412 protein-coding genes, 17 tRNA genes, 1 other RNA gene, 9 pseudogenes and 1 CRISPR repeat array (2 of these 440 only partly in view) are annotated in these 461,373 nt (G+C 29.9%); of the genes and pseudogenes, 321 read left to right on the top strand and 118 right to left on the bottom strand.

Annotated features, from left to right (window positions below; genetic code table 11):
• The 4 genes from FVE74_RS10590 to FVE74_RS10575 form a co-directional block, all read right to left on the bottom strand.
• Nucleotides 1–5,555, bottom strand: the 5' portion of a protein-coding gene (locus tag FVE74_RS10590) for an autotransporter-associated N-terminal domain-containing protein (RefSeq protein ID WP_147004475.1). Its footprint begins 829 nt before the window's first position; only the first 5,555 of its 6,384 coding nucleotides appear in the window; the start codon lies at nucleotides 5,553–5,555; its stop codon lies beyond the left edge, outside the window.
• A gap of 560 nt (nucleotides 5,556–6,115) precedes the next feature.
• Complete coding sequence (gene rfbC, locus FVE74_RS10585) at nucleotides 6,116–6,688, bottom strand: dTDP-4-dehydrorhamnose 3,5-epimerase (RefSeq protein ID WP_147004474.1); 573 nt, start codon at nucleotides 6,686–6,688, stop codon at nucleotides 6,116–6,118.
• A gap of 109 nt (nucleotides 6,689–6,797) precedes the next feature.
• Nucleotides 6,798–7,808: a hypothetical protein gene (locus FVE74_RS10580; protein ID WP_147004473.1), complete on the bottom strand. Its 1,011-nt coding sequence runs from the start codon at nucleotides 7,806–7,808 to the stop codon at nucleotides 6,798–6,800.
• A gap of 77 nt (nucleotides 7,809–7,885) precedes the next feature.
• Nucleotides 7,886–9,091 (bottom strand): dTDP-glucose 4,6-dehydratase, encoded by a 1,206-nt coding sequence (locus FVE74_RS10575; RefSeq protein WP_147004472.1) that lies wholly within the window; start codon nucleotides 9,089–9,091, stop codon nucleotides 7,886–7,888.
• A 194-nt stretch (nucleotides 9,092–9,285) separates the two neighbouring features.
• Between FVE74_RS10575 and FVE74_RS10570 the strand changes: the two are divergent.
• From FVE74_RS10570 to FVE74_RS10450, 24 genes and pseudogenes are all read left to right on the top strand, one after another.
• Nucleotides 9,286–9,552 (top strand): annotated as a pseudogene (locus FVE74_RS10570) (glucosamine-6-phosphate deaminase); the annotation flags it as partial.
• A gap of 615 nt (nucleotides 9,553–10,167) precedes the next feature.
• Nucleotides 10,168–11,415, top strand: coding sequence for an RNA-guided endonuclease InsQ/TnpB family protein (locus tag FVE74_RS10555; protein ID WP_147004470.1), 1,248 nt, complete (start codon nucleotides 10,168–10,170; stop codon nucleotides 11,413–11,415).
• A gap of 74 nt (nucleotides 11,416–11,489) precedes the next feature.
• Nucleotides 11,490–12,062: pseudogene (nagB, locus tag FVE74_RS10550) on the top strand (glucosamine-6-phosphate deaminase); the annotation flags it as partial.
• A 341-nt stretch (nucleotides 12,063–12,403) separates the two neighbouring features.
• Nucleotides 12,404–13,552, top strand: coding sequence for an N-acetylglucosamine-6-phosphate deacetylase (gene nagA, locus FVE74_RS10545; RefSeq protein WP_147004469.1), 1,149 nt, complete (start codon nucleotides 12,404–12,406; stop codon nucleotides 13,550–13,552).
• A gap of 528 nt (nucleotides 13,553–14,080) precedes the next feature.
• A complete protein-coding gene (locus tag FVE74_RS10540) occupies nucleotides 14,081–15,436 on the top strand; it encodes a glucose-6-phosphate isomerase (RefSeq protein WP_147004468.1) in 1,356 nt (451 codons plus the stop codon).
• Nucleotides 15,437–15,570: 134 nt separating this feature from the next.
• Nucleotides 15,571–16,944 (top strand): aminopeptidase, encoded by a 1,374-nt coding sequence (locus tag FVE74_RS10535; RefSeq protein WP_147004467.1) that lies wholly within the window; start codon nucleotides 15,571–15,573, stop codon nucleotides 16,942–16,944.
• Between the two features lie 24 nt (nucleotides 16,945–16,968).
• Nucleotides 16,969–20,022 (top strand): alpha-amylase family glycosyl hydrolase, encoded by a 3,054-nt coding sequence (locus tag FVE74_RS10530; RefSeq protein ID WP_147004466.1) that lies wholly within the window; start codon nucleotides 16,969–16,971, stop codon nucleotides 20,020–20,022.
• A 556-nt stretch (nucleotides 20,023–20,578) separates the two neighbouring features.
• On the top strand, nucleotides 20,579–23,731 hold the full coding sequence (locus FVE74_RS10525) for a helicase-related protein (protein ID WP_147004465.1): 3,153 nt from the start codon (nucleotides 20,579–20,581) through the stop codon (nucleotides 23,729–23,731).
• A complete protein-coding gene (locus FVE74_RS10520; RefSeq protein ID WP_147004464.1) occupies nucleotides 23,732–24,445 on the top strand; it encodes a DUF4391 domain-containing protein in 714 nt (237 codons plus the stop codon).
• A 15-nt stretch (nucleotides 24,446–24,460) separates the two neighbouring features.
• A complete protein-coding gene (locus tag FVE74_RS10515; protein WP_147004463.1) occupies nucleotides 24,461–26,368 on the top strand; it encodes a site-specific DNA-methyltransferase in 1,908 nt (635 codons plus the stop codon).
• Between the two features lie 21 nt (nucleotides 26,369–26,389).
• Nucleotides 26,390–27,241: an abortive infection family protein gene (locus tag FVE74_RS10510; RefSeq protein WP_147004462.1), complete on the top strand. Its 852-nt coding sequence runs from the start codon at nucleotides 26,390–26,392 to the stop codon at nucleotides 27,239–27,241.
• A 377-nt stretch (nucleotides 27,242–27,618) separates the two neighbouring features.
• Nucleotides 27,619–27,780 carry a hypothetical protein gene (locus tag FVE74_RS11600; RefSeq protein ID WP_172617473.1) on the top strand — a complete coding sequence of 54 codons (162 nt, stop codon included), beginning with the start codon at nucleotides 27,619–27,621 and terminating at the stop codon, nucleotides 27,778–27,780.
• Nucleotides 27,781–27,899: 119 nt separating this feature from the next.
• Nucleotides 27,900–28,106, top strand: coding sequence for a hypothetical protein (locus tag FVE74_RS10505; RefSeq protein ID WP_147004461.1), 207 nt, complete (start codon nucleotides 27,900–27,902; stop codon nucleotides 28,104–28,106).
• 16 nt (nucleotides 28,107–28,122) lie between these two features.
• A complete protein-coding gene (locus tag FVE74_RS10500) occupies nucleotides 28,123–28,656 on the top strand; it encodes a hypothetical protein (RefSeq protein ID WP_147004460.1) in 534 nt (177 codons plus the stop codon).
• Nucleotides 28,657–28,735: 79 nt separating this feature from the next.
• Nucleotides 28,736–31,795, top strand: a complete 3,060-nt coding sequence (locus FVE74_RS10495; protein WP_147004459.1) for a DEAD/DEAH box helicase family protein — start codon at nucleotides 28,736–28,738, stop codon at nucleotides 31,793–31,795.
• A gap of 267 nt (nucleotides 31,796–32,062) precedes the next feature.
• Nucleotides 32,063–32,275, top strand: a complete 213-nt coding sequence (locus FVE74_RS10490) for a hypothetical protein (protein ID WP_147004458.1) — start codon at nucleotides 32,063–32,065, stop codon at nucleotides 32,273–32,275.
• A gap of 66 nt (nucleotides 32,276–32,341) precedes the next feature.
• Nucleotides 32,342–32,746: a hypothetical protein gene (locus FVE74_RS10485; protein ID WP_147004457.1), complete on the top strand. Its 405-nt coding sequence runs from the start codon at nucleotides 32,342–32,344 to the stop codon at nucleotides 32,744–32,746.
• Nucleotides 32,747–33,017: 271 nt separating this feature from the next.
• A complete protein-coding gene (gene thrS / locus FVE74_RS10480; RefSeq protein ID WP_147004456.1) occupies nucleotides 33,018–34,928 on the top strand; it encodes a threonine--tRNA ligase in 1,911 nt (636 codons plus the stop codon).
• A gap of 272 nt (nucleotides 34,929–35,200) precedes the next feature.
• A complete protein-coding gene (locus tag FVE74_RS10475) occupies nucleotides 35,201–35,968 on the top strand; it encodes a Bax inhibitor-1 family protein (protein WP_147004455.1) in 768 nt (255 codons plus the stop codon).
• A 92-nt stretch (nucleotides 35,969–36,060) separates the two neighbouring features.
• Nucleotides 36,061–36,279 (top strand): hypothetical protein, encoded by a 219-nt coding sequence (locus FVE74_RS10470; RefSeq protein WP_147004454.1) that lies wholly within the window; start codon nucleotides 36,061–36,063, stop codon nucleotides 36,277–36,279.
• A 101-nt stretch (nucleotides 36,280–36,380) separates the two neighbouring features.
• Complete coding sequence (locus FVE74_RS10465) at nucleotides 36,381–37,478, top strand: RNA-guided endonuclease TnpB family protein (RefSeq protein ID WP_147004453.1); 1,098 nt, start codon at nucleotides 36,381–36,383, stop codon at nucleotides 37,476–37,478.
• 143 nt (nucleotides 37,479–37,621) lie between these two features.
• Nucleotides 37,622–38,008 (top strand): nucleoside triphosphate pyrophosphohydrolase family protein, encoded by a 387-nt coding sequence (locus FVE74_RS10460; protein ID WP_147004452.1) that lies wholly within the window; start codon nucleotides 37,622–37,624, stop codon nucleotides 38,006–38,008.
• A gap of 216 nt (nucleotides 38,009–38,224) precedes the next feature.
• On the top strand, nucleotides 38,225–38,482 hold the full coding sequence (rpmB, locus tag FVE74_RS10455) for a 50S ribosomal protein L28 (RefSeq protein ID WP_018498529.1): 258 nt from the start codon (nucleotides 38,225–38,227) through the stop codon (nucleotides 38,480–38,482).
• Nucleotides 38,483–38,506: 24 nt separating this feature from the next.
• Nucleotides 38,507–38,583, top strand: a tRNA-Arg gene (locus FVE74_RS10450).
• 111 nt (nucleotides 38,584–38,694) lie between these two features.
• Here FVE74_RS10450 and FVE74_RS10445 read toward each other — a convergent pair.
• On the bottom strand, nucleotides 38,695–39,441 hold the full coding sequence (locus FVE74_RS10445) for an acid phosphatase (RefSeq protein WP_147004451.1): 747 nt from the start codon (nucleotides 39,439–39,441) through the stop codon (nucleotides 38,695–38,697).
• 205 nt (nucleotides 39,442–39,646) lie between these two features.
• Between FVE74_RS10445 and FVE74_RS10440 the strand changes: the two genes are divergently transcribed.
• The 10 genes from FVE74_RS10440 to FVE74_RS10395 all read left to right on the top strand — a co-directional run bounded on the left by FVE74_RS10440 (nucleotide 39,647) and on the right by FVE74_RS10395 (nucleotide 56,573).
• Complete coding sequence (locus tag FVE74_RS10440; protein WP_147004450.1) at nucleotides 39,647–40,234, top strand: GNAT family N-acetyltransferase; 588 nt, start codon at nucleotides 39,647–39,649, stop codon at nucleotides 40,232–40,234.
• Between the two features lie 251 nt (nucleotides 40,235–40,485).
• Nucleotides 40,486–41,688 (top strand): phosphoglycerate kinase, encoded by a 1,203-nt coding sequence (locus FVE74_RS10435; RefSeq protein ID WP_147004449.1) that lies wholly within the window; start codon nucleotides 40,486–40,488, stop codon nucleotides 41,686–41,688.
• 264 nt (nucleotides 41,689–41,952) lie between these two features.
• On the top strand, nucleotides 41,953–42,219 hold the full coding sequence (yajC, locus tag FVE74_RS10430; protein ID WP_147004448.1) for a preprotein translocase subunit YajC: 267 nt from the start codon (nucleotides 41,953–41,955) through the stop codon (nucleotides 42,217–42,219).
• A gap of 81 nt (nucleotides 42,220–42,300) precedes the next feature.
• Nucleotides 42,301–43,428: an N-acetylmuramoyl-L-alanine amidase family protein gene (locus FVE74_RS10425; protein WP_147004447.1), complete on the top strand. Its 1,128-nt coding sequence runs from the start codon at nucleotides 42,301–42,303 to the stop codon at nucleotides 43,426–43,428.
• A gap of 45 nt (nucleotides 43,429–43,473) precedes the next feature.
• Nucleotides 43,474–44,019 carry a GerMN domain-containing protein gene (locus FVE74_RS10420; protein WP_147004446.1) on the top strand — a complete coding sequence of 182 codons (546 nt, stop codon included), beginning with the start codon at nucleotides 43,474–43,476 and terminating at the stop codon, nucleotides 44,017–44,019.
• Between the two features lie 254 nt (nucleotides 44,020–44,273).
• Nucleotides 44,274–45,365: an RNA-guided endonuclease TnpB family protein gene (locus FVE74_RS10415; protein WP_147004445.1), complete on the top strand. Its 1,092-nt coding sequence runs from the start codon at nucleotides 44,274–44,276 to the stop codon at nucleotides 45,363–45,365.
• A 636-nt stretch (nucleotides 45,366–46,001) separates the two neighbouring features.
• Nucleotides 46,002–52,280, top strand: coding sequence for an autotransporter-associated N-terminal domain-containing protein (locus tag FVE74_RS10410; protein ID WP_147004444.1), 6,279 nt, complete (start codon nucleotides 46,002–46,004; stop codon nucleotides 52,278–52,280).
• Nucleotides 52,281–52,583: 303 nt separating this feature from the next.
• Complete coding sequence (locus FVE74_RS10405; RefSeq protein ID WP_147004443.1) at nucleotides 52,584–54,413, top strand: peptidylprolyl isomerase; 1,830 nt, start codon at nucleotides 52,584–52,586, stop codon at nucleotides 54,411–54,413.
• Nucleotides 54,414–54,650: 237 nt separating this feature from the next.
• Entirely contained in the window at nucleotides 54,651–55,310 is a 660-nt protein-coding gene (locus FVE74_RS10400; RefSeq protein ID WP_147004442.1) for a methyltransferase, read from the top strand.
• 195 nt (nucleotides 55,311–55,505) lie between these two features.
• Nucleotides 55,506–56,573, top strand: a complete 1,068-nt coding sequence (locus FVE74_RS10395) for a hypothetical protein (protein WP_147004441.1) — start codon at nucleotides 55,506–55,508, stop codon at nucleotides 56,571–56,573.
• Nucleotides 56,574–56,694: 121 nt separating this feature from the next.
• Here FVE74_RS10395 and FVE74_RS10390 read toward each other — a convergent pair whose 3' ends face one another.
• Nucleotides 56,695–57,171: a thioredoxin family protein gene (locus FVE74_RS10390; protein WP_147004440.1), complete on the bottom strand. Its 477-nt coding sequence runs from the start codon at nucleotides 57,169–57,171 to the stop codon at nucleotides 56,695–56,697.
• Between the two features lie 388 nt (nucleotides 57,172–57,559).
• On the opposite strand from FVE74_RS10390, the gene FVE74_RS12160 reads away from it, so the two are divergent.
• From FVE74_RS12160 to FVE74_RS10360, 6 genes are all read left to right on the top strand, one after another.
• Nucleotides 57,560–57,688, top strand: coding sequence for a hypothetical protein (locus tag FVE74_RS12160; RefSeq protein WP_255460467.1), 129 nt, complete (start codon nucleotides 57,560–57,562; stop codon nucleotides 57,686–57,688).
• Nucleotides 57,689–57,936: 248 nt separating this feature from the next.
• Nucleotides 57,937–59,181: an RNA-guided endonuclease InsQ/TnpB family protein gene (locus FVE74_RS10380; RefSeq protein ID WP_147004438.1), complete on the top strand. Its 1,245-nt coding sequence runs from the start codon at nucleotides 57,937–57,939 to the stop codon at nucleotides 59,179–59,181.
• Nucleotides 59,182–59,261: 80 nt separating this feature from the next.
• A complete protein-coding gene (locus FVE74_RS10375) occupies nucleotides 59,262–60,068 on the top strand; it encodes an HAD family hydrolase (RefSeq protein WP_147004437.1) in 807 nt (268 codons plus the stop codon).
• A 94-nt stretch (nucleotides 60,069–60,162) separates the two neighbouring features.
• Nucleotides 60,163–60,525 (top strand): response regulator, encoded by a 363-nt coding sequence (locus tag FVE74_RS10370; RefSeq protein WP_147004436.1) that lies wholly within the window; start codon nucleotides 60,163–60,165, stop codon nucleotides 60,523–60,525.
• Nucleotides 60,526–60,721: 196 nt separating this feature from the next.
• The gene (locus FVE74_RS10365; protein ID WP_147004435.1) at nucleotides 60,722–61,534 is read left to right on the top strand and encodes an HAD family hydrolase; all 813 of its coding nucleotides are present in this window, start codon (nucleotides 60,722–60,724) and stop codon (nucleotides 61,532–61,534) included.
• A gap of 27 nt (nucleotides 61,535–61,561) precedes the next feature.
• Nucleotides 61,562–62,386 carry an HAD family hydrolase gene (locus tag FVE74_RS10360; RefSeq protein WP_147004434.1) on the top strand — a complete coding sequence of 275 codons (825 nt, stop codon included), beginning with the start codon at nucleotides 61,562–61,564 and terminating at the stop codon, nucleotides 62,384–62,386.
• Between the two features lie 288 nt (nucleotides 62,387–62,674).
• Here FVE74_RS10360 and tsaD read toward each other — a convergent pair whose 3' ends face one another.
• From tsaD to FVE74_RS10335, 5 genes are all read right to left on the bottom strand, one after another.
• Entirely contained in the window at nucleotides 62,675–63,703 is a 1,029-nt protein-coding gene (gene tsaD / locus FVE74_RS10355) for a tRNA (adenosine(37)-N6)-threonylcarbamoyltransferase complex transferase subunit TsaD (protein ID WP_147004433.1), read from the bottom strand.
• 229 nt (nucleotides 63,704–63,932) lie between these two features.
• Nucleotides 63,933–64,973: a glycosyltransferase family 9 protein gene (locus FVE74_RS10350; RefSeq protein ID WP_147004432.1), complete on the bottom strand. Its 1,041-nt coding sequence runs from the start codon at nucleotides 64,971–64,973 to the stop codon at nucleotides 63,933–63,935.
• Nucleotides 64,974–65,302: 329 nt separating this feature from the next.
• A tRNA-Met gene (locus tag FVE74_RS10345) sits at nucleotides 65,303–65,379 on the bottom strand.
• Nucleotides 65,380–65,382: 3 nt separating this feature from the next.
• Nucleotides 65,383–65,459: transfer RNA gene (locus tag FVE74_RS10340), tRNA-Met, on the bottom strand.
• A gap of 20 nt (nucleotides 65,460–65,479) precedes the next feature.
• Nucleotides 65,480–65,567 (bottom strand) — tRNA-Leu (locus FVE74_RS10335).
• Between the two features lie 343 nt (nucleotides 65,568–65,910).
• Between FVE74_RS10335 and FVE74_RS10330 the strand changes: the two genes are divergently transcribed.
• The 28 genes from FVE74_RS10330 (at nucleotide 65,911) to secY (ending at nucleotide 85,206) form a co-directional block, all read left to right on the top strand.
• Nucleotides 65,911–67,422: a UDP-N-acetylmuramoyl-L-alanyl-D-glutamate--2,6-diaminopimelate ligase gene (locus FVE74_RS10330; RefSeq protein WP_147004431.1), complete on the top strand. Its 1,512-nt coding sequence runs from the start codon at nucleotides 65,911–65,913 to the stop codon at nucleotides 67,420–67,422.
• Between the two features lie 102 nt (nucleotides 67,423–67,524).
• Nucleotides 67,525–68,907, top strand: a complete 1,383-nt coding sequence (locus FVE74_RS10325) for a carbohydrate porin (protein ID WP_172617472.1) — start codon at nucleotides 67,525–67,527, stop codon at nucleotides 68,905–68,907.
• Between the two features lie 445 nt (nucleotides 68,908–69,352).
• Nucleotides 69,353–69,721, top strand: coding sequence for a 30S ribosomal protein S12 (gene rpsL / locus FVE74_RS10320; protein ID WP_006806098.1), 369 nt, complete (start codon nucleotides 69,353–69,355; stop codon nucleotides 69,719–69,721).
• A 32-nt stretch (nucleotides 69,722–69,753) separates the two neighbouring features.
• On the top strand, nucleotides 69,754–70,224 hold the full coding sequence (gene rpsG / locus FVE74_RS10315) for a 30S ribosomal protein S7 (RefSeq protein ID WP_147004429.1): 471 nt from the start codon (nucleotides 69,754–69,756) through the stop codon (nucleotides 70,222–70,224).
• Nucleotides 70,225–70,465: 241 nt separating this feature from the next.
• Entirely contained in the window at nucleotides 70,466–72,550 is a 2,085-nt protein-coding gene (gene fusA / locus FVE74_RS10310; RefSeq protein ID WP_147004428.1) for an elongation factor G, read from the top strand.
• A gap of 63 nt (nucleotides 72,551–72,613) precedes the next feature.
• The gene (gene tuf / locus FVE74_RS10305; RefSeq protein WP_147002960.1) at nucleotides 72,614–73,798 is read left to right on the top strand and encodes an elongation factor Tu; all 1,185 of its coding nucleotides are present in this window, start codon (nucleotides 72,614–72,616) and stop codon (nucleotides 73,796–73,798) included.
• A gap of 182 nt (nucleotides 73,799–73,980) precedes the next feature.
• Nucleotides 73,981–74,286 (top strand): 30S ribosomal protein S10, encoded by a 306-nt coding sequence (gene rpsJ, locus FVE74_RS10300; RefSeq protein WP_018451256.1) that lies wholly within the window; start codon nucleotides 73,981–73,983, stop codon nucleotides 74,284–74,286.
• Between the two features lie 58 nt (nucleotides 74,287–74,344).
• Nucleotides 74,345–74,971: a 50S ribosomal protein L3 gene (gene rplC / locus FVE74_RS10295; RefSeq protein ID WP_147004427.1), complete on the top strand. Its 627-nt coding sequence runs from the start codon at nucleotides 74,345–74,347 to the stop codon at nucleotides 74,969–74,971.
• Between the two features lie 21 nt (nucleotides 74,972–74,992).
• Nucleotides 74,993–75,637 carry a 50S ribosomal protein L4 gene (gene rplD, locus FVE74_RS10290; protein ID WP_147004426.1) on the top strand — a complete coding sequence of 215 codons (645 nt, stop codon included), beginning with the start codon at nucleotides 74,993–74,995 and terminating at the stop codon, nucleotides 75,635–75,637.
• Complete coding sequence (gene rplW, locus FVE74_RS10285) at nucleotides 75,637–75,921, top strand: 50S ribosomal protein L23 (protein WP_147004425.1); 285 nt, start codon at nucleotides 75,637–75,639, stop codon at nucleotides 75,919–75,921. The genes rplD and rplW overlap by 1 nt, the downstream gene beginning before the upstream one ends.
• A 184-nt stretch (nucleotides 75,922–76,105) precedes the next feature.
• On the top strand, nucleotides 76,106–76,933 hold the full coding sequence (gene rplB, locus FVE74_RS10280) for a 50S ribosomal protein L2 (RefSeq protein ID WP_147004424.1): 828 nt from the start codon (nucleotides 76,106–76,108) through the stop codon (nucleotides 76,931–76,933).
• 199 nt (nucleotides 76,934–77,132) lie between these two features.
• The gene (gene rpsS, locus FVE74_RS10275; RefSeq protein WP_060917347.1) at nucleotides 77,133–77,402 is read left to right on the top strand and encodes a 30S ribosomal protein S19; all 270 of its coding nucleotides are present in this window, start codon (nucleotides 77,133–77,135) and stop codon (nucleotides 77,400–77,402) included.
• Nucleotides 77,403–77,467: 65 nt separating this feature from the next.
• Nucleotides 77,468–77,806: a 50S ribosomal protein L22 gene (gene rplV / locus FVE74_RS10270; RefSeq protein WP_147004423.1), complete on the top strand. Its 339-nt coding sequence runs from the start codon at nucleotides 77,468–77,470 to the stop codon at nucleotides 77,804–77,806.
• Nucleotides 77,807–77,831: 25 nt separating this feature from the next.
• Nucleotides 77,832–78,488, top strand: coding sequence for a 30S ribosomal protein S3 (gene rpsC / locus FVE74_RS10265; protein WP_018498276.1), 657 nt, complete (start codon nucleotides 77,832–77,834; stop codon nucleotides 78,486–78,488).
• Between the two features lies 1 nt (nucleotide 78,489).
• A complete protein-coding gene (rplP, locus tag FVE74_RS10260; protein ID WP_147004422.1) occupies nucleotides 78,490–78,915 on the top strand; it encodes a 50S ribosomal protein L16 in 426 nt (141 codons plus the stop codon).
• Nucleotides 78,915–79,106: a 50S ribosomal protein L29 gene (rpmC, locus tag FVE74_RS10255; protein ID WP_006806082.1), complete on the top strand. Its 192-nt coding sequence runs from the start codon at nucleotides 78,915–78,917 to the stop codon at nucleotides 79,104–79,106. The genes rplP and rpmC overlap by 1 nt, the downstream gene beginning before the upstream one ends.
• An 11-nt stretch (nucleotides 79,107–79,117) precedes the next feature.
• Nucleotides 79,118–79,378, top strand: a complete 261-nt coding sequence (gene rpsQ, locus FVE74_RS10250; protein WP_018498274.1) for a 30S ribosomal protein S17 — start codon at nucleotides 79,118–79,120, stop codon at nucleotides 79,376–79,378.
• Between the two features lie 97 nt (nucleotides 79,379–79,475).
• Nucleotides 79,476–79,844: a 50S ribosomal protein L14 gene (rplN, locus tag FVE74_RS10245; RefSeq protein ID WP_006806080.1), complete on the top strand. Its 369-nt coding sequence runs from the start codon at nucleotides 79,476–79,478 to the stop codon at nucleotides 79,842–79,844.
• Between the two features lie 16 nt (nucleotides 79,845–79,860).
• Nucleotides 79,861–80,244 (top strand): 50S ribosomal protein L24, encoded by a 384-nt coding sequence (gene rplX / locus FVE74_RS10240; RefSeq protein ID WP_147004421.1) that lies wholly within the window; start codon nucleotides 79,861–79,863, stop codon nucleotides 80,242–80,244.
• A 25-nt stretch (nucleotides 80,245–80,269) separates the two neighbouring features.
• Entirely contained in the window at nucleotides 80,270–80,824 is a 555-nt protein-coding gene (gene rplE / locus FVE74_RS10235) for a 50S ribosomal protein L5 (RefSeq protein ID WP_147004420.1), read from the top strand.
• A 30-nt stretch (nucleotides 80,825–80,854) separates the two neighbouring features.
• A complete protein-coding gene (gene rpsN / locus FVE74_RS10230; RefSeq protein ID WP_147004419.1) occupies nucleotides 80,855–81,142 on the top strand; it encodes a 30S ribosomal protein S14 in 288 nt (95 codons plus the stop codon).
• 23 nt (nucleotides 81,143–81,165) lie between these two features.
• Nucleotides 81,166–81,561, top strand: a complete 396-nt coding sequence (rpsH, locus tag FVE74_RS10225; protein WP_147004418.1) for a 30S ribosomal protein S8 — start codon at nucleotides 81,166–81,168, stop codon at nucleotides 81,559–81,561.
• 32 nt (nucleotides 81,562–81,593) lie between these two features.
• Nucleotides 81,594–82,127 carry a 50S ribosomal protein L6 gene (gene rplF / locus FVE74_RS10220; protein ID WP_018498270.1) on the top strand — a complete coding sequence of 178 codons (534 nt, stop codon included), beginning with the start codon at nucleotides 81,594–81,596 and terminating at the stop codon, nucleotides 82,125–82,127.
• Between the two features lie 13 nt (nucleotides 82,128–82,140).
• Nucleotides 82,141–82,503, top strand: a complete 363-nt coding sequence (rplR, locus tag FVE74_RS10215; protein ID WP_021745794.1) for a 50S ribosomal protein L18 — start codon at nucleotides 82,141–82,143, stop codon at nucleotides 82,501–82,503.
• A gap of 18 nt (nucleotides 82,504–82,521) precedes the next feature.
• Complete coding sequence (gene rpsE, locus FVE74_RS10210; RefSeq protein WP_018498268.1) at nucleotides 82,522–83,031, top strand: 30S ribosomal protein S5; 510 nt, start codon at nucleotides 82,522–82,524, stop codon at nucleotides 83,029–83,031.
• Nucleotides 83,032–83,051: 20 nt separating this feature from the next.
• Nucleotides 83,052–83,231 carry a 50S ribosomal protein L30 gene (rpmD, locus tag FVE74_RS10205; protein ID WP_006806072.1) on the top strand — a complete coding sequence of 60 codons (180 nt, stop codon included), beginning with the start codon at nucleotides 83,052–83,054 and terminating at the stop codon, nucleotides 83,229–83,231.
• A 6-nt stretch (nucleotides 83,232–83,237) separates the two neighbouring features.
• Complete coding sequence (gene rplO / locus FVE74_RS10200; protein WP_147004417.1) at nucleotides 83,238–83,852, top strand: 50S ribosomal protein L15; 615 nt, start codon at nucleotides 83,238–83,240, stop codon at nucleotides 83,850–83,852.
• Between the two features lie 46 nt (nucleotides 83,853–83,898).
• On the top strand, nucleotides 83,899–85,206 hold the full coding sequence (gene secY / locus FVE74_RS10195) for a preprotein translocase subunit SecY (protein ID WP_147004416.1): 1,308 nt from the start codon (nucleotides 83,899–83,901) through the stop codon (nucleotides 85,204–85,206).
• Nucleotides 85,207–85,298: 92 nt separating this feature from the next.
• On the opposite strand, the gene FVE74_RS10190 is transcribed toward secY, so the two are convergent.
• From FVE74_RS10190 to FVE74_RS10170, 5 genes are all read right to left on the bottom strand, one after another.
• Nucleotides 85,299–86,105 (bottom strand): PhnE/PtxC family ABC transporter permease, encoded by an 807-nt coding sequence (locus tag FVE74_RS10190; RefSeq protein ID WP_232053960.1) that lies wholly within the window; start codon nucleotides 86,103–86,105, stop codon nucleotides 85,299–85,301.
• A gap of 74 nt (nucleotides 86,106–86,179) precedes the next feature.
• The gene (locus FVE74_RS10185; RefSeq protein ID WP_147004414.1) at nucleotides 86,180–86,974 is read right to left on the bottom strand and encodes a PhnE/PtxC family ABC transporter permease; all 795 of its coding nucleotides are present in this window, start codon (nucleotides 86,972–86,974) and stop codon (nucleotides 86,180–86,182) included.
• A 12-nt stretch (nucleotides 86,975–86,986) separates the two neighbouring features.
• On the bottom strand, nucleotides 86,987–87,736 hold the full coding sequence (gene phnC, locus FVE74_RS10180; RefSeq protein WP_010139318.1) for a phosphonate ABC transporter ATP-binding protein: 750 nt from the start codon (nucleotides 87,734–87,736) through the stop codon (nucleotides 86,987–86,989).
• A gap of 96 nt (nucleotides 87,737–87,832) precedes the next feature.
• Entirely contained in the window at nucleotides 87,833–89,386 is a 1,554-nt protein-coding gene (locus tag FVE74_RS10175) for a hypothetical protein (RefSeq protein ID WP_147004413.1), read from the bottom strand.
• 162 nt (nucleotides 89,387–89,548) lie between these two features.
• Nucleotides 89,549–90,433 carry a peptidyl-prolyl cis-trans isomerase gene (locus FVE74_RS10170; RefSeq protein ID WP_147004412.1) on the bottom strand — a complete coding sequence of 295 codons (885 nt, stop codon included), beginning with the start codon at nucleotides 90,431–90,433 and terminating at the stop codon, nucleotides 89,549–89,551.
• 398 nt (nucleotides 90,434–90,831) lie between these two features.
• Between FVE74_RS10170 and glmS the strand changes: the two genes are divergently transcribed.
• From glmS to FVE74_RS10145, 5 genes are all read left to right on the top strand, one after another.
• Nucleotides 90,832–92,661, top strand: coding sequence for a glutamine--fructose-6-phosphate transaminase (isomerizing) (glmS, locus tag FVE74_RS10165; protein ID WP_147004411.1), 1,830 nt, complete (start codon nucleotides 90,832–90,834; stop codon nucleotides 92,659–92,661).
• A gap of 49 nt (nucleotides 92,662–92,710) precedes the next feature.
• Entirely contained in the window at nucleotides 92,711–93,022 is a 312-nt protein-coding gene (locus FVE74_RS10160) for a hypothetical protein (protein ID WP_015770275.1), read from the top strand.
• 309 nt (nucleotides 93,023–93,331) lie between these two features.
• Nucleotides 93,332–93,890: direct repeats of the CRISPR family, unit length 37 nt; unit sequence GTTAAAATAGAGTATCCATTAAAATAAGGATTGAAAC.
• A 209-nt stretch (nucleotides 93,891–94,099) separates the two neighbouring features.
• Nucleotides 94,100–94,864, top strand: a complete 765-nt coding sequence (locus FVE74_RS10155) for a site-2 protease family protein (protein WP_147004410.1) — start codon at nucleotides 94,100–94,102, stop codon at nucleotides 94,862–94,864.
• A 113-nt stretch (nucleotides 94,865–94,977) separates the two neighbouring features.
• Nucleotides 94,978–95,859, top strand: a complete 882-nt coding sequence (locus FVE74_RS10150) for a hypothetical protein (protein ID WP_147004409.1) — start codon at nucleotides 94,978–94,980, stop codon at nucleotides 95,857–95,859.
• Between the two features lie 88 nt (nucleotides 95,860–95,947).
• Nucleotides 95,948–97,117, top strand: a complete 1,170-nt coding sequence (locus FVE74_RS10145; RefSeq protein WP_147004408.1) for a hypothetical protein — start codon at nucleotides 95,948–95,950, stop codon at nucleotides 97,115–97,117.
• A gap of 114 nt (nucleotides 97,118–97,231) precedes the next feature.
• On the opposite strand, the gene FVE74_RS10140 is transcribed toward FVE74_RS10145, so the two are convergent.
• The 4 genes from FVE74_RS10140 to FVE74_RS10125 form a co-directional block, all read right to left on the bottom strand.
• Nucleotides 97,232–97,609 (bottom strand): DUF1304 domain-containing protein, encoded by a 378-nt coding sequence (locus FVE74_RS10140; RefSeq protein ID WP_010126479.1) that lies wholly within the window; start codon nucleotides 97,607–97,609, stop codon nucleotides 97,232–97,234.
• Between the two features lie 30 nt (nucleotides 97,610–97,639).
• The gene (gene map / locus FVE74_RS10135; protein WP_147004407.1) at nucleotides 97,640–98,413 is read right to left on the bottom strand and encodes a type I methionyl aminopeptidase; all 774 of its coding nucleotides are present in this window, start codon (nucleotides 98,411–98,413) and stop codon (nucleotides 97,640–97,642) included.
• A gap of 78 nt (nucleotides 98,414–98,491) precedes the next feature.
• Entirely contained in the window at nucleotides 98,492–99,121 is a 630-nt protein-coding gene (locus tag FVE74_RS10130) for an adenylate kinase (protein WP_147004406.1), read from the bottom strand.
• A 301-nt stretch (nucleotides 99,122–99,422) separates the two neighbouring features.
• Complete coding sequence (locus FVE74_RS10125; protein ID WP_147004405.1) at nucleotides 99,423–99,680, bottom strand: hypothetical protein; 258 nt, start codon at nucleotides 99,678–99,680, stop codon at nucleotides 99,423–99,425.
• A 220-nt stretch (nucleotides 99,681–99,900) separates the two neighbouring features.
• Between FVE74_RS10125 and nadN the strand changes: the two genes are divergently transcribed.
• From nadN to tgt, 7 genes are all read left to right on the top strand, one after another.
• Nucleotides 99,901–101,691 carry an NAD nucleotidase gene (nadN, locus tag FVE74_RS10120; protein ID WP_147004404.1) on the top strand — a complete coding sequence of 597 codons (1,791 nt, stop codon included), beginning with the start codon at nucleotides 99,901–99,903 and terminating at the stop codon, nucleotides 101,689–101,691.
• 311 nt (nucleotides 101,692–102,002) lie between these two features.
• The gene (gene nadA, locus FVE74_RS10115; protein WP_147004403.1) at nucleotides 102,003–102,899 is read left to right on the top strand and encodes a quinolinate synthase NadA; all 897 of its coding nucleotides are present in this window, start codon (nucleotides 102,003–102,005) and stop codon (nucleotides 102,897–102,899) included.
• A 1-nt stretch (nucleotide 102,900) separates the two neighbouring features.
• Nucleotides 102,901–104,202 (top strand): L-aspartate oxidase, encoded by a 1,302-nt coding sequence (locus FVE74_RS10110; RefSeq protein WP_147004402.1) that lies wholly within the window; start codon nucleotides 102,901–102,903, stop codon nucleotides 104,200–104,202.
• Nucleotides 104,180–105,034 (top strand): carboxylating nicotinate-nucleotide diphosphorylase, encoded by an 855-nt coding sequence (gene nadC / locus FVE74_RS10105; protein ID WP_147004401.1) that lies wholly within the window; start codon nucleotides 104,180–104,182, stop codon nucleotides 105,032–105,034. Before FVE74_RS10110 ends, nadC begins: the two co-directional genes overlap by 23 nt.
• A 22-nt stretch (nucleotides 105,035–105,056) precedes the next feature.
• On the top strand, nucleotides 105,057–105,476 hold the full coding sequence (locus FVE74_RS10100; protein ID WP_147004400.1) for a MazG nucleotide pyrophosphohydrolase domain-containing protein: 420 nt from the start codon (nucleotides 105,057–105,059) through the stop codon (nucleotides 105,474–105,476).
• Between the two features lie 5 nt (nucleotides 105,477–105,481).
• Complete coding sequence (locus tag FVE74_RS10095) at nucleotides 105,482–107,149, top strand: bifunctional metallophosphatase/5'-nucleotidase (RefSeq protein WP_147004399.1); 1,668 nt, start codon at nucleotides 105,482–105,484, stop codon at nucleotides 107,147–107,149.
• A gap of 415 nt (nucleotides 107,150–107,564) precedes the next feature.
• Entirely contained in the window at nucleotides 107,565–108,746 is a 1,182-nt protein-coding gene (gene tgt, locus FVE74_RS10090) for a tRNA guanosine(34) transglycosylase Tgt (RefSeq protein WP_147004398.1), read from the top strand.
• A 140-nt stretch (nucleotides 108,747–108,886) separates the two neighbouring features.
• Here the strand turns inward: tgt and ssrS are convergent.
• Both ssrS and FVE74_RS10080 read right to left on the bottom strand, forming a co-directional pair.
• A non-coding RNA gene (gene ssrS / locus FVE74_RS10085) (6S RNA) lies at nucleotides 108,887–109,089 on the bottom strand.
• Nucleotides 109,090–109,185: 96 nt separating this feature from the next.
• A complete protein-coding gene (locus tag FVE74_RS10080) occupies nucleotides 109,186–109,851 on the bottom strand; it encodes a Crp/Fnr family transcriptional regulator (RefSeq protein ID WP_147004397.1) in 666 nt (221 codons plus the stop codon).
• 245 nt (nucleotides 109,852–110,096) lie between these two features.
• Here FVE74_RS10080 and yqeK point away from each other — a divergent pair, with 245 nt between their 5' ends.
• The 12 genes from yqeK to FVE74_RS10020 all read left to right on the top strand — a co-directional run bounded on the left by yqeK (nucleotide 110,097) and on the right by FVE74_RS10020 (nucleotide 121,161).
• Nucleotides 110,097–110,672, top strand: a complete 576-nt coding sequence (yqeK, locus tag FVE74_RS10075) for a bis(5'-nucleosyl)-tetraphosphatase (symmetrical) YqeK (protein WP_147004396.1) — start codon at nucleotides 110,097–110,099, stop codon at nucleotides 110,670–110,672.
• A 22-nt stretch (nucleotides 110,673–110,694) separates the two neighbouring features.
• Nucleotides 110,695–112,971 (top strand): ribonuclease R, encoded by a 2,277-nt coding sequence (rnr, locus tag FVE74_RS10070; RefSeq protein WP_147004395.1) that lies wholly within the window; start codon nucleotides 110,695–110,697, stop codon nucleotides 112,969–112,971.
• 24 nt (nucleotides 112,972–112,995) lie between these two features.
• Nucleotides 112,996–113,445 carry an SsrA-binding protein SmpB gene (smpB, locus tag FVE74_RS10065; RefSeq protein ID WP_147004394.1) on the top strand — a complete coding sequence of 150 codons (450 nt, stop codon included), beginning with the start codon at nucleotides 112,996–112,998 and terminating at the stop codon, nucleotides 113,443–113,445.
• A 136-nt stretch (nucleotides 113,446–113,581) separates the two neighbouring features.
• On the top strand, nucleotides 113,582–113,899 hold the full coding sequence (locus FVE74_RS10060) for a thioredoxin family protein (protein WP_147004393.1): 318 nt from the start codon (nucleotides 113,582–113,584) through the stop codon (nucleotides 113,897–113,899).
• Between the two features lie 253 nt (nucleotides 113,900–114,152).
• Nucleotides 114,153–115,178, top strand: a complete 1,026-nt coding sequence (gene galE, locus FVE74_RS10055) for a UDP-glucose 4-epimerase GalE (protein ID WP_147004392.1) — start codon at nucleotides 114,153–114,155, stop codon at nucleotides 115,176–115,178.
• 143 nt (nucleotides 115,179–115,321) lie between these two features.
• On the top strand, nucleotides 115,322–115,924 hold the full coding sequence (locus FVE74_RS10050) for a hypothetical protein (RefSeq protein ID WP_147004391.1): 603 nt from the start codon (nucleotides 115,322–115,324) through the stop codon (nucleotides 115,922–115,924).
• Between the two features lie 64 nt (nucleotides 115,925–115,988).
• Nucleotides 115,989–116,591: a hypothetical protein gene (locus FVE74_RS10045; protein ID WP_147004390.1), complete on the top strand. Its 603-nt coding sequence runs from the start codon at nucleotides 115,989–115,991 to the stop codon at nucleotides 116,589–116,591.
• 25 nt (nucleotides 116,592–116,616) lie between these two features.
• Nucleotides 116,617–117,852, top strand: a complete 1,236-nt coding sequence (locus FVE74_RS10040) for an aminopeptidase (protein ID WP_147004389.1) — start codon at nucleotides 116,617–116,619, stop codon at nucleotides 117,850–117,852.
• 81 nt (nucleotides 117,853–117,933) lie between these two features.
• Nucleotides 117,934–118,137, top strand: coding sequence for a chorismate mutase (locus tag FVE74_RS12305; protein WP_197735174.1), 204 nt, complete (start codon nucleotides 117,934–117,936; stop codon nucleotides 118,135–118,137).
• Nucleotides 118,138–118,545: 408 nt separating this feature from the next.
• A complete protein-coding gene (locus FVE74_RS10030; RefSeq protein ID WP_018498226.1) occupies nucleotides 118,546–118,764 on the top strand; it encodes a FeoA family protein in 219 nt (72 codons plus the stop codon).
• Entirely contained in the window at nucleotides 118,761–120,956 is a 2,196-nt protein-coding gene (gene feoB, locus FVE74_RS10025; protein WP_147004388.1) for a ferrous iron transport protein B, read from the top strand. Before FVE74_RS10030 ends, feoB begins: the two co-directional genes overlap by 4 nt.
• Nucleotides 120,957–120,990: 34 nt before the next feature.
• Nucleotides 120,991–121,161 carry a FeoB-associated Cys-rich membrane protein gene (locus tag FVE74_RS10020; protein ID WP_018498224.1) on the top strand — a complete coding sequence of 57 codons (171 nt, stop codon included), beginning with the start codon at nucleotides 120,991–120,993 and terminating at the stop codon, nucleotides 121,159–121,161.
• Between the two features lie 424 nt (nucleotides 121,162–121,585).
• Here FVE74_RS10020 and FVE74_RS10015 read toward each other — a convergent pair whose 3' ends face one another.
• From FVE74_RS10015 to FVE74_RS11595, 4 genes are all read right to left on the bottom strand, one after another.
• The gene (locus FVE74_RS10015) at nucleotides 121,586–122,650 is read right to left on the bottom strand and encodes a tyrosine-type recombinase/integrase (RefSeq protein ID WP_147004387.1); all 1,065 of its coding nucleotides are present in this window, start codon (nucleotides 122,648–122,650) and stop codon (nucleotides 121,586–121,588) included.
• 86 nt (nucleotides 122,651–122,736) lie between these two features.
• Complete coding sequence (locus tag FVE74_RS10010) at nucleotides 122,737–122,955, bottom strand: helix-turn-helix domain-containing protein (RefSeq protein ID WP_021742996.1); 219 nt, start codon at nucleotides 122,953–122,955, stop codon at nucleotides 122,737–122,739.
• Nucleotides 122,956–123,175: 220 nt separating this feature from the next.
• Entirely contained in the window at nucleotides 123,176–123,937 is a 762-nt protein-coding gene (locus FVE74_RS10005; protein ID WP_147004386.1) for a protein rep, read from the bottom strand.
• A complete protein-coding gene (locus FVE74_RS11595; RefSeq protein WP_172617471.1) occupies nucleotides 123,937–124,089 on the bottom strand; it encodes a hypothetical protein in 153 nt (50 codons plus the stop codon). Before FVE74_RS11595 ends, FVE74_RS10005 begins: the two co-directional genes overlap by 1 nt.
• 316 nt (nucleotides 124,090–124,405) lie before the next feature.
• Here FVE74_RS11595 and FVE74_RS10000 point away from each other — a divergent pair, with 316 nt between their 5' ends.
• Nucleotides 124,406–125,089, top strand: coding sequence for a helix-turn-helix domain-containing protein (locus FVE74_RS10000; RefSeq protein WP_147004385.1), 684 nt, complete (start codon nucleotides 124,406–124,408; stop codon nucleotides 125,087–125,089).
• A 181-nt stretch (nucleotides 125,090–125,270) separates the two neighbouring features.
• Here the strand turns inward: FVE74_RS10000 and FVE74_RS09995 are convergent, their stop codons facing one another.
• The 7 genes from FVE74_RS09995 to FVE74_RS09965 all read right to left on the bottom strand — a co-directional run bounded on the left by FVE74_RS09995 (nucleotide 125,271) and on the right by FVE74_RS09965 (nucleotide 129,432).
• Complete coding sequence (locus tag FVE74_RS09995) at nucleotides 125,271–126,077, bottom strand: hypothetical protein (RefSeq protein WP_147004384.1); 807 nt, start codon at nucleotides 126,075–126,077, stop codon at nucleotides 125,271–125,273.
• A gap of 313 nt (nucleotides 126,078–126,390) precedes the next feature.
• Nucleotides 126,391–126,984 (bottom strand): hypothetical protein, encoded by a 594-nt coding sequence (locus tag FVE74_RS09990; RefSeq protein WP_147004383.1) that lies wholly within the window; start codon nucleotides 126,982–126,984, stop codon nucleotides 126,391–126,393.
• 105 nt (nucleotides 126,985–127,089) lie between these two features.
• On the bottom strand, nucleotides 127,090–127,554 hold the full coding sequence (locus FVE74_RS09985) for a hypothetical protein (RefSeq protein WP_147004382.1): 465 nt from the start codon (nucleotides 127,552–127,554) through the stop codon (nucleotides 127,090–127,092).
• 33 nt (nucleotides 127,555–127,587) lie between these two features.
• Nucleotides 127,588–127,947: a hypothetical protein gene (locus tag FVE74_RS09980; RefSeq protein WP_147004381.1), complete on the bottom strand. Its 360-nt coding sequence runs from the start codon at nucleotides 127,945–127,947 to the stop codon at nucleotides 127,588–127,590.
• 97 nt (nucleotides 127,948–128,044) lie between these two features.
• Entirely contained in the window at nucleotides 128,045–128,248 is a 204-nt protein-coding gene (locus FVE74_RS09975; protein WP_147004380.1) for an XRE family transcriptional regulator, read from the bottom strand.
• Nucleotides 128,249–128,455: 207 nt separating this feature from the next.
• Nucleotides 128,456–128,836: a nucleotidyl transferase AbiEii/AbiGii toxin family protein gene (locus FVE74_RS09970; protein WP_197735154.1), complete on the bottom strand. Its 381-nt coding sequence runs from the start codon at nucleotides 128,834–128,836 to the stop codon at nucleotides 128,456–128,458.
• Complete coding sequence (locus tag FVE74_RS09965) at nucleotides 128,833–129,432, bottom strand: type IV toxin-antitoxin system AbiEi family antitoxin domain-containing protein (protein ID WP_147004379.1); 600 nt, start codon at nucleotides 129,430–129,432, stop codon at nucleotides 128,833–128,835. Before FVE74_RS09965 ends, FVE74_RS09970 begins: the two co-directional genes overlap by 4 nt.
• Before the next feature lie 207 nt (nucleotides 129,433–129,639).
• On the opposite strand from FVE74_RS09965, the gene FVE74_RS09960 reads away from it, so the two are divergent.
• Nucleotides 129,640–129,966 (top strand): helix-turn-helix domain-containing protein, encoded by a 327-nt coding sequence (locus FVE74_RS09960; RefSeq protein ID WP_147004378.1) that lies wholly within the window; start codon nucleotides 129,640–129,642, stop codon nucleotides 129,964–129,966.
• Between the two features lie 280 nt (nucleotides 129,967–130,246).
• Here FVE74_RS09960 and FVE74_RS09955 read toward each other — a convergent pair whose 3' ends face one another.
• Both FVE74_RS09955 and FVE74_RS09950 read right to left on the bottom strand, forming a co-directional pair.
• The gene (locus FVE74_RS09955; RefSeq protein WP_197735153.1) at nucleotides 130,247–130,543 is read right to left on the bottom strand and encodes a type II toxin-antitoxin system YafQ family toxin; all 297 of its coding nucleotides are present in this window, start codon (nucleotides 130,541–130,543) and stop codon (nucleotides 130,247–130,249) included.
• On the bottom strand, nucleotides 130,533–130,811 hold the full coding sequence (locus FVE74_RS09950; protein WP_147004377.1) for a type II toxin-antitoxin system RelB/DinJ family antitoxin: 279 nt from the start codon (nucleotides 130,809–130,811) through the stop codon (nucleotides 130,533–130,535). The genes FVE74_RS09955 and FVE74_RS09950 overlap by 11 nt, the downstream gene beginning before the upstream one ends.
• A gap of 1,060 nt (nucleotides 130,812–131,871) precedes the next feature.
• Here FVE74_RS09950 and FVE74_RS09945 point away from each other — a divergent pair.
• From FVE74_RS09945 to FVE74_RS09860, 19 genes and pseudogenes are all read left to right on the top strand, one after another.
• Nucleotides 131,872–133,245 (top strand): nucleotidyltransferase family protein, encoded by a 1,374-nt coding sequence (locus FVE74_RS09945; protein ID WP_147004376.1) that lies wholly within the window; start codon nucleotides 131,872–131,874, stop codon nucleotides 133,243–133,245.
• 175 nt (nucleotides 133,246–133,420) lie between these two features.
• The gene (locus FVE74_RS09940) at nucleotides 133,421–134,380 is read left to right on the top strand and encodes an alpha/beta hydrolase (RefSeq protein ID WP_147004375.1); all 960 of its coding nucleotides are present in this window, start codon (nucleotides 133,421–133,423) and stop codon (nucleotides 134,378–134,380) included.
• Nucleotides 134,381–134,412: 32 nt separating this feature from the next.
• The gene (locus tag FVE74_RS09935) at nucleotides 134,413–135,741 is read left to right on the top strand and encodes an MFS transporter (RefSeq protein ID WP_147004374.1); all 1,329 of its coding nucleotides are present in this window, start codon (nucleotides 134,413–134,415) and stop codon (nucleotides 135,739–135,741) included.
• Between the two features lie 118 nt (nucleotides 135,742–135,859).
• Nucleotides 135,860–136,678 carry a transketolase gene (locus FVE74_RS09930; protein WP_147004373.1) on the top strand — a complete coding sequence of 273 codons (819 nt, stop codon included), beginning with the start codon at nucleotides 135,860–135,862 and terminating at the stop codon, nucleotides 136,676–136,678.
• Between the two features lie 168 nt (nucleotides 136,679–136,846).
• On the top strand, nucleotides 136,847–137,773 hold the full coding sequence (locus tag FVE74_RS09925) for a transketolase family protein (protein WP_147004372.1): 927 nt from the start codon (nucleotides 136,847–136,849) through the stop codon (nucleotides 137,771–137,773).
• A gap of 437 nt (nucleotides 137,774–138,210) precedes the next feature.
• The gene (gene der / locus FVE74_RS09920) at nucleotides 138,211–139,536 is read left to right on the top strand and encodes a ribosome biogenesis GTPase Der (RefSeq protein ID WP_147004371.1); all 1,326 of its coding nucleotides are present in this window, start codon (nucleotides 138,211–138,213) and stop codon (nucleotides 139,534–139,536) included.
• Between the two features lie 76 nt (nucleotides 139,537–139,612).
• Nucleotides 139,613–140,833, top strand: a complete 1,221-nt coding sequence (locus FVE74_RS09915) for an AI-2E family transporter (protein ID WP_147004370.1) — start codon at nucleotides 139,613–139,615, stop codon at nucleotides 140,831–140,833.
• Nucleotides 140,834–140,852: 19 nt separating this feature from the next.
• Nucleotides 140,853–141,338: a MarR family winged helix-turn-helix transcriptional regulator gene (locus FVE74_RS09910; protein ID WP_147004369.1), complete on the top strand. Its 486-nt coding sequence runs from the start codon at nucleotides 140,853–140,855 to the stop codon at nucleotides 141,336–141,338.
• A gap of 205 nt (nucleotides 141,339–141,543) precedes the next feature.
• Nucleotides 141,544–142,311: a triose-phosphate isomerase gene (gene tpiA, locus FVE74_RS09905; protein WP_147004368.1), complete on the top strand. Its 768-nt coding sequence runs from the start codon at nucleotides 141,544–141,546 to the stop codon at nucleotides 142,309–142,311.
• 66 nt (nucleotides 142,312–142,377) lie between these two features.
• Nucleotides 142,378–142,584, top strand: a complete 207-nt coding sequence (gene secG / locus FVE74_RS09900; RefSeq protein WP_006804864.1) for a preprotein translocase subunit SecG — start codon at nucleotides 142,378–142,380, stop codon at nucleotides 142,582–142,584.
• A 437-nt stretch (nucleotides 142,585–143,021) separates the two neighbouring features.
• Nucleotides 143,022–145,895: a PD-(D/E)XK nuclease family protein gene (locus tag FVE74_RS09895; protein WP_147004367.1), complete on the top strand. Its 2,874-nt coding sequence runs from the start codon at nucleotides 143,022–143,024 to the stop codon at nucleotides 145,893–145,895.
• A complete protein-coding gene (locus FVE74_RS09890) occupies nucleotides 145,882–149,121 on the top strand; it encodes a UvrD-helicase domain-containing protein (protein ID WP_147004366.1) in 3,240 nt (1,079 codons plus the stop codon). The genes FVE74_RS09895 and FVE74_RS09890 overlap by 14 nt, the downstream gene beginning before the upstream one ends.
• 167 nt (nucleotides 149,122–149,288) lie before the next feature.
• Nucleotides 149,289–150,209 carry a manganese-dependent inorganic pyrophosphatase gene (locus tag FVE74_RS09885; protein ID WP_147004365.1) on the top strand — a complete coding sequence of 307 codons (921 nt, stop codon included), beginning with the start codon at nucleotides 149,289–149,291 and terminating at the stop codon, nucleotides 150,207–150,209.
• A 33-nt stretch (nucleotides 150,210–150,242) separates the two neighbouring features.
• Entirely contained in the window at nucleotides 150,243–150,596 is a 354-nt protein-coding gene (locus tag FVE74_RS09880; RefSeq protein WP_147004364.1) for a hypothetical protein, read from the top strand.
• 107 nt (nucleotides 150,597–150,703) lie between these two features.
• Nucleotides 150,704–151,345, top strand: coding sequence for a peptidylprolyl isomerase (locus FVE74_RS09875; protein ID WP_147004363.1), 642 nt, complete (start codon nucleotides 150,704–150,706; stop codon nucleotides 151,343–151,345).
• Between the two features lie 135 nt (nucleotides 151,346–151,480).
• Nucleotides 151,481–152,323 (top strand): hypothetical protein, encoded by an 843-nt coding sequence (locus FVE74_RS09870; protein WP_147004362.1) that lies wholly within the window; start codon nucleotides 151,481–151,483, stop codon nucleotides 152,321–152,323.
• Between the two features lie 358 nt (nucleotides 152,324–152,681).
• Nucleotides 152,682–156,356: an LPS-assembly protein LptD gene (locus FVE74_RS09865; protein ID WP_232053958.1), complete on the top strand. Its 3,675-nt coding sequence runs from the start codon at nucleotides 152,682–152,684 to the stop codon at nucleotides 156,354–156,356.
• Between the two features lie 282 nt (nucleotides 156,357–156,638).
• Nucleotides 156,639–156,866: a helix-turn-helix domain-containing protein gene (locus FVE74_RS11990; protein ID WP_232053957.1), complete on the top strand. Its 228-nt coding sequence runs from the start codon at nucleotides 156,639–156,641 to the stop codon at nucleotides 156,864–156,866.
• Between the two features lie 15 nt (nucleotides 156,867–156,881).
• Nucleotides 156,882–157,736, top strand: a pseudogene (locus FVE74_RS09860) (RNA-guided endonuclease InsQ/TnpB family protein); the annotation flags it as partial.
• 307 nt (nucleotides 157,737–158,043) lie between these two features.
• Here FVE74_RS09860 and FVE74_RS09855 read toward each other — a convergent pair.
• Nucleotides 158,044–158,568, bottom strand: coding sequence for an OmpA family protein (locus tag FVE74_RS09855; protein WP_147004360.1), 525 nt, complete (start codon nucleotides 158,566–158,568; stop codon nucleotides 158,044–158,046).
• Between the two features lie 318 nt (nucleotides 158,569–158,886).
• Here FVE74_RS09855 and FVE74_RS09850 point away from each other — a divergent pair, with 318 nt between their 5' ends.
• The 7 genes from FVE74_RS09850 to FVE74_RS09820 all read left to right on the top strand — a co-directional run bounded on the left by FVE74_RS09850 (nucleotide 158,887) and on the right by FVE74_RS09820 (nucleotide 165,649).
• Nucleotides 158,887–159,825: an Hsp33 family molecular chaperone HslO gene (locus FVE74_RS09850; RefSeq protein ID WP_147004359.1), complete on the top strand. Its 939-nt coding sequence runs from the start codon at nucleotides 158,887–158,889 to the stop codon at nucleotides 159,823–159,825.
• A gap of 27 nt (nucleotides 159,826–159,852) precedes the next feature.
• The gene (locus FVE74_RS09845; RefSeq protein ID WP_018499170.1) at nucleotides 159,853–160,779 is read left to right on the top strand and encodes a D-alanine--D-alanine ligase; all 927 of its coding nucleotides are present in this window, start codon (nucleotides 159,853–159,855) and stop codon (nucleotides 160,777–160,779) included.
• 73 nt (nucleotides 160,780–160,852) lie between these two features.
• Nucleotides 160,853–161,332, top strand: a complete 480-nt coding sequence (locus FVE74_RS09840; protein WP_147004358.1) for an S-ribosylhomocysteine lyase — start codon at nucleotides 160,853–160,855, stop codon at nucleotides 161,330–161,332.
• A 234-nt stretch (nucleotides 161,333–161,566) separates the two neighbouring features.
• Nucleotides 161,567–162,268 carry a hypothetical protein gene (locus FVE74_RS09835; RefSeq protein WP_147004357.1) on the top strand — a complete coding sequence of 234 codons (702 nt, stop codon included), beginning with the start codon at nucleotides 161,567–161,569 and terminating at the stop codon, nucleotides 162,266–162,268.
• A gap of 17 nt (nucleotides 162,269–162,285) precedes the next feature.
• Nucleotides 162,286–162,891 (top strand): hypothetical protein, encoded by a 606-nt coding sequence (locus FVE74_RS09830; RefSeq protein ID WP_147004356.1) that lies wholly within the window; start codon nucleotides 162,286–162,288, stop codon nucleotides 162,889–162,891.
• Nucleotides 162,892–162,969: 78 nt separating this feature from the next.
• Complete coding sequence (locus tag FVE74_RS09825) at nucleotides 162,970–163,734, top strand: TatD family hydrolase (protein ID WP_147004355.1); 765 nt, start codon at nucleotides 162,970–162,972, stop codon at nucleotides 163,732–163,734.
• A 13-nt stretch (nucleotides 163,735–163,747) separates the two neighbouring features.
• Nucleotides 163,748–165,649 (top strand): S8 family serine peptidase, encoded by a 1,902-nt coding sequence (locus FVE74_RS09820; protein ID WP_147004354.1) that lies wholly within the window; start codon nucleotides 163,748–163,750, stop codon nucleotides 165,647–165,649.
• Nucleotides 165,650–165,743: 94 nt separating this feature from the next.
• On the opposite strand, the gene FVE74_RS09815 is transcribed toward FVE74_RS09820, so the two are convergent.
• Nucleotides 165,744–166,199, bottom strand: a complete 456-nt coding sequence (locus tag FVE74_RS09815; RefSeq protein WP_010127051.1) for a low molecular weight protein-tyrosine-phosphatase — start codon at nucleotides 166,197–166,199, stop codon at nucleotides 165,744–165,746.
• Nucleotides 166,200–166,308: 109 nt separating this feature from the next.
• Nucleotides 166,309–167,247, bottom strand: coding sequence for a hypothetical protein (locus tag FVE74_RS09810; RefSeq protein WP_147004353.1), 939 nt, complete (start codon nucleotides 167,245–167,247; stop codon nucleotides 166,309–166,311).
• 427 nt (nucleotides 167,248–167,674) lie between these two features.
• On the opposite strand from FVE74_RS09810, the gene eno reads away from it, so the two are divergent.
• The 4 genes from eno to FVE74_RS09790 all read left to right on the top strand — a co-directional run bounded on the left by eno (nucleotide 167,675) and on the right by FVE74_RS09790 (nucleotide 171,109).
• On the top strand, nucleotides 167,675–168,985 hold the full coding sequence (gene eno, locus FVE74_RS09805; RefSeq protein WP_147004352.1) for a phosphopyruvate hydratase: 1,311 nt from the start codon (nucleotides 167,675–167,677) through the stop codon (nucleotides 168,983–168,985).
• Between the two features lie 236 nt (nucleotides 168,986–169,221).
• Nucleotides 169,222–169,662, top strand: coding sequence for an adhesion protein FadA (locus tag FVE74_RS09800; protein WP_147004351.1), 441 nt, complete (start codon nucleotides 169,222–169,224; stop codon nucleotides 169,660–169,662).
• A 69-nt stretch (nucleotides 169,663–169,731) separates the two neighbouring features.
• On the top strand, nucleotides 169,732–170,130 hold the full coding sequence (locus tag FVE74_RS09795; RefSeq protein ID WP_010127058.1) for an adhesion protein FadA: 399 nt from the start codon (nucleotides 169,732–169,734) through the stop codon (nucleotides 170,128–170,130).
• A gap of 88 nt (nucleotides 170,131–170,218) precedes the next feature.
• On the top strand, nucleotides 170,219–171,109 hold the full coding sequence (locus FVE74_RS09790; RefSeq protein ID WP_147004350.1) for a DMT family transporter: 891 nt from the start codon (nucleotides 170,219–170,221) through the stop codon (nucleotides 171,107–171,109).
• Nucleotides 171,110–171,281: 172 nt separating this feature from the next.
• Here the strand turns inward: FVE74_RS09790 and FVE74_RS09785 are convergent, their stop codons facing one another.
• Together FVE74_RS09785 and FVE74_RS09780 are read right to left on the bottom strand one after the other, a co-directional pair.
• Complete coding sequence (locus FVE74_RS09785) at nucleotides 171,282–172,358, bottom strand: M24 family metallopeptidase (protein WP_147004349.1); 1,077 nt, start codon at nucleotides 172,356–172,358, stop codon at nucleotides 171,282–171,284.
• A 619-nt stretch (nucleotides 172,359–172,977) separates the two neighbouring features.
• A complete protein-coding gene (locus FVE74_RS09780; RefSeq protein ID WP_147004348.1) occupies nucleotides 172,978–174,270 on the bottom strand; it encodes an OmpP1/FadL family transporter in 1,293 nt (430 codons plus the stop codon).
• A 425-nt stretch (nucleotides 174,271–174,695) separates the two neighbouring features.
• Here FVE74_RS09780 and FVE74_RS09775 point away from each other — a divergent pair, with 425 nt between their 5' ends.
• The 12 genes from FVE74_RS09775 to FVE74_RS09720 all read left to right on the top strand — a co-directional run bounded on the left by FVE74_RS09775 (nucleotide 174,696) and on the right by FVE74_RS09720 (nucleotide 193,159).
• The gene (locus FVE74_RS09775) at nucleotides 174,696–176,039 is read left to right on the top strand and encodes an ISLre2 family transposase (protein ID WP_147004347.1); all 1,344 of its coding nucleotides are present in this window, start codon (nucleotides 174,696–174,698) and stop codon (nucleotides 176,037–176,039) included.
• Between the two features lie 240 nt (nucleotides 176,040–176,279).
• On the top strand, nucleotides 176,280–181,244 hold the full coding sequence (locus tag FVE74_RS09770; RefSeq protein WP_147004346.1) for a translocation/assembly module TamB domain-containing protein: 4,965 nt from the start codon (nucleotides 176,280–176,282) through the stop codon (nucleotides 181,242–181,244).
• Nucleotides 181,245–181,252: 8 nt separating this feature from the next.
• Nucleotides 181,253–183,586: a BamA/OMP85 family outer membrane protein gene (locus FVE74_RS09765; protein WP_147004345.1), complete on the top strand. Its 2,334-nt coding sequence runs from the start codon at nucleotides 181,253–181,255 to the stop codon at nucleotides 183,584–183,586.
• Nucleotides 183,587–183,788: 202 nt separating this feature from the next.
• Nucleotides 183,789–184,799: a UDP-3-O-(3-hydroxymyristoyl)glucosamine N-acyltransferase gene (gene lpxD / locus FVE74_RS09760; protein ID WP_147004344.1), complete on the top strand. Its 1,011-nt coding sequence runs from the start codon at nucleotides 183,789–183,791 to the stop codon at nucleotides 184,797–184,799.
• 130 nt (nucleotides 184,800–184,929) lie between these two features.
• The gene (locus tag FVE74_RS09755; protein ID WP_147004343.1) at nucleotides 184,930–185,574 is read left to right on the top strand and encodes a DUF4878 domain-containing protein; all 645 of its coding nucleotides are present in this window, start codon (nucleotides 184,930–184,932) and stop codon (nucleotides 185,572–185,574) included.
• 404 nt (nucleotides 185,575–185,978) lie between these two features.
• Complete coding sequence (locus tag FVE74_RS09750; protein ID WP_147004342.1) at nucleotides 185,979–186,575, top strand: outer membrane beta-barrel protein; 597 nt, start codon at nucleotides 185,979–185,981, stop codon at nucleotides 186,573–186,575.
• A gap of 276 nt (nucleotides 186,576–186,851) precedes the next feature.
• Nucleotides 186,852–187,964: an ABC transporter substrate-binding protein gene (locus FVE74_RS09745; RefSeq protein ID WP_147004341.1), complete on the top strand. Its 1,113-nt coding sequence runs from the start codon at nucleotides 186,852–186,854 to the stop codon at nucleotides 187,962–187,964.
• 95 nt (nucleotides 187,965–188,059) lie between these two features.
• Nucleotides 188,060–189,178, top strand: coding sequence for an ABC transporter substrate-binding protein (locus FVE74_RS09740; protein WP_147004340.1), 1,119 nt, complete (start codon nucleotides 188,060–188,062; stop codon nucleotides 189,176–189,178).
• A 366-nt stretch (nucleotides 189,179–189,544) separates the two neighbouring features.
• Nucleotides 189,545–190,441 (top strand): branched-chain amino acid ABC transporter permease, encoded by an 897-nt coding sequence (locus tag FVE74_RS09735; protein ID WP_147004339.1) that lies wholly within the window; start codon nucleotides 189,545–189,547, stop codon nucleotides 190,439–190,441.
• Between the two features lie 22 nt (nucleotides 190,442–190,463).
• Entirely contained in the window at nucleotides 190,464–191,585 is a 1,122-nt protein-coding gene (locus FVE74_RS09730; RefSeq protein WP_147004338.1) for a branched-chain amino acid ABC transporter permease, read from the top strand.
• 53 nt (nucleotides 191,586–191,638) lie between these two features.
• Entirely contained in the window at nucleotides 191,639–192,397 is a 759-nt protein-coding gene (locus tag FVE74_RS09725; RefSeq protein ID WP_147004337.1) for an ABC transporter ATP-binding protein, read from the top strand.
• A gap of 54 nt (nucleotides 192,398–192,451) precedes the next feature.
• Complete coding sequence (locus tag FVE74_RS09720) at nucleotides 192,452–193,159, top strand: ABC transporter ATP-binding protein (protein WP_332094864.1); 708 nt, start codon at nucleotides 192,452–192,454, stop codon at nucleotides 193,157–193,159.
• 210 nt (nucleotides 193,160–193,369) lie between these two features.
• On the opposite strand, the gene FVE74_RS09715 is transcribed toward FVE74_RS09720, so the two are convergent.
• The 8 genes from FVE74_RS09715 to FVE74_RS09680 all read right to left on the bottom strand — a co-directional run bounded on the left by FVE74_RS09715 (nucleotide 193,370) and on the right by FVE74_RS09680 (nucleotide 199,986).
• On the bottom strand, nucleotides 193,370–194,842 hold the full coding sequence (locus FVE74_RS09715; RefSeq protein WP_147004335.1) for a hypothetical protein: 1,473 nt from the start codon (nucleotides 194,840–194,842) through the stop codon (nucleotides 193,370–193,372).
• Between the two features lie 44 nt (nucleotides 194,843–194,886).
• Nucleotides 194,887–196,047, bottom strand: a complete 1,161-nt coding sequence (locus FVE74_RS09710) for a YARHG domain-containing protein (RefSeq protein ID WP_172617469.1) — start codon at nucleotides 196,045–196,047, stop codon at nucleotides 194,887–194,889.
• A gap of 96 nt (nucleotides 196,048–196,143) precedes the next feature.
• Entirely contained in the window at nucleotides 196,144–196,602 is a 459-nt protein-coding gene (locus FVE74_RS09705; RefSeq protein WP_068155913.1) for a hypothetical protein, read from the bottom strand.
• 47 nt (nucleotides 196,603–196,649) lie between these two features.
• A complete protein-coding gene (locus FVE74_RS09700; RefSeq protein ID WP_147004333.1) occupies nucleotides 196,650–197,357 on the bottom strand; it encodes a hypothetical protein in 708 nt (235 codons plus the stop codon).
• Nucleotides 197,358–197,387: 30 nt separating this feature from the next.
• The gene (locus tag FVE74_RS09695) at nucleotides 197,388–197,858 is read right to left on the bottom strand and encodes a hypothetical protein (RefSeq protein WP_147004332.1); all 471 of its coding nucleotides are present in this window, start codon (nucleotides 197,856–197,858) and stop codon (nucleotides 197,388–197,390) included.
• 126 nt (nucleotides 197,859–197,984) lie between these two features.
• Complete coding sequence (locus FVE74_RS09690) at nucleotides 197,985–198,461, bottom strand: B-box zinc finger protein (protein WP_147004331.1); 477 nt, start codon at nucleotides 198,459–198,461, stop codon at nucleotides 197,985–197,987.
• A gap of 79 nt (nucleotides 198,462–198,540) precedes the next feature.
• A complete protein-coding gene (locus tag FVE74_RS09685) occupies nucleotides 198,541–199,158 on the bottom strand; it encodes a J domain-containing protein (RefSeq protein WP_147004330.1) in 618 nt (205 codons plus the stop codon).
• A 183-nt stretch (nucleotides 199,159–199,341) separates the two neighbouring features.
• Nucleotides 199,342–199,986, bottom strand: a complete 645-nt coding sequence (locus tag FVE74_RS09680; RefSeq protein ID WP_147004329.1) for a hypothetical protein — start codon at nucleotides 199,984–199,986, stop codon at nucleotides 199,342–199,344.
• 217 nt (nucleotides 199,987–200,203) lie between these two features.
• Between FVE74_RS09680 and FVE74_RS09675 the strand changes: the two genes are divergently transcribed.
• The 15 genes from FVE74_RS09675 (at nucleotide 200,204) to FVE74_RS09610 (ending at nucleotide 212,397) form a co-directional block, all read left to right on the top strand.
• Nucleotides 200,204–201,022 (top strand): Cof-type HAD-IIB family hydrolase, encoded by an 819-nt coding sequence (locus FVE74_RS09675; RefSeq protein ID WP_147004328.1) that lies wholly within the window; start codon nucleotides 200,204–200,206, stop codon nucleotides 201,020–201,022.
• Between the two features lie 133 nt (nucleotides 201,023–201,155).
• Nucleotides 201,156–201,980, top strand: a complete 825-nt coding sequence (locus tag FVE74_RS09670) for an undecaprenyl-diphosphate phosphatase (protein WP_018499309.1) — start codon at nucleotides 201,156–201,158, stop codon at nucleotides 201,978–201,980.
• Nucleotides 201,981–203,519: a coproporphyrinogen III oxidase gene (locus FVE74_RS09665; RefSeq protein ID WP_147004327.1), complete on the top strand. Its 1,539-nt coding sequence runs from the start codon at nucleotides 201,981–201,983 to the stop codon at nucleotides 203,517–203,519. It abuts the gene before it with no gap.
• Between the two features lie 150 nt (nucleotides 203,520–203,669).
• On the top strand, nucleotides 203,670–205,088 hold the full coding sequence (locus tag FVE74_RS09660; RefSeq protein WP_197735152.1) for an NADP-dependent glyceraldehyde-3-phosphate dehydrogenase: 1,419 nt from the start codon (nucleotides 203,670–203,672) through the stop codon (nucleotides 205,086–205,088).
• A gap of 93 nt (nucleotides 205,089–205,181) precedes the next feature.
• A complete protein-coding gene (locus FVE74_RS11590) occupies nucleotides 205,182–205,340 on the top strand; it encodes a hypothetical protein (protein WP_172617468.1) in 159 nt (52 codons plus the stop codon).
• A 36-nt stretch (nucleotides 205,341–205,376) separates the two neighbouring features.
• Nucleotides 205,377–206,099: an acid phosphatase AphA gene (gene aphA / locus FVE74_RS09655; protein ID WP_147004325.1), complete on the top strand. Its 723-nt coding sequence runs from the start codon at nucleotides 205,377–205,379 to the stop codon at nucleotides 206,097–206,099.
• Between the two features lie 112 nt (nucleotides 206,100–206,211).
• A complete protein-coding gene (locus tag FVE74_RS09650; RefSeq protein ID WP_147004324.1) occupies nucleotides 206,212–206,997 on the top strand; it encodes an META domain-containing protein in 786 nt (261 codons plus the stop codon).
• 271 nt (nucleotides 206,998–207,268) lie between these two features.
• On the top strand, nucleotides 207,269–207,916 hold the full coding sequence (locus tag FVE74_RS09645; RefSeq protein ID WP_147004323.1) for a C40 family peptidase: 648 nt from the start codon (nucleotides 207,269–207,271) through the stop codon (nucleotides 207,914–207,916).
• A 45-nt stretch (nucleotides 207,917–207,961) separates the two neighbouring features.
• Nucleotides 207,962–208,306, top strand: a complete 345-nt coding sequence (locus FVE74_RS09640; protein ID WP_147004322.1) for a lysozyme inhibitor — start codon at nucleotides 207,962–207,964, stop codon at nucleotides 208,304–208,306.
• Between the two features lie 325 nt (nucleotides 208,307–208,631).
• Complete coding sequence (locus FVE74_RS09635) at nucleotides 208,632–208,979, top strand: hypothetical protein (protein WP_147004321.1); 348 nt, start codon at nucleotides 208,632–208,634, stop codon at nucleotides 208,977–208,979.
• A gap of 161 nt (nucleotides 208,980–209,140) precedes the next feature.
• Entirely contained in the window at nucleotides 209,141–209,662 is a 522-nt protein-coding gene (locus FVE74_RS09630) for a lysozyme inhibitor LprI family protein (RefSeq protein WP_147004320.1), read from the top strand.
• A 41-nt stretch (nucleotides 209,663–209,703) separates the two neighbouring features.
• Nucleotides 209,704–210,900 (top strand): DKNYY domain-containing protein, encoded by a 1,197-nt coding sequence (locus FVE74_RS09625; RefSeq protein WP_147004319.1) that lies wholly within the window; start codon nucleotides 209,704–209,706, stop codon nucleotides 210,898–210,900.
• A 109-nt stretch (nucleotides 210,901–211,009) separates the two neighbouring features.
• On the top strand, nucleotides 211,010–211,483 hold the full coding sequence (locus FVE74_RS09620; protein WP_147004318.1) for a hypothetical protein: 474 nt from the start codon (nucleotides 211,010–211,012) through the stop codon (nucleotides 211,481–211,483).
• A gap of 73 nt (nucleotides 211,484–211,556) precedes the next feature.
• Entirely contained in the window at nucleotides 211,557–211,886 is a 330-nt protein-coding gene (locus tag FVE74_RS09615; RefSeq protein WP_232053956.1) for a hypothetical protein, read from the top strand.
• Between the two features lie 85 nt (nucleotides 211,887–211,971).
• A complete protein-coding gene (locus tag FVE74_RS09610) occupies nucleotides 211,972–212,397 on the top strand; it encodes a lysozyme inhibitor LprI family protein (protein WP_147004316.1) in 426 nt (141 codons plus the stop codon).
• Between the two features lie 252 nt (nucleotides 212,398–212,649).
• Here the strand turns inward: FVE74_RS09610 and FVE74_RS09605 are convergent, their stop codons facing one another.
• From FVE74_RS09605 to FVE74_RS09580, 6 genes are all read right to left on the bottom strand, one after another.
• Nucleotides 212,650–212,910: an HPr family phosphocarrier protein gene (locus FVE74_RS09605; protein WP_018450418.1), complete on the bottom strand. Its 261-nt coding sequence runs from the start codon at nucleotides 212,908–212,910 to the stop codon at nucleotides 212,650–212,652.
• Between the two features lie 127 nt (nucleotides 212,911–213,037).
• The gene (locus FVE74_RS09600) at nucleotides 213,038–214,699 is read right to left on the bottom strand and encodes an Rqc2 family fibronectin-binding protein (RefSeq protein WP_147004315.1); all 1,662 of its coding nucleotides are present in this window, start codon (nucleotides 214,697–214,699) and stop codon (nucleotides 213,038–213,040) included.
• A gap of 41 nt (nucleotides 214,700–214,740) precedes the next feature.
• Nucleotides 214,741–215,403 carry a MarR family transcriptional regulator gene (locus FVE74_RS09595; RefSeq protein ID WP_147004314.1) on the bottom strand — a complete coding sequence of 221 codons (663 nt, stop codon included), beginning with the start codon at nucleotides 215,401–215,403 and terminating at the stop codon, nucleotides 214,741–214,743.
• Between the two features lie 40 nt (nucleotides 215,404–215,443).
• Entirely contained in the window at nucleotides 215,444–216,076 is a 633-nt protein-coding gene (gene rpe, locus FVE74_RS09590; protein WP_147004313.1) for a ribulose-phosphate 3-epimerase, read from the bottom strand.
• Nucleotides 216,077–216,123: 47 nt separating this feature from the next.
• Entirely contained in the window at nucleotides 216,124–216,999 is an 876-nt protein-coding gene (rsgA, locus tag FVE74_RS09585; RefSeq protein ID WP_232054110.1) for a ribosome small subunit-dependent GTPase A, read from the bottom strand.
• 221 nt (nucleotides 217,000–217,220) lie between these two features.
• The gene (locus FVE74_RS09580; RefSeq protein WP_147004311.1) at nucleotides 217,221–218,198 is read right to left on the bottom strand and encodes a PASTA domain-containing protein; all 978 of its coding nucleotides are present in this window, start codon (nucleotides 218,196–218,198) and stop codon (nucleotides 217,221–217,223) included.
• 202 nt (nucleotides 218,199–218,400) lie between these two features.
• Here FVE74_RS09580 and FVE74_RS09575 point away from each other — a divergent pair, with 202 nt between their 5' ends.
• From FVE74_RS09575 to FVE74_RS09555, 5 genes are all read left to right on the top strand, one after another.
• On the top strand, nucleotides 218,401–219,522 hold the full coding sequence (locus tag FVE74_RS09575; RefSeq protein ID WP_147004310.1) for an SIMPL domain-containing protein: 1,122 nt from the start codon (nucleotides 218,401–218,403) through the stop codon (nucleotides 219,520–219,522).
• 106 nt (nucleotides 219,523–219,628) lie between these two features.
• Entirely contained in the window at nucleotides 219,629–220,684 is a 1,056-nt protein-coding gene (locus tag FVE74_RS09570) for an SIMPL domain-containing protein (protein ID WP_147004309.1), read from the top strand.
• 243 nt (nucleotides 220,685–220,927) lie between these two features.
• Nucleotides 220,928–221,092 (top strand): PTS transporter subunit EIIB, encoded by a 165-nt coding sequence (locus tag FVE74_RS09565; protein ID WP_147004308.1) that lies wholly within the window; start codon nucleotides 220,928–220,930, stop codon nucleotides 221,090–221,092.
• A gap of 46 nt (nucleotides 221,093–221,138) precedes the next feature.
• Complete coding sequence (locus FVE74_RS09560; protein WP_232053952.1) at nucleotides 221,139–221,543, top strand: PTS transporter subunit EIIC; 405 nt, start codon at nucleotides 221,139–221,141, stop codon at nucleotides 221,541–221,543.
• 133 nt (nucleotides 221,544–221,676) lie between these two features.
• Entirely contained in the window at nucleotides 221,677–223,275 is a 1,599-nt protein-coding gene (locus FVE74_RS09555; RefSeq protein WP_147004307.1) for a prolyl oligopeptidase family serine peptidase, read from the top strand.
• Nucleotides 223,276–223,557: 282 nt separating this feature from the next.
• Here FVE74_RS09555 and FVE74_RS09550 read toward each other — a convergent pair whose 3' ends face one another.
• Nucleotides 223,558–224,898, bottom strand: coding sequence for a CCA tRNA nucleotidyltransferase (locus tag FVE74_RS09550; RefSeq protein ID WP_147004306.1), 1,341 nt, complete (start codon nucleotides 224,896–224,898; stop codon nucleotides 223,558–223,560).
• A 497-nt stretch (nucleotides 224,899–225,395) separates the two neighbouring features.
• Between FVE74_RS09550 and FVE74_RS09545 the strand changes: the two genes are divergently transcribed.
• Nucleotides 225,396–226,649 (top strand): Glu/Leu/Phe/Val family dehydrogenase, encoded by a 1,254-nt coding sequence (locus FVE74_RS09545; protein ID WP_147004305.1) that lies wholly within the window; start codon nucleotides 225,396–225,398, stop codon nucleotides 226,647–226,649.
• 237 nt (nucleotides 226,650–226,886) lie between these two features.
• Here the strand turns inward: FVE74_RS09545 and FVE74_RS09540 are convergent, their stop codons facing one another.
• Nucleotides 226,887–227,183: a YciI family protein gene (locus FVE74_RS09540; protein WP_147004304.1), complete on the bottom strand. Its 297-nt coding sequence runs from the start codon at nucleotides 227,181–227,183 to the stop codon at nucleotides 226,887–226,889.
• Between the two features lie 224 nt (nucleotides 227,184–227,407).
• Here FVE74_RS09540 and FVE74_RS09535 point away from each other — a divergent pair, with 224 nt between their 5' ends.
• The 21 genes and pseudogenes from FVE74_RS09535 to FVE74_RS12155 all read left to right on the top strand — a co-directional run bounded on the left by FVE74_RS09535 (nucleotide 227,408) and on the right by FVE74_RS12155 (nucleotide 240,065).
• Nucleotides 227,408–229,888 carry an AMP-binding protein gene (locus FVE74_RS09535; protein WP_147004303.1) on the top strand — a complete coding sequence of 827 codons (2,481 nt, stop codon included), beginning with the start codon at nucleotides 227,408–227,410 and terminating at the stop codon, nucleotides 229,886–229,888.
• Between the two features lie 276 nt (nucleotides 229,889–230,164).
• Nucleotides 230,165–230,252 (top strand) — tRNA-Leu (locus tag FVE74_RS09530).
• Between the two features lie 13 nt (nucleotides 230,253–230,265).
• Nucleotides 230,266–230,341 (top strand) — tRNA-Gly (locus FVE74_RS09525).
• A gap of 6 nt (nucleotides 230,342–230,347) precedes the next feature.
• A tRNA-Lys gene (locus FVE74_RS09520) sits at nucleotides 230,348–230,423 on the top strand.
• 15 nt (nucleotides 230,424–230,438) lie between these two features.
• Nucleotides 230,439–230,515 (top strand) — tRNA-Arg (locus tag FVE74_RS09515).
• A gap of 3 nt (nucleotides 230,516–230,518) precedes the next feature.
• A tRNA-Ile gene (locus FVE74_RS09510) sits at nucleotides 230,519–230,595 on the top strand.
• Between the two features lie 12 nt (nucleotides 230,596–230,607).
• Nucleotides 230,608–230,682, top strand: a tRNA-Glu gene (locus FVE74_RS09505).
• A 78-nt stretch (nucleotides 230,683–230,760) separates the two neighbouring features.
• A tRNA-Ser gene (locus FVE74_RS09500) sits at nucleotides 230,761–230,847 on the top strand.
• Nucleotides 230,848–230,851: 4 nt separating this feature from the next.
• A tRNA-Phe gene (locus tag FVE74_RS09495) sits at nucleotides 230,852–230,927 on the top strand.
• A 354-nt stretch (nucleotides 230,928–231,281) separates the two neighbouring features.
• Entirely contained in the window at nucleotides 231,282–232,379 is a 1,098-nt protein-coding gene (locus tag FVE74_RS09490) for an RNA-guided endonuclease TnpB family protein (protein ID WP_147004302.1), read from the top strand.
• 215 nt (nucleotides 232,380–232,594) lie between these two features.
• The gene (locus FVE74_RS09485) at nucleotides 232,595–234,250 is read left to right on the top strand and encodes an AAA family ATPase (protein WP_147004301.1); all 1,656 of its coding nucleotides are present in this window, start codon (nucleotides 232,595–232,597) and stop codon (nucleotides 234,248–234,250) included.
• Nucleotides 234,251–234,340: 90 nt separating this feature from the next.
• On the top strand, nucleotides 234,341–234,715 hold the full coding sequence (locus FVE74_RS09480) for a hypothetical protein (RefSeq protein ID WP_232053947.1): 375 nt from the start codon (nucleotides 234,341–234,343) through the stop codon (nucleotides 234,713–234,715).
• A 68-nt stretch (nucleotides 234,716–234,783) separates the two neighbouring features.
• Complete coding sequence (locus FVE74_RS09475) at nucleotides 234,784–235,566, top strand: hypothetical protein (protein WP_147004299.1); 783 nt, start codon at nucleotides 234,784–234,786, stop codon at nucleotides 235,564–235,566.
• A 36-nt stretch (nucleotides 235,567–235,602) separates the two neighbouring features.
• The gene (locus FVE74_RS09470; protein ID WP_147004298.1) at nucleotides 235,603–236,160 is read left to right on the top strand and encodes a hypothetical protein; all 558 of its coding nucleotides are present in this window, start codon (nucleotides 235,603–235,605) and stop codon (nucleotides 236,158–236,160) included.
• Between the two features lie 15 nt (nucleotides 236,161–236,175).
• On the top strand, nucleotides 236,176–236,814 hold the full coding sequence (locus FVE74_RS09465; protein ID WP_147004297.1) for a hypothetical protein: 639 nt from the start codon (nucleotides 236,176–236,178) through the stop codon (nucleotides 236,812–236,814).
• A 64-nt stretch (nucleotides 236,815–236,878) separates the two neighbouring features.
• Nucleotides 236,879–237,313, top strand: coding sequence for a hypothetical protein (locus FVE74_RS09460; protein ID WP_147004296.1), 435 nt, complete (start codon nucleotides 236,879–236,881; stop codon nucleotides 237,311–237,313).
• A gap of 103 nt (nucleotides 237,314–237,416) precedes the next feature.
• On the top strand, nucleotides 237,417–237,857 hold the full coding sequence (locus FVE74_RS09455) for a helix-turn-helix domain-containing protein (RefSeq protein WP_172617467.1): 441 nt from the start codon (nucleotides 237,417–237,419) through the stop codon (nucleotides 237,855–237,857).
• An 11-nt stretch (nucleotides 237,858–237,868) separates the two neighbouring features.
• On the top strand, nucleotides 237,869–238,066 hold the full coding sequence (locus FVE74_RS12300; RefSeq protein ID WP_420028883.1) for a hypothetical protein: 198 nt from the start codon (nucleotides 237,869–237,871) through the stop codon (nucleotides 238,064–238,066).
• Nucleotides 238,060–238,278: pseudogene (locus FVE74_RS12295) on the top strand (transposase family protein); the annotation flags it as partial. The gene FVE74_RS12300 and the pseudogene FVE74_RS12295, both read left to right, overlap by 7 nt.
• Before the next feature lie 457 nt (nucleotides 238,279–238,735).
• A pseudogene (locus FVE74_RS09440) lies at nucleotides 238,736–239,659 on the top strand (IS30 family transposase).
• A gap of 271 nt (nucleotides 239,660–239,930) precedes the next feature.
• Entirely contained in the window at nucleotides 239,931–240,065 is a 135-nt protein-coding gene (locus FVE74_RS12155; protein ID WP_269473150.1) for a hypothetical protein, read from the top strand.
• Nucleotides 240,066–240,151: 86 nt separating this feature from the next.
• Here FVE74_RS12155 and FVE74_RS09435 read toward each other — a convergent pair whose 3' ends face one another.
• From FVE74_RS09435 to hrcA, 9 genes are all read right to left on the bottom strand, one after another.
• The gene (locus tag FVE74_RS09435) at nucleotides 240,152–240,613 is read right to left on the bottom strand and encodes an MIP/aquaporin family protein (RefSeq protein WP_332094863.1); all 462 of its coding nucleotides are present in this window, start codon (nucleotides 240,611–240,613) and stop codon (nucleotides 240,152–240,154) included.
• Nucleotides 240,614–240,651: 38 nt separating this feature from the next.
• Nucleotides 240,652–240,807, bottom strand: coding sequence for an aquaporin (locus tag FVE74_RS12240; protein ID WP_197735151.1), 156 nt, complete (start codon nucleotides 240,805–240,807; stop codon nucleotides 240,652–240,654).
• 411 nt (nucleotides 240,808–241,218) lie between these two features.
• Nucleotides 241,219–242,409, bottom strand: coding sequence for a molecular chaperone DnaJ (gene dnaJ, locus FVE74_RS09430; RefSeq protein ID WP_147004294.1), 1,191 nt, complete (start codon nucleotides 242,407–242,409; stop codon nucleotides 241,219–241,221).
• A gap of 119 nt (nucleotides 242,410–242,528) precedes the next feature.
• A complete protein-coding gene (locus FVE74_RS09425; protein WP_147004293.1) occupies nucleotides 242,529–243,011 on the bottom strand; it encodes a phosphatidate cytidylyltransferase in 483 nt (160 codons plus the stop codon).
• Between the two features lie 186 nt (nucleotides 243,012–243,197).
• Entirely contained in the window at nucleotides 243,198–244,079 is an 882-nt protein-coding gene (locus FVE74_RS09420) for an aldose 1-epimerase family protein (RefSeq protein ID WP_147004292.1), read from the bottom strand.
• Between the two features lie 162 nt (nucleotides 244,080–244,241).
• The gene (dnaK, locus tag FVE74_RS09415) at nucleotides 244,242–246,068 is read right to left on the bottom strand and encodes a molecular chaperone DnaK (protein ID WP_147004291.1); all 1,827 of its coding nucleotides are present in this window, start codon (nucleotides 246,066–246,068) and stop codon (nucleotides 244,242–244,244) included.
• Between the two features lie 22 nt (nucleotides 246,069–246,090).
• Nucleotides 246,091–247,143 carry a hypothetical protein gene (locus tag FVE74_RS09410; protein WP_147004290.1) on the bottom strand — a complete coding sequence of 351 codons (1,053 nt, stop codon included), beginning with the start codon at nucleotides 247,141–247,143 and terminating at the stop codon, nucleotides 246,091–246,093.
• A gap of 15 nt (nucleotides 247,144–247,158) precedes the next feature.
• The gene (grpE, locus tag FVE74_RS09405) at nucleotides 247,159–247,734 is read right to left on the bottom strand and encodes a nucleotide exchange factor GrpE (protein ID WP_147004289.1); all 576 of its coding nucleotides are present in this window, start codon (nucleotides 247,732–247,734) and stop codon (nucleotides 247,159–247,161) included.
• 18 nt (nucleotides 247,735–247,752) lie between these two features.
• Nucleotides 247,753–248,766 carry a heat-inducible transcriptional repressor HrcA gene (gene hrcA / locus FVE74_RS09400; protein ID WP_147004288.1) on the bottom strand — a complete coding sequence of 338 codons (1,014 nt, stop codon included), beginning with the start codon at nucleotides 248,764–248,766 and terminating at the stop codon, nucleotides 247,753–247,755.
• 312 nt (nucleotides 248,767–249,078) lie between these two features.
• On the opposite strand from hrcA, the gene FVE74_RS09395 reads away from it, so the two are divergent.
• Complete coding sequence (locus FVE74_RS09395) at nucleotides 249,079–250,776, top strand: AAA family ATPase (protein ID WP_147004287.1); 1,698 nt, start codon at nucleotides 249,079–249,081, stop codon at nucleotides 250,774–250,776.
• A gap of 235 nt (nucleotides 250,777–251,011) precedes the next feature.
• Here the strand turns inward: FVE74_RS09395 and FVE74_RS09390 are convergent, their stop codons facing one another.
• From FVE74_RS09390 to truA, 4 genes are all read right to left on the bottom strand, one after another.
• Nucleotides 251,012–251,698 (bottom strand): N-acetylmuramoyl-L-alanine amidase, encoded by a 687-nt coding sequence (locus tag FVE74_RS09390; protein WP_147004286.1) that lies wholly within the window; start codon nucleotides 251,696–251,698, stop codon nucleotides 251,012–251,014.
• A gap of 157 nt (nucleotides 251,699–251,855) precedes the next feature.
• Nucleotides 251,856–252,095, bottom strand: a complete 240-nt coding sequence (locus FVE74_RS09385; protein WP_147004285.1) for a hypothetical protein — start codon at nucleotides 252,093–252,095, stop codon at nucleotides 251,856–251,858.
• A gap of 207 nt (nucleotides 252,096–252,302) precedes the next feature.
• Nucleotides 252,303–252,779, bottom strand: a complete 477-nt coding sequence (locus tag FVE74_RS09380) for a GNAT family N-acetyltransferase (protein ID WP_147004284.1) — start codon at nucleotides 252,777–252,779, stop codon at nucleotides 252,303–252,305.
• A gap of 42 nt (nucleotides 252,780–252,821) precedes the next feature.
• Nucleotides 252,822–253,580, bottom strand: a complete 759-nt coding sequence (gene truA, locus FVE74_RS09375; RefSeq protein WP_147004283.1) for a tRNA pseudouridine(38-40) synthase TruA — start codon at nucleotides 253,578–253,580, stop codon at nucleotides 252,822–252,824.
• Between the two features lie 164 nt (nucleotides 253,581–253,744).
• On the opposite strand from truA, the gene FVE74_RS09370 reads away from it, so the two are divergent.
• The 33 genes from FVE74_RS09370 (at nucleotide 253,745) to FVE74_RS09210 (ending at nucleotide 287,502) form a co-directional block, all read left to right on the top strand.
• Nucleotides 253,745–254,230, top strand: a complete 486-nt coding sequence (locus tag FVE74_RS09370; protein WP_147004282.1) for an HMA2 domain-containing protein — start codon at nucleotides 253,745–253,747, stop codon at nucleotides 254,228–254,230.
• Nucleotides 254,231–254,256: 26 nt separating this feature from the next.
• Nucleotides 254,257–254,628, top strand: coding sequence for an HMA2 domain-containing protein (locus FVE74_RS09365; RefSeq protein ID WP_147004281.1), 372 nt, complete (start codon nucleotides 254,257–254,259; stop codon nucleotides 254,626–254,628).
• Between the two features lie 30 nt (nucleotides 254,629–254,658).
• On the top strand, nucleotides 254,659–256,842 hold the full coding sequence (locus tag FVE74_RS09360) for a heavy metal translocating P-type ATPase (RefSeq protein WP_147004280.1): 2,184 nt from the start codon (nucleotides 254,659–254,661) through the stop codon (nucleotides 256,840–256,842).
• A 36-nt stretch (nucleotides 256,843–256,878) separates the two neighbouring features.
• Nucleotides 256,879–257,625, top strand: coding sequence for a hypothetical protein (locus tag FVE74_RS09355; protein ID WP_147004279.1), 747 nt, complete (start codon nucleotides 256,879–256,881; stop codon nucleotides 257,623–257,625).
• 151 nt (nucleotides 257,626–257,776) lie between these two features.
• Nucleotides 257,777–258,064: a hypothetical protein gene (locus tag FVE74_RS09350; RefSeq protein WP_147004278.1), complete on the top strand. Its 288-nt coding sequence runs from the start codon at nucleotides 257,777–257,779 to the stop codon at nucleotides 258,062–258,064.
• A gap of 493 nt (nucleotides 258,065–258,557) precedes the next feature.
• Entirely contained in the window at nucleotides 258,558–259,244 is a 687-nt protein-coding gene (gene gpmA / locus FVE74_RS09345) for a 2,3-diphosphoglycerate-dependent phosphoglycerate mutase (RefSeq protein WP_147004277.1), read from the top strand.
• A gap of 320 nt (nucleotides 259,245–259,564) precedes the next feature.
• Nucleotides 259,565–259,963, top strand: coding sequence for a DUF2721 domain-containing protein (locus FVE74_RS09340; protein ID WP_147004276.1), 399 nt, complete (start codon nucleotides 259,565–259,567; stop codon nucleotides 259,961–259,963).
• Between the two features lie 120 nt (nucleotides 259,964–260,083).
• Nucleotides 260,084–261,424 carry a bifunctional UDP-N-acetylglucosamine diphosphorylase/glucosamine-1-phosphate N-acetyltransferase GlmU gene (glmU, locus tag FVE74_RS09335; protein ID WP_147004275.1) on the top strand — a complete coding sequence of 447 codons (1,341 nt, stop codon included), beginning with the start codon at nucleotides 260,084–260,086 and terminating at the stop codon, nucleotides 261,422–261,424.
• Between the two features lie 57 nt (nucleotides 261,425–261,481).
• Nucleotides 261,482–262,474, top strand: coding sequence for a ribose-phosphate diphosphokinase (locus FVE74_RS09330; protein WP_147004274.1), 993 nt, complete (start codon nucleotides 261,482–261,484; stop codon nucleotides 262,472–262,474).
• A complete protein-coding gene (locus tag FVE74_RS09325; RefSeq protein WP_232053945.1) occupies nucleotides 262,467–263,093 on the top strand; it encodes an L-threonylcarbamoyladenylate synthase in 627 nt (208 codons plus the stop codon). The genes FVE74_RS09330 and FVE74_RS09325 overlap by 8 nt, the downstream gene beginning before the upstream one ends.
• A gap of 21 nt (nucleotides 263,094–263,114) precedes the next feature.
• The gene (locus tag FVE74_RS09320) at nucleotides 263,115–263,588 is read left to right on the top strand and encodes a viral A-type inclusion protein (RefSeq protein WP_147004272.1); all 474 of its coding nucleotides are present in this window, start codon (nucleotides 263,115–263,117) and stop codon (nucleotides 263,586–263,588) included.
• A gap of 37 nt (nucleotides 263,589–263,625) precedes the next feature.
• Nucleotides 263,626–264,834, top strand: coding sequence for a GspE/PulE family protein (locus tag FVE74_RS09315; RefSeq protein ID WP_147004271.1), 1,209 nt, complete (start codon nucleotides 263,626–263,628; stop codon nucleotides 264,832–264,834).
• Nucleotides 264,835–265,067: 233 nt separating this feature from the next.
• Nucleotides 265,068–265,144: transfer RNA gene (locus tag FVE74_RS09310), tRNA-Pro, on the top strand.
• A gap of 13 nt (nucleotides 265,145–265,157) precedes the next feature.
• Nucleotides 265,158–265,233 (top strand) — tRNA-Gly (locus tag FVE74_RS09305).
• Nucleotides 265,234–265,263: 30 nt separating this feature from the next.
• Nucleotides 265,264–265,339: transfer RNA gene (locus tag FVE74_RS09300), tRNA-His, on the top strand.
• Between the two features lie 6 nt (nucleotides 265,340–265,345).
• Nucleotides 265,346–265,421: transfer RNA gene (locus FVE74_RS09295), tRNA-Lys, on the top strand.
• 23 nt (nucleotides 265,422–265,444) lie between these two features.
• Nucleotides 265,445–265,528: transfer RNA gene (locus tag FVE74_RS09290), tRNA-Leu, on the top strand.
• A 184-nt stretch (nucleotides 265,529–265,712) separates the two neighbouring features.
• Nucleotides 265,713–267,878 (top strand): Tex family protein, encoded by a 2,166-nt coding sequence (locus tag FVE74_RS09285; protein ID WP_147004270.1) that lies wholly within the window; start codon nucleotides 265,713–265,715, stop codon nucleotides 267,876–267,878.
• A 415-nt stretch (nucleotides 267,879–268,293) separates the two neighbouring features.
• A complete protein-coding gene (locus FVE74_RS09280) occupies nucleotides 268,294–269,856 on the top strand; it encodes an L-lactate permease (protein ID WP_147004269.1) in 1,563 nt (520 codons plus the stop codon).
• A 258-nt stretch (nucleotides 269,857–270,114) separates the two neighbouring features.
• Complete coding sequence (ileS, locus tag FVE74_RS09275) at nucleotides 270,115–272,904, top strand: isoleucine--tRNA ligase (protein ID WP_147004268.1); 2,790 nt, start codon at nucleotides 270,115–270,117, stop codon at nucleotides 272,902–272,904.
• Between the two features lie 102 nt (nucleotides 272,905–273,006).
• Nucleotides 273,007–273,471: a signal peptidase II gene (lspA, locus tag FVE74_RS09270; RefSeq protein WP_147004267.1), complete on the top strand. Its 465-nt coding sequence runs from the start codon at nucleotides 273,007–273,009 to the stop codon at nucleotides 273,469–273,471.
• Between the two features lie 6 nt (nucleotides 273,472–273,477).
• Complete coding sequence (locus tag FVE74_RS09265; RefSeq protein ID WP_147004266.1) at nucleotides 273,478–274,188, top strand: hypothetical protein; 711 nt, start codon at nucleotides 273,478–273,480, stop codon at nucleotides 274,186–274,188.
• A 27-nt stretch (nucleotides 274,189–274,215) separates the two neighbouring features.
• Complete coding sequence (gene glyQ, locus FVE74_RS09260) at nucleotides 274,216–275,091, top strand: glycine--tRNA ligase subunit alpha (RefSeq protein ID WP_021745774.1); 876 nt, start codon at nucleotides 274,216–274,218, stop codon at nucleotides 275,089–275,091.
• A gap of 43 nt (nucleotides 275,092–275,134) precedes the next feature.
• Entirely contained in the window at nucleotides 275,135–276,412 is a 1,278-nt protein-coding gene (locus FVE74_RS09255; RefSeq protein WP_147004265.1) for an AAA family ATPase, read from the top strand.
• Nucleotides 276,405–277,013 carry a hypothetical protein gene (locus FVE74_RS09250; RefSeq protein WP_147004264.1) on the top strand — a complete coding sequence of 203 codons (609 nt, stop codon included), beginning with the start codon at nucleotides 276,405–276,407 and terminating at the stop codon, nucleotides 277,011–277,013. The genes FVE74_RS09255 and FVE74_RS09250 overlap by 8 nt, the downstream gene beginning before the upstream one ends.
• An 88-nt stretch (nucleotides 277,014–277,101) precedes the next feature.
• Nucleotides 277,102–279,138, top strand: coding sequence for a glycine--tRNA ligase subunit beta (gene glyS / locus FVE74_RS09245; protein WP_147004263.1), 2,037 nt, complete (start codon nucleotides 277,102–277,104; stop codon nucleotides 279,136–279,138).
• Between the two features lie 435 nt (nucleotides 279,139–279,573).
• On the top strand, nucleotides 279,574–280,683 hold the full coding sequence (locus tag FVE74_RS09240; RefSeq protein WP_147004262.1) for an OmpA family protein: 1,110 nt from the start codon (nucleotides 279,574–279,576) through the stop codon (nucleotides 280,681–280,683).
• Between the two features lie 435 nt (nucleotides 280,684–281,118).
• Complete coding sequence (locus FVE74_RS09235) at nucleotides 281,119–281,556, top strand: CGGC domain-containing protein (protein WP_010126594.1); 438 nt, start codon at nucleotides 281,119–281,121, stop codon at nucleotides 281,554–281,556.
• A gap of 22 nt (nucleotides 281,557–281,578) precedes the next feature.
• Nucleotides 281,579–281,899, top strand: coding sequence for an HPr family phosphocarrier protein (locus FVE74_RS09230; protein WP_147004261.1), 321 nt, complete (start codon nucleotides 281,579–281,581; stop codon nucleotides 281,897–281,899).
• 52 nt (nucleotides 281,900–281,951) lie between these two features.
• On the top strand, nucleotides 281,952–283,754 hold the full coding sequence (locus FVE74_RS09225) for a S1 RNA-binding domain-containing protein (protein WP_147004260.1): 1,803 nt from the start codon (nucleotides 281,952–281,954) through the stop codon (nucleotides 283,752–283,754).
• Nucleotides 283,755–283,986: 232 nt separating this feature from the next.
• Nucleotides 283,987–284,928, top strand: a complete 942-nt coding sequence (locus tag FVE74_RS09220; protein WP_147004259.1) for an aminotransferase class IV — start codon at nucleotides 283,987–283,989, stop codon at nucleotides 284,926–284,928.
• Between the two features lie 461 nt (nucleotides 284,929–285,389).
• Nucleotides 285,390–286,487: an RNA-guided endonuclease TnpB family protein gene (locus FVE74_RS09215; protein WP_147004258.1), complete on the top strand. Its 1,098-nt coding sequence runs from the start codon at nucleotides 285,390–285,392 to the stop codon at nucleotides 286,485–286,487.
• A gap of 115 nt (nucleotides 286,488–286,602) precedes the next feature.
• Nucleotides 286,603–287,502 carry a family 1 glycosylhydrolase gene (locus FVE74_RS09210; protein WP_269473169.1) on the top strand — a complete coding sequence of 300 codons (900 nt, stop codon included), beginning with the start codon at nucleotides 286,603–286,605 and terminating at the stop codon, nucleotides 287,500–287,502.
• A gap of 124 nt (nucleotides 287,503–287,626) precedes the next feature.
• Here the strand turns inward: FVE74_RS09210 and FVE74_RS09205 are convergent, their stop codons facing one another.
• From FVE74_RS09205 to FVE74_RS09195, 3 genes are all read right to left on the bottom strand, one after another.
• Nucleotides 287,627–288,370 carry an NAD-dependent protein deacylase gene (locus tag FVE74_RS09205; protein WP_147004257.1) on the bottom strand — a complete coding sequence of 248 codons (744 nt, stop codon included), beginning with the start codon at nucleotides 288,368–288,370 and terminating at the stop codon, nucleotides 287,627–287,629.
• A gap of 46 nt (nucleotides 288,371–288,416) precedes the next feature.
• Entirely contained in the window at nucleotides 288,417–289,349 is a 933-nt protein-coding gene (locus FVE74_RS09200; protein ID WP_147004256.1) for a dihydroorotate oxidase, read from the bottom strand.
• Nucleotides 289,350–289,494: 145 nt separating this feature from the next.
• On the bottom strand, nucleotides 289,495–290,526 hold the full coding sequence (locus FVE74_RS09195) for a tetratricopeptide repeat protein (protein ID WP_147004255.1): 1,032 nt from the start codon (nucleotides 290,524–290,526) through the stop codon (nucleotides 289,495–289,497).
• A 310-nt stretch (nucleotides 290,527–290,836) separates the two neighbouring features.
• Here FVE74_RS09195 and FVE74_RS09190 point away from each other — a divergent pair, with 310 nt between their 5' ends.
• Nucleotides 290,837–292,831: an elongation factor G gene (locus FVE74_RS09190; RefSeq protein WP_147004254.1), complete on the top strand. Its 1,995-nt coding sequence runs from the start codon at nucleotides 290,837–290,839 to the stop codon at nucleotides 292,829–292,831.
• A 161-nt stretch (nucleotides 292,832–292,992) separates the two neighbouring features.
• Here FVE74_RS09190 and FVE74_RS09185 read toward each other — a convergent pair whose 3' ends face one another.
• Nucleotides 292,993–295,395, bottom strand: coding sequence for a glycyl radical protein (locus FVE74_RS09185; protein ID WP_147004253.1), 2,403 nt, complete (start codon nucleotides 295,393–295,395; stop codon nucleotides 292,993–292,995).
• A gap of 46 nt (nucleotides 295,396–295,441) precedes the next feature.
• On the bottom strand, nucleotides 295,442–296,260 hold the full coding sequence (locus FVE74_RS09180; RefSeq protein ID WP_147004252.1) for a glycyl-radical enzyme activating protein: 819 nt from the start codon (nucleotides 296,258–296,260) through the stop codon (nucleotides 295,442–295,444).
• A 534-nt stretch (nucleotides 296,261–296,794) separates the two neighbouring features.
• Between FVE74_RS09180 and FVE74_RS09175 the strand changes: the two genes are divergently transcribed.
• Entirely contained in the window at nucleotides 296,795–297,520 is a 726-nt protein-coding gene (locus FVE74_RS09175; protein WP_147004251.1) for a transaldolase family protein, read from the top strand.
• 214 nt (nucleotides 297,521–297,734) lie between these two features.
• Complete coding sequence (locus tag FVE74_RS09170; protein WP_147004250.1) at nucleotides 297,735–298,505, top strand: DeoR/GlpR family DNA-binding transcription regulator; 771 nt, start codon at nucleotides 297,735–297,737, stop codon at nucleotides 298,503–298,505.
• 545 nt (nucleotides 298,506–299,050) lie between these two features.
• Here FVE74_RS09170 and FVE74_RS09165 read toward each other — a convergent pair.
• Nucleotides 299,051–301,264 carry a RelA/SpoT family protein gene (locus tag FVE74_RS09165; RefSeq protein ID WP_172617485.1) on the bottom strand — a complete coding sequence of 738 codons (2,214 nt, stop codon included), beginning with the start codon at nucleotides 301,262–301,264 and terminating at the stop codon, nucleotides 299,051–299,053.
• 544 nt (nucleotides 301,265–301,808) lie between these two features.
• Between FVE74_RS09165 and sufC the strand changes: the two genes are divergently transcribed.
• From sufC to sufU, 7 genes are all read left to right on the top strand, one after another.
• Nucleotides 301,809–302,555 carry a Fe-S cluster assembly ATPase SufC gene (gene sufC, locus FVE74_RS09160; protein WP_147004248.1) on the top strand — a complete coding sequence of 249 codons (747 nt, stop codon included), beginning with the start codon at nucleotides 301,809–301,811 and terminating at the stop codon, nucleotides 302,553–302,555.
• A gap of 32 nt (nucleotides 302,556–302,587) precedes the next feature.
• Nucleotides 302,588–304,000, top strand: coding sequence for a Fe-S cluster assembly protein SufB (gene sufB, locus FVE74_RS09155; protein ID WP_197735150.1), 1,413 nt, complete (start codon nucleotides 302,588–302,590; stop codon nucleotides 303,998–304,000).
• A gap of 138 nt (nucleotides 304,001–304,138) precedes the next feature.
• Nucleotides 304,139–305,266, top strand: coding sequence for a Fe-S cluster assembly protein SufD (sufD, locus tag FVE74_RS09150; RefSeq protein ID WP_147004246.1), 1,128 nt, complete (start codon nucleotides 304,139–304,141; stop codon nucleotides 305,264–305,266).
• A 103-nt stretch (nucleotides 305,267–305,369) separates the two neighbouring features.
• Nucleotides 305,370–306,461, top strand: a complete 1,092-nt coding sequence (locus FVE74_RS09145) for a site-specific DNA-methyltransferase (RefSeq protein ID WP_147004245.1) — start codon at nucleotides 305,370–305,372, stop codon at nucleotides 306,459–306,461.
• Nucleotides 306,442–307,242, top strand: a complete 801-nt coding sequence (locus FVE74_RS09140) for a HinfI family type II restriction enzyme (RefSeq protein ID WP_147004244.1) — start codon at nucleotides 306,442–306,444, stop codon at nucleotides 307,240–307,242. The genes FVE74_RS09145 and FVE74_RS09140 overlap by 20 nt, the downstream gene beginning before the upstream one ends.
• Nucleotides 307,243–307,252: 10 nt before the next feature.
• Nucleotides 307,253–308,458 (top strand): cysteine desulfurase, encoded by a 1,206-nt coding sequence (locus tag FVE74_RS09135; protein ID WP_147004243.1) that lies wholly within the window; start codon nucleotides 307,253–307,255, stop codon nucleotides 308,456–308,458.
• Between the two features lie 38 nt (nucleotides 308,459–308,496).
• Entirely contained in the window at nucleotides 308,497–308,937 is a 441-nt protein-coding gene (gene sufU / locus FVE74_RS09130; protein WP_147004242.1) for a Fe-S cluster assembly sulfur transfer protein SufU, read from the top strand.
• A gap of 81 nt (nucleotides 308,938–309,018) precedes the next feature.
• On the opposite strand, the gene FVE74_RS09125 is transcribed toward sufU, so the two are convergent.
• From FVE74_RS09125 to FVE74_RS09110, 4 genes are all read right to left on the bottom strand, one after another.
• The gene (locus FVE74_RS09125) at nucleotides 309,019–310,350 is read right to left on the bottom strand and encodes a spherulation-specific family 4 protein (protein ID WP_147004241.1); all 1,332 of its coding nucleotides are present in this window, start codon (nucleotides 310,348–310,350) and stop codon (nucleotides 309,019–309,021) included.
• Between the two features lie 385 nt (nucleotides 310,351–310,735).
• Entirely contained in the window at nucleotides 310,736–311,314 is a 579-nt protein-coding gene (locus FVE74_RS09120) for a 5-formyltetrahydrofolate cyclo-ligase (RefSeq protein ID WP_147004240.1), read from the bottom strand.
• Between the two features lie 104 nt (nucleotides 311,315–311,418).
• The gene (cobU, locus tag FVE74_RS09115; protein ID WP_147004239.1) at nucleotides 311,419–312,006 is read right to left on the bottom strand and encodes a bifunctional adenosylcobinamide kinase/adenosylcobinamide-phosphate guanylyltransferase; all 588 of its coding nucleotides are present in this window, start codon (nucleotides 312,004–312,006) and stop codon (nucleotides 311,419–311,421) included.
• Between the two features lie 257 nt (nucleotides 312,007–312,263).
• The gene (locus FVE74_RS09110) at nucleotides 312,264–312,920 is read right to left on the bottom strand and encodes a metalloregulator ArsR/SmtB family transcription factor (RefSeq protein ID WP_147004238.1); all 657 of its coding nucleotides are present in this window, start codon (nucleotides 312,918–312,920) and stop codon (nucleotides 312,264–312,266) included.
• A gap of 203 nt (nucleotides 312,921–313,123) precedes the next feature.
• Between FVE74_RS09110 and trxA the strand changes: the two genes are divergently transcribed.
• The 15 genes and pseudogenes from trxA (at nucleotide 313,124) to FVE74_RS09025 (ending at nucleotide 330,567) form a co-directional block, all read left to right on the top strand.
• Nucleotides 313,124–313,435: a thioredoxin gene (gene trxA / locus FVE74_RS09105; RefSeq protein WP_060917656.1), complete on the top strand. Its 312-nt coding sequence runs from the start codon at nucleotides 313,124–313,126 to the stop codon at nucleotides 313,433–313,435.
• Nucleotides 313,436–313,545: 110 nt separating this feature from the next.
• Nucleotides 313,546–314,481: a thioredoxin-disulfide reductase gene (gene trxB / locus FVE74_RS09100; protein ID WP_147004237.1), complete on the top strand. Its 936-nt coding sequence runs from the start codon at nucleotides 313,546–313,548 to the stop codon at nucleotides 314,479–314,481.
• 453 nt (nucleotides 314,482–314,934) lie between these two features.
• The gene (gene wzy, locus FVE74_RS09095) at nucleotides 314,935–316,347 is read left to right on the top strand and encodes an O-antigen polysaccharide polymerase Wzy (RefSeq protein WP_147004236.1); all 1,413 of its coding nucleotides are present in this window, start codon (nucleotides 314,935–314,937) and stop codon (nucleotides 316,345–316,347) included.
• A gap of 17 nt (nucleotides 316,348–316,364) precedes the next feature.
• Complete coding sequence (locus FVE74_RS09090) at nucleotides 316,365–317,321, top strand: hypothetical protein (protein ID WP_147004235.1); 957 nt, start codon at nucleotides 316,365–316,367, stop codon at nucleotides 317,319–317,321.
• Between the two features lie 21 nt (nucleotides 317,322–317,342).
• The gene (locus FVE74_RS09085; protein WP_147004234.1) at nucleotides 317,343–317,825 is read left to right on the top strand and encodes a GNAT family N-acetyltransferase; all 483 of its coding nucleotides are present in this window, start codon (nucleotides 317,343–317,345) and stop codon (nucleotides 317,823–317,825) included.
• Nucleotides 317,825–318,160, top strand: a pseudogene (locus FVE74_RS09080) (glycosyltransferase family 32 protein); the annotation flags it as partial. The gene FVE74_RS09085 and the pseudogene FVE74_RS09080, both read left to right, overlap by 1 nt.
• Before the next feature lie 600 nt (nucleotides 318,161–318,760).
• Nucleotides 318,761–320,008: an RNA-guided endonuclease InsQ/TnpB family protein gene (locus FVE74_RS09065; RefSeq protein ID WP_147004233.1), complete on the top strand. Its 1,248-nt coding sequence runs from the start codon at nucleotides 318,761–318,763 to the stop codon at nucleotides 320,006–320,008.
• A gap of 140 nt (nucleotides 320,009–320,148) precedes the next feature.
• On the top strand, nucleotides 320,149–320,514 hold the full coding sequence (locus FVE74_RS09060; RefSeq protein ID WP_232053939.1) for a hypothetical protein: 366 nt from the start codon (nucleotides 320,149–320,151) through the stop codon (nucleotides 320,512–320,514).
• 101 nt (nucleotides 320,515–320,615) lie between these two features.
• The gene (locus FVE74_RS09055) at nucleotides 320,616–321,389 is read left to right on the top strand and encodes an endonuclease/exonuclease/phosphatase family protein (protein ID WP_060917661.1); all 774 of its coding nucleotides are present in this window, start codon (nucleotides 320,616–320,618) and stop codon (nucleotides 321,387–321,389) included.
• Nucleotides 321,390–321,420: 31 nt separating this feature from the next.
• Entirely contained in the window at nucleotides 321,421–322,254 is an 834-nt protein-coding gene (locus FVE74_RS09050; RefSeq protein ID WP_147004232.1) for a glycosyltransferase family 2 protein, read from the top strand.
• 16 nt (nucleotides 322,255–322,270) lie between these two features.
• Entirely contained in the window at nucleotides 322,271–323,455 is a 1,185-nt protein-coding gene (locus FVE74_RS09045; protein ID WP_147004231.1) for a CDP-glycerol glycerophosphotransferase family protein, read from the top strand.
• A 402-nt stretch (nucleotides 323,456–323,857) separates the two neighbouring features.
• Nucleotides 323,858–326,530 carry a DNA mismatch repair protein MutS gene (gene mutS, locus FVE74_RS09040; RefSeq protein ID WP_147004230.1) on the top strand — a complete coding sequence of 891 codons (2,673 nt, stop codon included), beginning with the start codon at nucleotides 323,858–323,860 and terminating at the stop codon, nucleotides 326,528–326,530.
• 16 nt (nucleotides 326,531–326,546) lie between these two features.
• Nucleotides 326,547–329,000: an LptA/OstA family protein gene (locus FVE74_RS09035; RefSeq protein WP_147004229.1), complete on the top strand. Its 2,454-nt coding sequence runs from the start codon at nucleotides 326,547–326,549 to the stop codon at nucleotides 328,998–329,000.
• Nucleotides 329,001–329,260: 260 nt separating this feature from the next.
• A complete protein-coding gene (gene trhA, locus FVE74_RS09030) occupies nucleotides 329,261–329,935 on the top strand; it encodes a PAQR family membrane homeostasis protein TrhA (RefSeq protein ID WP_147004228.1) in 675 nt (224 codons plus the stop codon).
• Nucleotides 329,936–329,988: 53 nt separating this feature from the next.
• Nucleotides 329,989–330,567, top strand: a complete 579-nt coding sequence (locus tag FVE74_RS09025; RefSeq protein WP_147004227.1) for a helix-turn-helix domain-containing protein — start codon at nucleotides 329,989–329,991, stop codon at nucleotides 330,565–330,567.
• Between the two features lie 102 nt (nucleotides 330,568–330,669).
• Here the strand turns inward: FVE74_RS09025 and lgt are convergent, their stop codons facing one another.
• The 3 genes from lgt to kdsA all read right to left on the bottom strand — a co-directional run bounded on the left by lgt (nucleotide 330,670) and on the right by kdsA (nucleotide 333,600).
• Nucleotides 330,670–331,566, bottom strand: a complete 897-nt coding sequence (gene lgt, locus FVE74_RS09020) for a prolipoprotein diacylglyceryl transferase (protein ID WP_147004226.1) — start codon at nucleotides 331,564–331,566, stop codon at nucleotides 330,670–330,672.
• A 72-nt stretch (nucleotides 331,567–331,638) separates the two neighbouring features.
• The gene (locus tag FVE74_RS09015) at nucleotides 331,639–332,727 is read right to left on the bottom strand and encodes a pyridoxal-phosphate-dependent aminotransferase family protein (protein WP_018498746.1); all 1,089 of its coding nucleotides are present in this window, start codon (nucleotides 332,725–332,727) and stop codon (nucleotides 331,639–331,641) included.
• 36 nt (nucleotides 332,728–332,763) lie between these two features.
• On the bottom strand, nucleotides 332,764–333,600 hold the full coding sequence (gene kdsA / locus FVE74_RS09010; RefSeq protein WP_060917602.1) for a 3-deoxy-8-phosphooctulonate synthase: 837 nt from the start codon (nucleotides 333,598–333,600) through the stop codon (nucleotides 332,764–332,766).
• A 394-nt stretch (nucleotides 333,601–333,994) separates the two neighbouring features.
• Between kdsA and FVE74_RS09005 the strand changes: the two genes are divergently transcribed.
• From FVE74_RS09005 to aroC, 16 genes are all read left to right on the top strand, one after another.
• Complete coding sequence (locus FVE74_RS09005) at nucleotides 333,995–335,035, top strand: transposase (protein WP_232053937.1); 1,041 nt, start codon at nucleotides 333,995–333,997, stop codon at nucleotides 335,033–335,035.
• 274 nt (nucleotides 335,036–335,309) lie between these two features.
• A complete protein-coding gene (locus tag FVE74_RS09000) occupies nucleotides 335,310–336,434 on the top strand; it encodes a mannose-1-phosphate guanylyltransferase (RefSeq protein WP_147004225.1) in 1,125 nt (374 codons plus the stop codon).
• A 41-nt stretch (nucleotides 336,435–336,475) separates the two neighbouring features.
• On the top strand, nucleotides 336,476–337,456 hold the full coding sequence (locus FVE74_RS08995; protein ID WP_147004224.1) for a KpsF/GutQ family sugar-phosphate isomerase: 981 nt from the start codon (nucleotides 336,476–336,478) through the stop codon (nucleotides 337,454–337,456).
• A 25-nt stretch (nucleotides 337,457–337,481) separates the two neighbouring features.
• Nucleotides 337,482–338,180: a 23S rRNA (guanosine(2251)-2'-O)-methyltransferase RlmB gene (gene rlmB, locus FVE74_RS08990; RefSeq protein ID WP_147004223.1), complete on the top strand. Its 699-nt coding sequence runs from the start codon at nucleotides 337,482–337,484 to the stop codon at nucleotides 338,178–338,180.
• A 213-nt stretch (nucleotides 338,181–338,393) separates the two neighbouring features.
• Complete coding sequence (locus tag FVE74_RS08985; RefSeq protein WP_147004222.1) at nucleotides 338,394–338,975, top strand: hypothetical protein; 582 nt, start codon at nucleotides 338,394–338,396, stop codon at nucleotides 338,973–338,975.
• A 35-nt stretch (nucleotides 338,976–339,010) separates the two neighbouring features.
• Nucleotides 339,011–339,283, top strand: a complete 273-nt coding sequence (locus FVE74_RS08980; protein WP_147004221.1) for a DUF1871 domain-containing protein — start codon at nucleotides 339,011–339,013, stop codon at nucleotides 339,281–339,283.
• A 148-nt stretch (nucleotides 339,284–339,431) separates the two neighbouring features.
• Nucleotides 339,432–339,671, top strand: coding sequence for a type B 50S ribosomal protein L31 (locus FVE74_RS08975; protein WP_006806019.1), 240 nt, complete (start codon nucleotides 339,432–339,434; stop codon nucleotides 339,669–339,671).
• A gap of 603 nt (nucleotides 339,672–340,274) precedes the next feature.
• Nucleotides 340,275–340,595, top strand: a complete 321-nt coding sequence (locus FVE74_RS08970) for a putative heavy metal-binding protein (protein ID WP_147004220.1) — start codon at nucleotides 340,275–340,277, stop codon at nucleotides 340,593–340,595.
• A 53-nt stretch (nucleotides 340,596–340,648) separates the two neighbouring features.
• A complete protein-coding gene (aroF, locus tag FVE74_RS08965; RefSeq protein WP_147004591.1) occupies nucleotides 340,649–341,668 on the top strand; it encodes a 3-deoxy-7-phosphoheptulonate synthase in 1,020 nt (339 codons plus the stop codon).
• Nucleotides 341,669–341,689: 21 nt separating this feature from the next.
• Entirely contained in the window at nucleotides 341,690–342,565 is an 876-nt protein-coding gene (locus FVE74_RS08960; RefSeq protein WP_147004219.1) for a prephenate dehydrogenase, read from the top strand.
• A gap of 25 nt (nucleotides 342,566–342,590) precedes the next feature.
• The gene (locus FVE74_RS08955; RefSeq protein WP_147004218.1) at nucleotides 342,591–343,193 is read left to right on the top strand and encodes a GNAT family N-acetyltransferase; all 603 of its coding nucleotides are present in this window, start codon (nucleotides 342,591–342,593) and stop codon (nucleotides 343,191–343,193) included.
• A 251-nt stretch (nucleotides 343,194–343,444) separates the two neighbouring features.
• A complete protein-coding gene (gene aroB / locus FVE74_RS08950) occupies nucleotides 343,445–344,536 on the top strand; it encodes a 3-dehydroquinate synthase (protein WP_147004217.1) in 1,092 nt (363 codons plus the stop codon).
• 118 nt (nucleotides 344,537–344,654) lie between these two features.
• A complete protein-coding gene (locus FVE74_RS08945; RefSeq protein WP_147004216.1) occupies nucleotides 344,655–345,191 on the top strand; it encodes a DUF2262 domain-containing protein in 537 nt (178 codons plus the stop codon).
• 127 nt (nucleotides 345,192–345,318) lie between these two features.
• Nucleotides 345,319–346,611: a 3-phosphoshikimate 1-carboxyvinyltransferase gene (gene aroA, locus FVE74_RS08940; protein WP_147004215.1), complete on the top strand. Its 1,293-nt coding sequence runs from the start codon at nucleotides 345,319–345,321 to the stop codon at nucleotides 346,609–346,611.
• A 160-nt stretch (nucleotides 346,612–346,771) separates the two neighbouring features.
• Nucleotides 346,772–347,392, top strand: coding sequence for a Type 1 glutamine amidotransferase-like domain-containing protein (locus tag FVE74_RS08935; protein ID WP_147004214.1), 621 nt, complete (start codon nucleotides 346,772–346,774; stop codon nucleotides 347,390–347,392).
• Nucleotides 347,393–347,419: 27 nt separating this feature from the next.
• Entirely contained in the window at nucleotides 347,420–348,517 is a 1,098-nt protein-coding gene (gene aroC / locus FVE74_RS08930) for a chorismate synthase (RefSeq protein ID WP_147004213.1), read from the top strand.
• A 52-nt stretch (nucleotides 348,518–348,569) separates the two neighbouring features.
• Here aroC and FVE74_RS08925 read toward each other — a convergent pair whose 3' ends face one another.
• The 6 genes from FVE74_RS08925 to FVE74_RS08900 are packed head-to-tail and all read right to left on the bottom strand — an operon-like array spanning nucleotide 348,570 to nucleotide 356,427.
• The gene (locus tag FVE74_RS08925; RefSeq protein WP_147004212.1) at nucleotides 348,570–349,517 is read right to left on the bottom strand and encodes a M23 family metallopeptidase; all 948 of its coding nucleotides are present in this window, start codon (nucleotides 349,515–349,517) and stop codon (nucleotides 348,570–348,572) included.
• Nucleotides 349,518–349,555: 38 nt separating this feature from the next.
• Entirely contained in the window at nucleotides 349,556–350,764 is a 1,209-nt protein-coding gene (gene coaBC, locus FVE74_RS08920; RefSeq protein ID WP_147004211.1) for a bifunctional phosphopantothenoylcysteine decarboxylase/phosphopantothenate--cysteine ligase CoaBC, read from the bottom strand.
• A 25-nt stretch (nucleotides 350,765–350,789) separates the two neighbouring features.
• The gene (cysS, locus tag FVE74_RS08915) at nucleotides 350,790–352,241 is read right to left on the bottom strand and encodes a cysteine--tRNA ligase (RefSeq protein ID WP_147004210.1); all 1,452 of its coding nucleotides are present in this window, start codon (nucleotides 352,239–352,241) and stop codon (nucleotides 350,790–350,792) included.
• 42 nt (nucleotides 352,242–352,283) lie between these two features.
• Nucleotides 352,284–352,937, bottom strand: a complete 654-nt coding sequence (locus tag FVE74_RS08910; protein WP_147004209.1) for a retron system putative HNH endonuclease — start codon at nucleotides 352,935–352,937, stop codon at nucleotides 352,284–352,286.
• Nucleotides 352,921–354,057 (bottom strand): AAA family ATPase, encoded by a 1,137-nt coding sequence (locus FVE74_RS08905; RefSeq protein WP_147004208.1) that lies wholly within the window; start codon nucleotides 354,055–354,057, stop codon nucleotides 352,921–352,923. The genes FVE74_RS08910 and FVE74_RS08905 overlap by 17 nt, the downstream gene beginning before the upstream one ends.
• Nucleotides 354,058–354,087: 30 nt before the next feature.
• Complete coding sequence (locus tag FVE74_RS08900; RefSeq protein ID WP_147004207.1) at nucleotides 354,088–356,427, bottom strand: endonuclease MutS2; 2,340 nt, start codon at nucleotides 356,425–356,427, stop codon at nucleotides 354,088–354,090.
• 290 nt (nucleotides 356,428–356,717) lie between these two features.
• Between FVE74_RS08900 and ppc the strand changes: the two genes are divergently transcribed.
• Entirely contained in the window at nucleotides 356,718–359,519 is a 2,802-nt protein-coding gene (gene ppc, locus FVE74_RS08895; RefSeq protein WP_147004206.1) for a phosphoenolpyruvate carboxylase, read from the top strand.
• Between the two features lie 300 nt (nucleotides 359,520–359,819).
• Entirely contained in the window at nucleotides 359,820–362,447 is a 2,628-nt protein-coding gene (gene adhE, locus FVE74_RS08890) for a bifunctional acetaldehyde-CoA/alcohol dehydrogenase (protein WP_147004205.1), read from the top strand.
• Nucleotides 362,448–362,514: 67 nt separating this feature from the next.
• Here adhE and cobJ read toward each other — a convergent pair whose 3' ends face one another.
• The 3 genes from cobJ to FVE74_RS08875 all read right to left on the bottom strand — a co-directional run bounded on the left by cobJ (nucleotide 362,515) and on the right by FVE74_RS08875 (nucleotide 365,024).
• A complete protein-coding gene (gene cobJ, locus FVE74_RS08885) occupies nucleotides 362,515–363,264 on the bottom strand; it encodes a precorrin-3B C(17)-methyltransferase (protein ID WP_147004204.1) in 750 nt (249 codons plus the stop codon).
• 92 nt (nucleotides 363,265–363,356) lie between these two features.
• Nucleotides 363,357–364,721, bottom strand: coding sequence for a PFL family protein (locus FVE74_RS08880; RefSeq protein ID WP_147004203.1), 1,365 nt, complete (start codon nucleotides 364,719–364,721; stop codon nucleotides 363,357–363,359).
• Between the two features lie 27 nt (nucleotides 364,722–364,748).
• Complete coding sequence (locus FVE74_RS08875; protein WP_147004202.1) at nucleotides 364,749–365,024, bottom strand: ACT domain-containing protein; 276 nt, start codon at nucleotides 365,022–365,024, stop codon at nucleotides 364,749–364,751.
• Between the two features lie 260 nt (nucleotides 365,025–365,284).
• Between FVE74_RS08875 and sppA the strand changes: the two genes are divergently transcribed.
• The 4 genes from sppA to FVE74_RS08855 all read left to right on the top strand — a co-directional run bounded on the left by sppA (nucleotide 365,285) and on the right by FVE74_RS08855 (nucleotide 369,547).
• Nucleotides 365,285–367,072, top strand: a complete 1,788-nt coding sequence (sppA, locus tag FVE74_RS08870) for a signal peptide peptidase SppA (protein WP_147004201.1) — start codon at nucleotides 365,285–365,287, stop codon at nucleotides 367,070–367,072.
• Between the two features lie 204 nt (nucleotides 367,073–367,276).
• Nucleotides 367,277–368,134: a YitT family protein gene (locus FVE74_RS08865; RefSeq protein ID WP_147004200.1), complete on the top strand. Its 858-nt coding sequence runs from the start codon at nucleotides 367,277–367,279 to the stop codon at nucleotides 368,132–368,134.
• A 155-nt stretch (nucleotides 368,135–368,289) separates the two neighbouring features.
• On the top strand, nucleotides 368,290–368,856 hold the full coding sequence (gene ahpC, locus FVE74_RS08860) for an alkyl hydroperoxide reductase subunit C (RefSeq protein WP_147004199.1): 567 nt from the start codon (nucleotides 368,290–368,292) through the stop codon (nucleotides 368,854–368,856).
• Nucleotides 368,857–368,914: 58 nt separating this feature from the next.
• The gene (locus FVE74_RS08855; RefSeq protein WP_010128384.1) at nucleotides 368,915–369,547 is read left to right on the top strand and encodes a thioredoxin family protein; all 633 of its coding nucleotides are present in this window, start codon (nucleotides 368,915–368,917) and stop codon (nucleotides 369,545–369,547) included.
• Between the two features lie 187 nt (nucleotides 369,548–369,734).
• Here FVE74_RS08855 and FVE74_RS08850 read toward each other — a convergent pair whose 3' ends face one another.
• From FVE74_RS08850 to argS, 7 genes are all read right to left on the bottom strand, one after another.
• Nucleotides 369,735–370,211, bottom strand: coding sequence for a hypothetical protein (locus tag FVE74_RS08850; RefSeq protein WP_010128382.1), 477 nt, complete (start codon nucleotides 370,209–370,211; stop codon nucleotides 369,735–369,737).
• 19 nt (nucleotides 370,212–370,230) lie between these two features.
• On the bottom strand, nucleotides 370,231–370,863 hold the full coding sequence (locus tag FVE74_RS08845; RefSeq protein ID WP_147004198.1) for an RNase H1/viroplasmin domain-containing protein: 633 nt from the start codon (nucleotides 370,861–370,863) through the stop codon (nucleotides 370,231–370,233).
• 6 nt (nucleotides 370,864–370,869) lie between these two features.
• Nucleotides 370,870–371,580, bottom strand: a complete 711-nt coding sequence (fabG, locus tag FVE74_RS08840; RefSeq protein ID WP_147004197.1) for a 3-oxoacyl-ACP reductase FabG — start codon at nucleotides 371,578–371,580, stop codon at nucleotides 370,870–370,872.
• Nucleotides 371,581–371,739: 159 nt separating this feature from the next.
• A complete protein-coding gene (locus FVE74_RS08835; RefSeq protein ID WP_021746977.1) occupies nucleotides 371,740–372,237 on the bottom strand; it encodes a septal ring lytic transglycosylase RlpA family protein in 498 nt (165 codons plus the stop codon).
• A 151-nt stretch (nucleotides 372,238–372,388) separates the two neighbouring features.
• Nucleotides 372,389–373,243 (bottom strand): polysaccharide deacetylase family protein, encoded by an 855-nt coding sequence (locus tag FVE74_RS08830; RefSeq protein ID WP_060918060.1) that lies wholly within the window; start codon nucleotides 373,241–373,243, stop codon nucleotides 372,389–372,391.
• Between the two features lie 20 nt (nucleotides 373,244–373,263).
• Nucleotides 373,264–373,551: a hypothetical protein gene (locus FVE74_RS08825; RefSeq protein WP_018499676.1), complete on the bottom strand. Its 288-nt coding sequence runs from the start codon at nucleotides 373,549–373,551 to the stop codon at nucleotides 373,264–373,266.
• A 354-nt stretch (nucleotides 373,552–373,905) separates the two neighbouring features.
• On the bottom strand, nucleotides 373,906–375,630 hold the full coding sequence (gene argS / locus FVE74_RS08820) for an arginine--tRNA ligase (RefSeq protein ID WP_147004196.1): 1,725 nt from the start codon (nucleotides 375,628–375,630) through the stop codon (nucleotides 373,906–373,908).
• Between the two features lie 379 nt (nucleotides 375,631–376,009).
• On the opposite strand from argS, the gene FVE74_RS08815 reads away from it, so the two are divergent.
• From FVE74_RS08815 to ilvC, 34 genes and pseudogenes are all read left to right on the top strand, one after another.
• Nucleotides 376,010–376,804 (top strand): tetratricopeptide repeat protein, encoded by a 795-nt coding sequence (locus FVE74_RS08815; RefSeq protein WP_147004195.1) that lies wholly within the window; start codon nucleotides 376,010–376,012, stop codon nucleotides 376,802–376,804.
• A 31-nt stretch (nucleotides 376,805–376,835) separates the two neighbouring features.
• Nucleotides 376,836–377,576 carry a tetratricopeptide repeat protein gene (locus tag FVE74_RS08810; protein ID WP_147004194.1) on the top strand — a complete coding sequence of 247 codons (741 nt, stop codon included), beginning with the start codon at nucleotides 376,836–376,838 and terminating at the stop codon, nucleotides 377,574–377,576.
• 347 nt (nucleotides 377,577–377,923) lie between these two features.
• Complete coding sequence (locus FVE74_RS08805) at nucleotides 377,924–378,085, top strand: LemA family protein (protein WP_147004193.1); 162 nt, start codon at nucleotides 377,924–377,926, stop codon at nucleotides 378,083–378,085.
• Nucleotides 378,086–378,300: 215 nt separating this feature from the next.
• On the top strand, nucleotides 378,301–379,974 hold the full coding sequence (gene ilvD / locus FVE74_RS08800; protein ID WP_147004192.1) for a dihydroxy-acid dehydratase: 1,674 nt from the start codon (nucleotides 378,301–378,303) through the stop codon (nucleotides 379,972–379,974).
• Between the two features lie 131 nt (nucleotides 379,975–380,105).
• A complete protein-coding gene (locus FVE74_RS08795) occupies nucleotides 380,106–380,975 on the top strand; it encodes an alpha/beta hydrolase (RefSeq protein WP_147004191.1) in 870 nt (289 codons plus the stop codon).
• A 118-nt stretch (nucleotides 380,976–381,093) separates the two neighbouring features.
• Complete coding sequence (ilvA, locus tag FVE74_RS08790) at nucleotides 381,094–382,317, top strand: threonine ammonia-lyase (protein WP_147004590.1); 1,224 nt, start codon at nucleotides 381,094–381,096, stop codon at nucleotides 382,315–382,317.
• A 32-nt stretch (nucleotides 382,318–382,349) separates the two neighbouring features.
• Nucleotides 382,350–384,071, top strand: a complete 1,722-nt coding sequence (ilvB, locus tag FVE74_RS08785; RefSeq protein ID WP_147004190.1) for a biosynthetic-type acetolactate synthase large subunit — start codon at nucleotides 382,350–382,352, stop codon at nucleotides 384,069–384,071.
• Complete coding sequence (ilvN, locus tag FVE74_RS08780; RefSeq protein ID WP_147004189.1) at nucleotides 384,064–384,552, top strand: acetolactate synthase small subunit; 489 nt, start codon at nucleotides 384,064–384,066, stop codon at nucleotides 384,550–384,552. Before ilvB ends, ilvN begins: the two co-directional genes overlap by 8 nt.
• Before the next feature lie 121 nt (nucleotides 384,553–384,673).
• Nucleotides 384,674–385,423, top strand: coding sequence for a class I SAM-dependent methyltransferase (locus tag FVE74_RS08775; RefSeq protein WP_147004188.1), 750 nt, complete (start codon nucleotides 384,674–384,676; stop codon nucleotides 385,421–385,423).
• Nucleotides 385,424–385,532: 109 nt separating this feature from the next.
• Complete coding sequence (locus FVE74_RS08770) at nucleotides 385,533–387,065, top strand: 2-isopropylmalate synthase (protein ID WP_269473168.1); 1,533 nt, start codon at nucleotides 385,533–385,535, stop codon at nucleotides 387,063–387,065.
• Nucleotides 387,066–387,091: 26 nt separating this feature from the next.
• A pseudogene (locus tag FVE74_RS08765) lies at nucleotides 387,092–387,301 on the top strand (zinc ribbon domain-containing protein); the annotation flags it as partial.
• Between the two features lie 145 nt (nucleotides 387,302–387,446).
• Nucleotides 387,447–388,112 carry a PDDEXK nuclease domain-containing protein gene (locus FVE74_RS08760; protein WP_232053930.1) on the top strand — a complete coding sequence of 222 codons (666 nt, stop codon included), beginning with the start codon at nucleotides 387,447–387,449 and terminating at the stop codon, nucleotides 388,110–388,112.
• Between the two features lie 36 nt (nucleotides 388,113–388,148).
• Nucleotides 388,149–388,712 carry an NAD(P)H-dependent oxidoreductase gene (locus FVE74_RS08755; RefSeq protein WP_147004186.1) on the top strand — a complete coding sequence of 188 codons (564 nt, stop codon included), beginning with the start codon at nucleotides 388,149–388,151 and terminating at the stop codon, nucleotides 388,710–388,712.
• Nucleotides 388,713–388,751: 39 nt separating this feature from the next.
• On the top strand, nucleotides 388,752–389,597 hold the full coding sequence (locus tag FVE74_RS08750) for a metallophosphoesterase (protein WP_147004185.1): 846 nt from the start codon (nucleotides 388,752–388,754) through the stop codon (nucleotides 389,595–389,597).
• Between the two features lie 19 nt (nucleotides 389,598–389,616).
• Nucleotides 389,617–390,456 carry a YwqG family protein gene (locus tag FVE74_RS08745; protein WP_147004184.1) on the top strand — a complete coding sequence of 280 codons (840 nt, stop codon included), beginning with the start codon at nucleotides 389,617–389,619 and terminating at the stop codon, nucleotides 390,454–390,456.
• 36 nt (nucleotides 390,457–390,492) lie between these two features.
• A complete protein-coding gene (locus FVE74_RS08740) occupies nucleotides 390,493–391,167 on the top strand; it encodes a Fic family protein (protein WP_147004183.1) in 675 nt (224 codons plus the stop codon).
• A gap of 61 nt (nucleotides 391,168–391,228) precedes the next feature.
• Entirely contained in the window at nucleotides 391,229–392,647 is a 1,419-nt protein-coding gene (gene leuC / locus FVE74_RS08735) for a 3-isopropylmalate dehydratase large subunit (protein ID WP_147004182.1), read from the top strand.
• A 51-nt stretch (nucleotides 392,648–392,698) separates the two neighbouring features.
• Nucleotides 392,699–393,274 (top strand): 3-isopropylmalate dehydratase small subunit, encoded by a 576-nt coding sequence (gene leuD / locus FVE74_RS08730; RefSeq protein WP_147004181.1) that lies wholly within the window; start codon nucleotides 392,699–392,701, stop codon nucleotides 393,272–393,274.
• A gap of 17 nt (nucleotides 393,275–393,291) precedes the next feature.
• Entirely contained in the window at nucleotides 393,292–393,843 is a 552-nt protein-coding gene (locus FVE74_RS08725; protein ID WP_147004180.1) for a DUF2262 domain-containing protein, read from the top strand.
• Nucleotides 393,844–393,877: 34 nt separating this feature from the next.
• Complete coding sequence (locus tag FVE74_RS08720) at nucleotides 393,878–394,684, top strand: DUF2262 domain-containing protein (RefSeq protein WP_147004179.1); 807 nt, start codon at nucleotides 393,878–393,880, stop codon at nucleotides 394,682–394,684.
• Nucleotides 394,685–394,737: 53 nt separating this feature from the next.
• Nucleotides 394,738–395,010 carry a hypothetical protein gene (locus tag FVE74_RS08715; protein ID WP_147004178.1) on the top strand — a complete coding sequence of 91 codons (273 nt, stop codon included), beginning with the start codon at nucleotides 394,738–394,740 and terminating at the stop codon, nucleotides 395,008–395,010.
• A 363-nt stretch (nucleotides 395,011–395,373) separates the two neighbouring features.
• The gene (locus FVE74_RS08710; protein WP_147004177.1) at nucleotides 395,374–395,919 is read left to right on the top strand and encodes a DUF2262 domain-containing protein; all 546 of its coding nucleotides are present in this window, start codon (nucleotides 395,374–395,376) and stop codon (nucleotides 395,917–395,919) included.
• A gap of 79 nt (nucleotides 395,920–395,998) precedes the next feature.
• A pseudogene (locus FVE74_RS11985) lies at nucleotides 395,999–396,103 on the top strand (type II toxin-antitoxin system mRNA interferase toxin, RelE/StbE family); the annotation flags it as partial.
• 14 nt (nucleotides 396,104–396,117) lie between these two features.
• A complete protein-coding gene (locus FVE74_RS08700) occupies nucleotides 396,118–396,567 on the top strand; it encodes an OmpA family protein (RefSeq protein WP_147004176.1) in 450 nt (149 codons plus the stop codon).
• 35 nt (nucleotides 396,568–396,602) lie between these two features.
• The gene (locus FVE74_RS08695) at nucleotides 396,603–397,151 is read left to right on the top strand and encodes a DUF2262 domain-containing protein (RefSeq protein ID WP_147004175.1); all 549 of its coding nucleotides are present in this window, start codon (nucleotides 396,603–396,605) and stop codon (nucleotides 397,149–397,151) included.
• Between the two features lie 84 nt (nucleotides 397,152–397,235).
• Nucleotides 397,236–397,481 (top strand): annotated as a pseudogene (locus FVE74_RS08690) (type II toxin-antitoxin system RelB/DinJ family antitoxin); the annotation flags it as partial.
• Nucleotides 397,482–397,616: 135 nt separating this feature from the next.
• A complete protein-coding gene (locus FVE74_RS08685; protein WP_147004173.1) occupies nucleotides 397,617–397,892 on the top strand; it encodes a type II toxin-antitoxin system YafQ family toxin in 276 nt (91 codons plus the stop codon).
• A 14-nt stretch (nucleotides 397,893–397,906) separates the two neighbouring features.
• Entirely contained in the window at nucleotides 397,907–398,692 is a 786-nt protein-coding gene (locus FVE74_RS08680; RefSeq protein WP_147004172.1) for an OmpA family protein, read from the top strand.
• Between the two features lie 48 nt (nucleotides 398,693–398,740).
• A complete protein-coding gene (locus FVE74_RS08675; RefSeq protein ID WP_147004171.1) occupies nucleotides 398,741–399,529 on the top strand; it encodes a toxin-antitoxin system YwqK family antitoxin in 789 nt (262 codons plus the stop codon).
• 52 nt (nucleotides 399,530–399,581) lie between these two features.
• The gene (leuB, locus tag FVE74_RS08670; RefSeq protein ID WP_147004170.1) at nucleotides 399,582–400,640 is read left to right on the top strand and encodes a 3-isopropylmalate dehydrogenase; all 1,059 of its coding nucleotides are present in this window, start codon (nucleotides 399,582–399,584) and stop codon (nucleotides 400,638–400,640) included.
• Nucleotides 400,641–400,776: 136 nt separating this feature from the next.
• On the top strand, nucleotides 400,777–402,279 hold the full coding sequence (locus FVE74_RS08665; RefSeq protein WP_147004169.1) for a hypothetical protein: 1,503 nt from the start codon (nucleotides 400,777–400,779) through the stop codon (nucleotides 402,277–402,279).
• 154 nt (nucleotides 402,280–402,433) lie between these two features.
• The gene (locus FVE74_RS08660; RefSeq protein WP_147004168.1) at nucleotides 402,434–403,252 is read left to right on the top strand and encodes an ABC transporter ATP-binding protein; all 819 of its coding nucleotides are present in this window, start codon (nucleotides 402,434–402,436) and stop codon (nucleotides 403,250–403,252) included.
• A 36-nt stretch (nucleotides 403,253–403,288) separates the two neighbouring features.
• Nucleotides 403,289–404,359 (top strand): DMT family transporter, encoded by a 1,071-nt coding sequence (locus FVE74_RS08655; RefSeq protein WP_147004167.1) that lies wholly within the window; start codon nucleotides 403,289–403,291, stop codon nucleotides 404,357–404,359.
• Nucleotides 404,360–404,446: 87 nt separating this feature from the next.
• Nucleotides 404,447–405,457: a ketol-acid reductoisomerase gene (ilvC, locus tag FVE74_RS08650; protein WP_147004166.1), complete on the top strand. Its 1,011-nt coding sequence runs from the start codon at nucleotides 404,447–404,449 to the stop codon at nucleotides 405,455–405,457.
• Between the two features lie 180 nt (nucleotides 405,458–405,637).
• On the opposite strand, the gene FVE74_RS08645 is transcribed toward ilvC, so the two are convergent.
• The 8 genes from FVE74_RS08645 to FVE74_RS08610 all read right to left on the bottom strand — a co-directional run bounded on the left by FVE74_RS08645 (nucleotide 405,638) and on the right by FVE74_RS08610 (nucleotide 419,421).
• Nucleotides 405,638–407,398, bottom strand: coding sequence for a L,D-transpeptidase family protein (locus FVE74_RS08645; RefSeq protein WP_147004165.1), 1,761 nt, complete (start codon nucleotides 407,396–407,398; stop codon nucleotides 405,638–405,640).
• A 34-nt stretch (nucleotides 407,399–407,432) separates the two neighbouring features.
• Nucleotides 407,433–409,079: a L,D-transpeptidase gene (locus FVE74_RS08640; RefSeq protein ID WP_147004164.1), complete on the bottom strand. Its 1,647-nt coding sequence runs from the start codon at nucleotides 409,077–409,079 to the stop codon at nucleotides 407,433–407,435.
• A 449-nt stretch (nucleotides 409,080–409,528) separates the two neighbouring features.
• On the bottom strand, nucleotides 409,529–410,734 hold the full coding sequence (locus FVE74_RS08635; protein WP_147004163.1) for a MalY/PatB family protein: 1,206 nt from the start codon (nucleotides 410,732–410,734) through the stop codon (nucleotides 409,529–409,531).
• Between the two features lie 30 nt (nucleotides 410,735–410,764).
• On the bottom strand, nucleotides 410,765–411,505 hold the full coding sequence (locus FVE74_RS08630; protein ID WP_147004162.1) for a hypothetical protein: 741 nt from the start codon (nucleotides 411,503–411,505) through the stop codon (nucleotides 410,765–410,767).
• Nucleotides 411,498–412,619 carry an ATP-binding protein gene (locus FVE74_RS08625; protein ID WP_147004161.1) on the bottom strand — a complete coding sequence of 374 codons (1,122 nt, stop codon included), beginning with the start codon at nucleotides 412,617–412,619 and terminating at the stop codon, nucleotides 411,498–411,500. The genes FVE74_RS08630 and FVE74_RS08625 overlap by 8 nt, the downstream gene beginning before the upstream one ends.
• Before the next feature lie 34 nt (nucleotides 412,620–412,653).
• Complete coding sequence (locus FVE74_RS08620) at nucleotides 412,654–413,148, bottom strand: pyridoxamine 5'-phosphate oxidase family protein (protein WP_147004160.1); 495 nt, start codon at nucleotides 413,146–413,148, stop codon at nucleotides 412,654–412,656.
• 39 nt (nucleotides 413,149–413,187) lie between these two features.
• Complete coding sequence (locus FVE74_RS08615) at nucleotides 413,188–414,858, bottom strand: formate--tetrahydrofolate ligase (protein ID WP_147004159.1); 1,671 nt, start codon at nucleotides 414,856–414,858, stop codon at nucleotides 413,188–413,190.
• A 219-nt stretch (nucleotides 414,859–415,077) separates the two neighbouring features.
• On the bottom strand, nucleotides 415,078–419,421 hold the full coding sequence (locus FVE74_RS08610) for a PolC-type DNA polymerase III (protein WP_147004158.1): 4,344 nt from the start codon (nucleotides 419,419–419,421) through the stop codon (nucleotides 415,078–415,080).
• A 187-nt stretch (nucleotides 419,422–419,608) separates the two neighbouring features.
• Between FVE74_RS08610 and nadE the strand changes: the two genes are divergently transcribed.
• From nadE to FVE74_RS08595, 3 genes are all read left to right on the top strand, one after another.
• On the top strand, nucleotides 419,609–420,346 hold the full coding sequence (gene nadE / locus FVE74_RS08605; RefSeq protein WP_147004157.1) for an NAD(+) synthase: 738 nt from the start codon (nucleotides 419,609–419,611) through the stop codon (nucleotides 420,344–420,346).
• A gap of 1 nt (nucleotide 420,347) precedes the next feature.
• Entirely contained in the window at nucleotides 420,348–421,544 is a 1,197-nt protein-coding gene (gene pncB / locus FVE74_RS08600; protein ID WP_147004156.1) for a nicotinate phosphoribosyltransferase, read from the top strand.
• Nucleotides 421,545–421,660: 116 nt separating this feature from the next.
• Nucleotides 421,661–422,197, top strand: a complete 537-nt coding sequence (locus FVE74_RS08595; RefSeq protein WP_147004155.1) for an adenylyltransferase/cytidyltransferase family protein — start codon at nucleotides 421,661–421,663, stop codon at nucleotides 422,195–422,197.
• 198 nt (nucleotides 422,198–422,395) lie between these two features.
• On the opposite strand, the gene FVE74_RS08590 is transcribed toward FVE74_RS08595, so the two are convergent.
• Entirely contained in the window at nucleotides 422,396–423,280 is an 885-nt protein-coding gene (locus tag FVE74_RS08590) for a fructose bisphosphate aldolase (protein WP_147004154.1), read from the bottom strand.
• A gap of 197 nt (nucleotides 423,281–423,477) precedes the next feature.
• Here FVE74_RS08590 and FVE74_RS08585 point away from each other — a divergent pair, with 197 nt between their 5' ends.
• From FVE74_RS08585 to FVE74_RS08570, 4 genes are all read left to right on the top strand, one after another.
• A complete protein-coding gene (locus FVE74_RS08585; RefSeq protein WP_147004153.1) occupies nucleotides 423,478–424,197 on the top strand; it encodes a YebC/PmpR family DNA-binding transcriptional regulator in 720 nt (239 codons plus the stop codon).
• Between the two features lie 68 nt (nucleotides 424,198–424,265).
• Nucleotides 424,266–424,997, top strand: a complete 732-nt coding sequence (locus tag FVE74_RS08580) for a tRNA1(Val) (adenine(37)-N6)-methyltransferase (protein ID WP_147004152.1) — start codon at nucleotides 424,266–424,268, stop codon at nucleotides 424,995–424,997.
• A gap of 248 nt (nucleotides 424,998–425,245) precedes the next feature.
• The gene (locus tag FVE74_RS08575; RefSeq protein WP_146961457.1) at nucleotides 425,246–425,968 is read left to right on the top strand and encodes a queuosine precursor transporter; all 723 of its coding nucleotides are present in this window, start codon (nucleotides 425,246–425,248) and stop codon (nucleotides 425,966–425,968) included.
• 53 nt (nucleotides 425,969–426,021) lie between these two features.
• A complete protein-coding gene (locus FVE74_RS08570) occupies nucleotides 426,022–426,726 on the top strand; it encodes a radical SAM protein (protein ID WP_147004151.1) in 705 nt (234 codons plus the stop codon).
• Between the two features lie 143 nt (nucleotides 426,727–426,869).
• On the opposite strand, the gene FVE74_RS08565 is transcribed toward FVE74_RS08570, so the two are convergent.
• Nucleotides 426,870–427,250 (bottom strand): hypothetical protein, encoded by a 381-nt coding sequence (locus tag FVE74_RS08565; protein ID WP_147004150.1) that lies wholly within the window; start codon nucleotides 427,248–427,250, stop codon nucleotides 426,870–426,872.
• A 495-nt stretch (nucleotides 427,251–427,745) separates the two neighbouring features.
• Between FVE74_RS08565 and lptB the strand changes: the two genes are divergently transcribed.
• From lptB to FVE74_RS08490, 15 genes are all read left to right on the top strand, one after another.
• Nucleotides 427,746–428,480, top strand: coding sequence for an LPS export ABC transporter ATP-binding protein (gene lptB / locus FVE74_RS08560; protein WP_147004149.1), 735 nt, complete (start codon nucleotides 427,746–427,748; stop codon nucleotides 428,478–428,480).
• A gap of 13 nt (nucleotides 428,481–428,493) precedes the next feature.
• Nucleotides 428,494–429,114, top strand: a complete 621-nt coding sequence (locus FVE74_RS08555) for a Type 1 glutamine amidotransferase-like domain-containing protein (RefSeq protein ID WP_147004148.1) — start codon at nucleotides 428,494–428,496, stop codon at nucleotides 429,112–429,114.
• Nucleotides 429,115–429,165: 51 nt separating this feature from the next.
• Complete coding sequence (gene alaS / locus FVE74_RS08550; protein WP_147004147.1) at nucleotides 429,166–431,781, top strand: alanine--tRNA ligase; 2,616 nt, start codon at nucleotides 429,166–429,168, stop codon at nucleotides 431,779–431,781.
• Between the two features lie 98 nt (nucleotides 431,782–431,879).
• Nucleotides 431,880–432,296, top strand: a complete 417-nt coding sequence (ruvX, locus tag FVE74_RS08545; RefSeq protein ID WP_147004146.1) for a Holliday junction resolvase RuvX — start codon at nucleotides 431,880–431,882, stop codon at nucleotides 432,294–432,296.
• A 297-nt stretch (nucleotides 432,297–432,593) separates the two neighbouring features.
• Nucleotides 432,594–433,811, top strand: coding sequence for a protein translocase subunit SecD (gene secD, locus FVE74_RS08540; protein WP_147004145.1), 1,218 nt, complete (start codon nucleotides 432,594–432,596; stop codon nucleotides 433,809–433,811).
• Complete coding sequence (gene secF / locus FVE74_RS08535; protein ID WP_147004144.1) at nucleotides 433,801–434,772, top strand: protein translocase subunit SecF; 972 nt, start codon at nucleotides 433,801–433,803, stop codon at nucleotides 434,770–434,772. The genes secD and secF overlap by 11 nt, the downstream gene beginning before the upstream one ends.
• Nucleotides 434,773–434,838: 66 nt before the next feature.
• A complete protein-coding gene (gene alr, locus FVE74_RS08530) occupies nucleotides 434,839–435,936 on the top strand; it encodes an alanine racemase (RefSeq protein ID WP_147004143.1) in 1,098 nt (365 codons plus the stop codon).
• A 10-nt stretch (nucleotides 435,937–435,946) separates the two neighbouring features.
• On the top strand, nucleotides 435,947–436,528 hold the full coding sequence (locus FVE74_RS08525; RefSeq protein WP_147004142.1) for a CvpA family protein: 582 nt from the start codon (nucleotides 435,947–435,949) through the stop codon (nucleotides 436,526–436,528).
• 66 nt (nucleotides 436,529–436,594) lie between these two features.
• Nucleotides 436,595–437,692 (top strand): LptF/LptG family permease, encoded by a 1,098-nt coding sequence (locus FVE74_RS08520; protein ID WP_147004141.1) that lies wholly within the window; start codon nucleotides 436,595–436,597, stop codon nucleotides 437,690–437,692.
• Between the two features lie 13 nt (nucleotides 437,693–437,705).
• Nucleotides 437,706–438,782 carry an LptF/LptG family permease gene (locus FVE74_RS08515; protein WP_147004140.1) on the top strand — a complete coding sequence of 359 codons (1,077 nt, stop codon included), beginning with the start codon at nucleotides 437,706–437,708 and terminating at the stop codon, nucleotides 438,780–438,782.
• Between the two features lie 153 nt (nucleotides 438,783–438,935).
• A complete protein-coding gene (locus tag FVE74_RS08510) occupies nucleotides 438,936–440,156 on the top strand; it encodes a M16 family metallopeptidase (protein ID WP_147004139.1) in 1,221 nt (406 codons plus the stop codon).
• Nucleotides 440,157–440,209: 53 nt separating this feature from the next.
• Complete coding sequence (rodA, locus tag FVE74_RS08505) at nucleotides 440,210–441,316, top strand: rod shape-determining protein RodA (protein ID WP_147004138.1); 1,107 nt, start codon at nucleotides 440,210–440,212, stop codon at nucleotides 441,314–441,316.
• Between the two features lie 21 nt (nucleotides 441,317–441,337).
• Nucleotides 441,338–442,273, top strand: coding sequence for an RluA family pseudouridine synthase (locus tag FVE74_RS08500; protein WP_147004137.1), 936 nt, complete (start codon nucleotides 441,338–441,340; stop codon nucleotides 442,271–442,273).
• Between the two features lie 304 nt (nucleotides 442,274–442,577).
• Nucleotides 442,578–443,429, top strand: coding sequence for an acetyl-CoA carboxylase, carboxyltransferase subunit beta (gene accD / locus FVE74_RS08495; RefSeq protein WP_147004136.1), 852 nt, complete (start codon nucleotides 442,578–442,580; stop codon nucleotides 443,427–443,429).
• A 34-nt stretch (nucleotides 443,430–443,463) separates the two neighbouring features.
• On the top strand, nucleotides 443,464–444,411 hold the full coding sequence (locus tag FVE74_RS08490; protein ID WP_147004135.1) for an acetyl-CoA carboxylase carboxyltransferase subunit alpha: 948 nt from the start codon (nucleotides 443,464–443,466) through the stop codon (nucleotides 444,409–444,411).
• Nucleotides 444,412–444,601: 190 nt separating this feature from the next.
• On the opposite strand, the gene FVE74_RS08485 is transcribed toward FVE74_RS08490, so the two are convergent.
• The 4 genes from FVE74_RS08485 to FVE74_RS08470 all read right to left on the bottom strand — a co-directional run bounded on the left by FVE74_RS08485 (nucleotide 444,602) and on the right by FVE74_RS08470 (nucleotide 446,827).
• On the bottom strand, nucleotides 444,602–445,006 hold the full coding sequence (locus FVE74_RS08485; protein WP_010128485.1) for a hypothetical protein: 405 nt from the start codon (nucleotides 445,004–445,006) through the stop codon (nucleotides 444,602–444,604).
• Nucleotides 445,007–445,048: 42 nt separating this feature from the next.
• On the bottom strand, nucleotides 445,049–445,402 hold the full coding sequence (locus tag FVE74_RS08480; RefSeq protein WP_147004134.1) for an AtpZ/AtpI family protein: 354 nt from the start codon (nucleotides 445,400–445,402) through the stop codon (nucleotides 445,049–445,051).
• A gap of 74 nt (nucleotides 445,403–445,476) precedes the next feature.
• Complete coding sequence (locus tag FVE74_RS08475; RefSeq protein WP_147004133.1) at nucleotides 445,477–446,265, bottom strand: class I SAM-dependent DNA methyltransferase; 789 nt, start codon at nucleotides 446,263–446,265, stop codon at nucleotides 445,477–445,479.
• 127 nt (nucleotides 446,266–446,392) lie between these two features.
• On the bottom strand, nucleotides 446,393–446,827 hold the full coding sequence (locus FVE74_RS08470) for a hypothetical protein (protein WP_147004132.1): 435 nt from the start codon (nucleotides 446,825–446,827) through the stop codon (nucleotides 446,393–446,395).
• 245 nt (nucleotides 446,828–447,072) lie between these two features.
• On the opposite strand from FVE74_RS08470, the gene FVE74_RS08465 reads away from it, so the two are divergent.
• Entirely contained in the window at nucleotides 447,073–448,785 is a 1,713-nt protein-coding gene (locus FVE74_RS08465) for a proline--tRNA ligase (RefSeq protein WP_147004131.1), read from the top strand.
• Between the two features lie 110 nt (nucleotides 448,786–448,895).
• Here FVE74_RS08465 and FVE74_RS08460 read toward each other — a convergent pair whose 3' ends face one another.
• From FVE74_RS08460 to FVE74_RS11980, 6 genes are all read right to left on the bottom strand, one after another.
• Entirely contained in the window at nucleotides 448,896–449,261 is a 366-nt protein-coding gene (locus tag FVE74_RS08460; protein WP_147004130.1) for a Rid family detoxifying hydrolase, read from the bottom strand.
• A 105-nt stretch (nucleotides 449,262–449,366) separates the two neighbouring features.
• Complete coding sequence (locus tag FVE74_RS08455) at nucleotides 449,367–451,727, bottom strand: patatin-like phospholipase family protein (RefSeq protein ID WP_147004129.1); 2,361 nt, start codon at nucleotides 451,725–451,727, stop codon at nucleotides 449,367–449,369.
• Between the two features lie 28 nt (nucleotides 451,728–451,755).
• Nucleotides 451,756–452,472: a YjjG family noncanonical pyrimidine nucleotidase gene (locus FVE74_RS08450; RefSeq protein WP_147004128.1), complete on the bottom strand. Its 717-nt coding sequence runs from the start codon at nucleotides 452,470–452,472 to the stop codon at nucleotides 451,756–451,758.
• 405 nt (nucleotides 452,473–452,877) lie between these two features.
• Entirely contained in the window at nucleotides 452,878–453,876 is a 999-nt protein-coding gene (locus FVE74_RS08445; protein ID WP_147004127.1) for a hypothetical protein, read from the bottom strand.
• A gap of 53 nt (nucleotides 453,877–453,929) precedes the next feature.
• Nucleotides 453,930–455,279, bottom strand: a complete 1,350-nt coding sequence (locus FVE74_RS08440) for a hypothetical protein (protein WP_147004126.1) — start codon at nucleotides 455,277–455,279, stop codon at nucleotides 453,930–453,932.
• A 25-nt stretch (nucleotides 455,280–455,304) separates the two neighbouring features.
• Complete coding sequence (locus FVE74_RS11980; protein ID WP_232053928.1) at nucleotides 455,305–456,573, bottom strand: YARHG domain-containing protein; 1,269 nt, start codon at nucleotides 456,571–456,573, stop codon at nucleotides 455,305–455,307.
• A gap of 271 nt (nucleotides 456,574–456,844) precedes the next feature.
• On the opposite strand from FVE74_RS11980, the gene FVE74_RS08430 reads away from it, so the two are divergent.
• The 5 genes from FVE74_RS08430 to atpF all read left to right on the top strand — a co-directional run.
• Nucleotides 456,845–458,083 carry a glycoside hydrolase family 10 protein gene (locus FVE74_RS08430; protein ID WP_147004125.1) on the top strand — a complete coding sequence of 413 codons (1,239 nt, stop codon included), beginning with the start codon at nucleotides 456,845–456,847 and terminating at the stop codon, nucleotides 458,081–458,083.
• A 220-nt stretch (nucleotides 458,084–458,303) separates the two neighbouring features.
• Nucleotides 458,304–459,545: a sodium/glutamate symporter gene (gltS, locus tag FVE74_RS08425; RefSeq protein ID WP_147004124.1), complete on the top strand. Its 1,242-nt coding sequence runs from the start codon at nucleotides 458,304–458,306 to the stop codon at nucleotides 459,543–459,545.
• Between the two features lie 354 nt (nucleotides 459,546–459,899).
• On the top strand, nucleotides 459,900–460,796 hold the full coding sequence (gene atpB / locus FVE74_RS08420) for a F0F1 ATP synthase subunit A (protein WP_147004123.1): 897 nt from the start codon (nucleotides 459,900–459,902) through the stop codon (nucleotides 460,794–460,796).
• Nucleotides 460,797–460,924: 128 nt separating this feature from the next.
• Nucleotides 460,925–461,167: an ATP synthase F0 subunit C gene (gene atpE / locus FVE74_RS08415; protein WP_018450788.1), complete on the top strand. Its 243-nt coding sequence runs from the start codon at nucleotides 460,925–460,927 to the stop codon at nucleotides 461,165–461,167.
• A 159-nt stretch (nucleotides 461,168–461,326) separates the two neighbouring features.
• A protein-coding gene (gene atpF, locus FVE74_RS08410) for a F0F1 ATP synthase subunit B (RefSeq protein ID WP_147004122.1) crosses the window boundary here: on the top strand, nucleotides 461,327–461,373 show its start. The gene runs 442 nt beyond the window's last position; only the first 47 of its 489 coding nucleotides appear in the window; it begins with the start codon at nucleotides 461,327–461,329; the stop codon falls past the right edge of the window.

The raw sequence follows: 461,373 nt of genomic DNA, 5'->3' as shown, positions 1-461,373 counted from the left end.
ATCTTAATCTTGTCATTTTGCTTAACTGGATTTTTCCATTCGTTTCGTAAATATCCAATTTCCTTATCTAATTTATTCCCAGTTGAATTAATACGTTCTTGAGTATTTGAATATTCATAACCTTTCATTTCGTTTACAGCCTGTGCAAATATCTTTTTCTCATCTTTTCTCAAATCATTCAACTTATTAAAGAGCTGTTTTTCTCTTGAATTTATATCTTCAATTCCATATCTTTGTTCAAGCCCATCTAAAAAATGCCCGGTATCCATATCATTTTTATTTGCAAAATCAGTATAAGGAATTTTTTCCATATATACTGTTTTTATTGGTGCTGCCGTATTTCCAGATTCCACTAGGTGCGCTTTCCAAGTCAAACTTGCTGAATCTACATTCACCTTAGCTCCTGCACTTCCCAAAGCATCATTATACGGCTGCAGAATGTCATCTCCTATTTGAACTGCTTTTGCATTCAAAGTATTGGTAGCTTCTGTTCCCATTATTAAATTTACATCTGTAAGTCCTGGTAAATTGTTCAAACCTTGGATAGGATTTGTATGATTTATTCCTGAAGTATCTACATACATTCCTATAGTTGACATTTCTCTTATTGAAATTGTATTATTGGTGTTATTGCTGCTGCTGTTATTGTTATTGCTATTATTATCAAAATTATGACCTGTTTGTTCCACCGGCATATTTAATGTTGTAACTCCTGTAAAATCAGAAATAGGCATTTTTGGTGCTTGCGGCAAAGCTATATCTGTGTCAACTCTTGATGCTCCGTTTTGTACGGCGGGAATCGGTATTGATACTGGACTTGGATGCGCTGGAACTTTTGTTATTGATTTTTCTGCTACTGTTCTATTAACTCCTGTTCCTACAGAAGATGCAGTTGTTGAAGTATTAGTTCCTTGAACTTGGTACTCGCTAGCTGCTTCGTTATATACTCCCACACCTCCAGCAATACGTATTGTTCCATAATTTTTAATGATTCCTCCATTTTTTGTAACTACACCTTTTATTCCAGTTCCACTCGCGGCTGGTGTTGTCTGAATTGTTCCATAATTTTCTCCAGTAGCATGATCATCAATATACATTCCAACTGTATCATTACCTTCCAAGTTAATAATACCTCTATTTATTGCTTTTGAACCAGAACCCGATGCATACATTCCAACACTGCTGTTTTTTGTGACATTAATTATTCCTGTTCCATGGTTTTCTATTGTTCCCATTGATGCAGCTGTACTTCCTGTTGCCATTCCAATTCCGTATTTTCCAGCTGTCACATCACTCGGACCAACATCAATTGTTCCATAGTTTTGGCCAATTCCTTGAGATGAATAAATTCCAACATTTCCAGTTCCTGATTTTAAATCAATATCTCCACGATTTATAAAATCTTGAGATGAATAAATCCCATAGCTGTTATTTCCATCAGTCACAATCTTTGACTCAGTTTCAATTTTTCCGCCTAAATTTTGTGGTGCTCTAGAATAAATATAAACTGAGTTTTCTCCAATATGAACATCACTTGATGCCTTTGTTTTTATATCCGTCTTAGTATTTGCTGCCGTTATCAAATATCCAACTGAATTTTGCCCAACTTTCATATCTACATTTCCCTTAACAATTGTAGGTTTTGGCTCTACGGTAGCATCATCAATGTATATTCCGACTGCATTATTGTTTGCTACATTAATTTTTCCTGCAATAAGATTGACATCAGGCCCTTGAGAATAAATTCCTACTCCATTATCATCTACATTTATTGTACCGCCATTCATTTCTATGTTTCTGACAAAAATACCGTAAGAATACTGTCCAACATTTATTATGCTATTGTTTCTTATTCTAGTTCCATTTTCAGTTTCTAATACATAAACTTTTGTCTTTGGATCATCCCCATACATTCCTATTGATTCATTTCCAGGAGAAGTTGCAGCAACATTTATTATCCCAAAATTTTTCAAATCGGTATTATTTGTTCCATACATTCCAAACGATTGCGTACCAAGTATATCAATTTTTCCAGACTGGTAAACATGAGTAACAGGATCTTCACCTTCATAATTTGTAACAGCTCCAAAATTAGATCCCATTCCTATCGCATGATTATTTCCATATATTGTAATAGTACCTTCATTTACACCGACAAGCCAGGCTTTAGATGTAGATGGAACAGATCTTACAGTAGGATCAATACTGTTATTTTTTGTAAATATTCCAATCGCTCCATCCCCATACATTGTAATTACACCCCATGGCAAATTCATAATGTCTATTTTCCCAAAATTTTCTGGATGTGCAGCACTTCTAAAATAAGGTTCGTTAGATGGATCGATAGCCAAACCTGTAGCAGGGTCTATTTTATAAGAAAGTCCTAAAATTCCAATTGAGTTTTTACCACCAACACGTATTGGACCAGAACTTACCATATTTGAATTATTTGTTCCATACATTCCAACTGCTTTGTCATTAGGTGTTACTGTTACACCTGGTACACTGCTATATTCCACTTCCAATTTTCCAGCATTATAGTTATTAATCCATCCATAATCAGCCAAAAATCCTACTCCACCTTGCCCAGCATCTGTTCTGTCAACAAAAACTTTACCTTTATTCCCAATTTCTGTTGTACGGTTATTAATTGACCTTGAACTTCCAGTAATTGCAAGTCCCACTGGTGCTAAAAATCTATCGTCTATCGCATTCATTTGAGCCGTATTTAATTCAGCTTTTACTGAACCAAATGCCTCCACATGCAATCTTGAATTTTGATATAAAAATCTTTTTGTAAATACTTCACTGTCTGAACCGCTTATCAAATTTGCTTTATCAATTGCCGATTTTATTTGAACTGTCGCATCATCTATCAAGGCATATTTGTAGTCTGTTTTCCCGTTTGAACTTGTAACATTCACGTTTCCCCCAAGAAGCCGGCTTTTCAAGCTGTTATTGCCAGATTTGTTTTCCACATCTATGACAAGCGGTCCTGCTGAATTTTTTAAATTTGAAATTATTACATCATCAGAAAGCACATCAATGTTTGTATTGCTGTTAAAAGCTATAACATTCGGCCTAGCCTGGTCATAAACATATCCGACAGCTTTTCCATCTAGCACTAATGTCGCATCTTTCATATTAATAGCATCCGAGGAGCTGCTTGTACTGTCGGTATAAAGTGCATACCCCTTTCCTTTATATTCAATTTTTCCGCCTTCCAAATCAATTTTTGCACCGTTAATTGAAGCAATATTTGTGGCTCCATCTGTCACTTTTATCCAGTTCTTTCGTGCATTAATTTTACCACCATTATCGGCAAAAAGCCCAAATCCTGTATTTTTATTAGTCTGAGAATCAATTCCGCCAGTTATGGAAATGTTTGATGCTGATGGAAGAGAAGTTCTATTCATTGTTATTACTGCGCCATTGTCGGCATAAGCTGCTCCGGCATTGTCTGTGGAAACATTCTTAGCATCAACACGGCTTGGATCATAATGAAATTCCAGTCCAGATATTTGCACTCCTGCATTTGTTATTTTTGTCGCATTTGTACCAATTATTGAAGGAGAAGAAATAGAATCATTTACAGTAATTTTCGCCCCTTTATCTGCAATAAGCGCTACTGAATTTGTGGCATCCTTTGAAACAACCGCATTTACAGCAACTTCATTATTTGCATTATTTCCAGCATAAATGGCTATATTTCCCCTGTCATTTCTGCTGTCGCCTTCAATATTGACAACATCTCCTTTTACTTTTCCATCCGTGCTTTGAACTCCAGAAACTGAAGTATCGCTTCCGCCAGCAACAATGCCGATATTATCAAGTCCGCCTTTTAACGAGATTTTTCCAGCGCCAAGTTTAATATCGGCTCCATCTCCAGTCAATACTCCAATGCTGTCTTTTACGTTTTTAAAAAGATTTATCTGATGTCCATTTTCTATATTTTTATTTGCAGTAGATGTTTCAAGGTCAACAGAGCTGGAAGCAAAAATACCGTAAGACTTGTCAATGTATCTGTCATTGTTTACTGTAAATCTGCTTGGAATACCAGCAGTAGTCTGAGCATCAATATTTGTGCTGTTTTTTGATTCATAAATTTCTCTGGAATTTCCGCTGGAATCTCCTAAATTAACAGCAAAATTCCCAACAACTGGACCGGAATCCCTATTTGGAATCAATTCAGTGATTTCTTTTGAATCTTTGTCAACTGGAACATATAGCCCGATGCTGCTGTCTCCATACATAGTCAACGGTGCCCATTCTCCATTTGAAGATTTTGTCTTAAAATCAAGATTTGCAGAACTTATATATTTTCCTGTTTTTACATATACTCCTACATTTTCTTCACCGTATGTATTTATTTTATTTCTATTAACAATTGTTATTTCTCTAGGATTCAACGTGTCATCATCATAAAATGTGCCACTAGGATTTGGAATTAAATTGCTGTATGGCTGTTCAAAAAATCCTCCATAATTGTGGTTGCTATGATTTCGTGTGTAATCTCCATTTGGATTTAAGAAAAAAATCGCAGATTTTTTATTATACATTTCCACCGTTCCGGCATTATATAAAATTTGCGGATTCCCATTTCCTATAACCGATGGAGAAACTATAAATGCCGCTGAATTAGAATCATATATCCCGCCATTTCCAGAATATGGATGAATTATTATATTTCCTTCGCTTGTATTTACAACAGAAGCAACTGTCGCATCATTTTTACCTCCGATATGTTCATAACTGTTAGAAAAAGCTGCATTTCCACCTTCAATTACATACGTTCCTGAATTTATAAAAGTGTACCCTTCTGTACTGTTCGTTGTTTTGCCAGCAATTTTTGCTACATCATCAAAAGCTGCATATTCAGATGAAGCCGTTCCAAGTTTGTTTCCCAATTTATTTTTTTCGCTTTCAAGATTAGCCCCGCTGTGCATATCTAAACGAATAATCCCGTTAACATAGTCATTAGGATTATTAGAAGCCCTGGTATACAGAAAATTTTTCCTGTTTACTAAAGTTTTATCTTGTCCAGTTATATTATTTTCGCCGCTCGTACCATTACTGTTATTATAATCATTATCACTATCGCTCTCTATAACTGTTTTTATAATTCCTGTCTTCTTGTACGAAGTATCTCTGGCATATTTAACATCTTTGACCTTATCTCCATGGCCTTTGTAGCGTCCTTGCCAATTGTTGTAAAATTCGTTTATTCCAAATTGCCAATTGCCCCAAGGTGATTTAACCGCATGATCTCCTTGCTCCATAAGCTGAATCAATTCTAAATTTGTTTTTTTGATAAGTTTGTCATTTTCCTTCCTTGCCCTTTTGAAATCTTTTTTCTGCTGTTCAATCGAAGTATTTATTGCCTTTGACTGTATTTCAATTTCATTTCCGTCTGAAAAGTGATTAGCCGATGCACTTTTTCCTATCGCACCAGTTAATAAAAATGTGATAAGCGCTGAATCTGTGTATTTAAAATCTTTTACTTTTTTAGCAAATGATTTTAATTCTTGCTTAAATTCTTTTAAATTATTTGTCATATTTCTTCCTTTCTAAAAATCAAAAAATCTGTTTAAACTATACATTTCTTTCTTTATCTATAATTTAACTTTTTTAATTTTTACAGATAAAATATCGATTTTATCTTTAATTAATACTATTTCCCATTACAATAATAGATTTATAAATTTTTCCAAGAAGGGAGTTGATCCGTTACTAAAAAATAATAAGATATGTATTCTATTTTTTAAATAGGATTTAGCATAACGTGCAATAACCTTATATTAGCCTTTACCTAATTATATAAAAGTTTTTTGAAAAAGTAAACTTTTTTTACTAATTTTAACAAAATATAAAAAGAATTTTTTAACTTATGTTATAGAAAATTTGAATAAAAAAATTGTGAAACGGTGTTCAAATACAGAAAAGATAAAAATTCAGAGTGGAAATAGTTAAGCAGGATTGATAAAAGCATATATTTTTCAAAAAACTCCCGCTTTTTAGGCAGGAGTGGCTCATATTTCAATTTAAAAGAAAATATTTTTAAAAAATCTTTTAAAGAAACAATAAGTTATTTATATGAATGCTTTACTTTGAATAATCATTCAAAATAATTTTTTGTTTTGTCAAATTTCTGTTGAACTTTATCTTTTTCAGAAATTGTCAGTTCATCGGGGTTTATTTTAAATTCTTCAAATTTCCAGTCGATATTTATTGTTTCATCATTCCATAAAATTCCGCTATCATATTCAGGAGCATATAAATCTGTGCATTTATAAGTAAATTCTGTTTCATCTTCAAGTGTTAAAAAGCCATGTGCAAAGCCTTCTGGAATATAAAACATCAGTTTATTTTCGGCAGATAATTTTACCGCATGCCATTTTCCAAAAGTTTCGCTGTCCTTTCTCAAATCAACTGCCACATCGTAAACGCTTCCCTTTATCACACGTACTAATTTTCCTTGAGTGTGCTTTGTCTGGAAGTGAAGTCCACGTAAAACGCCTTTTTTAGATTTTGAATGGTTATCTTGAACGAAGTCCATTGTAAGTCCCAATTCTTCAAAGGATTTTTTGTTATAAGTTTCCATAAAGAATCCTCTTTCATCTCCAAAAACTTTTGGCTCAATTACTGCTAAGCCTTTTATTGGGGTTTCTTTTACTATAAAATTGTTCATTGAATTTCTCCTTATACAATATTTACTCAAACTTGTAAAATTAAATAAACTTAGAGTTTGAGCAGATTTGATTTTTGTTCATTTTATTTTTTATATTTTTTTATTGTTTTCACTGTAGACTTGGATTGTCCAATACAATATCTCTTTGCCAATTCAAAGTATCAGGTACTCGAAGCGATCCAGAAATTGTTACTTTTTTATTAACATATCGTGTGTATCTGCCATCATTATTAATAATATTTAACTGAATTTGCTTGGCACTCATATTATCTACAGTTATTGAATTTGGAAGCTCCAAAACATAAAAATCTATTCTCTGTCCTGAAAATGCACCAAATTTCTTAATTTCTGAAAAATGTCTCAAAGTTCCTGTCAAAGTGGCATTATCACCACCTGAATATGAAGAACGCATTCTATTTTTGCTATAATTTACATTAGAGTCATAACCACCGTATCCATAATTTCCACCTGAACTTTCTGATGAGACGTATGATCCACCACTTCTTTCTATATAACCATAATTTTTATTTGTAAAACTTGGATAATCTGTTTCTATTCCTGTAATTAATGAATTTATTCTATTTTTGAATCTTTCTTGATCTTTTGGAAATAAAGTTACTGTATTTTTACTTCTCAAAAGTGAATATACATCATTCAATGAATACGTCTGATAGTTTTCTCTCTTATATTTTCTTCCATTTTTTATATAAGATCCTGCTCCAACTATTATTTCTGTATCTTTAAACTGAATATTATACAATCTATCGTCATCTTTTTTTAATCCTATATCTGGATAACCATCTGATTTTTTTTTATTACTTTCAAAAGCCGTATAAGCTACTGCAAACTCCCTTTCTCCAACACGAACTACATGCATAACAAAATTTAAATATTCACATTTTTCTCGATTAGTGTTATTTTCTGTATAACAGAACCAGTCTTTCTGATCTGATATAAAAATCATCGAATGATTGTTAAAATCTATAATCGAAGACGAATTTAACCTATTTCTATTAGAATATAGCGGAAGTCCTAGAAATGACACATTAACTACATTTTGCTGTGCACTTGATAACATACTTCCTAAAAGAAGTGCCAGCAAAAAAATAATTTTTTTCATAATAAATTATCACCTTTCTTTATCAATTTTTTTAATATTAAACAAAATTTGTATATACTTGAACTTTTTTTACTGAACTATTCATTTCCGTACATTTCTTCATAATATTTTTGATAATCTCCTGAAACTACCTCGTTTACCCAGTCCTGATGCTCCAAGTACCATTTTACAGTTTTTCTGATACCTGTTTCAAAGTCTGTTTCTGGATACCATCCTAAATCTCTTGCAATTTTTGAAGGGTCAATGGCATATCTCATATCGTGCCCAAGCCGATCCTGAACATAAGTAATCAAATCATAATTTATATTTTGCAAGTCAGTTTTTAAAACCTTTTTATATTCATCGTTATTTTCAATTTCTTCTCTTAAAATATCAATAACTAATTTTACAATATTAATATTTTGTTCTTCGTTAAAGCCTCCAATATTGTAAATTTCATAAATGTCAGCATTTCTTAAAACTAGGTCGATTCCTTTACAGTGATCTTCCACATAAAGCCAGTCCCTTACATTGTCTCCTTTTCCGTAAACTGGCAATTTTTTACCCTCCAGCACGTTTTTTATCATAAGCGGAATTAATTTTTCAGGGAAGTGGTAAGGACCGTAGTTATTTGAGCATCTTGTAATGTTTATAGGCATTTTATAAGTTTCGCCGTAGGCAATTACAATGTGGTCGGCACTTGCTTTGGAAGCTGAATACGGGCTTCTTGGATCAAGGGAAGTTTTTTCTGTGAAGAATTTTTTACCATAAGTTTTTAAGTTTGTTCTATTTTTTACAACTTTTTTCACTTCTTCATCGTCAATTACTAGATCAATTGCTGTATCATAATCTTTTGATAAACTTCCATAAACTTCATCAGTTGAAACTTGCAGATATTTTACGCCATCTTTGTAAATTGGGTAGCCATTTTCATCTTTTGCAACAGTCCATGCTTTTTTAGCATTTTCCAAAAGATTTTGCGTACCAAGAATATTTGTTTCCAAAAAAATTTGCGGATTTTCAATAGAACGGTCAACATGTGATTCTGCCGCAAAATTCACAACAAAGTCAACTTCATTTTCAGAAAAGATTCTGGCAATTTCCCTTTGATCACGAATATCAACCTTTTCAAATTTTACTCTTTCATCCTTAAGTTCATTGGCAATCGTGCCTAAATTTCCTGCATAGGTAAGCACATCGACTACAATTACTCTAATATCATCATTTTTATAATTATTTAAAATATATTTTAAATAATTAGAGCCAATAAAGCCGGCAGCACCTGTCACTAAATATGTTTTCATATTATCCTCCTAATTAATTACTGTAATTTACAGCTTTTTATTTATCATCACCAATTAAATTATACAATTTTTTTTTAATTTTTCCAAACAAAATTTTAATAAAATGGACTTGACATAATAAAAAAAGGGTATATAATAGTAGTAAGAAACATTTTAATGAAAATTTAAAATTTTAAATTAGGGATGTGAATGAAATGCGTGTAATTATCTTAAAAAATGCTGATGAAGTGGCAAGATGGAGTGCTTATCAGATTACTAAAAAAATATTAAAATTTAAGCCTACAAGGGAAAAGCCCTTTGTGCTGGGACTTCCTACGGGCTCTACGCCGCTTGCGACTTATCGGGAACTGATAAATTTGTATAATGAAGGGATATTGTCGTTTGAAAATGTCGTGACTTTTAATATGGATGAATATGTGGGATTAAAGCCTGAAGATCCGCAAAGTTATCACTATTTTATTAAATAGTGCAAGAACACTCGCAACTTTAGTCGTGAGATGAATTGCACGAAAATTTTAGTAAGCATATAGGGAAACTTGTATGTAGATACAGAGAGAAGCTGTACAACAAAGAAACTGAATTGCTGGGAACTCTTAAAGCTAGTATAACCACAACATAATACCTTCGTTCAAATATGGTATAAGTGTGAAGGTGGCGAAAGCAGAAAAAATATACTAGATGGTGCAAGGTTAAATTCTAAACATTATGATAATAGACAATCAGCAGCTAATCCTGAAAAGGAAAGTTCAACGACTATCCCTCGTGAGGGGAGTACAATACAAGCGATAGGTATTGGAAGTGGTTTCGCCTAAGTCCTTGAAATAGGATATGGATAAGATATAGTCTGTGCTTGTTAGAGATAACAAGAAGTTCAAGGCTAATCTCCTTAATTTATTAAGGAGTATATATGCCATGAGAACTGCATAAGCAGTAGCGCACTTATGTGAACGACGCTTCCCGCTGTTGTGGGGTTTTAAAAATTTTAAAAATATTTAAAAATAAATAAAAAATATTACTTTTTAATAGATAAGATATAGGATATATAGTATAATATCTCTGATGAAAAGGTGATATATATGTATTTAACTTTAAAACAACAGGTAAAACATTTTAGTAAAAAAGAGTTTAGAAATTTAAAATATTTGTGCCATATAGCTAAAAATTTAAAGAATCAGGCTATATACAATGTTAGACAATACTATTTTAAAAATAAAAAGTATTTAAGTTATAATGAAAACTATAAAATGCTTAAAAATAGTAAGAACTATAAGAAGTTAAATTCTAATATGGCTCAACAAATTCTAAAAGAAGTAGACGGAAGTTTCAAATCATTTTTTGGACTTTTAAAACTTGCTAAGAATGGTCAATATGATAATAAAAAAATAAAATTACCTAAATATCTTGCTAAGGATGGTTTTACAACTCTTGTTATAGGTTTTGTTAGATTAAAAAATGGTATGCTGATTATTCCTTATTCAAATTTGTTTAAGAAAACTCATCAGGAAGTTAAAATTAAGCTGCCACCAGTATTAAAAGGCAAGAAGATAAAAGAGATTAGAATAATACCAAAACAACATTCTATGTACTTTGAAATTCAATATACTTATGAAGTAGAAGAAGTTCAAAGGGAATTAAATAAAGAAAATGGACTAGGAATAGATTTAGGTATAGATAATCTTTGTACTTGTGTTAGTAATAATGGAGCTTCATTCATAATAGACGGCAGAAAATTAAAATCTATTAATCAATACTATAATAAGATAAATGCAAAATTACAAAGCATAAAAGATAAGCAAAAGATAGAGCATATAACATTGAGGCAAAAGAGAATAGCTAGAAAGAGAAATAATCGTATAGAAGATTATCTTTCAAAAGCAGCAAGAATAATAATAAATTATTGTCTTAATAATGATATAGGAAAACTAGTTCTAGGATATAATGAAGATTTTCAAAGAAATTCAAATATAGGAAGTATAAACAATCAAAACTTTGTAAATATACCATATGGAAAATTAAGAGATAAATTAATACATCTATGTAAACTATATGGAATAGAATTTAAGCTGCAAGAAGAGAGTTATACATCAAAAGCAAGTTTCTTTGATGGAGATGAAATCCCAATATATGATAAAGAAAATCTACAAGAATATGTATTCCGTGGAAAAAGAATAAAAAGAGGACTATATCAAACAAGTAAAGGCTATCAATTAAATGCGGATTGTAATGGAGCATTAAATATATTAAGAAAAAGTAAAGTTGTGGACTTAAGCGTCCTATACAATAGAGGTGAGCTGAACACGCCTAAAAGAATAAGGGTAGTGTAAAGCTATCAAACTTCTTAGAAAATTTTTAAATATTTTTAAAGATTTTAGAACCCTGCGACTTTAGTCGTGGGAGGTTCAGGAATGAGAACTTTTTTAAGCATATTAATATAAAAAAAGAAAATATAAATATTCTAAATGGATGTGCCGAAGATTTAGAGGAAGAATGTCATAACTATGAGGAAAAAATAAAAAAATCTGGCGGGATTCAGCTGTTTTTGGGCGGAGTTGGAGAAGATGGGCATATTGCATTTAATGAGCCAGGTTCATCGCTTTCTTCACATACACGTGACAAGGATCTGACTTATGACACAATTTTGGCAAATTCCAGATTTTTTGACAATGATATTGAAAAAGTGCCAAAATCAGCCTTGACAATTGGTGTGGGGACGCTTATGGACTCAAAGGAGGTTATGATTCTTGCAAATGGGTATAAAAAGGCCCGTGCGGTTTATCATGGAGTAGAAGGCGGAGTTAATCATCTTTGGACAATTTCGGCTTTGCAGCTGCATAGAAGGGCAGTGCTAGTGATTGATGAGATGGCGGCTTCGGATATAAAAGTTAAGACTTATAAGTATTTTAAGGAAATTGAAGCTAAGAATTTAGATTTAGAAAAATATAAAAAATATTTAATAGAATTGGCAAAATAAGTTTTATTAATAAATTATTGTTAATGAAAGGGTTTTATGTTTTTTCCTTTTTTCAAAGCAAGGGAAATTAATTGCCATTTTCCTTGCATCTCTGGCTTGTCTAAGCATTTTTTGAAACAAAATTGAAATTCGCTTTTTGATAATAGTTATTTTATCTGTTTAAATAATTATAGTTTAAAGGTTATTAAAAAGTTCAAACAGTCAATTTTATTCCAAAAAAATCACGACATTTTTAATTTAATTATAATAGTTGTTTTAAAAGCATACTAGGTAGAATAAGAAAAAACAGCTATTAACTAAAATATCCTAAAATAAAAACAAAGAAAGGAACTATTGTTAAGATGATTATAAAAAATGCAAAGATATTTGACGGGGAGAAATTTATTGGGGAAAATGCGGTTGTTTTGGAAGGGAAATTTATAAAAAAGATAGTGGATTTTTCTTTGATTGATAAAAAAGAATTGGAAAATCAGGAAGCTATTGATGTTGAAGGGATGATTTTGTCGCCAGGGTTTATTGATTTGCAGATTAATGGGTGCGGAGGGGTGCTGTTTAATGATGATATTTCTAGGGAAGCATTGGAAATAATGAATGAAACTAATAAAAGATATGGGTGTACTTCGTTTTTGCCTACGCTTATAACTTCTCCAGATGAGAAAATAGAAAAGGCTATTGAACTTGTGAAGGGAATGGAGGATAAGGAGGAAATTGGAGTTTTGGGGCTTCATATTGAAGGGCCTTATATAAGTGTGGAAAAAAAGGGGATTCATCGTTCTGAATATATAAGAGTTTTGTCGGATGAGATGATTGAGAAAATAGCTAAGGCAGGGCCAGAAGTTGCTAGAATAATAACAATAGCACCTGAAAAGGCTAAAGTTGAACATTTGAAAAAATTGAGAGATGCTGGGATTAATGTGGCTATTGGGCATACGAATGCAACTTATGAGGAGTGTGTGGAAAAGAAGGAATACTATAACTGCGGAACTCATTTGTATAATGCAATGAGAGGACTGGATTCGAGAGAGCCTGGGGTTGTTGGATTTTTATTCAATAATGATACTACGAATTGTGGGATAATAGTTGACGGGCTTCATATAGATTTTGCTTCTGTGGAAATTGCTAAGAAAATAATGAAGGATAGGCTTTATCTTGTGACAGATGCAGTTAGCCCTGCTGGAACAGATAATATGACTGAGTTTATGTTTGAAGGCAACAGAGTCTTGTATAGGGATGGAAAATGTATTTCTCCAGAAGGAACTTTGGGGGGATCTTCGCTTGTTATGATAAAAGGGGTGCAAAATCTAGTGGAAGAAGTTCATATTTCGCTTGAAGAAGCACTTAGAATGGCAACTTCCTATCCTGCTGAAGCGGTGGCTATTGATGAAGAATATGGATTTATAAAAGAAGGATATTTTGCAGATTTGACATATTTTGATGAAAAGTTTAATGTGAAGGGGACAATAAGCAAGGGGAAATTGACTAGATATTAAGGATATTTGTATAATAAAACTTAAAATTTCAGGAAAAAATTTTTAAAATTGTAAAATATAAGTGGAAAAATTTGAAAAAAAGTTTGTTTTTTGTTATACTTTAATTGAAAAATAGTTTGGTAAAAAATTACTTTAAAACGGAAGAAAGTTTTTTGTATATTTTTTATTTTGCCAACTTAGCTTTTGGCTTGTAATTTGAAAACTATGTGTGGTTATTAGGCAAGTTTATTATGAAACTGTTTCAAAATCGAGATATTAAATTGAAATTATAGAGATTTATTTTTATTCGATTTTAAGGTTGTGTTACTATGTGTAAATAAAAGTTTTTTGATTTTCAAAAAATTTAGGAAATAAAATTGTATTAGGAAATTGTAAAAGTAATGGGTATAAAATTTAAGTGATGAGTTTAAAATCTCTTGCTAAAAAATTGAAATGGAAGATTAAAATTGATAAAACCTTTATTAATGGAATTTTACAAACTTTTACAATGGACTAAAATAAAATTGTATATTAAGGAGATAAGAAAGAATGAAATTAAATTTTAGCTATCAATTTGCAAAAAATTTTTTTAACGAAGATGAATTAAAACAAATTAAGCCTTATGTGGAATTGGCAAATGAAGTATTGACTTCAAAAACTGGAGCAGGAAATGACTTTTTAGGATGGGTTGATTTGCCTGAAACTTATGATAAAGATGAATTTGCCAGAATTAAAAAGGCGGCTGAAAAAATTAAAAATGATTCGGAAGTTTTAGTTGTAATTGGAATTGGGGGGTCATATTTAGGAGCGAAGGCTGCAATTGAATTTTTATCACACAGTTTTTACAATAACTTGCCAAAAGATAAGAGAAAAACTCCTGAAATTTACTTTGCAGGGACAAATATGAGCGGTGTTTACTTACAACACTTAATCGATGTAGTTGGAGATAGAGATTTTTCAGTAAATGTAATTTCAAAATCTGGAACTACAACTGAACCTGCAATTGCATTCAGAGTATTCAAGAAAATGCTGGAAGAAAAATACGGAAAAGAAGAAGCTGCAAAAAGAATCTATGCCACAACAGATAAAGCGAAGGGAGCATTGAAAACACTTGCTACAGCTGAAGGATATGAAACTTTTGTTGTACCTGACAATGTTGGAGGAAGATTTTCTGTGTTGACTGCAGTAGGACTTTTACCAATCGCTGCGGCTGGAATTGACATTGATGACTTAATGGCTGGAGCAAAAGATGCGATGAATGACTTTGCAAACAAAAATATGGATGAAAATCAGGCTTTACAATATGCGGCTGTTAGAAACATCTTGCATAGAAAAGGGAAAGATTTGGAATTAATGGTAAATTATGAGCCAAGAGTTCACTATTTGGCAGAATGGTGGAAACAATTATTTGGAGAATCTGAAGGAAAAGAAGGAAAAGGACTGTATCCAACTTCAGCAGATTTCTCAGCTGATTTACACTCATTAGGTCAATATATTCAACAAGGGCAAAGATTATTTTTTGAAACAGTAGTTTCTATTGGAAAACCTGAAGTGGAATTTGTTATTGAAAGTGACAAGGAAAATCTTGATGGATTGAACTTTATTGCTGGAAAAACATTGGATTATGTAAATAAAAAAGCAACTGATGGAGTAATCTTGGCGCACGTTGATGGAAATGTGCCTAACTTAGGAATAAATATTCCTGAAGTAACTCCTTATCACTTAGGATATACATTCTATTTCTTTGAAAAAGCATGTGGAGTAAGTGGATACCTTTTAGGTGTAAATCCGTTTGATCAGCCTGGAGTAGAAGCATATAAGAAAAATATGTTTGCATTATTAGGAAAACCAGGATATGAAGAAGCTGGAAAAGAATTGGAAAAGAAATTAAACGAAGTTAAATAAATTTGATATGTTAGATAAATAAAATTAAATAAATCGAAAAATTAATTTAGTTTGGAAAGAAGGTGGCTGATTCGGAATATTTTTTCAAGCCACCGTTTTTTTGTTATAATTGAAACTTTGGGAAAGGAAGTAAAATGACAAAGGAAAATTTGTGGAAAAGTTATACAGATGAACAAAAAAAAGTAATATTTGAATTTGCTGAAGACTATAAAAAATATTTGGATTTGGCAAAGACTGAGCGTGAATTTGTAGATTTGACAGAAAAAGAGCTTATAAAAAATGGATTTGTCGATATTAATAAAAAAAGTGAATTGAAAAAGGGGGATAAAATTTATTTTAACAATAGAAATAAAAATATTATTGCGGTAATTGTTGGAAATGATATAAAAAGCGGTATTAATATGATTGTTTCCCACGTTGATTCCCCAAGACTGGATTTGAAGCCTAATCCAATAATGGAAGCTGAAGAATTTGCACTATTGAATACACATTATTATGGTGGAATTAAAAAGTATCAATGGGCTGCGACTCCGTTGGCATTGCACGGTGTAGTTTTTCTGAAGGATGGTGAGAAAATTTCGCTTTCAATTGGAGAGCGGGATGATGAGCCTGTGTTTAGCATGCCTGATATATTGCCGCATTTGTCGTATAATGTGCAGGATGAAAGAAAGGCAAGGGATGTAATAAAAGGTGAAGAGTTAAAATTGTTATTTGGGAATATGCCTGTAAATGATGAAAATGTAAATAAAAAAATAAAACAGTTTGTACTTGATAAATTGAAAAAAGATTATGGAATAGAAGAAGATGACTTTTTTACTGCAGAGCTGGAAGTTGTGCCTGCTGGGAAATTGCGAGATGTGGGGCTTGATCAGAGCATGATTGGAGGATACGGGCAAGATGACAGAATTTGCGCATTTACTTCGCTTAGAGCTTTGCTTGAAATAGAGGAAACAGAAAAAACTGTTATGGTTTACTTGACAGATAAGGAAGAAATCGGAAGTGAAGGTTCGACAAGCTTGAAGTCGACATTGCCTGAATATATTGTTGGAAAAATGCTTTCACTTACAGAAAAAAGCTATAATGATCAGATATTAAGGGAAACTTTGTGGAATTCTAAAGCCTTGTCATCAGATGTTACTGCTGCAATGAATCCTGTGTATAAATCTGTTCACGATATTGAAAATGTAGCTCGGCTATCTTATGGACTGGCATTCGCTAAATATACTGGAAGCCGTGGAAAATCTATGGCAAATGATGCAGATGCTGAATTTATTCAGGAAATAAGACAAATATTTGATAAAAATGAAATTAAATATCAATCGGGCGGATTTGGAAAAGTTGATGAAGGTGGAGGAGGAACTGTTGCGAAGTTTCTGGCTTACTATGGAATTAGAACGATAGATGCAGGGCCGGCACTTTTATCAATGCACTCTTTATTTGAAATTTCATCAAAAGCGGACTTGTATGAAACATACAGAGCATATAAAGTATTTTTTGAACTAAATTAGAGAGCAGATAATTAGGAGAGTAAAATGGGTTATAAATTAATAATTTACAAAGATAATAAATTTTATAGTGAAGAGAATTTAAAGCAAAAATGGGAAAATTATATATATAAATGGGGAAATGTTGAATCAGGGAGCTATTTCTTTGAAATAAAGGATGAAGAAAATGGTACAATAAGCGGTGTAACTTACAGCCATACAGCTCCATTTGCCAAAAAATTTGAAGCTGTGGTAGGCGAAAATTTACCACCAAAATCAATAACAGGATTTCAAAAGGGAATAGATATTTATGTGGAATATTCGCCATCTAAAAAGACATTTTCATTAACTAAAATGAAGTTTTACAGAATGAATTTGAATATTTCTGATTTTGGATTGGAAAAGGCGGATAAAGTTGAAATTGCGGGGAACTTTAATAGCTGGAAGCCTGATACTGAGCCGATTTATCATTTTGAAGGGACAAATTACGAAGTGACATTGGCTTCACCTGAAGGAGTTTATGAATATAAATACTTGATTGATGGAAAATGGTATCCTGAAAATAGAAATAGTAAGCTTGTAATAGGAGAAAATGGAGCATTATTCGCACAAGGAGATTTGGGAACTGGAAAATTTGTTTATGAAGCGATTGATAAAAATACAAATTTAAAGGCGATTGTTCATAAATACGACAGTTTACAATATTTTAACAAATTGTCTGACAGTGAGTATGAGTTTAAAATAAGAACTCAGATGAACGATGTGGAACGTGCATATATAAGCATTGTTTTACACGAAGAAGATAACTATGAAATGATTTACGAACTTGAAAGATATCAGGATAAGACAAATGGATTTGACTATTTTGAAAGAATTATAAACTTCGGAAAAGAAGCTAAAAAACTATTATATTATTTTATTTTGGAGGATAATGGCACAAGAGCCTACTTTAATGGAACGACATTAAGCTACAGCAAGCCCAAAAGACTTGTTGTAAATACAACTTCTAAAGATATACAGCTGTTTAATGTGCCAAATTGGGCAAAAGAAGCTATCTGGTATAATATTTTCCCAGACAGATTTTACAATGGAAATCATTACAATGATCCAATTTTCAATGAATTTGGACCAGAGGCATTTAAGCCTAACATACTTCATGAACAGAATTTTGTGGAGGAATATAAATGGGAAAAAAGTAACAATGTAATTAGCCATTTTGATAGAAACCGATGGACATCTGACTTTAGGGAACAGACAATATGGGAAAAGCTGGGAGAACGTGAAATTGACTACAGCTTGAAATATGCCAGAATGTACGGTGGAGATTTACAGGGAATCAAGGAAAAAATACCATATATGAAGGAGCTTGGAATTAATGCTGTGTGGCTAAATCCAGTATTTTTCTCGTATCAGAACCATAAGTATGGAGCAAATGACTTTAGACATATTTCGCCAGATTTTGGGACAATAAAGACAAGCGGAGAAACTCATGGCGTGGAAATTAACAGGAATAATAAATATGGGAATAAGTCATACGTGGATGTGCTTGGAAACAAGGCTACGACAAGCAGCGAGCTAAAACTTCTGGAAGTGAACTTAAAGGGTGAAAACAGAGGAAAAAATGGATATGGAGAAACAGAAGATCCAGCTACTTGGGTTTGGACAGAGTCAGACTTGATAATGGTTGACTTGATAAAGGAATTTCATAAAAATGGTATTCGTGTAATATTTGATGGAGTTTTCAATCATAGCAGCAGTGAGCATTGGACATTTAATATGGTGCTTGCAGACGGTGAAAATTCTAAATATAAAGATTGGTACAAATTTACAGATTTTGGACAGCATGTTCAGATTACAGATGATATGAGTGATGAGCAGGCATTTGAAACATTAATAGCAAATAGAAAGAGAACTATTTATAACGCCTGGGGTGGATTTGACTCGCTTCCTGAATTTAACACTTTTAATCAGGAATATAAAGAATACATTTTTAATATCACAAGAAAATGGATGTACGGACCTGATGGAAAAGAAAGTGAAAACTGGATGGAAGATGATGGAATCGATGGATGGCGTTTAGATGTGCCAAACTGTCTTGAAAATCAAAATTTCTGGAATGAATGGAGAGAAGTTGTAAAAGACAGCAAGAAGGATTCCTACATAACTGCCGAACTTTGGGGAAATGCTTCAGGAGATATTAACGGCGGAAATAAATTTGATACTGTAATGAACTATGAATGGCTAAAAACAGTTATCGGATTTTTCATAAACCAAAGCCGTGAAGGTGGAGTAAGATACAAGTTGAAGGCACAGGACTTTTTCAATGAACTTCGAGAAAAAAGAACCTGGTATCCGTATCAGGCATTGCAGGCGAGTCAGAATCTAAACGGTTCACACGATACTGACAGGCTTTATTCAAGAATTGTAAATGATGTAATTGGAAGAAATCTGGAAGAAGGAAAGCAGTTAGAAAAAGGATACAATGGAATTCGTCCTGACCTAGCTTCAAATAATCATCCAAATACAACGATAGATTGGCGAAACAGCCCAATTAAGCCAAAAGATATACTAAAATTAATTTCAATATTCCAAATGACTTATATTGGAGCACCAATGCTATTTTACGGCGATGAAGTTGGAATGTGGGGAGCAACAGACCCATACTGCAGAAAGCCAATGTTATGGAAGGAATTTTTGTATGATAATGAAAAAAATCCATCACATATTAATCAGAATGAAGTTTATGAACAAAAAGTCGACAGCGATTTATTTGAATGGTACAAAAAGTTAATAAGAATAAGATTAGAAAATAAAACACTTGTTTATGGTAAATTTAGAGAAGTATTTGCCGACAATGAACGAGATGTAATTGCATACGAAAGAGTAATCGAAGATCAATTAATCATTGTTGTAATAAACAATTCATTTAACAGCTGGGAAAATGTGGAATTTGAAACAAATTATCAGGATGAAAGATTTATTGATTTGGTAACAGAAGGAAGAACATTTAGAACGGGTTCAAATGGGAAAATTAAGTTGGATCTAAAGGCGAAAGAAGGATTGATTTTACGAAAAGTGAGGATAGATGGGGATTATGAGTAAGAATAGTCGATTGAAAGATTAAATATAAATTTTGTTAAGATAAAAGGAACTATGATTTTGGGTAGTTCCTTTTTTTGTTTATGTGTAGTATTAAATCCAGTTTGAAAAATTTATTTGTTTTCTGGTAAAGGATTAAGAGATCTTGGCAAATAGGATTTATAATGGATCTATTATTTTAATAGGAAATAGTATAAAAGTAGATTTGTTATGATTTTATATTAATTTTTGTTTAAATGGTAGGTTTATTTTAGAAAAGGGAAAAATCAAATAGTAATACTATTTCCCATTAAAACAAGAGAGTTTTTATAATTCTGTTCAGCAAGGGGTCTTGACCCCTTGTCAGAAAGTAGATAGTAAATCGTTTCTTTTTTCAAATGGGGTTTAGTATAAAATTACTTTTTATTGAAAAAAGATGGTAAATTGTGAAAAAATAGTGAGAATATAAGAAATTGTGGTATAATAGTTAGAAGAAAAAGAAAATTAAGTTATTAGCTTAATTAATATGGGGAAACTAATCGAGGTTGTAAAAACTTGTATATAGAGGGATAGTGAAAGAATGGGAAATTCAGCGAAAAAGTTTATTGAGAAGATAAATGAAGTTTTATCGGAAAAAGAAAATGCTGTGGTGAATATCATTAATGATAAATTAACCATATCAGTTTTTACGGCACTGGAAAAAAATTTAAAAAATGTGAAGGAAATAAATTTTATTATAAGAGATACAAAGTTTATTCCTAAAAATAATGAAATATCGAGAGAATTTGAGATAACGCCTAATGATATTTTGTACAATTCTTATGATATAAAGGAAAAAAATAAGTTGAAGCATTTTGCTAAGGCAAAGGCTATGTATGATTTTATAAAAAATAATGTAAATGTCAGAAAAGTAAAACCATATCAGAAAGTAAACGGGAATATTTTAATAATTGATGATGATTTTATGATTCAGGGAACATCATCACTTGAAATATACGAAAAAAGGACAAATCGCTATGATTTTGATACAACAATAAAAGGAGAAACAGAAAAATCCCAGATACTTGGCATGTCGAGAATATATGATGAAATTTGGAATAATGATGATGTAACACAGGATTATAAACAGGAATTATTAGAAAGTCTAGAATTTGTTTATAAAAATTATAACCCTGAATTTTTGTATTATTTCACATTAAATGAATTGTTTGGAGATAGGCTGGATAGCGGAATTGAAAGATTTGAAAATGATAGTGAGAAATTTAAAAAGACTGAAATTTGGAATTCACTTTTTGATTTTCAGAAAGACTGTGTCGTTTCTGCTATACAAAAACTTCAGAAATATGGAGGATGTATAATTGCTGATTCAGTAGGATTGGGAAAAACATTTGAAGCACTTGCTGTGATTAAATATTTTGAAATAAGAAATGATAATGTATTAGTTCTTACACCGGCAAAACTTTATGATAACTGGCGTTCTTTTACAGGAAATTATAAAGATAGTTTTTTGAATGAAATGTTTAATTACAAAATTATGTTTCATACAGATTTATCAAGAACCAAGGGAGAATCAAAATCAGGTTATGAACTAAGCAGATTTGACTGGTCAAAATTTGATTTGGTAGTTATTGATGAGTCACATAATTTTAGAAATAGAATTGCAAAATATGATGAGAATGATGAATTAATAATGAATAGATATTTTAAATTACTTCATGATGTAATAAAAAGCGGGAAAAATACGAAAGTCCTTTTATTGTCTGCAACTCCAGTAAATAATAGTCTTGTAGATTTAAAAAATCAAATTTCAATTATAACATCAGATCATGATGATGCATTTAGTGAACAAGGTATTTCGAGTGTGGGATATTTACTGAAAAAAGCGACACAAGTTATAAATGATTGGGAAAAAGAAGGAAGTCAGAAAAAAGATGAGTTACTGGATAATTTGCCGTCAGATTTTTATAAATTGCTAGAAATGATGACAATATCAAGAAGCAGAAAACATATTACAAATTATTATGGAACAAAAAATATAGGGAAATTTCCTCAAAAGAATAAGCCGATTACATATTATCCAGAAATTGATAGTCAAAACCAGTTATTGAATTTTAAAAATACAAATTCTATTTTAGAAGAATTAAATTTATCAGTTTACACACCAACTAAATTTATAAAAAGTGAAAAATTAAATTATTATATCAATAAATATAAGTTATCAGGAAATCGTGGTGGAAAAATGGATTTTGATACACAGTCGAAAGGTCTTGTATATTTGCATAGAACAAACTTGTTTAAAAGATTAGAAAGTTCAGTTTTTTCATTTTCTGAAACCTTGAAAAGATTGATTGAAAATATTGATCAGACAATAGAAAATTTAAATAAGGGACAGCAGATTGAAGAAAATCTTGATGTGGAAAATGAAGATGAAATCTATATTGAAAGAAGTAAATATGAAATAAAGGTAGAAGATTTGAGAATAAATGCCTATCTTGAGGAGTTGTATAACGATAGAGATATTATAAAAAGAATATATGATGAAACATTGATTTTATTGAAAGAAGATAGGGATAATAAGATTCATGAATTAGAAAAAATTGTAGGAAATAAAGTTGACAACACACCATATAATCCAGGAAATAGAAAAATATTGATTTTTACAGCATTTGCCGATACAGCGAACTATATCTATTCTAAGCTGTTAAAAAAATTCGAGGGAAAAAATATTAGCATTGCAAGTGTTACAGGTAAAGGAGTAAAAACTTCAAATAAAAAAGTAAAAGAGGATTTTCACAGTATTTTGAGTGCATTTTCGCCAAAATCTAAACTAAAGATTGAAATTCCTCAAGATGAACAAATAGATATTATAGTTGCAACAGACTGTATTTCAGAAGGACAGAATTTGCAAGATTGTGATACGGTAATAAACTTTGATATTCAATGGAATCCTGTGTCACTTATTCAGAGATTTGGAAGAATAGATAGAATTGGAAGTAAAAATGATAATATACAAATGATTAACTTTTTCCCAAATGCAGATTTGAACGAATATTTGGACTTGGAGAGAAGAGTAAAAGGGAAAATGACAACATTAAATATAGCTTCTACTGGAGATGAAGATATGCTTAATCCTGAAATGAATGATTTTAATTTTAGAAAGAGACAATTAGAAAAACTGAAGGAAGAAGTAATTGATATAGAAGATACAAATGAAAATATTTCATTGACAGACCTTAATATGAACGAATATCTGTATGAACTTTCAAATTATGTGAATAATCATAAGGAAATAAACAAAATACCAAAAGGAATTTATTCTGTAACTGAAGGTGGACAGAAGGGAGTGCTGTTCTGCTTTAAACATAGTAAAAATGATGCTAAACCTAAGAATGACAGTTCCCTTTATCCTTATTACCTGATTTTTGTGAACAACAACAAAGAAATTCTATTTAAAAACAGTCAGGCAAGGGAAGTTATAAAACTTTTTAGACAGCTATGCTATGAAAAAAATGAAGTTCAGGAAAAAGTTTTAAAGGAGTTCTTTAAAAATACGAAAAATGCTACTGAAATGGGATTTTATTCTGAATTGCTTAATACTGCGGTAAACAGTATAAAAGGTGAAGAGGAAGAAAAGGCTGTTCAGACAGTATTTGATTTTTCAGGATTTAATAACAATTTTAAAGATGATACAACAGATGATTTTGAGTTGGTATCTTTTCTGGTGGTGGGTTAAATGATAAATATGCCGGAAAGATATGAAATTAATCAGGAAATAAAATTGAAGAATCTTATTCTGAAGGAATTTAAACCTGATGAAAAAAAGAAAATAAAAGAATACATAAAATCAGTAACATTGAAATATATGATAAATGATGAGGAGATTCCAAGTGTAGAAGATGAAAAATATAATTTTAAGGTAATTCAGTATTTTGATTTTGAAATAACTGATATAAAAAAAGCTGGATTTCTTGCCAATCTATATCAAGAATCAATTAAATCGCCATGTATATTAAGATTTTACGATAATTCAAAAGAGTTGTATTCACTAGCTTTAAAAAGATTAAATCAAAATGATAGAAATGAAATAGTAGTTACAGATACTGTAATGACTGAAACATTTGATTTGTCAATGTCAGGTTCAGCAAAAAGGGAAGTGGAAAGAGTTTTAGACTATTCTAAAATCCTGAATCGAACTAACAAAGTTAATTTTTATTCAGAAATATTTATAAAAAATTACATTTTAAAAAATCAGAAGTATTATCAAAAGTCAGGAAATATTTTAGAAAGTTTAATATGGTATGACAGAAACAAAATGATTAATGTTTTTGAAAATTTTAAAAATCTTGTGATGTACAAAGAAAAAATGAAATCAACTATTAGAAATAGTGAGAAAGTAGAAATTAATAAAAAAATCAGAGAGATAATTTCTGAATTGGATAAATATTAGAATTTTGGAGGAAAAATGGAAAATAATAAAATAAAAAAAGAGATAAATGACATAGTAAATGACAATTTAAAAGCACTGGAGCAATTATTTCCATCTGCTGTAAAGGATGGACAGCTGGATATAAAGACATTGAAGGAAGAACTGGGAGATTTTGAAGAAGTAACAACTGAAAAATATGAGTTAAATTGGTCAGGGAAACAAAATGCAAAGAAAGTAGTACAGCAAGGAATTGGAAATAAAACATTGAAATTTGTAGCAAAAGATAGTAAAAATGCTGGCTCAACAGAAAATATCTATATCGAAGGAGATAATCTGGAAGTATTGAAACTATTAAGACAGAATTATTACAACTCAATAAAAATGATATATATTGACCCGCCGTATAATACGGGAAATGATTTTGTCTATAATGATACTTTTAAAATGGACAAGGAAGAGAGCGACAAGGCAGAGGGAATAATATCAGAAAATAATGAAAAACTACAGAAAAATCAGAAGTCAACTAACAGATATCATGCAAACTGGTTAAATATGATGTATCCAAGATTGAAACTGGCTAGGGATTTGCTGACTGATGATGGTGTTATATTTATAAGTATTGATGATAATGAGATAGATAATTTAATGAAAATATGTGAAGAATTATTTAATAGAAAAAATTTGGAAATATTTGTTTGGAAAAAGAAAGGTGGAGCTGGAAATACAGAAAAAGTAATCGGAGTTCTTACAGAATATTTAATCTGTTGTTTTAAAGATAAAAAACCTGGTAATTTCAATTATCAAAAAATTGATAGAAAATATTTGTATAACGATGAAAAGGGAATGTATAATTTAGAAGGTATTGAAAAGACCAATTTAGGAATTTATGAACGTAAAACAATGAAATTTGGGATAATAGATCCAAAAACAGAAATAACTTTTTTTCCAGCGGAAAATATGAGATGGACATTAGGATATGAAAAGATTCAAAATTTAATTAAAGAAAATAAATTATTTTTTGATTATAAAAATAAAAAAGTAAAGTTGATAAAAAGAGAAGATGATTATGAAACTTCTGAAAATGTTTACTATAATTTGTTTGATAAAGAAGGGTCATTGTCAACTGCAAAAAAAAATTTAGAAAAATTTCTTGGAAATAAAGAAATTTTTGATACCCCAAAACCTGTAGAATTATTGAAAAAAATATTGCAAATTGCTTCTAAAAAAAATTCAATTATTTTGGACTTCTTCTCAGGTTCAGCAACAACAGCTCATGCTGTTATGCAGTTAAACAGTGAAGATAATGGAAATAGAAAATATATAATGGTTCAATTACCTGAAACAACTGATGAAAAATCAGAAGCATTTAAGGCTGGATATAAAAATATTGCAGAAATTGGAAAAGAGAGAATCAGACGTGCTGGAGAAAAAATAAAACAGGAAATAGAAGAATATAATTCAAATCTGAAACTGGGAGAAGAGCCTAAAAAAGTTCCAGATATTGGATTTAAAGTATTTAAAGTGGACGATACAAATATAAAATGGTACGACTTGGAGAATTTCAATGAAGAAAGTCAATATTCTTTTGATGACCCTGATTCATTGGATTTTGTGCTTGGAAGCAATGATATTGATATTGTTTATGAAATAATGTTAAGACAGAATGATATTCCATTGTCAGAAAGACTGGAAGTATTGACAGATATTGGAAATAGAACATATTTTTATGCAAGTACATATTTAATTTGCCTTGAAACAGAAATAACAGAGGAAATGGTGGAAAAATTAGCTTCATTAGATCCGTTACCAATAAAATTTGTGTTTAGGGATTCAGCATTTAAGGATAATATTTCATTGAAGGATGAAACTTTTAGGAAGTTAAGAAGTCTGATTGAGAGAAATTCGGGGGAGAGTAAGGTTAGTTATAGGGTTGAGTTTATCTAAGGGAAGGAAGGTAAAATAAAGATGGATGATAATACTGAATTTAAAATTTTAGATCAAAAATCTATAATACATATTTTAATTGGCGGAGAACATACAGATAAAAATAAAATAGAATTTATGCCATATTTAAGCGGACCACAGATAATTGAAATATCAAAATTATTTAATTTAATTCAGAATGATGGAGAAAGTAGATGGAAATACATGTCTAAACTCTTAAATCATTGCATAGAAAATAAAACTATAAATAAATTGTTGACATATCTTTTTAATAAAGAACAATTTAATGAAAAAAAAGAAAAGTATGATGAAATAGTAAAAAAAGCAATAAATGATATAAATAACATACTTAATACTGCAAATAAAAAGTTAGAAAAAATAGATGATAGTTTTTATATTATGGAAGTTAGTGAAAAATCAATAAAAAAAATAAATAATATTGAATTTATTGATTTTAATTATATAAAAAAACTTGAGAGCAAAGCTTTAATAGATTTAGAGAAAAATAATTATGAAGCTGTGGTTACAAAGTCACGGACTTTGTTAGAAGAAATTTTTTGTTATGGAATAGAAAAGAAAAATATGGATCCACAAACAAATAAAGGTGATATTAATAAATTGTTTAGTGAATTTCGTCAAATATATAAAATGGATGAAGATAAAAATTTAGGTGAGAGAATAAGAAAATTAATTTCGGGATTGTATTCTATTGTAAGTGCTATTGGAGAAATAAGAAATCATAATAGTGATTCTCATGGTATTGGAACCCAAAGAGTAGGTATTTTAGAGCATCATGCGAGATTAGTTTTAAATTCCTCTATAATAATATCAGAATATATGATTTCAATAATTGAAAATGATAGAAAGAATTAAAAATAGTAATCATTTTATAAAAAAGGACAATGACAACTAAATAAAAAGAGACATAAAACCATTATAAAGAAAGAGAATTTAAGAATGATTGCAGATTTAATTATGGGATTTATTTTGAATTTTCTAAAATTGGAATGGCAGAAAATATAGAAAAAACAGGTGGAGATACAAGTTTTTTTGATGAAAATAAATACTTGCTTTATTCAATATTAGTGATACTTTGTATTATTAATATCATTGTATATGTGTGTATTAAATAGAAAAGACAACTTTAAATTATTATAACAAATGTATGTATATTGTATATTTTTTGTAAAGAAAGCAATTGACAAAATTAAAACTACAAAATATCCTTACAACTAAGGAAGGTGATTAACATGGCACAAAAAATGATTGATTCTAATATTGATAAAAATACAAAAAAAGAAGTAGAAGAATTATTTTATTCTGAAAGTAACATGAAATATTTAAAAAAAATTATTACAGATATTGAATCAGGAAAATCAAAATTAATAGAACATGATTTAATAGAAGAATAAAGAAAATCCTTTTATTGCTTTAATCTTCAGATTATATGTTAGAAATTTAATTGACACTCTAAAATATATATGATATTATAAAAATGAAAATAAAGTTAAAAAAGGGGAGAGTGGTAAAAATGTTCAGTAATAGAGCTAAAGCTGAAAAAATTTTTGAAAAAATGAATTTTGAAAGTATAAAGGATTTTGACGATATTGGTTTTTATGTATTACCTAGAGAAACAGAAGCTTATTATGATATTCGAAAAGCCAATGAATATATAAAAAAAAATCATATTGAAAATGGTTTGACAGAGAAAGAATTGGAAATGTTTAGAATAAAATAAAAATGGGTGGGATAAATTGAGGAATAAAAAATTAGTAAAAATAGATATAGATTTATTAACTCAGTGTCTGATTAGAACAAAAGATAATAAAATTGTAAAAACAAAAGTAAAGGAAATTAGTATACAGGATTATAATCTTGAAAATTGGGAATTCAATTGGATCGAGGAAAGTAAAAAAGAAAATAAAATTTTAGGATTATTTGCTGAAAATGATAAAAGACTACAAGGAATTGTTGAATATTATGAGAATAAGGAAAGACAATTATTAGAAGTTTTGTTAGTTGAAATTGCTCCGTTTAATAATCGTCATAACCCTAAAAATATTTTAAAAAGTAAAGAATATCTAGGAGTTGGTGGACATTTATTTGCTGAGATAGCAAGGATAAGTTTTGAAAAAGGTTATGATGGCTATGTTTCATTTTTAGCAAAAACTAACTTGATAGAACATTATAAAAAAACATTGGGAGCAAAACAATTATCATATATTGAGATGTATATAGATGATGAAGCTGCGATGAAATTAGTAAAAAAGTATTATAGTAAAAATTAAAAAAATAAATTTTAAGAAGTCTCTTTTATCAAAAATGATAATCGAGGCTTTTTTATTGTTAAAAAAGAAGGAGGAAAAAATGTCAAATAAAATAATATTCCAATTTGATGATAATTTGGAATATCAGAAAAAGGCGGTAGATTCTGTTGTAGAACTATTTAGAGGATTGCCAAAATTGCTGGATAGTATTTATGCTAAAAGAATAAGAAGAAGTTTTACGGAAAAAGATCCTGTGAGAAATATTGATATTGTGGGAGGGAATAAACTTTTTCAGAATTTGAAGAAAGTTCAGTTGCAAAATGGACTTTTTACTAATGAAGAGGCTTATAAGAAACATGAAAAAGATTTTACAATTGAGATGGAAACAGGGACTGGGAAAACTTATGTTTATTTGCGTACAATATTGGAGTTGCACAAGGAGTATGGATTTAAGAAATTTATGATTGTAGTTCCATCTGTGGCGATTCGTAAAGGAGTGGAAAAATCTATTGAACAATTAAGAGATCATTTTAAAAGACTATATAATGTGGATTTGTCTAAATATAGTTTTATTTATGACAGTAATAATTTAGGAAAAGTAAATAATTTTGTGGAAGAGAATAATTTGAGTATTTGTGTTATGAATATTCAGGCATTTAATAAGGATTCGAATAAAATTCGTAAGGATGATGAATATGCTAAAAATTTATGGAGAGACATAAAATTTGTAAGACCGATTGTGTTTATTGATGAACCACAGAAAATAGAAGGGACTAAAAAGAAAAAATCTCAATCATTAAAGGCGATAGAAGAGTTGGAGCCGTTATTTACACTTCGTTATTCAGCTACACATAAAAATTTGTATAATCAGGTGTATAAACTGGATTCTTATGAGGCTTATAAAAAGAATTTAGTAAAAAAGATTCGTGTAAAAACCATAAATAGTGTTATTTCTAAAGATTTTCCGTATATTAGGTATACTTATTTTACGAAAGATTGTAAGGCACGAATAGAAATGTTTTCTCAAGTTCAAGGAGAAAGTATTAGATTTAAGAGTTTTAATGTAGAAAATGGTGTTTCTTTGTATGAATTATCAGGAGGATTACCACAGTATAAGGATATGTTTATTGCAGAACAGCCTCATAAAGAGAAGTCATTGAAAATTGCTACTAATTACGGAGATTTTGAATTAGCATTAGGAGAGAGCAATAAGAAGTTAGAGAATAAAGATATTATTCGTATTCAAATCCGTCTCGCTATAGAAAATCATTTTCAAAAGCAATTTGAGATTTTGGAAGAAGGCAAGAAAATAAAGACTTTAACATTATTTTTTATTGATGAGGTTAAGAAAGTTAGGGATAGTGAGGCTTCTGATGGGAGAGGAGATTATCTGGAAATATTTGATGAGGAGTATTCAAATTTTATAGAAAAAAATGAGAAGAAAATAGAGGAGTACAAAAATTATTTTCCTAGTTATAAGGATGCTAATTTGGTTCGAGAAGGATATTTTGCATTAGATAAGAAGAAAAATGAAGTTGAGGTGGAATATAAAAATGAAGATGAACCAAAGGCAAAATCACAAGAGGATATTGATAGAGGAATAGAACTTATTTTAGAGAAAAAAGATGAATTGATTTCTTTTAATGAGCCATTAGCTTTTATTTTTTCACATTCTGCTCTTAGAGAAGGTTGGGATAATCCAAATGTATTTACTTTGTGTACATTGAAAAATGGAAGCAGCGAAATTGCAAAAAAACAAGAAATTGGTAGGGGCCTTAGACTTCCTGTAGATGTGACTGGAAATAGATGTCTTGATAGGAATGTAAATGAACTTACTGTTATTGCAAATGATAGTTATGAAAATTTTTCAAGAATGCTTCAAGAAGATTTTAATAAGAATATGAATAAAAATGAAGTTACATCGGATCTTTTACTTGTAACTCTTGAAAAAGCAGGTATTCCTAAAATTAAGATTACTTCGGAACTGGTAGATGAATTTAAGAAAGAATTGATTGAAAAAAAAGTGATGGATTCTAACAATGTGCTTTTGAAAAATGGGGAAGAGGAAATAAAAGAAATACAATTTTCAAATGAAACTTTACAGGAACATTCAATACAAATTGCTGAAAATTTTGTGAAATATATGGTGGAAAAAGGTACAAACCGTATTGAAATAGCAAATGGAGATAACGAGCCGATTATTAATAAGCAAAGAAGTTTTGTTTCTGAAAAGGAATTCCAAAATCTTTTTGAGGAATTAGGAACAAATCTTAGTAAAAAGGCGATTTATAAGTGTACAATTGATAATGAAAAATATATAAAAAGTAGTATAGAAAAAATAAATAGTTATATAAGTAATTTTGATTTGAAGCAAGTTGTAGAATTGACGGAAGCAAAAGGAAATTACGATGATACAGGCAAATTTAATACTGATAAATATGGCGACAAAGAAATAGAGATATCTAAAATTGAAGTGGCTCCAAAAAGTGATTTTGAAATAGCAAATTACATAATGTATCACACAATGCTCCCAAGATTAGCAATATTAAAAATAATAAGTGGACTTGAAAAGGAGAAAAGAAAAGCCTTAAATATTCAAGATGTTCTGGAAAATGTAACTGAAATATTGCTTGAAAACTTAAATGAAATAAAAGCTGAAAAAGTTTTTGAATATGAAGTGATAGATGGATATGTGACTGATACAGAGAAAATTTTTCAAGTGGATAATAAAATAAACGAAGAAGATTTTGAAAATAAAAGAAGGTTATTTCAAGCTAAAAAAGGTAGTAGAAGCCTAAATGATTATTATAAACTTGACAGCGATGGAGAAAAAGAATTTGCAGAAAAGCTGGAAAATGATGAAAATGTACTTATGTTTACAAAACTAAAAAAAGGCGGATTTGTAATAGATACACCTTATGGAAATTATTCACCAGACTGGGCAATCATCTACAAAAATTCGTCAGAAAACAGTGAAAACAATGTTGGAATATATTTTATTGTTGAAACGAAGGCAGATAAAGAAGAAAAGGATTTGACTTCTGTTGAAAAAAGTAAGATAAAATGTGGAAAACTTCATTTTGAAGCGATTTCGAAGGAGGTGAAATTTAACTGGGTAAATAATTACGATGATTTTAAAAGGAAATTTGAAATTAAATAAAAACTAATTGAAGGGAGATAATAAAAGTGAGCGAAAATCACATAAAGACATAAAATTACCGATTGTAAAGATTCTAATAACAATATAGAATAGCAACTATATATTGAACTATTAGAAAATAATAAGTAACAGTAAAGTGTTTTTAAAGCATTTAATACTAAAAAAATAAATGCTAAAATATAAAAAAATTGAAGTGGTAAAATATGGCTAAAAATATAATATATATAATTAAAAAAGGTGTTTATTATGGTAAGGTGGTGTATAATTATGGTAATAAATAAAAAAGTGTCGGAGTTACGGCACTTAAAAGAAAAAATTCTAGAACTAGAATTAAACATAAATGTTTTAAAGCAAATTAACTCAAAAAACTGCTTTGAGTATGCAAAAATAAAGATAAAGGAATTGAAAGACTTAAAAATAGAGTTCCAGCAAGTTCAACAGGAATTGCACGAACTGTTGGACAAGGAGATGAAACTATGAGTTAAAACATATGTTTAATAAAATTTAAACGTACAACAAACAGCATAAAGACAAGGGAGAGATATTATGAAAAATTTTAAGGAAAGATTATACGGCAACGAATTGCAGGAAATAGAGCAGGAAATGGAATTGGCTGGGTATAGTAACAATTTTATTTTCTATGTGTCTAATCATTTTAAGTCATTTTTTGAAAATGCTTATGTAGAAGATACGACGGCATTAAGACAATTAAAATATTATAGTGCAATTGGCACTTTAACATACAATGATGATCAATCAAAATCAGATTTGCTGGAGCAGTATGAAGATATTAATATATTTTTTAAAAACAATAGTGAATATAAAAAATATGGTTATTTATTTTTTGAAAATGTGGAAAAACTTGAAGTGCTAATAATTGAAAAATTATTTAATGATTATGCTCTGAAGTATGATTATACAGAAAAAGAGCTGGAGGAATTAAATAAATAAAATACAAAATATAAAACAATATTATTGATTATAGATTACTCCAATATCTAAAAAACAATTTCCGAGTAAGAATAAATTTCTAAATTCTTACTCATTTTTTTATTTACTTTTAAATATAATTGTTTAGATATGTGGATTTTAGAGATGTTTTCAATTTTTAGGTTGAAAAAAAGCAAGAATTATACTATAATAAATAATTATACGACTAATTTACAACTAGGCTTGTTAAGCCTTAATTTATACGACAAAAGAGAGAAAGAAGGTATTGAAAATGATAGAAATGATTTTGCCTGATGGTAGTAAAAGACAGTTGGAAAATCCGATGACTGTTGTGGAATTTGCAAAAAGTATTGGGAGCAGTCTTGGGAAGGCAACCGTTGGAGCTGTAATTGACGGTGTGCAAGTTGATCCGTCTTATGTTATTGATAAATCTGGAGAAATTGAAATAATTACTAATACAAGTGAAAAGGGAATAGAAATTATAAGACACAGTGCGGCTCACATAATGGCTCAAGCTGTGCAAAGATTATTCCCAAATACAAAAGTTACAATAGGGCCTGTTGTGGAAAATGGATTTTTCTATGACTTTGATCCTGAAAGACCTTTTACTGAAGAAGATTTAGCAAAAATCGAAGAAGAAATGAAAAAAATAGTAAAAGAAAATTATCCTTTTGAAAGAAGCGAAATGAGTGCTGAAGAAGCTAAAAAATTCTTTGCTGAAAAGGGTGAAACTTATAAAGTTGAAATAATTGATGACTTGGGAGTTGACAAAGTTAGCATTTACAAACAAGGAGAATTTGTGGATTTATGCCGTGGAACACATGTTCCATCAACTGGATATTTAAAAGCGTTTAAATTAATGTCAACTGCTGGAGCTTACTGGCGTGGAGATTCTAAAAATAAAATGCTTCAAAGAATTTACGGAGTGGCTTTTGCATCTAAAAAAGAGCTGGATGAATATTTGACAATGATGGAAGAAGCTGAAAGAAGGGATCACAGAAAATTAGGAAAACAGCTTAACTTATTTTTCTTGGATGAACATGGACCAGGTTTCCCATTCTTCATGCCAAAAGGCGTGGAATTGTTTAATAAATTGCAAGAAATCTGGAGAGTTGAACATAAAAAAAGAGGCTATCAGGAAATAAAGACTCCAATTATGCTGGATAAGGAATTATGGGAAATTTCTGGACACTGGTTCAATTACCGTGAAAATATGTATACATCAACAATTGATGAAAAAGAGTATGCAATAAAGCCTATGAACTGTCCGGGTTCAATAATTGCCTACAAGAATAATTTACATTCATACAAGGATTTACCATTGAAATACGGAGAAATGGGATTAGTTCACAGACACGAATTTAGTGGTGCTTTGCATGGACTTATGAGAGTTAGAGCATTTACACAAGATGATGCGCACGTTTTCTGTACTAAAGAACAAATTGAAGAACAAATTATTGAAATTATTGATTTATACGATAAATTCTATACTTTATTCGGATTTGAATATCATATTGAATTATCAACAAAACCAGATAAAGCAATTGGTTCTGATGAAATTTGGGAAATGGCTGAAGCTAATTTAAAATCGGCTTTGGAACATAAAGGAATTGACTACAAGTTGAATCCTGGAGATGGAGCATTCTACGGTCCAAAAATTGACTTTAAGATGAAAGATTCGATTGGAAGAATTTGGCAATGTGGAACAATCCAGTTAGACTTCAACTTGCCACAAAGATTTGAAATGAGCTATATTGGTGCAGATGGAGAAAAACATGAACCAGTAATGATTCACCGTGCAATGTACGGAAGTTTGGAAAGATTCCTTGGAATTTTGATTGAACATTACGCAGGAGCGTTCCCTACTTGGTTAGCACCAGTTCAAGCAAGAATTTTAACAATTTCTGATGAACAAGTTCCATTTGCAAAAGAAGTGTTTGAAAAACTTCAAAATGCGGGAATTAGAGTTGAACTTGACACAAGAGTGGAAAAAATTGGATATAAAATTAGGGAAGCAAATGGAGATCAAAAAATACCAGTTCAATTGATTATTGGTAAAAACGAAGTTGCGAATAATGAAGTAAATATGAGAAGGTTTGGTTCACAAGAAAGTAAAAATGTGTCAGTTGATGAAATTTTAAATATTTTGGTGGAAGAATCAAAAGTTCCGTTTAAAAAGTAAGTTTGAATTTTGAATTATAATTAAATAATTAATATTAAAAAAGTAGAAATATTTATCTATTTAGTAACAAGAGGTTTTATACCATTGATAAATATGGATTTTTAAAAATAGAATATAATGTAAGAGATTTTACAGATAAAAAAAAGCCTTTAAAAAAAATATAGTGGTATTATTATAATAGTTTAGATATAGGTTTTAGTTTAAATCCTATAGAATTTAAAAATTATTTAAATTATTTTAAATAAAAAGTTTATAAATAAGAGGTGATTTTTATGAAAAAAGATTACGATGAATTGGAAACTTATAATCATAATAACGACAGTTATAATGAATATGGTGGACAAGCAAGAATGACTTATGATGATTTAAACAGAGTTGTAAGTGCAAAAGTTTGTGGAAGTATGCTTTGGATGGTACTGGGACTTCTTGTGACAGGGATTACAGGTTATATGGTGTATACAGGGCTGGTATCAGGTAATCCGGTTGCATACGGGATTTTAAAAATGTATTGGCTGTTTGCTGTTTTGGAAATAGCTGTGGTGTTTGGATTTACTGCGTTAGTTTATAAAGCTAATTCAAGTACGTTAAGACTTATGTTTCTTGCATATTCGTTCTTGAATGGATTGACATTTTCAGTTCTTGGAATTGTCTATGCTCCTGGAATTATAGTTTCGGCATTTTTGGGAACATTTGTGTTATTTGCAGTTTTGGCTGTTTATGGTTACTTGACTAGAGAAAATTTGACAAAGTTTACACCAATTCTAGTTGCTGGATTAATTGCAATTATTTTAGTAAGCATAATAAATATCTTTTTGCAAAATAGTGGAGTTGACTTGTTCATATCAATAATTGGAGTAATTATATTTACAATTTTTATTGCAGTTGATGTAAATAGAATAAGAAATAACATTGTTGCTTATGCGGTTCAAGAGGATTCAGAAATTCTAAATAAAATAGAAATAGTTGGTGCATTAAATTTATATTTAGACTTTGTAAACTTGTTTATTTACATTTTAAGACTTTTAGGAAGAAGAAGATAGAACTATATTTAAAATATTAATGTGAAAGTGCTTTAAAGTTGGAGTTTTTCTGATTTTAAAGCAATTTTACTTTTTTAGAAAGCGGGAAAATTTTGCAGAATAATAAATTAAATGGTGATTTGGAAAAATTTATTAACGATGAAATTACAAACAGTAAGATTTGGGTGTTTTGTGGAATAATGATTTCTATTCTGCTGTCACAGATGTTAAATTTACAGGCTGAAATGTATAAAATTATGTATATTTTTAACAAAAAGATAGCAAGAAGTCTCCGACTTCTACAAGTGGGAGATGAATTGCTTTTTTTGTAAAAAAATTGAAAAAAGTATACTCTTATGATACAATTTTTGTATAAAATATTGAATAAAAATAATTAAAAATAATATTCAAAATCAAAAGGAGGTGTAATTTCATGAAATATAATTTGGCATTCAAATACAGAATTTATCCAAATAAAGAGCAGGAATTATTGATAAATAAGACTTTTGGATGTGTTCGTTTTGTTTACAATACAATTTTGTATACAGCAAATAAAATTTATGAAGAAACTGGGAAAAATAAAATAATTACACCTGCCAGTTTGAAAAGTGAAAACCAATTTTTGAAAGAAGTAGACAGTCTAGCACTTTCAAATGCTCAATTGAATGTAAAACGATCGTTTACGAATTTTTTTCAGAAGAGAGCGAAGTTTCCAAAGTTCAAATCTAAAAAGAATAATGTTAAAAGTTACACGACAAATTGTGTGAACAATTCGATACGAATTGAGGAAAACAAATATTTGGTTTTGCCAAAACTGAAAAGAATAAAATTGAAATATCATAGAGAAATACCAAAGAATTATATAATAAAGTCGGTAACATTGACAAACAGCAATGGAAGTTATTATGTTTCGGTTTTGACAGAATTTGAAAAAGAAATTCAAAAAATACCAAGTAATGATAAAGTAATTGGACTTGATTTTTCAATGTCTGAATTATTTGTCAGTTCTGAAAACCAAAGAGCTGATTATCCAAAATATTTTAGAATGCTGGAGAAAAAATTGAAAAAATTACAGAAATCATTATCAAGAAAAGTGAGATTTTCTAAAAATTGGTATAAACAAAAAATGAAAATATCAAAATTACATGAGTATATCAAAAATTGTCGAAGAGATTTTTTGCATAAATTATCGAAAAAATTGTCTGAAATATATAATGCTGTGGTTGTCGAAGATTTGAATATGAAAGGGATGAGCCAGGCATTAAATTTTGGAAAAAGTGTCGGAGATAATGGATGGGGAATGTTTTTGAGAATGCTTGAGTATAAACTGATGTTTTTAGGAAAACAATTTTTGAAGATAGATAAGTGGTTTCCGTCATCGAAAACTTGCAGTAAATGTGGAAACATTAAAGAGAAACTGAAATTAACAGAAAGAAGTTATAGATGTGAGTGCTGTGGGATTGAAATTGATAGAGATTACAATGCGGCATTGAATATAAAAAACATTGGAAAATTGATGTTGGAATATTAGGAAAATAAAAGAAGACAGGGTAGGAACTACCCGAAGAGCTTGGTAAATATATTTGGCTAGCAAAAGCAGATACTTCCCAAGAAGCTCCCGCTTCTAAAAGCGGGAGTAGTTCACTATAGATTTGAAAGGAAAATAAAAAATAGATGAAAAGAAAAATTGAATGTGTGGAAGAATTTCACAGAATTTATAAACTTGGAAATTCTGAAAAGCCAATTGGAAAATTAAAGGATGGATTGGAAAAATTGAGATTTGACTTGATGGCTGAAGAAAATGGAGAATATTTGGAAGCGGCTAAAAAAGGAGATGTTACAGAAGTGGCAGATGCCCTTGGGGATATGCTTTATATCCTTTGTGGAACTATTATAGAACATGGTATGCAAAATGTGATTGACGATGTCTTTGAAGAAATTCATAGAAGCAATTTGAGCAAATTAGATGAAAATGGGAATCCAATTTATCGGGAAGATGGGAAAGTTGTAAAAGGACCAAATTATTTTCCGCCAAATTTGAAGAAATTTTTTGAAAAATAAGGGGAAATTTTTGAGAAATAAAGTAAAAAAATATCATAATAACTTGTAAAAGTTATCAAAATATGATAAAATAGAATGCGATATGTAAAAATAATTTTAACTGAATAACGATTTTTTTAAAATAGTTAAGTTAATATGTTATAATAAAACAGCAGGACTGTTAAAAAAATAAAGATGAAAGGAGAACTGCTAAAATATTTAGTAGAGGTGAATAAAATGCAAAGATGTGAAGTTTTTGGAAAAACAGTAAGCCATGGAAATAGAGTGAGCCACTCTCACAAAGCTACAAAAAGAATTTGGAGACCAAATTTACAAACAATGCTTTTAACTATCAACAATGAAGAAGTTAGAGTAAGAGTTTGTACAAAAGCAATGAAAACATTAAAAGGGAAAAATAACGATCAAGTTAAAAAAATCTTGTTAAAAAACAAAGAAACATTAAGCCCTAAAATACTAAAAGTATTAGCAAAGTAAGTTTTTATAACTTACTTTTTGTGTGTACCCGTAGCTCAACTGGATAGAGCGTCTGACTTCGGATCAGAAGGCTTGGGGTTCGATTCCTCACGGGTACGCCATTTTTTTTATAAAAAATTATTCATTATTTAAATATAAGGACATCAAAATTAGATGCCCTTTTTTATTTATTGAATTTATACTATTTTTAGTCATAATGATAGATTTGTTTATTATTTTCTTTTGCTAATTCTTTGAAATTCAGCTTTTGCTTTAGCTAATTGAGTATTAAATTCGCTGTTTGAATGTAATGTTGCGACAACTGTGCTTGCTACTACACGAGCTGCATCCACATCGCTTTGCCAGTGATAACCGCAAATTACACGACTTTGCCCCATTTCATATCCACGTTTTATAATTTCGCTTTGTCTTGCTGGATTTATTTCAGCCAATACTAATGCAGTAGCCCATCCGATTGAAGTATGCCCTGATGGATAAGATCCATTTTTTGAAAGAGTTGCTTCATCTTCTGGACGGCAAGTAGATTCTTTAAAATATGCAAATGGACGAATTCTCATATATGTCTGTTTTGCAGATCTTGTTGCCAAATCTCCTGCATCTTCACGTAATTTTGTAACTAATTTAAAAATTTCAGGGGTAGTTTGAGCAGAAATTGTGTATCCAAAGGCTTCAGAAAAAGCACGAGGTACTCCATCTCCTTCTACTTGCGCATCATTATATGCCTGTTTTCCTCTTTCAGTATTTCTTAATAATTTTCCTTTTTCATATTGAGCCTTGTCATTTAAAAAAGCTATACTGTCAACTGCTGGTGGAGGTGGCAACAAATCATAGCTGCTTACAACTTGTGAACTTTTTAAAAAGTACACCTCCGGTTTTGTTGTTACGTCATTTCCTGCTCCTGCTGAAAATGAAACTAAACTTGCAAATAAAAATGCACCAATTAATAACGTTTTTTTCATATTTGAACCATCCCTTTCCTAATAATATTTTTCAATAAAATTATATCTTATTTTTTATGAGTGTCAAGAGTAAGCAATCTGTTCTATTGAAATTCAACTAAAAAAATGCTAGTATATTTTATATGAATTTAAAAATTATTACTAATCAAAAAAATTGAGAATAAAATTTAGTAAAGGAAAAATTAAGAACATTGAGGTGCTGAAAATGAAGTTAAAAAAAGAAAATCTGATTTTTAGATTTGCAACTGAAGAAGATGCTGAAAAGATCTTAAAAATTTATGAGCCGTATGTTGAAAAAACTACAATTACATTTGAGTATGAAGTACCTTCAGCCGAGGAATTTAAAGGAAGAATAAGAGAAATTTTAAAGGAATATCCGTATATTATTTGTGAATACGAAAATGAGATAATTGGATATGCTTATGCACATAGGATTTGGAGCAGGGCTGCCTATCAGTGGGATGCGGAACTTTCGGTTTATACAGATGGAAATTATGCAGGAAATGGAATTGGGAAAAAATTGTATAAAATTTTGATTGAAATACTGAAGCTTCAAAATATTGTAAATGTCTATGCGCTTGTAACTTATCCTAATGAAAATAGTGAAAAATTGCATAATTACTTTGGATTTAAAAAAGTTGCATTTTTTGAAAATTCTGGATACAAATTTGGAAAATGGGTTGGTGTCACTTGGTTTGAAAAAGCTATTTCCGAATATCCTAAAAATCCTAAGCCGATAAAAAAAGTATCAGAAATTGATGAAGTTAAATTAAAACAAATTTTAGAGCTGTAAAAAGTATAGATTTTTTTAGTATTTTAATAAAACAAACGTTCTGAAGCAAAAAGTATTGACTCCTTGTAAATAAAAAATCAAGTCATTAAACAATCCAATATTGATTTTATAGGCATAAAATGACATATTTTTTAAAATGTTAAAAATGTTTTGAGATTATATATTAAATTGCTTGAAAATCAGATTAAAGAGTGGTATAATTCAAGTGGAAAAAAAAAGATTTTGAATAAATTTTAGGAGGATATAACGAAATGGCTAAAAAAACTTTAAAAGACTTAGACGTAAAAGGTAAAAAAGTATTAGTAAGAGTTGATTTCAATGTACCAATAAAAGATGGAGTTATTACAAATGATAATAGAATTACAGCTGCTCTTCCAACTTTAAAATATATTTTGGAAAATGGCGGAAGAGTAATCGCATTTTCTCACTTGGGAAAAGTTAAGGAAGAAGCTGACAAAGCCTCAAAAACTTTAGCGCCAGTTGCAAAAAGATTGGAAGAACTTTTAGAAAAACCAGTTAAATTTATTCCTGAAACTAGAGGACCTGAATTGGAAAAAGCAGTTTCTGAACTAAAAGATGGAGAAATCTTAATGTTTGAAAACACTAGATTTGAAGACTTAGATGGTAAAAAAGAATCTAAAAATGATCCTGAATTAGGAAAATACTGGGCATCACTTGGAGATGTATTTGTAAACGATGCATTCGGAACTGCTCATAGAGCACATGCTTCAAATGTAGGAATTGCTTCAAATATTAAAGATTCTGCAGTAGGATTTTTAGTAGAAAAAGAAATTAAATTTATCGGTGGAGCAGTTGACAATCCTGAAAGACCATTAGTTGCTATTTTAGGAGGAGCAAAAGTTTCTGATAAAATTGGTGTAATTGAAAACTTATTGGATAAAGCTGATAAAGTAATTATCGGTGGAGGAATGATGTTTACTTTCTTAAAAGCTGAAGGTAAAAACACAGGTTCTTCATTATTGGAAGCTGACAAAGTAGAATTAGCCGCTTCATTAATCAAAAAAGCAAAAGAAAAAAATGTTGAATTATTATTGCCAATTGATACAGTTGTAGCAAAAGAATTTAAAAATGATACAGAATTTAAAACAGTTTCTGTAGATGACATTGAAGATGGATGGATGGGATTAGATATAGGTGAAAAATCTGTAGAATTATTCAAAAAAGCTTTAGAAGGTGCTAAAACTGTAGTATGGAATGGACCAATGGGAGTATTTGAAATGGAAAACTTCGCTAAAGGAACAATTGGTGTATGTAAAGCAATCGCAGAATTATCTGATGCTAAGACAATCATCGGTGGTGGAGATTCAGCAGCAGCAGCTATCCAATTAGGATTTGCTGACAAATTCTCACACATTTCAACTGGTGGAGGAGCTTCTCTTGAATACTTGGAAGGAAAAGTATTGCCAGGAGTAGCTGCAATTTCTGATAAATAATAAACTAACTTAAATAACTATTAATTTAGTTGACTAAGAATAATTTTTTCATTTTAATCACGAAATGACTGTCTTGAAATTAATTTTTTAAGATAGTCATTTTCACTTTAATATTATTTTTTATAAGATTTGATATTAAAAGTTATAATCATTTCACAAAAGATTTTTAGCTAAAAATAATTTTTTTAAAATTGAAACATAATCTAAATTGTGGTATAATTAAAAAAGATTTTAGAATTTCAGAAGGAGGAGAAATAAATAATTATGGATAAGAATTCAATGGGAGTAATAATAATTTATGTGGTATTTTTGGCAGTATTGATTTTACCAACATACTTTGCAAATAAAAAAAAGAAAAAACAAAAAGCTGAATTAATGGAAAATTTAAAAGTAGGAGCTAAAATAACTACAGTTGGAGGAATCCAAGGAACTATTACAAATGTTTTTACAGATACTGTGGAAATGAAAATTGATAAAAATGCAAGAATGACTGTTCTTAAATCAGCAGTTGAAAGAATTGAAACAAAATAAGAATTTAGAGATGTTATGTTTATTGAGATTTATGTATTTTTAAAAATAATTGAAATGAATAGTAAAAAATAGGAGGAAAAAATGAAAAGGATATTATTGTTTTTGTTACTTTTTGTAAGTGCAATTACATTTTCTGATACTTTAAAAAATGTTTCATATAATAATGGAAAGGTCATTGGAACATTTAGGGAAAATAAACAGATTATTCCAAATGCTTCTGTCACAAAATTAGGGGGTGAAGACCTGTTAATGTTAAGTTTCCCAGATAGTAAAATGGAAAGTGGTGTTCCAGCATTTATTAACAAAAGTGATCAGTATATAAGTAAGGTTTATACAGTTGAAAATAATGGAATGGTAGTAGTGTATGTGTATTTAAAACCATCTGTTACTTATCAAGTTACCAGTAGAAATGGAGAGTTTCAAGTAACATTAGATGGAGGTAAAGCTGTAACAGCGCAAAAATCATATAATACACCACAAAGCCAGAATAATAACAGCAACAATACAAGAATAACACAGACTCAGTCACAAAGCCAGTCAGGTAATACTTCAAGAGGAAATAAAAAATATACAATAGTTGTAGATCCTGGACATGGTGGACATGATTCAGGAGCAAGAGGAAATGGATATAATGAAAAAGATATAGCATTGCAAGTTGCAACAAGGCTAGCTAATAATTTAAGACAGGATTACAATGTTATAATGACTAGAGATTCAGATTTTTTTGTGCCATTAGATACAAGAGCCAAAATTGGAAATGATGCAAATGCAGATTTCTTTATAAGTATCCACTTAAATTCAGGTTCGAGTTCATCAGCAAATGGAACAGAAGTATTTTATTTTAGTAAAAAAGATCAAGGAAGTTATGCTGCACAAGTAGCCAAATTTGAAAATAAAGTTGATGGAAGCTATGGAGATGTGCCATTTTCAGACTTTATTTTAAATGATATTTTTTATAGAAAAAATCAAAAGACAAGTCAAGCTATAGCAGAATCTGTATTAAATAATCTTATAAATACAACAGGGCTTAGAAGAAGAGGAGTTTTTGGAGCAAATTTTGCAGTACTTCGTGGAAGTAATTCACCATCAATACTTGTAGAATTAGGATTTATGAATAATTATTCTGATTTATCGCAATACTTGACACCAGATGGTCAAGAAAGAGCAGCAAATGCTATTGGAAGTGCAATAAGAAGTTATTTTAGATAATTTCATTTTAAATAATGGAAATATTATCCAAATTAGGAGAATTTTATGCCAAAAAAAGAAGAATCAAAAGAAGAACCTAAAAAGAAAAAAGTATTTTTTAGCAGCGTATTTTTTATAATATTGCTTATTTTAATAACGGCTGCTGTAGTTGCAACGAATATATATGACAGGGATAACAGTGAAGAAATACATGTAACTGTTGATAAGAATTTAGTAAAGGAAACAGCGCAAAATGAGGAAACTCAAAATAAAATTTCTATATTTGTATTTGATCCTGGCACAAGAACAATTTATGAGCGAGAAATCGCAATTCCACGTCAAGTGAACTTAATTGAAGGGGATTTCATAAATGGAATTATCAGAAATTCAAATTATATTACAGATGATATGAAATTTAGAAGTGCCTACAACCTTAGAATTGACAATGTAAATACAACAGTTGTAAAATTAAATGCGGCATTCGCAAATTTGAAAAAAAATCCTGAATTATTTAATGGATTTTCTCAAGCTGTAACAAATACAATTTTAAAAAACTTTCCCAATATTCAAAGTGTCATAATTCAAATAGATGGGGAAACAAATGTTCAATAAAAGTAAAATATTTAAGTAAAAAATTAAATTAGACTGTTTTGGTATTAATAAGAGATTTTTAACAAAAAGATAGCAAGAAGTCTCCGACTTCTATAAGTGGGAGATGAATTGCTTTTTTTTGTAAAAAAAAATTGAAAAAAGGATATATCTTATGATACAATTTTTGTATAAAATATTGAAGAGAAGTTATAAATAATAAAATTTCTAAAAAAATAACTTAAAATAATATCCAAAATCAAAAGGAGGTGTAATTTATGAAATATAATTTAGCATTCAAATACAGAATTTATCCAAATAAAGATCAAGAATTATTGATAAATAAGACTTTTGGATGTGTTCGTTTTGTCTACAATACGATTTTGTACACTGCGAATAAATTTTATGAAGAAACTGGAAAAAATAAAATAATTACACCTGCCAGTTTGAAAAGTGAAAATCGATTTCTAAAAGAAGTAGACAGTTTGGCACTTTCAAATGCTCAATTGAATGTAAAACGATCATTTACGAATTTCTTTCAAAAGAGGGCAAAGTTTCCAAGGTTCAAATCTAAAAAGAATAATGTTAAAAGTTACACGACAAATTGTGTGAACAATTCAATACGAATTGAGGAAAACAAATATTTGGTTTTGCCAAAATTAAAAAGAATAAAATTAAAATATCATAGAGAAATACCGAAGGATTACAAGATAAAGTCAGTAACATTGATAAATAGCAATGGAAACTATTATGTTTCTGTTTTGACAGAATTTGAAAAAGAAATTCAAAAGGTAGTTAGTAAAGATAAAGTAATTGGACTTGATTTTTCAATGTCTGAATTATTTGTTAGTTCTGAAAACCAAAGGGCTGATTATCCAAGATATTTTAGGATGTTGGAGAAAAAATTGAAAAAATTACAGAAATCATTATCAAGAAAAGTAAAATTTTCTAAAAATTGGTATAAACAAAAAATGAAAATATCAAAATTGCATGAGTATATTAAAAATTGTCGAAGAGATTTTTTGCATAAATTATCGAAAAAATTGTCTGAAGATTATAATGCTGTGGTTGTTGAAAATTTGAATATGAAAGGAATGAGCCAGGTATTAAATTTTGGGAAAAGTGTAGGAGATAATGGATGGGGAATGTTTTTGAGAATGCTTGAATATAAGTTGATGTTTTTAGGGAAACAATTTTTGAAGATAGATAAGTGGTTTCCGTCATCGAAAACTTGCAGTAAATGTGGAAATGTTAAAGATGAACTGAAATTATCAGAAAGAAGTTATAAATGTGAGTGCTGTGGGATTGAAATTGATAGAGATTACAATGCGGCGCTGAATATAAGAGATATTGGAAATATTAGGAAATAAAAAAACAGGGCAGGGACTGCCCGAAGAGCTTGGTAAATATATTTGGCTAGCAAAAGCAGATACTTCCCAAGAAGCTCCCGCTTCTAAAAGCGGGAGTAGTTCACTATCAAGGCAGTTTTTTTATGAAATTTAGTATTAGATTTAAAAGCTATGACTATTTTACTCAAATTCTAAATTTATATGGTTTTTAATAGTTTTGAGTATATAAATAAAAAATATCATTTTTTAAATAAATTTCAAAAAACCTCTTGTTTTTGTTTTTTTCTTTATGATATAATAGACAGAAAGAAATTTTTTTTGGAGATAATAAATTTATTGCAAAATTACTATTTAGTAAGGGGTTAAGGCTTCTTAATGGAATATAAATAAAATATATTTTCTGTTTTTAGAATAGGATTTATCATTAAATACGAGAATGTCCAAAATTTTGTGTAAACTAACAGATGAATCCAGTAAATTCAGTACTTTGATATTTCTATTTACACAAAAATTTTTACACTCTCTTAAATACAGTGGAATAATTATCACTTAAACTATTATAAAAATCACTTTTTCCATTATTTAAATAATTATTATTTTTGAAAAATATTTCTAAATTGAAAATCTGAATTATAAAAAAATTAAAAGGAGATAGTAGTGACTAATAATTTATCGCAGTTAAAAAGGGATTTAAAGTCGTTTGCAAAAAAATGTAAGGACTTTAAATATACAGATTCAGCTTTGTTTACATTTTTGTTAAACGGAATGTTAATTTCAGCAGGTGAATTGAGTGCAGAATCAAAGGATTCGAGAATTAGTAACCAAGTGAATTTGATTAATTCTTCAATAGGTCAAATGCGTAAAGATTTTAAGCATGCGAGATCTGAAAACAACAAGTTAATCAAAAATACAAACTTGGAACTTACACAATTAATGGAACAGGGAGATCATGTAACAAAATCTCCATGGAGTAACTGGCAAATTGGAGCAAATGATTTTTATAATGATTGGCATGGACATTTTAAGGGTAGAGGAAATCGGGTTCAGGACAGTAAATTTTACCAAAGAGATACTACAATGGAAAAATACAACTATCAGTTAAAAAATTTAAGTACTTACGGAGCAACAAGACTGAAATTAGACTCTAATAATATGGAAAATCCAGTAGAAATCCAAATTGATGCTTCATTAAGAACGTTAGCAATAGATAAATCGGCTCCTAATTTTGTACCTACGACTCCTAGTGGGGGACTACCGCCATTTGATCCATTAATGGTAACATCACCTATTATCAATCCAAAGAATGTTAATATTAGCCAGGTTCCTTCAGCACCTCCAACTGATGTTGCGTATCAGAATGTTCCCAACTGGACATGGGGTTATAATGTAAATAATCCTTTACAAAATAATGCTTTAATTGCTCAAGTAGAAGTGCTGTCAGGAACATTTAATAACTATTTTAGCGGAGTAGGAGATCCTCTTAAATATAATTTTAGTGGCGCTACCGAGAATGGAGCATATACTCCTTCAAACGATCCTGGAACAGGTACACCTGTTCCACATTTACCAGCTTCTGATGCAGGAGATAGTGATAACACAGCTGCCTTTTACGCTTTAAGTGGAAAAGTGATTACATTGCCCAATACAATGACAGTTAACGTAGTAGGTAATAATAGTAGTGGTGGGGACTTAAATTCAATTTATTATATGGGAAATCCATCAGATTCAGGAAATGCTGAAGCTAAATTAATACATAAAGCAAATACTAATATTTATGGAAATAAAATAGCAGTAGTAAATATAGATAATGTAACTAGTACAGGTGGTATAACTTTTGTAAATAGGGGAAATATAATAGGACATGCACAAAATGGAACATTTGTTGATGCTTCAGGTACAGCATTAACTGGAGCAACTCCAGGAAACCATATATTTGGAGCTTATTCTTATGGAACTTCAGAAAGTGATAAAATAGAAAATGCTTCTGACGGAAGTGTAATTTTTTATGCTCCAGAAAGTGTAGGATGGGCATACAGTTCAGGCAATACGCAAGGAATAACAAGAAGTTCAATTAATAATGGTAAAATGCAGTTATTTGGTAAAAATAGTTTAGGAATAGCTACTGACAATGATACTTCTGGTGAACAAATGGCACATGCAGATATTCAACTTAATACACCGATTGAAATATATGGAGATGAATCAGTAGGAGCGAGTTTCTTGTCAGAACCAGACACTAGCTCAAATAATTTTTTAAATTCAAAATTTAATATTCAAGTTGGGGGATCTTCTTTAACATCGCAAGATGCTACTTATGGTGATACAAAAGGAGACTTGACAAAAGTTCAAAATTCAGTTGGACTAAATTTTGATTTTACAAATTCCAATAATGGATTTACAAATTTAGATATAAATAATTATAATGTGGTTCTAGAGAATAATTCTAAAAATTCAATAGCTCTTAGAACAGGAGAAGCCAAGATTACGTTTAATGATTCGGCAAATAGTGGAATAACTCTTGGCGGAGAAGATAATATAGGATATCTTTCAGATGGAAGTGCAAATAATAATTTAATTTATAACAATACAGCTAATAATTTTAAGGTTAGTGGAAAAAATGCAATATTGTTTGCTGCAAAAGATGGAGGGACATTGAAAGTAAATAATTCGTTGCCTTTATCTTCAACAGCAGTTAGTGGAAAAGGATTTACTTTAGCGTATTCTGAAGGAGCTGGTTCGACAGTTACATTGAATCAAGGTGTTACAGGAGAAGTCGTCGGTTCAGATGCAGTGTTGTATTATGCGAAAAACAGTGGAAATGTTACTGCAACAGAAGCAGCAGTTGCTCAACCATCAACTGTTGTTAATTCATCAGGAGTAACAGTTATAACAGATTCATCAATAGGAACTCCTAAAGTTACTATTTCTGGAAACAATGGAGTTGGATTCTATGCTACAAATGGAGGGCAAATTGTAGCAGAGAACAGTTTTATGAAATTATCTGATGGATTAGTTGGTGCATATAGTGATGGTTCTACAAGTAATATAAATTTAAAGAATTCAATTTTAGATTATAAAGGAAATGGCTATTCCATTTATAGTGGAAATAACGGGAAAATTGATTTACAAGGAAGTACAGTTATTTTAAGAGGAAAGGCAATAGGAGTGCAGGGATCTTCTTTAAGTGACATAACAACAAATGCAAATACAAAAATAGTTGTTATGTCAAATGATGCTATTCCATTTGAATTTAAAGATAAAGGAATAGTAAATTTAACATCTATAGATACTGATTTAGGTATTGCGGCTTCAGGAATTCAAGTTGTAAATGGAGAAGATGGAACAACTGCATATACTAATTATAAAAAAGCATTTATAGATGGAATGTTAAATTATAATATTAATGCAGATATTGATAAAAGTTTAGCTGCTAATATTGCTAATGAATCAACAGATTCATTTAAATTTGTTAAAAGATATTTAGTTCAACGTGCAGTTTTAAATTTACAAGCAGGTAAAACAGTAACAGCAAACTTAAATTCTTCAGACTTAACAGCAACAGGAATGAAAGGTGTAGTAGGACTTGATATGAGTTCAAGTAGTTCGGCAGCTTCGAATGCTGAAACGCAAATAAATCTTGCTGGAGGTTCTACTGTAAACGCAGACAGAACAGACGCTGGAAACGGAGCAGTAGGATTATTCATAAACTACGGAAAAGTGAACACAAATGCGTCATCTACAATAAATGTTGAACAATTAACAACAAATCCTCGCAATGACAGTGCTGTAGGAATTTATGCAGTAAACAACGGTTCTGAAGTAAATAATGAAGGAACTGTAAATGTTGGTGGAAATAGTTCAATTGGGTTATTAGGGTTGGCATATAGGGAAGATGCAACTACTGGAGTACCTAAAGTAAATGAATTTGGAGGAAAACCTGGTGAAGGAACAACTAATATTGTAAACAAAGGAAACGTTACATTAGATGGAACAACTTCACATGGAATTTATGTAAAAAATAATAATTCAGCAGGAACAAAAGCTGGTGCTATTGGAACAAATACAGGAAATGGAGTGTTAACTTTATCAGGAGATAAATCTATCGGAATGATAGGAGATAAAGCAACGTTAACAAATGATACAAATGCAAAAATTAATATGACAGGACAGGAACAAGTTGGAATGTTTGCTAATAACAGCTCATCATTGGTAAATAGAGGAGAAATTAATCTGGCAGCATCAGCAGGTTCTGTTCCAAGTGTAGGAATTTATACTAATGATGCGGCAACAGATATAGTAAATGATGGTAAAATTAACGGTGGAAATAAAAACTACGGTATTTTTGGAACAACAGTGACTCATGGAGCAACAGGAGAAATCACAGTTGGAGATAAAGGAGTAGGAATTTATTCAACAGAAGGAAATGTCACATTAAACGCAGGGTCAAAAGTAAGAGTTGGAGCGAATGAAGGAGTTGGAGTATTTACTACTGGAACAGCAGGAAGAACGATAAATGCTGATACGAATATGACAATTGGAGATTCTTCATTTGGTTATGTAATTAAAAATACAGGAACAACAAACTTAACTACAAATGGAACTGCAACATTAGGAAATGAAGCGAAATTTATTTATTCAAATAATAAAGATATAACAGTAACAAATAATGTTCCATTAACTTCAACAGGGAATAATACTTACGGAATTTATTCTGCAGGAGCAGTAACAAATAATGCAGATATTGATTTTGGAAGAGGAACAGGAAGTGTGGCAATTTATGCAATTGATGGAGGAACTGCTAGAAATGCTGCAGGTAAAACAATTACAGTAAGTGGAAGTAATTTATCAGCAACTCCAGTTCCAGAATATGGAATGGGAATGGCTACTTCTAACGGAACAATTATAAATGATGGAACAATAAAAGTAGCTCTTGATGAAGGAATTGGAATGTTTGCTTCAGGAAGTGGTTCAAAAGCAATAAATAATGGTACAATTGAATTAAGTGGAAAAAATACAAAAGGAATGTATGTTGATAATAATGCAGTAGGAGAAAACTGGGGAATTATTAAAACAGTTCCAACAGCAAATAATGATGGTATTTTAGGTGTAGTTGCCACAGGTGGTGGAGTAATTAAAAACTATGGACAAATTATTGTAGATGGACCTAATAATAAAGCTGGATATCTTGGTTCTACAGGAACTTTCTCAAATGAAACTAGTGGAGGGACAACAGGAACTGTTACAAATACTAATGGCGCAGATGGAGTTGTAAGAAAAGTAAGCAATCCAACAAGTAAAACGGTAGCAGGAATAGAAATAATAGCTCCATCAGCAGCAACAGCGGCTACTATAAAAATAAATAATAATATTGTAATTCCAATGGTTATAGATACAAATATTTCAACACCAAATCCATCAGTTGCAACAGTAACTTCTCCAGATGGAACAGTGACAACAATAGACCTAGGCTCAACAAGATTGGGAAGCATTCCATCAAATGAACAAGTTGGAGCACTTGGAATGTATATAGATACATCGGGAGTAAATTATACACATCCAATTGAAGGATTGAATAATTTAACAGGATTAAAAAGAATTAATTTGATATTTGGGAATGAGGCAGCAAGATATACTGATAGTAAAGTTATAGAGGTTGGGGACAATATAATAAACCCTTATAATAATATGATATTATCATTAGCTGCATCAAGTAGTGGAATGAAATTTGCTTTAAATGCAGGAAGTTTGACTTGGTTTGCAACAGCAACACAAAATTTATCAACAGGTGCTCTAGGAAAAGTTTATTTAGTAAAAATTCCATATACAGCATTTGCACAAGATGGAAATACATATAATTTTTTAGGTGGATTAGAACAAAGATATGGTGTGGAAACTACTGGAAGAGAAAAAGAACTGTTTAATAAATTAAATGATTTAGGAAAAGGTGAATCCCATATTTTAGCACAAGCTGTAGATGAGATGAAAGGTCATCAATATGCAAATATTCAACAAAGAACTAACGCTACAGGAAATGCTCTGGATAATGAGTTTAGCTATTTGAGAAATGAATGGAGGAACCCAACTAAGCAAAATAATAAAATCAAGGCATTTGGATTAAGAGATGAATATAGCACTGACACAGCTGGAATCTTTGACTATAAGAGCAATGCCTACGGAGTAGCTTATGTTCACGAAGATGAAAAAGTCAGAATGGGCAACTCAAGCGGATGGTATGCAGGAGCAGTAACAAACAGATTCAGATTCAAGGATCTAGGAAAATCGAGAGAAGATCAGACAATGATAAAAGCTGGAATATTTAAGACAATGTCGCCTAAAAAGGATTACAACGGAGCATTGCAGTGGACAGTTGCAGGAGATGTGTTTGCAGGAATTAATAATATGAAGCGTAAATTCTGGGTAGTTGATGATACATTTGAAGCTAAATCTACGTACCATACTTATGGAGCAGCTCTTAAAAATGAACTTAGTTATGATATAAGAATGAGTGAAAGAACACATTTAAGACCATTTGGAGTTTTGAAAATGGAATATGGAAGATTTAATGATGTGAAAGAAAACTCTGGACAAGTAAGACTGCAGGTTAAGGGTAATGACTACTTTTCAGTAAAACCAGAAACTGGAGTTGAATTTAAGTATGTTCAGCCACTTGCAGTAAAAACAAACTTGACAGTAGGGCTTACAGCCGCTTATGAAAATGAGATTGGAAAACTGCAAAACGGAAATCAGGCAAGAGTAAGATATACGACAGCAGATTGGTATAATCTGGAAAAAGAAAAAGAAGATAGACGTGGAAATGGTAAGTTTGACCTTAACATCGGAGTTGACAATACTAGATTTGGTATTACAGTAAATGCTGGATACGATACTAAAGGAAATAATGTCAGAGGTGGAATTGGATTTAGGGCAATTTATTAGTTTTCAAAAATTGTAGAGAATTAAAAAATCGGAAGAGGAAAAAATCAGTTTCCGATTTTTTATTGTTTTTCAAACAGAACTTGGTATTTGTATTAAACTCCATCTAAAAATAGAGATTATAATTTATTTTACTTGCTAAAAAGAGATTTGCTCCCTTGTAAAGAAATTTATAACTAGTCTGCTGTTTAAATGGAAAATAGTATTGCTCTGTCTCTGGTAAAAAAAACGATAGAAAAATAAAGTATTATGTGTTATAATAATAAAATGACTAAAAGTGAGAGAATAAAGAAAGGAAGATAGACAATGGGATTCAGAAGTCACAAAAGAGGTATTCAGATCGCATCAGCAGTTATGATGGGGATGTTTGGAATAGCAATGCTTATTACTGGAATATTATTTTTGAAGAATAATATTTTTGAAGCTTCAAAAGGTAATAGAGAAGTAATTGCAACGATTAACGGGACAAAAATTTATCGTGATGATTTTGAAAGGGAAGCTTATTCGTTAAAAAGTCAGTTAAATGAGATTAATCAGCAAAAAATGCAGCAGTTGGCACAAGCAGGAGTAAATACTGAGAATATAAAAAATGTTCCTGATGATATTATAAATCAATATGTTTTACAACTTTTGATAAATAAGGAAATATTGCTTTCATCGGCTAAGAATTTGGGAATAAGAGTAAGCGGTTCAACTGTTAATAAGGAATTTAAGGCTTATCAAAAACAGTCTAAATTAGGAAAAGATGAATTTTCTCAATATTTAAGATCAGTTGGATATAACGTTACTTCATTTAAAAAAATGATAAAAGACCAGAAAACAGTTGACAAGATGAGAGAAAAATTATTTGCAGATGATAAAGTTACAGATGAGGAAGTTAAAAAGGCTTATGAAAGAAATAAATATACTCAAGCCTTTGAAAATCAAGAATTTGATGATGTAAAAGATCAAATTAAGGAAAATATGAAGCAAGATAAGGATATTATGATTTTAAATTCATTTATTGCAAAGGCTAAGCAAAAAGCTAAAATTGAGTTTAAAGATGAGGAATTTAAAAAGATGTATGCTAACATAACAGCAGTTGTGGCACAAAATGGAGAGTATAAATATACAAATGCAGATGTAAATGAACAAATTATAAATGCAGTTTCACAAACTCAAGAAGGTTATTCGCCAAAAATGGTAAATGATTTAAAAGGCATGCTAAAAACAAATTTAAATAAATTTATACAAATAGCGAATAAGGCTAAAGCGGCTGGAATAAAGGCAGATGCTGATTTAGTAGGAGTAGATCAGTTAAGAGATTATTCTCAAAAATACTATAATTATTTAATTGATACTTATAAGCCTGATAATGCGGCATTACAAGCAAGATTTGATTCTAAGAGAGATAGCTATAATACTCAAAATAGTATAGGCGGTTATGTAATTGGAGAAGAATATCAGGCTGGAGAAAATGATTTTGCTGTGGCTAAAAAGCAGGCTGAAGAAATTATGAAAACTACAAATAAAGATAATTTTGCAGAAAAAGCCAGAGAGTTTTCAAAGGATCCTGGTTCGGCTAAGAATGGCGGAAGTTTAGGAGAAACAGCGGATTTATCAAAACTTGTCCCAGAATTTGCAAATGCAGTTAAAAATGGTAAGGCTGGAGATATTGTGGGACCAATAAAAACACAGTTTGGTTATCATATTATTTACATTCAAAGTAAAGATCCAAAAAATGAAAATGTAGCGAAAGTTAGCCATATTTTAATAACTCCAACTATTTCTGAGGCATCAAAACAAAAAGTTATTAAGAAAATTCAAGACTTGAAAGCTGAAATTCAAAGCAAGAAAGTTACTTGGAGCACTGTGGAAAAACAAGATAAATATAACTTTAGCGTAAAAGAAAGATTTAAAAAGTTAGTTAAAACTGATGCAATTCCAGGAATTGGAATAAATAAAGAACTAATGGATCAAATATTCGCATTGAAAGTAGATGGATTCTTAGAAAGAAATGATGCAACTGGATATTATTTAATTGCAAAAACATCAGAAATACCATTTACACAAGCAACATTTGAAAATTCAAAAGAACGTGTAAGATTGGAACTTGCGCATGAATATGCAGATAAGCAGTTGGGAATTACACAATAGTTTTCTGTTTAAATAGTTAAATTTGATTTATCAAGGATTCTTTTATTGTCAAATAAGAAGTACAAGATATTAAAAAGAACTGTTTTAAATACTAAAAATATTTAAGACAGTTTTTTATTATATTAATACTAAATCTCGTTTAAAATATTATTTACCAAAAGAGACTTTGAACTCTTGCAAAGAAATTTATATTTTAAATGGGAAATAACATAATTTTATTGAAGACTAGGAGTTAAAATGAGTTATATTGAAAATTTAGAAAGTGTTGGAAAAAAGATGATTGTGGAGGAAAAAGGGTTAAAAATAACAGAAGATGCTATTTTGCTTTCAGAATTTATGAAAAAATATTTTAGCAGAAAACGTAAGAATTTGAAAGGAGAAAAATCATTTTTAGAAATTGGGGCGGGACAAGGGATAATTTCGTTATTACTTTCAGAACTCGATATTATTTCAAAAATTTTTGCTGTGGAAATTCAGGAGGAAGTTTTTGCTGCTTTAAAAAAAAATATAGAGATAAATGATTTAAATGGGAAAATAATACCAATTAATAAAAATATAAAAAATGTGAATGGAGAGTATGATTTTATTTTTTCAAATCCGCCGTATAAAAAGACCAGTTCTGGAAAAATGCCTGAAAATGAAATGGAACGAATTAGTAAATATGAAATTTTGCTGACTTTGGATGAATTAATTTTGGAAATAAGAAGACTTCTAAAAAATTATGGAGAGTTTTTTGTGGTTGTGCCGAATAGCAGGTTAAATGATGTTTTTCGGTGTATTTATGAAAATAGGCTGAATGTATTGTCGGTTAAGGTGAATAAGTATAAAAAGGTGGATCTGGTTGTTGTACATGGGAAAAAGGGAGGTAAAGTAAATTCTGGGATTGAAATTGAGTAATTAATCATTAATAAAATATATTGAAATATATAAAAAATATATAATTGATTTATTGACAATTAAGTAAAAAAAATGTTAATATAAATTGTAATTTGATATACAAATATTTTGATACTTGAATTTTTGATAAAGTCAAGAATAAATTGCAGCTATATAGTTAATAATTAAAAATAATCGAAAGGAAGGTAATGAATTATGAAAAAGTTGTTGGGACTGCTGACTTTGATTCTGGCAGTTTCTGGATTTGCTGAAGCGGATCAGGATGTGCTGAAGAATATTAATATTTCTACTGAATATAGGCAGAATTATCAGGATAAAACTGGAGATGATGCGAATGGAATTGGATTTGCCGGGTTTAAAAAGAATAATCGCGGGAGAACACGGGTAAGAAGTATTTTTTCTGGAAAAATTGGATTAGTTGATGAAGGGGATTGGGATTTGACATTCTCGACAAGATGGGATAAGGATCAGAATAGAAATAGATTCAATGGACAAAAAATTACTCAGTATGGAACTTTTAGAAAAACTGATAGAATTTATAGTAAATTGGGACTGGAAAAAAAATTATCAGATGATGTTAAATTGAAAATAAGATGGCAAAATGATACTTATAGAAATAAGAATTTAGTTACAAAGGAAACTTCTACAACAGGAATTGGAAATGAATTTGCGATAGGACCGACATTTAACAGGAAAGTATGGGGACAAAATGTAACATTGGCTGTAGAAGGTGTTTATTTTGGATTTAAGGGGAACAGAAGAGGAGAGTATTATCTAAGCGGAAATGACTTTAAAGGATCAAAAGTTAATGGATGGGGACTTAATGCGGATCTTGAAGTAAGTAATAATATTAAAAAGGGAGAATGGGGAAGTCTAGATTACTATACTTATTTTACAAATCATTATAGAGATACGAATAAGATTCAAAGAAATGGGAAAAAGGCTAAACCGTCAGTTTATCAAGATTATTATGCAAATTTATCATATACAACACCGTCATTTGCGGGAATTTATGGAAAAGTTGTCTTAGAAAATGAATTTGAAAGATACCCAAGATATTATTGGGAAAATATGCTTGGTGTAATTACAGAAGCTGGATATAAAAAATCATTTGGAGCGGGAGAAGGTAAAGTTTCCGTAAATCCTTTTGTAAAATATCGTCCGTATTATAGAGATTCTTATAAGGAATCTGGATCTAATAGAAAAACTACAGAAACAGAAGAAGTAAGATTTGGATTATCAGTTGGGTATTCTGTAAATTAATAAAAATTAATTTAAAAATATTATTTAGCAAGGAGTTGAAATAACTCCTTTTTTTATTTAAACAAAAAAAGTCCATTCATATAGAGAACAGAACTTTTTATTCAAAATATATTATGATTTTTTATAGCGAAGTTAAATAGTCAACCAGCTCTTTTTCAATTTCCACATTAAATTTTCCAATTCTGAAATTGTATTTAATATCTTCAAAATTTTCTGGGTTTTCATCCATTTTCTTTTTCACCACAACTGGAAATTCATTCCAGAAAGTATTATATTTCCCATCAACATAAGAAATTAAAGTAGGTATTTTAATTCTTTCATCTGTATCTGGAAAAAATTCTTTAGCAGCTTCTCTTGAACGATAGTCAATTTTTATTTTGCTATTCAAGTCACTGAATTTTTTTAAAAAAGGGACAGTCGCACGGCAGTCTGGGCAATAAACTTGTGCTACTGCAATAATTGTAATATCCTTATCTATAGCTTTAATAGCTTTTTCTGTTTCTTTTGACAATGAAATTTTTTCTATAATTCTGAGCTGCTTTTTATCCTCTTCTGCTTCAGTCACTTCAAATTTTAAATAATCTTCAAATGTTGCCATATTTTTCACCTCGTAAGTTTATTTTTTTACTCTTGATTTCTTATAATATTGTATCATTATTGGATTAGTTTTTGCAAGTTTAAAAAAATTTTAATTCAATTTTTTTTTGTAATGTGTTAAAATCAATGTAGGAGGAAATTTTATTAAATAGTACAAGAACACTCGCGACTTTAGTCGTGAGGATAAATTGCACAAAAATTTTAGTAAGCATATAGGGAAACTTATATGTAGACACGGAACAAAACCGTGCAACAAAGAAACTGAATTGCTGGGAACTCTTAAAGCTAGTATGACCACAACATAATACCTAATTGAGAATATGGTATAAGTGTGAAGGTAGCGAAAGCAGAAAAAATATACTAGATGGTGCAAGGTTAAATCCTAAACATTGAGCCGTACGTATAGAAAGGAATATAATAGACAATCAGCAGCTAATCCTGAAAAGGAAAGTTCAACGACTATCCCTCGTGAGGGGAGTACAATACAAGCGATAGGTATTGGAAGTGGTTTCGCCTAAGTCCTTGAAATAGGATATGGATAAGATATAGTCTGTGCTTGTTAGAGATAACAAGAGGTTCAAGGCTAGTCTCCTTAATTTATTAAGGAGTATATATGCCATGAGAACTGCATAAGTAGTAGCGTACTTATGTGAACGACGCTTCCCGCTGTTGTGGGGTTTTAAAAACTTTAAAAATATTTAAAAATAAACAGATAAAATGTAGAATACATGGTATAATATCTCTGATGAAAAGGAGGTGATTATATATGTATTTAACATTAAAACAACAGGTAAAACATCTTAGTAAAAAGGAGTTTAGGAATTTAAAATATTTATCTCATATAGCCAAGAACTTAACTAATGAAGCTATATATAATATTAGACAATACTATTTTAATAAGAAAAAGTATTTAAGTTATAATGAAAACTATAAAATGCTTAAAAATAGTGAAAATTACAAGAAATTAAATTCTAATATGGCTCAGCAAATTCTAAAAGAAGTAGACGGAAGTTTTAAATCATTTTTTGGACTTTTAAAACTTGCTAAGAATGGTCAATATAATGGTAAAATAAGATTACCTAATTATCTTGATAAAGATGGTTTTACAACTCTTGTTATAAGTTTTGTTAGATTAAAAGACGATATGCTGATTATTCCTTATTCAAATTCATTTAGAAAGACACATAAGGAAATCGCAATAAAACTACCACCAGTATTAAAAGGCAAGAAGATAAAAGAGATTAGAATAATACCAAAACAACATTCTAGGTACTTTGAAATTCAATATACTTATGAGGTAGAAGAAGTTCAAAGGGAATTAAATAAAAACAATGTACTAGGAATAGATTTAGGTATAGATAATCTTTGTACTTGTGTTACAAATACTGGAGCTTCATTCATAATAGATGGTAGAAAATTAAAATCAATAAATCAATACTATAATAAGACAAATGCAAAATTACAAAGTATAAAAGATAAGCAAAAGACCTCCCGCACAACATTAAGACAAAAAAGAATAGCTAGAAAGAGAAATAATCGCATAAATGATTATCTTTCAAAAGCAGCAAGAATAATTATAAATTATTGTCTTAATAATGATATAGGAAAACTAGTTCTAGGATGTAATGAAGATTTTCAAAGAAATTCAAATATAGGAAGCATAAATAATCAGAACTTTGTAAATATACCATATGGAAAATTAAGAGATAAATTAATATATCTATGTAAACTATATGGAATAAAATTTAAACTGCAAGAAGAGAGTTATACATCAAAAGCAAGTTTCTTTGATGGAGATGAAATCCCGATATATGATAAAGAAAATTCACAAGAATACATATTCAGTGGAAAAAGAATAAAAAGAGGACTATATCAAACAAGTAAAGGCTATCAATTAAATGCAGATTGTAATGGAGCATTAAATATTTTAAGAAAAAGTAAAGTTGTGGACTTAAGCGTCCTATACAATAGAGGTGAGCTGAACACACCTAAAAGAATAAGGGTAGTGTAAAGCTATCAAACTTCTTAGAAAATTTTTAAATATTTTTAAAGATTTTAGAACCCTGCGACTTTAGTTGTGGGAGGTTCAGTATGTATAAGGCGGTAATAAGCGATTTAGATGGAACGCTTTTGAATGAAGAACATAAAGTTAGTCCGTTTACGAAGGAAACAATTGAATTGTTGCTGGAAAAAGGGATAAAATTTTATATTGCAACTGGACGTGGATATGTCGGAGCAAAGGAAATTATGGATGAAATTGGACTGAAAATTCCTTTGATTACATCAAATGGCGCTAGGATTGTAGATGAAAATGGAAGAGAAATTTACGTGAATAATATTGAACAGAAATATGTGGACAAAATTTTTTCAATTGATTATAAATCATTTGACAAGGGAATAATTTTAAATGGATTCTCAGGTAATCATTGGTATGTGACAGAAGATGCCAGAGATTATTTTTATGCTCAAAAGCCAAATAGAAAGCAGTATCCAGAGCAAATTGAGCAGAATGACTTTGAAAAACTTGCTTTTACAAAAATATTTTTTCTAGGTGAGCATAAAAAACTGCTGGAAATAGAAAAGGAAGTAAGAAAAGTAACGAATAATGAAGTTAATATCGTATTTGTAAACGAAAAAAGCTTGGAGATTTTTTCAAGTGACTGTGATAAGGCTGTGGCAGCTGGATTTTTGCTTCAAAGGGATGGGCTGACGTTAAAAGATGCTGTTTCATTTGGAGATGGATTTAATGATTATGACCTGATAACTCAAACTGGACTTGGATTTGCAATGAAAAACTCAATTTATAGACTGCTTGAAAAATTAACAGACACGGAAGTTATTGGAAGCAATGCTGAAGATGGGATGGCAAGGAAAGTAAGGGAAATATTTAAGATTTAGTAAAAATATAAAATTTAAATATTCTATTTTTTATTTAAATAATAGATTTACAGAGAATTAAAATAATAAATAAAATAAAGAGAGAAGGGAAAAAATGAATAAAATTGCATTGGTTGTAGATGATACATCATATATTAGAGAAGACATAAAGGATATTCTTGAAGAACAGGGATATAAAGTGTATGAAGCAAGCGATGGGCTGGAAGCTGTTGAAATGTATAAAAAGGTAAACCCATCTGTTGTAACAATGGATATAAATATGCCAAGAATGCACGGATTAAAAGCTGCACAAGTTATTACGGATTTGGATAAGGAAGCTAGAATTATGATTTGCAGTACAATGGTTATGTTTCCAAATTATATGAAAATGGGAAAAGAAGCCGGAGCAAAGGCATTTTTGTCAAAACCTTTTGATGAAGAGGAATTTATGAATGAATTTTCAAAATTATTTTTATAAAAATATAGTTTTAAAAATAAAGAATTGAAAAAATAGCTGTATCAATGATATTTTGTACGATTCTTCATTTATAATAGTAGATTTGCTATAAATTTTATTTATGATGAATAAAAAAACTAAATAAAGCATAATTTCTGTTTTTTAAATGAAGTTTAGTATTATAAATTTTTACATAATAAAAGAAGGAGAGAATAAAATGTTTAAAGCTGTTGTAAGTGATTTGGACGGTACACTTTTGAATGCAGAGCATAAAGTGAGTGAATTTACTAGGGAAACAGTAGAATTATTATTGAAAAAAGGGATAAAGTTTTATATTGCAACTGGAAGAAATTATTTAGGAGCGAAAGAAGCGATGGATGAGCTTGGAGTGAAAGTTCCACTTATTACTTCACACGGATCTGTTGCTTTTGATGAAAATGGGAATGAAATTTTTTCAAATAACTTGAAGCGAGAATATTTGGATAAAGTCTTGGACATTGATTACAAGTCGTTTGGGAAAGATATAATTATAACTGGATATTCTGGACCAAATTGGTTTGTTACTGAAGATTTGCAAGAATATTTTTACAATAAAAAGCCTGATAGAACTAGATATCCAAAACAAATTACTCCTGAAGAATTTAAAAAGCATAATTTTACAAAAATATTTTTTCTTGGAGAAGATCATGATGAACTGCTGGAACTTGAAAATGAAATAAGAAAAGCGGTTGGAGATGGAAATATAAGTCTTTTATTTGCAAACGAAGGAAGTTTGGAAGTGTTTTCGGCAAACTGCAATAAGGCAAAAGCGGCTGAAGTATTGTTAGAAAGAGACGGACTTACATTAAAGGATGCGGTTTCATTTGGAGATGGATTGAATGACTATGAATTGATAACAGAAACTGGGCTTGGATTTGCGATGGGAAATTCGATTTATTTGCTGCTTGAAAAATTAACAGATACGGAAGTTATTGAAAGTAATGCTGAAGATGGAATGGCAAAAAAATTAAGAGAATTATTTAATTTATAAAAGATAAAAAATAGGAAAGGGGAGTTTATGTATAAAGCAGTTATCAGTGATTTGGATGGAACTTTACTATGCAGAGGGCATCATGTTACAAAATTTACTAAAGATATAATAAAGGAAATAATAGAAAAAGGAATAAACTTTTATATTGCTTCAGGTAGAAGCTATGACCAGATTGGGTATATAACTGAGCAGCTTGAGGTAAAAATTCCCATTATAGCTGCAAATGGCGCAAGAATCTTTGATGCAGATGGAAATATGATTTATGAAAAAGGATTGCCAAAAGAAGCGGCAGAGGCAATCTTGGGGCTGGATTATGAAAGCATAGCTGAAGGTTCACATTTAAATATTTTTTCAGGAAACGACTGGATTATTACGAAAGGAACAGCACAAAAAGTATATGACAGGGTTTCAAGGGATGTAAAAGTTGACTTTAAGGAAGTTCCAAAGGACGAATTAAAGAACTTGGATATTTTAAAAATATTTTACATTGGAGAACATGAGCAGCTTACAAACTTGGAAAAAGCCATCTTGAAAATAAGAAACGATGTAAATGTTATTTTCGTTACCGATTATTGTATGGAAATTATGACAAAAGGAGCCAATAAGGGTGCAGCGGCAAAATTCCTGTTAGAAAGAGAAGGCTTGGAACTGAAGGATGCGGTAGCTTTTGGCGATGGTGAAAATGATTTTGAAATGCTTACAATGGTTGGAAAAGGTTATGCGATGGGAAATTCCATTGAGAGATTAAGAAAGCTGCTGCCTAAGGATTTTGAATTTGTTGGAGCAAATACAGAAGATGGAGAAGCTGTGAAATTGCAGGAATTGTTTTTGGAAAGAGCAAAGAATATTTAATTATAATTTTTATTATTTGTATAGTAAAACTTATTTAAAACTGAACTCAAAAATTATGACTATTTTACTCAAACCCTAGATTTATATAATTTTTAGCAGTTCTATTTTAAAATAATATCAGAGATAATAAGTTGATAATTTCAGCATTAACCGTTGGATATAGAAGAGATATTTGTAAAAATTAACATAATTAAAAAATAACCGTTCTTATAAATAACAGCGGTTATTTTTTATTTGATTTATTGTAACATAACCAAAGTAATATTTTTTTTGTTGGTTATTTTATTATTATTTTTCTAATTTTGTAGAAATCGCATCCACATCATACTGTTTTTCCAAATTAATTTGAGAATTATTCTTTAAGTCATAATAGGCTGCAACTCCTATCATAGCCGCATTGTCTGTACAATATTCCATTTTAGGAAAATGAACTTGAATTTGCTCATTTTCATCAGTCTTTAAATTTGTAAATTCTGAAAATTTTTCACGAAGGCGTCTATTTGCAGAAACGCCACCTGCAACAAGTATCGTTTTCACATTCTTTTCCTTTACAGCCATTAAAATTTTATCATATAGAACATTTACAATAATTTCCTGAAGCGATTTTGCAATATCTTCCTTTGAAATTGGATTACCTTTCATATTTTGGCTATTTACATAATTAGTTATGAAAGTTTTTATTCCGCTAAAACTAAAATTGTAGCCATCAACTTTTGGTTTTTTTATTTTTAGAATATCTTCACCATTTACTGATAGTCTATCAATATGCGGACCTCCAGGATATTCCAGTCCCAATATTCTGGCAATTTTGTCATAAGTTTCTCCAACTGCATCATCTAATGTTTCACCAAGCAAATCAGTGATTATTTTTCCATTTTCTTCATAAATATAATATAAGTTTGTATGTCCGCCTGACACGACTAGCGATATTGCAGGCAATTTTACATCGTTGTCGATGAAACTTGAAAAAATATGCCCATTAATGTGATTTACAGGAATCAATGGAATATTATTGGCATAACTTAGGGATTTTGCAAACATTAAGCCTACAAGCAAAGATCCAATAAGTCCAGGAGTGTTCGTTACAGCGATATAATCAATATCGCTTAATTTACAGCTGGCTTTTTCCAGAGCTTCAGTAAATACTGGTAAAATATTTTCTATATGGTGCCGTGAGGCAATTTCAGGCACTACACCGCCAAATTCCTTGTGAATGTCAATTTGTGTGGAAATAATGTTACTTAAAATTTTTTTCCCATCCTCAACAACTGCAACGGAAGTTTCATCACAAGATGATTCAAATGCAAGTATTTTCATAATTTTTCTCTCTTTCTTTTTTTATTATTTGAGAGTGCATATAATTTTGTATAAATGTATAACAAACCTAATGATATAAGTTTTTTTTAGTTTATTTACACAAAAAAGTTTACACTTTCTTTTTATATAGAATCATTTGATAATTTATAAACTATGTAATTATTGGTAAAATTTTATTTTTTATAAAATCTTTTAATATTAAAATCTTGAATAAATAAAATTAAGTCTGTTAATTGTATTCTTTAACAATTTTATTAAATACAGTTTCTACCGAGATTCCACTCATGCAATCTGCATATTTTTTTGGAAATTTATCATCTCCGTAAAGTGAATGTGGTGGACAGCTTGGATTATTCAGTAAAAAAGTATTTTTTTCAAAGGAAAATAATTTTGGATCAGTCGGTCCAAAAAATACAAAAGTCTTGGCTTTTACAGCTCTGGCTATATGAAATGGGCCTGAATCATTTGCAACAGCCACTTTTGCATATTTTAACAATATTCCGCTTTCCTTAAAGGAAATTTTCCCGCATAAATCAACAACTTGTCCATCTTTATCAGCTTTTACAACATTTGCATCTTCTTTCCCACCAATCACAAAAATTCTCAATTTCTCCTCATTATTTACAAATTTATTTTTATTTTCCAAAATTTTTTTTGCCAATTCATCATAATAAGGCCACTTTTTCGTAAACTTAGAGGCTCCAGGAGCTAGCACGAAATATTTTCCATCTTTTAAATTATATTTTTTTACAAATTTCTCTTCAGATTGCTTGTCAATATAAAATTCCAGATTATCTCCAAGTCCATTTTTTATATTTTCATCAGAAAAATTTATTCCCAATTTCTTTAAAGCTGTAAAATAACTTTCAACAATTGTGCAATCTGCATTATAGGTTATAAGTTTTGCCTTCACAAGAATAGTTTTCCACCATTTTCTTTTTTTGTATCGGCAATATTGAGTATGCCTGTTTTCAAGACTTTTTCCAATAATTCTAGACAAAAATTTAGAATGAAGATCAATGACATAATCATAATTTTCTGTTTTTAGTCTATTTATCATATCTTTTATATATTTTCGGTCTTTACTTTTCTTTTTCTCAAAAATTATCAAATTCCTAATTTCAGGATTTAACGAAATTGCTTCAGAAAAAGTATCATAAACTGCAAAATCTATTACAGCCTTTGGATATTTCTCTTTAATTGCCCTTATTACTGGAGTTGTAAGCACTACATCCCCAAATGAGCTAAATCTTATTATTAATATTTTCATATTTTTTCCTCTTCTAAAGTCTAATATTTTACTCGGTTTCTTTAAATTAAGCAAAGATTCCTGCAAAATATCTATAAATTTTGATTTATGTTACTTCATGTTATTTTATAATTTAAAACTATTATTAGTCAAGTGTTTTTCTTTCTAAAAATAGAAATTATATTTTATTTATTTTCTGACAAGGGATCTTGACCCCTTGCATAGTAGAAATTATAGCAAATCTATTATTTTAATGGAAAATAGTATAAAATAAAAAAATGTAGCTATTTAACTACATTTTATAAAAAAAAATACCTACATTAATTGCAAGTATAGCTTAATTAATATAATGGTGCCTAGAAGAAGATTCGAACTTCCGACCCTACGGGTATGAACCGTATGCTCTAGCCGACTGAGCTATCTAGGCATTTGGTGGCGGGAGCTGGATTTGAACCAACGACCTTCGGGTTATGAGCCCGACGAGCTACCATGCTGCTCTATCCCGCGACAATGAAAGCTTTATTAAGTGGTGCCTCGGGCCGGACTTGAACCGGCACGGGATAAATTCCCACAGGATTTTAAGTCCTGTGCGTCTACCGATTTCGCCACCAAGGCATATTTACTTAAAAGTAAACTTACAAATAAGATTATACAGTATTTTTTTAAATTTGTCAACAACTTTTTTTTCTAGATTTTTTTTAGTTAAAGTGGTAAAATACATTATAAGATATTTTTAGATCTCTCAAAAATTAAATTAATAAAAGCTAAATAAATTTAATGAACTTAAACTTCAGCCTGCTTATAAAGATTACTTTAAAACTAAGTTTAAAGTTATGATAATTTTACTCAAATCCTAGTTTTACTCAATTTTTATTAGTTTGGTTTTAAGGAGATTCGAGTATATATAAATGAAAATTTTAGAATTACAGGATTTTTGGAAAAGGGAGAGTATGTGAAAATGTATAAAATATTTAAAGATGTAAGTTACAAGTTGCTTCAAGAAGGTGAAAACTTTGAAATTAAGGGCATTGAATATGATTCACGGAAAATTGAAAAGGATTTTGTATTTGTGGCAATGACAGGAAGCACCGTGGATGGACATGATTTTATTCAAAAGGCTATTGACAGCGGAGCTAAAATGATTGTTTGTGAAAAGGATGTAAATGTAAAAGAGTATAGAAATGCTGATTCTGTAACTTTTGTTCAAGTGGAAGATATACGTAAAAAATTAGGAATAATTGCTTCAAATTATTACGATTATCCGCAAAATAAAATAAAAATAGTTGGAATTACAGGAACAAATGGTAAAACTACATCGAGCTTTATTTTGGAAAATATTCTGGAAAAAACAGCTAGAATAGGAACTACTGGAAATCGTATTTTAGATGAAGAATTTGAAACAGTTAATACAACTCCAGAATCATTGGAACTGATAAAATTAATAGATAAAAGTGTAAAAAAAGGTGCAGATTACTTTATAATGGAAGTAAGTTCCCATGCCCTTCAAATTGGACGTGTGGATATGCTTAAATTTGATTCTGCAATATTTACTAACTTGACACAAGACCACCTTGATTTTCATAAAACTATGGAAAATTACTTTAATGCCAAGAAAAAAATATTTTCAATGCTGAGAAATAATGGTGTAGGAATAGTTAATATTGACGATAAATATGGGGAAAAAATTTATTCTGAAAAAAAAGATGGAAATAACGATTATATTTCTATAAGTATAAAAAACGAAGAAGCTGATGTGTGGGGAGATATTTTAAATTATACAAATCATGGAATGAAAATAAAAATAAATTTGGATAATTATTTTGAAAGAAGAAACCTTGTAAAAAATAAAGATGAAGAAGAATACAAATTTGAAATAGAATTAGTGGGAGAATATAATTTGTATAATGTCCTTGGCTGTGTTGCCAGCGCATTGTCGCTTGGGGCAAAAATGGATTTTATTGTGAAAAAATTACAGGAAATGCCATCAGTTCCAGGAAGATTTGAGACAATAAAAAATGATCTGGAAGCAAGAATTGTAGTGGATTTTGCACATACAGATGATGGACTTTTAAACATTGGAAAAACCTTAAAGCAAATTACAGATAATCAAGTAATAACAATATTTGGCGCAGGTGGCGACAGAGATCACGACAAGCGTCCAAAGATGGCAAAAGCAGCAACAAAATTTAGTGATTACATCATTTTAACATCAGACAATCCTCGTACAGAGAACCCTGTAAAAATTTTGGCAGATATAGAAAAAGGGCTTATTGCTGAAAAATATCCATTTGACAAATATATAATTATTTCCGATAGGGAAAAGGCAATAAGATATGGAATGAGACTTCTTCAAAAGGGAGACAGCCTTTTAATCGCAGGAAAAGGACATGAAACTTATCAAATAATTGGAAATGAAAAAACACATTTTGATGATAGGGAAGTAGTAAGAAAAATTTTGGCTGGGAAATAAAAACCTCTATTAAAGGTATTGACAATGAAAAAAATTGGAGGTATACTTATATAAAGATTTGATTCAAATAAAATACAAATAAAATTAATGGAGGATTTTTTCGTGAAAAAGAGATTGTTATTGGCATTGACAGCATTTTTACTGGCTTGTACATTAGTAAATGCTGAAACACTTGAAGAGAGAGTAGATAGATTAGAAAAAGAATTGAGAGAAACTAAAGAAGAATTACAAAAACAAATAGCTGAAAAACAAATTCCAGCACCAGCGCCAGTGGTAATAACAAATCCAACATCTAGTTTAGCAAGTTTAACTGATGGATTTGAATTTCACGGTTATGGAAGAGCAGGACTTCTTATAAATCAAAATGGAGATAAAGGAAGCGCATTTAAAGTTCAAGATGAAGGATTTGCTCAAAAATATAGATTAGGTAATGAAGATGACACTTATGCTGAATTAGAATTAGTTAAAAAATTTGATGTAAACGGAGCAAAAGGTTCAGTTCACTATATGTTTTCAACAAAATCAGGTTCAGGAGACGAATATAAAACATGGACTTCAGGAAGTTCAACAAATCCAGGTTCTGAAAACGATTCATTTAAAACTAGACAATTTTATGTTGATATAACTCCAAATGACGGAGCTACTTATTGGGCAGGGAAAAGATATTATGCAAGAGAAGATATTCATATAAATGACTATTATATTAGAAACTATTCAGGAACAGGTGCAGGAATTCAAAATATTAAACTTGGTTCTGGAGCAGCTGATGTTGCATTAATTGCAAACGATCCTAGTGATCATCCTGAATACACACTTCATTCAAGATATTCAGTAGGTCCATGGGCTTTTGAACTAGCAGGACACACAATGAAATCAGATTCTACAGATAAAGATATAACTGAATGGGGAGCACAAGGTTCTGTAAGTTATAGCCTACCTGGTTTTTATGGATTAAAGGACAAAGGATCTTCTAAAATAGTTCTTCAAGGTGGTAAAGGACTTGGTTCTGGAAGTGGACTTGGAAGTGCTACCGCTTGGGGAGATACTAGAAAAGATGCTTATTCTGTGAATTTAGTGACATACGGTCAAGCAAATCTTTCAGATAGATGGCAAATTATGCCTGAATTAGGTTATAGATATGACAAAAACTTTGGAGGGGAAAAAGACCGGGAACAACAATGGGTAACAGCTGGTATGAGACTTGTCAATCCTATTACACAACATTTTGCAATGCAATATGAAACAGGATTAGATTATGTAAAAGTTAATAAGAAATCAGAAAACTATAATAGTGGACTATTTAAATTAACCGTTGCTCCGACATTAAAACTTGATACAGAAAATTTCTGGGGAAGACCTGAAATTAGGGCATTTGTAACTTATGGACATGGATTTGGAGACAAGAAATTTATAAGAGTTGATTCAGATGGAAAAGAACATAATAAAGGCGTGCAATTTGGGGTTCAAACAGAAGTTTGGTTTTAATTTGGATTTGTAAGTTATAAAAAATTTAGAAAATTCAAATGAATTTTTGAAGATAGTAAAAAATATTATTTTTACAAAGTATTATTATAATAAAGAATATATTGTGAAATCATTATAAAAAAATCTTTTATAGCCCTTGACAAAAGGGCTATTTTAGTATAAAATATTTAGGTTAGAACTCATAACTAAATTTTAAAAATATATTTTTTTTGAAAAGAATATATTTGAAGTGAATTTTAGAGTAAATCGACATACTTAAAATAGGTATGCACTTATGTTTGATAAAGTGGCTTGCAGGAAAAGCAGGAAAAAGTAATAAAAACTTTGTCAAATTGGGCTTTATCAAATGTAGATTGAAGAAATGAGCTTTATAAAAAGTTTTAGTTTTGAAAAATAACGCGAGAATAAATATATAAATCAAAGAAATTTGAGAGGAGGAAAACAGATGCCTACTATTAATCAATTAGTAAGATTTGGTAGAAGTACAACTGAGAAAAAGAAAAAATCACCTGCATTGAAAGGTAATCCACAAAAAAGAGGGGTTTGTGTAAGAGTATATACTACTACACCTAAAAAACCGAACTCAGCCTTAAGAAAGGTAGCAAGGGTTAAATTAGTAAATGGAATTGAAGTTACTGCTTATATTCCAGGAATCGGACACAACTTACAAGAACACAGTATCGTTCTTTTAAGAGGAGGAAGAACAAAGGATTTGCCAGGGGTTAGATATAAAATAATCAGAGGAGCATTGGATACAGCAGGAGTTGTAAACAGAAAACAAGGTAGATCAAGATACGGAGCTAAAAAAGGGTAATTAATTTTTAAAAAAGTAAGGAGGACAAATAAGTGTCAAGAAGAAGAAGAGCGGAAAGAAGAGATGTATTACCAGATTCTCAATTTAACGATAAAGTAGTAACTAAATTCATCAATGGATTAATGAAAGACGGGAAAAAATCATTAGCTGAACATATTTTTTATACAGCATTGCAACAAATAACTGAGGAAACTCAAGAAGAAGGAATCGAAGTATTCAGAAGAGCAATGGAAAACGTAAGACCTCAATTAGAAGTAAGATCTAGAAGAATTGGAGGGGCTACTTACCAAGTACCAGTTGAAGTTAGAAAAGAAAGACAACAAACTTTAGCAATCAGATGGTTAGTTAGATACACAAGAGAAAGAAAAGAATACGGAATGGTAAACAAATTGAAAAAAGAATTAATTGCAGCCGCTAACAATGAAGGTGGATCAATTAAGAAAAAAGAAGATACATATAAAATGGCTGAAGCGAATAGAGCATTCGCACATTATAAATGGTAATCTTAAATTTGCTTGATGAAATATTAAGTATGCAAAAATATTTGATATTTATATTTTTACAAAATTCATTTTTTCAGAATTGAATTTATAAAAAATATAATAATCAGGGTAGGAACTATCCAAAGAGCTTGGTAAATATATATAAATATATTTTCCAAGAAGCTCTGGTTTTTAGAAATTAGAGCAGTTTACATACACTTCTTTTAAAAAAGAAGTTTACAATATAAGGAGGAAAAATTAAATGGCAAGAAAAGTTGCTTTGAAGGATACTAGAAATATTGGTATCATGGCACATATAGATGCTGGAAAAACAACTACTACTGAAAGAATCTTGTTTTATACAGGAGTAAACCATAAAATCGGAGAAGTTCACGAAGGAGCTGCTACGATGGATTACATGGAACAAGAACAAGAAAGAGGAATTACAATTACATCAGCTGCAACAACAGCATTCTGGAATGGTCATAGAATTAATATAATAGATACACCAGGCCACGTTGACTTTACAGTTGAAGTAGAAAGATCATTAAGAGTACTAGATGGATCTGTTGCTGTATTCTCAGCAGTTGATGGAGTTCAACCACAATCAGAAACTGTTTGGAGACAAGCAGACAAATATAACGTACCAAGAATGGCATTTTTAAACAAAATGGATAGAGTTGGTGCAGACTTTGATATGTGTGTAAACGATATTAAAGAAAAATTAGGTGGAAACGGTGTACCAATTCAATTACCAATTGGTGCAGAAGATAATTTTGAAGGAATTATCGATCTTGTAACAATGAAAGAGTATTTATTTAAAGATGAAACTATGGGAGCTGACTATGAGATAGTTGATATAAGAGCTGAATTAGCAGATGAAGCTCAAGCAGCTAGAGAACATATGATTGAATCTGTAGTTGAAACTGACGATGATTTGATGGAAAAATACTTTGGTGGAGAAGAAATCACTGAAGAAGAAATCAAAAAAGCATTAAGAGTTGCTACAATTGCTGGAACTGTTGTACCAGTATTATGTGGAACAGCATTTAAAAACAAAGGGATTCAACCATTACTTGATGCAGTAGTTGCCTACATGCCATCACCAGTGGATATTAACGGAGGAAAAGTAAACGGAACTGATCCTAAAACTGAAGAACCTATCCAAAGAGCAATCTCAGATGATGAACCATTCTCAGCATTGGCATTTAAAATCATCACAGATCCATTCGTTGGAAGATTATCATTCTTCAGAGTTTATTCAGGAGTATTGGAAAAAGGATCTTATGTATTAAACTCAACTAAAGGTAAAAAAGAAAGAATGGGAAGATTGCTTCAAATGCACGCTAACAAGAGAGAAGAACTTGATATAGTTTATTCTGGAGATATAGCTGCTGCAGTTGGATTAAAGGATACTACAACAGGAGATACATTGTGTGCTGAAAATGCGCCAATTATCCTAGAAAAAATGGAATTCCCTGATACAGTTATTCAAATAGCTGTTGAACCAAAAACAAAAGCTGACCAAGAAAAAATGGGAACAGCGCTTTCAAAACTTGCTGAAGAAGATCCAACATTCAAGGTTACAACTAACCAAGAAACTGGTCAAACATTGATTTCTGGAATGGGAGAACTACATTTGGAAATCATCGTAGATAGAATGAAACGTGAATTTAAAGTGGAAGCAAATGTAGGTAAACCACAAGTTGCATATAGAGAAACAATTAATGGCGCAACAGATGTTGAAGAAAAATATGCTAAACAATCTGGAGGACGTGGACAATATGGACATGTTAAGATGAAAGTTGAAGCTAATCATGGAAAAGGATATGAATTTATTAATGAAATTACTGGAGGAGCTATTCCAAGAGAATATATTCCAGCAGTAGATAAAGGAATCCAAGAAGCGTTAGAAGCTGGGGTTGTTGCAGGATACCCAGTTCAAGATATAAAAGTTACATTATACGATGGATCTTACCATGAAGTCGATTCATCAGAAATGGCATTTAAAATTGCAGGATCTATGGCAATCAAAAAAGGACTTAGAGCTGCTAACCCAGTATTATTGGAACCAATCTTCAAAGTAGAAGTTACTACTCCAGAAGAATATATGGGAGATGTTATTGGTGACTTGAACTCAAGAAGAGGACAAGTTTCAGGAATGACTGACAGAAATAATGCAAAAATTATTGATGCAGAAGTACCTTTATCACAAATGTTCGGTTATGCAACTGACTTGAGATCAAAAACACAAGGAAGAGCATCTTATTCAATGGAATTTGAAAAATATGTAGAAGTTCCAAAAAATATTGCTCAACAAGTAATTGATGAAAGACAAGGAAAATAGCCAAAAAATAAAATAGAATCTTAAAAAAATTAAAATTAAAGAAATAATGGAGGAAAAATTAAAATGGCAAAAGCTAAATTCGAGAGAAGTAAACCACACGTAAACATAGGAACAATCGGTCACGTTGACCACGGTAAAACAACAACAACAGCAGCAATTTCAAAAGTATTAGCTGAAAAAGGGCTGGCTGAAAAAGTTGATTTTGAAAACATTGACCAAGCTCCTGAAGAAAGAGAAAGAGGAATTACAATTAACACAGCTCACATTGAGTATGAAACAGAAAAAAGACACTACGCTCACGTAGACTGTCCAGGACATGCTGACTATGTAAAAAATATGATTACAGGAGCAGCTCAAATGGATGGAGCTATCTTAGTAGTATCAGCAGCAGATGGTCCAATGCCTCAAACAAGAGAACATATCTTGTTGGCAAGACAAGTAGGTGTACCTTACATCGTAGTATACTTGAATAAAGTAGATATGGTAGACGACGAAGAATTATTAGAATTAGTAGAAATGGAAGTAAGAGAATTATTAAACGAGTACGGATTCCCAGGAGATGACGTACCAGTAATCAAAGGATCATCATTAGGAGCATTAAATGGAGAACAAAAATGGATAGATGCAATTGTAGAATTGATGGATGCAGTGGATGAATATATTCCAACACCAGAAAGACCAATTGACCAACCATTCCTTATGCCAATTGAAGATGTATTCACAATTACAGGAAGAGGAACAGTAGTAACAGGAAGAGTAGAAAGAGGAGTAGTAAAAGTTGGGGAAGAAGTAGAAATCGTAGGAATTAAACCAACTTCAAAAACTACAGTAACAGGAGTAGAAATGTTCAGAAAATTATTAGATTCAGGACAAGCTGGAGATAATATAGGAGCATTGTTAAGAGGAACTAAGAAAGAAGAAGTTGAAAGAGGACAAGTACTTGCTAAACCAGGAACAATCACTCCACATACAGGATTTAAATCAGAAGTATACGTATTGACAAAAGATGAAGGAGGAAGACATACTCCATTCTTTACAGGATACAAACCACAATTCTATTTCAGAACAACTGATATTACAGGAGAAGTAAACTTACCAGAAGGTGTAGAAATGGTAATGCCTGGAGATAACATTGAAATGACAGTAGAATTGATTCACCCAATTGCAATGGAAGAAGGATTAAGATTTGCGATTAGAGAAGGTGGAAGAACAGTAGCTTCAGGAGTAGTTGCAACTATTACTAAATAGTTTTAAACAGTAAATTTTTTAAAATATGGAAAAAAATATTGCAGATAATCAAAATATTTGTTATAATATTTAGAAATGTAATAGGAAATAGTTCAAGTTAAATAAAAGGAGAGATTAGATTTTGATAATCTAATTTCTCTGATTATTAAAAAAACAAGGTAAAATAAACAGGAGGAAAGACTTTGGATAAAATAAGAATATATTTACAATCTTATGATCACAAACTGTTGGATCAATCTGCTAAAAAAATTGCAGAAGTAGCTAAGAAAAATGGTTCAGAATTAGCAGGACCACTTCCATTACCTACAAAAATTAAAAAGTATACAGTTTTAAGATCAGTTCACGTAAATAAAGATTCAAGAGAACAATTTGAAATGAGAATTCACAGAAGATTTGTAGAAATTAAAAATTCTAATCAGCAAATCGTAAATGCATTAGCATCATTAAACTTACCATCAGGTGTGGGAGTTGAAATTAAGCAATCGTAAGGCTTAGTACAAGTTGGCAAAGATTGTCAACCAATATATTAAGGAGGAAAAATAAAAAATGATATTAGGTAAAAAAATCGGAATGACACAAATTTTTGAAAATGAAAAATTAATTCCAGTTACAGTAATCGAAGCAGGAACTAACTTCATTACACAAATTAAAACAGAAGAAAAAGAAGGATATAACGCTATCACATTAGCTTATGGAGATAAAAAGGAAAAAAATACTACTAAACCATTATTAGGTGTATTTAAAAAAGCAGGAGTTACTCCAAAAAGATTTCTTAAGGAATTTAAAGTAGCTAATCCAGCTGACTTTACATTAGGACAAGAAATTAAAGTAGACGTATTAGAAGGTATCGAATTTGTTGATATTTCTGGAACTTCAAAAGGTAAAGGAACTGCAGGAGTTATGAAAAGACATAACTTTGGTGGAAACAGAGCTTCACACGGGGTTTCAAGAAACCATAGACTTGGAGGTTCTAACGCAGGAGGAGCTGCATCAAACAGTAACGTACCTAAAGGTAAAAAAATGGCTGGAAGATTAGGAGCTGAAAAAGTAACAGTTCAAAACTTGCAAGTTATTAAATTTGATGTAGAAAACAGTCTTTTATTAGTAAAAGGTGCTGTTCCAGGACCAAAAAACGGGTTCTTAGTAATCAAAAAATCGGTAAAAAAATATTAATAGGAAAGAGAGGAGGATAACATGCCAGTTTTAAATATATATAAATTAGACGGTTCACAAGCAGGAACTGTGGAAGTAAATAACGAAATTTTTGGAATTGAACCAAATAAACACGTAATGCACGAAGTTTTAGTAGCAGAATTAGCTGAAGCAAGACAAGGATCAGCTTCAACAAAAACAAGAGCAGAAGTAAGAGGTGGAGGAAGAAAACCTTTTAGACAAAAAGGAACAGGTAGAGCAAGACAAGGTTCTACAAGAGCACCACACATGGTAGGTGGAGGAGTTGTTCACGGACCAAAACCTAGAAATTATGCTAAAAAAGTAAATAAAAAAGTTAGAAGATTAGCTTTAAGATCAGCTTTAGCTCAAAAAATTAGCGAAGGAAATGTAATCGTATTAGACGATTTTGCTTTGGAAACACCAAAAACAAAAACATTTATTGATTTTGCAAAAACATTAAATTTTGACGGTGTAAAACAATTATATGTAACAAATGACGATACTGATACTGTAGATAGAGATTACTTCTTATACTTATCTACTAGAAATATTGAAAAAGTTGCAGCAATTAATACAAGAGATTTAAGTGTTTACTGGTTAATCAAACAAGATAAAGTAGTCTTAACTAAAGAAGCTCTTGCAACTATCGAGGAGGTGTTGGCATAATGCATATTACTGATATTATCAAAAAACCTGTAATTAATACAGAAAAAGCTAGAACTTTGCTAGAAAATAATGAATATGTTTTTATCGTAGATAAAAGAGCAAATAAACTTCAAATTAAAGAAGCAGTTGAAAAATTATTCAATGTAAAAGTTCAAGGTGTAAATACTTTAAACATCAAACCAAAAAACAAAAGATTCAGAATGTCAATGTATAAAACATCTGCTATCAAAAAAGCAATTGTTAAATTAAAGGCTGGAGAATCAATTACAGCTTACGAAGGATAATTAATACATAAAATTTATTTTGATTTTGAAATTTAATTTTAAAAAAGTAAAACAAATAAATTTTTTTGTGGAAATTATTTAATAAAAATGCTATAATAAACAAGTTATGTAAAATATAGAAATTTATAATAATTATTTTTAAGAATATAAAATATTAAAATTAGGAAGTGAGGGAACGCAAGTTATGCCAATAAAAAAATTAAAACCGATAACTAGTGGGACACGGCATATGTCGATATTAGTTAATAAGGACTTAGATAAAGTAAGACCTGAAAAATCTCTAGTTGAACCGTTAAATTCATCTTACGGAATTGACAACTATGGACATAGAACAGGTAGAAACAGACATAAAGGACACAAAAGATTATATAGAGTAATAGACTGGAAAAGAAATAAAATTGGAGTGCCTGCAAAAGTTGCAACTCTTGAATATGATCCAAACAGAACTGCAAATATCGCATTATTACATTATGTTGATGGAGAAAAAAGATATATCTTGGCTCCAAATGGACTTAAAAAAGGTGATGTTGTATTAGCAGGAGAAGGTGCAGACATTAAACCTGGAAATGCATTGAAATTAAAAGACTTGCCAGTAGGGACAGTTATTCACAATGTAGAACTTATGCCTGGTAAAGGTGGACAGTTAGCAAGATCTGCAGGAACAGCTGCAAGACTTGTTGCGAAAGAAGGAACTTACTGCCACGTGGAATTACCATCTGGAGAATTAAGACTGATTCACAAAGAATGTATGGCAACAGTTGGAGCAGTAGGAAATTCTGAACATTCATTAGTATCATTAGGAAAAGCTGGAAGAAATAGACACTTAGGAAGAAAACCTCACGTTAGAGGATCTGTAATGAACCCTGTGGATCACCCACACGGAGGAGGAGAAGGAAGATCTCCAATAGGTAGAAAATCACCAGTTACACCTTGGGGTAAACCTACACTTGGTAAGAAAACTAGAGGTAAAAAACCTAGTGATAAATTCATTGTTAGAGGTAGAAAAAAATAATTGTTTAAAAATTAGTTTAATATTCAAAAATATATTAATGAAATTTTTAAATGAAAAACGTAGAAATGGACTGTGCCAGTCAAAATATCTGAATAGAAGTTTGGCTGAATATAAAAATATTGCTTGATACATGGAATTAAATAAATGAAATGTATTGAGTAACATTTCTCGATTTAAAAAATGAAATAAGGAGGAAAGAATGGCTCGTTCATTAAAAAAAGGACCTTTTGTTGATGCATATTTATTAGAAAAAATAGAAGCATTAGGAGGTAAAAAACAAGTTATTAAAACATGGTCTAGAAGATCAACTATATTCCCTCAATTTATTGGACATACTTTTGCTGTATATAACGGTAAAAAACATATACCTGTATATGTTACTGAGGAAATGGTTGGGCACAAATTAGGTGAATTTGCACCAACTAGAACTTTCTATGGACATGGAAAAGATGCAAAAAAAGCTAAATAATTAGAGAAATTAAGAGTTAAAAGATAAGAATTAATAGATATACATTGGAAAGGAGAGGACTTTGAATGGCAGTTGTAGCTAAATTGAAATACCAAAGATTAAGCCCTCAAAAAGCAAGATTAGTTGCTGATATTGTAAGAGGGAAAAATGCATTGCAAGCATTGAACATTTTAAGATTTACAAATAAAAAAGCGGCATTATACATAGAAAAAACATTAAGATCGGCAATTGCAAATGCTGAACACAATAATAATATGGATCCTGATAAATTATTTATTTCAAAAATATTAATTGACAAAGGACCAGTATTAAAGAGAATCAGCCCAAGAGCAATGGGAAGAGCTGATATCATTAGAAAACCAACAGCTCACATCACAGTAGAAGTTGATGAAAAAGTAGATTAATTTAGACAAATAAGGAGGTAAGTCTGTGGGACAAAAAGTAGATCCTAGGGGGATAAGATTAGGAATCACAAGAACTTGGGATTCAAAATGGTTCGCTGAGGGGAAAGAATACGTAGATAATTTTCATGAAGATTTAAAAATAAAAAAATATATTAAGAAAAACTATTACCATGCAGGGATTTCTTCTATTCAAATAGAAAGAACATCGCCTACAGAAGTAGCAGTTATTATAGAAACTGGAAAAGCTGGAATTTTAATTGGTAGAAAAGGTCAAGAAATCGAAGCTTTAAAAGTAAAATTGGAAAAATTGACTGGTAAAAGAGTTCAAATTAAAGTACAAGAAATCAAAAATCCTAATAAAGATGCTCAATTGGTAGCAGAAAGCATTGCAACAGCAATTGAAAAAAGGGTTGCTTATAAAAGAGCAGTTCAGCAAGCTATTCAAAGAGCAGAAAAAGCTGGGATTAAAGGAATTAAAGTTATGGTATCGGGAAGATTGAATGGTGCCGAAATTGCAAGAAGTGAATGGACACTTTCAGGAAGAGTACCACTACATACTTTAAGAGCAGATGTTGATTACGCAACAGCTACTGCACACACTACATACGGTGCTTTAGGATTAAAAGTATGGATATTTAATGGTGAAGTTCTTTCTACTACAAAGGAAGGAGAAAACGAATAATATGTTAATACCTAAAAGAACGAAATATAGAAAACAGTTCAGAGGAAAAATGGGTGGTGTAGCAACTAAAGGAAACAAAGTTGATTTTGGTGAATTTGGACTTGCCGCTAAAGAATTTGGTTGGATTACTTCAAGACAAATTGAGGCTTGTAGGGTAACAATCAACAGAACGTTTAAAAGAGAAGGTAAAATTTGGATTAGAATATTCCCTGATAAACCTTATACTAAAAGACCTGAAGGAACAAGAATGGGTAAAGGTAAAGGTAATACAGAAGGTTGGGTAGCAGTAGTTAAAAAAGATAAAGTAATGTTTGAAGTTGGCGGAGTATCTGAAGAAAAAGCCAAAGAAGCATTAAGAAAAGCTGGACATAAACTACCTATAAAAGTTAAATTTGTTAGAAAAGAAGAAGTAGGTGGTGATAAGTAATGACAATTAACGAAATTAGAGAATTATCATTGGAAGAATTGGAAGTTAAAGTAAATGAATTGAAACAAGAATTATTTAATTTAAAATTTCAAAAAACTCTTGGACAATTACAAAACACTGCTAAAATACGAGATGTTAAAAGAACAATAGCAAGATTAAAAACTGTTGTAACTGAAAAAACTGGTAAATAGGAGGATCAAGAGTGGAAAATAAAAGAAACGAAAGAAAAGTAAGAGAAGGAATCGTTGTTTCTAATAAAATGGATAAAACTGTAGTTGTTCTTGAAGAAACAATGAAATTACATAAACTTTATAAAAAGAGAGTAAAAACTTCTAAAAAATATAAAGCACACGATGAAAACAATGAATGTGGAATCGGAGATAGAGTGCAAATTATGGAAACTAGACCATTAAGTAAAGATAAAAGATGGAGAGTTGTTACAATCTTAGAAAGAGCTAAATAGTTCTATTTTATCAATAAAATTAAAAAATAATATTTTATTTTCAATATTAAAAAAAAGCAAATAGCATGAGTTAATATTTGAGAGGAGGAAATTTTAAATGGTTCAACAACAAACGATGCTTAATGTCGCTGATAACACTGGAGCTAAAAAAATCATGGTTATTAGAGTATTAGGTGGATCAAGAAGAAGATTCGGTAAAATAGGAGACATCGTAGTAGCAACTGTAAAAGAAGCTATACCAAACGGAAACGTTAAAAAAGGTGATGTAGTTAAAGCTGTAATCGTTAGAACAAGAAAAGAATTGAAAAGAGCAGATGGTTCATATATAAAATTTGATGATAATGCGGCAGTTATTTTAAATACTGCATTAGAAGTAAGAGGGACAAGAATCTTTGGACCTGTAGCAAGAGAATTAAGAGCTAAAAACTTTATGAAAATAGTTTCTCTAGCACCAGAAGTATTATAGGAAGGAGAGTTTAAACGTGGCTAAACCAAACTTAAAATCAGTACCTAGAAAATTACATGTTAAAACTGGAGATACAGTTATTGTAATTAGCGGTAGATCAAAAGATTTGTTACGTAATGAAAACAGTACACAAACTGGAGATAAAGGAAAAATTGGAAAAGTATTAAAAGTTTTCCCTAAAACTGGAAAAATAATTGTTGAGGGTGTAAATATCAAAAAAAGACATATTAAACCTAATGCGATGAACCCACAAGGCGAAGTTGTAGAAAGAGAAATGCCAATTTTCTCATCTAAAGTAATGCTTTGGGATGAAGCGGCAGGAAAACCTACAAGAGTAAGAAAAGAAATAAGAGATGGAAAAAAAGTAAGAATATCAGTTGTATCTGGTAATGAAATATAATATTTTAGAGAGGAGGATGTAATAAATGGCTGAAAAATATATTCCAAGATTACAAAAATTATATAAAGATGAAATCGTTTCGTCATTAATGAAAGAATTAAATCTATCTAACATTATGCAAGTACCTAAACTTGATAAAATAGTAGTTAATATGGGGATTGGAGAAGCAGCAAGCAACCCTAAATTAATAGATGCGGCTATCGTTGAATTGGCGCAAATTACAGGGCAGCAGCCTGTAGCAAGAGCAGCTAGAAAATCAGAAGCTGGATTTAAATTAAGAGAAGGACAAAAAATCGGAGCAAAAGTTACATTAAGAAAAGAAAAAATGTATGAATTTCTTGATAGATTAATCAGCATTACTTTACCAAGAGTAAGAGATTTTGAAGGTGTTTCACCTAAAGGATTTGATGGAAGAGGAAATTATACATTGGGATTAAGAGAACAAATCGTATTCCCTGAAATCGAAATTGATAAAGTAGATAAAATCTTTGGATTAGGAATCACAATTGTATCTACAGCAGAAAATGATGAGCAAGGAAGAGCTTTATTAAAAGCATTCGGAATGCCGTTTGCAAAATAGTATTATTTTGAAGGAGGTGTAATTTAATCAATGGCTAAAAAAGCAATGGTTGAAAGAAACTTAAAAAGAGAAAAAACAGTTGATAAATATGCAGCTAAAAGAGCTGAATTAAAAGCAAGAGCTAAAAAAGGTGACAGAGAAGCAGTTTTGGAATTATCTAAATTGCCTAGAAATGCTTCGCCTACAAGAGTTAGAAACAGATGTCAAATTAATGGAAGACCAAGAGGTTACATGAGAGAATTTGGTATTTCAAGAGTTATGTTCAGACAATTAGCAGGAGAGGGAGTTATCCCAGGAGTAAAAAAATCAAGTTGGTAATATTTTGAGAGGAGGAAGAATTAATGTATTTAACAGATCCTATTGCTGATATGCTTACTAGAATCAGAAACGGAAACATGGCTAAACATGCACAAGTTGCAGTACCATTTTCAAAAATTAAAGAAAGTATAGCAAATATATTAAAAAATGAAGGATATATAAACGGTTACGAAATCAAAGAAGAAGGAGCTATAAAAAATATAGTTGTATCTTTAAAAACTGTAGATGGAGAAGCTGTAATTAAAGGGTTAAAAAGAATATCAAAACCTGGAAGAAGAGTTTACACATCTGTAGAAAGTTTACCTAAAGTATTAGGTGGATTAGGAATTGCCATTGTCTCAACACCACAAGGTGTTATTACAGACAAGGAATGCAGAAAGCATAATGTTGGTGGAGAAGTTCTTTGCTACGTGTGGTAATTTACGCATTTTATAAATTAGGAGGATAAACAATGTCAAGAATAGGTAACAAACCTATAACTATACCTGCTGGTGTTGAAGTTAAGCAGGATGGTCATACTTTTACTGTAAAAGGGCCAAAAGGGCAATTAGTAAGAGAATTAAGCAGTGAAATTAAAGTAAATATTGATGGTAATGAAATTACATTTGAAAGACCAAATGATTTACCAAGTATTAGAGCTCTTCATGGGACTACAAGAGCAAATTTAAACAATATGATTGTTGGAGTAAGTGAAGGATTTTCTAAAGGATTGGAATTAGTCGGAGTAGGATATAGAGTACAGGCTAGTGGAAAAGGATTGACTTTATCTTTAGGATATTCACATCCAGTTGAAATTGAAGCAGTAGATGGAATTACTTTTAAAGTTGAAGGAAATACTAAAATTTCTGTTGAAGGAATTGACAAGCAATTAGTTGGACAAGTTGCTGCAAACATCAGAGCTAAGAGAGCGCCTGAACCTTACAAAGGAAAAGGAGTTAAATACGCTGACGAAGTAATTAGAAGAAAAGAAGGTAAGAAAGGATAGGAGGTAGATTTTAATGGTAAAAAAATTTGATAGAAATAAATTAAGACAAAAAAAACATAGAAGTATTAGAAAAAAAATCGTTGGAACTGCTGAAAGACCTAGACTTGCTGTGTACAGAAGTTTACAAAATATCTTCGTTCAAGTAATTGATGATACAACAGGAAACACTTTAGTTTCTGCATCAACTATTGAAAAAGGTGCTAAAATTGAAAATGGTTCAAACATTGAAGCAGCTAAACAAGTTGGAGAAAGAATTGCTAAAAAAGCATTAGATAAAGGAATTACTGCTGTTGTATTCGACAGAGGTGGATATATTTACACAGGAAGAATTAAAGCTGTGGCAGATGCTGCTAGAGAAGCAGGATTAAAATTCTAAAGATAAGGAGGATTTATTTTGGCTAGAGATAGAGATAACAGAGAAAGAGAAAGTGAATATAAAGAAAGACTTTTAAGAATAAGCAGAGTTTCTAAAACTGTTAAAGGAGGAAGAAGAATTTCATTCTCAGTATTGGCAGCTGTTGGAGACGAAAAAGGAAAAGTAGGTATCGGTTTAGGAAAAGCTAACGGTGTACCTGATGCAATTAAAAAAGCCATTGCAAACGCTAAGAAAAACCTAGTAAATGTTTCATTAAAAGGTGGAACATTACCACATGAGCAAATTGGTAAATATAATGCAACTAGCGTATTATTAAAACCAGCTTCAAAAGGGACAGGAGTTATTGCCGGTTCAGCAACTAGGGAATTGCTTGAGTTAGCAGGTGTAACTGACGTGCTTACAAAAATTAGAGGTTCAAAAACTAAAGATAACGTTGCAAGAGCAACTTTAGAAGGTCTTAAACAATTACGTTCTCTTGAAGACGTAGCAAGACTTAGAGGAAAATCAGTTGAAGAAATTTTAGGATAATAGGTTAGGAGGTAAAATTAATGTCTAAAGTAAAAGTAACGCTTGTAAAAGGAATTAATGGAAGAAAGCCTAATCATGTTGCGACTGTAAAATCACTTGGATTAAGAAAAATCAGTCAAAGCGCAGTTCATAACAAAACTGCAGATATAGAAGGAAAAATTAAATTAGTTTCTTATTTACTTAAAGTAGAGGAGGTTTAAAGATAAATGAATCTTAATGAATTAAGACCTGCTGCTGGATCGAAAAGAGAAAGAAGAAGAGTAGGAAGAGGACACGGAACTGGTTGGGGTAAAACAGCTGGTAAAGGTCATAACGGACAAAAACAAAGATCAGGTTCTTATGTATCACCAATATTTGAAGGTGGACAAATGCCTATTATTAGAAGAATCCCTAAAAGAGGATTTTCTAATGCACCATTTAAAAAAGATATTATAGCAATTACATTGGCTGATATTGTTGAAAGATTTAACGATGGAGATGTAGTTAGCTTAGAAACATTAGTTGAAAATGGAATAGTTAAAAACCCTAAATTTATTAAAAAATATTCTGATGAAGCATTAAGAAATGTAAAAGGAAGAAGAGCTGTAAAAGAATACTTAAACTCAAATATTGAGGCTTATGTAAAAGAAAAAGAACTTACTAGCTTATTAAAAATTATAGGGAATACAGAAGTTAATAAAAAATTAACTGTAAAAGCGCACAGAATCTCAAAAGCAGCTAAAGAATTAATCGAAAAAGCTGGAGGAAGTGTAGAATTATTAGAAATCAAATCATATTCAGCTAAAGCAGGAAATAATAAAAAAGAAGATGGAGATAAGTAAGATTTAATATCTTGCTTTTTCTTCATACACTAAAGGAGTGGTAGAATTGACTCTAGCTGAAGCAGTATCAAGTAGGGTAAAAGCTATTTTTAATATACCTGAGTTAGAAAAAAGGGTAACGTTTACATTACTTATGATAATGGTTGCAAGAGTTGGAATTCACATAGCAGTTCCTGGAATTAATACAGAAGCTTTTAAAAATTTCCAGCAAGGAAATGCGATTGCTCAATTTTTAAATTTATTTTCGGGTGGAGCTGTTGAAAGAGCTTCAATTTTTGCGTTGGGAATTGTCCCTTACATTAATGCTTCCATTGTATTTCAATTATTAGGAGTAATTTTCCCTAAAATAGATGAAATGCAAAAGGAAGGTGGAAAAGAAAGAGATAAAATAACTCAGTGGTCAAGATATGTAACAATTGTACTTGCAATAATTCAATCTTTCGGAATTGCAATATTAATGCAAAATCAAGGGTTAGTATTGGAACCAGGTCCAAAATTTGTACTTAGTACAGTAGTTTTAATTACAGGAGGAACTTCATTTTTAATGTGGATTTCTGAAAGAATTTCAATTAGAGGTATTGGAAATGGGACATCAATGTTGATTTTCTTAAATATTGTTGCAGGATTGCCATCAGTTATCAGTAACATGTATGCTGGATTGCCTAGTGGAATGGGAAAAGTTTTATTAGGATTATCAGTAATAGTATTTATAGTATTTATTGCGTTAATGGTAATTGTACAGCTGGCTGAAAGAAGAATTCCTATTCAATATGCTGGAAAAGGGAGTCTTGGATTTGGTGGTGGACAAAGTACAGTTGGAAAGAGAACATACTTGCCATTAAAAATAAATATGTCTGGAGTAATGCCAATAATCTTTGCGTCAGTATTGATGGCAGCGCCTCCGTTTCTAGTTTCAATGATGAAATCTGGAAGTTTAAAAAACTTCTTGGCAGCTCAATTTGAGCCAAAAGGAATTTTTTACTTGTTGCTATTTGCAATATTAATTACAGTATTTTCGTTTTTCTATACACTTACAATTGCTTTTGATCCAGACAAAGTGTCAGATGACTTAAAGCAAAGTGGTGGAACAATCCCAACAGTAAGAGCTGGAAAGGAAACTGCTGACTATTTGGAAAAAGTTGCAACAAGAGTAACATTTGGAAGTGCAATATTCTTATCATTATTAGGTATTATGCCAAATATATGGTTTGGATATATCTTAAATCTTCCGGTAATGCTTGGGGGAACAAGTTTACTAATTCTAGTTGGGACTGCTGTAGAAATATTATTGCAAATGGATTCATTCTTGGCAGTTAAACACATGAAGAGTTTTGTAAATAGAAGACATCGTTAATATTAAAATTTAGAATTTATATAAAATAAAAAATCTCTAACTAGGTAAAATTCTTTTTAGAGATTTTTTTATTTATTCATATAATAAAAATTTTAATTTTTCAAATATTTTTTTCTCAATAAATATGAAATAAATTCCAATATAATTGCTACACCAAATATTAAGTATACAAATACTCCAATTTCACGTATATCAAAATACATTGTTCCAGACATAAACATATCGTATCCAATTCCACCAGCTCCAGCGGCAGCTCCAACTAAAACTGCATTTGTAAAGTTTATTTCAAAACGGATAAAAGTCCAGGATAAAATGGAAGTTATAGTGCTTGGTAAAACTCCTTGAAATATGATTTTCCAAAATGAAGCTCCTGTTGCCCTCAAGGCTTCGATAATTCCGCTGTCTATCTCTTCGATGCTTTCTGAATAGGCTTTTACAAGATAGGCGATACTGTGGAAGGTCATTCCTATAATTGCAGCTTCTACTCCGACATTTGCGACGACTGAAAAGACCATAACCCATAATATTGTTGGGATTGCTCGAATGAAGGATAAACCTAATTTTATAGTTTTTGATAAATGTTTACTGGAAAGATTTTGGGCTGCAAAAAAGGATAAAAATAATGCTATAAATGAGCCAATTATTGTTGTAAGGACTGCTAGCGCAATTGTTACAGCAAGACTTTGGAATACTTGGGCATAAGTGTATCTGTCAGATAAATTTGGAGAAAAAAACATTGTTTTTAAGTCTTTAAAAAAATGTCTAGTTGCTTCAATGATATTGACACCGCCAAAATCCATTGTGGATAAAGTATAAACTGTAATAATTAATAATACGGATAAAGTTGTGTATAAATAGATTCTTGATTTTGTAAGTTTTTTTATTTTTATTTTTTCCAAAAGAATATTCACCTTCTTTTTTATTTTATTTATTTCTTTTTGATTTTTATAATAAAGAGAATTATTCAAATATTTTACATTAATTCACTTCTAAGTTTGTTTGAAAGCATTTCTACGCCAACTACGATAATTGTAACGACTAAAATTACAAGTCCGGCGGCATCATAACGGAAACTTTTGTAATATAGGCTAAATGTAAATCCTATTCCAGTTCCTGTTAAAATTCCAACTAATGTTGATTCCCTAACTCCAGTTTCTATGAAAAATAGAAGCCAGGATAAAAGCTGGGAAGAGATGCTTGGAATGACTCCGCAAAATATTATTTGAAAGTATGAAGCGCCTACTGACTTTAACGCTTCAATTACATCACCTGCAATGTCGTCTATTGTTTCAGAAAAGGCACGTGTCAAATATCCAAATGTTATTAGAAATAATGCCAGAAAGCCTGTAAATTGGCTTTGCTTAAAGGAAAATACAAGTATTAATGACCAGGCTACAATTGGCATATTTCTAAAAAATGAAGCGATTACTTTTGTTATAATTTTTGTAAAAATGTTGATTCCAGTTGAGTTTGAGCCTATTATTGCGAGAAATAGGGCAAATATTGCTGAAATCGTTGTGGCAGTTATGGCGAGTAAAACTGTTTGCAAAGCAGAATTTATGATTTCTGGAAAATATTGGAGGGCATTTTGTGTAGGGATGAATTTTTGTATTAGCCAAAAAATTCCAGCTGGAATTGAGGAGAATGCCATTCCATTTTGAAATCCTGAAATAATGGAGGATATTATGTAAAGTAAAATAATTATTAGCACAAATATAATTTTAGAATAAAATCTCTGTTTAAAAATATCTTTTTCGTTTAAATTCATAAAATCCTCCTGTTAATCCAATTCTTCATCTTTATAAATAAATTCAATTATATCATCTGTAAGATATTCTGGCTTATCATCAAAAATTTTCTCACCTTTATTTAAGGCGATAATCCTGTTGGAATATTTTTTTGCAATATCAACTTGGTGAAGATTGACAATGCATGTAATTTTTAGTTCTGTAACAATTTTTTTCAAATAATCCATTATATTTTCGGCAGTTTTGGGGTCAAGTGAAGCGATTGGCTCATCACAGAGAAGCAGTTTCGGCTTTTGCATTATCGCTCTTGCAATTCCCACACGCTGTTTTTGCCCACCTGAAAGTTCGTTACATTTCTGATAGGCATATTTAGTCATGTTTAGCTTTTCTAAAAATTTAAAAGCCTCTTTTTTTTCCTCTTCTGAATAAATCCCCAGTATTCCAGAAAATACCGACTTATATCCAAGCCGCCCATGAAGCACATTTTCAATAACAGTCAGTCTTTCCACAAGATTATAGTTTTGAAAAATCATACCGATTTCACGCCTTACAAGCTCGATTTCTTTTTTCTTCAATTTTTCAATATTCCTATTTTCAAATAAAATCGAACCTTGGGAAATATCAATCATTTTATTAATACTTCTAAGCAATGTCGATTTTCCAGAACCCGATGGTCCAATGATAGAAATAAACTCCCCCTTTTCCACATCGAATGAGACATTTTTTAAGGCAGTTGTTCCATTGTTATATTCCTTTGAAATATTTTTTACACTTAATAACATAAAAAAATTCCTTTCTAAAATTCAAGTTTAGTTTTACTATACAAATAATATTTTAAAAAATAAGGCATATCAGTATCGGTATGCCTATTATAAAATTTATCTGTTTCCAATATTAATTTTATTAGTATTCTGGTTGTTATTTTGCTTCTCTGCATTATTACTGCTGCTATTGGTATTATTGTTATCATTGTTACTATTGTTAGTATTGCTGGAACTTGCATTATTATTTAAAATATTGATTGCTGAACTGTTATTTTGATTGTTACTTTGTGGAGTGTTTTCATTATTAGTTACAGCAGGCTGTTCAACTGCAATAATAGTTCCAAGTGACAGTAAATCCCTTTGTAATTTGTCAAGCTTGTCCTTTTGAGCATAAACAGTATCAATTAATGTTTCAATATTTTTATTGTCTTCCTCATATTTTGTCATAATTTGCTGATAATTGTTATTTCTCAAGTTTTCAATTTTTTGAGTTAGCAATGTTTTTTCTTCATCAGTCAAGACAGTATGATTCAAGTTTTTAAAATTATTATTTTCCATAACAAGTTCTGAAGAAAGTTTTACAGTTTTTCCTGCGATTAGATCATTTTTGGAATATTCAATAAGTGAACCTATTTTATTAGCTGCAAATAAAGTTTTAGAAGTAAAGTTATCTTTGTTATAAGTAATTTCGTAGCCATTATTTTGACCTTTTATTAAAGCCTTTGAATTATTCTGCAATAAAATTTCTCCGCTTACTTGCGAAAAATTTCCATTTAATCCTTTAGCCACAATTTTTCCTTCGTTAATATCCACATCTGAAATTCTAATATTTAAATCTTTTATTTCCTTTACAAGAGCAGTAGCCTTTAAAGCTGTATTTAATGAAGTTTCTAAATCTTTCCCTTTATCTAGGAATATATAAAGATTCATATTTTGAACACTGCTGCTGGAATTATTGTTAAAGTCGTTTAATGAAATTTCCTTTTCAAGTTTAGTCAAATTGTCAGAAACATTTGCAAGGGCAATATCCCTTTCCAGCTCAATTTCAGAAATATTTTTTTCAATATTTTCCTTTTCAGAATTTATAGACTTCACAAGTGGCTTAATTTCATTATTTAATTCTACAATTTTTTGAGCCTTGCTCTTCAAATCAGTAAGTTCTGCATAATTTTTTTTCAAAATATTGGTCTTTTCAATATTTTCTCTCCATTTGCTGTTAATAAGATTATCAGTATTAGTTGTTAAAGATGCAACTTTATCTGTTGTTTCTTTAATAAAGTCAGCAGTTGTTTTATCTGATTTTTCTTGAGCGCTGAGAGAATCTATTTTTTCTGTAAAAGTATCAATTTGAGAATTTTTTTCTTTATAGATGCTTTCTAAATTTACATCTTCCAGCTTTAGATTGGAAATTGTCAATTTTGGCACAAGTTTAAACAGTCCAGTTCGTACTATTCCAACTGTGGCACGTCCTTTTCCAAGATTTTTTCCATTAACTGCAAAATTATCAAAAACCATCTGGCTATTTTTTACAGAATATTTTACATTTTCAAATTCAGAATGTTTAGATCTTGCCATAAATGAGACAATATTGCTTGAAAACATAATACCAAAAAGAAATATGACTAATACTAGCAATACAGCGCTTAGCAAGTATTTTAAAATTTTCACAAAAACCCTCCTTTTAATGTGATTTTTTTATCATTTACAAAGGCAAATAAAATCACGATAATAAAGCATTTATTATTTTATGTTTTCTAACAAGGGGACAAAGCCCCTTGCTTTGTGAAATGCTGTTATTACTGGATTTTTATAACTTTTAATTTTTATATATTATTTAATATTTTTTATTGCATCATCCATATTTGAAAGTTTAAATTCATCAGATACAGATTTCAAATAATTTTGTTGTTCAATTTGTCTTTTTTGATTTCTCATTTGAGTCTTTATAGTTTCCTTAACTTTTTCAAAAGGAATTACACCTTTAGAATTCTTTTCCAATACTCTTACAATATATAGGGCATTGTCAACTTTAACTACACTATTTACAATTTGTCCAGCCGCTACATTTTTAATGGCTGTACCTAAAGCACCTAAACGGCTTTCTGGAATTTCAGAAGTTTCTCCATTTTCAGGAACTCCAGGAATATTTGCGTTGTATTTACGTGCATATGTAGTAAAATTATTAGGATTTGCAAGAACATCCTTTAATACTTGGCTTGCTGTTGCAGAGTCAGTGGCTTTGAAAGCTATGATCTGTAATTTTGCAGTATCTTCCTGAAGAGTGAAGGCAGCAGGGTTTGCATCATAATATTTTTTTGCTTCTTCATCAGTAACATTAACTTTACCATTAACTTCATTAACTAAAGTTAAGCTTGCCAATAATTGCTCTTTTATAACATCTTGATTTTCAGTATATTTTTTATCTTTGTCAAGTTTTTCTTCCTTACCTTTAATTGCAAGTGCTCTATTTAAAGCAATGTTTTTAATAATAGATTGTTTCATTTGCTTAATTTGGTCAGGTGTAAGATCTTTTTGTGAGATACCGCTGGAAAATAAGTTTTTTTCCAATTCGATGTTAACCTCATTTTCATATACTTTTATTTTTTTATCTGATGACTCAAATAATACTTTTCCGCTTTGTCCATTTCCGTTTCCACAAGATAATGCAAATAAGCATAGTGCTGTTAAAATACCCATTTTCAATTTATTATTCATCTTAAAATCCTCCAATTTGTTTTTTTTGTTTAAATTTCTAAATTTATAGTTTTAGTATATCACAACATTACAAACATTTCAAACTAATTAAGTAAAAGTAGAATAATTTTTTTATTTATATTAAAAAATTCGTATATATATTGAAAAAATATAAAAAATTTGTTATAATCTTTTAAACTAGGAAATAAAGATACAAAAAAGCGCCAGCTCTTTAGAAATAATTTATAAAAATAAATTAATGGCTAAAGAAGACGAGGAAAAGGGTTATCGAAGTAATCGGCGGATGCTCTTTAGGTGGTTACAGCCTTAATAATATACAAAAATTTCAAGTAATTGGGATTACAAAATTATTATAGTAACATTTTCTAGTAATTTTATATTATTAAAGGAGAAAAATTATGTGTGGAATTGTAGGTTACATTGGAGCAAAAAATGCTCAGGATTTTGTTATTGACGGGTTGGAAAAGTTAGAGTACAGAGGGTATGATTCGGCTGGAATTGCTGTTAATACTGGAAGTGAAAAGTTTGAGATTGTGAAAAAAGTGGGAAGATTGAAAAATTTGGCTGATGAACTGGAAAAACATCCACTTAAAGGGACAGTTGCGATTGGGCATACAAGATGGGCAACTCACGGAAAGCCATCTGATGAAAATTCGCATCCCCATTTTAATAAGGATAAAACATTAGTTGTTGTTCATAATGGAATTATTGAAAATTATTTAGAGTTAAAAAGAGATTTGATTGCAAAAGGGTATGAGTTTAAGTCAGAAACTGATACAGAAGTTGTGGCACATTTATTGGATGAACTTTATACAGGAGATATTCTTGAAACAGTAAAAAAATTGCTAAAAGTTATAAAAGGTGCCTATGCGCTTGGAATTATGTCTGTTAAGGAGCCTGATAGAATTATTGCGGCTAGAAAGGAAAGTCCGTTAATAGTTGGAATTGGAAAGGGAGAAAACTTTATTGCATCTGATATTCCTGCTATTTTGAAATATACAAGAGATGTTTATTTGATTGAAAATAATGAAATTGTGGAAATAAAAAAAGATTCTGTAAAAATTATGGATATAGATGGAAATGAGATAAAAAGAGATATAACTCATATTGAATGGGATTTGGAAGCTGCTTCTAAAGGTGGATACGAGTACTTTATGGAAAAAGAGATTTTTGAACAGCCAGAAGTCCTTGTGAAAACATTAAACAGCAGAGTTGATGAGAATTATAACATTAATTTTGATGATGCAGGGCTTACAAAGGAATATTTGAGTGGAATCAATGATATTTATATTGTGGCTTGCGGAACTGCTTATCATGCAGGACTTGCTGGAAAGCATATTATTGAGAAAAAAACGAGAATACGTGTAGATGTTGATATTGCTTCTGAATTTAGATATAGAAATCCTGTAATTGATGATAAGGCACTGGTTATAGTGTTAAGCCAGTCTGGAGAAACTTTGGATACGCTTGAAGCTATGAAGGAAGCTAAAAGACATGGTGCAAGAGTTGTTGCCATTACAAATGTGGTAGGATCTTCGGTAGCAAGAGAAGCAGATCATGTTATTTACACTTGGGCAGGACCTGAAATTGCCGTTGCCTCTACAAAGGCATACACTACTCAAATGGTAATTTTAAATTTGATGGCAATTGATTTTGCATATAAATTTGGAAAAATTACAAAAGATGAAGCAGCTGAAGATATAAAAAAATTGTATGAAGTGGAACAAAGTATTCAAAGAATGTTGGAATATGATGAAAAAATCAAAGATGTTGCAGATAAAATCAAGGATAGCGAAAGCATGTTCTACCTTGGGCGTGGACTTGATTATGTAATCGCTGTGGAAGGTGCCCTAAAATCTAAAGAAATCTCGTATATTCATTCAGAAGCCTTTGCTTCAGGGGAATTGAAGCACGGAACTATAGCATTAATTACAGATGGAGTACCAGTTGTTGTAAATGCTACACAATCTGACTTATTTGAAAAATCAGTATCAAACATAAAGGAAGTTACATCAAGGGGAGCTTATGTCATTGCAATTGCAAAAGAAGGAAATACAGTTGTGGAAGAAGTGGCAGATGAAGTATTCTATATTCCAAATGTGGAAGATGATTATGCAGGATTCCCTACAATTGTAATTCATCAGTTATTGGCATACTATTTATCAAAATTAAAGGGAAATGATGTTGATAAACCAAGAAACTTGGCAAAATCAGTAACTGTAGAATAAAAAAGATAGTTATCTAATAATTATAAATAAAAAAATGGAGGAAAAAATTATGAAATTCGACGATTTAAAAAAAGGTGCAGAAGATGCATTGAAAAAAACTGTAGATGGAGCAAAAGACTTGGCTGACAAAGCTGCTGACAAAACAAAGGAAATTGCAGGAAGCGAAGTTGCTCAAAATATAAAAAAAGGAACTGAAGAAGTTTTTGAAAAAACAGTAGAAGGTGCAAAAGACTTGGCTAATAAAGCAGCAAATAACAAAATTGTTAAAGATGTGGAAAAAGGTGCTGAAAAAGCAGTAGATAAAACTGTAGAAGGAGCAAAGGATTTAGCTGGCAAAGTTACTGGAATGTTTAAAAAATAGTTAAAACAAAAATGTAGCAAAAAGAAATTATTTGGAGTATCAATTTTGGTACTCCATTTTTTAAAAAAAATTTTGAAAAATCAAAAAAATGTGGTAAAATAAGTTTGCAGTAAAAATTCCTACCACTACCAAAAATAAAAAAATCAGGGAAAAATCTATTAAAAGCCAGTAAAAATGCAGGCTAGGAGTTACGGAAAATGCCAAAAAAACCGCAAAAAATAACAAAAAATAAGCCAAAAAATGCGATTTTAATATCTGAAAAAATCTCTGTAACACCGATAAATAAAGGGTTTTCTCAAAAATACGGGAGTTAAAATAGAGTATCCATTAAAATAAGGATTGAAACCTGTAAGTTATATGAGATATTGTGAAGAACAAAGAATGACGGTTAAAATAGAGTATCCATTAAAATAAGGATTGAAACTAATTCTCAAACTCCATTATTCTATCGAAGACCGTAAGTTAAAATAGAGTATCCATTAAAACAAGGATTGAAACATCTTTTAGCATCTCTCTGTACTTTCTTGAAATAGTGTTAAAGTAGAATATCCATTAAAACAAGGATTAAAACGAATCATTACTAATAAGAAAAAAGAAATTTCAAAACCGTTAAAATAGAGTATCCATTAAAATAAGGATTGAAACAATTCTCTTAATTCGCTTTCTAATTTTCTGTTTGAATAGTTAAAATAGAGTATCCATTAAAATAAGGATTGAAACCCCATCTTGATGAATCGGAGGATTATTTTTTTCTAAATGTTAAAGTAGAGTATCCATTAAAATAAGGATTGAAACTCAATTATAAATGCCGAAATATCTATATTATATTTCGTTAAAGTAGAGTATCCATCAAAACAAGGGTTAAATTATTCGTTAAAAACAACAACTTTTATATAAGGTTGTTTTTTTTATTTGTAAAAAAAGATTTAAATACTTTAATCCATCAAATTTTTAAAATGTTTTGTTATTTTTGGGAAAATTTGATATAATTTATGCAATAGGAATTGGATTTTGGGTGATGAATTTGAGTAATGAATAAAAAATATTATGTAAAGTCAAATTTGGAAAGGAAATTTTGTGAAAAAATTAAAAGACTATTATGACAGGTTTAAGAATTTGAATCCGCAGTATTCGGGAATAAAATTGGGGATTATTGTTGCAGTTGTTGTTTATTTTATTGCAAGAATTTTTTTTGTGGTGGAAATTTCAAGGGATATGATAATTTCACTTGCTGTTTTTGTAATATCAATGACTTTTCATGAGGTGGCACATGGATATGTGGCTTATAAATTTGGGGATAATACGGCAAAAATGAATGGGAGAATAACTCTGAATCCTTTAAGGCACATTGACTTGACGGGAATACTTTTGCCTATTTTAATACTTTTGAGTGGATTTAAGTTTTTGGTAGGCTGGGCAAAGCCTGTTCCAGTAAATTTTGATAATCTAAGACCGCATCGGCTTGGATTATTTTGTGTTGCGATAGCTGGGATAGTTGTAAACTTTATTATTGCTGCAGTTTCACTTCTTTTATTGAAATATCTTGGAAAACATTTGGATATTGAAAATATCTTTATGACAATTCTGCTTTATACGTATCTAATAAATTTACTGCTTGGTATGTTTAACTTAATACCAATAACACCTTTGGATGGCGGAAGAATAATTTATTCTTTTTCTGGTGAAAAAGTGAGAAAATTTTACAATAAAATCGAAAAATACGGAATTTTAATTATATTTGCAATAGTTTACTTTGGAAGTAGAACTTTAATGAATGGATTTATAGCGATTGTGGAGTTCTTTTTGAAGTTAGCAGGGATTCAGTTAAATTTAATGTTTTAAATTTCAAAAAAATCAAGAAAAAATTTTTAAAAATTAAAAATGTGGGATATACTATAATATATAGTGGATATTAAATGGGATGTTTTTATCAAAATTTTAAGGATGTGGTAAAGATGAGAAAATTATTCTTGATTTTAGGGATATTTTTAATGATGAATTTTGAAATATATGGATTCACACAAAAGGAAAAGATTCAGGAAACGTTGTCAAAACTTGGAGTTAGGCAGGAATTGATTGATGAAACACTTGCGTTGGATTATGAAATACGTGATACGCAATATTTTGAGGAAGATGAGAAAATTATTCGAGAACGTGTGGCAAAACTGGAAAAACTGCTTCAAAAGGATAAGAGAAATTATATTGCAGCACAGGCGCTAATCACTATTTTTGAATCAAAAATAAGTGGAGACTATAAAAAATATCTGGATTTATTTGAAAAATACACACCCTATGAATATACAAAAACTTTTTCAAAAATGATGTATGCCTTGGAACAAGGAAATATGCCTGAATTTGAAAAATACATGGATGAAATTCCTAAAAAATATAGTGATCCTGCGATAATAGCATTGTCAAAAATTTTTGTGGCAAAGGATTTTAATGAAAAGCAGATGTTGACAGAAAAGGTTTTAAAATTGTTAAAGGATGAAGGCGAAAGAAGAAAAATAGGAGTTTCTGATGAGGAATATCATATGATGAAATTGACTTATTATTTAAATAAGATTCGTGGGTTATTTGATAGTGGAGAATTGAAGCAGGCTGTTGCAGAATATTTGGATAATGTTGTAAATGAAGATGTCAGCGATGAAATACGGAATTATAATCTTCGTGCTGAAGTTATACTTTATTTTAATGTTGTAATAATGAATGAGGGAATACAGGAAGTTATGCTTAAAATAAGTAATGGGGCAAAATTGGAAGATACTTGGATTGCTAGGAAGATTCAGGAGGAAACTGAAAAAGATAAGGATTTCTTGGCAAAAATGGTAAATTAATACTGCTTAATAAGGAAATAATAGTTCCTTGCCAGTAAATAAACAAAATATATTTAAATAAAATTTATATAAAAACAGGAGGAAATTTATGAAAAAATTGTTTATATTATTGTCATTGCCATTGTTTTTTAGTTTAAATTCAAAATCACTGGCATATACACGGGCAGAGCTTATACAGGATAGGCTTTCTAAAATTGGGATAAAACAGGATATTATTGATGAAACTATAAAATTTCAATACGATATTAAAGATGAAAAAAATTTTTTTACAGAAGAGGGGAAGGAAAGTGATGATTTTCAAAAACTGAAGGAAATTTATGAAAAAGACGAGAGAAATGAAACATTAGGAGCAACTATTGCTGGTGCGTATATGGTTGGGGAACAGAAGGATTTTAAAAAAGCAAGACAATATATGGACAAAATTTCAAAATATTTGTCAAAATTTGACAGATTATCAAATGAATTGAGTTATTATAAACTAAAGGGCGATGAAAAAAATTCTAAAAAGTATTACAACCTTTTGAAAAGAAGTTATAAGGGAACTCCAGTTATGGATTTGGTTGAAATATTAAATGATAATTTAGAGATGATTTCGTTTCTTAATACATTGGGAGATTATTTAAATGAAGAAGATAACAATATTAATAATGAAGCGAATGATCTTCCAGATGGATTTTTATACGATGAAAAAAATGGGATCATACAAAATAAAGATGAAGATGAAAATGATGATTCTGATGAAGCGGAAAATGATGAAGAGGACAATCAGACTTATTCTGAAAGCATAAAGGAAATCCTTGATGATGGAAAAGAAACATTGAAAAGTCAAAAGGAGGAAGCTGATAAATATCGACGAATAGCAGATTATTTTAAAATTGATAAAAATCAAAAGGAATTTGGTATTCCAGATGACTATGTAAGGGGATTTGAGTTAAAATTTGCAGAAATAGAAATATCTAAAAATATGTTGAATTATGGAGTGGGAAGCGCAGTAAAATATTATTTGGATAACGTTTCAACAAAGGATGTGAGTTATGAAGATGTATATTTTAACGAGCAGTCGGAACTGGCACTTTATCTGTCTATTGCTCAAATGCTCGCAGCTGCTGATGAAAGTGTAATAAACAAATACAGAAAGGAATTTGAAAATACAAGAGTAATTAAACTTTTAGATGAAGTTTTGGAAAATGAAAGAAAAAAAGAGAAGGATAAAATTGAAAATCCTGATAAAAATAGTAAAAAACATATAAAAGGTTAATTTTTAAAATTAGATTTTGTGAATAAACTTGTAGCAGGGGGTTATTAACCCCTTGTTATTATTTGCAAAAAAATACACCTAAAACTTTTCTTCAGTTTAGGTGCATTTATAAAATTATGAAATTATCAATGGCAATAATAATAAAATAAAAGCCATTAATGCAGGTATTCCCTGCAATAAAAAGATTTTTTTTGAAACTGTTACAGAACCGTAGATTGCTGCACAGATAATACAAATCAGGAAGAAAATTGCAATTTGAAATTGAAATTCTCCGCTTTCGGTTAAACTCCACATTAATCCTGAGGCAAGAAAACCGTTGTACAGCCCTTGATTTGCCAGCATTTTTTTTACACGTTCATCTTTTAGAAAGTCTAGTTCCAATCCAAAGTTTTTTTGGATGGATTTGCTTTCGTTCAGGTACATTTCAAGAATTAATATGTAATAATGCTCCATTGCCACGAATAATATTAATATGAATGCCAGTATGCTCAATTTAATTCTCTCCCTTCATTATATTTTTTGTTAATCTCTTACACTTAAAATTACAGGCTTTCCATCAATAATGGCAAAACTGTGTTCATATTGGGCTGAACGTTTTCCATCTTTTGTAACGGCAGTCCACATATCAGGCAATATCTTCACTTTATAAGTTCCAACGTTTACCATTGGCTCAACTGTAATTACCATTCCGTTTTCAATTTTAGCTCCAGTTCCAGCTCTTCCATAATTTGGAATAATTGGATCTTCGTGCATTTCCTTTCCAACTCCGTGTCCTGCAAAATCCCTTACAAGTGAGAATCCAAAACTTTCCACATATTCTTGAATAGCATGCCCAATGTCGCCAATTCTATTTCCAGCATGTGCAGCTTCAATTCCAATAGCTCTTGCCTTTTCAGTAACTTCCATCAATTTTTTAGAAGTTTCATCAATTTCTCCAACAGCATAAGTAATTGCAGAATCTCCAAAATATCCATCAAGCACTGTTACTGTGTCAATTGTCAAAATATCCCCTTCTTTTAAAATTTGCTTTTTGCTAGGAATACCGTGTACCACAACTTCATTTACAGAAATACAAGTTGCAGCTGGATATGGAGGATATGGACTTCCTATGTCATATCCCTTTGTTCCTGGGATTGCCCCTTGGCTTCTAATATAATCTTCTGCTATTTGATCAAGTTCATAAGTGCTTATTCCAGCCTTTACATATTTCGGCAATACATCTTCAAAAAGTCTTGCGATTATTTCATTAGCTTTTTTTATTTTTTTTATTTCATCTAATGTTTTGTAAATTATCATTTCTTCTTCTTCTTCTTTCTAAATTTCTTTTTCTTTTTTTATTTGTTAAAAGTTAATTTTACTAAATAATATTTTTTCTTATTTTTCCAAAATATCAATTATATCTTTTGTGATTTCTTCCAGTTTTTTTGCACCATCTACGCTGTAAACTTTATTTTGCTTTTTGTAAAAATCCAATACTGGCGCTGTTTGTTCGTTATAAACTGCCAATCTTTTTTTAACTGTTTCTTCGTTATCATCTGCTCTTTGTTCCAAATCTTCTGGATTTTCGTCAACTGGCGGATTATATTTTATGTGATAGATTTTACCAGTTTTTTTAGAAACTCTTCTTCCTGTAATTCTTTCGATTATTTCTTCATCACTTACTTCAAGTGCAATTACTTTTTCAATTTCTCTATTTGATTTTGCTAAAATTTTATCAAGTTCTTCAGCCTGAGCCACAGTTCTTGGAAATCCATCCAAAATGAACCCTTTTTTACAGTCATCTTCTTTAAGTCTTGCTTCTACAAGTCCATTTACGATGTTGTCTGAAACCAATTTTCCTTCATCCATCAATTTTTTTGCTTCCAGTCCAAGTGGAGTTTTATTAGCGATTGCCGCTCTTAAAATGTCTCCAGTTGAAATTTGAGGAATTTCATATTTTTTAATTAATTCTTTTGCTTGAGTCCCTTTTCCTGCTCCAGGTGCTCCAAATAATACTATATTCATAATTATATCCGATATTTAAAATATCGCTCCTTTCTAAATTATTTATCTATACTTAATTTTAACATTTTAATAGTTATTTTTCAATTTTCTTTTTTAATTTTTTAAAAAAATAATGAATTTAATTTGGAAATAAAAAATAACCGCTGTCTTTTACAACAACGATTATTTAAAATTATTATTTTTTCTTATAGTAAGAATCTTGCTGTAAAAATAAATCAATTAATAAATAAAATTTTTGTTATATAATTATTTATGCTTAATGTTTACTAAAACAGCTTTCAAAATATCTTACGTTATTAAATTATCTTCTTCTGGCAGCTCTTGCTCTAGCGGCAGCTCTTTGTCTACGTGTAGGTTCTTTTTTCACATATACTACTTTTGAATTTTTCTTTTTAGGAACTTTCACGAAAATGTATCTTCTTCTTACGATTTTACGTGTAGGTTCTTTTTTTACATATACGACTTTGTTATTTCTTCTAGGTGCAGCAAAAGCTGTAAGTGAGATTCCAATAACTCCAAAAATTAGAATCATTTTTTTAATAAGATTTCTGATGTTCATTTTATCATCTTCCCTTCTTTAAAAATTATTTTTTAACAATGAAAAAATTGTCTTTTGAATTATAGCACATGTTTATTAAAAAATATTGTCAAATTTATTTGAAATCTATGTTTAAAAAAAATTATTTTTTTTAGTGATTTTTTTTGAAAATCAAGTTATAATTAAACTGGAAATATAAAATTTGAAAAATAGAAATTATATAATGCAGGAGGTAAAAATTATGAAAAAGTTACTTTTATTAGGTTTAGTATTGGCATTACTGCCAGCGGCAAATTTAGAGGCAAAAACTATTAAAAAAGCAGCTGGGAAAAATTCTCAAAGTACATTTGAGTTAAATGTTGCTCATATTAATGACCATCACTCACATCTGGAAGAAGAAAAAATGCCAATTAAGCTGGATGGAAAAACAGTTACGGTGCATATTGGTGGATTACCTAGAGTAGGACAGGAAATTAAGAATTTTAGGAAAAATAATAAAAATACTCTTGTGGTTCATGCAGGTGATGCTGTGACAGGAACTCTCTATTATACGTTATTTGAGGGGAAAGCAGATGCCGAACTTATGAATGCGATTAATTTTGATGCCTATACTTTGGGAAATCATGAATTTGATGATGGGAATAAATTTTTGAGATCATTTTTGGATGCTTTAAAAATACCAGTAGTTTCATCTAATGTTGTGCCTGATAAGGGAAGCATACTGGAAGGTAAATGGAAGCCTTATATTATAAAAAATATTGGTGGACAAAATGTGGGAATTATTGGGATAGATGTTGTGAAAAAAACGAAGGAGTCTTCTAGTCCAGGAGAAGATATTAAATTTTTAGATGAAGTTGAAACAGCCAAAAAATATGCAAAGGAACTTCAAGATAAGGGAATAAATAAAATAGTGCTGTTATCTCACGCAGGATATGAAAAAAATGTGGAAATTGGGCAAAAAGTTGATGGAATTGACTTGATTATATCAGGAGATACGCATTACTTGCTAGGAAAGGAATTTGAGCAGTTTGGACTAGTTCCTGAAGCTGACAGTTATCCGAAAAAAGTAAATTCACCTAATGGAAATCCTGTCTACATTGCAGAAGCGTGGAATTATTCATATTTGCTTGGTGAAATGAAGGCAAAATTTGATAAGAATGGAGTGATTACAGAACTAACCCCTGCACCAAAACTGCTAATTGGAGATGACTTTTTTGAAGTGAAGGATGCCGATGGTAAAGCTGTTCAGCTTGATGAAAAGGAAAAAAGCAAGATTTTAAATTCAATAAAAAATAATAAAAATATAGTTGCCATAAAAAATGATCCAGCTTTGTCAAAACTTCTGGAAAGATACCAAAAGGAAAAAACAGAACTTGGAAAACGTACAATTGGTAAAATTACTGAAGAAATTCCAGGAGGTTCAGATAACAGAGTGCCAAGCGAACATAATAAAGACGGTTCATTTGCAACAACTCTTGTAGCAGAATCTGTTTTGCATAAATTAAGAAATACAGGGACTGGAAATGTTGATTTTGTAATTGGAAATGCAGGAAATGTAAGAATTACGCTAAATCCTGGAGATTTTTCATACGATTTGGCATATTCATTATTGCCGTTTACTTCAAACACAGTATTTATAACAGATGTTACAGGTGCAGAAGTAAAGCAAATTTTGGAAGATGCGATTGATTATGTATTAAATGGCGGATCAACAGGAGCTTTCCCTTATGGTGCGGGAATTAGATATGAAGCAACAAAGGAAGGGACTCTTGGAACAAGAGTTAAAAAAATAGAAGTATTTGACTTTAAAGCAAATAAATGGATACCAATTGATGCTAAAAAAACTTATATGCTAGCCGTAAATTCGTATATTGCCAAAGGAAAAGACGGATATACAACATTAGGAAAAATCACGGCTCAAAAAAGAGGAAACGATACTCATTTAAGCGATACAAAGATGTTTATTGATTATTTGAAGGAGAAAAAAGAGCTTGGAAAACCAAAATCTACAAATGTAATTTTTAAATATTAAAACTTCTGAATAATTTAGCTTTTTAAGCAGAGGGGGTTGACAGTATTAAAAAATTTTATGAAATATTTTAGGAGCTTTAATCTTAAAAATTATACTGTTTTAGCATAAATAATATATTCTAAATAAAAAAAGGAGAAATGCTACTATATAGATTAATAGCAAAAGAGAATATATTATATGTACCGATAGCTAGTCGGGAATTTACGACTGTGGAGAGCAAAAAAGTATGTTTTGATCAAAAGTATGCTCGATGAAGCAGTAATATTCTAGTGTGTTGACTATATTTTGACACATTTTTGGTAGCAAGAGCAATGAAAGAGAGAATAAAAAAATTACAAAAAGAAAAAGATGTGGCGATTTTAGCTCATTATTATGTAGATGGAGATGTACAGGAGATTGCTGACTATGTTGGAGATTCTTTTTATTTAGCTAAGACTGCGACAAAGCTGAAAAATAAGACAATAATAATGGCAGGAGTATATTTTATGGGTGAAAGTATAAAAATTTTAAATCCAGAAAAAACAGTGTATATGGTTGATATTTATGCTGACTGTCCTATGGCACATATGATAACTATAAAAAAAATAAAAGAAATGAGAGAAAAGTATAGCGATTTGTCGGTAGTATGCTATATAAATTCAACAGCTGAAATTAAAGCACATTGTGATGTCTGTATAACTTCATCCAATGCACTTAAAATTGTAAGTAAATTAAAAGAAAAAAATATCTTCATAGTTCCTGATGGAAATTTAGCCTCATATATTGCAAAACAAGTAAAAAATAAAAATATTATTTTAAATGAAGGTTATTGTTGTGTACATAATTTAGTGCATTTGGAAAATGTAAAGAAATTAAAAGAAGAATATCCCAATGCAAAAGTTTTGGCTCATCCAGAATGTAAGGAAGAAATTTTAAAATTAGCAGACTATATCGGGAGTACAAGCGGAATAATCGCCGAGGCTTTAAAAGAGGGAGATGAATTTATAATTGTAACTGAAAGAGGAATTAGATTTGAAATATATAAGAAAGCTCCTGATAAGAAATTGCATTTTGCAGATACTTTGATATGCAGAAGTATGAAGAAAAATACCTTGGAGAAAATTGAAAAAATTTTGACGGAAGGTGGAGATGAACTGAAAGTTGATGATGAAATAGCTAAAAAAGCTCTAATTCCTTTGGAAAGAATGTTAGAATTGGCAGGGGATTGAAATGAAAGCTGAAAATTACGATGTAGTTATAATTGGTTCTGGAGTTGCAGCATTGATTTGTGCTTTGACATTAGATGACAGTATAAATATATGCTTAATAACAAAAAAGAAACTTAGAGACAGCAATTCTTATCTTGCACAGGGTGGAATATCTGTTTGCAGGGGAAAAGAGGATAGAGAAGACTATATTGAAGATACTTTAATTGCAGGTCATTATAAAAATGACAGAAAAGCAGTCGAAATATTAGTTGATGAATCAGAAGAAGCTGTAAAGACTTTGATTGAAATGGGAGTAAAATTTACAGGTGATAAAAAAGGTCTTTTTTATACAAGAGAAGGAGGACATAGAAAATTTAGAATTTTATATTGTGAAGATCGAACTGGTAAGTACATAATGGAAAGCCTTATAAAAAAAGTTTTGGAAAAAAAGAACATAAAAACAATAGAAAATTGTGAATTTTTAGATATAGTTGAAGAAAATAATACTTGTCTTGGTATTGTAGCCAAAAATAAAGAAATATTTTCCATAAGATCTAAATTCACAGTTTTAGCAACAGGAGGGATAGGCGGAATATATAAGAATACTACAAATTTTTCTCATATAAGAGGAGATGGAATAGCGGCAGCTATCAGACATAATATAGAATTAAAGGATATTTCATATGTTCAAATACATCCAACGACATTTTATACAAAAGATAATGAAAGGAAATTTTTGATTTCGGAATCAGTAAGAGGGGAAGGAGCGGTACTTTTAAATCAGAAATTGCAAAGATTTACAGATGAGTTAAAACCTAGGGATGAAGTTACGAGAGCAATACTGGAAGAAATGAAAAAAGACAAATCTGAATATGAATGGTTGGATTTTAGCACAATAAAATTAGACATTGAAAAAAGATTTCCAAATATTTATAAACAATTAATAAAAAAAGATATAAATGTATTGAAAGATAAAGTTCCAGTAGTTCCTGCTCAGCATTATACAATGGGAGGAATCAAGGTTAATATGGATTCAAAAACTTCAATGAAAAATTTGTATGCTGTTGGTGAAGTTGCCTGTACGGGTGTTCATGGGCAAAACAGGCTTGCAAGCAACTCGTTATTAGAAAGTGTTGTGTTTGGAAAAAGAGCAGCCCATTCGATTAATGTTGAAAATAACGTCTCTAATTATAATAATGTGACAGTAGATAATGCATTTAAAAATATTGAAAAAGAAGTTTTTGAAATAGAAAATAAAATAAAAGAAAATAAAAATATTATAGAGCAAAGGATAAAAGAAGATGAGTTTGAGAAAAATAGATAAATTTCAAATGGATAATTCAATCAAATTAGCATTAAAAGAGGATATTACTTCAGAAGATGTAAGTACAAATGCAATTTATAAGGATGATAGACTGGCGGAAATTTCTTTATATTCCAAGGGAGAAGGTATTTTGGCGGGACTTGATGTATTTAGAAGAGTTTTTGAGTTAAATGGTTCTCCTGTTTTTACTGAATATAAAAAGGATGGGGATGAAGTTTTTAAAAAAGATCTGATACTAAAGATAAGAGATGATGTAAAAGCATTGCTTTCTTCTGAAAGAGTAGCTTTAAATTATTTGCAAAGAATGAGTGGAATTGCAACTTATACAAAAAAAATGATAGAAGCACTGGACGATAAGAATATATATTTACTAGATACAAGAAAAACTGTTCCGAATATGAGAATATTTGAAAAGTACGCAGTTGTAGCTGGTGGAGGGTATAACCACAGATATAATCTTTCTGATGCGATAATGTTAAAAGACAATCATATAAGTGCCGCTGGTTCAATAACAAAAGCTATAAAACTTGCTAGAGAATATTCTCCTTTTATTAAAAAAATTGAAATAGAAGTTGAAGATTTAGAAGGGGTAGAAGAGGCAGTTAGAGCTGGAGCAGATATAATTATGCTTGACAATATGGATATAGAAACTATCAAAAAGGCCATAAAAGTTATAGGAAAGAAAGCTATAATAGAATGTTCTGGAAATATAGACATTAATAATATAAATCGCTTTAAAGGATTGGAGATTGATTATGTTTCAAGTGGAGCTATAACACATTCAGCTAAAATTTTAGATTTAAGTCTAAAAAATTTGAGGTATATAGAATAAGAAAGAAAGGGGATAAATTTTTATGAAACGTAATGCTGAAGATATGACGCTTAAGGAAGTCCAGTATCTGATTAAAAGAATAGAAAAAGGAACTTTGGATGAAAGCAGGGATAAGGAAAATTTACAGCAAAAAAGAGAAAATGGACAAAGATTAGTTTTAAAATTAATTGAAGAGTTTGGGGAACTGGCTGAAAATATTAGGAAAAATGTGAGATTTGATGGGGAAAATATAAAAGGGACAATTGAAGAGGAAGTGTTTGATGTTTTTTACTATGTTATTGCGATTGCGAATGACTATGGGATTGATTTGGAAAAAATCTTTTACATAAAAGATGAATTGAATAAAGTGAAATATGGAAGGGAATTTTCAATTTATGAAGCTCGGGAAAAATGGAAAAATATGATGGAAAATAAAAAAAATAAAAAAGAAGAGGGAAAATAAAAATTATGTCAATGAAAAATATTGATGCTTGCTTAGGAAAAAAAGAAAATAAAAGGGAAGTGAATATAAAAATACTTGGAACGAGTGATGTGCATGGAAGAGTGTTGGCTTGGAACTATGGAGCAGATGAGGAAGACAGGTCAGGTTCTTATGCACAGATTTCAACATTGGTAAAAAAAATTAGGAAAGAAAATAAAAATGTGATTTTAGTGGAAGTTGGGGATGCGATACAGGATAACTGGATAGAAAAATTTGCGATGGTTCCAAAGCATCCTGTACCACAAATTTTAAATTACATGGGATATGATGTCTTTGTACCTGGAAATCACGAATTTAACTTTGGAATGCCAACTTTGTCAAATATTTTAAGGGATATGAAATTTAATAAATTGGCAGCTAATTTATATTACAATGAAAATGCCGAAAATGACACTAATTTTTCAAAAAATAAAAAAAGATATTTAAATGCTTCTGTAATCATTGAAAGAGATGGCATAAAAATAGGAGTTATTGGATTGTCAACTCCAATGTCGGCACAGTTTGAAGAAGATACAGGCTACTTGAAGGATTTTTACTTTGTATCGCCTATAAATGAAACTAGAAGGCAAATAGAAAAATTAAAATCTGAAGGGGCAAATGCGATTGTCGTAGTGGCTCACATGGGAATTGAAAACGAAAATAACATTCCAGAAACTGGAGTAAGGGATTTGGCAAATGCTGTATCTGAAATAGATGTAATTGTTGCAGGGCACATGCATCAGAATGTTCCAAAGGAAATAATTAACGGTGTTTTAATTACAGAGCCTCATAGATACGGCACTTTTGTTTCAGAAGTCGATTTAAAATTTGAAATTGAAAATGGAAAAATCAGTTTAATAAGCAAGGATTCGACAACTGTTCCTGTAAAAGATGAGGAGCCTGATCCAGAAATAGAAAAAATTTACAAGCCTTTTCATAACAGACTTTGTAAAATTGCAAATGAAAAAGTGGGAGAAACTTTAAATGATATGGTGCCAAAAGGGAAATTTCACGGTGTGTCGGCAGCTTTTGCCAAAGATACTGGGCTGTCTTCGTTTATAACGGATGTAGAACTTTATTACAGTGGGGCAGACGTGGTTTCATTTGCATATAATTATGAAAATGTAAGGCTTAATAAGGGGGAAATTAGGAGAAAAGACATAGTTTACAATTACAGATATGCAGGCGGAGATGTTACAATTTATAAAATGACAGGAAAGCAGCTGAAAGATTATATGGAATGGGCTGCTGACTATTTTGACACGATACAGCCTGGAGATACGGAATATCGGTATAATGATGAACGTGCTGGAAGAAAATATGTGACTTTTGATATTTTTGGTGGAGTGAAGTATAAAATTGACTTGAGAAATGAGAAAGGTAAAAAAATTACCAATTTAATGCTTGTAAATGGAAAAAAGATAACTTCTGAAATGGAACTTAAAGTTGGAATGAATGCTTACAGATTTGAGCAGCTGGCAAGAAAGGGCGGAATTTTTGATGGGCAGGAAATTCCAGTGTTATGGGCATCTAAGGAGGCAATTGGGGAAATTGATGGAACTATTCAAAATATGATGATTGATTATATAAAAAATGTGAAAAATGGCATAATAGAAGGGAAAAGTCATAATAATTGGGAAATTATAGGGCTGTAATGATTTTTTGAAAGTTATATATAAAAATATAAAAAAATTTCTGATAAAAATATGAGAAATTAAAATATTATACTATAGTAAAACTGCTTTAAAACCAGACTCAAAAGTTATGACTATTTTACTCAAGCCCTAAATTTATATAATTTTTAGTAGTTTAATTTTAAATAGGTTTGAGTGTAAATTATGTTTTATAAAATTTACAAATTAATAATAAAAAATAATAGTCGATTGTAAAAGTAACAGCATAGAAAATCAACTAAATACAGTTTTTCTGTCTAAAATATAAAAATTTTATTGCAAAAACACTAGAAAAAAATAATGGAAATTAAAGCTGTAAAATCATTGTGATTATTAGAAATTTAGACTTTTATAAATGATTGAATAAAAAAAATAAATTTAGGAGAAAAAACAAATAATGAGCATAGAAAAGGAAAATCAGGATTTTAACAATCCAATAAAATATAAATTGGAAAAAAGTGATGGAAATGCACGTGCGGGAGTTATAACAACTCCACATGGAGAAATAAAAACTCCAGTATTTATGCCAGTTGGAACACAGGCAACTGTGAAGGCTATGACTAAGGAGGAACTGGAAGAAATTAATTCTCAAATTATTCTTGGGAATACGTATCATTTGTATTTGCGTCCAGGAGATGAATTAGTAAATGATTTTGGCGGGCTTCACGGATTTATGAGATGGGATAGACCGATATTAACTGATAGTGGCGGATTTCAGGTATTTAGTCTGGGAGATTTGAGAAAAATAAAGGAAGAAGGTGTTTATTTCTGTTCGCATCTGGATGGATCAAAGCACTTTTTATCGCCTGAAAAATCTATTTCAATTCAAAATAATTTGGGAAGCGATATTATGATGGTGCTGGATGAATGCCCGCCAGGATTATCAACACGTGAATATTTGATTCCGTCTATTGAAAGAACCTCAAGATGGGCAAAACGTTGTATTGAAGCAAATAGAAATAAGGACAGGCAGGGTCTTTTTGCAATTGTCCAAGGTGGAATTTATGAGGATTTGCGGGATAAAAGCCTTGAAGAATTGTATGAGGCTGACTATGGATTTGCGGGATATGCTTTAGGAGGGCTTGCAGTTGGAGAGCCACGTGAGGATATGTATAGGATTTTAAAATATATTACGCCCAAATTGCCTGAAAATAAACCACGATATTTAATGGGAGTTGGAGAGCCAGCAGATATGCTTGAGGCTGTGGAACATGGAATTGATATGATGGATTGCGTTCAGCCTACAAGAATTGGAAGACACGGGACTGTTTTTACAAAATATGGAAGACTTGTCATTAAAAATGCTGTTTACTCAAGAGATGACAGACCTCTGGATGAAGATTGCGACTGTTATGCCTGCAGAAATTATACGAGGGCATATATTAGGCATTTATTCAAGGCTGGAGAAATTTTGGGGCAAAGGCTTGCAACATATCATAATTTGCATTTTTTGCTGAAACTTATGGATAATGCACGTGAGGCGATTATTGATGGAAGATTTAAAGAATATAAGGAAGAAGTGCTGAAAAATTATGCAATGGGGAAGGAAAGTGATTGGATAAAGCCAAAGTCAATATAAAATAAAAAAACTGCAGGGGATAAAAACCTTGCAATTTTTTTAAAATTTTATATGGAATAAAGAGATTTTTATGAAATAATTTGAAAGAGCAGAAAGAATAACCGATATTTTGCTCGCAATAACTTTAATATTTTAAATAAAAAAAATCCGATCTACCGTTCTAACTTAATTTTTGGTTGCCTGCAAAATGTTACAGGTGGTAGTCATATTTATAAATTGTACAGAATCCGTACAAAACTTAAAGTAGTCGTGATTTTCCTGAGACAATTTATAAAGGGATAACCCCATTAAAAAAGAGTAAAGCCCAAAAATTCGGTGTTAGTGGCGTATAGACCAGAAATATTATACATATTTGAATTTCTTATTTAAGCAAAAATATTTATTGCTTTTCACTTCTTCAATATTATAACTGTTATACGAAAAAATGTCAAACATTCTTTTAAAAAAAGTTGGAAAAATTTATAAGATAAACGTTATTTTCTATTTTTTTTAAAATTTTTCTTTTGCATAAACTTGAAATTTCCCTTGATAAGGCGGGCCTTGTTACTTCAAATTTTTTTGCTAGAGCTGAAATACTGGGCAAAAACTTTATTTTATCATCTTGAGCATTTTCTTTTATATAGCTAAGAATCTTTTCTTCAATTGTCTTATGTGTAAAATTAAACCAGATACGTTTTGACAAATATTGGCTTTTATTTGAAATTTCCCTTATAAAGTTAAGTAAAAGCCTTTTATCTGACTGGATTAGATCCAGATATTTTTCCTTATCCAAAAAAAGAAATTCAGAATTTTCCAAAGCTATCAAATCAACAGGGAAAACATTATTTTTTCCGAATAAAAATGCAGAAGCCAGCACTTCACCAGCCTTCATTTGATTTATAACAATTGTATCTCCGTTAAATTTCTGCATTTCTCCACGTGCTGTGCCTTTTACAATAATAATAATTTTTTTTAAAATATCTCCACGAAAAAATACAATTTCATTCTTTTTATATTCTTTTATTTTAAAGTCAACTTCTGTTAGATATTTTGCGATTTTATCAGGGTTTAATCCTTTAAACAGTGAAACTTTTGTCAAAAAAAGTGACAGATCTTCTATTTTCATTTTTTACCTTCTGTTATTTTAAATTTTTTTAGTTTGTATATAAAATATTTTGTATATATTATCATTTTTGATTTATGATTTCAAGAAAAATTTTAAAGAAAAATAAGTTGTCTGGGTTTTATTTTTGTGGTAACATATAAATGAAATATAAAATATAATATATTTGAATCGAATTGGAAAATTGAATAATTTTTGGATTTAAGTATAATTTTTGAAAATATTATTTATGTAAAGGGGAAATTAAAATGAATATGGAAGTAATTAAAGCAAATGTAAGAAATTTTTTAGATGAAAAAAGATATGAACACGTGAAAAGAGTGGCAAAATGTGCTGTGGAACTGGCAAGAATTTATGGAGTTCCTGTGGAAAAAGTGGAAGCTTCAGCTTGGCTTCACGATGTGGCAAAATTTTTTAATTTGTCGGTTATGATTGACTTGACAAGAGGGAAATATCCTGAAGTGGCGGATAAGATGTCACAATCTACGGCTGTGCTGCATGGATTTGCAGGGGCTGAATTTGTACGGCAAAATTATGACTTGTTTGGAGTTGATGATGAGGAAATTCTGGATGGGATTAAATATCATACTATTGGGTGTGAAAATATGAGTACACTTGCGAAAATTATTTATCTTGCTGATGCGATAGAGGAAAAGAGAAGCTGGGAAGGTGTGGAAAAGGCTAGAGAATTGGCAAAAACAGATTTAGACGAGGCAATAAAATTTGAAATTGAGGAAAAATTAAAATATTTGCTTGCGAAGGATTCTATCATTCATCCAAATGTTATAAAATTTAGAAATTCGATAATAGCTAATAAAATTTAGAATAAAAAAATAGAGGTAAAATATGGGAAATAAAAAAAAGAAAGAAAGACATAGAAATATTGAAAATAGTGATAAAGATTTTCATAAGGAAAAAAGATTTGGCAAAAAAAATTATAATCCTAAAAAGGAAAATCAGAAAACTCCCAAAATGGAACTTAAAGAAGAACGGGAATTGAAATATTTAAAGCAAGTTCTGTCAGAATATGAATTTACTTTTCAGGAAATATTGCAGCTTTTGGAATGGAGCCAGAAAAAACGGAAAATGTATAAGCAGCTTTTAAATGCTTGGGAAGAAAGCGGAGAAATTTATTTGAAAAGAAATGGGAAATATACTTTGCCTGAAAAGGAAGGATTTGTAAAAGGTGAAATTTCTATTTCCAGCGGGAATTTTGGATTTCTTGATATTAATGGGCAGGCTAGCGTCTTTATTCCTGGAACTTATTTAAATACGGCTATGAATGGAGATACTGTTTTAGTTCGTATTTTAAAGGAAAGTTCAGATAATAAGAAGCGGGAAGGTGAAGTTTATAAAGTCATAAAAAGAAATCGGGATGTTATTGTCGGAATTTTTGAACATAACTTGAGCTTTGGATTTGTACGTCCAAGAAATTCTCCAAAGGATATCTATATTCCAAAAAAATTAATAAGAGGGGCTAAAACTGGAGATTTAGTGGCTGTAAAAGTAGATTTCTGGGGAGATGAGGAAAGAAAGCCTGAAGGCGGGATTGTGAGCATTTTAGGAAGTCCTAAGGATACAGAAGCACTTATTTCATCACTGCTTTTAAATGAGGGAATTGAGGAGAAATTTCCAAATGAAGTTTTGCAGGAATTGGATAAAATAGATGAGGATTTTTCAGATGAACTTGAAAATCGTAAGGATTTACGGCATCTTGACATTATCACAATTGACGGCTCTGATGCAAAGGATTTAGATGATGCAGTTTATGTGGAAAAAACGGAAGACGGATATAAACTTTTTGTAAGCATTGCCGATGTTTCCTGTTATGTAAAGGAAAATACCGAACTTGATACAGAAGCATTAAAACGTGGAAATTCAATTTATCTTGTAGACAGGGTAATTCCTATGCTGCCAAGAAAATTGTCAAATAATTTATGTTCGCTTAATCCAAATGAAGATAAGCTGACTTTTACTGTGGAAATGGATTTGGATAAAAGGGGTAAAGTTATAAAAAATGATTTTTATAAATCAGTTATAAAATCAAAATACAGAATGACTTACGAAAATGTAAATATAATTTTGGAAAAAAATGAAGAATCAGAAGAATACAGAAATCTTTACGACAAATATAGAAAAATTGATGAAATGTTAAAAAATATGCTGGAACTTTCTAAAATCATCAGAAGCAATAAAAAAAGACGTGGGAGCATTGATTTTGAATTGCCTGAGATAAAGGTAGTCTTGGATGAAAATAAGGCCGTGAAGGATATTGTATTACGTTCCAGAGGGGAAGCAGAAAGAATCATTGAAGACTTTATGGTTATTGCAAACGAAACTGTGGCGGAAAAACTTTTCTGGGAGGAAATTCCTGCGATTTACAGGGTTCACGAAGATCCTGACAAGGCGAAAGTTCAGGCATTGAATGAAACTTTGATAAAATTTGGATATTCTCTGAAGGGATTGGAGGAAATTCATCCTGGAAAATTCCAGAATATTATTGAAAGAACGACAGGACTGCCAGAAGGCTACCTAATTCATAAATTAATTTTACGGGCAATGCAGCGTGCAAGATATGCCAATAAGAATTTAGGGCATTTTGGACTGGCTTCAAAATATTATTTGCACTTTACATCACCAATTCGGAGATATTCTGATTTAATCGTTCACAGAATGTTGGGACGTTCAATTGAAAAATTTATGAGCGAAAAGGAAAAGGCAAAATATGGTGCTAATTTTGAAGCGATTGCCTCAAGTATTTCAAGAACTGAGCGAGTGGCGGACAAACTGGAAGAAGATAGCGTAAAAATCAAGTTAATTGAGTATATGCAGGATAAAATTGGACAGGTTTATGTTGCCAGACTTAGCGGAATGAATAAAAATAAAATATTTATGGAGCTGGAAAATCACGTAGAAGTGGTCTACAATGTTACAACAGCACGTGATAACTTCATTTACGATGAGGAAAACTTTAAAATTGTGGATAAAAGAAATAATGAATCCTACACTATGGGAAGTACAATGAAAGTGAGCATTGTAAGTGCAAGTTATGCTAAAATGGAAATTGAGGTCATACCTTATGTAGAAGAAAAAGTAAAGATTGAGGAAATGGAAGAAGAATAAAAGAAAACATTGGAAGGAGGGAAAATGCCAGTATTAGCTAGAAATAAAAAGGCTTTCCATGATTACTTTATAGAAGATAAGCTGGAAGCGGGGATTGAGCTTGTGGGAACGGAAGTGAAGTCGGTAAAGGCTGGAAAAGTCAGCATAAAAGAAAGTTTTATAAGAATTATACGAAATGAAATTTTTGTGATGAATATGCATATTACACCTTATGAATTTGGGAATATTAACAATGTGGCAGAATCTCGTGTGAGAAAATTGCTTTTGAATAGACGTGAAATAAAAAAGTGGAGTGAAAAGATTAAAGAGCAAGGTTATACCATTGTTCCAATTTCAATTTATACAAAGCAAAGACTTGTAAAAATGGAAATAGGACTTGCAAAAGGAAAGAAAATGCATGATAAAAGAGAATCGTTGAAAAGAAAAGATATTGAAAGAGATATGAAAAAATTACAGAAAAATTTTGGAAGATAAAAATTGCATAAATTGATTAGAATTAGTATAATAGACATATTCAAAAACTATTTGAATTTAAAATTTAACAAAACAATTTGAATATTTCAAAAGATATAAAATAAAAGAAAATATAAATTATAGAGGGAGTGAAATTATGAGTAGAATCATAAATTATGCCGGAGAAGATTTTGATAATGAAATAGTTTTGCAAAATGGGCTTACACTTGTTGACTTTTTTGCCATCTGGTGCGGGCCTTGCCAAATGTTGGAAAAGGTTCTGTCGGAAGTGGTTAATGCTTCGGAATGTAAAATTGTCAAAGTTGATGTTGATGATTATCCAGAATTTGGAGCGAAGTTTAAAATAAGAGGACTGCCTTTGCTTTTACTTTTTAAAGATGGACAAATTGTGGAAACTTTGAATGGTTTTCAGACTTTTGATGAAATTATGGAAAAAATTAATTTACATAGTTAATTTTAAACTCGTTTTTATTTTAAGAAGGAAGGCTCTTTGTCACAAATTAAGATATTATTTTTTATAAAATTTATACTATTTTACATTTAAACAGCAAAGTAGTTATAAATTTCTTTGCAAGGGGTCAAAACCCTTTGTTGGCAAATAATATAAAATATAATTTTTATTTTTTAAATAGAGTTTAGTATTAATGTAGTATTTTAAATTTTTTTGTATATGGAAATAAAAATTTTTAGAAGGAAGGGATATTTTTATGAAAACTATTTTAGTTCCAGGGGGAGCAGGATATATCGGTTCTCACACAGTTTTAGACTTGATTAAAAAAGGATTTAATCCTATTATAGTGGATGATTTTAGTAATTCTAGCAAAAAAGTTATTACAATTTTAGAAGAACTTTCTGGAGAAAAAATAAATTTTTATGAAATGGATATAAAGAATAAAGAAGGTTTGAGAAAAATTTTTAGAGAAAATAAAATTGACGCTGTTATTAATTTTGCAGGATTTAAGGCGGTGGGAGAATCTGTGGAAAAACCGCTTATGTATTATGAAAACAATTTATTTGGAATGATTACTTTACTTGAAGTAATGAAAGAATTTAATGTAAAAAATATCGTATTTAGTTCATCAGCTACTGTTTACGGTGTTTCTGAAAAAGTACCTTTTGTAGAAACTGATCCAATGGGAGAAGTTACAAATCCTTATGGACGTACAAAAGTAATAATCGAACATATTTTAATGGATTTGGCAAAATCTGACAATACTTGGAATATAATTGCTCTTAGATATTTCAATCCATTAGGTGCTCATGAAAGCGGAAGAATTGGAGAAGATCCAAACGGAATTCCAAATAATCTTTCACCTTATATAACTCAAGTTGCAGTTGGAAAATTGGAAAAATTACATATTTTTGGAAATGATTATGATACTCCAGATGGAACTTGTATAAGAGATTTCATTCATGTAAATGATTTGGCGGCAGGACATTCAGCAGCATTAAATTATTTATTTAATAATGAAAATCTTGGTTTTGATGCGATAAATTTAGGAAGCGAAAAAGGTTACAGCGTTCTTGAAATTTTAAGTAATTTTGAAAAAGCTGTTGGAAAAGAAATTCCTTATGTAATTGATGGCAGAAGAGCTGGAGATATTGCAGTTTGTTATGCAGATGCTTCAAAAGCTAAAAAATTATTAAATTGGGAAGCAAAATATACAATTGAAGATATGTGCCGTGATTCTTGGAATTGGCAAAAGAAAAATCCAAATGGATTTAAGGATTAAAAATAATACACTTGTTTGATATTATTTGGGTTTAGAGCTTACTTAATTTGACTTTTATAGGGTTTAGGTGTAATATAAAATAAAGAATTTCAACTTTTAGTTAAAATATATATTGTATAAAAAGTTTATTAAAGGAGTATTTTATGAAAAAATTATTTTTAGTATTTATGTTATTAACACCATTAACATATGGAGATAGATCGGAAATTGTTGTAAGTCCAACTTACGTTACCCAAAAAAAGGAGAATGGCTCTAAAGTTGGGAAATATGCACTTGGAAGTGGTGTTAAAGTTTCAAAAGAAGAAATAGCTTCATTTGGTGATGGAAGTAATACTGTAATAGGGGCAGGAATAGGAATTTCATATAATTCTTTGAAAGTTAAAGGAAATGGCGTAAAGAGTGATTCAGGAAATTTAGTTTCAGTTCCACTTTATTTGATATTTGGAATAGGAACAGATAATGGAATATACACAAAAATTTCAGCCGGTCTTGCCGTTAGAAACGGAAGTGTAAAATGGACTGACAATAGTGGAGGTTATGGGGAAATAAAGGCTAGACCGCTAACTGGATATGCCGCTTTTGGTATCGGAGTCAGAAAAGACAGATTTTCAATTGGAGTAAGTGCCAGCACATCAACAAAAGCAAAAAGAACATACTCCAGCCCTACTAAACATTACAGAGATAACATTATGCTAAGTGGTGCTGCAATATCGCTAGATTTTGGATATGCTCTTAAATACGAATAATAAAAAAATTATAAAATTAGGAATTTTCAAAAACTAAATATTTATACAATAAGGAGAATTTAAAATGAAAAAATTATTTTTAATGTTTATGTTGCTAACACCATTCACTATGGCATATGGAGAAAGAAATGAAATTATCATAAGCCCTATTTATGGTAAGCAAAAAAACAATAATGATAAAAATGCTCCTGTCAAAGGTGTTACAGGAAGCGGAATTAAAATTTCACTTGAAGGAAAAAGCGGAGTCGATAGTGATGTTGTAATGGGGCTTGGAATGGGGTTGATGTACAATTCTCTAAAAGTTAAAGGGAAAGATATAAACAGTAATTCAGGAAGTTTAATTTCAATTCCAATTTATCTTACGGTAGGAACAGGAACAGATAATGGAATCTATACTAAATTCTCATTTGGTTTTTCAGTTGCAAATGGGAGTGTAAAATGGACTGATAAAAATGGTGGTAGCGGGAAAATAAAAGCTATGCCGTTAAATGGATATGGAGCCATTGGTATCGGAGTTCAAAAAAACAGATTTTCATTTGGAATAAATGGTATTGTAACACCAAGACTTAAAAGACAATATTCTAGTTCTACTAAAAGATATAATGATAAATTTTCAGATAGTGTAGTTTCACTAGAATTTGGATATCAACCTAATTATAAAGATTAAAAATTTTAATTTGAAAGGACAAAAAATGAACAACTTTGAAGAAAAATTAAATAAATATGCAGAAGTAATCGTAAAAATTGGAGCAAATGTGCAAAAAGGTCAGAAAGTTTGGGTAAATTGTACGACTGATGCGTTGCCATTGGTTTACAAAGTTACAGAATTAGCTTATAAAGAGGGGGCAAGTGATGTTCATGTTAAATTGACAGATGATAAATTGTCAAGACTTCATGCTGAATACCAGTCAAAAGAAGATTATTCTCACATTCCTCAATGGGCGATTGACGAGAGAAATGATTATCTTGACAATAATGTAGTGTTTATCCACATTTTAAGCAGTTCTCCAAATTTATTTGCAGGAATTGATCCAGAAAAATTAGGAGCATTGGCAAAAAATGCGGGGGAAGCCTATAAACATTACAGAACATGTATTATGACGGATGTAAATTCATGGACGATTGCAAGTTATCCTTCAGCAGATTGGGCAAAACTTGTGTTCCCAAACGAAACAAATACCGATATTGCACAGGAAAAATTGCTTGATGCAATATTGAAAACTGTAAGAGTTGACAAAGATGATCCAGTTAAGGCTTGGGAAGAACATAGAAAGAATTTGAATGAAAAAGCTGAATTTTTGAATAGCAAAAATTTCGTGGCACTTCACTATACTTCTAAAGGAACTGATTTGACAGTTGGGCTTCCTAAAAATCATATTTGGGTGGCAGCTGGAAGTGTTAATGCGAAAGGAGCTGATTTCTTGCCTAATATGCCGACAGAGGAAGTGTTTACAGCTGGAGACCGAGATCGTGTAGATGGTTATGTTTCTAATAAAAAACCACTTTCGTATCAAGGAAATATTATTGACAAATTCAAATTGACTTTTAAAGATGGAAAAGTTGTAGATTTTGAAGCAGAAGAAGGTTATGACATTTTGAAACAGTTGCTTGACACTGATGAAGGTTCGAAAAGAATAGGAGAAGTTGCTCTTGTGCCAAATGATTCGCCTATTTCAAATTCAGGACTTCTTTATTATCAAACATTATTTGACGAAAATGCCTCAAACCACTTAGCATTAGGTGCTGCATACCCGACTAATGTAAAAAATGGAACAAAAATGACAGAAGAAGAATTAATAAAAGCTCATATTAATCAATCAATTTCACATGTTGATTTTATGATTGGTGATGCTGAAATGGATATTGACGGAATTTTGGAAGATGGAACGAAAATTCCTGTATTTAGAAAAGGAAATTGGGCGTTTTAAATTTTAAAATTTTGGAGATAATATTATGAAATGCAATAGTTTGGAAGAAGTAAGAGAAAATATCGATAGTATGATGATAAAATTATAAAATTAATTGCAGAGCGTTCAGATTATGTAAGACAGGCAGCATATTTTAAAAAGTCAAAAACAGATGTAAAAGCAGCTGATAGAGTTGAGAAAATAATAAAAAAGGTCAGGGAAAAGGCTAAAATTTATGGTTGCAGTCCAGATGTTGTGGAATTGATTATTGGTGAAGAAATGAAAACTTTTGAAAAAAATGAATAGTTAATAAAAAAGAAACTGCTTTAATTCAAGGGTTTCTTTTTTTATTTTTAAAAAAAAACAAATTAAAAATTTTCATGCTATTTTTTATTTAAAAAGCAGACTGGTTATAAATTTCTTTGCAAGAGGTCAAAACTTTTTATTAGTAAATAATAGGAAAATATAACTTTTATTTTTAAACGGAGTCTAGGATTAATTTTTTATTTAGAAAAAAAACTTGCATTATTTTCTAAAAAGGTATAAAATTAGTTTGGTAATTAAAATGTTCGATTTTCACAGCATTTGTTTCAGTTTTGAAATCATTATAAAGTACTTTATTATACAGGAAGTTTTCTTATTAGTTTGAATGTATAAGTGTTATTTGTGAATCGAAATTAATAAATATTAAATAATGGGAGGAGATGATCTGACATGACGTTAGTAGAAGGAAAAGTCGGAGACAAGTTTTTGTTAAAGGACATTGATCAAAAAAAATTAGACACACGGTTGTTAAGTCTAGGAGTTTGTAGAGGAGATGCATGCACAATTGAAAATATTGCAAATGGAAATGTCCTTATAAAGACAGTTGAAACTAAAATTGTCATTAGTACAAATTTAGCAAATCACATTCAAATTGAGGTGGTAAAATGATAAATGTGGCATTTGTCGGAAATCCTAATGTTGGGAAAACCGCTTTAATTAATCAAATTTCACATGCAAGTTTAAAAATGGGGAACTGGCCAGGGGTAACAATTGAAAAAAAAGAAGTATTTTTTAAGGTCGGAGATGAAGATGTAAAATTAATTGATTTGCCAGGAATTTACAATTTATCAATGAGTACGGCAGAAGAAAGAGTTTCACGAGATTTTTTGCTGGATGAAAAAGTTGATGTGATAATTAATGTGCTAGATTCGACATCGCTTGAAAAAAATATTTATTTGACTGCTTTATTAAAGGAACTTGATATTCCAGTTGTGATGGCACTTAACTTTGAGGATGAATTTAAAAGAATTGGCTATCAATTGGATATAGAAAAATTTGAAAAGCAATTGGGAGTTCCAGTTATGTTCACAAGTGGAAGATCTGGAGCTGGAGTAGACAAACTTATGGAAAAAGCTGTAGAACTTTACAAAAAAAATTCTTCAGATAAAAAAATACAGCATAGATTGCCATTTGAAAAGGAAATCGAAGATAATATTAAAAGTTTGAAGGATAAATTGGAAAATGATAAATCATATGAAAAAGTTTTAGAAAAATATCCAGTAGAATGGCTAGCAATTAAAATTTTGGAAGATGATACCAATGTAGCGGCAAGAGTAAAAACTGAATTTGGAGTAAGTGTTTCAAATATCGGAGAAACTGAAAAGAAAAATATTGAAAATCGTTACGGAATCGAACCTCAAGATGCTTTGGCAAGAGAGAGATATGGAATCGTTCGTGGAATTATCTCGATGAACCTAAAAAGAGGTACTGGAGATAAATTTGCATTAACTGATAAAATTGACAAAGTTCTTTTGAATAAGTTTTTTGGTGGAATAGCATTTCTTGCTATAATTTATGCTGTTTTCGTAATCGTATTTGATGGAAGTTCGCCGTTTATCGACTGGATTGATGGGTTCTTTAGTAACTTTGTCATAAAATATGTGGGTCACGCCATTGAAGGGGTGCCAGATTGGTTAAGCAGTTTTATACTTGATGGAATTTTGGCTGGTGTAGGTTCAGTATTGACATTCGTTCCACTTATGTTCTTTATTTACTTCTTCATGGCAATTCTTGAAGAAAGCGGATATATGGCTCGTGTTGCATTTATTTTAAATAAAATGATGACAAAAGTTGGACTTTCAGGAAAAGCATTCATCCCAATGCTAATCGGATTTGGATGTACAGTTCCAGCAATTTATTCAACAAGAACATTGGAAGATGAAAAAACAAGAAGATTGACAGGAGTTATCGCAACATTTATGTCATGTGGAGCAAGACTGCCGGTTTATTCATTACTTGCAGCGGCGTTTTTCAGTAAAAATGCAGCTTTAGTAGTAGTTTCAATCTATGTTTTTGGTGTATTTATGGCCCTTTTAGTAGCTTTTATATTAAAAAGATTTAAATACTTTAAAGGAAACAACACAGAATTACTTATAGAATTACCGCCATATAGACTTCCAGGTGCAAAAGCTGTCTGGAGTAATATGAGATCAAGAACTTTCTCTTACATAAAAAAAGCAACTACAATAGTTTTAGGAATCCTGTTAATTATCTGGTTCTTCCAATATTTCCCAAATAAAGGAGATGCTGAAAGTTCATATATAGGTCAAGCAGCAAAAGTTGTTCAGCCTGTATTCAAGCCAACTGGTTTTGGTGATAGATGGGAACCTGTAGCTTCTATTGTGCCAAGTATCATTGCAAAAGAAACAGTAGTTGGATTTTTAGGACAAATTTTATTATCTCAAGGAGATGATGAGAAAAAAGAATATAATTTTGTATCAGATTTAAAAGATCAAGTAGTTGGATTGGGAGGAGCAGCAGTAGAGTCAGTAAAATCATTAGGACATATTGCAACCTTCAAAATTACGACATTGGAAATGAAAAGTCAGGAGGAGCTTGACCAAGATGCAGGTGGAAACATCATTCCAGCAATTAGAAGCTTGTGGAATGACAAATATGGTCAACTAAGAGCATACTCATTTATGCTGTATGTCCTTTTGGTAGTGCCATGTGCCGTAGCAATGGGAGCTTTAAAACAAGAATTTGGATGGAAATTATTAGCATTTCAAGTGTCAATGCTGTTAATTCTGCCTTACGTAGTATCAACCTTATTCTTCAATATCGCAAGGCTATTTATATAGATATGAAATAAAATTTTGAAAGGAAGTGCAGAAAATGATAATAAAAACAGTTATCATCGCTATAATTGCAGCTGCAATCGTATTTGCAGTATTTAGAAAAATATACAAGGACTACAAAAAAAATAAAAATCTTTGTGGAACAGACTGCTGTCATTGTTCAACTGGTTCAACTTGCAGTCCACATAAAGAAAATCATGCTAAGTAGTAAAAAAATTCAAAAAATTTTATAATTTTTTTCAAGCTCCAGTAATATTTAGTCGTATGACTCTAGTATTTATGGGGCTTAATTGATTTTCATTATTTTTATTCTACAAACAAAAAACAAAGAAAATAAAAAATTTATTATAAGAATATTCCTGTATAATAATACTTGACCAATAGAAAAAGTGAAAACTTTTTTCTTCAAAACTCCTTTTTAAATACGTCATCACAAGGGTGGCGTATTTTTTTTGCCATTTCTTACAAAACAAGATAATACAGTACCAAAAAGGTATTCAGTTATCTTTTTCATTTTTTTGGTTTTTTTATTTATTTGTAATTTTTCATAAAAAGGTACTCATTTACCTTATCCGTTGGACTAACGTTGGACTAAAACTAATGTCAAGAAAAAAGCCTATAATTAAGGCTTTCTATGAAGTTTTTCTAAAATTTAAACTATTCATTGATAACTTTAGTTTTTGTTTATCTGTCTGAATATAATATTGTTTTGTTGTCGCAATATTTTCGTGTCCCATTATATCTGTTATCACAATATTATTTATTTTTTGATTACTCATAAGTGTTGCTAGTGTTTTTCTACAATCGTGAGGTTTATGTTTATTAATTTTTAAAGTTTCCAATGTTTTATAAAATTTCTCACGAAAATAATTTTTTCTTAAAGGCTTATTCTCATTCTTTTTTTTACTGAATATCCATTTATCATTGTATATTAAATAATCTGTTGGACTGTTTTCATAAAGCTCTTTTATAATTTCAACTATATCTTTATGAATAGGTATGCTTCTATTTTTTCCTTTTCTAGTTTTATTTCCACCGTGTATAAATTCCTGCTGTAAATCTACATTTTCCTTTTTCAATTCTACAGTTTCTTCGATTCTCATACCTGTATAAATCATAATTAAAATATATTTTACCCATATTATATCCGTGTTTTCCCATAATTTTTCTATTTCATCATAATTAAAAGGTTTTTTTTCTTTGATTTCAGTTTCTTTTGGTAAATTTATAAATTCTGCTCTATTTTTTTCCAATATGTCTATTTCTCTCGCATAGTCCCAAAAAATTTTTAAAAATCCTTTTGTTATACTTTTAGTTGAAATACTACAATTTAAATCATTTATTAGATTTTGCAATACTGGAGTGCTAATATCTTTAAAAACCAGATTATGTAACTCTTTACATCGTTTAAAACTATTGATGTAACTGTTCAAAGTATTTTTAGCAACAATATCTTTTTTACTGTTTTTAAATAACTCAAACAAATCTTTAAATTTAATTCTATGATTTTCTAAATTGTAAGGATTATTAAAATATTTGTTTAATACTTCTGTTGCTTCCTTTTTAGTGCTGAAATATCCCAAAGAATGTCTTTTTTTAGTTACAGGGTTAGTAACTCTAACTCTAAAAGGATTCGTTCTATTTATTTTAACTTTTGTTATACTCCCTGTACCGTTTGCATTTTTATACTTTTTCATATTTTCTCCATTCTGAAAATCCAACTAAAAAGCATTATCTGCTTTATAATTTTAATATTATTTTTCTTTTATTGCAATATATTTATTTAAAAAAATATCTGTACCAATTCATCATTACTCAATTCTAACAATTCTTTTAATTCATATATTTCTGATTGTGTAAAAAAATTTTTTCCATTCATTTTTTTATTAAGTCCACTTTCTGATATATTCATTTTTTTTGATATTTCTTTATAGTTCAATTTCTTTTTTCTAATTCTACTTTTCAATGTATAGTATATTAGTCTCTTATCTTCTAAATTCATATTTACCACTCTACTTTCTCTATTTTTATTAGTATATTTTTAGATAAAATAAGTTAAAATAAGTTGCAAGTTTTTATATATTACATTTTTTGATTTTTAACTTGTATTTTAGATATATTTTCTGTTTATAGTTTTCAATAATTTAAAAATTTATTTCATAAAATTGTTTTTTTGATTCGTTATTATCAATCAAAGGGGATAAGTCTGACAGGAAATATTCTTATTCTTTAAATTTACTCCAATAATATATTCTTTTCCTTTTTATAATATTTAAATAAATAGAAAGAATTGTCTTATTTTCATCATTATCAAAAAAATTTTTCAATCTTTTCTTTTTAGAATGAGTTAAATAAGATACTGTTTTCTGTACTTTTTCTTCTGTACCTAATTTTTCTAAACGAACATTGGTTTTAAATCCATTTAGAATATTCCATTTAGTCTGTATCATTTCTTTTAATTCTTTCATTTTAAAATGTTTGTATATCCCTTTTATTGTAAATAGCAGGATATGTAAATGAGGAAGAAAAGAATTTCTTTCAGGATTATAAGCTATTTCCGTTACTCTTAAATATCCTTTTACAGTCTTTTTCAAAAAAGGACTTTTGACTAATTTATTAAAGTTTGTCCTTACTACATTTAATTCATTTTGTAATCTACTTTTATCATCAATTTCAACATTTTTTCCATTTATTGTCAGTATAAATATCAAATATCTATTTTTAAAATTTTCTATTTTCTTCATTATTTCAAAATATTTGGCACTTCTGTCTATTTCATCACATATAGGACAGCTTCTCCGTTTACATCTTAAATTTTTAGTAAATTTCATTGAGTTTTCGTGGCATTCAATATAATTATTAAAACAGGTATTAATACTGCTGTATTCAGATTTTGATATTATTTCGTATTCAGAATACCATTCAAGAGCCTTTAAATAATAATTTTCCTTCTCTTCTATCACTTTTTCTGTATCTGTTTTCATCAATTCTTTTCTCCTTTCTTCTCTTCTTTTAATCTAAATTTCCACAAAGGACATTTATTATAGGGACAGTTTAAAACTTTTTCCTTATCATCATCCCAGCATTCAAGACAATGTTTTTCAATTGCCTCTTTTTCTAAACTTTTATTTTTCATAAAATTCACTCCTTTTAAAATTTCTACCTTTTCTTTTGGAATAAACTACATTTTTTTATTGTTATTTTTTTATAATTTTTTTTTATTTTGTTTAATACTAATTAATAATAGAAGAATAAAATTTATATTCAAAAAGATGTATTTTAAAATAAATTATACTTTTGTATTACGATATAGTTGTACCATTATTTTTTAAATTTGTCAATATCTTTTTGACATATTTTTTAAAAAATGTATCTTTTTGATTAAAAAAGTTATTGAAATTTTGTAAAATTTATTATATAATTATGGTACTAACAAAGATTGGAGAAAAATTATGGAAGAAAATAATAAAGAATTAAATAATAAAATTTTGGGAGAGATAATAAGAAATTATAGAAAAAGAAAAGGATTGAGTTTGGAAAATCTTGCCAAGCAAATGGATATAACAAAATTAAGTATACAAAAATATGAAGTTGGGAAAAGAACAATACCATTTAATACTTTGCTTGATTTTTTTAGAATACTTGAGATACCTTTAAATGAATTGGAAAAATTTTTTAAAAAAGAAGAAAAATCAGAAATAAGAGAAATTTTAAGTAATTTATTTAAAGAAAACAAGAGAATAACAGCTATAATATGTTTTATTGATTATTTAGAAAATTTAGGATTTTCATTCAATGTGATAAATTCGATAGATGAAGAAAACGGATTGATTTATGGAGATGTAGAAGACGCTATAAGAAACCCTAAAGTGATAGCTGTGCGAAGTCCAAATAAAAAATATATATTTTATATTGGAATCAAGGATTTTCTTTCATTTATAAGTCTTCGTTCAGAAAATAATATAAATGATTTTATAAATTATCTTGAAGTATATCACTTAGATAGAAGTGATACAGGATATGATGATGAAGAAATAGAAAGAATGGAAAAAATATTTAAAAAAGTACCTTTGAAAAAACCAAGTATTTTTAAAGAAATTATTGAAAAATTGAATGAGAAAACTAAAAACAAATAAATTTGCAACAAAATACAGGGCCTTTCATTTTTTAGAGGCCCTGTTTGATTAAAATATGCACTTTTAACTCCGTATAAGCCCCGTAGAGAACGTTTAAACTCATTTTTGATTTTCCCCCCTTGAATAACAAAAATAAACTCTTAAATCAGCTGTTACAATAAAAAATTTTCTCTTTTGTTTTCTATTCTGAATATTCATCATCGCTTTCATCTGAATTTGTTGAACTATTATTTTGAGTTTGGTCAATTTGATTTGTTGTTCCATCAATTTGATTTATTGTTTCGTCAATTGTTCTTTCAATTTCAATTTCTCTTTCATTATTTAGATTTTTTTCTTTTCTTTTAAGAGTGGAACTAGCATTATTTTTTATACCATAACCGTGATTATTAAGGTATTTAATTATAGAACGATCGTAAAATTGTTTTGCTTTATACTGTGAATTTGCATTATTCCAATGAGTACCAGTATAATGACAACCTGCTCCATTTTCCAAATTATTATCATTTCCATAAATTGTATTAAATACTTGTCTAATTTGTGCTATTTTTTGTAAATGTTCTCTATAAGCGTCATCTACTTGAGTATAGGTTACTTCTTCAAAAGGTTTAGTTGTACCTGGCATTATTCCATTATCTACCTTAACAATTTCGTTTACTGTTCTACAGTATTCTTCTCTTAAACTGTCGTATGAAACTTGATTATTAAGTAGGCTTTCAGCATATCCAAGATTTCTCGGAGTAAAGGTTGAACTTTCTCCATTAGATTTTTTGTATTTATATCCTGATTTTACTTCATATTCAATATCATTTTCTGTATTATTGTTATTATGCTTATTAGTTTTATTTTTTAAGTTTTTAACTTTTGAAACTTTTGGATTTTGCTTGTTATACTTAATTATAAAATTAGTCCACTCAAAAATATTAAATATAGCAATCAATCCCATTATAATTCCAAATATTAAATTACGAATATTTGTTTTATTATTCATATTTTTTATTCCTTTTCTCCATATTTTTATTCCGAAGTATTATTTTCATTTGAATTGTTAGTATCAGATTCCTGTTTTGAAATAGTTTCAATTTGTTCTTGTTTTTTGATTGTGTATACTTTAGAAAACAAACTAAATAAAATACCTATAATTATTATGATTTTTTGAATTTTACTAAAATCTGTATAAGATTTTATTTTAGGGGAAATAACTCTTAAATTCACAATTATTGTAATAATTAATAGACACAATCCTGTAAAACTAACTAATTCATATTCATAATCTAAAATTTTAGTTAAAAAGCATATTTCGGTTAAAAGTAAAAAACATAATTTAAACTTGGAACTTTATTTATTTTTTTACTATATAGATAAATACTTGATATTGCTAAAATTCCTAGTAATAAAACTAAAATTTTAAAAAAAGAGTTATCAATCTTAGATAATAACATTGAAGTAAAGAAAATAGTAAAAAAACCTAATATTGAAAATAACAAGTTTTCTTTATTTTTTGAAAATGTTTTAGCAAATTCAAAACATTTATAAATACTTATGATAAAAGAAACCATAAATATTGTGCTTAATGAATAAAATCCCATTGTTAGAATTAATAGTATGTAATTTAGTTTAAAAAATTTATCTATTTCTCCATTCACTTTAAATTTTAAATAGATGATTATTAATGTGTTTTCAAATAAAAAGTACACTAAAAAATATGATAGAAAATACATTGGATAATCCATTAAATAGAAAATTTCATATTCACCGATATAATAATGAACAAGATGAATAGATTCCGAATTTACCAACATCATCGTATGTACAATAAAACATAGAAGTGTTGCTATTTTCAATAAAGTCATTTTCTCATCTTTTTTAGCCAATTTGATAAAAAAATCATTTTTCATAATTTCTCCTTAAATTTATAATTAATTTTTTGATTAATTTTATTTCAAATGAGGAATCCTCTTTTTTAAAGTTTTCTAAATATTCACAATAGAAAAAACTTTTTTCTATAATTTTTCAGAATTTTCAATTGTAAAATTTCTGTCTTCAAATATTATTTTTTGAATATTTTCATTATTGTCTAAATACGATATTTTCAATTCACTCCATAAAAATATATGTTTTACAAGAGTATTTGAAATGACATCTTCATATTCTTCTTCTCTTATATTAAAATCAATCATTTTAATTTTATCAAAATCTAAAAATTCTTTTTTATCCGAATTTCCAATTTCTAATCTGTTATTTAAAATTTTAGCATAAACTTTTTCTTCTTTTTGAAATTCTAATCCCTCGATATATTTTAATTCATAATAGTTACTTTTATTAACTTCTCTCATCTTTTTCATAATAAAATTATTTAACTCATTAAGATTGTTTTCTTTTTCCATTTCAATTTTTTTAATTATAAAAAACCAAACAATAAAAAATACAATAGTGAATAAAAAGTAAAAATCTAAATTCAGATCCATAAAAAGTTCCTTTCTTTAAAGTTATCCTTTTAATTATATTTTTTTTAAATATCTTATAGTTTGACTTACAGTTTTTAAAAATAATGCTAATACAAACACATCAATTACCCACAAAATAATAGCAATAAACCAATGACTATCATAACCAGTTAGACTCGCAAATATTCCAAAACCAAGAGCAGTCATAATATTTAATAATATAACATCAACATAAACTAATCCTATATATTTTAGCCCTACATTCTCATCGCTTAAGTCCTTATTTTTATCATAATACTGTTCTAATATCTCTTTTCTTTTAACATCTGATTGAGTGCTATTTTCTTCTCCATTATTTTTATTATTCTCATCATTATCGTTATAGTATTGCTCCCAAATTTTTCTTTTATCCATTTTTTTCACTCCTATTCTAATTTAATTTTCTATTTGATATAAAAATATGTTTCGATTAAATTATCATCTCCTTTTTTAAAATTTACCAAATAGCAAATTAATTATCAAAAAAAATATCCAAAAACTCAACATCACTCAATTCATATTCTTTCCTAATAAATTTCATTTCTTCAATAGTAAAATTACTAGTTCCATTTATTTTTCTTGAAAATGCTGAAGGAGTTATTTTTAATTTATGTGCAAGTGTTTTATTGTTGTCTTCGTGTAAACTCATTTTTGATTTTAAAAGATTCTTTTTCATCTCTATTCTCCTTTTTGCTAATTGGTAAAATAATTATACCATAAATTAAAAGTTTGTCAAGACAACTTCAATTAAATTGATAAAGTATCAATTTTGTGGTAAAGTTTGTTGATTTTAAAGGAGATCAACTTGTATAATATCTGATATTTTATTTAATAATTTCAAAATTTCAGAAAATTGTATATTATCAACATATTTATTTTCATTTTAATAAATATTCCATTGTTTATTCAAATATTCATTATTTTTAATATCTTCTAAAATTTCCTTGCTTTCTAATATTTCTTCCATTGAATTTCTATTTTTTGCCGTTTCCAAAATTGCTTGTTTCAAATTATTTACATTTATTTTATCATTTTTCAATTTAAAAATCATATAAATATCATAATCCATCGTTGTTCTATTTTGTATACCAATAATTGATGAAATTAAAAATCCACCTTTTATTATAAATTTCGCTCTGTATTTTGATTTTTCTAATCGAGTCAAAAATCTTTCAAAAAAATACATTTGCAACACTTCCTGTGCTTTCAAATTACTTTTTTCTGAAAAACTTTTTATTTTCCCTTTTAACTTTTCTGATGTCATATCAAAACCTCCAAATATTCTCTTACTTTTTTATCAATTTTCAATTCTTTACTATATTTTATCAATTTTCTTACTTTTATATCCTTATTTTTAAAAAATAATTTTAATGCCTTTGAAAATACATCCACATCAATTTTTTCTTTATTTTTTATAATATCACATATCGTTCTCTCTTTATCATAGATATAAATTTTAGCCCCCATTTTACTCAAAGTTTCAATTTTCCCACTTTCAAATATTTCCTTTTTCACATAATGAATTTTCAAATTTTCAGATTTTTTTGTAATATGCAAAACATTATAACCTTGTGGAACTGTTATTGAAATTGTATTTGGTACTCTATCTGTTAAATTATGAAAATATAGAGCAGTCGTATTTGAAAAAATCACATTATTATTTTTTTGTATTTTTACAAATTCATCTGTAATTGTATCATTTTTCTGATAAACTCCTTGCTTTACTCTTTCTAAAATTCCTTTTTTACATAAATTAGAAAGAATCTGTCTTTTTATACCGATTTTTTCTGCTTCTTTAACTGTTATTATAGTATTATTTTCAAAAAAATTATTTAATTTATCATTTGTAATTTTTAACATAATTATCACTACCTTTACTATTACACTTTAATTTTAATATTTTAAAGAATAATTATCAAGATTTTGTTCAAATTTTATATCTTTTATTTATTTGGTAATTAGTAAAATAATTGTACCATAAAAATAAAATTTATCATTATTATTTCAATTAAATTGATAAAATATCAATTTTATGGTAAAATTTATTGATTTTAAAGGAGAATTACTATGGAAAATGTAGGAAAAAGATTAAAGAGTTTGAGAGAAAAGTACAAATTTTCTTTGGAAGAAGTGGCTAGAAAAATAAAATCATCTGCTGGTGCTATTTCACGATATGAAAATAACGAGAGGAAAATAAATAGTGAGAGTTTGATTAGACTATCAAATTTATACAATGTTTCGCCTGAATACATATTATACGGTATAAATAAAGATTCCAATAATTTAGAATCATCCATTCTATCGTTTTTTAATAATGAAAATATAGATTTTAAAGAAAAAGAGGAATTGTTCAATAAGATTCAAAATGCATTTTTTAAAGAAAAATTTAAATAAAATTTATTACATTTAAAGCTATAAAATAAAATTAAGAAAATAGTGATGTATTTTATAAAAATAGATTTTAAATTTGGGCCTTCTTTTTTGAGTGAGGCCCTTTTGTTATTCGCTCGTATATCCGTGTAACAGCCTTGTAGCGTTCGTTAAAAAATTTTTTGGAATACCTTGCCTTGAAACGAAAAAGTCTACTAGAACGATACTACTTAATTTTTTTAATTTGTATAAAATAATTTTAAGAAAAAATCACAGCTGAATTAATAGCCGTGATTCAATCAGTTTATCCAAATAAATCGCTGTGAGTTCCTGTATCTGTCAAATATAACAAAAGTTCATCATTTTCTATTTCGTATATTAATAACCAGTCTGGAGTGATATGGCACTCTCTACTGTTAGTAAATTTCCCTTGCAATTTATGGTCTTTGTTCTTTTCAGGTAATTTTTTTCCTTTTGATAGCATATCCACAACTTCATCTAATAAATCTATATTATATCCACGTCTTTCTACACGTTTCAAACTCTTACGAAATTGCTTTGTTGCCCGTATCGAGTATATCACTTTATCGTTATTCATCATTTTCCAGTATGTCCTTTATCATTTCTTTTGAAGAAGAATATCTTTTGCCCATATTGGGATTTTTCTTCATTTTCTCTACTTCCCTTAATGCTTCTAATAATTCTTGACTTGGACGTGGATTTCCAATCTCAAAAGGTATTCTTTGCTCCTTTACTAATTGTTTTAAAAATACATTTACTGCTGTACTCAAATTCATTCCCATATCTTTTAACAATTCTTGAGCTTCTTTTTTAGTGTTATCATCTATATTTATAGTTGTTGCACTCATTTTTATCACTCCTTAAAATTTATAATATATGTATATTATACATCTAAAATATTTGAAAATCAATTATTATTTAATAAAAAAATAATAAGTCAAGATTTTTTATTTCATAATTTTTACAACAATTTATACAAATTAAATTAATGGTTGCTAATTTTCTCAAAAAAAATTATTTGTATTTCAAAGCCACACTAATTAGAATCAAGAAAATAGTGCCATACTTATAGGGATGGCTTTGCAAAATACTGGAACTTTATCTCACAGACTATGTCAAAAATACAATCTCGGATAACTCTGTATAAGCCCCATAGAGAACGTTTAAACTTATTTTTGATATTTCCCTTGAATAACAAAAATAAACTCTTAAATCAGCTCTTACAAGAAAAAAACTCACTATCTAAATTAACATAGTGAGAAAAAATGATACAATAACTAAATTTAATATTGTTTCTAGTTGGATTTTCTATTTTTAAAATTTACAGATAATGTCGAATTTTTTTATAAAATTAGAGATTTTTTCTTAAAATTTCTTACTGGACTAACGTTGGACTATTTTTTAAATTTAGCCCTTATTTTACTAGGTTTTCTTTAAAAAGGATGTTGATTCTTCAAAACTCCTTTTTAAATACGTCATCACAAGGGTGGCGTATTTTTTTTACATATCTATCATGAGACCAAATAATACAGTATTTTGAGATAATTTTTCTTATGAGAGTTGATAAGTACTAATTTTTATTATTCTAAATTTTGTAAAAATAATCATTATCTTACGTTATATGGCATTCACGATGACCTAGTCTTATTATGAACAGTTTTAAACGTTAAAAAGAGCATTATCTTGAATAAAATTTTCCATTGCTGGATTATTTGTTTTGCTCCTGTTTAGCTGCCTGAAATTTCGGTGACAAGCAGCGTTATCAGTAAAAAATTTAAATGAGTTTGCTTTGTCTTGCTTTGTGATTTAAATAAGAAATTTTTTAAAGAAATTAAAAAAACTTATAAAAATTAGTTGGATATATGATATAATATGTGTAACAATAAGAAAAGTTTTTAGGAGAAAAAATTGTTAAAAATAGGAATTGTTGCTGAATATAATCCATTTCACAACGGTCATTTGTATCAAATCAGGAAAATTAGGGAAATATTTGGTAAAGATGTCTTTATTGCTGTTGTAGGAAGTGGGGATTTTGTTCAGCGGGGAGAAATTTCGTTTTTTGATAAATGGGAAAAAACGCAGGTTAATTTAGAGTGTGGTGTTAATTTAGTTGCAGAACTTCCACTTTACTATTCGATTCAAAATGCTGAGATTTTTTCAAAGATGGCGACACGAATTTTGGATTATTTGGGAATGGATATTCAGGTTTTTGGAGCGGAGGAGGAAAATATTGAGGTTTTGCAAAAGGTGCTTGATTTGCAGAAAAGGCAGGATTACAAGGACAAACTTATGGGATATATGAAAAAAGGCAATAGTTACAGCACTTCTCAAAGGTTGGCATTGAAGGAATATGAACTGGATGGAATTGTGAAGTCGAATAATATTTTGGCTTTAGAATATATGCGTGAGATTGAGAAAAGTAATCTTGGAATAAAGCCGTTTATTGTAAAAAGGGAAATTTCAGAATATAATGAAGAAAAAGTTGAAAAAGAGAGGAAAGAGTTTGCCAGTGCTTCGTTTTTACGGAATGAACTGGAAAAAATTTTGGAAGAATTTTGTGGTGATAAAAATTTAAAATCAAAAAAACTTATTTTGAAAAAACTGGAAAAAATTCAGAAATTTGTACCAGAAAAATCTTTTGAAATAATTCTTGAAAATTTAGAATTTAAAATAAAAAATGGAATTAATTTTCAAAAACTAAAGGAAGAAATCTTTAAAATCGTAAAATATAAGATTTTGACTGAAAAAAAAGAAAAAATAATGGAAATTTATGACATTAATTGTGAAATTTATGCTAGAATATATAAGGGAGCGGAAATTTCAAAAAATTATAGGGAATTTTTGGAAAATACGAAGTCAAGAAACTTATCAAACAGGCGTGTGGAGCGGATTATTTTAAATATTTTGTTAAACATAAAGGCTGGAATGATGGATTTTGAGATAAATTATGTCAGAATTTTGGGATTTGATAAAAAGGGACAGGAATATTTGAGGGAAATTCGAGAAAATAATAATTTTGAAGATATTGAGGGAAAAAATGGTTTTGAGAAAAAAAATATTTTTGTAAATTGGAAAGATATAGAAAAATTTGGAAAGTTTTTTGAAAATAATGGAAATATGGGAAATTCAGAAAATATAGAAAAAAAAGAAAATATAAAAAATTTTAAAATTCAAGAAAATTTTTTTGAAAAAATAAAAATTGAAAAAAATGGATTTCTGTTAAAAGAATTATTTTTGGAGAAAAAAGAAAAATTAAATCCAATTGTTTATTTAAATAATTAAAATATAGTCAATTGTAAAAGTAAAATCTTTAAAAATTAAGCAACAGTAATATTTATAACAGTAAGGGGTTAAGATTCCCTGTTAAAAATTAATAAAAAAGTGAAAAAATATTGTTTGATGAGATTTTATAAACTTTTATAAATATCTAAAAATTAAAGTAGAATGGGAGTGAATTATGGGAACGGAGTTGTTAATAGCAGTTAATGTGCTGTTTATGATATTTTTCTTTGTGATTGCGTATTTGTCAATAAGGTATTTTATTAATCAAATTGAGAAGTATCCGAGAATTACATTTGAAGAGGTGTATAATAGTAAAAAGTTAAGACAGAAGTATAATATTGAGAATAATAAGGCAAATCCTTATGATTACGGGTACAATTTTAAGGAAATTGAGTATAAATCGGGGAAAATTCAGCTTTATGGATGGCTTATTGAAAATAAGGATGCTACGAAGACTATGATTATTTCTCATGGGCGTGGTGTGAATAGACTGGCGGCATTGCAGTATTTGGGGATGTTTAAGGATATTGGGCTTGATAAGGAGTATAATTTTTTTATTCCAGATTTGAGAAATTCTGGAAAGTCTGATGTGGCTAGAACTAAGATGGGATATTGTTTTGGGCAGGATATTTTTCATACTATGGAAATGTTAAAAGAAAGATTTGGAAAGAATAATTTTACGTTGTATGGGTTTTCACAAGGGGGAATGGGATCTGCCATTGCTTCTAAAATGTATGTAAAGGTACTCAGAAAAAAAGGGATAGTTATTGAGAAATTAATATTGGACAGTTCAATTTCAAATATAAGAAAGAGAATCAAGGAAGATGCCAAAAAACGTCGTGTTCCAAAATTTATTGTAAGTGTTATTGTGAGAATCTTTAATTTTAGAGTTGGAAGCCATCTTGATAAATTGAAGCTGTCGTATTTGCTAAAAAGAATACCGACTTTAATTATTCAGTCTAAAAATGACAAAGCGACAACTTACGGAATGCTTATGGAAGAATATAATGAATTGGCGCAAAATGAACATATTAGATTAAAAGTTTTTGAAAAGGGTTCACATACTAGAATTTATGCTGATCCTGATTGTAAGGATGAATATGCCAAGGCAGTAAAGGAATTTTTGGTAAATTAATATAAATTAAAAGTAGAAAGGTAAAAAAATTAATGAATTCAAGATTAACGAAGAAAAGTTATATAATTTACGGGCTTGGTGTTTCATATTTTATGATTGACCAGATCTATAATCAATGGCTGTCGTATTATTATTTACCGCCTGAAACGGAAAAAAACCTAGTTCCGTTGTTAAAGCCGCAATATTTGGTTTTGGCCTTTATTTTTTCGAGGATTATTGATGCAATCTCAGATCCTGTAGTAGGATTTTTATCAGATAATTCCAAATCTCGTTTTGGAAAAAGGTCAATATTTATGCTAATTGGAGGATTGCCGCTTGGGATTCTTACGATTATGTATTTTTATCCAGTTAAAAGTTCACAGCTGGCGACACTTATTTATTTGTCAATCGTTGGAGGGCTGTATTTTACAGCTTATACTCTAGTTGCAGCCCCGTATAACGCTTTAATTCCTGACTTGGCTTCAAATAAGGAGGAGAGGCTTAATCTTTCCACAATGCAATCGACTTTCAGGCTTATATTTACTGGAATTGCGATGGTATTGCCAGGTATTTTGATTTCAAAATTAGGTATGGTAAATGGAGTGCTGAATACGGAAGTTGGAATACGTAAAACAGTAATTTTGATTACAATATTATCAGTTTTGGGAATTTATGCATGCGTATTTTTTCTAAAGGAAAAACAGCTTACACAAAATCGTCCTAAGACTGAATCGCTAGGATTTATGAAATCAATTTCACATTTGAAGGATAAGGAAATTATTTTGTACTTTTTAGGATATTTCTTTTTCTTTTGCGGATTTAACATACTTCGTGGGGATTTAACATATTATTTGAGCACTGTAATGCAAAAGGACATTAAGTATTTGACTGTAATATCAGTTGTGCTGTTTGGGATGGCTGGGCTGTTTTTTCCGATTACGAATAAGTTTGGGAAAAAATATTCATATAAGAAAATATTGATTGTGGATATGCTGCTTTTAATAGCTGGAACTTTTGGGCTGCTGTTTATTAATAAAAATAATTCGATTTTTGCTTATGTGTTTTTTGTAATTTGTGGAGCAGGATTAAGTGGTGCGGCATTTATTTTTCCGCAGGCAATGCTTAGTGAAATTTCGGCAAAATTGTCTGAAATTAAAAAAATTAGTCTGGAAGGATTTATGTTTGGAATACAGGGAATGTTTTTAAAATTGGCATTTCTAGTTCAGCAGGTTGTTCAGTCAACTTTGCTAGTTGCTGGAAATCAAAATGTTCAAAATGGTGTAAAGGGTGCAACTGAACTGGGAGTTAAGGTAACGCTTGTTGTGGCATTGTCATTGTTTGGTGTTTCTTTGTTTTTTTATAATTTGAAAAAGGAAGATTAGAATAAGAAATATTGAAAATTACGATAGTAGAAGTTCTTTTAAAAATCGAGTTTATGGTTGTTTTAATAATAAAATCAAAAAATTAATAATCAATATAAATATGATAACGGAGGTTTTTATGAAAATTGAAGATTTGCAAAAAAAGTCAAAAACATTGAGAAAAGACATTATTGAAATGATTTATGGGGCAAAGTCAGGGCATCCAGGTGGTTCGCTTTCCATTGCCGATATTTTGGCTGTGCTTTACTGGAAGGAAATGAATGTTGACCCAGAAAATCCAGAAATGGAAAACCGTGACAGGCTTGTGCTTAGTAAAGGGCATGCAGCTCCTGCACTTTATGCGGCTTTAATTGAAAAGGGATTTTTAGGAAAAGAAGGAAGAGATCTTATTCCAACATTGAGAAAATGGCATTCTCCGCTTCAAGGACATCCTGATATGAAAAAATTGGCTGGAGTTGAAATGTCAACTGGTTCACTTGGGCAAGGGCTTTCTGCTGCAAATGGAATGGCTTTGAGTGCAAAAATTTATAAAAATGACTATAGAGTTTATGCGATTTTGGGAGATGGAGAATTGCAGGAAGGACAAGTTTGGGAAGCTGTAATGACGGCTGCGCATTATAAACTTGATAATTTAGTTGCGATAGTTGATTATAATAATTTGCAAATTGATGGAAAAGTTTCGGATGTAATGGATGTTGCTCCAGTCGGAGAAAAATTTAAGGCATTTAACTGGAATGTAATTGAAATTGACGGACATAATTATGAAGAAATCATAAATGCCCTTGATACAGCGAGAACAGTTAAAGGTCAGCCGACAGTTATCGTTGCAAATACTGTAAAAGGTAAAGGCGTTTCATTTATGGAAAATAATGCAGGATTTCACGGAGCTGCTCCAAATGAGGAAGAATATAAAAAAGCGATGGAAGAATTAAGCTGAAAGACTGGTGCTGAAGGAAAAATTTAAGGTTTGCAATAAAGAATATGAATATTTAAAGTTATAATTTTTTTGATTCAATATGCGAATATAAAAATTTAAAGTATTGCATTAATTGGATTTTATAAACTTTAAAAATGACCAAAATAAAAAAAATAGGAGAATATGAGAATGGAAAAAAAATCAACTAGAGTAGCTTACGGGGAAACATTGGTTAAATTAGGGAAAATAAATAAAGATGTAGTGGTTCTGGAAGCTGATTTGTCAAAATCGACAATGACTGCATATTTTCAAAAGGAATTTCCAGAAAGACATATAAACATTGGAATTGCAGAAGCTGACATGATTGCAACCGCAGCAGGAATTGCAACAACTGGTAAAATAGCATTTGCTTCGACTTTTGCACATTTTGCAGCAGGACGTGCTTTTGATCAAATTAGAAATTCGGTAGCATATACTCAATTAAATGTGAAAATCTGTCCAACTCATGCAGGAGTTTCGTTAGGAGAAGATGGAGGTTCGCACCAATCAGTTGAAGATGTGGCTTTAATGCGTGCAATTCCAGGAATGGTTGTATTATCGCCAGCAGATGCGGTTGAAACAGAAAAAATGATTTTTGCAGCGGCTGAATATGAAGGGCCTGTCTATGTAAGACTTGGAAGATTGAATATTCCAGTATTATTCGATGAAGATTATACATTTGAAATAGGAAAAGCCGTAACTTTGACACAAGGTGATGATGTAGCAATATTAGCTACAGGACTTATGGTTTCAGAGGCTTTAAAAGCTGAAAAACTATTGGAAGAAAAAGGAATAAAAGCAAGAGTAATCAATGTTTCAACAATAAAGCCGCTAGATACAGAAACTATTTTAAAAGCTGCGAAAGAATGTAAATTTATTGTAACAAGTGAAGAACATTCGGTAATTGGAGGATTGGGAAGCGCAGTTTCAGAATATTTATCTGAAGTTCATCCCACAAAAGTGATAAAACATGGAATACAAGATATTTTTGGACAAAGTGCAGATGGAGAAACTATGCTTACAAATTATGGATTAAGAGCTGAAAATATCGTAGAATTAGTTTTGAAAAATATGTAATTTTTAGAAATTATTTTTGGATTTTAATTAAATAATACTTTATACTATTTCCCATTTAAATAACGGATTAATTATGAATTTTTTATAAGAGGGTAAGCCTTTTTGCCAGTAATATAAAATATAATTTCTGTTTTTTAAATGGGATTTAGTATTATAATCAATGTTTTATTTATTCTTTCTCTAAAGACTTTTTCAATATCTTTTCCACTTCTTTAGTTAATTTTAGCAATTCCTATTTATTTTATAGATATATTTTTGTAATATTATAAAAAAAAGACTAATAAAAATGTAAAAAATATGATAAAATATATTGTATATTCAAATTTAATTTGAAATATAAATGAATTTGTTTGAAATTGAACTGATTTAATGCGATTTTTGTTTAAATAATATATTTTTTTATTATAAAATTATAAAAATAAAAAATGGAGGGAAAAATGAAACATACGGTAGCAATTGTTGGTAGGCCCAATGTGGGGAAATCAACGTTATTTAATAAATTAGTGGGGGACAGGCTGTCAATTGTGAAGGATGAGCCTGGAGTTACTAGAGATAGGCTGTATCGTGAGATGGAATGGAGCGGGAAAGAATTTATACTGGTGGATACTGGTGGGCTTGAGCCACGAACTGAGGATTTTATGATGGGGAAAATTAAGCAGCAGGCACAAGTTGCAATTGATGAAGCGGATGTAATTATATTTTTGGTTGATGGGAAGGCTGGTATTACAGGACTTGATGAAGATGTAGCAACTGTACTTAGAAAGCAGGATAAAAAAGTTGTTGTAGCTGTAAATAAAATTGATAATTATATGCGTGATCAGGAAAATATTTTTGAGTTTTATGGACTAGGATTTGAGGAAGTTATTGGAATTTCCGGAGAGCATAAGACAAACTTGGGAGATTTGCTGGATGCTGTAATTGAAAAATTTGAGGATAAAAAGATAAAGCAAACTGAAGATGGACTTAGTATTGCCATTTTGGGAAGACCGAATGCCGGGAAATCTTCGCTTGTAAATAAACTTTTGAATGAAGAGCGTTCTATTGTAAGTGATATTGCAGGGACAACAAGGGATACGATTGATTCCAGCTTGAAATATGATGGAGAAACTTATACTTTAATTGATACAGCGGGAATCCGTAGAAAGTCAAAAGTGGAAGATGATATTGAGTATTACAGTGTATTACGTGCAATGAAATCTATAAAAAGGGCGGATGTATGTGTGCTTATGCTGGATGCGACAGAACTTTTGACAGATCAGGATAAGAGAATCGCTGGAATGATTTATGAGGAGAGAAAGCCGATTATTATTGCCATAAATAAATGGGATTTAATTGAAAAGGATAATAATAGCGTAAAGGAATTTACTGAGCTTGTGAAGGCTGATCTGGCGTTCTTGGATTATGCGCCGATTGTTACAATTTCGGCATTGACTGGAAAAAGAACTTTGAATATTTTAGAGCAGGCTAGATTTATTAATGAGGAATATCATAAAAAGATAACTACTGGTCTTTTGAATCAGATTTTGTCAGAAATAATAGCGCAAAATCCGGTTCCAACGAGAAAAGGTCGAGCAGTAAAAATAAATTATGCAACACAAGTAAGCCAAGCACCGCCGAAATTTGTATTTTTTGCAAATAATCCAGAATTAATACATTTTTCTTATCAAAGATATATTGAAAATAAATTGAGGGAATATTTTGGATTTGAAGGATGTCCGATTGATATTGTATTTAATAAGAAGAGTGAAAAGTCTTTTGGATAGATTTATAAATTTAGAATTACTGTTTAATAAAAATTTTCTATATTTTAGAAACTGGTGTTATAGAAAGGAAAAGTGAATGAAATTTTACAATGAGGAAAAGCTGTTAAAATTAAGAAATATTTTAATTGTAACGGTATTGGCACTTTTGGCACTTTTGTTATTTTTTAGAGTTTACGATAATTTCGCAAAACAAATAAAACTTGTTACAAGTACAATTTTTCCATTTATTTTATCGTTTATAATCGTATACTGTCTTATGCCTTTTATTGATATGATAAGTGAAAAAAACAAAAATGACATTTTTTTAAAAAATGATAAACTTAATGAGCTGGAAAAAGTGGAAAAGATGAATATAAGCGATTCAGAAAAAAGAAAAAAAATAGAGTTGTTTAATGATATTTCGCAGAGCAAGAAGAAAAAAAGAATTAAATTAAATCGTACATTTGCAATTTTACTTGTACTGACTATATTTTTTGTGATTTTTCTTTACATTGTTTTGACAATTGTGCCGATATTTACAAAGCAGGTATCGAGTCTTATTGATTTCTTGCTAAAAAATCAGGAAAAGCTTCAAAATAATTTTTTTGGATTTCTTAAAAGTAATAATATCGACCTTAAAAGTTCTCTGATGAGTTCTAAGGATATAATTGTATCTAATGTCATAAAAGTATTAAGTTCAAGTTTTTCGCTGATAAGCAGCACATTCAGCCTGCTGTTTATGACTCCTATTTTTACAATAATGCTTATTTTCAGTTATGATAATATGGAAAATGGGGTTAAGAGAGCATTGCAGAATATGGATAGGGAAGACTTGATTGTTCTTATAAAAAATATGGATGAAACAATTGGGAAATATATTCTTGTAACAGCACTTGACAGTATGATAGTTGGAGTTGTATCATTTATAATATTTTATTTTTTGAAAATGGATTACAGTATGCTTTTTTCAGTAATTATAGGTTTTGGGAATGTGATTCCGTTTATTGGTCCGTTTATTGGACTGATTCCGGCTATACTTTATGCTTTTACAAAATCATTTAAATTAGTGATTTTTATTGTAGTGCTAATTACGATTGTACAAACAATAGAAGCAAATATTGTAAAACCGTGGCTTACTGGAAAATCTGTAGAAATGCATCCAATTACGACGCTTCTGGTAGTTCTTATTGGAGGAGCTTTATTTGGAATTGGAGGAGCATTTATTGCAATTCCTGCATATATCATTATTAAATTAGCTTTCCTGTTTTTTTGGGAAAAATATACTGTAGATAATAAATTAAATAAAAACAGAAAATGAGAAAAGGGAGTGAAAATTTATGGATAATAAAGGAAAAATGGAAATTCAAAAATGTATTTATTTTTCAATTTCAAAGATGTTTAGAATAGTTAATAAAATAGCGGAAGAATCATTTGAAAAGATAGATATTTATCCAACGCACGGATTTTTGATGATTATATTGAAGGAAGAAGAAAATGGGCTTACAGTAAATCAAATATCTGAAACATTGGCAATAGCTCCATCGACAGTTACACGCTTTGTGGATAGATTAATTTCCAAAGGATATGTGAAAAGGGAAAAGTCTGGAAAAAATTCAATTACGAAAATAACTGAAGAAGGTCTGAAAATAATACCTGACATTTACAAATCGTGGGATGGAATTTCAGAAAAAATAGAAGAAGTTGTAGGAAATGAAGAGTACTTGAGAAAAACTGGCGAAGATTTTAAGGAATTTGCAGATATTCTTGGAAAAGATAAAAAATATGATCAAATAAGTGAAGATTTTGATTTTTGGATTATATAAATTAATTTAAACTCTGTTTAAAGATAGAAGTTATATTTTATATTATTTGCTATTAAGAGTTTTTGGATTCTTGTAAGCCTGCTATTTAAATGGGAAATAGTATAAAATATTCAAGAAAAAAATTCGATGTATCAGCATTGATAAAAAAGGTAATATATGGTAAAATAAAAGAAAATGTATTAAATAAATAATGGAGGAAAAAACTATGAGAAAAGTAATAGTAGCTGGAAACTGGAAAATGAACAAAACTGCGAAAGAAGCAGCAAAATTCTTTAATGAATTGAAACCTTTAGTAGCAGATGTTAAAAATGCAGGAATTATAATTGGAGCACCTTTTACTGCATTGGAAACAGCAACTAGAGAAACTGCAGGAAGCAACATTAAAATTGCCGCTGAAAATATGAACGCTAAAGAAAGTGGAGCATATACTGGAGAAGTTTCACCATTAATGTTAAAAGATTTAGGTGTGGAATATGTAATTTTAGGACATTCTGAAAGAAGAGAATATTACCATGAAAATGATGAAATTATCAATGAAAAAGTAAAATCAGCATTAGCTCACGACTTAAAACCAATTTTATGTATTGGAGAAAAATTAGAACAAAGAGAAGCTGGAACAACTAACGACGTTGTAAAAACTCAAATTGTTGGTGGATTAAAAGACGTTACAGCTGAACAAATGGCAAATGTTGTACTTGCTTATGAACCAGTATGGGCAATTGGAACAGGTAAAACTGCCACTCCAGATCAAGCTCAAGAAGTTCATGCATTCATCAGAGGATTATTGACTGACTTATACGGAAAAGAAGTTGCAGAAAATGTAACAGTTCAATACGGTGGTTCAATGAACGATGGAAATGCAGCTGACTTAATTGCACAAACAGACATTGACGGTGGATTAGTAGGAGGAGCAAGTTTAATTCCTGAAAAATTCGCTGTAATAATAAAAGCTGGAGATGCAGCAGCTAAATAATTGTTTTGAAAATAAAAAATAATTAGCTATTCTCTTGTTTTTTAGATTATAGGAGGAACTAATAAAGTGTTAGAAAATTTATTAATTATAGCTTTAGTAATTTTATCAATCATCATGATAAGCGTAATTTTACTACAGCCAGACAGAAGCCAAGGTTTAGCAAAAAGTTCTGCAAATATCTTGGATGAAGAAAAAGAAGGAATTGAAAAATTTACAGAAATAGTTGCAACATTATTTCTAGTCGTTGCAATTTTATTCCAAATTGTAAGATAAATAATTTTGAATAGAAATTTTAAAAAGTAAGTTTTTTTGATTTTTTGTAAAGATATTAGAATCACAGTTAAGAATATTGGCTGTGATTTTTTTCAGTTTTTTTCAGAAAAATGTTATAATAATAAAAGATAATTTATAAAGTGAATTTTTGTCAATAAAAATTTTTTCTGTAGTTTTTTGTTTTTTCATTTTTTAATGTAAAGGTGATCAGTTGTCATCCCTTTTACAATCCCCGCTTGTCTAAGCGTTTTTTTGAAATAGAATTGAAACTCGCTTTTTAATAAGGATTTTTTTAAAATTTTTAAATTGATTATAATTAAAGGTTTGGAAAAAGTTCAAACAGTCAATTTTGTTCTAAAAAAATCACAACAATTTTAATTTGATTATAGAATTAAAATTTAAAAGAAAAATTTTAACATTAGGGAGGGAAGAATATTATGAAAATTAGTTATAAAGAAATTGGATCTAATTTAAAAGAGATATTATTTGAAGAATTTAGGAAAAATGAAGATGTTCTTTTTGTGTTTGAAAATTCGGCTTCATTTTTTGAGATTAAAAGGGAATTTTTACGAGATGAGGAAATGCAGAGGGAATTAGGGATTTTTCAGAATTTTAAGATGATGAATAATTATGATTTTTATGAAAATTTGTTTGTGACAGACAAAATTGTGATAAAAGAGGAAAAGCAAGTTGTATTATTTTACAATTCGTTGAACGAGAAGTTGAAAAAAAAATTGGAGGTGTCGAGTTATTACGATATTATCGACATTGCCTATAATTATTACAACTTGTTTGCAGAATTACAAGAATATAAGATTGATTTGGAAAAAGTTGAGTTGGAAAAATGGCAGGAAGAATTGTTTGAAACGCTGAAAATGGTGGATGAAAAGGTAAAAGAAACTTGTCAGTTAAAAGGACTGATTTTGCCATATATGCTTAGAAATGTGGAAAATATTTCAAATAATTTTTTGAAAAGATACAAAAAAATTTATTTTGTGAATAAAGTGAAATTTTCTCCGTTTGAAAAGGAAATTGTGGAAAAATTTGAGGAAAAAGGTCTGATTGTGGAAAATATCTTGCAATTATCAGAAAATGATTTTAATGAAAAAGAATTGAAAATATCTGAAAATTTTTCATTGCCAGCGAAGGAAATTTTTGATAAAAAGAATATAAATGTGGAAATTCATGAATTTAGTAGTAAATTTGGAGAATTGTTGGGGCTAGTTAGAAAGTTGGAGGAAGTTGAGAAAGAGAATAGAAAAGTGAGCAAGGAAAATGATAATTTGAAAGAAAATTATCGGATTTTTGAGGCACAGGAAAATGCTGAAGAGGCAAAAAGTGATTATCAGCTTTTGAGACAGAAAAAGATTTCTTCAAATTTGGAAATAACGATGAAGGATACGAAAATCTATCGAATTTTGAATTTGATTTACAATTTGCTAGATAACGTGAAGGAAATTGATAGGAAAGATAAGGAGAAATTACTTTTATTTCGAGTGAAAGATTTTTATGACGCCTATAAATCAAATGATTTATTGGAGATTTTTAACTTGAAGGAAAGTTATTATATTTTTCAAGATTTGGTTTCAAAGGATTATAAGTACATTTCAAAAGAGGAATTGGAGCGAATAAATCAAGAAGTTTTAGAAAAATTAGAAAAAGAGAACCAAAAGGAAAAATTTAAGGAAATTTACAATCAAAGAATGACAGCTGTTTGTAAAATTATTAAATTTGTTGAAAAGTTGGAAGAAATTTATGGATATACTACGTTGAAAGAATATAGCGATTACTTGGAAAAAATTTATTTGGATAATGAGAAGAAAGTGAAACAGGACAAGAATGTAAAAGACAAATATTTTGAGGCTTTGTCAGAAATGGTTGTGCTTGAAGATTTTAGTTTTGATAATCTGTGGGATAAATTTTTTAATGAGAATGTTTCGGCTAATTTGTTGAAATTATTTTTGAAATATTTGGATAAAAAGTCGATTGGATTGACTTTGGAAGATAGTGCTGAAGATGAGTCTGAAGACAGCTTTTCGATAAATTCATTTGAAAATATTTCTGAAAATACGAAGGAAAATGTAATTATTTTGAATTTACAGGATTCATTTCCAAAAGTAAAAATTCATAATTTTTTATTCTCAAAAGTTCAGCGTGCAAAAATGGGGCTTCCTACAAGTGATGATAAAAAATTGATTGAATTGTTTAAAATTTATCAAAATATTCTTGCGGCAAAAAATGTGTATTTGGCGTATGTCAAGGATTTGGAGAAGAATATTGATTCAGCGAGTGTTATTGAAGAATTGAAGTTGAAGTATGGAATTGAAGTTACGAAAGGTGAAATAAGTGAAGCGGAAGAGCTTTATTTTGTAAAAAAATATTTCTTGAAGGATAGAAAAGAGAAATGGGAGAAAAAGGAAATTGGAGAGTTTATTCCATCGAAATTGGAGAAAAATTTTGAGAAAATAAAAAATGAAAAATTGAGTTTAGGATATTATTCGTTTGAGAAAATGAGAGATTTTGAGTATGGATATTATTTGGAAAAAGCGATTGGTGAGCAGGAAGTCGAAGAAATCGAGGATGAAATAAATGTTAAGATTTTTGGAACGATAATTCATGCTTTTTATGAAAATGTTGTAATGGAAAATAAGGTTGCTTTGGAGAATAAAACTTTTAAAATTGATCGAGATCAATTATCAGAAATTTTGAAAAAAGTGCTAAATTCATTTGATTATAAGGTTCCTAAGGAATATTTGGAATTTTATAGAAAAGTTTCGTTTGAAGAGATTTTGAATTCGGCAGAGAAATATTTTAAAGAATTGATTGAAAAATTGGAAGCAGAAAAGAATATCGAAATTCATTTTGAGGAGAGAATAAAATTATCTTCAGAAAAAGAATTGTTTGAAAATGTGTTTATCAATGGGGTTACGGATTTACATATAAAAACTAGTGACAAGGATTATTTATTTGATTATAAGTCTGGAAAATTGAAAGATAGTTACAATAGTTATAAAAATGATAAGGTTTATAAAGCGATGGAACAGTTGGATTATTATTCGATAATGTTGGAGAATGATGGCAAAGAAAATATTAAGAAGATTGTTGTTGACACTTGGGAAGGTAAATTGGTGCCAGATAATAGAAGTGAGGATAAAATATTGACTAAAAAGGCTGTTGAAGAAGTGGTTAGTAACTATCGAAATTCTCAATTTTATGATTTAGGAAATTATAAAGATCCAAAAAATTATTTTTACAAAGAGTATAAAAATATTTGTAGAGGGGAGGATGAATTAGGCGATGAAGAAGAATAATATAATTTTGAAGGCTAGTGCAGGAACGGGGAAAACGTATAGATTATCGCTAGAATTCATAGCTAATTTAATAAGAGGTGTTAATTACAAAAATATAGTTGTAATGACATTTACGAAAAAGGCGACTGCTGAAATTAAAGAAAGAATTTATGATTTTTTACATCAAATTGCTTTCGATGAAGGAAATGGGGCAGAATTAGAGAAAAACTTAAAAGAAATTTATAAATTTGATGATTTGAATAAAAAGGAATTGCAAAATATTTATTTTGAGATGATAAGAAATAAAGAGGATATTAGAATTTCTACAATTGACGGATTTACAAATAAAATCTTTAAAAATGCAATTGCACCATATTTTAATATTTATAATTATGAAACTTTAGATGAGGAAACTGATGAATTTTATTCAAAAATTTTGATTAAAATTATTGAAAATAAGGATAATTTTGAAGATTTTAAATTTATTTTTGATGAGAAAAAAGAGAAGAAAAATATTAAAAGGTATATGGAAATAATTAAGGAAGTATTGGATATGCGTCCGAAGTTTGTATTGACTAAAGGGTTTAAAATGTCGGAAGTTAAGAAGGTGTCTTACAAATTTATAGATGAATTGGATGGAATATTTGAAAAGATTGAGGAAGTTGCTAATAAAAAAAATAAAAATGTTACAGATGTTTTGACAAAAGCATTTTATAATATTTATGAAAAGTATAGCAATCTGTCGAAGGATGAAAGTAAAAATGAAAATCAAAAAATAAAAGAGAAATTGGAGTTAATCGTTCCTGAAATTGATTTGTTTTTTGAAAAAAAACTTTGGAATGGAACTCAAACTAAAGGGGAAAAAAATAAAGATGACAGGGAAGAATTGGAAACAAAATCTGAAGAGCTAAAAGAAAAGTTATCAGAATATATTTTCATCGAAAAAGTTTTACCATTAGATAAAAAATTAAAAAATATAGCTCAAAAAATATTTGATATTGCTAAAAAAATAAAAATTTCTTCAAAAAGACTTACTCACAATGATATTTTAGTGTATACATACGAATTTATTTTCAATAAAGATTTAAAATTTGTGGAAAATGATAGAGTTACAGAAGAATTTCTTGAGTTGATTGGTGGGAAAATAGACACGATTATGATTGATGAGTTCCAAGATACGAGTATTTTACAATGGAAAATTTTGAAATTGCTAATGAATACTTCGGAAAATATTATTTGCGTTGGTGATGAGAAACAGAGTATTTATAACTGGCGTGGTGGTGAAAAGGAATTATTTGAAAAATTGGAAACGATGATTGAAGGAAATGTTCAGAATTTGGATAAATCGTATAGAAGTTATAAGGCTATTATTGAAAATGTTAATAAAATCTTTAAAGGTTATGATACGAAATGGAATTATGTTGATTCAGGTTATAGAGATGACGAAGAGTATCAGAAAGGATATTTTGGATATTTTATACGAAATACAAAAGAAGAAACACCGAAAATTTATACAAAAATTATTGAAATGATAGAAAATGGTCAAGTAAAAAATTTAGGAAAAAGTGCGATTATCTGCCGTACAAATACACATTTGAAGGAGATTGCAGAAGTACTGAATGAAGCGAAAATTCCATATACGCTTGAAAGTAAAACGACAATTTTAGAGTATAAGCCAATTGTTCCAATGTATCAGTTAATTAAATTTTTTGCATTTGGTAATTTCAAATATTTGTTGGAATTTATGAGAAGTGATTTGATTGGTGGATTGAATAGTCATGTGAAATATTTGCTTGAGAATAAAAATGAGATTATGAGATTTATTAATGGATATCAAAAAATAGAAGATTCTAAAAAGGCTAATAAAAAGAAAAAAAATGATAATAAAGATTCAAAAGCAATTAGTTTTAAAGAATTTATTGATATGCAAAAGGATGAAAATGTAAAAGAAGAACTTTTGAAATATAAAGAAATTAATGTTTTAGAGAGAAATAATTTGATTTTTGAGGAAATTCTTGAGAAAGTTAGGGAATTGAAAAGGTTGTCGAAAGACTTGAATAATAAATATGAAAATGAAAATTTTTCGAGAAAACTTGTAGAAAATTTTGAAATAACAAAATATTATTCGACAAACAGTGATTTGAAAAATATTTTTATATTTTTTAATATTTTGAAAAAATACAATAATTTGTACGAATTTATTACGTTTATTGAGGAAGAAAAGGAAAATTTGAGACAGGTTAGCAGTAGGGATGTTAATGCGATAAATTTGATGACAATTCATGCTTCGAAGGGATTGGAATTTGACACAGTATTTTATTATAAGCGTAAATCGAATAAAGGAAATACTGACAAGAGCAATTTAAAAAGCTATTTAGATTTTGATGAAAAATTTGTTGATGTGAAAAAATTTATGCTATTATTTTCAGGTTATGATAAAAAAATGATTGGAAATGACTTGAGTAAATTAATAGATAAAAATATTCAAAAAGAAGAAATGGAAGAAATTAATAATGATTATGTTGCGTTGACTCGTGCTAAGAAAAATTTGATATTACTTTTTGATGCCGAGGTTACGAAGGAAAAAGGGTATACAGATCCTTTGGCAAAGAGAATAATTGATGTTTACAAAAATGAAAATGAAAATAAAAATGAAAATGAATATGAATATGAATATGAAACGGGTCAAATTATAGAATCGGAAATTCCAGAAGAAACAACAGATACTTCAGATGTAAAAATTAGCGATAGTTTATTTAAAACATATTTTAACGATGATAAATTAAGAATGGAAAAATCTTCAAATACGTTGGAAAATGAGTTTAAGCGTAAAAAAGGTCTTGCAATGCACTACTATTTTGAGCATATTTTAAATGATTTGGAAAATGAGAAAAAGATAGCAAAATCTGCACTTTTGAGCCGATATGGGAATATGCTGGGGAAAAAAATTGTGGAAGAACTGATTGTCAGAATGGATAAATTTATTGAAAAAAATATCAATATTTATGATAAGAAATATAAAGTTTATAATGAATTTGAAGTTTATGATTCTGAAGGGAAGAAGCGTATTATTGACAGAATAAATATTGATGAGAATAACAGGAAAATCTATATTTATGATTATAAGACTGGATTTGAGCCTGAAACGAAAAAAGAATATCAGGAGCAAATTGAGGAATATAAGAATATTTTAAGGGGAAAAGTTTCGGAGGATTATGAAATCGAAGTAAAATTGCTGGAAGTTTAAGAATAAATTATTAAGAGTATTTGATGAACTAAATTAGCAAGGAGTTTTGATCCCGTGTTTCAAAACATTTATTTTAAGTTTTTTTCAAAAAATGGTTTTTTCTATTTCAAAAATAAGATTAATAGGTTATAATAATATAAAATGATTAAAATTTAGGAGGAAAAAATATGTCAATATTAGTTTTTGGACACAAAAATCCAGATACAGATACAATTTGTTCGGCAATTGCTTATGCGGAACTAAAAAATAAATTGGGAAAAGATGTAAAGGCTGTAAGACTTGGAGAAGTTAATGAAGAAACTAAGTATGCCTTGAACTATTTTAAAGTTGAAAAGCCTGAATTGGTGGAAAATGTGGCTGGAAAGGAAATTATTTTAGTAGACCATAATGAAAGAACTCAAACTGCTGATGGATTTGAAGAAGCAAAAGTTTTGGAATTGATTGATCATCACAGAATTTCAAATTTCAATGTAGATGAGCCATTGTATGCAAGAGTAGAGCCTGTTGGATGTACTGCGACTATTATTTTAAAATTATTTAAGGAAAATGGTCTTGCACCAAGTAAAGAAACTGCTGGACTTATGTTAAGCGCAATTATTTCAGATACATTATTGTTTAAATCTCCAACTTGTACACAATGTGACGCAAAGGCTGGAAAGGAATTGGCTGAAATTGCTGGAGTAGATTTGAAGGAATATGGACTTGAAATGTTAAAGGCTGGAACTGCGCTTGGAGATAAATCTGAAGCAGAACTTCTTAATATGGACATGAAAATATTTGAAATTGATGGTGAAAAAATTGGTGTAGCACAAGTCAATACTGTAAATGAAGCGGAAGTTTTAGAAAGAAAAGAAAAATTATTGGCTGAAATTGATAATATTATTGCAAAAGAAGGGCTAAAATTCTTTATGCTTGCAATTACAAATATTTTAACAAATGATTCTACAGCATTAGTTTCTGGAAATGGAAATGATGTTATTGAAAAAGCATTTGGAGAAAAAGTTGACAGTAATTTAGTAACTTTGAAGGGTGTAGTTTCAAGAAAGAAACAAATTATTCCGCCATTGACAAAAGCAATTCAAGGATAATATTACAAAAATAAAAAAATAAGGATTTTAAAAATGGCAATAATAAAATTTAAAAAAAGGGAAGAGCTGAAAATTTTATTTGCGGTAAAACTGCCTATGATAATTTCTGAGCTTTACAAACAGTCTAGAAATAAAAGGGAAGCGAATGAAATAATAAGAAATGCCTTTAATATGAAAAAAAATAGAGTAATTAACACATTGGAGCTGGTTGACGGATTTGGAAACCAGTTTTCCGTCCTTGTCATTTACGATAATATTATGGAGGAAAAGGAGCTTTTAAAATATAATCTGGATGTTGAGGAAATTAACTTTAGAATTTTGGAATTTGACTTTAATAATAAAATTGAAGTTGAAGAAACTATAAAATATATAAAAAGGACATATTAGCTTTTCTGATAATTATATGAATTTTGAAAATACTTTGGCAAGGGGAAGTTCCCCTTGTTATAAAGCAAATAAAATCGGTCTATGATATAAAAAAGTGAGGGAGAATAATGAAGAAAATAGCGATATTGGTTAGCATGTTAATGATTATGATGGTTAGCATTGCTGAAGCCAAAGGAAGTAAAAATCATCAAAAGAAAGAAAATAAAAAATTTGAGAAAATAATGAAGGATTTTCAAATGGAAGCTGTAATGAAAACTACAAAAGGGGATATTACATTTTTTTTATATCCTGAAGCAGCTCCAAAAAATGTTGCGAATTTTGTATTTTTGGCAAAAAATGATTTCTATAATGGATTAAAGTTTTTTAGAGTTGTTCCAAATGGACTTGTTCAGGGGGGAGATCCTGCTGAAAATGGAACTGGAACGACAGGATACATTATTCCAGATGAGAAAAAGAAATGGCTAAATTTTGATGTTGAAGGAATATTGGCAATGTCAAATTCAGGGCCTGATACTAACAGCAGCCAGTTTTTTATTACTATGGAGGCAATGAAGGAGCTAAATGGAAAGTATACAATTATTGGTGGAATAAAATCTCGTGAAGACTTGAGAGTAATAAGAACTTTAAGGGAAAATGACAAAATATTGAGTGTTGACATTAAAGGAAAAAAAGTTGACAATTTCTTGAATTATTTCCCTGATGAAGTCAGTGAATGGGAATCAAAACTGAAAAAACCATCAAATCAATAAAAATATTAAGACTTTTAATTTTTAAATGAAAAATTTATTAGGGAAATTTAAGCCTATAGTAAAAAGTTATTGATATATTAAGAAAAAAATGTTAAAATATTTGATATAAATTAAAATAATGAAAGGGAGACTGGAATGAATAGATTAAGAAATTTATTAAAAAGTGAAAAGTTAAGTTTATCTCAATATTTTGAGGAAGCGTATAAACTTTTTAATGAAATGATTAGAGATGATAATAAAGATATAATGATTATTATGTTTTTATCATTGATTTCAGTGCTATTAAGAAATATCATTGGAACTTTGGTATCATTTGCTATGTTGATTAGAATATGGTTTTTCTATAGAAAAGTTATTTTTAAAATTGAAGGGAAAAGATATGAAACAGGTGATGCAACTGTAAAATCATTTGTATTGCTTGGAATTAGCTTGTTGGCAGGACTTTTGGTAGGCCTTCTTATGCTTCCGTATATAAGTGGAATAATAGGGATGACATTGTATGGCGGAGGAGGAATTGGAATTTTAGCAGCCATAATCATTCCAATTATTATTCTTATAGTGGTCTTTATTGTTGTGCTGCTATTTATATTGTATTTTATACCTGCATACATGTCTAGAAATGGGAGTATTGGTGAAACATTTAAATATAATCTTTTCCTTTGTAAAAATGATAGAATGAGAATGTTTTTACCTGTAATTATCTTGCTTGTTTCAGGATTTGTATTAGGAGTTGTATTTGGATTTTTTGGAACTGTAGGAACTATTATAGGAGCGCTTATAAGTTCGGTTATTAATTTGTTTCAAGTAATAATAGTTTCAATAATTTATTTAAATGTAGAATATAATACTGAAATTCCTGATGAGTTTTCTTTTGCAAAAGGAAATTATAAAAATAAAGCGAATAAAGCTGCAGATGAAAATAAAAAAATAGAAAATAAAACTTTAACAGAAGAAAAAAAAGATGATGAAAATAATTAATAAAAAAAATATTTAATTTTATAAAAAACTGTTTTGGCTATGTAACGATGGCTTGAAACAGTTTTTTTCTTTAAATGCTATTTTTAGTATTGCTACATTTTTTACTCTGTCTTCAAAGACAAAAAATTTGAAACATTTGGTCACTTATGATATAATAAAAACAATAATTAAGTATGTCAAATACGGATGATTTTGAACTGGAACAGTAAGGAAATTGAGAATGTCTAGAAAAATAAAAAGGGGCTTAAAAAAGTTGTGATTTAATTGGGGAAAGTTCAAAACATAGAGGTGTGATATAATTTTAGTGATTGATAAGGTATTATATAATAAAAAATAAAAGGTTGAAGAAATGAAAAGGATGAAGAAATATAAAGTATTGTTTATTTTGCTGTTTTATATCATACTTTGTGGCAAGCTGAATGCTGCTGGGGAAGTAATAGATTTGGAAACAGAAAAGTCTAAAATAAATCTGGAAACGGAAGAAATAGAAACAGAAGGTAATGTTACTGTAAAATATGAAGATTATACGATAAATGCTGACAAATTAAAAAAAATTGCTAATAAAAATATTCTTTCAGGTTCTGGAAACGTTGAATTTTCTCAAGGTTCTCAAATTATAAAGGCTGATAATTTTATTTTTGATATGGATACAAAGCTGGCAAAAATATTTAATTCAGAAAGTTATGATTCTAACTTAAAATTACGTTATGGTGGAGAGGAAACTTTAAGTTTAGGGAATAAGGCAATTTTTATAAAAAATGGATGGTTTACTACGAGTCCTTATGAAAAACCTAATTATAAAATAAATGCAGAAGAGCTGGAAATTTATCCAAATAAAAAGGCTATTGCAAGAAATATTGGCTTTTTTGCTGGAGGAAAAACTTGGTTTAAGCTGCCATATTATGTAACTTCTCTAAAGCCGTCAACTCAAAGGGCTACATTATTTCCTTACATTGGGATGGATAGCGACAGAGGGCTTTTTGGAATTATGGGGTTTGACTATGATTTAGGTCCGCTTGCACAAGGATTTGTTGATTTTGAATTAAGTACAAAGCAAAAACTGGCTTTAAAAGTTTCAAATGATTATTCCTTCTGGGGAAATAATTCTGGAAATATATTTGTAAACAGGGTTGTTGTTCCAATCGGAAATCATAAGCAGGAATGGGATTTTAAATGGAATCATAAAGTTACAAATGTTCCGAAAAAAGCCAAGGAAGATAGAAAATTTTACGATGCAGGTTATGGAATCTGGAATTTAAATTATCAAAATATTACAACTAATTTAATGTATGCAGTCGACGGTGCAAAATTAAAGGATGATTATACTGCATTTGTAGATAAATATAGACATATTGGTTTCTGGGATATGAATATTAATCAGGAGCTTGGTCAAAATGGAGAATTTAATGCAAAATATTATTGGACACAGGATAAGCATGCATTAAAGGCATTGACTGATATAAATGACAAGATTATGAAGGATGATGATCTTGATCCACGTAGAACAGACGTTGATTTGTATAAGAGCATAAAGTATACAAATGGTAATAAAGATGTGGAAATAACAGTGGATAATGAGGATTTTCGGGATATTAATCCTGGATATGTCGGAGATTTGAACTCATATAGAAAAAAAAGAAATTATGGAATTGACTTTAGGGGGCCAAAAATAAAATTTGATTATCTTAATTCGGATAAGGATGAATATGGAGAACTTTTAGGAATGCGAGATCGTGGTGATGACAAGACGATTCATTGGGTTCAGAATGTTGCTTATGACAAGAGAAAGGAATGGGGATTGACATTTGGAAATTATTATCCATTCAGGGAAAGTGACTTTTTTGGATATCAGCCTCGTACTGGCTATCAGAATTTAACAAATACGCTGTATTTTGGAGCACAGGCAAAGCAAGTTGAGATAATAAAAAAAGAATATGAATATGATTATACAAGAGATAATGAAAATTATAATGCATTATTCTTAAATCCATCAACAACTGATGAAAGCCGTATTTATAAAGTTTATGAAGATAATGAGATAATACGCCGTCCTAAGAAAATCATTTATGAAAAATATAGATCACAAAGATTTAATATGGGTAATGATAGAATTGATATTCCATTGAGAGAATCTTTTGTCGGGTATAACTTAGCTTTTGAAAACCGTGATTATAGCAGTTTACCAGTGCCTGAATTTAGAAATGGAAAAAAAGTAGAAGATCTGAATTCAAAAACAGGATATAAAGTTGCAAGAGATGCAAGCGGAGATACTATAAAGCAAAGTCCATCAATGAAAATTTTTACATTGGATACAAGATTATTTACAACAATTTTTGACAATACTTCCAAGAATAATAATAAATACGATGTAAAAGTTACAAATGATGCAACAGTAAGTTTTCAACGGACAACTGCTGATAGTGCAACTTATGGAGGGTATGACATTGTAGAAGTTCCAACAAATGCTATTGGACTTAGAAATGATTTTAACTATCATATAGGAAATGTAACGTTTAATTATAATTTAGCAATGAGAGATGACAGACATTTTATGGATCACTGGTTAAAAAATAGATATGTTAAAAACTATTTTAAAGCTGATATTGCAAATAAACGTTTTGTAAGCCTTAATTTTGAAAATAATGATGAGTATGAATTTAAAGATTTTAAATCTGAAAGGGATTTTAATAGAGAAATTCAATATGGATATGTATCAGATGCTGGAGATAACTTCCTGTATAAGTTTTCTGATAAAAATAAACAGTTATTTCCATATAATACCAGTCTTGGATGGAATCAGAAGATATACAAGGAATCTCTAAAGGAAAGAAGTTTTGGAATCAATTTTAATGAATGGGGATTTGAGTATACAAATACATTGAATAAGGCAAATGATATTTATGGAAATGTTGCTACATTTGGATATCCGGCATTAAAATTAAAGACAAACTATCACAAATTAGGATTTGTTTATGATACTTCAAAAATGAAAAATAAGAAATTTGAATCGGATCATTATTTTAGAGTAAATCTTGGATTTGGTAAAAAAATATACAGAGATTTGAAAAATACTCCAATTATTACTTCAGATGACAAATATATACGTGGAAATGATTATACTACAATTGGATTTTTATATAAATATGAAAATAATGCTAAACCTAGATATGCTGCTGATCTGGACAAAAAGGAAAAAGACAGGGAAGCAGAAATTATAAAATCTGAAAATCAAATTAAAGATGTAAATATGGTAAAAAATTCAAATACACAGGAATTTTCTATTAACAATGCCAATAAATCTAATATAGATAATATTGTTGTAAATAGTGATAATAGGCTATTTTTGAGCAGTGATGAGGAAGAAGCGTATAAAAGTTATGTGGAAGAGGAAAATTATCGTCAAAATAAGTTCAGCTTAAATGATTTTAATGCTAAACTTCAAAATTTGAGAAGTCATAAAAAATATTTCCAAGTTGGGATGGATATGCAAATAGATGGTTCTGATGCGACTAATCCTAGCGGAATGAAGGGATTTGACAAAATTAATGATTTGACTTTTAAAGTTGAGGCTGGATATTTGGAAAAAATGTTTGTGAGATATGCTTTTATAATGGAAAGACCAGATAGAATATACCGTAGAGATTCGACTCGTAACAGTACTTTTGACTTTAGAAAACATGAATTTGAAGGAAAATATATGTTTTCGCGAGATCCAGATAAGCCATGGTGGGTTGGAGGAAAGATCCAATATGTGCAAAATGGAGCACCAAAATCTTCTGATCCTGAAATTTATGAAAGTTCATGGTATGCTAAGAAAGTTAATAAATTAACTTTAGGAATGGCAACACTGACACATAGATTTGAAAATGTCGAATGGGAAATTGGAGCAGGAATGAAATGGGATAAACCGAATAATAAAAAATTAGGATATTATCCAGTAGTTTCACTAAAATTTGGAGTAACTCCATTCCCGGAAAAGAATGTTCAATTTAACTATTCTGGAAAAGGATTTGAATTTGGAGCAGGATTATAAAAATTATACTTATTTTGAATATTATTTATCAAGGGATTTTGATCCCTTGTTTTTTTATTTTTATTTCTTGTTATACTATTCCCCGTTTAAAAAGCGAATATTTGTTTTAACAAAAAGATAGCAAGAAGTCTCCGACTTCTATAAGTGGGAGATGAATTGCTTTTTTTGTAAAAAAAATTGAAAAAAGGATACTCTTATGATACAATTTTTGTATAAATAATGATAAAATCTCTAAAGAAATAATTAAAAATAATATTCAAAATCAAAAGGAGGTGTAATTTTATGAAATATAATTTGGCATTCAAATACAGAATTTATCCAAATAAAGATCAAGAATTGTTGATAAACAAGACTTTTGGATGTGTTCGTTTTGTTTACAATACGATTTTATATATCGCTAATAAAATTTATGAAGAAACTGGAAAAAATAAAATAGTTACACCTGCCAGTTTGAAAAGTGAAAATCAATTTTTAAAAGAAGTAGATAGTCTGGCACTTTCAAATGCTTAATTAAATGTAAGACGATCGTTTACGAACTTTTTTCAGAAGAGAGCGAAATTTCCAAGGTTCAAATCTAAAAAGAATAATGTTAAAAGTTATACAACAAATTGTGTGAACAATTCGATACGAATTGAGGAAAAAAAATATTTAGTTTTGCCAAAATTGAAAAGAATAAAATTAAAATATCATAGAGAAATACCAAAGAATTATAGAATAAAGTCGGTAACATTGACAAACAGTAATGGAAATTACTATGTTTCTATTTTGACGGAATTTGAAAAAGAAATTCAAAAAATGCCAAATAGTGATAAAGTGATTGGACTTGATTTTTCAATGTCTGAATTATTTATTAGTTCTGAAAACCAAAGGGCTGATTATCCAAGATATTTTAGGATGTTGGAAGAAAAATTGAAAAAATTACAAAAATCATTGTCAAGAAAAGTGAAATTTTCTAAAAATTGGTATAAACAAAAAATGAAAATATCAAAATTGCATGAGTATATCAAAAATTGCCGAAGAGATTTTCTACATAAATTATCGAAAAAATTGTCTGAAACATATAATGCTGTGGTTGTTGAAAATTTGAATATGAGAGGGATGAGTCAGGCATTAAATTTTGGAAAAAGTATAGGAGATAATGGATGGGGAATGTTTTTGAGGATGCTTGAGTATAAACTGATGTTTTTAGGGAAACAATTTTTGAAGATAGATAAGTGGTTTCCATCATCGAAAATTTGCAGTAAATGTGGAAATATTAAAGAGGAACTGAAATTATCAGAAAGAAGTTATAAATGTGAGTGTTGTGGGATTGAAATTGATAGAGATTACAATGCGGCATTGAATATAAAAAACATTGGAAAAGCAATGTTGAAATATTAAAAAATAAAAGAAGACAGGGTAGGAACTACCCAAAGAGCTTGGTAAATATATTTGGCTAGCAAAAGCAGGTACTTCCCAAGAAGCTCCTGCTTCTAAAAGCGGGAGTAGTTCACTTATTTATTATTTGAAAATAAATATCAGGTTTAATCTGCTAAAAAGATTTACAACATATCCATTATTCAAATTGGGTTTAGTATTAGAATAAGGAGAAGCACGAGATATTAAAAAACGCCAGTCACCACTTTATAAATGGAAATTCTGGCGTAATTTAAAAAAAATTATAAGTTTTTATGTGAATAAAAAATTATTAATTTACAAATTGAACTTCAATCCGTCTATTTGCTGCTCTTCCTTCTTCTGTATCATTTGAAGCGACTGGGTTAAGATCACCATTTCCTTTTGTTTCAATTATTTTTTCAGGAGCAAGTCCAAGTTCAATTAATTTTTCTTCAACACTTTCAGCTCTTCTTAAAGATAATTCTTTGTTATATTGTTTAGTCCCTTTGGAATCAGTATATCCGATTATAGAAACTTTATAATTTTTAGATTCAATATAATTTGTTAATTTTTCCAGTATAGGATTGTATTCTTCCTTTATTGTGGCACTATTAAAATCAAACTTTAATTTACTTGTATCCAGTACGACAACATCAGATTCATCTTTGCTTTTTGATACTTCAAGATCATCTATATTGTTTTCTCCGTCAACTTCAACTGCAGTAGTTCTCATCGCATTATCACGAAGATTTGATGTTGTAATTTTTTTTGCTGTAGTTGGAGCAGAAACTAATAATACAGATAACATTGCAGTTATTTTTGATTTTTTTTCCATATTAGACCTCTCTTCCTTTTTTATTATAATATATTTTTTAAAATCTAAATTTTTACAATTATATAACTAAATAAAAAAGTATAAACATATTTGAATTATACTTTCCTTTATTTAGTATAGCATATTCTTTTTAATTTTCATAGATTTTTTTTTGATAAAACTGAAGAAAAAGTAAAAATTGAATTGCCTTGTTTTTTTGTATAGAATATGATATTCTAGTAATATGATTTTGAAAGCATAATTAAATTTATTTAAAATCAAATTGATAAAAATTAATACTATAGCGTAGTGTTAAAATAGAAGAGGGATGTAAAAAATATGGAAAAATCAAAAATAATTAGAGGAACAAGCAAATGTGCAAGATTTTTTGTTTGTGATACGACAGAAATCGTGAGGGAAGCAAAAAAAATACACGATCTTGATCCGATAGCAACTACGATTTTTGGGAAATTGCTGACTGCGACTGCTATGATGGGGAAAGATCTGAAAAATGAAAAGGATTTGGTGTCGGTTAGAATTAATGGGGACGGGCCTTATGGAAATATGCTTGCAACTGGGAATATGAATGGAGAAGTAAAAGGTTATATTGCAAATCCTGAGGAAAAATTTCATCAGATTGTGGATGAAAATGGTAATTTTATAAAGGACGAAACGGGGCAAATAAGATTTATTGGAAATGGAACAATGCAGGTTATAAAGGACTTGGGATTACGTGATCCGTTTTCTGGCGTTACTCAAATAAATGAAGAGGATATTGCTGATATTGTCGCCCATTATTTTCTTTTGTCTGAACAAATAAAATCCGTTGTTGCACTAGGAGTGAAATTGAATGAAAATGGCGAAGTAAAAAGGGCTGGTGGTTATTTAATCCAGCTGCTGCCAGGAGTAGAAGACGGATTTATTGACAAATTAGAAAATAAATTGCTGCAAATTAGAACAATTACTGAACTTTTAGAAGGTGGAATGAGCCTTGAACAGATTGTGGAGCTGCTTTACGAGGATATTTCAGTATTTGAAGATGAAACAGATGTTGATGGTGCCCATAAAAAAGTTTATGTGGAAGATTTTGAAATTTTGGAAAAATCAGATTTGGAATACAAGTGTAACTGTACAAGGGATAAGTTTTACAGAGGATTAATTACGCTTGGAAAAGATGAAATTAATAAAATTTTGGAAGAAGAAGGAAAAATTGAGACTGAATGTCATTTTTGCAGAAAAAAATATGAGTTTACAAAAGATGATTTTAATTGGGATTAATTATAAAATAATAAGGAGATGAAAAGAATGTCAAAATTAAGAGTAGGTGTAATACGTGGGGGAGTTTCGACGGAAAGAGAAGTGTCGCTAAAAACAGGAAGTGAAATTGTAGCAAATTTAAATAGAGATAAATATGAAGTTTTTGATATTGTAATTGATACTGAAAAGGAAGTTTATGAAAAAATAAAAGACTTGAATCTAGATTTTGCTTACATTGCTTTACATGGTGTATTTGGAGAAGATGGAAGAATACAAGCAATTTTACAAAGTTTTGGAATTGCTTACAGTGGGCCTGGAGTGATGTCAAGTGCAGTTTGTATGGATAAGGAATTTTCAAAAAGAATTGTGTCTGAATACGGAGTTAGAATTGCAAAATGGAAAAGTGTTCGTGTAGGAGAAACAGTTGATTTTGAAACAGTAAAAAAAGAATTAGGAGATCATCTTATCGTAAAACCAAATAACGGTGGTTCAAGTATTGGAGTAAGTTTTGTAGAAACAGAAGAAGAATTGAAAAAAGGGTTAGAACTTGTATTTGGAATGGATAAAGAGGCTTTAATTGAAGAAGTATTACATGGAGTGGAAATAAGTGTGCCAGTAATTGGTGGAAAAGTTTTCCCAACAATAAGAATCGAAGCTCTTGCTGGAGATTACTTTGACTACGAATCAAAATATGCAAAAGGTGGAGCAAAAGAATATGTGTTTGAATTCCCAGAAAAAGTACAAGCTGAAATTAACAAATTTGCACAAGATAGTTATTATGGATTAAAATGTGAAGGATTCGCAAGAATTGACTTTATGGTAGTAAACGAAGAAACACCATATTTCATGGAAGTAAACACATCACCAGGAATGACAGCTGCAAGTTTATTGCCAAAAAGTACAGCTTCAAAAGGATACAGCTACTCAGAAACATTAGATTTATTAATTGAATCTTCATTAAAAGTGGAAAGATAAACAAAAGTAAATATTCATAAAGCAAGGGGACAAAACCCCTTGTTATCAAATATATCAAAATATGGAGGAAAATATGGAAAGAATAGCAAGTTTTACAGTAGATCATAAAAAATTAAACAGAGGAATTTATGTATCAAGAATTGACGAAATTAATGGAAATTACATCACAACTTTTGATGTGAGAATGAAGCTGCCAAACAGAGAACCAGTTATAAATATTGCAGAACTTCACACAATGGAACATTTAGGAGCAACATTTTTAAGAAATCATCCAACTTGGAAAGATGAAGTTGTATATTTTGGACCAATGGGTTGCAGAACAGGATTTTATGTAATTTTGAAAGGAAAATTAGAATCAAAGGACATCATTGACTTAATGAAAGAACTTTACAAATTTATGGCAGAATTTAAAGGAGAAATCCCAGGAGCAACTGCAATTGAATGTGGAAACTATTTAGATCAAAACTTGGCGATGGCTAATTTTGAATCGAAAAAGTTTTTGGAAGAAACTTTGGAGAATTTGACGGAAGCGAATTTGGTTTATCCTGAGTAGAATATAAACATTTGGATGTGTTCTAAAATATATTGAATAATTTATTTGATAGTTTTTAGGCACATCTTATGTTGCATAATAGATTATTATAAATTTTTATCTTAGCAAGAGTCAAGACTTCTTGTTAGAGAGTAAATAAAATTAAAAAAAAACAAATTGTAAAGATATTAATATTTATTTGAATTTCTATATTTTTGAAAATGACAATTAGAAAGTAAAAAGGAGAGATTTTTTATGAAAAAAATACTGATGTTATTTTTGGTTGTTTTTTCGTTAAGTTTTTCATTTGAATTAAAAAAAGAAAATTTTAAAATTACGAAAAATAAGAGTTTAAAATTATCAGAAGAGGAAATGAAAAATCAAAGTGAAAAAGTTGTTGAAGTTTTTAATAAGGAAATTTCAGATAGGATAGAAAGTAAAAATAAGGGTATTGAATATTCGGAAAATACTAATTTGGAAACAGGTGAAAAAAATTTTAAAGTGAATGTACCTGATGTTTTGATGAATAATAAAGTTTATGAAAAAACAATTTATAAAATTGAAAAGATTAACTTTATTTCAAAAAATAAAGTGGAAGTAATTTATACTGAAAAATCTCCAAATATTTTTGAAATTATCTTCTCTGAAGAATTTAATAAAAAACTGGAAGATAAAGTTTCAAAAGAATTGGGATATAAATTGGATAATGAAAAAATTCAAAAATTGTCCAATGAAGAAAGACTGAAAGCAAATGCAATAATTTTGTCTGAATATCAAAATGAAATGATAAAGATATTGGATAATAATCAGTTTGAGTATATGACTAATAAAAATAAGATGATTTTGGAAAGAAAGAAAAAAGGATGGGAATATAAAGATGAAGAAACATTAGAAAGTGATGGTTTTGATATTTTTGATTCTATGTTTGAAATTTTGGAAAATAATTTGAATAAATGAGGATGAGGTATGAGTAAATGAAGAAGATGTTAATGTTATTTTTACTAACAGCAAGTCTTGGATTTTCTGCGAATTATAAGGTGGAAGTTAAGCCAAATGTAAAAATTCAACAGTCAGAAATTGAAAAGAATAATTTGGAAATTGAAAAAGTTTTTTTGGAAAATACAAAACGAGATACTCTTGAAGGAATAAAAGAGGTTGACAATCAGATTGCAGAACAAAAAGATGAATTAGGAGCAAGATTTTTTGGCGAAATTTTGAAAGAATATATGAGAAATATGGAATATCGTATTAAGGAGATAAATTATAATTCTAGTTCAAGTGCAGATTTAAAATTTGTTTTAAAAGCACCAAAATTAAATTTTAATTCTCTTTTGGGAGATGAAGACCAAGAAAAAATAAATAAAACATTTGAGCAAAAAACTGGAAAATCAATAAAATATTTGTCAAATGTTTCAGGGGAAGATTTTCAAAAGAAATGGATGCCAACCTTGATAGATATAGTATCAAAAACGGTTTCAGATAAAATTAAAAATATAAAAGAATTTGATGAAAAAGAAGGAACTGTAGAAGCAACAAAAATTAATGGAAAATGGAATATTATAATGAATAATTTAAAATAGAACATTTTAGAAAATTAATAAGATTAGAATTTTTTAATATAAAAATTAAAAATTTTTTGTAACAAAGGAAGGATTGAAATGGCAAAAATAATAGACACACATACACACATTTACGACGAGCAATTTGCAGAAGATTTTGATGAAGTTGTGGAACGGATTGAGGAGCAATTGGAAAGTGCTGTTGTTATTGGGTGTGATTTGGAAACTTCGCTTACGAGTGTGGCTCTTGCGAATAAATATCCGTTTATTTATGCGGTAATTGGAGTTCATCCTGTGGATATAAAAAAATATAATGATGAAGTAGAAAAAGAACTCGAAAGATTGGCATTGACTGAGAAAAAGGTTGTTGCGATTGGGGAAATCGGACTGGATTATCACTGGATGGAAGATCCGAAGGATGTTCAGATTGCTGGATTTAGAAAGCAGATAGAACTTGCTGAAAGAGTGAAAAAGCCTGTTGTGATTCATACGAGGGAAGCATTGCAGGATACGATTAATGTTTTGAAGGAATATCCGAATGTTGGTGGGATTTTGCATTGTTATCCAGGATCGCTTGAGGCGGCAAAACCACTTTTAGATAGATATTATATCGGAATTGGTGGGACTTTGACATTCAAGAATAATAAAAAGACGAAAGAACTTGTGAGAGAACTTCCTTTGGAAAAGATTGTCCTAGAAACAGATTGTCCATATTTGACACCAGTTCCTTTTAGAGGGAAAAGAAATGAGCCGATTTATACAAAATATGTGGCGGAAGAAATTGCTAGAATTAAGGAAATTTCAGTGGAAGAAGTTATAAGAGTAACTACGGAAAATGCGAAGAAAATTTATGGAATAGAATAAAAAGGAGCAATAAGTGAAGAAGATAAAGTTTTTAATAATTCTTGCGAGTATGATTTTGAATATAAATGTATTTGGGGCAAAGCTGGTTTATACTGATAAAAAAACAGAGGTATCTGATTATGATGTAAAAGAAAGTTTAGTAAAATATCAAAAGAATGAGTATAAAAAAGGTAAAACTTATTACGCTATAACTGATAATACGACAGGATACGACAATTGGGAGGAAGAAGTTGGGGGTGTAATGCCAAGAACATATCTTCCTGAAAATTGGAAAAAAATAGGGAAACATCCGTTAAAAGATCAGGAAGGCGAGGATCATACGACACTTGCAACAAAAACTTTTCTTGAAACTACAGGGCTTGATGCAAGTCAAGTGATAAACTACGGTGCTGAAAATGAATGGAATATGCTAGAAGGAATATTTTCATATAGTACAAGTACACCATATTATTCACAGTATTTGTTGACAGATAATGCATGGTATTTTGGAAATGTAATAAATGAAACACTTTTAAATAATTATATGTCAAGACTTGCGACGACAAATACAGATGATAGAAATTTATTAATAATAGCTTTTCCAAATGCTGAAGAAAAGAAAAATAACTCTGATGCCGAAGTGCTGCTTAATGATGCAACTGCGAAATTTCCCTTGTATAGTGATGAAATAGCAAAGTTATTTAGAAGCCAGCGAATAATGGTTGATGCTGCAAATTGCTTTAATTATGGGAAAAAAGATGTAACTAATTTTGTTTTGCTGAATGAAAGCTATAGAGGTAAGAAAATATCGGATTTTTCAAATAAATGTACAATGTCACAGAAGAATGATGAAGTTGGAGCAGATGCATTGTATGCACGAGGTAATACAATAGTAGCACTTGGAAATATATATAGTAAGGTAAATGACTCAAGTGAATTTGGAACAAGTTTTGCAACCCCTAGAACGGCTGGATATGCGGCAATTATTTTGAATAAATTTAAGGGACTGACTTATCATCAGGTTAAAGAAATTCTTTTGACTACGGCTTATCGTGAAAGAGACAGGCTTGACAATCAGATGGGCTGGGGAATTGTGAATATTAGAAAAGCGCTTAATGGTCCGACAAATTTGAATGCGGGACTGATTGAAGAAAATAAATTCTATACTGGGATGTATGATAAAATTTTTAATAAAAAAAGTAATGACATTTATTTTTGGGCAGAACCTGAAACTGACTGGATCTGGACTAATGATATAGACAGTGGATTAAGTGACAAGCCAAGCGGAACATCAACTTATATTATGGCTTTGGATAAGGATGACAACAGTATAACAGGAAAAGTGACAATACAAAATTATTTGTCAAGTGAAGAAAACTTTTACAAGGAAACTAGTAAATATGTGCCAGGACTTAGAAAAGCCGGGAAACATAAACTGACTATAACTGGGGATTTGCTTTATGGCGGAGAAACTCAGGTTTTGGAAGGGACACTAAAACTTACTGGAAATATACCTGACAGCACAATAGTTGTCTATGAAGGAGCGACACTTGAACTTTGTGGAAATGCAAATAAAGTTGTACTTGCCGGTGGGAAAATTGAAGCATGTCCGAGCGCTAAATATACGCTTGTGAATGAAGATAGGGAAGATATTGAAGTAAATAAGAAAAAAGTGATTGATATTCCAAAACTTTTTTATTTTACTCAAAGCAACAAAATTGAAACTAATAATTTTAAAGATTATGATAAATATAATAAGTTTTTAAATAAACATTATCATCACATAAAAAGCAATTATAATTTTGGGAAAATGCCTAAGAATGAATTTTATGCTGGAAAAAACCAAGTTTATGCACATGATTATTCTTATAAATTAACTGGAAAATGGGATTTTACTGATACTTATGAATTTTATAAATATATGAATGAAAAATAAAATAATAGATTAATAAAATTAATACTATTAAAAAAAAAGTTTTTATCATAAATTCTAAATTAACAAGGGGTTTTTACCCCTTGCCATAAAATAATTAAATTTCTTCTTTCAATTTTTTCATCAAAGCCTGACAGCCTTTTGTGACATCAGCAAATGTCTGCTCAAAATCTCCTGTAAACCAAGGATCGGCAATATCACGGCTTTCATTCGCATATTCCAAAAGTCTTTTAACTTCTCCTGCTTTTCTTCCATTTATAAATGAATTAATATCTTTTATATTATTTTCATCCATTCCAATGATGTAGTCAAACTCCAAATCCGAATCTTCGAGAGTCCGAGAGTACATTCCAGCAGTAGAAATTCCTTCTTTTTTCAATCTTTCACGAGTTCCGTGATGAACAGGATTTCCGTGTTCCCAAGAACTTGTTGCCGCAGAGTCAATTATAATTTTATCTTGCAAATTCTCATCTGCAACCATTTTTTTAAAGACAGCCTCAGCCATTGGAGAACGGCATATATTTCCAAGGCAGACAAATAATACTTTTTTCATTTCTTCTCCTTTTGATTTTATTTTTACTTTTCGTTATTTTTCATAAATTAGATTTCATAAATTAAATTTTTCGTTTTAAAATCATAAATTTTAAAAATAAAAAATAAAATTAATTGTTGTAGGTTTCACAACGGTTTAACCAGCCTCTAAGCCATCTTTGCTCATTTTTAGCACCAGAATTTTTCACTCTTCTTTCAAGCACAGATTTTGCCGACTGACTAAATTCTTCAAGTGCAGCTCTTCCAGTTTGAGAACCTTTCATATTTTCCAAAACTTGCAGAAGTCCCCATCCTTGTCCATTGTAAGTTTCTGATGGCGAAATTCCCTCACCTTTGAAATTTACATAGTCAATTAATGGATATAAGCCATTTGGCGAGTTTGCAACACGGTAAAATTGCTTTTTGACATTTTCTTTATTTTTTGCAACTTTTAACATTTTTTCCAGCGAATCTTCCAGACGGTTGAAAATAAATTCAATTTGCGTATCCTGCGTGCTGTAAAGAAAATTAATCAGTTCGGTAATTTCTGGATTATTATTTTGTTTTAATTTCAAAAATTCTTCTCGGCTTTTCCAAGGTGCAAATTTGTTATCTTTAATAATTTTTGGCAATTCAATATTTTTAGATTTATAAAATTCCACAAGTGGCGGAAAACTTTCTTCAAATTTACCTTTTTCATTCTTTTTATACCAAATAAAATGTCCTATTCCAAGTGACGGAAAATTCTCTCCGCTATTCCAAACAACCAAGTCATTCTTTTTCCCAGCAGCTTCATTTTGAAAAATTCTTTTAGCCACACGGTTAAGTTCTTCTTTTGAAATCGATAATTTTGGTCTTTCACTTAAATTTTGAGAGTTTTTATTTTTATCTTCGTTGATATTAATATTTTTAGTTATATTTTTATTTTGATTTAAGTTATCTGCTTTTTTAACAACTTTTTTCACATTTTCATTTTTTGCTTTTGGCGATTTTTTAAAAAATCCAAAAGATGTCAAGGAAGCTGATAATGCTCCGAGTAAAATAATTGCTTTTATTTTTTTTGATTTCATGATTTTCCTCCTTTTTTTAGTAATTTTATCATATTTTCAAGATTTTATAAAGTAATTGTTTTTTCTTATTTTTATTCAATTAAAAAAATGATATAATTTGTTAATTCTTTTTTATTTTTTATGATTGATGAAGAAATTGCAAATAAAAAATTATGTGAACAAAGTAAGCAGAAAGCGGGAAATACCTATATTTCTAAAGAAATAAAGAAAGTAACTGTGAAAAATGTGGATTATTTAGACAAATATTTTAACGAATTATAATTATGAAGATTGAATGTGAGAAAATATTTTTATTTATCTAAATTTAATAAAATTTATTAAATTTTTTTCAAAAAATTGAAATTTTATTTTGAAAATCGGCACACATTGTGATATAATTAGAGTTGAGAAATGTTATTAATAAATAAATTTATGGAGGTAATTAGAAATGACTAGAATTGAAGATATCTATGCAAGAGAGATACTTGATTCAAGAGGAAACCCAACTGTGGAAGTTGAAGTTTACTTAGAAGGTGGAGCAATGGGAAGAGCATCTGTACCATCAGGAGCATCTACTGGAGTGCACGAAGCAGTTGAATTAAGAGATGGAGACAAATCTAGATATTTAGGACAAGGTGTTTTAAAAGCAGTAGAAAATGTAAACAAAATTATTGCTGAACACTTAATCGGATTTGACGCATTAGATCAAGTTGCAATTGATAAAGCTATGATCGAATTAGATGGAACTCCAAACAAAGGTAAATTAGGAGCAAACGCTATTTTAGGTGTTTCATTGGCAGTAGCTAAAGCAGCAGCTAATCAATTAGGTATACCTTTATACAGATACTTAGGTGGAGTAAATGCTAAAGAATTACCAGTACCTATGATGAACATCTTAAATGGAGGATCTCACGCAGATTCAGCTGTTGACGTTCAAGAATTCATGGTACAACCAGTAGGAGCTAAAACTTACAAAGAAGCTTTAAGAATGGGATCTGAAATTTTCCACCACTTAGGAAAAATCTTAAAAGCAAATGGAGATTCTACTAACGTAGGAAACGAAGGTGGATATGCACCATCTAACATTAACGGTACTGAAGGAGCTTTAGATGTAATTTCTCAAGCTGTTGAAGCTGCTGGATACAAATTAGGAGAAGATGTTACATTCGCAATGGATGCCGCTTCATCTGAATTTGCAACTAAAAATGAAGATGGATCTTACACTTATACATTCAAAAGAGAAGGTGGAGTTGTAAGAAATTCTGATGAAATGATCGAATGGTATAAAGGATTAACTTCTAAATATCCAATCGTATCAATCGAAGATGGATTAGCTGAAGATGACTGGGACGGATTCAAAAAATTAACTGATGCTATTGGAGATAAAGTACAATTAGTAGGAGACGATTTATTCGTTACTAACACTAAGAGATTAGCTGAAGGAATTGAAAGAGGAATTGCAAACTCAATCTTAATCAAAGTTAACCAAATTGGTACTTTAACTGAAACATTAGACGCTATCGAAATGGCTAAAAAAGCAGGATACACTGCAGTAGTATCTCACAGATCAGGAGAAACTGAAGATGATACAATTGCTGATATCGCAGTTGCTACAAATGCAGGACAAATTAAAACAGGATCTGCTTCAAGAACAGATAGAATGGCTAAATATAACCAATTATTAAGAATTGAAGATGATTTGGCAGATGAAGCTATTTACGAAGGTAAAAAAGCATTCTATAACATTAGATTAAAATAATAGATTAATATTTAAATTATAAAAGTTATGCTATTATAAATTTTCAGGGTGGAGACAGACCGAAGAGCCTGGTAAATATATGTGATTTTTAAAATTATATACTTCCCAGGAAGTTCTCTTTTCAATATATTTTAATATAATTTTTTATTAATTTATATAAAAAATTGACAATTATTGTTAAATGATATATAATATAAGAGATAATTAAAACTTATAACTTATTAGGAGGAAAAAAAATGAAAAAAGTTGGAATTTTATTTGTACTTTTAAGTGCTTTATCATTCTCAGCTAATTCTGCAAAAACTGTAAAAACTACAAAAGCTAAAACTACAAAAACAGTAGCTGCTCAAACTGTAACTGGTAGATTTAACCAATTGGAAGCAGAATATGAAAGATTGGTAAACATGGAAAACCAAGAGTACAACAAATTAAAAGCAAATGCTGATGCAGCAGCAGCTAAATTAGCTGAAAAACAAGCTCAAAAAGCTCAAATTGAAGAAAGAATCGAAAAAATTAAAGCAGCATCAGAATCAAAAGCATTTAAAGCTCAATATGCTGAATTAGCAAAACAATATGAAGCTGTAGTTAAAGCATTGGATACAGAAATCAAATCTTTAAATACAACAGTTGAAAATTTTGCAGCTATTGAAACTTTAAAAGGAAATCAACAAAATTAAAAAGTGAAAGGAGATACGAGGAGTAAAAGTTAAATTCAAATAATTTATACTTAATCCCGTAGGTAAAATATGAAAAAGAAATTAGCAGTATTATTAGGAGTATTAGTATTAAGCAGTGTTTCATTTGCAGCTCCAAAACCAGCAGCAGGTGGATCATCAATCGAAAACAGCTTAAATAACTTAGAAAATCAATTAAACAAATTACAACAAATGGAAGATGCAAAATACAGAGAACAAGAAGCTCAAGCAAATGCAGCGTCTCAAAGATTAGAAAACTATACAGCAATGCAAGCTAAAATTGACGAAAGACTTGCTGAAATTGAAGCAAATGAAGATACAAGCATCTTCGGAAAAGAATTCAAAGCTAAAGCAGCTGAATATAAAAACTTAAGAAATCAATTAGACAAAGAAATTGCTAAAGAACAACAAATTATTAGTAACTTTGAAGTAATTAAATCTTTAAGATAGTAAACATGTTTAATATAAAAAAGATGCTTTTACAAGTTATTTGGAAAGGCATTTTTTTTGTATAAAAAAATTTTGAAGGGTGATTGCTATGAAAGAAAAAATGAAATTGCAAGGAATGTTACTAGCAGGATTAGCTTCAAGCCTATGGTCCATATCGGGAATTTCTGGAGAAATTTTATTTAAAAAATATAATTTTTCATCAGATTGGCTAGTGTCAATAAGGACATTAATTTCTGGGATATTGCTTTTTATGGTGGTCATTTTTATTGAGAAAAAATCTATTTTAAAGCCATTAAAAAATAAAAAGGATTTTATTGGAATAATTTTATTTGGAACTGCAGGAATGTATTTAGTTCAATATACGTATTTTAAGACAATTGAATTGAGCAATGTTTCATTTTCAACAATTTTACAGTTTACAGCGCCATTTTTTATATTTATTTACGAATCTATAAAAAATAGGAAAATTCCAGCGATTTCAACATTGCTTTTACTTTCTATGACAGTTTTAGGAGTTGTGTTTATAGCGACAAAGGGAAAGATCTCGAGTTTGTCTGTTTCGCCAGAAGCATTATTGCTTGGACTCATTTCAGCGATTATGATTGCTTTTTATTCAATTTATCCAAAAAGGCTTTTGAAAAAATATGGAAGTATAACGGTAGTTGGATGGGGAATGATTGTGGGAAGCATAATTTCAAATATTGTTCATCCAATCTGGAAAATACAAGGGGATGTAAATTTAAAATCTATCATTCAAGTAGCAATTGTTGTAATTTTAGGAACATCTATTGCATATTTAATTTACATTGCCAGTTTAAACTACATTTCTTCTTCTCTTGCGGGAATTTTAACAGCTTTTGAGCCCGTACTTGCTGCAGTCTTGTCAGTAGTTATTTTTGGATTGAGATTTTCTTTCGTTGAATTAATTGGATTTGTACTGGTTTTTATTTCAATTTTTATTTTGGAAAAAAGATTGTAATATAAAGATTTGTTATGGATTTTGAATTTTAGTTAATTAATTAAAAATCATCCGAAAAGAGATTAATTAGTTCTAGTATTTCAATTTAAATTATAGCTACAAATATTATTTAGCAAGGGGTTAAGACCCCTTGTTTTAAAAAAATATTATTTTTGAGATTTGATATTAGAAATTAAGATAGGATAATTAGTTCCTTGTTGCTCTTATTTAATACTTCTCTTCCATCTTTTTTAACTACTACATCATCTTCAATTCTGACTCCGCCCCATCCGTCAAAATAAAGCCCAGGTTCAGAAGTAACGACCATATTTTCCTTTAATTCAATTTGAGAAGCAGAAGATAAGTAAGGCAATTCGTGAATTTCAGCACCAATTCCATGTCCTAATCCGTGTCCAAAATATTTGCCATATCCTTTTTCATTAAAGAAATTTCTAACAACTTTATCAACTTCATCTGACATTACACCCTCTTTTATTGTTTCTATTCCCAGTAATTGAGCTTCTAGAACAGTATTGTAAATTTCCTTGTGTCTATCTGTAATATTATTTCCATAATAAACAGTTCTTGTTATATCTGACACATATCCTTCATAATATGCTCCAAAATCCATTGTAATAAATTCTTCCTTTTGAATTTTTTTGTCAGAAGCAACTCCATGGGGCATAGCTGAACGGTAACCGCTGGCAAAAATTGTTGTAAATGAACGGTCATCTGCTCCTAATTTTCTTTGAATATATTCCATATATGAAGAAACTTCCTTTTCAGAAACACCTTCCTTTATAATTTTTAAGGCTTCTGAAAATGCCACATCACTAATTTCTACTGCTTTTTTAATAAGAGCAATTTCTTCATCAGATTTTACCATTCTTTCCATCACAAGTTTATTTCCAACAGGAACTAATTCCACTTTGAAAATATCTTTAATTGTCTGATAAAGCGAGAATGAAACGTTAATATCTTCAAATCCGACATTTTTCAGTCCAAATTTCTTTATATATTCTCCAACTGTCTGAAGCGAACCACGAGAAACTTCCACAAATTCAAATCCCATTTCAGTAACTTGCTTAGTGGCTTGTGCTTTATATCTAAAATCTGAAAAGAAAAAGTTTCCATTTTTTGTCGCAAGAGCAACTCCAGTAGTCCCTGTAAATCCAGTAAAATATCGAATATTATACAAATCTGTAATAAATAATCCGTCAATATTCAGTTCATTTAAAATTCTTGATAATTTTTCAGTTCTTTTTTCCATGTTTCTCCCTCTTTTTTAGTGAACTACTCCCACTTTAGAAGTGTGAGCTTCTTGGGAAGTATCTGCTTCTGTTAGCCAAATATATTTACCAAGCTCTTTGGGCAGTCCCTGCCCTGATGTACGAGTATTATACCATATAATAATTATTATTTCAAGTTATGTTCAGCAATTCATCTCCCTCTTGTAGAAGAGGGAGACTTCTTGCTAGATATTGTTAAAATTTTTTACTTTTAAAGTGTAACATAAATTAGAAGTTTTTTCTATTTATTTTTTTACTTTTTCTTTTTTATTCACATTTAAATAGCGAATTAATTATGAATTTTTGGCAAAAGTTAAAAATAGCAAGCAATCTAAAATATAATTTTTGTTTTTTAAATGAGATTTAGTAGTTTATAATTTATCTGAATTTGTGAAAATAATTTAAAGTAAAAATAAAAAATAGCCAAAAAGATCTGTTCAATAACTTAATTTTTTTTACTTAACAAAAGGTCAAGATCCCTTGCTTTAGAATATTTATTTTGTTAAATTCTAAATTGAACAAGTCTAATGACTAATTTTTATTTTATAATAGATTATGATTTTTGCGATTATTATCATAAAAATTAGAGAAGTTTAAATTCTAAAATTTATGTGTATATCCAACTGTGAATACATTTACATTTTTATCATATTTTACTTTTGATTTATCAATAGTAATTCCTGGAAGTGAAGTTTTTTCACGTTTTCCGTTGGCAGAATTGAAATTTACGTGTGCTAGTCCAAATTTCCATTCTGAAGATTCTGTTGGCTTGTAGGTAAGTCCAGTTGCATAAATTTGTGAATTTATTGCATATTCCACGTCAGAGAATGATTCTTTTTTGGCTCCAGTATCTGCATAGTTGAATCCAGCATGCCAAGTAAATTTGTCATTAATTCTGTAATCTGCTCCAAAATTTACTTCATATCCGTCATTATATTTAAATCTGTCTATTTTTGCAGCTTTGTTGAAGTAATGTGTGTATCCGCCAGAAAAAGTCCATTTGTTTACATCTTTTGAAACTCCTAATGCCAAAACTCCTGGCAAATCACGTCTTAAATTAACTCCATCTGCATATTCCGGATAAAAGAATGAAATTCCCAAAGGTCGTCCTGCAAGCAGCATTTTATTATTTTCCTGAGCTTTTGACTTAAATTTTAATTTTACAGGTGTTTCATATTTTACTGCAAAATTCAAAGTATCAGTAGGTTTATAGTCAAATCCAATAATTCCTCCAATTCCTTCGGCATTACGTTTTGAATTCATTGATAAATAATTTTTATTAAGACCAATAGCTGCTCCCACAAGCGGATTATAATCATATTGAGCTTCTCCATCTAATTTTCTGTGGGCATAAACGTATTTAAGACCACCTGACATTGAGAAGGTATCATTGAATTTATAGGCACTTCCAAGCATTAGCTGATAGTAACGGTTTTGTCCTGTAAAACGGTTTTTTGTAACTTTTGCTCCAAGCCTTCCTCCTGTAATATTGTTAAAAGTTTCTCCAGCCAGTTCAATTCCAGCAACTCCATCGTTATAACGAAGAGTAGCTCCACCTGCGATAACGCTTAGATTCCCAAAAAGTGAGTAATTATTCTTTTTGTATAAAAGGTTAAATGAAGGTGCTCCTGCATATCTATGTGATTTTAATTTTTTTCCATTTAATGTCATTGATTCATCAATCATTGAATTTTGTAAATTTGCATTAATGTAAGTTCCATCATCTAAAAAAGCGGTTCCTGCTGGATTATAAAAGGCGCCTTCTACAGAAATTTTTCCTGTTTGAGATGGGTTTTGAAAGTATGAGGCTGAATTATTTGACAAATAGTCAATACTTGCTGCATTTGCAAAAATTGCAGTTAAAACTGATAAAATGGCTATTTTTAATTTCATAATTTTCTCCTTATCTTTATTTTATAGTTATTTATAAAATTTAAATAATATACATTTCTAAATTTCAATTTTTTCTCATTTTTTTATAAATAATCTATAAATGTTATTATTTTGTTTTTATAATTTTTACTTTTAAAATTTTAAGTATAGATAATATAACATGTGTTATATAAAAAGTCAATAGATTTATTTTGGAAATAAAAGTTTTTTCTTAAAATAGCAAATATATTTAATATTTATTTTTTTTTATAATTGAGTTAGAAAAATAGGCTATATTGGCAAGTTTAGTTTTTTCTAAGTGAAAAAATCGTATGACAGAGTAAAAAATATAGGGGCAAATAAATTTAATCAAATTTTTAATTAACAAAAAAGAGGAAACCAGTTACAATATAATCCCTCAATCCTATTGAAAGGTGGTTTCCTCTATGATTAGAATATCAGATTTTTATTCAATTGTAAAGACTTTTTTTAAAAATATTTTTTCCTTCAAACTTTCGTTTGAGCAACAATTTAAACTATTTATCATAAAGGCTTTTGAAATACTGTTTAGAGTTTATGTTAAAAAAGTTGATGACAACTTTTTTTATTCCAATGAAAGAAAGAATAGATTTAAAAGTAAAGGGTTTGTCAAAAGAACTGTCACTACTGCTTTTGGATATGTAACTTTTGAACGTCGAAAATATGTAGATAAGAAAACAGGCGTTTACTACTACATTGATGAAAAAATTGGACTTAAACGGTACAGACGGCTTTCTGAGGAGCTGATTTTTACCATACTTTTTGAATATCAGCATACTGCAGCTTCATTTGTTGCAAAGACTTATGCTGTTTCAAAAGCTACCGTGTATAATCTTGTCAATTCTTTTGAAATGCCAAAACTTGATATTGGAAGGTTTGAAAAGGATGATGATTCGCCAGTGTATATGGAAATTGATGAAGACCATATGAAATGCAGAAGAAGCAGAAATACATATATGAGGATGGTTGCTATACATCGTGGAATTGAGAAAGTCTGCAAGGACAGGAACAAGCTCATTGACAAGCATACAGTAATGTTCCCTACATCTGTATCGCTTGAGGAAGTGTCGGAGTATGTGCTTAACTATCTTGAAAAAAGATACAGTATGGATAAGAAAAAACTGATTGTGAACTCTGATGGCGGAAAATGGATAGACAGCTTCGTAGGAGAGCTTAGAATTTACAAGCCGGTACATATTTATGACAAGTTTCATCTGGTAAAAGCCATAGGCGAGATTTCCAAAAGGGATAAGGAAATATCAAAAAACCTTTACAAATGGCTTGAGAAAGATAATTTTACAGAACTTGAAAACTTTTATGAAACTTTTAAGGAAAAAGAAAATATAAGCCAGAGAAGAAAAGATCAAATGAAGATGCTGCTTAACCAGTATGAAAAGATAAGAAGAATCTATACAGAAAAAGATTACATAGGGTCAAGGACAGAACCTCTTGTATCCCATGAATGCTCAAGATTCCTTTCAAGCAGACCAAAAGCCTTTTCAAGAAAAAAGATAAAGAGAAGAGCAATATACCACACTTTCTTTGCAAACTACGGCAAGGACAGGGACAAGGCTCACAAACTGTATTTTAATGGGACAAGAGTGGGCTCAATGGAAAAAGTAATAGAAACAAGTTGTTTGCCAGATATTATTAGCGAAGCAGGAAAAGGGACAAATATTCCATATTTAAGAGGAGGAGAAAGTCTGATAAGGGAAGTTCTGAAGGAAATATCACAAAGCAGAATGATTTAAAAAAGACAGCCCAAAATTTTTATTATGTTATTTTGGCTGCCCCTATATTTTTTACTCTGTCAAAATCGTATATAATAATAGATTTTTATGCAAATTTATGCTAAAATAAAAAAGATGTTTTCCTTTGAACATAAAATTTGAACATAAGAAAAAAATAAAGAAAACGTAAATGGAAATTAGGACAATGAAAATAATTATCCTTTTCAAAAAATAAAGAGAAGAGGAGGTAAAAAACGTGAGATGAAATACATAAAGAGATCTTTGATTGTATTTATTTTTCTTCTAATGTCTTTATTTGCACTAAAGTTTTATATTTCAACTAAAAACTTTAGGGGCGTGCTGACTTCGATTTTGAAGAGCAGCGGACTGAATGTGGAATTTAGGAATGTCAAGTTGATTGGATTTAATAAAATTCAGATTGACAACTTAAAAGTTAAAGATCTTGCAGGAAATGTAGTTATTGATGCTAAAAAGACTACGGCTGGAATTAGTCTTCTTATGCCGACTAGGCTTAATAGAATTGATGTGTATAATGGAACTGTAAATTTGGAACGTAGAAAAAATGAAGATTTTAATATTTTTCACGTAATAAAAAAAGATCCAAAGAAACCTAAGACATTTGACACGACAAGCAGAATTGGGAAAATGCATATTCATAACTCAATTTTAAATTTTACAGATACAACTTATAGCAAGAAAATAAGAAAAACATTGAAAAAAGTAAGTGGAAGGCTAGAAGTAGCAAAATCACGTGGTTTTTCACTTTTTGCGAAAGGTTCTGGAAATAAGAATAAAGATGGAACGACTGAAATTCTAAAGGTTGAATTGAAGCAATTGATAAAGTCTAAGCAATCGATTTACTCAATGTTTGATAAAATAAAAAATAGTGATATAAGAAGGAAGGATGCACGTCTTAATTTTGGTTTTGAGAATGTCAGAATAACTGAGGAGCTGGGACAATATGCACAGGTTGATATGATAAAGGCAAAAGGCGGAATACTTACAGGTGCATTGAAAATGGAGCAGAATAAAATTGAAAAGAAAATACATGCTCTAGGAAGCCTGAAAATTAAAAATGGAAAGTTGTCTTATGTTGATTTTGACGGTGATATTGAAGGCGTTAATGCTGTAGTTGATATGAAAAAGGACAAAATTACAGTTAATGCAAATACTAAATTGAGTGAAAGTCCAGTAACTTTGACAATGGCATATTTCATACAGACTCAAAAAATGAATTTGAAATTAGTTGCAGATAAACTTCCATTTGATCAAGTTGCACGTTACAAAATAATTAAAGATGCAAAAATTGAAGCTGAAGGTGCAGTTTCAGGAAATCTTGAATTAAATATCGATACAAAGAGTAAAAAGGGAACGCTTGACGGTAAGTTTTCTTCAGATAATATAAGAATTTCAAACTCTGATTTTCAAAATGTAAAGACTAATATGAAAATTACAAATGAAAAGCTGACTTTAAGTGATACATCATTTATATTTAATCAAGAGTTTTCAGGGTTCAAAGTAAATGAGGATGTTAAAATTGGAAAATTTGTGTATGACCTGAAAAAGAAAACTGGGTCAGGAGATTATGTATTAAATAATCTTGGGTCTGATTTTGACATCAAAAAGATCACAGGAAGTGCAAAAATTTCTCCCAAAAATATTATAACAGGTACAGTAAGATCTAATGTCCTGAGAGGAAATTATACAGTAAATCCAAAAACTCAGACAGTTGTAGTTAATACAAGAAGCAGAGGATACTTCAATGTAAATTATGGTGGAAAATCTTATAAAATTAGTCCTGATGTTGACAATTTAGTTGCGAAGTTTAACAGTAAAAATGTACTTCGTTCTGGAATAATTAAGGCAAGAGTAAAGGATCTGTCAGTTCCTTTTATAAAAGCTATAAAGGTCAAGGTAAGAATTCGTAATGGAAATTACAGAATAAGCGGGACAGCAGGAATGAATGGCGGAGGAGTATTGAATATAAACGGGACAACAACTTCCGATATGAAACATTCATACTCCCTTAATCTGCCAAAAGAAGTTGATATTGCAAAGTTATTAAGGGCTAATGGATATAACTTTAACGGGCTTGACAAGGCAAAATTGCCTGCAACTGCAGAAGCCAGGGTTCATGGTGTAAATAATAAGTTTTCTGGAACTTATGAAATCCATAGCCCTTATGGCGAATATATGGGAAAGTATAAAAATTTGCATGCTAACGGTAAAATTAATGACTTGGCAAATTTGGATATGACAGTTAATGCAAAAGCAAGTGAATTACAATTTGAAAATCAGCGTTTGAGAAATGTAACAGGAAATCTTGAAATAAAAGATAATGTTGTTAATATTGCAAGTATAAGAAGTGAAAATTTGAATGCAAGTGGTAGATATGACATTAAATCTGGTAAAATGGATATAAATGCAAGATTAAAAAATTACATGTTTACTGATAATAATTTGCCATCTAAAATGAATGTAAAAATTGGAACATTAAATGCCAATTTGACAGGAACGGCAGATAAACTTTCTGGAAATTATGAACTTTATAGTCCTTATGGAGAATACGTAGTGGAATACGAGAAATTACATGCCAATGGTAAAATTAATAATTTATCAAAGCTGGATTTGACAGCCAATGCAAAAATGGATGAATTATGGCTTAATTATCAACGTTTAAAGGATGTAACGGCTAATCTTGAATTAAAGGACAATGTTGTGAATATTTTAAGCATTAAAAATGAGAATCTGAATGCAAGCGGTAATTACAATCTTAAAACCGGCAATATGAATATAAATGCAGGGTTAAAGGATTATATGCTTTATGACACTTCTCCATATAAAGTCAATTTAAAAGTTAAGAATTTGGATGCAAACTTAAAAGGAACAGTGAATAAACTTTCTGGAAATATAACAATACCATCTGCACCTACAACAATAAAATCAACTTATGTAGGGGATACAAATGCACATATCAGCATAAAAGATGGAATTATGAGATTTGATGATGTAACTTTGCGTGATAATAGATTAAGCGGAACTTATAATTTGGCTACAGGAATTTCAGATATTGGACTTGCTTTAAATGAGCCGGATATTCCAAAACTTTTAGAAATGAAGGATTTAACTTTCGGAACAAAATCAAATCTTAATCTTAAAGGAGATCTAAATAATTTTAATCTTGAAGGACAAATAGCTTTTGGAAATATGAGCTTTAAGACTTACAAGATACCGCATATTGTTGCAGATATTAAATATTCTAACGGAAATATTGACAAACTGTTTAAATATGGGACATTTGATTTGCAAAAATTAAGATTTATTGGAGATAATCAGGAAACTTTGTTTGAAACGCAGACTAAATTTGACTTGGCAAATGTAAATATAGATTATCAGCTGGAAAAACAGAAATTTTCGCTTGATTCAATACAGGATCTGAAGGACAAGGGATACAGTGGAGATATAGACTTTGGATTTATGTATCGTGGAAGTTTTGATAAATTTATATCTGGAGTTAAAATAAAGGCGGATTCGATTAAACTTAGCGGATTTCCAGTGAAAAATGTGGATATTGATTTGCAGGCTAATGAGAAGTCTTTGAATATTGGGCAGTTTTATCTGGAATATGAAAATAATCCACTTCTTTTAAATGGATATGTTCAATTTACACCAGTAAAATATAATGTTTCTATGCTTGCCAAGGATTTTAACCTGGATTTTCTGGGAATTGATAAAAATATAGCGCAGGCAGGAGGAATTGCGAATGTAGATGCGATTTTCTCTAATGAGGCTACAACAGGTCATATTCTGCTTAATAATTTTAATTATAAGACAAAAGACCAGTTGACGCTTGTAGATAATGTAAATGCCAATATCGATCTGAAAAATAGTAAACTTATAGTAAACCGTTTGGATGGAGGATATAACGGAGGAACTTTTAAAGTGACTGGAGATCTGGATGTTCCGACAATTCCTGCAGATTTTATGAAAACTAAACGATTAGAACTTGGAAAATTTGAATTAAATGCGGATCTTAATAATGTTGGACTTCATTATGGAACTGGAATAGATTTTGCACTTAGCGGAAATGCAATATTTACAGAAAATAGATTATTTGGAGATCTTGTGGTAAATAATGCTCAAATACGTGAAATTCCAGATTTTAATTCATCAAAAGCTAATACAACGGAATCGCAAAAGGCTAAGAAGGAGCAAGACAAGTCAATTGTAGAAGGAATTGTAGAAGAGGTAATTGACAAAATAATGAAGCAGTATACGATTAATATAGGTGTACAAGCTGGAAATAATGTAAAAATTAATATTCCAAATGTAAGTCTTGTAAAAAATATAAAGGGTACAGTAAAAGGTTCATCTGAAATTACTTATGATGATGGTCAAATTGGGATAGATGGAGAGTATGGAATTACAAAAGGGTCATTTTCAGTAAATGGAAATGATTTTAAGATTGATGGGGCAGAAATAAGATTTGTACCGTCAATTAACGGTGTTACAGCTTCTGTATCAGATCCATTTGTAGTTTTTGATGCCAGTACAAAAGTAGATGGCGACAGAATAGAGATAAATGTAAGTGGAAATGTAAGCAATCCTGAAATAAGATTTTCATCTTCTTCTGGAAAAACAAGAGAGGAAATAATATCAATGCTTGCACTTAATACTTTAGTTGGAAATAGTGGAAAACCTGGTGAAAATGGAGATAATTCAGTAGATGGGCTGGTAGTGGCAGGATCTTTGGTTAATACTGCATTAAACGAGCTTTTTCTTTCATCAGTGACTGGAAAGATCAAGGATGCATTGGGAATGTCCAAGTTTGCTGTTTCTACAAATGTTGACCGTTCTAATAAGACAGGAGAATATAGTGCCGCAACTACGCTTACATTACAGGATAATTTATACAAGGATAAGCTATTTTGGAATGCCGCATTTAAATTTCCATATCAGACTTCTAAAAGTGATGAAAAAAATCCAATTGGATATAATGCATGGCTAAGTTACAGTGTTTCAAATGGACTAGACTTGAGAGCTGGAGGAGAAAGTTTTAAAAGATCCAGTTCTAGCGCAAGCATGGGTAACGGTTCAAGGATAAACTATTACTTTGGAGTTGATTTTTCAACAAAAGCTGATACATTCGGAGATATTCTGAAAAAGATATTCAAGAAGAAAAAATTAGATACACTAAAAAAATAGGAGGAAAAATGTCAAAACGAAAGGTAAAAAATAAAATTTATGCTTTGATTATTGTGGTAACGTTGTTTGTGTCTGTAAATAACTTATCGCAAGCTGAAGAAAAAAGCACAGTAGCTGGAATGATGCTGGCGGATAATGCAGGTAGAATATCTACTAAGCAGGAACTGGACGACGAAGGGCTTTCAGATATTAAGAGCAGATATTCTGCTGAAGAAGTGGAAATAGGTAATGAACCTGGAAGCAAAAGAGTTAAAAGAAACAGAAAAAATGCAGCACGTCAAGCAGCAAAAGGAAAAGGTAAAACAAATAATGTATTTGAAGCTGATAGAGAAACAAGAGATGATTTAAAAGTTGGTTCAATTGAATTTTCAAACTTAAAGGAATTATCTCCAGACTACCTGTTATCAAAAATAACTGTAAAATCAGGAGATAAATATACAAATAAAGATCTTAGTGATATTTATCTTGAATTAAAGAGAACAGGATATGTGGCAGATGCGAATGTTTATCCGAAAATTCGAGGAAATACTGTAAATATTACGGTTGAAGTTTCAGAAGTTGAAAATGCCGCAGCGCTTATGCAAAGAAAACAAATACAGGAAGAAATGAAAAAGGAAACAGACTTTACTATATCAAGTGTTGATATTGAAGGGTTGCAAGCTCGTAGTAAAGATAAGGAAAAATATTTAAAGAGTTTGCCAATTAAGCCGGGAGATATTTTCATACCGCAAAAGGCAGTTGATGGAGGGCAAAAAATATTTGACACCGGGTATTTCTCATCAGTTGAACCAAAAACTGACAGAAAAGCTGATAATACTATTTCAATAGTTTATGAAGTAAAGGAAAATCCAGTTGTTCAAAACATAACTTTTGAAGGAAATACACTTTACAAGGATGCAGAGCTGGAAAAAGCCTTAGGTATAAAAAGAGGCGAAATCTTAAACGGTAACTTGTTAAATCCTGATGAAAATGGAATATTAAAATTATATAACAAAAATGGATATACTGTCGCAAGGATTGAATCAATAAATGTTTCAAATGAAGGGAATATAAAAATAGGATTATCGGAAGGAGTTGTAGATTCTGTAGAATTTGAAAAAGCTTCTACTAGAAAAGACAATGAAAGACAATCTGAAAGACGGTCTGTTTTAAGAACAAAACCTTATATATTTGAAAGAGTTCAAAAAATAAAACCTGGACAAATTTTCCAAACTAAAAATATAAAGGAAACAGTGGAAGAACTTTATAGAACAGGAATGTTCACTTCAATAGAGCCAGTTCTTGAAGGAAAAGAAGATGATCCAAATGCAAGAGTTGTAAAATTGCTTGTGGAAGAACGTCCAACTACAACAATCAATGGAAGTATTTCTTACGGAACTTCAGTTGGTTTAGTAGGAGAACTTAAATTATCAGATTCAAACTTCTTGGGAAGAGGACAAGATGCCGCAATTACTTTATCAGCATCAAATAAAGGAGATAAAACATTTGATATTAGCTGGTTTGATCCTTGGTTAAGAGGAACTGAACGTGTTCAATTGGGAGGAACAGCCTACTGGAATGTGTCAGTTGATGATAATGCTGATCCAGATGAAGTGGAAAAAGTTAAGAAGATTGGAACTCGTTGGACAATTGGTAAAGGGCTTAACAGTGACCTTTATGTAAGAATGGCAGCAAGATATGACCATTATGAAGAATTGTTCTCAAATAAAAAAGTAAATGATAAGTATAACTTATTTGCAATAGGACCATCATTAATTTATGATACAAGAAATAATCAATATAGTCCTACAAAAGGAATCTATACTACACTTTCTTACGAAAGAGGAGAACTTCTAAGAGATCCTAGAAGTTATGACCAGTTTGAAGCAGATTTAAGAGCTTACCATAAAACATTCTTTGGTGATAAAAACGTAATGGCATATAGAGTAGCTTGGGGATCAACAGGAAGTGGAACTCCAGAAGCTTTAAGATTTAGTATTGGTGGAGCAGAATCAGTTCGTGGATATGATTATGGAGCATTTGATGGATATGACAAATTCCATGCAACTATTGAAAATAGAACTAAAATTAATGATACATTACAGTTAGTGGCATTCTTTGATATTGGTAACGCTTGGCAGAATGAGTCAAGAGATCCGATTACTGGTAAAAAAATCTATAAGCCAAACAGAAAGGCGGCACATGACTTTAAAGATCTTAAAAAAGGTTATGGAGTTGGGGTAAGATTGAATACGCCAATTGGACCGTTAAGATTTGATTATGGTTGGCCTATGGATCCTGAGAAAAAAGGTGAGAAAAAAGATAAGGGTAAATTCTACTTTAGTTTCGGGCAATCATTCTAATTTTTTCAGACAAGTAAAAATAGACCTGTTCGATAACTATGCAAACTTCGGGTTTAATAAATAAAATATCCTGAAGCAAGGAGTCTTACCCTTGTGTGAGAAAAAAATTTAAAAATAATTATGTGGGATGATTGATTTCATCCCTATAATTTTATAAAAATTTTATAAATTTTTGTAAATGGCTATATAGGAGGTATTCAAAATGTATAATATAAAAGAAGTTGCGGAATTAATTAGTGGAAAAATAGTTGGAAATGAAAATTTGATTTTTAAAAGATTAGCTCCATTTTTTTATGCGACAGAAGATGAGTTGACTTTTGCAGCGGATGAAAAAATGTTGAAAAGTATTGATAAGTGTACTGCCGGTGCAATAATTGTTCCACCGTTGGAAAATTTACCGAAAGATAGAACGTATATTGTAGTTGAAAAAAATCCGAGAGAGTTGATGCCAATTTTGCTTAACTTTTTTAAACCGAAAGTAAAACCTTTTGAAAAACCGATAGAAGATTCAGCAATAATTGATGAAACAGCGAGTGTCTCAAAAATTAATACATACATTGGACATAATGTAAAAATTGGGAAAAATGTTGTAATTTATCCAAATGTTTCGATTTTTGAAGGTACAGAAATTGGAGATGGGACAATTATTTATTCGAATGTTACAATTAGAGAATTTTCTAAGATTGGGAAAAAATGTATTTTTCAGCCAGGTGCAGTTATTGGGTCTGATGGATTTGGATACATAAAAGTGAAAGGCGATAATGTGAAAATCGAGCAAATTGGACATGTTATCTTGGAAGATGAAGTGGAAATTGGAGCGAATACTTGTGTTGATAGAGGAGCGATTGGAGATACAATTATAAAAAAAGGTACGAAAATTGATAATTTGGTTCATATCGCTCATAATGATGTGATAGGTTCTAATTGCTTTATTATTGCACAAGTGGGAATTTCTGGAAGTGTGGAAGTTGGAGATAATACGACTCTTGCAGGACAAGTTGGAGTGGCTGGACACTTGAAAATTGGAAATAATGTAGTAATTGCTGCAAAATCAGGTGTTACAAATGATGTTCCTGATGGAAAACAAATGTCAGGATTTCCTTTGAGAGACCACATGGATGATTTGAGAGTGAAAATGTCGATGGGAAAAGTGCCTGAACTTGTAAAAAGAGTTAAAAAATTAGAAAAAAAATTGGAAAATCAGGAAAAATAAAAAATAATAATGAATTTCTGTCACTATTCACTAAAATTTCAAAACTCCCTTGACTTATTAATTCAAATGATGTAGAATAAATAATAAAGAACAAAGTAATATTATAAATAGAGAGAGAAGGGAGTTATAGATGAAAAAATTACTGTTAGGGATGCTTATGCTTTTATGTTTAGTTAGTTGCGGATCAGGGCCTAATGACACAGTTTCAAAATTTATTAATAACATAAAGGCTGGTAAGCCAAAAGAGGCGGCCAAATATGCTATTGATGATGGTTTTGAAGGAAATTTGGAAATAACTTATACTAATAAGACCCAAGAATTGCTTTTTAAAACATTATTGAAAAATCTTGAATATAAAATAATCGGAACAGAAAAACAGGATAATGATACTACTATCGTAACTGTAGAAGTAACAAATTTAGATGTACAAAAGGTATTTTTACAAGTTTTTCAAAAAATGTCACAAGAAGTTTTTACAAACAAAGATTCTAAACCGCTTTCAGTTGAAGAAAGATTTAAACAGGAACTTGAAGCAAAAGATAAGCCAAAAACAAAAAATACAACTAAATTTGTAGTTAAGAAGACTCCGCAAGGGGAAAAAGTAGTTGTTACAGCTGAAAATATTGATGTATTGCTTGGTAAACTTAACACAACATTATTAAATCTGGGAAATCTTGGAAAAACTGAAAATGAAACAGCAGTAGAATTACCAGAAACAGGACCTTCAACAGGAGTATCACAAAAGCCTGAAGAACTTAGAAATCAAAACAAATAATTAAAAAGCAATCTTTCTTTTACTATTTAAAAGTTAGGTTGTTTTTTTATTTTTCAAAGATAAAAATAAATATATATAAACTTGTTTATAAGAACTGTAATGTATAATAAGTTATCATTTAAGGTTAGAAGATTTATAAAATGATGCATACTGTAGTTTTAAAAAAGTTTCGTCATAAACTTAAAAAGTTTTTTGTCTTTTATAAATAGAAAGTAAAATAAAAAAAGATTGATGAAATGATAAAAATATAGTATAATGTTATCACAGGTTAATAATTATCTGTGAGATCTGCTGAAATGTATAAAATAATTTACATTCACAGGAAATTCCTATTTTTTATAAGTAGGAGCAATTTAGAGGAGATTTTTAGGAAAAAATTTTTTAGAAAAGAAAGGTGATTAATTATGAAAAAAACATTAATTGGTTTATTTCTAGTTTTAGGAGCAGCTTCATTTGCAGATGCAGGAAAAGTAGAAGTTAAAGGTGGAATAGATTTTGGTGGAAAATACCATTATGAAAAAGATTGGAGAACTCAAAAAACTAAAAACAGTTCAGGAGAAATTGGAGTTGAATACAGAAACGAAGTAGTTCCTGGATTAGAAGTTGGAGGAGGTACAGCTTTCCAATTCCACAAAGACTTAAAAGATAAAGTAAAAGGACAAAATGAAAAAAACTATAACTCTGTTCCAGTGTATGCAACAGCTAAATATACTTTTGACACACAAACAGTTGTAAAACCTTATGTTAAAGGTGATTTAGGATATTCATTCAACAGTGGAAACCATGACTATGGTGTTTTAGGAAAATTCAAAGCTAAAAATGGATTATACTACGGAGTAGGTGGAGGAATCAACTTCAACAACGTAAACGTAGAACTTATGTATAAAGAAAACCAAGGTGAATACAAATACGAAGGACCTGTAAGAGTTAATTCTAAATATGATGCTAATTACAGAAGAGTATCTCTTGGTGTAGGTTATAATTTCAACTTAGGAAATTAATAAGAGCTTAGTATTTTAATAATAATAAAAAATAATTTTTTGCTACTACGAAATGTAGTAGCTTTTTTTGTATAAATTTTTAAAAATAATTTCAATTCTTTATTTTTTTGTGATATAATAATAAACATGAATAAGTGTATAAATAATTTTTGCTATTTTCCATTTGGATAGCGGGTTTGTTATAAATTTCTTTTAAAGAATTAAAATTTTTTCTAGAAAACAAATAAAATATATTTAGATGGAGTTTAGCATTAAAATAGAAAGGAAGATGACAATATGAAAAAAGTATTTTTAATGATGCTATTAGCCACGGTGTTTATTGTTGGATGCGGTAAAAAGGCTAATGATGGCAATGTCATAAAAATTGGAGTTATTGCACCGCTTACTGGGAATTATGCACAATATGGAGTAGCGGTAAAAGAAGGTGTGGAACTGAAGGTTGATGCTATTAATAATGCAGGTGGAATCAATGGTAAAAAAATTGAACTTATAACTGCAGATAGTAAGGGAGATGTTCAGGAAGCAGTAAATGCCTTTAAAAAGATGGTTTCACAAGATAAAGTTAATGTTGTGATTGGAGAAGTTGTATCGGCTACTTCACAAGCTATTTCAGGACTTGCGCAACAGGCAAAAGTACCTTTAATTTCAGCAACAGCTACAAGCCTTGATGTTACAAAGGGAAAAGATTTTGTATTTAGAACAACATTTACAGATCCTTATCAAGGGACTGCCACTGCGAAATATGCAAAATCTAAAGGTATAAAATCAATTGCAATATTGACAAACTCTTCAAATGACTATTCTGTAGGAATTGCAAATGCATTTAAGGCACAAGCTGCAAAAGATGGAATAACTATTACTGAAGAAAAATATACAAATGATGATAAAGACTTTAAAGCAATTTTGACAAAAGTAAAAGGACAAAATCCACAAGCTATTTTTATACCTGATTATTACAATACAATTGGGCTTATTATCTCACAAGCTAAAGATTTGGGAATTAATGCACAGTATCTTGGTGGAGATGGATGGGATGGAATCCAGACTAACTTTGGAAAGGTTGCAGAAGGAGCAATTTTTGCAAGTCAATTTGCACCAGATGACAAGGCTGAAAATGTTCAGAAATTTATGAAGGCTTACAAGGCTAAATATAACAAAGAGCCAATAATGTTTGCGGCACTTGGTTATGATACTGTAGAAATTGTAGAAACTGCTTTAAAATCTACAAAGGATTTATCAGGAACATCTATAAGGGAAGCTATGAATAATGTAAGCGGTATTGACCTGGTAACTGGTAAATTAAAATTTGACGCTGATAGAAATCCTGAAAAGGCGGTTACATTTATCCAAGTAAAAGGTGGAAAACTTACATTAAAGGAAAAATTCTAAAAGTAAAAGAATTTAAGGAAATAAGAAACTGGAAACAAAAATTTTAAGTAAATTATTTTTAAATATAAAAATAAATTTTATAAAGGAGAACAATTATGAAAAAGATATTATGTTTAATTTCATTATTGGCATTGTTTGTACTTAGCTGCGGAGCTAAAACTGCAAAAGATAAAAATGTTATAAAAGTTGGTGTTATTGGAGCTTTGACTGGAAATGTAGCGCAATATGGAACAAGTACAATTAATGGATTTAAGTTAAGAGTAAAGGAAATAAATGCCGCTGGTGGAATTAACGGTAAAAAAATCGAACTTGTTGTGGCAGATAGTAAGGGAGATGCACAGGAAGCAATCAATGCATTTAAAAAAATGGTTTCACAAGATAAAATTGATATTTTTATGGGAGAAGTTACATCTGGACCATCTCTTGCAATTGCACCGCTTGCACAACAAGCAAAAATTCCTATGATTACAGCAACTGGAACTGCATTTGATATTACAAAAGATAAAGATTTTATATTTAGAACAACATTTACAGATCCTTATCAAGGTGTTATCGTTGCAAAATATGCAAAAGCAAAAGGTTATAAAAATATTACAGTATTGACTAATACAGGTAGTGATTATTCTGTTGGACTTGCAAATGCATTTAAGGAACAAGCTAAAAAAGAAGGAATCCAAGTTAAAGAAGAACAATATACTGCTGATGACAAAGACTTTAGAGCATTGCTTACAAAAGTAAAAGGATATAATCCTGAAGTAATTTTTGTACCTGATTATTATAATACAATTGGATTAATTTTGACACAATCAAAAGAACTTGGAATAAACGCTCAATTTATGGGTGGAGATGGATGGGATGGAATCCAAACTAACTTTGGAAAAGTTGCTAATGGAGCAATTTTTGCAAGTCAATTTGCACCAGATGATCCTGACCAACATGTTCAAAAATTCATTGCTGAATATAAAAAGGAATATAAAGCTGATCCAATTATTTTTGCGGCTTTAGGATACGATACTGGAACAATTTTAGAAACTGCATTGAAAAATGTAAAAGATCTTTCTTCAAAAGATGAAATTAAAGATGCAATTAAGAACTTTACTGGAACAAATCTTGTTACAGGTTCATTAAAATATGATTCAGAAAGAAACCCTGAAAAGAAAGTTACATTTATTGAAGTAAAAGATGGAAAACTTACATTAAAAGAAAAATTCTAAAATAATAGAATTATTCATAAATTAGAGAAATTTAAAATTTAACAAAACAGATATTTTGAAGCAAGGGGTTAAAAACCCCTTGTTGAAATAAAAAAATTCAGATTGTCGAATACATCTAAATATGGAAAGTAATAATTATTATAAAGTTCGGTTGTTGGGGATTTTTTCTTTCTTCTAGCAATCGAGAACTTTTTTTATCAAGATTTTTTATTTAATAATTTAGAATTTAATAAAATGAATATACGTAAGCAGCTTTAAGATTATATGGAAATTTGAGTAAAATTGAATATAGTTTTTAGGTTGCCTAAGTATTAAAATATAAAATAAAAATAAACTGTATAAGTGGAAAGTATAGGAGTTTTAAATATGTTAAAGAGTTTTATTGAACAAACTATTAACGGACTGCAAACTGGAAGTATTTATGCCCTGATTGCTTTGGGATATACAATGGTTTACGGAATCGTTAAACTTATAAATTTTGCACACGGTGATATACTTATGGTAGGAGCTTATGTTACGCTTATCGCTGTGTCAAATGGGATGCCATTAATACTGGCTATTTTTTTGTCAATCATTTTTTGTGCGATCTTAGGAGTTGTAATCGACTTTTTTGCATATCGTCCGATTAGGAATGCGCCTAAGATTTCAGCGTTGATTACAGCGATTGGAATGAGTTTCTTGCTGGAAAGTCTGGCACTTATAATATTTGGAGCAAATCCGAGAGTTATTGATCCAAAATATATACCGGCATTTTTATCAAATGATAATAAAATGAAGCTAGGATTTTTGGAAATTAGTACGCTTACAATATTTGTAATTGTAATCACAATAATATGCATGGTAGCTTTAAATTTATTTATTAAAAAGACAAAATTGGGAAAAGCTACAAGAGCGGTTTCACAAGATACAGGAGCGGCACAGCTTATGGGGATTAATGTAAATAGAACTATTGCCATAACATTTGCTATTGGTTCTGGACTTGGTGCATTGGGTGGAGCATTATATGCGATTGTTTATCCGCAAATTGAGCCATATATGGGAATGCTGCCAGGACTGAAGGCATTTATTGCGGCTGTATTTGGAGGAATTGGAAGTATTCCTGGAGCTATGGTTGGAGGATATGTTTTAGGACTGCTTGAAGCATATGTAAAAGGATCATCGCTTACAACTTGGGCAAATCCGATTGTATTTGGGGTGCTTATATTAATATTGATTTTTAGACCAAATGGATTGTTTGGAAAAAATATGAAGGAAAAAGTATAATTGGAAGGGAGGAAAATGGAAAATGGAAAAAAATAATAAAGAAGAAAAAATAAAAAATATAGCTAGTTTAGAAAAAAAACAAGATGAACAGCCTAAAAAAAGTAAAGAAGCAAAAAATTACAAATGGAAAGACTTGAATTATTTTAACAAGTTAAACGTGAAAAATTATGTTGCTACATTTCTTTTGATAGTTGTATTTTATTTTGTTCTAAGTTTTACTTTTAATCCAAATGACCCTTTCAGCTATACAAAGGGAATTTATATAAATATCCTAATTTACGTGTTATTTTCAGTAAGTTTAAACATAACAGTCGGACTTATGGGACAGCTTAACTTGGGACAAGCTGGATTTATCGCAATAGGTGGATATTCAGCGGCATTTATTTCTAAAATATTGGCAAGCTATAATTTACCGCCATTTTTACAATTAATTTTAGTATCACTGTTTGGTGGATTAGTTGCAGCTGTATTTGGATTTTTAGTTGGTGGAAGTACACTTAGACTAAGGGGAGATTATCTTGCAATTATCACGCTTGCATTTGGAGAAATTGTAAAATATATTATTCAAAATTTGGACTTTTTAGGTGGAGCGACTGGACTTAACAATATTCCACCACTTTTGAGTTTTTCAAATACATATTTCATTGTAGTTATTTCAATTGTTATAATTGCGATGGCTATGACTTCTCGAAAGGGGAAAGAAATTCTGTCAATTAGGGAAGATGAAATTGCGGCTGAAAATATTGGAATTGGATTAAATCGTGTAAAACTTTATGGATTTGCATTTTCAGCATTTTTTGCTGGAGTTGGAGGGTCACTGTTTGCACATAATGTGGGAATTTTGACACCTGATAAATTTGGATTTTTATTCTCTATAGAAATTCTTGTTATGGTTGTGCTTGGAGGACTTGGAAGTATTACGGGAGCGATTGTTGCTGCGGTAATTTTGACATTATTAAATGAAAAATTAAGAGATGTTTCACAATTTAGATACTTAGTTTATGCAATTATATTGATTTCATTGATGATTTTCCGTCCAAAGGGAATTTTTGGAACAAAAGAATTTACATTTGCAGGAACAAAAAGAAGAATTAAGCGGATTAGAGATCATAAAAATAGCAAAAATGAAAGTGATGAAAATTAAAATTAAGTATTTTTAATAAAATAAAAAAAAGAAGTAAAATAGGAGATATAAATATGTCATTATTAAAAACGACAGATTTGGGAATATCTTTTGGAGGGCTAAGAGCAGTTGATGATGTAAATGTTGAAATAAAAGAAGGCGAGCTAGTTGGGCTGATTGGACCGAATGGAGCTGGAAAAACAACAATATTTAACTTGCTTACAGGTGTTTATAAACCTACAGACGGGGATATTTCTATAAATCAGATTAGTATAAATAAGAAAACTACTCCACAAATAGTTGCTTTAGGAGTTGCCAGAACATTTCAAAATATTAGGCTGTTTAAGGAACTAAGCGTATTAGACAATGTAAAGCTGGCATTTAACAATAGTATGAATTATAATACTTTTGAAGCGATTTTTAGACTTCCTAGATTTTGGAAGGAAGAAAAGGAAGTGACAGATAAGGCGCTTGATTTGCTGGATATTTTTGACATGGCTGAAATGGCGAATATTACTGCTGGAAACTTGTCTTATGGACAGCAAAGAAAACTGGAAATAGCAAGAGCTTTGGCTACAAATCCTAAATTGCTGCTGCTAGATGAGCCGGCGGCTGGAATGAATCCGAATGAAACGAAGGAATTAATGAATACAATTAGCTTTATAAGAAATAAGTTTAAAATTGCAATTTTGTTAATTGAACATGATATGGATCTGGTAATGGGAATTTGTGAAAGATTATATGTGCTAAACTTTGGAAGAATCATTGCTTCAGGGCTTCCGGATGAAATTCAGAATAATAAGGAAGTTATCACAGCTTATTTAGGAGAATAAAATGAATTTGAGCTGCAAAATTAATAAAATTAGCAAAAAGGAGGAAATGTGAATATTTTAAATGTAAATGACTTAAATGTCTACTATGGCGGAATTCATGCTATAAAAAACATTTCATTTCAAATAAAAAAAGGTGAAATCGTTTCCCTAATTGGTGCAAATGGAGCTGGAAAAACATCCACACTTCACGCTATTTCAGGGCTTGTACCAATAAAATCAGGAGAAATTTCCTTGAGCGGAGAAAATATAACCAATGCTGATGCCTATAAGCTTGTCAGCCGTGGAATGGCACATGTTCCAGAAGGCCGTAGAATCTTTACAGAGCTGACTGTGCTGGAAAACTTGGAAATGGGAGCATACACAAGAAATGATGTGGAACAAATAAAAAAAGACATGGAACACATGTTCTCGCTATTCCCAAGACTTGCTGAACGTAAAAAGCAATTGGCAGGAACAATGAGTGGAGGAGAACAGCAAATGCTGGCAATGGCAAGAGCTTTGATGTCAAATCCTTCATTATTATTACTGGATGAGCCGTCAATGGGGCTAGCGCCACTATTAGTGCAGGAAATCTTCAACATCATTGAAAAAATCAACAAGGAGGAAAATGTAACTGTATTGTTGGTAGAACAAAATGCCAATATGGCGCTTTCAATCGCAGATAGAGGATATGTTCTGGAAACTGGGAAAATCATTTTGGAAGGAACAGGGAAGGAACTGCTTACAAATCCTGAAATTAAGAAGGCCTATTTGGGAGGATAAAAAAGAATATTTGTTTTTAAGAACTGTCTTGAAAAGTTTACGGGCTTTTTGAGATGGTTTTTATTTTGAAGAATTTTTTTGGAAAGTATGAATTTTGAAAAATAAAAAACTGGGAGAAATCCCAGTTTAACACTATTTCTATTTAAGTAGCGAAATAATTACTAATTTCATTGCAAGGAGTCAAGACTCCTAACAGGATGTTTTTCTGTACTAATTCAATAAAGTATATCCTTGTGAACTCATCGCAGCTTGAACTTCTCCAGCGTTATTATATTTTTCTGAAGAAAAAGAGTTAGACTTTATTTCTTCATAAGAAGTAATATTGTTATTTTTATCTAAAACTATGTTCCCAATTTCAACTGGTTCAAAAGATTCAGTATTGCCAAGAAATCCAGCAAATGTGTTTTGAATGAAATATTTAACTGATAAATTTCCATTTTCATCCTGTTTGTAATAAATTCCTGCTAAATTAGGATTATCGGAAGAATTCTCATCTTTTTGCAATTCAATTTTTCTTTGTGCAAGTTTTGTAATATAATTTTTCAAATCTTTTACTTGATTAGCATTTTTAGCATATTCAAGAAGTCCATTGACTTTTATTTTAAATTTACTGTTTTGAGGACGAATCTTTAATTTTTTTGCTACATCTTTATTATAAGAAACTTCAACATCAATCGTATCTCCATTTTGTATTCCTTCAGTTTTGGAAAAATTAAATGTAATTCCCCCTTCTTTTGCAAACTCTTCCTCTTTTTTAGGTTTTTCTGTATTGCTATTTGCAGTTTCTAGCGGAAATTCAGGATTTTGATAATTTGTTATTTTCCCGCTTCCAGAAGCTCCATCGATTCTAACTGTATAATATTTATTAAAGTCAAAATTTTGCAAAAATATGAAATTTGCGCAAATGTAGTATAATGCAATAATTCCAACTATAGCTATTCCAATAGCTGTATATTTTTTCTTTTTTTCAGGATCTATTGCATTTATTTTTTTAGCTCCGTTATTCCATTCTGATTTTATATCTTCAATTTCTATATTTTTTCCTCTAAAAATAACAAAATAATTAGTTATTACCGAACCTAATGAAGTTATGAAAGTCAATGCTAAAGAAAATTTTATTAAACCAAAATTTGGTGCTGAGCCTGTAGCTGCTCCAAACATACCTGATAAAGAAGTTAATGCTTTTATAAGTCCATGCACTGCATACATTTCTAAAAGTCCAAATATTATAAATCCACCAATAAAATAACAATTTAGATTTTTTAATTTTTCTATTTTATTTTCTTTTTTTGCCTTTAGATAAATCAAAGCAGCAGCCACAATTACAGCAATTACTATTAAATTTAAAATCCCTTGCATTGTTTTAGCTGTTGAAAAGAAATCCATCCCTTTTCCCAGTAAATTTGCACCACTACTAAACAAATTATCTAAAGATCCTGAACTAGCTTCTGAAGCAGCTTTTTTTGCACTAAGGTACAAACTTAAACCTTTTATTCCAGTATAAAGAAGTATAACTGAAGCGGCTGCAGTCAGCCAGAATAATATTTTCAAAAAAAGTTTATTATTTTCATTATCTTTTTGTAGAATATTATCTAAGAATCCTGATTGTGAAATATTTCCAGAATTATTATTTGCATTTGAATTTTGATTATTTGTTTTATTTTCTGTATTATTATTATCCATTTTTCCTCCTATTTTTAACATAAACAAAATAATTTTAAAATAAATTATTTTTCATATTTTCGTATTATCTCAACAAATTTTTGTTCTTCTTTGTTTAAAAGGTTATCTGTGTTGTATCTTCCTTGATACCAGCTTTTTTTAGAAAAATAGTTAGCATATTCAAGATTTTTTGTAAATATGTATCCTTTTTTAGCAAATAATGTATTTCTTATGTATCCCAATTTTTGTTTTGAAAAAGTTTTTAAAATATTTTCATTATTTTTATGCATAACTTCATCATAAACTCTGTCCAATGTCGCCAAATCCTCATCCTGACCAGACTGTGCTGGTGGATTGGCTGGATTAGTTGTATTTGCTGAATTTGTTGCATTTGGAGCAGGAGCGGCAGGCTGTCCTGATTGTCCTGGAACTGGAGTTGTAGCAGCAGGAGTGGCACTTTCTCCAGTAGCTGACATTATTCTTCTAAATAAAGTCATTCCATTTTCAAGCACCATATTAATTTCACTTAATTTTCTAACTCCAGACAATATTTCGCTTTTTTGTTTTTTAGAATCAAGTTTATATCGTGTTTCAGAAACTTCTCCAGTTGAGTTGTCAAAGCTATAGTAAATTTTATAAACTCCGCCATTTTCTCCAACTACTCCGCTTACATATTTTTGATAATCTTCTTCTTTTACTTCCAAATCCTTCAAAGTTTTTCCATCTTTTTTAATTTCTCCATCCAAAGTTACAAAATCCATTGAATACGAGTCTTTATCATATTTTGTAGCAACCTTTACAATTTTTCGGTTATCGATAGAAGCAGGATCATCAGAATAATCTACGACAGTTGTTACATTATTTTCAGTTTGAGTAAGCTGCATAAGTTTTCCTTCCTCATAAACTTGCACTTTCTTCGTTCCAGTCAATTTATAATTTATTTCAGTTTCCCCTTGCAATTTTCCATTACTTACAAAGAAATATCCGCTTTTTTGTGGAAGATCAAATGTAATTTTTCCTGTAAAAATTGCTCCTTTATAATAGATAAAATCGTTGTCAACCCTAAAATCAGTTGAATTTAATGCAACCGTAGCTCCTTGTGGATTTTGCGGCTTTGTATAAGTAGCTGATTGATATCTAGTATCTTTTGCATTATTATCCTTATTTTGGTTTGAACAAGATGCTATAAATGCCAAAATAAGAATTACTATTGATAGTTTTTTCATATTTAAATATTTCCTTTCTTTAGCAGTTTGTGGACTGCTCATATTTATAATTTTTATTTGACAATCCCAAATTTTCTTTTCAAAATTCTATCAAAATTATTTAATTTCATCAGTAAATGGCAATTTTTTGTAGTCTGCCGCTTCAAAACCAAAATAGTTTTTTACAGTTTTCTCAAAAAATCCGACATTTTCAAAGCCAAGCTCAGATGATTTTGAGTAACCTGTTCCACGCATTTCTACAGTATAGTTTTTTTCAAAATTTAATTTTGTACCTGCATTAAAGTATGTTTTATGATTAGCTTTTAACTTTTTATTGAAAAATTTATATGGCGCTACATTATCACTTCTTCCCCAAGTGTATCCAAGAGCTACATCATTGTATTCTTTTCCGTTAATATTACAAACTTTATAAAATCTAAAAAATTCTCCCGCTCCAGAACCGTGGTCTCCACCAATAGATGTAATTCCTGTGCAATAGCTTCCTTTTTTTGTTACAATTGTTTGTCCGAATGCAAAACTTCCTAATAATAATCCGACTAATAATAATTTTTTCATTATTTTCACTTCCTTTTTTGTTTATTAAATTTTTTTATCTAAATTTTTTACCAAAATTTTCCATTTTTTTGTCGATTTTTCCGTCTTTGTGATATATTCTCCGCTTCTTCTCTTAATTTTTCTTTTGTTTCATAATCTCCTGTTTCATATTGGTTAAGAGTAATATCATCCTGTTCCTTATAAAAGTAATCCCTTGTATTTTGTACTGTATCAGCAACTTTACTTACACCGAATAAAAGTTTATAAAGAATATAAAAAAACAAGAAGCCAAGACCGTATGTCATAAGAAATCCATACCATATTAATTTTAAAATTAGCATTACATATTTTTTAGGCGTCATAGATTCTTCCAAGCCTATATTTTTAGGCGATTTTAAAAAGCTGTTATTTGCTACAATAAAAAATGTAAGATGGATAATCATTGTTATAATAAATCCTACTAAATATCGAAAAGTTTCAGAAGATGTACTAAATCCAAAACTTTTACGAAAAATATCAACAGCTTCTATAAGCACAACTGAAAAGAGAGCAAATAGAAATCCCCAAAAAAGCCCTATAAGTCCATATCCTACGATATTAACAATCCATACTTTTCCTTTTGTAACACCTTCAATAGGTTTAGATCTCTTTATAACAAGAAACACAATAAGTATATATAAGGCGATAATCCCTAGTACTGTTAATTTTATTGCAGTTGAAGAGCTATTAAATAATTTTATTGCTCTAGATATATATTTTTCTTCTCCTATTAACATATTTTCCTCCCTTGAAAAAATTTGTGAATTTTAAATTTCTTGTTTTGGCTTTAAAATCTTAAATTTTTTTAAATCACAATCTCCTGCTGCTTTTTCAAAAAAAATTGTAGTATTATTTTCATATAGTCTAAATTCTGCTATCGGATAAACATATAAATCATAATTTGTCTGGTTGCTGCAAAACCAAAATGTTCCTTTTTCAGGATCAGTAAAAAATATTCCCACTTCTCCTTTTTCTGACCAGCTAAAATTATTTTCTTTTGGTATTGGCAATTTATCCATTCTTCGTTTCAGCTCTCTTTTTATCAATGAGCCTTCTAAATCAAAACCTTTAAAAAGATAAAGAATAATGGCAGACCAGATTATAAGACCAACTATTACATCATTTGTTTCTTTTCCTAAAAAAATAATAAAAAATAATGCTCTTATGATAAAAATTGCAATAAAGACATATTTTACCAAATAGCAGAGTTTTATGTAATTATATTCTTTAGATTTCATATCAATCTCCTTCATTGTTAGTTTAATAATTTTTTTTTAATAGAATATCAAAAGTTAAAATTTTTATAAAATACACAATAATATAAAATATTTTATAAATTTTAAATTTTTTTGATTATTTGCTATTTAACGACATGTTATTTTTTCAAGCAAAGCTTTATTTTCTTGAACTGTTTTTGATGTACTTAAATAATTAAAAATCGAAATTATTGCATAAATTGGTCCAAATATAAGAGCTACTCCTAATTTTATTAATAATAATCTTCCAAATCCTTCAAAAGTGACTGGGATATATGGATTTCGTGCATTTTTTGCAGCAAACAAGCCTATTGGAGCACTTCCAATCCATATAGCCAGAAGTAAAGCTCCTTCAAGATTTTTTCCTACATTCATAAAAAATATCACAGCTGCTATGATTCCACTTACAATGTATATCATTCTTAATTTTGATAAATATTTTTCCTGATAATCAATTAAACCGCTAAAACAGTCAGGGCAATACATTTCTCCACCTATATTTACTGTACAGTCACTACAAATTGCCTTGCTGCAGTTTTTACATACAGCATGGGCATCTCTGTCATGATGATAAAAACATTTCATAATATTTCCTCCTAGTAATATATTTTTTTTATATTATCATGTATTTTATAAAAAATTTCAACTTTTAAGATTTTTATTTTTAATTTTGAAATTTTTTAGATAAATAATATTCTAAATTAGCATCTAAATATTCTTTAGCCGCATTAACTTTTTGCATATCGGCAGTTGTATCTTTTCCAGGATTTTTGTCTGGGTGAAGTTCTTTTGCCTTTGTTCTATGTGCTTTTTTAATGTTTTGAAGAGAAAGTTGTGAATTTGCTTCCAGTCCAAGTATTTTTAGATTTTCTTCAAATTTTTCAATTATATCTTCTGTAGAATGATAAGCTCCATATCCTTGATTTTGCTGTTCTTGTCTTGCACGTTCAAATTTTTCATATTCTTTTTGACACCATTCATTAAACCAATTTTCATACTCCTGATATATTTTTTTATCTTCTTTCTCTTCATCAAAAAATTTTCCAAACATTTCTGGCAGTTTAAAACTTAACGTATCTATGGAAAATGCAGCTCCCAGCAAAATGGCTACTATAACCAGAAAATTCCAAAAGAAGCTCCAGTTATGAATAAAAAAACTTACAAGAGCTGTTAATGCAAGAGGAATTAAAAGAAGAAATCCTAGAATTCCGCTAGTTACTGTTACAAAAATTAAGACTGAATTTATCGTAAACTGAATAATTCTGACTATTTGTTTATTCATAATTTCCTACCTTTCTCAAAAATTATAATATTTAAATATTACAAAGCAATTTTATAATTTATAAAAATAAATTTTTTTATAACATATGACTTTTTTTATCTTTCTTGATAAAATAATTTTAAGCAAGAAAACTGAGATTTCTCCCAGTTTCCATCACTTTAAAATAACAAAAGATTTAAATACCTATTTAATATTAACTTTTTGCCCATTAATAAAAATTTCAGTTCCAGGATTTTGTGAATCGAAATAAGGATATTTAGAATCATAGAAAGGAGATTGAGTTTTAGCAACTTTTCCATTTTTCATAGCTAGTGTTTGTACTGTTAATTGATTATCCCAAATATACATTGCTAAATTATGATCAAAATAAATGTCTCTTTGAATTTCTTTTTCCTTTCCTGATTTATCTCTTTCAAAGCATCCTAAAACATTAGAACCCTGAGTCCAATATACTGGAAATTTAACATATCCATAAAAAGTTTCACGTCCAATTTCATATAAGAATCCTCCTGGTTTTATTCTACATTCTACATAATTTACTTTTTCTGATATTCCTTGTAAATTTCTATAAGTGTATATAGAATTTCTTTCTGCACCATATATATCATCTTCATTTTTATAATCATTTTTATCAAAAGGATTTACAATTTTATTTTCCCAATCATCTTTTACTAAATATCCCCTAGTTCCTCCAGTTTTTCCAGAACTATTTGATGAAGATGCAGTATCTGTTCCAATTACAGCGTTCTTTAATTTTTTCCAGAAATCTGCTTTGGCTGGAATTGTGAATGTTAAGCATAGCATTGATACTAAGAATAATTTTTTCATGGCTTTCTCCTTTAATTTTTTAAATTGTTTTGCTTATATTATATATCAGAAGCCTTATTTTTTTTTTTTTTGCTTAGAAAATAATTTTAAAAATATGGATATTAATAAAGGGTTATTAAGTTGGACTTTTTTCTATATTTCCTGTATAATATTTATGATAAATATGATTTGAAAAAATTAATAAAGTAATTATAAATAAAGAAAGTGGGAGGATTTTATGGATTATAAATTAATTGCAACTGATATGGATGGAACGTTGCTGGATGAAGAACATGGGATAACAAGGGAGAATGTTGAGGCGATTGTGAAAGTTCAAAGGGAAAAGGGTGTTAAATTTGTGCTTGCAAGCGGTAGACCTAGTTATGCGATGCTTGAGTATGCGAAGGAACTTCAGATGGATGAGTATGAAGGTTACGTGCTGGCATTTAACGGTGGCGAATTAATTGATATGAAGACAAATGAAGTGATTTTTCACGAAGGGCTGGAAAAAAAGGATATTGAAAATGTTTATAAGGTTTCAAAGGAAATAAATGTTCCGATGATTTTGTATGTTGGAGATACGATTTATGGGACAGAGGCAACAGAAGGAGTAATGTACGAAGCAGATCAATGTAAAATGAAATTCCAAAAATTTGATTCGCTTGAAGAATTAGAAAAAAAAGGAATTGATAAAACTACAAAATGCATGATTATTGGAACGCCTGAAGAAGTATTAATAGCCGAAGAGCATATGAATAAAGTTCATGGAAATGACTACTTTATTGCCATTTCAAAGCCAATATTTTTAGAAATTGCCAATAAAAATGTGGATAAAGGGAAGACATTGAAAAAATTGGGAGAAATCGAAAATATAAAGCCTGAGGAAATGATAGCGGTTGGAGATAGTGCAAATGATAAGCCATTATTGAAACTTGTGGGAATGCCTGTGGCTGTGGAAAATGCTATTCCTGAAATTAAAAGTATTTCTAAATTTATTTCAACTTCAAATATGGAACATGGATTAAAAACAGTAATTGAGAAATTTTTTGAAATATAATACTATTTCCATTAGAATAAGAGATTTGTCATAAATTCTGTTCACCAAGGAGTCTTAATTCTTGCCAGAAATAGATAAAACTTTTTCAAATTCAAATGGGATTTAGTATAAATAAAGAGGAAAGGAAATTATTATGTTCATAGACATTATTAAAGTATTTATTTTAAGTCTTGTGGAAGGGCTTACAGAGTTTATACCTGTCAGCAGCACAGGACATATGATCATTGTGGATCAATTTTTGCAATTATCGAAAAATGAGGAATTTGCAAATGCGTTTAAGATAATTATACAGCTAGGGGCAATTTTGTCGGTAGTTGTGTATTACTGGAAAAGAATTTTTCCGTTTGCAAAAGGACTTAGTCAAAGTCAGCGGATGGATATTGTTCAAATGTGGATAAAAATAGTGATTGCAGTGCTTCCAGCAGTTGTTTTAGGACTTTTGTTCGATGATGTTATTGATAAAGTGCTGTTTAATTCAGTAGTTGTGGCAATAACGCTGATTATTTACGGAGTTATACTTATTTGGCTGGAATCTGGCGAAAAAAAGGAAGGTAAAATTACTTCAATTACTCAAATGCCTATAAAAACTGCAATTGGAGTGGGGCTATTTCAATGCCTTGCGATGATTCCAGGTACTTCAAGATCCGCTGCCACTATTATTGGAGGAGTTTTGCTTGGATTAAATAGGATTTTAGCGACAGAATTTTCATTTTTCCTTGCAATTCCGACAATGCTTGGAGCGACACTTTTGAAGCTGGTGAAGCTGGGAACAGCATTAAGCGGATATGAATGGTTTTTAATTGCATTAGGTTTTGTGCTTTCATTTATATTTGCCTATGCCGTTATTAAAGTCTTTATGAGCTACATTAAAAAGCATGATTTCAAGGTATTTGGATATTATCGGATCATTCTTGGAATAATTGTGCTGGCACTTTATTTTGTAGGAGTTATAAAATAGATGATAAGAGCAAATATTGAGATTAATCAGAATAAACTTGAGGAATTTGTGCGTGTACTTCTGCCTGAAAATTATGGTGTTATTTCTGAAAACAGTGAAAATAATGTGGAAATTAATGTAAATTTTGAAAAGGGTAAAAATGTGGAAAACTTTTCAGAAGATTGTGGAAAACTAGAAAATAATGAAAATAAAAATACTGAATTAATTACTGTAAATACAGCATTGATTGACAAAAATAGTGGAAAAATCTTAAAAAAAGTGACCTTTTCACATAAGAAGATAAATGATGAATATTTTGATCAGGCGGAAGTTATGGCAAAGGCCTCATTAATGGAATTGTTTGATAAAAAAAATAAATATAAATGGGGAATTTTAATAGGTGTACGTCCTACAAAGATTGTGGGACGGTTTTTAAAAATGGGATTGTCTTATGAAGAAATTGATGAAATATTGGGAAAAATATATTTTGTAAGCGATGAAAAGCGGAAACTTCTGCTAGACATTGTGAAACGTCAAGCACCATATTTAGATAAGGAAACAATAGGAATTTATATTGGAATTGCCTTTTGTCCTACAAAATGTTCATACTGCTCATTTCCAGCCTACCTGCTACGTGGAAAATATTCCGAAAGATATGATGAATATATAGGGTCAATTTATCATGAAATCCGTGAAATTGGGCAATTAACACAGGAACTGGATTTAAAAATTAACACAATTTACATTGGCGGAGGAACGCCTTCGATTTTAACGGCAGAAGAAATTGATAAATTACTAAAAACAGTAAAGGAAAATTACAATTTAGATTATTTAAAGGAATTTACATTTGAAGCTGGAAGAATTGACACGATGGATGAGGGAAAATTATCAGTTATTAAAAGTTATGGAGTAAATAAAATCAGCATAAATCCCCAGTCTTTTAATGAAAAGACACTAAAACTCGTAAATCGCTACCATAACAGGGAACAGTTTGACAACGTTTACAAAATTGCTAAAAATCTTGGATTGGAAATAAATATGGATTTGATTTTGGGACTGCCACGTGAAAATACAGAAGATATTCTGTATACGATGGATGAAATTTCAAAGTATGACATGGAAAATCTGACAATTCATAATTTGGCAATAAAAAATGCAAGCCGTCTTAATAAGGAGAATTATGCTCATAAAGATGTGCTGGATTATGGGAAAATTTATGAAAAAATTGGAAATGTTACTAAAAATAAAGGGCTTTTTCCATATTATATGTATCGCCAGAAAAACAGCTTTCAATGGGGAGAAAATCTTGGATATTCATTAAATGGATGTGAATCGATTTACAATATTGAAATGATTGAGGAAAATAAGACAATTATTGGAATTGGGGCTGGGGCGATTACGAAACTTATCTGGTTTGATGAAGAGAAAAAGCGGGATAATATAAAAAGGCTTGTAAATCCTAAAGATCCGTTAGTTTGGATAAATGAGCTGCCAGAAAGGCTGGAACGGAAAAAGTTTGAAATTAAAAGAGTGTTTAAAAAAGATTTTTTTGAATTATAACAGTAAACTTATGTTTTTGGAACTGTAAATCAGATGTGATAAGCGGCAAAATAGAAAATATATGAAAAAAACTATATTAATTATGTAAAATATATGATAAAATAAAGTGTACAGTAAAATAAAAGATATGTAAAATAAGGAGGTATTTTGATGAATTATCAAAATTTAGTGAATGGAGAGTGGAAAGACTCTAAAAATACAATAACTATTTATTCACCAATAAACGGGGAAGAACTTGGAACAGTTCCAGCTATGTCAAGAGAAGATGTTGATTATGCTATGGAATCTGCCAGAAAGGCTTTGCCTGCTTGGAGAGCATTGTCAGCCGTAGAAAGAGCCGCATATTTGAATAAGGCTGCTGATATTCTTGAAAGAGACAAGGATAAAATTGGGGAAAACTTGGCAAAGGAAGTAGCCAAAGGAATTAAAGCCGCTATTTCAGAAGTTGTGAGAACTGCTGATTTAATTAGATACGCTGCAGAAGAAGGGCTTAGAATCACTGGAGAATTTGTAAATGGTGGTGGATTTGAAGCTGGAAGCAAGAGAAAATATGGAGCTGTAAAAAGAGAGCCAGTTGGAGTTGTACTTGCAATCGCACCTTTCAACTACCCAGTAAATCTGTCAGCATCTAAAATTGCACCAGCTTTAATCGGAGGAAATGTAGTAATTTTCAAACCGCCTACACAAGGATCAATAAGCGGGCTGTTATTAACACAAGTATTTGCAGAAGCTGGAATTCCAGCAGGAGTATTTAACTCTGTAACTGGAAAAGGTTCTGAAATCGGAGATTATTTGATTGAACACAAAGAAGTAAACTTTATAAATTTTACAGGAAGTACACCAATTGGGGAAAAAATCGGAAAACTTGCTGGAATGCGTCCAATTATGCTTGAATTAGGTGGAAAAGATGCTGGAATTGTATTAGAAGATGCAGACTTGGAAAATGCCGCTAAAAATATCGTAGCAGGAGCATTTAGCTATTCTGGACAAAGATGTACTGCCATTAAAAGAGTACTTGTAATGGATTCAGTTGCAGATAAATTAGCAAACTTGATAAAAGAAAAAGTTGAAAAATTAACTGTTGGAGATCCTTTTGACAATGCTGACATTACAACAGTAATTGATACTCCATCAGCAGACTTTATCGAAGGATTAATAAAAGATGCACAAGAAAAAGGTGCAAAAGCATTAACAACAGTAAAAAGAGAAAAAAATCTAATCTGGCCAGTAGTTTTTGACAACGTAACAACTGATATGAGAATCGCCTGGGAAGAACCATTTGGACCAGTATTGCCAATTATCAGAGTAAAATCTGTAGATGAAGCAGTAGAAATTGCAAATAAATCAGAATATGGACTTCAATCAGCAGTATTTACAAAAAATTTCCCATTAGCATTTGAAATTGCTGAAAAATTGGAAGTAGGAACAGTACATATAAATAACAAGACTCAAAGAGGGCCTGACAGCTTCCCATTCTTAGGAATTAAAGGTTCAGGAGCAGGAGTTCAAGGGATAAAATACAGTATAGAAAGCATGACAAGAGTTAAATCTATCGTATTTGATATATAAAATTAAGGGATGTTTTCTTTCGGGAAAGCATCTTTTTTTTACATTTAATTTTTAAAATTTTAAATGAAAATTATTTTAGAGGAGGATTTTCCTATGAAAAAGGTAACAATGCTTCTAACATTAGTTTTAGCAGTATTATCATCTAGCTGCTCTTATTTCAAGATTCCTAAAGGTGATGGAAGAGAAAAAGCGGGAAATTTGTGTACTTATACGGCAAAGGGAGAATTTATAGGCTGTGAACCTATAAGATAATAAAAAAAATAAAAAAAATATATAGGAGGAAATGTTATGAAAAAGGCATTATTATTTTTATTTGCTGCATCTGTAATATTTGCAGCAGGACCAAAAGTTCCTTATACTCACGAAGGATTTTATTCGACAGACAAAGTTCAGAAGGCTGTTCATTTTGTATCTGTTGATGACATTAAGAAAAGTTTAGAAGGGAAAGGCCCTATTAATGTAAGTTTTGATATTGATGATACATTGGTGCATTCAAGCGGTTATTTTAATTATGGGCAATATCATTTCCAAATTCCAGGAGATAAAAGAGGAGCTGCAAGTTATTTGTATAATCAAAAATTTTGGGATTATGTTGCTGAAAACGGAGATGAACACTCAATTCCAAAACAATCTGCAAAAGATTTAATTAAAATGCATTTGGAAAGAGGAGATCACATATTTTTTATTACAGGAAGAACAAAACATTCAAAAGATAAAAACTATACTTCAACAAAATTATCAAAAACATTGCAAAGATACTTTGATTTACCAGAAGAAGTTTATGTAGAATACACAGCTGATACTCCGACAGGTGGGTACAAATATGACAAATCATTTTACATGAAAAAACATAATGTTTCAATCCACTATGGTGACAGCGACGATGATATTTTAGCTGCAAGAGAATTAGGAATTCGTGGAATAAGAGTTCAAAGAGCTTACAATTCTACAAATCCTCAAAAAATGAATGGTGGATATGGAGAAGAAGTTTTAATAAATTCAGCTTGGTAGAAAAAATAAAAAGTAAAGATTTCCGTTTTCTCATTTTTCTTTAACAAATATATGTTATTCTTTAGTTAAGAAGGAAATAAAATTAAGAAAAATTAGGAAAGAGGTATTTAAAATGAAAAAAATGTCTATTTTAATTGGAATTTTTACAGTCTTTTTGTTAAATTGCTTTGTTTTAAGTGCATATTCTAAAAGAAAAAAAATCTATAACTTAAATGAAACTTCGTGGGAATTGGTGCAAATTAATCGAAATGGAAAAAATGTTGAAATTCCGAAGGGTGGTAAAGTTACAATTAATTTTTCAGGCGACAAAATTAATGGATTTTCTGGGATAAATAATTATTTTGGAAATTATAAAATTAAAAATAACTCGACTTTATCAGCTGGCGTGGCTACAACTTTGATGGCAGGTCCAGAAGAATTAATGAGCATTGAACAAAATTTCTTTGATATTTTACAATCTTCTCCAAAAATCAGCTATAATGCCAGCACTTTAACTTTGAGCAAGAATAAAAAGGAAATCTGGACTTTTAAAGTCTTGACATTGAATAAACAGTTGCAAGATACAAGCTGGAAACTTTTGAACATGGATGGAAAAGATGTCAGCAAATTAATTTCAGAAAGCGAAGAGGGTATTACCATTTCATTTAGTGAAAACAGAATAAATGGAAATTCAGGAATAAACAATTATTTTGGAAATTGTGAAATAACTGATAATAATATTAAAATTGGTCCTCTTGGTTCAACAAGAATGGCAGGCCCTGAAAATCTTATGAAAGTTGAAAGGGAATTTTTGGAACTTTTAGGAAATTCTAAAAAAGTTAAGTTATCTGATCAAAAAACTTTGATTTTGACAACAGATAAGGGAAAAACTTTGACATTTGAAAAAGTTAATAAATAAAAATTTTGAATTATAGTTAGGCAAATTTATTTAATAAGGGGAGTTTTGACTCCCTTTTTATAGTCTAGTAAGTTAATTAATGTAATTTTTAAATTTGTTTAGTGTACTTTTTTTGTAAAAAAATTGAAAAAAGTATATATCTATGATACAATTTTTGTATAAAACATTGAAGAAAAGTTATAAATGTGAATGCTGGAGTAATTCACTAAAATGATAAAATTAATGTGATAAAAATATTATAAAAACTAATTTTGAAAGGAATAAAAAATATATGAAAAAAAATAAATTTTTGACTGCGATATGTATGTTATCAACTTTTGTAGGAACAAATCTTCATGCAAAAACATCGAAGGGGAAAAAAACTGTAAAATCTAAAACTTCTCATAAGCCTTTAAACGTAAAAAAAGCTCATAGTAGTGGAAATAGCGGAATTTATGGAGTTTCTGCGAAAAATAAAAGTGATCTTGTTGAGACAAAAATGGCAGAATTAAGACAAAGACATAGAAAGGCGATGACTTCGGGATCAACTCAAGAAAGAAAAAGAGCGGCTGTAGAAAAAAAACTTTTAACTTCCTATAGCAAGTGGCGTGGGACAAGATATGTATTAGGAGGAGATTCTAGAAAGGGTATAGATTGTTCAGCATTGACACGTAGAGTCTATCGTGAAGTTTTCAATAAGGAGCTTCCAAGAGTTTCAACACAGCAAGTAAAGCAAGGGACAAGAGTCTCAGCCAAAAACTTGAGATCGGGAGATATTGTTTTCTTTAAGCCTGGAAATAGAACAAATCATACAGCAGTTTATGTTGGTAACACACTTTTTATTAATGCTTCATCTTCAAAAGGAGTTGTAATGTCATCGTTAAAGAGTCCATACTGGAGAAAATATTTCAGATATGGAGTAAGAGTTCATAATGTTTAATGTTTTAACTTTATTGAAAATAAAAAAGGGAAAGCGGGAATTTTTATGAAAATATCAAAAAAATTAACAATAATGTTATTTGGGATATTATTAATAGGATGTGTTTTAAATGGAGCTGTTAAAAGAAAAAATCCTGTTATAAATGATAAACGCAGGGAAGTTGTATTTAAAAAATTTAACTGCAAAAAAAAAATATATACTGTAAATTATATTACAGATGAAACAGTTCAGCTTTTGGATATGAAAACATATAAAAAATGGCAGTTGAATAGGGTTGAATCTTCAAATGGAGAAAAATATAGCGATGAAAATGTCAAAATCCATATAAAGGGAAATCACATGACGCTTAAACAAAATGGAAGAAATACTTCTTGTCTTTTAGTCAAGTAATGCAGTTTTTTATTCAAAAAATAGCAATAAATCAATTCAGCAGTTTAAATTTATAAATTTAAAATTAATTTTATTATTAACAAGGGGATTCTAATCCCCTTGCCAAAAAATTCAAGACAAATCAATCATTTCAATTTATGTTACTTCAAAAATCAGCTAAAATTTAAATAATTAAAAAATGGATAAACAATTTAAGGCAAGGAATACAAGGATTGATGAATAAATCATAAAAATATGACATTTAAACTAAAATTGTTATAATTGTATTTTTTTTAAAAAATTATATGGTATAATATTAATAAAATAAACAGGGAGGAAGATTTGTATGAAAAAAATGCTATTAATGGCAATACTGCTAATAGGAGCAATAAGTTATGGAGCGGCAGGACTTGATTTAAAATTTAATACAGATGGGAAATTACATGAAGAAAAATTGTTAAATAGAAGCATAGTTTCGGAAGATACAGAGTTAGAAATAAGAAAAACAGGAAATGGAGAGTATGAAATCGTACGTTCTTCTGAGGAGCCTGACAGTGAAGCATCTGTTGAAAAAGCAACAGTGAAAAAAAATTCTATTTGTGATGAAACTATCTGCATTGGATATGATGTGGAATTGAAAAAGGCAGTATTCATAGATCCTGAAGATATGAGAGTTATTTATCCTGAATGGTAAAATTCGTACATTTAACAAGGAGAGAGAAATAGGCAAAAAAAGAACAAAAAAATAATTGTATAGCAATAGATGTTGTTGTTTGTGACTCTCATTTTTCTTTAATAAATTTACGATATAATAATTAATGAAAAATTGAATAATAAAAAAATGGAGAAAAACTTATGAAAAAACTATTTTTTACATTAACAGTACTATTAATGGGAGTTGTCGCATGTTCAAAATCTGGAAAAGATGAAAAAAAGGAAACGAAAGAAACGGAAATAAAGCAAGAAGTTAATAAAACAACGGCAGTTTCTTCAAGCAGCATAAAATCAGAAAGCAGTTATGAAACTCAAATATTGGAAAGAATGGAAGCAGTAAAAAAGGAAATTCAGCCAGTTTTGGATTCTGGAGTGACAGCAGACATGAATAATGCAATTCAAAAATTAGGAGATTCATGGGAAACAGAAATGAAAAAGGTTTATGAATTGTTATTATCAAAATTATCAGAAAATGAAAAGGCAAAATTGCAAAAAGAGCAGGAAGAATGGTTAAAAAAAGTTAAGGAAGATGTTGAAAAAAGTACTGAAGAGTCAGAAGGTGGAACAATATCAGGAACTCTAGGAGGAAATGCCTGGGCAAGTGGAATAGAGAAAAGAACTTTAGAATTGGCAAAAAGATATGATTTATTAAATAATAAATAATATTTACAGATTAAAAAAATAATGAAGGAGAAACATTAGTTATGAAAAATAAAGTTTTTAAAATATTTGTAATTATGATTTTATCAGTAAATATAAGTTATGCAGGAAGTAATCCAAAAATAGATAAAGCAACATTTCAGGAAATAGATGCTGTATATGCAAAAGATAAAAATGGAGTTTATGTCTGGGAAAATAGAGGGTGGAAAAAATTAGAAGGAATAGATCCGATTACTTTTCAAATTATAAATATTAGCGGGAGTGCGCGTCGATATCTAAAAGATAAAAATGGAATTTACAATATTGATGGAGATAGTGATAATTTGGTACTGGAAAAATTACCGTATGATCCTCAGACGTATGAAGTGATAAATCAATTGTATTCAAAAGATAAAAACAATATTTATTATTCAAATAGAAAAATAATAGGAGCAGATTTACCTACATTCCAAATAGGAAGTGATGGTTTTTCAAAAGATAAAAATAATATTTATTTTGGGGGTAAGAAAATATTGGGTGTTGATAGAGACACTATTAAGATAATAGAACTTCCTTATATAAAGGATAAAAATAATGTTTACTATGGAAATAAAAAAATAGAAGGAGCAGATAAAAACACATTTGAATTAACATATGATTTTGGATCTGTAGTAAATGGATATTATTCAAAAGATAAAAACAATGTCTATTATGAAAATAAGAAATTAAAAGGTATAGATGTAAAAACATTTAAGAAAATAAGCAGATTAGTTGACAATTTTCTTATAGAAGATAAAAATGGATTTTACATTGTTGAGAAAGACGGAAGTATAGTTCCGATAGACGGTAAGGAAGTGGATATTGAAAATCTTTCACAGTTAGCAATCAAAACTAACTTGTATCACGATAAGGACAGTATGTATTTTGTAAAAAATCATAAACTTGTAAAAATAAAAGATGCTCCTAAGGTTGATCCATATAATTTATCGACATATAATGACAAATATATAAATAAGTATAATGTAGTTTATTACTTAGATACAGATGAAGGTGCATTTAAAAAACTTGAAAAAGCAGAAAGCCATCAGTTTAGTGCATATGGCGATACTGAATATGCAAAAGGAAGAAGAAATGTTTATTTTAAAGGTAAAATTTTAGCGGGTGCTGATTATGAAAGTTTTGGCATGAAATATAATCATGAAAAGGATGTATATGAAATAAGAGATAAAAATAAAGTTTATGAAACAGTAAAAGCAGACTAGAAAAATAATAAGTAAAATAAAAACTCTCATTTTTCTTTAATAAAGTTATGATATATTATTAGTGAAAAAATAAACAAAGAAGAAAAAATAGAAAGCGGAGGGAACGAAAATGAAAAAAATTATTATGGCATTATTGCTATTGATGGGAGTCATTGGGTTTTCAGAAGAAGAATTTAGTTACAAAGGTTATGATTTGCCTTTCACAAGCGATGGAAAACTGCATGAGGAAATATTGCTGAAAAGAGAGATATCAGCAGATGATACTTCAATAGAAATCAAAAAATTGAAAAACGGGAATTATCAGTTCTGGGATTACGCTTCTGATACTGGAGATGAAAATGAGTCGCCACGAATTACAAATGCAGTTAAGGAAAAAAATGTGCTTTGTGATGAATATATCTGTGTTGGATACGATACAAAATTAAAAGATCCAGTAATTTTGAATAGAAAAACGAAAAGAATAATTAGTATTGTACGAGAAAATCATGATAAAATTGATGATCCTGAACATTTGAAAGATTTCCCTGAAGATAATCCTGAAATGTATAAATTATACCGTGATTATTATAAACTGTATAAATAAGTTGTGATTAAGAAATGATAAATTTAAACAGAAAGAGCAGGTAATAATTATTAAAAAAGTATTGTTTTTAATTATGGCGTTAGCTGTGATACCAGCATTTGCGATAAAAGTTACTACAGATGGAAAACATAATTTGGAAAAAGCAGCAGGAAAATATCAAGGTCTTGAAATATTTAAAAAAAATGAAAAGTGGTATTTACGTGGCGAGGATGACGGCGGATGGGACGAACCTATAACTGTAGCAAAAAATGGATTTACCGTTGAATATGGAACTAAAGATACTGGAGATGACAGAAGATTTACTTTTGATACAAAACTTCAAACAATGGTTGAAATTGATAAGGACGGGAATATAATTTTTCCATATATATTAAAGGATTATTGTCCAACAGGATATAATTAATATCTGAATTTTGTTGAAAATTAAGTTGATTAAAAAAGAGGTTTGTGATTTAATGCAAAATACAAAAAATAGGAGTTGATAAAAAATGAGAAAATTATTAATAGCAGGATTATTACTTTTAGGAGCTGTTGCATTTGCAGGGAAATATGAAAATGAATTGACAAAAAGAATGAAAACTTTAGAAGAAAAAGCACAGGCTGGATGGGATAGTGGAGTAAGAGCTGATATGATAAATGCTTCACTAGATTTGGATACTGAATGGGAAAAAGAAATGAATAAAGTCTATGATTTGATTCTAAAAAAACTGCCAGCAAAGGAAAAAGTAAAATTTAAAGCTGAACAGCAAAAATGGAAAAAGGATAGAGAAACTAAAGTTCAGAAGGCGTACGATAAATATGAGGCAGAAGAAGGACCAAGAATGGCTGGGGAACTTGCCGCTAGTGATAGATTATCAATAACAAAAGACAGAGCATTGCAATTGGCAAAAAGATACGATAAATTAAATAAATGAGAAATCCTAATAAATTTAGGGCTTGAGTAAAATAATTATAGTTTTTGAGTTCTATTTTTAATAAGTTTTACTATAAAAGGAAATAGTGTAAAATTTCAGCTATTTCCTTATTTTTTTTATCAGATCTTTTAATTCTGCTGCATGCAGTCTTATTTTTATTATTTTTTTAAATAAAAAAACGCCATTCATCAAATGTCTAAAAAAGAAATTTTTAAAAACATAGATTTCTTGGCGTAATTTTAAATGAATTTATTAGTCTCTAATAGTTGCTAACAATTCTCCTAATACTTCAACTGCTTGTTCAGCATCAGGCCCTTCAGCGTGAACTGTAACTTCTGAACCGTTTTTAATTCCAATTGATAATAATTTCAATAAAGATTTTCCGTTTACTTTTTTCCCTTCATTTTCAACTTCTACTTTACTTTCAAATTCTTTTGCTTTAGCAACAAATACTCCACCTGGTCTTGTATGTAATCCTGTAGGATTTGTCATAGTAACTGTTTTACTTGCCATTATTAGTCCTCCTTAAATATCATTACTTTAATTTTACAACAGTTTTTGGCATTTGTCAATAAGCAGTAAAAACATTTTTTTGATTAAAAGGAAAGATACATAATAATCTAATTTTAGAAAATATTTTTTAAAGAGATTTTTCTGTAACATTAACTAATAATGAATGAAAATTAGTATAAGTCACATTTCCAGGCTTACTATTCTTTATTTTCTTGACAAATTTTCTTTCACAGTAATCAACTGTAACTTTATCGCCTTTTTTTGCTTTAGAATATTCACAAGCGAGATTTGCGGCATAAATTAAAGCATCTTCAGGAAGTTCTTGATTATTTCGTAAAATAAGAACATGGCTTCCAGGAATATCCTTTATATGCATCCATATATCGTTTGGCTGCCCTTTAGAAAAGGATATTTCCTCATTCTCTTTATTATTTCTTCCAACAAAGATTTGAAAACCTTTATAGTCAAATGACAATAATTCACGTTTTTTTGTTTTATTCAATTTAATTTTATTTTTTATTTTATTTCCATTATCTGATAAATTCAGTTCATTTTCAATTTCTTCAATCCCAATAAAATCATTTTCCTTTTCAATGAACATTTTTATTTCTTCAAAATATTTTATTTCATCCTGAATGTCGGAAAATCTTATATTTAAGGCTGAAATAGTACGTTTTCCTTTATTATACTTATTATAATAAAAATTTAAATTATCATTTGGAGATAAAAGCGGATCAAGATTTATCGTAATTTCCTGATTATTATAAAAATCAAAAACTGTAACTTTTTTCATTCCATATTTTATCTGGTGCATATTTGCCGCCAAAATATCTCCGATATTTTTATAATTTTCAAAATTTTCATTTTTTTTCAAGTCAACTTTTATATTTTTTTCTATTTTTTTGAATTTTTTTATTTGCGAATCAACATATTTTAACAAACTTTTCTTTTTTTCACTAATGACATTGGAAGTAATTGTTGTTTTAAAATAAGCATTTAAGCCTTCATTCAAAGTTTCAAAATATTTTCTGTTATTTTTATTTTCTGGATTATTTTCTAAATTAGTATTTTCCTTCTGACTAAATTCTGAAAACTCATTATAAGTCAGAACTTTCTGAATTTTTCCACGATTTAATATTTCATACATTACAGGTTTGTAACTAGACAGATATTTTTTAAAAACATCATAATCTTGTGAACACTGTAACGCAAAAGCACGCCCAGCACCTTCAATCTTTTCCAAAAAAGTTTCTGTTTCAAATGGAAAATTTTCCTTTTCCAAATAAATTGGCGAAATCTTTTTTTCCTCAAAAGGCAATGTGTACTTTGCTCCAGTCATAATAACACGGTTTCCAACATCAATCGAAGTAAAAAAAAGTGCAGACAGAATTTTATCTTTACAAGTCAGGAAAATATTACTTGCCTTTCCCATAATTTCAATAATTAACGTATACTTTTCCACATCTCCAAATTGATTTAACTTTTCAAAGTCAAAATATACAATCCTGTCAAAGCCTTCCTGTCTAATATTAATTAAAATAGAATTTTGCAGGTACTTTTTTAATGAAAGCAGAAATTTTGACTGGAAGTCAGTATTTGGATCTTTTTCATCTTTTAAATAAAAAATTGTTGAATTATCCTTTACTTGAAAAAGCAGGTTATTTTTTCCAAAAAAGAGTGAAAATGACACTCTGTCATATTGAAAAATTTTTGTCAATTTATATCGTAATATTTTTTCCTTTATTTCCTTTACAAGAAATGAAATTCCAATTCCATCTAAATAGAGCATATTTCCCTCCTTTTTTATTTTTATATTTTTTCAGTTATTTTTTAAAGTGCATTTTTTCTAACCATGATATTTTCAGCATCCTCAACATTTAGTACCTTTTCATCTCCATCAACAATCATATTTATTAAATATTTATCAATATTTAAAATTTTGATTAGCGATTTTATTACAACACCTTTTTCGTTCAAATATTTTCTAATGGCTGTGCTTCCCTTGATTGAAGATACTTGAACTAAATCGCCCTTTTCAAAATTCAAGATTGATTCAGGCTGGATGTCCTTTTTGACTTTATTAAGGTTTCTCATAATTGTTTCAAAAACTTCAACAAATGTATCTAATTTTTCCTTTGGAATATCCTCTGTTATTTTTTCTAAGATAGTCGAATGGAAATTACCGTGATAATTTAAGGCAACCTCTCCCTTTTGAGTCAGTTTAACAAAAACTTTACGTCTGTCGGTATTCGACCGAGAACGTTCTAGAAATTGCTTTTCAGTTAATTTGTTTACAGCAACAGAAGCTGTTCCCATTGTAATGCCCAATTTATCAGAAAGTTCATTCATTGTAATTTCATTTTCTCCAATTGCTTCAATGATATGCAGTTCCGATGTTGTCAAGCACTTTATTACCTGATTTAAGTTAATTTCTTCAATTTTATAGTATGTTTTATAAAAGTTGTCTAATAGATTTTCAATTTTCTCATACATTTTGATTTTCCCCTTTCTTAATTTTTTTTTGTTTTTTTCTTTATTTTAAAGATTCAATTTTTTCCTTGTAATTTCCACTAAAAATATATGAACCTGCAACTAAAATATTTGCTCCGGCTTCCTTCACAAGTTTTGCAGTTTCATTGTTTATTCCGCCATCCACTTCAATGTCAATATTTTTATCAATTTCTCGCAAGTCCTTTATTTTCTGAACCATTTCGGGAATAAATTTTTGACCGCCAAAGCCAGGATTTACAGTCATAATTAGCACCATGTCAATATTTTTTAATTCATATTTTAAAATATCTAGCGGAGTAGAAGGATTTAGTGCAACTCCTACTTTTTTCCCAAAAGATTTTATCAGCTGAATTGTTCTGTTCAAGTGTTTTACAGCTTCAGCATGAACTGTGATAATATCAGAAAACTGTGCAAAATCCTTTATCAGATAATCAGGCTCATTTACCATTAAATGAACATCAAATACAAGATTGCTATGCTTTCTTAAAGATGAAATAACAGGAGCTCCATAACTGATATTTGGCACAAAGTTCCCATCCATAACATCCAAATGCAGATATTCTGCTCCAAATTTTTCCACTTCTGCGATTTCTTCCCTTAATTTACTGAAATCCGCAGCAAGCAGAGAAGGCGATATTATAACCTTTTTATCCATAAAAATCAACTCTTTTCTTTAGTAATATTTATTCAAATGAAAATTATTTAAGTATACTTTAAAAATTTTATATTTTCTAGCGAATACAGGTAAAAATCGTATCGTTCCCTTGAAATATTTCCATTTTCCACATTTTCCTTTATTGCACAATTTGGCTCATTTACGTGAATACAGTCACGGAATTTACAGTTAGGAATAAATTCCAGAAATTCTGGAAATAATTTTTCCAATCCCTTTTTATTTTCCAGTTTTGGAAAGTCCAGCGTTGAAAATCCAGGCGTATCTATTAGATAAGAGTGGGGAGCTGTCATAAAAAATCGGCTCTCTATCGTTGTGTGCCGTCCTTTTCCAGTTTTTCCGCTGACATCATTTGTAGTTAATACTTCTTCTCCAATTAAAGTGTTAATAAGCGTTGATTTTCCAGCTCCAGATGGTCCTGAAACTACGACGGATTTTTCATTTATGTATTGCTTTAATTCTGAAAGTCCAGTTTTTGTTTCGGTAGAAATTGGAAAAATGGAAATTGCCTCTTTAAAAATTTTTTTGAATTTATTAAAAAATTCTTCCAGTTCTTCTTGTGAAGCCAAGTCAATTTTAGATAAGATTAGCACAACTGGAATATTTTGAGAATTTGCATTCAAAAGCATTTTCTGAAAATTTGTAAAATCAAAGTCTGGACTTTTTATTGCAAATAAAATACCAATAAAATCAATATTTGCAATAAGCGGGCGATATAAAAAGTTTTTCCTTTTCTCAATTTTTTCAATAACTTTTTCTTTTTCATCAAATTCTACCATATCACCGATTATACAATTCATTTTGTTATTTTTCATTTTTAGCGTTCCACGTAATTTACATTCATAAATATTTTCTTCACTTAAATTTTTGGAATTTTCATCTAGAACATAGTAAAATCCCTTTATTTTTCTAATAACTTTTCCTTTTATAAAAATATTTGGGAGAAATTTTAAAATCTGTAGTTTATAGAATAACTATATAGTAACAAGGGGCCTTGACCCCTTGATAATAAAATTACATAGTTATTGAACCAAGTTTAATGAAGCCTTAAAATAACTCCCGTCTCCTTTCTTTATTTTTCTATATTTAATTTATAATTTAGATAGCAAATCTAATTTTTATATTTCTAGTCATCATCGTCTCCACCGCCAGTATTTGGTTCGCTGGAAGTTCCACCATTATTTGAATTATTAGGCGGAGAAGCAGGTGTGTTACCGTTATTTTGCTGCTTGTCATTTTGTTGAGGAGTTTTTTGAGTATTATTGTCTATTTGATTTATTGTATCATCAATAGTTTTTTCAATTTCTTTCTCATTTATATTATCTCGAGAACGATTAATAATTTCTTCATTTGATTTAGCACGTTTTTTTGCACTCGCTCCATTATTTATTACAACAGATACTTTCTGTCCACGCTGTATTTTTGTTCCAGCTGCAGGATTTGTAGAAATAATTGTATTTACCGGCAATGTTGGATCATTTGTTTGAGATATTGAGCTAATTTCAAGTCCAATTTGCTTTAACACTTCTCTTGCATCATTTAAATCAAGTCCTGTTATATTTGGCATAACTGATGGATCTATCATTTGCTGTGAAGAAACAAGTATTGATATTTTCTGGTTAATTTCCAGTTTTGTACCTGGTTTTGGATAAACTCCCAAAATAGTGTTGTATTTTTGGTTAGATGGATAATAATCAATTGTTTCAATTTGAATATTTAACCCTTTTAGCCGAGATCTTGCCTCAAGCAGTTCCAATCCAATAATATTAGGGACTTTTACATCTTCCCCATTATTAACCCAGATTCTTACAACTCTGTTTACTTTTACTTCCTTCCCAGATCGTGGATCCTGATTATACACCGTATCTAGCGGTACCTTTTCTGTTTTGGAATTAATAACCTTGACTTTTAATCCAGCTTCCTTCAAGTATTTTATCGCTTCTTTCTTGTCAAGCCCTGTAACATCAGGAATAACAGTAAGTCTAGTGTTAAAAAAATGACGTTCAAAAACATCTTTTCCAAATATTGCTAGTGTAACTAGACAAATCACTACAATAACAGTTTTAAAAGTTTTAGCATAACTAAATTTATATTGTGTGGCCATTTTTCACCTCGTTATTTTTATTTATAATTCTTTATTTTATATAATACCATAAATATTGAAAAAATGATATATATTATTTTTTATAAAAAATCTTAAAATAAAAATAAAATTTCTCATTTACTTTTAATTTTATCGTGTTATACTTAATTTAGAAAATAAAAATTTGGAAAATAAATAATCAAGTGAAATTATGGAGGGAAAAATGAAAAAAGTAGCAATTGCGCTATTTTCTCTGTTAAGTGTATTTTCATTTGGAGCGAATGAAAATCTTGTGAGAAAAATTAGTGTTACGGGTAATGCAGAAAGGGAAATTATGCCAGATTTAGCAAAAATTAATTTTAAAGTTGAAGTGAAGGGGAAAAACTTAAATCAGGCAACAAATGAGGTAAATAAAAAAGTTGAGAAATTTAAGAATGATTTGAAAGCTAGAAGAATATCACTGGAAAATCTGGAAACAACAGCATTTTATAATAGAAAAGGGACGGAATATGAAGATGATGAGGATATTTTGGATGTAAAGACAGTTCCAGGCAAGAATGTGAAAAAAGCTGAGAAAAAGCCAACTTCTTATGATGTGAAAATGGAGATGCTTGTGAAAAATACAGATTTTAACAAGATTTCAGCATTAATTGACTTGGAAGATGGAGATAATTTACAAAGTATTCAGAAAAATTTTGATGAAAATACATTTGCATTTAATATAAATGAAAATGGAACAACAGTTGACCAGGCTTTAAATAAAGTGTTTAACAAACTTAATACTTCCAGAAGAAAGCTAGTTTCAGCCGGAATCCCTGAAAATGATATTATTTTGAGTGATTATGAAATAAAGGAAAATTATACAGAAAATAAAGGTACAAAAAAAGATGTTTACTATGTTACAGATGAATTTGTACTTACAACAAAAAATATAAAGGAACTTAATACAATAATTTCAATTGCCGATGACAACGGAATAAACATAAACGGTTCAATTAATTTTGACTTGTCAGATAAAGACAGAATTGAGTCAGAAATGTATAAAGATGCTTATAATCAGACAAAGCAGAAAGCAGAAAGCATCTTACGTTCGAGCAAGATGAAGCTGGGAGAACCTATTATTGTAAGTGAAGATGTGGAATTTCAGCAAAAGATGATTGACAGGATTGATCAGGACTGGAGTGTGGCTTATGATGGACCAACACTAGGACTTAATAGACTTGAGGCTAAGGAAGTGGCAATGCCTGCACCTATGTCAATGCGAGCTGGCAAATCTAGGGTTGATTATACTCCAAAACCGTTAAAATTGACACAGAATATATCGGTTATGTATGAGATGAAATAATTTAAAGTGAAAATAAAAATGTTCAGTTTTATGTGGATAATTATAAAGCCAGTAAATATAATATTTTAATTTTTATAAAAATTGAAATTGAGAAAGGAATTTTAAAATGAAAAGAATAATAGCATTACTTATGATAGTTTTTTCAGTATTATCATTTTCAGATAGTGAAATTACTGGAAAAAGAATACAGGTTAGAGGAGTTTCAAAAAAAGAAATTGCACCAAATTCAGCAAAAATTGTTCTTACGATTCGGACAGAAAATGAAAGTTTAGATAAGGCGAGTGCTGAAAATTCGCAAATTTTGGAAAGATACAAAAGATTGCTTGCTCAGACTGGGACAAAGTACAGCAAGATTAATTCAACAGGATATTCCACTTATGAAACTTATAATTGGGATACTGTAATTGAAAATAAGGGGAAAAAAGAATATCAGACTAAACTTTCTGTAGAAGTTGATAAAATCTCGCTTGATACATTGAAAAACTTTATGAATGTACTTGCAAATGAAAAAATCTATTCTTTAAATAGAAGTAAAAACGGTACATACATTTTTACCATTGAATCACAAAATGCAACAAATAAGCAGGCATATCAAAATGCAATGGCAAGATTTAACGATATTCAGCAAAAATTAGGAAGAGCTGGAATTCCTGTAAATACAGTAAAAATTTCAGGTTATGACAATAAGGAAATCAGCCTTGAAAAACGGACAAGTAAGAGAAAAGATGTTCAAGTAGTTTCACACGACATTGAAGTTGAAACAAGAGATCTGAAAAACCTTGGGAATATAATAAGTGTGGCAAATGCTCTTGGTATTGGAACAAATGGAAGCATTGAATATGATATTGACAATAAACAGCAATTGGAAAATGAACTTTATGAAAATGCCTACAAGGAAGCCTTGAAGAAAGCACAAGTTATTTTGGGAAAAACAGACTTAAACTTAAAAAACCCAGTTACAATAACTGATAAATCAAATGGAGTAATTCATCCTTACAGGGATTATAACTATAGTTATAATATGAGTGCCGATTATGATGAAGAAGATTTAAAAAAGTCAGACAGAGAACTTTTAGATGAGTCATCAAGAAGAAACATTGTAATTTCTCCAAAAAAACTAAATATTTCAAAAACTGTTTATATTGAATTTGAAATGAACTAAAAATTTAACTCTCTTAAGAACTGCTTTATTTTATAATATTGCAGTTTTTTATTTACCAAAAAATTCTTGATAAATTTGGAAATAATATAACTTTTTGATATAAAGAAGTTAATATTTATTAATTTTAAAATTAAAGTTATAGTTTTTTCTAAAATAGTGTTGACTTTGTGCAAAAATAAGTTATAATAAATAACGTTATAAAAAAATATTTTATTATAATTTATATTATGGGAGGAATCTTTTATGAGCAAATATCATAATGACGCCGTTAAGTTGCTGGAACTTATCGGTGGAAAAGAAAATGTTGTGGCAGTTACTCACTGTGCGACTAGAATGAGATTTTCCCTTGCAGATGAAGGAAAAGCAAGTCCAAAAGAAATTGGGCAGGACTACATCACACATTTATAGCAGTTGATTTACAATTGGCGGCAGCTTCAGGCGGAACATTTGGCCATTGATTGCTTTGTCAAATATGGCTCAGTCAGGTGCAGTTTTTGCAACATACTTTATTTATAAACAAGATAAAAAACAAGAATCAGTTTCATTATCTTCAACTGTATCAGCTTGTTTTGGAATTACAGAACCAGCATTATTCGGAGCAAACTTGAAATATATGTACCCATTCTATGCGGCAATAACAGCTTCAGCATTAGCAGCAGTTATTTCTACAGGATTTAATGTATTGGCAAATGGAATTGGAGTTGGAGGAATCGCATTAGCATTCTTATCAATTAAATTTGAAGGTGCTCATCAATTGGGATTCTGGCTGGCTTCTATAGTTGCTTTTGGATTGGCATTTGTATTAACATTTGTATTTTCAAAGAATCCAAAATTAAATAAAGGAAGTTTAACAAAATAAAAATATAGTTTAAGTTTTGCAGTATATCATTGATGTAGAACTTAAAAATGATAAATTTGGCGGGAGTTTTGGCTCCTGCCTTTTTTGAAAATTTTATTGTACAATAATTTATTAAAAGAAGGAGAATTTAATTATGAGAAAAAAATTAATGATTGCATTGTTTTCTGTATTAGCGATAGGGATAATTGGAAATAGTTCAACACGTGAAAGTAAGGGAAAAGTAAATATAAAGAAAGTTGATAATAGGAAGGTTAGTGAAAAGGCTGTGAAATTAGAAAATTATAACGGAATAAAAAAAATCAGTATTTTTGTAAAAGGTTTTGAGAGTGGGCCTACTGTGAGTAAAATTATTATGAAAATGGATAATTATCGAATTACAGGGCTTGATAAAAATGACTGGAAAGTTAAGACAGATGGAGTTGAGAGAAAGGTAACTAATGTGTATGTTTCGGATAATAAAGGAGAAAAAGCCTTTGATACTGGGATTGTTACGCTTGAATTGGAAAATGTATTTAATCAGAAAACTTTGAAATATGAAGGTTCTCCATTTTCTTATAACATGAAGAAATTTTTTAATGAATGGGCGAAAGAATATGTTGTAGAAATTGATGGAAAAGTTACTGTTGATGGGAAAAATTATGCAGTTAATAAAAAGGAGGATGTGATTAATAATCGAGTTTCGACTGATACGGAATTGTTCACTTATAGAAATTCTTTTAGTGGAAATTACAAAAATCCGATTACGAAAAAAGTGGAAAATTTGAAATTGGAAATGGCGGCTTATGAGCCAGAAACTTTGAAAAAAGGAGATAAAAAACCGCTAATTATTTGGCTTCATGGACAAGGTGAAGGTGGAACAGATCCTGATATTGATATTTTGGGTACAGAAACTTCGGCACTTGCGAAAGAAGAAATTCAAAAATATTTTACTACGAAAGGAACTGATACAAAAGGAGCCTTTGTATTGGCTGTTCAATCGCCTACTTATTGGATGGACGAAGGCGATGGGACAAATGGTAACGGAAGTGGAGTTTCACGATATACGCAAATTTTAATGGATACAATTAAAGAATATGTGAAACATAATCCATCTGTTGATGCAGAAAGAATTTATCTTGCTGGAGATTCAAATGGTGGATATATGACAGTAAACATGATAATCACTTATCCAGACTATTTTGCAGCAGCTGTACCAATTTGTGAGGCATATGCTTACCATGAGTATGCTAGAAATGCAGATGGAACTTACAAAGCAAAAGATATTGAAGTTTCTGCAGGTGGAGAAAATAGTGCGGTTTCAAAATTTGAGGAAACTAAAAAATTATGGGTAACAAAAGAAAAAATTCAAAAAATGAAAAAAACACCAGTTTGGTTTATTGCAGCGGCAGATGATGGGATTGTTACACCGCAGAAATTCTCGCTTCCAACATATAGAGATTTATTGAAGGCTGGAGCTGACAATGCTTGGTATTCATATTATGAAAATGTAACTGGAACAGATGAACCAAACTCTAGATTTCCAGGACATTTTTCATGGATATATTTTTTGAATAATCAAGTAGAAGGTGTACAAAATCGAGATAAAATAAGAAATTCTAAAGATGAGACAACTTTTGGGTTTGAACCGAGTAATGCTGGAAAAGGTGGAAGTGAAAAGGCTCAGTTGAAAGGGAAAACGTTCGAAAATGTGTTTGAGTGGATGAATTTTCAGAAGAAAGTTAAAAGAAAATAATTTGAATTGTATGAAATAAAAATAGGGAGTGTTTAAAAGTTTGTATAGTTATGTGGATAAATATGCCAATTTAAAGGACTATTACTATGATTATACAAAAAATTTACACTCTCAAATTTTTATTTCAAAGATAATAAAAGTGTGTACAGAATTTTGTGTAAATGGATAGATGAAGCTAGTAAATTCATTACTTTGCTATTTTATTTACGCAAAAATTTTTACACTTTAAATTTTTACACTTTCTAGAATGATAAAGAAATCCCTCGATATTTTTCTAAAAAACTAATTTTTAAGAATATATTCCTTAACTTTTTCAATCAATTCTTCTTTAGAATTTTCAATATTCCCTTCTAAAAGTTCATTTAATAAATATTTTTTCACTTTCTGAATTTCTTTATTATAAATTCCAAGTTCCATTAAGTCGTAACCGTTGATATTTAAAGAATTTATCGTAGGAACTTTCATGTTTTCCACAATATGATAAAAAGTTTTCCACAAATTATCATTTCTGTCATTTTCGTGACCTTTTCCACCATCATCAGAAATTGCTAAATCAATTAATCTTTTAGTATTTAATTCACCGTAGTTGCTAATCAATGTTTTTATTGTTTTTTCACTTTGGCTATTATGTAATTTCATATGATTTTTTACAATTGTGTAGACATCATCTCTTATGTTGTTTGATTGACCAAGTCTAGACATAATTCGTTTTGCAATGGAAGCTCCAATAATTTCATGCTTGTAAAAATGAAAATATCCAGTTTTTTCATCAACAGTTTTTGCTTCAGGTTTTCCAATATCGTGAAGAAGTGCACTCCAACGTGTTGTTAATTCAGGACTCACGCCATCAAGTACATTCATGCTATGTTCCCAAAGTGTAAATTTGTGATACGGATTATTCTGATCAAAATCATAAATCACTTTTAACTCAGGTAAAACATAATCGAGAACCTTTAATTCTTTCATTTTTTCAAAACTTTTAACAGCATATTTTCCAACAATTAATTTATTTAATTCACTTGTAATTCGTTCTTGAGAAATTTTTTCTAACACATGAATATTTTCTTTTATCGCAATTTCTGTATTTTTCTCGAAATCAAATCCCAATTGACTCATAAATCTAAAAGCTCTCATCAGTCGAAGTCCATCTTCTTGCAACCGTTTTTTCGGTTTCCCAACAAATCGAATAATCTTATTTTTAATATCTTCTTGTCCGTTAAAAATATCAATAAGTCCATCCTTTTCATTAAATGCCATCGCATTAAATGTAAAATCCCTTCGCAATAAATCATCTTCAATATCGTTCACAAACTCAACAGAATCTGGTCTTCTCCCATCGCTCCCAATATCTGTTCTAAATTTTGCAATCTCAAAATTTTCATCTTCATAATGAATTATCAAAATTCCAAAAGCTTTTCCAACTTCCTTTGTCGGATAATCAGAAAATATTTTTTTTATATCATTATATCCCATATTTGTTGCAATGTCGATATCTTTTGGAATTTTACCTAAAAGAACATCTCGTAAACAGCCTCCAACAAAATACCCTTTATTCCCATTCGAATTTAATTTTTCTAAAATTTTTGTTGCTTTCTCATCAAAAGTATAATTTTCTAATTTCATTTTTCACCTCAATTTTTAAAAACTTTTTTATATTATACTATTTTTTGTGAAAAAAATCATAGAATTTTCCAATGATAAAATTGTTTATTTGCAAATAAAAGATGAAATTGAAGAATTTTTTTATTACAATGACAGAGAAAATTGAAAATTAAATATCAATTTATCGAAAAAATCTAATAAAATATGATAATAGATAATTTGTTTGATAATAAGACTGTTAAGAAATTTATTAGTTTTTAGATATTTGAAAATGTGTTTGAGTGGATGAATTTTCAGAAGAAAAGTAGAAAAAAATAAATTTTTTTTAAAGATTTGAATTGGTAAGAATATGCGATAAAAATTGAATTTTTGGGATTTTTCACATGTAAAAAATAAGAAATGTGAGTGAAAAAATGCTTGCAAATTTATGTGGAATTGTAGTATTATATACAAGTAGAGAAGATCTTCGGCAGGAAAGTTGAAAATCAAATAGACTAGAAAAAAGAGAGGTAGAAAAGATGGCAAAAGAAACATTGAATCCATTTGAAATTGCGCAAAAGCAAATTAAATCAGCTTGTGATAAATTAAATGCAGATCCAGCTGTTTATGAAATTTTGAAAAATCCTATGAGAGTGTTGGAAGTGTCGTTCCCAGTAAAATTAGACAATGGAACAGTTAAGACATTTATAGGATATAGATCACAGCATAACAATGCGGTAGGACCCTTTAAAGGTGGACTTAGATTCCATCCAGGCGTAACAAGAGATGAAGTAAAAGCTCTATCAACTTGGATGACATTTAAATGTTCAGTTGCAGGAATCCCTTACGGTGGTGGAAAAGGTGGAATGGCAATTGATCCTAAAGAATATTCTAAAGATGAATTAGAAAGAATTTCTAAAGGATTTGCAAAAGCAATTTCTCCAATTATCGGAGAAAAAGTTGACATACCAGCTCCAGATGTTAATACAAATGGACAAATTATGTCTTGGATGGTTGATGCTTATGAAGAAGTTACAGGAAAATCGACAAAAGGTGTATTTACAGGAAAACCTTTAGAATTTGGAGGATCTCTTGCAAGAACAGAAGCAACTGGTTACGGAGTTAATTTGACAGCTAAAAAAGCTTTAGCAAAATTAAACATTGATGTAAAAGGTGCAACTTATGCTGTACAAGGATTTGGAAATGTTGGATTCTATACAGCTTATTATGCACACAAAGATGGTGCAAAAATTGTAGCCTTCTCAAATTCACATGTTGCAATTTATAATGAAAATGGAATTGACATGGAAGCTGTAATCAAAGATTTTGAAGCAAATGGACGTATTACAGAAAACAAAGGATATGGAAAAGATATTACAAATGCTGAATTATTAGAATTGGAAGTTGATGTTTTAGCGCCTTGTGCATTAGAAAATCAAATTACTTCTGAAAATGCTGACAGAGTTAAAGCAAAAGTAGTTGCAGAAGGAGCAAACGGACCAACAACTCCTGAAGCTGATGAAATTTTATTCAAAAAAGGAATCGTAGTTGTTCCTGATATCTTAGCAAATTCAGGTGGAGTTGTAGTTTCATACTTTGAATGGGTACAAAACTTGCAAAGTTACTATTGGCCATTTGATGAAGTTCAACAAAAAGAAGCTGCATTATTGTCAGGAGCATTTGAAGATGTATGGGCTTTAGCAGATGAATATAAAGTAGATTTAAGAAATGCCGCTTATATGAAGAGTATTGAAAGAATTTCAAAAGCAATGAAATTAAGAGGATGGTATTAATTTTTTAAGTTTTTGATAGTTTGATAGTAAGTTAAATATGAAATAAAGAACCTGTTTCTATTTTTGTTAATTATAGAGCAGGTTCTTTTTTATTGAATTAATATACTTAAAAATAATTTAAATTATGTTCTTGAACTATCTAAATTAATAATTATTTCACTTAGAATTTGTTTATTCAAATTATTTATATTAAGTCACCGGATTAAGTTAGATAATTCTAAAAATACTTTTTATTATTTATTTAGAATATTTTTCAAATTCCTTATCAAGCAATGCAGGTGTAAATTCAGTTATCACAGTTTCAATTAGATTATTTTTATAATAAGGGTCTTCCTTTAATATTTCTTCAAGTTCTTCCCTTGTTACGTTATATGCCAAGATAAGTCCTCCTGTTGGCGGATTTTGACGTCCTCCTGCGATAAATTTTCCAGCATCAATATTTTTTTGAATAAATGCAAAGTGATCTTGTCTAAATTTTCCCACTTCATCTAATGGCTTTGTATAAGTTGTAGCTACAATAAAAATTTGTTTCATAATCTTAATTTTCCTTTCTAAAATTGTCTTTTATATTTTACAATATATTTTAGAATAATCAATAGAAATATTTCGTTTGTTAGTAAAACTATAATGAATTTATTTATCATAATTAATTTTATAAACAAATATTTAAATAATCAAAATAATCTAAAATTGAATTTTATCTGTGATTATGATATACTTAATTGAATTTTGAAAAATGTAAAAAAAGGAGGAAAATTATGTTTTTAGAAAGAACAGAAAGATTGGCGTTAGTTGATTTTGAGAATAAACATATTAATTATATTGACTTGATAAATAATATAAAATATTTTTCTGAATATATAGTTGATTTAGGAAGTGAAAAATTTGGGCTGATTGTTATGGAAAATCGTCCAGAATGGATTTACAGCTTTTTTTCCGTATGGGATAAAAGATCTGCTGGAATTGCCATTGATGCCAATAGTAATCCAAATGAAATTTTATATGTGCTGGAAGATTCACATCCAAATGTGGTTTTTTGTTCAGATGAAACAGAAAAAAATGTTTTGGAAGCAGTTGACAAATATAGCTTAAAAAGCAGCATAAAATTAGTAAATGTGGATAAAATTACTATTGAGCTGGAAAAAATGGATGTTATAAAAAATATGCAATTTGAGCTGGGTAATCCGACTGGAGATGAAACAGCCGCTATGCTTTATACTTCAGGAACAACAGGGAATCCAAAAGGAGTAATGCTGTCGTTTAATAATTTAAATACTGAAATGGAAGGGCTTTATGAAAAGGGAATATTTGATTATAGAGATCAGATTTTAGCAATATTGCCGTTTCATCATGTTTTGCCTTTAACTGCGAGCGTGCTTTTGATGATGAAATATCAGACATCAGTCGTATTTGCGAAAAAAATCGCTAGTAAGGAAATATTTGAAGCGCTTGAAAAAAATAGGGTAACTGCCATAATTGGAGTGCCTAGAGTATTTAAAATGTTCTATGATGGGATAAAGCAGCAAATTGATGCAAAATTTATTACAAGATTTATTTATAAAATGATGAGCAATGTAAAATCATTGAAAATAAAAAGAAAAGTTTTTGCGAAAGTTCATAAAAAGTTTGGAGGTCACCTTGATTTTATCGTCGTTGGTGGAGCGAAAATGGATCCTGAAATTTCAAAATTTTACGAAACATTGGGATTTTATGCTTTGGAAGGTTATGGACTTACTGAAACTTCTCCAGTTATTGCTGTAAATTCAAAAAAAGAGAGAAAAATTGGAACTGTTGGGAAAAAGTTATATAATGTAGATATAAAAATTGTAGATGAAGAATTATGGGTTAAGGGACCAATTGTTATGAAGGGATATTACAATAAACCTGAAAAGACAGCAGAAGTGATTACTGAAGATGGATGGTTCAAAACAGGAGATTTAGCGACAATTGATGAAGAAGGATTTGTTACAATTCGTGGAAGAAAAAATACGATGATTGTCTTGTCAAATGGTAAGAATATTGATCCAGAAACGCTTGAAAATAGAGTAATTGCAAAAAGTAATGGCTTAATTAAGGAAATTGGAATTTTTAATCATCAGAATAAACTGGCTGCAATAATTGTTCCAGAATTGCTGGAATTTAGAAAACGTGGAATTACAAATACAAAGGCTTATATTAGAAATATTGTAGAAGATTATAATTTGAAGGCACATAACTATGAGAAGGTTCTTGATTATAAGTTATTTGAGGAAGAGTTGCCAAAAACTCGGGTTGGAAAAATACGTAGATTCATGTTGCCTGATTTATATGAAAAAAATGAAATTGTAAAAAAAGAAAAAACACCTGAGCCAACAGATGAAGCATATAAAATATTAAAGGAATATGTCAAGAAAAACAAAGGAATTGAGCCGCAGCCAGAAGAAAATCTGGAACTTGAAATTGGAATGGATTCCCTTGATATTGTAGAATTTTTTGCATTTATTGAAAATAGTTTTGGAATTCAGCTGGATGAAGAAAAATTTGCTGAAATGCCGAATTTAAAATTATTATCTGAATATATTAACCAAAAAGCTACAAAATTTGAAGATAATGATGTAGACTGGAAGCAAATTATCAGTGAAACGAAGCCTATACAAGACAATAAAAAGCGTTGGGTGACAAGATTCTTAAAAGCATTACAGCCAGTTGTTGACTTGTATTTTAGAGTGAGAAAAATTGACAAGAAAAAATTAACAAATGATCCACAAATTTTTGTATCAAATCACCAAAGTTTTGTAGATCCATTAATTTTAGGTTCATTATTTCCTGGAAAAATTGTTTTTAATACATTATTTTTAGCAATTGACTGGTATTTTAAAAAAGGTGTAATGAAACTGCTTGTTTCAAATGGAAATGTTGTATTAATTGATATTAATAAAAATGTCAGAAAAAGTGTGGAAGAAATTGTAGGATATTTAAAAAGCGGAAAAAGTATTGTAATTTTTCCAGAAGGTGCGAGAACAAAAGATGGAAAAGTTGCCCAATTTAAAAAAGTATTTGCTATTATAGCAAAGGAATTAAATATTGATATTCAATGTATTGGTATAAAAGGAGCATTTGAGGCATATTCGAGATATATGAAATTTCCAAAGCCTAAAAAGATTGAGGTAGCAGTGCTGGAAAAATTTAAGCCAGAAGGAACTTATGATGAAATAGCTCAAAAGGCAGAAAAAATTATAAGGGAATATGTTGAAAAATAAAGGAAAAAGCTAAATATTTATAGTGACTTTTTTAAATTTATGTTATTATTATTTTACATAGTAAGAATGATCCTTTCTAATTTTGTAAGAGATTTTAGTATATCATTTTTACTATGTTTTTTTAATATATTTTTTTGTTGCATTTGATTATACAATACACTTTTAAAAAAAATGTAAAAAAATCGAAAAAAAGTGTTGACAATATAATTTAGATATGATATACTAATTGAGTAGTTGTGAATAAGTAAAAGAAATGCTAAAAATAAGGTTACCAATGCCTTGGTGGCGAAATCGGTAGACGCACAGGACTTAAAATCCTGTGGGAATTTATCCCGTGCCGGTTCAAGTCCGGCCCGAGGCACCACAAATCATATTATGCGGGAGTAGCTCAGTTGGTAGAGCGTCAGCCTTCCAAGCTGAATGTCGCGAGTTCGACCCTCGTCTCCCGCTCCAAAATATGAGCCATTAGCTCAGTCGGTAGAGCACTTGACTTTTAATCAAGGTGTCACTGGTTCGATCCCAGTATGGCTCACCATCTAAATAACCATATGTGCCTGTAGCTCAGTTGGATAGAGCAACGGCCTTCTAAGCCGTGGGCCAGGAGTTCGAATCTCTTCAGGCACGCCATATGGATCCATAGCTCAGTTGGTTAGAGCACTCGGCTCATAACCGAGCGGTCGCTGGTTCAAGTCCAGCTGGATCCACCATTTGAGTTTTATGCGGCCTTCGTCTAGTGGTTAGGACTCCAGGTTTTCATCCTGGCAACAGGGGTTCGATCCCCCTAGGCCGTACCATTTATTCTTTTAGGACCATAATTTGAAATTGTGGTATTTTTTTTGGAAAGTATAATGTTAATATTTTAATAGAGTTGTGGGTGGATGTCCGAACGGCTAAGGGACCGGTCTTGAAAACCGGCGAAATCGCAAGATGTCTGGGTTCGAATCCCAGTTCACCCGCCATTATGCCCAGATAGCTCAGTCGGTAGAGCAAGGGACTGAAAATCCCTGTGTCCGTGGTTCGATTCCGCGTCTGGGCACCATTAGAATAGTTAAAAATGTGATATATAGTGCAAATCAGTGTTTATGCTGAATTGCACTTTTTTCTTTTATTTATAGTACTTTGCAGTTTTATCCTGTCTTAATCTGTTTCTATTTATTTCAATACATTAAAAATTTATTGGCAACTTACTGGCAACTATTTTAACAAAAAGATAGCAAGAAGTCGTAGGCTTTCTACAAGTGGGAGAGGAATTGCTTTTTTTGTAAAAAAATTGAAAAAAGGATACTCTTATGATACAATTTTTGTATAAAATATCAAAGAGAAATCATTAATGATAAAATCTCTAAAGAAATAATTAAAAATAATATTCAAAATCAAAAGGAGGTGTAATTTCATGAAATATAATTTAGCATTCAAATACAGAATTTATCCAAATAAGGAACAGAAATTATTGATAAACAAGACTTTTGGATGTGTTCGTTTTGTTTACAATACGATTTTGTATACTGCGAATAAATTTTATGAAGAAACTGGAAAAAATAAAATAATTACACCTGCTAGTTTGAAAAGTGAAAATCAATTTTTGAAAGAAGTGGACAGTTTGGCACTTTCAAATGCTCAATTGAATGTAAAACGATCGTTTACGAATTTTTTTCAGAAGAGGGCAAAATTTCCGAGGTTCAAATCTAAAAAGAAAAGTGTCAAAAGTTATACGACAAATTGTGTGAACAATTCGATACGAATTGAGGAAAACAAATATTTGGTTTTACCAAAATTGAAAAGAATAAAATTAAAATATCATAGAGAAATACCGAAGGATTACAAGATAAAGTCAGTAACATTGACAAACAGTAATGGAAATTACTATGTTTCTGTTTTGACAGAATTTGAAAAAGAAATTCAAAAAATCCCAAGTAATGATAAAGTAATTGGGCTTGATTTTTCTATGTCTGAATTATTTATCAGTTCTGAAAACCAAAGGGCTGATTATCCAAGATATTTTAGGATGTTGGAGAAAAAATTGAAAAAATTGCAGAAATCATTGTCAAGAAAAGTGAAATTTTCTAAAAATTGGTATAAGCAAAAAGCGAAAATATCAAAATTGCATGAGTATATTAAAAATTGCCGAAGAGATTTTTTACATAAATTATCGAAAAAATTGTCTGAAATATATAATGCTGTGGTTGTCGAGGATTTGAATATGAAAGGCATGAGCCAGGCATTAAATTTTGGTAAAAGTGTAGGAGATAATGGATGGGGAATGTTTTTGAGAATGCTTGAGTATAAGTTGATGTTTTTAGGGAAACAATTTTTGAAGATAGATAAGTGGTTTCCGTCATCGAAAACTTGTAGTAGATGTGGAAATATTAAAGAGGAGCTTAAATTATCAGAAAGAAGTTATAAATGTGAGTGTTGTGGAATTGAAATTGATAGAGATTACAATGCGGCACTGAATATAAAAAACATTGGAAAAGAAATGTTGAAATATTAAGAAAATAAAAAAAGACAGGGTAGGAACTACCCGAAGAGCTTGGTAAATATATTTGGCTAACAAAAGCAGATACTTCCCAAGAAGCTCCCACTTCTAAAAGCGGGAGTAGTTCACGTGTTGCCCTTTTCTTTTTTTTGTTGTATATTATAGTATGTTTTATTGTTTCTTTTTTTTGGATTTAATCGTTTTTTGTTTACTAAGAAAGGAAAAAATTTATGAATAAAAAAGCAGTTCCAGTAGGGGTGGAAAACTTTGAAAGAATAATAAAAGATGGATATTATTATGTGGATAAATCATTATTAATAGAAAAAATGCTTGAAAATAGAACTCCTGTAACACTTTTTACAAGACCAAGAAGATTTGGAAAAACGCTTAATATGTCAATGATTAAATATTTTTTTGATGTCAAAAATAAAGATGAGAATAAAACACTTTTTGAAAATTTAAAAATATCTGATAGTAAATATATGAGTGAACAAGGAAAATATCCTGTAATATTTATTTCGTTAAAGGATTTGAAAGCGGATACCTGGGAAATGTGTCGTTTAGAAATAAAAAAAGTAATTTCAAAACTTTATCGTGAATTTCAATATATTACAGACAAGATGGATGAAGATGATAAAGAGATATATAATTCCATTAAAAACAGAAAAAATGATATTGATCTCAATACTTCACTGGAACTTTTGTCTGATTTTCTTTGTGAATATTATGGGAAAAAAGTAATAGTTTTGATAGATGAGTATGATTCTCCAATAATAAATGCTTTTGATAAAGGTTATTACAATGAAGTGATAGAATTTTTTCAAGTATTTTATAGTTCTGCATTAAAGACAAATGATTCATTGAAATATGGCATTCTTACGGGAATAACAAGGATTATAAAGGAAGGAATTTTTTCAGGCTTAAACAATCTTTATGTGAATACTGTACTTAGCAAAAATTATGCAGAATACTTTGGGCTTTTGGAAAGCGAAGTAATTGAAATGCTTGATTACTTTAATATGAAATATAAAATTGAAGAAGTAAGAAGCTGGTACAATGGATATCTTTTTGGAAATGAGCAAATATACAATCCATGGTCTATTGTCAATTATTTAAGAGAAAAAGAAATAAAATCATACTGGGCAAATGTTTCTGGAAATATGCTTTTGGGAAATATGCTTGATAATGTTGGAGAAAGTGTTTATACTGATTTAAAGAAATTTACTGACGGAGAAAGCATTGAAAAATATATTTCGGATGGGACTACAATAAAAAGTCTTTTGAGTAATGATGATGAGATTTGGCAGTTATTTTTATATAGTGGATATTTGACAAAAGCTGAAAAACAGGCGGAAAGAATAGAATCCAAAAATACTTATAATTTAAAAATACCGAACAGAGAAATAAGAAGTTATTTTGGAGATTTATTTTTGAATAGATTTTTTGGAACAGAAGTAAAGACAAATACTTTAATAAAAGCTCTTGAAAATGGAGATATTAGAAAATTTGAGAAAACATTGAGTGAAATAATGATAAACATGTTAAGCCATTTTGATTTGGACAGTGAAATGGAAAAAATTTATCAGGTATTTATGATAGGGCTTGTAGGATTTCTTATGGGAAGATATGAAATTGTCTCAAATAATGAGAGCGGATATGGAAGATATGATTTAGCGATGATACCAATAAAAAGCAATGAGAAGGCATATCTTATGGAATTTAAAATTTCAAAGACTGAAAAAGGAATGAGAGCAAAGGCAGAAGAGGCTTTGAAGCAGATAGATAAGAAAAAGTATGATACAAGGTTGAAGGCTAGAGGGATAAAGAATATTTTGAAGATTGGGATAGCGTTTTATGGTAAAAGTGTGAAGGTTGTTAGTAAATAAAAGTTAGAAATTAAAATCAAATTTCAAAAATTTGCAATTTAGAACGTAAAAGGACAAGGAGAAGAAATTTTATTAGAAAAGGAAAGCATCTTGGATGTTAAATTTCTTTCAGAATCACCTGATGATTCAAACGCAAGAGCAACTGATTTAGGAATTATTCTTGAAATCAAAGGGAAAATTTTGGCAGCTACAAATGGAGATGCTGAAGATGACACAAGAAAGGTTGCTCAATGGTCGTTAGTACCTGCTGAATCAAGCGATGCATACAGAACTGTATCATTAGAGGTAATATCCGCAGGACAAATGGTAAGAAAAATTGATATGACAAATGCGTTTGTTGTCGATTACGAAGAGGCCTATGGAAATCAGGCAGGAACTGGAACATTCTCATTGAAAATCAAACAGAAAAAAGAGAAAGTTAAAGAAGTTGCAATTGAAGGTGGATATGCTGCTCAGGAAGCATAATGTAACACAAGGAGGTAGACAATCCCGTCTATCTCCTTTTATTTTTATAGGAGGAAATTACAAAAATAATGTTTATAAATAAATATCCAGTTTTTAAAAAAGGAAATGTGCTGGAAAAGGAAGATTTGGATTTATTAAGAGATAACCCGCTTGAAGTATTGAGCTTGATGTATTATGACAAAAGTAATGGAATAATAAAAGGGTTCGACTTAATACCCAATTACAGCGAGAGAATAGTGACAATTACAAAAGGAATGGCAAAATGCAACGGGGAACTTTTTTGGATGAAGGAAGATTATATATTTGATATGCCAAAACAAGAGGAACGATATATATTAAAACTTAAATTAGTGTCAGATATAGAAGAAAGAAAATATTATGTAAGGGAAGGACGTTTTGTGCTGGAGCTTGGTGAAAATGTTAATGAAGATGAAATTGAGATAACAAGATTTATTACAAGAGAAGGGGCTGAATTGAGAAATGATTATCAAAATTTCAGGGATTTGAGAAGAGATTTTAACTTGATGGAGATTATAAATACAAAATATTCTTCAGTACATAAATGGGGAACTTTTCATCCACATGTATTAAAACTATGGGGAAAGGAAGTTTCAAAAAAGGAAAATCTTGATATTTTTGATATAAATTTCTATGTAACTTGTTTACAGCAAGAGGTTATAGAACGTGATGTTATAACTTCATATATAAATGCAAAACTTAATTTGACAGATGAAAATTATACAAATGAACAAATGTTCAGACATTTATTGACAATATTAGATAATTTAGGAACAGAAAGAAAAAAAGTTGAGAAAAAAAGAATAATACCTAGAAAAATAATAGTAGAATAAAAATTTAAATAAAAGAAATAAACAGGAGGAAAAATTGTGAAATTTAGAGTAAGTATAGCTGGAGGAAATAACAATACATCAAATAATCCGTTCGGAGGCTTAGGTAATGTTTCAGTTCCAAATGTAGCAATGAACTTTGTCTCAAATGGAGAAAATAAAAATCCAATTTCAAATGCAATGGGAGGATTGACACAGCAAGGCGGAGTGATTCTTTCAAGTGATGAAATACTGGAAGTATCTTACAGCACAAACCCAATATATGGTGAAACAATGAGTGCTTCTCAAAGCCAAGTAACATTAAGAATTGTAGGAAGATTGCTTCCCACAGCTTCAGAAAATAATAGTCCCGAAGATGAAGGCGAAGGAATAGTTAGTGGAATAATGGGAACACTTGGTATGGGAACATTATTTAACCAATATAAAAGTGTAAAACATTTATTTGACAAAGATAATGAAGCAGGAGAAGAACTTCCAGAAACTTCATTAAGCAGCAATCTTTTATCATCAAGTGGTAATACTAGAGCTGGAGAAGGATATTTTGAATTAGAATTAAAACAGACAGCTTTCAATGAAAGTGATATAAATTTAAATTAAAGGAAGTTATAGCATATGAATAGAAAAGGTAAAATAACAGCAATAGAAATTAATGAAATAAAAAATGCTTTAAAGTATGGTTATATACATTATAGAGAATTAGATAGTTTTTTTAGAAATAATCTTTTAGGCTCAGATCCATTAATGATAAGGACTTATGTTGAAGAAATTACATTTAAAGTAGTAAAAACTATAGAAGATAATATAAACCCAACTAAACTTCCTGATAATGCTACGAGAAATTATTATTATAAACTATACCAATATATTAAAAGATCAGGTACAATTTTTAGAATCATAGATGATGATGATAAATTAAGAGAAGTAAGAAACGGTCGAGAAGTTTATGAACATTTATCTTATTTATTGGCAGAAGGGAAATATAATAAAGAAGTTAGAAAGAGTAATAAAATAACCAAAATTATTCAAAGCATTATAGAAAAAGGTTTACAAGAAATGCAAAAAAAAGTTTCTTCATTTGTTTTTGGGCTTTTAGAAATAAAAGAAGTAGAAAACCAAAGAGATTTATTAATAATTTATGTATTATCTACTTTATCAGTTGATCAAAAAGAGATAGAAAGAATAATAAAAGAACTAGATTCAGAATTAAGAAAAGGAAAAGATGCTAATAACAATAATAAATATTTATTTTAAAGACGGATTCTTATAAAAATATTAGATATATATAAAAATTTTTTGAATTAAGAGGAAATATAATATGAAAAAATGTATAACTATAGTATTAATTTTTTTCTCATTAATTATTGTATTTGTAATTAGAGAAAAACAAAATAATATAAAATGTAAAATAAATTCATTAGAAGAAGAAAAAGAATATTACTTTAATTCGTATCAAGAACTTAAAAAGAAAAATATAAAGTTATACAAGTTAGACGATAACCAAAATTTGGTGGAAGTAAAAAGTAGCTGGGATATCATAGTTTCTTTAGGAATGATTCTAAGTTATGGTGAAAGTAAACGAAATTTTTTTGATTCTAAAAAAGTTGTTTTAAGTAAAATGTTGGGGTTAGAAAAAAATGAAAAAAATATTTTAATTTATATTCCAAAAGAAAAAGAAAAAGATATACTTTCTAAAGCTTCGAAATATCAAAAAATGAATGCATGTAGTCTAATGGAAATATTAAAAAACTAAAAGAGGAAATCAACTATGAATAAATTTTTTAAATTAACATTAGACCTGTTCGATAACCTTGTATAAAGACCAATATCAGGGTATAATAATACTGGTGATGAAAATGATAAACAATGTTGAAAGAATAAAAAAACTTAAAGACAAAAACTATCAGAAAATTTTTGGCATTAAAAAAAATACCTTTGATAAAATGCTGAAACTTTTGAATGAAGCATACAGAATTGAACATTTAAGAGGCGGACATCCGCCAAAACTGTCTGTTCTTAACAGACTTGTAATTATGCTTTCATACTATCGTGACTACAGGACTATGGAAAATATTGCCTTTGAATACGGTGTTGCAAAAAGTACCGTCTGTGAGTGCGTTAAGTGGGTTGAAAACATCTTGATAAAAAGCGAGGAGTTTTCTTTGCCCAAAAAAAGGGAACTTGTCAGGGACACTGAGATAGAAGTCGTGCTGGTTGATGCTACGAAATGTGAAATTGAGCGTCCTAAAAAAAACAGCGGAAATATTATTCAGGAAAAAGGAAAAAACATACTATAAAGGCTCAGATAGTGGCAGACGAAAAGGATTTAAGTATACTCAACGTATCGTTTTCGCACGGGAGCGTTCATGACTTCAGGCTGTTCTGCAGAAGCCGTGTGCATTTTTCAAAAGATGTCCTTTTAATTGCCGACAAGGGATACATAGGTATGGATAAGATACACGGCAACAGCTTGGTGCCTAGAAATCGACGAAAAAGCATAAACTAACTAAGGAGGACAAGAAATACAATTCAATTATTTCAAGACGTAGAATCTACATAGAGCATGTGAACAGGCATATCAAGAAATTCAGGATAGTGTCTACACGTTATAGAAACAAGAGAAGAAAATTTGCCCTGAGATTTTCGTTGATTTGTGCAATTTATAATAAGTATCGAACAGGTCTAATATATTGCAACAAATCAAAAAAATTATCGTAAAAAAGTAGCTGAAATGATATAATAAATATTTTTTTATCAAGATAAACAAATTGAATATCTTTAATTAAAATAAAATAAGTGTACTGGTAACAAATTAAATTATAAACCCTTTAAAATATAGACTTTGAAGGACTTTTGAATGTTCCAATGAGAAACTAATATTGAGTGAATTATCAGAAGGAGAGTTTGAGTTGGTAGTTAAACAAAGTCCAAATTCAGTAAATAGAATGGAAGTGGGCAAAATGAGGTTTAATTTTGTGGTTTTATTTTTACTGTTAACCGCTATTGCTAGTGCAATTCCTCTAAATGAAGTTAGCGGAATAAAGAAATTAAGTAACTGCAATGAATGATAGATTGTATAATAAAATGCAACAAATTTTAAAATAAAATAGAACTCATGATAATTTCGTGTTAAAATGTTAGTAACCACAAAAACATTAACGAAAGGAAATATATCATGAGTCATAAACATTTTACCATAAATAAAAGAAATAAACTAGAAGTTTTGCTAAAAGAAAATTAAAAAATAGCGAGGATTGCTGAAATTCTTGAAAAAGATAAGACTACTATTTATCGAGAAATTAAGAGAGTTAAAGGTGAATACTGTGCTGAAAAAGCTCAAATAAATGCCAATAATAAAGGATGTAAAAAAGGCAGAAATTACAAAATTACTTCTGAATTAAAGAATTTGATAGAGTCTAAACTTTGTGAAAGGTGGTCGCCAGAACAAATTGTAGGACCAGAACTAAAAGGAAAATTATCTTTTAAAACTATTTACAACTGGCTGTATAAGAATTTTTTTGATGTATCAAGAAAAGGAAAAACAGCGAAAACTAAAGAAACGAGAGGAAAATTTAATATTGGAAAGTCAATTAGTGAAAGACCAGAAGAAGTCAAAAAAAAAGAAGTTTTTGAACATTGGGAGTTGGATTCCGTAGTTTCGTCAAGAGGAGAGAGCAAAGCTTGTTTTGCAACATTTGTGGAGTTAAAGACGAGATTTTATGTAGCAATAAAAATGCCAGATAGAAGTAAAAATTCGATGTTGGAAGCAATAAAGCAGTTAACATCAAATATTCCGAAAGAAGCATTTAAAACTTTTACATCAGATAGAGGAAAAGAATTTTCATACTGGAAAAAAGTAGAGGAAATGGGAATAGATTTCTATTTTGCAGATCCTTATTGCTCATGGCAGAGAGGATGCAATGAAAATAGTAACGGTCTTCTAAGAGAATTTTAACCAAAGAAGACCGATATATCAAAAGTAGAAACAGAAGACTTGCTAAGAACCTTAATGCTAATAAATTCAAGACCTAGAAAATGTTTAAACTATGCAACACCATTTGAAAAATTTTTACATGAAATTAAATTTGAGGAAATTTGAAAAATGTTGCATTTAATATTACAATTTAGGGTGAGAATTTGAAATTTTATGAAAAGAAATTTTAAAAAAGTAACTGAAATTTTACTGGCAACTTACTGACAACTTTTATCTTTCAAATACACATTTTTAGCTAAATAACTATGCGTGGGCACCATTTAAACAAAAAAATAAATATAGTATTGATATTAACATAAAGATTCATAAAGTTATTGTGGATGATTTATGTTTTTTTTTATTAAAATTTCAATTTCTTGTTATGATGAAGCTGGAAATGAATTGGGGAAGACAGGAAGATACAGTTGATAATGCTGGGATAAATGAGAAATGGGAATTTAAAGCTGCATTTATGGGAACTAAACTCGAAAGATGTGATGTTGACAATAGTATTAGGATTTTAAAAAAATAAAAATTAAATAAAAACTGCACTTAAATAAATAAGAAATGCAGTTTTTTTAGTTTATTTTTAAAAGGAAAAATAACTTTTAATTTTCGTTATTCTTCAATTTCAGCAGATAACCATTTATAACAAAGGGCTGCTAATGCTCCACCAATTAGAGGTGCTACAATAAATACCCAAACTGATGTTAATGCATCTCCACCCATAAATAATGCTGGGCCAAAACTTCTTGCTGGATTTACAGATGTTCCTGTAAAGTGAATTCCAAAAATATGAATTAAAGTTAATGACAAACCGATTACTAATCCTGCAACCGCTCCATTTGAGACTTTTGAAGTGACTCCTAAAATTGCGATTACAAATACAAATGTTAAAATAATTTCAATTAATAATGATTTTCCAATACTTGCATCAAATAATCCGTTTGTACCTAATCCATGTTCTTTTCCAATCAATGACATTAAGATAAATGCTCCAAAGATTCCTCCTAAAAATTGAGCAATAACATATCCAATAAAGTCTTTAATGCTCATTTTTCCTGATAATAAAACTCCGATCGAAACTGCAGGGTTGATATGGCATCCTGATATGTTTCCTAGGCCATTGCTACGATTGATAATCCAAATGCAAAGGCTGTTGCTAAGTAGGCGACATTGACTTCGCTACCTTTTGTACCTAAAACTGCTGCAGTTCCACAACCGAATAGAACTAGGACAGCTGTACCAATAAATTCTGCTACATACTTTTTCATTGTACTTTTCCTTCCTTTTTTTAATTTTTTGAATTAATTAATATTATACTTTAAAATAATGTGATTTTTGTTATTATTCTATTATAATATTCTTGTTTTTAGGAATATATTCAAATTCTTTTGATATTAGTATTTGATATATTTGATAACTTAAGTTTTTTACCTGCTTCAGGATATTTGTTTTACTAAATTTTAAGTTTACATAGTTATCAAAGGTTTATTGTTCTCAATATTAAATTTCATTAAATTAAAATTATATTTTATTTATTGACAAAAGTCTTTAATCTTTGTAAGTAAATCTGGTATCAAAGGGAATAATAAAAAAATACTCCAATTAATTTAAATCAGAGTATTTTTATTTAAATATAATATAATTTTTATCAATCTTTATTTTTATGATTGCCAGAATTTTCAATTTTCAAATTTACTGAAAAATCTTTTTATTTTGTCTTTAAATGAATGAGCTTTTTTATAATTTTTCTTATTGTCAAGCGAACCGTCAAATTCACGTAAAATTTCCTTTTGCTTGTCAGTAAGATTTGTTGGAGTTTCTACTTTTATTTCTACAATTTCATCTCCTCTGTTTTCACTTCGGCTATATTTTATTCCTTCATTTTTCAATCTAAAGATTTTTCCGTTTTGAGTTCCTTCTGGAATTACAATTTTTTTCTTACCATTAAGTGTAGGTACTTCTACTTCGCCACCTAAAATAGCTGTTGTCATTTTTAAAGGAACTTCACAACAAATGTCATATTCACTTATTCTATCAAAAATATCATGTTTTGCAACAGTTATATATACTCTTAAATCTCCAAAGATTCCACCGTTTGCTCCTGCATCTCCACATCCTCTTACTATTAATTTTTGTCCAGTTTGAAGACCTGACGGGAATCTTACCTTTTTCGTAAATGTTTCTCTTTCCAAACCTGTTCCATGACAAGTATGACATTCTTTTTCAGGTATTTTTCCAGTTCCGTGACACTTATCACATTCCTGTATTCCGCTTGCCATTCCAAATAATGTTCTTTGCTGAACTTTTATATGTCCCGAACCATTACATTTATCACATGTTTTTGTACCGTGTCCAGGTTCAGCACCGCTTCCATGACAAGTGTGACATTGTCCATTTCTTTTATATTTTAATTCTTTTTCTACACCAAAAGCCACTTCTTCAAGAGTTAATACCAAGTTGTATCTTAAATCATCTCCTCTATGCACTTTTGGTCCTTGACTTTGAGCTTGACCTCTTCCACCAAAAAAACTTCCAAAGCTTCCAAAAATATCTCCTAAATCTTCAAAATCAAATCCGCCAGCACCGCCAAAACCTTGTCCACCGAAGCCTTGTCCACCAAAGCCACCTGCTCCAGCTCCTCCATTTTCAAATGCCGCATGTCCATACTGGTCATAAGCCGCTCTTTTTTGCGGATCGCTTAATACTTCATTTGCTTCCTGTACTTCCTTAAATTTGGCTTCAGCTTCAGGATTATCCTTATTTCTATCTGGATGATATTTTTTCGCCATACTCCTATACGCTTTTTTTATATCCTGTTCCGAAGCGTTTTTAGGTACGCCAAGCACTTCATAATAATCTTTTTTTGCCATTTTCTATCTTTTATCCTTTCCGCTTCTGCAAATTTTATTTTATCTATTTATGTTTTTTATTTTTTATAAATTATAATTATTTATTCAAAAACTTTAATTTTATTTTTGGTACAATAAATTTAAATACTTCCAATTAAACTTATTAACCCAAACAATATTAACATTTCGTTAGTTATATTTTCTACACCTCTAAAGTACAATATAGAACCTGGATTTTTATAAAATACAAATAGTACTGTTAAGGCAATTAATAAATATAAAATCCCTGTAATGGAATCCTTTCCTTTTCCAGACTCTCTTATTTTATTAAAAATTGAACTAATTGAAATAAATATGGCAACTCCATATAAAAATGATTTAAAACTTATATTCAATTGAAATATATGAATTAAAACTAATAAAAAAGTTTCAACAATCGCATTTTCAAATCCTATTTTTAGTGATTTGCTAACGAAAAAACAAATTCCTAACATGATTATAAAATATATAATTATATGTAAATTAAAGAAATTAATGCCATAATTATAAAATAATCTTCCAAACGAAAATGCACCTACAAAAATTGAAAACTTTTTTAAATTATTTTTTAGTACATCTAACATTTTCACTTCCTTCTATTATAATTCCATAAAAATATTGTCAACTAATGGAACTTATAATTTTTTAGTCTACATTAAACCTTAAATATCATACTAAAAATATAATTGTTTAATAATCAGTTTTAAAGTTAATTGAATATATTATAACTTAATTTTCCAATAAATCCAATATAAAATTTAAATTTTTGTTTATTTTTTTCCTTCAATAACTAATTTTGCAAAAAATTCCTCTCCAGCTTCCAATTTCAAAATTCCAATTTTTTCTTCTAATTTCCCGCTCGTATTCTCAAAATCAGAAATTCCATACCAAGGCTCTATGCACACAAACGGAGCTTTCGATTTGCTCCAAAATGCAACATAATGAAAACCTTTATATTTAACACTTAACTCTTTTGAATTTTTACTATTTTTTATCACAACCTTTTCTGATTTCAAGTCTTCAAAAATTATCGCATCATCATCAAACACTGTTTCAGTAATATGCAATTTATTTTCATTATTCAAGCAATCAGCTTTTTCATCTAAAACAAGCCCTTTTTCATTCAATTTATATTTCTTTGAAGTCTCATTTTTCTCAAATTCCAAATAATAATCACTCAATTTTATGTCATCATTTACATCAAGTGCAAATGCAGGATGTGTTCCAAGCGAAAAATATATATCAGAATCATTTTTATTCACAACATTATACCCGATCTCCAGAGTATTTCCAACAATTGTATAAGTTATAAACAATTCAAACTCAAACGGATACTTCTCCAAAGTTTCCTTATTAGAAGAAAACCTAAACTTCAAAAAGTTTTCAGACTTCTCAACCAGTTCAAAATCCTCAGTCCGAGCAAACCCATGCCGTGTAGAAATTTCATACTTTTCCCCATCAAAACTATAAGCCCCATTTTTTATAGTTCCAACAAACGGAAACAACACAGGTGAACTGGCAGCCCAAAACTCAGGATTCCTGTCCCACATAAACTCTTCTCCATCTACTTTGTAACTTCGTAATTCCGCTCCTCTATCCGCAACTGCAATTTCAATATTTCCATATTTTAGGGTATTTATTGTACTTTCCATCTTTTAACACATCCTCTATAAAGAATTTATTCTTACCATAACCTCAATTCCAAATCCAATAATTCCAGACACTTTTTTAAAAATCAATTATTTCTACAAAAGAAGGAGAACAACTTCCCCTTCCTTCATAATATTCTTATTTAAATTTCTTATTTTTTAAAATTAATCTACAACTTCTGCATCTTCCACATCATCAGCACCAGAGTTGTTATTTTCTCCAGCTGTTTCTCCGCCTTGTGCTCCTTGTTGTGCTTGAGCTGCTTCTTGGTACATTCTAGTTGCAAATCCTTGAGATACTTTCGACAATTCTTCGATTCCTTTTCTGATTGCTTCGATGTCGTCTCCATCTTTTACTTTCTTCAATTCTTCGATTGCTTTTTCGATGTCTTCTTTTTCAGTTCCTTGCAATTTAGCTTCGTTTTCTTTTATAGTTTTTTCAGTTGCAATTACTAATTGGTCAGCTTGGTTTCTAGCTTCTACTAATTCTTTAAATTTAGCATCTTCAGCTTCATTTGCTTCAGCATCTTTTTTCATTTTTTCGATGTCTTCTTTAGACAAATTAGATGAACCAGAAATTGTTACTGTGTTTTCTTTTCCTGTTCCTAAATCTTTAGCAGATACATGCACGATACCATTTGCATCAATATCAAATGTTACTTCGATTTGAGGTACTCCTCTTGGTGCAGGTGGGATATCGTTCAAATTAAATTCTCCTAATTTATGGTTGTCAGCCGCTCTAGCTCTTTCCCCTTGCAATACAACGATTGATACTGCTGGTTGATTATCTGCTGCTGTTGAGAACACTTGTGATTTTTTAACTGGCACAGTAGTATTTCTATCAATGATCTTAGTAAATACTCCACCCATTGTTTCAATTCCTAATGACAATGGAGTTACATCTAATAACAATACATCTTTAACGTCTCCCATTAATACTCCACCTTGGATAGCTGCTCCTGCTGCTACAACTTCATCAGGGTTAATTGATTTATTAGGTTCTTTTCCAAAGAATGATTTAACCCATTCTTGAACTGCTGGGATTCTTGTTGATCCACCAACTAATAAGATTTCATCAATTCCACTTGGATCTAAGTTTGCATCTTCTAACGCTTGTTTAACAGGCCCTTTAGTTGCTTCAACCAAGTCTTTTGTCAATTCATCAAATGCTGCTCTAGTTAATTTCTTTTCCAAATGTTTTGGTCCACTTGCATCCATTGTGATGAATGGCAATGAAATTTGTGTTTCTAATGTAGTTGACAATTTTTTCTTAGCATCTTCTGCTGCATCTTTCAATCTTTGAATTGCCATTTTATCATTTCTTAAATCAATTCCAGTTTCTTTTTTAAATTCATCAGCTAACCAGTCAATAATTTTTTGGTCAAAGTTGTCTCCACCTAAGTGGTTATTTCCTGAAGTTGAAATAACTTCTACTACTCCATCTCCAATTTCCAATACTGATACGTCAAATGTACCTCCACCTAAGTCAAATACTAACACTTTTTCTTCTTTTTTCTTATCTAATCCATAAGATAATGCTGCTGCTGTTGGTTCATTAATAATTCTTTTTACTGTAAGTCCTGCAATTTCTCCTGCATCTTTAGTTGCTTGTCTTTGAGCATCAGTAAAGTAAGCTGGTACAGTGATTACTGCTTCTGTTACAGGTTCACCTAAATAGCTTTCAGCATCTTTTTTCAATTTTTTCAAAATCATTGCTGAAATTTCTTGTGGTGTATAATCTTTTCCATGGATATTTACTTTATAATCTGATCCCATTTGTGTTTTAATTGAAATTACTGTTGAATCAGGATTTGTAATTGCTTGTCTTTTAGCAATTTCCCCAACTATAATTTCTCCATTATCTTTAATATTTACTACTGAAGGTGTTGTTCTTCCTCCATCACTATTTGGTATTATTGCAAAGTTTCCACCTTCCATAACTGCCACGCAGCTGTTTGTTGTTCCTAAATCTATTCCTATTATTTTACTCATATATATCATTCTCCTTTAAAATTTATAATTTTGATATTTCATTTTTTATTTTATTCTTAATATCTTTTATTACTTGTTCTATTTTTAATAATTTTTCATCATAAGATGATTCTACCATTTTTTCGAATCTGTATTTATTTTTTAATTTCTCTATCACTTTTGCATAATCACTGTTTTCAGTCAAAATATTTTTTTCATGTACAGGTATAACTATACCATTTTCTATTATAATTTGTTTTATTGGATTAAATTTTATTACAATTTTAAATCCTTTATCATCTGTTGCAATATATGGAAATATTATATCTTCATTCATAACAAAATCTTCCTCTATAAATCTTAAATGAAATAAATCCCATGATCTATTTCTTATTTTTTCTAATACATCTTTTGTCAAATTATCTATCTTAAAAAATTTTGGACAAAGTTCTGTATTATCTTTCAAATATTCCATACATAGAAGAGTTTCATTTTCCAGATATACACCTATTCTTTCAATGAAATCTATTAATTCTTGTATATATTTTTTCTTAGCATATTTATTGGCTATCTTAATTATTTTTATATAAAATGAATATAATACCATTGCATATATCGTATTATATACTAACAAATATTTTTTATTACCATTAATTTCCTCAATTATACTCCAATATTTATTTACTTCATTACCAATACTATCTTTTTCAATATTCGTGCTATATTTTCTAGCAAAATTCTCATAATTTTTCAATGTTTGAATTATAATGTCTCTATCTTCTTGTAACTTCAATTTTTTCTTACCAGCATTTTCCCATATATATGGGAAAATATTCCATGTATATTCCATATTTTGAAATAAACTTATAAAAGAATTTTTATCTTTTAAATTCATTTTATCCAAAACTGTAAATTTACCAATAATATTACTATCTAAAAAAATTTCCTTACTGTAATAAATTTTAGGTTTTGATTTAGCAGTGTCATAATTTGCTAAAGAAGAGATTTCTATTTCTCCTATATTTTGAGTCTTTATGTTATTATTTTCAAAATATATATTTATTTGATCTTTACTATTTTTCTTTAATTTTCTCATAATATACTTCTCTCGTTATTTCTTATTAACTGTTACCATCGCTGGTCTTATAACTTTCCCTTTCAATTTATATCCTTTTTGAAACACTTTCACAATAACATCATTGTCTAAATTTTCCACATTTTCAGTCATCATCGCTTGATGTTCATAAGGATTAAATTTCACACCTTCCGCTGCTTCCAATTCTTCAACACCTTCTTCAGTCAAAAGATTTCTCAGATTTCTCAAAATCATATTAACTCCTTCAACCAATGCGTCAAAGTTTTTAGTTTCAGCAGAAGCTTGTTCAGCTCTTTCTAAATTATCAATATTATCTAATAATTTTGTAATAATTCCTTCAGAAGCATATTTTTTCATTTCAGCAACTTCATTTTCTTTTCTTTTTGTGAAGTTTTGAAATTCAGCTAATTTTCTTGTATAAGAACTTTTCCATTCTTCCAAGTCCTTTTCAAGTTTTGCGATTACTTCTTCAGGTGTTTCTTCTTTAACTTCTTTTTCAGAATCATCAGCTTTAGCTTCTTTAGTTTCTTTATCTAGTGTTTCTTTTGATTCTTTGTCTTTAGCTTCTTTTTCTAAATCTTTTTCAGACATTTAAAAACCCCGCTCTCTTTATTGTTTATTTTTTTGATTTAATAATTGATTTACTTCTTCTGCTACATATTCAACTAATCCAACTGTTTTTGAATATTCCATCCGCTTTGGCCCAATTACACCGATAATTCCTCTTGCATTATTTAACGTATAAACTGAAAACACGAATGAGAAGTCTTCAAGTCCTGCAATTTTCAAATCTTCTCCAAAAATTACATTTACCTCTCCATCCTTAAACTCTTCCATTTGCAAAAACTGTGAAAATACATTTCGCAAATCATTTGGGTTATTAAACAATTTTACACGATTTATAATGTTCATAATATCAGATGTATTGTTTTCAATAAGATTCGTTCCGCCTTCAAAAAATAACTTTCCTTCATCTGAAATCCCGTTGCCTTGAAAATCGCTTTGTGAAAATAAATTTGTATTTGTGAAAAAATCCTTTAAATCAGATAATGTAAAATACTGACTATTTACAATTTTTTCATTTAAAAAATTATTTATTTTCTCAACTTCGCTTTCAGTTACAGGATTTTCCAAAAAGATATTCAAATTTTTTGTAAGGGATGAATTCATTACAACCACAGCAAGTACAGTCGTGTCATTAATATGCACCAGTTTTACTTTTTTTACACCTTCCTGCGTAAATGCCGGCTCTAAAACGACTCCAGCATATTGACTAATCTTTGACAATAACCTGGATGTTTCTTCAAATATCATATCAATTTGATTCATCCGTTTATTGTACGCCTGCATGACTTTCGCCTTTTCTTCTTGGGAAATATCCCTAATTTTCAAAAGCTCATCGACATACAGCTTATATCCTTCACTTGTCGGAATACGTCCAGAAGATGTATGTGTTTTTGCAATCAGACCCTTATCTTCCAAATCTGCCATTGTATTTCTGATAGTGGCTGAAGACACTCCAATATTATATTTCTTCTCAAGTGTCCGTGATCCCACGCTCTCGCCAAATTCCAGATAATGTTTGATAATAGCCTTTAAAATTAATTGCTCTCTATCATTCATCTCGGCACCTTCCTTATTTTTTGTTAGCACTCTCTAACTTAGGTTGCTAACTACAAATATATAATATTACATTTTTTCAAATTTGTCAACACTTTTTTTAAAAAATTTAATTAAAATCAAAAAAGCATTATAAATAGGCTATTTGTGACAATTTTAAATAATTAAATAAATAACCATTTCCAATTGATAGATTAAATTTCATAAAAAAATTTTATAATAAATTTACTAAAAAGTATAAAATAATGTAATTGACAAAATGTTTATATTTTTGATAAAATTGAAAAAAGTATTAAAAAAAAAGGGGGAATTATTATGAAAAAAAGGAAAAAGAAATTACCGATTGGATTGTCTGATTTTAAAGAAATTATAGAATACGATTATTATTATTTTGATAAAACTAAATTTATTGAAAATATTTTAGAAGATCGTTCAAAAGTAAAATTATTCACTCGTCCAAGACGATTTGGGAAAACACTGAATATATCGATGTTGAAATATTTTTTTGATGTTAAAAATAAAGATGAAAACAAAAACTTATTTGAAGGACTTAATATTTCTAAAAGTGAATATTTTAATAAACAAGGGGAGTTTCCCGTAATTTCAATTTCATTTAAAGATTATAATGAAAAAAACTGGAAAAGCGGATTTAGAGAAGTTAAAGGAATTATTGAAAGGCTTTATACAAAATATAAATTTTTAACTGAAAAAATGGACGAAATTGAGATTGAAAAATTTAATTCAGTAAGAAGAACTTTAGATTTAGCAGATTGGAAAAATTCTTTGTTAAATTTGTCAAAATATTTGTATGAATATTATGGGAAAAAGGTGATTGTATTAATTGATGAGTATGATCAGCCAATAATAAATTCCTATATAAATGGTTATTACAACGAAACTATTGATTTTTTCAAAAGTTTTTACGGATCTGTTTTGAAGGATAATGAATATCTTGAAATGAGTGTAATAACTGGAATTTTAAGAGTTGCGAAGGAAAATATTTTTTCAGGGTTGAATAATTTGGAAGTTCATACGATTTTGGATAGTGAATTTACGGAATATTTTGGGATTATGGAAGATGAAGTTGAAGAGGCTTTGAAAGATTTTAATTTGGAATATGAGTTGGAAGATGTTCAAAAATGGTACAATGGTTATTTGTTCGGAGATACAAAAGTGTATAATCCTTGGTCGATTATTAATTTTTTGAAAAAGGGGAAATTGCGACCTTATTGGGTGAATACGAGCGGTAATGGATTGATTCAGTTATATTTGGAAAAATTGAAGAATGAGATTTTTGATGAGTTTTCAAGACTTTTAAATAAAGAAAATATTTTTGAAACGATTAATGATAGTATGACTTTTGGAAATTTAGAAGCTAATTTTGAGAAAAATATATGGAACTTATTTTTTCATAGTGGATACTTAACTTTAGCCAAAAAAAACGATGAAGATGAAGAAGAAGTTTATTTGAAAATTCCAAATGAAGAAATTTTGAAGATGTTTTCTAAAATGTTTATAGAAGTTTATTTTAGAGATTCTAATAATTTTTCAAAATTTACTAATGCATTAAAAAGTGGAGATATTGAAAAATTTAAATTTGAACTGAATAAAATTTTATTGGAAAATACTGGAATTTTTGATGTAAATGGAAATTATAAAGAGCAATTTTATCATGGATTGATGTTGGGGTTGATTTTGAAATTAAGAAATGAATATGAAATTACATCAAATGGCTTTGCAGGAAAAGGTAGATATGACTTGCTTTTGAAACCTAAAAATATTTTAGGAGGAAGAGAAGGAATAATTTTTGAGTTAAAAATTGTGAATTTAGTTGAAAAATTAGAAAAAGATAATTTAAAAGAGAAACTTGAGAAAGAATGTGAGATTGCATTAAGACAAATTGATGAAAAAAAATATTCTTCAGTTTTGAGAAACGCTGGGGTTGAGAAAGTTTTAAAGATTGGGATTGCATTTTTGGGGAAAGAATTTGAAGTGAAATTTGATAGAGATTAGTTGAAATGAAGTGGAAAAACTATTAAATTTTAAATAAGATTAGATGTTAAAAAATAAAGGCTGTTTTGGAATTAGCAGCCTTTTTATAGTGAAAAAAATTTTTGGATTTTAAGAAATATTATTTTATTTTTAAAAATTAAATAATGAGGTATAATATTAGTGAATTAATCTTTATATAAAAAAGTCTGCCAATTATGACAGATTTTTTTATTGTTCAAATTAAAATAAAATTTTGTTATTTTTCTCTAAAATACTTTTCAATCCCATTTACAATCCCTTCTACCATCACATTTTGGAAGTCAGGAGAAGCCATTTTTCTGTCTTCCTCAGGATTTGTCATGAATCCCATTTCTAGTAATGTGTTTGTAACTGTTGACCAGTTTGTTCCTGTCAGGTCATCTCTGTAGGAAACGCCTCGGCTTTTGAAGCCTGTTGCTTTTGTGTATTCTGACAGGATTGCTTTTGAGAATTTATCACTTGATTGCTGTACGCTTTTTGTGTACGGATTTTTAGATGATGATGTAAGTACAGTTGCTCCTCTGTTACTGCTTCCTCCTGCATCTGCATGTAATCTTAAATATACATCACAGCCTTCTTTATTTGTCATTAGGGCTCTTTCTTTGTTGCTTATATTTACATCATTTTTTTCTCTTACCATAAATACTGAGTATCCTTTATCCTTTAAAGCATCTCTTAATTTTAAGCCTACTTCAAGGGCTAACTGATATTCAGGCTTTTTAGTTGCAACACCTCTTGTTCCGTAAGCTACTTTTGTTTTTCTTTTGCTTGAACCAGGAGCCACTTCTTCTGTTTGCATATTTCCCTTTGCTTGGTGTCCTGGATCGATACATACTTTTTCAGCTGCATTTGCCAATCCTGAAATGCTGCTAATTAAAATTGCTAATTTTAATAATAATTTCATAGTTGATTCCTTTCTTTTTTTATTTTTAAATTTATTTATTTTATTATTTGAGTATAAAAATTAGATTTTTAATGTTTATTGTCTGGTAAAAATAGAAATTTCTAAAATTACTAAAAAGTATTGGAAATTTTTTGACTTAGTTTGTTACAAAATAAATTTAATTGTAGAGATATTCATTTCCTGTGAAGTACAGGTTTTTATATCCATTTCCTTCAAAATATACTCTGTAAACGCTTCCATATGCAGCTGATGCAAAAGGATGGCCGCTAAAATTAAATCTTTTTCCTGATTTTAAACTTACGCAAGTATTATCTGACACTATTTTGCAACGTTCTACGTATCTTGAGAAACTAAGAACGCTAAATAATAAAAATATTCCTAATATTAATTTTTTCATAATTAATCACTCCTCAATATAATTTTATGGGGGGTATTACAATTAATATATTTAGTAATTTTAAAATTTTGATTAATTTTTACCAAACAATAAAAGTGTTCCTCAAATTTTAAATACATAAAAATTAAGGTGCATTATATTATATCCTAATTATATTTGATTACCATTTTAATTTCATTATATAAAAGTTAATGAAAAATATAATTATTATTTTATCGAATATCTCATCAAGTATCGTTCAACATTGTCCCCATATTCATTATCTAAATTATCTACTATTTCAAATCCCAATTTTTCATAAATTCTTTTCGCAGTAAAGTTATCCATATCAACAGTAAGTTCTATTTTTTTTATTCCCATTTCCTTCAAAGTTTCCATTACAAATTGAAGAAGTATTCTCGCATATCCGTTTTTTTGAAATTTTGGGACAGTAGAAACTCCATAAACATAAGCAATTTCCCTGTCAAAACTGCTTAAAACCTCAATAACCGACATTAATTCATCCTTACTGTCTTTATCATCGCTTAACATTGCAAAAACTTTTCCATATTTGGCAAATGGCTTAATATTCCAGTTCCCAACGGTTGCTTCTCCAAAAACTTTGTTTTCATGTTCTACAATTTTAAATAACAAATCTGAATCTTTTTTTGCATCCAGAATTTTTATTTTATAATTTTTTTCCATAAAATCTCTCTTTCTTTTTTTCTTTTTTTTAATAATAACTTTTTAGTAATTCACTTTATACAGATATAACCCTTCTGAAGGTGCTAAAATCTTTTTATTATCAGCATCAGGATTTTTTAGCCTTTTTATAATATAATTTTCTTTTTCTTTTCCAAAATAAACAGCAAGTGCTGAGCCAATCATAATTCTGACCATAGTTTTTAAAAATCCATTTCCGCAAATTTCAATATTTACCTGATTTTTCCCGAATTTTTTATCATAATAGCATTTTATATAAAAAATTTCTCTCACAGGATTTCTATAAGCCTTATCCTTTTTCATAAAACTGCTGAAATCGTGTTTTCCAATAAAGGAGTCCATTATTTTCTGAAATTTTTCCACCTCCACTTTTTCTTTAAGACCAGTTATGTAATTTGACTCAAATGGCGTAATATCCTTCTCTGCTCTCATAATATATAAATAAGCTCGATTTTTAGCATCAAAACGTGCATTAAAATTTTCATTTGCTTCTGTGATATTTAAAATTTTAACCTCACCTTTTAAAGATTTATTAATTTGCCTTTTTATTGCTTCCAGAGGAATATTGCCGTCAATTAGAAAATTAGAAACTTGTTCCATTGCATGAACTCCCTTGTCAGTCCTTCCTGAAGAAATCATATTTATATTTTGGGAAAATGCTTTTAAAATTATTTTTTCAATTTCTCCTTGAACAGTTTTTACGTTATTATCCTTTTGCCTTTGAAATCCCAAAAACTTGCTTCCATCATATTGATAAATGATTTTTACATTTCTTTTTTTCATATTTTTCCTTTTTATTTTTCTTTTTTCTTTTTTATATTGTATCGTTAATTTTGTCTAAAGTAAAGGTAAAAATAAAAATTTAGAAAGATTATGAAGAAAATCTATCTTGTAATTTAAAATGAAAAGGTATATAATGAATTATAAAAAAGGTTAAGGAGTCGGTTATGTTACAAAGTTTTTATGGCGTTATTCAAGTGAAACATTATCAAAATGGGCGTTTGCGGTTGCAGACAGAAGTGCTGAAGGATGACGAGGAGCTAAAAAAGGAATTTTTAAATAATATTCGTAAAATAGAAGGAATAAATTCCGTGGAAGTTAATTCTGTTACTGGAAGTATTCTGATTTATTTTGATGAAAAAGTTATTGAAAGTTCTTTTTTGTATTTGGTAGTGTTGAGATTGCTTCATTTGGATGAGGAAGCCTTGAAGAATAAACCTGGGAGAATAAAAGAGTTGTTAAAGCAGATATTTGAATCAGCAGATATGGCTGTTTATAACAAGAGTAAAGGTTATTTGGATTTGAAGACATTAACTGCAGGTATTTTTATTTTTTATGGAATAAAAAAATTATGGAAAGTTCCAGGATTACCTAAAGGAGCTACATTGTTATGGTGGGCTTCTAGACTTTTATCAGACGAGAAAAGAAAATAGTAGACAAAAAATTGAAAGGGAAAAAGATGTTAGAAAATTTTTTTAGAACAACGTATCTGATGTTTAATCAGATAAAGGTAGTGCACAGTATTCCTGGAAGACTTAGGCTATTTGTTCCAAATTTATCAAAGGTTCCAGAGGAATTAAAAAAATATGATAATGAAGTAAAAAAACTGATTTTATCAAAAAAAGGGATAAAAAGTGTTGAATATTCGTATATAACGAATAAAATTTTGCTTTATTATGATCCAAATTTGATTTCAGAAAAGGAAATACTTGAATGGATGAACAAAGTTTGGAAAACGGTTATCAATCATCCTGAATTGTATGAAAATAAATCCTTGAAAGAAATAGAAGATAATCTGGAAATTTTTTATGATTTGATAAAAAAACTTTAAGTTTGTGGAATAAAAAGAAAGGAAAATTTTATGGCTGGTAGAAATTATTTGCTAAATTGTGAGATTTTGCATGAAATTCGTGGGAGAATTAGAATTCGTTCAAGAGCGTTAAAATATCTTGGCGTTCACAAAGAAGAAATAACAAAGCGTTTAATGCAAGTTCATTATATAAAAAGTGTTGAAATTTCAACTATTACAGGTTCTGTACTTATTTATTTTGATAACTTTTCGCTAACTGGAGAAAATTTTGTATCTTTGCTTCAAAATACATTGAATGGGTATTTGGTGGATATTTACAAAAATGATAAAAAACAAGCATCGAATAAATATGTGATAGAAAGACGATTACAGGAAGAATCACCAAAAGAAATTATGAAAAATATTGGAGTGGCAGTATTATTGCTTTTGCTTCCAGGTCCAAAAACGAAATTGACTGGAATTAGAAGATTATTTAATTACAAAACTATTTCAACAATTTCTTTGGCATTGCCTGTTTTAAAAAATGGAATTTTGTCATTGATTCAGAATAAGCGTCCGAATGCGGATACATTGAGTTCTACGGCGATTGTAAGTAGTATCGCTTTAGGAAGTGAGCGAACAGCTTTGACAATTATGATTTTAGAAAGAATTGCAGAACTTTTGACGGCTTATACTATGAAAAAAACTCGTGGCGTAATTAAAGATATGCTAAGTGTTGGAGAAAACTATGTTTGGAAAGCGTCTGAAGATGAAGACCAAGTGGCGAAAAAAGTTCCAATTGAAGAAATTAAAAAAGGTGATTTGATACTTGTTCAAACTGGAGAAAAAATAAGTGTCGATGGAACAATTGAAAAGGGAAGTGCGGTAATTGACCAATCGGCGATTACTGGAGAATATATGCCTGTTAAAAAGGAAACAGGACAGGAAGTTTTTGCTGGAACGCTTTTGAAAAGTGGAAATATCACTGTAAGAGCTGAAAAAGTTGGAGATGACAGAACGGCTTCAAGAATTATAAAATTGGTAGAAGATGCTTCGTTTAACAAAGCGGACATTCAATCTTACGCCGATGCATTTTCTGCACAGTTGATTCCGTTAAATTTCCTTCTTGCTGGAATAGTTTACGCTTCAACTAGAAATTTACAAAAGGCATTGAGTATGCTTGTAATTGATTATTCATGTGGAATAAGATTGTCGACAGCGACAGCATTTTCTGCTTCAATTAATACAGCTGCTAAAAACGGAATCTTGATTAAAGGAAGCAATTATTTGGAAGAACTTTCAAAGGCTGATACTGTAATATTTGATAAAACTGGAACAATTACAGAAGGAAAACCTAAAGTTCAAACAGTAAAAACTTTTGCTAAAAATATGAAAGATAATAGAATGATTGCATTAGCTGCGGCTGCTGAAGAAACTTCTACACACCCTTTGGCGAGTGCGATTTTAAACGAAGTAAGAAATAGAGGATTAAAAATACCACGACATAAAGAAGATGTAATTAGAGTGGCAAGAGGAATTGAAACTTATGTAAATAAGGATATTATTCGTGTGGGAAGCAGAAGATACATGGAAGAAAATAATATTTCGGTAGAGATGTCAGTTGATGTGGTAAAAGGAATGCAAAATAATGGAGAAATCGTTATTTATGTGGCTAAAAATGAGAATTTAATCGGTGTAATCGGAGTTTCTGATCCACCAAGAGAAAATATCAAAAAAGCTATGAACCGTTTGAGAAATCAAGGAATAGACGATATTGTGCTACTTACAGGAGACTTGAGACAACAGGCTGAAACTATTGCAAATAGTATGTCAATGGATAGATATGAATCTGAATTGTTACCAGAAGATAAGGCGAAAGATATTTTGAAATTCCGTTCAATCGGATCAAAAGTTATTATGATTGGAGATGGAATAAACGATGCTCCAGCTCTTTCTTACGCAAATGTAGGAATAGCACTTGGAAGCACTAGAACAGATGTTGCAATGGAAGCTGCCGATGTTACAATAACTTCTGACGATCCGTTGTTAATACCAGCTGTAATTGGTTTAGCTAAAAATACTGTAAAAATTATAAAACAAAATTTTGCGATGGCGATTGGAATAAACAGTTTTGCACTTGTATTAGGTGCGACAGGATTGCTACCAGCAATATATAGTTCAGTTTTACATAATTCAATAACAATTTTAGTAGTTGGAAATTCATTAAGACTTTTAAAATATGATGTCAATAAATAGAATTTTTGTGGCGTATCTGATTTTGGAGGAAATTATATGAAAAAATTAATTTTGACGGTATTGCATAAGTTACCGAATCGTGTCAGATTTAAAGTTTCACACGAAATTATTGACACAAAAAAATTTTTTGAAACAATAAAAGTTGGAGCAAAAAGTACAGCTTTACGATATAATAAAACTATAAATACATTGCTTATAACTTTTGAGCCAGAGGAAATTACGATTGATGAAGTGATTTATCGAACTGCGACAGCATTATCAGTTGAGCACGGCATGACTTCGGTAAAATTAGTGGAAGATTTTGAGGAAAAATCAATAGATTCGTTGTCTGTATATTCTGGAGCTGCGATTTTGCTTTCTTTCTTGTACGGACTTGGAAAAAGTAAAATTGAAAAATTACAATTGGATATAAACAATTTTACAGCGGGACTTACAACAGCGGCAATTATGGAACACGCCTATATGGAAACACAAAGAAAAGGTTTCTTTGACATTGAAATTTTACCAGCATTGTATCTTTTAAGATCCTATATGGCGAATAGATCAGTTACAGCAATAGCACTTATGTGGCTTACAACTTTTGGACGACACCTTGTATTAAATAATGTATCGAATAAAGAAGTGAGAATTTATCGGTTAAAAGCTGAAAATGGGAAATTCCATTATGTTGTGGATGTGAAAAATGATAAAACTATTGAGAATGTAAGTGATTTAATAGATCATATATTCTTTAGCAAGAGATCAGATGAAGATTCGGATGATAAATATATAGCTTTGAAATAAATTGTGATTTAAAGTAAAAGAATTTAACAAAAGATATCAAGAAATCACCAGATTCTACAAGTAGGAGTAATTCACATAGTTATAAAAAAATATTAATATATAATTATTTGAAAAAATATAATAAATAAATTAAAAATTTGGAGGTAATAAAATGATAAAATTCGGAAATATAAAGAAAGAGCATTTAGTGGGAGCGGCAGTTGGAGTAGGAACAGTTGCAGTTGGTTACTATTTATACAAAAAAAATCAAAGCAAAGTTGACAGTTTTTTAAGAAAACAAGGAATAAATATAAAAACATCTTCAGAAGCAACTTACGATAACATGAATCTTGAAGAATTGATGACAACAAAAGAACGTCTTGAAGATTTAATTGCTGAAAAAGAATTATCTACAAATACAGCTGTTTCAGAAACAGTTGTGGAAGTTGAAGAAAAATAGTTGATTTTTTAAGATTAAGCTGATAAAAATTAATTAAAATTAGAGTTTAAATAAATAACCAGTTGTAACTTTTGAGTTCAATTTTAAAGCAGTTTTGCTGCAATTAAATATAAAAAAGTTTATGAAATAGTGCAAGAATACTCGGAATTTTAGTTGTGAGATGAATTGCACGAAAATTTAGTAAGCATATGGAAAAATTTTAGTAGATAAAATGTAGAATATGTAATATAATATCTTTGATTGAAGACTGTAATGGAGTATTAAATATTCTAAAGAAAAGTAAAGTTGTGGACTTAAATGTTGTCCTATACAATAGGGGCGAGCTGAACACGCCTAAAAGAATAAGGATAGTTGTTGTGCTATCAAACTTCTTAGAAAATTTTTAAATACTTTTAAAGATTTTAAAACCCTGCGACTTTAGTCGTGGGAGGTTCAGGTTTTTAAGCATAAAATGCGTAACATTAATAAAAATATTATTTTAAGGAGGAAACTTATGAAATTAGTATTAATCAGACATGGTGAAAGCCAATGGAATTTGGAAAACAAATTTACTGGTTGGAAAGATGTGGATTTGAGTCCTAAAGGAGTTGAAGAAGCAAAAGCTGGAGGAAAAGCATTAAAGGAAAAAGGATTAGTTTTTGATGTTGCTTATACTTCTTACTTAAAAAGAGCTATCAAAACTTTAAATTATGTTTTGGAAGAATTGGATGAATTGTATATTCCAGTTTACAAATCTTGGAGATTGAATGAAAGACACTATGGTGCATTACAAGGATTGAATAAAGCAGAAACTGCTAAAAAATATGGAGATGACCAAGTGCTTATCTGGAGAAGAAGTTTTGATGTTGCACCACCTGCAATTGACAAATCAAGTGAATATTATCCAAAATCAGATAGAAGATACGCAGATTTAACTGATGAAGAAGCACCACTTGGAGAAAGTTTGAAAGATACAATTGCAAGAGTTTTACCTTACTGGCATTCAGATATTTCAAAAAGCTTAAAAGAAGGTAAAAATGTTATTGTAGCGGCTCATGGAAACAGCTTGAGAGCATTAATAAAATATTTGTTAAATATTTCAGATGAAGATATCTTGAAATTAAACTTAACAACTGGAAAACCATTAATTTTTGAAATAGATGAAAACTTGAACGTTGTTTCATCACCAGATTCTTTTTAGTTAAAGCATGATATAATTTTAGCAAGGATGAATTTAAATAATCCTTGCGTTTTTTGTATTTTTTAAAAATACAAGCTTGAAACTAATGTTGTAGCAGGACTGCTTTAAAATTGAACTTAAAACAACTGGTCTATTTATTTAAACTCTAATTTTAATTAATTTTTATCAGTTTATTAGGCATATTTTTTATTTAGTAATAGATTTCTGTTGGCTTTTATTTAGCAGTATTTTAAAACTTTTTGTTATCAAATAAATAAAATATTTTTTTATTTTTAAATGGATTTTAGAATAAAAATAAATTTTAAAGGAAGGTGAAAAATATGACTTTGGAAATAACTACACCTGCAGTTCTTTTTCCTACCGTATCTTTACTTTTGCTTGCATACACAAATAGGTTTCTGGCACTTACAGCGATTGTGAGGCAGATGGATTCAAGCGGGGAAGTGGAGCATGAGTTTTATCAAGTTAAAAATTTGAGAAAAAGGCTAAATTATATAAAAAAAATGCAGTATTTTGGAGTTTCAAGTCTGTTAATGTGTGCCATTTCTATGCTGTTTTTATTTCTTCAAATGGATTTTATTGGGAAAATAAGTTTTGGAATAAGTCTTGTATCGTTGATAGTTTCACTATTATTTTCACTTTTGGAAATTCAAATTTCGCTAGAAGCTTTGAGAATTCATTTGAATCATAATAGTGAGAGTGAGGAGAAAAATAAATAAAATTTTTTTATCATTTGACATAAATTAGAAAAAATTGATATAATTAGTGTGTAAAGTATAGTTTGAGTAAAAATTAAAGACAAATATTTTAATTGTTGATTATTAAATTAAGGAGGAAGGATGATTTCGGTAATTTTGGCGGCTGGAAAAGGGACTAGAATGAAGTCTGAGCAGTCTAAAGTTTTGCATAAGGTAAATGGTGTTCCAATGATTAGAAGAGTTGTAGATGTTCTTGAAAATATTGGGAATAAAAAAAATGTCTTTATTTTGGGGCATAAAAAGGAAGATGTGCTGGTTGAAATGGGAGATGTTGATTTTGTTACGCAAAGGGAGCAGCTTGGAACAGGACATGCGATTTTAATTGCAAAGGATAAAATTAGGGAATATGGTGAAGATGTGCTTATCACTTGTGGAGATACGCCTCTTTTAAAGGAAGAAACATTAAGAAACTTAAAAGATGCTTTTGATGAGAAAAAACTTGACTGTATTGTACTTTCCTGTAAAGTTAAGAATCCGTTTGGATATGGACGGATTGTTAAGGAAAATGGAAAAATTTCAAATATTGTTGAAGAAAAGGAAGCAGATGAAAATGAGAGAAAAATAGATGAAATTAATACAGGAGTCTATATTTTTAAAAATGAAAGTTTGCTTTATGCGATAGAGAAAATTGACAATAATAATTCAAAAGGTGAATATTATTTAACTGATGCCATAAAGATTTTAACAAGTGAAGGCTACAATGTTGACAGTTTTCAAATTGAAGATGAAGATGAAATTTTGGGAGTAAATTCTAAAGTTCAGTTGGCACAGGCAGAGAAAATTTTGAGAAATAGAAAAAATGTTGAACTGATGGATAGTGGTGTGATTTTGATTGATCCAGATACAGCTTACATTGAAGATAATGTTCAAATTGGGCAAGATACTATAATTTATCCAAATGTTACAATTCAAGGAAACACCAAAATTGGAAAAAACTGTGAAATCTTGGGAAATACTAGAATTGAAAATTCGGTAATTGCAGACAATGTAAAAATAGAAGCCTCTGTTGTTGAGCAGTCTATTCTTGAACAAGGAGTAACTGTTGGTCCATTTGCGCATCTACGTCCAAAAGCGTATTTAAAAGAAACTGCACATGTTGGAAACTTTGTGGAAATAAAAAATGCTACTCTTGAAAAAGGTGTAAAAACAGGACATTTAACTTATATTGGAGATGCTGAGATTGGGCAAGATACAAATGTTGGGGCAGGAACTATTACTTGTAACTATGATGGGAAAAATAAGCATAAGACAAAAATTGGAAAAAATGCATTTATTGGAAGTAATTCAATAATTGTAGCACCTGTAGAAATAGGAGATAAAGTCCTTACAGCTGCAGGTTCAGTAATTACAAAGGATATTCCTGATGAAGCACTTGCTTTTGGAAGGGCAAAACAGGTGAATAAAGAGAGAAAAAATAAATAGTTGGAAATAGGGAAATCTCAAAAAAATAAAAATATTAATGAGAGAAAGGGAAATAAAATGATAACATTAACCAAAGAAGACAAAGACAAAATTAGAGTATTTGCAGGAACATCAAGTGAAAAATTGGCAGAAAAGATTGTAAAATACCTAGATATGGATTTATCAGCTGCTGAAATCGTAAAATTTGCTGATGGAGAAACTTTTGCAAAGGCGAAACAAAGTGTACGTGGTTGTAAAGTATTTATTGTTCAGTCTACCTCAAAGCCTGTAAATGAAAGCCTTATGGAACTTTTAGTCTTTATCGATGCAATTAAAAGATCTTCAGCTAAGGAAATTATCGCTGTAATTCCTTATTATGGATATGCAAGACAAGATAGAAAGGCAAGTCCAAGAGAGCCAATTACATCAAAACTTGTTGCAAATTTGCTGACAGTTGCAGGAGCTACAAGAGTAATTACAATGGACTTGCATGCAAGACAAATTCAAGGATTTTTTGACATTCCAGTGGATCACATGGAAGCATTGCCAATTTTGGCAAAACACTTTATAAAATACGGATTTAGCCCAGAAGATACAGTTGTTGTATCGCCTGATGTTGGTGGAGTAAAAAGAGCTAGAGGACTTGCAAACTGGCTGCATACACCGCTTGCAATAATTGATAAAAGACGTGCCAAGGCGAATGTTTCAGAAGTTATGAATATTATTGGTGATGTAAAAGGTAAAAAAGCTATTTTGATTGACGATATGATTGATACAGCCGGAACAATTTGCAATGCTGCTCAAGCTTTAATTGACAAGGGCGCTTTGGAAGTTTATGGATGTGCAACACACGCTGTTTTCTCTGATCCTGCAGTTGAAAGATTAAAAAAATCAGCATTTACTGAAATTGTAGTAACAGATACTATTCAATTGCCTGAAGATAAAAAATTCGATAAATTAAAAATATTGACAACAAGTAAAATGTTTGCAGAAATAATAACTAGAATAGCTACAAATAATCCAATAAGCGGTTTATTTGAAATGCCAGTTGATGATGGAAATGATGACTAAGATTGATAAAGATAAAAAAAGTAAAATTGAAAAAGCTATAAAGATTTTAAGAAATGGAGGAGTTGCTGTATTTCCTACAGATACTGTCTATGGAATTGGCTCTCTTCCTGAAAAGAAAGCTGTTGAAAAAATTTATAAAATAAAAAAACGTGATTTTTCTAAAAAAATAATCGCATTAATTAGTAATAAGGAAATTTTGAAGGATCTGGTAAATGAAACTGAAGAAAATATGAAAAAAATTTCTAAAATTCTCAATGAATACTGGCCAGGAGAGCTGACAGTCATTTTTCGTGCAAATTGTAATTTTACACGGAAATTTGATGAAAATATGGAAACTGTTGGGATTCGGATTCCCAAAAATAAAATTGCTTTGGAAATAATAAAAGAATCTGGAGGAATATTATTGACTTCAAGCGCTAATATTTCAGGTGAAAGTTCGGTTAAAAAAATTGAGGATTTAAGTGAAGGATTACTAAAAAATGTGGATATTGTTATTCCAAATGAAGAATCAGAATTGACAGGGAAGCCGTCTACAATTGTAAAATTTGAAAATGGAGAGATTACGTTATTACGAGAAGGTAATATTTTATTTGAGAAAATAGTAAAAAAATTAAAATGATAAAAAAAGAAAGGAGAATTTATGGCAAAAATGGTAAATCCAAATACTGTTAGCAATATGGATTTAATAAATGCAAAATCACAGGCTAAAATGCAGCAGCTTGTGCAAAAAATTGGAAAAGGAAAAAGAAAAGTCAATGTTACATTTTCAAAAATGTCAAGAAGTTATTTGGTAAAACTGATTGAGGAAATGAGAAAAATGATGAGCCAATATGAAAAACAGCTGCCAAATGTATTTAACTTCTTTAAATATTTGGAAAATGAAGTTAAAATTACAAAGGCAAATAAAAAGGAAAAAACTAAAAATGTAAAATTGTCTTACGAAGAAGTTGACTTTTTTAAACTGCAGCTAAAGGAAACATTAAAAGGGATTGATGCTCAACGTGCGACTTTGAAGTGGTACAATCTAATTAAAAAGGGATTGTTTAAAACATTGAAAAAACAGACAGAATTGGTGCTGGAGGAGTTTAGCAGCGGAACTGTGAAAAAGAAATAATTGAAAATATAAAAGCGGGAAGGGAAAATTGAGGACAATGAATGAAAAAATAATTGAAAAGGCAAAACTAAAGGATGTTGTCGATAATAAAAAAAATAGTTTTTTATCAAAAGATACTGTTTCTTATTTAAATGAAATTGTAAAGACTGGATTTAAGGAGCGGGCTAGTGATATTCACGTGAAATTTGACTTGCTGGAAGGAATGGAAATAAAATACCGGGTTGACGGCTATCTGAAAGAAAGCCAGAAATTGTATGAAGCAGTGAATAGAAAAGTTCTTGAAAAAAATATTACAGAAATTATTGCCAGAATGAAAATTTTGGCTGGAATGAACGTTGCAGAGAAAAGAAAGCCACAAGATGGCAGCTTTTCTTTTTTATTAAATGCAAAAAATACAAATAAACGTTATGATATAAGGGCTGCCTATATGCCGACAGCTGGCGGGGAGACTATGGTTTTACGTATTTTGGAAAATTATTTAAAGGATATAAAACTTGAAACATTGGGATTTTCAAGTCAAAGCATTAAAATGTTAAATGAAACTTTAGATAGAAAATATGGAATGATTCTCGTAAGCGGGCCTACAGGTTCTGGGAAATCTACAACATTAAAATCCCTAATAAATATGCTAAATGATGGAAGAAAAAAAATCATAACCGTAGAAGATCCAGTTGAAAGCAAAATTAATGGAACTGTTCAAATACAGGTAAATCAAGAAATTGGAGTAACATTTTCTGAAGTTTTGAAAGCCACATTGAGAAATGATCCTGATATTATTGTAATTTCTGAAATTAGAGATGAAATTACTGCAGAAATAGCTGTAAGAGCTGCATTGACAGGACATCTTGTGATTTCCACAATTCACACAAATGATGCTGTTTCTACGTTAATTAGGCTAGTGGATATGGGAATTCCGAAATATTTGATACTAGATTCATTAATTGGAGTTATTGGACAGAGGCTAGTTGGAAAAAGATGTCAGAAGTGCATGGGAGAAGGCTGTGATGAATGTTCTAGCGGATATAGCGGAAGAATTTCAATAAATGAAATACTCGTGTTAAATCAAGATGTACGAAATATTTTGAAGGAGGACAATCACCTTGGATCTGAAACTAAAAATAAATTGAAGACTCTAAACCAAAAATATGAAAATCAGAAGTGTTTTATTGATTTTATGGAAGATGCTAATGAAAAAATTGAAAAGAAATTGATTTTTGAAAGAGAAAAGGGAACTATTATTTTTTAAAAATTATTAATCAGTATTATAAAATTTTTTGAAATTATATTTGTTTTGCTCAAACTCCAGATTGATTATATTTTAAAGGGGTTTGAGCATATTTTATAAAACTGGATTTTAGTTAAATTTAGAAATATGTAAAAAAAATTCAAAAAAAGTGTTGACATTAATTTGAAATTATGATATTATATTCCTTGTCCGAGAGTGATTGATGAAAATGAAAAAATCACTTGTTGAAGGGACGGTGTATAGCGCAGTTCGGTAGCGCACCTGCCTTGGGAGCAGGGGGTCGCAGGTTCAAATCCTGCTACACCGACCATTTTAGAAGTTTTGCGGGAGTAGCTCAGTTGGTAGAGCGTCAGCCTTCCAAGCTGAATGTCGCGAGTTCGACCCTCGTCTCCCGCTCCATTTTATTTAGAAAAAAAATTCATATATATGGTGATCGTAGTTCAGTTGGTAGAGCGCCAGTTTGTGGCACTGGTTGTCGCGGGTTCAAGTCCCGTCGATCACCCCATAATATGAGCCATTAGCTCAGTCGGTAGAGCACTTGACTTTTAATCAAGGTGTCACTGGTTCGATCCCAGTATGGCTCACCATTTGTTAAAATAAAATTTTTTTTGCGAGAGTGGCGAAATTGGTATACGCACTAGACTTAGGATCTAGCGTCTTCGACATGTGGGTTCGAGTCCCACCTTTCGCACCATTTAAATAAATTAGTTTATTAATATCAGCACTTTAAAAGGTTGGTATTTTTTTTTACAAATATTTTCCTTTAAAATTTTCAATTCATCTATAAAATTATTCAACTGGTTATTTTTTACAAATTATGTTAAAATAGTTTTGATAAATTTAAAATAAAAAATTAAACTGTAAATGGAGGAAAGTAATTGGATATTTTAAAAAATGTAGCAGATGAACTGAATTTTAACGAGTCACAAGTGGAAAATACTGTGAAACTTTTTGATGAAGGCGCAACAGTACCATTTATTGCACGTTATAGAAAAGAAGTTACAGGTAATTTGGATGAGGAGCAAATTAGGGATGTAATTGAGAAAGTTACTTATTATAGAAATTTGGAAAAGAGAAAAGAAGAAGTTTTAAGACTTATAGAAGAGCAGGGAAAATTGACTGGTGAACTGAAAAATAGCATAACTTGTGCAACAAAACTTCAGGAAGTGGAAGATCTTTATTTACCTTACAAAAAGAAGAAAAAAACGAAGGCGGATATTGCGAAAGAGCAAGGGCTAGAACCTTTGACAGAATTTGCGTTGATGCCGACAACTACTTTTGAGATGTTAGAGAAAGAAGCGGAAAAATATTTGAGTGAAGAAGTTTTGTCGATTGAAGATGCGATTAATGGAGTGCATTTGATTATTGCGCAAAATATTTCAGAAGATGTGAAAATAAGGGAATTCTTGAGAGATAAAATTTCAGAATTTGGAATTTTGGCTTCTAAAGTTGTGGAGAAAAATAAGGAAAATGATGAAAAAGGGGTTTATCAGGATTACTATGATTATTCGGAGCTTGTTAAAAAAGCGGCTTCTAATAGAATTTTGGCGATAAATCGTGGGGAAAAAGAAAAAATATTAAAAGTTGACATTGAAATTGACGAAAAAACTGAAAAATTTATAATGGACTTTATTTTGGATACTTTTGAAAATAAAAATTTAGTTGAATTTTTGAGTGAAGTTATAAAAGATTCACTGGATAGACTGGCTTATCCGTCGATAAAAAATGAAGTGAGAAATATTTATACTGAAAAAGCTGAGGAAGAAGCGATTAATATTTTTTCTGAAAATTTAGAAAAACTTCTTTTACAACCGCCTTTGAGTAAAAAAACATTGATGGGCCTTGATCCTGGTTATAGAACAGGTTGCAAACTGGTAATTATTAATAAAGACGGTTTTTATGAAACAAACGATGTGCTTTTCTTGGTTGAAGGAGTGCATAATCCAAAACAGCTTGAAACGGCAAAGAAAAAAATATTGGATTACATAAAAAAATACGATGTTGATATTATTGCAATTGGAAATGGGACAGCTTCTCGTGAAACTGAAAGTTTTGTGGCAAATGTTATAAAAGAGGCGTCAAAACCTGTATCATACTTGATTGTAAGTGAAGCAGGAGCTTCAGTTTATTCAGCTTCAAAAATTGCAATTGAGGAGTTTCCTGATTTGGATGTAACGGCGAGAGGAGCGATTTCGATTGCTAGAAGAATTCAAGATCCGATGGCTGAGCTTGTAAAAATTGATCCAAAATCAATTGGAGTTGGAATGTATCAGCATGATGTAAATCAAAAAAAATTGAATGAAACATTGGAACAAACGATTGAGCATGTTGTAAATAATGTTGGAGTCAATATTAATACGGCTTCTTGGGCATTACTTAGTTTTGTTTCAGGAATTAAGAAAAATGTAGCAAAAAATCTTGTAGACTATAGACATGAAAATGGAGATTTTAAGGATAGGAAAGAATTGAAAAAGGTAAAAGGGCTTGGAACGAAGGCGTTTGAACAAATGGCAGGATTCGTTGTAGTGCCTAATAGTAAAAATCCTTTGGATAATACGATAATCCATCCAGAATCGTATCATATTGCTGAAACTATTTTGAAGGAAGCAAATTGTAAGGTTGACGATTTAAAATTTGATTTGGATGAAGTTAGACAGAAATTGAAAACAGTGGATTTGGACAAAATTATAAAAGAAAATGATTTTGGACCACAAACTGCAAAAGATGTTTACGAAGCGTTGCTAAAAGATAGAAGAGACCCAAGAGATGAGTTTGAAAAACCATTATTGAGATCGGATATTTTAAATATGGATGATTTACAAGAAGGAATGGTTTTGGAAGGAACTGTGAGAAATGTCGCTAAATTTGGGGCTTTTGTGGATATAGGACTAAAAGGGGATGCACTGCTTCATATTTCTGAAATTTCTGACAAATTTGTTAAAGATGCAACAAAAGAGTTATCTGTGGGGCAAATTATTAAAGTTAAAATATTGTCGCTGGATAAAGAGCGTGGAAGAGTGGGACTTACGAGAAAAGGATTATAAAAAAATTTAAAAAAAATTAAAAAAGTGCAGATATTATAAAAAAATAAAAAATTTTTAAAAAAATATTTGTACTTTTTTGAAAAATTTGATAATATATAAGTGAGAAATTTGGGTTATTAAAAAGTTATAAATATTATTTTAAATTATAAACTTCTAATTTTTGCAATAGAAATGTTTAGAAACTTATGATTTTATTTATATCAAGTAGACAAGTCTCTTTGTCAAATGATCATAGTAAAATAGTTTATGTAGTTGTCAAGCAAGTCTAAAAAAATATAACCTAAAAAAATTTAAAGAATTTTTAAAAAACCAAATTAATTTTAAAAAGTAAAATATTTTATGTATTTTAAATTTTAAAAGAAATTTTTCTTTTTAAAACTTTTTTAAAAAAAATATAGAGAAGGAAGGTTCGGAAATGGGATTATTTTTAATCGGATTAGTGCCAATAGTTGTATTTTTGATACTATTAACTTTTTTGAAAAAATCAGCTATGTTTAGTGCGTATGCCAGTTTAGTAGTGGCAATTATTTTAAACTTTATTGTTCCTGGATGGCAAATGCCAGTTCAAGGGGTTATCGCTTCAATTATTGAAGGATTTGCAACAGCGTGGATGCCTATCGGTTTTGTAGTATTTGCTGCATTGTTTGCTTATGATTTATCAGTAAAAACTGGTAAAATTGAAACAATCAAATCAATGTTAGGAAGCATTTCAACAGATAAAAGAGCTCAAGCATTGATATTAGCTTGGGGATTTGGTGGATTTATAGAAGGTATTGCAGGATATGGGACAGCAGTTGCGATTCCAGCAGCAATCATGGTTTCATTAGGATTTACTCCACTAAGTGCAGCTTTAATTTGTCTTATTGCAAACTCAACACCAACAGCGTTTGGAACAGTTGGACTACCAGTTACAACAATGATTTCTAACTTTAAATTGAATGCTGGAGAAACAGCATTTTATACATCATTATTGCTGTTAGTTTTGACATGTATTATACCATTTATATTGGTAATAATGGCTAATAAAGAAATTGATGGTGGAAAAAATGCAGCATTTGGAAGAGGAATTTTACCTGTAGTTATTGCTTCAATTATCGGTTATTTAACACAACCATTTATCGCAAAAGCAATGGGTGCAGAATTACCAACAATTTTGTCAAGTTTATTTGCAATGATCTTAATGATAGTTGCTACTAAAATCTTTATTAAAGAAGATAAAAGTGCAAAATCTAATAAAGGTCAAGCTATTACTGGAAAAGATGCATTTATGGCTTGGGTTCCATATATTTTAATGATAATCTTAATTATTGGAACAAGTCCAGTTGTAGAAGCTGTTCATAAAGCGTTAGAACCAACAACTACACATTTCAATTTTGCTTTGGGACATGAAGCTACATGGTTTAAGGATAAAGGAGATCCAAGTGTAATATTCAAATGGATTTTAGCGCCAGCTGCACCATTATTTGTTGCAACTGTTATAGCAGGATTCATTCAAGGTGTAAAACCAAAAGTTATGGCTGAAACATTAAAAGAAACAATTTTAAGTAAATTACCTTCAGTTGTGGTAATTATGGGAATTGTGGCATTGTCAGTAGTAATGAAACATAGTGGAATGATTGAAAGTATAGCAAAAGGATTTGCTGCAACAGGTAAGTTCTTCCCAGTAATTTCGCCATTCTTAGGAACTATCGGTACATTCGTAACAGGAAGTGACTTGGCATCTAACTTGTTATTCGGTGGAGTTCAAGTAAATATAGCAGGATCAAACGAAGCGTTGAAAGCATTGTATATTGCCGCTGGTACAGGTGGAGCAACAGGAGGAAAAATGATTTCTCCGCAAAATATTGCAATTGCCGCTTCAACAGTTGGATTAATGGGTAAAGAAGGAGATATGCTTAAATTCACTGTTAAATATTCAATAGCTTATGCAGCTATTTTAGGTATTTTAACATTTATTGGAGCAGGAATGCTTCATTAAAAGTTTAAGACTAAAAATTATGAAGTTTTAAAAAAATAAATGCAATAAATAGTTAATAAAAAGGAGAATACTGAAGTTATGAAAATTTTAGTATCTCCTTATTTATTTAAAAAATTAAATTTTGCTGCCAAATAAAATATTATTTTATTTTTTAAGCGGGATTTAGTGAGAGTTATTTAAAAATGTATAAAATTGTGATATAATAAAAGACATAAAAACAGTAAAAAAAATAATTTTAAATAAAAGTAGGAGGAAGTAATGTCAGAAAACAACAATCCAGAAAAAGTGGATTATGCAAAAACGCTTAATTTGCCAAAGACAAGTTTTAAAATGAAAGCTAATTTGGCACAAAAAGAACCTTTGACATTAAGGGACTGGAAAAAAGCTGAAATTTATGAAAAATCATTGAAAGAAGGAGCACCATTTTTTGTATTGCATGATGGACCGCCTTATGCGAATGGAGATATTCACATTGGACATGCGTTAAATAAAATATTGAAGGATATTATCTTAAAATATAAGAGATTAAGAGGTTATAATGCACCGTATATTCCAGGATGGGATACTCACGGACTTCCTATTGAGTGGAAAATAATGGAAGAACTTGGGGAAAAAGCAAAAAATATGACTCCGCTGCAAATTAGACAAGAATGTAAAAAATATGCATTAAAATGGGTGGAAAAACAAAAAGAAGGATTTAAAAGACTTGGAATTTTAGGAAACTGGGATAATCCTTATGTTACTTTAAGACCTGAATATGAAGCAGAACAATTAAAAGTATTTAAAGAAATTTATGAAAATGGATATATTTATAAAGGGTTAAAACCAGTGTACTGGTCGCCAACTACTGAAACTGCACTTGCAGAAGCAGAAATTGAGTATAAAGATGTAACTTCTCATTCAATTTATGTAAAATTTGAAGGGGAAAAAGATTTGACTGATAAATTAGGTGTGGATGAAGCAAGTATTTTAATTTGGACAACAACACCTTGGACATTGCCAGCAAACTTGGGAGTATTCTTACATCCTGAATTTGATTACGGATTGTATAAAACTGAAAAAGGTAATCTTGTAGTTGCAAAAGACTTGGCTGAAGATGTGTTTAAAACATTGGACTTGTCATATGAATTGTTAAAAGAATTTAAAGGGACAGAATTGGAATACACTCATTATCAACATCCGTTCTTAGATAGAAAAGGATTAGTAATGAATGCTGATTATGTAACAATAGATGCAGGTACGGGAGCAGTTCATACAGCACCTGGACATGGGGCAGATGACTATAATTATTCATTGAAATATAACATTGGAATTTTGTCGCCAGTAGATGATAAAGGGCATATGACTAAAGAAGCTGGAAAATATGAAGGAATGTTCTATGCAAAAGCAAGTAAAGCGATTGTTGAAGACTTGACTGAAAGCGGACATATGTTATATCACACAACTTTTGTTCACTCGTATCCACATGATTGGAGAAGTAAAAAACCAGTTATTTTCAGAGCAACTGAACAATGGTTCATTAGCATTGACGAAAGCGATATTAGGGAAAATGCATTAAAGGCATTGGAAAATGTTGAATTTGTGCCATCTTGGGGTAAAAATAGAATTGGTTCAATGTTAGAAACTCGTCCTGACTGGACTATTTCAAGACAAAGAGTCTGGGGAGTGCCAATACCATTATTTTACAATAGAGCGACTGATGAAGTTATTTATGAGCCAGAAATTATGGATAGAATAATTGAATTGGTTAAAAAAGAAGGAACTGATATTTGGTGGAAATATGAAGCCAAAGAAATTATTGGGGATGAACTTTTAGAAAAATATAATTTAAAAGATGTGGATATTAGAAAAGAAAGAAGTATAATGGATGTCTGGTTTGATTCTGGAGTTTCGCATAGAAGTGTGCTAGTGCCAAGAAACTTGCCAAGACCAGCAGATTTATATCTTGAAGGAAGTGACCAGCACAGAGGTTGGTTCCAATCTTCACTATTGACATCAATTGCAAGTACAAAAGATGCACCTTACAAGAGAATATTAACTCACGGATTTACAATGGACGGACAAGGTAGAAAAATGTCTAAATCACTTGGAAACACAATACTTCCAAAAGATATTACAGAAAAATACGGAGCAGATATTTTAAGACTCTGGGTATCTTCAGTAGATTACAGAGAAGATGTGAGAATTTCTGAAAACATTTTACAGCAAATGTCAGATGCCTACAGAAGAATTAGAAATACAGCGAGATTCTTGATGGGTAACTTAAATAACTTTGACTATGCAAATGATAAAGTTGACTATAAAGATATGTTTGAAATTGACAAATGGGCAATGCACAAGCTGGAAGAATTAAAAGAAAAAACAACTGAATATTATGATAAATACGAATTTTACAGTTTATTCCAAGAAATTACATATTTCTGCTCAATGGAAATGTCTTCATTCTATCTTGACATCGTAAAAGACAGACTTTACTGTGAAGGTACAACTTCAATCGAAAGAAGAAGTGCTCAAACTGTGCTGACAGAAGTTCTAAAAGTGTTAGTAAGAATTATTTCACCAGTATTGTCGTTTACTGCTGATGAAATTTGGGAAAGAATTCCAGAAGCGTTAAAAGAAGAAGAAAGTGTGCATTTATCAAAATGGATTGAAGCAAATCCTGAATACTTAAATGAAGAATTGGCTAAAAAATGGGATAAAATCGCTCGTTTAAGAAGAGAAGTAAATAAAAAACTGGAAGCAGAAAGACAGACTGGATTAATAGGTCACTCTCTTGATGCGAGAGTTCTTTTAAACATTGCCAATGATGAATATTCATTTATAAAAGATTATACAGAAAATGAAGTTTCTGATTTATTTATCGTATCTCAAGTTAAATTTGTAAATGATAATTTAGCAGAAAGTGAAATCGAAGGAATAAGTATAAGTGTGGAAAAAGCGTCTGGAGAAAAATGTGAAAGATGCTGGAAGTATGATGAAGAAGTTGGGCACGATCACAATCATTCAGATGTTTGTCCGAGATGTGCAAGCGTTCTGGAAAAAATGTAATATAAATTTATTTTGTAAAATTGGACTAAATATATCTAAATAAATAACTTATTTAGTTCGATTTTTACAAATATGTGTCAATAAAAATGTGAGGAGAAAAGAATGCCTTATATAATTATTATTTTGGTTTTAGCTGCATTAGATCAAATTACAAAGCAGTTAATGTACAATGTAGCAGGTGGAATGCAAGGTTTTTCAATACCATTAATAAAAAGATTTTTTCATTTGACTTATGTTGAAAATCACGGTGGAGTTTTTGGACTTTTACAGGGTAAAATTAACCTTTTTACGATAGCAAGTACGGTTCTGATTATATATGTAATCGCTATGGAATACAAGAATTTTAAAAATTATAGCAAATGGACGAAAATAGGAGTAGCAGTAATTGCCGCTGGAGCTTTAGGAAATATGATTGACAGGATTTTTCGTGGATATGTAATCGATATGATAGATTTTCGTGGAATCTGGGTTTTTGTATTCAATGTGGCGGATATGTATGTGCATATTGGAATTTATATTATTATAATTGATTATTTGGTGAGAAAATATTTGAAAAAAAATAGGTGATAATATATGTTTGGAGCAGTATATTTGGCAATGATGCTATTTCGGGTTTTAGTTGTGATTATTGCTGTTATGGCTATTATTATTTCGGTTTCTAAAAATAAGTTAAGAACAATATTTGGAATAGATATTGCGATATTGATTTTTACAGTTTTGTTTTTCTTTGTGTGGTTTCCAGTTAAGGAAAATACAGTTTTGAATTTAAAAAACGGATATTCAGTGAGTACAGAGTATAACGAAGCGATTCCAGAAGTGAACTATTATTTGTCAAATATAGGATATTTGGGGAAATTAGGAAAAATAAAAGGTAGCTGGGTAGGATATGTGTACAATGCCAACGAAGCGATTGCTGAAGTTTTTTATGTAAATGCAGATTTTGACTTAATAGAAGATGAAAAAAACAAACAGGAAGAAATGAAGGAAATTGATAAAAAATCAGGATATTTTATTATTAATTCAAAAGAACAGACACTGCATTTAACAGAAGAACAAGTAAAAGAAAAACTGAAAATAAAAAAAGTTAATCTGAAAAATCCAAAAAAAATTATAAGAAAATATGGAGAAAAGAAAGAATTATCAACTTTCTATAAAATAGCAGAGGATTATTTTTTGCCAAAGAAAATAGGTGCTACAGCATTTAATGTTATCAAATACGTTATTATTTCACTGCTGATTTTAGTAGCAGTATATTTAAAAAAACGTTTGAATAAGAAAAAATAGTAAAATATAGAGAAAGGATAGAGATAAATGACTTTTCAGGAAATTATATTAACTCTTCAAAAATTTTGGGGAGATAAAGGATGTATAATATCAAATCCGTATGATATTGAAACAGGTGCAGGAACATTTAATCCAGATACTTTTTTAATGTCATTAGGGCCTGAACCTTGGAATGTTGCCTATGTTGAGCCATCACGTCGTCCAAAAGATGGAAGATATGGTGAAAACCCTAACAGAGTGTACCAACATCATCAATTTCAGGTAATTATGAAACCATCACCAGAAAATATTCAAGAACTTTATTTAGAAAGTTTGGTTGCACTAGGAATTGATCCGAAGGAGCACGATATAAGATTTGTAGAGGATAACTGGGAAAGCCCTACACTTGGAGCGTGGGGATTAGGATGGGAAGTTTGGCTAGATGGAATGGAAATTACACAGTTTACGTATTTCCAACAAGTTGGAGGACTGGAAGTGGAAATCGTTCCATCAGAAATAACTTACGGACTTGAAAGAATCGCACTTTATTTACAAAATAAAGATGATGTAAAAGATTTAGAGTGGACAAAAGGTGTAAAATACGGAGAAAGAAGATTTCAGTTTGAGTATGAATTGTCAAAATACAGCTTTGAAGTAGCAGACGTTCCAATGCACTTCCAGCTTTTTGATATGTATGAAAAGGAATCTAAAAATTGTCTAAACAACGATTTAGTATTCCCAGCTTATGAATATGTGCTAAAATGCTCACATACATTTAACAACCTCGATGCAAGGGGGGCAATTAGTACAACAGAAAGAATGTCTTATATTTTAAGAATTAGAGATTTGGCCAAGGGATGTGCAGAAAAATTTGTAGAAGCTAGGGAAAGATTGGGATTCCCATTGCTGAATAAAAATAAATAGACATAAAAGAGGGGGATTCTTCTTTTGAAAGGAGGGCTGTGGAATGAAATTGTCGATAAGGAATGTTGGGAAACTGAAGGAAGCTGATGTTGAGATAAATGGGATAACTGTTATTACTGGTGAAAATGATACTGGGAAAAGTACGGTTGGGAAAGTTTTGTGGAGTGTTTTTAATAGTTTTTATAAGGTTTATGAACAAATTGAAAAAGAAAGAATTGATTTTGTAAATGAACAGATTTATAGTTATGTTAAAAATTTAGATAAATCAGATAATGTAAAGAAAAAAACTTTAGATATGGCAATAGATATTATTCAGAATTATAGTATTTATTATAGAAATGAAGAAAATATAAAAAACTATATAACAGAAAAATTTAAAGAAAATAATTATTTTGTTGATGCTAAAGTAATTGAAGAATTAACTGGTGATTTATACGTTGTGTTAGGTATAAAAAGTATTGAGATAATAAGCTCTATTATAGAACAAAAATTATCCACTGAGTTTCATGATGAAATAAAAAATAAAAATACAGAATCACAAGAAGAAACAAGTGTAGAATTGTATATCAGAAATAAAATTTTAAATTTTAATATTGAAGAAGGTATAAATGTTGCAGGAGAATTTGTTGAGAATTTGAAAGGAGATATTGATGATTTTGATTTGGCAACAGAAGCAGTATTTATAGACAATCCTTTTATAATTGATGATATAGAAAATATATTTGAACAAAAAAAGAAAAATTATAGACAACATTTAGTTTCAAAACTTTATTACAATAGAAATGAAAATACAGTAAAAAAAATGTATGTAAATGAAAAATTAGAAAAAATTTATAAAAAATTAAATTCTATTGCAAGTGGTAAAATAACCATAAAAAATTTAGATGTTTATTATAAAGATAGCAAAATGGAAATAAATGCTAAAAATTTATCGACAGGGCTTAAAACTTTTGCGATTATAAAAATGTTATTGCAAAATGGAACTTTGGAAGAAAATGGAACAATAATTCTTGATGAGCCAGAAATTCATTTACATCCAGAATGGCAACTAAAATTTGCTGAATTGATAGTTTTGTTGCAAAAAGAGTTTGGAATGCATATTTTATTGACAACACATAGTCCGTATTTTTTAAATGCAATTGAAGTTTTTTCGGAACGACATAAAATTGAGGATAAATGTAAATATTATGTGGCTGAAAATGAAGGAAATAGTAGTATTATAAAAGATTTAACAGGAAATACAAGAGAAATTTATAGAAAATTAGCTAGACCGATTCAGGATTTAGAAAATATTAGATATAGCAGTGATTTAGATGAGTAAAAAAATTAATTTGAAAATATATAATACTTCTACATTAAAGCAAACTTCAAAAGATGATAATAATGAAGAATATATGACAGAAAGTCAAATTAAAGTAATTAATTTTGATAGTGTTGGAGGAGATAAGTACACTAGAAATAATAATTTGAGCATTCAGCTAAAAACAAATGATGTTTTATTTTTACATAGCGATAGAAGATATACTTTTATTGAATTTAAAAATGGGAAATTACTTGATAAGTCTAATAGAATTGATATAAAAAAATTAAAGGATATAGAGTTAAAGATTCTTAATAGTATGTTTGTTTTAGGAGATATTGAGGAAAAATCTTTAAATACTTTAAAAGAAATTACAAATTATATTTTAGTCTACAATGAAGAAAAAAATTCACCAAATGAAAAGAATTCCATTTCAGAGATTGGAAATTATTTTGTAAATCAAGGAAGTAGTTTATCAATTGTAGAAAATACCTTTGAAAAAGATGAAATCATTTGTTTTGGACTCGAAAAATTTAAAGGTTATTGCTTCAAAAATGTACACACTTACTCAAAAGAGGAATTTGAGGAAAAATTTGTAAGAAAATATGAGAAATTAAAATAAAAAAATAAAGTCTTTTTTACTTCTTTTTGGGCGAAAATTTATAAAAAATAAAAAAAGAAGAGTGTAAATACCGAAAGGAGTGAAAAAATTGAATTTTCTTTTTGAAATAGGATTGGAAGAATTGCCTGCGCAATATGTGGATAAGGCGGAAAAGGATCTGAAAAAAATAATAGAAAATGAATTAAAATCTGAAAGAATCAAGTTTTCAGAAATTGAATCGTTTAGTACGCCTAGAAGGGTTACAGCGATTATAAAGGATTTGGCTGAAAAACAGGATGACTTGGATAAGAAAAGTGTAGGGCCTTCAGTTGAGATTGCTTATAAGGATGGACAACTTACGAAAGCTGGAGAAGGATTTGTGAGATCTCAGGGTGCTACGGCTGATGATATAAAGATTATTGAAAATGAAAAAGGGAAATATATTTCGATTGAAAAGTTTATTGCAGGAAAGGATACTAGGGAGATTTTACCTGAAATATTGAAAAATGCGATAAAGAAAATAGAGTTTGAAAAATCTATGAAATGGGCGGATAGAACGTTTAGATTCGTAAGACCGATTAAATGGTTTGTGACTTTATTTGATAATGGGGAAATTTTACCTTTTGAGTTTGAAGGGCTAAAAGGCGGAAATAAGACTCGTGGAATGAGATATTTTGCTTCTCAGGACATTGAGATTGATAATCCGCTTGACTATGAAAAAATATTGCTTGAAAATTTTGTTATTGTAAATGGTGAAAAAAGAAGAGAAGAAATTTTGAAAAGCATAAAAGAAAATGGTGAAAAGGATGGAGATACTGCGATAATCAATAAATATTTATTAGATGAAGTGGTTAATGTGGTAGAATATCCTTATGCAATAAAGGGTGAATTTAACAAGGATTATTTGCAGCTTCCTGAAGATATTATAACAATTACATTGGAAACTCATCAAAGATATTTTCCAGTAAAAGATAAGAACGGGAAATTGTCAAATAAATTTATTGTTATAAGAAATGCGCCTGAATATTCAGAAACTGTTAAAAAAGGGAATGAAAAGGTTGTAGAGCCAAGACTTGCCGATGCGAAATTTTTCTTTGATGAAGATTTAAAAGGTAAATTTGCAGACAATGTAGAAAAACTGAAGGAAGTTACTTTCCAAAAGGATATGGGAACAATTTTTGAAAAAGTTAAAAGAAGTGAAAAAATTGCTGAATATCTGATTTCAGAGTTAAACTTGACTGATAAGAAGGAAAATATCATAAGAACTGTAGATTTGGCAAAAGCAGATCTTGTTTCAAATGTAATTGGAGAAAAGGAATTTACTAAGTTACAAGGATTTATGGGTTCCGTTTATGCTCAAAAGCAAGGTGAGGATAAAGATGTAGCACTTGGAATTTTTGAACATTATTTGCCACGTTATCAAGGGGACAAATTGCCTACGACTGTGGAAGGTGCAATTGCTGGAATTGCTGACAAGATGGATACAATAATTGGATGTTTTGCAGTTGGATTAAAACCTACAAGTTCTAAAGATCCTTACGCTTTGAGACGTGCCACACAAGGAATTATTCAAGTTGTATTAAATTCAAAATTGTCTTTTGATTATAAGAAATTAATTGAAAAGGCTTATGAAATTTTCTCGGCAGATAAAAAAGTATTGGAAAAGAATGTCGTGAAGGATGTAACAGAATTTTTCAAACAAAGAATAATTAATGTGCTTTCTGAAAAATACAAAAAAGAACTTATAAATTATGAAATAAATCTTGAAAACAATGTTGTAGAATTGGATAAGAAATTATCTGAACTTCTAAAATTATCACAAACTGAAAATTTTGAGATTTTAATAAATCTTTTAAAACGTGTAAAAAATATTGTTAAAGATGAAAAAAATGTAAATCTAAATATTGACAGCGCATTATTTGAATCAGATGAAGAAAAAGCATTATACAATTTTGCAAATCAGTTGGAAAGTATTGAAAATGCAGATTTTTCAAGTTATATTGAAACATTATTAAATAATGCCGATACAATTAATCAATTTTTTGATAATGTAATTATTAATGCTGATGATGAAAAATTAAGAAATAACCGTATTGCATTATTGAAAAAACTGGAAAATTCTATTGATAAAATGATAAACATATAACTTAAATTTTAGCAATTTACACAGAAATAACACTTTGAAATCAAACTAAAAAGTAATAGTTATTCTGATTAAATCTAAAGTTTAATCTAATTTTATACAGTTTGAATTAATTATTTGGCTAGTATAATAGTTTATAGGCAAATAAAAAAAATGAAATTTTAAAGTGACTAATAAGTCAATAAAATTAGGTTATTTTATAGGAAATAGTAGTAAACATAATACTTAAAATGGAATATTGGTTAATTTTTTTATTGACTTTTTGTTAAAAAAGTGATATTATAACTTGTAAACGGAAAGTTTTAACTATAATAATAAATTAATTAGTAAAAACATTGATTTTTCTCTTAAAATATTGTATAATCTAAAAGAGGATTAGGAGAAAGAAGTACTAATTTAAAAAGTTAGAGTAAAAAATAAAATTCGGGAGGAATTAAAATGAAAAAATTAGTTATTTTAGGAACAGCTTTATTGGCTTTAAATGCTGTAGCATCTGAAGTACAAGTTAAAAGTGGATATGATTTCTACAGAAAATTTAAAGCAGGTTCAAGTGATCTTAGTGATGATTATGAACTTAAACATGGACCAACACTTGGTTTAGAATATATTGTTGATAACCAAGGTGAATTTGAATGGGGATTAGGAGCAGAATACAAATTATCTGCTAATTCTGGAAAATTAATTAGAAAAGATGACAAAGTTAAATTAATGAGAAGTGTTCCAGTTTATGCATTAGGTAAATTCAACTTAATCACAACAAACAATGGAAATGATGCTTTATACGTATTAGGAAGAGCAGGATATAACTTCGCTCACGGAACTAAAAATTTAGCAGATGCTAAAGTTAAAGGTGGATTATATACTGCAGCAGGAATTGGTACTGAATTTGGGCCAGTTTCATTAGAAGCTATTTATGAAAGATCAGGTGTTAAAGTTAAAGGATTTGTAGATTCAGCAGGAAATTCTGTTGAAAGAACAAGAAACTACAATGATTCAGTAGGAGTTAGAGTAGGATATAGATTTGGACAATTGAAAAATGACAGATCACCTAAAATCATAACTCAAACAGTTGAAGTGCCTGTACCAACTCCAGTACCTACACCAGCACCAGAACCAGCACCAATTGTTAAACCAAATACTGCTGTGTTACCATTTAGTTGTGAAACTGATACAAAAAAATGTGTAATCAGAGGATTTAAAGTAGATGGTAGAGTACCTAACGAAGGTGAAGCTGCTGACTTGAGAACTATCGCAGGTGTAATTAACCAATTTGCTGATGGTGGATCAATTGATTTCGTTGGACATACAGATTCAACTGGATCAGCTGCTTATAACCAAAAATTATCAGTAGCAAGAGCACAAAACGTAGCTAGATTATTAAGAGACTACGGATTGAAGAACTCTATTTCTTACGGAACAATCACTGGTCAAGGAGAAAGCAACCCATTTGACACTAATGACACAGTTGAAGGAAGATACAATAACAGAAGAGTTGAATTATTCTTCCAAAACGTTGACTTCACTAACGTAAAATTCATTAATCAATAATCTTTAAAATAAAAGGTTTAAAATATAAATTTTTGGAGAGGCATTTAATTATGTCTCTCTTTTTTACTATACAAAAGAATTACTAATACTATGTCTTTTTATAGTAAAACTGTCTTAAAACTAAACTAATACTAAACCCCATTTGAATAACGAATATTTTGTAAATCTTTTTAGCAGATGAAACCTGATATTTATTTTCAAATAATTAAAATAAATATTCGCTTTTTAAACGGGGAATAGTATAAATATAAATTTCTCGCAAAAGAGTCAAATTAAAATATAGTTTCCATTTTTAAACGAAGTTTAGTAGAAATAGACTTAATATTTAATTTTTATTTTTACAGAAAAAAATTAGATAAATATTGATTTTTAATCTAATAAATGATATTATTTAAATAGGTTTTAAGAGTTGCGAATATATTTTGAGGTGGTGTTATGGATTTATCAAAAATTAAGCTGGTTGTAATAATTCAATGTGAAATTGCAAAAAGACGTTGCAGCGGATATCATTGCAGCCAGTCATTTTACGAGAGAAGTGGTGGATTTTCAAAATATCCTATGGAGCAGGATATGAGAGTTTTGATGTTTCAATGTGGAGGATGTAATGGGAAAGGAGTTAATTCTCTTTTATCAAATGTGAATAAATGCCTGAAAAAGGAAGGGAAGATTACGCCAGAAGAAGTGGCTATACACTTTGCTTCTTGTGTTACGCTTGATAATCATCATTCTTCCAGATGCATGTTTTTAAATTATATGAAACAGCAAGTTTCTAAAACTCCATTTAAGGATTCAATTATTTTGGAAGACACCTGGCATTCTAAAACTGCTACTAGAAGACGTGCAGAAGGGATTTACAAAACAAATAAAAACTAGGAAATATCAGGAAAGGAAAGCTATGAAGGAAATTATTGTAGAAATAAAAAACGATCAGGGAGTCCATGCACGGCCATCGGGGCAGATTGTGAATATTGCCAAAAAGTATGATGTGGCTTTGGAAATAGAAAAAGTTTTTGAAAATGAACAGGCAGAAAATAACAAAGAAGAAAATGAAAAAATTGATGGAAAAAATGTATTTGGAGTTATGATGCTTGGAGCAGGAAAGGGAGAAAAATTGAGACTTAGGGCAATTTCAGAAAATGGAGGGAATCCAGAAGAAGAGATTAAATTGCTGGAAGAGTTAAGACAATTAATAGAAATTAATAAATTTTTTGAATAAATATAAAGAAGGGAGAAGGACTGGCTAATTTTAGGCAGTTCTGAAGTACAAAATGAGCGAAAAAGAATTTGAGACATTATTGGAGGATTATTTACCTGAGGAAAAAAAATCGGGAGATGTAGTTGAAGGAATTATTACAAGAAAAGAATTGGACTATGGATTTCTTGATTTGAATGCAAAAAAAGAAGGAAGAATTTATGCTAGTGAAGTTAAAGACTTTGAAATTGGAGATAAAATTGAAGTGAAAGTTTTGAGGGAAGATGAGGATAACATCATTGTTTCAAAATTTGTGCTAGATAGAGCTAAGGAATTGGCATCATTTAATGTTGATGATATTGTGACTGGAGAAATTGTTAAGAAAATCAAAGGGGGATATACTGTAAGAATTGGGAAAAATGAGGCATTTTTACCATTTTCTCTGGCTAGGTTTGAGAAAGATAAGGATTATACAGGACAAAAATTTAAATTTATTATAAAAGAAAAAAACAGAAGCAATATAACTATTTCAAGAATTGACTTGATAAAAATCGAAGAGGAAAAATATTTTGAAAGTGTTAATGTTGGAGATGTAGTTACAGGAAAAGTTAAGGAAATATTTGATTTTGGAATTATATTGGATTTAGGGGCTGCAAGCGGATTTGTTCATATTTCTGAAGTTTCTTGGGATCAAGTGGATAATTTGCATGAAAGATATAAAATTGGAGATGAAGTAACTGCTAAAATTATTGAAAAGGATGTTGAAAAAAATAGATTAAAGTTAAGCATAAAGCAGTTATCAGAAGATCCTTGGGTTGCATTTGAAAATAGCCATAATGTTGGAGATGTGGTTGAGGCTGTTGTTAAAGATGTTCTTGATTTTGGGATAGTTGTAACTGTTGATAGGAATTCTGGATTTGTACATGTTTCAGAGCTTGCTTGGCACAATGGATCTAAAGAATTGAAAAATTATAAAGCGGGAGATAAATTTTCTGCAAAAATTATTCAAATTGAAAATGAAAAGAAAAATGTTAAATTAAGCGTAAAGCAGCTTTCAGAAAATCCTTGGGATACAGTAAAGGAAAAATATCATATAGGAGATATTATTGAAAAACCAATAACAGAAGTATTTGATTTTGGGTTATTAATCTCGCTTGAAAAGGATATTGACGGACTTTTACATGTTTCTGACTTGTCATATAAGAGAGAATCTAATTTGACTTCAAAATATAAGGCTGGAGATTTGATTAAATTTAAAATAGTTGACTTTAATGATGAAAAAAATAGAGTTACTTTAAGTGCAAAAGCATTACTTGATGATAAATGGGATGTTCTTGAAGAAACTTATGACTTTGATAAATCATATAAGGGAAAAGTTATGAATGTTCAAGATTATGGAATTTTTGTTGAACTTGAAAAGGGAATAGAAGTGTTTATCCATAAAAATGAATTTTCTTGGGATAAAAGAGAACATAAGGAATACAAAGTTGGCGATGAAGTTGAATTTAAAGTGATCGTAATTGACAAAATTGAGAAAAAATTATCTGGAAGTATTAAGCAATTGGAAAAATCGCCTTGGAAGGAAGTTACTGAAAAATATAAAAAGGGAAATATTGTAAATACTGAAATTGTGGAAATTCAGGAGAATTTTGCGCTTGTTAAATTAACAGACAGATTTAATGGAATTGTACCAAAAAGAGAATTGACAGAGGACTTTTTGAAGGATATTTCTGAAAAATTCTCAGTTGGAGATAAAGTTGAGGCTGTTATTACAGATATAAATGAAAAGAGAAAATCTATTGCATTATCTTTGAAAAAAGTTCAGGAAATGGAAGAAAAGAAAGAAATGGATGAGCTTATGAAAGTTTATGGAGTTTAATTTTGCCAAACTTAACAATAACTGAAAAAATACTATTTGCAAGGGGGATTCCCCCTTGTTGTTTATATAATTTTAAAGATCTTAGAACTCTGCGACTTTAGTCGTGGGAAGTTCAGAAAGCATAAATTGGATATATAGTTATGTATAAAAAATAAATTTTACATAATTTAAAAAAAGTGCTAAAATATAATAGTAAATATTAGAACATTGAAATTATATGGAGGTAAATTTAATGGCAGGTAAAACTGAATTTATGAAATATGCATATTTCGATAAAGAAATAGTAGAATTTGAGAAAGCGACAGTAAGTATTGCAACTCATAGTTTACAATATGGAACAACTTGTTTCGGTGGAGTTAGAGGATACTACAGAAATGGGAAAGTAGCAATTTTTAGATTGGAAGATCACTATAAAAGACTTATGACAGCTTCAAAAATGTTAGGTTTTGAATTTTTCATGGAATGGGATGAATTTAAAAATATTGTAACTGAATTAGTTAAAAAGAACGATATTAAAGAAGATTTTTATATGAGACCATTCATTTTCTGTAAAGAACCAAGATTATCACCTAAAAAAGCAGGACTTGATTTTGATTTAGCAATTTATATGTTGCCACTTGCAGATTATGTAAGTACAAAAGGTGGATTAAGATTGATGAGTTCAACTTATAGAAAATATAACGATTCATCTATTCCAACTAAAGCAAAAGCAGGTGGATCTTACATCAATTCATTCCTAGCTACAAGTGATGCTCAAAGAAATGGTTATGATGATGCGTTAATGTTTGATGATGCAGGAAATGTAGTAGAAGTTTCTGTTGCAAATATTGTATTAATCTACAGAGATCAAGTAATTATTCCTGATACAGGAAATGCAGCACTTGAAGGAATTACAGTAAGATCAGCATTAGAATTATTAGAATACAACGGATACAAAATTAACCGTGGAAAAATTGACAGATCGATGGTATTTACAGCAGATGAATTGTTAGTAACAGGAACAGCAATGAAAATCACTTATGCTGAATCATTAGACCAAAGACCAATTGGACAATTAGACTTCCATGCTGAACCAAAACCTGGTAAATTCTATGAATTGTTAAAAGGTGAATATGAAAAAGTTATTAATGGAGATCATGAATTATCTAAAAAATGGTTATTTGTTGTTGAATAATAAATTTCTTTAAATTTAAAATAAAAAATAGAATATAATGAAATAAAAATACACTGAAAGTGCTAGAAAAAGTATTGAAGGTGTATTTTTTTATTATAAACTTGTTTTTTTTATTTTAAAAAAAACTTGTAATTGGAAAAAATTAGGAGTACAATATAATTAAAGAGGAAAGAAAACAATGGTTTAAATAAAGTTTGGACAATAATTAGAAATGGATAAAAAGGATATAATTATTGGGAAATTAAATAGTAATGTAAAATTTGGGAAGAGAGATGGTTAATTATGATCATCTCTCTTTTGAAGTTATGAAGATTTTTTAATTTTAAAAATTTTTAACAAAAAGATAGCAAGAAGTCGTAGGCTTTCTACAAGTGGGAGATGAATTGCTTTTTTTGTAAAAAAAATTGAAAAAAGGATACACCTATGATACAATTTTTAAAATCAAAAGGAGGTGTAATTTTATGAAATATAATTTGGCATTCAAATACAGAATTTATCCAAATAAAGATCAGGAATTATTGATAAATAAGACTTTTGGATGTGTTCGTTTTGTTTACAATACGATTTTGTATACTGCGAATAAATTTTATGAAGAAACTGGGAAAAATAAAATAATTACACCTGCTAGTTTGAAAAGTGAAAATCAATTTCTAAAAGAAGTAGACAGTCTAGCACTTTCAAATGCTCAATTGAATGTAAAACGATCATTTACGAATTTCTTTCAAAAGAGGGCAAAATTTCCAAGATTCAAATCTAAAAAGAATAATGTTAAAAGTTACACGACAAATTGTGTGAATAATTCAATACGAATTGAGGAAAACAAATATTTGGTTTTGCCAAAATTGAAAAAAGTTAAATTAAAATATCATAGAGAAATACCGAAGGATTATAAGATAAAGTCAGTAACATTGACAAACAGTAATGGAAATTACTATGTTTCTGTTTTAACGGAATTTGAAAAAGAAATTCAAAAAATGCCAAGTAATGATAAAGTGATTGGCCTTGATTTTTCAATGTCTGAGTTATTTGTCAGTTCTGAAAACCAAAGAGCTGATTATCCAAAATATTTTAGGATGTTGGAGAAAAAATTGAAGAAATTACAGAAATCATTATCGAGAAAAGTAAAGTTTTCTAAAAATTGGTATAAGCAAAAAGCGAAAATATCAAAATTGCATGAGTATATCAAGAATTGTCGAAGAGATTTTCTACATAAATTGTCGAAAAAATTGTCTGAAACATATAATGCTGTGGTTGTTGAGGATTTGAATATGAAAGGGATGAGCCAGGCATTAAATTTTGGAAAAAGTGTAGGAGATAATGGGTGGGGAATGTTCTTGAGGATGCTTGAGTATAAACTGATGTTTTTAGGAAAGCAATTTTTGAAGATAGATAAGTGGTTTCCGTCGTCGAAAACTTGCAGTAAATGTGGAAATATTAAAGAGGAACTGAAATTATCAGAAAGAAGTTATAGATGTGAGTGCTGTGGGATTGAAATTGATAGAGATTACAATGCGGCACTGAATATAAAAAATGTTGGAAAAGCAATGTTGAAATATTAGGAAATAAAAAAACAGGGCAGGGACTGTCCGAAGAGTTTGGTAAATATATTTGGCTAGCAAAAGCAGATACTTCCCAAGAAGCTCCCGCTTCTAAAAGCGGGAGTAGTTCACTGAAATAAATTCTGTTTTACATGCTCCGTTCATGAGTGGAGGAATTCCAACTGATGGAGAAGTGAAACCTACTAAACAGGAATTGTACCAAGCTGTCCACAATGAATTAGTAGCTTCTGCATTAGTCACAAAAGTTGGACATGAAATTAATCCAGATTTTAAAATAGGATGTATGATTTTATCAATGCCAGCTTATCCAATGACATCACATCCGCTTGATATATTAGCTGCAAGAGAATTTGAAAGAGAAAATTATTTATTTGCTGATGTGCATGTAAGAGGGAAATATCCAGCTTATGCGAAAAGATATTTTAAAGAAAATAATATAAATATTGAATTTGCTGAAGGTGATGAAAAGTTATTGGCTGAAAATCCAGTTGATTTTGTATCGTTCTCGTATTATGTGAGTGTTGCTGCAGCACATAATCCGCAAGATTATCAAGGTGGAAAAGGTAACTTGTTAGGTGGATTGAAAAATCCATATTTAGAATCAAGTGAATGGGGTTGGCAAGTTGATCCAGTTGGACTTAGAATTGTATTGAATGATTTTTATGACAGATACCAAATTCCATTATTTATAGTAGAAAACGGACTTGGAGCAAAAGATGTTTTAGTTGATGGACCTAATGGACCAACTGTTGAGGATGATTATAGAATTGATTATTTGAGAAGACATTTGGAACAAGTGAGAGAAGCGATTGAAGACGGAGTAGAAGTGCTAGGATATACTTCTTGGGGTTGTATTGATTTAGTTTCTGCATCAACAGCTCAAATGAGTAAAAGATACGGATATATTTATGTAGACAGAAATGATGATGGAACTGGTTCATTAAATCGTTATAGAAAGAAATCATTTGACTGGTACAAAAAAGTGATCGCAAGTAATGGAGAAGATTTAGATTAATGTTTTGAGTAATTTTATAGTATTTCCCATTTGAATGAATCTTAGGATTAATAAAAATAAAATTGGTGCTATTTATTTTTTGAAAAATTAACAAATATTTAGCACCAAATATTTTTTATTTAACTTAAATTATTTTTTTTAATTTTTTAAAAACTTCTCCAATACTTTCATGTATAACTAAATTTGCAAAATGATCCTGTTCGGTTTTAGACTTATTTATTAAAACAAGATTTTTTCCTTGAAAGTATTGAACTAAGGAAGCGGCTGGATATACAACAAGCGAAGTTCCGCCTATAATTAGCGTATCGGCTCTTGATATTTCATTTATTGCATTTCTAAAAGTATCTGGATCTGGCACTTCTTCGTATAAAGTAACATCTGGTTTTATAGTTCCTTTACATTTTGGACAATGTGGAATACTTTCAGTTTTGCAGATTTCTAAAAATTCTTCTAAATTATATTTATTGCCACAAATGACACAAGTATTTCTATCAACTGTTCCGTGCAGTTTTAAGACATTTTTACTGCCAGCCATTTCGTGAAGGCAATCAATATTTTGAGTTACTATAGCCGTTAATTTTCCATTTTCTTCTAATTTTGCCAAGTATTTATGGGCAAAGTTGGGTTTTGCTTTTGGATAAACAAGATGTTTTTTGTAAAAGTCGTAAAATTCTTCTGGGTATTTTTCGTACATTGTGTGGGAAACAAGCTCTTCTGGAGAAAAATTTCTGTCCAGTTTTAAGTTATAAACTCCATTTGCACTTCTAAAATCGGGAATTCCTGATTCTGTAGAAATTCCCGCACCTCCAAAAAAAACGATTCTTTTACTTTCATCAATTATTTTTTGAAGTAAGTTTATTTTATCCATTTTTTTATCACCTTGCTTTTTATTTTTATTATTTTAATTTAAAAAATTATAAATATTTCAATTTTCCTTTAAAATCCTCAATAGTTTTATATCCCTTTTTATCCATAATAGCCTTTAATTCATTAGTTATTCTTTCAAAGGCAGAAGGTCCTTCCTTGTGTAAAGTAGTTCCAAGTTGAACCATGCTTGCTCCACATAAAATATGTTCAAAAGCATCCTGTCCTATAAGAACTCCTCCTGTTCCAATAATTTGAATAGATGGATTTAATCTTTTATAAAATGCGTGAACATTGGCAAGAGCTGTAGGTTTTATATATTCTCCTCCAATTCCTCCAAATCCATTTTTAGGCTTTATTACAACACTTTCATCTTCAATTACAAGTCCATTTCCAATACTGTTTACACAGTTTATAAATGTCAATGGAAATTTGTTAAATACTGCGGCTGCCTGGTCAAAATGAACTATATCAAAATATGGAGGCAATTTTACTCCAAGTGGTTTTTTAAAGTATGAGAAAATATCTGCCAGTAAATTTTCTGTAGTTTCCATATCATAGGCAATTTGCGGCTTTCCTGGCACATTTGGACAAGATAAGTTAAGTTCTGTAATTCCGTTAAAATCACTTTCCTGAACTTTTTTCAATAATGTATGGGTATCTTCAGTCGACATTCCAACAAGTGAGAAAAAGAAAGTTCTATCTGGATGTGTTTTTTGTAATTCTAATAGATAATCTAAATAATAATCGAATCCTAAATTTGGAAGTCCCATTGAATTTATGCTTCCTAGAGCCGTGTCGTGATATCTAGGTTCAGGATTTCCTGGTCTTGATTGCAATGTAGCAGTTTTAGTAACAAATGTTCCAGCTGCAGAATTTATTACTTGTTCAAGTTCATTTTTATCGTAGCAGTAGACACCTGCCGCATTCATAAAGCAGTTTTCAAATTCAAAATTACCTATTTTTGTTTTTGTAGTTGCCATTTTTTCCTCCTAAATTATTTTTTTATTTATAAGATTTTATTTATAGGCTTGTCTGATAAATTAACTTTTACTGACAAGGGGTTAATTCCCCTTGTTTCATAATATTTATTTCAGATATATGTTCATATTTAAGTTTTTATTGAAATTATACATGCAAAGCTGATTTGTAGTATTGAATAGCTATTTTCAGCTGCTCAGCTTCTTCGTAAAGTTTTGCAACTTCAATGACGTTATCTGAAACTTTTAGATAGCTGTTGTCTTTCAGATTTCTTTCGGCATCTTCAAATTTACCTAATTTTATGCAGCATTTTCCAAAATTAAATTTAAGTTTTTCCTCATCAATTTTTTTCATATCAACTTTTGCATTTGAACGTTTCTTTCCCTCAAAAAAATGAGTATAGTTTGTATAAGCAAGATTATAATTTTTTTCATCAGAAAATATGTTTCCAAGCAATACAAATGACTCCAGATGATTTTCATCCGCAAGCAATGTTAAGTAATGTTTTTCAAGCGTTAAGTTATTATTGTCGGCATAAAGTTTGTAAAGAACTTCCTGAGCTCTTCTATTATCATAAATATCTGCGGCTGTTCTAAGATGCTTTTCAGCAGTTTCAATATCCTGTTTTTCTCCATACAGCTTTCCAAGCAAGTAATAGGCCTCTCCATTGTCTTTTGCCTTATATAGATATTCTTGAGCCATATCTACCTGACCGTTATCATAGAAAATTTTAGCAAGCAGAACTTGTGCTTCCTGATCTCTTTCATCAGCGGCAGGTTTTAAGTAATCTACTGCAAGATTTTTTTTGTTAAATTGGTAATATAAATTTCCTAAGTTATATCTAGATTTTTGATAGCCGTTATTTATAGCCAGCTTGTAATAGTATTCTGCAAGTTCAAAATTAGATTTTCTCTTGTAGACAGTTCCAAGTTTATCTTGCAGCTGAAAATCTCCGCCATCGGCAATTTTCTTCAAATATTTTTCTGCTAAATTTAATTTGTCGTGTTTTAGATAAATATCAGTAAGTATAAGAACTGCATTTCTATTTCCGCATTTAGCAGCTTCCTTTAAATACTTTTCTGCCAATGTTTCAGAACCGTTATCAAAATAATTTTTTCCCATTTGGTACAGTCGTTCAGAATCATTGCTGTCAATATTATCAAATTCCATATTTTCCATAAAAATAGACCTCCTATATTTTGTTTTTTATTTTTTCAAATATTTTAACCTTAAAAAATTAAATCATCATTACATTATACTATATTTTTTTATATTTGTCATAATATTTTGAAAAAATAACAAGATTTTTATATTAACTAATTTAAAAAAAAACCTTAATAAAATTTATCAGAAAATTATTTTACTGCTTTTTTTGTATATTAATAATTTTTTTAATTAACTTGATTTTTTCAAATTTCAAGTTAAAATTTAATATAGGGTATTTTAGAAAGATAAATAAAAAAGTAGAAATATATAGGGAGGAACTGTTATGAGAATATATGACAGCAGCAACATAAGAAACATTGGAATTCTAGGACATAGTGGATCTGGAAAGAGTAATATGGTAGAAGGATTGGAGTTTACAGCAGGGCTTACTAATCGGATTGTGGGGAATGAAAATGATACTAAAATTACGAGTTCTTTGAGTCTTCATTCAGTGGAATATCAAGGGGCTAAGTATAATTTTGTGGATATTCCTGGATATGGTGATTTTTTTGGAGAAGTTGAATCAGGACTTGCGGCAGTTGATGGGGCGATTATTATTGTTGATGGAACTACAGATTTGACAGTTGGGACTGAAACGGCTTTGGAATTGACTGATAGCAGAAATATTCCAAGAATAATTTTTGTGAATAAAATTGATAATGAAAAGGCTGATTATGAAAAAATTCTTTCACAATTAAGGGAAAAATATGGAAAACGGATTGCACCATTTCATGTACCTTGGGGAACTGGAGAAAATTTTAGAGGACATATTAATGTAGTTGACATGTTTGCAAGAGAGTTTGATAAGAGAAAAAATGAGTGTAAAACAGTAGAAATGCCAACTGATATGGATAATGAAATAAATTCTGTACGTGAAATGCTTTTGGAAGCAGTTGCAGAAACTGATGAAGAATTAATGGATAAATATTTTAATGGAGTTGAATTTACGACAGCTGAAATTCATCGTGGACTTAGACAAGGAGTGCTTGATTGTTCAGTAATTCCAGTAATTTGCGGTTCGACTTTAAAAAATATTGGACTTCATACAACTTTTGATGTAGTGAAAGATTTCTTGCCATCACCTGATGATAATGAAAAAGTACAGCCTGAAAAAAATAGTTTTGTATGCCAAATTTTTAAAACAACAATTGATTCTTTTTTAGGAAAAGTTTCTTATGCAAAAATTTATTCTGGTGAAATTAAGCAAGATATGGAAGTTTTTAACTTGAATAGAAAAACGAAGGAAAAAATTGGGAAAATTAATACATTTGTGAATAATAAAATGGATGAGGTTCAAAAGGGAATTGCAGGGGATATTGTTGTATTTTCAAAATTCAATAGTACGAAAACTTCTGATACGCTTTCGACTAGTGAAAAGGAAGTGCCATTAAAAGATATAACTTTTCCAAAACCGCAATTATTTGTAGCAATAGAGCCATTGAATAAAAATGATGATGAAAAAATGTCGACTGGATTGAATCGTTTGATGGACGAAGATCCGTCATTTACTTGGCATAGAAATCTTGAAACAAGTCAAACAGTTCTTGGAGTACAAGGAGAACTTCATTGTGCAACAGTTATAGAAAAATTGAAGGCAAAATTTGGAATAACAATAAAAACTGTGGAATTGAAAGTGCCTTACAGGGAAACAATTAAAGGAACATCAGATGTTCAAGGAAAATACAAGAAACAATCTGGAGGACATGGACAATATGGAGATGTTCTAATTAAATTTTCACATGTAGATGAAGATTTTGTATTTGAAGAAACAATTACAGGTGGAAGTGTTCCAAAATCATATATTCCAGCGGTTGAAAAAGGATTGAGAGAATCATTAAAAGAAGGAGTTCTTGCAGGATATCCAGTGACTAATGTAAAGGCTGTTCTATACGATGGTTCTTATCATGATGTAGATTCTTCTGAATTAGCATTCAAAATTGCAGCAAATTTAGCTTTCAAAAAAGGGATGCTTGAGGCAAAACCAATATTGCTTGAACCTATCATGGAACTTACAATTATTGTTCCAGAAGAATATATTGGGGATATAATGGGAGATATTAATAAAAAGCGTGGACGTGTTTTAGGAATGGAAGCTCACAAAGGTACAAAACAAAAAATTATTGCTGAAGCTCCAATGTCTGAAACTTTCAAATATGCGAATGAATTGAAGGCAATTACACAAGGTCGTGGATATTTTGAAATGAAACTTGTAAGGTATGAAGAATTGATGGGAGATTTAGCACAAAAAGTAATTGAAAAAAGACAAAAGAAAAAATAGTTTTAAAAATTTTTAAATGAAGTTTAGTATAAATAGAAATTCCTGATAAGTAATAATTATTGGGAATTTTTTTATAAAAAATACAAGGAGCTTAAAATTAGTCAGCCCCTTGCAATTAGGAAAGAAATTTATTTTAGAATTTTATCAAAGACAATAAGAGATTATATTCTTTGTTCGGTTCTTGAAATAATATCATTTTGTGTAGTTCTATCAAGTGTAACAAATTGAGCACAGTATCCGGCAACTCTTACGATAATGTCCCTATGCTTTTCAGGTTCAATTTGAGCCTGTTTCAATGTTTTTCCTGAAATAATGTTAAATTGAATATGCCATCCTTTTGAGCTTATAAATGATTTTATTATGTTTACAAATTTTTCAAATTGTTCTGAAGTATTTACCAATTCTGGCGAATATTTCTGATTTAATAACTGTCCACCTGTAATCATCAGAGTCGGCAATTTATTTACAGAATTTAATACTGCTGTAGGACCGTTTGTGTCAGTTCCTTGAGTTGGAGAACCTCCTTCAGCTGCAGGAGTATAAGCGTATCTTCCGTCTGGAGTTGCACCGCTCACTGTTCCCATTGGCACATTTGAAGAGATTCCAGATGTCGAAACTCCATAACCGCCGTTAATTGGGCCTCTTCCATATCTTGTGTTGTGATATTTCTGAATCTCATCAATGTATGTCCAGTAGATGTTTGTAGCAAATTCATCCACTTCATCAATATCATTTCCGTATTTAGGAACTTCTAACAATATTTTTCTGATTCTTTCTCCATTTTCACCTTCATAATTTGTCTGAAGTGCATTGTAAACTTCTTCTTTTGTCAAGATTTTTTTATCAAAAACAGTTGTTTTTAGAGCATATAGTGAATTTGCAGCATTTGCAATTCCAACTTGGAGTCCTGAAATAATGTCATAAATAGCTCCGCCTTCTTTTGCAGAAAGTCCTCTGCCAATACAGTCATCAACTAGACTTGATAATAAAATATCAGGAAAATCTTCCAAATGTGTATCAGCCAGCACATCAAGAGCAACTGATAATTTTGTATAATGTTTCATATATTTTTTCCATGCTTCCCATAAATCATCATAAGTCTCATAGTCAGTCAATTTCCCGGCTTTTAATAATTGAAGCCCAGTTCTGGCATCATAACCATCATTTAATACAAGTTCAGTAGCCTTTACAAAGTTTAAAAATGTCATTCCAGTACATCTATATCCCCATTTTCCAGGAACAGCCACTTCAACACATCCAACCATTGAGTAATTGTAGGCATCTTCGATTTTTACGCCTTTATTTAATAATGCAGGAACTATTATTTCATCTGTGTGCATTGCGGGCATTCCATAACCTGTTGCAGCTACTTCGGCACATTTTCTAATAAATTTTTCTGGAGAATTTATATGAAATCTTGCAGATAAATTTGGCTGTGTAAGTTTGTTTTCTGCAACACTTTCTAAAATTAAGTAGCTCAATTCATTTGTAGAATCTTTTCCGCTTGGAGTTGAACCTCCAATTGTAACATTCTGATAAGTTGGATAACCTGCACCATATCCAGAATGTGAAGTTGAACGGACTTTTATTACAGAGTAAAGTTTTACCCATAGACATTGCAGCATTTCCTTTGCAAATTCTCTGTCTAAATCGCCTTCCAGTACATCTTTTTTGTAAAGTGGATATAAATATTGGTCTACTCTTCCAAGAGAAGCTGAATGTCCATTACTTTCAATCTGAATTACTAAATGGATAAACCAGATTGCCTGTACTCCTTCCCAGAATGTCTGAGCAGGATTTTCAGGGACATTCAAGCAATTTTTCTGAATTTGAAGTAATTCTTCTTTTCTTTGCGGATCAGTTTCCTTTTCAGCAAGTTCTTTTGCCAAATTTGCAAATCTATGAGCAAAATCAATAGTTGCCTGTGCCACAATTTGTACAGCCTTTAAGAAATCAATTTTATTGTACCCGCCATAAATTGTAATGTCTACTTTTTCCATAGAAGCCTTAGCTTCTTCGATTACACCCTTCAGACCTTTTGTCAGAACTTTTTTAAAATCAGGAACAATATGTCCGTCACCAGAAGTCATATTTCCTTCTCCATGAATAATTTTCACAATTCCAGCTTCTTTTATTTCCTGCGGCATCTGAGCGTGAGCTTTATCTTTTAATGTTTTTCCTCGCCACCATTCACATATTTCCAAAAGTTCAGGAATTTCTTCTTCAGGGATTCTGAACTTATCTCCATCACGGTGATCAAAGTTTCCTTTTGTATTAATTTCATCTACAATCCAGTCTACTGCGTATTCTGGGAAAAGTGGCGCTGTTCTTTCATCTACAGACTGATTTCCTGCAATAAGTTCCCCATCTTTTATGTAAATTGTCATATTTTCCAGAATTTCTTTAACTGCATAAGCACGAACCATATATTTTGATTCCCCTTCGTGTTCCTTATATGCCTTTGTTAAAAGCCTACCTCTTTCGACACTGACACCAGGGAATTTTGATAAAGCCGATTCTCTTAATTTTTTCACTCTTTCACTTTTTAAAACAAATTCTCTCATTGCTTTTCCCTCCAATATATTTTATTATTTATCTTTAATTTTCGTATTATCCATTCAGTTTTGCCTTTAAACCATAACTTTTCATTATTTGCAAAGCATTATCAAGTTCTTCCTGTGTATGTTTTTCAAGTGTTTTCATCGGATACAGCATTCTTAGTTTTCTATATTTTTCAAGTCCCATTGTATGATAAGGAAGAATATTTACTTCCAGCAAATTTAATTTTTTCAAGAACTTTGCTGTTTCGTGAATATTTTTTTCATCATCATTTATCCCTTTTATAAATGGGAATCTCATAATAATTTTTTTATGCCATTTAGAAAGTTTTGTAAGATTTTCCAAAATTATTTCATTTGAAACAGTGGTATATTTTTTATGTTTTCCACTATCCATATGCTTTATGTCAAATAAAATCGTATCTGTCAACTTTGCCAATTTTTCAAGTTCTCTGTAACTTCCATATCCAGTAGTTTCTATCGCTGTATTAACATACTCGTCTTTTAATTTTTCAAAGAGTTTTATCGCAAATGCCGAATTTACAAGAACTTCTCCACCACTTAATGTAACTCCTCCTCCAGAATTTCTATAAAAATTTTCATCCTTCATCACAATTGTAAACACTTCTTCCAGAGTCATATCTTTCGCAACTTGTTTTAATGTACTTGTGGCGATACAGTCAGAACACGAAGTTCTATTTCCTTTATAAAGAGAGCCTTCATAATCCCAAAATTCATTTTCCAGCTTCTGTGTTTCAGGATTGGAACACCACAGACATCTAAGCGGACATCCTTTAAAATACACGACTGTTCTGATCCCAGGCCCATCAAATGTAGCTCCTCTTTCAATGTCCGTAACTAATGCTCTCATACGTTTCACCCTTCTTTTTTTCTTTAAAAATATCTTTTTATTTCATTTTGTTTCTTTATATTTCGATTTTACATTATTTTTTAAAATTTGTCAATAGTTTTTGAAAAAAATTTATAAAAAAATCTGCAATAAATAATAATTGCAGGGGGAAAATTATTTTTTCATTTTGGGGTGTTATCTTCTGCTTAGGATGTAGTAAATAACCACAAGTTGACTATATCCTGTTTCATTTGGACACCACTCCCGATCATGCACAAATTGGGTATAACGAACCCAGAAATATTATATCAAAATTCAAAAAACAAAAAGCTAGCTCAAATTTGAACTAGCTATTGTCGTTATTTATTGTACATGATTGTTTCTTTATTACAATTTAACTATAGCACAAAAAAGTTAATTATTTAATCAAAATTTTTACGAATTTTGAAAAAAAGCATTGACATTTTTTAAATTATATATTAAAATAATATCGAAATAAAACGAAACTAATTAAAATATAGAATTGTTGTTTTAACAAAAAACGAAAAAGAGAGGATGATGAAAATGCAATATTTTATTGATACAGCGAATTTGGAGAGTATAAAAAAAATTAGTGATATTTTTCCGATAGCAGGAGTTACTACAAATCCTACTATTATTGCGAAGGAAAAAAGAGATTTTAAAGAGATTATAAATGATATTTTTGATATTATTGGAAGAGACAAGATTGTGCATGCACAGGCTGTGGGAAGCACAGCTGAAATAATGGTAAAGGAAGTGCAGCTTTTACGTGATACGTTCGGAGAAAATTTTTATACAAAAATTCCTGTAACGCCTGAAGGGATAAAAGCCATGAAAATTTTGGCAAAGGATGGGCATAAAATAACTGCAACAGGGATTTTGTCACCTCAACAGATAATTATGGCGGCAGAAGCAGGGGCAGAATACATGGCTCCATATATTAACCGTTCTGACAATATTGGGGAAAATGGAATTGAAATTGTGAAGGATGCCTATAAAATTCTTGAAATGAATAAAAAAACAGATGAAGAAAAATTGTCGCAGTATAAAAGAATTTTTGAGCCTAAAATATTAGGTGCTTCGTTTAAGAATGTAAGACAAGTTCACGAAACAATTCTGGCTGGTGCAAAATCGGTAACTGTAGCTCCAGATGTTTTTGAAAAATTAATTTATCATCCTTATACAGACTGGAGCATGGATACTTTTAATTCAGATTGGGAAAAAGTTTATGGAGATAAAACATTGCTTGATTTATTATAGTTCTGGCTTCTTGAACTTTTCAAAACCTAATTCTAGCATAATTAATAGACTTGTTCGGAAACTATATTTATTTAAAATTTAATAAAACAAACGTTCTGAAGCAAGGAGCTTGATTTCTTGTTAAATAAAAAAATTAGGTTAGCGAATAGATCTAATAAAGTTTTGAAAATTTTGCTATAATTTGGATAATTATAAAAAGTATTGGAGATTTGTTATGTTTTTGGATGAAAGACTGGAAAAAATATTAGAAATTTTAGAAAATGAAAAGAAAGTAAAAGTTACTGATTTGGCAGAAAAATTTAATGTTTCAGAAGTTATTATAAGAAAAAATTTGAAAAGGCTAGAGCAGGAAGGAAAATTGAAAAGAACCCATGGAGGTGCAATTTTACTAAAGGAACTGGTACATTCAAGCACTCTTGAGGAAAGAATTATAAATAGAACAAAGCAAAAGGAAACTGTTGCAAGAAAAATTATAGAAAATATTGAAAATGGAGAAACAATCTTTTTTGACATTACAAGTATAAATTATATTGCGGCAGAATATCTTGCAAATTCTGAAAAGGAAATAACTCTTATTACAAATATGCCTAGTATTACCACACATTTTAATAAAAATTCTAAAGTGGATATTATTATGATAGGCGGGGAGTATAATAAAAAAGTAGGTGGCAATGTTGGAAGTGAAGCGATTAATTATATAAAAAGATATAATGTTGACAAGGCTTTTATTGGAAGTGCCGGGATAGATCTGGAAGCTGAAAAGGTTATGAATTTTGAATTAAATGATGGAAATACAAAAAAAGAAATAATGAAAATTTCTAAAAAAATATTTTTAGTGACTGAATATAAGAAATTAGGAATATTAGGAAGTTATAAATTCAGTAATTTGTCTGATTTTGATGTTTTTATTTGTGAAAAAGATAAAAAGGATTATTTGGAAAGTTATAAAAAAATTTTTGATGAATGTGAAGTTGAAATTATATAGATTTAGTTGAATTTTCTAATTGCTTATTTTATTTTTGGATATAGAAAGAAAATATATTTGAGATAGAGTAAAGATTTTAGTGGAAAATTAAAAAAAAATATTTTTGAGTAATTTAACTTTTTGCAAAATATAACTTAAAATGATTAATTCTATAAATTTGGATATTATCCCTAAATATTTTATTCCATCAAACTATTAAATATTATATAGACTTAGGGTTTGAGTAAAATAGTCATACTTTTTGAGTTCGGCTTTAAATCAGTTTTACTATAAAATGAATTGTGAAATTATAAAATAAAAAATGTACCAATAGACTTTAATGTTTAAAGGTACATTTTTTTAAAAAGAGAATCTAGTTTAAATTGAATAAATTTAGTTAATATCTAAAATAATTTATAATAACCATAAAAATAACAACTATAAAAATTAGAAAAATAATTTTTTTTGTAATATTTATAAGAATTTTAAATAATAATATGAATACAATTAATGCGATTAAAAATTTTAGATCCATTTATAACGCCCCCTTTTTATAAAAGAATAATTTATTTTTTTATTATTTCAATTACTTCTGACATTGATTTTAAATTATTTGCCAATCTTTCAAAATCTTCACGGCTTCTTATTGTTATTCTTAAATGTATAAGTATTCGTTTGTTTCCATTTTCCTTAAAAGTGTTTGTATTTACATTTAAAAGGCTCATTTTATATTCGTTTAAAATTCGGATTATATCTAGAAGCAATCCGTTTCGATCTGAAGCTTTTATTGTGAAGTTAAATTCGTATGTTGTATTGGCAGATATTGCAGATTTATCCCAGTAGACGTCGACTTCCCTTTCAGGTTCTCTTTCCATAAGGGAAATAAAGTTTTCACAGTCAGAGCGATGTATTGCAATTCCACGTCCTCGTGTCACATAACCTCTTATTTCATCGCCTGGAAGCGGACTGCAGCATTTTGCAAAACGGTACATTGTGTTTTCAGTTCCAGATATTTTAATACCGCCATTATTTTTTTCCTTTTGCTTATTCGCCTTTTCTGTTTCTTCTTCAAGCACTTCTTCCAGAGCCTTTTCTTCCTTTTTCTCAAATTTATTTAAAAATCCGTCAAGTGACAAATCTCCGATGGCGAATCTGTAAAATAACGTCTTGTTATCAGGAATATTGAATTTTTTCATATAAAGGAAAACCCGCTCATCCTCAAGCATATCCTTTAATTTCAATCCAAGCCGTTCAAATTCCTTTTCTAAAATTTGTTCCCCTTCTTTAGACTTTTCTTCAAATTCCTTATCTTTGAACCATTTTCTGATTTTTACACGTGAACTATGGTTATTTACCATTTCTATCCAGTCTTTTCCAGGTCCTTTATTAATGCTTTTAGAAGTCATAATTTCGACTTTATCTCCATTTTTAAGCACCTGATTAAGCTGTGTAATTCTTCCATTTACCTTTACTCCAATTGTTCTATACCCAATTTGTGTATGAACTTGGAATGCAAAGTCAAGGGCAGTTGAATTTCTAGGCATTTCCACAACATCATCTTTAGGCGTAAATACAAATATTGTCTGTTTAAGCACATCTCCAGTAACTTCCTGAGCAAATCCCTTTTGCTCCTTTTCATCCATTTTTCTCTGAACTGAATCTGTCAATTTTTTTGCATCCGCATAAAATTTTTCATTTTTAGATTTTGCTTTTTTATCTTTGTATTTCCAATGTGCAGCAACCCCTTCTTCTGCAATTTCATGCATTTTTCTTGTTCTAATTTGAATCTCTACATTTTGGTCATTCGGTCCTTTTACTGTTGTATGAATGGACTGGTATCCATTTGGCTTTGGCTGTGAAATATAGTCCTTGAAACGTTTAAATACTGGAATAAATAAATCGTGAATTATTCCAAGTACATTGTAGCATTCATTTTTCTTTTCAACGATAATTCTTATTGCGATTAAATCATGCAAGTCAACAAATTTTTTTTCCTTTTCGTGCATTTTTCGGTAAATGCTGTATAGGTGCTTTGGACGTCCTGTAACTTCTCCCTTTATATTATTTTTTTCAAGATCTTCCCTTATTTTTTCAATAAATTTTGCAGTGTATTCTTCACGTTCTTTCCTTTTGGAATTAACAAGATCTTTAATTTCATAATAGTCATCTGGATACAAAAATCTAAAACTTATGTCCTCAAGTTCCCATTTTATTCTAGCCATCCCGATTCTATGGGCAATTGGCGCATAAATTTCAAGAGTTTCTTTAGATTTTTCCAGCTGTTTTTCAGGCGTCATATATTTCAATGTTCTCATATTATGAAGTCTATCTGCCAGCTTTATAACTACAACCCGAATATCTTCCGACATTGCAACAACCATTTTTCGTATATTTTCCAATTTTTTACTATTTGTTCTCGGCAAATTTCTAAGTTTTGTAACGCCATCCACAAGTTTTTTTACATCTGTTCCAAAGTTATACTCTATATCCGACAAAGAAATAAGCGTATCCTCAACTACATCATGAAGCAGCCCAGCCACAATCGTATCTGTGTCCATACGCATATCAACTAATATTTCTGCCACTTCAACTGGATGTAAAATATAATCTTCCCCACTTTTTCTCTTTTGCCCAATATGCGACTCGTAAGCAAGCGTAAAAGCCTCTGAAATCTTGTCCATATCCACATCTAGATTATTTTTTCTAATTGCATCTGTCAATTGCTGGTGCAGTTCATCATAGCTTTTATTTATTATTATAGGAACATTTGTATTTCCCATTTCCTCATCTGTCATTTTCCAGTCGTTTTTTAATTTGCTTTTTTCATCCATTTCGTTCACTCTCCTTGTGTCAAAGAAAATTCATTTTATAATAAAAAATTCGCTATTTAAATAGGGAATGATATTATATAGTTTTTGTTGAAATAATAAATTTATTGTAGATTTTGAATAACTATTATTTATTACATTCTTCTTGAAATCATTTTACTATATATTTAAAAAAAAATCTATTATAAAGTTTTATATTGCTAATTATTTTTGTTTTGAAAGTCTAAATTATTGAAAAAATGTAAAAAATTAATATTTGTAAAGATATTTAATTTGATAAACAAATAAATTTATGATAAAATTAGTTTAGGAATTAAATTTAAAAATAAAATGCAAATTGCTAAATATACTTTATTCAATTCTTGGAAGATTTGTTCGTGTAGCCGTATCATAATATTTAAACAAAATAAAAAAATAGGTTATCGAACATATTTAGTTTATAAAATTTATGAGAATTTGGATATGTTTATAAAATTTTTTTGGAGGTAAAATTAACATGAGTTTATTAGAATTAAAAAATGTAAAATCGGAAGTAGAAGGAAAGGAAATCCTGAAAGGATTAAATTTAACTATAAACAAAGGGGAAGTTCACGTAATTATGGGGCCTAATGGAGCTGGAAAATCTACGCTTGCAAGTATTCTTGTGGGACATCCAAAACATGAACTGGTTTCTGGGGACATTATTTTAGATGGAGAAAATATTAATGATGCTGCTGTAGATGAAAGGGCTAAAAAGGGGATTTTCCTGTCATTCCAATATCCAGAGGAAATACCAGGGCTTACTGTGGAGGATTTCTTGAGAACAGCAAAAGAGGCTGTTACTGGAGAAAAACAATATTTGATGCAATTTCACAATGAGTTGGTGGAAAAAATGGAAAAACTTCATATAAATCCTGAATATGCAGATAGACATTTAAATGTTGGATTCTCTGGTGGAGAAAAGAAAAAGAATGAAATTTTGCAAATGGCAGTTTTAGAGCCAAAATTGGCTATTCTGGATGAAACTGATTCTGGACTTGACATTGATGCGACAAAGATTGTATTTGAAGGAGTTCAAAAGTTAAAGACTAAGGATACAGCTTTGCTTATAATTACTCACTATGATAAAGTTCTTGACTATTTGAAGCCTGATTTTGTTCATATTTTGATGAATGGAAAGATTGTAAAGACAGGCGGACAAGAATTAGTGGAAAGAATTGAAAAAGAAGGTTATGCTAAAATAAAAGAAGAATTAGGATTATAAAATTTGATTACAGAATGGAAAGTGTGGGAATAATGGAAAATAGAAAAAAAACATATATTGCGGATATTGAGCGTGGTGTTTATGATATAAAGGATGAAGAGCATTATAGATATAAAGTTGAAAAAGGGCTTACTCCAGAAATTATTAAAAAAATTTCAGAAAGAAAAAATGAGCCTGAATGGATGAGGGAATTTAGATTAAAGGCATTGGAAGTTTATAATTCAAAGCCAATGACTGATTGGGGTCCAGATTTATCAGACCTTGACATGAATGACATTGTACATTATTTAGAGCCTGATTCGACACCAATGAATGAAAATTGGGATGATGTGCCAAGCTATATAAGAGATACGTTTGACAGACTTGGTATTCCAGAAGCTGAAAAGCAGTCACTTGCAGGAGTAGGGGCACAGTATGATTCTGAAGTAGTTTACCACAGCGTTCATAAGGAACTGGAAGAACAAGGAGTGATTTATACAGATATTGAAACAGCAATTGTAAAATATGGAGATATGCTAAAGGAATATTTTATGACATTAATTACAGTCAATGACCATAAATTCGCAGCATTGCACGGAGCAGTATGGTCTGGAGGATCATTTATCTATGTTCCAAAAGGAGTAAAGGTAAAAATGCCGTTACAGTCATATTTTAGGCTAAATGCGCCAGAAGCTGGACAATTTGAACATACCCTTATAATTGTTGATGAAGGGGCAGATTTACATTTTATCGAAGGATGTTCAGCACCTAAATATCAAAAAAATGCATTACATGCAGGAGCAGTGGAACTTTTTGTCAGAAAAGGAGCAAGATTAAGATATTCTACGATTGAAAACTGGTCAAGAAATATGTATAACTTAAATACAAAAAGAGCATTGGTGGAAGAAGACGGAGTAATAGAATGGGTGTCAGGATCATTTGGATCAAGAGTTTCTATGCTTTATCCAATGAGTATTTTAAAGGGAGATCGTTCAAGATGTGAATTTACAGGAGTTACATTTGCTGCAGCTGGGCAATATTTAGACACAGGATGTAAAATTATTCATCAGGGAAAAAATACAAGCTCGACAGTTCATTCAAAATCTATTTCAAAAAATGGAGGAACAGCTTTTTACAGGGGGCTTTTAAAAGTTCTGCCAGAAGCAACGGGAACAAGGTCAACTGTAGAATGTGAATCATTAATGCTGGATAATGAATCAACTTCAGATACAATACCAATAATTGATATAAATAACGACAGTGTGGATATTGGACATGAAGCAAAAATTGGAAGAATAAGTGACGAAGCAATATTTTATTTGATGTCAAGGGGTATTAGCGAAGATGAGGCAAAGGCGATGATTGTAAGAGGATTCGTTGAGCCAATTTCAAAAGAATTACCGCTTGAATATGCAGTTGAATTGAATAAGCTGATTGAATTGGAACTTGAAGGAACAATTGGATAATTAAAAGACTTTAGATCTGTTTGATAACTATATGGATTTAAAATTGTATAAAATAGATATTATCTAGCAAGGGGTCTTGACCCCTTTTCAAAAAAAATTACAAATACATTTATTGCTTAAAAAATGAGAGGAGAGAAAATGTTAGAAAAATCAAGCATACAGAATCTTGATAACAGCGATTACAGATTAAAAATCTTTGAAGAATATAAAACGCTTGAAAAGGTTAATTGGAAAAGAGTAGGCTACCAGTATGAAGAACCTGAAGCATTTAAGGAATTTAATAATTTGGAAATAAAAAATGAAAATCAGGATGGAGTTGTTATAAAAAATATAAATGAGTCGTTAGAAGAATTGGAAAAATTGAAAAATGACAATGATTATGGATTAGGAGATTTTTTCAAAAAACAAAATTTTGCTTTTTATAACGAAGGGAAATATTTGAAAATTGGAGAAAGAAAAAAAATTGATAAGCCAATTTATTTAAATTATCATACAAATAAGGAAAATAACTTTTTAGTTGACTATAATGTAATTGAAGTGGAAGATTTTGCAAAAGTTACAGTAATTATTAATTATGATTCACTAGATGAAACACCAGTTTATCATAATGGAATTATCAAAGTGGTTACTGGAAGAAATTCAGAAGTAAAAATTATAAAAATACAGACATTAAATACCAAAAGCTCTAATTTTGAATCATCGAAAATTGAAACAATGGGACAAGGAAAAACCGAATATTATAGCGTTGAATTAGGTGGGAAAATTAATGCGATAAGCCATAAATCATATCTTGAAGAAGATTCATCAGAAGTTTATGTATGGCCTGCATATCTTGCTGATGAAGACAGAAAGCTGGACTTGGAATATTCGGTAGTATTTCGTGGACGTAGAACGATTGGGGAGCTTCAGGCAAGGGGAGCTGTAAAGGATACTGCTAAAAAGGTATTCCGTGGAAACCTTTACTTTAAGCAAGGTTCTAGCAAGTCTGAAGGGCGTGAAGGAGAATTTGCGATTTTATTAAATGATGAAATAAAAGCTGATTCCATTCCAACGTTATTTTGTAGTGAAGATGACGTTATTGGAGAACATGCGGCTTCTGTTGGAAAAGTTGACGAGGCTAAATTATTTTATTTAATGAGCCGTGGACTCTCTGAAAACAGGGCAAAAAAATTAATAGTTGAATCTTCATTCCGTCCAATAATGGATAATATTGATGATGAAAAATTGAGAGATAAATTATTTGATGAATTGGAAAGAAGAATTTAAAAAGGAAGTTAAGAAGTAAGAATATTAAGTTTGAAAAAATACCCGCAAAGTGATATAATTTTGTATTGCTTGTGGGTAAAATTATGATTAAGGAGAGCAGTAGATGCATTTAAAGAACATATTAAATACTATTATAAAGGGAGATACAGTTGAAGAATTAAAAAAAATCCCAACTGAATCGGTAGACTTTATTTTTGCAGATCCTCCTTATTTTATGCAAACTGAAGGAGAGTTACTAAGAACTGATGGAACAAAGTTTAACGGTGTAGAGGATGAATGGGATAAATTTGATTCATTTTATGAGTATGATAATTTTTGTAATAATTGGTTAAAAGAATGTAAAAGGATATTAAAGAAAGATGGAAGTATTTGTATTATAGGATCTTTTCAAAATATATTTAGAATTGGATATTTAATGCAAAATTTAGAATTTTGGATTATAAATGATATTATTTGGAATAAATCAAATCCGGTTCCTAATTTTTCTGGCACAAGATTATGTAATTCACACGAAACAATGATTTGGTGCAGTAAAAATAAAAAAAGTAAAATAACATTTAACTATAAAACAATGAAATATTTAAATGATGGAAAACAAGAGAAAAGTGTGTGGAATATACCTGTTTGTAATGGAAATGAAAGATTAAAAGATACAAATGGAAATAAGCTGCATTCAACTCAAAAACCAGAAAAACTATTGTATAAAATTATTCTAGCAGCAACAAAACCAAATGATGTAATACTAGATCCTTTTTTTGGAACTGGGACAACTGGAGCAGTAGCAAAAGAATTGGGAAGAAATTATATAGGAATTGAAAGAGAAGAAAAATATATAGAAGGAGCAAAAATCAGAATAAATGCAAAAAAAGTAATAATTGATAAAATTTCTAATTTAGAATTAGAAACAAAACCTCCAAAAGTTCCTATGAAAAAATTATTGGAAAATGGCTATATTCAAAAAGGACAAAAGCTGTATTCAAAAGATAAAAGACAATTTTGTGAAATTCTTGAAAATGGAAATGTTTTTGATGGGACAGAAGAATTATCTATACATAAAATGAGTGCAAAATTTTTAAATAAAAAAAATAACAATGGTTGGAATTACTTTTTTTTAAATTATAATGGAGAATATATAGAGCTGGATAAATTAAGATATTTATATGTGGAGGAAAATGATGCAAAACAAACTAGATGAATTAATAAATAGCTCAATTATAGAAATAATAAATCATTCAAAAAACAGTAAAAAATTAAAAGAATTGAAAAATAAACATCTAAAAAAATTACATTTTATTCCGCAAAGATATAGAATATTTGGCGGAATACTTCAAAGCATGAATATTCAGTTTGGAAATTTTATAGAGGTCTTGATGACTAAATTGATAGAAAATGAGGGAAAATATGAAATAATAGAAAAATATAGCGGTAAAAGAAATAATAAATTTCAAATTTTATCTGCAAAAGATAGTTTAATTGATGAATATATAACAAGATGTCAAACTGAAGAAATAATACTAGAAGATGAGTTTTATAAATTGAAAAAAAGATTAAGTAAAAAATATTTTAATGGAACAATGATACAAGTGAAACATGATATTGATTTAGTATTTAAAGATAGAAAAACAGGGATTATTTATTATGTAGAGATAAAATATAATGATGATCACGATACAGGAAAATTTGTAGATATTAATAGAAAATTTATAAAAACTTATGCATATTTATTAACTGAATTTAATATAGAAGATCCTTTAAAAATAGTTCCTATCTTATTTTATTTTAATAATAAAAAAATGAAAGGTAATAATTATATTCCAGAAAAAACTAATATAAGAAGAGGAAAAAGATTTTTTGATGAGTTTTTATCACTTTCTTATGAAATCCTTGAAAACTATTTACTAGAACTATCTGAAAAACCAGAAAATATAAAAAAATTTGATGACTTATATAAATTTGTTATGGCAGAAAATTATTAAGGAGGGAAAGATGGATTATAGAAAAGAATTTCCAATATTTAAAAATAGAAATAACCATTATCTAGATACAGCGGCAACTTCGCAAAAGCCAAAAAGAGTCCTAGATAAAATTATGGAATATTATGAGAAATATAACGGAAATCCAGGACGTGGTTCGCATACATTGTCTATGGAAGCCTCAAATTTGATGGCAAATGCACGTAAAACTGTACAAAAGTTTATTAATGCAAAATATCCTGAAGAAGTGATTTTTACAAAAAATACGACAGAATCAATTAATTTGATAGCTTATTCCTATGGAATGGAATTTATAAATGAGAATGATGAAATAATACTGGGAGTTTCCAATCATCATGCAAATATTGTGCCGTGGCAATTTGTGGCTAAAAAGAAAAATGCCAAGATAAAATTTGTATATCTTACTGAAAATGGACAATTTGATATTGAAGATTTTAAAAGTAAATTGTCTGATAAAACGAAACTTGTGGCGATTTCTGCCGTGGTAAATGTTACAGGAGTTATTCAACCGATAAAAGAGATTATTGAAATCACACGTAATAAAAATAAAAATGCACTTGTTCTTGTGGATGCTGCACAGTCAATGCTGCACTTTAGACACGATGTTCAAGATTTAGATGCAGATTTTCTTGTATTTTCAGGGCATAAACTGTTTACACCGATGGGAATTGGAGTTATGTATGGGAAAAAGGAGCTTCTTGAGAAAATGCCGCCTTTTTTGTATGGTGGAGATATGATTGAGTTCGTAACGGAGCAGGAATCGACATTTGCACAGCTTCCTAACAAGTTTGAAGGCGGGACTCAAAATGTGGAAGGCGCTGTAACTTTGGAGGAAGCGATTAATTTTATTGAAGAAATAAGTTATGAGAAAATCAATGAAATTGAAAATTCGCTTACAAAAAATGCTTTGGAGAAATTGAAAAAATTAGATTTTGTGGAAACATATTTTACAAAGGATGTTGAACATGCTGGAATTATCGCTTTTAACGTGAAAAATGTACATTCCCACGATGTGGCATTTATATTGGATTCCTATGATGTGGCAGTTCGTTCAGGGCATCATTGCGCTCAGCCTTTGATGAACTATCTGGGAATACCATCGTGCTGCCGTGCTAGTTTTAGCATTTACAATAACGAAGAGGATATTGATAAATTGATAGAAGGACTTTTAAAAGTAAAAGAAGTTTTTGAATTGTAGAGAAAAATAAAAAATAAAAATTGGAAAAGGAGGTTGTTATGAATTTAGAGAAAATTTATCAGCAGACAATATTAGAATACAGTAGACGTAGAGAATTAAACCGTGAAATTGAAAATCCGACTTTTGCTGAAAGGGGGCATAATCCAAACTGCGGAGATGACTTAACTTTGGAAATAAAAACTGATGAAAATGATATAATAACAGATGCCGCATTTATCGGTTCTGGATGTGCCATTTCAACAGCTTCTATGGCTATGCTGATTGACTTGATAAAAGGAAAGTCGATGGAAGAGGCAAAAGAAAAGGTAGATTTATTTTTTAAAATGATGAAGCAAGAGGAAAAGCTGACAAGTGAAGAAAGTAAAAAGCTAGGAGATGCAGTACTTATGGAGTATGTAGCTCAAATGCCTGCAAGAGTCAAATGTGCTACGTTAAGCTGGCATTCGTTAAAAGTAATTGTAGAAAAGAGTGGAAAATAAAAAAATAAATAATAATAAAAAAGCTGTATCATAAATATCTATGAAGCAGCTTATTTTTTTATCTTTTTTTACTAAATTTTATTAAACATCCCAATTTTTACTTAAATTAAATTTAAAATCTCCAAATTTATTTATTCTTTCTGAAGGTTTTACAGTAAATTCACCTAAAATATCATACCTGAGATTAAAATAAGAAAGAAATATATCAGGTTTACATTGGAGATTTAAAAAATTCCAAAAGTCAAGGGCTGAAATTTTAAGATTCCCATTAATGCTATATTTTCCTGAGGAAACAAATTTTTGTAAATCAAACTTGTCTTCTATTCTTAAATTTTCTGCAATTTCTTCAGATGCAGGATTTTCCGAATTATTAGAAATTAATTCTGTATCTGTATTTTCTGTTGCCAGTTGTTCATTTGAAATATTTTTTTCATCTGAAGCAGTTTCGGTTTCAGGAGTATTTACTGGTAATATCAGATTTTCAAAATTTTGCGGCAAATTGCCTGGAACATTTGGAATATCAGTTGCTATCATTATAAAGCCTGCATTCCGTTCTTTAGACAGTTTTAGCAAGGTTTCGTATTGTTCAGGCGTTGCCGAATGAATAACATGGACAATACGGTTTGCATTTTTAGGATCGTTTTCAAAGTTATAAGTTCTTGGTGTCCAGTGGTTGATGTAATTATCGGCTGATTGTTCGCTTGTTAGCCATAAATCAGAGTATTTAGACATTGCATCAGTTATTGTGCCGCCAGGATTTGCAACTACGATTGAGTTGGGATACTTATTTTTTATATGATTATATATTTGTGCCATATAGTCGACTTCCAGTGGATTTGTTCCTGATGAGATTTCATCAATAAAAAATCCAGAAATATTGTTTGAGCCGTAAAACTGTATGTATTTATCAATTTCAGAAGTTACTTTTTTTATACTTTTTGTATATTCATCTGTTGTGACATATCCTAAATTTTTGATTCCCATTTCCTTATTTTTTCTAATTTGAACAATATATTCATATTCTGCCTTGTCAGAAGGTCCATTTTCAGGATTAATAATAACATAAGGAACTGTTGTTTCAGTTTTGGTGGAATCTTTTTCATTAATTTTTTCAGGTTCTGAAAAAGAATTATCAATTGGACTTTTGTGAAATCCATTTAAATATCCAAAATCTACTTTAAATTCATCTTCATTTTTCAAGTTATTTTTTATAATATCGTAAATTTCTTCGTTTTTTGAAAATTCAATATTTTTCTTATTTAATAAATTTCTTTTATTTCGAGATAATTTCTCATTTGTAATATTTATGGATGGAGCATTATTTGATTCCACTTTTTCTCCAAATCCTAAACCTGTCATTCCTGCTAAAAAAGATGGGATCAAAAAATTATTATTTTTTAACTTTTTCTTCATATAGACCTCCTTCCTGAAATTTACTTCTTTTAATTTTATACTAAATCCCATTTAAAAATAGAAATTATTATTTGCTAACAAGAGATTTTAGTCTCTTGCAAGAAAATTTGTAGCCAGTTCACTGTTTAAATGGGAAATAGCGTTAAAAGAATTTTTTGACCAATAGAAATTATAAAATAATAAATTCGGACTGTTGAATTTGCTTTGTAGTCCGAATTAGAATATACTCGAACCCCGTTAATACTGATCTAATTAATAGTGAATAAACTTTTGGGGATTTTTATTAAAATATTTTGTTTATTTTAGCAATATATAATATCATTTTTTTTTTATAATTTCAAGAAAAAATTTTTTTTAATTTTTATTTTCCATAGTTTTCCAAGAATTATAAAACTTCACTTTCATTAATGACAAGATCCAAAGTTATATCATGCCCTTCAATTGGCACTTCCTCAATCATTTGAAAATCATAGCAAACTCCTATAAACAAAGTATTCTTATTTTTTTCCCTAACCTTATTCAGAAAAGTGTCATAATATCCGCCACCAAATCCAATCCGATTTTTACTGGAATCAAATGCAAGTGCTGGAACAATCACAATATCCAGAATTTTCTCATCATAAAAATCATCTGAAGAAGACTCGTAATACCCAAATTTATGCAAAACAAGCTCATTTTCGTTATATTTGTTAATTTTCATTTCCCTGTTTTTACTATTTACAATTTTTGAAATAAAAAAATTTTTTTCAGGATAAAGTTCTATTAATTTTGTAATTCTCACTTCATTTTTCATGTCCATAAAAATCATTATATTTTGGGCATTTTTTAAATATGGAGTTAAATTTTCTATAATTAATTCACTTTTTTTGTCTACTTCTTCAAGAGAAAGATTGCTTCTCTTTTCTAAAATCTGTTTTCTAATTTCATCTTTTTTTATTTGTAAATCTGTTTTTTGTTTTTTCATATTAAAATGTTCTCCTTTATTTTACCTTGTTTCTTATCATTTGTAAAAGTCTGTAAAATCTGATTAATACTAAATTTCATTTGAAAAATAAAAGTATATTTTATTTATTTTATTTTCATTGGAATCCCGGAAACTACAAGATACACTTCATCTGCTGTTTCAGCTACAATCTGATTCATTTTCCCGGCAATCTCACGAAAATACCTTCCCAGCGGATAACTTGGCACAAGTCCCATTCCCAGCTCATTTGAGACAATTATAGCATTTTCAAATTGATCTGCAACATTTAGCAGTTCAATTACTGAATGTTCCACATCTTTATTTAGTTTTTCTAAAGTTTGAATATACAATTTTTTTTCAAAATTATCCCAGTCAATGTTCTGATTTTCAAAAATTATATTAGTAATCATATTTGTAAGGCAGTCTACAAGCATATTATTTTTTATTTTATCATTATTTTCAAAAAAATTACTTAATTCATTTTCAAAATTTTTGTACGCCTCTACTGTAAACCATTCATCTTTTCTTCTTTTTTTGTGCAAACGCACCTTTTCCTTCACTTCTTCATCAAATACAAGTGATGTTGCCAAATATACATTTTTCTGCTTTCCATTATTTAATTTCAAAAGCATCTCTTCAGCAAATTTGCTTTTCCCGCTTTTAGCTCCGCCAGTAACAAAAATTAATCCCATTTTTTCTCCTGTTTTATATCATTTTTTTTATTTCAATAGACTTGTTCAATAACTATGCAAACTTGGAATTTAATAAAATAAATATCCTAAAGCAAGAAGTTTTGACCCCTTGTAAAAATAAAAAAACTTAGATTATATAGTGAACCCTATTTAGATTAAACTGCTAAAAATTATAAAAATTTAAGGTTTGAGTAAATTAGTCATAACTTCGAGTTTAGTTTTAAAGCAGTTTTACTATAAAATGCATCTAAATAAAACTAAAAATTTTTATTTTTCTGCCAGTCATAGTAGCTTTGATTCAGGCTATATGCCTGAAAACCGTTATCATTTAACAATTTGGAAGCCAAATTTGCATAGGCGCAGTTTCTTCCACGACAGTAAACAATGATTTTCTTATCTTTTGGTAAATTTTTAATATTTTGCTCAAGATGTTTCATTGGAATATTAATTGCATTTTCTATATGGCTTGAATTAAATTCATCTTCAGGCCGTAAATCTATTATTAATGTTTCATTTTGTTCAGCCATTTCATAAGCCTGTTCTAATGTAATAGGGCGGATTTTCATACAGCTGTCATTAAATTCATTATGTATTCGCTGAATATCTGCCAGCTGTTTTTCCCCCACTCCAATTAAAAGGTATACCAAGTCAATTATCTGCGTATTTGCAATTTCATAAACAACATAATTTCCCTTTTTCTCACTAATAACCAGATTTCCATCCTTTAAAATCTGTAAATGCCTAGAAGTATTTGCGATGCTCATTCCTGTTTCATTTGAAATGCTTTCCACAGTTTTTGCCCCTTGTACAAGCAGATCCAGTATTTCAATCCTTTTTTCACTAGACAGGCATTTTCCAATTTTTGATAATCCTGAATATAGGCTATTTTTATAATTTTCACATATTTTATCCATTTATTTATCTTCCTTTTTAATTATAATAGTAAAATTTTAAATAAAAGTATTGACAATTTTTTTTAAATATGATACTATTCAATTACTTAATTGAATAGTTGATTTTCTAAAAATAGTATAACACAAATTTTTTAAAAAATAAACTATAAATTTACTAACTTAAATAAAGAAAAAAAATAAAAAAAGAAAGAGGATGATGTAAAATGGCATTAAATTTAAATAAAGATAATTTTGAAAAGAGTATTGCAAATGGAGTGGCTCTAGTAGATTTTTGGGCTAGCTGGTGCGGACCTTGTAAAATGCAGCTTCCTATTATTGAAGAATTTTCAGGAGAAATGGAAGGAAAAGCTACAGTTGGAAAAGTAAATGTAGATGAAGAATTGGAATTGGCACAATCTTTTGGAATCCAAAGCATTCCTACATTAATTTTATTCAAAGATGGAAAACCTGTTAAAAAATTAGTTGGATTACATTCAAAAGAAGCGCTTTATGAAGAAGTAAATCAAGTGTTATAATTACAATCAGGTGAAATAGGTTATTAAAGAAATATTTATTTATAAAACAAGTCTAGCGGTTATTTTTTCTGCTAGACTTTAATAATATAAAAAAGGAATGGTGAAAAAATATGTACGATTCAGTAATTATCGGATCAGGGCCGGCAGGACTTACAGCCGCAATTTATTTAAGCCGTGCTGGACTAAAAAATATCGTAATAAATGGAATGGAGCCAGGCGGACAGCTTATAACGACAACAGAAGTTGAAAACTTTCCAGGATTTCCACAAGGAATTTCAGGACCGCAATTAATGGAAGATATAAAGTCTCAATCTCAAAATTTTGGAACTGAATTTTTGCAAGCGGTGGTAAAAGATATTAAAGATGTTGAAAATAATGGGAAAAAGACATTTGAATTACATTTAGATAATGGAAATATTGTAGAAACAAAGACAATAATTTTATCAACAGGGGCAAGTGCAAAATATCTTGGAATTGAAAATGAAAGGGAAAATATTGGAAAAGGAGTCAGTGCCTGTGCTACTTGTGATGGATTTTTCTATCGTGGAAAAGAAGTGGTTGTAATTGGCGGGGGAGATACTGCAATGGAAGAGGCTTTATTTTTAACAAAATTTGTAAATAAAGTTACTATTATTAATAGAAGGGAATTTTTACGTGCTTCTGCAATTATGCAAAAAAGAGCAAGAGATAATGAAAAAATCGAGTGGAAGCTGGATTACACGCCTAAAAAAGTATTGGCAGATGAAAAAGTTACAGGAATTGAACTTCTAAATAATAAAACCGGAGAAATCGAAACTTTTAAAACAGATGGAATTTTTGTGGCAATTGGAAGAACTCCAAATACAAAATTTCTTGAGGGAAAAGTTGAAATTGACGACAGAGGCTACGTTATGACAAAGGGAAAATCTTCTAAAACAAGCACTTCTGGAATTTTTGCAGCAGGAGATGTTCAAGATAGTAAATATCAGCAGGCGATTGTTGCGGCAGGAAGTGGAGCAATTGCAGCGCTTGATGTGGAAGAATATTTGAGGGAAAATAATTTATAATTTTTTAGATTGAAAATATATTTGAAGAAACTGTCTTAAATTAGATAGTTTCTTTTTTTGTTTTTTTAAATATATATTCAAACTTATTTAAAATTAAACTATTAAAGATCATATAAATTCAGGGTTTAAGTAAAATAGTCATAATTTTTGAGTTCAGTTTTTAAAGCAGTTTTACTATAAATATTCTGAAGCAAGGAGTTTTGAACTTTTGTGAAATAAAAAATTAAGTTGTCGAACAGGTCTGTAATAAAAAGTGAAGTGAAAATTAAGAATTGAAAAAAATATTTATCATTGAAGTTTTAGTGGCGATATGATAAAATTTTAGATGAAATCATAGTAAAACTAATTTAGAAAAAACTATGGATATTTATTCAATCCCATGTTTGATTTGAAACAGATTGATATTAAAAGGATTTGAGTATAAAAGAAAAAAATGAAAATAGAGGTAAATTGATGAAAAGTAGTAATCTTATAAAAGAAGATAGAATTGGATTTTTAATATTTCATATGTTTGTTATTGCATTTGTGCTATTTTTAAAAAGTGTGGTGACTTTTCCAAATGATGCATTGGAAATGAAATTTTTAGAATGTCTGCTTATGGGAGTGTATATTTATACATTTTTTACGGCAAAAATTTATTTGGAGTGGTTAAATTCGTATATGATTTTTTTGTATACGCTGTTTTTGTTTAATTTTACAAGGATATTTCTGGATATTGTGAACTATAAGGAATTTGGATGGGCTACGAAGTTTGCTAACTTTTACTTTTATTATGATGTGAGAAATGAGATAATAACAGTTTTTTTACTTGTCTTATTGTTTACACATTTGGGATTTTTTATTGGAATTTCAAATGAAAAAATTAGTGAAATAAGAAGCAGCATAACGCTTGAAAGCAGAAGAATGTTTACGGATATTGGAATGGCTTTATTTATAATCTCATTGCCTGCTTTAGCCTACAAAATGTTCATACAGTTAAGAGTAATATTACATGCTGGATATGAGGCTTATTATACTGGGATTTTAAAGGGCGTCGATTATCCTGCATTTACAAAAGGCTCTGGAACAGTAATGACAATCGGATTTTTAATATTTTTAATTTCAATTCCATCCAAAAGAAAATTTTTGACAATTTCTTCCCTTTATCTTATGGTAAAACTGTTGGATTCGTTCAAGGGGGCAAGAGCAATATTTTTGACACAGCTGCTTTTTATAATGTGGTATTATGCAAAAGTCTATGGAATCAGGATAAAAGCCAAGACAATGGTAAAATTAGTAGGATTTACAGTGATTTTCTCACAAATTTTAGTATCTATCCGAAGTAAAAAAATATTCAGTTTAGATTTAATAAACACAATTTACAATTTCCTATTTTCTCAAGGTGTAAGTTACCTTGTCCTAGGCTACACAATTAACTTCAAGCATAACATTGTCGGACATGGAAGTTATCCGTACATTTTGCAGGGACTGTTAGGCTTCCAACCACAGTCGCTTGAAACTCTTGAAACAACAAATTCACTTGCAGACAGATTAACATATTACCTAAATTCAGGAGCTTATCTAAAAGGTGAAGGAATTGGTTCAAATTACATCGCTGAAATGTATGATTTAGGATATATCTGGTTAATTATAATCTCAATTTTACTTGGAATTGCAATTATAAAGTATGAAAAATATGTTGTAAAAAATAGATTTTTATTATTAACAAGTTATTACTTTATCCCAAATTTATTTTACATCCCAAGAGGTTCATTCTTTGGAGAAGGATTAATAAAAAATATGGCAATGCTAATTGCAGTTTACGTTCTAGTCTTTAGCTTTGACTATATGTACAGGAAGATTGAGGAAAAGAAGGAACTGATTTGATTTTTTTAGGGAGTTGAGTGAAGTTGGGCAAAAAAGAGCAAGTATTTAAAATGTCGTGGATAGAGAAGTTAAAACTGTTAGGGATTATTCCAAGTATATATGCAATGATGATGCTTCTCAATGTTCCTTTACTTACAAATTATAGAGTGATTTTGGTAGTTTCTTTGATAGTAATGTTTCCAATTACAGTATTTTTGTTATATCAGTTAATTTTTATATATAATAAAAAAATTGTAATACTTGGAAATACTTTGATTTATTATAAAAAGCGAAAAGAATGTTATCGTGCAGAGATAGGAAGGCATAATATTAAAATATATGATAAAGAAAAAGGTACTGCTAAGCAGAGATACAGAATAAAATATTTATCAATAAACGATTATGAAATACCAATTTATTTACTAGGAACTAAAGGAATGTTAAACTTTGAAAAAGCTATTTATGAGATTTGGTATAAAAAATCAAAAGTTAGAGATAAGGCATTTAAAATTCAAAAAAAAGAATTAATTGTGAAAAAACGAAAAGAAATTTTTATAAGCTGTGTTTTTAATATGATTCCGTTAATAGTAGGAATAATAGTTTTTTCAAGCAATACATATATGATAATTCTTTTTATAATTATTTATTTGCTACTTTTAATTTTTAAGATTGTTTTCTTTATTAGAATGAAGTTATATACACCTGAAAATATAAGAATATCTGCTGATATTATAAGCATTGATAATACAGAATACAGCAAGTATGACATTCAAAAACTGATGTTTACAAGTCTGCAGACTCAATCTGAAAAGTTAAAATTGTTTGGATACAGGACATTAAAAATTTTTGAAAATGACGGAAGAAGAATTTATACTTTGATATTATCTTCAGATTTAGAATTTAAAAATTTCAGGATAAATGAAAATTATGAAAGTCTTTATGAAGAAATAATAAAATTTTGTATTGTGAATGAAATTGAATATGAGTTGGTGTAGAAAAATAGGAGTTTAATATTGATGGAAGTAGAAAATATAGAAATAATAAACGGAATAAATGACAATAATAAAAATGATATAGTCAAATGGACTAATGAAAAGGGAAAGGATTTTCTTGAGCAATGGGCTGGAAAAAGCCTTGATTTTCCGCTTACAGAAAGCCAAATTGATGATTTGAAGGATATTTACTCGATTTTTTGTGAAAATGAATTTGTGGGGATTATTCAGAAAATACGAAAAGAAATGAATAATATTCATATTGGGCGATTTTTGATTAATCCTGAACTTACTGGAAAAGGACTTGGAAAAAGGGCTTTGTTGGAATTTATAAGTTTGATTTTTCAAGAAAAGAATGTAAATTCTATTACGTTAAATGTGTTTGATTATAATGTGGGGGCAAAGAAATTGTATGAGAAAGTGGGATTTAAAGTTGTAAATATTACTAAAAATCCGATGAAAAAGTATATGATGATTAGAAAAAAGGTGAAAAATAGGAGAAAATGATGATAGAAAAAAAAATATATTATGTCTGGGTTGGAAATGCCAAAAAGCCTGATATTTTCTATAAATGTTTGGAATCTTGGAAAAAGAATTTGCCTGATTTTGAAATTATAGAGATAAATGAGAAAAATTTTGACATGGAAAAACATCTTGCGAAAAATAGATTTTTCCGTGAATGTTATGAAAGAAGGCTTTGGGCTTATGTTTCAGATTATATGAGAGTGCATTTTATGTATGAAAATTCGGGAATTTATGTTGATACGGATATGGAAATAATTAAAAATTTGACACCGATTTTAGAAGAAAAAGATTCTTTTTTTAAAAATCCAGAAAATGAGAAATTAAAAAAAATGGATTTTTTTATTAAATAAAGCAAGAACACTCGCGACTTTTAGTCGTGAGATGAATTGCACGAAAATTTTAGTAAGCATATAGGGAAACTTGTATGTAGACACGGAGCAAAACCGTGCAACAAAGAAACTGAATTGCTGGGAACTCTTAAAGCTAGTATAACCACAACATAATATTTAAGTGCGAGTATAGTATAAGTGTGATGGTGGCGAAAGCAGAAAAAATATACTAGATGGTGCAAGGTTAAATCCTAAACATTATGATAATAGACAATCAGCATCTAAGCCTGAAAAGGAAAGTTCAACGACTATCCCTCGTGAGGGGAGTACAATACAAGCGATTGGTATTGGAAGTGGTTTCGCCTAAGTCCTTGAAACAGGATATGGATAAGATATAGTCTGTGCTTGTTAGAGATAACAAGAAGTTCATAAGAGAACTGCGTAAGTAGTAGCGTACTTATGTGAACGATGCTTCCCGCTGCTGCGGGGTTTTAAAAACTTTAAAAATATTTAAAAAATATTACTTTTTAATAGATAAAATGTAGAATATACGGTATAATTATCTCTGATGAAAAGGAGGTGATATCTATGTATTTAACTTTAAAACAACAGGTAAAACATCTTAGTAAAAAGGAGTTTAGAAATTTAAAATATTTGTGCCATATAGCTAAGAATTTAAAGAATCAGGCTATATACAATGTTAGACAATACTATTTTGAAAATAAAAAGTATTTAAGTTATAATGAAAACTATAAAATACTTAAAAACAGCGAGAACTATAAGAAGTTAAATTCCAATATGGCGCAACAAATTCTAAAAGAAGTAGATGGAAGTTTTAAATCATTTTTTGGACTTTTAAAACTTGCTAAGAATGGTCAATATAATTTTAAAGATATAAAATTACCTAAATATCTTGCTAAAGATGGATTTACAACTCTTGTTATAGGTTTTGTTAGATTAAAAGATGGTATGCTGATAGTTCCTTATTCAAATTCATTTAGAAAGACACATAAGGAAATCGCAGTAAAACTACCACCAGTATTAAAAAACAAGAAAATAAAAGAGATTAGAATAATACCAAAACAACATTCTAGGTACTTTGAAATTCAATACATTTATGAGGTAGAAGGAGTTCAAAGGGAATTAAATAAAGAAAATGTACTAGGAATAGATTTAGGTATAAATAATCTTTGTGCTTGTGTTACAAATGCTGGAGCTTCATTCATAATAGACGGTAGAAAATTAAAGTCAATAAATCAGCACTACAACAAGACAAATGCAAAGCTGCAAAGCATAAAAGATAAGCAAAAGATAGAGCATATAACATTAAGACAAAAGAGAATAGCTAGAAAGAGAAATAATCGCATAAATAATTATCTTTCAAAAGCAGCAAGAATAATTATAAATTATTGTTTTAATAATGATATAGGAAAAATAGTTCTAGGATATAATGAAGATTTTCAAAGAAATTCAAATATTGGAAGTATAAATAATCAAAATTTTGTAAATATACCATATGGAAAATTAAGAGATAAATTAATATATCTATGTAAACTATATGGAATAGAATTTAAACTGCAAGAAGAGAGTTATACATCAAAAGCAAGTTTCTTTGATGGAGATGAAATCCCAATATATGATAAAGAAAATCCGCAAGAATACATATTCAGTGGAAAAAGAATAAAAAGAGGACTATATCAAACAAGTAAAGGCTATCAATTAAATGCAGATTGTAATGGAGCATTAAATATATTAAGAAAAAGTAAAGTTGTGGACTTAAGCGTCCTATACAATAGAGGTGAACTGAACACACCTAAAAGAATAAGGATAGCATAGGACTATCAAACTTCTTGGAAAATTTTTAAATATTTTTAAAGATTTTAGAACCCTGCGACTTTAGTCGTGGGAGGTTCAGAGGTTATGAAGATGAAAAGCATATAAGTGTTGGGATTTTTGGGACAACGAAGCATAATGAAGTGTTGAAGGATATTAAAGAGTTTTATGAAAAAGAGATTTGGGAAAAGCCAGTTTGGACGATTCCCAAAATATTTACGTATGTTTTTGAGAAAAAATATAATTTGAGCGAGAAAAGAGAAAATTTATTGGAAGATGGGAAAATAGTGATTTTTCCGAAAGAATATTTTTATCCTTACGGGTTTCATGAAAAATATACAGATGACTGCATAAAATCTGAAACTTATGGGATACATTGGTGGAATGACAGCTGGAGCAGTTTGAAGGCGAGGCTGTTTTTGGAAGCGAAGCATTTGTCGGGAGTAAAAAAGTTAATGAAGAGGGCTAGGATAATTGCTAGGTATTATTTGAAGGAAAAACGTAAATAAAAGACAAAGGAAAAAATAAAGTTGGTAGATACTAAAAAAAGTGATATAATGGAATGAAATATTTATATAATAAACAAAGGATTAGGAGAAACAAGAGAAAAATGAGCAAATTAAAAAAAGTATTATTGTCGCTTATGATTTGTGGGGCGACTGTTAGCTGGGCAAAGGAATTTAAGATGATGACGTATAATATTTATGGGGCAAGGCTTACAAACGGACAGAAATTGGGAGAAAGCATAAAGCCGTATGCACCTGATTTTATATCACTTCAGGAAGTTGATAAATTTACAAAGAGAAGCAATTTTAGGGATGTAACGTCTGATATTGCAAAAGTCTTGGGATATGATTATTATTTTTTCAAAAAATCGAGAGATTATGATGGCGGGGAATATGGAATTTCATTTATCTCAAAATATCCGCTTGAGAAAATATACACTTATGAATTGCCCTCAGAAGGTGAGGAAAGAAGACAGCTTGTAGTTGCAGAACTTTCTAAAAAGACTTTTGGTAAAAAGGTTTTAGTTATGAATACACATTTAGACTTTAAGCCAAGTATAAAACCTGAGGAAATGGAATCACTTGATTTACTTACAAAATTTTTTGATAAAGATGATATAAAATTTATAAGCGGAGATTTTAATTTTTTGCCATCAACAAAATATTATGGACAAATGACAAAGGACTGGAGAGATACATATATGGAAGCTAATTTTAGTGGAGCAAGATCACTTTCAGATCCAAGAATTGACTATATTTTTGGAAGTCAGTCAAAAAAATGGAAGGTGAAGTCAAGTTATTTTATCAATGATGCAACTCAAGACTGGACAAAATTATCGGATCATCTTCCGTATATAACAACTGTGGATATAAAATAAAAAATTAAAAAAATAAAAGGAGATATAAAATATGAAGGTTTCCCTTGTAATGCCGACAATTAATGTCACAACTGAACTTGAATTGTTTTTAAAAAGTCTGAAAACACAGACTTATAGGGATTTTGAACTGATTGTGGTGGATCAAAATGAAGGAAATGAAGTTTTTGAAATTGTAAAAAATTATGAAGAGGAATTTAAGATAAAATATGCGAAAAGTGATGAAAAAGGGCTTAGTTTAAACAGAAATAGAGGGCTTGTGCTTATGGAAGGTGAAATTGTGGGATTTCCTGATGATGACTGTGAGTATCAGCCTGACACATTGGAAAAAGTTGTTGCTTTTTTTGAAAAAAAGAAAGATTATCGAATTTATTCATGCCGTACACTTGAACGTGGGAAAACTTATGGAACAGGTGTTATGGAAAAAAAGGATATGGAAATAGCCAAGAATAATGTGGATAAAACTGTGAAGTCTATAACTTTTTTTGTGAATTATAAAAAAGATGATATTATTTTATTTGATGAAAGTTTAGGAGTTGGTGCAACTTTTGGAAGCGGGGAAGAGACTGACTATGTGCTGACATTGCTTCATAAGGGCTACAAGGGAAGATATTTTGCAAACGACATAATTTTTCATCCAGCTAAAAAAGGAAATTACAGTGACCTGGAACGTGCCTATAAATATGCTTTGGGATTTGGAGCATTGGTAAAAAAGGAAGTGAAGGGCAGAAAAAATAAATTTTACATTCTAAAATACTGGAAACGGCAATTTAGAAGTTTTGTCGGAACGATTATTACAAAAAATAAAAAATATCATAAAGTTGTGATGAAGGGCAGAAAAGTTGGATATACAAAATATGAAATTTAAAAAATAGGAGAAGAATATGGATAAGGTAAAATGTTTGATAAATATGATAATAGCTTATCTTATTTATCCATTTAACAAAGGCAAGTTCAAAAATAGAAATATTTGGCTTGTGGGCGGAAATGCAGGAGAGCTTTTTGTGGATAATGGACGTGCGATGTATGAATATTTACGGTCAAAACAGCAGGAGGAAATATACTGGGTAATAAATAAAAATGCTAAAATTGCTAAAAAAATTCCAGGAGAAAAACTGATAAAAGGAAGTGTAAAGAGCTACCTTTATTTTATGAATGCAAAAGTTGCGTTATTTTCCCATTCAATTTCTGCAGATATTGCCCCGTACCTTTTTGTAGTGCCGTTAATAAACAAATTTCACAAAAAAATATTTAAAGTATTTCTAAATCACGGAACAGTAGGCTTTAAAGTACGTCAAGCAATGAATCCAAAGACGGCAAAAGTGGCAGAAGCCCTTGTAAAATCCTATGATTTAAATATCTGCGACTCAGAATTTGAAAGAAAAGTGAAAACAGAAGTCTGGTGGGAAGTGCCGAAAGAAACAGCAGTTATAACAGGTTATCCAAGATATGACAAATTATATAACTTGGAAATCGCTGAAAAACAAATATTTTTTATGCCAACTTGGCGAAACTGGCTAAAATCAGAAAATCAAAAATTTGAAGATACAAAATATTTTCAGAATATCTCAAATTTAATTACAGATAAAAAATTAAATGATTATCTGGAAAAAAATAATATTAAATTGAATGTCTACATTCATCAATTAATGCAGGATCATTTAAAAAATTTTGGAAATATAAAACTTGGAAAAAATATAAGAATACTTCCGAAAGAAGTAAATATAACTGAGGAACTGCAAAAATCAAAATTATTAATAACAGACTATTCAAGCGTAGCCTACGACTTTTATTATCTAAACAAGCCAATTATCTTCTTCCAGTTTGATAAACGTGAATATGAAGAAAAAGTTGGATCTTATGTGAATTTAGATAAGGATTTATTTGGAAAGCAGGTTAAAACTGTGGAAAAATGTGTAGAGGAAATTATTGAGATTTCTGAAAATAATTTTCATTATGATAAGGAGATGAAGCAGAAATCTGATAAGTTACGAGAGAAGTTCTTGAAGTATGTGGATAAAGGAAATTGTGAAAGAGTTTATAGTGAAATTTTAAAAAGGATAAATTAAAACTCGATTTTTTTATTAAGGATTTATAACATATGTTGTTATTAATAAATATTTTCTTTGTATTATTAAGTTTTTTCTTTATTTATTTTCGCAGGATTGCTCATTGCCGCAAATCCTTATCTTGCAGTAAAGGTTTATCTTAATAATTAAAATTGTGGCAAGATTGCTACGCAATACCTATGGCTAGACTACGACTTTTATTTGCCCAACTCCGAAACTCCTCCTTTCAGTCGTCAAACAGTCGTAGTTGAACAAATAAAAGCTCCGTCGGTTTTTAAAATAAAAAATTTATTTTGTATAAAGAAAAAATATTTATTAATTTTTTAAAAAATTGAAAAAAAAAATAAACTATGATAAAATTTAAGAACGAAAAAATAAAGATAGAACAGAGGTAAAATAACAATGGCAGATACACCGCTTATGAAGCAATATAAGGAGATAAAATCTAATTTTGAGGATTCTATATTGTTTTTTAGACTGGGTGATTTTTATGAGATGTTTTTTGAGGATGCGGTAAAGGCGTCGAAGGAGTTGGGACTTACCCTTACTTCGAGAAATAAGGAAAAAAATGCAGATGTTCCACTTGCGGGGATTCCGTTTCATTCGGCAGATTCATATATAACAAAACTTGTTTCAAAAGGATATAAAGTTGCAATTTGCGAGCAGACAGAAGATCCTAAGACGGCAAAAGGAATTGTAAAACGGGAAGTTGTGAAGATTATAACGCCAGGGACAGTTGTGGATGTGGAGGCGCTTGATGCAAAGAGCAATAATTACTTGATGAGCATTTTGAAAGTTGAAAATAAACTTGGAGTTGCATATATTGATATAACAACTGGGGAGTTTAAGGTAACGGAAGTTGAAAAGGATGATGATTTTGTAAAATTATTTAATGAAGTCAATAAGATTGAGCCTAAGGAAGTGCTTGTAACAGAGGATTTTTATTGGGAAATTAAGGAAAAGTTAGATGATTTTTTACAAAAAAATGATTCTGTTGTGACTTTTGTGAATAAAGTTCGGGATAGTGCTAAGTATCTTATGGAGTATTTTGAGATTGTGTCGCTGGAAAGTTATGGAATTAAGGATAAAAAGGGGATAATTGGAGCTGCTGCAATGGCGCTTGATTATGTGGCTACTATGCAGGTTGAGCATGAATTGACTGTGGAGAAAATTGAGTTTGTGAATATTTCCAATTATGCTGAAATAAATGCGATTACAAGCAGAAATTTGGAACTTTTGAAAAATCAGAGGGAAAAAACTGTGTATGGGTCGCTTTTGTGGGTTCTGGATGAGTGTAAAACTTCGATGGGAACACGGCTATTAAAGAGATTTATAAATAATCCGCTTTTGAATATTGATAAAATAAAGAAAAGGCAGGAGGATGTTCAGTATTTTATTGATAATATCTTGATTCGTGAAGATTTGAGGGAGAAACTTGAGGATATTTATGATCTGGAGCGGCTTCTTGGGAAAATAATCTTTGGGAGTGAAAATGGGAAAGATTTGACGGCATTGAAAAAGACAATAAAATCAGCTGTTGAAATAATGAAAATTTTGGAAAATACTGATTTTTTTCAGAGCATTGATGTAAATATTTTGTTTGAGTGTTATAAAATAATTGATGACAGTATAAATGAAGATGCACCGTTTTCTGTGAGGGAAGGCGGAATTATAAAATCTGGGTACAGTCAGGAACTGGATGAAATTAGAAATATTATGAATTCTGGGAAGGACTTTTTGCTGGATATTGAGCAAAGGGAAAGGGAAGCGACTGGAATTAGAAATATGAAAATAAAATTCAACAAAGTTTTTGGTTATTTTATTGAAATTACGAAGTCAAATCTGAATATGGTGCCAGAGCATTACATAAGAAAGCAGACACTTTCAAATTCAGAGCGGTATATTACGCCTGAGCTGAAAAAATATGAGGATACGATAATAAATTCTAAAGCAAAAATCGAAGATTTGGAATATCATTTATTTAAGGAAGTTAGCGGGAAAGTAAAAGAACATCGGAAAATTTTGTCAGAATTGGCGGAAAGGCTGTCATATATTGATGTGATGGTGTCTTTTGCAGTGAATGCCATTGAAAATGATTATGTGAAGCCTGAAATGAGTGAAGAATATTCCTTTGAAATTGTGGATGGAAGGCATCCAGTTGTGGAAAAATTAATTGGAAGGACAGATTATGTTTCAAATGATACGATTTTTACTGAAAAAGAAAGCTTTGTCGTACTGACAGGGCCTAATATGTCAGGAAAATCAACGTATATGAAGCAAATTGCACTAATTTCCATAATGGCTCAAATTGGTTCATTTGTGCCTGCTGGAAAGGCGAGGTTGTCGATTATAGATAAGTATTTGACACGAATTGGGGCTTCTGATGATATTTTGACAGGGCAGAGTACGTTTATGGTGGAAATGAGCGAGGTTTCCAACATTCTGAACAATGCGACTGAAAAAAGTCTTATTATATTAGATGAAGTTGGACGTGGAACTTCCACAACCGATGGAGTTTCTATAGCGACTGCCATTTCAATGTATATTCACGATAAAATCGGTGCTAAGACAGTTTTTGCAACACATTATCATGAACTTACTGATTTGGAAAATAAATTTTCACATATTGTAAATTATCGGATAGAAGTGGATGAAAAACAGGGAAAAGTAATGTTTTTACGAAATATTGTGAAAGGTGGAGCGGATAAGTCTTATGGGATTGAAGTGGCAAAATTGGCTGGACTTCCAAAGGAGATACTTGTTGAAAGCAGGAAAATTTTAAAAAGGCTGGAGCAGAAGAAGGAGCTTATTGAAAAAACTGTGGATGTTCACCAGCTTTCGCTTTTTGGTGAAAATTTAGAATTTGAAGATGATTTTGAGGAAATTGAAAAGGATTCTGAAAATATTGAAAATAATCAGTTTTATGAGGAAAAATTGCTGAAAATTGAAAAAGAGAAGGAAAGTTTACAAGAAATTGTGAATAAGATAGAAGATTATGATATAAATAATATTACGCCGATGGATGCGATGAAATTTTTGTTTGAACTGAAGGAAAATATGAAAAAAGATAATTAAAATAGGAGAAAAAATAATGTGGAAGAAAATAGGTTATGGAGGGCTTATATTAATACTGATATATTTTATATATGCGGTATTCTTTAAAAAAATTCCGGCACCGCTTGATCAGATGCAAAAGGATATGAAGGCTAAAAAGGTTGTGTACAGGTTAAGGGATGAAGCGATTGTTTATGCTGATGAGCAAATTGGATCTGAAGGAGATGAAGTCATCAGGTTTAAAAATGTAATCGTGGATCTTGTAAAAAAACAGATGGTAATTTCCGGGAAAGAAGGGATTGTAAATACCAAGACACTTGATGTTTCATTGATGAAAAAAGTTGTTGGTACAACAAAGGACAGAAAGTGGGAAATTTATACAGAACGGGTAGATTATAAAAAGCAGGGAGATCAGCTAATTTCACCAGTAAAAACAAAACTGGTAAATACCTTTGACGATACTTTTTCTGAAGCGGATAAAGTTGAAACGACAACGAAGTTTGAAACGATTGTAGCGACAGGGCATGCAAAATATAATAATAAAAAAGACAAAAAAACTATGACAGCAGATAAGATTACGTATAATGATCCGACAAAGGTAAGTTTTGCAGAAGGTCATGTTGTCTATAAGGAAGAAAAAACTAAAAGAATGCTTACAGCAGATAAGATGCGATATGATGACATTAATAAAATAGGAAATGCAGAAGGTCATGTACATTACACTTCTCCTGAAAGCAAGCTGGATGCTCAAAAGGCGGATTATTATATGAATGGTGATGATGAAAGAGTAGAAGGTTTTGGAAATGTTGTTTATACAGGGAAAGAAAGTGTAATTACAGCAGACAGTGCCGTATATTTCATCAAGAAAAAACAAATTAATGGAAATGGACATGTTGTTTATAAGAGCAAGGAAAGTGTAATTACAGGAGACAGCGCTGTTTATCTTGTTGACAAGAAACAAGTTGATGGAAGAGGACATGTTAGATATACGGGAAAAACGATGATAATTACAGGAGATCATGTTTTTTATGATAAAGTTGCCAATATAATAACTGGTGATGGAAATGGTACTTATAATTACTTGCCGAGAAGAACGACAGGAACTTATAGAAGTGGAGTTTATGATTTGAAAACGCACACTATGACTACAAGTGATTATTATACTGCTAATTATGATGATTATAAAATGGATGGAACAGGGCTTGTGTATGTTTTTCCTACAGGAAATGCTACTATGAATGGACCTTTTAATGTAAAGAAACAAAATTTTAATGTTCATGGTGCAAACGGAAAAATGAATACAATTTCAAAAGATATTTTTGCAAATAAAATGGAAATGACAAGTGTTCAAGGGGACAAAATTTCATCTGATGTTGGACAGGGAAGTTTTGAGAGAAAGGAATTTAGGTTTGATGGACATGTAAAAGGAAAAATTAGAGGTAATGTAAAGGATTTGATACATGATCCAAGACCGCTTGTGGAATCAGAAGCAGTACATTTTGTCGGAAATACTGCAAAAGTTTATTTTGTTTCCCATAAAAATGGAAGTAATATGAGTATTACACGTAGTGAAATTAAGGAAAATGTACGTATGACATATAAAGATATTACTTTGGATTCCCAATATAATGAAATGGATTCAAGAAGAAACCTCATACTTGCAAGAGATAAAGTTATGGTTGACTTTAAGAATAATACTAAAATGACTGCAAATTATTTGTATATGGATATGAATAAGCAGGAAGGATATGCTAGAAATAATGTAAAGATCGTAAGTACATTGCCGCAATTTAAGACAATTAATACAAGTGCTGATAAGGCTACAATTTATCTGAAGGACAAAAAGATAAAATTAAATGGAAATGTAGTAACTTATCAAGGTAAAAATCAGATTTCATCTAAAAATGCAATATACGATATGGATAAAAAAATTCTTGAAAATGAAGGAAATATCCAAATGCGATATGAAGTTCAGAATAATGATGGTAATAATAGCATTAACGGTAATAGCAATGAAATTCCAGGAAGATCGGATCCTAGAAATTCTGAAGCGGTTCAAGAAGTGATAGGCAAGCTGTCAGTTTCTGAAGGAGGTCGCCTTCCGAAATCAATGACTGCCTCAAATGGCGTTCCAGTTACAATAAGATGGCATTCTTCAAATTCAAGCTTATATTCAGTGTCAGGAAGAGTCAATAAGCAATTTTATGGTGGTGGAAGTAAAGGGGCAACATTAACTGCAACAGCAACAGCTGGATCAAATACAGCGGAAAAAACCTTTAGTGTAAGTGTTCCGACAGAATCAGCCCATGAAATGCTGGTAAGGGCGGCAAGCAATATTTATGTTCCAGAAGATGGAGAAAATCTGCCTTCATCAGTTAGAGTAAATGTAAATAAAGGAACAATAGATATACCAATATCTTGGAGCAAAAATGGAGACAGAAATGTGGCAACACTAAGATACGGTGGTGCTTCCTATCGTCAACAATTTTAAATGATTTTTATTAAAAGTGAGTCAAATAAAAAAACTCACTTTTTTAATTTCTTGAAATACAAAAAAAATATAATAATAATCAGATTTTTAGTTGAATATAATTAAAACATCTGTTATAATAAATTATAAAAATAGTTTTAATTATAAAATGAAAGATTACAATCATTTTAGAAAAAGTATTAATCTTTCTTGAAATTATTAGTTTAGGATTTAAATAACTTTAAAATTATATAAATGTTTTTGTATTTAAGGGGGAAAATATGAATAAAAAAACTAAAAAAAGTATATTAAATGAAATACATAAACAGGCAGAAAATTTTTCTCACGGGGAAGAAATTGCTAATTTTGTAAGTCATACTGTAGGAGCAGGATTAGCAATTCTGGCTTTTTTAATATTGACAATACGTGCTAGCTGGACACGTGATGCTGGAACGATAATATCCTTTATGGCATTTGGCTTTGGATTGATAGTTTTGTATACAATGTCGGCTATATATCACGGATTAAAGCCAGGAACAGCCAAATCAATATTTGAAATTTTTGATCATTCGGCAATTTATATTTTAATAGCAGCTTCTTATACTCCATTTCTATATTTAGTTGTCAATTCTCCAATGAATAAAATTATATTGACAATTCAATGGGTAGTCTGTATTTTGGGAATTGTGTTTAAAGTATTTTTTACCGGTAAATTCAAATTGTTTTCAACATTGCTTTATTTAATAATGGGCTGGATGATTGTATTTGCCTGGAATGATTTAATAAATAATATAAATAGAGTTTCATTAATCTATTTGGTTTTAGGCGGAGTTCTGTATTCGCTTGGAACAATTTTCTATTCTTGGAAAATCTGTAAGTTTAATCATATGATATGGCATATTTTTGTAATTCTGGGAAGTATTTCACATTTTCTAGCTGTGTATTATTTAATATAATTAAAAAAATAAAAAATAAAGAATGTATATTTTATTTTAGAAAGGGTAATTTAATGGGAAGAAAATCAAAAGTATCTAATGAACTAAAAATTGAACTCGTAAAAATGATATTGGAAGGGAAAGGGACTATTCAAGGATTGTCAAAGGAATACAATGTTGCGAAGTCATCATTAATGACATGGAAGAAAAAATATCTTGAAATAGGTGAAGAAAGTATAAAAGTTGAAGATAAAAATAGACATTACTCTCGTGAAACTAAAGATAAAGCTGTTAAAAGCTACTTAAATAATGAAGGTTCGTTATTTGAAATTTGTAAAAAATACGATATTGCTTCTGTAAGTGTGCTAAATTACTGGATTAGAGATTATAGAAGAAGTATTGATGAAAATGGAAAAGTATCATCATTAAAGAAACACGTAAGAAAGACTATCGAAGCTAAAGTTGAAGCTGTTCAATTTTGTCAAAATAATAATCATGACTATAATTTAACTATCCGTAAATTTGGAATCTCATATCAGCAAATTTATTCATGGGTAAAAAAATATGAAAAAGGCGGAGTTGATGCATTGGCTGACAACCGTGGGAAAAGACATTCTGAAACTAAAAAAGAATCTGATGAAGCGAAAAAATAATATTGAATATTTAAAAAAAATAACTGTCAAATTCATTGATAAAGGTGAAAATGACAGTTTTTTATTTATATTATTCTATTTTATGAAATTTAGTATAATTTATTATTTTTCTTCACTTTTAGCGGGTACAAATTTTCTTTCTGGACTGCTAAAGAATTTTATTCCAATAATTGCAATAATAATCATAGCTATACTTATTAAGTATGGAAGTCTTATTCCAAAAATTAATAAGTCTTCTGCTCTAAATGTACTTACAAATGTTCTTATAATCGCATACATAATTAAATAAATCATTGATAAAACTCCAGGATTATATTCTTTTTTTCTAAAATAAAACCAAAGAATTATAAATCCGATTAAATTTAAAAATGCTTCGTAAAGCATAGCAGGATGTAACGGCAAATTTGGAAATTCTGATCCAGCTGGTGTATTTAGCGGAAAAACTAATCCCCAAGGTACAAGCTGCTTAAATTGAGCTTGTGCAGTAGTGCTCATTGATTGGTATTTTATCCACCATTCATTGAATTTTCCTGAAAAAATTATACTAAGTGGAGTAAATGTAGGAACTCCATGAACTTCGCCATTTGCCAAGTTTCCAAATCTTCCTAAAAATTGTCCAAATAATAAAGGTCCAACAGCCATATCTGTAAGCACCCATAAATTCATTTTATTTTTTTTAGCATAAAAACATGCACCAATAAATGCTCCGATAATTCCGCCATGAATTGCAAGACCGCCTTCCCAAATATAAAATATGGATAAAGGATTTCCAATATAATCGGCAAATTTAAAAATAACATAATATAGCCTTGCTCCAATTAATCCTGATACTATCGTTGTAAATGCAAAATCTTCAATAATTTTTCGATCATTAACTCCTCTTTTTTCAGCAACATCATCTGAAAGTGCGATAAACATTCCAAAAAGAAAAGCTAAAATATACATCAAACTGTAAATTCTAAGTTCAAAACCTCCAATTTTAAATAAATATGGTCTCATTTACGCTCCTTTTCAATATTATGTAATAAGGGCTTCTGATTTTTTTAAAAACAAGCCCCTATTTTTTAAATTTTATAATTGTTTTTTTAATTCTTCTTCAAAGATAACAAAGAAGTCATCAATTTGTTCTTTTGAAATTTGTCCCAAAATACCAATTCTCATAAGGCTTTCAGCATATTTTCCTTTTCCGCCTGTAACAGTATAACCCTTTTCCTCAAGAGCGGCAATAATTGATTTTATTACGATTCCTTCTCTGTAAACAGAAATTAATGTATTTGTTCTATTTTCTTCATTTTTAACTAATAATTTAAATCCAAGTTTTTCTGCTTTTTCTTCCACATATTTTCTCAACTCGTGTTTTTGTTTTATTGTATTTTCAATTCCATTTTTGATTAAATCCTTCAATGATTGATTTAATGCTAAAATTAATGCAATTGCTGGAGTATAAGGTGTTTCTCCTTTTTCTTCAAAATATTTAATGTATTGTTTTAAATCAAAGTAATATTTTGGCAAATCAGAAGTTTCCATCGCTTTTTTTGCCTTATCGCTAATTGCTACAAAAGCTAACCCTGGAGGTATTAAAAATGCCTTTTGGCTTCCTGCTATTGCAACGTCAACATGCCATTCATCAAAATTAAATTCATTTACTACAAGTCCACTAATTGTGTCAACTACTAATAAAATTTCAGTATTTTTAGTCAAATCTCCAAGTGATTTTATGTCATTTAAAATTCCAACTGAAGTTTCACTATGAGTAGCTAAAATTCCCTTTAAATCAGGATTTTCAGAAATAACTTTTTTTACATCTTCCAATTTATAGCTTTCTCCAAATTCATATTGTAAATTAATTACATTCAAGCCATAAATTTCTGCGATTTTTCTAAATCTGTCACCAAAATATCCAGTATTTACAGCTAAAACTTTATCTCCCTTTGAGAAAAAGTTTACAATGGCAGTTTCCATTGAACCTGTTCCAGAAGAAGTTAGAACAGCAACATCATTTTGTGTTGTCTTGAATACTTTTTTCAAGTTTTCATTGTTTTCTTTCATAATTCTTCTAAATTCAGGTGTTCTGTGGTGAATAATGTCATTTCCTAAAATTTCTAGATATTCTTCTGGTATATTTGTTGGTCCAGGTGTTAATAATAATTTTGAACTCATAAATCTTTCCTCCTAAAGTTTATATTTTTTATTTTTTTATAATTCTTTTGTTAATTTATCATATTTCAAAAGTTTTGTTAAAATTTCTTCAATATTATCTAATTTTAGCATATTTGGTCCATCAGATAGACCTTTATCGGGATCGGGATGTACTTCAGCAAAAATCCCATCTACTCCCACAGATACAGCCGCTCTTGCAAGTGGATAAACATAATCACGGTTACCACCTGAAGTTTCACCTCTTCCTCCTGGAATTTGTACTGAATGTGTTGCATCAAATATAACTGGATATCCAAATTTTCTCATTTCCAAAAGTCCACGCATATCTACAACAAGATTATTGTATCCAAAAGAAGCTCCACGTTCACAAAGCATTATATTCTCATTTCCAACTTCCTGAAATTTTTTTACAACATTTTTCATATCCCAAGGTGCTAAAAACTGCCCTTTTTTAATATTTACAGCTTTTCCTGTTTTGGCTGCGGCAACAAGCAAGTCGGTTTGCCGTGATAAAAAAGCTGGAATTTGCAAAAGGTCAATTACTTTTGCAGCTTCTTTACATTGATAAGGTTCGTGGATATCAGTCGCAAGAGCAACGCCATATTTAGACTTGACTCTTGATAAAATTTCAAGCCCTTTTTCAAGTCCAGGTCCTCTAAAAGATGAAATTGAAGAACGGTTAGCCTTGTCAAATGAAGCCTTAAAAACATATTGAATGCCCAGTTTATCCGTAATTTCTTTCATTTTCCCAGCCACTTCCATAACCAGATCTTCCGATTCAATCACGCAAGGTCCTGCAATCAAGAAAATCTTGTCATTACCAATCGTAATATCATCAGTAATTTTAACTTTTTTCACTTTATCTATTAGCATAATCTGAATCCTTTCTAAAAAGTTTTTCATATAATTTATTTTATCACAATATTACTTTTTTTGCTAATTTTTTTCTAAATAATTCCTTTTGATAAAACAGATAAATTATGTTATACTTTTAAAGGAAAAATTAATTATACTTATTTAACAAAAAGATAGCAAGAAGTCTCCGACTTCTACAAGTGGGAGATGAATTGCTTTTTTTGTAAAAAAATTGAAAAAAGGATATGTCTATGATACAATTTTTGTATAAAATATTGAAGAGAAGTTATAAATAATAAAATTTCTAAAGAAATAATTAAAAATAATATTCAAAATCAAAAGGAGGTGTAATTTTATGAAGTATAATTTAGCATTCAAATACAGGATTTATCCAAATAAAGAGTAAGAATTATTGATAAACAAGACTTTTGGATGTGTTCGTTTTGTTTACAATACAATTTTGTACACTGCGAATAAAATTTATGAAGAAACTGGAAAAAATAAAATAATTACACCTGCCAGTTTGAAAAGTGAAAATCAATTTTTAAAAGAAGTTGACAGTCTAGCACTTTCAAATGCTCAATTGAATGTAAAACGATCGTTTACAAATTTTTTTCAGAAGAGAGCGAAGTTTCCAAAGTTCAAATCTAAAAAGACTAGTGTTAAAAGTTATACGACAAATTGTGTGAATAATTCAATACGAATTGAGGAAAACAAATATTTGGTTTTGCCAAAATTGAAAAAAGTTAAATTAAAATATCATAGAGAAATACCGAAGGATTACAAGATAAAGTCGGCAACACTAACAAACAGTAATGGAAATTACTATGTTTCTATTTTGACGGAATTTGAAAAAGAAATTCAAAAAATGCCAAGTAGTGATAAAGTAATTGGACTTGATTTTTCAATGTCTGGATTATTTGTCAGTTCTGAAAACCAAAGGGCTGATTATCCAAGATATTTTAGGATGTTGGAGAAAAAATTGAAAAAATTACAAAAATCATTGTCAAGAAAAGTGAAATTTTCTAAAAATTGGTATAAACAAAAAATGAAAATATCAAAATTGCATGAGTATATCAAAAATTGTCGAAAAGATTTTTTACATAAATTATCAAAAAAATTGTCTGAAACGTATAATGCTGTGGTTGTTGAGGATTTGAATATGAAAGGGATGAGCCAGGCATTAAATTTTGGGAAAGGTGTAGGAGATAATGGATGGGGAATATTTTTGAGGATGCTTGAGTATAAACTGATGTTTTTAGGGAAACAATTTTTGAAGATAGATAAGTGGTTTCCATCGTCGAAAACTTGCAGTAAATGTGGAAACGTTAAAGAGAAACTGAAATTATCAGAAAGAAGTTATAAATGTGAATGCTGTGGAATTGAAATTGATAGAGATTACAATGCTGCAGTGAATATAAAAGACATTGGAAAATTGATGTTGGAATATTAGGAAAATAAAAAAAGACAGGGTAGGAACTACCCGAAGAGCTTGGTAAATATATTTGGCTAACAAAAGCAGATACTTCCCAAGAAGCTCCCGCTTTTAAAAGCGGGAGTAGTTCACTAGTTATATGAATTTTGAGTAATATTCTTTCCTATTTAAATAACAAATTTGTTGTGAAGGAAGTCAATAAGTAACAAATAGGATAAATGCTATTTAGCAAGAGGTTACAAACCCTTATCATGAGATAAATGAAATTAATTAGAAGAACAGGAGAAAAAATATGGATAAAGTAGCTTTAATTATGGCTGGAGGAAGTGGAACAAGATTTTGGCCATTATCTACAAATGACAAGCCGAAGCAATTTTTGGATCTGGTGTCGGAAAAGACGATGATTAAGGAAACTATCGACAGAATAAAAGAAATCATTCCAGTAGAAAAAATATTCATTTCTACAAATATTAAATATTTTAATATAATAAAAAAAGAATTGCCTGAAATTGCTGACAGAAATATAATTTTTGAACCAATGGCACGAGATACGGCGGCTTGTATAGGATATGCAGCCTGCATTATTAGGAAAATTTATAAAAATAGCATTATGGCAGTTTTACCATCAGATCATTTAATAAAAAAAGAAAAGGAATTTTTGGAAAGCCTGAAATTTGCATTTTGTGAGGCTCAAAAGAATAAGATTGTTACGCTTGGGGTTAAGCCGACTTATGCTGAAACTGGATATGGATATATTGAGTATATTGATAGAAAAAATAAAAAAAATGATTGTGAAAAGAATAGAATTAAAGAAAAATTTGAATCGTATAAAGTGAAAAAATTTAGAGAAAAGCCAAATAAGGAATTGGCTGAAAAATATATTGAGCAGGGGAATTATCTTTGGAACAGCGGAATGTTCGTATGGAAAACGGAATTTATTTTAAGCGAAATAAAAAAACACATGGAAACACATAAAGTGATTTTGGAAAATATTGAAAAAATACTTGAAAATGTGGATTTAGATCAAGTTTTTGGAGAGACATTGAGTAATTTTGTAAAAGATGAGTTTGAAAAATTTGAAAAAATCTCGATAGATTTTGGAGTGATGGAGCATACTAAATCTGTGAGTGTAATTCCTGTTGATATTGACTGGAATGATGTTGGGAATTTTAAGTCGCTTGAAGATATTTTTCCAAGGGACAAAGATAGGAATGTCGTGCAGGCTAGTCATTTTGAACAGATTGAATCTGAAGGAAATATTGTGATTAATAAGGAAAATGATAAGATTATCGCTGCAATTGGGCTGGAAAATATTGTTATTGTAAATACAAAGGATGCCTTGCTTGTTTGTCATAAGGATAAAAGTCAGGAAGTAAAGAAAATCTTAAATAAAATTGAATTAAATAAAAAAAATTAAGCTATCAAGCAGAGATATTCAAAAAAGGAGAAAAATAAAAAATGGAAATAGATATTATAAAAGAAGCTAGAAATGTATTTGATATTGAAATTGCAGAACTTGAAAAATTGAAAAGTAAATTGGGAGATACTTTTCAAAAATTAGTTCAGATGATTTTAGAATTAAAAAATAATAATAAAGTTATTATTACAGGAATTGGAAAATCTGGAATAATTGGGAAAAAAATTGCGGCGACATTCGCTTCGACTGGAACAACTGCAGTATTTATAAATGCGGCAGAAGCGCTTCACGGCGATTTGGGAATGGTCAGTAATGGAGATGTGGTAATTGCCATTTCAAATAGCGGAAATTCTGATGAAGTATTGAGCATTTTAGCGCCGATAAGAAAAATTGGCGGAAAGATTGTCGCATTTACTGGAAATCCTAATTCTACATTGGGAAAATATGCAGAACTTACGGTTAATGTTGGAGTTGAAAAGGAGGCATGTCCACTAGGGCAAGCTCCGATGAGTTCAACTACGGCGACACTTGTAACAGGAGACGCTCTTGCTGCTTGTCTTATGAAATTAAAAGACTTTACTGAAAATGACTTTGCAAAATATCATCCGGGTGGAAGTCTTGGGAAGCGCTTGCTGCTACATGTTTCAGATTTAATGCATATTGGAGATGAACTGCCAGTTGTGAAAAAAGATGAAAAAATTGAAAATGTATTAATGGTGCTTACAAAGAAAAAACTAGGAGCTGTGTGTATTTCTGATACAGGTCTTGAAAATGGGAAGTTGCTTGGAATTATAACAGAAGGAGATATTCGGCGAGCCTTGAAGCATAAGGACAAATTTTTTGATTATGTGGCTTCTGATATTATGATTTCTGCTCCAGTAACGATTGAAAAGAATGCGATGGCTCTTGATGCACTTCATCTGATGGAAAATAGAAAAAGTCAGATTAATGTGCTTCCAGTTGTGGAAAATGGGAATATTGTGGGGCTTATAAGAATTCACGATTTAATAGGATTGAGATAAGAATAAAAATAGAAAGAGAGAGGAAATGGAAAAAATAATAGGAATAAATCCAGTAATAGAAGTATTGAAATCTGATAAGAATATTGAGAAACTGGAAGTTTATAAAAAAATAAAGAAAGAAACAATAAAAGAAATATTGAATTTGGCGAGCAAAAGAAATATAAAGATTTTTTATACTGACAGACGGACTGAAAATTCCCAAGGAGTTGTGGTACTTGTTTCGGAATTTGATTATTATGTGGATTTTACTGCATTTCTAGAAAAACTTTTGAAAAAGGAAAAATCTATAGTTGTTGTACTGGATCAGGTTCAGGATCCGAGAAACTTTGGAGCAATTATAAGAAGTGCGGAGTGCTTTGGAGTGGATGGGATTATTATTCAGGACAGAAATAGCGTAAAAGTTACAGAAACCGTTGTAAAATCATCGACAGGAGCGATTGAGCATGTAGATATTGTAAAAGTTACAAATATTTCTGATACGATTGATAAATTAAAAAAATACGGATATACAGTTTACGGTGCAGAAGCTGATGGGCAAAATTATTATTATGAAGAAAATTATCCAGAAAAAACGTGCCTTGTGCTTGGAAGCGAAGGAAATGGTATGAGAAAAAAAGTGAAGGAACATTGCGACAAAATTGTAAAAATACACTTGAAGGGGCAAATAAACTCGCTGAATGTATCTGTAGCTGGAGGAATAATATTGTCGGAGATATCGAAATAATAAATTTAAAATTTTCTCATTTGTAAAAAATATTTAGGAGATTATAAAAGTGATAAAGAACGAGTAACAGCAGTATTTATAGTCACAAAGAGTCAAGACTGCTTGTTAGTGAGTGAAGCAAAACAAAAAACTCAAGCATAAAAGAGACAGTATTTATCGGATTTTTAGATTTTTGAAAATAGCTAAAGAAATATTTTATGGGAGGGAAATTAAATGGGAAAACAAAAGTATATTTTAAATAATACTTATGGAATTAATGGGATAGAAAAAATATCTTTAAAGGAGATAATGAAGATTTTTTCTGTTCCTGAAGAAATAGAAATGAAATTGAGTGATGATAAAATAACGATATCAATAGATTTAATATACAAAGGTTTGAAAATATACTATTCATTAAGTTACTTTGTTGAAAATCTTACAAAACCAGAAACTCAATTTTTAACTTTTTGTATGGAAAAGTTGTATTTAAACAATAGAGAAAGTATAAAAGTAGGAGATGAAATAAAGACAGTTCTTCCTAAAATAAGAAAATATCTTAAGAGAAACAATAAAAATGTTAAATTTGAATATGAGGAAGATAAGTATGCAGGGAGATATTTATTTGATAATGGAGAGATTGATATATTTTTTGAAAAATTTGGGAGTAAAAAAGTAATGGATGATATAATGATAAGTTTGCCTTATGAGGATATATTGCCAGAAAATAAGGAAATTTTAGTGGAAATTAGTAAAATAATGGAGATAAAGACTAAAATAGATGAGTTATTTTGGGAAAAATACAAGAGAGTTGATTAATTGTGAAATTCAAAAAGTATAATAAAAAAGAGGAAATGTATAAAATAAAAAAACTTGAAAATAATATAAAAGAGATTATTGATTTTTGGGATCCAATCAAGTTATTGTCTTTTGCTCCACAGGATGAATACGATTTTGAAATTAAGCAAATTAAGAATAAAATGCTTATAAATAAAGATATTAAAACTGACGAATTGACTCTTGTGATACAGACTGTATTTAAAAATGCTTTTGGAGAAGATGTATATTATTCTGATGAAAATATAGAGTTTGATATTGCAAAGAAAATTTTGAAGAAATGTATTTAAATATTTTCAAAATACAAAAAATAGAATCTTATATATTTCATCTAAATTTTTACCATATGGAGACTTGAAAAATAAAGAAAAATATGGTATTATTATATGAAATATTGAAAATAATTATAGTTATAAATAGAAAGGAGCATAGGCAATTATGAAAAAAGATTTACATCCATCATACGGATTTGTAGTATTTGAAGATACAAGTAACGGAGAAAAATTTTTAGGAAAATCAACTAAAACTTCTAAAGAAACAACAACTTTTGAAGGGCAAGAATATCCGGTAATAAAAGTTGCAACAAGTTCAACTTCTCACCCATTCTATACTGGAAAATCTAAATTTGTTGATGAAACTGGAAGAGTTGATAAATTTAAGAAAAAATACAACTTATAATTTTAAAATATTGGAAACAGGGATAAATTATTCTCTGTTTTTATTTTTATTAAATTTTAATAGTTGACAATACATTTAATATTTGTTATTATATAATAAATCATTTTAAAATTGAATCGAAGGATAATGGATAATTTTTTTAAATTAACATTTATAGTTTGATTTTAAAGGATTTGGGAAAATAATTTAGTAGGATAGTAGGGTAGAAGAAATTTAAATTTATAGAAGAATAGAAGATAATTTAGTAGTTTAGAAAAAATGTAGCATTGAAGTTTAGAAGGAAATTGTAAAAAAGTGGGAATTTACGGGTAATTAATTTTGAAAAATATTTAATATTGTATATTTAAAATTATAAAATTGAATAATTTTTTAGATTAATTCAATTATAATTGATGGATGTAGAGTTTAGAATAGGATAATTGTTTAGAGTATTTTATAAATTAATTTAGTTGGCGTAAATTTTAGCTGTAGCAAATGAACTATTAGAGTATTGTAAAATGTGTAAATAAGTATTGATATATAGATATTTAATTTTATCCTCTCCTAAAGTTATTTTAAGAGAGTTTTTTTTATAAAAAAATTAAAGAAATGAGGTAGGTAAGGATGGTTATTACAACTACGAATGAAGTCCAGGATAAAAAAATTGTGGAATACAAGGGAATTGTCTTTGGAGAAGTTATTTCGGGAGTTAATATGTTTAAGGATTTGGGAGCAAATTTGAGAAACATATTTGGAGGAAGATCTAAAGGATATGAAAATGAACTTTTGGCTGCTAGAACAAATGCTTTGGAGGAAATGGAGAGCAGAGCGGCGGCTATGGGTGCAAATGCTGTTATTGGCGTAAAAATGGATTATGAAGTTTTGGGAGCGGATAACGGAATGCTTATGGTAACTTGCAGTGGTACAGCTGTAGTTGTAGATTAATTTATAAAAAATAAAAAAAATAAAAAAATAAAAGAAGAACAGGAGAAAAAATGATGATTATTAAAGTAGATGGTGGAATTGATGAAAAAGTTTTGGAAAAAATGATAAATAGATTGGAAACTGAAAATAATGTTAGTGTAAAATTGATTGCTGGCAAAGATTACTCGATTTTAGGATTGGTTGGAGATATTAGCACAATTGATATTAAGCATATTCAATCGCTTGACTATGTGCTGGATGTTCAAAGAGTTCAAGAACCTTATAAAAGAGCGAGCAGAAAATTCAAGCCAGAAGATACAATTGTAAAAGTTGGAAATGTGGAAATTGGTGGAAATAATCTTGTGATGATGGCAGGGCCTTGTTCTGTTGAAAATGAAAAACAAATTATTGATACGGCAAAAGCTGTTAAAGCTGCGGGAGCAACTATTTTAAGAGGTGGAGTAGTTAAACCTAGAACATCTCCTTATGCATTCCAAGGACTTGGGATGGAAGGTGTTAAACTTATGGAAAAGGCAAAAGCGGAAACAGGACTTCCAATAATATGTGAAATTATGTCAATTTCTCAACTTCATGAATTTGGTCCGCATGTTGATATGATTCAGCTTGGGGCAAGAAATATGCAAAACTTTGACTTGTTAAAAGAAGTTGGAAAAACAAATATTCCAGTGCTTTTAAAAAGAGGACTTAGTGCGACAATAGAAGAATGGCTTATGTCAGCAGAATATATTTTAGCTGGTGGAAATGAAAATGTGGTTCTTTGTGAAAGAGGAATAAGAACTTACGAAACAGCTTACAGAAATGTATTAGATTTAAATGCAGTGCCAATGATTAAAAAATTAACACATTTACCAATAATCGTAGATTCAGCTCATGCGACTGGAAAATACTGGATGGTAAAACCGCTTGCAATGGCAGGAATTGCAGCTGGAGCAGACGGACTTATGGTAGAAGTGCATCCTGAACCAGACAAGGCGTTGTCAGATGGACCTCAATCATTGAAATTTAATGTATTTGAAGATTTGATGCAAGATGTGGAAAAAATTGCAAATGTGTTGGGAAAAACTTTTAAATAAATTTTTAGAAGGTTGTAAAAAATGAAAAAAATAGAAGATTTAACGGTAACGATAGTAGGACTTGGAGTAATTGGAGCAGCTTTTGCGCAAAGTTTTAAGGAAATCGGTATCAAAACTGTTTATGGAATTGATATTGATGAAGAAACTTTGAAAAAGGCAGAGGAGAAAAATATGATAAATAAAGGGTTTCTTGAAACTAAGGACCCTTTGGAAAAATCAGATTTTGTTGTAATTACTCTTTATCCTAACTTGATGAAATCGTTTTTTGTGAATAATATTGATAATTTTAAGGAAAATGCCATAATTACTGATGTTGTGGGTATTAAGGAGAAAATTATTGGAGATATTGATCCGATTATTGAGGAAAGTAATAAAAAGAATGGGAAAAATATTGACTTTATTTTTGGGCATCCGATGGCGGGGCGTGAAAAAAGAGGAATTGATTTTGCGGATAATCGTGTTTTTCAAAATGCAAATTATATAATTATTAAGGATGAAAAAAATAAAAAGGAAAATTTGGAATTGCTTTCAGAAATTGTAAGATTGATGGGATTCAAGAAAGTTAGTTTTCTTACGGCACAGGAACATGATGAGATTATTGCGTTTACGAGTCAGCTTACTCATGCGATTGCGGTTTCACTTGTGAATAGTGATAGTGAGAAGTATGATACAAATCGTTTTATTGGGGATTCTTATCGAGATTTGACGAGAATTGCAAAAATAAATGAAGATTTGTGGGCAGAGCTGTTTATGGGAAATAAAAAAAATCTTTTGAAAATGATACAGCAGTTTGAAAAGGAATTGGATGTAATTAAAGATGCCTTAAATAATAATGATTTGGGGACATTAAAAGAGAAATTTATAATTTCTACGAAACGTAGGGAGAAAATAGATTAATAGAAATTAATTTGGGAGGAATGAAATGGAAAATAATTCTGAAAAGAAAAAGTATTTGAAAACATTGATTGGAGATAATATTTATTTTTCACCAATTTCTCTTGATGATATTGAAGAGTACACTGAGATGATTAATGATATAAAAGTTTCAGTTGGTTTAGGCTCTGTTTCTTATACAAATATTACAGATTTTGAAAGTGAAAAGGAATTTTTAACTTCAATAAAAAAAGAAAAAATATTTGCTGTTAGACTACTTGAAAATGATGAACTTTTGGGAAATATTGGATTTAATTCATTAGATATGGTAAATAGAAACGGTGCATTGGGAGTTCTAATAGGAAATCCTAACCATCAGCGAAAAGGTTATGGAACAGAAGCTCTGAAATTAATACTTGATTATGGTTTCTCATTTTTAAATTTGAGAAATATATCGCTAAAAGTATTCGAATATAATGAACCAGCCTATAATTTGTATAAAAAAATTGGATTTAAGGAAGTAGGACGGTTACGGAAAGCGGTTGAAATTATGGGAAAAACTTATGATATTATTATAATGGATATGTTGAAAGAAGAGTTTCAGTCGATTTATATAAAAAAGGAACTTGAAAAAAGATATAACTTGAAATAAAAAATTATATAGTAAAATCATTTTAAATTGTTGGATTTAGTGGTTTTGCTATATTTTAATATACAATTATTTTTAGAAAAATATGTTAAAAACTATTTAAAATTAAACTGTTAAAAATTATGTAAATTTAATGGTTGAGTAAAATATTCATAGTTTTTGAGTTTAGTTTTAAAGCAGTTTTACTATAATATTGATTTGAAATGTAAATTTAGTATTAAATGAAAAATTATGATTAAAAGGATGGATAAATTATGGAAAAATTACATGTTGGATTGGGAAAAAATTCTTATGATATTATGATTGGGGAAAATTTTTTTGGGGAATTTCCAAAATATATTGGAGAAGTTTATAGTGGGAAAAAATTGTTTGTAATTACAGACTCAAATGTTCATGAGATTTATGAAGAAAAATATAAAGAAATGTTTAAAGGATTTAATTACAGCATATTTGTGCTACAAGCTGGAGAAAAACATAAGCATATTGGGATAATGCCTTCGATTTACTCGGCTATGGTGAATGAAGGGCTTACGAGAAAGGATATGGTTGTTGCATTTGGTGGCGGAGTTGTTGGGGATATTGCTGGATTTGCAGCGGCTAGTTATATGCGTGGGATTGGGTTTATTCAAATTCCTACAACAATTGTTTCACAAGTTGACAGTAGTGTTGGTGGAAAAGTTGGAGTTGATTTGCCTGAGGGGAAAAATCTTGTTGGGGCATTTCATCAGCCAAAACTTGTTTTAATTGATAATTATTTTTTAAATACATTAACTGATAGATATTTTTACGATGGATTTGGGGAAATTGTGAAATATGGATGTATTTATGACAAGAATTTTTTTGATAGACTTGTGGAAATTGTGGAAAAAGTTGGGGTTTCGCAAGATGATGAAAATTATATACAAAAATTGCGTGAACATTTGATGAAGTATGTGAATGAGCTTGTTTATCGTTCTTGTGAGATAAAGAAGGAAGTTGTGGAAAAAGATGAGAAGGAAAGCAACTTGAGAATGATATTGAATTTTGGGCATACGATTGGTCATGCGATTGAGCAGTTTACAAATTATGAAAAATATTCGCACGGAGAGGCGATTTCTGCTGGGATGGTGGATATTACGAAAATTGGAGAGAAAAAAGGATTTACTAAAGAAGGGGAAGCTGTGAAAATTGCGAAATTGCTTAAAGCATTGAATTTGCCAACTGAAATTGAGTATCCAAAAGATGAGATTGCGAAGATTATGAAAAGGGATAAGAAAAGTACGAATGACGGGATTAATTTTGTGATTTTGAAAGAGATTGGGGAAGTTGAAATTATGAAGATTGGAGCGGAAGAGATTTTTGAGTAAGCATTTGCAAGTGTGGAAATAGAAATGTGTGATTATATTGGAAAATTGAAAAGGTTAGGCAGTATCTGATAAATTTATTAAAATCTTGAATTGGAAAAGAATAAAATGGAGGAATAAGATGGATAGTAAAATTATTAAAGATGAAATTTTTGGAGAAATAAAAAATTTTGAAACTGAAGTTGAGTGGCTTGGGAGAAAAATAAGTGTGAGTTTTGATGATGGAATTGGGCATAATTGGAGTGAAGAGAAAAAAGTAGAAGAAGTTAAAGGGGCAATTGAACAATTTAAAATTATGTATTTCAATCAAAAAGAATGGGATGAGAGAATAAGAGATAGAATTGTGGAAGATTTGATGGAAGTGGCAGAAGATTGGTTTTCATCTATAAATGAAGAAGATTTAGATGAAATGATAGCTGTACTTGAAAAAAATTTAAATTCTAAATTTACGGAAAAAGAAAAGGAAGAGTTAAAAGAACAAAAAGTTTCAAAAGAAGTTTTTAAAAATGGGATTTATCTTGAAGGGTTGCATATAACTTCTGATGGAGATTTTACGGTGTACTATTATGATGATGAAGTATTTTTTGCAGGGCATGGAATTGATTTAATGGGGAATGTTAGCGGAGAATTTACAAGTGAAGCAGATATTATAGGATAAATTTTTAGTTTTGAGTGTTGAAAGAGAATTTTGATAAGGATAAGATTTTGAATAAAGGTTTTGGTTTAAAGGGTTCTTTTAGACTTAAAATGAAGAGGAAAAAAACAATGTAAAAGGAGAAAAATTTATGAAAATAAAAATAAAACCAAGTACATTAAATGGAAAAATAGAAATACCACCGTCAAAAAGTTATTCGCATAGAGCGGTGATTGCAGCGGCATTAGCCGAAAGTGAGAAGAAGTCGATGATTGATAATTTAAAGTTTTCTGTGGATATTACTACAACAACGGATATTATGGAAAATTGGGGAGCGAAAATTAAAAGATTTGAAAGTGCTCTTGAGATTGTCGGGAATGATGGGAGAGTTGTTCCGAAGGATAAGTATGTGCAATGTAATGAGTCGGGGTCGACTATTAGGTTTTTGATTCCTGTTGGGATTACGAGCGAGAATGAATTGATTTTTGATGGGAAAGGGAAATTGGTGGATAGACCGCTGGATTCGTATTATAAAATTTTTGAGGAGCAAGGGTTGAAGTATGAGACAACTGGTGGGAAATTGCCACTTACGGTTAATGGAAAATTGAAAGCTGGGAATTATGAGATTGATGGAAATATTAGTTCGCAGTTTATTACTGGGCTTTTGTATGCTTTGCCACTTCTTGATGGGGATTCTAAGCTGATTATTAATAAAAATTTGGAGTCGAAGGGGTATATTGATTTGACGCTGGAAATTTTGCAGTTGGCTGGAATTGAGATAAAAAATAATGATTATAAATCGTTTGAGATAAAAGGTAATCAGAGTTATAAGCCTTTTGATTATACTGTTGAAGGGGATTATTCGCAAGTGGCGTTTTGGATTGTTGCGGGGATAATTTCAGCGAATTGTGATAATGAAGTGAAATGTTTGCATGTGAATAAAAATTCGTTGCAAGGAGATAGGGAAATTATTGAGATTGTTACTAGAATGGGGGCAAACCTTGAAATTTTTGATGATTATGTGATTGTGAAGCCATCTAAAACAAAAGGAACTGTGATTGATATTTCTCAATGTCCTGATATTGCACCAATTTTAACTGTGCTTGCTGCATTGAGTGAAGGAGAAACTCGGATTATTAATGGAGAAAGACTTAGAATTAAGGAGTCGGATAGAATTACTTCAATAAAGACTGAGCTTAATAAACTTGGTGCGAATGTGACTGAGGAAGGGGATAGCTTGATTATTCAAGGTGTAGAAGGATTTATTGGTGGAATTACGGTGAGTGCTTGGAATGATCATAGAATTGCGATGTCTTTGGCAGTTGCGTCATCTCGATGTGAGAAAGAGATTGTTTTGGAAGAAGCTGAAAGTGTGAGAAAATCTTATCCGCATTTCTGGGATGATTTTGTAAAAATGGGTGGAGAAATAGAGAAAGATTGCTAAAAAGATTTTTTAGAAAGATAAAGTTTATTTATAATAGATAAATAAGTTAAAAATGGTAAAATCTAAAATAAAAATTTTTTTAATGAGATAGAAAATTAATAGAATATGCGGATGTAAAATTTAATTAAATTTTGTTGAGACCGCTAGGAAAGGAATTTATATGAGTAAATTATTTTTGACATCATATTTAGCAGGAACGAAAAATTTAGCGAAAGAATTTTTAAAAGATGTACCAGAAAAAGAAATTACGTTTGTTCCGACTGCTTCAAACACTGAAGATTATAAAGGATATGTAGACGAAGCTAAGCAGGCATTTTTGGAATTGGGATTTTCAATAAATATTTTAGATATTTCAAAAACAACAAAACAAAAAATAGAAGGTATATTGAAGGATACAAAAATTTTGTATGTGTCAGGTGGGAATACATTTTATCTATTGCAGGAGCTAAAACGTAAAAAAATTTTGGATACTATTAAAAACAAAATTTCAAATGGGATGCTTTATATAGGAGAATCGGCTGGAGCGATTATTACTTCTAAAAATATAGAATACAATCAGATAATGGATAATAAGGATATTGCTTCTGATTTAGATAATTATGAAGCAATGAATATTACGGATTTTTATATTTTGCCACATAATAATGAATTTACGTTTGTCGAAAGTACAAAAGAAACTATAAAAATTTATGAAAATAAATTAAATTTGCTTCCAATAAGCAATAGTGAGGCAGTTTTTGTAAATGGAAAAGATTTTGTTGTAAAAAATGATGATAAATAAAAATTTGGGAAAATAGAAAGGAAAAAAATGGCAGCAAATTTTGGAAAAAATTATAAAATTTCGATTTTTGGAGAATCGCATGGAAATGCATTAGGAGTAAATATTGACGGAATTTCAGCAGGAACAGAGCTGGATTTGGAATTTATCTCGCAGGAAATGAGAAGAAGAGCACCTGGAAGATCGAAATTGACAACACCTAGAGTGGAAAAGGATGAATTTGAGATTTTGAGTGGATTTTTTGATGGAAAAACGACTGGAACGCCACTTGCGATGATTATCAGAAATTCAAATCAGCGTTCAAAGGATTACAGCGAATTAAAAAGAAAGCCAAGACCAGGACATGCAGACTGGAGCGGATTTAACAGATATAACGGATTTAATGATATTCGTGGAAGTGGACATTTTTCTGGGAGAATAACGGCTTCGTTGGTATTTGCTGGAGCAATTGCAAAACAGATTTTGAAAGAGCAGGGAATTTTAATTGCAGCACATATCAAATCGGTAAAGGATATTGAAGATAGGGACTTTGTGGAAAGTGATATTACAGAAGAAAATATTGATAAACTTAGGAATATGACTTTGCCTGTCTTGAATGAGGAAATTGTGGAAAAAATCGAGAAGGCTGTGGAAAAAACTAGGGAAGAAAAGAATTCACTTGGTGGAATTGTAGAGCTTATGGTTACAGGACTTCCTGCGGGAATAGGAGATCCATATTTTGAATCCATGGAAAGCGAGCTTTCGAGAATGATTTTCTCGGTGCAGGCTACAAAAGGAATAGAGTTTGGGGCAGGATTTGGAATTACAGAAATGACAGGATATGAAGCTAATGATGAGATGTATTTTGATGAAAAAGGAAATATAAAATCATTTACAAATAATAACGGTGGAATCATAGGTGGAATAACGACTGGAATGCCAATATCATTTAAAGTGGCGATAAAACCGACGGCTTCAATTGAAAAAGCACAAAAAACTGTAAATCTTGAAACAAAGCAAAATGATATTTTAGAAGTTCATGGAAGACATGATCCAATAATAGTGCCGAGAGCAGTGCCAGTACTGGAGGCGGCTACGGCAATTGTAATTTTGGATAGAGTTTTGGAAGCTAAGAAACGTTTTTTGTAAATAAAAAATGTAATAAATAAGCAAGAGATTTGAAAGTCCCTTGCTTTTTATTTTATTTTTTTCCCACCTTTTTTAAATTTACTTTTTTAGAATTGTTTATTATTTTTTCTTTTTTATGTAAATCATCTTTTTTTTCTAAAAATATACTTTTATTTCTAAATCCAATATCATACCCTTTTGGTTCAAACCATTCTGTTCTAGCTGCTTCAGTTTGAATCTTTATTTCATGTCTTGACATCTGATTTCCATTTTTTATTTTAAAGTACATTTCTGGATCGACTCTGTTTGTAAGCCCTTTTCCACGCATTTCAAAAGCTATTTCAAAATGGAGATGAGGAGCGTGAGTACCACTTGCATTTCCAGTTGTTCCTGTTTTAGCAATTACTTGTCCAGCTTTTACCGTATCTCCAATTTTTACGTTTACTTCGCTTAAATGGCAATATCTAATGTATTTTACTTGCATTGTATTAGGGTCATAATTTGGGCTGTATGCCCATTCTCTTGCACTTTCTTTAGGCTTGTAATTTTTTCTTTTTATTTTCTCAAGCTCCTTTGGATTAACTTCCAAATAAAAATTTAATCCATACCCTGTTTTATCCACATACATATCCACAATTTTTCCATCCAGAACCGCATAAACATCCGTTCCCGGCAATGCAAAAATATCAATTCCTTGATGTCCTCTTGCCCCATTACTTCGAGTCAGTCCAAATTTAGCCCAGTCAGGATAAACTTCTCCACGAAAATTGTAATATGTAACCTGTGGATCTTTTATTGGATTAATTCTAAAAATTTTATCATCTTCATCTTCAGTTACAATATTTTTAAAATTAATATTTTTTCTACCAAATATCATCCCCAAAATTATAATTCCTAAAATCAATAAAGCCGTTATTCCCAAAATTATTCCTGTTTTTTTTCTAGATTTTGAATTTTTGTTTTCTAAATTTTCTTTTTTTTCATTCAAAACTCTATTTACATTTTTCTTTTCATTATCCATAACATTAATTCGCTAAATTTGTATAGCCTCTCCTTCTTTTATTTGTTTTTTTCCAACTCAAAAATAATCTCTCTCAAAATATCATAAGCCAGCTCCATTTTACTTTTCTGACTGATTTTTACCGAAGTTCTGTCTTTTTTAATAATCTCAATCATATTTTCATCGCTGCCCATTACAGACGCATTATTTGCCACTATAATATCCAAATTTTTCTTTTCCAGTTTCTTTAATGCATTTTCCCTTATCTCATTAGTTTCTGCGGCAAATCCAACTAATAGCTGTTTTTCCTTCTTTTTGCTCATCTCTAATAAAATATCAGGATTTCTAACCAATTCCATAACCAAATCTGAATCGGATTTCTTTATTTTTTCCTTTTTGTATTCCTTTGGCCTGTAATCAGCAACTGCCGCACAAGCTATGAAAATATCAGTATTTTTAAAATATTCATCCACTTTCTCATACATTTCCAATGCCGATTTCACAGAAATAAAGTTTTTAAGCCCATTTGGAATTTTCAAGTCCGTAGGCCCGCTAATTAAAGTTACTTCTGCTCCCAGATCAGCAGCCGCCTGAGCAAGTGAATATCCCATTTTTCCACTTGAATTATTTGACAAATATCTGACAGGATCAATATTTTCCTTTGTTCGCCCACTTGTTATAAGAATTTTTTTACCTTTTAGTGCAGTATCAAAATTTTCTATTTTTGAAAAAATACTGTATCTTTCTATTTCATCGACAATATCCTCTGGCTCGCTCATTCTGCCCTTCGCACTATAATTACAGGCAAGTAATCCTTCTTCTGCATCAATAAACCTGTATCCAAAAGATTTTAGCTTATCAATATTCTCTTTTAAAATCGGATTTTCATACATATTTACATTCATCGCCAAAGCAAAAAATACTGGCTTTCTTACCGAAACAGCAGCAAGAATCGTCGTAGGCATATCGTCTGCAATCCCGTTTGCCACTTTTCCAATTATATTATAAGTCGCAGGTGCAATCAAAACCATATCCGCCCAATCTGCAAGTGAAATATGCTCCACCTCATAATGCGGATTACTGTTCCACATATCCACATAAATCCTATTTCTTGATAAAGTTTCAAGAGTCAAAGGTCCAATGATTTTTGTAGCATTTTCAGTCATCACAACTTTTACATTATATCCTTTCTTTTTCAAAAGCGATACAATCCCAGCTGATTTATATGCCGCAATTCCACCTGTAACTCCTACTAAAATATTTTTCATTTTTTCCCTCTTTTTAAATCAAAAATTACAATAAATTATAATCTGTACTTCCATCCTTATTATCCTTAATTTCCACCCCAAGTGCCTTCAATTCATCCCGAATTTCATCAGATAACTTGAAATTTTTCTCACTTCTTGCCTCACTTCGTAATTTTATCAGCAATTCAATTAATTTTTTTGTCAATTCCATATTTTCTCCTTCTTCCTCCTTCACAGCATTTTCTACTTCAATCGCTATTCCAAACACATTTTCTATTTTTGCCTTCAAAGAATCATAAGATTTTTTTATTTCATAATAAATTGTGGAAAACTCATTTTCATTTGTGGAAATAAATTTATTTGTTTCCCTAATCTGATCAAAAATAGTCGCTAATGACTGTGGCGTGTTCATATCCTCATCCATCGCATCTTCAAATTTTTTATCAAATTCATCAATTTTTTGAGAAAACTCTGAATTTTTAATATTTTCTATTTTTTCATTCTTATATTTTTCAACAATATTTTCAAATTTATTCATTGATTTTACAATATTTTGCAATGCCTTTTTCGTATCCTCTATATTCTCAAATGAAAAATTAATTGGCTTTCTGTAATGAGTGCTAAGAATAAAAAGTCTTACTACATTTCCAGAAAATTTTTCAAGTATTTCACGAAGCAAAAAGAAATTTCCTAGCGATTTTGACATCTTGTCGCCATTTATCTGAATAAATCCGTTGTGAAGCCAGTAATTTGCAAAATTTCCGTGATAAGCACACTTACTTTGAGCAATCTCATTTTCGTGATGCGGAAAAACTAAATCTTGTCCGCCACCGTGAATATCAAATGTATCCCCTAGATATTTTTTTGCCATTGCACTACATTCTATATGCCATCCAGGACGCCCCTGTCCCCAAGGCGATTCCCAAAACGGCTCTCCATCCTTCTTTTCCTTCCAAAGTGCAAAGTCTACTGGATTTTTCTTAATTTCCGACACATCAATCCTAGCCCCAAGTTCCAGCTCCTCAATTTTCTGATTTGACAATTTCCCATAATCCTTATATTTTTTCACCTCAAAATAAACATCCCCGTCTTTCTCATAAGCAAACCCATTATCAATTAATTTTTGAATAATCTCGATAATTTCAGCCATATTCTCAGTAACTTTAGGTCTTTTAACACTCTCAAGAATATTCAGCTTGCTAATATCCTCAAAAAAATATTTTATATATTTTTCCGAAACCTCGCTCGCAGAAGTTTCTTCTTCCATAGACTTATTTATAATCTTATCATCCACATCCGTAAAATTCTGTACATAATTAACTTCCATCCCTTTATATTTAAAATATCGTGCCAACGTATCAAACACCACAATCGGTCGTGCATTTCCCAAATGTATGTAATTATAGACAGTAGGTCCACAAACATACATTTTTACCTTATTTTCTTCTATTGTTTTAAATTCTTCAATTTTATTTGTCATTGTATTGTAAAGTTTCATTTTTTTCTCCTTGAAAAATTTTCTTATTTTTTAGATTATTTCTTATAAAATTTTAATATTTTCTATTAAAAATTTTTTTAATGTTGGAAGTTCATCAAAATAATTTATAATTTCTATTTTCTCATCATCATTTCTTGAGTTTTTAATGCTATTTAATATCTGATTTATATAACTTTTTCTATAATCACATAATTTATTTTCATTTAAATTTAAAATTTCAATTGTTTTTATTGCCTTCTCGTATTCAAGTCCAATTTCTTTTTTTGGAATAATTTTACCTGTTCTTATGCTATATGAAAAATATTCTTCTGGATTTTCTTCAACTGGATTTATAAATAATTTATTATCCCAAGTAGATTGTTTTTTATGCCCACATGTTTTGTTTTCTGAACAGGATGTTAAAAAATTTCTGTAATCAAAAGTGAGATTGGCAAATTTACTTTTTGGTTTTATATGTTCTATATGGCATTTTTTATCTTCTTTTAAATCATTATCTTCAAAAGACAGTATCATTTCACAATAAGGACAGTAACTTTTATCTCCTATTTTTTGTTCATTTTTTAACATATAAGATTTTAACTCTGGCTTTATATGAAGATTCTCTGGTTTATTAAGAACATCCCAGTGTTTAGGATTTTTCTTTCTTTTGAACTCTGAAAAAAATTCTGGTTCATCCTTTTTATTTACTTTCAACATTTTTCAAACCTCGTTTTTTTCTAATTTGAATATCCATATCCATTAAAAGCAAATCCTCATCCTTATTACCTAATATTTCTCGTAATTTTTTATATTTAATTTTAAATTCTTCACTCTCATATTCATTTTTATCCACTAACTCCCCAGCCTCTTCCAACAACTTAAACACTTTAGGATTTCTAGTAGTTTGAAGTCCCATAATATCCTTCAACACTCTATCCGTCGGCTGTCCGTAAGAATCATACAATTCATCCCCAGTCCTAACCACAATTTTCCCTTCATCATCCTTATCCAGCAACATAATATTTTCTTTTCTTACACTCCCTAAAATATGTGGAGAATGTGTCGCAATAATAATCTGATTGTTTTTTCCGATTTTCCTATAAACATCAACAATTCTTTGCTGCCATTTTGGATGCAACGAAAGTTCTGGTTCATCAATCAAAATAATTGAATTTTCAGGTTCCATTGTTCTTATTGCTAATGTTCGTAAGAATAATTGTTTTTCTCCTGATGATAAATTATTTATATCGAATGTATCTCCTGATGAATTTTTAAAGATAGGAAGTATTTTTTCTAAACTGTTAGCTTTTGACATTCCTACTAATTTAATATCATTATTTTCATCGAGAACTTGAAACATTTCATTTATTTCAGAAACTACTTCTTCCATTATTTGTTGTGAACTTTTATCACTTCCTTCAGTTACTTTATTCATAATTTTGGATCTTATATAATCAGGAATGTTACGAAATTTATATGTTCCAATAGTATACGAAAATTTATCTTTAATTAATTCTAAAAAATATTTTTCATCATTCCATACATTTCTAAATTCTACTGTTGCTGGAACATAAATCACCTTAGTTTCTTCATTTTCAATCAAGTTATTTAAACCTTTTTCATCTGATTCAAATTCTATCTCTATTTTATTTTTATTTTTTAAACCTTGTTCAATATTTTTAAAATATTCTGATATAACTTCCAAAACTGTTGTTTTACCTGTTCCATTTACTCCAGCCAAAACAACAACATCTAATATTTTTTCATCATTTTCAAAATTAATATTTAAATTTTTCAATCTTTTTTCATTTTCTATGTATAAGTTTTTTATTTTCATATATAAAAAATCTCCTTTAACATAATTTAACTATTTCAAAGTAACTACCGTACACCCAACTCCCCCTTCATTCTGATTGGCATCTTTAAATTCTGCCACATATTTTGAAGTTCTCAAATATTCATGAATCTTCTTTCTTAAAACCATTGTTCCTTTTCCGTGGATTATATAGATTTCATGATACCCTGTAAGCATTGCCCTATCCATATAAGTTTCAAGTTCTGCGATTGCTTCATCGGCGTTCATTCCACGTAGGTCGATTTCTCCTTGTACTTGAGAAGTTCGTTTTAATGAAGCGAAGTTTTTGAATTTGTTTGTTTTTTTCTTTTGAATTTTTACAATGTCATCAGTTGATACAACCAGCTTTAATATTCCAGTTTGGACTTGAATACGGTTATCTGGCATTATTTTCAAGATTTTTCCATTTTGATTCATTGTTTTTACAAGCACTTCTTCTCCAACGGCAAAATCTACATTTTGAGTAATAATTTTCTTTTCCTTTACATTTTTCTTTTTGTCTGTAATGAATGATTCACGTAGCATATTCAGGCTTCTTTGAGCATTTTTCGCATCTTCTTTTTTAGATTCCTCGCTGTTAATTTTGTCAATCAGGTTTTTGGCTTTTGCCTGCATATTTTTCAAGTAATTGTCGGCTTCTTCGTAGGCACGTTTTATAATTTCATTTTTTTCATTTTCGAGTTTTACCATTTTTTGCTCGTAAATGTTTTTCTGTTTATCAAGTTCGGCTCTTGTTGCCTCCAATTGCGCATGCATCATTTCCAATTTATCATTTTTTTCCTTTATGGATTTTAACATTTCCTCAACTCGCTGATTATCTTCACTTATATAACTTTTTGCATTTTCAATAATTTCTTCGCTAATTCCATATTTTCTTGCAATTATAAGAGCGTTGCTTTCTCCAGGTATTCCTTCCAGCAATCTGTATGTTGGTGACAATGTTTCCACATTAAATTCCATTGAGGCACTTTTAATTCCTGTTGTGTTAAAGGCATAGGCTTTTACTTCGCTATAATGGGTTGTAATTATTGAAGTTACGTGCTTTTTGTTCAAATAATCAATGATTGCCATTGCAAAAGCTGCTCCTTCCATCGGGTCAGTTCCACTTCCTAATTCATCCATTAATACAAGTGATTTACTGCTTGCATGTTCAATTATATCTTTTATTTTGCTAACATGCCCTGAAAATGAAGATAAATTTTGCTCCAGACTTTGTTCATCCCCAATATCCGCTAATACATTGTGAAAATATCCAACTTCAGTTTTTTCATTTGCGGGAATTGGAATACCAGATAGTGCCATAATTGTAAGAAGTCCAGCTACTTTCAATGTTACCGTTTTTCCACCAGTATTAGGTCCTGTTATAAGCATTATATTTTCAGGGTTTCCAAGCTCAAAATTAATTGGTACAACTGTATTTTCATCAATTAACGGATGTCTTGCCTCAACCAGTTTCAAATATTCCTTGTTAATAATTTTTGGAACGATACATTTTTTATTAACTGAATAAGTCGTTTTGGCATCAATAAAGTCCAGTCTTTCCAGAATTTCCTTGATTTCCAGAATTTCTTCCTTTTTAGTTTTTACAATTTCTGTAATTCTAAGCAATATTTTCCTGATTTCTTCACGTTCACGAGCTTCATATTCACGTAATTTATTGTTCAATGAAACAACGTTTAAAGGTTCAATGTAAACTGTGCTTCCTGTTGCAGACCTGTCATGTTCGATTCCTTTTATAAGCCCTTTAAAATCAGTTTTTACAGCAATTACGTATCTGTCGTTTCTTTGGGTTACAATTCTTTCCTGAATTGCATTTTGTGTATTTTTATTGGAAATCAGCTCATCAAATTTTTCCTTGATATTCGCATTGATATTCTGTTTCTGTCTTCTAACATCTCGAAGTCCAATTGAAGCATCATCTTTTAAAACACCTTCATCATTAATTGCTTCTGAAATAAAATTTTCAATTTCCCTAACTTCTTCAACATTACTAAATAAATTCCAAATTGTCTTATATTTATCTCTCACATTTTTAGCCCGGCTTTTAGAAATCCTAAAAATTGTCAAATTCTTCTTCAAAGTCGCCAAATCCTCAACACTCAAATAAGATCCAATAATATCAATAGAATTCATCATTTTAGTAATATCCGCAAGCCCCGCAAGTTCCAGTCCGTCATCATACTTATAAAAGTCAATCATCTCCTTCATCAGCATAAGTTCCCTGTCTAAAATCGACTTTTCCTTTATAATGTCAATATCCAAAAACTTTTCTTTAGTCTTTTCCAATCTTGACAAATCAATAAGTTCGTTAATTATTTTATAAAATTCCAATACATCATAATTTTTTTTCATTTTTCCTCTTTTCCAATATCATTAAATTATTTATCTAAAAAGCTATTTTTAACTAAATAATAATTTTTTCAATTATATTTGTAATTTTTTTAACGCAAGAGCATTAGAGGCCATATTCTTGCTTGACCTTTTTTACTAAAATTATAGCATATTTTTCAATAATTTAAAATCGCTATTTAATATAAAGCGTTTTTGTGATATAATTTAGAAAATAAAATATTTAAAAAATAAGTTGTTTTAAAATTAATAACTATACAAAAGTACTACAAAAGAAAGAGAGTGTGAAATAAATGGATTTAAAGAATTTACCAATAACTCCTTTACCGTCAGTAAAACTGGATAAGCATCAGGAGGATCTGCTCCTTCATAATGAGTTGTTTTCCAATTTGCTTGGAGAAACGATTTTTAGGTATGCAGGATTGCATATTTATGAAGTTACTGAGAAGTTAAAGGAGGCTTCGAGTAAATATTATAAGACACAAAAACAAGAGGCTAGAAAAAATTTATCGTCTTTTTGTTCAGACCTTACTGATATAGAAATTTTAAGAGTGATAAGAAGTTTCTCGATTTTTTCGGCTCTTGCCAATATTGCTGAAGATGTGTATCAAACTCACGAACAGCGATTTGCAAAGATTTCCAATAAACTGCAAATTGGATCGCTTGAGAAGTCATTAAAAAATCTGAAAAGTAAGGGAATTAGTCAGGATAAAATATTAAAGGCTATGGAAAAGGTTTCGATTGTTCCTGTATTGACAGCGCATCCGACTCAAGTACAAAGAAAAAGTATCTTGGATTTGACAAAAAAATTAACGGATATTCTGGATAAATATGAAAATGTAAAATTACATCAAATTGATGAAAATGAATGGCTAAATGACTTGAGCCGTGGTATTCAGATCTGGTGGCAAACTGCAATGCTGCGGGCTACAAAACTACGTGTTACTGATGAAATAAGCAATGCTTTAAGTTATTATAATATTACATTTTTCAATGAAGTTCCACGATTGATGAATAAATTTCAGGAAATTTCAAAAAAATTGGGAAATTCTGAAATGAAATCCCAAGCATTGATTCCGCTTACAATGGGAATGTGGATTGGTGGAGACAGGGATGGAAATCCTTATGTTACAGTAAATACACTTGAAACATCGGCACAAGAGCAGGCTATCAAATTATTCCAGCACTATTTAGATGTAGTCCGTGAAATTTATAGGGATTTGTCAATGTCAATTGCCATGACAAATGTTACTGAAGAATTGCAAAAGTTAGCCGATGCTTCTGGAGAAGTTTCGCCTCACCGTACACGTGAACCATACCGTCGTGCTTTAACAGCAATAAGAGACAGATTGCTTGCTACAGCTTACAATTTATGCGAGTATAACCGTGATTTATTGCCTCCAAAAAGAAAAAATGGAATTGACATACCTTATAAATCAGCAAGCGAATTTACGGAAGACCTGGTAATTGTGGCAGAATCGCTTAAAAAGAATAATAGTGAGTTTTTGACACAAGGAAAATTAAATAATTTGATCAGCGCTACGAAAATATTTGGATTCCATCTTGCAACAATTGATTTAAGACAGGATTCCAGCGTTCATGAAGTATGTGTTGCAGAACTTTTAAAAAGTGCAAATATTTTAGGAGATTATTTAAGTTTGTCTGAAGATGCAAGATGTGAAATTTTATTGAGGGAATTAGAGTATGATCCTAGAATTTTAAGTGATCCAACAATTCCGCAAAGTGAAACATTAGCTTCAGAACTTGCAATTTACAGAAAAGCAAAATCGTTAAGAGATCGTTTTGGAGATAAGATCATTGAAAAAAATCTGATTTCCCATGCAACAAGTGTTTCGGACATGCTTGAAATAGCTATTTTATTAAAGGAAGCCAATCTTGCAAAAGGAAACGAAGGAAATGAATTTTGTGATTTGCAAATTGTGCCACTTTTTGAAACAGTTGAAGATTTAGTTGCAGCTCCTGATATTTTGAGAAAATGGTTTAATTTGCCATTAGTGAAAAAATGGATGGATAAAAAGGGAAGAAAACAGGAAGTTATGCTAGGATATTCAGACAGTAACAAAGATGGAGGATATCTAAGTTCAAGCTGGTCATTATATAAGGCGCAAAAGGAATTGACTGCAATTGGACGTGAATTTGATGTGGAAATTTCATTCTTCCATGGACGTGGCGGAACAGTCGGACGTGGTGGAGGTCCAAGCTACGAAGCCATTTTAGCGCAGCCTGAAGGAAGTACAGATGGAACAATCAGACTTACAGAACAAGGGGAAGTAATCGGTGCAAAATATGGAAATCCAGATTTAGGGTTGAAAAACTTGGAAGCGTTAGTTTCAGCAGCCCTTGAATCAAGTGCATTGACAGTAGAAGATGCAAATTGGGAAGAATATGAAAAAATAATAGAAGATGTTTCAGAGTTGAGTTATCATGCTTATCGAGACTTAGTTTACAATACAGATGGATTTTCAGATTTCTTTTTTGAAGTTACTCCAATAAACTTCATTGCCGGGTTAAATATCGGTTCAAGACCATCTTCACGTAAGAAAACACAGTCATTAGAAAGTTTAAGAGCAATTCCGTGGGTATTTTCTTGGTCACAAGCTAGAATAATGCTTCCAGGATGGTATGGTGTCGGAACAGCATTTACAAAATGGATTAACAATAATGACAAAAATTTGGAAATTTTACAGAAAATGTATAAGGAATGGCCATTTTTCCGTTCTACAATTTCAAATGTAGATATGGTTTTGTCAAAATCTGATTTATCAATTTTTTCTGAATATGTAAAATTAGCAAGTGATCAGGAAACTGCACAAAAAATCTTTAAGGAAATTGCAAAAGAATGGATTTTGACAATTGACGTTCTGAAAAAAATTACAGGAAACGACGTTTTACTTGCAGATAACCCAGAATTAGTAAGCAGTCTGCGAAACCGTCTGCCATATTTTGATTCAATGAATTATTTGCAAATTGAATTAATAAAACGTTCAAGAGCTGGAGATGATTCAGATGAACTTAAAAAAGCCATTCACATTTCAATAAATGGACTTGCAACAGGACTTCGTAACAGCGGATAATTTTGTAAAAATTAAGTAATAAAGATATTTAAAAATAAAGAAACTATTTCTAGAATAAAAATTGGAATAGTTTCTTTTTTTGCAAAAAATAAATATTAATATTAAATTTCATTTAAAAAATTATACTTTATATTATGCTGACAAAAGCTCTTAATAATTTTCAAAAAAACTTATAACTATTCCGCTAAAAATAGTATAAAATTAAAAAGTGAAAAAAAAAACTTGAGTTTTTTTAGAAAATAGAGTATTATTATAATATAAGCGGAACTAGAAAATATATGTTTTATTTTAGGAGGAAAAATGGCAATAGTTAAGGATTTAGAGAGTTTGAAGGATCTTATTCAAAGGGTTAGAAAGGCTCAGGAGGAATTTGCGACATTTGATCAGGAAAGAGTCGATAAGATTTTTAGAAAAGTAGCTCAAAAAATGAATGATGAAAGAATTACACTGGCAAATTTGGCAGTGGCAGAAACTGGAATGGGAATTGTGGAAGATAAAGTTATAAAAAATCACTTTGCTTCTGAATATATTTACAATAAATACAAAGATGAAAAAACTTGTGGAGTTTTAGAAGATGACAGATCTTATGGAGTTAAAAAAATTGCAACTCCAATAGGAATCATTGCAGGAATTGTGCCTACGACAAACCCAACTTCTACAGCAATGTTTAAAACATTAATTTCATTGAAAACAAGAAATGCAATAATATTTTCACCGCACCCAAGAGCAAAGCAGGCAACAATTGAAACAGCTAGAATTGCCTTGGAAACAGCAGTAAAATATGGAGCGCCAAAAGATATCATCGGATGGATTGATGAACCAAGCGTAGAATTGTCAAGAGAACTTATGGCAAATGCCGACTTGATACTTGCAACAGGTGGGCCTGGAATGGTTAAGGCCGCTTATTCATCTGGAACTCCTGCGATTGGAGTTGGAGCTGGAAATACGCCAGTTGTAATAGACAAATCAGCAGATATAAAAATGACGGCAAACTATATTTTAATGTCTAAAACATTTGATAATGGAGTAATTTGTGCAACAGAACAATCTGTAATTATAGACAAGGAAATTTATGACAAAGTTAAAAATGAGTTTTTAAATAGAGGAGCTTATATCTTAAATGAAGAGGAATTGGATAAAGTGAGGGAAGTATTATTTAAAAATGGAAGCCTGAATGCGGATATAGTTGGTAAAAGCGCCTATATTATCGCAAGTATGGCAGGATTTGAAATTCCAAAAAGTTCAAAAGTGCTAATTGGAGAAGTAACTTCAACTGGAATGGAAGAACCTTTTGCGCACGAAAAATTATCTCCAGTGCTTGCAATGTATAAGTCTGAAGATTTTGAAGATGGGCTTAGAAAAGCTGATGAATTGGTAAAACTTGGAGGATTGGGACATACTTCTTCATTGTATATCAATTTAGCAGAAAAAGAAAAAATAGATAAATTTGGAAGATTGATGAAAACAGGGCGTACATTAATTAATATGCCAGCTTCACTTGGAGCAATCGGAGATGTATTTAACTTTAAATTAGAGCCGTCATTAACACTTGGATGTGGTTCGTGGGGAGGAAATTCCGTGTCAGAAAACGTAGGAGTAAAACATTTGTTAAATGTAAAGACAATCGCAGAAAGAAGAGAAAATATGTTATGGTTCAGAGTTCCTGAAAAAGTTTATTTCAAATATGGTTCATTGCCAACTGCTTTGGAAGAATTAAAAGGAAAACATAAAAAAGCATTTATTGTAACAGATAAAGTATTAGCAGAATTAGGTTATGCAGAACATATTACAAAAGTATTAGACAGCTTGAATATTGATTACAGAATATTCTCTGAAGTAAAGGAAGATCCAACATTAAGTTCGGCTCAATCTGGTGCAAAGGCTATGCTTGAATATAATCCAGATGTTATTATAGCCCTTGGTGGAGGTTCTGCAATGGATGCAGCTAAAATTATGTGGGTACTATATGAACATCCAACATTAAGATTTAGAGATCTTGCAATGAGATTTATGGACATTAGAAAGAGAATCGTTGAATTCCCTGAAATGGGTAAAAAAGCTAAATTTATCGCAGTTGCAACTTCAGCAGGAACTGGTTCAGAAGTAACTCCATTTTCTGTAATTACAGATGATGAAACAGGAATTAAATATCCGCTTGCAGATTATGCATTGACACCAAATGTAGCAATTAACGATCCCGAACTTATGCTTACAATGCCAAAAGGACTTACAGTAGCTTCTGGAATTGACGTATTTACGCATGCGCTTGAATCTTATGTTTCAGTTATGGCGACAGAATATACAAAACCATATTCAAAAGAAGCAGCCAGACTTGTATTCAAATACTTGCCAGAATCAGTAGAATTAGGAGCAAAGGCAATCAAAGCAAAGGAAAAAATGGCAAATGCATCTTGTCTTGCTGGAATGGCTTTCGCAAATGCATTTTTAGGAATAAATCACTCACTTGCACATAAACTTGGAGGAAAATTCCATATTCCGCACGGTATAGCAAATGCAATAATTCTTGAAGAAGTTATCCGTTATAATGCAGCTGAAGCTCCGACAAAAATGGGATTATTCCCGCAATACAGATATCCTGATGCAATGCAAAGATATGCTGAAATGGGAGAACATTTAGGATTTGGCGGAAATACTAAAGAAGAAAAGTTAGAAAATTTAATTAAAGGAATTAACGAATTAAATAAAAAAATTGGTATTCCTGCCACTATTAAAGAATGGGGAATTCCAGAAAAGGATTTCTTGGAAGCAGTAGATGAAATGTCGCTGGAAGCCTTTGATGACCAATGTACATCAGCTAACCCAAGATACCCGTTGATAGAAGAATTAAGAGAAATTTACTTAAAATCTTACTATGGAAAAGAATGGGAAAATGAAAAGGAAAGAGTAGCAAAGATTTTAAATTTTTAGTTTAAATTTTTGATAAAGAATAAAAAAATAAGGGATTTTCTCAATTTGAGATTATCCCTTTTTAAAATTAATATTCATATTTTTTTTCATACCCTCTAGGTGTAATCATTTTTCCATTTTTTACATAAGTATTTGAATTTCCAATTAACACAATTGTAAGCATATTTATTTCAAAATCAAGCATGTTTTCAAGTGTTGTAATTTCATATTCTTCGTTTTCACGTCCTGCATTTCTTACAATCGCAACTGGAGTATCTTTTGACTTATATTTTAGCATAATTTGCTGTGCTTCTGCAATTTGTGTTGTTCGCCCTCTACTTTTTGGATTATATAAACTTACGATAAAATCACCTTGCGCTGCCAATTCCAGACGTCTTTTTATCAATTCCCAGTCTGTTAAAAGATTACTTAGGCTAATTGTTACATAATCATGCATAATTGGGGCTCCAACAATTGCGGCTGCGGCATTTGTCGCTGTAACTCCTGCGATTACTTCAACTTCTACATCATCATTTTCACCAATTACTTCATACATAATTCCAGCCATTCCATAAACTCCAGCATCTCCGCTACTAATCAAAGCTACATTTTTCCCATCTTTTGCAAGTTCTAAGACTTCTATACATCTGTCAACTTCCTTCATCATACTGGAACTTTTAATTTCAGTACTTGGAAAATATTTTTTAACCAAATCAGTATAGGTTTTATATCCTACAATAATATCACTATTTTTCATTGCTTCATAAGCCTTAAAAGTCATATCTGCCTTTTTCCCAGGTCCAATTCCTACTACATAAATTTTTCCGTTTTTACTCATTCTATCTCCTTGTTTTTATTTTTATTTACAGCTTAAAAAGAAAGTCAAGAATAAATCCTAACTTTCTTATCTTCATATTTTTTATTTATAAATTAATTTTTTAAAGCCTGAATTGGAGGTGCTACTTTTCCACCACGGTTTATTAATACTGAACAATCTAAATTATTTATATTTATTATATCAGCTTCTCCAAGAAGTCCGCCAAATACCACTCTATCTCCAGCTTTTTTACCTGGAACTGGGATTACTCTGACTGCGGTAGTTTTTGTATTTACCATTCCAATTGCCATTTCATCAGCTATTATTCCAGAAATTACAGCTTCTGAAGTATCTCCTGGAATAGCGATCATATCAAGTCCAACAGAGCATACACAAGTCATTGCTTCTAATTTTTCAAGTGTTAAATAACCTTTACTTGTAGCTTCTATCATTCCCTGATCTTCACTTACTGGGATAAATGCTCCTGTTAAACCTCCAACACGAGTTGCAGCCATTGCTCCGCCTTTTTTCACAGCATCATTTAATATTGCAAGTGCAAGTGTTGTTCCATAAGCTCCAACTGATTCTAATCCAAATTCTTCCAGAACATTTCCAACACTATCTCCCACAGCTGGAGTCGGTGCAAGTGATAAATCGATTATTCCAAATTCAACTCCAAGTCTTTCGGCAACTTCCTTTCCGATTAGTTCTCCCATTCTTGTGATTTTGAAACTTACTTTTTTGATTGCTTCTGTTATTTCATCAATTTTTGCTGTTTTTGAAATATTTGCAAGTGTATGTCTTACAACTCCAGGTCCGCTGATCCCAACATTTAGCACAACATCTGGATTTTCCACTCCGTGAAATGCCCCTGCCATAAATGGATTATCAGGAACTGCATTTGTAAATACAACAAATTTTGCTGCCGCTAATCCATCATTATCCTTTGAAAGTTCAGCCAAGTCCTTTACAGTTTTTCCCATCATTTTTACTGCATCCAAATTAATTCCAGATTTTGTAGAACCTACGTTTACAGATGAGCAGACTCTGTCAGTTTCTGAAAGAGCTTTTGGAATGCTGTTTATAAGATTAATATCGCCTTTTGTAAAGCCTTTGTCAACAAGAGCTGAAAACCCTCCAATAAAGTCAATTCCAATTTCCTTTGCCGCTTTATCAAGAGCTTTTGCAAAAATTGTGTAATCTTGTGCATCTGTTGCATTTCCAATTATTGAAATTGGAGTAACTGAAACTCTTTTGTTTATGATTGGCATATTGTATTTGCTTGCCACTTCATTGGCGATTTTTACCAAGTCTTTTCCATTTTTTATAATTTTGTTATAGATATTCTCTGCTGTTTTTTCTGCACTTGCGTTAATGCAGTCAAGCAGGCTTATTCCCATTGTTACAGTTCTTACATCAAGATGCTGCATTTCAACCATATCTATCGTTTCCAGTATCTCATCAGGTAATAAATTCATTTTTTCCTCCTAAGTTTTAATAACAAACTATATTCTGTGCATAGTTTTAAAAATATTTTCATGTTGCAGGAAAACTCTTACGCCTATTTTATCTTCAAAAACTTTAAATTCTTCTTGAAGTTTTTTAATATCTGTATTTTTAGGCACTTCTACAAGCATAATCATCGCAAAAATATCATCTTCAAAAACCTTTTGCGTAATATCAATAATATTTAAACTCAATTCACTTAATTTTGTTGAAACATTTGCAACAATTCCTGTTTTATCCGCTCCAATAACTGTAATAACAATTCTGTCGTTCATTTTCAGTCCTCCATTTTCAAATTTAAATTTTTTATATGTTAAATTATCGCATAATTTTAGATATTTAGCAAGCAGAAAATTTATTGATATTTATTTTGTAAAGTGATATAATTTGTCATACTTATGGCTATGCATAAAATAGATGATTGTAAAAATAAAAGTGATAGAATATAAAGGAAAATTCAAATTTTAACAAAACTTTTTAAACTTTTACAAATTATAAATTATTAAATCACATAGATGCAAGGAGGAAAATAAAAATGAAATTTTGGGATTTTTTCAAAAAGTTTTTAATATTTACAGGAAAAGAAATATATTCATTTTTTTTAAAACTTTCATTGTCAATACTAATAATTTTTATTATTGGAATGTCAATAATTGCTATTGTCAGTTCAAAAAATAAAAATGAAAATGCGAAAAAAAGCTATGAATATATACTTTTCAATGTTTCTGATGTTACTGAGGATAAAGTTATAGGCTCAGATTTTCTTTCAGATAGAGAAAATTTATCCTATATGGATGTTTTAAATAGTTTGGATGATATAAAGAAAAATAATCAGGTAAAAGGAGTTATCATTGCTTTAGATACAGTAAATCTGTCATCTGCAAAAGTGGAGGAATTATCAAAGAAATTTGAAGAATTGAAGGCAAATAATAAAAAAATATATGCTTTTGGAGCTTATATTACAAATGCCAATTATAAATTAGCTTCCATTGCAAATGAAGTTGTAATGATTCCATCTGCTTCAGCAAGTTTGGATTTGACAGGTTATCATTATTCAGATATGTATTATAAAGGTCTTTTTGATAAGCTAGGAGTAAATATGGAAGTTGTCCGTATTGGAAATTACAAGTCTTATGGGGAAAATTATACTGGAAATGAGATGACTCCTGAATTACGTTCTGAACTTACAAGAATCTTGGAAAATAGATATGGCAAATTTATTGAAGATATTTCTAAAAATCGTAAAATTGACAAGAATACGCTAAATGATGATATTGTGAATGGAAATGATACTAATTTGACACCATTTGCCGCACGTGATAAAAATTTAGTTGACAAGCTGGAACAATTTTCTGATTTTACAAAACGTTTGAATATTCGTGAAGACAATGTTGCAGATATTACTGACTATTATGAAAAAAGGGTAAAGGATGAAAAAATCGGAAATCCCAGAAATGGTACTATTGCTGTAATTTATGCCGAAGGTTCGATTATGTATGATCCAGATGGAGCTACAGAAGGTGTCATAACTCCAGACAATATTTTAGAAAAAGTTGAAAAGGCAATGAAAACTAAAAATTTAAGAGGTATCGTGCTTCGTGTAAATTCAGGCGGAGGTTCAGCTCTAGCTTCTGAAGTAATCTATCAGGAATTGACAAAGTTAAATATTCCAATTTATGTTTCAATGTCAGATACTGCAGCTTCTGGAGGTTATTACATCTCAATGGCAGGAAATAAGGTATTTGCCAACAGTGCCACAATTACAGGCTCAATCGGCGTAGTTTCAATGATTCCAAAATTCTACAATGCACAAGAAAAATTTGGAGTTCATTCAAATTCAATATCAAAGGGTAAATATTCAGACATTAATGATAGTTTTGCACCATTATCTCAAGAATCTCGTGATAAAATCACCCAATCAATGCAGGAAACATACAGCGAATTTAAGTCACGTGTTTCTAAAAGCCGTAAAATTGATGAAAATACTCTTGAGAATTATGCACAAGGTAAAATATGGCTTGGTGATGAGGCTAAAAATATAAAATTGGTTGACGGAATTGCAAGTCTTGATGAAGTTATAAAAATAATGGCAAGAGATTTGGGATTACGTAATAATTATGCTGTGGAAAATATTTATTTGGAAGAAGATCTTTCTAAAAAGTTAAAAGCTCTTACAAAAATGATTGCTGAAAAATTCAGTTTATCTGCACAACTTCAAAAAAATATTCCGCAAGCAAAAAATGTATTCAACGAATATGATTTTGCAGTGCAGAATCAAAACAAACCATTATATTATTTGACATATAAATTGAATCTATATTAATAAGTAAATTTAAGCGAAGCGAAAAAAGAATAGTATTTTAAAGTAGTTTCGTTTTTTATTTTATAATCGAACTCATTTAAAATAAAACTATTAAAGATTACATAAATTTAAGTTTTGAGTGAAATAATCATAGTTTTCAAGTTCAGTTTTAAGATAGTTTTACTGTATTTATCTTTTTTTATTTTTTGGTGAAAGGAGTATTTTATGAATAAAAAAACAGTTTTTAAATTAATTAAGGAGTATTTTTTAATCGGATTAGGAACTCTTTTTCTTGCAATGGGATTGCAGTTTTTCTTTTTCCCAAATAAAATAGCAAGTGGAGGAGTAACAGGGCTAGCCCTGGTTATAAACAGCTTATTCGGCTTTCCCACAGGGCTTTTTGTCGCTATTAGCAATTTAATTTTATTCGCTTTAGCTTTTATTGTAATTAGCGGACAATTTGGATTTAAGAGCATTTATGCAACTGTGCTTTTATCTTTTTTTCTTTCTTTTTTTGAAAAATTTTATCCCAATTACACTATTACTAAAGACATATTTCTAGCCACAGTTTTTGGAAGTGCAATTTGTGCCTTAGGAATAACAATTATTTATTTATATGAGTCTTCCACAGGTGGAACTTCAATAATTGCGAGAATTATTAACAAGTATTGCCACATTGGCTATGGAATGTCCAGTTTCATTGTTGATGCTATCGTTACTCTTTTGGCGATTTTTGCATTTGGTGTAGAATTGGGGCTTGTGGGACTGTTAAGTGTTTATGTGACAGGATTCATTACAGATAAATTTATAGAGGGATTTAATTCACGTAAACAGATTATGATTATTACTTCCAATAAGGATATTGTGTTAAATTATATTTTAAGGGACTTTGATAGGGGATGTACGATTTTAAAGGGAGTTGGAGGATATTCTGGAGCTGAAAAGGATATTTTGCTTACAATTATTGAGAGAAGACAGTTTATACAGCTAAGAAAATTTTTAAAAGCACACGATCCTACTGCTTTTGTTACAGTTACAGATACTACAAAAGTCTTTGGTGAAGGATTTGATCAGCTGCATTAGCGTTGAAAAAAAGAATTTTGAAATAAAATCAAAGGTTATAAAATAAAATGTTAAAAAATATTTGACAAATTTCTATTTTATGATATAATGTAACTAAGAAATAATTGTAATCATTTCAAATTAAAAATAATAATATTAATAATTAGGAGGAAATTATGTCACTAATAGGAAAAAAAATTGAAAACTTTACAGCACAAGCTTACCAAAATGAAGAATTTAGAGAAGTAAGTTTTGAAAAGGACTTTTTAGGAAAATGGAATGTTGTGGTTTTTTACCCGGCTGATTTCACTTTCGTATGTCCTACAGAATTGGAAGATTTGGAAGATCATAGAGAAGAATTGGAAAAAATAGGATTTAATGTTTATTCAGTAAGTACTGATACTCATTTTACACACAAGGCTTGGCATGATCATTCTGAAGCAATCGGAAAAGTTAAATTTACAATGATTGGAGATCCAACAAAAGCTATTTCAAGAGAATTTGAAGTATTAAATGAAGAAAGCGGACTTGCCTACAGAGGAACATTTATCATAAATCCAGAAGGGAAAATCGTTGCTTATGAAGTAAATGATGAAGGAATTGGAAGAGATGCCTCAGAACTTGTAAGAAGAGCAAAAGCTGCAAAATTCGTAGCTGATAATCCAGGATTAGTTTGTCCAGCAAAATGGAAAGAAGGAGAAGCTACTTTAAAACCAGGATTAGATCTAGTAGGTAAAATCTAAAAATTTTATGATAATTATAAAAAAATAAATTGTAAAAAATTACTTAGAAGGAGGGAAAATGGCTTTATTAGATAGTAATATTGTAGAGCAGTTAAAAGGTTATTTTGATAAAATCAGCACAAATATTGAATTAGCTGCATTTTTAGATGATAGTGAAAAATCAAAGGAATTAGATAGTTTTTTGCAGGAAGTTGATGCAATTTCTGAAAAAGTAAACTATGTGAAAAAATCGTTTGAAAATGATAAGGCTGATTTGGATAAAGCGAATATCACTCGTCCAATATCTTTTACACTTTTAAAGGATGGAGAAAATACTGGAATTAATTTTTCAGGAATTCCTGGCGGACACGAGTTTAACAGCTTTATTCTGGCAATTTTAGGATTGGCTGGACTTGGGAAAAAGTTAGAAGGAGATCAGCTTTCAAAAGTTGAATCTGTTAATAAGCCTTTAAATGTTGAGACGTTTGTTTCATTATCTTGTACACATTGTCCAGATGTAGTTCAAGCTTTAAATCTTATTTCAACATACAATAAGAATATTACAGTAACAATGGTTGACAGTGCAGTATTCTTTGAAGAAGCGAAGGAAAAGGATATTCAGGCAGTACCAGTTGTATTTATAAATGGAGAGCAAAAATCAGTTGGTGCTAAAACTATTGAAGAGCTGATAAATCTTATTGTTAATGCCTAAAATAAGATTAAAGAATCAAAATTGGTTTATCTGAAAGAATAGAATTTTTAAAAAGAGAAAATAAAAAACTTGTGAAATCATAAAACTAAAAATGTACCAATAGACTTAATGTTTAAAGGTACATTTTTTTAATAAATTAAAGAGACTTAATTCATTTGAAAAAAGTCTCTAAAAAACAATTTAAATATTAGTTTCCTTGGTTAAAGAATGAACCAGTATTATTTAAATTTGGTGTTTCAGTTTCATTATTTGATACACCTGCTGTATTGTCATTAGTAGTTTCTGTATTTGTTGATGATGATGGCAATCCAAATACTGACGGATGTAATCTATCTTCAGGTATTTGATAATTAGTTATTTTTTTAATAGTCATAACTTTGTTTTTATTAGAAGCAGTACCTTCAATGTCTAAAACGACAACATCAGTATCTGTAACTCCATATTTTTGACCAATGAAATTATAGATTTGATCTAGTAATCCAGAATCATCTTTTACTGTATAGTTAATTGTCTTATTTGGGAATACCAGATTATCTTTTACATAAGTAAAAGTATTTGTTGATCTTACATATTGCCCTTCAAAAGACTTATTTAAAGTTTTTTTAGCAGCTGTCCCAATAACAGACATTACAAGCATCATTATTAGTAATAGTAATTTTTTCATAAAATCTCCTTGATTAATATTATTTATGGAAACCTAAATCAGCTGGATTGACATCTCCAGAGATTTTTTTTACAGTTCCTCCTCTTTTCTCAAACTCATTTCTCATCAGAGCAGTTTTTTTTATAAGTTCAACTGTATCACTTTCGAGGATGGAACTGTTATATCGCCCTTTAGTCCAGTATTCGATAACCAGCGAACTATCCCCACAAATTATTTTTGTACCATATTTTTTTGCATAGACAAAAGCTGTATAAATACCAACTAATTCACCAAAATTGTTTGTTCTGGTGTCGGCAACATAATAATTTCCAAATTCATTGATATTTTTTTCATTCATAATTTTATAAAGCAGCGAATTGCCATCAAAATCAGTTAATCTGACTTCTACGCCATTGCCTCGTCCTGTTCCCGCATCAAAGTAAATTGCCTCCCGTTCCAGTTCAGAGTACAGTTTTGTTAAATCCTTTTTTTCTTTTTTTTCATAATTTGCTCCAGAATTTAACCATTCTTGTGCTTCTAAAAGGCTTTTAAACGATTTATAACGGGCTTTTTTTCCGCTTACTTTTTTTTGACATTCCGCCCAATTTTCAAGTATTCCATTTTCATTTGTATTTATAATGAAATAGGCATAAAATTTTTGATTTTTTGACATTTCAGATTATAAGTTCAATCCTCCGTCAACTCTTAATACTTGTCCTGTAACGAATTTAGACATGTCACTTGCTAGATATAATGCCGCATTTGCTACATCTTCAGCGTCACCCATTTTTCTAAGTGGAGTGTTTGCAAGTACATTTTCTACAATTTTTTCAGGTAATACGTGAGTCATATTTGTTTCGATGAAACCTGGCGCAATTGCATTTGCTCTAAGATTTTTTCTACCAAATTCCTTTGCCCAAGTTTTTGCCATAGCAATTACTCCACCTTTAGTAGCGGCATAGTTAGTTTGCCCTGCATTTCCATCAATTCCGACAACAGAAGCCATATTAATTACGCTTGAGGCTTTACTTTTTAATAGTAGTGAAACAAATCCTTGCATTACGTTATAAACACCTTTTAAGTTAATGTCAATTACCAAATCCCAGTTAGCTTCCTTCATTCTTTGAAGCAATGCATCTCTTGTAATTCCTGCATTATTTACAAGAATATCTAGTCTTCCATATTTTTCCTTGATTTCCTTTGCAGCTTCCTTGATATTTTCTCTATCTGTAACATTTAATTTTATATGTGAAACATTTTCATGGCTGTAATCAGGATCAATTAAATCCCCAGAAATAACTGTAGCTCCATTTTCTGCAAATTTTAATGCAATTTCCTTCCCAATTCCTCTTGAACCACCTGTAATTAATGCAATTTTACCATTTAACACTATACTTCCACCTTCCTATTTTTAATTTTTCTAATTTCTAATTTTTTGGCTTTGAATTTTTAATTAATACTATTTCCCATTTAAATAGTAAATTAATTATGAGTTTTTTGCAATAGGAGCAAATAACATAAAATTTAATTTCTGTTTTTTAAATGGGATTTAGTATAAATTATTTAGAACTTCTAATTTTACATTTGTAAGCCCTTTTCCTGGACTTTCAATTTTTGAAAAAGCTCCGTAGCTTAAATCTATTACACGTCCTTTTGCAAAAGGACCTCTATCATTTATTTTTACAATAACTTCCTTACCGTTACTTAAATTTGTAACTTTAACTTTTGTTCCAAATGGTAAACTTCTATGGGCAGCTACCATTTCATTTGAATTGTGTCTTTCTCCACTTGCTGTTCTGCTTCCATGTAATTTTTTACCATAATATGAAGCAATTCCTTTTTGTGAATGTTTGGAAGTTTTTGATTTTGCGGCTTCAGAAGTTTCATCTTTTTTGGAAACAGTTAAATCTGTTACATTATCTACATCATCAGCTGCCTTCATCATTTCTTTTTTTATGTAAATTATATTTGTTCCATCTGTTTTTGTTTCTGAAACTAATGACAATGAAACCATCAGACCCGCAAACATAGTAATTATTTTTCTCATTTTAATATTTGCTACTAAAAATATATAAAAACATATTCTCCAATTTGATATTTATTAGTAGACTCTCCTTTTATTACCTATTTTGAGAATATTTAACTTAATTATACCATATTATTAAAGTCAATTTACTTTTTTTTTTCTTATTTTATAATTATTTTATTTCAGGCTGTTTAACATGTTGGATTCTAGGGCTGTTTACATTTAACGTTTCAAATGTATATCCTGCCTTTTTATACCCGTCTATAATTTGCTGTAAAGCCTGAACAGTAGTTTTCTTAGCATTTGTATCGTGCATTAGGACATTAATGTCAGGATGAGTTGTACAAACACCATATTTTACTAATTTTGCTACAGGAACATTATTTCCAGAAGCATCTGTACTGTCACAGTTCCAGTCAAAATAAACAAATCCTTCTCTTGTCAATCTGTTAATGATAGCAGTTTTTAAAGCCTTTGAAGCAATAGTGTTGCTAGAACCTCCAGGGAATCTTATAATTTTAACATCTTGCCCAGTTGTAGATTTTATAGCATCATGTATTTGATAAAATTCCTTAAAGAAACTGTCTTCGTTTGCATAAACTTTTTTATATTCATGTGTAAAGCTGTGCAGTCCGATTGAATGTCCTTGATCAGTTATTTTCTTGTAGTCTTTAAAGTTTTTTCCAATTCCGATTACAAAAAATGTAGCTTTTATATTATTTCTTTTCAGGATTTCAAGAATTTGATCAGTATGTCCTGAAGGTCCGTCATCAAATGTCAAATAAACTGTTTTAATTTTTTTGTCAGCTTTTAACTTTTGATATTGTGCTTTTACATCATCATTTTTCTTAGTAACCGCAGCTAAATCTGCAGTTTTTGTGTTTTTTTCATGTGTTAATTTTTTTATGCTTGATTCTAAGCTATGGTGTTCAATAAATTTTGCAGTTGTACCAAAAATATGCACTCCTGAATATAGGAATCCAATTATAGCCACTATTATACCAATGACTGAAAATGTTTTTTTCATTTTTTATTACCTCTCATTTCTTATTTATATTTGTTAATTAACGCTTCAACTTTTTTGTAACTGTCTTCACCGTGTTTTATATTTCCGTTAAGAACTTCAACTTCCTTTTCCAATTTTTGCTTATTTTCCTTCAATGCTGGAATTTCCTGTTTAAATTTTTCACCTTGTTTAATTAGCACAAAATGTGAAAAAAGAAATAGCAATATAGAAATAACAAGTAAAATAATTGCATTTCTTGCTAATTTTTTGTTATTTTCTTCATTATGATCATCTCTATAATCATAAATAAATTCGTGTTGTTTTGACATTTTTTTTCCTCTCTTTTCTTTTTTTATTTTGTTGTTATTAATTTAATAAAATTATTTAAAGTCAATAATTCAAATATGCCTAAACCCTCTAATATATTAAATCAAGTAAATTTTAGAATATAAATTGAAAAAAGACCTCTTAAAAAAGAGGTCTCATAAAAGGGGGGGTTAATTGAGGTTTCAGATCTTTTAATCGATCTGAATATAGTATACACTATAACAATTAAACCACCATTAAATCAAAATTGTTTTTTGATTAATTTTTTCTCTTTTTTAATTGACAATGTATTATTATTGATTTTAAGGGCTGAAACTATACATTTCAAATTTTATTGACAATTTAAATTTTTTTATTTACATTCTATTTACTGTATTTATTCCAAGCAGGCTAAGTCCTTCTTTTAATACAAATGCAGTTTTTCTTGCCAGTAAAATTCTTGCATCCATTACTTTTTTATCTTCCTCTTTCAAGATAGAACTCGAATTATAGAAGTTATTAAATAATTTTGCTGTGTCAAATAAATAATCTGCAATTATATTTGGACGGTAGTTTTCATAGGATTTTACTACAGCTTGAGGGAATCTTAGTAATTCAACTGCAAGTTCACGTTCAATTCCATTCATATCATCCGAAATAATATCGTTATTTTTAACTTCGATATTTTCTTCTTTCAATTTTCTAAAAATTGACATAATCCGAACGTAGGTATATTGCAGGTAAGGTCCTGTATTTCCTTCAAAACTAAGCACTTTATCCCAAGTAAATGTTATATCAGAAGTTCTATTTTGACTCAAATCAAAATATTTTATAGCTCCGCTTCCTACAATTTCAGCAATTTTGTCCTTTTCATCTTCTGGAATATCTGGATTTTTTTCATCAATTACTTTTTTTACTTGAGCTTTTGCTTCATCTAGCAAATCCACAAGCCTTATTGTGTTTCCGCTTCTAGAAGAGAAAATTATTCCATTACCAAGTCTCATAATTCCAAATACAATGTGAGTCTTTTTATAATTGTAAGGCTCGCCTAACATTCTTCCAATTTCAAAAACCTGCTTAAAGTGATTTTGCTGTCTGTCGTCAGTTAAATAAACTGCTTCATCGACTTTTAACTCATCTTTTCTAAACTTCATTGTAGCAAGATCCGAAGTCGTATACAAAAAACTTCCATCTTTCTTTTGAACAATTGCAGGCGGCAATCTATTATTTTCAAAAAATACTACTAGTGCACCTTGATCTTCTTTTGCGATACCTTTTTGCTTTAATTCTTCAAGAACCGATGGCATCATATCATTGTAAAATGACTCACCAAAATAGTAATCGAAGTTTACATTAAGTCTATCGTAAACTTTATTGTATTCTTTTAGTGAAATATCAATAAATTCTTTCCATAATTTTTGGTTATTTTTATCTCCAAGCTGTAATTTCTTCAATTCTTCTCGTGCTTCATCTTCCAAAGCAGGATTTATTTTAGCTTCATCTGAAAATTTTACATAGATTTTTTCTAGTTCTCCAATGGGATCTTTTTCATAAGCCTTTTTATCCAGCCAGTTCTTATAAGCCACAATAAGTTTTCCAAATTGTGTTCCCCAGTCACCAATATGGTTATCGGCAAGTGTATGAAATCCCAGAAATTGTAAAATTCTCTTGATGGAATCTCCAATAATCGTGCTTCTCAAGTGTCCAATGTGCATTCTTTTTGCAATATTTGGAGAAGAGTAGTCGATAATTACAGTTTTATCGGTATTTAAAAATGAAAAGTCATATTTTTCATTTTCCACTTTTTTTATTTCCTCATTTAAAAAACCGTTTTTAAGATAAATATTGATAAATCCAGGTCCTGCAATTTCCAACTTTTGAATGATGTCATTTTCTGAAAAATTTTCCACAAGAGTACTCGCAATTTCACGGGGATTTTTTCCAATTAATTTTGAGCTGACCATTGCAAAATTTGTTTGAAAATCCCCAAATTCCTTTTTAGTAGAATTTTGAATATCAATTTTTTCCGCATAATCAGCACCAAAAATATTATTTATATTTTCTGAAAACAACTTTTTTAATTTTATTGTCAGCAATTCCATTATTTTAAATTTTTTCCTTTCTTTCAAAATTTACGTTAATTTTAGGATAACGCATAATCCTTTTTTTCCAAAAACATTATACTATAACTAAAGACTTTTTTCAAATTTTTTATAAATAAAAAAAAACATCATTTTTCTTAACTCAAAGATAATATTTTAGCAGTATTCAATTTATAGTAAAACTTATTTAAAATCGAACTCAAAAGCTATGACTATTTTGTTCAGACCCTAAGTTTATATGATTTTTAATAGTTCAATTTTAAACAAATTCGAGCATACATTTAAAATAGAGAATTGACATATAAAATTAAAAATGTTACTATAATTATAAATTTTACATACAAATTTCATAAAAAAATAAAAGAGGTGAACATAAAGAATGAAAAAAATATTATTTTTTTTAATAATTTTATCTAATTTATCTTTTGCAGCACAAAATTTACCTGTAAATTCAAAAGAATTGGACAAGATTCTCGATCAAGCTTTTGAAAATATTGATAGAGGAAATACTCAAAAAGGTGTGTTAATATTAAAAAAGAAAATATCGGAAGATCCTACAGAAATTATATATAAAGCGATATTAGGATCAATTTATGATGGAGCTGGAAGAAAAAATGAAGCTGAAAAGGAGTTTGACGAGGCTGTAAGATTGCAGGAAAAATATCCTTTTATTGCTGGAGATGGTAAAAAATACGACATACGATTTATGATTGGAATGTTTTATAGTTTTACAGAAGATTATACAAGTGCATTAAAATGGTTAAATCAAGTTGATGAAAAAGAGTATAATGAAATGTTTAAAGATGAACCGATGTTAAAGGATTTTCTTTTTGGAATTTTTAATTATAATGATAACAATCCAGAAGAAGCGAAAAAGTATCTTTTTAAGTCATCTGTTTATGATAAAGACGGAGTATCGGAAAATATTCTGGGAATGATTTATTTAGATGAAGGAAATCAAAAGGAAGCAAAAAAATGGCTATTGGCTTCTGCAAATAAGGGATGTCTAGGAGGCCAGTTTAATTTAGGCGATCTCTATTATCAGCTGGGAGATAAAAAAATGGCATTGGAATGGCTTCAAAAAGCCTTTGAAACAGCAAAAAAAGAAAAAAATAGTGAGAAAATGAAGGAAATACAGGAAACTATAGAAGAAGTTAAAAATAGTCAAAAATAATATTTTTATCTTAGGAAAGGAAAGTTTTGATATGAGAAAATATTTAATTTTATTAGTATTAGTTGCAAACTTAGGATTTGGGATTCAAAGTTTTTCAGCAATGACAAGACAGGAAAGAGAAAATTTGGAAAAACAGATAAGCGAGGCTTATGATAGGGATGATCAGAAAAAATTATTGCCTTTAGTTACTAAATATGTGAATGAGTTTCCGAATAATGCGGATTATTTGAATAAACTGGGAGTTTTATATGATAATTTGGATAATTATTCAGAAGCTGAAAAATATTATTTAAAGGCTATGGAAAGAGGAAACTATAATGCAATTTCAAATTTGGCTTATGTTTATTATGAAAAGGAAGATTATGAGAAAGCTATAAAATATTATAATGAGTATCAGAAAATAGCAGATAATACTGATAATTATTTTTGGATTGGAGCATCTTATGAAGAATTGGAAGATTACAAAAATGCGAAGGAATGGTTTTTGAAAGTTACGAAATTTGAAAAGGATGGATCTTCAGAAAATAGATTAGGATTAATTGCTGAAAATGAAGGAAATCAAAAGGAAGCAATAAAATGGTATCTTGCATCAATACAAAAGGGCAATTTGTGGGCTTATGATAATTTGGCAATTTTGTATATTGGTTTGGGAGATTATGATAATGCAGAAAAATTAGCAAAAAAAGGGATGAATTTGGCTAAAAATTCAGATGATGAGGATTTGAAAAAGGAATTCAATGAAACACTTGACATTATTCGAGCAAAAAGATAAATTTTATAATTAACTAAATTTTTTTCAATAGAAGATTCATTATATTTTTTTGCAGGAGATTTGCAATTTTATGCTAATAAATATTGAAGCATAACCTTATTTTTAAATGAAATTGTGAGTGTATAAAAATTTTTGTGTAAATAGAACATATAAATATTTAATTTGCTAGATTTTCTATTAGTTTACACAAAATTATAGACATCTCGAAATTGTTAATAACAGTTAATTTTTCAAAGATTAATAAAATAGATAGATTATATATATAATATATATTTTACAAAATTAATGATTTTTGCTATAATAATTTCATAAAAATAAAGTAAAAAATTGAAACACTGGAGGAAATTATGTCATTATTAATTTTAGTCTTATCATTATTACTGATTATTGAAATTTTAGAAATTAAAGTCGTGCAAAGTGGAAAATATGTTGCCTTGAAAGTTTCTAGCAGTGATTTTATTGGATTGGTAAATGATGGAAGAGTAATGGCTAGTTTTACTGAAAGATAATTGATAGAATCATAATAATAAAAAAACTATTTTTGTTTTTATAACTTTGAGGCGATTTATATTTAAATCGTCTTTTATTTTTTATAAAAAAAAATAGGTAAAAATTTTGTGAGATATGTGATAAAATATATTCAAATAACTTTAAGTAATTATTTTTTAATTTTTAAAGTTGGCTGATGTTTATTTATATAAAAAATTTAGGAGAGTGAAAATCAATGGATGGGAAAAAAAGAAGTAATAACTTGACAGAAGGTGCAGCAAGAGCACCACATAGATCATTGTTAAAAGGGTTAGGTTTCATAGGAGATGAAATGGAAAAACCAATAATTGGGATTGCGAACTCATTTAATGAAATAATACCAGGGCATGTTCATTTGAAAAACTTGGTTCAATCGGTAAAAGATGGAATTAGAATGGCTGGAGGAGTTCCAATGGAATTTAATACAATTGGAATTTGTGATGGACTTGCGATGAATCATATTGGGATGAAATATTCGTTGGTTACGAGAAATATAATTGCAGATTCGATCGAAGCAGTTGCTATGGCTACTCCATTTGATGCGATTGTGTTTATGCCAAGCTGTGATAAAGTAGTGCCTGGAATGTTGATTGCTGCGGCAAGATTGAATATACCTTCAATATTTGTAAGTGGAGGAGCAATGCTTGCAGGAGTTTATAAAGGTAAAAAAATTGGATTAAGTAATGTATTTGAAGCGGTTGGAGCTTATAACACTGGGCAAATTACTAGAAAAGAATTAAATTCTGTAGAAGAAATGGCTTGTCCGACTTGTGGATCATGTGCAGGAATGTATACTGCAAATACTATGAACTGCTTAACAGAAGCACTTGGAATGGGACTTCCAGGAAATGGAACTGTTCCAGCTGTATTTTCAGAAAGAGCAAGACTTGCTAAAAAAGCGGGAATGCAAATTATGGAAGTTTTAAAAGCAGATTTAAGACCAAGTGATATTTTAACAAGAGAAGCATTTGAAAATGCGGTTGCAGTAGATATGGCACTTGGAGGATCTTCTAATACAGCGTTACATTTACCTGCGATTGCTCATGAAGCTGGAATTGACTTGACTTTAAGTGACTTTAATGAAATTGCGCAAAAAACTCGTCAAATTTGTAAATTGTCACCATCAGGAGAATACTTCATTGAAGACTTGTATAGAGCGGGTGGAGTTACTGGAGTTATGAAGAGATTGCTTGAAAATGAAAGATTGCATGGAGATGCGAAAACTGTAGCATTGCAAACACAAGGAGAATTGGCAAAAGATGCATTCATTAATGATGACGATGTAATCAAACCTTGGGATAAACCAGCTTACAAAACTGGAGGAATTGCTGTATTGAAAGGTAACTTGGCACCAAATGGATGTGTTGTTAAAGAAGGTGCGGTAGATCCAGAAATGTTGCAACATACAGGACCTGCGAAAGTATTTAATAGTGAAGAAGAAGCTGTTGAGGCGATTACAGGTGGAAAAATTGTAGCAGGAGATGTTGTGGTTATTAGATATGAAGGGCCGAAAGGTGGACCGGGAATGAGAGAAATGCTATCACCAACAGCGATGATTGCAGGAATGGGACTGGATAAGGATGTTGCACTGATTACTGATGGAAGATTCTCAGGAGCTACAAGAGGTGCTTCAATTGGGCATGTTTCTCCAGAAGCTGCTTCAGGAGGAAATATTGCAATAGTTCAAGACGGGGATATTGTTGAAATTGATATTCCAAACAGAACAATTAATATTAAAGTTTCAGATGAAGAGATTGAAGCTAGAAAAGCTAAATTGGAACCGTTTAAACTTGAAGTAAAAGGATATTTGAAAAAATATGCGATGCATGTGTCTTCAGCAGATAGAGGAGCCATAGAGATTTTAGATTAATAAAAAATAATATTAGAATTAATTTTAGTAAAGGGCACATGACTGATTTTTAGCAAATAAACATTAGATGGAATTTGATATTGCTAACTTTAAATTGTAATTATAGGAAAATTTCAGAGGAGAAAAATGAAATGGTAAATGATAATAAAAGTAAAATTCTAAATGTTAAATTGACACAGGAAAAAATAAAATCAATAGTAAATGTTACTTATTCTCAGCCAGTTAGCTACTTTAGAAAAAATATAAAATTGGAGATGGATATTTTAAAGCCTAATAAAGAAGGGAAATATCCAGCGGTATTATTTGTACCGGGAGGATCTTTTGCACACAGCTATAAGGAAAATTATTTGCAACAAAGATTGGAAATAGCTAAAGCAGGTTATGTAGTTGCAAGTATGGAATATAGGACTATTCCTGATGGAGTTTTTCCGCAAAGTCTGGAAGATGTGAAGGCAGCAATAAGATTTTTAAAGGCTAATGCTGATGAGTATGGAATTGATAAGGGGAAAATAGCATTGATGGGTGAATCTGCTGGAGGTTATTTAGTAGCAATGGCAGGAGTCACAAGTGGAACTACGAATTTTGACAGGGGAGCGAATTTATCTGAAAATAGTGATGTGCAAGCAGTTATAGATATTTATGGTGTAACGGATTTTGGAGAAGTTGATTTTGATATTCCAGAAGATGCAGAAGAAGGCTATAGGGCGATACTTATGTCAGTAAAGTTCTGGCTAAATGATGTAAGAAATAATATTGAATCTACAAATCCTATATCTTATATTTCACAAAAAACGCCTCCATTTCTATTAATGCATGGAGATGCAGATACATTGGTTCTTCCGAATCAGACAGAAATACTTCATAAGGCGTTGATTGAAAATGGTGTGGACTCAAAAAGATACATAGTTCCAGGAGCGGGACATTCAGATGAATATTGGTTTCAGCCTGAAGTTACAGAATTGATAATAGATTTCTTGAATGGGAAAATAAAAAATATTTAAAGTGAGACAGGGAGTGCCTAATAAATCATAAATTATTTTTATTTGATTTATGAGGTAGCTCCTTGTAAAAAACTGAAAGAAAATTAGGGAAATAAAAAAATTGGAGAAGGTGAAAAAATTGCATAAATTATATGATTTTATGGAAGCTAGAGAACGATTGGGGACAGTTATTGAAAAGACGAAATTGATTCACAGCAATATTTTTTCTGATGAATCAGGAAACGATGTCTATATTAAACCTGAAAACTTACAAAGAACAGGTGCATTTAAAATAAGAGGTGCTTATAATAAAATTGCGAAATTGACAGAAGAAGAGAAAAAAAGAGGAGTAATTGCAGCATCGGCTGGAAATCATGCACAAGGTGTGGCACTAGCTGCTCAAAAATTGGGAATTAAGGCTGTAATTGTTATGCCTAAACATACGCCACTTATTAAGGTTGAAGCGACTAGAAGATACGGTGCAGAAGTTATTTTAACTGGGGAAGTTTATGATGAGGCTTATGAGTATGCAAAAAAATTGCAGGAAAAAGAAGGGTACACTTTTGTGCATCCGTTTAATGATGAAGATGTAATTGAAGGGCAAGGGACTATTGCTTTGGAAGTTTTGGAGGAATTGCCTGATGCGGATATTATTTTGGTGCCAATTGGTGGTGGAGGACTTATTTCAGGAATTGCTTCGGCTGCGAAATTAAAGAATCCATTGATAAAAATAATTGGTGTTGAGCCAGAAGGTGCAGCGAGTGCATTGGAGGCTAGAAAAAGTCATCATGTGGTTGAACTTGATGAAGCAAATACAATTGCAGATGGAACAGCTGTTAAAAAAATTGGTGACATTACATTTGACTATATTGAAAAATATGTAGATGACATAGTTACTGTATCTGATTATGAGTTAATGGCGGCATTTTTGGTCTTGGTTGAAAAACACAAAATTGTTGCGGAAAATTCGGGAATTTTGGCTGTGGCAGGATTGAAAAAATTAAATGTTACAGGGAAAAAGATAATTTCAATAATAAGTGGTGGTAATATAGATGTATTAACTATTTCATCTATGATTAATAAAGGATTGGTAGCTAGAGGAAGAATTTTTACATTTGCGGTTGATTTGCCTGACAAACCAGGACAATTGGTGGCTGTGTCACAAATTCTTTCAGAACAAAATGCGAATGTAATTAGACTTGAACATAATCAGTTTAAGAATTTAGACAGATTCCATGAAGTTGAATTGCAAGTTACAGTTGAAACAAATGGAGAAGAACATATTAATAAAATAACTCAAGAATTTGAGAAAAAAGGATATATAATTAGAAGATTGAATGCACAAGCAATGATTGATGATTAAAAATAAAAAATTAAGAAAAGGTGGTTGAAACAATGAGTGAAACTAAGATGATAAACGGTGGTAGAATTTTACTAGAATCGCTACACAGATTAGGAATAACAGATATTTTTGGATATCCGGGAGGAGCGGTAATTCCAATATTTGATGAAATTTATAGTTATGACAAAATAAATTACTATTTTGCAAGACATGAGCAAGGATTGTCACATGCGGCAGATGGTTATGCGAGAGTTTCTGGGAAAGTGGGAGTTTGTCTTGCGACTTCAGGGCCTGGTGCGACAAATATGGTTACAGGAATAATGACAGCACATATGGATTCTGTACCAATGATTGCGATAACTGGACAAGTTAGATCAAATTTATTGGGAAGAGATGCTTTCCAAGAAACTGATACAGTTGGAATTACAATGCCAATTACAAAATGTAATTATTTGATTCAAAATATAAAAGAAATACCTAGAGTTGTAAAAGAGGCTTACTACATTGCGACAACAGGTAGACCAGGACCAGTTCTTATTGATATTCCAAACGATATTCAAGTTCATCAAATTCCATATGAAGAATTTGAGAGATTATTTGATGAAAAAATTGAATTGGAAGGATATTCGCCAACTTATGAAGGACATCAAGGTCAAATTAAAAGAGCAATTAAATTGATAAAAGAAGCGAAAAAACCGTTGATAATTGCAGGAGCGGGAGTTTTGAAATCGAAAGCATCGAAAGAATTGTTTGAATATGCTGAAAAGACACAAACACCTGTGGCTACGACATTACTTGGATTGGGAGCATTTCCTGAATCGCACGAATTATCTCTTGGAATGTTAGGAATGCACGGAACTGTACCAGCGAATTATGCGACAGATGAAGCAGATTTAGTAATTGCGGCTGGAATTAGATTTGATGACAGAATTGCTGGGAATCCTAATAAATTTGTTGAAAATGCAAAAGTTATTCACATTGACATTGATCCAGCTGAAATTGATAAGAATAAAAGGGCTGATGTGCCAATTGTTGGGGATTTAAAACATGTATTGACTGATATTAATGCTGAAATTGAGCCACAAACTCACGAAGAATGGGTTAAAAAAGTTGTTGAATGGAAAAAAGAATATCCATTAGGACATAGAGAAGTTGGGGAAGATAAATTGCTTCCACAAGAAGTTCTAAAAGCGATTGACGATATTTTGCAAGGGGATACAATTGTTGTAACTGATGTTGGTCAACACCAAATGTGGGCTGCTCAATATTTCACTTACAAAAATCCTGATTCAATTGTAACTTCAGGAGGAGCTGGAACAATGGGATTTGGACTTCCTGCGGCAATTGGAGCACAAATTGGAGCACCTGATAAAAAAGTTGTTTTAATCGTTGGAGATGGTGGTTTCCAAATGACATTGCAAGAATTAATGATGATTAAACAATATAATTTGCCAATAAAAGTTGTTATCTTGAACAATTCTTACTTAGGAATGGTTAGACAATGGCAAGAATTGTTTAAAGACAGAAGATACTCATTCGTTAATTTGGAAATAAATCCAGACTTTATAAAAATTGCAGAAGCGTATGGAATTAAAAATGCAAAACTTACAAACAAAGAAGATTTGAGAACAAAATTAAAAGATTTAATATTGTCTGATGAAGGTGTGTTAATCGAGTGTGTTGTTGAAAAAGAAGAAAATGTATTCCCGATGATTCCAGCAGGAAAAACTGTAAGTCAAATGATTGGAAAGAAAGGTGTGTTAGAAAATGAATAGAGAGCATGAAATTTTAATAATTGCAAAAAATACTGATGGAATTGTGTCGAGAATAATGTCTTTATTCAATAGAAGAGGATATTCTGTTTTAAAAATGACAGCAGGAGTTACAAATAAACCTGGTTATGCGAGATTGACAATGACGGTAGAAGGAGACGACAAAACATTAAATCAAATTCAAAAACAAGTTTATAAAATTGTGGATGTTGTAAAAGTAAAGGTTTTCCCAGTTGAAAATGTTATTAGAAGAGAATTGATGTTAATAAAAGTAAAATCTGATCCAGAAACTAGAGCACAAATTGTTCAAGTTGCGGATATTTACAGAGGAAAAGTTTTAGATGTATCACCAACTTCATTAGTTATTGAACTCACAGGAGATGTGAAAAAATTGCGTGGATTTGTGGAAATTATGCACAATTATGGAGTTTTGGAAATTGCAAAAACTGGAGTTGTAGCGATGAGCCGTGGAGAAAAATTGTAGAATTTTAGAAATTTTGAAGTGAATTTTGGGATTTTAGGATTGAGTATCAATGAATATAAATATTGATTATTTTGTTAAAAATAGAGAAATATTGTAATAGCACAGAAAGAAGGTACAGAAAATGAGTGTGAGTCAGCATTGGGAAAAGGAAAAGTATGAGAAAAATGCACGGTTTGTTTCTGATTATGGGAAGGAACTGATTGAATGGCTGAATCCGAAAAAGGATGAATATATTTTGGATTTAGGCTGTGGAGATGGTGTATTGACTAAGGAAATTTCAAAATATGGGTGCAAAGTTTTGGGACTAGATGGAAGTCAGAAATTTGTTGAAGCGACTAGAAAATTGGGAGTTGATGCGATACAAGGCGATGCACAGAACATGAATTTTGAAAACGAATTTGATGCAATTTTTTCCAATGCGGCACTTCACTGGATGACAAATCCTGATAAAGTTTTGGAAGGTGTGGCAAAAGCACTCAAAAAAGGTGGACGATTTGTGGTCGAAATGGGTTGCAAAGGAAATGTGGAAAAAATAGAAAATGCAATGTTTGAAGTTGCAAAAAGACATAATTTTAAAGCTGTAAAATGCTGGTTTTTTCCGACAGAAAAAGAAGAAACAGCATTACTTAATAAATATGGCTTAAAAGTGAAAAGAATGACAAGTTTTTCTCGTCCAACTTTACTTCCTACAGGGATAAAAGGATGGCTACAAACCTTTTCTGCACCTGCTTTTGTGAATATTCCGAAAGAAATGCACGAAAAATTGATTGATGAAATAGCTGAAAAAGTGGAAAAAGAGCTTGAAAAAAATGAAAATGGACAAATTATAGCTGATTATGTAAGATTGAGATTTGAAGCTGTGAAGAAATAGTAAATTTTTGTTTTTAAAGTAAACTTTTTTTAGAGTGAATATTTTGAAAGAAATTTTTGAATTTGATAAGTTGAGGTATAGAAAATAAAAAAGCGAAACAAGAAAATTAATTTACAAGGAGAATAAGACAATGAAAAAGCATATTAAAATATTCGATACAACACTAAGAGATGGAGAACAAACACCAAGAGTTAATCTTAATGCTGAAGAAAAATTAAGAATTGCAAAACAATTGGAAAGTTTGGGAGTGGATATAATTGAAGCTGGGTTTGCTGTGGCATCGCCTGGAGATTTTGAAGCAGTTAAAATGATTGCGGAAAATGTAAAAAATTCAACAGTTTGTAGTTTGTCAAGAGCTGTGAAAAAAGATATTGAAGCAGCAGGGGAGGCTCTAAAAGGTGCGGCAAAACCTAGAATTCATACATTCATTGCGACTTCGCCTATTCACAGAGAGTTTAAGCTGAAAATGACAAAAGAGCAAATTGTAGAAAGAACAAGAGAAATGGTGGAACTTGCAAAATCATTTGTTGATGATGTTGAATTTTCTTCAGAAGATGCGACTAGAACAGAGAAAGAATTTTTGGTGGAAGTATATGAAACAGCTATAAAAGCTGGAGCTACTACATTAAATGTGCCTGATACTGTGGGTTACAGAACTCCAAATGAAATGTTTGAATTGATAAGTTATTTGAAAAAAAATGTAAAAGGAATTGAAAATGTGGATATTTCTGTGCATTGTCACGATGACTTGGGACTTTCTGTAGCAAATTCAGTTGCGGCAATTCAAGCTGGAGCAACTCAAATTGAATGTACAATTAACGGACTTGGCGAAAGAGCTGGAAATACTTCACTTGAGGAAATTGCAATGATTTTGAAAACAAGAAAAGATTTATTTGAAGAATATTACACAAATATTGACTCAAAACAAATTTACCCAACAAGTAAATTAGTAAGCCTTTTGACAGGAGTTGCAACACAGCCAAATAAAGCAATTGTTGGAGCAAACGCATTTGCTCATGAATCAGGAATCCATCAGCACGGAGTTTTAGCAAATCCTGAAACTTATGAAATTATGAGTCCAGAATCTGTAGGAAGAAATCCAGACAGCTTGGTACTTGGAAAACATTCAGGAAAACACGCTTTTATACAAAAGTTGGAATCTTTAGGATTTGACCATGTTGGAAGTGACAGAGTGGAAGAATTATTTGTACAATTTAAAAAATTGGCAGACAAGAAAAAATATGTTTTAGATGAAGATATTATCGCATTAGTTGCTGGAGATGCGGCAAAAATCGAAGGAAGAATCAAATTGACTCACTTTGAAATTTCAAGACAAGAAGGTAAAAAACCAAAAGCTACAGTTACAATTGACTTGGATGGAGAAAAATTGGTTAAAGAAGCTCTTGGAGATGGACCAGTTGATGCAGCTTACAATGCAGTAAACTTAGCAGTGAGTGACACTTTTGTCTTAGAAGAATACAAATTGGAAGCAATTACAGGGGATACAGATGCACAAGCACAAGTTGTTGTTGTAATTGAAAAAGATGGAAACAGATTTATCGGTAGAGGACAAAGTACAGATGTGGTTGAGGCTAGTATAAAGGCTTATATTAATGGGATAAATAGACTTTATAATAAGTAATTTTAAAAGGGAGGGGATTTTGATGGGAATATCAAATGTTTTTAGGGAAACAATTTTTGAAGATAGATAAGTGGTTTCCGTCATCGAAAACTTGTAGTAGATGTGGAAATGTTAAAGATGAACTGAAATTATCAGAAAGAAGTTATAAATGTGAGTGCTGTGGGATTGAAATTGATAGAGATTACAATGCGGCACTGAATATAAGAGATGTTGGAAAAGAAATGTTGAAATATTAAAAAATAAAAGAAGACAGGGTAGGAACTACCCGAAGAGCTTGGTAAATATATTTGGCTAATAAAAGCAGATACTTCCCAAGAAGCTCCCGTTTCTAAAAGCGGGAGTAGTTCACGAGTTTCTGATGAGAAAGCTAGAATATTTTATTTGACGGAAGCAGCAGAAAATATGTGGTCTGTAAGAACATTAGATCGAAATATATCTACACTTTACTATAATCGTATTGTTGCAAGTATTGATAAAAAAACGGTTGAAGATGAAATGAAAGAAAAAATAAAAAGTTTGCAAACTGAAGAATTTATAAAAAATCCAGTAGTTTTGGAGTTTTTAGATTTGCCAACAAATATGTCTTATACTGAAAGTCAATTGGAAAAGGCATTAACAGATGATATTCAAAAGTTTATGATGGAACTTGGAAAAGGTTTTGCATTTGTGGAAAGGCAACAGCATATTCGTACAGAAAATTCAGATTTTTATATTGATTTGGTATTTTATAACTATATTTTGAAATGTTTTGTTATAGTAGAGTTAAAAACAGAAAAATTAACACATCAGGATATTGGACAACTTGATATGTATGTAAGAATGTATGATGACTTAAAAAAACAAGAAAATGATAATCCAACAATAGGACTTCTTTTTTGCACGGAAACAGACAGAACTATTATAAAATATTCGGTTTTGAATGATAACGAAAACCTTTTTGCAAGTAAATATATAAATTATCTGCCTAGTGAAGAGGAATTAATAAATGAAATAGAAAGGCAGAAGACATTGTTTGAAAGTAAAAAGAATAATGAAGTGGAATATTAATTAGAAAATTGATTACGGAGAGAAGGAAATTTAAAAATGAAAACAGTAATTTTTTCACACCCATGGAATGGAAGTTTCAATAAGGCAATTTTAGATAAAGTAGTGGAAAATTTGGAGAAAACAAAAGAAAAATATACGATTATAGATTTGAATAAAGATGAATTCAATCCTGTGATGACTGAAAAAGATTTGGAGTTGTATTCACAAGGAAAAAGTGCTGATCCTTTAGTTTTGAAATATCAGGAAATTTTGAAAAATACAGATGAATTAATATTAATTTTTCCGATTTGGTGGATGTCATTACCTGCGATATTAAAAGGATTTTTGGATAAAGTTATGTTGAGAGGATTTGCTTATGAAAGTGGGAAATATGGAATAAAAGGACTTTTGCCAATAAAATCGGCTAAAATGATTACAACGGCTGAAGCACCAAAGTTTTTATTAAATATAATGGGGTTTGGAATGACGATGAGAAAGGCGAATCTTGGTGGAGTCGGAATAAAAAACACAAAATGGATTCATTATAGTTTAAGAGCAAAAGGAAAATATGATGATAGAAAGAAATTTCTTGAAAAAGTTGGGGAATTTGTGAGTGAATAGAAATCGAATCGACATTTAATTTATTTAAAAGGAGAAAAAATGAAGGCAAAAAATTGGATTATTAAATTTCTGTTGGTTTTTGCGGGACTAATTGTGATATTTTTAATTTATGCTCATTATGAGTACAGGCATATTAAAATTAGGACAATTGAGGTAAAGTCAAAAGATATTCCAAAAGAATTTGATGGGAAAAGAGTGCTGTTTGTAGCGGATTTTCAGTATGATACGATGACACGGTTTAATAGAAAGCAGCAGAAAAAGGCAATTGAACTGATTAATGCACAAAAAAAGGATATGATTCTTTTAGGTGGAGATTATGCGACTTGGGAGAAAAATATTCCTAAGTTTTATGAAGATGCTAAAAATATTAAAATTCCTGAACTTGGAGTATATGCGATTTATGGAAATCATGAGTATCCAGGTGAAAAGGAAACTGCTGAAAATATGAAAAAAATTGGATTTAATCTGCTTACAAATGAAAATAGAAAAGTAACGATAAATAATGAGAAAATATACATCGCTGGAGTTACTGACTTGTGGCATGGAAAACCTGATGCAAAAAAGGCTCTTGAAGGTACGAAAAAAGAAGACTTTGTGTTATTTTTAACTCATAATCCTGAATATTTTGAGCAAATGTCGGAAACTGAAAAGGAAAAAACTGATATGATTTTAGCAGGACACACCCACGCTGGACAGGTTACTTTTTTTGGAAAAATTATTGTGTCGGCAGTGAAGGATAAGAAAAAATATGGCTACGGAATGAAAGAGTATGGCGGACATAAAATTTATATTACTTCTGGAGTTGGTGGTGCTTTTCTTGAGATGTTTATTCGATTTTTTGCACAGCCTGAAATTGTGATTTTTGAGTTGAAGAGAATTAATTAAAATTTGGAAGTGGTGTGATATGGAAGATAAAGAATTAAAGAAGTTAGCGAAAGATATTTTTGAAAAAATAGAAAAAAAATATCAAGAAACGGCAAAAGAAATGATGGTTGCAGATGCTTCGGGCAGTGCTTCAAAAGAAATAAAAATAACGGATAGCAAAATTGAAGGGATTCCGTATATTCCAAAAGGGAAAAAAATTCCAACAAATTCAAAAGGACAACAATTTATGTTTCTTGCACAGATAAATTGTGAGGATTTGAAGGGGCTTGAAGATTTCCCGCAGGAAGGGATTTTGCAGTTTTGGATTCTGGGAGAAGATTTGCTGGGATTGGATTTTGACGATTATACAAATCGAGATGGTTTTGATGTGATTTATTATGAAAAAATTGAAGATTATCATTCGGAAGTTGAGTTTAAGAAAATGTACAATCCTTATAGAGAAAATTCAGGAAATTTAGAAATAGCAAATAAGCCTTGTAAAATGAATTTTTCTTTGAAGAGTAGTGAAAAAGAGACCTTTGATTATACGCTTTTGGAAAAGTTATTTGAAGAAGTGTTAAAAGAAAAAAATATCGATGTAAATGAAAAAGAAAAATTGTATCAAAAAGTTGAAGGATTATTTGAAAGCAATTCCGATGGGGAAAATGGTGGAACAAAATGCAATGGATTCCCATTTTTTACTCAATTCGAGCCAAGAGATGAAGAACAATTAAAAGAATATGATACTTTGCTATTTCAAATTGACAGTGGCGGAGAAATTATGATCGGAGATTGTGGAGTGATGAATTTTTTTATTAATCGTGAAAAATTAAAAAATAGGGACTTTTCAGATGTTTTCTACAATTGGGATTGTTATTGATTTTATTGGATAGACAGAAAATAGAAAGTTGGGGAAATGGATATAAAAACTATAAATTATGAATATTTTTTAGATTTATCAGTAAGAATAACATATCACTCAAATGCGATTGAAGGAAATACATTGACACTAAATGAAACTGCTACGATTATTTTAGATAGTACAATACCTGGAAGCAAGAGTGTACGTGAAGTTTTTGAAGTTTTAAATCATAAGAAAGCAATTGATTATATTATAAGTGAACTTGAAAATGAGAAAAAATTAGATATTTATATGATTAAAAATATAAATAAGGAAATTTTAGACAGGTTGAATGACAATGCGGGAAATTTTAAAAATAGCAGTAATGCAATAATTGGCGCAGATTTTGAAACTTCTACACCAAGTCAAGCACCAGTTCTTACAAAAAATTGGATTGAAAACTTGAATTATAGGTTGGAATTGTGTAAAACTGATGATGAAAAGTTGTCAGAAATATTAAATTCTCATATAGAATTTGAGAGAATTCATCCTTTTAGCGATGGAAATGGACGAACAGGAAGGCTGATTATGCTGTATTTGTGTTTTCAGGAAAATATAAGTCCGTTTGTGATTGAAAAAAATGATAGAGCATTGTATATGAACTATTTAAGGGAACAAAATGCAGATATTATTTTAGATAAAGTGAAGGAATTGCAAGAATTTGAAAAGAAACGAATGGAACAATTTTAAATAGGTTAATAAATAAAAAAATATAAATAAAAAATTTGGAGAGAAAATCGGAGGAGAAAAAATGTCAGAAATTAAAAATAAAGCGAAAAAACCAAAAACTTTGTTTGATAAAGTTTGGGAAAAACATGTGATTACGGGAGAACCTGGAGAAGCACAACTTTTGTATATTGATTTGCACTTGATTCATGAAGTTACTTCGCCACAAGCGTTTTCAGGATTGAGAATTGCAGGGAGAAAGGTTAGAAGACCTGACTTGACATTTGGAACAATGGATCACAATACGCCAACAATTATGGCTGACAGAATGAATATTAAAGATAAAGTTTCAAAGGCACAGTTAGATGCATTGTCGGCAAACTGTAAAGAATTTGGAATTGAGTTGGTTGATATGTTTAATGAAAATAATGGAATTGTGCATATGGTTGGACCTGAACAAGGGTTGACACAGCCTGGAAAAACTGTAGTTTGTGGAGATAGCCATACTGCGACTCATGGAGCTTTTGGAGCTTTGGCATTTGGAATTGGAACAAGTGAAGTGGAACATGTTTTGGCGACACAGACAATTTGGCAAAAGAAACCAAAAACAATGGGAATTGAAATTACTGGTGAATTGCAAAAAGGTGTTTATGCGAAAGATATAATTTTGCATATTATTAGAACTTACGGAATTGGGCTTGGAAATGGATATGCATTTGAGTTTTTTGGAGATACAATAAGAAATATGTCAATGGAAGGAAGAATGACAATTTGTAACATGGCAATTGAAGGAGGAGGGAAATCAGGAATTATCGCACCTGATGAAACTACTTTTGAATATGTAAAAGGAAGAAGATTTGCACCAAAAGGCGAAGAATTTGATAAAAAAGTGGCTGAATGGAAAGAATTGTACACAGATTCTGTAGATGCATTTGACAAATACATAAAAGTTGATGTTTCAAACCTTGAACCACAAGTAACTTGGGGAACAAACCCTGAAATGGGAATTGGAATAAGTGAAAGATTCCCTGAAATTAAAGATGTAAACTACGAAAGAGCGTACAACTACATGGGACTTACACCAGGAGGATCACCTTACAACATTCCATTAAAACATGTATTTATCGGATCTTGCACAAATGGAAGATTAGCAGACTTAGAAATTGCAGCAAAAATTGTAAAAGGGAAGAAAGTTGCTCCAAACATTACAGCAGTAGTCGTTCCAGGATCACAACTTGTTAAAAAAGCAGCCGAAGAAAACGGAATCGCACAAATATTCAAAGACGCAGGATTTGAGTGGAGAGAAGCTGGATGTTCAACTTGTTTAGGAATGAACCCAGACTTAATCCCAAGCGGAGAACACTGTGCGTCAACTTCAAACAGAAACTTTGAAGGAAGACAAGGAAAAGGAGCAAGAACTCACTTAGTAAGTCCAGCAATGGCAGCAGCAGCGGCAATTTATGGAAAATTTGTGGATGTAAGAGAATTAGATGAAGTGAAATAGAAAAATTTTTTGAACTTTTAAAATAAAAATGCAAGATAAGGAGAATAAAATATGAAACCATTTACAAAATATGAAGGAACAATTGTTCCAATAATGAATAACAACATAGATACAGATCAATTAATTCCAAAACAATATTTGAAAAGTGTTGAAAAAACAGGATTTGGAAAACATGTTTTCGATGAGTGGAGATATAACGAAGACGGATCTGACAATATGGATTTTAATTTGAATAAGCCAGAATACAAAAATGGAACAGTTTTGATTACTGGAGAAAATTTTGGTTGTGGATCGAGTAGAGAACATGCTGCTTGGGCATTGCAAGACTATGGAATTCATGTAATCGTAGCGGGAGGATATTCAGGAATTTTCTACATGAACTGGTTAAACAATGGGCATCTGCCAATAACTTTGCCAGAAGCAGACAGAATCGAATTATCAAAATTGCCTGGAGATGTGAAGGTTACAGTTGATTTGGAAAATAACAAATTGATTGCGAATGGAAAAGAATATATTTTTGAATTGGAAGAAAGCTGGAAACAGAGATTATTAAAAGGGCTTGATTCAATTGGATTGACTTTACAGCATGAAGATGAGATTAGGAAGTATGAGGAAAGTCATAAGTAGTTAAAAAAGGAGTAAAAATGAAAAATTGGGAACTTACAGATACAGATTTTTATGATGACAATTATGAAGAATATGAATATGCTCGGAAAGTAATGTGGAAAAATCATGAAATAGAAATTATTTTGATTTGTAATAATGAAAATAAAGTTAGTGAAGAAGAAATAGAAGAAATAGTTGACAAAATTATGGAAAATAAGGATTATTGGGATAAAAAATGTAAAAATTTATTTGCTGACGAATTTGTTGACTGGTTTAATGAAGAAGAATGGGTAAAGCCAGAATATGCTGAAATTTATTATGAAACAAAGAGTATTGATGAAGTGGAGAAAAAATTACTTAAAATAATTGGAAAAGAAGATACAGAAAAAATTATGAAGAATAATTTTCTTACAAAAGAAGCATTTAAAAAGTTACTTGATAATGAAGATATGGAAATAACAATTGATTTAACTGACGATGATGAAAATAGTTTTTCTATTACTATGTACGAAAGATTGTTTTTTGTTGATAAAATGTTTTATGCTGAGTGTAATTTTAATGGTGAAATAGACGAGTTTTATATGGATTAATTTTCTTAGATTTTTTCAGAAAGGAAAATCAGATATGGAAATTCAGGATTTTGTTGAAAATACATATATGGGAAATTTTAAAGAGTGGGACGGAAAAATTATTTGGAAAGGTAAAGAAACATTAGTAAGACTTACGATTTATAAAGAATGTGATAATGTTGAACTTGAAAAAGAAAAAATGCTTAAAATTTTGGAAGAATTGTATCTTAATCAGGATGAATGGAATAAAAAAGTGAAAGATACGATGGTTAAGTATTTTTATGATGTGCTGAATGATGATTTTTTTGATGATGGAGTATTTCCAGAGTATCCAACTTGCTATGATATGTTATTTGAAATTTTAAAAGACGATTTTACAAAAGAAGAAGCAGAAAGAATATGGAAAACAAAAGTATTTCCATTGGATAAGTATAGAAATTATATTTTTGTTGATAATATTCAGATAACAAATGAAGGAAATTTTTATTTTGAAGTAGCTGATGATTATACAGTTGTGGGGGATAACTGGATTTGGTTAAAAGGGAATATTGATAAGGGATTTTTTGCTGCAAGTTTTGATGATCTTTTTGAATTTGTCACTGACTTAGAATTAAATGACGAGTTTTCTTCAATTCTTCGTGAAAAATTTAAAATAGGTTATGCAGATACTAGTAGTTTTTTTGTATCAAGAAGAGAAGGATTGACAAAACTTTATTATAAGAAGAATCACAAATTAGCGGCAATTGGAAATTATAAATCTGGAAAAAAAGAGGGAATTTGGAAATTCTATGATGAGGATGGGAAATTGACTAAGAAGGTTAGTTATGTTAATGATGTTGCTGAGAAAGAAGTTGTTTGTTGAAAAATTAAAATATAAATTTAAAAAAACATTCTTTATAAAGACCTACTCTTTTATTGTCAATGGCTGCATTTGGAATTGGAATTAAGGGAATTTCGCAAAAAGGTGACTACTGTAATTTTAAAACTACACCTAAAGCATATGAAATTTTGTATACTATTTCTGATGCTGAATGTGTTAAGGAATTAGATTATGCTGTTTCAGATTCAAATTCTGATTTTCATTATAAAAATTATAAGGAAGAAAAAATTGATGTTCCGATGATATTTTTTAAATTAACGAAAAAATATGATCTCAAAAAAATATTAATGATTAGACCTGTTCGATAATTATACATTAGAATCTAATAAAATAAATATTCTGAAGCAAGGGGTCTTGACCCCTTGTGTAGATAAAAAACTAAGGTTACCGAACATATTTATTAGAAAATATACTTTAACTCAATTAAAATAGAACTATTAAAAATTATATAACTTTAGGTTTTGAGTAAAATAGTCATAATTTTTGAGTTTAGCTTTGAGGCGGTTATGTATTTGAGAACTGTAAAATAATAGAAAAATTAAAAAAAAAGAAAATGTAATTTTTGTAAAATTTGTTGAATTAAATATTTTGAGTTTTTAGACACATTTTTTTTAAAGAATTAATTTTTTGAATAAAAAAATAAATAATATGAAAAGAAGGAGAATTTAAATTTGAAAAATAAAATTTTAAAAGAGATAAATGTTGAGGAAATAATGGAGGAAATTAAAAAAAATCCAGAAGAAAATAGCGAATTCAAAGTTTTGTGGAATGGTGAGGAAATTGAAGTATACTTGGATTATTATGATTTTGAAAAAGAAGTTGATGAAGTTCGAGAAAAATTGGAGAATTTGAAAATATTGGTTGAAAATGCGAAAGAATGGGATAAGAAAATAAAAGATGCAGCGGGAGAAGATTTATTTGAAATAATAGAAGATGATAATTGGCCTAGGTCAGATTTTGAAGAAGAAGATATACCAAATTTAATTAATGATATAGAAAAATATATTGGGAAAGAAGAAGCTGATAATTTGAGAAATGGAAATTTTACAAGAGAAGCATTTAAAAATTTACTTTATGTAAGTTCAATTACGATGGATAATAATGATTGTTTTAATGTTGGATTATTTGATATAGATTATATAATGTTTGGAGGTCATATTTTATTTATTGATGGAAATATAAATGGAGAATTTTATGGTGGAGATATGGCAGGATAAATTTTTAATAAAAATATTGATTTTTACGCTATTTTAGTAATACAATTACATTGTATAGCAAAAGTATTACAAAAAATTTAGGGAATGTCATATTCAACCTGATTAGTTCTTAATTTATAAAATTGAAAAAGATATTTTGGTTTTGACATTGTTGAGAACGGGGACACACTCGGATTTGTTTTAAATTGGAGGAATTTGATGAAAAAAATTATTTTATTTTGTATATTTACAATTGTGAATATCTCTTTTTCAACAACATTAGTAGTACCTTGCAATAGAGAGGAGAAAAAGTGTGTGATAAGAGGTTTTAAAGTTGATGGGAGAATAATAACTGAGTATCAGATATTTGATCTTAAAGAAATTGTAAATATTTTAAATAAATTTGGAGAAAGTGGAACTGTAGATTTCGTAGGGTATACTGATTCAACTGGGACAAAAAAATATAATCAAAAATTATCATTGATAAGAGCTAGAAATATTGCTAGATTGTTTAGAGAATTTGGTTTAAAAGATGCTATTTCAATTGGAAAAATAAGTGGTAAAGGAGAAGAGGATCCAGTTGATTTAAATGAGACAGATCAAGGGAAATATAGTAACAGAAGAGTAGAGATTTTATTTAATAATTTAAAATGGAAAAATTTTGAATAAAAAATATAAAATCTAACAAGAAGGAGAATTTAAATTTGAAAAATAAAATTTTAAAAGAGATAAATGTTAAGGAAATAATGGAGGAAATTAAAAAAAATCCAAAAGAAAATAGACGATTCAAAGTTTTTTGGAATGGTAAAAAAATTGAAGTAGATTTAGAATATTACGATTTTGAGAAAGAAATTGATGAAATTAAAGAAAAATTGGAAAATTTGAAAACATTGGTTGAGAATGCTGAAGAGTGGGATAAAAAGATAAAAGATGCGGCAGGAGAATATATTCTTGAAGATGCTCAGTATTGGTGGGAGCCGTCGGCAGATTATGAAGATGAAGATATGCCTGGTTTAATTGAAGATTTAGCTGAAATAGTTGGAAAAAAAGAAGCTGAAAAAATGGTAAATGATGAAAAATTGTCGCTAGAAGCATTTAAAAAATTGATTTATGTAAATTCTATAACATTAAATGAAGATGGCAATTTCAATGTTTCGTTGTTTGATATAGATGAATTAATATTTAGCGGACATATAATGTTTGTATATGGAAATATAAATGGAGAATTTTCAGGTGGAGATTTTGCAGGATAAATTTTTAATAAAAAAATTGATTTTTATACCATTTAGTAATATAATTACATTGTATAACAAAAGTATTACAAAGGAGTGGTAAAAATGGCTACAGTAACAGTGAGAGTTGATGAAAATGTGAAAAAGGAAGCGGAAACTTTGTTTAAGAAAATAGGGCTTAATATGAGTACAGCGATGAATTTATTTTTGAAGAAGTGTATTTTGGAGCAAGGGATTCCGTTTGAGTTGAAAGTGCCGAATAGAGAAACTAGAAAGGTTTTGGATGAAGTTGAAAAAGGTGTTGGATTAAGCAAAACTTTTGATAGCATAGATGAGTTGACGGAAGATTTAGAAAATAATGAGAAAACACCAAATAAAGAAACTTTAAAGGCAATGCAGGAAACTGAAGATATTTTGAGTGGTAAAATTGAAAAAAAAGGGTATAATAGTGCTGAAGAATTATTTGAGGATTTAGGGGTTTAGTGGATGAAATTGACAATAAAGACGACCAAAAGGTTTGATAAGGACTTGAAAAAACTAAAGAAAAGAAAATATGATTTGAAGTTATTAGCAAAGATTATTAATAAATTATCTGATAGTGAAATTTTGCCTGAAAAATATAGAGATCATTATCTTACTGGTGATTATAAAGGATTTAGAGAATGTCATATTCAACCTGATTGGCTCTTAATTTATAAAATTGAAAAAAATATCTTGGTTTTGACATTGTCGAGAACTGGGACACATTCGGATTTGTTTTGAGTTGGAGGAATTTGATGAAAAAAATTATTTTATTTTGTCAGTTATTACTTTTGATAAATTTATTTTCTCAAGATGGAAATATCAAAAAATTTAACGGTTTAAAAAGAAACATCTTTGGATATTCAATGGCAGATTTTGATTTTCAAGGATATTATAAAAAAATTAAAGAATTTGAAGAAAAAATTGAAAATGGCGATGTAAAAGCAATGAATAATTTAGCAAATTTTTATGCTAAAAATGACCAAATTGAACAAGCTGAAATGTATTATAAAATGGCAATTCGAAATGGTTCTAAAAAAGCTGAAAAAAATTTGAAGATTTTGGAAAAATTTCCACTTATGAGTGATCCGATGGTTATGGACGATTTGGCTTGGGATATTCCAATGGAAGATGCTAAAGGTGAGATAAAAATTGCAATTAGAGGATTTAAAGAAAATGGTAAAGATTTAAATGAGTATGAACGAAATAGAATGAAAGGCATTGTTAGAAAAATTTGGAATAAACTTTATGAAAGTGCAGATTTAGAATTTATTGGATATAATGATAATATAGAAAATAAAAAATTATCATTTGAAAGGGCTAAAAGACTTGCAGAGTTATTTCGTGAAAGTGGATTGAAAGATGAAATGCGAATTGTAAAGGTTTTGGGAAAAGGGTCAGAAAATCCGGTGGATAGTAATGATACAATAGCAGAAAGATATAATAATAGAAAAGTTGAAATTATTGTAAAAAATGTAGTTAAAAAAAATTTTGATTTAAGTTTGCTTAATGAGCTAAAAAATCAATTGGATGATGAGTAATTTTTATAAAATATAAATACAGTTGAAATAAAGAAAGGCAGGTAATAAATGTTAAAAAAATTTATATTTTTGATAATGATGTTAGCAGTGCAATTAGTTTTTGCAGATATAAATGATATTAAAGAATTAGGAAAAGCAATGGATGATTTGTCATTTGAGAAATCGGCAGTAAGCGGTTCTAAAACAGCATATAAAGTAGGAATAGCAAAATATACTTTTAATAGACCGTATAAAAGTGGCGAAAAACAATTAGAAGTACATTATTTGAATGGAAAAAGAGAAGGGGAAGCGAAATTTTATTATCAAAATGGAAATTTGCTTGCAAAAGGTAATTATAAAGATGATAAAAAAGATGGGGTTTGGGAGTTTTTTAATAATGATGGTGGAAAAATTGTAGAAGTAAATTATAAAAATGGGCTTTTTGACGGAGTTGTAACAGAATATTTTGAAAACGGACAAGCAGATACGGTTTCAAATTATATTCAAGGAAGAAAAGAAGGTGAAGAAAAACAGTATTATATGTCTGGAAAATTACAGTCAGTTGGAACTTATGTAAATAATAAAACAGAAGGGAAATTTGTGATTTATTATCCTAGTGGGAAAATTTATATGACAAGTAATTTTTTGAACGATAAACATAATGGAGAAATTAATTATTTTTATGAAAATGGAAAACCTCTTTTGAAAGGAACTCTTAAAAATTCAGAAGCTGATGGAATTTGGGAATTTTATGACGAGAAAGGAAATTTAAAGTACAAAGGGGAATATAAAGAAATTAAACCGAAGTTTATTTCAGAATTTGAAAAAAATAGACAGAAAATTTTGAAAAAAAATTAAAAAAAAATATAAAAAAGTTTAAATGAACGAACTAAGAAAGGAAGTAAAAAAAATGAACTACAAAATTGCATTATTAAAAGGGGACGGAATTGGTCCAGAAATCGTTGATGAAGCGGTAAAAGTTTTGGATAAAATTGGAGAAAAATTTGGACATAAATTTGAGTATACGCAAGGGTATTTGGGAGGAGAATCTATTGATAAATATGGGATTCCTTATTCTGAAGAAACTGCGAAAATTTGTAAAGAAAGTGATTCGATTTTGTTGGGATCAGTTGGAGGGCCTAAATGGGATAATGTTGAGCCTGATAAAAGACCTGAAAAAGGACTTCTTGCGATAAGAAAAGACTTGGGAGTTTACACAAATTTAAGACCAGCGGTTTTGTTTAAACAATTAAAAAGTGCTAGTCCATTGAAGGATGAAATAATTGGAGAAGGGCTAGATGTAATGATAGTTAGAGAGCTTACAGGAGGAATTTATTTCGGTCCTAGAGAATATTCTGATGAAAAAGCTGTCGACACATTGCCATATACAAAAGGGGAAATTGAAAGAATCGCAAAAAAAGCATTTGAAATTGCAAAATTAAGAGGGAAAAAAATTACAAGTGTGGATAAACACAATGTTTTAGATACTTCAAAATTATGGAGAAAAACAGTAAATGAACTTGCAAAAGATTATCCAGAAGTGGAAGTTTCACACATGTATGTGGATAACGCTGCAATGCAATTAATTGCAAATCCAAGACAATTTGATGTAATTTTGACAGACAATATGTTTGGAGATATTTTATCAGATGAAGCTTCAATGCTTACAGGTTCTTTAGGAATGTTGCCATCAGCAAGTTTAGGAGACGGAAAAGTTGGACTTTATGAGCCAAGCCACGGTTCAGCACCAGACATTGCAGGACAAAATATAGCAAATCCAATTGCAACAATTTTATCAGCAGCAATGATGTTAAGATACGCATTTAACTTAACAAAAGAAGCAGATGCAATTGAAAAAGCAATTGAAGAAGTGTTGGAAGATGGATTCAGAACAGTTGATATTTATACTGATGGAATGAAAAAAGTTGGAACGGCTGAAATGGGAACTGAGATTGTGAATAGGATTTAGTGAGGATTTTAATGGATATAAATATTAATTGTACTTGTCCTTTGGAATTGACACAAAAAATTTTATCAAAAAAAGATTATATAGGTTTGGTAGAGGATATTTATAAAAATGTATTGAATAGAAAAGGATGATTTGAATGTTAAAAAAATCTTATATAAAAAATAATAGAGAAGTAATAGATAGATATGAAAAGTTATATGAAGAAAAAATAGATATAGAATATTTGAAACAAAAGTTAAGAGAAGGATATTTTAAAAATGAAGATGTCGAGAGTTTAGCATATTTTAGAGTTTTTATAGATGGTTGTATGCTATTATTTAATAATGAAAAAACTGAAAATAATAACTTGATAATTCAGTTGGCTAAAGAATACAAAGAAATATTTTCTGGAAATTTGTCTAATAGTATACTGAAAAATGAAAGAAAAAAATATAAAGACTTCATCTTTAATAAATATTTACAATATCTTAACTCAACATCTTCTAATGACGCTGATGTTAAGGAATTAGTAAATAATTTCAAAAAAGATACTCACAAGTTTATATATTTAACAAAAGGGAATAATGATAAAGAAATAAGATCAAAATTAGAGAATATAAGAAATTCAATAGCACATATGCAATATGAAGGTAATTATGATAATAATGTAAAAATAATGAAAACACTTTCTATTAAAAATATTGACGGAGGTAAGCTTAAAATAGAAGGGGTTGTATTGGAAGAAATTTTTCATGATTTTGTAAATACTTTGTTTTCAAATAACATAAATAGGGGACTACCATACAAGATAAGTAAAGTAATTGATGAGAAAAAAATATTTTTAAGTGCAACTCTCAAAACAGAATACATAGAATCTGACGGTATAGGTATAAAAGATATAAATAGTACTATGCAAGAATTATTTGAAAAGCAAAATGGTAAAGATGATGAATTTGAGAAATACATTGATAGCAATAGTGATAAATTTAAAAAAGAAAAAGAATATATAACAAGTTTATATAAGGAAAATACAATAAAAAAAATATGTAAAAAATATAAAATTGTTGAAAATAAAGATTTATTATACACTTTGAAATTTTGCTTGGATATAGAAACAGAACTATCTAACTGTATATTTCATATGTCAATATTAAATGAATCTATAATAGAGTATTTAAAAACAAAAGATGAAGGGTATCTTGAAAGATTGAATGAATTAAAAGAAGACGAGGTCTCGCCTTTTATATTTAAATTAATGTTTTTATATTTAAAAAGTGTAAATATTCTAAATTATATAGAAGAATCTAAATGCTTAAATAATCAAATAAAAGTAAAAAATATAAATATAGATGGATTTAAAATAAATACTTATTGTGATTTTTGTAGAGTTTTAACAACGGGAGTTAAAACTGAAAAAGGCACATTTAAAGAAGCATTAAGATACTTAAAGGATGAGTATAATAAAAAAACAAAAGAATATGTCTTAGAAAAATTTAGAAATTCTTTGGCACATGGTAAAATTAATGTTGAAATAAGTAAAAAAGGAGAAATAATATTTATTTTTATTGATGAATATAAAGGAAATAAAGGGATAATTGAAATTAGTGATGATAATTTAAAAAAATTTGTATCTCAAAAAGAATTTTATGATAATATTTAGATTGATTACTTAATGTTATAGGAAATATTTATAAAATTTGAGATTATATCCAAAAACAGAAAAATTAAAAAATAATTATGAAAGAAAGGCTACATTACTGTAGGTTCATAAATTTTTATAAGTGATTAAAAATAAATGAAGAAGGAGAATAACTATGATTTGTCAGGTATTTTGGGAAAATAATGCAAAAAACGAATTGCTTCATTATGAAAATGTAACTTTCAGACGTGAAGGCAGAAAAATCCTGAAAGGAATCGACTGGCACGTAAATAAAGGCGAAAACTGGGCTTTGTTAGGATTAAATGGTTCTGGGAAATCGACTCTTTTGGGAATGATTCCAGCCTACACTTTTCCAACTTCAGGAGAAGTGCGAGTTTTCGGGCATAAATTTGGAAATTATGCTTGGACAAAAATTCGAGATAGAGTTGGTTTTGTGAGTTCTACTTTGAATAATTTTTTGAGTACTTTAAATTCACAAAAATTGAAGGATATTGTAATTTCTGGGAAATTTAATTCGATTGGAATTTATCAGGAAGTGACGGATGAAGATAGGAAAAAAGCTGAAAAAATAATTGAAGATTTTGGGATAACTTATATTAAAGATAAATATTTTGCAACATTGTCACAAGGTGAGCAAAGACGGACATTACTTGCACGGGCATTTATGAATGAGCCAGATTTATTGATTTTAGACGAACCTTGTTCAGGATTGGATGTAAAATCTCGAGAATATTTATTGTCTGTTTTGGAAAAAAATTCTAAAAATGAAAATGCGATTCCATTTATTTATGTGACACATCAAATCGAGGAAGTGATTCCAGCGATAACTCATGTGACACTTTTAAAGGATGGTAAAGTTTTTGCAAAAGGTAGAAAAAAAGACATTTTGACAGATGAAGTTTTATCGGAAATGTTTGAGATGCCAGTAAAAGTTGTTTGGGAAAATGATAGACCTTGGTTGATTGTGAAGTAAATTCAGTAATCACTTAGAAGGAGTTGATTTATTTAGATGGATAAAAGCAGAAAATTTATGGCAGTAATTTTAGCATTACTCGCAGCTATTTTTTATGCAATAAATACACCATTTTCTAAAATACTTTTGAATAAGATTTCGCCTACATTTATGGCATCTTTTCTATATCTGGGAGCAGGAATTGGTGTAGGTATTATGTACTTATTTCATAGAAAAGATGAGGAAAAGCATGAAAAATTAACTAAGTCAGATCTTCCAGATACTATTGGAATGATTGTTCTTGATATTGCGGCACCTATATTCCTGATGATTGGTATAAATATTGGTTCAGCTTCAAATGCTTCATTGCTTGGTAATTTTGAAATTGTAGCAACAACTCTTATTGCTCTTCTAGTATTTAAGGAAAAAGTAACATCAAAGTTATGGATTGCTATTGGTTTTATTACAATATCAAGTATAGTTCTTTCATTTGAAGGAGCTGAAAGTTTCAAATTTTCTTTAGGTTCATTATTTGTAATATTAGCAACTTGTTGTTGGGGACTTGAAAATAATTGTACTAGAAAACTTTCAGATAAAAGTACTTATGAAATTGTTACTTTAAAAGGATTTTTTTCTGGTGGTGGTTCGTTTATAGTTGCTCTTATTTTAGGAGAAAGTATTCCTGAAATTAGATATATATCAATTGCTTTGTTACTTGGATTTGTAGCATATGGACTTAGTATTTTTATGTATATCAGAGCACAAAGGGATTTAGGTGCTGCAAAAACTAGTGCATATTATGCTGTAGCTCCATTTGTAGGTACTTTCTTAGCGTTTGTAGTAAATGGAGAAAAACTTACTTTGCTGTACTTTGTTGGACTTATTTTTATGTTAATTGGAAGTGCATTTGTTGTATATGATACAATGGTTAAATATCATAGTCATAGCCATTCACACATAATAGTTCATACACATGATGGGACAACACATACACATGTTATTACTCATGAGCATGGTCATAGTCATTTTATATCAGAAGAAAGACACGAGCATAATCATGAAGACTACATGAATAGTGAAGAACATAAATTGTTACATAAAAAGGATAAAAAAATTAAAAATATATAAAATATATTAATACCTAAAAAAAAATATTTGCAAATATTTTTAAAAAGTGTATAATATATACATACAAAATTTAGGAGGATTATAAAAATGGCAGGAAACATTTTAGGAACAACAGTTTATTATGACGCTGATTGCGATTTAAGTAAATTGGAAGGTAAAAAAATTACAGTTTTAGGGTATGGATCTCAAGGACATGCTCATTCATTAAACTTAAAAGAAGGTGGATTTGATGTAACTGTTGGACTTAGAAAAGGTTCTAAATCTTGGGATGCAGCTACAGAAGCTGGATTTACAGTTAAAGAAACTGCAGATGCTGTAAAAGGTGCAGATATAGTTATGATCTTAATTCCAGATGAATTACAAGCAGAAGTTTATGCAAAAGACATCGCACCAAACTTAAAAGAAGGAGCATATATTGCATTCGGACACGGATTTAACATTCACTTCAAAAAAATAGTTCCAAGAGAAGATATAAGTGTATTCATGGTTGCACCTAAAGGACCTGGACACTTAGTAAGAAGAACTTTCCAAGAAGGAAGTGGAGTACCTTGTTTAGTAGCAGTAGAAAAAGATCCAGCAGGAGATGCTATGGAAGTTGCTAAAGCTTGGGCATCAGCAATTGGTGGAGGAAGAAGTGGAATTCTTGAAACTACATTCAGACAAGAAACAGAAACTGACTTATTCGGAGAACAAGTAGTATTATGTGGTGGAGTTGTAGAACTTATGAAAGTTGGATTTGAAGTATTGACAGAAGCTGGATATGACCCAGTAAATGCTTACTTTGAATGTATTCACGAAATGAAACTTATCGTAGACTTAATTTACGAAGGTGGACTTGCAACAATGAGAAATTCAATTTCAAATACAGCTGAATACGGAGACTACTTAACTGGACCAAAAATTATTACGCCTGAAACTAAAGAAGCTATGAGAGGTGTTTTAAAAGATATTCAATCAGGAAAATTTGCCAATGACTTCTTAGCGGACTACAAAGCAGGACAACCATTCTTAAAAGAAAAAAGACAAGAATTTGCTAATCACGGCGTAGAAAAAGTTGGAGCAGAATTAAGAAAACTTATGCCTTGGATTAAAAAATAATTGTTTAATGCAATTAATTTTGAAAGATAATAAATAATAAAGCACTCTAAATTTAGGGTGTTTTATTTTTTATTATTGTATGCTTGCTAACAAGGGTTATAAAGAAATTCATAACTATTTTTCTATTTAAATAGAAATAAAAAAAATAAGCCCCAAAACATTTAGGGCTTAATAAGATTTTTATTTAACTAACATTACAGTAGGTACACTAGGAACTCTGAAACCTTCCTTATGTCCTGGTGTAGAATTTCCTAACCAGTCATAGATAAATTTAATTTGATCATCATAATGTCTTATGCATTTGTGTGATTCTGGATAAGTTCCAATTTTTTTAGCTGTTGCAGCTTTTCTTTGTTCTCTTGTATTTTTTGGTTCAAATAATGATGGGATGCTGTGCATATAACCTCCACCACTAAATCTTACTGCATTTTTTGCATCTCCAACGACAGTTTTATTGTCTGAACCTGTGTATTGCATTACTGGTTTAGAATAGGCGATTAAGAATGTCCCATAAGGAGTGGCAAATGAGCTTCCGCTATCTTTTCCAGTAGTTACAAATGAAGAAGTTACAACATTCCAGTTATCTCCAGTTTTTTCAATAACCATTTCATTCTGGCTGGCTCTGTCAACATAGATAAATCTAGTTATTTCCCCTGTAATTCCAGCATCTTTCAAATACTTGCCTGTAGAAGGCTTTAAATAATAAATACCGTTATCATAGGCATCTATTTTAACTTTTATATATTTGTCATTTTGTTCATCAACAACCATAATGGTTCTATCTGGAATATTTATATAATCTTTAAAAGTTTTATCTAAATATCCAAATTCGCTTTGGTTAGCACGATTTCCAAATTTATCTCGCTTTCCATTTTCTCCGCCGCCAAGAGGAGTATAGTCATCCAAAACATATAATTTTTTATTTGCTGAAAGCGCTTCATTTATGAATTTATTTGTTTTTTCAACTTTATTCATCATGTCATTCCAGTCAAATTCTCTTTTTTCAGCAGCAGATTTTGGAATATATCCAATCTGATTGTCAAAAAATACTTCATACCATTCATCCGACTTGTTTCCTACAATACCTGTAGTTTTATATTTTTGGGAATATGATGCAGATTTTATTGTTTTAGAGCTTGAATTTGGCTCTTTTTTTATGCTTGTTGCAGTTTTTATGAAAACAAATTCATCCATATCTTTTGGAGAATGTTTATCATATTGAAAATTAAAAGTAAGATTTTTAGGTCTTTGGGCTGAAAATTCCTTTATGTAGGAATGAGATCCTTTTGAAGGATTTGTATTTTTAGGTGTTTCTGTTTTTGCATTCCCCTTTATATCATCTTCTTTTTTATTTTTGTCAATTATAGAATCTTGAGCCTTTTCCATATTGGTTGTTTTTTGAGGCTCAGTATTATTTTTTATATTTTTTTCATTTTTTGAAGCATCATTTTGTACAGCAGGTTTTTTATTTTCTTCATTAACTTTAGTTTCTGCTGGTTTTTTGTTATTTGGTGCTTGAGTCTGAGCCTGTGTATTTGGTTTCGCAGAAATTCCTGATTTTTTAGGATACTCTGATATAAATCCTTTTATAAAAGTATCAAATTTTGCTTCAAATTCAGATTTGCTTATTACTTTTTCTACACTTTTTCCTTTTACAAACTTAGCCTTTTCGCCAAATATATACGGTGTAAACTTTAAACGGACATTGTTTCCTTCTACTGCATAATCTACATCAATCTTATCTTTAATTCCGTCTCCATCTAAATCAGGTTCTAAAGAAATTTGCTTCCATTCTGCTTTTTTTGGTTCTATCTTTTTCGTTTCAACTTTCTTTATTTCCTTTGCCTTTGGTGCTGAAAAAGCATTAATTGACATTACAGAAAGTATTACTAATGCCGCTATTAAAAATTTCATTTTTGTTAAATTTATTTTTTTTGTCATAAATCTGTTCCTCCTTTTTATTTTAAAACTTATTTTATAAAACTACTGCTATTACAGGTTCTTCAGGTATTGTATTATCCCTGTCCTTAATTTTGCTGTCTGCATTTATCCATTTGACAATAAATCCAATTTGATCATCAAAGTGCCGTACACATTTATGAGAATCCTTGTATGTCCCAATTTTTTGAGCAGTTCCCGTGCTTAATGTAGATCCTTTAAAATTAAGTCCCACAGGAATTCCGTGCATATAACCTCCACCACTGAATCTTACAGCATATTTTGCACTTCCTCCAATAGTTAAATCAGATCTTCCAGGAAGAGTTTTGTCTCCTTCTCTTGCATGTCTTGTAAATGTCATGTATGGTCTTGTGAATGCTATTAAAAATGCTCCGTGTGGCGTTTCATATGAACCCCATCCATCTTTTCCTGTTGTTACATACGAATATGTCACAACTTCATATTTTTCAGTTTCAGGATTTCTTTGAAAAAGCACTTCAGTTTGGCTGCTTGGATCAATTGCAACAAATTTATTTACTTCACCTTTTATATTTTCAATTTTTTTGTAAGTGTCTTCCTTTTTCTCAATAAAATAAGGTCCTCCATAGAATGGTGTTTCAATTTTTAACATATTATTTTCTTCACCGATTATTCTAAAAATTGTCTGATCAGGGATATTAATTATTTCTCCTTCTTTCTTAGAATTTGTATAACCTATAATACTTTGATTATTTTTATTTCCAAATTTATCCTTTTTACTTGGCTTATCACGTGATAGAGGAGCATACTCTGTAACAATATACAATTGCTCATTAGCTTTTGTGGCTTTAGTAATAAAGTCGTTTACAATTTCTATCTTACTAATCATTTTGTCCCAATAAAAGCCTCTTCTAGAAACATTATCTTCTCCTCCTGCAATAAATCCTTTGATAGTTGCTGGATTTTCTGCGATAACTTTACCATTTTTATCTTTATTAACTTTTTTACTTGCATTAGTAGTAATTCTTTTTGTAAATTCAGTATAATACCATTTTGTTTGTGCATTTGGAGCATCTGACACCATATCAAACAGTATTTCAGGTTTTTCGCTAAATCCCAAGTTAGCTATTGCACTTCCGTTCGGAGCATCTAGCATACTCGATGATTTTTTTATAAATAAAAAGTTATTTGTGTTTTCAGGAGAATGGTTATTAAATTTTATTTTATCAAAAACAATGTCATTTGTTTTGTTATCTCCATAAATTGTAATATATCTAGTTTCATTTGGCTGAATATTTTTAGAATATTCAGGATAATATTCCTTCACTTTATCAAGCATTTTCTGCATAGCCTGAAGATCCATTATATCAAATTTTTTATCAAAAGTTATCTGATATGTCAAAATATCCTTTCCACCTTGATTTGTATAAATTGAAACAACGGCTCCAATTAAATTGTCAACCATATTATAAGTCACAACAACTTTTTCATCAGTTCCATCATTGTTAAAATCATAATCAAATACATCTTTTTCATACCCTTTTACTGTAATATTTTCAGAATATTCCTTAGGCAAGTTTAATGGCTCTGCATTTACATTAAATCCTACGACTGTATTAATTAAAGCTAACATTCCAATTTCTATTTTTTTTCTTTTTATCTTTTCTTTTCCAGAATTAATAATTTTATTTATTTTTTTTCTCACAATTTCCCCTCCAATACTTATTTTCTTCAAAAAATTTAAATTTATTATCAAAAAAGCTACTCACTTTTTTCATTTTTTATATTTCCATCCCTTTCCAAAATTTTTATTAGATAAAGTGTAAAAAAACTCGCACTTTTAAAGTCCTAAAATTTTGTTATGAGCAATTCACTTTTCCCGTATATTATACCATAATTCTCATAAAAAAGTAATATATAAAATTAATTTAACTTCATAATAAAACCATTTTTAAAATAAATACAAAAATTATAAATATTTTGTATCATTTTCCATTATAATAATGGAATATTATAAATTTTACTTTAACAAGGCAGCTTGATCCCTTGCCAGAAAATAAATAAAATATGCTTTCTATTTTTTTAATAGGATATAATATTCCTGGTATTATTTAATACTTTATTCAAATTTTGTCTAAAATAAGCTGGTAAAATTTACTTGCAAAATCTAGGATATTTTTCCTTAACAGCATTATAAATTCTCTCTAAAACTGCCTCAATATATCTCGTAGGCACCGCCAAATTAATTCTCTCAAATCCAGAACCAGCTTTTCCAAAAATGTATCCTTCATTAAAAAACGCATTTGCCTTTTTTGTCATAAATGCCTTTAACTCTTCATCTTTCAATCCTAAATCCCTAAAATCAAGCCATTGTAAATAAGTTCCTTCAATTAATGGAGCTTTAAATCCAATAAACTTTTCTTCAAAAAATTGTTTTACTAATTTTTGATTTTTATCCACTAATTTCAAAAACTGATTAAACCATTCTTCTGCTTCATTATACGCCAACTCACAAGCCTTAAATCCAAGTGCTGCAAATACATGTGAACCATCTTTCGTCATTTGAGCCTCAAACTGTTTTCTCAATTTCTTATTTTTAATAATAATATTCGAAACTCCAATTCCAGCCAAATTAAAACTTTTAGTAGGTGCAGTACAAGTAACTGTTATCTCTGCCAATTCATCCGATAAAGTCTGCAAAACAGTATGCTTAAATCCAGGCATCAAAATATCACAATGAATCTCATCAGAAATAATTATTAAATTATTCTCCAATGCAATTTTCCCTATCTTTTCAAGCTCTTCCCTTTTCCAAACTCTTCCAACTGGATTATGCGGACTACACAAAATCAACATTTTATTATTCTCATCTTTTGCAAACTCTTCAAACTTCTCAAAATCAATTTCATAATATCCGTCAGTTTCAATCAATCCACAATCGACAATTTTTCTATTAGAAGATTTAATCGCATTATAAAAAGGATAATACACTGGCGTAAAAATAATTACACCCTCACCTTCTTGTAAATAAGCCTTCACACTCGTATAAAGTGCCGCAACTACACCACCCGTGCAAACAATCCAATCTTTTTCCACTTCAAAATTATGTCTTCTCTTCATCCACGAAATAACCGCTTCATAATATTTGTCAGTCGCTCCAGTATAACCTAAAATCGCCTTATCAATATATTTTTTCAATCCTTCTCTTATCTCAGGAGCAATCTTTAACTCCATATCCGCCACAGAAAACGGAACAATATCATCTGATAAATTAGGAACTTCTCTGTACATTGCTTCCCATTTAAATGAACCTTGTCCTTTTCTGCTTAAAAGTGTTTCAAAATCGTAATTTTCTGACATTTTTTATTTTTCCTTTTAAAAAAATTTATTTTATATTTCTAGTTTTTCCTGTAATTTTTCAATTTTATAATATTCATTTAGAAATATTGGTATTGATGGATAAATCTTTACTTTATTTTTACTTTTTAGTAATTCATTTTGAAATTTCAATATTTTATTTTTTTCTACATCTTTAAATTTCATTTCTAATATGTTTTCTGAATTATTAATATAAAATTTTATAATTTCCTTATATTGTGATTTAAGAGCCGTCATTCCCATGTTTCCAGTTTCATTTTTTATTTTCTTTTTAAAAACCTTAAAATCCTCCAACTTTTCTTCAAAGTTATTTTTTTCATAAATATAATTGCAACCAATAGGTTTATGGTATGCTTCTATCATTGGAAAACTTAAATATAATTTACCATTCTCAGTTTCATTTTCAAAAAAACTGTTTATTTCCGATATTTCATTTATCCTATCATATATTTTTTCAAAATTTTCATATTCTTCATTTAATTTTGAATGTAAATCATAATCAAAAAATAAATATACATAAGATATTTCGCTTGCTTTAAATTCTTTACTGATTTTATCTGAATATTTGTATTTTATATATTTGATAACGTCCATATTTTCATCATACTTTTCTTTAATATCTTTATAAAAAGCATAAATTGTTCCAATTTTCGCCCAAATAACTTCCCCTTTTATTTGAAATTCTTTTACTATATGTTCTATAAGTTTTTTATCAGGATCTTTCCCTTCCGTAATTATCAAAATTTTACTCATATTCAAATACCTCTGTACGATACATTTTTTCTATATTATGGTATTCTTCTATTTTTTTATCAGTAATTTCTGAAAATTGTTTAATTTTACCTTTATCGTTTAAAACAAAATAACAGTCTGGACGTAAAATTTCATTATCTATCAAACTTGTCGCATGTGAAGATAATGCTACTTGTTTTATATTGTCATTTGAAAATAATTTTTCAAGTATGAATTTTGATAATGAATAATGAAAATAGGCATCAAACTCATCTATAAATAAAAAACTTACGTTTTTTATGGAAATTTCCATCCAAAAAAATAACAATGCCAAAATTTTAGTTCCACTTGAAGCAATTTTATAAAAATCCACTTGTTTTCCTGACTTAAACTCTATCAGTATTCTATCCTCATTTTGTACTAATTTTTGTTTTATTCCAGCTTCTTCTAAAAATTTCTCAAATTCTTTGACTTTATTTAAATCTATTATTCCTTTTAATATTTTTTCACTTCCATTACTATAACCCATATATGTATTGCCTTCCTGCAAGGAACGAATCCATAACATATTGTCAATGAAATCAAAAAATTTATATAATGCCTTTTCTTTTATAATCGAGGTATTTCCTTTAATGTATTTTACTAATGATATTTTTTCAAATTCATTAACAGATAAATCTCTATTGAAATTTTCAAAATTTTTAACATATTCGCCTATCTCTATTTCTATTATATTGTTATCTTTATTGTATTCAATACAAAGTTTATCATTAATAGAAAGTTTTTCTTCTATTACAGTTTCACTGTCTATTTTTTTATATTCATATTGAACTTTATCTTTTCCAAATTCAAAAATATAACTAAAAGAAGCATTATCTTTATCATATAAGTTATAATTTAAATAGTTTTCATAATCTTTTAATTTTTTTTGCTTATCTGTTAAATGGTTAATAATATCAAAAATTGCAAGCCCAACGTTTGATTTACCGCTTCCATTTTTTCCTAATATCAACATTTTAGAAATTATATTATTTTTTATTACATTTTCTTTAAAATTATAATTTCCGATATTTCCAAAGTCCAATGTAATATCTTCAAAATTTTTAAAATTTTGAACTGTGAATTTTTTTAACATCTTCCCTCCTCACATCCTTTTTTTAGTTTTTTCTCTACTCATGCTCCTTACAGCTCATCTCCTCAACCACAAGTTTAAACACACAAACCGCCTTCAACATTCTTTCATCAAATTCCCAGTCAGATTTTCCAGTATTTTTCTTCATGAGTTCCAGCAACGCCTTCATTTTTTCCTGTGAATCTTCAATAATCTCAACTTTTCCATTTCCGATTATACTTTGGAATCTGGCAGTGTAATCACAGGCTTTATCGCCTTTTGTGTAAATTTTGTGATTTGTGTCAAATTCAAATCCTGCGTAGTTATTTTGTTTTATTATATCAAGTTTTCTCCCTGTCTTTGCACCATGAAAGTAAAATGTATAGTTTCCGTTTTCTTCGGTAAAGCCAAAATTTAGTGGGACAATGTAGACTTTTCCGTTGTCATTTAAGCCAAGACGGCAACAGTCACAGGCTTTTATAATTTCTTTTATTTTTTCATTGTCTGTAATTTCTCTGTCCCGTCTTCGCATTTTTACCTTTTTATTTTCCATTTTTATGTTCTTCCATTCTATTATATCTGTATATTAAATTTAAAATAATCCTGAAATTACCCCATTTTCATCAATGTCAATTAACTCCGCCGCTGGCTTTCTAGGTAATCCTGGCATATCGATGATTGTTCCTGCCATTGCTACTAGGAAACCTGCTCCTGCTGATAATCTAACTTCATTAATTGTTATTTTAAATCCTGTAGGACGTCCCAATAGATTTGGGTTATCTGACAATGATTTCTGTGTTTTTGATACACATACCGGCAATTTGTCGTAGCCGTTTTCTACGTATTTTTTAATATTGTTAAGTGCTTTTGGTGCAAAATCCACTCCATCTGCTCCGTAAATTTCTTTTGCAATTTTTTCAATTTTTTCTTGAATTGATAAGTCCAAATCGTAAAGTGGAGTATATTTTTTCTCAGATTTTTCATTTTTTTCAATGGCATTTAGAACTTTTTCTACAAGCTCTTTACCACCTTCTCCACCTTTTTCCCAAATTTCACAGTTAGCGACTTCTACATCCATTTTTGCACAAAAATCTTTTATCACTTGAATTTCAGCATCAGTATCAGTTATAAACTTATTAATCGCCACAACAACTGGCAAATTGTACTTTTGCATGCTTTCAATATGTTTTTCAAGGTTTACAAGCCCTTTTGTCAATGTTTCAATATTTTCCGATTTCAAGTCTTTGTCTCCGCCGTGATGCTTTAATGCACGAACTGTTGCAACAATTACAATAACATTTGGCTCTAGATTTCCAAGTCTGGCCTTTATATCCAAAAATTTTTCAGCTCCTAGATCGGCAGCAAATCCAGCTTCTGTAACAACATAATCTGACAATTTCAATGCCATTTTTGTAGCTAATAGCGAATTACATCCATGTGCAATATTTGCAAAAGGCCCACCGTGAATAAATACAGGTGTATTTTCCAAAGTTTGTACTAGGTTAGGCTTTATAGCATCTTTTAGCAATGCTGCAACTGCCCCTTGAATATTAAGCTGTTTAACTTTAAGCATTTCCCCTTTTCTGTTATATGCAAAAACTATTTCTCCGATTCTTTCCTTTAAGTCAGTAATTGAGTTAGCAAGACAGAAGATGGCCATAATTTCTGATGCAACTGTTATTTGAAAAGAGTTTTCACGAGGCACGCCATTTACTTTTGGTCCAAGTCCGACAACGATACTTCTTAAATTTCTGTCGTTCATATCAATAACACGTTTAAAAGTAATGTTATTCACATCAATATCAAGTTCATTTCCAAAATGTATATGATTGTCAATACAAGCAGAAATTAAGTTATGCGCAGCCGAAATTGCATGAATATCCCCTGTAAAATGCAAGTTTATTTCTTCCATTGGCACAACTTGTGACATTCCTCCACCAGCAGCTCCACCTTTCATTCCAAATACAGGCCCTAAAGACGGCTCTCTAAGCGCTGCAATTGATTTATACCCAAGTTTATTTAATGCTTGAGTCAATCCAACAGTAACAGTTGATTTTCCTTCCCCTGGAGGTGTCGGAGTAACAGCAGTCATCAAAATCAGCTTTCCATCTTTTTTCTCTGCATTTCTTTTCAGCACGTCCAAACTAACCTTAGCCTTGTATTTTCCATAAGGTTCATAATCATCCTCTGTAAGTCCAATACTTTGTGCAATTTCACCAATCTTTTTCAATTTCGCATTTTGAGCGATTTCAATATCTGTCATCTTTAAAACCTCCTATATTCTCTATTATTTAATAAAAATCGAAAAAGCCGCAAACTGCTAATTAGAAAACTTTTCCGATATTCATTTATAATTTGTTCTTTTCAACTTTCTTTCAAAAATTTTATTAAAAGACTAATCATGCCTTTTTTGTTATATGATATTATATCTTTTTGTAATTGTCAATTAATATTTATTAAATATTTTCATTTTGAATAAAACCTAAAATAATGTTTGCTGATTCGTATTTGACAATCCTTGGAAACATCCATATTCCTTCATTAGTTCCACAATTGTCTTATTCAGTTTTGTACGTTTTACCAAATCTTCAATTGATAAAAAACTGTCTTTTTTTCGTTCAGAAACGATATTTTCAGCAACAGCATCTCCAAGTCCGTCCATTGCGATTAACGGCATTCTTATTTTTCCATCCTGTATTGTGAAAAGTTTTGCCTCTGATTTATAAATATCAATTTGTTCCAGCTCAATTTTACGATAGTGCATTTCAATTAATATTTCATATAAAAATAATTCCTGCTTTTCTTTTGCATTTAAATTCCCTTTTTTGTCCATTTCCATTTTTGCTTTTTTTAAGTCATCTATTGACCTGAACATTGCTGTCATTTTAAAGTCTCCAACTTTTCTGTTCAGGAAAGCCGTATAAAATTCAATTGGATAGTGGACTTTAAAATAGGCGATTCTGACTGCCATCATTACATAAGCCACAGCATGCCCTTTTGGGAACATGTATTTTATTTTTTCACATGAATCAATGTACCATTGCTCTACACCATGCTCCTTCATTTTTTTAGAAAATTCCTTCCATTTTTCAGGATTTTTAGTAGGCTGCCCTTTTCTGACAAATTCCATTATAGAAAATGCCAATGATTTATCCAAGCCATCATCAATCAATTTATTCATAATGTCATCCCGCACCGTGATAATCTGGCTCAAGGTTGCAATCCCGCTTTTTACATAGTCTTGTGCATTGTTCAGCCAAACATCTGTTCCATGTGAAAGCCCAGAAATTCTAACTAATTCTGCAAAAGTTTTTGGCTTTGTGTCAACGAGCATTTGTTTTACGAAAGATGTACCAAATTCAGGTATTCCCGATGTACCTGTTGGAGATCCTATTTCTTCTGGAGTTACGCCAAGTGCCTCTGTACCGCTGAATAAGCTCATTACTTCCTTATCATCAAGCGGAATCGTGTAAATATCAACACCTGTCAAATCCTGTAAAATTCTAAGCGTTGTCGGATCGTCGTGTCCCAGTATATCCAGTTTTACAAGCTGTTCATCCATTACGTGGTAATCAAAGTGAGTTGTCTTGGAAGTTGACTTCATATCGTTGGCAGGCCGCTGGATTGGGCAAAAGTCGTAAATTGACTTATCTTTTGGAACGACTATCATTCCACCAGGATGCTGTCCAGTTGTTTTTCTCGCACCTTCACAGCCTTTCGCAATTCTCATAACTTCTGCTCTTCTTTCCTTTATTTCAGGTGTTCCTTCCACTTCTTCAAGATATTTCTTCACATATCCGAAAGCATTCTTTTCAGCAAGCGTAGAAATCGTTCCCGCACGAAAGACATTGTCGCTTCCAAACAGCTCTTCCGTATATTTATGAATTTCCCCTTGATATTCTCCAGAAAAGTTCAAGTCAATATCTGGCACTTTATCTCCATTAAATCCCATGAATACTTCAAATGGAATAGCATGCCCATCTTTTATGTATTTTGTACCACATTTTGGACAATTTTTATCAGGATAGTCAACTCCGCTTCCTTCTTCATTCATAAACTCAGTATGCTTACAGTTTGGGCATCTATAATGTGGATAAAGTCCGTTTACTTCGGTAATTCCCATAAGATAGGCGACAATTGAAGAACCGACTGAACCACGTGAACCTACAAGATAACCTGCATCTACCGATTTATGCACAAGTTTTTGTGCAATTAGATAAAGTACGGCAAATCCGTTTTGAATAATTGAATTAAGCTCCTTTTCCACTCTTTCCTTCAGGCTTTCATCAATATCTTCTCCGTAAAGCTCTTTAAGTCTTTTATAAGTCATTTCCCTTACTTCTTCTTCAGCTCCATCAATTTTTGGCGGATAGAATCCAGTTGGAACTGGTCTTACCTGCTCAATCATATCGCTAATTTTATGAGTATTCTCCACAACAACTTCCATAGCGGCATCTTCACCCAGATAGTCAAAGGCTTTTAGCATTTCTTCAGTAGTTTTAAAATGCAGTTTTCTGTCAAAAAATTCATATTCCCTGACTCCTTCTGAAATTTTAGTTTTCCACATTGTCCCGCTTCCCAAAAGCAGGACATTCCTGTTAATTGCTTCCCGTTCTTCAAGATATTGTGCATCCCCTGTTGCAACAACAATTTTATTCTGGATTTTTCCAAGTTCGTAAAAATATTTGTTCATTTCCTTGACTATATCGTAGTTTTCAATTTCTTTATTTGTTCTTTCCACCATGTCGGCATAATTTGTATGTGGCTGAATCTCGATATAGTCATAAAATCTTGCTTTTTCTTCAATGTCAGTTTTTTCTGCTCCACGTAGATAAAGATTTACAAGTTCACCTCTATTTCTTTCAGAAGCCGAAGCAGAACTTGCTATTAACAGATTTTCTCTCATGCTGTTTAACAGAGTCTTGGGAATTCTAGGTCTACGCATTCCAAAAAATTCTATATTTGAACGTGATACGAGTTCGTACAGGTCACGAAGCCCAGCCTGATTTTTTACTAAAATCATTGTATTCAATGTTTCAGAATTTTGAATATTTGGCTGCAGTTCTGTATTAATTTCAGTTAGTTTCATAAGCCCTTTACTTAAAATCATATATAAAAATTTCTGAAAAACTTCTGCAGTCGCCTTCGCATCATCAACAGCCCTATGGTGTGTCTCAAGCGTAATCTCAAAATAGTCTACCAGACTGGCAAGTCCATATTTATTCAATTCTGGAAGCAGCGTTCTAGCCAAAGGCAACGTATCAATTACACTTGGAGAATATTCAAGCCCTTGATCAATAGTTTTTTGCTTTATAAATCCCACGTCAAATTTTGCATTGTGGGCAACTACCGTTGTATTAGCACAAAATTCTAGAAATTTTGGCAGTACAGTTTCTATTTTTTCAGCATTTGCGACCATTTCATCAGTAATTGTTGTAAGTTTTGTTATTTTTGGCGGAATTGGAATTTCAGGATTTACAAATTCAGAAAATTCCCCGATAATTTCCTTTCCACGCATTTTTACAGCCCCAATCTCAATTATCTTATCATTAAATGGATCAAATCCAGTTGTTTCAATATCGAATACAACATAAATTTCATCTTCAATCATTTTATCCTTAGGATTCGTAATCAAGTCCTGCTCATCATCAACCATATAAGCCTCTATCCCCAAAATAACCTTAAAATCCTCATTTGCCTCCTTAAATGCAAAGGGAAAAGAATGAACTACCCCGTAATCTGTCACAGCAATCCCGCTATGTCCAAATTCTTTTGCTCTTTTCGCATAATCCTTAATTGACATAACTCCGCTCATTTCACTCATGTTTGTATGTGCATGAAGTTCTATCCTTTTTTTAGGAGCATTATCTTCTCTTTTCACATCTTTAGAGTCAATAGCTTCAGCTTTTTGTGTTCTGACATACATTTCTCCAGTATACATGTCTGATTCAAAACTTCCAGTAACTTTTACCCATTCTCCAAGCTTTACTTGAATATCTTCACTTGTATTAAAGAAAATTCTGCAGCTGACTGAATTTGTATAATCTGTAATCATAAAGTCGCACATAAGTTTCCCGTTTTTAGTTTCTTTCATATCCAGATTAAATACTTTCCCTTCCAAAGCAACATTATCTCCAATGTTCAAGATATCAAGCATAGAAAAAGGCACAGCATCCATATCAGGAATTTTTTTCCGTCTATACCCATTATTATTTCCATTAAAATTCCCTCCATTTGAATACCCATTTCCATTCTTTACCCCAGTATTTTCATATTTAGGAAGTTCGCTAGCCTTTACCGAATTTAATTCACTTTGAGCCTTCAATTTTTCCTTGATTTCCTTAAACTCGCCATCTGTAAATTCAACTTTTATCAAATCATCAGTACATTCACAAATCTTATTTTTCAGCTCTTCCTTTACATTGGTTTTTTGAGCCTCTTCTATCAAATGACGAGATGGCAATTTCACAAATACATTATTTTCTACATTTTCCACTTCATAAGTTGCAAAAATATACTGGTATCTCTTACTTTCATCCCTATAATTCTCAATCATGAATTTTACAAATCCAGCAACATTCTTCCGTATCAATTCAGGATTAACATCTAGCTTAATTTTCAGCTTTACCCCATCTTCAAAATTTCTATAAATCATCTGTCTTAAATCCTGTATTTCCCCATGTGCAGCAAAATCATGAACCTTTACAAATATCTCCATCTCTCTCTTTTTAGAAAACAAATTAATATACTCAATCTCAAAATTTTTAATCCCGTATTTCCTGAAAAAATCATCTGATGGCCTAATCTTCAAATATTTAGCGCTCATTTTTTATTTATCCCCCTTACTTTTTTTATTTTTTATATCAAATAATCATAATTTAATATTTATTCTTAAATTTAGTTATAAAACAAATTTATTATATAATTTTTACAAAGTTTTAGCAATATAATTTTCTTGAAAACCTTGCCATTCGCAAAACTTCCAGGTATAATTAAGGTAAAGAGGTGATTTTATGAAAAATGAAAAAGAAAAAGTTATCGAATGGATAAAAAAATATTTTGAAGAAAATGGAAAAAACTGTAAAGCAGTTGTAGGAATTTCTGGTGGAACGGATTCTTCGGTTGTGGCAGCACTTTGTGTGGCAGCTCTGGGACGAGAAAATGTAATAGGAGTTCTTATGCCAAAAGGTATGCAGCATGATATTGATTATTCCAAAAAATTAGTTGAGTTTTTGAAAATAAAACATTATGAAATAAATGTGGAGAAGCCTGTAAATGACTTAAAAGAATTAATTTCGCAGCAAACGGGAGTAAATCCTGATGAATTTGATGCCTACAAGACTAATCAGCCTGCCAGAATACGGATGGCTGTGCTTTATGGAATTTCTGCCATTGTTGGTGGGAGAGTGGCTAATACTTGTAATTTGTCGGAAGATTTTGTGGGTTATTCAACAAAATTTGGAGATGCTGCGGGGGATTTTTCTCCAATTTCTGATTTTACAAAAACCGAAGTGCGAAAACTTGGATCTGAACTTGGACTTCCTGAAATGTTTTTGAAAAAAGTGCCTGAAGATGGAATGAGCGGGAAATCTGATGAGGAAAAATTGGGATTTAGCTACGAAGTTTTGGATGAATATATTAGAACGGGAAACATTTCGGATTTGAGAATAAAAGAAAAAATAGACTATTTACACAAAATAAATTTACACAAAATTTTACCTATGCCATCGTATAAAAAAGGAGAAAAATAAAATGAAATTAAAACCAATTATAACATCACTGCTTGATACAGATCTTTACAAATTTAATATGAATCAAGTAATTTTTCACAAACATACTGATTTAGTCGGAGAATATCACTTTAAATGCCGTACTCCAAATATTTTCTTTACAAAAGAAATGGTTACGGAAATAAACGATCAAATTGACCATTTGTGCAGTTTACGGTTTAAAAATGAAGAATTAAACTACTTGCGTTCGATAAGATTCATAAAGCCAGACTATGTCGAGTTTTTAAGGCTTTGGCATCCGATTAAGGATTATGTGACTACGGTTCTTGAAAATGAAGAACTTAGAGTTATTGTCTCTGGACCACTTTTTAGTGCAATGCAGTTTGAGATTTACTTGCTTGAAATTATTAACGAAGTGTATTTTAGAATGAAGTTTAATTATGATGAATTGCTTGTTTCTGCAAAAGAAAAATTAGAAAAAAAGATTTTGGATTTTAAAAATAAAAAATATAATTTTAAATTTGCTGAATTCGGCTGCAGAAGACGGCTTTCAAGAGAATGGCAGGAAGAAGTAGTGAAAAAATTATCCAGCGAAACTCAAAATATGGTAGGAACTTCCAATGTATTTTTGGCAATGAAATACAATTTAGTGCCAATCGGAACTTATGCACACGAGTATGTCCAAATGTACCAAGGAATCGACTCAATACCGCTATCTTACACAAATCATTACGCATTAAAAGACTGGTATGACGAATACAAGGGAGATAACGGGACAGCACTTACCGACACAATAACGACAGACTTATTTTTAAGAGATTTTGACAGAAGTATGGTAAATAACTACACAGGAGTGCGGCATGATTCAGGTGATCCATATATCTGGGCTGAAAAAATATTGAATCACTACGAAAAATATGGAATAGATCCAAAAACAAAGATGCTTTTATTCAGCGATTCGCTAAATTTTGACGAAGCAGAAAAAATTTACAATACATTTAAAGACAAAGTTAAACTTTCTTTTGGAATTGGGACATTTGTAACTAATGACACAAAAGAAAAACCATTAAATATTGTAATCAAACTTCAGTATGTAAATGGTAGACCAGTTGCCAAATTAAGTGATGTGGAAGGAAAAGTTATGTGTGATGATGAAAAATATTTGAAATATTTGAAGGCATCGGTAAAATTTAGGCTGGAGCGGGAAAAAGAATATTAAAAAAGTTTAAATCTGTAAATAAGCGATTATAGCAGTAAGAAATCTTGACTTCTTGTAAAAATATAAAAAAATTTTGAAATTTTATATTTAATTTATAAAAAAACGGAGAAACTTTAATGAAAAAATATAAGACAGGTTTAGTTCTGGGAAGATTCCAGACATTTCATAAAGGACATGAATACATTATAAATAAAGCTCTTGAGATATGTGACAAAGTTTTGGTATTTATCGGTTCTAGTGATAAATCTGGAACAATTGAAAATCCTTTTTCCTATGAACTAAGAGAAAAATTGATAAAAAAAATTTATAAAAACGAAATCATGGAAAATAAATTAGTAATTTCTCCACTCGCTGATTTGGGTGCTGGAAATGTTACAAAATGGGGGGATTATTTATTTTGTGAAGCAGAAAAAATTTTGGGAAAAGTCGATTGTATTGTTTATGGAGAAGAATCTAAATGCAAGAGCTGGTTTAGTGAGAAAATAAAAAAATCTGTAAATTTTATTGTAATTTCTAGAGATGACATAAAAATAAATGCTTCCACTTTGAGAGAATATATGAGAAAAAATGATTTTGAGAGTTGGAAGAAATTTGTGAATGAAAAAAATTGGAGTGAATTTGGAAAAATGAGGGAAATTTTGATTAAAATATAAAAAAATTAATAAAAAATTTTTTCCTTGCTAAATAATGTTAAATGAAATATTGAATTATTCTTGTGTATCAATTTTTATCTTTCAACTAAAAAAACTGGCTCATTATTTTAAAACGAGCTAGTTTTTTTTTGATAATTTTTAATCCTTTGCAAAATGATAGTTATTTATCACATTTCCAGCATTTGATTTTATGCAGAATTATTTTACAGAAGCTTCATAAATTTCTTTAATAGCTTCAGCCAAATCTTTGTTAAATTCATCATCACTTTGTTGTGCTGACAATCCTTCAGTTAATGCTCTTGAGAAACTTGCGATAACTCCTTTATTTTTAGCAAGAATTTCGTTTGCTTCTTTTCTTGGGTAACCTCCTGATAATGCGACAACTCTTACAACTCTTGGATGTTTTGTCAAATCTTCATAAAAGTTTTCAACTGTTGGAAGTGTAACTTTTAACATAACATTTGAAGTTTCAGGCAATTTATCAAGATGTTTTTTAATTTCATTTTTCAAAATAGTTTCACATTCTGCTTTATCAACATTGTGAATATCTACTTCTGGTTCAATAATTGGAACAAGTCCAGCTGCAATAATTTTATCTGCAACTTCAAATTGTTGATCTACAACTTTTGCAATTCCTGTTTGAGATGCTTTTTTAATAACAGAACGCATTTTTGTTCCAAAAATATGTCTTTCGTTTGCTCGGCTCAAAAGATCATCCAACCCAGGAATAGGTTTCATAACTTGAACTCCATCTTCCAATTCTTCTAGTCCTTTATCAACTTTTAAGAAAGGTAAAACTCCTTTTTCTTCCCACAAAAAGTCAGCTGTATATTTATCATCAATTTTTCTATCCATAGTTTGTTCAAATAAAATAGCTCCTACAATTTCCTTATCACTAAAAGCAGGACTTTTTATAATTCTAGTTCTCATTTTATGAATTAAATCAAACATTTCTGTATCATTAGAGTATTCACTTTCATCAATTCCATACAATTTCAAGGCTTTCGGAGTACTTCCACCACTTTGATCCAATGCTGCAATAAATCCTTTTCCGTTTCTCATTCTTTCTAATCTTTCTTTCATTATAATCTTCCTCCTAATTTTAAAACAAAACAATTTGGTTTTCAAAGTTTCTTGTTTCTATATTTATAATATCACTTTTTTGAAAAATGTCAAGGATAAATATAAAATTTTTTAAAATCAAAAAATCCTTTAATTTTCCCATTGATTAGACTTTTTTTTTATGATATAATTTTATATAATCAATTTAGGAGGAAAAAATGGGAAGACATGGTACAATAGCTGGGCGTAAGGAAGCACAGGATAAAAAAAGAGCCGCATCATTTACAAAACTTGTTAGACTTATAACAGTTGCAGCAAGAGGAGGAGAAAATCCTGAATTTAACGTTGCACTAAAACACGCAATTGAAAAAGCAAAGGCGATTAATATGCCTAATGATAACATCAACAGAGCAATTAAGAAGGGAGCAGGAACTGATGGTTCAACAGCTTTTGAAACATTGAATTATGAAGGTTATGGACCTGCTGGAGTTGCTATTATTGTAGAAGCTCTTACTGATAACAAAAATAGAACTGCTTCATCTGTAAAAATGGCTTTTGATAGAAATGGTGGAAATCTTGGAGTTTCTGGATCAGTTTCATATATGTTTGGAAGAAAAGGTGAAATTATTATTGAAAAAACAGATGACATTGATGAAGAAGCATTGATGGAAGTGGCACTTGAGGCTGGAATGGAAGATATGGAAACTTTGGAAGACAGTTTTTATATTACAACTGAAACAGCAAACTTTGATGCTGTGGCAGATGCCTTAAGAAATGCAGGATACAAATTATTAGAAGCAGATATTCAATATTTACCATCAATTGAAGTTGAAACTCTTGAAGAAAATGATTTACAAAAATTAAGAAAATTAATTGATGTTTTGGAAAATGATGACGATGTTCAAAAAGTTCACCACAATTATGCTGGAGAATTATAAAAAATACAGATATTGCGGAATTAATTTCCGCATTTATTTTTTTATTTTAAAAAAAGGAGCCATATTTTATGAAAAAAACTGGAGAAGAAACAATTACTCCAATAAAAAATATGAAAATAATTCAGCGAAATGATTTTCAAAACTTCACGCTTGATTCAGTTTTACTTTCTGATTTTGTAAAAATTAATAGGAAGACAAAAAAAATTCTTGATATTGGAACTGGATGCGGAATTATCGCTTTACTTTTGGCACAACGCTCAAAGGCACAAATTACAGGTATTGAATTGCAAAAAACAATGGCGGAAATTGCTGAAAGAAATGTTGAAAATAATAAATTTGAGAATCAAGTCAAAATAATAAATGAGGATATAAAAAATTATAAAAATATTTTTAGCCGTGATGAATTTGACACAATAGTTACAAATCCGCCATATTTTGAATTTACTGGCGACATTTCACAAATCAATGACCTGGAGCAGCTGGCAAATGCAAGACATAATATAAATTTATCACTTGAGGAAATTATAAAGATTTCTTCCTATTTATTAAAAAATATGGGCAGTTTTTCAATTGTGTTCCGAAGCGAACGGCTGGTGGAAGTTCTAGCGCTTTTACAAAAATATAATTTAGAGCCGAAAAGAATGAAGAATTGCTATACAAAATGGAATGAAAACTCAAAAATTTGCTTATTGGAAGCAATAAAAGATGCTAAGAAGGGATTTTCCGTTGAAATGCCTATTTTTGTTTATGATGAAAATGGACAAAAGAACGAATATATTGAAAATTTGTATAAAAGTTAGGACTTAAAAATTAAAAAAGAATAAAAAAATTATTATTTCCTTGCATTTTTTAACAAATACTTGTATAATAAAAGCCTGTAAAAATAACTATAAATGATTGTAATAAAAAAAATATAATGATGTTTGGGATATTCCATCTATAAAAAAAACCTTTTGGAAACACATATTATTCAAAAGGATAGTATGTTTTTTTTATTGCTTAAATTATAGAAAAAAATAAAAAATAAAAATTTTTAAGGAGGAAATGAATGCTTAATTTTTTAAATCACCTGCAATTTGGAGTAAATGAATTATTATGGCTAGGATATCTAATATTGAATTTTTCAGCAGTTGCTCTGGCTTACAGATTTTGGGGAAAAGGAGGACTGCTATCGGTTGTACCGTTGTCAATCGTTCTAGCTAACATTCAAGTTGGGAAAATGATGACTTTGTTTGGTTTTGATGGAATTACAATGGGAAATATTGCTTATGGAGGAATTTATTTGGCGTCGGATATTTTGACAGAAAACGAAGGGAAACATTATTCTAGAAAAGTGGTTTCATTAGGTTTTGCTGCAATGTTATTCACAACATTTATAATGCAAATTGTGCTAAAAGTAAAAGTTTCGCCTGATGATACAATGCAAGGTGCTTTATCAGCAGTATTTGGATTCATGCCAAGACTTGCAATTTCAAGTGTGTGTGGATTTGCGGTTTCTCAGTCGTTTGATATTTGGTCTTATCAATTTATTAGAAAATTTAGACCATCTTATAGAGATATTTGGATTAGAAACAATGCGAGTACAATGATAAGTCAAATTTTAGATAATATTGTATTTTCATTTTTGGCATTTACAGGAGTTTATCCATTTAAAACAGTAATCGGAATCATATTTTCAACATATTTATTAAAAATCGTAATTTCACTGCTTGACACACCTTTTGTGTATATTGCGACTTTATGGAAAAAACAAGGTAAAATAAGTGATTAATATTAAATTTGTTGTAAATTATTTTAAAAATAAATAAAAAAGGTATATATAACATGGAAAGATATAGTGTAATAAAAGAGAAAAATCCTCGTGAAATCGTATTATTAAAAGGGTTTAGCTGTGCTTATGGAAAGTGTGCTTTTTGTAATTACATTTTGGATAATACGAATGACGAAGAAGAGATGAAAAAAGTAAATTTTGAGGCTTTGAGTAGAGTTACTGGGGAATATGGAGTTCTTGAAGTTATAAACTCTGGGTCGGTGTTTGAGCTAAATGGTGCGACATTGGAGAAAATAAGAGAAATTTGTAATAGGAAAAATATAAAAATACTTTATTTTGAAGCATATTTTGGGTACTTAAATAGATTGAATGAAATTAGAGAATATTTTTCTGAACAAGAAGTAAGATTTGCATTCGGATTGGAAACTTTTGACAATAATTATAGAGCTAAGGTTTTGAAGAAAAATTTTATTTTAAATGAAAGAGTTTTGGAAAAATTAAAAAGCGAATATCAAATGTGCTTATTAATGATTTGTACAAAAGGACAGACGAAAGAACAGATTTTAAGCGATATTGAGCAAGGAATGAAAAATTTTAAGGAGCTAGTTGTAAGTGTATTTGTAAATAATGGTACGGAAATTGAAAGAGATGAAGAGCTTGTAGCTTGGTTTTTGACGGAAATTTATCCGAAATATAAAGATGTTCCAAATATTGAGATTTTAGTTGACAATAAAGATTTTGGAGTGTATGTTCAATAAAATTACTCGAATTTTTAACATTGAATTTTAATAAAAAAAAAGAATATGTTTTATTTATTTTATGACAAGGGGTTTTAGCCCCTTGCTAAGATTAAAAATTTATAATGGATTTATTACGTGAAAATGTGAAATAGTATGAGTTTTTAACTATTTTTTTTGGAAATGCCAATACCATTTTCAAACATATCAATTTCATTTTCCAATTCTTTTAAATCACTTCGGACATAATGGTCGTTATCGGTTCCAAGTCTAAAGGTTCTCACTAATGGCATATTTTTGTGATTTATTTCAAATAAGTATTCTTCTACAATCATTTTTGTCTTATTATTTTTATCATCATCTTCAAAATCTATGACAAGTGTTACATTTAAATCCGAGAGTTCATTAATGTCAATTTTCTTTTCATTTACAAAATAGTTTAAAATGCATTGCTTTATTACAAACTCTAGTTCCTCTTCGATTACTTCACGTGGCTTTTCGATATTTTGTGTTAAGTACAAAATAGCTTTATCTAAAAAAATCATTTTTTTATTTCCTTTCTTCTTACAATTATATTTCTTTTTCAATTATATAATAAAAATATTTTAAAAACAAATTTTTTTACTAAATTAAGTCATTTGTTAAATTTTTACGTGGTCAATTTTAAAAAAAAGTAGAAAAAAAAGCAAAAATGATTTATAATATATCGAAGTAATAATAATTTTAAGAATTTAAAATTATTAGGCTTGCTCGGAAACTACATGTATTTAGAATTTAATAAAACAAATGTTCTGAAGCAAGGAATTTTGATTTCTTGTAAAATAAAAAAGATAAGTTGCCGAACAGATCTATTGAAGTTAAAATAAATAAACGACATTGAAAAGAAAAAAATTAGAAAATGTAAAAATGAAGGCTGTAAAATTGAATAATAGTAATGTTTATAGTGGAGTGAAATTTTTGAATCTTGTAAAAAAAGGAAGAAAAATAAAAATTAGAATTTTTATAAAAGAATAGAAAAAAGAGAATAAGTAGGAGAGAATATGGCTAGAAAAATTAGTATAGAAGCCGATAGCTTGAAAAAGATATATAAAAACAGAGAAGTTGTAAAAAGTGTAAGCCTTGCGATGGAAAAGGGCGAGGTTGTGGGACTTCTTGGACCTAATGGGGCAGGAAAGACAACTACGTTTTATATGATTACAGGAATTGTAAGGCCAAATCACGGAAGAGTTATGTATAATGGGCAGGAAATTACAAACTTGCCAATGTACAAAAGGGCTAGGCTAGGGCTTGGATATTTGCCACAAGAGGCATCTGTTTTTAGAAATTTGACTGTGGAAGAAAATATAGTTTCAGTTTTGGAAATGCGTGGAGTTCCTAAAAAAGAACGTATTGCTACAATGCAAAGTTTGATTGAAGAATTTAAACTTTCACATGTTGCAAAAAGTTTAGGGTATGCACTTTCAGGAGGAGAACGAAGACGTGTGGAAATTGCTCGAACGATTTCTACAAATCCAGATTTTATTTTGTTGGATGAGCCTTTTGCAGGAGTTGACCCTATTGCAGTAGAAGACATTCAAAATATAATTATCCAATTAAAAGAAAGAGGATTAGGAGTTTTAATTACAGACCATAATGTGCGTGAAACATTGAGAATTACTGAAAGAGCATATATAATGGCTGAAGGGACAATCTTGATTTCTGGAACTGGTGAGCAAATTGCGAATGATGAAACTGCCAGAAGAGTTTATCTTGGAGATAACTTCAAGTTGGATTAGGAGGTTGATTTTTTTGAAAAATATGATTTTGACGTCATCTTTATACGAAAGTATAGGATTTGTAAAAGAATTTTTGGATAAAAATGCTAAAAGTAAAAAAATATTATTTATTCCGACAGCAACTAATGTGGAAGAATATAAGAATTATATGTATCTTACAGAGAAGGCTTTTGAGGATATTGGATATGAAGTGGACAATTTTGATATTTCTGTTTTTTCAGAAAAAACAGTGAAGGAGAAATTATCGAAGGCAGAGATAATCTTTATTTCTGGTGGAAATACATTTTATTTATTACAAGAATTGAAAAGAAAAAATTTAATTTCTTATTTGAAGGAAAGAATAGAAAATGGATTGCTTTATATCGGAGAATCGGCAGGGTCTGTAATAACAGGTCCTAATATCGAATATGCTTCTCTTGCAGACGATAAAACATTGGCAAAGGAATTAAGTGATTACACAGGAATGAATCTGATAGATTTTTATTTAGTTCCTCATTTTGGCGAAGAACCGTTTGCAGAAAGTTCTGAAAAAATAGTTAAATTGTATAAGGATAAATTAGATTTGGAATTAATAAATAATAAAGAAGCGATATTAATTAAAAATAATGATTTTAAAATATTAAAAAATAAATAAGAAGATAAATTAAGAAAGGAGAGAGGTTGTTTTTACAATCTCGGATAAATAATGACAGGAAATGAAATAAGAAAAAGTTTTGTAGATTTTTTTAAATCAAAGGAGCATAAACATTTTGAAAGTGCTTCGTTAATACCAGATGATAAAAGTTTGTTGTTGACGGTTGCTGGGATGGTGCCGTTTAAGCCATTTTTCTTGGGAGAGAAGGAAGCTCCGTTTCCAAGAATTACGACTTATCAAAAATGTATAAGAACTAATGATTTGGAAAATGTAGGAAGAACGCCTAGACACCATACATTTTTTGAAATGCTGGGGAATTTTTCGTTTGGAGATTACTTTAAAAAGGAAGCGATTGAATGGTCTTGGGAATATATAACAAAAATTTTGAAATTGGATCCAGAAAGACTTTATGTTTCTGTTTATAAAACAGACGATGAGGCTTATGAAATTTGGAATAAGGAAATTGGAGTGCCTGAAGATAGAATTGTTAGACTTGGAGAAGAAGATAACTGGTGGGCAGCTGGACCTGTAGGTTCTTGTGGACCTTGTAGTGAAATTTACTACGATACACAAAATATGGGTAAAAATAATGAAGAAATTAACTGTAAGCCAGGAGATGAAGGAGATAGATTCTTAGAAATTTGGAACCTTGTGTTTACTGAATGGAATAGACTTGAAGACGGTTCACTTGTGCCACTTCCAGAAAAAAATATTGATACAGGAGCAGGACTTGAAAGAATAGCTTCAGTTGTGCAAAAAAAAGATAATAACTTTGAAACTGATATATTTATGCCAATAATAAAAGGTATTGAAAAAGTCTTGGATATTAAGAAAGAAGAATTTGAAATTACGGTAAAAGTTATTGCGGATCATATTAGAGCGTCAGTATTTTTGATAGCGGATGGAGTTTTGCCATCAAATGAAGGTCGTGGATATATTTTAAGAAAAATTATAAGAAGAGCATTTGGTGCGGGAATCGTTGCGAAACAAAAATTAGATATTACGAAAGATGATTTGTTCTTGTATAAATTAGTGCCTTATGTTGTGGAAAATATGAAAGAGGCATATCCAGAATTAGTTGAAAAACAAGAATATATTGAAAAAGTTTTAAGACTTGAGCAAGAAAGATTTGCGTTGACATTGAAAAATGGAATTGAAATGCTAACTGAAGAAATTGAAAAAATGGATAAAGAAGGAATTAAAAAACTTTCAGCAGATGCTTCGTTTAAATTATATGATACATTTGGACTTCCGTTTGAGTTAACAGAATTAATTTTGGAAAATCAAGGGTATGAAGTTTCTGAAGAAGAATTTAACCAAAAATTAGAAGAACAAGTAAAAAGATCAAAAAATAGCAGAGTTACAGTTTCAGATATGATAAAAGATGACTTTATTGATAAATTCTTTGAAGAACACGGAAAAACTGAATTTACAGGATATGAAAAATTTGAAGATGAAGGAAAGATTTTGCATATTGCTAAAAGTGAAGGGATTTCAGGATATGAAGTGATTTTTGATAGAACGCCATTTTATGCGGAATCAGGAGGACAAGTTGCGGATACTGGAATTATTACTTCTGGAGAATTTGAAGGAAAAGTTGTAAATGTTGTGAAAAAACATGATGTATTTATTCATCAAGTAGAGATTGTAAAAGGAATTGCTCCAGCAGTTGGTGCAGAAGCAAAAATGAAAATTGATGCGGATCGTAGAAAAGATATTCAAAGAAACCATACTGCAACACATATTTTACATAAAGTTTTAAGAGAAAATTTAGGAACTCATGTTGAGCAATCTGGTTCGCTTGTGGATGATGAAAAATTGAGATTTGACTTTTCACATTATGAAGCAATTGAGCCAGAAATGATTGAAAAAATCGAAAAAGCTGTAAATGACATTATTTTGTCTAACTTGAAAGTTAAAATTGATTTTGAAAATATTGAAGATGCGAAAAAAAGAGGAGCGATGGCACTTTTCTCTGATAAATATGGAGATGTAGTTCGTGTCGTTGAAATTGACGGATATTCAATCGAGCTTTGTGGAGGTGCACATGTTAAATCTACTGGAGAAATCGGATTATTCAATATTGAATCTGAAAGTGGAATAGCTTCAGGAACTCGTAGAATTACAGCAACAACAGGACATGCAAGTTTGAAATATGTTAATAAACTTGAAGAAAAATTAAGTAAAGTTGCTGGAATGTTGAAAACTGATGGAAAAAATGTGGTTGATGTTGTAGAGAAGTACATTGCAGAAGCTAAAAATATCGTAAAAGAATATGAGCAATTACAAACTAAATTAGTAAAATATGAAATCAATGAATTACTTGAAAATGTAGATGAAATAAATGGAGTAAAAGTATTAAAAGTTGCGTTTACAAATAAAGATGTAAATGAATTAAAAGAAATCGTAGATAGAGGAAAAGAAAAACTTCAATCTGGAATTATTATTTTGGGAACAAATAATGGCGGAAAAGCGATTTTCGTAGTTGGAGTTACAAAAGACTTGATTTCAAAAGTAAAAGCTGGAGAAATAGTAAAAGTTGCGGCTCAAGTTGCTGGTGGAAACGGTGGAGGAAGACCTGATTTCGCACAGGCTGGTGGAAAAGATGGAAATGCTGTAAAAGAAGCTGTTGATAAAGCATTTGAGTTTGTAAATGAAAAATTGTAATTTATATGATTGAATAAATGCCAATTAGCAAGGGGTTTATCCCCTTGTCGAAAAATTAATTCATAATTTGAATAATAAAATTTAGAAATGAGAAAAAGATGAGAAAATTTATTGGACTTGATGTCGGAGATGTGAGAATTGGGGTTGCGAAATGCGATCCTTTGGGAATTCTTGCGACTGCTCTTGAAGTGATTGACAGAAATAAAACTGAGCCGATTTCTCGAATAAAAGAGATATTAGACGATGAAAGCACAAAAAAAGTCGTTGTTGGACTTCCAAAAAGCTTGGACGGAACTAAAAAAAGGCAAGTTGAAAAAGTTGAAGAATTTGTGGAAGAGTTAAAAAAAGAAATACCAGGAATTCAGATTATTTTTGTGGATGAGAGATACACGACAACAGAAGCGGAACATTATTTGAAAAATTATTCTAAAAAGAATGGGAAAGAACGAAGGAAAGTTGTGGATATGGTGGCAGCTTCGATAATTTTACAAAAATATTTGGATACATTAGCTTAAAAAGTCTAAATATAGAGTTTTTAACAAAAAAATAGCAAGAAGTTACCGACTTCTATAGGCGGGAGTAGTTCACTTATTTGTATTAAAGATAATTGAAATTGAAAAGCAAGTTCTATTTCTCTTTTGTAAGAAAGTTTTGCGTAAAGCAAAAGGACATGGTGTTTGATATTCTTGCTTAAAGAAACTTAAAAATAAATAAAACTTAAAGAGTAATAAAAGTATATTTATTTTAAAATTTATTAAACATATTTATAAGAATAGATATTTAAATAAAATAAAAAAAGAAAGGATGAAAAAATGCAAAATAAAAAATCACATTATATTTGGCTGCTTGTAGTTATTATTGTTCCAATTGTTATTTTAGCATTGAATAAAATAAAATTGGGGCTTGATTTACGAGGTGGAACATCAGTTGTATTGCAGGCACAGGGGAAAATTGAGCCTGATACGATGAGTAAAGTTAAAAGTATTATTGAAAGAAGGGTAAACAGTATTGGGGTGGCTGAACCTGTTATTCAGCTTAGTGGAAATGATAAATTGATAGTGGAGCTTGCGGGAATAAAAGATCCTCAAAAGGCTGTTGAATTAATTGGTACGACTGCAAAACTTGAGTTTAGAATAAAAAATAGGGATGGTTCTTATGGGCCTGTGCTTTTGGAAGGATCTGCCTTAAAATCTGCAGGGGTAACAAGAGATCAAATGGGAATGCCATCAGTTAGTTTTGAATTGAGTTCGCAAGGGGCAAATACCTTTGCTAAGATTACAAGAGAAAATATTGGAAAGCAGCTGGCAATAATGCTGGATAATAAAGAACAGTCGGCTCCTACGATTAACAGTGAAATTAGTGGAGGAAGTGGAGTTATAACTGGAAGATTTTCAATGGAAGAAGCAAATAACCTTGCAAATCTATTAAAATCAGGAGCGTTGCCTGTGGAAATAAAAATTGTTGAAAATAGAACGGTTGGTGCAACACTTGGAGTAGATTCGATAAAACAGACTGGAGTAGCTGGATTAATTGCTTTATGTGTAATTTCAGTATTTATGATTGCTATTTATAAAATACCTGGAATTGTGGCAGATATTGCACTTCTTATAAATGGAGTTCTAGTTTTAGGATTGCTTAGTGGAGTTGGAGCGGCCTTGACACTTCCTGGAATTGCAGGATTTATCTTGACATTGGGAATGGCAGTTGACTCGAATGTAATTACTTATGAAAGAGTAAAAGATGAGCTGCGGTTTGGAGAATCGCTGCATGATGCGGTGGAAAAGGGTTATGAAAATGCTTTTCCTGCGATAATTGACGGAAATATAACAACGTTACTTGTGGCGGCTGTGTTATTCTTCTTTGGAACAGGGCCAATAAAGGGATTTGCTGTAACATTGTCACTTGGTGTGGTTGCTACGGTAATTACAGGGGTATTTGTATCAAAAATATTTTTAAGATTGTTTATACAGGTGTTTAAGATAAAAAGAGAGCAGTTGTTCTGGAAAGGAGCTTTAAATAATGAAGATTAATTTGAAAGTTATTAAACATAGAAAACTTTATTTGGGGATTTCAGCGGCAATGGTTTTAATTTCACTAATTTCACTATTTACTATAAAATTAAATTTAGGTGTTGACTTTAAAGGTGGAGAATTAATTCAACTGAAATACAGTAAAAAAATAGATCAAAATGCAGTAAATAGCACGTTAAACAGTTTAATTGGGAAAATTCCTCAAATGAAGGCAAAAAGAGTACAGTTTTCTGATACGGATAATACAGTTATTATAAGAACTGAGCAAATGAGCGGTACTCAAAAAGCAAAAGTAATGTCAGAATTAAAACAAAATACTGGAAAATTTGAAGTTGTAAAAAATGAAACTGTAGGTGCGGTAATTGGTAAGGAATTAACAGCAAATGCATTTCAAGCGTTATTGATAGGAAGTATATTGATTATTATTTATATTACAGTAAGATTTGAGTTTATTTATGCAATAGCGGGAATTGTGGCATTAATTCACGATGTTATTATTGCTTTTGGGATTATTACAATGCTTAGATATGAAATAGATACTCCATTTATTGCGGCAATTCTTACAATTTTGGGATATTCCATTAATGATACGATTGTCGTATTTGACAGAATTAGGGAAAATATTAAGAAAAATAGATCAGGAAGAAATAAAGTTTCAATGTCATTTGGTGAAATAATAGAAAAATCTATAAATCAAGTATTTACAAGATCGATTTATACTTCATTGACTACTTTATTTTCTGTAATTGTACTTCTTATTCTTGGAGGAGATACGTTAAAGACATTTAGTATGACATTGTTTGTGGGAATGTTAGTTGGAACGTATTCATCAGTATTTGTAGCAAGTCCTTTGGTTTATATCATGAAAAAAGGTAAAGATGAGCCAAAAGCTAAAGATACTACAAAACATTCAGGAAAAACAGTAAATGGATATGATGAAAAGGATAAAGTTTTAGTTTAGTTAAATTGTTTGAAAGATAGGATAAAATAAAAAATAAAATGATAAGTTTAGAAGGTGAAATGAAAAATGCGATGCTGGGCAGAAATAAATATAAATAATTTGTATAGCAATATTGATGAAATTGAGAAAATTGTGCCTAAAGAGAAAATAATAGCGGTAATAAAGGCAGATGCTTATGGGCATGGAATGTTAAAAATCTGTGACGCTTTAATAAAAAAGGGAATTAAGAATTTTGCTGTGGCGACAAGTGATGAAGCACTGAAAATAAAGGAACTTCATAATGATATTATGGTGCTGATATTAGGACCTGTGGAAAATGAATATATGGATCTCATTGCTGACAAGAAGATTTATTTTATGGTGACAGATTTTGAAGAAATAGAATTTTTGGAAAAAACTGGAAAAGAAAACGGGAAAACTGTGGACGTGTTTATAAAGATAGATACAGGAATGGGACGTGTAGGATTTCAAGAAAGCGAAGTGGAACAATTAAATAAAATTCTTAAAAATGTAAAACATATTAATCCAATAGGAATCTTTTCGCATTTTTCATCATCTGACAGCGACAAAGAATATACAAAATTGCAGGAAAGAAAATTTAAAGCAATGTGTGAAAAAATATCAAGTGGGATACCATCAATACGATACAGACATCTGCACAACAGTTTTGGAACTTTAAAATTTCAAGAAAGCATACAGGATTTTGTGAGAGCGGGAATTATAATTTATGGAGGAGTTACAGATAAGGAAACTGCACCGTATAAATTTAAGTCTGTAATGTCTCTTTTTGCTAAAATAAGCTATATAAAAACATTAAAGGAAGACAGCTTTATAAGTTATGGAAATACTTATCTTGGAAAAGCTGGGGAAACTTATGCGACTGTTTCCATCGGGTATGCTGACGGAGTAAGGCGTGATTTGTCAAATAAAGGTTATGTTTTTTATAAAGGACATAAATGTAAAATTGCAGGACGTGTTTGTATGGATCAGCTTATGATTTTACTTCCTGATGAATTAAAGGATGAAGCTAAAAAAGGCGATGTTGTGGAATTTTTTGGTGAAAATATAAGTGTTGTGGAAGTTGCTGAATTGTGTGGCACTATTTCGTATGAGATTTTATGTGGAATAAGTCAAAGGGTGCCTAGAATTTATGTAGAAAAATAGGAGTAAAAAAATGATACTGGATATTGGATTTGTAGTTTTGCTGATAATATTTATGTTTCTTGGGTACAGGAGAGGTTTTTCGCTAGAATTTTTTAATATGTTTAAGTATATTTTTATTATTTTTATAACAAATTATGTTTATAAATTTTTTCTGGATTCAGAGGGAATTAAGTCTCAAAATCAGTTGAAAGTATTTATTGTAATCGTCGCAATCCAATATCTTGCCTATTCTGCTATTTTGATAATTAATAAAAAGTTTTTAAAGAGTATAAAAATAAATAAATTTGATAAATTATCTGGAATGATATTTGGAATAATGAAATTGTTTTTTGTTGCAATTATTGTATACATTGTAGTAATTGCAGGCTCTCTAAAAAGTAAAAGCATAAAAAATGCAAGGAATAAAAGTATTTGCATTAAGATTATGACAAAATATGCACTAAGGTTTACGGATTCTTTTCCTGGATTTATAGAAAATGATGTGAAAAGATATGTTATAAGTCAGCGGGAAAAGGAAGTAATAAATGATGTTTTACATGATTATGAAAATCCAGAACCAGATAAATTTGAAAAATCAAAAGAGATTAATTAAAATAAATAAAAAGATTTATGAAAAAAATGGAATACAAAGAAAAATAAAAAAGGAAAATTGATAAAAATGAAAATAATTGACAGGTATATTTACAATTCACTTATTTTGCCGTCATTGTTTGGAATTAGCATATTTACATTTATTATGATGTTAAATGTTGTAATGGAAGTTATGGAGCGTCTGTTTGCAAGTGATTTGCCGTTTATATCCATAATAGACTATCTATTTTATGCAATGCCAGGAGTTCTTGTGCAGACAATACCGATGGGAGCGTTTCTTGGAGTAATGCTTGTCTATGGCGGACTTTCAGAAACAAATGAGATTGTTGCAATGGAAGGTTCTGGAATAGGGCTTTTTAGAATACTTAGACCAGCATTTATTTTTGGTGTAGTGTTAACATTGATTGGATTAGGACTTGAAATTTATGTAAATCCCCGTGCCTTGGAAAATATAAATGCTCAGACAAAGCAGGTGCTTGCTTCAAAGCCTAGTTCACTGACGGAAGAAAAAGTATTTCTGACAAATGAAGAAAAGGGATTTGGTTTTTATATTGATGAGGTAAATAATGAAGCGGCAACAGCAAAAAACTTTCTAATAATAAATAAACGTGGGGATAACCATTATCCAATAGTTTTTTTGGCTGAAAATGCAAGATTTGATCCAGGAATCATAAATTTGAGCAAAGTAAAAGGGTATGCTTTTGAAAAAGATGGCAGCAATCAAGTTTCAGCTGAGTATATGGAACAGGAAATACCTATTACTACTTTTTTTAGAGAAAGCAAGAAGGAAGTGAAAAAAAGCCGTAAGGAAATGAATATAAAAGAGTTAAATAAATTTTATAAGGAAAATATAAACAAGCCTGGAGAAAAGGAAACAGCTTTAAAGGCACAGGTAGAAATTTACCAAAGGCTTATAGGTCCGCTAGCAAGTACATTTTTATGCTGGCTTGGAGTGCTTCTTTCAGTTGGGCATAGAAGAAGTGGAAGAGGAATAAGTTTTGGTGTAAGTTTAATCGTTATATTTGGTTATATAGGAATGGCAAGTTATGCAAAAATTATGGTGCTGAAGAATAATGTACCTGCAAATATTGCAATGTGGGTTCCTAATTTTGTTTTATTTATATTGTGTATATATTTCTCAATAAAGAAATATAGAGGAAAATAACGAAGGGAGGAGTATGAACAAATTAGACAAGTATATAATTTCAAATTATGTAAAAAGTTTCCTTTTGGGTATGATGATGTTTTTTTTGATTTTCTTATTAGCAGAAAGTATCAGCTTGACAGGATGGATTATGGATGGAAAGCTTAAAGGCCACGATGCCATAAAGTATCTGAGATATGGAACACCTGAAATTATAACAAATACTGCTCCTCTTGGAGTATTGCTGGGAAGTCTGCTGTGTATAAGCAAGATGGCAAAACAGCTGGAAATTGCCGCAATGAAAACAAGTGGAATAAGTTTTGCAAGAATAGCGTTATTTCCTATGATTTTTTCATTTCTTGTAAGTATGGGAGTATTTTGGATAAACTATGACATATTAGGGAAATCAAATACTAAGAAAGAAAATTTAAAGTCCCTTAAAATTGATAATAAGGAGCCTGTAAGGGCGCAAAAGAAATTCGTTTTCGTAAAAATTGATAAAAAGACAGTTCTGTATAGTGAAAATGTAAATAAAAATACTGGAACAATGGAATATATTGAAATTTTTAAATTTGAAAAGGGATTTAGTAAAATCAGCAAGATATATACTTCGCCATTTGCAAAAATTAATCCGAAAACAAATGTATGGACTTTTAAAGATTTAAAGGAATATGACAGCAGGACTAATTTAACAAAGCCTGCGGATACAAAGAAATTCAGGTTTGTTGCAAGTATGGAAGATGTCCTGGCAAGTCCAGTAAAGGCTAAAAATTTGACAATGCCTGAATTACGTGAGAAAACAGTCTATTTTACAAGGGTCGGAGCAGATTCCTTAAATTTAAGAATAGAATTTTATTATAGAATATCTTTTGCATTGTCATCATTTGTCATGTGCTTAATTGGACTTTCACTTGGAAGTAGATATGTAAGGGGGGGAGCTGCGTTAAATATTGGATTATCTGTAATAATAGGTTATGCCTATTACGGTATCAGCACGATTTTGCGTTCAATGGCAGTTGCAGGCACAGTTCCAATTTATGCGGCTTGCTTTATTCCGTTAATTGTATTTTTTGTAGTTGGAATAAAATTATTTAGAGATTCGGAATATTAATATGTAGTATTATTTTTTTATTTAATACTGTTTCATGTGCAAACAGTGGACTCTTTGCAAAGGGTCAGAAACTATTGTTAGCATATAATATAAAATATAATTCTGTTTTTAAAATAGAGTTTAGTGTAAAATAAGGATTGAGAGAGGATTGAAATGATAGAAAAAATAAGGACAAATACTGGAATAGAAGTTATTTTTGATAAATTAGAAAGTATTTCTACTTGTTCAGTTGGTGTATTTGTAAAAACAGGATCACGGGATGAAAGTGATACAGAAGAAGGAATTTCACATGTTTTAGAGCATATGATCTTTAAGGGGACTCCTAATAGAAATTATTTTGAAATTTCAGATGAGATTGATTATCTTGGGGCGAATGTGAATGCGCATACGACAAAGGAGGAAACTGTTTTTTATATAAATGCCTTGACACAGTTTCTGGGAAAATCTGTTGATATTTTGTTTGATATTGTTATAAATTCTACGATTGATGAAAAGGAATTGGAAAAGGAAAAGGATGTAATTGTGGAAGAAATTAAAATGTATAAGGATTCGCCAGATGACCTGGTATTCGAGATGAATTATGCAGATTGCATAAATGGGCAGTATGGAAAGCCTATTATTGGGACAGAGGCAAGCGTGAAGGGATTTACAGCAGAGGAAATCAGAAAATATTACAGGGAAAGATATACTAAGGATAATATTTTAATTGTTGTTTCTGGAAATTTTGATAAGGATGAAATTATTCAGAAAGTAGATGAATATTTTGGAAAGCTGGCTGATAAGAAGGTTAATAGACGTGAGAAGACAGAGTTTTCATTTAATGCTGGAAAAAGAGTTGTTTCAAAGGATATAAATCAAGTTAATATTTGCATTTCACATCAAAGTGAAGATTATAACAGTGAAAATAAAATATATACTGATATTTTAGCAAATATTATCGGCGGTTCAATGAGTTCTAGACTTTTTCAGGAAATTCGTGAAAAAAATGGGCTTGCATATTCTGTTTACACATTTAATCAGTATTACCTTTCTGGAGGTTTGACATCAACGTATATTGGGACAAATCTGGAAAATTATGAAAAGGCAATAGAAATAACACTTGCAGAATTTAAGAAATTACGTGAAAGTGGAGTAACAGAAGATGAACTTCAAAAGGCAAAAAATAAATATATGAGCCGAATTGCATTTTCAATGGAAAATCCACGTTCAAGAATGGGAATTTTGGGAAATTACTATATTAGAAAAAATGAAATATTAGATGCAGAAAAGATAAAAAATGAAGTAAATTCAGTAAAACTTGAAGATGTGAATAATTTTGCAAAAACTGGATATTTAACAGAAAATATTACGGTTCTTGGAAATATTAAAAAGTAAGGTAAAGTTAAAAGGAATTTATGATAATTAAAAAATAGGGTTAGGAGAAGAGAATGTTTCAAAGTCAAAGAATAATTGAAGATCTGAAAAATAATATTTTTCGTATGGACAAAATGATTTTACTGATAGTTTATGCACTTGTGACAATTAGCACAGTATTTGTATATAGTGCGACAAGACAAAGCGGAATGGTTGGTAAAAATATTTTATGGATTGTTATAGGGACAATATTGATGTTTATTATAGCCGCATTTGATTATAGACATATAAAGCTGTATATTTGGCATATTTACGGAATTGGGGCAATATTGCTGCTGCTTGTACGTTTTGCAGGAAAAAAGACTCTTGGAGCGCAACGTTGGATTGCACTTGGGCCATTTCAGCTGCAGCCGTCGGAATTTGTGAAGGTGATAATTATTCTAGTTATTGCCTACTGGATTGTAGAAAAATATAAAAATGGAATTAACAACTTAAAGGATATTGTTGGTTCAATTCTGCCAGCAATGCCTCTTATATTGCTTATTTTAATACAGCCTGATCTGGGAACGACATTAATAACAATTTCTGCATTTTTATTTATGATTTTTCTGTATGAAGCAAATATGAAGCCAATCTGGATAATAGGAATTGTAGTAATGTTATCAGTTTATCCAGTTTATAGATTTGTACTTAGCAGTTATCAAAGGGATCGTGTAGAAACATTTTTACACCCTGAAAAGGATAAAAAAGGAAGCGGATGGCACGTAATCCAGTCAAAAATTTCAGTTGGAGCAGGAGGTGCATTAGGTAAGGGAGTGTTACAGGGAAGCCAAAGCAGATTGGAATTTCTTCCTGAAGCGCAGACGGATTTTATTTTTTCAGTATTATCTGAAGAAATGGGATTTTTTGGATCCACACTAGTCTTACTTCTATATTTCGGATTAATTTTGGAAATAATGAGGATTACCCGAATTATACAGGACAGTTTTGGCAGGCTTATACTGTATGGCTTGGCAGGTGTAATATTTATGCACGTAGTTGTAAATGTAGGAATGACAATTGGACTTGTGCCAGTTACAGGAAAACCCCTATTGTTCATGAGCTATGGAGGAAGTTCATTTTTAGCTTCGTTTATTATAATAGGAATAGTGGAAAGTATAAAAATTCATAACAATAAATAATTTAAAAAATGGGAGAAATTTTTGGAAAAGAATGAAATTATTGTAAATTCTGAAATGGAAGGGATGAGGCTGGATAGATACTTGAGGAAAAGTTTTAAAAATGAGCCGCTTAGCAGGATTTTTGGTGCAATAAGATCTGGGGATGTAAAAATTAATGGGAAAAAGTCGAAGGAAAATTATCGGCTGTTATTAGATGATAAAATTACAATAAAGAATTTATCAATGGGAAATATTAAAAAAAATGAGAAAATAGAAAATAAAATAAAAAAACTGCAAATTTCTCAAAATGATCTTGAAAAATATAAAAAAATGGTTATTTTTGAAAATGAAGATTTTTTTATTGTAAATAAGGCAGAAAAAATCCCGATGCATAAGGGAACAGGGCATAAATATGGACTCAGTGAAGTTTTTAAAAAAATTTATAAAAGTGAGAATATTAATTTTGCAAATAGAATTGATTTTGAAACATCGGGGCTTGTTATCGGATGTAAAACATTGAAGTTTTTGAGATATATTTCTGAAAAAATTAGGGAAAATGAAGTTCATAAAAAATATTTTGCGATTGTTCATAATGGAGAATTTAAAAATAAAAAAGATTTTAAAATTGAAAATTATTTGACAACGGCTGAAAATAGGGTTATTGTTTCTGAAAATCCTGTTTCAAGGGAATCTAAAAAAAGCATTACTTATTTTAAATATATAAATATTGATAAATTGAAAAATCAGAAAAAAATATTGGATTTACTGGGGAAAAATAAGGATGTTTCGCTTTTGGATATTGAGCTGATCACTGGGAGAAAGCATCAAATTAGGGCTCAGCTGGCTGATAAGGGACTTTTCATAGTTGGAGATAAGAAGTATGGAATAAAGGATGGGAGTGACAGATTTTTTCTCTGCTGCTATTTTCTTTCGTTTGATGAATATAAATTTTCGATTTTAGATAGAGTATTTTTTTAGGAGTGTATATTTTTCAAATTTTATTCTAATAGAAATGATGTATTATATAATAGTATTATAACACCTGTTATTTAGGTTTATGCTCAAACTATATTAGTGTCAAATAAAATTATATTATTTTTCATTTTGGTAATGAATTTATTGTGTAAGGAGTTAAAACTTCCTTGTTTCAAAGTGATAAATATGATTTGTGTTTTTTTATCGGATTTACTGTAAATATATTTGAGTAAAGGAGTTATAATTTTTAAGTTTAATTTTAAAATAACTTTGTTATAAAAAATAAAATTTTTGAGAGGTGAAAAAAATGGGTTTGTTTTCAAGCAGAAAATCAAAAAAAAAGTATGTTACGCTTACATCTAAGTCAAAATTGACAGTGGATATTGTGGATGACAATAAGTGGAAAAAATGTAATCAATGTAATGAAATCATTTACAATGAGGATTTGAAAAATAATCTGAACGTATGTCCAAAATGTGGAAATTATTTTAGGCTTACAGCATTTGAAAGAATTGAACTTTTGATTGATGAAGGAACTTTTATAGAAGAGGATATGACGCTTAATTCTAAAAATGTGTTAAATTTTCCAGGATATGAGGAAAAGTTGGAAACATCACGTGAACGAAGCCGTATGCTGGATGGAGTTATAAGCGGAACTGGAAAAATTAATGGAATAGAAGTTAGTATTGCTGCGATGGAATTTAGCTTTATGGGCGGAAGTATGGGTTCTGTTGTTGGAGAGAGAATTACAAGGGCAATGGAACGTGGACTGAAAAGGAAAATACCTGTTGTGGTAGTTTCAAGTTCAGGAGGTGCTAGAATGCAGGAGGGGATTTTATCACTTATGCAGATGGCAAAAACTTCAGGAGCAGTTAAAAAATTGAATGAAGCTAGAATTCCGTTTATTTCTGTACCTGTTGATCCAACTACCGGTGGAGTTACGGCTTCCTTTGCAATGCTTGGAGATGTGATTATAACTGAGCCAAATGCTTTTATTGCTTTTGCAGGACCTAGAGTTATTGAGCAAACTGTAAACCAGAAATTGCCGAAGGGATTTCAAAGGGCAGAATTTTTATTGGAACACGGAATGGTTGATATAATTTCAGAAAGAAAAGACTTGAAAACAACGATTTACAGAGTATTGGAAAAATTAGTGTAAATTTAAAAATTTTTCAAATGAAAGGATAAAAAAGATGAGTATAAAAGATGAAATTAAGGAATTGGAAGAAGCAATATCGGAATTAAAGGCATTTTCAGCTGAAAAAAACATTGATTTTTCTGCTCAGATTACAGAACTTGAAAAAAAACTGGAAAATAAATATAAGGATTTTGAGGAAAATGAAATGGATGCCTGGAATAGAATCCAAATTTCAAGAAATCCGCAAAGACCGTATACTTTAGATTATATAAATGAGCTGACACAGGATTTTGTGGAACTTCACGGTGACAGGTTATCTAAGGATGATCATGCAATTGTCGGTGGACTTGCAATGATTGATGGATACAAAATAATGGTAATCGGGCATCAAAAGGGAAGAGATATTGATTCAAACCTTTACAGAAATTTTGGTATGGCAAGTCCTGAAGGATATAGAAAGGCATTGAGATTAATGAGAATGGCAGAACGTTTTAAATTGCCGGTTTTAACATTAATTGACACAGCTGGAGCTTATCCTGGAATAGAAGCCGAAGAAAAAGGGCAAGGTGAAGCTATTGCTAAAAATCTTGAAGAAATGTTTGGACTGCGTGTGCCGATTGTGTCGGTTGTAATTGGTGAAGGTGGAAGTGGAGGAGCATTGGGAATTGGAGTTGCTGATTCTATTTTGATGCTTGAAAATAGTGTATATTCAGTTATTTCTCCTGAAGGATGCGCTTCAATCCTGTTTAATGATTCAACAAAAGCGCCAGAAGCTGCTAGAAGTTTAAAAATGGATGCAATCAGCTTAAAAAGTTTAGGGATTATAGATGGAATTATAAAGGAGCCGCTGGGAGGAGCGCACAGAAACCTTGAAGAAATGGCTCAAAACTTGAAGGCTGCAGTTGTAGAGGAATTCAAGAGAATCGATAAATATTCGTTACGTGAATTATTGAGAAAAAGATATGAAAAATATAGAAGAATAGGAGATTTTTTTGAAGAGTAATTTTTTAGAGAATTAAAGTCAGTAGATTTATTATCATACTGAACCATATTAGAAAAAAGAAGACATGTTTTATTTGTTTTATTGCAAGAGGTCAAAACTTTGTTAAACAGAGTCTATAATAAATTTACTATTCTGAGGAAATAACGTTAGAAAGGGGCCAAGGCCCCTTATTTTAAAATAAAAAATTATTTTATTCTTTATTTTTTAAGAAAAACTTTTTTCCAAAATGATACAAAAAATACGAAAATTTAAAGTTCAAAACTCCAATGCCAGTTGCTAAAATATTTGTTAAAACGTGATTTGGGAAGTATTTTTGGCTGATTTTTCCAACAATAAACATTCCAAGGCAAAAGATTGCCATCCGCTTTAAATATTCTAAATTTCCCCGTAATTTAGGCTTATCTTGAAAAAATAGAATTTTTTCCACGCCGTTTATAAGTAAATTTATATTTATTGCCGAAATTACTGCTCCAACTAAGTAACCGAAATAAAGTTCAGAATAGTTGAAAAATATTCCTAAAAGAGGGAAAAATATCATAGTAAAAATTGAGATAATGTATGCACTTTTTATATTTTCAGGCATTTTTTCCAGCATTTCTGTATTTCCTTTCTTTCCTTTTGTATTAAAACTTAGAAATTATTTTATATTATTTATTTGCTTTATAAGCGACCAGTATCCTGAAATAGCCCCTAAAATAAGAAAAATAATCAGGACAATTGGCTGATCCGTTTTAAATAAATATTTTTTCAAAAGCAAATAAAAACCGAGCATAATCAAAATTGGCAGAGCAAGAATATAAACCATATTCGTTGCAAGGGCAAAATATTTCATAATCTTATTATTTCTTTTATTTTTTACTGCCTTGTCATTGTTATGCCTTCCGAGTTTTTTTTCTATTTCAAAAAGTCTTTGTTTTCTTTTTTCTTCTTCTTTTATTCTTTCTTCTTCAGTTGAATCATTTTTTTTGTTTTCTTCATTTTCAATTTTCATAAGTTACCTTCTTTTTTATTTTATAAAATAGCCTATACTAAATTCGTTATATCTAAGTTGAGAAAATATTAGTTTTATAATTTTTTCAGGATAAAAAATATTCGGCTTTCTCCAAATTCAGGGTTTGAGGCGGTATCGAATATTTCAAAGCCTTTATTTTGGACAGTTTTTATAATCCATTCTGGGTCATAGATAAATTTTTTCTGAATTTCATTGTATTTTCTAAATAGATTGTCGTTTTCATTTTCACGGATAAATAAATCTATTTCTATCAGATGTTTTCTTTTGGATAGTTTCTCATGCCGCCAGATGCTTGTGTATTCCGGCTCTTCATCTAGAAAGATGTCATTTTCAAATATTTCTTCAAAAATATCTTCAGTTACAGCATCAAAAATTAAGAATCCATCTTTTTTTAAATTTTTATTACATTTTTCAATAAATTTCAAAAATTCCTTTTCATCCTTTAAATAATTTACCGTATCAAAATTGCAGACAATATAGTCGGCTTGATATAAACTGCCATTTTTATTATTTTCAAAATCTACAGTATTTTCAAAATTTATAATATTTTCTTTAACAAGTTTGTACTTATCTTTTCCAAATTTTTCTTTACCTAATTTTTGTCCATTTAACCTTTTTTTTTCTAATTTTTTTTCTGCAACTTCCAGCATTTTTTCAGACAAGTCCACTCCAACAACAGAAAATCCATCTTCAAGAAACCGTAAAATAAATTCTCCAGTTCCACATCCTAAATCTAAAATAGTTCCTTTTGTTTTTATAAATCTCTTTAAAAAATTATACCATCCATCGTAATCTACATATTTCATAAAAATATCATAAATTTCCGCAAATTGCTTGTGCATAGATCAGCTCCATTTCATCTTGTATTTTTTCTTTTTATATTTTAAATTTCATTTACATTATACTTTAAATAATATAATTTTACAAGTTTATAAATTTAGAGAAAAATGACTGAAGAAAAGTTTATGTTTAATCGTTTTCTTCTATAAATTTATGAGTTTTAAAAATTCTTTCCATTTCTTTTTTAAATGTTGGAGATCCGACTAAATCATATTGTTTTTGTGTAGGCTTCTTGCATACTGCCGCATAGTAAAATTCATGGATTTTATCTTTTTTGCCATTAATATCACGAAGCCCTGCTTCACCTAGCGTTTCGTTAAATTGTTTAATTATATTTTGGACTTCAGTTAAAGTATGTGGCATTTTTTTGCCATCTTTTATATAGCTTTCTTCCATGATCATAGATCCAATTGGAATACATGCATCCACATCTTGTCCATCTTTATTATAAAATCTTCCCCATTCTTCTTCAGACATAAAAAGCACGCCTCTTTCATCTCTGTAAGGTTCTGCTATTCCAAAGGCTGAAAATGCCAATAATCCCAATAAAATAAGTTTTTTCATTTTAAATCTCTCCTTTTTTTATTATTTGTCAAAATTTATAAATCGCATTAATACAATATTTTTCGATTTTAATTTTACTGTGTTTTCTAAGATAATTATACTATATCTTTCCTAAAATTCCAAATATTCAGCTTTAAAAAATTTATTTTTCAAAAAACTATTGCTAAAAGTCAAAAAAAAATATACAATATAAACATTATAAATACTTTATTTAAATAAAAAAAATGAATATAGAAGGAGAAGATATGAGATTATCGAAAGCATTTTTAAAAACATATAAGGAAGCACCAAAAGAGGCAGAAGTAATAAGTCATAAATTGATGTTGAGAGCTTCTATGATTAGACAGTTGACAAGAGGAGTTTATAGCTATTTGCCATTGGGATACAAGGTTTTGAAAAAAATTGAGAATATTGTTAGAGAGGAAATGGATAGAGCTGGGTCACAGGAAATTTTAATGCCAGTGTTGCAGCCAGCTTCGTTGTGGGAAGAGTCTGGGAGATGGTTTGCTTATGGTTCAGAACTTATGAGAATGAAGGATAGAAATGAGAGAGAATTTGCGTTGGGACCTACGCATGAAGAAGTTGTTACGGATATTGTTAGAAATACAATTACTTCGTATAAAGAATTGCCATTTAACTTGTATCAAATTCAGACAAAATTTAGAGATGAAATGCGTCCAAGATTTGGTCTTATGAGAGGAAGAGAATTCTTAATGAAAGATGCCTACAGTTTCCATTTAACAAAAGAATCGTTGGATGAAGAATTTTTGAATATGAAAAATGCATATTCTAGAATTTTGGAAAGAATGGAATTAAAATTTAGGGCGGTTGATGCGGATTCTGGTTCGATTGGAGGAGATGCTTCAAATGAATTTATGGTACTTGCTGAAAACGGAGAAGACGATATTTTATACAGTGACTCATCAGATTATGCTGCAAATGTTGAAAAAGCAACGAGTATCATTGAATTGAAGGAAAGTTCAGAGGAAAAATTGCCAAAAGAATTGATTGAAACGCCTAATACTAAGACAATTAAGGAATTGTCAGAATTTTTGAATATTCCAGAGGAAAAAACTGTTAAAGCGGTTATGTTGAAGGAAGTGTTGGAAGATAAAGTAAATTATGTATTGGCACTTATTCGTGGAGATTTAGATGTAAATGAAATTAAATTGAAAAATGCAGTGAATGCTTCGATGGAATTGGAAATGATGACTGAAGAAGAATGCGAAAAATTTGGGATTGTTCCTGGATTTGCGGGATCTTATGAGAAAAAAGAAGGACTTACAGTTGTTATTGATGAAACTGTAAAATATGTGAGAAATTTTGCATTGGGAGCAAATAAAAAGGATTATCATTTTATTAATGTTAATTTGGAAGATTTGCATTATGATGTAGTTGCTGATATTAGAACGGCTAGAGCAGGAGATATTTCGCCAGACGGAAAAGGTGTATTAAAAATTGCTCGTGGAATGGAAGTTGGACATATTTTTAAATTGGGAGATAAATATTCAAAAGCGTTAGATGCAAAAGTTTTAGATGAAAATGGTAAACAGCAAGTAATCCAAATGGGATGTTACGGAATTGGTGTTTCAAGATTGATGTCGGCTGTAATTGAGCAAAAACACGATGATTTCGGAATTATTTGGCCAAAATCAATTGCACCGTATATTGCAGATGTGATTATTGCTAATATGAAAGATGAAACTCAAGTAAATGTTGCTGAAAGAATTTATGAGGCGTTGAAAAATGAAAATATAGATGTTGTTTTAGATGACAGAAATGAGAGAGCAGGATTTAAGTTTAAAGACGCTGACTTAATCGGATTCCCGCTTAAAATTGTAGCTGGAAAAGGTGCGGTTAATGGAATTGTGGAAGTTAAAGATAGAGCAACTGGAGAAAGCGTTGAGGTTAAGGTTGAGGAAGTTGTTAATTTTGTGAAAGAGTTTTTGGTGAAATAATTCAAGTATACTCATTTGAGTGGAATTTGATTTAAAAATTTAAAAATAATAAAAAAGATGACTTTAGATTAATCTTTCTGAAGTCATCAATTTTTTTCATTAAGTAAAAATTATTTACCAAAATAAGCTATTGCTTCAATTTCTACTAGTACTCCCTTTGGTAATTTATCTACAGCAAAAGCAGATCTTGCTGGATATGGTTCAGTAAAATATTCTGCATAAATATTATTTACTGTCACAAAATCATCAATATTGTCTAATAATACAGTTGTTTTTATAACATTTCCTGTTGACAATCCATTGTTTTCTAAAATTGCCTTTAGGTTTTCAAGTACTTGTCTTGCCTGATCTTCAACTGTAACAGCTTCAACTTTCTGATTTTCAGGATTAATTGCAATTTGTCCTGAAATATACAAAAAATCTCCAGCTTTTCTAAATGCTGAATAAGGACCAACTGCTTCAGGTATTTTTTTCATTTTTTCCTCCTAAATTTTTATATTTTTAAATTTTTACAATTTCATTTTATCATATTTTTTCAATATTAAAAAGAGATTTATCAATTTTTTTGACATTAAATTATTTTATTCTGGTGAATATCCAAAATTTAATAAATATCTCCAGCTTTCTCCCGGTACTTTCGCAAATCCAAAGTAAATCGGTATTGTCAAGGCTTTTACTCCAATTCCGAATTTATAACTTTCCTTCACGTCATTGCCAAAACTGTAACTTTTTCCAGAAATATTTGATCTTGAATAAGTTGTATCCAAATATACAAGGTTTGATAAATTATATTGAGCTTTTAACTTTCCTGTAAAAATACTTCCGCCACGAATTTTGTCAGCCGGCATTCCTGCAAATTCCAATGAATTATCAGCAGTTCTTATTCCTCCCATTTTGGGCTTGTATGTTTCAGGAATGTCTTTTCCGTAAGATGTCAAATAGGCTATTCCAGGAGTAATCGTTACTTTTTCGCCAATTGGAATATTAATTTCTCCGCCTGCATACAGTGAGTTAAAGTTAGCATGCTTTGAATTTGCCAATGTGTAATTTGAAAATAGGTAAATTCCTTTTGTTGCAAAGTTAAGGCTGTCTCTTGTATCGTAATTTAGCTTTGCTTCAAAATACGGAAATGGTTTTCTCACATTTTCAGCATTATTTTCATGTTTTTCCACATCTGATATCTGATAACCTCCACCAATTGAGAATAGCAGATTTTTATACACTTCTACACCTATTCCCGTTCCAATTTTAAATCTTCTGTTTTCAAAACTGAAATATCCATTTCTATATTTTTGATTTTCAATAATATCACGTTTATATTCAAATTCTCCATAAATTATTGCCTTTGAATTTTTTCCAAGCTCTGCGGTTGTTCTTCCTTTTGCTCCATATTCATTTGCAACTGTTCCACTTACTGAATATCTGACATTTGTATTATTTATAAGCTTGCTTCCTTGGAAACCTACATTTACAGTAGCCAAATCCTCATTATTTATATTTCCTGAAAGCGTTAAATAATCGCTTGGTTTTTCCTGAACATTTATTATAAGGTCGTTATCCTTCACTTCATAATAAACAGTTGTAAAATCACCATTTTGATAAATATTATTAACAATCTTTTCCATATCCAGCCTTGTTAAAGTTCCAAGCTTTTTAGGAAAAAATTTATCAAAATATGCTCTTGTATATTTTTTATTTCCATCAATTACAATTCCGGTAATATTATATTCATCCTTCCAAGTCTGCCTAAATTCTTTTCGTTTTTCCTCTAATTTTTCATAAAGCTCAGGGTTTGATAATTTTCTGATTTCGTTTATATTTGCCCTTGCCACAGCCTCCCCAGCCGCAATAATATCTTTAACTTTTAAAAAATCATAAGCTTCAAACTTTTCCAAGTCAGGTTTCATATACAAGTCAAGCATCCGGATTTGCCGTTCAACTTCCTGTCTTCCTGCAATCGTTGTTGCATCTGAAATTACATCAATCAGATTCATTTTCGATTCATCCCTTTTTGTAAATCCATCTCCCACATTTACTCCAATTGTATAGTCAGCTCCAAGCACCTTTACATCTTGAACTGGCAAGTTTCGCACTACTCCGCCATCAATGTAAAGTCTTTTTCCATCTCGTATCGGAGCAAAAACTGATGGAATTGACAGGCTTTCCCTTATTGCTGTTGCAATCGACCCTTTATCAATCATTACGCCTTCTCCAGATTCCAAATCAGTCGCAACTGCCGCAAATTTTCTTGGGAATTTTTTAAAATCTTCAACTCCCAGCGCACCGTAAAAAAGTTCATTTAATCTCTGGCTAGCTGTCTTTCCGCCAACAACCCCGCTTGGTAATTTTGGCATAAAGTTTTTTATCGGAATTACCGTACTATTTTTATCTTCAATCGAGTTTCTTACAGCTCCTTTATCCTTTCTTTCGATTTTATCATTAAAAAGGCTCATCCAGTCCATGCTGACCGCTATTTCCTCAATTTCGTCCGGAGTATATCCAACACTGTACATTCCTCCAATAATACTTCCCATGCTAGTTCCAGTTACATATTCTATCGGCACCTTTTCCTCATCCAGAACTTTTAATATACCAATGTGGGCAAGCCCTTTTGCAGTTCCTCCGCTAAGTACCAGCCCAATTCTTTTGTCTTCCTGATTAATTACATTTTTTCTATTGGCATCGTTTTCTTTGTTTTCAAGATTTTTTTTAATGCCATTATTTTCATTATTTTTTAAATCCATATTTTTTTTTAATTCAGATTCTTTTTCGTTATTTCCATTATCACTTTTCAAATTCCTATTATTTTCATTTTCCAGAGCAACGTAGTTTTCAGATTTCCAGTTTTTTTCATTTTGAGTTTTTTCATTTTCAGACAATCCAAAAGCATTTACCAACAGAAAAATAATAAAAAAACAGATTGCCTTCTTCTTTCCAGTCACTGCCTAATCTCCTCCATTCTTTATTCGTTTATAAGATTTCAAATAATTCTTCTAATTTTTTTACTTCATATTTTGGAACTGATCCAGTATCATTCACAATATTTTTAAAATTTACCCAGCAAGTGTCAATTCCGGCATTTTGCGCACCTTTTATATCAGCCTCCAAAGAATCGCCAATCATTATTGCAGATTTTTTATCCGATATTCCAAAATATTCCATTGCACATTCAAATATTCTTTTATCAGGCTTATTCACTCCAACTTCTTCAGAAATAACAATTTTATCAATGTATTTTGCAATTGCTGAATTTTTTATCCGTGAATGCTGAACTTCCTTTATACCATTTGTAATAACTCCAACTTTATATTTAGAATGTAAATATTCACACAGTTTTTCAGTCGCCTCAAATGGAAAAACTCCTTCTCCCAGTTTTTTTAAATACAGTTTACTTACCTCAATCGAATCATACTCCAAGCCAAATTCCTCAATTATTTTTTCAAATCTCAAAACTTTCAGTTTATCCTTATCCATTTTCCCCTTTTCCAAATCCTTCCACAACTGTAAGTTTATCTCTTTATACCGTTTCCTTATTTTCTCATAATTTTCTTCAATTTTTTCTTTTTCAATCTGATTTACCTGAAAAAATCCCATTTTTTCAAATGTTTTTCTAAATGCTGAATCTTCCGTCTTTGAATAATCAAAAAGCGTATCATCTAAATCTATTAATACAAGCTCATATTTCATTTTTATTTTCTCCTTTCATTTTTATTCCATAGCCATTTGTAGAAGTCTAAAATTTTTAATATTTTTATTGAGTATTTTTGAAATAAAACTCTAATATTTTAAATAAAATATTGTATTTATCGAGTTTTTGTCTTATTATTTTTAAAATTGCCCATTTTAATTATTTATAAAATATTATTATGTTATTTTACATTTAAATAATAAATTTGTTATAATTCCTATTTTTGATGGGGTTTAGTATTAATTATAATTTAAAATTTATTTAGAAGCGATGCTATAATTATATCACAATTTGATGAGAAACTTAATTTTAAATATTAATAAAAATTACAAAAAAGGGCAAAAATCTAACTAATGCCCTTTTTATATTTAGATTCAAAATAATTTTTTGAATTTTTTTCTATTTTAATTTATTTTTGAAAATCCTTCTAATCTTAGTCTTGAATCCATTTCTTGTGAATTCATTTCTCCATTTAGATTTGAATCTGATGTAATAGTAGCTCTAGTTGCTGAAATTATTTCATTATTACTGTTCTGCATAAGATTTGAAAGTTCCAAATAATCATACTCAACAGCTTTTCCGTCATAATACATATTTCTAGACTTTATTTTGCCGTATATCCTTAATATAACTTGTCCATTTGAATCTTTTCCTGAATACATTCCCAAAATTTCATATAATGTTGAATAATAATCTGTCCTTCGTCCCAATTCTGATATAAAATAGTTTTCATATAATTTTTTTATTTGCGATAAATTTTTAACTTCTGAAATATCTTTTACAGGATTAGGAAGATCGCTAACTTTTATTTCAAATTTATCATTTATAACTTTGATTTTATTAAACTTTGCTAATCTTGTGTCATAAATTGCATTAACTTGTATGACATCTCCATTTTGAATACCTTCACTTTTAGAAAGTTCAAATTTTATATTAGCTTTATCTAAAAAATTTTTTAATTTTAAATTGAAACTTTTTTTGGATTCATCCCCAGTTGCTTCTTTTGTTAAAATTTCCGCTTTAGCTTCTCCAGAAATTCCATCAACATTTACTGTATAATAATTACTTATGTCAAATTTATCAATAAATATGTAGTTTGTTGCTACATAATATCCAATTATTGCTACTATTATTCCTATAATGATAAAAATAGTTGTATTATTATTTTTTTTATTATTATAATTATAATTTTGATTTTCATAATTTCCATCAAAATTTTGATTGTTAAAATTATTATAATAATTTTGATCATTATAGTATGGTTCATTGTAATTATTATTTCCATTATTGCCATAATTCATATCATCATTATGTTCATCATAATTATTGTATTCGTTAGAGTTTCCGTTACTATAATTCATATCATAGCCTTGATTATTATAATTCTGATTTTTTTCATTCATACTTACTCCTATTTTTACAAAACTTTGTAAAACGATTATTTAATGCTTTTTATTTATCTATAATTTTGATTATTATAATCATTATTTGTGTTATTGTTCCAGTTTTCATTATTATTGTTGTTATTGTTGTTTTGGTTATAGTAATTATTATTATTTTTCATAACTTTATTTTTCATTGTTCTAAATTCTCTTTGTATATCTTGCATTTCAAATTTTTTATTTCTAAATATTAAGAAAAAATTCGTAACAACTGCGATTAATGAAAATACAAGAAGAACTATAAAACAAGTTTTTATCATAAATATGTCTGGAACAGTATTAAAAATATCTGCTGAAGCTCCTAGATCTCCCATACCTAAATTCGCTAATGAACCTGTTAATTTATCAATAAAATCTGTATATTTAATTTCAGCGATACCAGCAATACAAAATATTATTACTGATAAATAATTTATATTTTTAAATTTAAATAAATTATTTGTCTTACGGAGTTTTAGAAAGATTAATATTAGTAATACAAATAAAGCTATAAATATATATTTTAAAGTATTACGAATGGATAAAACCTCTAAAGAAGTAGTTGCTGATTTTCCTAAAAATGCTTTCAATGGAGCTGGCATTTCCGACGAAAAATATGTTGAAATATTTGAAATAAGACCACTTTTTTGTAAATCCATAAATTGCATATAAAGTGCTATTCCTTTTATTGTTATCCAAGCAACCAAACCAAATACAACCGTACTTATCCAAAACATTAATTTTAAGAATAATTTATTTTGTGGATTATCTTTTTCAAGTATTGAATCCAAAAAAGATTTTTGATTATTAAAATTATTGTTTTGATTCATATTTGGATTATAGTTTTGATTATTTTGATTCGGATTCATATTATTGTAATTAGAACTATTATGGTTATAGCTGTTTTGGTTTTGATTCATGTTATTGTAATTCTGATTTTGGTTATTTTGATTCGTAGGATTAAAGTTTCTATTATTTTGATTTTGGCTATTTTGATTCATAGGATTAAAGTTTTCATTATTCCGATTTTGGTTATTTTGGTTCATAGGATTAAAATTTCCATTATTCCGATTTTGGCTATTTTGATTCATAGGATTAAAGTTTTCATTATTTCGATTTTGGTTATTTTGGTTCATAGGATTAAAGTTTCCATTATTCCGATTTTGGCTATTTTGATTCATAGGATTAAAGTTTTCATTATTCCGATTTTGATTATTTTGGTTCATAGGATTAAAGTTTCTATTATTTTGATTTTGATTATTTTGGTTCATAGGATTAAAATTTCCATTATTCCGATTTTGATTATTTTGGTTCATAGGATTAAAGTTTCTATTATTTTGATTTTGATTATTCTGATTTCCTGTTTCAAAATTATTTTTTTCCATTTTTTGCTCCTTTTAATTTTTTATTTTATTCTTTTGATAATATTAATTCAGCTAATTTTTTTTCATCAGGTGTTATTATATTTTCACTATATGAAGTTCCTTTATACCAACTTTTTTTAGAAAAATAGTTTTTGTATTTTTCTTTTTTAAAAATATATCCTCTTTTGGCGTATATTGTATTTCTAATAATAGAAAGCTGGCTGCTTGAAAAATTATTTAAATAACTCTCATTTCCTTTATTAATGACTTCGTCATAGACACGATCCAATGTTGCTAGATCTTCATCAGAACTTTGATTATTACTTGTGTTATTATTCTGAGAAGGCGCAGAGGTAGATGTAGATGTACTCTGATAGTTTGTCGCAGTTTCTTGAGTCATTTCATTATTTGCATTTGTATTTGTATTTATTTGAGCATTTGAAGCACCTTGTATATCTGTAAAAATGCTTTTGAACACTTTTAACATATCTTTACTGAATCTTGGGAAAATTTCTTCTTTTTCGCCCATAAATACTAAATATCTGTAATTTTTTTTATCCCCTTTATATTGTCTTTCAGTTATAATTATATAATTGTCGTCTTCTCTTAAAGAATAATTATAAATAAATATTTCATCTTTTTTATCAACGATTATTTCATTCTTATTATTATTTTCACTTTCACTTTCAGTTTCATTGTTTAGACCATCTTTGATTTTTTTTGTACTCTCTGAGAAATTATATATTTTTCCAAATTTTTTTATTTTACCTGAAAATTTATTTGAAAAATCAAAATTATCTTCATACTCTCCATCTACATAGTTTACTTCTTTTATCAAGCCATTATTTTCATCATATATAATTTCATTTTCATAACCAGAATTTGATTTTGTTTTTACATATATAGCTTTATTTCCAGCTGTTTTTCCAATTTCTACATTACCGTTTCTTTTTAGTTCATATACTCCTTCCATCACTCCATTACTAAATGTAAAATATCCACTATAACCTTCATTTGTTGTAAATGTTACTCTTCCTGTAAAAAGTTGTTTATTATAGTATAACAGTTCATTTTCAATTGAAAAATTAACTGCATCTAAAGGAACTGTAATACCTGTGTATTCTTCATTAATTTGCTCTTTTTGTTTTTTTTCTTCATTTTCTTGTTTTTCTTCATTTTCTTGTTTTTCTTTACTTTTACTATTCGTTTTGCTTTTGTTCCCAAAATTGAATATATTATTGCAAGATACAGCGAATATAAAAACAAAAATGAGGATTAATATTTTTAAAAGCTCCTTTTTTTTAGTTTTTAACATACACTTCCCTCCTTCTTTTTTATTGATTTTTGTTAAATTAATTTTTGATATTTTAATTTGTCTGTTGAATATTTTTTATTTATGAAATGAGATTATGTAATATTTTGTTTTAACTTAATTTTTCTATATAATAATATCCAACTTTTTAATAAAAGTCAATACTAAAAAAGAAAAAATTAAAGTAAGAAAATAAATGAGAATATATGTTGAAAATTTGTAAAAAATATACTAAAATTATAGTGAAGATTTAACATTCAGAAAGGAGAAGCGGGTGAAAGCAATTTTAAGAAAAGTATCATTATTGGCAATTACAGTTTTAACGGCAGCTTCGTTGAACGCCTCTAGCATTATAATGGGGAATCGTAACAATGCGGCAAAAGTTAATAATCAGAAAGTAACAAAAAATAGGGAGTTAAGAGGTGTATGGGTAGCGAGTGTAAGCAACATCGACTGGCCATCTAAAAAAGGACTTAGTGTAGATCAGCAAAAAAGAGAATTTTTAACAATTCTTGACAATGTAAAAAAATGGAATATGAATGCAGTATTTGTGCAGGTAAAACCGACATCGGATGCCTTTTATCCATCAAAATACGCACCTTGGTCTGAATATTTGACAGGAACTCAAGGGGTAAATCCTGGATATGATCCATTAAAATTCATGGTGGAAGAAGCACATAAGAGAGGAATCGAATTTCATGCCTGGTTTAATCCATACAGACTTTCGACATCTGGATCAAGAGATAAATTATCAAAGGATAATATTGGACGTAAAAAGCCTGAATGGACTGTTTCTTATGGAGGACAGCTTTATTTAAATCCAGGGATTCCTGAAGTTGATGACTATGTTGTAGACAGTATTGTTGAAGTTGTGAAAAATTATGATGTTGACGGTATTCACATGGATGACTATTTTTATCCATACAAAGTTAAAGGGCAAGAATATCCTGATTCAGCACAATATCAGAAATATGGTAAAAATTTTGCAACAGTTGGAGACTGGAGAAGAGATAACGTAAACAGACTGATTGAAAAATTGCATAAAGCTATAAAGAAGGAAAATGAAAATGTGGAATTTGGAATAAGTCCATTTGGAGTATGGAGAAATGCTTCTACTGATCCGTCAAGAGGTTCTGACACAACTGCAGGTGTGCAAAATTATGATGACTTGTATGCAGATATTTTACTTTGGATGAATAAAGGATGGATAGATTACGTTGCACCTCAAATTTACTGGAATCAAGGATTCAAAGCTGCTGAATATAATACACTTGTAAAATGGTGGAGCAAATATGCTGGACAAACAAACACAGATTTATATATTGGGCAAGCAGCTTATAAAGTAAACGACTGGAAAAATGCAAAAGAGTTAATAAATCAAGTTAATTTCAATAGAAATTATCCAGAAGTAAAAGGAAGCATATTCTTTAGCTACAAGTCATTACTGACAAACCCTAAAAATGCTACAAGCAGCCTAGCTCAAGGGCCTTATGCCAATATTGAAAATCAATAATTTTTAGAAAAAGTAATTTTTTGAAAAAAGAAAATAAATTTAAAATTGAAATTTAAGAAATCAAGAAAAATCAGTATCAGAAGAGTTTTTAAAACTTAAACGGTACTGATTTTTTGTTTTATATTTCTTATAATATTTTTTATAAATTTGCACTTTCATAGGTTTTATAGTATAATAACTTATTGTGAAAAAAAAAATTAGATCGAGGTGATAATGTTTTATGGTGAAGATTAACATGGATATGATCCAGACAATCGGGTTGGCAGTTATTCTGCTTTTAATTGGAATGAAGCTTAGAAAAAAAATTCAATTTTTTGAAAAATATTGCATTCCGGCTCCTGTTATTGGTGGATTTTTATTTTCAATAATCGTTTTTATTTTTAGACAGACAAATGTAGCTCAAATTAAATTTGATGATACGCTTCAAAAGTTTTTTATGGTAATGTTTTTTACAAGTGTAGGATTTAACGCAAGTCTTAAAGTATTGAAAAAAGGTGGAAAAAAGGTTGTTATGTTTTTATTTGTTGCGGCGGGATTATGTGTTATGCAAAATGTTGTTGCAGTAGTGCTTTCAAAATTTGTGGGAATTCCTCCACTGCTTGCGTTAATGACTGGATCGACTCCAATGACTGGTGGACACGGTACTTCAGCAGCTGTTGCACCTACAATTGAAGCTCTTGGTCCAATATACAAAGGAGCAAATGCGATTGCAATTGCATCGGCAACTTTTGGGCTGATTATAGGATCTGCGATGGGAGGGCCTATTGCTAGCAGACTTATTAATAAACATAAGTTATTGCCTGAACATTTTACAAAAGATGGAGTAAAGCACGGTGATGAAGATATAGATGAGGAAGTTTTAAAAAGACAGAAGCCTTATCTTGACGGAGAGCGTTTTTCAATGGCGTTTTTTTATATTTTGATTGCAATGGGGATCGGTTCATATTTATCAATGTTTATTGATTATCTTATGAGTTTTACAGGATTTGAAGCACATTTTCCTATTTATATCGGACCAATGATTATTGCAGCTATTATTAGAAATATATCTGACAATGTAAAGGCTTTGAATGCTCCAATTAAGGAAATAAGCATTCTTGAAGATGTGGCGCTTAGCTTGTTTTTAGCGATGGCACTGATGACTTTAAGATTGTGGGAACTTATTGACTTGGCGCTTCCAGTATTTATATTGTTAATTGCGCAAGTTGTATTAATGTATGTTTACTTGAACTTGGTAACATTTAAGGCGATGGGATCAGATTATGATGCGGCTGTAATGGTTTCTGGACATTGCGGATTCGGTTTAGGTGCAACTCCAAATGGAATTTCAAATATGAAAGCTGTTACAGAAAAATACGTTTATTCTAAAATGGCATTTTTTGTAATTCCAATAGTCGGTTCATTATTTATCGATTTCGTTAATATTAGTATTATTACTGTATTTACACAGTTTTTTAAATAATAAAATGTATGGTTCATAAGATAATAAATTGCTAAATTGTAAATTTTATTTGTTTTATAAAAATAATATAATTTATGAGAGTTAATTTATTTTTGACTTGTGAACTTTTTTTAATTCTTTTCAAATTTTATTTTTTTATTTGTTATAACTGTTAATATTCTTTTTAGAAAAAAAATAAAAGTGATTTAAATAATTTGTCATTTTCTCCCCAAAAATATAAAAGATATGCGGTAAATAGCAGGTTAAATTAAATAATAATAAAATTTGCAAAAAAAATTTAATTGGAGTATAATAAACATATGTAACAAAGTTTTTTAAATCTTTACTCAAAGTTGAGGGAAAGGAGGGAAATCAATGAAAAATAAAATTTTTAAGTTTTTAGGCTTCCTATTTCTTATGATGGTTGTCGTGAATCTGATTTTGTCAGTTATTTCGACATTCTTACCAGTAAAATTTGAGTCACCAAGTTCAGTTGTAGAAGCTCCGCATTATTTTAATTTTGTTCTGGGCGGACTTAAGTTCTCACTTAGTCAAACTGTAATTAATACGTGGGTGCTTATGCTTATAATTATGTTTATTGTAGGGGCTGGAACAAAAAAAGCAAGTGTTGAAAATCCAAGTAAAATGCAAATTGTGATGGAAGAGTACTATCACTTTATTGAAAACACTTTTTTAACTACATTTGGAAAGCATAAAAAAACTTATGTTCCGTTTTTCTCGGCATTATTTGCGTTTATAATGTTTTCAAACTTAAGTACATTTTTATTTCCATATATTATGATGGTAGTTAATGAAGATGGAGTTAAAATGGTAAAACCGTTTTTTAGAACGCCGACAGCAGATCCAAATACTACAATTGGATTATCGCTTGTAGTAATTGTACTTTTTCTGGCGGTATCTATAAAGCAAAAGGGATTAAGGGGATATATAAAATCACTGTTTGAACCAATGTGGTTTATGTTTCCGCTAAATATTGTGGATATTTTTTCAAAAGTTTTAAATACTTCAATGCGGTTATTTGGAAATATGCTTGCGGGACTTGTAATTGTAGGGCTTTTATATAGCCTTGTTGGCAGAGGTCTGCTTCAATCATTGACACATGATATGTTGAAGGGAAGTTTCTCCTTTTCAGTTGGATGGCCGATGATTATACAGCTTTATTTGGATCTATTCATTGGTATTGTTCAAGCATTTGTGTTTACGATACTTTCATCAGTTTACATAAGTGAAGCATTGGGTGAAGAGGAATAAAATAAAAACTGCAGTCCTGAAATTCTTTTATATGTTCAAAGTTAGTATTTTGTATAAATAAGAGTATTGTAGGACAAGATTAACTTTATTAAACAAAAAATAAAAATAAAAAATTAGGAGGATTAAAAATGGCAGGAGTAGAATTAATTAAGGCAGCAGCTTTATTAGGAGCGGGAATTGCAGCAATAGGAGGTGTTGGAGCAGGATTAGGACAAGGGATTGCAACTGGTTATGCAGTAGAAGCAGTTTCAAGACAGCCTGAAGCTAAGCAAGACATTATGCAAACATTGATTACAGGGCTTGCAATTACAGAATCATCAGCAATTTATGCATTAGTAATAGCATTCCTATTAATTTTCTTAAAAGGATAAGACTTAAAAATAAAAAAATAATATTTGGTATTTTTAGAATTTGAATCAAAGTTAGATTTAAAGGAATAAAAAAAGAATTCTAAAAAGTGAAGAGTTATAAAAAAGAAAATAGGATTAATATGTAAAATCAGGTTAATTTCTCAAAGTTAAGGAGTAAATATGGGAGGAAAATTAATAAACATCGACTTTACGATGGCTATTGAAAT

The sequence above is a fragment of the Leptotrichia wadei genome (assembly GCF_007990445.1).
In the GTDB taxonomy this organism is placed as follows: Bacteria; Fusobacteriota; Fusobacteriia; order Fusobacteriales; family Leptotrichiaceae; genus Leptotrichia; species Leptotrichia wadei_A.
Note: the sequence above shows the minus strand (reverse complement) of the source record. Positions and strands in the feature narration are given on the sequence as shown.

Bases quoted from the DNA above. Each gene is read 5' to 3' on its own strand.
- rfbC (WP_147004474.1), bottom strand. From the start codon at position 6,688: ATGAACAATTTTATAGTAAAAGAAACCCCAATAAAAGGCTTAGCAGTA.
- FVE74_RS10580 (WP_147004473.1), bottom strand. From the start codon at position 7,808: ATGAAAAAAATTATTTTTTTGCTGGCACTTCTTTTAGGAAGTATGTTA.
- FVE74_RS10575 (WP_147004472.1), bottom strand. From the start codon at position 9,091: ATGAAAACATATTTAGTGACAGGTGCTGCCGGCTTTATTGGCTCTAAT.
- FVE74_RS10555 (WP_147004470.1), top strand. From the start codon at position 10,168: ATGTATTTAACTTTAAAACAACAGGTAAAACATTTTAGTAAAAAAGAG.
- nagA (WP_147004469.1), top strand. From the start codon at position 12,404: ATGATTATAAAAAATGCAAAGATATTTGACGGGGAGAAATTTATTGGG.
- FVE74_RS10540 (WP_147004468.1), top strand. From the start codon at position 14,081: ATGAAATTAAATTTTAGCTATCAATTTGCAAAAAATTTTTTTAACGAA.
- FVE74_RS10535 (WP_147004467.1), top strand. From the start codon at position 15,571: ATGACAAAGGAAAATTTGTGGAAAAGTTATACAGATGAACAAAAAAAA.
- FVE74_RS10530 (WP_147004466.1), top strand. From the start codon at position 16,969: ATGGGTTATAAATTAATAATTTACAAAGATAATAAATTTTATAGTGAA.
- FVE74_RS10525 (WP_147004465.1), top strand. From the start codon at position 20,579: ATGGGAAATTCAGCGAAAAAGTTTATTGAGAAGATAAATGAAGTTTTA.
- FVE74_RS10520 (WP_147004464.1), top strand. From the start codon at position 23,732: ATGATAAATATGCCGGAAAGATATGAAATTAATCAGGAAATAAAATTG.
- FVE74_RS10515 (WP_147004463.1), top strand. From the start codon at position 24,461: ATGGAAAATAATAAAATAAAAAAAGAGATAAATGACATAGTAAATGAC.
- FVE74_RS10510 (WP_147004462.1), top strand. From the start codon at position 26,390: ATGGATGATAATACTGAATTTAAAATTTTAGATCAAAAATCTATAATA.
- FVE74_RS11600 (WP_172617473.1), top strand. From the start codon at position 27,619: ATGGCACAAAAAATGATTGATTCTAATATTGATAAAAATACAAAAAAA.
- FVE74_RS10505 (WP_147004461.1), top strand. From the start codon at position 27,900: ATGTTCAGTAATAGAGCTAAAGCTGAAAAAATTTTTGAAAAAATGAAT.
- FVE74_RS10495 (WP_147004459.1), top strand. From the start codon at position 28,736: ATGTCAAATAAAATAATATTCCAATTTGATGATAATTTGGAATATCAG.
- FVE74_RS10490 (WP_147004458.1), top strand. From the start codon at position 32,063: ATGGTAATAAATAAAAAAGTGTCGGAGTTACGGCACTTAAAAGAAAAA.
- FVE74_RS10485 (WP_147004457.1), top strand. From the start codon at position 32,342: ATGAAAAATTTTAAGGAAAGATTATACGGCAACGAATTGCAGGAAATA.
- thrS (WP_147004456.1), top strand. From the start codon at position 33,018: ATGATAGAAATGATTTTGCCTGATGGTAGTAAAAGACAGTTGGAAAAT.
- FVE74_RS10475 (WP_147004455.1), top strand. From the start codon at position 35,201: ATGAAAAAAGATTACGATGAATTGGAAACTTATAATCATAATAACGAC.
- FVE74_RS10465 (WP_147004453.1), top strand. From the start codon at position 36,381: ATGAAATATAATTTGGCATTCAAATACAGAATTTATCCAAATAAAGAG.
- FVE74_RS10460 (WP_147004452.1), top strand. From the start codon at position 37,622: ATGAAAAGAAAAATTGAATGTGTGGAAGAATTTCACAGAATTTATAAA.
- rpmB (WP_018498529.1), top strand. From the start codon at position 38,225: ATGCAAAGATGTGAAGTTTTTGGAAAAACAGTAAGCCATGGAAATAGA.
- FVE74_RS10445 (WP_147004451.1), bottom strand. From the start codon at position 39,441: ATGAAAAAAACGTTATTAATTGGTGCATTTTTATTTGCAAGTTTAGTT.
- FVE74_RS10440 (WP_147004450.1), top strand. From the start codon at position 39,647: ATGAAGTTAAAAAAAGAAAATCTGATTTTTAGATTTGCAACTGAAGAA.
- FVE74_RS10435 (WP_147004449.1), top strand. From the start codon at position 40,486: ATGGCTAAAAAAACTTTAAAAGACTTAGACGTAAAAGGTAAAAAAGTA.
- yajC (WP_147004448.1), top strand. From the start codon at position 41,953: ATGGATAAGAATTCAATGGGAGTAATAATAATTTATGTGGTATTTTTG.
- FVE74_RS10425 (WP_147004447.1), top strand. From the start codon at position 42,301: ATGAAAAGGATATTATTGTTTTTGTTACTTTTTGTAAGTGCAATTACA.
- FVE74_RS10420 (WP_147004446.1), top strand. From the start codon at position 43,474: ATGCCAAAAAAAGAAGAATCAAAAGAAGAACCTAAAAAGAAAAAAGTA.
- FVE74_RS10415 (WP_147004445.1), top strand. From the start codon at position 44,274: ATGAAATATAATTTAGCATTCAAATACAGAATTTATCCAAATAAAGAT.
- FVE74_RS10405 (WP_147004443.1), top strand. From the start codon at position 52,584: ATGGGATTCAGAAGTCACAAAAGAGGTATTCAGATCGCATCAGCAGTT.
- FVE74_RS10400 (WP_147004442.1), top strand. From the start codon at position 54,651: ATGAGTTATATTGAAAATTTAGAAAGTGTTGGAAAAAAGATGATTGTG.
- FVE74_RS10395 (WP_147004441.1), top strand. From the start codon at position 55,506: ATGAAAAAGTTGTTGGGACTGCTGACTTTGATTCTGGCAGTTTCTGGA.
- FVE74_RS10390 (WP_147004440.1), bottom strand. From the start codon at position 57,171: ATGGCAACATTTGAAGATTATTTAAAATTTGAAGTGACTGAAGCAGAA.
- FVE74_RS10380 (WP_147004438.1), top strand. From the start codon at position 57,937: ATGTATTTAACATTAAAACAACAGGTAAAACATCTTAGTAAAAAGGAG.
- FVE74_RS10375 (WP_147004437.1), top strand. From the start codon at position 59,262: ATGTATAAGGCGGTAATAAGCGATTTAGATGGAACGCTTTTGAATGAA.
- FVE74_RS10370 (WP_147004436.1), top strand. From the start codon at position 60,163: ATGAATAAAATTGCATTGGTTGTAGATGATACATCATATATTAGAGAA.
- FVE74_RS10365 (WP_147004435.1), top strand. From the start codon at position 60,722: ATGTTTAAAGCTGTTGTAAGTGATTTGGACGGTACACTTTTGAATGCA.
- FVE74_RS10360 (WP_147004434.1), top strand. From the start codon at position 61,562: ATGTATAAAGCAGTTATCAGTGATTTGGATGGAACTTTACTATGCAGA.
- tsaD (WP_147004433.1), bottom strand. From the start codon at position 63,703: ATGAAAATACTTGCATTTGAATCATCTTGTGATGAAACTTCCGTTGCA.
- FVE74_RS10350 (WP_147004432.1), bottom strand. From the start codon at position 64,973: ATGAAAATATTAATAATAAGATTTAGCTCATTTGGGGATGTAGTGCTT.
- FVE74_RS10330 (WP_147004431.1), top strand. From the start codon at position 65,911: ATGTATAAAATATTTAAAGATGTAAGTTACAAGTTGCTTCAAGAAGGT.
- rpsL (WP_006806098.1), top strand. From the start codon at position 69,353: ATGCCTACTATTAATCAATTAGTAAGATTTGGTAGAAGTACAACTGAG.
- fusA (WP_147004428.1), top strand. From the start codon at position 70,466: ATGGCAAGAAAAGTTGCTTTGAAGGATACTAGAAATATTGGTATCATG.
- tuf (WP_147002960.1), top strand. From the start codon at position 72,614: ATGGCAAAAGCTAAATTCGAGAGAAGTAAACCACACGTAAACATAGGA.
- rplC (WP_147004427.1), top strand. From the start codon at position 74,345: ATGATATTAGGTAAAAAAATCGGAATGACACAAATTTTTGAAAATGAA.
- rplD (WP_147004426.1), top strand. From the start codon at position 74,993: ATGCCAGTTTTAAATATATATAAATTAGACGGTTCACAAGCAGGAACT.
- rplW (WP_147004425.1), top strand. From the start codon at position 75,637: ATGCATATTACTGATATTATCAAAAAACCTGTAATTAATACAGAAAAA.
- rplB (WP_147004424.1), top strand. From the start codon at position 76,106: ATGCCAATAAAAAAATTAAAACCGATAACTAGTGGGACACGGCATATG.
- rpsS (WP_060917347.1), top strand. From the start codon at position 77,133: ATGGCTCGTTCATTAAAAAAAGGACCTTTTGTTGATGCATATTTATTA.
- rplV (WP_147004423.1), top strand. From the start codon at position 77,468: ATGGCAGTTGTAGCTAAATTGAAATACCAAAGATTAAGCCCTCAAAAA.
- rplP (WP_147004422.1), top strand. From the start codon at position 78,490: ATGTTAATACCTAAAAGAACGAAATATAGAAAACAGTTCAGAGGAAAA.
- rpmC (WP_006806082.1), top strand. From the start codon at position 78,915: ATGACAATTAACGAAATTAGAGAATTATCATTGGAAGAATTGGAAGTT.
- rplN (WP_006806080.1), top strand. From the start codon at position 79,476: ATGGTTCAACAACAAACGATGCTTAATGTCGCTGATAACACTGGAGCT.
- rplE (WP_147004420.1), top strand. From the start codon at position 80,270: ATGGCTGAAAAATATATTCCAAGATTACAAAAATTATATAAAGATGAA.
- rpsN (WP_147004419.1), top strand. From the start codon at position 80,855: ATGGCTAAAAAAGCAATGGTTGAAAGAAACTTAAAAAGAGAAAAAACA.
- rpsH (WP_147004418.1), top strand. From the start codon at position 81,166: ATGTATTTAACAGATCCTATTGCTGATATGCTTACTAGAATCAGAAAC.
- rplF (WP_018498270.1), top strand. From the start codon at position 81,594: ATGTCAAGAATAGGTAACAAACCTATAACTATACCTGCTGGTGTTGAA.
- rplR (WP_021745794.1), top strand. From the start codon at position 82,141: ATGGTAAAAAAATTTGATAGAAATAAATTAAGACAAAAAAAACATAGA.
- rpmD (WP_006806072.1), top strand. From the start codon at position 83,052: ATGTCTAAAGTAAAAGTAACGCTTGTAAAAGGAATTAATGGAAGAAAG.
- rplO (WP_147004417.1), top strand. From the start codon at position 83,238: ATGAATCTTAATGAATTAAGACCTGCTGCTGGATCGAAAAGAGAAAGA.
- FVE74_RS10185 (WP_147004414.1), bottom strand. From the start codon at position 86,974: ATGAATTTAAACGAAAAAGATATTTTTAAACAGAGATTTTATTCTAAA.
- phnC (WP_010139318.1), bottom strand. From the start codon at position 87,736: ATGTTATTAAGTGTAAAAAATATTTCAAAGGAATATAACAATGGAACA.
- FVE74_RS10170 (WP_147004412.1), bottom strand. From the start codon at position 90,433: ATGAATAATAAATTGAAAATGGGTATTTTAACAGCACTATGCTTATTT.
- glmS (WP_147004411.1), top strand. From the start codon at position 90,832: ATGTGTGGAATTGTAGGTTACATTGGAGCAAAAAATGCTCAGGATTTT.
- FVE74_RS10160 (WP_015770275.1), top strand. From the start codon at position 92,711: ATGAAATTCGACGATTTAAAAAAAGGTGCAGAAGATGCATTGAAAAAA.
- FVE74_RS10150 (WP_147004409.1), top strand. From the start codon at position 94,978: ATGAGAAAATTATTCTTGATTTTAGGGATATTTTTAATGATGAATTTT.
- FVE74_RS10145 (WP_147004408.1), top strand. From the start codon at position 95,948: ATGAAAAAATTGTTTATATTATTGTCATTGCCATTGTTTTTTAGTTTA.
- map (WP_147004407.1), bottom strand. From the start codon at position 98,413: ATGATAATTTACAAAACATTAGATGAAATAAAAAAAATAAAAAAAGCT.
- FVE74_RS10130 (WP_147004406.1), bottom strand. From the start codon at position 99,121: ATGAATATAGTATTATTTGGAGCACCTGGAGCAGGAAAAGGGACTCAA.
- FVE74_RS10125 (WP_147004405.1), bottom strand. From the start codon at position 99,680: ATGAACATCAGAAATCTTATTAAAAAAATGATTCTAATTTTTGGAGTT.
- nadN (WP_147004404.1), top strand. From the start codon at position 99,901: ATGAAAAAGTTACTTTTATTAGGTTTAGTATTGGCATTACTGCCAGCG.
- nadA (WP_147004403.1), top strand. From the start codon at position 102,003: ATGAAAGAGAGAATAAAAAAATTACAAAAAGAAAAAGATGTGGCGATT.
- FVE74_RS10110 (WP_147004402.1), top strand. From the start codon at position 102,901: ATGAAAGCTGAAAATTACGATGTAGTTATAATTGGTTCTGGAGTTGCA.
- nadC (WP_147004401.1), top strand. From the start codon at position 104,180: ATGAGTTTGAGAAAAATAGATAAATTTCAAATGGATAATTCAATCAAA.
- FVE74_RS10100 (WP_147004400.1), top strand. From the start codon at position 105,057: ATGAAACGTAATGCTGAAGATATGACGCTTAAGGAAGTCCAGTATCTG.
- FVE74_RS10095 (WP_147004399.1), top strand. From the start codon at position 105,482: ATGTCAATGAAAAATATTGATGCTTGCTTAGGAAAAAAAGAAAATAAA.
- tgt (WP_147004398.1), top strand. From the start codon at position 107,565: ATGAGCATAGAAAAGGAAAATCAGGATTTTAACAATCCAATAAAATAT.
- FVE74_RS10080 (WP_147004397.1), bottom strand. From the start codon at position 109,851: ATGAAAATAGAAGATCTGTCACTTTTTTTGACAAAAGTTTCACTGTTT.
- yqeK (WP_147004396.1), top strand. From the start codon at position 110,097: ATGAATATGGAAGTAATTAAAGCAAATGTAAGAAATTTTTTAGATGAA.
- rnr (WP_147004395.1), top strand. From the start codon at position 110,695: ATGGGAAATAAAAAAAAGAAAGAAAGACATAGAAATATTGAAAATAGT.
- smpB (WP_147004394.1), top strand. From the start codon at position 112,996: ATGCCAGTATTAGCTAGAAATAAAAAGGCTTTCCATGATTACTTTATA.
- FVE74_RS10060 (WP_147004393.1), top strand. From the start codon at position 113,582: ATGAGTAGAATCATAAATTATGCCGGAGAAGATTTTGATAATGAAATA.
- galE (WP_147004392.1), top strand. From the start codon at position 114,153: ATGAAAACTATTTTAGTTCCAGGGGGAGCAGGATATATCGGTTCTCAC.
- FVE74_RS10050 (WP_147004391.1), top strand. From the start codon at position 115,322: ATGAAAAAATTATTTTTAGTATTTATGTTATTAACACCATTAACATAT.
- FVE74_RS10045 (WP_147004390.1), top strand. From the start codon at position 115,989: ATGAAAAAATTATTTTTAATGTTTATGTTGCTAACACCATTCACTATG.
- FVE74_RS10040 (WP_147004389.1), top strand. From the start codon at position 116,617: ATGAACAACTTTGAAGAAAAATTAAATAAATATGCAGAAGTAATCGTA.
- FVE74_RS10030 (WP_018498226.1), top strand. From the start codon at position 118,546: ATGACGTTAGTAGAAGGAAAAGTCGGAGACAAGTTTTTGTTAAAGGAC.
- feoB (WP_147004388.1), top strand. From the start codon at position 118,761: ATGATAAATGTGGCATTTGTCGGAAATCCTAATGTTGGGAAAACCGCT.
- FVE74_RS10020 (WP_018498224.1), top strand. From the start codon at position 120,991: ATGATAATAAAAACAGTTATCATCGCTATAATTGCAGCTGCAATCGTA.
- FVE74_RS10015 (WP_147004387.1), bottom strand. From the start codon at position 122,650: ATGAAAAAGTATAAAAATGCAAACGGTACAGGGAGTATAACAAAAGTT.
- FVE74_RS10010 (WP_021742996.1), bottom strand. From the start codon at position 122,955: ATGAATTTAGAAGATAAGAGACTAATATACTATACATTGAAAAGTAGA.
- FVE74_RS10005 (WP_147004386.1), bottom strand. From the start codon at position 123,937: ATGAAAACAGATACAGAAAAAGTGATAGAAGAGAAGGAAAATTATTAT.
- FVE74_RS11595 (WP_172617471.1), bottom strand. From the start codon at position 124,089: ATGAAAAATAAAAGTTTAGAAAAAGAGGCAATTGAAAAACATTGTCTT.
- FVE74_RS10000 (WP_147004385.1), top strand. From the start codon at position 124,406: ATGGAAGAAAATAATAAAGAATTAAATAATAAAATTTTGGGAGAGATA.
- FVE74_RS09995 (WP_147004384.1), bottom strand. From the start codon at position 126,077: ATGAATAATAAAACAAATATTCGTAATTTAATATTTGGAATTATAATG.
- FVE74_RS09990 (WP_147004383.1), bottom strand. From the start codon at position 126,984: ATGAAAAATGATTTTTTTATCAAATTGGCTAAAAAAGATGAGAAAATG.
- FVE74_RS09985 (WP_147004382.1), bottom strand. From the start codon at position 127,554: ATGGATCTGAATTTAGATTTTTACTTTTTATTCACTATTGTATTTTTT.
- FVE74_RS09980 (WP_147004381.1), bottom strand. From the start codon at position 127,947: ATGGATAAAAGAAAAATTTGGGAGCAATACTATAACGATAATGATGAG.
- FVE74_RS09975 (WP_147004380.1), bottom strand. From the start codon at position 128,248: ATGAAAAAGAATCTTTTAAAATCAAAAATGAGTTTACACGAAGACAAC.
- FVE74_RS09970 (WP_197735154.1), bottom strand. From the start codon at position 128,836: ATGACATCAGAAAAGTTAAAAGGGAAAATAAAAAGTTTTTCAGAAAAA.
- FVE74_RS09965 (WP_147004379.1), bottom strand. From the start codon at position 129,432: ATGTTAAAAATTACAAATGATAAATTAAATAATTTTTTTGAAAATAAT.
- FVE74_RS09960 (WP_147004378.1), top strand. From the start codon at position 129,640: ATGGAAAATGTAGGAAAAAGATTAAAGAGTTTGAGAGAAAAGTACAAA.
- FVE74_RS09955 (WP_197735153.1), bottom strand. From the start codon at position 130,543: ATGATGAATAACGATAAAGTGATATACTCGATACGGGCAACAAAGCAA.
- FVE74_RS09950 (WP_147004377.1), bottom strand. From the start codon at position 130,811: ATGAGTGCAACAACTATAAATATAGATGATAACACTAAAAAAGAAGCT.
- FVE74_RS09940 (WP_147004375.1), top strand. From the start codon at position 133,421: ATGGGAACGGAGTTGTTAATAGCAGTTAATGTGCTGTTTATGATATTT.
- FVE74_RS09935 (WP_147004374.1), top strand. From the start codon at position 134,413: ATGAATTCAAGATTAACGAAGAAAAGTTATATAATTTACGGGCTTGGT.
- FVE74_RS09930 (WP_147004373.1), top strand. From the start codon at position 135,860: ATGAAAATTGAAGATTTGCAAAAAAAGTCAAAAACATTGAGAAAAGAC.
- FVE74_RS09925 (WP_147004372.1), top strand. From the start codon at position 136,847: ATGGAAAAAAAATCAACTAGAGTAGCTTACGGGGAAACATTGGTTAAA.
- der (WP_147004371.1), top strand. From the start codon at position 138,211: ATGAAACATACGGTAGCAATTGTTGGTAGGCCCAATGTGGGGAAATCA.
- FVE74_RS09915 (WP_147004370.1), top strand. From the start codon at position 139,613: ATGAAATTTTACAATGAGGAAAAGCTGTTAAAATTAAGAAATATTTTA.
- FVE74_RS09910 (WP_147004369.1), top strand. From the start codon at position 140,853: ATGGATAATAAAGGAAAAATGGAAATTCAAAAATGTATTTATTTTTCA.
- tpiA (WP_147004368.1), top strand. From the start codon at position 141,544: ATGAGAAAAGTAATAGTAGCTGGAAACTGGAAAATGAACAAAACTGCG.
- FVE74_RS09895 (WP_147004367.1), top strand. From the start codon at position 143,022: ATGAAAATTAGTTATAAAGAAATTGGATCTAATTTAAAAGAGATATTA.
- FVE74_RS09890 (WP_147004366.1), top strand. From the start codon at position 145,882: ATGAAGAAGAATAATATAATTTTGAAGGCTAGTGCAGGAACGGGGAAA.
- FVE74_RS09885 (WP_147004365.1), top strand. From the start codon at position 149,289: ATGTCAATATTAGTTTTTGGACACAAAAATCCAGATACAGATACAATT.
- FVE74_RS09880 (WP_147004364.1), top strand. From the start codon at position 150,243: ATGGCAATAATAAAATTTAAAAAAAGGGAAGAGCTGAAAATTTTATTT.
- FVE74_RS09875 (WP_147004363.1), top strand. From the start codon at position 150,704: ATGAAGAAAATAGCGATATTGGTTAGCATGTTAATGATTATGATGGTT.
- FVE74_RS09870 (WP_147004362.1), top strand. From the start codon at position 151,481: ATGAATAGATTAAGAAATTTATTAAAAAGTGAAAAGTTAAGTTTATCT.
- FVE74_RS09865 (WP_232053958.1), top strand. From the start codon at position 152,682: ATGAAGAAATATAAAGTATTGTTTATTTTGCTGTTTTATATCATACTT.
- FVE74_RS11990 (WP_232053957.1), top strand. From the start codon at position 156,639: ATGAAATATAATTTGGCATTCAAATACAGAATTTATCCAAATAAAGAT.
- FVE74_RS09855 (WP_147004360.1), bottom strand. From the start codon at position 158,568: ATGGAAAAAAAATCAAAAATAACTGCAATGTTATCTGTATTATTAGTT.
- FVE74_RS09850 (WP_147004359.1), top strand. From the start codon at position 158,887: ATGGAAAAATCAAAAATAATTAGAGGAACAAGCAAATGTGCAAGATTT.
- FVE74_RS09845 (WP_018499170.1), top strand. From the start codon at position 159,853: ATGTCAAAATTAAGAGTAGGTGTAATACGTGGGGGAGTTTCGACGGAA.
- FVE74_RS09840 (WP_147004358.1), top strand. From the start codon at position 160,853: ATGGAAAGAATAGCAAGTTTTACAGTAGATCATAAAAAATTAAACAGA.
- FVE74_RS09835 (WP_147004357.1), top strand. From the start codon at position 161,567: ATGAAAAAAATACTGATGTTATTTTTGGTTGTTTTTTCGTTAAGTTTT.
- FVE74_RS09830 (WP_147004356.1), top strand. From the start codon at position 162,286: ATGAAGAAGATGTTAATGTTATTTTTACTAACAGCAAGTCTTGGATTT.
- FVE74_RS09825 (WP_147004355.1), top strand. From the start codon at position 162,970: ATGGCAAAAATAATAGACACACATACACACATTTACGACGAGCAATTT.
- FVE74_RS09815 (WP_010127051.1), bottom strand. From the start codon at position 166,199: ATGAAAAAAGTATTATTTGTCTGCCTTGGAAATATATGCCGTTCTCCA.
- FVE74_RS09810 (WP_147004353.1), bottom strand. From the start codon at position 167,247: ATGAAATCAAAAAAAATAAAAGCAATTATTTTACTCGGAGCATTATCA.
- eno (WP_147004352.1), top strand. From the start codon at position 167,675: ATGACTAGAATTGAAGATATCTATGCAAGAGAGATACTTGATTCAAGA.
- FVE74_RS09800 (WP_147004351.1), top strand. From the start codon at position 169,222: ATGAAAAAAGTTGGAATTTTATTTGTACTTTTAAGTGCTTTATCATTC.
- FVE74_RS09795 (WP_010127058.1), top strand. From the start codon at position 169,732: ATGAAAAAGAAATTAGCAGTATTATTAGGAGTATTAGTATTAAGCAGT.
- FVE74_RS09790 (WP_147004350.1), top strand. From the start codon at position 170,219: ATGAAAGAAAAAATGAAATTGCAAGGAATGTTACTAGCAGGATTAGCT.
- FVE74_RS09785 (WP_147004349.1), bottom strand. From the start codon at position 172,358: ATGGAAAAAAGAACTGAAAAATTATCAAGAATTTTAAATGAACTGAAT.
- FVE74_RS09780 (WP_147004348.1), bottom strand. From the start codon at position 174,270: ATGAAATTAAAAATAGCCATTTTATCAGTTTTAACTGCAATTTTTGCA.
- FVE74_RS09775 (WP_147004347.1), top strand. From the start codon at position 174,696: ATGATTAGAATATCAGATTTTTATTCAATTGTAAAGACTTTTTTTAAA.
- FVE74_RS09770 (WP_147004346.1), top strand. From the start codon at position 176,280: ATGAAATACATAAAGAGATCTTTGATTGTATTTATTTTTCTTCTAATG.
- FVE74_RS09765 (WP_147004345.1), top strand. From the start codon at position 181,253: ATGTCAAAACGAAAGGTAAAAAATAAAATTTATGCTTTGATTATTGTG.
- lpxD (WP_147004344.1), top strand. From the start codon at position 183,789: ATGTATAATATAAAAGAAGTTGCGGAATTAATTAGTGGAAAAATAGTT.
- FVE74_RS09755 (WP_147004343.1), top strand. From the start codon at position 184,930: ATGAAAAAATTACTGTTAGGGATGCTTATGCTTTTATGTTTAGTTAGT.
- FVE74_RS09750 (WP_147004342.1), top strand. From the start codon at position 185,979: ATGAAAAAAACATTAATTGGTTTATTTCTAGTTTTAGGAGCAGCTTCA.
- FVE74_RS09745 (WP_147004341.1), top strand. From the start codon at position 186,852: ATGAAAAAAGTATTTTTAATGATGCTATTAGCCACGGTGTTTATTGTT.
- FVE74_RS09740 (WP_147004340.1), top strand. From the start codon at position 188,060: ATGAAAAAGATATTATGTTTAATTTCATTATTGGCATTGTTTGTACTT.
- FVE74_RS09735 (WP_147004339.1), top strand. From the start codon at position 189,545: ATGTTAAAGAGTTTTATTGAACAAACTATTAACGGACTGCAAACTGGA.
- FVE74_RS09730 (WP_147004338.1), top strand. From the start codon at position 190,464: ATGGAAAAAAATAATAAAGAAGAAAAAATAAAAAATATAGCTAGTTTA.
- FVE74_RS09725 (WP_147004337.1), top strand. From the start codon at position 191,639: ATGTCATTATTAAAAACGACAGATTTGGGAATATCTTTTGGAGGGCTA.
- FVE74_RS09715 (WP_147004335.1), bottom strand. From the start codon at position 194,842: ATGGATAATAATAATACAGAAAATAAAACAAATAATCAAAATTCAAAT.
- FVE74_RS09710 (WP_172617469.1), bottom strand. From the start codon at position 196,047: ATGAAAAAACTATCAATAGTAATTCTTATTTTGGCATTTATAGCATCT.
- FVE74_RS09705 (WP_068155913.1), bottom strand. From the start codon at position 196,602: ATGAAAAAATTATTATTAGTCGGATTATTATTAGGAAGTTTTGCATTC.
- FVE74_RS09700 (WP_147004333.1), bottom strand. From the start codon at position 197,357: ATGTTAATAGGAGAAGAAAAATATATATCTAGAGCAATAAAATTATTT.
- FVE74_RS09695 (WP_147004332.1), bottom strand. From the start codon at position 197,858: ATGAAATCTAAAGAATATAATTACATAAAACTCTGCTATTTGGTAAAA.
- FVE74_RS09690 (WP_147004331.1), bottom strand. From the start codon at position 198,461: ATGAAATGTTTTTATCATCATGACAGAGATGCCCATGCTGTATGTAAA.
- FVE74_RS09685 (WP_147004330.1), bottom strand. From the start codon at position 199,158: ATGAATAAACAAATAGTCAGAATTATTCAGTTTACGATAAATTCAGTC.
- FVE74_RS09680 (WP_147004329.1), bottom strand. From the start codon at position 199,986: ATGAAAAAATTATTCTTAGTATCAATGCTATGCTTAACATTCACAATT.
- FVE74_RS09675 (WP_147004328.1), top strand. From the start codon at position 200,204: ATGGATTATAAATTAATTGCAACTGATATGGATGGAACGTTGCTGGAT.
- FVE74_RS09670 (WP_018499309.1), top strand. From the start codon at position 201,156: ATGTTCATAGACATTATTAAAGTATTTATTTTAAGTCTTGTGGAAGGG.
- FVE74_RS09665 (WP_147004327.1), top strand. From the start codon at position 201,981: ATGATAAGAGCAAATATTGAGATTAATCAGAATAAACTTGAGGAATTT.
- FVE74_RS09660 (WP_197735152.1), top strand. From the start codon at position 203,670: ATGAATTATCAAAATTTAGTGAATGGAGAGTGGAAAGACTCTAAAAAT.
- FVE74_RS11590 (WP_172617468.1), top strand. From the start codon at position 205,182: ATGAAAAAGGTAACAATGCTTCTAACATTAGTTTTAGCAGTATTATCA.
- aphA (WP_147004325.1), top strand. From the start codon at position 205,377: ATGAAAAAGGCATTATTATTTTTATTTGCTGCATCTGTAATATTTGCA.
- FVE74_RS09650 (WP_147004324.1), top strand. From the start codon at position 206,212: ATGAAAAAAATGTCTATTTTAATTGGAATTTTTACAGTCTTTTTGTTA.
- FVE74_RS09645 (WP_147004323.1), top strand. From the start codon at position 207,269: ATGAAAAAAAATAAATTTTTGACTGCGATATGTATGTTATCAACTTTT.
- FVE74_RS09640 (WP_147004322.1), top strand. From the start codon at position 207,962: ATGAAAATATCAAAAAAATTAACAATAATGTTATTTGGGATATTATTA.
- FVE74_RS09635 (WP_147004321.1), top strand. From the start codon at position 208,632: ATGAAAAAAATGCTATTAATGGCAATACTGCTAATAGGAGCAATAAGT.
- FVE74_RS09630 (WP_147004320.1), top strand. From the start codon at position 209,141: ATGAAAAAACTATTTTTTACATTAACAGTACTATTAATGGGAGTTGTC.
- FVE74_RS09625 (WP_147004319.1), top strand. From the start codon at position 209,704: ATGAAAAATAAAGTTTTTAAAATATTTGTAATTATGATTTTATCAGTA.
- FVE74_RS09620 (WP_147004318.1), top strand. From the start codon at position 211,010: ATGAAAAAAATTATTATGGCATTATTGCTATTGATGGGAGTCATTGGG.
- FVE74_RS09615 (WP_232053956.1), top strand. From the start codon at position 211,557: ATGGCGTTAGCTGTGATACCAGCATTTGCGATAAAAGTTACTACAGAT.
- FVE74_RS09610 (WP_147004316.1), top strand. From the start codon at position 211,972: ATGAGAAAATTATTAATAGCAGGATTATTACTTTTAGGAGCTGTTGCA.
- FVE74_RS09605 (WP_018450418.1), bottom strand. From the start codon at position 212,910: ATGGCAAGTAAAACAGTTACTATGACAAATCCTACAGGATTACATACA.
- FVE74_RS09600 (WP_147004315.1), bottom strand. From the start codon at position 214,699: ATGCTCTATTTAGATGGAATTGGAATTTCATTTCTTGTAAAGGAAATA.
- FVE74_RS09595 (WP_147004314.1), bottom strand. From the start codon at position 215,403: ATGTATGAGAAAATTGAAAATCTATTAGACAACTTTTATAAAACATAC.
- rpe (WP_147004313.1), bottom strand. From the start codon at position 216,076: ATGGATAAAAAGGTTATAATATCGCCTTCTCTGCTTGCTGCGGATTTC.
- FVE74_RS09580 (WP_147004311.1), bottom strand. From the start codon at position 218,198: ATGGCCACACAATATAAATTTAGTTATGCTAAAACTTTTAAAACTGTT.
- FVE74_RS09575 (WP_147004310.1), top strand. From the start codon at position 218,401: ATGAAAAAAGTAGCAATTGCGCTATTTTCTCTGTTAAGTGTATTTTCA.
- FVE74_RS09570 (WP_147004309.1), top strand. From the start codon at position 219,629: ATGAAAAGAATAATAGCATTACTTATGATAGTTTTTTCAGTATTATCA.
- FVE74_RS09565 (WP_147004308.1), top strand. From the start codon at position 220,928: ATGAGCAAATATCATAATGACGCCGTTAAGTTGCTGGAACTTATCGGT.
- FVE74_RS09555 (WP_147004307.1), top strand. From the start codon at position 221,677: ATGAGAAAAAAATTAATGATTGCATTGTTTTCTGTATTAGCGATAGGG.
- FVE74_RS09550 (WP_147004306.1), bottom strand. From the start codon at position 224,898: ATGAAATTAGAAAATTATACTTTTGATGAGAAAGCAACAAAAATTTTA.
- FVE74_RS09545 (WP_147004305.1), top strand. From the start codon at position 225,396: ATGGCAAAAGAAACATTGAATCCATTTGAAATTGCGCAAAAGCAAATT.
- FVE74_RS09540 (WP_147004304.1), bottom strand. From the start codon at position 227,183: ATGAAACAAATTTTTATTGTAGCTACAACTTATACAAAGCCATTAGAT.
- FVE74_RS09535 (WP_147004303.1), top strand. From the start codon at position 227,408: ATGTTTTTAGAAAGAACAGAAAGATTGGCGTTAGTTGATTTTGAGAAT.
- FVE74_RS09490 (WP_147004302.1), top strand. From the start codon at position 231,282: ATGAAATATAATTTAGCATTCAAATACAGAATTTATCCAAATAAGGAA.
- FVE74_RS09485 (WP_147004301.1), top strand. From the start codon at position 232,595: ATGAATAAAAAAGCAGTTCCAGTAGGGGTGGAAAACTTTGAAAGAATA.
- FVE74_RS09475 (WP_147004299.1), top strand. From the start codon at position 234,784: ATGTTTATAAATAAATATCCAGTTTTTAAAAAAGGAAATGTGCTGGAA.
- FVE74_RS09465 (WP_147004297.1), top strand. From the start codon at position 236,176: ATGAATAGAAAAGGTAAAATAACAGCAATAGAAATTAATGAAATAAAA.
- FVE74_RS09460 (WP_147004296.1), top strand. From the start codon at position 236,879: ATGAAAAAATGTATAACTATAGTATTAATTTTTTTCTCATTAATTATT.
- FVE74_RS09455 (WP_172617467.1), top strand. From the start codon at position 237,417: ATGATAAACAATGTTGAAAGAATAAAAAAACTTAAAGACAAAAACTAT.
- FVE74_RS12155 (WP_269473150.1), top strand. From the start codon at position 239,931: ATGAATTGGGGAAGACAGGAAGATACAGTTGATAATGCTGGGATAAAT.
- FVE74_RS12240 (WP_197735151.1), bottom strand. From the start codon at position 240,807: ATGAAAAAGTATGTAGCAGAATTTATTGGTACAGCTGTCCTAGTTCTA.
- dnaJ (WP_147004294.1), bottom strand. From the start codon at position 242,409: ATGGCAAAAAAAGATTATTATGAAGTGCTTGGCGTACCTAAAAACGCT.
- FVE74_RS09425 (WP_147004293.1), bottom strand. From the start codon at position 243,011: ATGTTAGATGTACTAAAAAATAATTTAAAAAAGTTTTCAATTTTTGTA.
- FVE74_RS09420 (WP_147004292.1), bottom strand. From the start codon at position 244,079: ATGGAAAGTACAATAAATACCCTAAAATATGGAAATATTGAAATTGCA.
- dnaK (WP_147004291.1), bottom strand. From the start codon at position 246,068: ATGAGTAAAATAATAGGAATAGATTTAGGAACAACAAACAGCTGCGTG.
- FVE74_RS09410 (WP_147004290.1), bottom strand. From the start codon at position 247,143: ATGAGAAAATTAAAGAAAAATAGTAAAGATCAAATAAATATATATTTT.
- grpE (WP_147004289.1), bottom strand. From the start codon at position 247,734: ATGTCTGAAAAAGATTTAGAAAAAGAAGCTAAAGACAAAGAATCAAAA.
- hrcA (WP_147004288.1), bottom strand. From the start codon at position 248,766: ATGAATGATAGAGAGCAATTAATTTTAAAGGCTATTATCAAACATTAT.
- FVE74_RS09395 (WP_147004287.1), top strand. From the start codon at position 249,079: ATGAAAAAAAGGAAAAAGAAATTACCGATTGGATTGTCTGATTTTAAA.
- FVE74_RS09390 (WP_147004286.1), bottom strand. From the start codon at position 251,698: ATGAAATTATTATTAAAATTAGCAATTTTAATTAGCAGCATTTCAGGA.
- FVE74_RS09385 (WP_147004285.1), bottom strand. From the start codon at position 252,095: ATGAAAAAATTAATATTAGGAATATTTTTATTATTTAGCGTTCTTAGT.
- FVE74_RS09380 (WP_147004284.1), bottom strand. From the start codon at position 252,779: ATGGAAAAAAATTATAAAATAAAAATTCTGGATGCAAAAAAAGATTCA.
- truA (WP_147004283.1), bottom strand. From the start codon at position 253,580: ATGAAAAAAAGAAATGTAAAAATCATTTATCAATATGATGGAAGCAAG.
- FVE74_RS09370 (WP_147004282.1), top strand. From the start codon at position 253,745: ATGTTACAAAGTTTTTATGGCGTTATTCAAGTGAAACATTATCAAAAT.
- FVE74_RS09365 (WP_147004281.1), top strand. From the start codon at position 254,257: ATGTTAGAAAATTTTTTTAGAACAACGTATCTGATGTTTAATCAGATA.
- FVE74_RS09360 (WP_147004280.1), top strand. From the start codon at position 254,659: ATGGCTGGTAGAAATTATTTGCTAAATTGTGAGATTTTGCATGAAATT.
- FVE74_RS09355 (WP_147004279.1), top strand. From the start codon at position 256,879: ATGAAAAAATTAATTTTGACGGTATTGCATAAGTTACCGAATCGTGTC.
- FVE74_RS09350 (WP_147004278.1), top strand. From the start codon at position 257,777: ATGATAAAATTCGGAAATATAAAGAAAGAGCATTTAGTGGGAGCGGCA.
- gpmA (WP_147004277.1), top strand. From the start codon at position 258,558: ATGAAATTAGTATTAATCAGACATGGTGAAAGCCAATGGAATTTGGAA.
- FVE74_RS09340 (WP_147004276.1), top strand. From the start codon at position 259,565: ATGACTTTGGAAATAACTACACCTGCAGTTCTTTTTCCTACCGTATCT.
- glmU (WP_147004275.1), top strand. From the start codon at position 260,084: ATGATTTCGGTAATTTTGGCGGCTGGAAAAGGGACTAGAATGAAGTCT.
- FVE74_RS09330 (WP_147004274.1), top strand. From the start codon at position 261,482: ATGATAACATTAACCAAAGAAGACAAAGACAAAATTAGAGTATTTGCA.
- FVE74_RS09325 (WP_232053945.1), top strand. From the start codon at position 262,467: ATGACTAAGATTGATAAAGATAAAAAAAGTAAAATTGAAAAAGCTATA.
- FVE74_RS09320 (WP_147004272.1), top strand. From the start codon at position 263,115: ATGGCAAAAATGGTAAATCCAAATACTGTTAGCAATATGGATTTAATA.
- FVE74_RS09315 (WP_147004271.1), top strand. From the start codon at position 263,626: ATGAATGAAAAAATAATTGAAAAGGCAAAACTAAAGGATGTTGTCGAT.
- FVE74_RS09280 (WP_147004269.1), top strand. From the start codon at position 268,294: ATGGGATTATTTTTAATCGGATTAGTGCCAATAGTTGTATTTTTGATA.
- ileS (WP_147004268.1), top strand. From the start codon at position 270,115: ATGTCAGAAAACAACAATCCAGAAAAAGTGGATTATGCAAAAACGCTT.
- lspA (WP_147004267.1), top strand. From the start codon at position 273,007: ATGCCTTATATAATTATTATTTTGGTTTTAGCTGCATTAGATCAAATT.
- FVE74_RS09265 (WP_147004266.1), top strand. From the start codon at position 273,478: ATGTTTGGAGCAGTATATTTGGCAATGATGCTATTTCGGGTTTTAGTT.
- glyQ (WP_021745774.1), top strand. From the start codon at position 274,216: ATGACTTTTCAGGAAATTATATTAACTCTTCAAAAATTTTGGGGAGAT.
- FVE74_RS09255 (WP_147004265.1), top strand. From the start codon at position 275,135: ATGAAATTGTCGATAAGGAATGTTGGGAAACTGAAGGAAGCTGATGTT.
- FVE74_RS09250 (WP_147004264.1), top strand. From the start codon at position 276,405: ATGAGTAAAAAAATTAATTTGAAAATATATAATACTTCTACATTAAAG.
- FVE74_RS09240 (WP_147004262.1), top strand. From the start codon at position 279,574: ATGAAAAAATTAGTTATTTTAGGAACAGCTTTATTGGCTTTAAATGCT.
- FVE74_RS09235 (WP_010126594.1), top strand. From the start codon at position 281,119: ATGGATTTATCAAAAATTAAGCTGGTTGTAATAATTCAATGTGAAATT.
- FVE74_RS09230 (WP_147004261.1), top strand. From the start codon at position 281,579: ATGAAGGAAATTATTGTAGAAATAAAAAACGATCAGGGAGTCCATGCA.
- FVE74_RS09225 (WP_147004260.1), top strand. From the start codon at position 281,952: ATGAGCGAAAAAGAATTTGAGACATTATTGGAGGATTATTTACCTGAG.
- FVE74_RS09220 (WP_147004259.1), top strand. From the start codon at position 283,987: ATGGCAGGTAAAACTGAATTTATGAAATATGCATATTTCGATAAAGAA.
- FVE74_RS09215 (WP_147004258.1), top strand. From the start codon at position 285,390: ATGAAATATAATTTGGCATTCAAATACAGAATTTATCCAAATAAAGAT.
- FVE74_RS09205 (WP_147004257.1), bottom strand. From the start codon at position 288,370: ATGGATAAAATAAACTTACTTCAAAAAATAATTGATGAAAGTAAAAGA.
- FVE74_RS09200 (WP_147004256.1), bottom strand. From the start codon at position 289,349: ATGGCAACTACAAAAACAAAAATAGGTAATTTTGAATTTGAAAACTGC.
- FVE74_RS09195 (WP_147004255.1), bottom strand. From the start codon at position 290,526: ATGGAAAATATGGAATTTGATAATATTGACAGCAATGATTCTGAACGA.
- FVE74_RS09190 (WP_147004254.1), top strand. From the start codon at position 290,837: ATGAGAATATATGACAGCAGCAACATAAGAAACATTGGAATTCTAGGA.
- FVE74_RS09185 (WP_147004253.1), bottom strand. From the start codon at position 295,395: ATGAGAGAATTTGTTTTAAAAAGTGAAAGAGTGAAAAAATTAAGAGAA.
- FVE74_RS09180 (WP_147004252.1), bottom strand. From the start codon at position 296,260: ATGAGAGCATTAGTTACGGACATTGAAAGAGGAGCTACATTTGATGGG.
- FVE74_RS09175 (WP_147004251.1), top strand. From the start codon at position 296,795: ATGATGAAAATGCAATATTTTATTGATACAGCGAATTTGGAGAGTATA.
- FVE74_RS09170 (WP_147004250.1), top strand. From the start codon at position 297,735: ATGTTTTTGGATGAAAGACTGGAAAAAATATTAGAAATTTTAGAAAAT.
- FVE74_RS09165 (WP_172617485.1), bottom strand. From the start codon at position 301,264: ATGGGAAATACAAATGTTCCTATAATAATAAATAAAAGCTATGATGAA.
- sufC (WP_147004248.1), top strand. From the start codon at position 301,809: ATGAGTTTATTAGAATTAAAAAATGTAAAATCGGAAGTAGAAGGAAAG.
- sufB (WP_197735150.1), top strand. From the start codon at position 302,588: ATGGAAAATAGAAAAAAAACATATATTGCGGATATTGAGCGTGGTGTT.
- sufD (WP_147004246.1), top strand. From the start codon at position 304,139: ATGTTAGAAAAATCAAGCATACAGAATCTTGATAACAGCGATTACAGA.
- FVE74_RS09145 (WP_147004245.1), top strand. From the start codon at position 305,370: ATGCATTTAAAGAACATATTAAATACTATTATAAAGGGAGATACAGTT.
- FVE74_RS09140 (WP_147004244.1), top strand. From the start codon at position 306,442: ATGCAAAACAAACTAGATGAATTAATAAATAGCTCAATTATAGAAATA.
- FVE74_RS09135 (WP_147004243.1), top strand. From the start codon at position 307,253: ATGGATTATAGAAAAGAATTTCCAATATTTAAAAATAGAAATAACCAT.
- sufU (WP_147004242.1), top strand. From the start codon at position 308,497: ATGAATTTAGAGAAAATTTATCAGCAGACAATATTAGAATACAGTAGA.
- FVE74_RS09125 (WP_147004241.1), bottom strand. From the start codon at position 310,350: ATGAAGAAAAAGTTAAAAAATAATAATTTTTTGATCCCATCTTTTTTA.
- FVE74_RS09120 (WP_147004240.1), bottom strand. From the start codon at position 311,314: ATGAAAAAACAAAAAACAGATTTACAAATAAAAAAAGATGAAATTAGA.
- cobU (WP_147004239.1), bottom strand. From the start codon at position 312,006: ATGGGATTAATTTTTGTTACTGGCGGAGCTAAAAGCGGGAAAAGCAAA.
- FVE74_RS09110 (WP_147004238.1), bottom strand. From the start codon at position 312,920: ATGGATAAAATATGTGAAAATTATAAAAATAGCCTATATTCAGGATTA.
- trxA (WP_060917656.1), top strand. From the start codon at position 313,124: ATGGCATTAAATTTAAATAAAGATAATTTTGAAAAGAGTATTGCAAAT.
- trxB (WP_147004237.1), top strand. From the start codon at position 313,546: ATGTACGATTCAGTAATTATCGGATCAGGGCCGGCAGGACTTACAGCC.
- wzy (WP_147004236.1), top strand. From the start codon at position 314,935: ATGAAAAGTAGTAATCTTATAAAAGAAGATAGAATTGGATTTTTAATA.
- FVE74_RS09085 (WP_147004234.1), top strand. From the start codon at position 317,343: ATGGAAGTAGAAAATATAGAAATAATAAACGGAATAAATGACAATAAT.
- FVE74_RS09065 (WP_147004233.1), top strand. From the start codon at position 318,761: ATGTATTTAACTTTAAAACAACAGGTAAAACATCTTAGTAAAAAGGAG.
- FVE74_RS09055 (WP_060917661.1), top strand. From the start codon at position 320,616: ATGAGCAAATTAAAAAAAGTATTATTGTCGCTTATGATTTGTGGGGCG.
- FVE74_RS09050 (WP_147004232.1), top strand. From the start codon at position 321,421: ATGAAGGTTTCCCTTGTAATGCCGACAATTAATGTCACAACTGAACTT.
- FVE74_RS09045 (WP_147004231.1), top strand. From the start codon at position 322,271: ATGGATAAGGTAAAATGTTTGATAAATATGATAATAGCTTATCTTATT.
- mutS (WP_147004230.1), top strand. From the start codon at position 323,858: ATGGCAGATACACCGCTTATGAAGCAATATAAGGAGATAAAATCTAAT.
- FVE74_RS09035 (WP_147004229.1), top strand. From the start codon at position 326,547: ATGTGGAAGAAAATAGGTTATGGAGGGCTTATATTAATACTGATATAT.
- trhA (WP_147004228.1), top strand. From the start codon at position 329,261: ATGAATAAAAAAACTAAAAAAAGTATATTAAATGAAATACATAAACAG.
- FVE74_RS09025 (WP_147004227.1), top strand. From the start codon at position 329,989: ATGGGAAGAAAATCAAAAGTATCTAATGAACTAAAAATTGAACTCGTA.
- lgt (WP_147004226.1), bottom strand. From the start codon at position 331,566: ATGAGACCATATTTATTTAAAATTGGAGGTTTTGAACTTAGAATTTAC.
- FVE74_RS09015 (WP_018498746.1), bottom strand. From the start codon at position 332,727: ATGAGTTCAAAATTATTATTAACACCTGGACCAACAAATATACCAGAA.
- kdsA (WP_060917602.1), bottom strand. From the start codon at position 333,600: ATGCTAATAGATAAAGTGAAAAAAGTTAAAATTACTGATGATATTACG.
- FVE74_RS09000 (WP_147004225.1), top strand. From the start codon at position 335,310: ATGGATAAAGTAGCTTTAATTATGGCTGGAGGAAGTGGAACAAGATTT.
- FVE74_RS08995 (WP_147004224.1), top strand. From the start codon at position 336,476: ATGGAAATAGATATTATAAAAGAAGCTAGAAATGTATTTGATATTGAA.
- rlmB (WP_147004223.1), top strand. From the start codon at position 337,482: ATGGAAAAAATAATAGGAATAAATCCAGTAATAGAAGTATTGAAATCT.
- FVE74_RS08985 (WP_147004222.1), top strand. From the start codon at position 338,394: ATGGGAAAACAAAAGTATATTTTAAATAATACTTATGGAATTAATGGG.
- FVE74_RS08980 (WP_147004221.1), top strand. From the start codon at position 339,011: ATGTATAAAATAAAAAAACTTGAAAATAATATAAAAGAGATTATTGAT.
- FVE74_RS08975 (WP_006806019.1), top strand. From the start codon at position 339,432: ATGAAAAAAGATTTACATCCATCATACGGATTTGTAGTATTTGAAGAT.
- FVE74_RS08970 (WP_147004220.1), top strand. From the start codon at position 340,275: ATGGTTATTACAACTACGAATGAAGTCCAGGATAAAAAAATTGTGGAA.
- aroF (WP_147004591.1), top strand. From the start codon at position 340,649: ATGATTATTAAAGTAGATGGTGGAATTGATGAAAAAGTTTTGGAAAAA.
- FVE74_RS08960 (WP_147004219.1), top strand. From the start codon at position 341,690: ATGAAAAAAATAGAAGATTTAACGGTAACGATAGTAGGACTTGGAGTA.
- FVE74_RS08955 (WP_147004218.1), top strand. From the start codon at position 342,591: ATGGAAAATAATTCTGAAAAGAAAAAGTATTTGAAAACATTGATTGGA.
- aroB (WP_147004217.1), top strand. From the start codon at position 343,445: ATGGAAAAATTACATGTTGGATTGGGAAAAAATTCTTATGATATTATG.
- FVE74_RS08945 (WP_147004216.1), top strand. From the start codon at position 344,655: ATGGATAGTAAAATTATTAAAGATGAAATTTTTGGAGAAATAAAAAAT.
- aroA (WP_147004215.1), top strand. From the start codon at position 345,319: ATGAAAATAAAAATAAAACCAAGTACATTAAATGGAAAAATAGAAATA.
- FVE74_RS08935 (WP_147004214.1), top strand. From the start codon at position 346,772: ATGAGTAAATTATTTTTGACATCATATTTAGCAGGAACGAAAAATTTA.
- aroC (WP_147004213.1), top strand. From the start codon at position 347,420: ATGGCAGCAAATTTTGGAAAAAATTATAAAATTTCGATTTTTGGAGAA.
- FVE74_RS08925 (WP_147004212.1), bottom strand. From the start codon at position 349,517: ATGGATAATGAAAAGAAAAATGTAAATAGAGTTTTGAATGAAAAAAAA.
- coaBC (WP_147004211.1), bottom strand. From the start codon at position 350,764: ATGAAAAATATTTTAGTAGGAGTTACAGGTGGAATTGCGGCATATAAA.
- cysS (WP_147004210.1), bottom strand. From the start codon at position 352,241: ATGAAACTTTACAATACAATGACAAATAAAATTGAAGAATTTAAAACA.
- FVE74_RS08910 (WP_147004209.1), bottom strand. From the start codon at position 352,937: ATGTTGAAAGTAAATAAAAAGGATGAACCAGAATTTTTTTCAGAGTTC.
- FVE74_RS08905 (WP_147004208.1), bottom strand. From the start codon at position 354,057: ATGAAAATAAAAAACTTATACATAGAAAATGAAAAAAGATTGAAAAAT.
- FVE74_RS08900 (WP_147004207.1), bottom strand. From the start codon at position 356,427: ATGAAAAAAAATTATGATGTATTGGAATTTTATAAAATAATTAACGAA.
- ppc (WP_147004206.1), top strand. From the start codon at position 356,718: ATGGATTTAAAGAATTTACCAATAACTCCTTTACCGTCAGTAAAACTG.
- adhE (WP_147004205.1), top strand. From the start codon at position 359,820: ATGGCAATAGTTAAGGATTTAGAGAGTTTGAAGGATCTTATTCAAAGG.
- cobJ (WP_147004204.1), bottom strand. From the start codon at position 363,264: ATGAGTAAAAACGGAAAAATTTATGTAGTAGGAATTGGACCTGGGAAA.
- FVE74_RS08880 (WP_147004203.1), bottom strand. From the start codon at position 364,721: ATGAATTTATTACCTGATGAGATACTGGAAACGATAGATATGGTTGAA.
- FVE74_RS08875 (WP_147004202.1), bottom strand. From the start codon at position 365,024: ATGAACGACAGAATTGTTATTACAGTTATTGGAGCGGATAAAACAGGA.
- sppA (WP_147004201.1), top strand. From the start codon at position 365,285: ATGAAATTTTGGGATTTTTTCAAAAAGTTTTTAATATTTACAGGAAAA.
- FVE74_RS08865 (WP_147004200.1), top strand. From the start codon at position 367,277: ATGAATAAAAAAACAGTTTTTAAATTAATTAAGGAGTATTTTTTAATC.
- ahpC (WP_147004199.1), top strand. From the start codon at position 368,290: ATGTCACTAATAGGAAAAAAAATTGAAAACTTTACAGCACAAGCTTAC.
- FVE74_RS08855 (WP_010128384.1), top strand. From the start codon at position 368,915: ATGGCTTTATTAGATAGTAATATTGTAGAGCAGTTAAAAGGTTATTTT.
- FVE74_RS08850 (WP_010128382.1), bottom strand. From the start codon at position 370,211: ATGAAAAAATTACTATTACTAATAATGATGCTTGTAATGTCTGTTATT.
- FVE74_RS08845 (WP_147004198.1), bottom strand. From the start codon at position 370,863: ATGTCAAAAAATCAAAAATTTTATGCCTATTTCATTATAAATACAAAT.
- FVE74_RS08835 (WP_021746977.1), bottom strand. From the start codon at position 372,237: ATGAGAAAAATAATTACTATGTTTGCGGGTCTGATGGTTTCATTGTCA.
- FVE74_RS08830 (WP_060918060.1), bottom strand. From the start codon at position 373,243: ATGAAAAAAACATTTTCAGTCATTGGTATAATAGTGGCTATAATTGGA.
- FVE74_RS08825 (WP_018499676.1), bottom strand. From the start codon at position 373,551: ATGTCAAAACAACACGAATTTATTTATGATTATAGAGATGATCATAAT.
- argS (WP_147004196.1), bottom strand. From the start codon at position 375,630: ATGGAATTGCTGACAATAAAATTAAAAAAGTTGTTTTCAGAAAATATA.
- FVE74_RS08815 (WP_147004195.1), top strand. From the start codon at position 376,010: ATGAAAAAAATATTATTTTTTTTAATAATTTTATCTAATTTATCTTTT.
- FVE74_RS08810 (WP_147004194.1), top strand. From the start codon at position 376,836: ATGAGAAAATATTTAATTTTATTAGTATTAGTTGCAAACTTAGGATTT.
- FVE74_RS08805 (WP_147004193.1), top strand. From the start codon at position 377,924: ATGTCATTATTAATTTTAGTCTTATCATTATTACTGATTATTGAAATT.
- ilvD (WP_147004192.1), top strand. From the start codon at position 378,301: ATGGATGGGAAAAAAAGAAGTAATAACTTGACAGAAGGTGCAGCAAGA.
- FVE74_RS08795 (WP_147004191.1), top strand. From the start codon at position 380,106: ATGGTAAATGATAATAAAAGTAAAATTCTAAATGTTAAATTGACACAG.
- ilvB (WP_147004190.1), top strand. From the start codon at position 382,350: ATGAGTGAAACTAAGATGATAAACGGTGGTAGAATTTTACTAGAATCG.
- ilvN (WP_147004189.1), top strand. From the start codon at position 384,064: ATGAATAGAGAGCATGAAATTTTAATAATTGCAAAAAATACTGATGGA.
- FVE74_RS08775 (WP_147004188.1), top strand. From the start codon at position 384,674: ATGAGTGTGAGTCAGCATTGGGAAAAGGAAAAGTATGAGAAAAATGCA.
- FVE74_RS08755 (WP_147004186.1), top strand. From the start codon at position 388,149: ATGAAAACAGTAATTTTTTCACACCCATGGAATGGAAGTTTCAATAAG.
- FVE74_RS08750 (WP_147004185.1), top strand. From the start codon at position 388,752: ATGAAGGCAAAAAATTGGATTATTAAATTTCTGTTGGTTTTTGCGGGA.
- FVE74_RS08745 (WP_147004184.1), top strand. From the start codon at position 389,617: ATGGAAGATAAAGAATTAAAGAAGTTAGCGAAAGATATTTTTGAAAAA.
- FVE74_RS08740 (WP_147004183.1), top strand. From the start codon at position 390,493: ATGGATATAAAAACTATAAATTATGAATATTTTTTAGATTTATCAGTA.
- leuC (WP_147004182.1), top strand. From the start codon at position 391,229: ATGTCAGAAATTAAAAATAAAGCGAAAAAACCAAAAACTTTGTTTGAT.
- leuD (WP_147004181.1), top strand. From the start codon at position 392,699: ATGAAACCATTTACAAAATATGAAGGAACAATTGTTCCAATAATGAAT.
- FVE74_RS08725 (WP_147004180.1), top strand. From the start codon at position 393,292: ATGAAAAATTGGGAACTTACAGATACAGATTTTTATGATGACAATTAT.
- FVE74_RS08720 (WP_147004179.1), top strand. From the start codon at position 393,878: ATGGAAATTCAGGATTTTGTTGAAAATACATATATGGGAAATTTTAAA.
- FVE74_RS08700 (WP_147004176.1), top strand. From the start codon at position 396,118: ATGAAAAAAATTATTTTATTTTGTATATTTACAATTGTGAATATCTCT.
- FVE74_RS08685 (WP_147004173.1), top strand. From the start codon at position 397,617: ATGAAATTGACAATAAAGACGACCAAAAGGTTTGATAAGGACTTGAAA.
- FVE74_RS08680 (WP_147004172.1), top strand. From the start codon at position 397,907: ATGAAAAAAATTATTTTATTTTGTCAGTTATTACTTTTGATAAATTTA.
- FVE74_RS08675 (WP_147004171.1), top strand. From the start codon at position 398,741: ATGTTAAAAAAATTTATATTTTTGATAATGATGTTAGCAGTGCAATTA.
- leuB (WP_147004170.1), top strand. From the start codon at position 399,582: ATGAACTACAAAATTGCATTATTAAAAGGGGACGGAATTGGTCCAGAA.
- FVE74_RS08665 (WP_147004169.1), top strand. From the start codon at position 400,777: ATGTTAAAAAAATCTTATATAAAAAATAATAGAGAAGTAATAGATAGA.
- FVE74_RS08660 (WP_147004168.1), top strand. From the start codon at position 402,434: ATGATTTGTCAGGTATTTTGGGAAAATAATGCAAAAAACGAATTGCTT.
- FVE74_RS08655 (WP_147004167.1), top strand. From the start codon at position 403,289: ATGGATAAAAGCAGAAAATTTATGGCAGTAATTTTAGCATTACTCGCA.
- ilvC (WP_147004166.1), top strand. From the start codon at position 404,447: ATGGCAGGAAACATTTTAGGAACAACAGTTTATTATGACGCTGATTGC.
- FVE74_RS08645 (WP_147004165.1), bottom strand. From the start codon at position 407,398: ATGACAAAAAAAATAAATTTAACAAAAATGAAATTTTTAATAGCGGCA.
- FVE74_RS08635 (WP_147004163.1), bottom strand. From the start codon at position 410,734: ATGTCAGAAAATTACGATTTTGAAACACTTTTAAGCAGAAAAGGACAA.
- FVE74_RS08630 (WP_147004162.1), bottom strand. From the start codon at position 411,505: ATGAGTAAAATTTTGATAATTACGGAAGGGAAAGATCCTGATAAAAAA.
- FVE74_RS08625 (WP_147004161.1), bottom strand. From the start codon at position 412,619: ATGTTAAAAAAATTCACAGTTCAAAATTTTAAAAATTTTGAAGATATT.
- FVE74_RS08620 (WP_147004160.1), bottom strand. From the start codon at position 413,148: ATGGAAAATAAAAAGGTAAAAATGCGAAGACGGGACAGAGAAATTACA.
- FVE74_RS08615 (WP_147004159.1), bottom strand. From the start codon at position 414,858: ATGACAGATATTGAAATCGCTCAAAATGCGAAATTGAAAAAGATTGGT.
- FVE74_RS08610 (WP_147004158.1), bottom strand. From the start codon at position 419,421: ATGAGCGCTAAATATTTGAAGATTAGGCCATCAGATGATTTTTTCAGG.
- nadE (WP_147004157.1), top strand. From the start codon at position 419,609: ATGAAAAATGAAAAAGAAAAAGTTATCGAATGGATAAAAAAATATTTT.
- pncB (WP_147004156.1), top strand. From the start codon at position 420,348: ATGAAATTAAAACCAATTATAACATCACTGCTTGATACAGATCTTTAC.
- FVE74_RS08595 (WP_147004155.1), top strand. From the start codon at position 421,661: ATGAAAAAATATAAGACAGGTTTAGTTCTGGGAAGATTCCAGACATTT.
- FVE74_RS08590 (WP_147004154.1), bottom strand. From the start codon at position 423,280: ATGAAAGAAAGATTAGAAAGAATGAGAAACGGAAAAGGATTTATTGCA.
- FVE74_RS08585 (WP_147004153.1), top strand. From the start codon at position 423,478: ATGGGAAGACATGGTACAATAGCTGGGCGTAAGGAAGCACAGGATAAA.
- FVE74_RS08580 (WP_147004152.1), top strand. From the start codon at position 424,266: ATGAAAAAAACTGGAGAAGAAACAATTACTCCAATAAAAAATATGAAA.
- FVE74_RS08575 (WP_146961457.1), top strand. From the start codon at position 425,246: ATGCTTAATTTTTTAAATCACCTGCAATTTGGAGTAAATGAATTATTA.
- FVE74_RS08570 (WP_147004151.1), top strand. From the start codon at position 426,022: ATGGAAAGATATAGTGTAATAAAAGAGAAAAATCCTCGTGAAATCGTA.
- FVE74_RS08565 (WP_147004150.1), bottom strand. From the start codon at position 427,250: ATGATTTTTTTAGATAAAGCTATTTTGTACTTAACACAAAATATCGAA.
- lptB (WP_147004149.1), top strand. From the start codon at position 427,746: ATGGCTAGAAAAATTAGTATAGAAGCCGATAGCTTGAAAAAGATATAT.
- alaS (WP_147004147.1), top strand. From the start codon at position 429,166: ATGACAGGAAATGAAATAAGAAAAAGTTTTGTAGATTTTTTTAAATCA.
- ruvX (WP_147004146.1), top strand. From the start codon at position 431,880: ATGAGAAAATTTATTGGACTTGATGTCGGAGATGTGAGAATTGGGGTT.
- secD (WP_147004145.1), top strand. From the start codon at position 432,594: ATGCAAAATAAAAAATCACATTATATTTGGCTGCTTGTAGTTATTATT.
- secF (WP_147004144.1), top strand. From the start codon at position 433,801: ATGAAGATTAATTTGAAAGTTATTAAACATAGAAAACTTTATTTGGGG.
- alr (WP_147004143.1), top strand. From the start codon at position 434,839: ATGCGATGCTGGGCAGAAATAAATATAAATAATTTGTATAGCAATATT.
- FVE74_RS08525 (WP_147004142.1), top strand. From the start codon at position 435,947: ATGATACTGGATATTGGATTTGTAGTTTTGCTGATAATATTTATGTTT.
- FVE74_RS08520 (WP_147004141.1), top strand. From the start codon at position 436,595: ATGAAAATAATTGACAGGTATATTTACAATTCACTTATTTTGCCGTCA.
- FVE74_RS08515 (WP_147004140.1), top strand. From the start codon at position 437,706: ATGAACAAATTAGACAAGTATATAATTTCAAATTATGTAAAAAGTTTC.
- FVE74_RS08510 (WP_147004139.1), top strand. From the start codon at position 438,936: ATGATAGAAAAAATAAGGACAAATACTGGAATAGAAGTTATTTTTGAT.
- rodA (WP_147004138.1), top strand. From the start codon at position 440,210: ATGTTTCAAAGTCAAAGAATAATTGAAGATCTGAAAAATAATATTTTT.
- accD (WP_147004136.1), top strand. From the start codon at position 442,578: ATGGGTTTGTTTTCAAGCAGAAAATCAAAAAAAAAGTATGTTACGCTT.
- FVE74_RS08490 (WP_147004135.1), top strand. From the start codon at position 443,464: ATGAGTATAAAAGATGAAATTAAGGAATTGGAAGAAGCAATATCGGAA.
- FVE74_RS08485 (WP_010128485.1), bottom strand. From the start codon at position 445,006: ATGCTGGAAAAAATGCCTGAAAATATAAAAAGTGCATACATTATCTCA.
- FVE74_RS08480 (WP_147004134.1), bottom strand. From the start codon at position 445,402: ATGAAAATTGAAAATGAAGAAAACAAAAAAAATGATTCAACTGAAGAA.
- FVE74_RS08475 (WP_147004133.1), bottom strand. From the start codon at position 446,265: ATGCACAAGCAATTTGCGGAAATTTATGATATTTTTATGAAATATGTA.
- FVE74_RS08470 (WP_147004132.1), bottom strand. From the start codon at position 446,827: ATGAAAAAACTTATTTTATTGGGATTATTGGCATTTTCAGCCTTTGGA.
- FVE74_RS08465 (WP_147004131.1), top strand. From the start codon at position 447,073: ATGAGATTATCGAAAGCATTTTTAAAAACATATAAGGAAGCACCAAAA.
- FVE74_RS08460 (WP_147004130.1), bottom strand. From the start codon at position 449,261: ATGAAAAAAATACCTGAAGCAGTTGGTCCTTATTCAGCATTTAGAAAA.
- FVE74_RS08450 (WP_147004128.1), bottom strand. From the start codon at position 452,472: ATGAAATATGAGCTTGTATTAATAGATTTAGATGATACGCTTTTTGAT.
- FVE74_RS08445 (WP_147004127.1), bottom strand. From the start codon at position 453,876: ATGAATGAAAAAAATCAGAATTATAATAATCAAGGCTATGATATGAAT.
- FVE74_RS08440 (WP_147004126.1), bottom strand. From the start codon at position 455,279: ATGGAAAAAAATAATTTTGAAACAGGAAATCAGAATAATCAAAATCAA.
- FVE74_RS11980 (WP_232053928.1), bottom strand. From the start codon at position 456,573: ATGTTAAAAACTAAAAAAAAGGAGCTTTTAAAAATATTAATCCTCATT.
- gltS (WP_147004124.1), top strand. From the start codon at position 458,304: ATGGTGAAGATTAACATGGATATGATCCAGACAATCGGGTTGGCAGTT.
- atpB (WP_147004123.1), top strand. From the start codon at position 459,900: ATGAAAAATAAAATTTTTAAGTTTTTAGGCTTCCTATTTCTTATGATG.
- atpE (WP_018450788.1), top strand. From the start codon at position 460,925: ATGGCAGGAGTAGAATTAATTAAGGCAGCAGCTTTATTAGGAGCGGGA.